This is a genomic window from Arthrobacter sp. MA-N2, assembly GCF_000517125.1.
Lineage (GTDB): Bacteria > Actinomycetota > Actinomycetes > Actinomycetales > Micrococcaceae > Arthrobacter > Arthrobacter methylotrophus.
Genome location: NZ_KI912156.1, coordinates 58,869 through 513,138, shown reverse-complemented (window position 1 = coordinate 513,138; position 454,270 = coordinate 58,869). Strand labels below are relative to the sequence as shown.

Genomic DNA, 454,270 nt, shown 5'->3' with positions numbered 1-454,270 from the left:
TGGCCGGGATCTTCCACGTTGTCCTGCGGTTCAAAGCCCGCTATGCGGATCCGGTGATCCTGCCGATCGTGGTGGCTTTGAACGGCCTCGGCATCGCCATGATTCGTCGACTGGATGCGTCGAACGGTACCTCTGCGGGGACCAACCAGCTGACATGGACCATCGTCTCGGTCTTGGTTGCAGCCGCCGTGCTGTGGCTGTTGAAGGACCATCGGCTATTGCGCCGGTACACCTTCATTGCTCTCGCGGTCAGCGCCGCCCTTCTCATCCTTCCCCTCGTCCCGGGAATTTCCGCCGGCGACATCAACGGCGCGAATGTCTGGATACGCCTCGGTTCGCTGCAATTCCAGCCCGGGGAAATCGTAAAGATTACGCTTGCCGTCTTCTTCGCGGGCTACCTGTCGTCCAACCGGGACCTGATCTTGTTGGCCGGCAGGAAATTCGGGCGCCTGCAGTTCCCCAGGATCAAAGACACCGGTCCCATGATCACCGCTTGGGTCGCCAGTGTGGGGGTCCTGGTCTTCCAGCACGATCTCGGCATGTCGATATTGCTCTTCGGCCTGTTCATCGTGATGATCTACGTTGCCACGAGCCGAGCCAGCTGGCTCGTCCTGGGCGTGGTTCTCATGCTTGCTGGCGGATACGCCGCAGCAAAGATTTTTTCCCATGTGGGCCTGCGCATCGACGCCTGGCTCAACGCGTTCGATCCCCAAGTATTCACCCGCTTCCCGGGGGGAAGCGCCCAGATTGTCCAGGGCCTCTTCGGAATGGCCGACGGCGGCCTGATCGGAAAGGGCCTCGGGCTCGGAAGCCCCGACCTTGTGCCGTTCGCCAACAGCGACATGATCATCGCTTCACTGGGTGAAGAACTCGGCCTGATCGGGCTGTTCGCTATTGTCCTGCTCTACTTGCTTCTCTTCACCCGCGGATTCCGTGCCGCTTTGGGCATCAGGGATGCGTTCGGGAAGCTCCTTGCCTGTGGGCTGGCCTTTAGCATGGCCCTTCAGTGCTTCATCATCATCGGCGGCGTCACCCGCCTCATTCCCCTCACCGGACTGACGACCCCGTTCCTCTCAGCGGGCGGATCCTCCCTCCTTGCCAACTGGATCATTGTCGCCCTCCTCTTGCGGATCAGTGACGCGGCCCGCAGGCCCCAAACAATTGCTTCCCAGAACGAACACGTTCCGGTCTGAACTCCCTCTACGCCCGGGCCGCTGAGCTCCGTTCCTGGAGTTCCGCAGCAGCCGGCGGCAGGATTGCCCCTCTGGTCCGAGGCTCAGGCCTGCCGCCGAAGCTGCTTATTTGTTCTTGAGGCTGTCCCCTTTTACCTCGCCTGTGTTGTCGGGGACGGGGAGAAGCTGTGGGGCCGGATTCAGTCCCCACAGCTTCTCTTGGCGACTTAGCGCCCAGTGATGCAAGGATGCCTATTGGCATCTGCCGTCACCCTATTTGGCGTATTCAGACGCGTTTCCATTGTTGGTTCGTTCCGCCATTACAGGTCCAGACCTCTACCGACGTGCCGTTGGCCGTGTTCTGGTTTGCGACATCGAGGCAGAGACCGGATGACTTGGACACGATGGTTCCGTCCGAATTCACCGTCCATTGTTGGTTCGTTCCGCCGGTGCAATCCCAAATGCCCACGCTTGATCCGGGACTGGTCGCGTTGTTGAGGAGATCAAGGCATTTGGAGTCGCCGAAGATGCGAAGTTCTCCGGCTGCCGTCACGTTCCACTTCTGGTTCGCGCCGCCGTTGCAGTCCCAAATATCTTCCAGAGTTCCGTTGGTTGTGGAACTGTTCGGCACGTCGAGGCAGCGCCCGGAACCGACGCCGACCAGTGCCCCCACAGGGGCTGCTTCCTGGAAGGTCATGGCTTGGTTCTGCGGTGTCGTGGTATCCGCTGATTTTCCGGTGGTGTTGGCCCAATTGCGGTACGGGCTCGTCTGGGCGGTGGTTGCTGTGAGGCTGATGACCAGCCCGCTGTACCTGTTAATGATCCGGTAGCTGCCGGTTGGTGAAGTCGAACCGCTGGTCGACGGGGTGCTGAGGTCCGCTTGAATGAACCACTGCTGGCCTACGGTCGGCCCGGTGCCGGACAGGGGAGCGAGACCTGGCTTTGCCGCCCAGGCCCGGCTTGTCGTGACGGAGGAATCAACGCCGAGCGCAAGACCGGAAACATTGTTGGTGATGCGGTACGAACCGTCGTTGTTGCTAGTGAATTTCCACCCTTCAAACCCTGCGCCGGCCGGAGCACTGACCACTGCAGTTGCATTGGCCCCGGACTGGGTGAGGAGCTGCCCCGACCCTGATTTGATGTAATACGCCTTGCTCGGATCCACGACCGGCGCTGCCGGGTTGTTCGAATCGATCGTCACGTCCACGTGCTCCGAACTCGACACAGTTCCGGAAGTGTTGGAGCAGTAGAAGTAGCAGTAGGACCGGAAGGTCTTTCCGAGGATATTTCCGGTGGTCGCGGTAGCGGAGTCACCCATGAACCGGTACCAGGACTGCTGGGTGTAGTTGGGTGTGGAGCCGATGTCGGTCCACTGCTGGGTCGCTAGATCGTCCGTGGCATAGAAATGCAGGGGCCTCGATACACCATCTCCGAGGTCGGTCTGGGGGGTTCCGATGTACTTGCCCAGATAGGCATTGTAGGAGACGTTCATGACGAACAGGTCCGAACCGTTCTTGGGGAGTTGCCCGGCGGCGGCCTGCTGGCCGATAGTCCCGGTGTTCAGGGGATTGTAGTCCTGGCTCGCCGGAACATAGCCGTTGGGGTAAGCGGTGGAAACCGAGTGAAGATTGCTCTCGCTACCGCCTATGCCGGGGGTCTGCCACTGACCGTTGTAGTACTTCTGCCACGATCCCTTGGCCATTTTCTGGGAGATTGGCGCCCGGGCGACATGTTCCCCGAACCCGTCAGGGCCCCAGCTGCCCCCTTGGTTTATGACTCGTGAGCCATAGTAGACGTAGAAATACCCGGAAGCATTGTCTACAACCAGGCGCTGGTCGCCATCGCCGTAGTAGTAGGTCTGGTTCGGGAACGCTGTCGTGTCTCCACGCGTCGTACTGTACGGGGAGGTGATCGCATGGTCCTTGATCGACCACGTCTTTCCTTGATCCGTCGACACCGCATAGTCGATCGCGTCGAAATGAATTCCGTCACCCATGGGTTGGGGCGTGAACTCGTTGTGCACCAAGCCGTACCAGTCCCCGGTGTCCGGGTCGACCCACGTGCTTGAAAGATCGCAATAGTTACGCTGTGAATAGCTGCTGCCCGCCGGGGCATAGCTTGCTTGGACACCGGTGGGGCTGTTGTTGCATCGCCACGTCGTGTCCTTGTTGCTGTCCAACGAGTTGGCCGGATTCACCGAGTCACTGATCGAAGAACGCGTAGCGTTGTCAAAATTCGTTCCTGTGTAAAAATCCCAGTGCCTCTGGGCAGTGGCAGCGTAATCAGATATCGACTGCTGGAAGTAGAACGTACCGTCCTTGTCGATGAACGGGTTGGCCGGAGTGTCAGTAGGGTGTCCATCCTGGGTGACCGAGCCACTCGACACCGTGTAGGTCGTTGCAGTCGTCGTAGCCGAAGCGCCTGCGGGGGTTGTCGCCAGAGCCAGGCAGGCTGTTGCAATCACCACCGCTGAAGCGTACAAACTTCGTTGTCTTACCATTCCAATTTCCTAACTCGTTTCGGGGAAATATCCCAGTGGTGACCCAGGAATCGCCCTTGATTTGCAGCCCGTTTACAGCGCGTCCCGTATACCCCCGGATACAGGCAAACCGGCTGGCAATCCCGCACAGCTCCGAAATGTTATCGATAACCTGAGATTGCTAAACCCAACTTTGAGCCCTGTTGTCCCTTCCGGTCAAGACTTCGACGAGATTCACGTGCAGTGCTCGCGAAATCGCCGGGCCGCCACGGGCACGGCGGTGACGATGAGGGATGGACCTGTCATTGGGAACGCGCGGGGATATCAGACTCGATCAGGCTCGAGACCAGCCCCTAAGTCAGGCGTTTCCACTCTGCGAAGAAAATTGTCGACCCGGGCGAGAATCTATCCCACGGAAGTTACACACTTAACAACAGGCAGGTACCCACAAGTTATCCACAGTTGGGGAAAAGCTGTGGCTACAAAGTGGAAAACTCCCGAAAGGGCGGGCTCCAGGACCGTGCAAGGGCGGTCGAACTACAACGGTGTGAGTTATTAACGTTGTTGATAACCCTGTTGATATTCTGCTCTCGCCGCACGCGACGGTGAGGTTGTCCACACATCTCCCAAAATGGCGCTTCTTATCCACATAACCACAGGCGAATCGGCGGCAGTTATCCACAGTTGTGGACACCCATCCACAGGAGAACCAACAATCCCCGCCATCTCGCCATCTGCAACCCATCCACGACGGAACTACATGCTTGTAAGTTACGCACATTGTGGATAAATCCTGTGGAAAACCTTCACCGGGGCCTTCAGGGCCCTCGCCGATCTTGTTGATCGCAGATGCTTGCGGGGCTGGCGTTGGGCGACGCTACTGTTGGGTCCGCGTCCCCTGGAAATGCGTCTAGAGTCCTACGACGCACGGACCCGCCGCAGCGACCGCTACACAGCCTGAGACGCGGCACGAGCCAGCCGCAGGGCCGAGGGCATCACGGAGTCAATGGATCGCTTGGAGGCACTCCGGGGATAAAATGCGCCTGGAGTAAAACGCGGTGGGAAGCGTTTAGCCTACCGTGACCCGGAAGATGGTAGCCAGTACCAGAATCGCGGCCACAAGAGCCATCCCGCCAGCCTGCAGCAATGCCCGGCGCGGTCCGCGCGGGGCAAAGGCAATCACGACGGCACACAAGCCACCCGTAATCAGGCCACCAAGGTGGGCCTGCCAAGCGATTCCAGGCACAACGAAGCCGATGACACCGTTGATGGCAATAAGGATCCACAGTTGCCGGGTGTCTCCGCCACGCCGGCTCTGGACCACCAGCAATGCACCAAAGAGACCGAAGATCGCACCGGATGCACCTTCCACACCGGTGGGAGGCAGGATAGGCGTCAGCAGCAGGAAGCCGACGGAGCCGCCGATCGCTGACAGCAGATAAACAGCCAGGAAGCGGATACGTCCCAGCACGGGCTCAAGCACCTGGCCGAAGATCCAGAGCATGTACATGTTGAGCCCGATGTGCAGGACAAAACCTTGGGAGTGGACAAAAGCGGACGTCAGCATCCGCCAAGGTTCGAATGCCCCAAACTGCGGGGTGGCGTAAACGGATGCGAAGGCGAGTTGATTCTCCACGACATCGCCGGGGATCAGCCACTGCAGGATGTACACCAGGACGCACAGTCCGATAAGCACGTACGTCGCCAGCGGACGGCCAGTCGCAATGGCGCCGCCATAAGCGGAACGCACGGCCGGCGTCGAACGCTTCATTTCATTGACGCAATCAATGCACTGGAACCCGACGGCGGCCGCCCGCTGGCATTCGGGGCATGCAGGACGCCCGCAACGCTGGCACCGCACATAGGAGGGCCTGTCCGGGTGCCTGGGGCACACCGGAATGCCTGCGGACGGCTCTGCCGCCGGGATTCCATAACTCATATGCTGCTTAGACTCCGGGGATCAGAGCTGGACGATGTCAATGCTGTTGATGACCACGTCTTCGACAGGGCGGTCGCCCATTCCGGTGCGGACAGCCTCGATGGCGTCGACAACCTTCTTGGACTCTTCGTCGGCAACCTCACCGAAGATGGAGTGCTTGCCGTAGAGCCAGTCAGTGTTGACCGTGGTGATGAAGAACTGGGAACCGTTGGTGCCCTTGCCCATCTGGACGCCGGCGTTCGCCATGGCCAGTTTGTAGGGTGCGTTGAAGTTCAGTTCCGGATGGATCTCGTCGTCGAACTTGTAGCCCGGACCGCCGATGCCACGGCCGAGGGGATCGCCGCCCTGGATCATGAAGTCTTTGATGATGCGGTGGAAAATGGTGCCGTCGTACAACGGGGTACCGGTCTTGTCTTCGCCGGTCTCCGGGTGCGTCCAGGACTTTTCGCCGGTGGCCAGGCCAACGAAGTTGGCGACTGTCTTGGGCGCATGGTTGCCGAAGAGGTCAACCACGATATCGCCGAGGCTCGTGTGGAAAGTTGCTTTTGCGGTTGCGATGGTCATAGCGCCATTCTTTCATGCAGGGTCAACGCCGAGCCCGCCAGGAAGGCGGTTCCGCGCTCGGTGAAATCTTCCATCAATCCGCCGGATGAATAGCCGGTGCTCCTCAAGCGACGTAGGCTAACAACAAACGAGCATGTTATCGGGAGGTAGTTGTGAAGAAATCAGACCGGATTGCCCGCGAACTTGAACACACCGTCGTCAACGGTGTGGAGAATGCCAAGGACTGGGCGACGCCGCGAGTCGAAGCAGCCGTGAACTGGGCGGTTCCCCGTATCCAGCACGGTATCGACACCGCTTCACCGAAGCTCCAGGAAGGCCTGAAGTCGGCTGCGCACAACCTCGCCGACGGCGTTGCCACCGTCACGCCGCGGCTCCAGGAAGGCCTGGCGAACCTCGCGCCCAAGATCCACGACGCCGTTGAGGACGCCTCGCCCAGGATCCAGGATGCCCTTAACAAGGCCACGCCAGCGCTCGGCCACGCCAGGGACAAGGTTGTTGAGGAATATCTTCCCAAGCTCTCCGAGCAACTCGGACAAGCCTCGGGAGTTGTCCATCAGGCGCTTGAGAACGCACCCGCGCAGGTGGATGCCGTCGCCCAGAAGCTGGTGGACTCGGGAGTGGTGCACAACCTGCAGGAGCAGGCACAGGCCACCGCGGCACAGCTGAAGGCCGCGGCCGGGGAAGTCAAGGCTGCGGCCGGGGAAGCAACGAAAACAGTCTCGAAGGAACTCGCCAAGAGTAAAAAGCCCAAGAAGCGCGGGCTTCTGATCTTCACCGTTGTGACTGCAGCCGTCGCAGCCGGAGTCGCTGCGTGGAGGGCCAGCCGCCCGGTGGAGGACCCGTGGAAGACCCCGGTCCCGGTGACTCACTCATCGTCTCCGGCAGCCGTGGCGACCGAGAAAGTGGCTGACAAGGCCAACGAAGCCGCCGCCAAGGTCGCGGACACGGTTGACGGCGTGGCGGTCAAGGTAGCTGACACCGCCGAGGCCGCAGCCGAAAAAGCTGCACACGTCGTCGAGGAAGCCAAGGACGCCGCCGCTAAGGTCGCGACCGATGCCAAGACAGCGGTAAAGAACATCGCCGCAAGCCTCCACAAGGACGAAGCCGGCAAGCACGAGGCCGGCAAGGACGAGGCTGCCACGGACGAAGCCGGCAAGCACGAGGCTTCATAAGTCGCGTTCGCTCCGCATTGAAGGGATTCCGGTTCGCCGGGGTCCCTTCAATTGTTTGGCCATTTGTCACCGGAGCCTTCCTCGAGAAACACCGCCCTGATGTTAGATTGATGGGGATGCAAGCCGATAGATCTTTCGTAGATGCAGTCACTAACGCAGCCGCCGTACCCGTAAAGCCGAGCGTTTCTATCGTCATCCCGGCTTACAACGAGGAAGGCGTCATCCGGCAATGCCTGATCGCTGCCGTTTACCAGTCCGTACCTGCCGACGAGATCATCGTCGTGGACAACATGTCCAAGGACCGCACTGCGGAAATCGTCCGGCAAATGCAGCAGGAATACCCGGAGAGCCCCATCATCCTGCTAAGCCAGGACAAGACCCAGGGACTCATTCCCACCCGCAACTTCGGCCTCAATAGCGCGACATCGGATGTCCTGGGAAGAATCGACGCCGATTCCGTCCTGGAACCCGACTGGGTCGAGCAGGTCCAGAAGTCCTTCGCCGATCCCTCCGTGCAAGCGGCCACGGGTCCTGTGGTCTACTACGACATGCCCATGCGTCGGTTCGGGCTCAAAGCCGACGACAAGATGCGCCAACTCATGCTTCGGCTTGCGAAGCACCAGTACCACTTCCTTTTTGGTTCGAACATGGCGCTTCGCCGTTCAGCCTGGGAAACCATCCGTGACGAGACCTGTCTGGATGAGAAGGACGAAATGCACGAGGACATCGATCTGTCCCTGCACCTGGCAGACCACGATCTCAGGGTGCAGTACTGGCCGCAGATGGTCTCCGGGATGTCGGCCCGCAGGCTCGAGGATTCACCGCGAGACTATCGCTACTACGTGACCCGCTTCGACCGAACCTACAAAGCCCACAACGTGAAGAAAATGGCACTGAAGGCTCCCATGGTGGTGTTCTTCTCGGTCTATTTCCCGGCCAAGCTGCTCCGCGCCATACACGCAGCCAACGCACCCCAGGGCCGCCGCGGCGGCCTATAGCATCGTCGGCCGCCGTACGACTTCACGCGGCGATAGCTCAGTCGGTCCCGAGTTCGGCGATCTGGCCGTCGCCTTGAACCGCTTCTCCTTTACCGCGCCGTTGACCGGCAACGACGACGGCCAGCCCGGCCAGGATCAAGGCGAGCCCCGCGTACGTCCCCGCAGGCAGCTTCTCATGCAGGAAAATCGCCGCTAGAAGTGCTGCCCCCGGGATCTCCAGCAGGATGATCATCGAGACCAACAGCGGGCTCATAGTGGCCAAGAGATGGTTGAAGGCCGTGTGGCCCACCAGTTGTGCACACACGGTGATGGCCACGATCCCCACCCAGCCGCCGACGTCGAACCCTACAAGGGGCTGACCGCCCGCGAAGGCAAGGACAGCGACAATGGCAGCACAGATCCCGTAGCAAAGCGTTGTGTACGTTCCAGTGCGCATGCTCTGGCGGGCCTTCCCCCCGGCCAAGGTGTACAGGCCGGCCAACGCGCCCCCGGCGAGGGCCAGGACGTCACCGAGGAAAGCTTTTGGAGAAGATCCCATATCGAAGCCCGTGATGGCCGCAACCCCGCCCAACGCGATGCCAAGTCCCACCAGGACCGGCCAACGGTGCCGAGTCCCCCGAAAGAGCTGGAAGACGGCGATCCACGCCGACTGCAGGCAGACCAAGGCTGTAGCGGCAGCAACTGACGTCAACTGTAGCGCCGTGATGAAACACGCGAAGTGGAAGGCCAGCGCCACTGCCGCGACGGAGGACCACATGAATTCGCTGCGGGTGATCTTACGGAACTGGCGGGGTTCGCGGATCAGGACCGGCGAAGCCATGACGACGGCGGCGATGGCGTTGCGCCAGAAGGCGATGGCCAGGGCCGTGACGGAGGTGGCGCCGAGTGTTCCTGCGATGAGAGGTCCGGATGATGCGACGCCGAGCACGCCCAAAGCAGCAACAATGAAGTTCACATTTCAACCTTAGTGCGACGGTTAAAGCGAAGAGTCCCGGTCATTTCTGACCGGGACTCTTTCTTATGGTGGAGGCACGGGGACTCGAACCCCGAACCCCCTGCTTGCAAAGCAGGTGCGCTACCAATTGCGCCATGCCCCCATAAGAAGCAACCCGTCCATACTACCCCAAGTCCTTTGATGGTATTACCATCTCCAGGCTGGGCGCTGGGCTAGTCAACCGTGTCGGTTGCCTTGCTCCACACTGCTTTCCGGGCTTCGGATTCCTGCGCTTTTTTGTAGAGAACGATGCCTGCGATCGCCGCTGCAACTATGAGCAACTTCTTCACATGCACCCCGTTCCGGTCCAGTTTCCTGAACCCCTTGCGAAACCTGCGCAGGTTCCGTGGGCGTACCAGGACTTGAACCTGGGACCTCTTCGTTATCAGCGAAGCGCTCTAACCGCCTGAGCTATACGCCCCGATACCTCTTCGGGCCGAGACATGACTTTACAGCACATCCCGGCCCGATCTCAAATCGAGGTATTTTCACCACTGTTTTCCAGTGGTTTCCCCCTATTTCAGGCCACTTAGGCTAGTCGTCGGTGAGGGTCACGCCAATGCCACCAACGAGTGTTGCTGAAATGTTATAGAGCACAGCACTCAACATCGAGAGGGCAGTCAGCAAGACAACATTCACCACGGCAATGATCGTGGCAAAGGAAGCGACCTGTCCCAGGGAAGCGACCTTCTTCAGTTCAAAACCACCGCTTTCCGAACCTGCCAGGGTGCCCAAGAGGCTGTCCACTTGGTTGAAAATCCCGGTAAGGTCCAGAACAGTCCAAAGAACGATCGCGGCAATCACGGTGACGATGCCCAATGCGACGGACAGCAGGAACGCCATCTTCAGCACCGACCATGGATCGACCTTGCTGACCAACAGGCGGGCACGGCGAACCTTTGCCTTCGGCGCCGGCTTCACAAGCCCTGGAGTCCCGGGAGCGGGTCGCTGGCCTTGAACGGGTCGCTGACCAGGCGCGGCGGGGCGCTGCCCTGCCGGTCGCTGCGCCCCCACTGGACGCTGCCCGGGAACGGCTGGACGCTGTCCCGGGACCCTTTCTGCGCCGGTTCCCGCTGCACCCGAGGTGGATGCTGCGGGCCGCTGCTGGGGACGGGCCGGTGCGTCTACCCGCGGAGTAGCCGACGGTTGCCGGAATCCTCCAGGGACACCCGTACTCGGCTTGGGATATGAGTCCGAATTGCTCACTCGTTACCTCCGGTGTTGTCTTCGTTCAGCTCGACGCCGGACCCACTACCGGATCCTGCGGCCGACCCCGATTCGGCCGTCACGGTCACCTCATTGGCGCCGCCGTTTGCAGCCAACGTTACGTCATCGGCCGCCTCGGACGGGCCTCCGACGGGATTTTCGCCACTATTGAAGCCTGCGGGCCCGTCAGTGCCATCGCCCGGTTCGTCGTCGGATTCTTCGCCATCAAGGCCGCGTTCGCTGTTACGGGCCACCTCGATGATGCGGTCATTCTTGTCCGGCTTCGCGAAGATGACACCCATGGTGTCGCGGCCCTTGGCTGGAACGCCGGCGACGGCGGAACGGACAATCTTTCCACCCTCCATGACTACCAGGACTTCGTCTTCTTCATTGACGATGAGCGCACCGACGAGGTGCCCGCGTTCCTCCTGGTACTTACCGACCTTGATCCCAAGGCCACCGCGGCCCTGGAGCCGGTACTCCTCGACGGCGGTGCGCTTGGCGTAGCCGCCTTCGGTCACTACGAACACGAACGAGCCATCCTGGACGACGTCGGCCGCAAGGAGTTCGTCGTCTTCGCGGAACTTCATGCCGGTTACACCCGAAGTGGCGCGCCCCATGGGTCGCAGTGCCTCGTCGGTGGCAGTGAAACGGATCGACTGGCCCTTCCGGGAAACCAAGAGGAGATCGTCCGTTTCGGACACAAGCTGCGCTGAGACAAGCTCATCCTCATCCCGAAGGTTGATGGCAATCACGCCGGCAGTGCGGTTAGTGTCGTAGTCTTCCAGGCGCGTCTTCTTCACGAGCCCGTTCTTGGTGGCGAGCACCAGATACGGCGCCTGTTCGTAGTCGCGCAAGTCCAGGACCTGGGCGATGTGCTCGTCCGGCTGGAAGGCCAACAGGTTTGCCACGTGCTGTCCCTTGGCGTCGCGGCCGGCCTCGGCAAGCTCGTACGCCTTGGCCCGGTACACGCGGCCCAGGTTGGTGAAGAAAAGCAACCAGTGGTGCGTGGTGGTGACGAAGAAGTGCTCCACGACATCGTCGCCGCGAAGCTGGGCGCCCTTGACGCCCTTGCCGCCACGCTGCTGCGAACGATAGTTGTCGCTGCGGGTGCGCTTGACGTATCCGCCGCGAGTGATGGTGACCACCACTTCTTCCTCGGGGATGAGGTCTTCCATCGACATGTCGCCGTCGAAGCCCATGAGGATGTGGGTCCGACGGTCGTCGCCGTGCTTGGCCACGATCTCAGCCAGCTCCTGGCTGATGATGTCGCGCTGGCGCTGCTCGGACGCCAGGATCGAGTTGAACTCCGTGATCATCGCCTCAAGCTCGGAGTGCCTGTCCTGGATCTTCTGCCTTTCCAACGCCGCCAGCCGGCGCAGCTGCATGTCGAGGATGGCGCGCGCCTGGAGCTCGTCGATCTCCAGCAGCCCCATCAGGCCATCGCGGGCAGCCTCGGTGGTGTTGGACGCTCGGATGAGTGCAATAACCTCATCCAGCATGTCCAGCGCCTTGAGGAGTGCGCGCAGGATGTGCGCCTCTTCCTCGGCTTTGCGAAGCCGGTAGCGGGTCCGCCGGACAATGACGCTCACCTGGTGGGCCACCCAGTGCCGGATGAAGGCATCCAGGCTCAGCGTACGGGGTACGCCGTCGACGATCGCCAGCATGTTGGCACCGAAATTGTCCTGCAGCTGGGTGTGTTTGTAGAGGTTGTTCAGCACCACTTTGGCCACGGCGTCGCGCTTGAGCACGATCACCAGCCGCTGTCCGGTACGGCCGGACGTCTCGTCGCGGAGATCCGCGATGCCCTGGATCTTGCCGTCCTTGACCAGTTCGGCGATCTTGATGGCCAGGTTGTCCGGGTTTGCCTGATACGGAAGTTCGGTGACCACCAGGCATGTACGGCCTTGCAGTTCCTCGACGTTCACCACGGCACGCATGGTGATAGAGCCGCGGCCCGTCCGGTATGCGTCCTCGATGCCTTTGTGGCCAAGGATGGTGGCACCGGTCGGGAAGTCCGGACCCTTGATGCGCACGAGCAATGCCTCAAGCAGCTCTTCACGGGTGGCCGTTGGATTGGCCAGATACCACTGCACACCATCGGCGACTTCGCGGAGGTTGTGCGGCGGGATGTTGGTGGCCATGCCGACGGCTATGCCGGAGGAACCGTTGACCAGCAGATTGGGGAAACGCGCCGGCAGGATAGTGGGTTCCTGGTTCTTGCCGTCGTAGTTGTCCTGGAAGTCGACGGTTTCCTCGTCGATGTCGCGGACCATTTCCATGGCCAGCTGGGCCATCTTGGTTTCTGTGTATCGCGGAGCCGCGGCGCCGTCGTTGCCAGGGGAACCAAAATTACCCTGGCCCAGCGCGAGCGGGTAGCGCATGGTCCAGTCCTGGATGAGGCGGACCAGGGCATCGTAGATCGCGGTGTCACCGTGCGGGTGGTACTGACCCATGACCTCGCCCACAACGCGGGCGCATTTGTTGAACGAGCGGTCCGGGCGGTAGCCGCCGTCGAACATCGCGTAGAGCACACGGCGGTGGACGGGCTTGAGGCCGTCTCGGACGTCCGGAAGCGCACGGCCAACGATAACGGCCATGGCATAGTCCAGGTAGGAACGCTGCATTTCCGTCTGTAGATCCACCTGGTCTACGCGATCGGTCAGCACATCGCCCTCAAGTACGGGTTCCGGAATGCCGGCCGACTCGGCGGGGACCTCGGGTGTTTCTTCACTCATAGTTTATGATTTCCGTTTCAGGTATATGTCAGTACTGGAATATTCCTAGGGGCTTTGAAGTCTCTAGATATCCAGGAACCTGACGTCCTTGGCGTTCTGCTGAATGAAGTTCCGGCGCGATTCCACGTCCTCACCCATCAGCACGGAGAAGGTCTGGTCTGCCGCCAGGGCGTCGTCCATGGTGACTTGCAGGAGCGTACGGTGGTCCGGATCCATGGTGGTGTCCCAGAGTTCGGTGTAGTCCATTTCGCCGAGGCCCTTGTAGCGCTGGATGCCGTTGTCCTTCGGGATTCGGCGGCCCGCGGCTTGGCCGGAGACCAGCTTGGCGTCGCGTTCACGGTCGCTATAGACGTAGTCGTGAGGGGCGTTCGACCACTTGATGCGGTACAGCGGAGGCTGGGCGAGGTAGACGTAACCGTTCTCGATCAGCGGACGCATGTAGCGGAACAGCAACGTCATCAGCAGCGTGGTGATGTGCTGGCCGTCCACGTCGGCATCGGCCATCAGGACGATCTTGTGATACCGCAGCTTGGAGATGTCGAAGTCCTCGCCGATCCCAGTGCCGAAGGCCGTGATCATGGACTGGACTTCATTGTTGCCGAGGGCCTTGTCCAGGCGTGCGCGTTCCACGTTCAGGATCTTGCCGCGCAACGGCAGGATGGCCTGTGTTTCGGGGTTGCGTCCGCGCTTGGCCGATCCTCCGGCGGAGTCACCCTCCACGAGGTAGACCTCGCAGCGCGCGGGGTCCTTTGAGGAGCAGTCGGAAAGTTTGCCTGGCATGCCGAAGGATTCCAGGGGGCTCTTGCGACGCGCGTTGTCGCGTGCCTTGCGGGCGGCCATCCGGGCTTGGGCCGCCTGGACAGCCTTGCGGATGACATCGCGGGCGGGACCGGGGTTTCGTTCCAACCAGTCGCCAAGTTGGTCGGTGACCACGCGCTGAACGAAGCCTTTGACCTCGGAGTTACCCAGTTTGGTCTTGGTCTGGCCTTCGAACTGGGGCTCGGACAACTTCACAGAGATGACAGCGGTGAGGCCCTCCCGGATGTCATCACCGGTGAGGTTGTCCTCTTTTTCCTTGATGATGGTCTTCTCGCGCGCGTAGCGGTTGATGAGCGACGTCATCGCAGCACGGAACCCTTCTTCGTGGGTGCCGCCCTCGTGCGTGTTGATCGTGTTGGCGTAGGTGTGGACGCTCTCGGAATAGGCCGTGGTCCACTGCATCGCGACCTCGACGGCGATGTGCCGCTCAGTATCTTCGGTTTCGAAGGCGATGACGTCCTCGTGGACGATGTCCACCTTCTTGCTCGAGTTCAGGTGCTTCACGTAATCGAGCAAACCGTCATTGTATTGGTAAACGACGGTGCGGTGCTCAGCCGCCACTTCGCCTTCGGTGGCAACTGCATCAAGATCCAGATCATCGTCACCTGTCCCTGCGACAGGACGCTCGTCCGTGAGGGTGATGCGCAGGCCTTTATTGAGGAAGGCCATCTGCTGGAAGCGTGCGCGGAGGGTCTCGAAATCGAAATCGGTGCTTTCGAAGATGGTGCCGTCCGGGTAGAACGTCTGGGACGTTCCGGTCTGGTCCGTTGCTTCGCCCTGGACCAGCCCACCCTGTGGCTTGCCGCCGTCGGCGAAACTCATCCGCCAAACGTAGCCCTGGCGGCGCACCTCGGTGTCCACCCTGCGCGATAGTGCGTTGACAACGGAAATGCCGACGCCGTGGAGGCCACCGGACACGGCATAGCCGCTGCCGCCGAACTTGCCGCCCGCGTGCAGGATGGTCATGACAACTTCGACGGTCGGCTTCTTCTCCGTGGGGTGCATATCCACCGGGATACCACGGCCATCGTCCACGACCTTGACGCCGCCGTCGGCCTGGAGAGTGACCTCAATGTGGGTGCAGTACCCTGCCAGGGCCTCGTCCACCGAGTTATCCACCACTTCATATACCAAGTGGTGGAGGCCGCGCGGCCCTGTGGATCCGATGTACATACCGGGGCGTTTGCGCACCGCTTCGAGACCCTCAAGGACGGTAATGTCACTCGCGCCGTACTCCCTAGACCCCGAGGGCGTGTCAGGCTTATGGGCGTTCTCCTTTGCGGGATCTACTGCCAAGGTCTCTGCATTGTCGTTAGCCACAGGCGCTTTCGACTCCTCCGTGTTCGATGGTCGCCGGCCGTCACCGCACCAAAGAAGCACGTCCGTCAGGACACACCACGGGGATACGGCAGCCGCCAACAGGGACGTCACTGCTAACGCCGGCTACCTCGCGATTGGCGGATCCGCTTTCACATTGCTGTTTAGCGGTGCCAATCAACGTTCGCCGGCGCCCAGTTGTCTATGCCGATTCTATCGTGACTGGGCGCAGTTCCTTGCAAAACCCGGCCCATATGGTCAGGAAAGTGGCTCTGGGAGGCCACTGGCCACATCTTCAAGCCGCCAAAACGGCACCCTCTAGGGAGCTATACGGTCCGGGGAGGTTTCTCGCCCCTGTGCGCCGTTCAAGCAAATGCGCTGCCGCGGGTGGAGGGAAGTTACCCGTAGGTATCCCGGGGGCCCCGCCCGTTGACGCTTCGGCCGCCCTTGCGCCAGCTCGGTGCGGTGGGCGCAAGCACTTGAATGGACGTCACCACTCCGTCTCCGAGTTCCCTTCGGAACATGTCCAAGAGGCTGGTGCTCAAGAGCCGGAGCTGTGTTGCCCACGCCGTGGAATCGCAGCGGACATGAAGCGTGGTGTCGGTGAAGCTCTCCGGAGTGCAATGCGCGGAAATTTCAGGTCCCACCAAGGCATCCCATTCCGCCATCACGGAGCCGACAGCCACGGGAGAGGTCCAACCACGTTCAGCTACGAGCCTCCCCACCACTTTTCCCAAGCCAAGAGGATCCCTGCCGCTACCGTGGAATTGGCTGAATCCGCGGGTATCGCGGACGCCCTTGCGTTTAGCAGCGACGCCCGTTCGGGGAGCAGCACGGCGGATTTCACCCCGCGCAGCGGCCGCTTCCCGCATCCGGTTCAGGGCCGATTGGGCAGCGTCGATCTCGTCAGGGTCCCTGCCCGGCTGGCGTCCGCCGGGGCTATCCTTCTCCATCAATGCCTCCGGGCACAACCTTCACACGCCGCCCGGCCAGTTCTTCGGGAATGTCGGCGTCGACGGCGGCTGTCACCAGCACCTGTTCGGCGCCGGCCACTATTGCAGCCAGTTTACGCCTGCGCTCAACGTCCAATTCGGCGAACACATCGTCGAGAATAAGGATCGGAGCAGAACCGCCCGTACGTGTATCGTCCAACATCACGTAGTACGAGGCGAGCCGCAAGGAAAGGCACATGGACCACGTTTCCCCGTGCGAGGCATAGCCCTTGGCCGGAGCTTGGCCCAAGACCAATTCGAGTTCATCGCGGTGGGGCCCAACCAGCGAAATCCCGCGCTCCAGCTCTTTGCGGCGCGAGGCGGCAAAAGCCTGAACGTAACGCTCAGTGAGCTGTTCCACGGAAAGCAAGCGGAGATCCTCAACCCCGTCCGAAGCTTCGTCAGCGCGCTCGGCGGGACCGCCGTCGTCGTCCAATACCCCCTGGATAGTGGAGCGGTAGATCGCGCCGGCCTCCTTGGTGCCATCCGTCAACTGCGCGTAAGCGCTCTTGAGGTGGGGGCGGAGCCGCTCGACGAGTTCCAGCCGTGCATGGAGAAGTTCCGCACCGGCCCGGGCCATATGCTGGTCCCACACATCGAGGGTTGCCTCATGGCCTGAGGTGAATTTCCCGGTGCGGGCCGATTTCAGCAGGGCGTTGCGCTGCTTGAGGACGCGGTCGTAGTCGCTGCGGGTCGCCGCGTGCACGGGCATGAGACTCACCAGCAGTTCGTCAAGGAAGCGACGACGGTTGGACGGATCACCCTTGACCAAGGCAAGGTCCTCAGGTGCGAAAAGTACCGTCTGGCATATGCCGAGAATGTCGCGGGCGCGCACGGGGTTCCCGCGGTTGATCCGCCCGCGGTTGGCGCGGCCGGCATTGATTTCGAGTTCGACTACCGTTGTTTGTTCCCCGCGGACGAGCTTCGCCCGGATCAAAGCCCGCTCCGTGCCGAAGCGCAGGAGGGGTGCATCCGTACTGACCCGGTGCGAACTCAGGGTGGCCAGATATCCGATGGCTTCCATGAGGTTTGTCTTGCCGATGCCATTGGATCCCACCAAAACAGTGACGCCCGGGCCGAGTTTGAGGTCAACCTGGGCGTAACTGCGGAAATCGGTGAGGGAAAGGTGTTCGAGGTACACGCGTATTGCTGGTCGCCCGCGCCTATTTGGCCGGACGTGTGGCGTGTCCGCCGAACTGGTTGCGCAGCGCAGAGACCATTTTCATGGCCGGTGAGCTGTCCTCACGGGAGGAGAAGCGGGCGAAAAGCGCTGCCGTGATGGCCGGAGCGGGAACCGCGTTGGCGATGGCTTCCTCCACGGTCCAGCGGCCTTCACCGGAATCCTCGACGTAGTCACCGATTGAGGCCAGGCCCGGGTCTTCGTCCAAGGCCTTGACCATGAGGTCCAGGAGCCAGGAACGCACTACCGTCCCCTTTTGCCAAGCACGGAAGGTGCCGGGAAGATCCTTGATGATGTCCTTGGCCGCGAGCAGTTCGTAGCCTTCGGCATAGGCCTGCATCAGACCGTATTCGATGCCGTTGTGCACCATTTTGGCGTAGTGGCCTGCGCCCACGCCGCCTACGTGGACAAAGCTGTCGGCACGCTCTCCTTCGGGACGAAGAGCGTCGAATACGGGCAATGCGAGCTCAATGTCCGCGTCCGAGCCACCCGCCATGAGTCCATAGCCGTTCTGCAGGCCCCAGACACCTCCGGAAACACCGCAGTCGGCAAACCGGACGTCCTTGGAGGCCAGGAAAGCACCGTGCTTCTGGTCCTCGGTGAATCGCGAATTGCCGCCATCGATCACCATGTCTCCGGCAGAGAGCTTCTCACCGAGTTCACTGATCACGGCATCCGTGATGTCGCCGGCAGGAACCATGACCCAGACCAAGCGCGGAGTCGGAAGCGCAGCAATGAGTTCATCGATGGATCCGACGTCGGCGACGTCCGGATTGCGGTCGAAGCCGGTGACTTCGATTCCGCCGTTCCGCATGCGCTCGCGCATGTTGAAACCCATCTTTCCAAGACCGATCAGTCCGATGTGCACGGGGTGAACTCTTTTCTGCGCTGGTGGTTTGGTATTGACCCAACTGGCTCGCATTTGTTGACGTTCTGGAGGCCTAAAACGACAACTATTGCGGGCTAGTTGGGGAGGCGGACAGGCATCACGAGATAACGATAGTCGCCCTTGTCGTCCCCGTCGGCGTCAGCCTGGGCAGTGATCATGGCCGGCTTGGGGGCTGTGGTGAAGGAAAAGCGCACGAACTTGGTTTCGATGACGCTCAAGCCTTCCACCAGGTAGTGCGGGTTGAAAGCTACTGTGATGTCTTCGCCGCTTAGCTGGGCTTCCAGTTCTTCGGATGCCTGGGCGTCCTCGCCGGTGCCGGCGTCAAGGCTCAACTGGCCCTGGGTAAAGGCCAGGCGGACAGGGGTGTTTCGTTCGGCGACCAACGACACGCGGCGAACTGCCTCAACAAGCTCTTGTGTCTGGACTGTCGCATGGATCGGCGTCGACTCGGGGAACAAAGACCGAATCTTGGGGTAGTCGCCGTCGACGAGGAGGGAGGTGGTGGTGCGCCCGCCGCTTTCGAAGCCAATCAAGCGGCTGTCGTCATCAGCGAGGGCCAGATGGATGTCGCCGCTGCCGCCGAGGGTCTTGGCAACCTCGTTGAGAGTCTTGGATTTCACCAAAGCACTCGTGGAAATCCCTGGAGTGACCGGCTTCCACGGCACTTCCCGCATGGCGAGGCGGTAACGGTCCGTGGCAAGGAGGGTGATCATGTCATCCTCGATCTCCATGCGGACACCGGTCAGGATCGGAAGGGTGTCGTCCTTGCTTGCCGCGATGATGACCTGGGAGACCGCCTGGGCAAAGGCGTCGCCGGGCAAAGTTCCACTGATCGGGGGCAGCGCGGGCAGCGGCGGGTATTCGGATTCCGGCATGGTGGCGAGATGGAAGCTGCTTCGACGGCACGTGAGGGTGACCTTGCTGCCATCGGTTTCGATATCCACCGGCGCCGAGGGAAGGCTGCGGCAAATATCGGCCAGGAGGCGCCCGGAAACCAGGATGGTTCCCTCGGTAGTGATGTCGGCCGGAATCTCAAGTCGCGCTGAGGTTTCGTAATCAAAGCTCGAGAGACTCACGGTTCCGGCTTCTGCCTTGAGCAAGAGCCCGGAAAGGATCGGGACGGGCGGCCGCGGAGACAACGACCGGGCTGTCCACGTGACGGCTTCTGCCAGGACGTCCCGCTCGACTCTGAACTTCACGGAAGGGTGCCGCCTTTCATTGCTGCTGCCAGTGTGCCACCCGGAGCCCCTCAGGAGCCCCGAAAACCATCGTCCGGAACCGGATAGCTGCATGGTCCGCGGGGGCGAACTACAAAGCAGCGCCAAGGATGGACGCGATGGAGACAGCTTAGCCGGAACTTCGGGCATTAACCCATCCCCGGCTTGCTGGTCTGTGGTTCGGAGCAGCCTCGGGCTGCGTCGGTGGGCGGGCGGAAGGAGATTGTTATTTGAGGGAATTCATTTTTTTGGGATTAGTAGTGTTAATAACCCCTGTGGAAACTGTGGATAACCGCCTTTGGGCCCGCAGTTCCGCGGTTAAGGCCTGTTCACGATATGTGGGTGGACAGGGTTTTAAACAGGGTGTGGACGTGGATAACCCCCAGGGCCGTTTTTGATGATCCACAGATGCCTTAAGGGTTTTAAGCCCATTAACCGCGCTTGTCCCCTTAAGTATCCACAGGCTTATCCACATGTGCCTGTTAATAAGGTATGTAGTAGCGGCTTAGGAATCGCGCTGCTGCTGCTTGATGCGGTTGGTCAGCTCTGTCACCTGGTTGTAGATCACACGGCGCTCGGCCATCAGCTCGCGGATTTTGCGGTCTGCGTGGATCACCGTGGTGTGGTCGCGGCCGCCAAGTTCCTGACCGATCTTCGGTAAGGACATGTCCGTGAGCTCACGGCACAGGTACATAGCGATCTGGCGGGCGGTCACCAAGGTACGCGTGCGCGACTTGCTGCAGAGCTCCTCCATGCTGAGCTTGAAGTACTCGGCCGTTTGCTTGAGGATTTGATCGGCCGTGATCTCCTGTGCGCCGTCGTCGGTGATCAAGTCCTTCAGCACCATTTCGGCGAGGGCCACATCGACAGCCTGGCGGTTGAGGCTGGCGAACGCCGTGACGCGGATCAGGGCGCCTTCGAGCTCACGGATGTTGCTGGAGATCTTGGACGCGATGTATTCCAGCGCGTCGTCCGGGGCGGACAAACCCTCGCTCTGGGCCTTCTTGCGGAGGATCGCGATGCGGGTTTCGAGTTCCGGCGGCTGGATATCGGTCAGCAGACCCCACTCAAAACGGGACTTCATGCGGTCTTCGAACCCGGCCAGCTGCTTGGGCGGAAGGTCCGAGGTGATGACCACCTGCTTGTTGTTGTTGTGAAGGGCATTGAACGTGTGGAAGAACTCTTCGAGCGTCCGGTCCTTGCCCGCCAGGAATTGGATGTCGTCAATCAGCAGCACATCGACGTTGCGGTATGTGGTCTTGAAGCTGGCACCTTCGTCATCGCGAATGGAGTTGATGAAGTCGTTGGTGAACTCCTCGGAATTCACGTAGCGCACCCGGATGCCGCTGTAGAGCCGACGGGCATAGTGTCCGATCGCGTGCAAAAGGTGCGTCTTGCCGAGCCCGGAATCACCGTAGATAAACAGCGGGTTGTAGGCCTTGGCCGGTGCTTCCGCGACCGCGACGGCGGCTGCGTGGGCAAAGCGGTTGGAAGAACCGATCACGAAGGTGTCAAAGACATACTTCGGGTTCAGCCGGCCGAATTCGTGTGAAGTACTCGGCGGAGTGGGTTGTGGCTTTAGTTCCACGGCAAGATCGTTTACGGAAGAGAGCTCGACGGCGGGGGCCGGCTCTTCGTGGATGGGCACCAGATCCGTATCGACGTCGATCGCGCACCGGATGTCGTCGGAAAAGACGCTGCGGAGCGCGTCGTCGAGGGCGTCCTTGACTTGCGTCTGGAGAACCTCTCGGGTCAGTTCGTTGGGTACGGCCACCAAAAGGGTGGAGCCGATGAGGCCTTGAGCCTGCGCCAAAATAACGAACCCACGTTGCCTGGGTGTGACGCGATCGTCTTGTTCCAGCAGGCTCAGCACCCGCCGCCAGGAACTTCCGACCGTGTTGGCGTGGTTGGCTTCGTCTACCGTCATCAATTGGTTCCCTCGGGTGCTTGCTTGCCTGGATTGCGGCAGCCGATGGTCCGTGGCCAATCATTGGGCGTGGATTCCGAACCGAATCCACAGGGTTATGCACAGTCCGTGGATAATCGGCTACTGAGACACTCTAGGGGATGAAAACTCCAGAAGATAGCTGGGAACAGGCTTGTGGATAATTACACGGCTGTGGTTCTGAAAGGGGCCTGTGAGCCACTTCATCCACAGGCAGCCCGGTGCACTTAGCCACAGCTGGGGATAGCGGGCACTAGGGCTCCCGGTTTGACCTGACAGGTCTTTTTGCCCTAACGTTGTGAAGTCCTATGTGTCCGCTTTTTGACCACCCGCACTTCCGGCAAATCCGGCGTTCGGCGGCGGCGGATACACAAATAAACTTAGCGTCGGCCAGTTCTTCCCCTATTGATCGGGTGGGCGCACCTTTGATCCACTGGAGTAACTAACGTGAGCAAGCGGACTTTTCAGCCGAATAACCGCCGTCGGGCCAAGAAGCATGGCTTCCGCCTTCGTATGCGCACCCGTGCCGGCCGCGCCATCTTGGCCGCCCGTCGTGGCAAGGGTCGCGTCGAGCTGTCGGCCTAAATTACTGACTCGTCGGTCAGTCTCCCAAGCGAGCCAATAGGTGCTAGCCACCCGTAACCGTCTACGGACTTCAACCGACTTTTCAACAACTGTACGTTCCGGCGTCCGCAATGGACGCCGGAACTTAGTGTTATATACGGCACCTCTCGGTGTCGGAGAGCCGAGCCGTATCGGCTTCATAGTTTCCAAAGCTGTCGGGAACGCTGTGACCAGGAACCTCGTTAAGAGGAGACTGAGAGAAGCAGGCGCTTTGTCTTTGAAGAAGCACGGCACGGGCCTTGCTGTTGTTGTCCGGGCGCTGCCCGCGGCAGCGACGGCAAGCTGGGACCAGCTGCTGACGGATTACAACGCCGCCTTGGCGGCAACCACGAAACGGCTTGGCGGATCCTCGCCGCGAGTTGTTTCGCCCACCCAGGGCACCACAACGGAAGGGACAACGCGTGCATGAGCTGAGCTCCGCCGTCGTCCGCTATTTGAGGGTTGCTCCGAGAATCCTTGGAACATTTCTGTGGGAGCTGCCCCGCAACGTCCTCATCATCCTCCTGAAGACGTATCGCACGATCATCTCTCCCTTATACGGCCAGGTGTGCCGGTTCTTCCCATCCTGCTCGGCCTATGCCTTGGAAGCGGTGACGGTACACGGTGCCGTCAAAGGAAGTTGGCTCGCTGGGCGGCGTCTTGTGCGTTGCCACCCCTGGAACGCCGGCGGCGTGGACCACGTCCCCGCCGGACATCGTCACTGGCCCGAAGGCCAGACGCCCACAATTGTTGTACTGAACAACCCGGATCAGTTCCTGGCTGTGCGGTCTGATGAAGACGGTCGCCGCACAGCGGCCTGAGGAAATAGGGAAAACGTATGGACATCTTTGGAACAATTCTGGCCCCGTTCAAGTGGCTAGTGTCCGCGATCATGCTGGGGTTCCACGACGGCCTGAGCTTTATCGGCCTGCCACCTGAGAACGGCTGGACCTGGACGCTGTCCATCATCGGCTTGGTGTTGGTGATCCGAGCCGCACTGATCCCTGTTTTCGTCAAACAGATCAAGGCGCAGCGAGGAATGCAGCTGCTGCAGCCCGATCTGAAGAAGATGCAGGCGAAGTACAAGGGCAAGACCGACCAGCTCTCGCGCCAAGCCATGGCCCAGGAGCAGATGGCGCTGTACAAGAAGCACGGCACTAATCCGTTCTCGGCTTGTTTGCCCATGTTGATCCAGATGCCGTTCTTCTTCGCGCTGTTCCAGGTGCTTTCCGGTATCACCCAAGCTCGTCAGGCCGGCCAGGGTATCGGAGCCCTGAGCCATGAGCAGGTGGTGCAGTTCGACGAATCCAGCATCTTTGGCGCCCCCCTTTCGGCGTCTCTGCTTCACGGCGGACCTGCTGGTACCGACCAGACGGTCGTGTGGATCCTGTCGATCGTGATGATCCTCGCCATGACCGCTTCGCAGTTCATTACGCAGAAGCAGATCATGGCCAAGAACATGTCTGAAGAAGCCATGGCCAGCCCGTTCATGCGCCAGCAGAAAATGATGCTCTACGTCCTGCCGCTCGTCTTCGGCATAGGTGGCATCAACTTCCCCATCGGCGTGCTCATCTACTGGACTACCACCAACCTGTGGACCATGGGGCAGCAGTTCTTTGTCATCCGCCGCATGCCAACGCCGGGATCCCCCGCAGCGAAGGCACTTGCTGAGCGTCGCGCCGCCAAGGGCCTGCCTTCTCTGCCCCTCGTGGGCGCCAAGAAGGACGCAGACGTCGCTGCCGAAGTGGCCGCCGTCGAGCTCAAGGCACAGCAGCGCATCCAGCCACAACGTAAGAACAGGAAGAAGAAGTAATGTCTGTTGAAAGCACCGAAGAGGAAACGGCCGCTGGCGTCACCGAGGAACTGGCAGAGACCACGGCAGCAACCCCCGATGATGGCGAGTCTTCCGGGAAGGGCGTTTCCCTGAGCCGCCTTGAGGAAGAGGGCGACGTAGCCGCAGATTACCTTGAGGAGCTCTTGGACATTGCCGACATCGACGGCGATATCGATATCGAGATCCGCAACGGCCGTACCTACATCTCCATTGCGGCCGAAGAGGACTCCGAGGGTCTTGAAAGCCTGGTAGGCCAAGACGGCGAAGTGCTTGAAGCCCTCCAAGAACTCGCTCGCCTGTCCGTGCTGTCCGCCACAGAGAGCCGCTCGCGCCTTGTGCTCGACATCAACGGTTACCGCAAGGAGAGGGCAGGCGATCTGCAGCAGATTGCCGAGGACGCCGTTGCGAAGGTCAAGGAGACTGGTGCCGCAGTGGCTCTGGAACCGATGAGCGCCTACGAACGCAAGATTGTGCACGACGCCGTTGCGGACCTGGGCTTTGTCTCCGAGTCTGAGGGCGAAGGCGCAGGCCGCCACATTGTGGTTTCGGCCGACTAGCGGATCATGGTTGAAATTACGGCCGCCGAACTGCAGGCGGCAGAGAAGATTTTTGGTGACCGCCTTGGGCTCGCCCAGCGGTATGTAGAACATTTGGCGACGTCAGGGACCGAGCGCGGGTTGATTGGCCCGCGTGAGGTTCCCCGCCTCTGGAGCCGGCACGTTCTCAATTGTGCAGTCATCGAATCGGCTATCGCCCACGGAAGCCACGTTGCGGACGTCGGGTCCGGCGCAGGGCTTCCCGGTCTGTGCTTGGCAATTGCGCGTCCCGACCTTGAACTCACTCTGATCGAACCCCTCGAACGCCGTGTTATCTGGCTCCAGGAAGTAGTGGACGATCTCGGCCTGGATAACGTCACGGTCATGCGCACCCGTGCGGAGCTCGCAGTGGGGATGGTCGACGCCGATGTTGTCACGGCGAGGGCTGTCTCTGCTTTGTCCAAGCTTGCTGGCCTGACCATTCCCTTGCTTAACGGCAAGGGTGAGGTGGTCGCCATCAAGGGCCGCAGTGCTGCCGAGGAGATTGAGCAAGCAGCAAAAGTCGTCCGCAAACTCGGCGGCGTGGAAACGTCCGTTGTGGTTTGTGGGCAGGAGCTTTTGGAGGAACCCACCACAGTGGTGAGGATCGTCGTCAATAAACAGCGTAAGATCGCTTAGCTTCGGCGCTGTGTCCCGCGTGTCCGTAACTGAGCGGTTAAGCTAGAGAACGGCAGCTAGAGCCGAATGAGAGTGAGAGTGTGACTGTGGGCAGTAGCGAAACCTCCACGCAGCGGATCCCGCCATTTATTTCCTTGGGGTCTGCGCGGGCTATGGCTGCGCCCTCGGCCTCATTCGAGTCTGCGTTGATGCGCACTAAATCGGTTTCAAACACGGGTGTTTCACGTGAAACCTTGATTGTCGAAAATGACAACGTCATGGACTCCATCGACGACTCCAGCCCGATTGCACGACAGCTCGCGAACGAGACCCGACGCCGGGAACGCTTGGTGGGGCGCGATCTTCCCAAACCTGAGAAAACCCGTATCTTCACGGTGTCCAATCAAAAGGGTGGGGTAGGAAAGACAACTACAACGGTCAACATCGCGGCTGCCTTGGCCTCCGCCGGTCTCAATGTCCTGGTCATCGACATAGATCCCCAGGGCAACGCGTCCACCGCCCTGGGTATTGAGCACCACGCCGACGTCGACAGCATCTACGACGTGTTGATCAACGACCTTCCCCTGCGCGACGTTGTGGCTCCCTGCCCGGACATTCCTAATCTCATTTGCGCTCCGGCCACGATTCACTTGGCCGGAGCGGAAATCGAGTTGGTTTCCCTTGTTGCGCGCGAGCAGCGTCTTCGCCGTGCCATTGATGTGTATGCGAAGGAACGGGCGAAGAATGGTGAAGGCCGCCTGGACTTCATCTTCATCGACTGCCCGCCCAGCCTGGGCCTGCTGACCGTCAACGCCTTCTGCGCGGCAAGCGAGGTACTCATCCCGATTCAGTGTGAGTATTACGCCTTGGAAGGTCTCAGCCAGCTCCTCAAGAACATTGAAATGATCCAGAAGCACCTCAATGCCGATTTGGTTGTTTCTACCATCTTGCTGACGATGTACGACGGACGCACCAACTTGGCCGCGCAGGTAGCTTCCGAAGTTCGCCAGCATTTCCCCGATCAGGTTCTCGGCGCAGTGGTCCCACGCTCGGTCCGCATCTCAGAAGCACCGAGCTACCAACAGACTGTGATGACTTACGATCCTTCATCCAGCGGCGCGTTGTCCTATATGGAAGCCGCCGCGGAAATCGCCGAACGCTAGACTTTCTGAATCACTGCAACATCCTTGGCGGGCTCCATTCTTGCCATTCCACCGGAGGGACATACTAATGAGCGAAAAGCGACGAGGCCTGGGTAGGGGTCTTGGGGCTCTCATTCCCAGCTCCGCTTCGGCCGGTGCATCGGGCAATGGCGTTCCGGCGTCCCGCCCCGTGGACCTCTTCTTCCCCGAAGCCCGCAAGGCGGCGGACACGGTCGATACCCCGGAAGTTTTTGAAACCGAGGTAGCCAAGAGTTCGCCGTCGCGGGGCTCCTCTTCCAAGAGCCCGACGCCGGCAAAGTCTCCCGCGGCGAAGTCACCTTCCGCAAAGGTCGCCGCCTCGGAGGTTTCACATGAAGTGAAGGCCGCGTCCGCTAAAGAGACTGTTTCTGACACTCCTCGCGTGGAGGCTCCCGAGGTTGAACTAGTCGAAGTTCCAGGAGCGCGTTTCGCGGAAATTCCCGTCGGCGACATCCATCCAAACCGCAAGCAGCCTCGTAGTGTCTTCGATGAGGACGACATGGCGGAGCTCGTTCACTCCGTCAAAGAGATTGGCGTCCTCCAGCCAATTGTTGTACGTACTTCTACCGAAAAGGGTGGAGAACCGTATGAATTGGTCATGGGCGAGCGTCGATGGAGGGCAGTTCAGGCCGCTGGCCTCGAAACCATCCCGGCGATTGTCCGTGATACGAATGATGATGACCTCCTTCGCGATGCTTTGCTGGAGAACCTTCACCGCAGTCAGCTGAACCCCTTGGAAGAGGCAGCCGCCTACCAGCAGTTGTTGGAAGACTTCGGCACAACCCACGAACAGCTGGCTGATCGGATTGGACGCTCGCGGCCGCAGGTCTCTAACACGCTTCGTCTCCTCAAGCTGCCACCCTTGGTCCAGCGTCGCGTTGCGGCAAGTGTTCTTTCGGCCGGCCACGCGCGTGCGTTGCTTGCTCTGCCGGACTCGGCCGCAATGGAGCGACTCGCGCAGAAAATCGTCGCCGAGGGTATGTCTGTACGTGCTACCGAGGAAGCAGTTGCACTGTACCAGGATCCTACGGTGCCGCCGAAGAACAGCATCCCACGCCCCAATGCGCGCCACGAACGCCTGGACTACCTTGCTTCGTCCCTTTCGGATCGTCTTGACACCAACGTGAAGATTACCCTCGGGGCTCGAAAGGGTCGCGTGAGCATTGAGTTTGCAAGTGTTGAGGATCTGAATCGGATCATGGATGTAATATCGCCCGGTGCCGAAGGGTAACTGCTTGATTTCTGGATGACTCGAAGATTGATAGTGTGCTCCATTCGTTCCACTTGCCGCGGGCTAAGGGCGCCAGCTCTTCGATGGTCGGTATTGCGTTGCTTTGCCTGGTTGGCACGACGCCTCACCCTCTACGGGCCACGACTGGGATCTTGCTTGTCGCAGACCTAGCTTTGTCATCGCCTGAGTTGTCGAAACCCATCACGGTTCTTGCGGCGAGATCCGCGATGAAGGACTATCGGTGCAGCGTTGATACGCATATGGATACACAGTGTGGCAAGCGCCTGGAGACCGGCCCGTGTTCCAGGGTGGTAGCGTCCGGTGGAGGTTTAGGCAGGTATCGCCTGTGCTGTGCAGTGTTTCACGTGAAACACTGCGGTCTTCTTCCTGGATGACGCGGCGCGCGATGGTTCGCCGTCGGACTCGCTTTGGAGACTTCGCCGTTCTGCTTCGGTGGGGACTTTCCGGGCCGACTGTGACGGCATGTGTGTATCCCGAATTTTCGGCGAATCCGAACTATTTGCGCACCTCATCTGCTAGCAGCCAAGTGTGCACCCTTATCAGTCCACACCCAATAGAAGCCATTAGCTCCGTGATGTTTCACGTGAAACGAGGCTCCTTAAGAAGATCGAAGCCGTGAAAGGACAAACAGAGCCGCCAGCAATTGATACTTAACTATCAGTAGGGTTTTGCGTCGTGCGCTTTACGTTCGCGGTTCCGCGTGGGTCTGGGGTTTCTTGGACGGTGGCAGCAGGGTCCCCGGTTGGTGCTATCTATCCGCTGGAAACACTTTCAATCATCGAACGCAAGGGCCAGCGGTCCCGAGAGTGTTGGCGCTGGATATCCTGGGCTTGTGGCGCGCAATAGCGCGGTCATAGTTCCCGTGCGCTGGACATCGGCCTGGACGCTCCGTTGTAGTCGATCATGTCCGTTATTGCTCAGTTTGGAGATCGGTGGTTGTTTCGTTCTTCCGTGTGGTCCTCGTGGAGCGCGGTTGCTGTGCAGTGCTGGCGAGTGGTCCTCGGCTGGTGACTCAGCGGGCAAGCTAACGTGCGAGGTACCTCGGTCACGTGGATCTGACTATTCTCCCCGTTGACGCCTTCATGGCGAGGGTGTATTCAGCGAGCACCCGAGTGATCCCTGTACAAGCTGATAGGAGTGCTCCAAGAGGAGAGTTGCAGATCCGCAGCGATGGTGCCCCGTTCCGTTGTGCGCCCCGTTAGGCGCTTCGATGTGTCCTTGCTGGCGGTACAGCGTGTCTCAGTGGTGATTGTGAGTAGTGGTACACACGCCCTGTCTCCGTAGATTCTCGCTCGATCTTCATTCGGCGAATGCGCTTGTTTATGCTCCCCGGCAGTCAAGTGAGAGTGTTGCGTGCATGCTTGGAGAGCGCTCTCCGTGGCGGGTATTGCGTGACGCTCTCGATCTGGCGTGTTTAGAAGGTCGGCGGTGGACACAGCGTGCGGATCCCGGCCGTCGCCGCCGATATGGCCCGGCAATCCGTTTGGGCCGATGCGTGTCGTCGACTCGCCTCGTGTCACATGCCTGCTTCGGTCTTGACGCCAGAGCTACGCAATCCTTGCACTCTTGATTGCGAAGGCTGGATCACGTTTGTTCTGGGAGGCAAACGGTTGTTCCGTCGTACGCTAGTTTTGAAGTGTGGCGGGAGAGTTCGGCGCTGGTGAAGACCATGATTGTATGTGGAAGCCAATGACCGCAGGAACCAGAGTTCTTCGGTGTCTGGTGCCTTTGTGATAGTTAGGAGACGCGTACGAATACCCAGCTTGGGAACCGTAGGCGAACCACGGCGGCTGATCACATACCTGTCTCCCTAGTCTCCGGGAGCATCATCGCCAACTCCTGGGGCGAGCTGCTTAACCGAGCTGCGTACAAGGCGATGGATGGGTGCAACAGCTATCGCGGACCGCGCTTCACATTGATGTGGATCGATGGTTTTGTGGCTGTCCCAGAGCTGTTGAAAAGTCCCTGGAAGCCGGTGGATATCGCTGTGGATAACTTTGTTGATAAGTAGTGGGGGCTGGCAGTCTGTGGATGCCAAGTTGCGACGCTTCCAGTGGCCGTGGACTGGTACGGCGGAGGCCGTGATTCATTGGTGTGATTGTTTCACGTGAAACGGTCCCTAATTCTCGAAAGCCTGCTGATTCTCTCGAATTTGTGTCGAAAACGGGTAGTCTTTCTCGGTTTCAGGCCAGTTCTGACGTTGCTCCGAAAATTGTCAAGCTGTGTGGAGTCACTGGGCTAGTTTTTGGGGTGTTTTGGTCTCGGGCAGGTTGATCCCGACGTGTTGGGCGGGGGCCGGTGTGGTGGGTCGTTGGCGGAATCTTTCTGGGTGTCGTTCGTAGTAGTCCTGGTGGACTTTGTCTCGTTTGTCCCAGAGTTCTTTCCACGAGCCGTTGTGGACTTGTGAGGGTGAGAACAGTGCGATGCCGGAGTGTTTGTGATCGGTGCTGTACCAGTGCACATAGCCGGTGAGGTACTCCCTCGCGGCCTCGAGATCGTCAAAGGTGCGGGGGTAGCCGGGCCGGTATTTCATCGTGCGAAACCCTGACTCCGAGAAGGGATTGTCGTTGGAGACGTACGGGCGGTTATGGGACAGTTCCACACCGTGGGCGGTGAGGGTCTCACGGAGCAGGTTTGATTTCATGGCCGGGCCTGAATCGGCATGCACGATGTCCGGGGCGCCGTGCCGGGCGATGGCTGTCTCGAACATGTCCGCGGCGAGGTGGTCGGACTCGCGTTCCTCCACCCGCCAGCCGACGATCTCCCGGGAGAAGATGTCCATGATGGAGTACACCTTGAAAACCTTCCCCTGCCACTTGGAATAGACGTCGGAGATGTCCCAGGACCAGACCTGGCAAGGTCCGGTCGCCTTGAGCACCGGCTTCTGAGCGGAACCCCGCTTGCCGCCACGCTTGCGCGGGAAGGTTGGGCGGGCCAGCTGATCCTCGTACCCTGCCGCGATCCGCCACCAGGTGCGGTTGGAAGCGAGCAGCACGCCGTCGTCCCAGGCTGTGGCGAAGGAATGGTCAACAGAGTTGCCCTTCCCCCAACCGGCCAGGATGAACCCCAGGATCCGCTCCTGATGCGCGGAGCTGATCCGGCATTCGTAGGCCCGGTCAACCTGGTGGATCGGGTCCTGCACCGCCGGACGGGGATTGAACCGGTAATGCCAGGTCCCGCGCGACACGCCCGCAAGCACGAGCGCTGTCCGCTGGGAGCCGGTGATCACATGCAGCGCCAGGACAAGACTGTTCTCGGCCGCTACGAATCCTTCTGAGCGCTCGTCTGGGTTGTATCGGGCTCGGGCACGCTCAACTCGTGCAAGAGCCCGATAGCTTTTCCCAGCGCGGAATTCGTATCCTCCAGCTCCTGCACCCGCTTCTGGAGTTTTTCGACTTCGGCACGGTGGGCAGCCATTTCCTTCGAGCGTGCTTTTTCAAACGCGGAGAGCTCACGATTTGTAGGGGCCATGCCTCCATGCTCCCGCGGAATCAGACCACGGTCGATATCGCCCTGGACCAACATCTTGCGCCACCTGCGGAACGTCCAGTCGGAAATGGGCGTCGAGGCAAGCCACTCCTTCCTCGTCCCGTGCGGCTGCAAATAATACTCATGCATGAACTCACGGATCTCTTCACGCGTAAAACCCTTGTTATCAACGGGCACCGCCGGCTCCTTCAATCAACAGCTAATGAATGACTCACAACCAGCTTGACGAAGAGGGCTCTAACAACCTTCACTCTCTGAACGAGGGTCTACTCATTTGCGCGCGCTCGAAGTCCCGCAGGCCGGGCTCGAACGGCGGCACTGCGTATAACCTGGGTCGGTGGATATCGCTGTGGATAACATTGTGCATAACTTTCGACTGAACGGTGGATATCTATTCCGGCATGGCTTAGAGGAGGCACTCGGTACGCCCTTACGGAAGACCTATCGGCTTCTGATTCTTAGCGATTTTTCGAGGTCGTCTGATGTTACGGGACACGCTAAGGTGAACATCCGCTCCGGAGTTTCGATATGTTTCACGTGAAACAGTGGCTCCCCGGGGACGCAGATAGTGAAGTTTCCAGGTGAACAAGGGATGCCGCAAAGCTCACTGTGCTTCATGTCTGGAATACATCCTCACGAGCCGAATGCGTAGGGGATGATCGACAGCGACTTGGGACGAGCCTGATTAACCTCCGGGCAGCGTGTTTGGCATTGCCTGGTGCGCATTTCGGCGAGAAAATTTGGGCTCAGGAAGGCTTCTGGCCGATGCATCTGTCGCGTCCGAATCGCCGGGAGATGAGCCAGGCTGTGCAATTTCGGTGGATGCAATTGGTCCAGCTGCCGCGCCGGATGACAAAGTTCCAAGCAGAGTGAACGGTACAGGTCGCGGTCCAAGTCCAGAAGGCCCTCCGCCGTCATGCCATAGTGTGCAGCTGAGAGTTTGAGCATCTGTATTGGCCCTACATTCTTGAGGTGAGCTGGTCAGTGGTGGTTCGGGAAAGGTCTGTTCGGCACCGGCTAGCACGTTTGGATGCACTAGCGCCCAGCGGATTACCGCATGACCCAGCAGCCCGCGGCACTGCCCAAGCCCAGTACTGCCGATGCCATGACGTGGATCATGGTCCCGATCGCAAGTGGGGAGTTTAGAGGGTATAAATACTGGGCGCTGTATCGACTTCCCCGTGAACGAGGGATCGGTGCTTGGGTGCCTGCGGATTCCGCCAGCACCGACTGTCACCCATCTGTGGGACGAAGATCGACGGGAAGCCTTCCGACAAGGGACTTTGTACCGGCCGAGAGCTGCACAGATAGTATGAGCTTGCACGAAGCATTCGATCGGGTGATTTATTCGGCTTAAGCGCCAGGCACGCCATGCGAAGCAGATGTGGCTCTAACAAAACGGAAGGCTCACACGCCGTTCCAAGACCGTGAGCACCACTCCCGGCTCCTGGTTCGGGAATGGTGGCGTGGGGATTCTCCATGACCTCGGTCCGCTTCCACTAGAACTCGCTTGAAAGGATCATTCAGCTCAGTACCGGGCGCGGGGAACCTCCAGTGGTGAATCGCCATCCTGCCCACTTCCGTGTCTTCCTTGGATGAGCGATTCATCTTTTGTAGTAACAGCCCTACAATCCCCAGGAACAACCACAAGGAGGTTTCGCCTTCCGGGTTAGAAATGGCGGCGATGCCGTCAAGTGTCTCCGATGGTATGCGGCTCCAAGTCGTTGACGAATGCATGAGCAGTTGGGCGGTCTCCGCAGGCGGGGATCCTTCCTACCCTGGATCTGTTTCGGCGAATTGAAAGAATCACTATTTTCCGCAAATGTAACTGAATAGCTTTCCGATTAGACAATATTCGTCCAGCCTCTTTATGACGCTGCGGGTGTGATCGTTTTGTGCACGGTTCGGCTTATAGACTCGGCGCGCGGTCTCCGATGGAGCTATGGGAGAGACTGCGATTTCCCGCCTCGATGCATGTGCCCTGGCTTCGAAGCGGATGGCTAAGAGATGGTTAGCACTGCAGGATAGAGTCGGCTAGTACCGTTTCACGTGAAACATTGTTGTAGATCCTAAGAAGACATTTGCCCAAGTTGATTGACGATAGGGCCGGACCATTGAATATTCGCGGAGACGTGACGCGCCCGACGCCGTTCAGTGAGGAACGAGTCCAGACAGTCTGCAAATATAGAGGCCCAAAGATGCGCTCCACTGACCCACCACAAATCGGGGATGTTTCACGTGAAACAGTCCGTGCCCGAAGGACCAGGCACTAGACGACTTAGACCACTGGTATAACTTCTCCCCCGAAATGCCCGACACCATGTTTCACGTGAAACGGTCCTCTGCCCATTCTGAACCACTGACTATTGAGCACACTACAGCGAGAGAAGCGCCAGAGATTGGCTAACTGGCTCTAGTGTGCAGTATGTCCGGCTTCGTCCAAGGCCATAACAAAATTGGCGCAGCTCTTCGAACTGAAATCAGGTTCAGAGACAAACTGCGGGCCCTCTTTGCAATCGATAAGAGCCTCTGGGCATGAAAAAGCCGGTGATTGTCGCTCAAAAGCGAAAACCACCGGCTGACTCACAAGCGAAAGAACGCCTGAGATTCCTAGTGCAATGCCTTAGGACAGGACGGACTCAAATTCCTTTTCGAAGAACTGCTTCGGCTTGGCACCGATAACCGTGCTCTTCACTTCTCCCCCGCTGAAGAGGTAAACGGCCGGGATGGAGGTGATTCCATATTCCGCCGCGATAGCGGGGTTGTCGTCGACATTCAGCTTGACTACGTCAACTTTGTCACCGTACTCAACCGAGATTTCGTCCAGAATCGGACCCAACTTACGGCACGGTCCGCACCATTCTGCCCAGAAATCCACGATGACAGGCTTTTTAGCGGCAAGCACGTCGGTGCTGAAACTAGCGTCGGTAACGTCTTTAGCGTTGCTCATAATTCTTTCCCTTCGAATGGATGGCTGCTGTGCCGATTAGGCGTGCAGGTCTGCAAGATAGTGCTCGACGTCCAAGGCGGCGACACAACCCGAGCCGGCCGCTGTGATGGCCTGGCGGTAGGTCGGGTCAACCACGTCCCCCGCGGCGAAGACGCCCTTGATGCTCGTCTTCGAGCTGCGGCCCTCGACGGCGATGGTACCTTCAGGAGCTAGCTCCAGTTTGCCCTTCACCAGCTCTGTCCGCGGATCGTTGCCAATGGCCACGAAGACCCCAGTGACAGCGAGCTCGGACTCGGTACCGTCGACAAGGTTCTTCAACTTCAGGCCAGTGACCTTATCGCCTCCGATGACGTCCTCGACGGCGGAATTCCACACGAACTTAATCTTTTCGTGGGCCTGCGCACGGTCAGCCATGATTTTGGAAGCCTTGAGAACATCGCGGCGGTGCACCACGGTAACGGACCTGGCGAACTTGGTGAGGAAGATTGCTTCCTCCATGGCCGAGTCGCCGCCACCGATCACGGCGATGTCCTGATCCTTGAAAAAGAAACCGTCACAGGTTGCACACCAGCTCACTCCGTGGCCAGAAAGGCGCTTTTCGTTCGCAAGCCCGAGTTCTCGGTAAGCAGAGCCGGTCGACAAGATGATTGCCCGTGCCTTGAAGGTCTCCCCTGTGCCGATAGTCACCGACTTGATGTCGCCGTCGAGATCCAGTTCGGTGACATCCTCAAACTGGATCTCTGTCCCAAAACGTGCCGCTTGCTTTTCGAAACTCTCCATGAGATCGGGTCCCATGACGCCTTCGGGGAAGCCCGGGTAGTTTTCGACGTCCGTTGTGTTCATCAGTTCCCCACCGGCTGTCACGGAACCGGCGATGAGCAGCGGGTTCATGTTGGCGCGCGCGGTGTAGACGGCTGCCGTGTAACCCGCAGGCCCTGAGCCTACGATGATGACATCACGCACTTGTGACGCGGTGTTTTCTGCGTTGCTCACTGTTGGGTGAACCTCTTCCTTAGTCGATGCACCGGATTATCGCGGCGGGCCACATGGCACAACCCCATCGCGGCGTCTAATATTCCGGCGTTTCCGGGGACCCTAATATCCACCAACATCAGGGTACCGTCTGCCGGCATGGAGCCGGGAAGGGCCCGGACGCCATCGGCCGACGGACGCTGGGCTACTGGACAGGGCTTACTGGACCAGGCCTACTGGACCTTGATCTCCGCAAGGCGTAGGCCGTAGCCGTAGCGTGTCTTGGGCGCCGTGAGCTTCGGCAGCGACTTGATCGAGATGATCACGTACTGGGCGGTCACAGGGGTGCTGAGAGGCATGGCGAGTTCAGGAGAGGTGAAACTGTTGGTGCCTACCAGTTTGGCGCCGTCCATGGCCGGACGATCGTTGGTGTACACGCTGATGTTTCCGCCGGAAGCCCCCAATTGACTCAAGATGACGGACTTGACTTGGGCTGGAGCCTGCAGCTTGACGAGCAAAGAAACTCCGTCCGGCGCGAGGCCACCCCAGTCCGCAGTGGCAAACTCCATATCTGACCAGTAGCTTGCGGCATTGCCGTCATATGCCTTGACCAAGTCTTTGTCGTAGGTCGCGGCGAAGTCGAAATCGCCAATACGGGTGACTCCATCAATGACCGGCGGCGCGGCGACCACAGGGGCTGTGGAACTGCTGCTTGGCTGTCCGTTTCCTGTTTGAGGCGCTGCGGCGGACTGCTTGGCCGCCGGGGCGCCGCCGGGGATGAGGTTGCCGAGGTTAGTGACGGCAAGGATCAATCCGACGATCAGGACAGCGGCTAGAACGCCGCCTACAAGCCATCGGAAGGATCGCGGCTCACGCACGGGCTCATCGTCGTAGTATTCGTCCTCCTCGAGAGGCTCGGCCTGCTCGCGGGCCGTCGCCGGGAAGCTCGACGCGCCTCGTGTGTACCCGCCCGCTGCGGCGGCGGCCGCACCGCGGGAGGCGGCGTCGTCCTTGATGTAACCGTAGTCGTCATCTGCCCAGAGAGAGACTTTGGCGTCCTGGGCGGGGGTCGCGGAGGTCGGCGCTGGCGCATTGGAGGCGGGAACCGCCCGCATTGTGGGCTCCTGCTGGATTTGCTGGGGGGCCGTCTGGCTTGGCTCGGCGGACCTGGCAGCATCCGAGGCCGACGATGCAGGAGACGTTCGCTGGCCGTCGTCGGAGCTTGACTTGCCGGCACCCTTCACGGCGGCTGCGGCCGCGGCTGCTGCCGCCCCTGCGCCGGCAGCAGCGGCGGCGATGCGGGAACCGATAATCCCGGGAGCCGACGTCGGCCGGTCGGCTGGCCTCGGGGGAACCACCGGGCGGCGCGGGTCTTGGGCAGGAGCAGTAGCTTCCCGCGGTTCACCGGCAGGGTTCGGTTCGACCTCGTCGTAGCTGATGTACTCGGCGTCGTGCTCGTCGTCGTCGTAGAGTCCGTCGTAGGTCTCTGGCTCGTGGGACCGCGCCTGGCCGAAAATCTCGCTGCCAAGCGTGTCCGTAAAGAACGGCTCGACGTACGGCGGGTTGGTTGCCACCACAAGGTCCAGCAGATCAGGAGCGCTGCTGTGGTTGGTGATGAGGTACGTGGTGCTGTCGCTGACGCCTAGATCCAGGATCTGGACGTGCCCGGGCCGTTCGCCGGTGGCTACCTCGCGGGCGCTCTTGGCAACTTGCTCAGCGTTCCCCGGGCCGGCTACCAGGATACTGACAGGCCTGTTGAGGACCTGGTCCACGCCGTCGAGCACCAGATCTTGGTCGTGCGAAGTCAACACGGTGGCTGTGACTTTGTAGCGGCCGCCAAGCACTGATCCGACATCGATCGGGTGGGACACGGGTTCCTCCTAGACTGTCCGGAAGCTGCGGGTCCTGAATACGTGATCCGGCCAGCCGGGTGACCCGTGGTCTGCAACTACCTGTATTAGTTTCTGATCCTAGCGGATTGGGCCGTTCGGGCCCCCGGTTTGCGCTGAAACGTCACCTTTTACGGTGAGATCCACCGCGGAAATAGGGGTTGTTTCCCAGCGTCCCCTGGTAAGTGCGGCGGCCAGGCAGCGGGATGCCAGGGCGGCCTACGCCTCCCTGAGCGGTGCCGGGGAGGTCCTCATCCGGCAGGTAGGACTTCTCGACGTCGGACCAGGCATCCACCTTGTCCTTTCCCTCTTGACCGCCAGCTGCGTCATCCCACGTTCCGTCTTTCGCCGGGATGGTTTCCAAGGCGGGACCGGCCCGGAACGACGCTGCGTCGAACTCGCCCGAGATGCGCGGAATGAGACCGGTATCGTCGGATACCGTGGCGCGGACCGGCGTCGGGGGCTGCTTCCCGCGTGTGGACGGGGCCGGAGTCGAAGCGGGGCCGCTACGGCCCAACCGGCCGAGCAACGGCCGGAGCAAATCGCGCAGCTCGCTGACGTGGAAGACTCGCAGCAGCAGCAAGTACGCGAGCAGCATGACGGGCCCGACGACGACAACCGTCACCAGGGCGGCGGGCCTGCTGCTCCAGGCGAAGCCGTCGGCTTGGTAGCTGCCCAGGAGCCACAAAGCCAAAGCGCCGGCGATTGCTGAGCCGAGCGCCGCGTAGCCCATGCGGATGTAGGAGTTCGCAATGCGAGGCCCGTCCACATGGCCAAGGAGCCGTCGCAGGAACCAGACACTGATGACCACGGAGAGAATGTTGCCGAGCGTGTACAACACGGCAATCGCGAAGATGATCTGGCCCACCGGCAGGAACTGGATGATGAATGCGCCAACTACGTTGAGCACGGCCAGCATGAGCTGGATGTAGAACGGGGTACGGGCATCCTCATTGGCGTAGAAAACGCGGGACATCATGAAGTTGGCGCTCATGAACGGGGTGCTCAGCGCGAGGATCGTCAGGGTCTGGGCGAGCATGACCCCGTCCTGGGGCTTCCCGCCGGAGAAGAACATGCCCAGCGGACCAGCGAGGGCAAAGAGGGCCAAAGCCCCGAAAACGGTCGCGACGGCCATAGTCCGCAGTCCGTGCGAAAGGGCTTCCCGCAGTTCGGCTTTGTTGCCGGCCTGGGAGGCGTGGGCCATGCGGTTGAACAGCACGGTGGCGAGCGACAACGCAATGATCGAGTGCGGTAGCAGATAGAGCTGGCTGGCGACTTCCAGGACCGCGTTGCCGGGAAGGGTGGCGGCGGCCGGATCTTGCGCGTGCTCAAGTCGAAGGCGCTCAGAGCCGGGAATCGTGGCGATCCTCATGACGTACAGGAAAGCGAGTTGCCCGACGGCGGCGGTCAGGAGCGTCCAGATGCTCAGTTTCGCTGCCTGGCCCAGTCCCACTCCCCGCCAGCCGAAGCGGGGCCGGAGCCCGAGCCGCAGGCGGATCACCGGAACGAGGAGTATGGCGGTCTGCGCGAGCACGCCGACGGTGGAGAAGCCCGCGATCAGGAAGGTCTGGAAAGGCCCCCAATTGTCCAAGGTGTGTGGGTTGGTGTTGTTGGCACCGAGGATCCAGATGAACATGCCCAGTCCGGCGATGGCCACCACGTTGTTCAGGATCGGCGCCCACATCGCGGGACCAAAGGCGCCGTTGGCGTTGAGGACCTGGGTCAGCAATGCATACAAACCGTAGAAGAAGATCTGCGGCAGGCAATAGAACGCGAAGGCTACGGCCAGCGATTTCTGCTGGGGAGAGTAGCCCTGGGTAGTGAGGTCGATAACCATCGGCGCGGCCAGCGTGACCAGCGCCGTCAGGCTCAAGAGAACCAGCACGGCCAGGGTCAGAAGCCGGCTGATGTAATCCGCGCCGCGGTCCGGACCCTTGCTGGCTTTGATAATCTGCGGGACCAACACGGCGTTGAAAACGCCACCGGCCACCAGAAGGAAAATCAGGTTCGGCAGGTTGTTGGCATTGATGAATGTGTCGTTGACCGTCGATCCCAGGCCCAGTGCGGCACCAAGCATCCAGGTTTTGGCGAAGCCGAGGAACCGCGAAACGAGCGTCCCGGCTGCCATGACGGCGCTGGAACGGGTTTCACCGGACTGGGTTGACTGGGTTGTTTTGGCGGCAGACATTGTCATTATCGTCCCACGAGCCGGGCTGCCTGTTGCGTCAAGACTTTATCAAAGACCGTATTAAAGGTGTTCGGGCAGTACATCCCGGGCAAGATCGGCGATCCGCCGCTCATTGGGGAAGGACAGTCTGCGGGCCAGTTCCCGCAGGGGAACCCAAGCGGCGTCGATGGCCTCTTGGTCGGGATCGTTCTCGATGGTCAGTTCCCCGCCCGTGGCCCGCAGCAGGAAATGGTGCACGGTTTTGTGGACGCGATGCCCGCTCACGGTGAACCAATAGTCGATGCTGCCTAGCGGAGCCAGGACACTGCCTTCGATTCCGGTCTCTTCTGCGATCTCGCGGACGGCAGCTTCCTCGTTGTTTTCCTTGCCCTCGGGATGCCCCTTCGGCAGGCACCACTCAAGGCGGCCACCCCTGTTAAGGCGGGCGATGATCGCAACCCTCAGTTCGCCGTCGGAGGTGTCTACGACGACGCCGCCAGCAGAGACCTCCTCTACCGTGGGAAGGGAGGCCTGAGCCGGGTGCGGAGCGGGCGCGACGTGGGCACCAATTGCCGACGGCAATGGTGCGTTCGTCCTCCTGCCAGGAGCACTCGGGATCGGGTTGGCCATGAAGTCCACTCTAACGACTCTTGCCCGTTGGTGATGACCGGGACATGGACGCCCGGTGACGTGCGGATGGCGTTCGGCCGTGATCCCGGTGTTGTTGCCACGCGTTCGCGCTGTGTCCTCCTGTCATGAGGAGGAGCCGGTGTGATGGGCCGGTGAAATCTGACAAGCTTAAGGAACTATGGCGCAAGTATTGGACAGTTCTTCAGTCAATTTCCAGATGGATCCAGTGGTCCTGGACCTCGGTCGGCGGTTTGTGGACGCTGGATTCGAACTGTCGCTGGTGGGCGGTCCGGTCCGGGACCTCTTCTTGGGCCGGGTTTCGCCGGACCTGGATTTCACCACCAACGCCACCCCCGCGCAAACCCTTTCCATCATCAAGAGGTGGGCAGACAATTTCTGGGAGATTGGCAGGGCCTTTGGAACGATCGGGATGAAGAAGTCCGGCTTCCAGATTGAAATCACCACCTACCGCGCCGAAGCCTACGACGCCGAATCCCGCAAGCCGGTGGTTGCCTTCGGCTCGTCGTTGCTGGATGACCTGCTCCGACGCGACTTCACCATCAACGCCATGGCACTGCGGCTGCCCTCCCTGGAGCTTGTGGATCCGTTCGGCGGCGTACGGGATCTCCACGCCTCGGTGCTGGCTACCCCGGGGGCTCCCGAAGCGTCATTCTCCGATGACCCCCTGCGGATGATGCGCGCCGCCCGCTTCGCGGCGCAGCTTGGTGTTTCCGTGCACGACGACGTCCGCGTTGCCATGTCCGGGATGGCCGAACGGATCAAGATCATTTCCGCCGAACGCGTGCGCGAAGAGCTCGTCAAGCTCATCAACGGTGCTCATCCGCGGGCGGGTATCGACCTCCTCGTGGACACCGGCTTGGCCGAATTCGTCCTGCCCGAGGTTTCTGCACTGCGCTTGGAATCCGATGAACACCACCGCCACAAGGATGTCTACCAACACTCCCTTCAGGTCCTGGAGCAGGCTGCCTCGCTCGAGACTGGTCCGGACGGCCCGGTGCCGGGTCCGGACTTTGTGTTGCGTTTCGCCGCCCTGATGCACGACGTCGGGAAGCCGGCGACGCGTCGCTTCGAGCCGGGCGGCGCGGTGAGCTTCCGCCACCACGACATGGTTGGTTCCAAGCTGACGGCAAGACGCATGAAGGCCTTGCGCTTCGACAACGACACCATCAAGGCAGTGGCGCGGCTTGTGGAGCTGCACATGCGCTTCTACGGATACGGAGACGCGGGTTGGACCGATTCCGCCGTGCGTCGCTACGTGGCAGACGCCGGTCCCTTGCTGGAACGTCTGCACCGTCTCACGCGGTCTGACGTCACAACCCGCAACCAGCGCAAGGCAGAACGGCTCTCCTTTGCCTACGATGACCTTGAGCAAAGGATTGAGGTCCTGGCCGAGCAAGAATCGCTCAATGCCATCCGACCTGACTTGGATGGAGCGCAGATCATGGCTTTGCTGGGACTCAAACCCGGACCCGTGGTTGGCCGCGCCTACAAATACTTACTGGAAGAACGCATGGAAAACGGCCCCATGTCTCAAGCGGAAGCCGAATCCAGGCTTCTGGCGTGGTGGGCAGCGCAACCCGAGTCCGCCGTCGAACTTTCATCGGAACCAGCCGTCGATGCCCACGCTGGCACCGCCGAACCAGAGGAGTCCTAAGTGAACCTTGTACCCAGACCCTCCCGGCCACAGCTCTGGATCATGCGTCACGGTGAGACCGAATGGTCTAAGAGCGGCCAATACACCGGTTTGACGGATCTTCCTCTGACGGTCGAGGGCGAGCAGCAGTCCGTGGAAGCTCGCAAGATCTTGGAAGGCATCGACTTCGACATGGTGCTGACATCGCCCCTGCGCCGAGCCCGGCGTACCGCGGAGTTGGCGGGTTTCCCCGACGCCATTCATGAGCCGCTGGCTGTGGAATGGAATTACGGAGACTACGAAGGCATCAGCTCGGACCTCATCCGCAAGGACAACCCGGACTACCTCATCTGGACCGACGGCGTCCCCAACGGCGAGACGCTCGACTCTGTGGCAGCACGTGCGGACAAGATCATTGCCCGTGTCCTGGAGTCCGGAATGGACAACGTCCTGATTGTGGCCCACGGCCATTTCTCCCGGATCCTCACCGCCCGCTGGCTTGAATTGGACGCCGTGGAAGGACGCCACTTTCTCCTGGGAACAGCCAAGGTCTGCACCTTGGGATGGGATAAGCGGACACCTGTCATTCTTCGCTGGGGACTGTAAGAAGAATTAGTTTGTAAATTGTTTGTAGTTGGCTGGTCAACACTGCGATTCATGGTGTAACTTTATTTTAATCCCAGAGCGAATCGCCGGGATTAACCCGGATTAGGGCGTGCGCTACCCAGTCAATCAGCTGTGGTGGCGCCAAAGCGGAAAAGGAGGTTGGGAAAATGATTACTTTGACTAGCGGATGGAAGATGACCGTTGCTGGCACCCCGGCCTTCGCTGCCCGACGCCGTTTTGCGGCCTGAGCTCCCCTGATGCACTTCCGCGCCTGAATGCTGGGGCGGTTCACGGTTTAGTCAGAGGCGAACTGGCCTTTCATTGAACGGTGACACGCCATTGACGTGGTGCGCAGTTTCCTCATAGTTCGGAACCAGCTTCTTGTTGGGGACGGCTGCCCCTTGGAGAACATCTGCCGGACTTTTGCATTTCGATGCGGTCATTCCGCTTAATCCACCCAGCATTTCCCGATATTCGCGCGCCTTTTTCCATCCCTGTTTCTTTGAATTCAGAGGATCTAATTGTTGTGCCCGAATTCCGGCAATTCTTTCAACAACTGAAGGAGGTGAACCATTGGCCAAGCGCCTCAAGGATCTGATGGTCTTCAACGGCAAACCCGAGGTCAAAGACAGGACTCTCTTCAACGGACAGCTGCTAGACCAGCGCAGGGAAGACGTCTACGTCGTCCTGCACCAAATGGGCATCATCCGCTGACTTCGCTTCAGGAGGGACAGATGACACGCTTCGGACCGTTGGCCGCGGGAGCCCACGCAGCTAGGCGTGGGCTCCCGCCCTTAAACCGGCTCTCCGTGGTTCGTGGTGAAACGGATTCCGTGTCTTGAGAGCTGAAGGGCTCGTAGCCCTGCTGTGATGGATGTTCTCTACGCATTCATCAAGAGTCAGGAGCTACGAGCCTTGATCGAGCCTACTTCCCCGCGCCCCGATGCTGCCACCGCCCTGTTCAATCTGCCCGACTACCGCGTCACCGATACTGAGGTCCTCGCTTTCGGGCAGCGGCGGGTCCGCGTCGAAGCCACGGCCGAGGCCGGGTGCCCGTGCTGTGGCGTCATCAGTACCCGCGTGCATTCACGCCGGCCCCAACGCCTGCGTGACATCCCTGTGGCCGGCCCGGTCGAAGTGATCTGGTCCAAGCGGAGATTCTTCTGCGATGAGTATCTGTGCCCGCGGCGGACGTTCGCGGAGGAGACTGCCCAGGTGCCGCGCCGCGCCCGGTCCACCCGCCGGCTTCGCGATGCCCTCGTGTCCGCCGTCATTGGATCCGGAAGGGCCGCCGCGGAAGCGGCCGCATCGTTCGGCGTCTCATGGTGGCTGGTCCAGCGGGCCCTGGATTCCGCGGCGCTGACACTGCCCGATGTCGACGGCCTGGCGCCACGGATGCTCGGCATCGATGAACACCGCTACCGGTCCGTGCGGTTCTTCCGGGATCCCGAAACGAACGCCTGGAAACGGTACGAACCCTGGATGACGACTATTGTCGATCTGGACAGCGGACAAGTGCTCGGGATCGTGGACGGGCGTGACAGTGAGGGCGTCGGGGACTGGCTGTTCGCCCGGCCGCTGCAGTGGCGTCTGGGGGTGCAGGTCGTCGCGATCGACCCGTCAGCGGCTTTCCGCAAGGCACTGCGGATGTGGCTCCCGCGCACAGCAATCTCGGTCGACGCGTTCCATTTGGTCAAGCTCGGCAACGACATGCTCACCGAAGTCCGGCAACGACTCACCCACCAGGTCCACGGCCGGCGGGGACGCTCCATCGATCCGGTCTGGGCCAACCGACGGCTGCTCTTGCGCGGCGCCGACACGCTCTCGGACCGGGCACGGAAAAGACTCAGCACCGTGTTCGCCACCGACGACGCCACCGGGAAGCTGCAGACTGCGTGGTTGGTCAAAGAACAGCTCCGGACGCTGCTCGCCACCGGGTCTCTTGCCGACGCGGCCGCGGCGAAAGACCACCTGAAGGAACTGGTCGAACGAGCCGCGCAGCCGGAAACGAACCGGCTCTGGCGCACGATCTGCCGGTGGTGGAAAGAAATCGAAGTCCTCATTGTCACCGGTGCGACCACCGCGAAAGTAGAAGCCAACAACACAGCCATCAAACACATCAAACGGACAGGCCGGGGATTCACCAACGCACGCAACTACAAAACGCGTATCCTGTTGCGCAGTGCCGCCAAAACAGCGGCATGAACATCCATCACGGCAGAACAATCACCACGAACCGTGAAGAGCCCTTAAACCATCGGGTTAAGACCGGGACGCATCCGGTGGCCCTGAAGGTAAGCTCGATCCCATGCAGGAGACGAAGCCGCACAGCCAACAAAAGCGTGCGCGCTTTGTGGTTCCCAGCCGTAGTGATTCCTTACTGGGAAACTTCACCGAACTGATCGGAGGGCCCCTGGGGCGGCGTTCTTCCCCGGGCACCATCTCCCCCGGATTCTTCACCGTTGAACGCGTCCTGATCATCCTCACGATCGTCGCCGCACTCCTGTCGATCCTGATCAAGGGCTATTGCCGCGTCAATGGTTGGCATTCCCCCCAGCAGTTCTACGCCACCTGCTATTCGGATCTTCCCGAACTGTTCAGTACCCGAGGTCTTGCCGATGGCGTGTTTCCGTTCTTTGACCAGAAGAGCCTCTTCGAATATCCCGTGATCACTGGCCTCATAGCCGGTGCAACGGCATGGCTGGTTCCGGGCCACGGCGCCAATCAGGAACGGATCCTGGGCTACTTCGATGTGAATGCCACCTTGATAGCGGCTGTGTGGGTCGTGACAGTTGTGGCTACCGCGCGCATCAACCAACGCCGACCCTGGGACGCAGCCATGGTGGCCTTGGCGCCGGGGATCCTGCTGGCAGGGGTCATCAATTGGGACATCTGGGCCGTGGCCATGCTCGCGGTAGGGATGTACTTCTTCGCGAAGGAACGTCCCATCCTTGCCGGTCTTTTCATCGGACTGGGGACGGCGACCAAGCTCTACCCGGTGCTCGTCCTGGGCGCAGTGCTTCTACTAGCGGTGCGCACCGGCCGCATGCGGGTCTTCTTCGTGACAAGCTCTTCGGCAGCCGTAGCTTGGCTGATCGTGAATGTCCCTATCGCCGCCGTGAACCCAGCCGGTTGGAGGTACTTTTTCGACTTCACCCGGGATCGTCCCGCTGGATATGGTTCGTTGTGGTTCGCCTATAACCTCGTTGCCGACCGCCTACACCTGTCACAACTTGGTCCGGAAACCATCAATGCCTTGGCACTGAATATGTTCCTTCTGGCGTGCATCCTGATTGCCGTCCTGTCGTTGGCCGCCCCCCGGCGGCCCCGCCTAGCCCAATTGACGTTCCTGATAGTGGCCGCGTTCATCCTTAGCAACAAGGTCTATTCGCCGCAGTACGTGCTGTGGTTGGTACCGCTGCTCGCTTTGGCCAGGCCCCGTTGGCGCGATTTCCTGCTCTGGCAGGCTGCCGAGGCGTTGCATTGGACCGCCACATGGATGTACCTGGGCCAGTTGAGTAGCGGTGGCCCGGCACAGAACAACATTGATATGCCCTACTACGTCATGGCCGTCATGCTGCATATAGCCGCAACAGCATATTTGATGTTGCGGGTCGCTTGGGACATCTGGGAACCGCAACTGGATCCCCTCCGGGTGCACGGTGTAGATGATCCGCACGGTGGCGTGTTCAACGGTGCCAAGGATTGGTTCCGGGTGGACTTGATGAGCCCGACGGCATCCGTGCTGCCCTGGCGACGCGTTGCTCCGTCGCCTATCGCTTCCGAACCTGCCGAAGATGCAGCGCCGCCCATGCGGGACTCAGCGCCGCCCGCGCACGGCTCTGTACCATCTGCGCACGGCGAGGCAGGACGCGATGGCTGAGGTCGCCGTCGTCGGCTCCGGACCGAACGGCCTGGCCGCAGCGGTAGTCATGGCGCGCGCGGGCCTGGATGTCCGAGTGTACGAAGCTGCAGAGACTATAGGGGGCGGTACCCGTACGTCCGAACTGTTGGAACCGGGGCATGTCTACGACGTCTGTTCCGCCGTCCACCCGATGGCTCTGGCTTCGCGGTTCTTCCGGGAATTTGAACTCGAGCGGCGCGTGGAGCTGCGTTTGCCGGAGGTCCAGTACGGAACTCCGCTTGACGGCGGCAAGGCAGCCCTCGCGTACCGCTCGCTGGAGCGGACCGCCGCTGAGCTCGGGACCGACGGAGCTGCGTTTGCCAGCCTGATGGGACCCCTAGTGGAGCACCTCGCCGGGGTGTTGGACGTAACGCAAAACCAGCTACTGCGGGTACCCGGCCAACCACTGGTTGCGCTACGGCTGGGCTTGGCAACGCTGGAGCAGGGCTCGCCGTGGTGGAACCGGCGCTTCACGGGGGATGCGGCTCCGGCACTCCTGAGCGGCGTCGCGGCGCATGCGGTGGCTCCCCTGCCTTCGCTCGCGTCGGCAGGAGCGGGACTCTTGCTGGGCGCGCTGGCCCATGTGGGCGGGTGGCCCATTCCGGTTGGTGGCTCTGCCGCGATAGCTGATGCCATGGCCCGGGATATCGAGACCCATGGCGGGGTCATCGAGACTGGCATGCGCATCGATTCCTTGGAACAGCTGCATCCAGCGAAGGCCATTTTGCTCGACATCGCCCCCCCTGCACTGCTCCGTATGGCTGGATCAGCGCTCCCGACGCGATACAGGCGGTCGCTGGAAACATTCCGATTCGGGAATGCGGCGTGCAAGGTGGACTTCATCCTCTCGGGGCCCGTGCCTTGGACGGCCCCAGGGTTGGCGGTGGCCGGGACGGTGCATGTGGGTGGCACACGTGCTGCCATGGCTGAGGCCGAAAACCTTGTAGCCGCGGGACGGCATCCCGTGAAGCCATACGTCCTCGTGGCCCAGCCTTCCATAGTGGATCCCGGGCGGGCGCCTGCCGGGCGGCACATTCTCTGGTCCTATTGCCATGTGCCCAAGGGGTCAACCATTGACATGGCTGAGGCGATCATGTCCAGGATCGAGGAGTTTGCCCCGGGTTTCCGGGATGTGGTGCTCGCCTGGAAGACTACGACGGCGGCGGACCTGGCCAATTACAACGAGAACTATGTGGGCGGCGACTTTGGCGCAGGACTGCTTGACCTGCGCGGTCTGGTCCGGCGTCCCGTGCTTTCTCGTGTGCCTTGGCGGACTCCGTTGCCTGGCGTGTACTTGTGCTCCTCGTCCACGCCGCCTGGACCTGGCGTGACGGGAATGCCCGGATACCATGCGGCCAAATATGCCTTGAAGGACATATTTGACCTGCCGGTACCCGGGCTGGGCTTGGGCGCGTAGTCTCCGCCCCCGGACGCTCCCTCACGTATGCGGTTGCCCACTCGGACGCTCCCTCACGTATTGAACTGGTCCCCGGAAGTTGGACTGGCTAAGTAGGATCCTAGGCTGCGAGGGCCTGGGCACGGTATTGCACCGGGCTCAGGCCCTCGAGTTTTGTGGAGATTCTTTCGGTGTTGTACCAGCGGATGTACTCGTGCAGCGCTGTTTCCAGTGCCTCGGTGTTGAGGAACCTGGTCCTGTGGAACATCTCCTCCTTGAGGTGGCCGAAGAAGTTCTCCATCACGGCGTTGTCGTAGCAGTTGCCCTTGCGCGACATGGATTGGACCGCGCCGGCGCCCTCGAGGAGAGTGCGCCAGGAGATGTGCTGGTACTGGACCCCCTGGTCGGAGTGCACCAGAGGCTGCTGGCCTTGCCCGAGGCGGCTCAATGCCTCACGCAGCGAGGTGTTGGTCAGCTCCAGGTTCGGGGAGGACCCGATCGAATAGGAGATGATCTGCCGGTCGAAGAGGTCCATGACCGGTGAGAGGTAGAGCTTGCGGTCCCCGACGCTGAACTCGGTCACGTCGGTGACCCATTTCCGGTTCGGGGCATCGGCGTCGAATTCCCGGTTCAGCACGTTCTCCGCGACGGCGCCCTGCCCGCCCCGGTAGGAGTTGTAGCGTTTCTTCCGCCGCACCTGGCAGACCAGCCGCAGCGAACGCATCAGCTTCAGCACGGTCTTCTTCGCGACCGCCCACCCCTGCCTGCCCAGCTCGGTGTGGATGCGCCGGTGCCCGTACCGGCCCCGGTTCTTCGCGAAGATCTCCGCCACCGCGGCCTTCAGTGCTTCCTGCGGGTCCGGAGCCTGCAGGCGCCCCTGGTGATAGAAGAACGTGGACCGGGCAAGCCCGGCCACCTGCAGCAGGACGGGCAGGGGAAAGCCGGCCTTGAGAGCGATGAGGGCCTGGACCTTCACCGTCGTTCCTGCGCCCTCAAGGCCCGCAATTTTCCCAAATACGCCACCTCGGCCCGCAACCGCTCGTTCTCCCGCCGCAACCGCTCCAGCTCGGGCAGTTCCGCCGGGGGCGGGGAATCGGGCTGCCGGGGCCTGCCCCTGGGCTTGGGCCGCAACGCGTCCGCGCCCTCCCGGCGATACGCCCGGACCCACTTCTGCAACAACTCGCGCGAGGACAAACCTGCCTCCACTGCCAGGTCCGGGCCGGTCTCGCCCGCGAGGAACCGCTCGACCAGGGCGAGCTTGAACTCGAAAGAGTACGACTTCGCCGGCTTGCTCACCAGCGCTCCTTGCCCATGAATCCTCCACCGCCCAAACAGTGCCTTGACCGGCACACGAGACACACCCAGCATCCTGGCCGCCGCCACGTGCCCGACGCCTTTCTCAAACCACGCTACAGCGGCCTCACGCTGGACCTCAGACAATGAACTACGTGCATGCATAAAACTGCTCCCTGGAAGTCGGAACTGAATTTCTCAGTCCAACTTCCGGGGACCAGTTCATATGCGGTTGCCCACTCGGACGCTCCCTCACGTATGTGCCCAAGGAACGGAACCCTCCTGCAGTTAAATGATCTGAAGGAGCGTTCCCCTGGAGAATGGGATATCTGAAGGAGCGCCCGGAAACAGGGCGCTGGAAGTGAACGGGCGTTGGGTTAGTTTGCTGCGGTGAAACGGGCGCGGCGGTGGGCGGGGGTTTCGATTTCATCCAGCATGGCGACGGCGTAGTCCTGAGTGGAAATACTGTTGCCCGCGGGGGAATCCCGGGCGGTGGAGTAATTGCCTGTGCGCTCACCGGGCTGGATGATGGGTGCCGGCGCCAGGACGGTCCAGTCCAGAGTCTCGGGAGCTTTCCTGACGGCGGCGAAGGCTGCGGCCGCGGTGGTGGCCTCGGCCTTGTAGGCCTCCGGAAAATCAGGTGAATCGAGGAGGCGAACGCCGTCGATCTCCAGGGTGCCTGCGCCGCCGACGATCATCAGGCGCGTACCTTCCGCGTTGCTGTAAGCGGTATCCATCGCTGCAAGCCATTCTCCGTGGTCTCCGCCGGTGCGGCTCGGCCCGGTGGCGAGAATTACGGCGTCGTGCTCTTTGGCGATCGCCGCGAAGCTCTGCCCATCACCGAGATCGGCCGCTAGGGCCTTCGCCCCAGCAACCGCTGAGCCCTTGCGGGAGATGGCCGTAACCTCGTGGCCGCGGGTGAGGGATTCGTGCACGATCTGGCTTCCGACCATGCCTGTTGCGCCGTAAACTGCGATTTTCATGACTCTCCTTGGGTTGCTATCTCTGCAATAGAGATAAAGTATCTATTTGATACTGATAGCTTCAAAGGAACTTAGTTACCTCATGGATACCAGCAAGCTGCCGGCAAACGTTTTGGACCCTGATTGCCCGTCCCGCGTGATCTTCCAACGCATCGGCGATAAATGGGCTTCGCTGGTGGTCCAAGTTCTCGCAGAAGGCCCGGTCCGCTTTTCCGAGCTCCGCAAGATGGTCCACGTGGTGACGCCGAAAGTGCTGACTCAAACCCTTCGTTCCCTTGAGCGCGACGGGCTGATCAAACGAACTGTCTATGCGCAGGTGCCGCCTCGCGTCGACTATGAGTTGACTGCGCTGGGAGCATCATTGTTGGGACCCCTCAAGCAATTGCGCCAATGGGCGGAAGACCATGTGCCCAGCATTCTCGAGGCCCGCGACGTCTACGACGATGCCCGGGATGAGGCTGTCCTAAGAGGCTGACCGGGCTCGCTCTGCCCAACTGACTAGCAATAGATGTCGCTATAACGGCTCAAAACGACATCTCATGCGAGCTAGTTGGGTGGGGCGACGGGGGTTCGCAAGCCGAGGCGCCCGTCGCGCATGGTTGCAACAGAATCTGTGAACGGCAGGAACTCTGTGTCGTGCGTGACCATGATCGTTGCCGTCGCGAACTCGTCCGTGACCTGACGCAGGAGACGCACGATCGACTCGCTGCGCTCGTGATCCAATGCCGCCGTCGGCTCGTCCACGAGCAGCACCCGGGGCTGACCCATGAGCGCGCGTGCAATGTTCACGCGCTGCCGCTGGCCTCCCGAGAGCTGGTGCGGTCGCTTGCTGAGTGAAGCACCAAGTCCGACGACGTCGAGTAGTTCCGAAGCGCGCTTGCGAGCCGCCGCGGCCGGCTTCCCCCGGAAAAGGTCGCCGATGATCAGCTGCTCGACGGCAGTCAGTGAAGGCAGGAGATTGGGTTGCTGGAAGATGATGCCTACCTTTTCCCGACGCAGGGCGGTGAGTTCGGTGTCGTTTAGTCCTGTTGCATCTTCGCCGTCGATGATGACGAGCCCGGAACTTGGCCGGACCAGGGTGGCCGCCACCGCGAGAAGCGAGGATTTTCCGGAGCCTGACGGGCCCACAAGGGAGGAGAATTCACCGACGTCCACCTGGAAATACACGGAGTCCAGGGCCTTGAGCGTTGACTCACCGTCCGGGTATTCCAGAGTGACGTTGACTAGCTTGAGTACATGATTCATGAATATGCCTTTCGCAGAATATTTAAGCTGAAGACAGCCTGGCCTAGTTGCCGCCGAGTGCGATCAGCGGATCCACCTTCGTGATGCTTCGTACTGCCACCGCCGCACCGCCGAGCCCCAGGAGCACAATCCCGGCAATGGGCACGAGCGTTGTCAGCGGAGTTACGAGGAACGGGGCAGCTTGTGCGGCGAAGACGCCACCCAGTACGCCAAGCCCACCGCCAAGTCCAGCCCCGGCCAGCAAGACAATTCCTGCCTGGACGAGCGCGTCACGCACCACGAAGCCGGACGAGGCGCCCATGGCTTTGAGCACGGCGATGTCACGTGTGCGCTGGACCGTCCAGACGGTAAGAAAGGCCACGATGACGAGTGCCGAGATGCCATAGAGGAACGCCTGCATGAGCATCAAGGACCCGTTTTCACTCTTGTACGAGCCAAGGGCTTGGAAGGATCCGCTGGGGGTGGCACTGACAGTGCCGGCCACCGCATTGGCGGCGTCGATGTCCACGGAGGCACCGGCGTCGTACGACACCGTGAGGACCGTCCCGATCGATTCCCCGTTAGGAATATGCGCGAGTGTCTGCCACGCAGTCCGGGAGGTCCAAACAACTCCGGTGTGCGAATACCACTCATCGTGGGTGATCGCGGAGACCGTCATGCCGGTACCACCCACGGTCACCCGGCTACCGACAATCAATGAGAGTTCCTTTGCCAGGGACTCCCCGACCACCACCTCGCCTTCCCTGACCGCCACAGGCGAGATGCCGCCGTCGGACCCGAAGACCGCGACGTTGGCAGTGCCCGCAGCATTGTTGGTCGAATCGAGGGACTGAAGCCTCGTCTGGGTGATGCCGAGTGCCTCGGCAGAGGAAACACCCTGGCGGTTTCGCCATGCCTCGAGCTGTTTGCCCGAGATTTCCGATTCCGTGAATGACGCCTTGGCCTCGCCCCCGGCGGGGGCGCCGAAGACGATTTGCTGCGCCGGGAGGGCTGCGATCGCCGACGTCGACTGATTGCCCAGGCCTGCAGTGAGTCCCGAGAGCATAACGAGCAGGAGCGTGATGAGGGCGACGACGCTTCCCATCAGGGCGAAACGGCCCTTGGCAAAGCGGATGTCGCGCACGGCGAGAAACATGGAATTCCTTTGGTTGGGAGGCGATCTTCGGGTCTTGTTTCAACTCTCCGGGCAGAAGGCGCATGGGACATCAGGAGGTGGATGGACCTGTCGGATCGCCTTGGATGACTCGAGGATCATCCGTTTGGTTGATTCAGCCCGAATGGCGCGGAATCCGGGCAGAAGTGTCGGGATGCGGGGATACGCTGGAGGGCATGCAGGGAGACGATTTGCAGCAAGCCACCGCGCAAGCCGCGCTGCCCCAGTTGCCAGGTGACACGGTGCAGCCGAGCGGTTCTGTTGTGATCTTGCGTGTCCTGCGGGTCAGTCTGCACGTCGGTTTTGCGGTGCTTTTGCTGGTGGCCCTCGTAAGGCTCGCGACCGCTGGCCTTTCTCCCATGGCCACTGGGGCGGGACTGGTTCTTGCCGTGCTTCTGGCTGCCGTCTATCTCGTGGGGACAGTTCTTGAGAAGAGGCATGCGGGGAACCCTGAGCGCTTCGATCCGCAACCTTACGCGCGCTGGTGGCTTGCCGTCGTAAGTTTCCTGTGGGTGCTCCTCATGCTCATCAGTCCGGACTTTGCGTGGATAGCTTTCCCGTTGTTCTTCGTGCAACTGCATATCTTGCCGCGCCGCTTCGCCTTGGCTGCCATAGCTGCAAGCACCGCACTCCTGGTCGCGGCCATGTGGTTCCACAACCGTGGTGCCGGAGCGGATGCCTTGCAACTTCCCATGGTCCTCGGGCCTGTTTTCGGGGCCGCCTTCGCTGTTGTCACCGGCCTGGCGTATCGGGCGCTCTACATCGAAGCAGAGAATCAGCGCCTTGCCGCCGAGGAATTGCGCCGAACCCGAGCCGAGCTGGCACGCAGCCAGCACGACGCCGGCGTGCTGGCTGAGCGAGAAAGGCTCGCCCGCGAAATCCACGACACCCTCGCGCAGGGATTCTCAAGCATCGTCCTGATGGGCCGTTCGGCGGAGAAAGCCCTCGACGCAGGAGACAGCGTCACGGCCCATGATCGCCTCAAAACCGTCCGCGAGACAGCGGCCAGCAACCTGGCGGAGGCCCGGAACTTTGTCCGTGGACTGGGATCCCCCGGGCTGGCGGAAGCCGGGCTGGCCGACACCCTGAGACGCCTTTGCACGAAAACCGAGGCCGAAGCAGCCGCGCGCGGGGCCACGCTGCGGTGTCGCTTCGAGCTCCAGGGCACGCCGGTGCCGCTGCCGAACCCTTACCAGACCACCTTGTTGCGGGCGGCCCAGTCTTCCCTTGCGAACGTTTGGGCGCATGCCCACGCGAGCACCGCCGTCGTCACGCTGTCCTTCCTGGACGCCGAGGTGACCATGGATGTGTTCGACGACGGCGTAGGCTTCGATCCCACCGCCGCGGCCGCCGCGGCAACGCGGGGTGACGGAACCGGCGTCGGGCTCAAAAGCCTGCGTGAGCGGCTTGTGGCCCTTAACGGAACGCTCGACGTCGAGTCGGCTCGCGGGGAGGGGACCGTGGTGGCAGTCCGGCTGCCGCTGGGTACTGGCAACCTGGGTCTGGAGTCGTCCCCATGACCAACAACATCAGGGTCTTGCTCGTGGATGATCATCCCGTGGTCCGAGCCGGGCTCCGGGCAATGCTTGCCGATTTCGAGGGAGTCCGAGTGGTGGCGGAAGCGTCCGACGGCGACGCCGCCTTGGCAGAGCTGTCAAAGCTCCATACCCTCGGCGAGCCCGTGGACGTGGTTCTCATGGATTTGCAAATGGGCTCGGGGATGGACGGCGTCACTGCGACCGGCAAAATCAAGGCAGGTGTTGCCGGGACTCCCCCACCGCCGGTCCTGATCCTGACCACGTACGACAACGACGCCGACATCCTCGCAGCGGTGGAGGCCGGTGCGAGCGGATACATGCTCAAGGATGCGCCGCCCGAGCAGATCCGGCAGGCCGTGGTGAGTGCAGCGGCCGGCCGGACAGCACTCGCACCTGAGGTTGCCGCGCGGCTCATGGGCCGTATCCGCAATCCGGTTCCCGCGCTGAGTACGCGGGAAGTCCAACTTGTAGAGCTTCTTGCCACCGGGATGAGCAACCGCGCGATGGCGAGGCAACTCTTTATTTCCGAGGCCACCGTGAAGACGCACTTGGTACACATCTACGCCAAGCTGGGGGTGGACAACCGGACGGCGGCCATCGCGGTGGCGATGCAGCGCAGGATCATCCGGAACCAATAGCCCGTTTAGACCCAACTAACTCGCAGTTGTTGACGTTATGGGCGCTCTAAGCGACAACAAATGCGAGTTAGTTGGGCAAGGGGCACGCAGGTGGACCATCACAAAAGTGCAACGTATCGCGCCATGAATCAAGAGCGCCAAGCATAGAAGGCATAATGGCGAAAATGGGGAAAACGAAGAATCTTGTCCTGGGGCTTGCCGCCCTGATGATTGCTGGCTCGCTGTCCGCTTGCGACGACGGTCGTTCCGGGGCGGAGGGCGCGGCCAAGCAACTCGCCTCGTCCTTGGCGGCGCTCGACGTCGGATCACTCGCCGTCGACGGCAAAGATGCCGCGTCAGCGAACGAGCAGCTCAAGGCGGTATTCGCGGTCCTCGACCCCGCGAAGCCTTCCGTCGAAAGCGGGGAAGTAAAGCTCGACGGCGACAAAGCCTCGGTCCCGCTCAACTACACGTGGAAAGTCGGAACCACGGAGTGGAAGTACACCTCCCAGGCGACGCTGAAGAAGTCGGGTGACAAATGGGCCGTCCAGTGGACTCCTTCACTCTTGGAGCCGGATCTGAAGGACGGCGAGGTTCTCGACAAAACCGTCACTACGCCGCCCAGGGCCGATATCCTGGGCGCCGGAGATGCCAAATTGGTCAGCTACCGTCCGGTGGTTCAGGTGGGCATCGACAAGACCACGATCGGATCGGCAGATCCTGCGGCTTCGGCCGCGAAGCTCGCGCAACTGCTCGGCGTGGACGAAGCCGGGTACGTGAAGCAGGTCCAGGCGGCCGGCCCGCAGGCCTTCGTCAGTGCCATCACCCTGCGGCAGGAGGGCCGGACGATCACAGACGAGCAAATTTCTGCCATCCCCGGCGCCCGTGGCATTCCAGATTTCCTTCCTTTGGCGCCGACGCGAACCTTCGCTCGCGCACTATTGGGCACCGCAGCCGAGGCAAGCGCCGAGCAGATCGAAAAGGCCGGAGGTGCCCTCAAACAGGGAGACACAGTCGGAACCGGTGGTCTGCAGGAACAATATGATGCCCAACTCCGCGGCCAGGATGGGGTTTCCATCAAGGCGCGGCCGCAAGGCATGACGGATGAGCAGATCAAGGCGGCGAAGCCCGATCCCCGTAGGGTGCTTTTCGCCGCTAGTGCGAAGCCCGGCGATCCGCTCAAAACCACACTGGATCCTCGCTTGCAGCAACTTGCCGAGGATACTTTGACGGGCGTTGGACCCGCTTCGGCTATTGTGGCGCTCCGACCCTCCACCGGCGCGGTTCTGGCTGCGGCTTCCGGCCCCGGAAGCAACGGCTACAACACGGCAATGCTCGGACAATATGCCCCGGGATCCACGTTCAAGATCGTCGATTCCCTGGCGATGATCCGGAATGGAATGACGCCGGATTCCACGGTTGAATGCACGCCGACAATCACGGTGGACGGCCGGACATTCAAGAACGCCGAGGGCTATCCGGTGACTTCCTTGGGCTCTATCGCCCTGCGGGATGCTTTTGCGCATTCGTGCAATACGGCATTCATCAGCGCACGGGACAAGGTCAGCCAAGCCCAGCTCGAATCCGCGGCAACTTCCCTGGGGCTCGCGGTCCAAGCACCGAAGCTGGGGGCCGACGCCTTCCTGGGCTCAGTCCCCGGAAACGCGGACGGCACGGAGCACGCAGCCTCCATGATTGGCCAAGGCAAAGTGCTGCTCTCCCCGCTTGCCGCCGCGGTCATGGCAGCTTCCGTGGGCCACGGCGCGCCGGTGTCGCCGCAACTCGTCCTGAACCCCGGCTCAGTCTCACCCTCCACAGGCGCCACCCCGACGGCGTCCGGCTCGCCGTCGTCGTCGGCGTCCCCGACCGCGTCGGGGGTCTCCGCGCCAGCCGCCTCCGACAAGCCGGTCACCCCTGCGGAGGCGGCCGCGCTGGGCGACATGATGCGCGCCGTGGTGACTTCCGGTCATGCTGGTTTCCTCGCGTCGGTGCCGGGTGCGCCGGTGGGGGCGAAGACCGGGACGGCCGAGTTCGGAAACGACAATCCGCCCAAGACACACGCTTGGATCGTTGCAGTGCACGGCGATCTGGCAGTGGCAGTGTTCGTGGAAGACGGCGGCCTTGGGGCGACCACGAGCGGCCCGTTGCTCAAGTCGTTCCTGACCGCGGCCGGCTGAGCCACACATCTCAGACGCACGCTCACCTTTAGGCGCCAAACCGGGAACGCTCGTCCACATCTAGTGCAGGAGGGATATCGGTTCGTGCCTCATATGTGCAGGAGGATCTGTCATTTCGGCTCGATACGTGAACGAGCGTCGGCCCTAGACACGCCCGCAACGCCGGGTGCACACTTAATTCAACGCTTGTTGAATTAGCTGCATGAATTAGTTGCACCCTCCGGGAGTGGCCATGGACCAGCTTGAAAGCACCACGTGCGTCATCGCGGGCGGAGGGCCGGCCGGAGTGATGCTCGGACTCTTGCTGGCGAGGGCCGGCGTCGACGTCACCGTCCTCGAAAAGCACGCTGACTTCCTGCGCGATTTCCGTGGCGACACCGTCCATGCCTCCACCATCCGGCTCCTGGATGAGCTCGGGCTGGGCGAGGGATTCCGGGCACTCCCCCAAAGCAAGCTCGGCAATTTCAAACTCCCCACGCGCCACGGAGAAGTGACACTCACAGACTTCGACCGCCTCAAGCCACCCTACGATTACGTGGCCATGGTTCCGCAGTGGGACCTCCTGAACTTCCTGGTGGACGCCGCGCAGCAAGAGCCGCATTTCACGCTCAGGATGAATACTGAAGCTACCGATTTGGTGTACGACGACGGCGCGAAGGTCGCCGGGGTGGCGTACCGCACCCGGGACGCGGCGTCGGGAGAGGAAACCGGCTCGGGCGAGCTGCGCGCAACGTTAACGGTGGCCTGTGATGGCCGCAGCTCGGTACTCCGGAAGAAGGCAGGCCTCGTCCCCCACGAATTCCCGGTGCCGTTCGACACCTGGTGGTTCAGGCTTTCCCGGCGTGCAGACGAACAGGGACAGTTGGCCTCCATCATGCCCCGCTTCTCCGGGACAGATGTGCTCCTCAGCCTGACCCGCAAGGACTTCTACCAGATTGCCTACCTTGCGGAAAAAGGCAAGGACGCCCAGTTGCGTGCTGAAGGGTGGAGAGCTTCCGCGGACGTGTGGCCCGCATCCGCCCGGATCTGGCGGACCGCGTGGACGAAATCAGGTCCATGGACGATCTCCATTTGCTCGATGTGAAGCTCAACCGGATCAAGCCATGGCACAAACCAGGTCTCCTCCTCATCGGAGACGCCGCCCACGCCATGTCTCCCGCTGGCGGTGTCGGCATCAATCTGGCCATTCAGGACGCCGTCGCCGCGGCCCGGCGCATCGCCCTCCCATTGCTTCGAGGCACCTTGTGCGAGGCCGATCTCGCCTCAGTGCAGAAGCGCCGCTGGTTTCCCACCGTGGTGATCCAGAACGTGCAACTCATTCTCCAGAAAGCGGTCTTCGGCCCCGCAGTGAGAGGCCAGATGACCGGACCGCCGAGTCCGCTGGTCTTTGTGGCCCGTCACATTCCTTGGTTCGGAAAACTTCCGGCACTCATGATCGCCTTCGGTCCCCGGCCGGAGCACGCCCCGGATTTTGCGCGCCGAAAGGCTCCCGCAAACCGGAAACCGCTGTGAACAGGGGTCGCCGCCCGGGACAAGTGAGCAGCCGCGACGCGGTTCTCCGGGCGGCACGCGAACAGTTCAGCCGCAAAGGATACGACGCTGCGACGCTCCGGGCCATCGCGTCCGAGGCTGGGGTTGATCCGTCCATGATCAATCACCATTTCGGCACCAAAGAGCAACTATTCATCGCCGCGCTTGAGTTGCCCGTGGATCCCAAGGATCACGTGGCCGCAGTCCTTGAGGGACCTCCGGACGGCGTGGGGGAACGGCTGGTGAACCGCTTCCTGACCGTTTGGGACTCGCCCGCGGGAGCGGCCGGCGTCGCGGTTCTCAGGACCGCGATGCAACACGAAGGGAGCGCTGCCCTGGTCCGCGAGTTCGTCCTCAACCGCGCCATCAACCCGCTCCTGACCGGGCTTGGCGTCCCCACCCAAGAGGCCCCGTGGCGTGGAAATCTCGTTGCATCGCAGCTTTCCGGGCTGATCCTGACCCGCTACCTCATCAAACTTGAGCCCATCGCCTCGGCCCCGCACGCCGTCGTCGTCCGAGCATTGGCGCCAACAATCCAGCGCTACCTCACCGGGGCGCTGGCTGGTGGACTGCCGGGCTGGATGGGGGACGACTGAAGAGTCCCCCGCTGTCCGTGGGAAGATTGGGCAGTGGCCCACATTGATGTTTCCGGTATTGACTACTTCCTCTCCGATGGCACCCAGCTGCTCAACGGCGTGACCTTCAAGGTCCCGGACGGCAGCAAAACTGCCCTGATCGGGCCCAACGGAACGGGCAAGACCACCCTGTTCAAGATCATCGCGGGGGACCTCACGCCTGACGAGGGAGTGGTGGGCCGTTCAGGGACCATGGGCATCATGCGCCAGTTCGTCGGCCAGGTCCGCGATGAATCCACCGTGCGCGATCTTCTCGTCTCCGCTGCGCCGCCGGCACTTGCCGCGGCCGCCAAGGCGGTCGAAGACGCCGAACTCGCCATGATGGAGCACGACGACGAGCCCACCCAAATGCGGTACGCCCAAGCGATCGTGGACTGGGGAGACGCTGGCGGTTACGACGTCGAGACCGTCTGGGATGAGGTCTGCATGGCGGCGTTGGGGCTCCCCTTTGACCGCGCGCAGCACCGCCCGGCGTCGAGCCTTTCGGGGGGCGAGCAAAAGCGCTTGGTGCTTGAGGCACTGTTTTCCGGACCGGACCAGCTGCTTCTCCTCGACGAACCGGACAACTACCTTGACGTCCCGGGGAAGCGTTGGCTCGAGAACAAACTCAACGAGTCCAAGAAGACGGTTTTCTTCATTAGCCACGACCGCGAGCTACTCAACAACGCGGCGGGACGCATCGTGACGCTTGAGCCCGGCATCAACGGTGCGGGCGCCTGGGTACACGGCGGCGGTTTCGGCACGTATGTGGATGCACGTATAGACCGCAACGCGCGCTTTGAGGAGCTGCGCAAGCGCTGGGACGAGGAGCACCTGAAGCTCAAGGAACTCGTCATTATGTACAAGACCAAGGCTGCATTCCGCTCGGACATGGCCAACAAGTACCAGGCGGCGCAGACGCGGCTCGCCAAGTTCCTGGAGGCCGGGCCGCCTGAGGCGTTGCCGTTGGAGCAGAACGTGCACATGCGCCTCAAGGGAGGCAGGACGGCCAAACGCGCTGTGGTGGCTGAAAAGCTTGAACTTACGGGCCTGATGAAGCCGTTCTCCACCGAGATCTGGTTTGGCGACCGCGTGGGGGTGCTGGGTTCCAATGGCTCCGGAAAGAGTCACTTCCTGCGGTTGCTCGCCGCCGGGGGTTCCGACCCGGAGCGCGAGCACTTGCCTGTTTCTGACGTTGAGATTGCCGAAGTCCCGCACGAGGGCACCGTCAAGCTGGGTGCCAGGATCCGTCCGGGATTCTTCGCGCAGACGCATTCCCGTCCGGACCTGCTCGGCCGGACGCTCTTGGACATTCTGCACCGCGGCGACGAGCACCGCTCGGGGCTGGGTCGCGAAGCTGCTTCCGGGGCGCTCGACTCTTACGGGCTGGTGGGCTCGGCCGAGCAGAAGTACGAGTCCCTCTCCGGCGGGCAGCAAGCGCGCTTCCAGATCTTGCTTCTCCAGCTGTCCGGCGCCACGCTCTTGCTGCTGGACGAGCCCACGGACAACCTGGACTTGCATTCAGGCGAAGCACTTGAACGCGCCATCGATGCTTTCGAAGGCACTGTCCTGGCCGTGACGCACGACCGCTGGTTCGCGAAATCCTTCGACCGTTTCCTCGTCTTCGGGTCCGACGGGAAGGTCTACGAATCGGCTGAACCCGTTTGGGACGAGGTTCGCGTGGAGCGCGCGCGCTAGCTCCCAACCGCCTCCCCGGGACGCTCGCTCACCTTTGGCCCGTTTTTTCGGAACGCTCCTCCACTTTTGAAGTGGTCCCCGGAAGTTGGATTGAGAAATTCAGTTCCGACTTCCCGGGGAGCAGCTCATTTGGTGCAGGAGCGTTCGGGGTTTTGGCCCTATAGGTGAGCGAGCTTCGGGTGGGGCAGGGAGACCTCATCCCGGGGGATGAGCGGGACCATCTAATCGATCTCTTCTGCCACATGATCAAACAACATGATTAAATGATCACTTCAAGTTAGCATTTGAGCATGAAGACTTCTGACCGCCATCGGTTCATTGGCGAGTTGCTGCGCAAGCGCGAAGAAATCACCGTTGACGAACTCGTTTCCGAATGCGGGGCCTCGGGGGCCACTATCCGGCGGGACCTGGAAATCCTCGCGTCGCACGGGGTTCTTCGTCGGATCCACGGCGGTGCCCGGAGCCTCGTGGAACGCGGCGACAACCCCGGTTATGGGCAGCGCGAACTGGAGGAGCAGGACGCGAAGGGAAGAATCGCCGTCGGCGTCGAACGGCTACTCAGCGACCGTGACCACGTGTGGCTGGACAGCGGGTCCACGGCAACGGAGATTGCCCGCCGGCTCGCGCAACGTGAACTGACCATCATGCCGATGTCCCTCCGTGCCGTGGAGTTCCTGGCAACGGATCATCCCTCTGGCCGGCGTCCGGGTCTTTTGTTGCCCGGGGGCAGCTTGGTTCCGGGCGAGCAGTCCTTCCGTGGACCGATGGCCGAGGCCAACATCCGCTCGCTGCGCTTCGACGCGGCCATCGTGACGCCGTGTGCCATCAACCTCAAGGACGGCCTGTTGGCGCACGACATCGAGGACGCCGCGATCAAGCGTGCAGGCCTCGAGTCGGCGGCACGGGTGATCATCGGCTGCACAGGAAATAAGTGGAATGCCCAGGCCATGGCCTTGGTTGCAGCCATGGACGCAGTAGATGTCATCGTGACGGACCGGAAACCGACACTCGAAGAACGCACCCAACTGGAAAATCTCTCCGTGGAAGTTGTGATCGTATGAGCACCAGCACCAGAACCGCCACCAACGTGAAGGCCGCAGCGATCGCCACTTTCCTGGTCTTCGGCATGAATGGCCTGGTTTTTGCCAGCTGGGCTGCCCGCATTCCCGCTGTGACCCAGACTTTGCACCTCACCTCCGGGCAGATGGGCACCCTGCTGCTGTGCACTGCCGTCGGGTCCCTTGTGGCCCTGCCGTCCGCGGGATGGGTCATCGGCAGGATCGGTACGGCCAATGCCGTCCGCGCCGCCGGGCTGCTGGCCGCGTGCGCGGGTGCGGCGATCGCTTTCTCCCTGATGGCCGGCTCCGTGGCCGCCACCGCTGTGGCGCTGTTTTTCTTTGGGGTGGGGGTCGGCCTCTGGGACGTGTCGCAGAATATCGAGGGGGCCGACGTCGAACATCGCCTCGGGCGAACCGTCATGCCGCAGTTCCATGCCGCCTTCAGTGGAGGCGCTTTTGTGGGTGCATTGATCGGCGCGTGGCTATCCCAGATCGGCGTCGGACTTCCGGAGCACTTGCTGGTCATCGCCGGCGTCGTGGTGCTTCTGACGCTGACGGCTCCGCATTACTTCATGCCTCACGAAGCCGCACTTGTGACGTCCGACGGCGGTGTGCCCACCGTCAAGGGTCCCTCGGCGTGGAGGGACTCCCGCACGCTGCTGATCGGCGTCGTGGTTCTCGGGGCGACCCTCACGGAGGGCGCTGGCAACGACTGGATCGCGAAGGCCACGGTGGATGGCTTGGATGCCACGGAATCAACGGGCGCCCTCTTGTTTGCCCTCTTCGTGGCCGCGATGACCCTGATGCGTTTCTTTGGCGGCCGGGCAATCGACAGATTTGGGCGTGTAGCCGTGCTGCGGGTCAGCATGGCCGCAGCAGCAGCGGGCCTGGCGCTCTTCGTCTTTGCGGGCAGCCTTATCCTTGCCGCGGTGGGCGCGGCTCTTTGGGGAATTGGCGCTGCTTTGGCCTTCCCGATGGGCATGTCCGCTGCTGCCGATGACCCCAAGCACGCAGCCGCACGCGTCTCTGTGGTGTCGACAATTGGCTATGTGGCGTTTCTCGCCGGGCCGCCGCTCTTGGGATACTTGGGCGACCATACCGGCATCCACATGGCCCTGCTTGCGATCGGGGTTCCGATCCTGATTGCCCTGTGGCTGGCCGGCGCAGCGAAACCTTTGGTGAAAAGCAACTAGCTCGCAGTTGTTGTCGTTTTGACGCGTTATAACGACAACAACTGCGAGCTAGTTGGGGGGGCGGTGGCGCCGAGGTGGTTACGGAGCGGACGTGGCGGGTGCCGAGGGGATAGCGCTCGGCGATGCTCCGTTGGTGGGAGCGCCGCTCTGCCGGTTCCGGCCCTGACCCCCCTGGCCATTGAAGTTCTGGAACTGGCCGCGGCCCGGACGGGTCTGGCCCGCGTCCATTGCCTTAGTGACGCCGACGCCGGCAAAGAACCCGACGGCAACCAGCAACACTGCAAGGAGGATCTGCGTCAGGCGACCCATCTGGAAGCGCTTCTTGGGCACGAACGGCTCCGGGGTCTGGGGTTGGCCCCAACCCTGCGCGGTTGGCGCGTCCGTGCCTTGCAGAACCGCCGTTGGCTGTCCGGTGTAGGGCTGCTGGGCGTAGGGCTGATGGGGTTCCGGCTGGTTCATCGGACCGGGCTCCGGCGGTGAGTAGGACATTTGTGGATCTCCTGTTTGGGTGTTTCTTCGTTTGCTTGCTGGGGAGTAGAACTATGGGTGGGCTATTCGTATCGCAGAGCGTCGATCGGACGTAGTTTCGCCGCCTTGTTGGCCGGGTAGATGCCGAAGACCAGGCCGATCGCCGCCGAAACCAGGAATGACAGCCACACGGTCCACCACTGGACTTCGGGCTGGGTTCCCAACAAGGGGAAGGCGCTGCCGATGTACCCCGCGGCGATGCCCAACACCCCGCCGATCAGCGAAATAATGAGCGATTCGATCAGGAACTGGCTCACGATGCTGCCCCGCGATGCTCCGATCGCCTTGCGGATACCGATTTCGCGGGTACGTTCGGTCACCGTGACGAGCATGATGTTCATGACGCCGATTCCGCCCACCAGGAGCGAAATACCGGCTACCGCGCCCAAGAGGATCGTCAGTGTTGCCGTCGTCGTGGTGGCCGTGGTGAGGATCTGAGCTTGGTTCCGAACCTGGTAGTCACGGTTGACGGAGGTGACGTTGTGCCTGGCATCGAGGATCATTTGGACCTCGTTCTGTGCCTGGTTCATCACGTCCGCTGACTTGGCCTGGACGGTGATGGACGCGAGGGAAGGCGAGTACCCGGTGAACTTGTCCTGTGCGGCGCTGTAGGGGATCACCACAATGTCATCCGGATCGTTGAGGCCCGAGGAACCCTTCTGGGCCAGGACGCCGGAAACCACGAAGTTCTGGCCGTTGAGGGCAATTGTCTGTCCCACTGCCGAGGTCACTGAGCTGCCGACAAGATCCTGCGCCACGGTATTGCCGATCACGGCAACCGCGGTGCCGCTGGTAGCGTCGCCGTCGCTGAAGTATGAGCCCGCCGCCAAGGTGTCGTTCGAGATGGCAAAGTACGACGGCGTGGTCCCCACGAAAGTTGCGACCGCGTGGGTTGCGTCCTGGTAAGTACCCGTGACGTTCTGGGCAGTGACTACCGGCGCCGTCGCGGCGACATCGGGGGCCATAACGGGGTCAGTCAGGGCGGCCATGTCCTGGAGTGTCAGGTTGGTGCCGCGGGACCGTGGTCCGGTGACAGTTTGTCCGCCACCTGCAGCGCGTCCACCCGCCGTCGTCTGGCGGCTGACGGTGAGCACGTTGGTTCCGAGTTTGCCGATTTGGGCCTTGATGGCGTTGGAGGTTCCGGCACCCACGGCCAGGAGGATAATGACGGATGCGATGCCGATCAGGATGCCCAGCGTAGTGAGTATCGAGCGCATCTTGTTCGCCATGACCCCGGTCAGGGCAAAGCGCACGGATTCGGCGATCATCATGCTGGTACCGCCGTCGCAACCGGATGCGCGTGAACGTCCCGGATCCTGTGGTCCTCAATGATGTGTCCATCCTGGAACCGCACTACGCGGTTGGCCCGCTCTGCGACGTCCGCTTCGTGGGTAATCATCACGATGGTGCGTCCATTGGCGTGCAGCGACTCGAAGAGGTCCAGGATCTCGTGGGAGGACTTGGAATCCAGGGCTCCGGTTGGTTCGTCGGCCAGGAGCAGCACAGGGTTGGTTACCAGAGCACGGGCGATGGCAACTCGCTGCTGCTGGCCACCGGAAAGCTGTGAAGGCTTGTGGTCGGCCCGTTCGGCCAAACCCACTGAATCGAGGACTTCCAAGGCCCGCTCACGCCGTTCCTTGCGGTGCACTTTCGCGTATGCAAGGGGCATGGAGACGTTGTCCACTGCCCGGGTGCGTGGAATCAGGTTGAAGTTCTGGAAGACGAAGCCGATTTTCCGGTTGCGGATCTGCGCGAGTTGGAATTCGTCCAAGGTCCCGGTATCGATGCCGTCCAGATGGTAAGTGCCCTCGGTGGCGCCGTCGAGGCAACCGATGATGTTCATCATGGTGGACTTTCCGGAGCCCGAGGCACCGATAATGGCCACGAAGTCGCCGCGGGCAATGGAGATACTGACGGAATCCAGTGCCCTTACCTCGGCCTCGCCTTTGCCGTAGATCTTGCTCACGGAATCCAGTTGGATGACAGCGTCGTTCACGGCTGCTTACCCACCATTTCCGCGGGTGCCGCCGGTGCCGCCTGTGAATCCGGCGCCTCCGGTTCCGCCTGTGCCACCAAATCCACCCGTCCCGCCGAGGCCTCCCGTGCCGGTCCGTCCGGTGGTGCCGGTGGTGTCCAAAGTGGAGGAGATGGCCGGGAGTTCGATCTGATCGCCCGCGCTGAGTCCAGTGAGCACTTGGGTGCGGCCATTGTCCGTGATCCCGGTGGTGATGGTCACCGGGGTCGCGGTCCCGTTCTTCATAACGTTGACGGTCTGCTTGGTTCCGGTGGTGGTGATGGCCAGCGAAGGCACCGTCAAGGCGTTCTTGGCAGTTGCCGTGGTCACGGAGATGGTTGCGCTCTGGCCGAGACGGAGAGCAGCCGGGGGGTTATTGATGGAGATAGTCACCGGGTAGCTGACCACGTTGTTAGTGGTGGTGGCGTTCTGGGCGATCGCCGTGATGGTACCGGTGACGGGGGCTGCGGAGGGGTCTGTCTTGAGTGCCGGGAAGGTGAAGGTGGCTGAGTCGCCGGTCTTCATGGCGGCGATGTCCGATTCGGCGAAGTTAGCGATGACCTGCAGGTGCGCGGTGTCGCTGATCGTGATCAGTCCGGAGGACGAGGTGCTGGCGGCGCTCGTGGAGGCGCTGCCTGAAGATCCGGAACCTGAGGAGCCGGAGGCGGAAGACCCGGAGCCGGCTGAGCCGGAGCTGCTGCCGGCGTTGCCTCCAACGACGGCGTTCACAGCGGTGACCGTGCCTGAAACCGGGGCGGCGAGGGAGCATGACGCCAGGTTCTTGGTTGCAGTGTCAACGGCAATCTGGGCGGACGTGGTGTTGGATGTGGCGCCGCCGCCGCTTTGCGCGGAGCTGAGGGCGGTGGCAGCCGAAGCGAGCTGCTCTTTGTCCTTGAGGGCCGAGCTGGCCTGCTGGTTGACTGCCTGGGTCAGCGCCTGGTTGTCCTTTGCCAGCTGGGCCTGGGCTGCGTTGAGGGCGGTCTGGGCTTGTTGGCTGGCGGGCTGGGCGCTGGCAGCGGTCTGCGCAGACGCGACGGTGGCATTGTCATTGTTCACGGCAGTTTGCGCCGCGGCCACGGCACTTGCCTGCTGGCTGGCGTCTAGGTTCGCCGTCTGCTGGGCGTTGGCTAGATTCTGGTTCGCCGAAGCCACCTGGTTGCTGGCCGAAGCCTGCTGTTGGTTCGCCTGGGCCGCTGCCGAATCCAATTGGGCCTGGGCAACAGCCAGGGCGTTTTGGGCGTTCGTCGGATCAATCGTGACCAGAACCTGCCCTGCCGTGACTTGTTGGCCCGTCACTGCGGAGACCGTGGCGATCGGACCAGTGCAGTTCTGCGCGTTGATGACGGTGGTGCTTGCCGGGGAGACGTTGCCGCTCGCGGTGGACACGGCGGTAAGGTCTGCCGCGCTGACCGCGACGGTGCGGGCGGTGGTGTCAGAGGCTGTTTGCGGCAGACCGTTCAGCACGAGGAAGGCGCCCGCGGCAATGCCGACGACGGCCACCCCGATGCCGCTGTTGATGAGTTGAGGCTTTGAGAGCATGCCCGAAGACTATGGTCGCTCTCTTGGAGCAGGCCGAGTGCTAGCTGATGGTTTACCCTATGTGACGCCCTGATTTGTGTTGACTGGGTGTTGTCTAGAGGTTATCTATACGCGCTGCCCTGCATGTCGCTTGCGACTCGCGACGCTCAACTTCCAAGAAACAGCGCGGTGCGCATCAGTATTCTCTTGGATGCATATGTTCTGGAATCCCAGCCAAAGCAGGAGTACGACGCCGGACGCCAGGCACGCGCCACCCACCACATCCGTGAGCCAATGGGCTGCCAGATACATCCGGCTTACCATCATCGCCAGCATACTTCCGATAGCAAGGAGCCAAGCCCAGACGCGTCCGATAAGAAGGGCGAGGACCAGCACAAATGCTGTGGTAGCAGATACATGCCCCGAAGGGTATGAATATGTATCCGTGGCCACATTCGCGTTGGCGGGGCGCGGCCTCTCGATGATCCATTTGAGCAGATGCGTCAACAGCATCACGGTCAGCCCGGCCACAGCAGAGAACGCCGCCGAACGGAGCCTTCTACGGATCAACAATGCCCAAGCCAACAGTAGATGGAAGATCCACATACCCGTGTAGCCGATCCAGTTGAGGAAGAGGTTCACATTGTTCCAGAACGGGGTGTGCAGTGTCACCGCAAAACCGTTCCATGCATCGTCCAGGGCTTGGAAAGGCGGGGTCCTGTTTCCTGCCAGCAGCACGCCTCCTAGGATCACGGCGATCGCGAGCAAAGTGGCCGCGATGACCGTTGTGCGGCGCGGGGCAAGCCTGCGGGGAAGAAGGATCCTTGCCATCCCCACATCCTAGCCAGCACGCCGATACTCTGGTGGGATGCGAAGAATCCTGCGACGGGGTCAGGGTCGGGTGATACAACTCGACAGGGCAGTGGTCCGTGCTGTTTCGCGCTGGCCGGAAGGCAAGCACGACGACGTTCTGAGGAACCTCTCCGGGGCCGCGACCAAGGGCAAACTCTGGTTTGCCGCAGCCGGTGTCCTGGCGGCCTTCCCCGGCAAGCCCCGTAACGCAGCGATCCACGGACTCCTTGCTCTGGGGCTCGCGTCGGCCGTCACCAACCTTGGTTTCAAGACGCTGCTGCCGCGGACCAGGCCTTTGCCTGAACACCTTCCGGTCTTCCGCTTCGTCAATCCCCAGCCCACCAGTTCGTCCATGCCCTCCGGGCATTCCGCGTCGGCCGCCGCTTTCACCCTCGGTGTTGCATTGGTATATCCCCCGCTTGGGGCCGCACTTGCCCCCATAGCGGCCGGTGTGGCGTATTCCCGCATCCACACAGGTGCCCACTGGCCCTCCGACGTGGTGCTCGGCTCAGCGATCGGCGCCGGTGCAGCTCTTTTGACGCGAAAATGGTGGCCGTCCCGGCTCCCGGCTCCGGCCACGGACCGTTCACCGGCCGACGCGCCTGCAGTCGGCGAAGGCGAAGGATTGAGTATTGCCGTGAACGCCCTCGGTGGTTCCTACTCGCCAGACACCGAGACGGAACTCCGGGAAATATTTCCCAAGGCGTATATTCGTTTGATTACCGAAGGCCACGACATAGCTGAGGAAATCCAGGCCGCAGCAGGGAGGCCTGGGACGCAGGCCTTGGGCGTGTGGGGCGGAGACGGAACCGTCGGCGCTGCCGCGGCGGCCGCCGTCGAGCATTCCCTGCCTTTGTTGGTGCTGCCGGGCGGCACTCTCAACCATTTCGCCCGTGACGTGGACGCCCGCTCTCTCGAAGGGGCGCTCAAAGCCGCCAAAACGGGAGCCGCAGCATGGACGGACCTGGGTCACGTGAGCGCGGGACGTGGCATTGACGGCGAGGATGAGATCTCTGAGCTCATGATGCTGAATACGGCCAGCATTGGCCTGTACCCCAACTTGGTGCGGCGACGCGAACGGCTGGAACCCGCACTGGGGAAACCCCTCGCGGGACTCGTCGCAGGCCTGCGCACCTTCGGAGCGGCAACCCCCACCACGCTGCTGATCAACGGGGTGCGCCACAAGCTGTGGATCCTCTATGTGGGCCGCGGCCGCTACTATCCGCGGGATTTGGCCCCTTTGACACGGCCCGTACTCGACGACGGTGTGCTGGATATCCGCATGGTCACAGCCGACGAGCCTTTTGCGCGGCTACGGCTCCTGTGGGCGGTCCTCACGGGAACCGTGGGTACATCCAAGGTGGCCCACCTCATCGAGGCAGGGGAGATCAGCATCGAGGCGTTCGGAGAACCTCTGGTGCTAGCGGTCGACGGCGAGCCGTTGCCTGGCGTGCGCACCGCAAAGTTTACGGTGAAACGCCGGGCGCTGCGGGTGTATTCGCCGCTTTCCTAGTGCCGAAAAGACTTTCTCGCGGCTGGCATCATCCATAGGGACTACCCTGACCAGCCCCTGAATCATCCCTGAGACCGGCGAATTCCGCCATGCAGGTGGTTAGCCTTGTACCGACAGTCGACACTAAGCTGCAGTAAGCGGAGGGAACGCTTCCATGATTGAAGCAAAAGGCTTGAGGAAGGTCTACGGTACAAAGACGGCCGTGGACGGAATCAGCTTCACCGTAAAGCCCGGGAAAGTCACGGGTTTCCTTGGCCCGAACGGCGCCGGCAAGTCCACCACCATGCGCATGATCATGGGGCTCGACCGTCCGACGTCGGGCGACGTGACCGTCAACGGTCGGCACTACTCGGAGCACAAGGCGCCGTTGCACCAAGTAGGCGCGTTGCTCGATGCCAAGGCCGTGCACACGAGCCGCAGCGCATACAACCACCTGCGTGCCATGGCTGCGACGCACGGGATTCCGAACTCGCGGGTTGAGGAAGTCATCGAAATGACGGGCCTCACCGCAGTTGCCAAGAAAAAGGCCGGCGGGTTCTCCCTCGGCATGGGCCAACGGTTAGGCATTGCCAACGCGCTCCTGGGCGATCCTGAGACGCTCATCCTCGACGAACCGGTGAACGGACTTGATCCCGAGGGCGTCCAGTGGGTCAGGAACCTCGCACGCTACCTTGCGAGCCAGGGCAAAACGATCTTCATTTCCAGCCACCTCATGTCCGAGATGGCCCAGACCGCCGATAACCTGATTGTGATCGGGCGCGGCAAGATCATCGCCGACACTACGGTGGATGCGCTCATTGAGAGCCAGTCCCGCAAGCGCACCTTGGTTCGAACCTCGGAGACTACGCGCTTGTCCGAGTTGCTGGCCCGCGACGGCGTCCGGGTCGAGCAGAACGAGCGCGAGACCTTGGAAGTGTATGGGGTTGAGCCGCTTCGAATCGCCGAGCTTGCGCTTGACAACCGGGTGCTGGTCTACGAGCTCACCCCGCTCACGTCCTCGCTGGAAGAAGCCTACTTCAAGCTGACCAAGGACGAGGTGGAATACCACTCGCACATGACCGGTGGACCGGCAGGGCCAGGCGCGCCGCTGGGCGCAAACTCCGCCGGCGTTGGCGCCGGCACCGCTGCCACCATGGAAGGGATCCAGTCATGAGCACCACAACCATCAGTAAGAAACATGCGATCCCGTCAGCCGGGTCCGGTGGCGTCAATTTCCTCCGGGTTCTGAACTCCGAATCCATCAAGTTCCGGACTCTCATGAGCACCAAGCTTCTGTTGGTCTTGACTTTCGTAGCTATTGTCGGCGTCGGCGTGCTGTCCGCCCTCGTCCGTTGGAACTACATCAACCAGATGGTCGAGGTTGGCCGGCAGGGCCATAAGGAATCGGCGCAGCAAGCCGTTGAGTCCTTCCCGCCAGGCGCGGGATTCAACCTCTACAATCTGCCGAACGCCGGACTGAACATCGGCATCCTCATCATGGGATCGCTGGCCGTGCTCTTCATTGCCTCTGAGTACGCCACGGGCATGATCCGCTCAACCATCAACGCGGCGCCGGGCCGGCTCTCTACCTTCGGGGCCAAGGCCGTGGTCTTGATTGTCGTCTCCTACATACTTTCGATCGTGGCAGGCGTCGTAACTTTCCTGTTGGCGTCACCTATGTTCGCCAACTTCGGCCTTGACCTCGGCTGGAGCACTGACGGCGTCCTTTACAGCGTCTTCACCGGCGGCCTGTACGTCTCCGGGGTTGCGGTCATCGGGCTTTCGCTCGGGACATTGCTGAAGAACCCTGCCGGTGGCATTACCGTGCTTGTGGGCATCATGTTCGTCCTCCCGTTCGCCGGCCAGTTCCTGGCCTTCGCGCCGGGCGATTTTTGGAAGTACGTCCCGCAGTACCTGCCCAGTGAGGCTGGAGGCCGGTTCTTGTCGATCGGCCATGTGGACGGCACCTTGGATCCGGGGGCCGGCGGGCTCGTGTTCCTTGGTTACGTCATTTTGTTCATGGTTCCCGCCCTCATTGCGCTCAAGAAGCGCGACGTCTGATTCGTAACCGTCTGATCCTCGACCAAGGAACAGCCACTCCGGGCAGGGCCACTAGGCTCAAGCCATGAGTGAAGAGTTGCCAGCACAGGACGCGTCGGCCCGCGTGGCCGATGCGTCCTTTGCTGAAATCACCCTGCGTCGGCGGGGCAGGGTCCGCCGCTTCCTCTTTGAGCACCCACGGCTCATGGACTTGGTGGTGGTGCTTTGCTATTCGCTGCTGGCACTGCCCTCCTTCATCGCCTCGATCACGGACGGCAAGTGGTTCGCCGCTTTGCTGCTCGTTGCCATTGCCGCCATATTGTTCCTGCGCCGCCGCAATCCGCTCAGCGTCACCGCGGCCGCGGCGGTCCTCGAAGTGGCGGTGACGCTGCTGAATCCCTGGGGTTCGAACGTCTCCGCGGGACTGTGGTTTGCGCTCTACGCGGTGGCCGTGGCGAGGACCCGGAGATTCTCTTTGACGGTGTTCGGGGCGGCCAGCCTGCCGTTGACGCTGGTGTATCTGTTCATGTGGACCAGCCCGGTCACGCCGTCAAACGGAGAGGCGATTCCGGAGGACTTCCATCTCATCAGCAACATCACCGCTGCGGTCAGCATCTTGTTGTCCAATCTGATTGCCACCGGCATCGGTATTTCGGTGCGGCAGCGGCGTGAGCATGAGAGCGAAATCAGGGCCTGGGCGGCGCGCACGGCGCGGTTGGGTTCGGTCACCGAACGCAACCGGATCGCCCGGGAGATGCACGACGTCGTGGCCCACTCCCTGACGGTCATGATCAGCCTCTCGGATGGCGCCGCCGTCGTGGTCAAGAGGGAGCCGGAGCGTGCAGGTGAGGTGCTCGGCGAACTCTCGCGCACCGGCCGGACGGCGTTGGCTGATATGCGCCGTGTCCTTGGCGTGCTGCGGGAAGATTCGGGCGGTCCGGCGCCACTGACGCCCTTGGTCACGGGCCACAACCTGAGCAATCTGCTCGACGGATTCCGGACAGCGGGGCTGCCCCTGCACTACTCCCATACGGGACCGGCCCTGCCCGAAGACCCGGCCCTCCAGCTCACCGTTTACCGGATCGTGCAGGAATCGCTCACCAATGTGCTCAGGTACGGACACTCCTTGGGTCAAGTGGATGTTCGGATCGTCCGGGACGGTGACATGGTCACCATAGACGTGCTCGACGACGGCCGGGGCTCCCGGGATCCGGAAACCGAAGAGGCGGCGTTGGGAACGGGCCAGGGCATCGCGGGGATGCGTGAACGGGCGGGAATTTATGCTGGCTCCGTGGATGCCGGACCCGGTATGCACGGCGGATGGCGGGTCCATGCGGAGCTGAATTGGAATGGCGACAAGGGGAAATCATGACTGACAGTGCTCCCACCAGGGTCCTTCTGGTGGACGACCAGCCCCTGCTGCGCATGGGATTTCGGCTCATCCTGGAAGGCGAAGAAGACCTCGAGGTGGTGGGGGAAGCCTCCGACGGCGCCGAAGCTGTGCGGAAGGTCGAGGAACTGGAACCGGACGTGGTGCTTATGGACGTCCGGATGCCTGCCATGGATGGAATCGAAGCCACACGGCGGATCACGGCCTCGGCGTCCAGCGCCAGGATCATCATCCTCACCACCTTTGACCTCGACGAATATGCGTTCTCGGGATTGCAGGCGGGGGCGTCCGCCTTCCTACTCAAGGATGTTGCGCCTGCCGAACTGGTCCAGGGTGTCCGGCTCGTAGCCAGCGGCGACGCTGTGGTGGCGCCGAGGGTCACCCAGCGCCTCCTGGAGACCTACGTCCGAGGAGGGCGTGTGCCCGGCCCGGCCACGGCCCAGCCGCGCGACCCGCTGCTCGAAGAACTGACGCCGCGCGAAACCGAGATGCTGGAGGCTATCGCCGGGGGGCTGTCCAACGCGGAAATCGCCCACAAGTTCTTCCTGGCCGAGGCCACGGTCAAGACCCACGTCCGGCGGATCCTCACCAAGCTGCACCTTCGCGACCGCGTCCAAGTGGTTGTCTACGCCTACGAAACAGGGCTCGTGATCCCGAGCAATCCGGACTACTAGGACTGGTGACGCGGATACTGCCTCGCGATGCGCAAACGGATCAGCGACGCCCGTATCCGGAATACGGGTGTCGTGCGGAAATTTGCGAGTCGCCAGGACGAAGCAGCGTCGTCCGTGGCGAGGCTAAACTCGGAGCCATGCCTTCGAACTCCGCTGCAGAACACATCCAGGATCTTGGCGCATATGTGAGCGCATCGCCGTCGAGCTTCCACGCCGTCCACGAGGCCGCGCGCCGGCTCGATGCGGCCGGGTTCACGGCCCTTGACGAACTTCAGCCATGGGAGGGCGGGGCCGGCAGTTTCTACGTCATCCGGGATGGTGCCCTCATCGCATGGGTGGCACCGGACGGCGCAACCCCCGCTACGGCGTTCAATATCCTCGGCGCCCACACGGATTCGCCATCCTTCAAGCTCAAGCCCAAGCCGACAACAGGCAAGTTCGGCTGGCTGCAAGCTGGCGTCGAAGTCTACGGTGGGCCCCTCTTGAACTCGTGGCTGGACCGCGAGCTTCGGTTCGCGGGACGGCTCGTGATGCTGGACGGCACCCAGCACCTCACCGCGACGGGACCCCTCCTGCGCTTTCCGCAGCTGGCCATCCACCTGGACAGGGCCGTCAACGATGGCCTCACCCTGGACAAGCAACAGCACATGAACCCGGTATTTGGACTCGGCGATGCCGGATCCGCGGACGTCTTGGCAATCCTGGCGGACTCCGTGGCCGGACCTTCGGTGGATCCCGCCGAGATCGGCGGCTATGACATCGTCGTGGCGGACACCCAGGCGCCGGAGGTCTTCGGAGCCGAGGGAGAGCTCTTCGCTTCGGGACGCCTCGACAACCTCTCGTCCACCCATGCCGGACTCGCCGCACTCATCGCGCATGCAGCCGCGGGTGTTCCGTCGGACGGCCCCATAGCGGTCCTGGCGGCCTTCGACCACGAAGAAATCGGCTCTGCCTCCCGTTCCGGTGCCTGCGGACCCATCCTCGAAGACATCCTGACCCGGATCTCCGACGGGCTCGGCGCCACGGTGAGTGAACGGCGGCAGGCGTTGTCGGCGTCGTTCTGTGTTTCCGCGGATGCCGGCCACGCCGTTCACCCCAACTATCCCGACCGCCACGATCCCGCCAACCGGCCCATCCTCAACGGGGGACCGCTCCTCAAGATCAACGCCAACCAGCGCTACGCCACGGACGCCATCGGGGCGGCGTTCTGGGCCCGGCTCTGCGGCGAGGCGGGAGTGCCCTACCAGGAGTTCGTCTCCAACAACGACGTCCCGTGCGGCTCCACCATCGGCCCACTGACGGCGACCCGCCTGGGGATCCGAACGGTCGACGTCGGCGTGCCCCTTTTGTCGATGCACTCGGCACGCGAGCTGTGCGGCGTTGAAGATCCGCGTCACCTGGCAACAGTTGCGGAGCTGTTCTTCCGCACGGCGATCTAGCTCAGGACGCGAGGCTCACCACGAGGTTGATTGTGGTGGCCAGGATCCCGACGCCGAAAACATAGGCGAGCAGGCTGTGCCGCAAAGCTGCGGATCGCATCGCCCTCGTGGTGATCGCGGTGTCGGAGACTTGGTAGGTCATCCCGAGGCTGAACGCCATGTAGGCGAAATCTGTATACTGCGGCGGTTCTTTTTGGTTGAATTCGATGCCCCGGGGCGGATCGGACGTGTAGTAAACCTCCGCGTAGCGCAAGGTGAAGAGGGTGTGCACGAGAAGCCATGACGACACCGCACCGACCAGGGCCAACAGGGCGAGCATGAATTTGTCGAGGCCATGCGCGTCCTTGGCGCCGAGCATTACCAGCACGAAGGCTGCGAGGGAGCCGACGGCGGCACACAGGATGAGGAGGTCCGACGTGGATCGCCGTGGGTCTTCTTCCGTGGCATGGCTTGCCGTTTGGGCGGCTTTCATGGGTGTGATGACTGTCCACACGAAGACGTTGTAGACAACGGCAGCTACGGCCCAGCCCGTCGCGGGCGCGTAGATCCATTGGCCCCATATTCCGGTTGCTACTGCGGCGGCGATGCCGGTAACGACCATCAACAAGAATCGCAATCGGGAACGCTTGGCGCGGGTCGAGTTCGGACCGTGGTTCTTTACGGCGGCATTCATAGTCAGATCATGCCACGCGTGCCGGTGGGAAGGCCTTCAATTTCCCGCCCGCGGCGCGAACATGATTACCGCGACCCCCAGAAGGCAGATCATGGCTCCGATGATGTCCCAACGGTCCGGTCGGAAGCCGTCAAGGAGCATCCCCCAGGCCAGGGATCCGGCGATGAACACGCCGCCGTAAGCCGCAAGGACGCGCCCGAAATGCGCATCCGGTTGGAACGACGCGACGAAACCGTAGATGCCCAGGGCCACGATCCCAAGACCCGCCCACCACCAAGGCTTGGCCTCCTTGACGGATTGCCACACGAGCCAGGCTCCGCCGATCTCGGCAATGGCCGCAAGGACAAAGAGAGAGGTGGATTTGAGGATGGTCATGGGATCAGTCTGCCTGAGCTTGGCGCAGTACAGGCTGTAGGGCGAGTTATCCACAGGCTTCGATCGTATGACTGGTTGTGGATGCGCCGGGCCAATTACGCTCCTCGAGTACGTCGTACTCCGAGAGAAATATTGGGGAAATGTCTCAGGTACCTTCTACTTCCACGTCCGGCAGGCCCGAAACATCGGGCATGCCGGAACCGCCCAACCAGGCGCCGCAGCAGGTGCCCCGGTGGCTTGATTCGGTCCAACTCAAGAGTTTGTGGGTCGGGGCTGTCGTAGCCGTCGGGTCCTATTTGGCAGGCTTCCTGGTGGCCACGGCCATGGTCATGAGTTCCGTCATCGGTGCTTCGACATCCAACGGCGGTCACCTGGTGCCCACCGGCACGCCAGGATTTTCCGGCGTGGAAACCGGCAGCGCGTGGTCAGTCCTCGGTCAGCTCACGGCACAGCTACTCGCTATGGCGCATCTCGGGAATTTGTCGACCTTGCTTGAAGGCGCGGTGCCGTTCCTAGGCACGATTCAGGGCGGCGCTTCAGCGTACGCCGTTCCTTTGGGACTGCTTGCGATCAGCAGTTTCAGTGTTTACATCGGCAGTCGCGTCGCTGAACACAGAGTCCCATCTGGCTCCAGGGCGCAACTCGTTGCCCAGTCCCTGGTGACCGGCGTGGTCTATTCCGCAGCAGTAAACGTCGTGGCGGCTGCAGCTGCCATCAGCTTTCCCGCAAGCAACGGCTTCAGCACATCGCCGGTCACTGCGGCCGGCTTCTGGCCCACCGTTTTCTCCATGCTCTTAGGGTTTGCCGTGTCGGCCGCGGCCAGGAGCCGGACGGCAGCCGCAGAGGTTCCGCCGGTGGTCCCTGCGCCCTTGTCAAGAGCCCTCAGTCTGCCCCTCATCGCGGCGTCCAGCCACTTGCTGCTGTTTACCTGCATAGCCGCGCCGGTGGTCTGGGTTTTCGCCGGAGTGAGCAACGGGTGGGCCGGATTGCTCACAGTCCCGCTATGGATCGGGAATGCGACTGGTCTGCTCTTCGTCATGGCCCACCTCGGCGGATTGCGTGTGCTGGCTGACGCCAGCTACATCGGAGGCACGGCTTCGGGGAACACGGACCGGATCCTCTACGGGTTCGACGGCGGTGTGGGTGCGGGTGCCGATCTCGCCTTGACGTTGGGCGCCTTCCTGCTTGCCCTCATCTGCACCCTTCTAACGGGTCTGCTTGTCCTGCTCCGCAGGGGATATGCGGACAATACAAAGCTCGCCACCTGGGTACCCGTTCCCGCGGCGTATTTGACATTAGGGCTCGTACTTCTGCCGTTGCTGAACCTGTCGGCAACCTTCAAGCTGGGCACCTTGGCCCGCGCTAGTTACGGTCTTGGGCTGGTCTGGTGGGCCCCCGTTGTCTTCCTGCTCTGGGGTCTTCTGGTTGAAGCCACCGCCCGTTACCTGGCGCCTTACGTGTTGCCGCTTGTCCCGGTCCGGCTCCGGAACCTGGCCCGGATCGGCGTACCTCCGAGTCCGGCGTCGGTGGTAGCGGACTCCTTGGAGCGGCAGCCCATAGCGGAGCAGCAAACGACCGATCTTCCGTTCGATGATGTCTCGTCAGCAAATGGGGCTCGTGGTTCCGCGCACAACGGTCCACCGCTCGCGAAGCGGCGCTCGCAAGCCGGGCGAAGAAAGGCCCGGCTCGTGGCGGTGTCCTCAGGAGTGGTTGCTGTCTTGGCGATCGGCAGCCTTGTGGCTGTCACAGTGATCAAGGCAGGCAACGGTCCAGACAAGGTGGTTCGAGAATATATCCAGGCCCTTGTGGACGGTGACGCAGAAAGGGCGGTGCGTTTCGCCGACCCCGGTGTGCCCAACGAGCAGCGTGTTCTCTTGAGTAACGCTGTCTACGGCGCGGCCACCAAAAGGATAGATGGATACACCATTCTTTCAAGCCAAGTGAAAGGCAACCAAGCCACCGTCTGGGTTGAGGTCAGGCAGGACGGGCGCCGTTCGGAAATCCCATTCGTGCTTGACAAGGAGCATCCGGACATTCTGGATGACCACTGGAAGTTGCAGTCGAAGGGTTTCAACACCGTCCGTCTTTCAGCCGACGCTGCCGTCAGTGCGTTCTCCGTCAATGGCGTCGGCACTCTGGCCGCCCAATGGGGCGGATATGGTTCCGCGATCGAGCTACCGGCATTTCCCGGGGAATACACTATCGGCCTTCCGGCGAAGGAAAAGTACCTTGCAGCCAAGGAGAAGCGGATCCTCATAGCGATGGGCACCAGCGTCCGGAGCACAGAAGACACCAGCTTGGAGGTGACCGGCAGCAACGAACTGGCTGCGGAAGTCGACCGCCAGGTGGGAGCCGTATTATCCAAGTGCGCTGCATCAAAGGAACTGAGCCCCGACGGTTGCCCGTTCTACGCGTTCGGGTTCGGCGAGACGCGAAACGTGAAATGGTCCGTTCCGGTGAGCCCTAAGATCTCTGTCCGCCCTTCTTACAACGGCACGTGGCGGATCAGCACCGCGACCGCCGGCAACGCTGAGGTAAGTTACGAGCGGAACACATCGTTCAATCCGAGTACCCCTGATTGGAAGCAGGAGAATGACTCCGTCGCCGTGCGGGTTTACGGCACCGCGACGGTGAACTCGGACTCGGTCTCGGTCGAACTCTCGAAGTACTAGGGTGGCGCCTGCCGGTGGCGGCCAACCTGGTTATCCACATACGTGCTGTCGACCATTCCACCCTCCGACACGCCGAATAGGCTTGGACATGTGAAATGGACTAAGATATTGAAGTCTGTGCTGCGCCCTGCTTCCGCTTCTGGTAGCGGTGGTCAGCGCTGTTCATCGCAAATGAACCTCCTGTTACGGAAATGCCGTAACCGCTTAGCCCAAAGGAGGTGGGTTCACATATGCGTCCTTACGAATTGATGGTAATCATCGACCCCGAGGTCGAAGAGCGTACCGTAGAGCCGTCGCTTCAGAAGTTCCTCAATGTCATCACCACCGATGGTGGAACCATCGAAAAGGTTGACATCTGGGGCCGCCGTCGCCTGGCTTACGACATCAAGAAGAAGTCCGAAGGTATCTACGCCGTGGTGAACTTCACCGCCAAGCCGGAAACCGCCAAGGAACTTGACCGCCAGCTGAGTCTCAACGAGACCATCATGCGCACCAAGATCACCCGCCCCGAAGAGCAGAAGGTCGTTGCTGAGTAATTTCAGCTCCCGGCTTTCATTCTTTACCCCGCAGGAACGAACAAGGAGGCAGTAGATGGCAGGCGAAACCACTATTACGGTCATCGGTAATCTCACCAATGACCCCGAACTGCGGTTCACACCGTCAGGTTCGGCGGTAGCGAACTTCACCATCGCTTCTACTCCCCGGACCTTCGATCGCCAGTCCAATGAGTGGAAGGACGGGGAAACCCTGTTCCTCCGTGCATCGGTATGGCGCGAAGCAGCTGAGAACGTCGCCGAATCCCTCACCAAGGGCATGCGCGTGATCGTTTCCGGCCGCCTGAAGAGCCGTTCCTACGAAACCAAGGAAGGCGAGAAGCGCACCGTCATCGAGCTCGAAGTCGATGAAATCGGCCCGAGTTTGCGTTACGCCAACGCCAAGGTCAACCGCACCCAGCGCTCAGGCGGTCAGGGTGGACAGGGCGGCTTCGGCGGCAACAACAGTGGCGGCTTCGGAGGTGGCGGCGCTGGTGCAAACCAGGGCGGCAACTCCGGCGGAACGTGGGGCGGCGGCCAATCCGCACCGCAGGAAGACCCCTGGGCTACCCCGGGTGTCAGCAATGCGGGTGGATGGGGCAACGGCCCGGATTCCGAACCTCCCTTCTAAACAAAAATTAAAGTTCGACGCCGGAACCCGCCGGAACTGCCGCGAGGCACGTGGGTGGCAACCGCCGTCGGACACCACCATCCCGTGGATCCATTCCACGGGCTCCATAGAAAAGGAGCTCCACGATGGCTAAGGCTGAACTCCGTAAGCCCAAACCAAAGTCCAACCCCTTGAAGGCCGCTGACATCACTGTCATCGACTACAAGGACGTAGCATTGCTGCGCAAGTTCATCTCCGACCGCGGAAAGATCCGCGCTCGTCGCGTCACTGGCGTCACGGTGCAGGAACAGCGCAAAATCGCCCAGGCAATCAAGAACGCCCGCGAAGTTGCTCTGCTGCCTTACTCCGGCGCTGGCCGCGGCTAAGGAAGGGATTAACTAACATGGCAAAGCTCATTCTGACCCACGAAGTAACCGGTCTCGGTGCTGCTGGCGACGTTGTCGAGGTCAAGGATGGTTACGCACGTAACTTCCTGCTGCCCCGCGGCTTCGCTCTGACCTGGACCAAGGGTGGCGAGAAGCAGGTTGAGTCCATCAAGGCTGCCCGCGCCGCTCGTGCCCACGCTTCGGTTGAAGCTGCACAGGCCCAGGCCTCTGCGCTTTCTTCCAAGAAGGTCAAGCTCGTAGTGAAGGCCGGCGAGTCCGGTCGTCTCTTCGGCACCGTCAAGCCGGCCGACGTCGCTGCTGCAGTTGAGGCTGCTGGCCTTGGCTCCATCGACAAGCGCAACGTTGAACTGCCGAACCACATCAAGTCTGTTGGTTCGTACCAGGCCAACGTCCGCCTGCACGAGGACGTTTCTGCTGTCATCGACCTCGAGGTCGTTGCAAGCAAGTAATGCAGTAAGCTCTGACGAGTTCGAAGGACCCCCGTCTCCGGTTTCCGGAGGCGGGGGTCCTTTGTTTGTCGCGTTCCGGGGAGCGCGAGCTGGCAGTAGATGCCCTCTGCGGGCCTGAAAAGGGGCATTAGCTGCCAGTTCGCGCTAGGGGCGGGGGTGTTGTGGTTCCGCCACGACGTGGCTGTAGCCCGCGCGCACCATGTCTGCCAGGACGGAAACGTCAACGTCTTCGAGCTTGTTCACGTAGAGGCAAGCAGCCCCCGTCTTGTGCTTGCCGAGCTTGGGCAGCAGATACTCGGCGTCAGGCCCGGAGCGCAGTCCATACAGCGCCAGGTTGGCCTTCCGCGGCGAGAAGCCCACCGCGGGGGAATCGCCCTCGCGGCCGCTTGCGTACTTGTAGTGGTACCTTCCAAAGCCAACGATGCTCGGACCCCACATAACTGCCTCCTGACCGGTGATGCCGCGCATGAGGTCCAACAAGGCGAAACCATCGGCGCGCCGCACGGGATGTTCCACGGCAGCCAAGAAGTCTTCGACGGGACGGTCAGTGGGCATGGTCTTGTTCTCTGACATCCCTGTAGTCTCGCAGAGCCTGCGCACCGGGTCCTTCTCGCAAGTGGATGTCTTCCCCGACCTGCCCTCCCTCGGCAACAACGGGGGAATAAAGGGCACAGGCGCGCAGTTTGGAAGTATAGATGCAAACGCATGTACTCTGGTTTGAAGCCTTCGAACCGTCGAGCAAGAGGAGATTGCCATGGAGACCCGCCGCATAACCGTTCTTTCCGCCGGACTGGGCGTCCCGTCGTCGAGCCGTCTGCTTGCAGACCAACTCGCCGCCGCGGCCAAACGCCAGCTGGGCGACGCCGGATACGAGGTGCGGGTGGACATCGTCGAACTCCGGGACTTGGCCGTGGATATCGCCAACAACTTCGTCACCGGCTATGCTGCGCCGCGCGTCGCCGAGGTGATCTCCGGCGTCGAAGGTTCCGATGGAATCATTGCCGTGACGCCGGTCTTCAGTGCTTCCTACAGCGGGCTGTTCAAGTCCTTCATTGACGTCCTGGACCCGAAGTCCCTGGACGGCAAGGCAGTTCTCCTCGGCGCTACGGGAGGCACTGACCGGCACCAAATGGTGCTCGACTACGCCATGCGTCCGCTCTTCACCTACCTGCGGACGCGGATGACCCAGACGTCCGTCTTCGCCGGTCCCCAGGATTGGGGAAACACCGACGACGGCGAGTCGCCGCTTTCGGTCCGAGTGGACCGGGCCGCGGGCGAGCTCGCCCGGCTTTTGAGCGGGGAGCAGCCGCACCGCAAGGCGGAGCCGATGGAGTCCCTGCCTTTTGAGCAACTCCTGGCCGGGATCACGGCGGGACGCTAGGCGGCCCGGGGCTCACCGCAGCAGGGATCAGTCGTCCAGCAGCTCGATGAACTCGCGGGCCTGCTTCATGCTGATGTCGGAATGCTTTGTCAGGGCCAAGGCCGCGGCTTCGACGTCGCCGCTCTTGGCCAAGGTGCGGATCCTCCCGTAGATCTCGTCGTTGAGCATGTTGCTGCTCACCTCGCGCGTGACGTCGCCCTTGCTGGCAATGGCTCGGTATCGGTAGGGGAAACGTTCCGGCTCGTCGTCGTCGGGAATGAGGCCCTGCGGGGCGGCCTCGGGCTTACGAAAGGGTTGTGGATGCGATGCAAGGGCGCCGACGGCGTCCCGTGAGGCGCGCAGGCCCTCTCCGGTGGCGCTGAGGTACAGCTTGATGGCCGCCATGGCCTGACCCTGGGCGATGAGGGAATACAGCTGCCGGTGTTGATCCTCGCTGAGCTTCGCAGCAGCCTCGCGGGCCAACTCGGCTGGGTCTGCGGCCGCTTTGCCCGTGGCATCAGTTGCGCGAAGTTCCGCGGAACGGCGGGAGAGTATGCGGCTGACCAACAGCACGCCGACGACGACGGCCGCCAGGATCAAGACCGGAACGAGTAGGGATGACATGCGCTAAAGCCGATCTATATAGTTCTTGGCGGTCAACAAATCCGAGTGGGTTTCGTGGCGGAGAAGCTTGATGGCTTGGATCTTCTGGCCGCTGCGGACCATGCCTTGCAATTGCAGCGCGAACTGTGGATTTAGTTGTCCGTTGGGCAGGATGGAACTGTTGTAGCCCGCCTGGCCGATCCCTGAGCCGGTCCCAAGCTGCGCCTGGAGAGCGGCCCGGGACTGGCTGTCCTGCTGGGACTGTTGCTGTGCATTCTGGCTTGGCTTCGTGGAGGCATCGATGCGGGCCCGAGCCGCTGTTGCCGTTTGCACTTGGGCGGCCTGGTGGGCTGCCGAGCGGGCGGCAAGCTCCCGTTGGTAGCGTTCCGCATCGGACAGCCCTGTGTTGCGCGGCTTGAACGCCGCCGTCAGGCCCCAAATCAAGGCCACGAGGATGACAACCGGCATTGCAACCAGCAGCGCATCCCCCACAGTGAAACCCATACTTAGAGCTTATGTCAGAACGCAGTTATCCACAGTACATTCCTGTTTCGGCATAGCTTCTGAGAGTCGACTGTCAAATTTTGAAGACGATTGTGTGGAGCATCACATTGTTGGCATATTTATGCCACTCCAGGGGTTTGTGCGGGCCCGAGGGTGGGGATTGCTTGAATTCGCCTGTGGATGAGTGGTGAACGAAAATAGTTTTGATCCACATGGCGTGAAGAACGTTTGCCCAGCTCAGAAGCTAATTTCCCGGAAAAGAATTTCTCTTTCCACAGGGTCATGCACAGGCTGTGCACAAGTAGGGGTACGTATTCCACACTTTATCCACAAGCTCGGCTTGGTGCCTCGCAAAAGCAGGGCTAACGTGGCTGAGTACCTGCTTTAGGTACTTGGAAAACCCCTGTTTCTCGTGCGCGGCGCCTTGGTGCCGCCCGTTAGCAGCATGCTCGCGGACCCGTCTGTGGATAAGTTGTGGAAATCTCGGGGAAATCCAAAAATGTCGGTGCCCTACGGAACAGTTTGGACCAGCCGGCATACACCGGGCGGCCAGGCCAACCCACACCGGGGCGTTGACCTACCGCACCGCCGGGAACAGTTATTTGCCGCGGTACACAATGGAGGACGGCTTGTCAGTTACGCACTTGGATTCGATCGAGGGCGGCCGGACATCGGACGCCAGCCGCAAACCTCCTCAGGACATCCCCGCCGAACAGTCGGTTCTGGGCGGCATGATGCTGTCCAAGGACGCCATTGCCGACGTCGTGGAAATAGTCCGCGGGCAGGACTTCTACCGCCCGGCCCACGAGACCATATACGAGTCCATTATCGACCTCTACGGACGCGGCGAGCCTGCCGATGCCGTCACGGTGTCGGATGAGCTGACCAAGCGGGGAGAGATCAACAGGATCGGCGGTCCCGCGTATCTGCATGAGCTCATCCAGACCGTGCCCACAGCGGCGAACGCTGGCTACTACGCCGAGATCGTCGCCGAACGCGCCGTCCTGCGCCGCCTCGTCAACGCCGGCACCAAGATCGTCCAGATGGGTTATGGCCAGGATGGAGAGGTAGAAGACCTGGTCAACCAGGCCCAGGCCGAGATCTACGCCGTGGCCGAACGCCGAACCGCGGAAGACTACGTGGCGCTCAAGGACGTCATGGAATCCACCGTTGACGAGATCGAGGCATCCGGCCACCGGGGGGAAGGCATGACAGGCGTCCCCACCGGGTTCTACGAACTCGACGAGCTCACCCACGGCCTGCACCCGGGCCAGATGATCGTCATCGCCGCACGCCCCGCCGTCGGTAAATCCACGTTCGCGCTCGACTTCGCTCGCTCTGCTGCGATCAAGCACAACCTTGCCACCGTGATGTTCTCCCTGGAAATGGGCCGGAACGAAATCGCGATGCGTCTATTGTCCGCGGAGGCCACCATCGGCCTTCAAGACCTCCGCAAGGGCACGATCAAGGATGAGCAGTGGTCCAAGATTGCGACCACGATGGGCCGAATGAACGATGCCCCGCTGTTCATCGACGACAGCCCCAACATGTCCCTGATGGAGATCAGGGCAAAGTGCCGCCGCCTCAAGCAGCAGCACGACCTCAAACTGGTGATCCTCGACTACCTCCAGCTCATGAGCTCCGGCAAGAAGGTGGAGTCCCGCCAGCAGGAAGTCTCCGAATTTTCGCGTGCCCTCAAACTTCTCGCCAAGGAACTCCAAGTCCCTGTCATCGCTCTCTCCCAGCTGAACCGTGGTTCGGAACAGCGCCAGGACAAGCGGCCCATGGTCTCGGACCTTCGAGAATCAGGATCCATCGAGCAGGATGCCGACATGGTCATCCTGCTTCACCGCGAAGACGTCTACGACAAGGAATCTCCCCGTGCCGGCGAAGCCGACATCCTCATCGCCAAGCACCGTAACGGGCCCACTAAGGACATCGTGGTTGCCTTCCAGGGCCACTACTCCCGGTTCGCGAACATGGCGGGCGAGACCGGCGGCGGGTTCTAAAAACGTTAGGACCACGGGCCGCGAACAGCCGAGTAGTACCGACGGTTCGAATCCCGTCACAACTTGTCAGGCCAAGCAAGTAGGCCATGGCTTGGCGGGATCAATTAGGCTGCGACCGACCGGAAGCGCAGGCCGTCGGAGGGGCCCCTCTCGGATGAGGACCCGCGCTCATTCAGACGTTTTTCAGACGTTGGCGGGTGCGAGGGTGATGTCGAAGCGGGTGCGGGTCCAGGTCTGGTTGTTCAGGTTCCGTCCGTCGGGGGTGGGTGTGCCTGGGGCTTGGGTGTCGAAGTGTTTGACGAGGGAGTCTTTGACGCCGAAGACGGAGTCGCCGATTTCGATTTGCGGGTCTCCTTTGACGAAGATGTGGGTCACGAGGGTGCGTTGGCCTTCGGCGGTGACCATGAAGTGCAGGTGGGAGGCCCGGACCGGGGAGCGGCCGACGGCTTCGAGCATTTTGCCGACGGGTCCGTCGTGCGGGATGGGGTACGGGGTGGGGGTGAGTGCCCAGAACGCGTATTTGCCTTCGTGGTCGGCGTAGAGGTGGGCGCGGCCGGCGACGCGGTCATCGGTGTATTGGACGTCGTAGAAGCCGTCTTCGTCCGCTTCCCAGACTTCGATGCGGGCGCCGGGGAGGGGGTTGCCGTCGGTGTCGGTGACGGTGCCTTCGACCCAGCAGGGTTGGCCGTGGGCGCCGCCGGCGATGTCTCCGCCGATCGGGATTTCGGGGGCGTCCTGGACGAAGAAGGGCCCGAAGACGGTGGCTTCGGTGGCGGGGGCGGTGCCGGTATGGGCAGGGTTGTTGATGGCGATGGTTTGCATGGAGGCGCCCAGGACGTCGGAGAGGAGCACGAATTCCTGGCGTTTGTCGTCGGTGATGTGCCCGGCGGCGGTGAGGAACTCGATTCCGGTGTTCCATTCCTCTTCGGTGAGGCGCACTTCGCGCAGGAAGTTGTGCAGGTGCCGGGTGAGGGCCTGCATGAGTTGTTTCAGGCGGGGGTCTTCGGTTTTGTCGAAGGATGCGAGGACGGTGTCGAGGAGTTCTTGTTCGACGGCGGTCTGTTCGGGGCTGATGGTCGGTGCGGGGTGGGTGGTCATGGCGGGGTTCCTTAGAGTCCGGGGGTGGTGGCGTGTGCCGGGGTTGCTCAGAGGTCCAGGAGGACCCGGGGGTCTTCCCCGGTCAGGGCCGCTTGGAGGAGCCGGGTGAGGTTTTCGGTGGTGGCCGGGCGCGGGTTGGATGCGGGGACGGCCGGCAGGACGATGTTCACTGCTTGGGCGATGCCCTCGGCGGTGAAGCCGTAGTCGGACAGGGCCTTCGGGGCGTCCAGGCGTTTGCGGAGTTCCTGGAGGCCGGTCAGGGCGTCGGCGGTTCCGAACGCTGCCGCGATGCGGGCTGCCGCTTCGGGGGCGGCGGGGGCGTTGAATGCCAGGACGTAGGGCAGGACGGTGGCGTGGGTCTGGGCGTGGGGAAGGTTGAAGGTCCCGCCCAGGACGTGGCAGATCTTGTGGTGCAGCCCGGAGCCTGCGGAAGCGAACGCGACCGCGGACAGGTACGCGCCGTAGAGGGCCTGCTCGCGTCCTTCGGCCCCGGTCGGGTCCTGGACGATCAGCGGCAGGCCGCGGTTGAGGGCCCGGATGCCCTCGGCGCCCAGGGCGGCGTTGATCGGGTCGGCCCGGGGGGCCCACATCGAGTCGATGCAGTGGGCCATGCCGTTCAGGCCCGAGGCGACGGACATGTCCATTGGAAGGGACAGGGTCAGGGCCGCGTCGTAGATGACCGTGACGGGCAGGACGGCGTCGTCCACCCCGGTGTTCTTCCGGGACGCTTCGGTCAGGCCCCACACGTTGGTCGCTTCGGACCCGGCGTAGGTGGTGGGCACGGCGATGATCGGGATGCCCGAGGTCATCGCTATCGCTTTGGCGAGGCCCGTCGTCGAGCCCCCGCCGACGCAGACCAGCAGGTCGATGCCGGCGTCGACGGCCGCGGCGCGTGCCTTTTCGGCGGCCTCGATCGGGACGTGCATCACGACCTCGTGGTGCCAGAGCGCGACGTCGATGCCCGCAGCGACGGTGCGGGCCATCGGGGTTTCAAAGTCCGAAGCGATCACCATCACCCGCCCGGCACCGAGCCGGGCCACTTCCGCGGCCAGGTTCACGGCAGCCGCACCGGTCCCGAACAGCACACGCTGGCCAAGGGTTACATGGTCGAAAAACAGACTCATATGGTGTTTCCTTCACTTGTTATGAACAGGAATCGCGCGGCAATCCTGGCCGGGTTGTCACCTCTAGATGATGGCGATGCTCTCTGCAGAAAAATCGTCGGTCGTCAGGAACAATTTCTCGATGTCGAGCTCCCGGCTGGTGATTCCTTGTTCCGCGGCATAGCGAGCAACGGTCTGGAGAGCTTTTCGATTACCGGGCGTGAGGCCGTATTCCCATGGATCCGGTCCCATGAGCTCAGTTTGCGTTTCGAGGCTGGATTGCCAGAAAGCCATGGGGGCAACACGGGGGTTTCGAAGTCGTTCCATCGCTTTTCGCTTCGAGGCAGAAAACGCGGCCATCAAGGACGAGGGAATCCATGGATTCTTATCGACAACTTCGGCTTTGATCGTTATCAGGTGCATGATTGGAAAGATTCCCGAAGTGCGGAAGTAATCCGATTCAACGGCTTGATAGTCGGGGAAGAGACGATCAATCCGATGGTCGCCGGCCAGGAAAGCCGGAGGGAAGTATGCGGAGACCAGCCCAGCCAATGCGCCATTCGTCAGAAGCTCGTCTATGAGGAATCGGCTGTTGGCATCTTTTGGATTGGCGGGTTTGGACTGGCTGTCGGGAAGCCGCCCCAATATTCCGAAGACATCCTGCCAGTCAACATCGTGGAGCTTGACTCCATACTGGTCCTGGAGAGTTCCTCGGATCCAGATCGCGGCTGCGGGTTCAAAACCGCCGATACCAACCGAGCGTCCGATGAGATCCTGCGGAGCTTTAATACCGGCATTGGAGTTGACGAAAATGGATCCGTGTCGAAATCGTCTATGGGGAAAGACGGGAATGGCCAGGAGGTCATCATTCTTGTCCCGCGATTTCAGGTACTGGACCACGTTGAATTCCGAAATATCGCATTCGTTTCTGCGATCCAACCGGAAAATGCGTTCGGGATCCTCTGTGAGGACCGTCAGCTCGATGCCATCCGGCGTCGTGGTCCCCTCAGCAAGTGATCTGGTGATTTCATAGTCGCCGCAAGCCAGCGAAAGGTGCACTTTACCCATCAGTTTCCGGATCCTTCGTCGAGATTATTGGTGTACTTCGGTGGCATCTGTCCATTAAGCGACAGGAGTCGGTGCGTGCCCAAGAGCGTTGAAGACTTCACTGCGAAGGCGCGCGAATTCGGGCAGGCCTTTGGTGTAGACCTGATCCCGGGGCCGCGGCAAGTCGACGTTCATGACTTCGCGGATGGTGGTGGGTGTGCGCGAAAGGACGGCGATTCGGGTGCCTAGGTAGATTGCTTCGTCAATGTCGTGGGTGACGAATCCAATGGTCATGTTCCTCTCACTCCAAAGCCGCATAGTGAGGTCTTCCAGCTCCGAGCGGGTCTGTGCGTCAACGGACGCGAACGGCTCATCCATGAGCAACAGCTTTGGCTCGTACGCCAGTGCGCGGGCAATTGCCACACGTTGTTGCATGCCGCCCGAAAGCTGCCAAGGCTTCTTGTTCAAATGGGCACTGAGGCCAACCGACTCCAAGGCGTCCAACGTCGAGGCGTGACGCTTGGCCTTGCTCGAAGGCCGGTATCGCAATGGCAGCTCGACGTTTTCCCGGACCGTTAACCACGGCAGGAGTGACCGGCTGTAGTCCTGGAAGACCAAGCCGAGAGTCTCCGGTGGACTGGTTACTAGCTCGCCGGCAATCTTCACCGAACCGTGTTCGTAAGGAAGCAGCCCTGACAGACATTTGAGCATAGTGGTTTTGCCGCAACCTGACGGCCCTACGATCGAGAGGAATTCACCTTCTTCGACCGTCAGCGTGATGTCTTCAAGAACGTTTTCTGCACCGTAGTTTTTTTGTAGAGCCTGAACTTCAAGAATGGCCACCGTGGGCCTCCTTCCTATTGTGGCGGCAGTCACCGGTGACTGTGCCGGAAAAGCGCTTACGCATCGATACCGAACTCGCCGTATTTGCGGTCGAGCCAGTGTCCAACGAGGGCCACGCAGCTGTTGAGCAAGACTCCGAGGAATCCGAGCAACAGAATGGCGGACCACATTTCGTCCAAGCGGAACGTGGTGGAGGTGCGGGAGATGAAATATCCGATTCCGTTGACGCTTGAGTAATACTCGGCGGCAACCATCACGACAATCGCAATCGGTACAGCCGCTCGCACTCCGCTCCAGATATGCGGCACGGCGGTGGGGAGGACAATCCAGCGCATGCGGGCACCCCAGGGCAGGCGAAATGCCAGTCCCATGTCTGCACGGACAGGCTCCACGGCCCGGACGCCGTCCGTTGTTGCCAAGAGAATTGGCCACACAGCGGAAGCTGCGATGACCGCAATCTTCATGAGATCTCCTGTGCCGAGAACCAGGAGAAGCGGTGGAATGACCAGGATTGGCGGAAGTGCGCGCATGAACTCAAGCTCGGGGCGGGCGAACGGTTCCACCTTGCGGAACATACCGACGACGACGCCGGCAACGACGCCTATGAGGATGGCAAGAGCCATTCCCAGGAGGATACGGAGAACACTTGGAATCGCTTGATCCACGAGATTGGTTGACAGCCAATTGTCCCTGAACGCAACGACGATGTTTTCCAAAGGCGGAAAGTACAAGGATGTCGAGGACGCGCTCAGTGCCCACCAGATGGCTATTGCCGCGGCGGACACCAGGAGGGGAGATACTTTCGAGAGGACCTTCACTTCGACACGCCCCTTCTGGACGGGTGCCACTGGAGCAAGCGATTTTCGATCGGGAGCAGGGCCGCGTTGACGAGGACGCCCAGGACTCCTGCAGCAAGGGTGTAGCTGTACATACCGGCCTTATCAGCATTTTGAAGAGACGATTGGACTTCTTTCCCTAGCCCCGGCATACCGCCCAGGAGCTCAGCGGTGATGGCAACGATGAGTGCAACGGATGCCGCGATGCGGATTCCCGTCACAATGAAGGGCGTGGAACTGGGGAGGACCAGATGCCAGAACTGCGCGAGGCGGGGAACTCCGAAGAGTGTGAGCGTCTGTTGCGCCACGGGATCGACTGCCCGGGCGCCCCGGACGGTGAGGACAAGAATCAGCCAGAAAGAGGAGATACCGGCCAGAAGGGCTGCGCCGTTGAAGCTGACACCCAACATAAGGATCACCAAGGGCAGAATCGCCACGGACGGGATCGGACGCAGGAATTCGATGATTGGCCGTATCGCCCGTTCCAGTGGCCGCGCTCTGCCGAGCACAAGCCCGGTGGGAATCGCCAAAAGTGCCGCGACCACGAGGCCTGTCAATGCCTGGGCGAGTGTCTGCCCCACTGCGGTCCAGAATTGAGCCGACAGTGCGTCGTGTCCCAGCCTTGCGAGGACTTCAGAAACCAGTGGAAAGGCCGAGGGGGCAAGCAAGCCCGTGCGGCCGACGATCTCGAGGAGTATCAACGCAATTGCGACCGAGAGGACTCCACGCCAGGACCGCGACAGGCCGAGGACAACGCTCATGACCTTCCGGGGGGTCCCACCACGGTACCCGAGTCCTCCAGGTGCCACTGCCGCATCGTTCACCGTGGCGGACTGTGAATCGGTGGCGCTGTTCATGATGCCAATCACTTTCCGCCCACGATGGTTTTGCTGATGTCCACGGTGCGGGTCGAGAACTTCTCCTTGGCCATGACATCGGCGAGTTCCTGAAGCTTTTCAGTGTTCACGGCTGTGGGAAATACATAGGCGGGAACCTTCTGCGCCAATTCGGGTGTGAGCGTCGTATACGTCGTGACGAAGTCCCGGTACACCTTGGGATCGGCGTTGAGCGCGTCCGCGGCCTCCTTCATGGCGGCTTGGAAGGCGGCGACAGTGCGGGGGTTTTTCTGGACAAAATCGGCCGTCATCACGTAGCCCGCGATCGGGGATCCCGTCAGCGAGTCTTTGTAAGGATCGATGATGAGCTGCGCGCCTTTGGACTCCGCGATCGTTGAGAAGGGGGGAAGCAGATAGGCAGAGTCGACCTTTCCGCCGGCCAGGGCATCAACCAAGGTGGGCAGGGGCAGCACCTGGAAGTTGACCTTTGACGGATCGAGCCCTTTTTCCTGAAGCACAATTCGGGAGTTGAGCTCAAATGTCGCTCGGGGCTGATTAACGGCGAGGCTCTTGCCTGCCAACTGTCCGGCCGTCGTGATTCCGGATGTCTTCATGGTGTAGATGCCCGTTTGGGTGTCAGGTTCACCGTCGATCCCGGGGAAGACAGCCTTCAACGGCACGTTTTGGGCTACCGCCTGGATGTAGGTGGTCCATGACATCGTCACTGCCTGGTAGCTATTGGCAACAAGGGGCGGCACTTCCGATGCACCCTTGGGATCGATGTCGATGTTCAGGCCATGCTTCTCGAAAATTCCCTTGGCCTTGGCGTAGTAAATAGGCGCGAAGTCTCCAACGGGGGTGACGCCGATCTTCATCGTCGAAATTTCCGGCGCCCCCTCTGCAGTGGCTGCCGGCGTGGTTGCGTTTGCGGAGCAGCCAGCCAATGCGAGCACGCACAACGCTGCGGCGGTCGTTATTGATTTGGTGCCGAGTCTCTTGAAGCCGTTGATTTTCACGACATTCTTCCTTTCAGGGTGATGTCTTTGGGCGTACGCGGGACAGTCGGCGATAACCGGAGCTTTGGGCTCATTCCCGCTTTGGGTGTTTCCCCTGGATCGCAAACGTCTGGGGGCTTCTCGCCATTGAGAGCGCGTAGGCCTGCTGTCTTGCCTCTCATGCGCCGGTGCTTGAGGGCCTGCCCCGTGAGCAGCCTCGCACTTTGGAAACAACCATGTGACCTAGGTCATCATGCTAAATCGTAAATGTCAATCAAATTTCGAAAGTTGCTATATATCTCGAAACCCTCATAATGGAAACGTGGCTACCATCAACCAGACCAAAGGCGAGATCGTACTCCGGGCACTCCGAATGGATATCTTGAGCGGTCAACTTGCGCCAGGATCCAAGCTCGGGTTTGCGGAACTCGGTCGCCGATACGAAACAAACACAGGCGTCCTGCGCGAAGTCCTCCCGCGCCTGGTCGAACAGGGGCTGGCAACAGCACAATCGCAGCTTGGCTACCGCGTGATCACCGTCAGCGTCCAGGAACTCGAGCATCTAACTGAAGCTCGGGTGGCCATCGAGACTCAAGTCCTGCGGCAGTCCATCCGGTGCGGCGACCTCGATTGGGAATCTGCGCTGGTTTCCATCCATCACCGGCTGACTCAAGTTCCGACCCTTGATGACCGGGGCAAGCTCAATCCCGAATGGCTCGCGGTTCACAGGCGATTCCATGAAGCTCTGCTGGACGGCTGCCCGAACCCGCAGCTCCGCGCGGTTGCCCAACGCCTTCGGGACGCCGCTGAGGTCTACCACTGCTGGATGATCAGCGGCATTGCCCATCCGCAGGATCGCGATGTCGAGCACGAGAGACTTGCCTCGCTGGCCGTCTCGCGGGACATTCAGGGTGCCGCGAATGCGTTGACGGAGCACATTGAAAAGACGACGGAGCTCCTCCTGGAATCCCAGCGGCGCCGGCCACTAGCCGACGCTGGGATTGACGCCGGGTAGCTCGGCAGTCACAAACACGCCTCTCGCGGTTGGGAATCCGACGGTCAGTGCGGCCGGCACCCGCTAGCCAGCCGGGGCATCGGCTGGCCAAAACCGCCAAGTATGACCTTTGGGCTTTGTCGCGCCCTCACCGCAACTCACACTTTCGATATAAATTAGTAATTTCGAAATTTCGTTGACATTTACGATTTAGCGTGATGATCTAGGTCACAGCTCGAATCGGCTGACTGATTAGTAAGGGGTAGTGATGCTGCAAGTTCTTGTCATCGGGGGAGGCATTGGTGGTCTCGCCGCAGCGGTAGGACTACGCCGGGCCGGCCATAGGGTGACGGTGTTGGAGAGGTCAACGTCGATCGGAGAAGTGGGCGCTGGCGTGGGCATGGCTTCCAACGCCACCAGCGCCTTGGAATTCCTCGGCGTCCGAAGTCAGCTGGAACCGGCGGCCAACGCTGTCGAAGCGTGGCTACGACGCCGGTGGAAAGACGGCAGTGTCATTGGGTCGGTCCCGCTGGGAGCGGTAGCTTCGGAAAGGTACTCCTCCCCGTTCTGGACCGTGCACCGTGGTGACCTTCAAGCGGTGTTGCACCAAGCAGCCACCGCATTGAACGGTGCAGGCGAACCCGTGCGCGTCCGTCTCCAATCCAAAGTGGCCACATTGGATACCGCTGAGACCTGCGTCGAGCTGGAGGGCGGCGAAAAGTTGGCCGCAGACCTGATCGTCGGTGCGGACGGAATACGTTCGATCGCTCGGCAGGAGATTGCCGGCGGGGATGAGCCTGTTTATAGCGGCAATGCCGCGTATCGGGTCCAGGTCCCCCGAGAAGCACTTCTGCAAACCGAGAGCCTGCGATCATTCGCTGAAATACCCACGATGCAGACCTGGATGGGTCCTGGCGCTCACGTTGTGCTCATGCCGGTCAAAGGCGGAAGCGTCCTGAACATGACCGTGTGCGTGACCGAGCCGCAATCGTCTGATCCTTCCTGGTCAGGATCGTCCAGCGCGGAAGACCTCCTCGCCAACCTCCAAGGCTGGGACGCGCGAATGGAACTATTAGTTCGCTCCGGAGGAGCGGTGAATCGTTGGGATTTGTTCGATCGGGAACCATTGTCGCGTTGGGTGGCTGGCAGGACCTGTCTGCTGGGGGACGCTGCGCATCCGATGCTTCCTTATCTGGGACAAGGCGCGGCTCAGGCCCTCGAAGATGCAGTCGCCCTGAGCCAAGGCCTCATCGCCGCTGATCCCGGAAGCGTTGCAGAGCAGCTCCAACGCTATGAAGAATTGCGTTTGCCGAGAGCTAGCGAGGTCCAGAACGGTTCCCGTGCCAATCGCGAACTCTTCCATTATCAGGATGGACCCGCGCAGGTAATCCGTGACGCAGATCTGGCCGCCAGAAGTCCTATCCTTGCCGGCTTTGACTGGCTCTGGGGCGGCGGCCCCAGCCAGCTGAAATCCCTTACTGAGACCAGAGGAGCAATCTAGTGCAGAGCAACAGATTCGCAGGAAAGAATGTTGTCGTTATCGGAACAGGCATGGGGCTGACCGGTCCCGACGACATCAGTACCGCAAGCGCCAAGGCGTTCGCCAAAGAAGGCGCCGACGTCGTGCTCGCCCAGTTCACCCAAGAGGCTGCTGATGCTTGCGTCAGCGAAATCCGGTCGTCGGGCGGAAGCGCCCGGGGTTATGCACATGATCCCCGTGATCCAGCCGCCGTCTTCGGACTGGCCGAGCACGTTAGCAAGGAGTGGGACCGGGTCGATGTCCTTGTCACACATCACTTTGCAACTCAGATGGTGTCTGTTGAGGATCTCTCCCTGGAAACCTGGGAAGAAACGATACGCGTCAATCTGACCGGCGTTTTCACGGCCACTAAGGCCTTCCTCCCTATGCTCAAGGCGGCAGACGCTGCTTCGATCGTCCACGCGGGTTCGATCGACGGGAACTTCGGAAACGTCAACATCCCTGCGTACTCTGCCTCAAAGGGGGGCGTTCACGTCCTGATTCACGTGTTGGCCGCCGAACTGGCGCCTTACGGAATCCGAGTAAACGGCATTGGCCGCGCATCGTCAACGGCGATGACGCTCCCCCCGACTATCCTCAGCGAATTGGCGAATGCTACTCCGCTGGCGCGTTCCGGCCGCCCGGAGGAATATGCCGACGCGGTGCTCTATCTTGCTTCGCCGCAATCCTCGTACGTTACCGGGGTGATTCTGCCCGTAGACGGGGGCCGGAGTGCCTTGACCGGGGGCTGTACTCCCGCGTATCAAGGCTTTGCCCGGCCGGAGAGCCCACAGCCAGCACTCAACTAGATGCCGGTGACCTTGTGGTCGCCCGAATGGAGGAAACAATGAAGATTGCTAATTACGGTGGCCGGCTCGCTCTTACGGACGGGAAATCTGTCATGGATGTGGAGGCCAGAAGCAACGGCCGCTTCGCCTCTGATCCAGGCGCGATTTATGGCGAGTGGGACGAATTCAGCCTGTGGGCGCAGACCGTCACAAAGGATGCCGCAGAAGAGCTTGATAAATCCAAGCTTTGGGCCCCGTCGCCCCGTCCCTCGCAAATATTTGCCGTGGGACTGAACTACAAGGATCACGCCGAAGAGATCAAGGCGCCTCTTCCCGATTTCCCACAGGTATTCACAAAGTTCCCTTCGTCCCTCGCTGGAACCACCACACGGGTGATGCTTCCCGAGGAGGGCAATTGCGATTGGGAAGCCGAGCTCGTGGTGGTCGTCGGCTCAGGGGGACGGGACATTCCAGTCGATGAAGCGTTGAACCGTGTCGCAGGCTTCTGCGTTGGCCAGGACCTCTCTGACCGGAGACTGCAGACGCATGGTGCTGCCCCGCAGTTTAGTCTCGGCAAATCTTTCGAGGGCTTCGCCCCCACGGGTCCCTGGCTGGTTGGCACGAGTGACTTCGACGTCAATGGTGCGAGCGTTGAGTGCCGGCTCAATGGGGAAGTCGTCCAGCAGAGCACCCTTGCCAATATGGTGTTTTCTGTGCCGGAGCTGATTTCCAAGATTTCCTCGGTCGCAGAGCTGCGGCCGGGTGACCTGATCTTTACCGGGACGCCTGCAGGCATCGGCGCCGTGCGTAATCCGCAACGCTTCCTTTCCGAAGGAGACACTCTGACCACCACAATTTCCGGCATCGGATCAATTGTCCAAGATTTCGTCCGCGACAAGTTCGCCGAACATGTCCTGGACCGGGCGACACGCTAGAACGACAGTCATGTTCGCCAACGAGCTAGCTGTTCTTGGATCCTAAGACCCGCGCAGCGTCTACCCGCCAGTCAGCAAGTGGTCCGGCAGCCGGTTTCCCGGAGCCCGTCCGCGGATCTCGAGCAGCTCGCGGGCGTGCGCGTGCAGGCGCCGGTCCTCGTCGGTTTTCGGGACCCATGGCGGGATCGGAACGGACGTTCCGCTCTCGTCCCTTGCCACCATAACTGTCAGGCAGTAGGTGGTGAGGTTCATCTCGCGGCTCTTCGGATTTCCTGAGCGCACGTGCACGGCAATATGCATGCCTTTGTTGCCGGTGTAAACAAGCCGGGCTTCGACTTCCACTACATCGCCGATCAGGAGAGGGCGGTAGAACCGCACGCCGCCGGAGAATACGGTCACGGTGTCCTTGCCGCTGTAACGGGAAGCGCAGACATAGGCGGCCTCGTCAATCCACTTCATGACGATGCCGCCGTGGACCTTCCCGCCCCAGTTCACGTCGGTGGGGGCTGCCATGAAACGCAGGACCACGCGCTCGGCCGTGCCGGCGTCGGTATATTCCTGGGCGTTCATGGCTTCGACGATCTTCTCCCGCACGGCGATCCGCGCGAGGGCGTTGTCGCGCTGCTCCGTCTCCTCCGGCGTCGACGGCTCAAACTGGGGGACCGGAACCGGGCGACCGTCGGAACCGACCGCAACGAAGATCACCAAACACTGGCTGCTCATCGTGGCGGCCCCGCCCTTGGGGTCGCCGGAGGACACGATGGTCCGGATGTGCATGGAGGAGCGGCCCGTGTAGACGATGGTGGCTTCCACCTCGACCATGTCGCCGCTGTTGACGGGATCGGCGAAATGGATGTTGCCGACGTACGCCGTGACGCAGTAGGACTTCGCCCAGCCAACAGCTGCTGCATAGGCAGCCTTGTCCACCCACTCAAGGACTGTGCCGGCGTCGACGGATCCGCTGTGTCCGACGTCGGTGGGGGAAGCAAGGAACCGCAAGGTGACGGAGTGGGAGGGGAGCTCGCTCATGACGTGAGTGTATCGACGGCGGGTCTGGTGATGCGCTGTGTGACGCGCAAACGGGCTGGCGACGCGCAGACGGGCTGGCGACGCGCAGACGGGCTGGCGACGCCCGGATACGAGAGTCGCCAGCCCGTTGGGGTGTCGCCAGGGTGGAGCGAAGGGGATACTAGGCGAGGACGCTCAGCCTGGAACCCTTCCGGCCGAAGGCCACGGCGTCTACGGAGATCCGCCCGGCGCCGGTCAGTGCAACTGCAGCCGCTGCTGCGGCGAGGGCCAGGACCAATTCGTAGCCGCCCTTGTCTGCAAATAGGCCAGCGGGGGCGTGGACCAGGAACAGGGCGCCGAGCATGTCCAGCGCAAGGAGGGCAGCGAAGACGCGGGCCAGAACACCGGCGACGAGGGCGATGCCGCCGACCAGCTCAAGGGTAGCGACGACCGGGGCCACCATGTCTGCGGCGGGGACGCCCATCTTGCCGAAAGTTGCTTGGGTGCCGGCAATGGTGAATTCGTTGAATTTCTGCCAGCCATGCGCGGCGAAGATGAAGCCGACGATGACGCGCAGGACGGTAAGGGCTGTGTTGGTCAGGGTGGACTTGTTCATGTGATTGCATCGTTTCCGGGTAGCGGTTGGCTGTCTCGAAGCCCGCGGCGAATGCCGATTTGTTGAAGCTTCAAGTCAAGTTTCGCGAACTTTGCTTGAAGTGTCAAAAAAGCGCGACCGGGGTACATCTCGGCACGAGACACAAAGGCGCGGGAGTCCGAACCCCCTCCTGCGCCCGGCGGCCGTCTTGGCTGTGAGCACGCTCCTTCCGCTCGGTGTTAGGTATCAACCAACATTAGTCACGGCAGGCAGGGTCAGCGCATTCTGAAATTAATGAAATGTGCCCCAAATCCGGCGAATTGAGCGGTGGCAGCAGCGCGGGTTCTTGACAAGTGTTCACTTACACAGAACACTGATGTCAGTTGATTCCTCCCCTTCCACCAAGAAAGGTACCCACCGTGTCCCTGGAGAACATCCACGTCGTAATTGTCACCGCCGACTTTTTCGAGGAGTCCGAAGTGATCTATCCGTTGTACAGACTTCGAGAAGCCGGGGCCACCGTCACGCTCGCGAGCCCTCAAGGCGGGCCGTTGGCGGGTAAATCCGGTCTTCGCTCTCTGGCCGCGGACAAGAGCTTCGAGGAGCTGGAGGCGGGTTCCTTTGATGCCGTACTGATTCCGGGCGGCTTTGCGCCGGACATTGTCCGGCGGTCCGAGCCCGTACTCCGGTTCCTACGCAGCATGAACGCCTCCGGCAAACCCATCGGCATGATCTGCCACGGGGGATGGGTAGGCATTTCCGCCGGAATAGTTGCCGGTCGAAGCCTGACCAGCGTTCCGTCCATCCGGATTGACCTGGAAAACGCGGGCGCGACCTGGATCGATCAGGGCGTTGTGGAGGACGGAAGCCTGGTGACAGCACGAGTGCCGGACGACATGGGCGTCTGGATGAAGGCATTCGTCGGCCTTTTGGAAAGGACCACAGGAAAATGACTGACGTAACGCTCCAGCGCCCGGATGGAGAGCTTGACTCCCTCCAGGAGAGTTATCCGGTGCGGGTCATCGAACGCCGTGACGTGGCCGAGGACACCATTTCCCTGACCCTGAAGCGAATCGATGGTCTCGACTTCCCCGCGTGGGATCCGGGTGCCCACATCGATGTGGTCCTGGGAATGGACAGCAACGGCGAAGCTCTCAGCCGCCAATACTCCCTGTGGGGGGATCCGGGGAACAGATCCGTCTGGCGAATTGCCATACTCAAGGATCCCAAGAGCCGGGGCGGGTCAGTAAAGGTCCATGAGACTCTGGCCGAGGGCGTCCGTTTAACCGTCAAGGGACCCCGCAATCATTTTCCATTGGAACCTGCCGGAGAGTATGTCTTCTTCGCGGGCGGAATCGGGATCACTCCCATTCTCCCTATGGTGCGTGCCGTCGCGGCGAAGGGTCAGCCGTGGCGACTGTATTTCTTGGCCCGGAACAGGGCCCGGCTCGCGCTCCTCGACGAGATCGCATTGCTGCCCCACGGCCGGGTTGTGTTGCACTGCGACGAAGAGGCCGGATTGATCGATCTTCTGTCCATCACAGGGGATCTGGGTCCGGATGTCGACGTGTATGCATGCGGCCCGGGTCCGCTGCTGGATGCCTTGGAGAACCTTTCGGCACACATGCCTTGGACCTTCCACTGTGAGCGGTTCGCCGCTCCGGCCAGCAGAGCAGGTTCCGATGAGCGTCCCTTCGACGTGGTCATGTTCAAGTCTGGCAGAACGGTTCACGTTCCGGTGGGGGTGTCCTGCCTTAAGGTGTTGCGCGACAACGGCGCCGACGTGGACTGGTCCTGCGGGGAGGGCGTCTGCGGGACATGCGAAACGGAGGTGGTGGAGGGCACGCCCGACCATCGTGATGCAGTGCTGACTCCCCAGGAGCGCGAGGCGAACGAAACCATGATGCCCTGTGTCTCACGTTCAAAGTCAGCCCGTATCATCCTGAACATCTGACAGGACGTCCTCGTTCGAGAAAGTAATGAGCCGGGAGGCTGACAGGAATGTCTTGTCAGCCTCCCGGCTCATCGTCGTCTTCAGATCCCCCACAAGGATTCAAGCCGCGTCCCTGCGGCGAAGAGACTCCCCTCTTGACCGGGGAAACCAACGAATTGGTGTCCAAGCGGCATGCCCGACTGCCCGCGTGCGCCCGGCACCACGACTGTTGGGAGACCCAGTGCTTGCCATGGCCGGCTCAGCAGTGGATTTCCCGTCGATTCCAATCCAACGGGGGCGTGCGACTGTGCGGCAGGTGCAAGGACCAGCGCGCCTTGAAGCTCGGACCTCAACCCGGATTTCAGCTCCCGGATCGACTCCAGAGCCGAGATGTACGCGCGTTCCTCAATCGTCCTGCCGCGCCTAAAGAGCAAACGCAGCGGCTCGCTGAGTGACTCAGGATGCTGGGCCTCTTCCGAGCGAAGCCGCACGCTCTCATACGCCATGACGGTCATGTGGGCATCCACCAACTCTTCGGCCTGAACATCAAAATTCAGCGGGCGCACTTCCAGACCTGATCTTTTCAGCATCTCGCCCGCGGATTCTAGAGTCGATGCCATGTCATCCGCTACTTCGAACGAAGAGCCGGGTTGCCACATCCGAACTTGTAGCGGTGCTGCCTGGACCGGGGCAGGGCCCCGGCCTACCCTGTCGACGACCCTGAGATCCTCAATCCCGGCCGTGAAAAATCCCACGGCGTCCAGAGTGCTGCTCAATCCGGTAATGCCGGCGTGAGGATAGTCTCCAGGGGCTGTCACGTGGGCCGCCACCCCGCAGTACGCGGCCGGCCGGGCAACTGATGCCGCAGTTTGAGAGCCGAGGGCAAGGGGCACCATGCCGGCTGCAACGGCCGCAGCGGACCCGGAAGAGGACCCTCCGGGTGTATGACGGGCGTCGCTTGGGTTTGAGGTGGGCCCCGGACTGAAGTAGGCGAACTCGGTCGTGACGGTCTTTCCCATGACAATTGCCCCGAGGGTCCGCAGTTTCCGGACCAACGAGGCGTCCGAAGCTGCCACATGGTGTTGACGGAGGATGGAGCCGCACCGCGTCGGTAATCCGGCGACATCGATAATGTCCTTGACTCCGATGGGGACCCCATGGAGGGGCTTCCTTTCGGAAGGTGGAATCCGGTCCAATGCGGCGGCATCCCTCAATGCGCCGTCAGCGTCCACCCTCACCCAGGCCGAGACCACGTCTTCGACTTCATGAATCCGGTCCAGCGACTTACCCACGGCGTCCGTTGCCGATACCTGGCCCGACTGTAGCTGCTCTATCAAACCAAGCAATGGCCACGGTCCAAATACATTCAATGCGAGCTCCTTCCGGCGACCCTGGAGACCACCAATGCCTCGAGACCTGTAGTTTCAGGAATTGCTCGAGTGGATTCTCTCAGAGAACACCCGTTGACATATGTTCTGTGTAAGAGAACACTATATGAGAGCAGTCATTCCCGACAGACCCTAAACGAGAAGGAGACCATCATGCGCAGTCCAATACCCGTCGAGGTGTTCGATGCAAGTTGCGGAGACATCAACGAAGTAGTCGCCTTCCCTCCGGAGGCATTCACCTCACCCGAGTTCCACGAGTTTGAAATGGACGCCGTGTTCGGCCACGAATGGCTGTGCATTGGGCGCGCGACGGACATCCCGAACAAGGGTGACTACTTCACCGTTGACGCTCTAGATGAACAGCTTCTGATCGTCCGTCAGAGTGATGGAACCATTCGCGCGCAATCCAATGTCTGCCGCCACCGTGCCATGAAGCTGGCCGATGGGCAGGGAAACGCCCGACGGTTCAAGTGCGACTACCACTCATGGGTCTACGGGCTGGACGGAGTCCTGCAATCTGCCCCGGATCTCAATGACAACCCCTGCTTCGTCAAGTCTGAGGTGCAACTCCCGGAGATCCGCTCCGAGGTTTGGGAAAACTTCATCTTTGTCACCTTTGACCCGGACATCCCGCCGTTGAAGGAACGGCTGTCGGCCCTCGCCAAGTACCTCACTAACTGGGGCATCCCCCACCTGAAGTCTGCAACGCCGCAGGAATTCTTCCCCGTCGATGTGAACTGGAAGATCTTCGGAGACGAGTGCTACCACTGCGCACATCTGCACTCCAAGAGCTGGTGCCCGATGTACGACACCGCCTCCGAACGCATCGACTACGACTCTCCGGTCAACGAACCGGAAAAGGGCGTCATTGCCTACGACCTGATCAGCCTGGAGAAGGATCTCTCACCTACAAGGACGGGCAAGAACCTTCAGCCGGTGCTCCCGGAACTGACAGATGACGAGCGTCGGCGCCTTATCTATGTCACGGTTGCCCCGAATCTGCTCTTGATCGCCATGCCGGACAAAGTGAAGTACTTCATGTGGCTACCGACAGGACCCACGACGTCGGTGTTCTCGGCCACGTGGATGTATCCCGAATCCACGCTTCAGAAGCCAGGCTTCGCAGAGGAGTGGAAGATGGAGGTTGAGGACCTCAAAGAAGTCATGGAGGAGGACGTCTACGCGTGGACATCAGTCCAGAAAGGGATGTTCTCCAGGAACGCCCCGCGAGGACGCTACGCACCCAGCGAGGTGGTTCTGGTCCGTTTGAATGAATGGCTTGTCGAAAAGTACCGTGCGGCCGACGCGAAGGCCCCCAATGCCCAGACCGTTCCAGACGCTGATCTGACTCCAGCCCCGGTCAGTGCCGGGGCCTGAACTCCGGCATTGCCGCTGGCCACAACGGGCCCGCTAAAGAATTCACGACATCGCAGCAGGTGGCGTATCGCGTCAGCCTTCCGTGCCCGGCCACCGAGGCAGGGCACCCGGATCCATTCAAGAATCGTTAGGAATGAGACAACTTCATGGCACCCAAAAGAATAGTAGTTACGGGCGGATCAGGGCGTGTGGGCCGCTATGTCCTGGCAGAACTGGCGTCGAACTTCGAAGTGGTCAACGCTGATCTTTCTCCGGCGGATAGCGGCCCCAAGGGGGGAGCGGCATCCGATGTGGAATATATCGCCACTGACGTCATGGACCTCGACGCCGTCAGATCCGCCCTTAAAGGCGCCGACGCGGTAATTCACCTGGCCGCTATCGACTACGACTGGAACGCCGCTCCGGAGAAATACATTCGCGTCAACACGCTGGGTACATGGAATGTGTTGCAAGCGGCACAAGAGCACGGCTTGGAGAAAGTGGTCCTTTGCTCCAGCATTTCAGCTTGCGGCCTTTCGGAAATGCGATCCGATTGGACCCCCCAGTACCTTCAAGTCGACGAAGAACATGAGATCAGGCCGGTCCAGGCATATAGCCTCAGCAAACAAATCATGGAGAACATGGGCCAAGCCGTTTCACGGGGCAGCGACGTCTCCGTCATCTGCATCCGACCGATGGCTGTCGTTCTGGAGGAGTCGCTCGAGGACTTCATCCAATTCATTGACGACCCTGATCTTAAGTGGCTCTTCTACTACATCGAGGCCGCCGATCTGGCCCGGGCCTTCCGGGCAGCGGTTGAAGTTGAAGATATTAAGTTCGGAACGTTCTTCATCAGCGCTGATGACACTTGCCATCCTGAGCCGACCCTGGAGTGGTACAGGCGCTTGTTCCACGAGGAACCTGCGGAAACCGCTAGCAGCCGGGGGGTTTTCGACATCAATGCGCGGGCCTCGATATTTTCCTCGAAAGCGGCAAAAGAACGACTTCGTTGGAAGCCCACCACCAATTTCCTCGAGCTTCGCGAAAGAGGCGGGTTCTCCGTTCCTCTGTCCGTGGATTCAAAGAGCTAGGCACCCTGCGAAAGATGAATGAAAGAGAAACCATGCCCGATGTAGTCCGCCCCGGTGCCGTCGCCTGGACCGGCGACAATCCCTTCATATACCTGAAGACCGACCCGGACGGTACATGGTCGTCCCTGTCGGTCTATTTCCGCATCGCGGCATCGAGATTTGGCCCCGGAAAGGTGAGCGTTGTTGTCGAAAACCCCTACGAAGCCCGGGAACCGGCTACCCGTCTGGTTCTGACCGACAATCTAGACCTTGCCAGGTTCCTCATCAAAGACTTCGTGTCGAAATTCGTCCTCTTCCGGCCTTCCGAGGTCATGGATGACCTCGAGTACCTCGAAGGAGCGGCGTTTACCCAGTCCCTCGATGGTCACGACTGGACGGAACGCGCAACGGTCGGCCCGCGAAGTATCGAAATGACGTGGCGAGGACTCTCGGAGCCCTTCGCGGTCGACGTTCCCGCACCCGAATCGGGGACCGGATCCCATGAAATGTTTGCGGTCTTCAGGATCGCTGATGCAGGGGAAGTCATTGTGGATGGTCGCCGGCTACCGGGGTCGACCGTCGAGCGCGACTTCCTCAACGGGCCCGGCCAGTCCGCAGGAATGGCCATCTCCGAGACCTGGGTTGAACAACCGTGAACGCCAACGAGCTGAGGGCCGCAACCGCCATCATGTCCGTAGAACCACGCTGGACAGGAATGACCACGCTGGAGACCGTCCTTCCGGAGGCAAAACGGCGGAAGTGGCTACTCCATGCCGGCCCGCCATTTAGTTCTTGGGCCGAGGTCCCGGAACCGCTAAGAAATTCGGCGATGCAGGCATGTCAGCTTGAAGGCTGGGCGGACTCGGAGGACGAGTCCCTCAGACTGCTCTCGAACGGAGACATCACACTCGAACCCGCTCAGAACCACGACTGCGTGGTTCCCTTGGCGGGAGTCATCTCGCCTGGGATGGCGCTGCATGTTGTCGAAGACGGGACCAACGCCGGCTCCCGCAGCTATGCCGCCGTCAATGAAGGAATGCAGCACTGCCTCAGACTGGGCATTCGGGACCCCCACCTGACCGCACACCACACTTGGCTCAACAGCACACTTGCTCTGTGGCTCACCGCGGTACTACGCGAAACAGGACCGGTGGACCTCCTGCCATTGATGAGGAAGTCCTTGGAGCTCGGTGACGACGGGCATAACCGCACGATTGCAGGCAGCCGGCTGGTTACCGAGAGGCTGCTTTCCAGCGCTACGGGTGAGACTCCGCCGGGAATCAGGGACTTCCTTGATTCCTGTCCGGCTTTTGCCTTAAACCTGTGGATGGCGGCCGCAGCGCTGTGCCTCAGAGCTGCCGAGGGAATCCCGAAGACATCGGCGATTACCCGGGCGGGCGGGAATGGAGTTTCGTTCGGAATCCAAATAGGCGCTAAACCAGGAGTCTGGTTTAGTTGCGCAGCAGAGCCTCCTCGCGGACCCCGTGAACGAAACTACGATGGACTCAAAGTCCTCGGGGCCATCGGAGACAGCGCGGTGGTGGACTTCTTTGGTATGGGCGGGGGCGCGCTCGGCCACGCGCCGGACACCGTGACGGCGCTGTCAGACTATGCGCCCTTCAATGCGCTCAGCCGTCCGCAATCCGTGATGACGGCACAACATGCAGCCTTGCCGATCCGGACGGGGGTCTCTTGTGACTCCGTGCTGAATGCAGGATTGGCGCCCATTGTTCTCCTCGGGATGATTGAAGCCTGCGGACTCGAAGGACGAATCGGCGGCGGAGCATACGAACCACCTCTTCAACTATTCAGAGCAGCCCAGATTTCCGAATAATCCGTCTGAAGAACGAACCGGACCGTGTTCGGGCTGCACCGCAGGGTGCCGCCCGAACACGGCCTTCCGCCGTCATCAAATACCGAACAAATACCACATAATGGATGGTGACAACTTACATTCCAAAAGCGGAGGTACCGACTGTGGCAACGACGGCGGAATCCAAGGAACGCGACGCCACGGAAGCCTCCCGCCTGGCTGTTGGAACCAGAATCCGTTCGGCACGTACCGAGCGGGGGACCTCGCTGCGCGAGCTGGCCAGAAGGCTTGGCGTCTCGGCCGGACACATTTCTCAAGTTGAGCGGGGCATGGTGGCGCCTTCGATCAGCCTCCTGTACTCCATCGCATCGGAGTTGTCACTGTCCATGGATACGCTCTTCGGAGAGGACAAAACAGCCCCGGAAACGTATGAAGGAATTGAAAAGAGTCCCGGCGAAGAGAAGTTCATTACCCGGTCGGCCGAACGCCGGAAGATCGACTTGGACACCGGCGTCCGCTGGGAACTCCTGACTCCCACGCCACATGAAGTCGTCGATTTCCGGGAGATCGTTTATGCCCCCGGCGGCGGCTCCTCCAAGCCGGGAGAGTTCATCCGCCATAGCGGGCGTGAGTACGGGTTGGTGCTTGAAGGCGTGCTTCATGTTCAGCTTGAGTTCGAGGACTTCATGCTGGGACCAGGCGACTCCATAGCTTTTGACTCCAGAGTCCCCCACAGGCTCTGGAACGAGAATGATAAGACCTCGGCACGAGCGGTTTGGTGCACTTATTCCGAACCGGTTAATTCCTGATTTGACGTGCTGACAGCACGTCCTTTGCGTCGCCCTGCTCCGGAGAGCAGGCTGGCGCCCAAGAACGAGCGTGTTTCAACGCAGGCCGCACCGTCTTCGACATCTGTGCTGAGCAGCAGGCCTCGTTCCGCACAGCGATGCCAGATCCTTCTTCAACCGACCACGGCCGCTCCCGTGGGCAAGTTGAAGTGTTTTCTTAAATCAAACGTTTTGTGAGACTTCGGAGCCGATGAAATCCACTCGGCGCGAAGCATGACGCGATGCATCCTTCATGAGCACGCGAGAAAACCCCGTAAAAAAGCGGTAAAAGCCCAGCTCACGCTATGGGCGCGGGGTGTCTGGCAGCTAATTTCCCTAAGAAACTTTCGTGTGAGCCTTGACACAATGTATTCTGTGATCGAACATTGAATCTATCCCGGGCAAGAGGACATCGAAAGAGCGGCCTCTGTCCGTCCCACTATTTGCCGGGATCCTTGGTACTCATTACCACCCAACCAATCCGTTCATGCGCGGCTTGAAACCGACACACCCACGATGGAGTTTGGATGTCAAACAATTCGGTAATCGATAGCAGCCCTTTGCTGCCTTTTCACAAGAAGCTGCTCATCCAGTCCGCCGGAGGCCCGTTCCTGGACGGATGGCTGCTGAGCATCGTCGGCATCGCCCTCGTGGGGATGGTGCCCGAGCTCGGTCTCGGCACTGCGGAACTCAGCTTTGCGGGCGCCGCAGCGCTCATTGGAATTTTTGCCGGAGGACTCATCTTCGGACGGCTGACGGACCGCATTGGCCGTCAACTCATGTACACGATTGACCTGATCGCCTTGGTTGTAGCTTCACTGCTCTGCGCATTCGTAACCGAAGCGTGGCAGATCATCGCACTGCGTTTCATCATCGGCGTGGCCATCGGTGCCGATTACCCCATCGCCACAGCCCTGCTGACCGAATGGCTCCCGATCAAGAAGCGTGCCGCCATGGTGGGCTCATTGGTTGTCTTCTGGTTCGTGGGCGCCGCAGTGGCGACCATGGTTGGATTCGGCTTCGCCGCAGCATTCGGTGACGGGTCCTGGCGGTGGATGCTCGCCAGCGGGATTGTGCCGGGCATCATCATCTTGCTACTGCGCATCGGCACGCCGGAGTCCCCCCGCTGGCTCATCTCCAAGGGCCGCTTCGAGGAAGCCCATGCTGTCGCACGACGGGTCTATGGCCAGGACGTGGATGTTCACAATCTGGTCCCCGCCGAAAGCGAAGAAGCCAAGAAGGCCGGTTTTGCCGTCTTGCTCAAGGGGGCCTACCTCCGCAGGGTCGTCTTCTGCGGAGTCTTCTACCTGGCAGCGGTCACCCCGCTTTTCGCGATGTACACCTTTGGCCCGACCATGCTGGACGCCTTCGGACTTTCAAGCGGCAACAGCAGCTATCTGGGCGAAACCATCATCAGCGTCCTCTTCCTTGTCGGATGCATCATCGCGTTGCCGCTTACGGAATCTGTCGGTCGACGGCCCTTGCTCATCTGGTCCTTCGTCCTCATGCTCATCCCGCTGACCGTTCTGGGTGCTCTCCCGCAGGGACCGGCATGGCTGATAATCGTCGCATTCAGCGCCTATGCCCTGTTCTCCGGGGGCCCCAACATCCTGGAATGGTCCTACCCCAACGAAATCTTCCCGACCGAAATCCGCGCAACGGCAATGGGCGTCGTCACCGCGATCAGCCGCATCGGCGCCGCGGTAGGCACGTTCCTGCTTCCCATCGGACTGGAAAAGTTCGGAGTCGGAGGAGTCATGTACATGGCAGCCGGGCTTACCGCCGTCGGCCTCATCGTCTCGGTCGTCCTCGCCCCCGAAACCCGGGGCCGTACCCTGGCGGAAGCAAGTTCCATCGCGCCCGGCCGCACCACGCAGAAAGAGAGGGCATCGACAAAAGTCGGTCTCTAGACCCGGAACCCACTCGACATGGAAGAAGCGGAGGCGGGCGATCCAAGACGGATCGCCCGCCTCCGCTCGGTTCCGACAAGCGGGCGACATGCTGGAACGGACTCCCGGAGGCCAGCGGATCCAGCACCTTCGACAATTGCTTGTCGGTGCCCGCCGTTAGGCTGGGAAAGTGCCCCAAACAGTGACCCGCCCCGCCGCACCCTCCAACGCCCGCGAGATCTTGCGGCTGGCCGTCCCCGCTTTTGGTGCACTCATTGCCGAACCGCTCTTCCTCTTGGCAGACTCCGCGATCGTGGGCCATCTCGGCGTCCCCCAGTTGGCTGGCGTGGGGCTTGCCTCCACCCTGCTGTACACCGCCGTCGGACTTATGGTCTTTCTGGCGTATTCGACCACCCCGGCCGTCGCGCGCGCCATCGGGGACGGAAAGCTCGCCAAAGCGCTGGCAGCAGGGCGCGACGGCGTCTGGCTGGCCTTGCTGCTGGGTACCGTGCTGGCGGTGGCCGGTTTCATAGCGGCCGAGCCGTTGCTCGGGCTGTTCGGGGCCGGCGGCGACGTGCGGGCATACGCCATCGAGTATTTGCGGTGGTCCATGCCGGGGCTCGTGGCCATGCTGCTGATCTTCGCTGGAACCGGCGTGTTACGCGGACTGCAGGACACCCGTACCCCCTTGGTTGTCGCAACGGCGGGCTTCGCCGTCAACATTGGCCTGAACTGGATCCTCGTCTATGGCATGCACCTGTCCGTGGCGGGTTCGGCGATCGGCACCAGCATTGCGCAATGGGCCATGGCCGCCGTGTATCTGGTGATGGTGGGACGGAATGCCCGGCGACACGGCGTTCCACTCCGGCCGGATTGGCGAGGCATCCGCACCATGACCACGGTGGGTTCGTGGCTCATGCTCCGCACCCTCAGTTTGCGCTTGGCGATCCTGGGCACGATCCTGGTGGTCACCGCCCAAGGGCAGATGAACCTGGCCGCGCACCAGCTTGCGATGACCATCTTCTCCTTTCTTGCCTTCGCGCTTGATGCCTTGGCCATTGCCGCGCAGGCCCTTATCGGCAAGGAACTGGGAGCTTCGCATCCGGCACGGGCACGCGAACTGACCCGTACGATGATCCGCTGGGGCGTCGCCTTCGGCGTGGTGACAGGGGTTTTCCTCGCGGTGGCGGCGCCGTGGGCAGGCTTTATCTTCACGTCCGACGCCGGCGTCCAGTCCGCGCTCACCGTGGCACTGTGGGTACTCGCCGTCGGACAGCCTCTCGCCGGTTATGTTTTCGTCCTGGATGGCGTCCTGATCGGCGCGGGCGATGCCCGCTACCTGGCGATTGCCGGCGTCGTGAACCTTGCCGTTTATCTGCCGCTTCTGGCGGCAGTCCACCTCACCCGGCCCGACGGCGCGGCGGGGCTTGTGTGGCTATGGGCGGCGTTTGCGCTGGGCTACATGCTGGCCCGCGGAGTCACTCTGGGGCTGCGGGCGCGTACGGACAAGTGGATGGTCCTGGGTTCGCACTAAACTGGACTGGTGACTCTCCCCACCTCTTCAGCGACTTCATCCACGCCAACAGCCGACGGCCTCTGGAAGCCCGTACTTCTCCGAGCCGGTGTTGCCCTGGTATTCGGGGCCGTGACAGTCTTCTGGGGCTCGCCATCCGTCCAGGTTCTGGCCTGGGCTACCGGGGTCTACCTGCTCGCAACCGCGGGCGCCGCGTTCCTGGCTGAGAGTGTTCCGGCAGCCGCAGCGGTCGTCATTGGCTTGGCAGGGGTCGGTGCCTTGATGACGCAGTCTGACACAGGGGTTGGCGTTTCCGCGCTCTTAGGACTGCTGCTGCTCGGAGTCTTTGAGTTGGTCCAGGGGTACCGGAAGCGGGGACGGCATGTGCTTGGCCGCGACTGGATCATTTCCGGCGTGGTGGGCATCGGCACCGCCGTCGCACTGCCGTTCTTCATCAGTCTTGGAGCACACGCATTACTGGGTGTTGCCGGTGGTGGCGCCATCATCTCCGGAGTCTTGTGGGTGCTTTCCGGACTGAGCCTGCGGCACGATGGGCGAACCCCCTCCGCCGAGGCCGTAAACTAGTAATGGTACGTTCTACTCATCGTAGAAATCTCACGGCGCGCACGGCGCCTGCACCCCACGCCACATTGGAGGAATGACCTTGGCTGACCAGAAACCAAGAGAGCCGCGCAAGATGCGGACCTCGGTGAAGGGACCGCTGATGTTCTCCGCGTTTTGGGGCGTCCTGATCTTTTTCGCCGTGCTGATTTTCGCCTCCGGCGGTAGCGCCCGCACCCCGCGCTTTGACCTCGCCTTTACCGGCGCAGGCATCGCATTCATTGTGAGCCTTGTCCTCGCCGCCATGCTTTCCATGAGCCACAAGGAAAACGCCGAGCACCTTGGAAAGGGATCTGGCATCAACCTGAGTTCCAAGAAGCCGGGTCAGAGCCACGGTTCGGCGCCGTCCCCCGTCGCGGGCAGCGAGACCGAAGCGCCCGACGGCGACTCCCGCTAGCTCACTGTCAGGCTCGCGTCACGCCACGCAACTTTTAGTCGACTAGTGACCCCGCCAACTCCCCAAACATGCGGCAGGCCGCCGTCGTGCGCGCTGAAAACTTGCCGCACGTGACGCGGGCCGTTGGTTCATTCCTTGCCTGAGGCTTTCCGGGCGCGGTACGCGGCCACGTGAGTTCGATTGGCGCAGTTGCCGGTATCGCAGTAGAGCTTGGAGCGGTTGCGGCTCAAATCCAGCACGACGGCGTCGCAATCATCCGCGGCGCACACCCGTAAGCGGTCCATTTCCTTACTGCGGATGACGTCCACAAGTGCCATGGCGGCTTCCGTGCCCAGTCGTTCCGCAAGGGGTGCCTCAGGCGTTGTGGCGTGCAGGTGCCAATCCCAGTGATCGTGCTTGACGAGTTGGGGGAGTGCATGCGCGTCGGCGAGGAGTTGGTTGACGGTCTTCGCGGCCGCGTCCTCATCGGCTGTCCATAGGGAAGCCAGCTGGCTACGCAGGCCCTTCACACTGAGCAATTCGGATTCGGTTCCCTCCCTGGCTCCCGTGAATTGTTCCGCGTCCAGGAATGCTTGGAGCTCGGCGACGCCGGGGAGGGATTCGGTGCCGTTGGCGGCCGTATTGATCAAAGTGACCACGCTGCGCAGCGCCACTTCAGTGTCAGGTGCAAAAAGCACTTTGACTCCTTACATCTCGCGAGGGTATTGTCAGCAGCGTAACCTATTTTACTCCTGACAGGAGGCTGCTGTGTCAGCTGCAACAAACCGGGCTGGCGCCGCGGGCTTCATGGCATCGGGCCTGGGGCTCGCGCTCTTTTCCTCAGCAGTCTTCGGCTTGTCCGGCTCATTTGCAAAGTCCCTCCTGGAAACAGGGTGGACCCCTGGCGCGGCAGTTGCCATCCGGCTCAGTGGTGCTGCCCTTATCTTGGTGATCCCCGCTTCCGTCGCTCTCCGTGGCCGTTGGCACCAGCTTAAGGACAACTGGCTCACGATCCTCTTGTTCGGCGTGATTGGTGTTGCAGGCTGCCAGCTCTTCTATTTCAACGCGGTGTCCAGGCTGTCCGTGGGGGTTGCTCTCCTGCTGGAATACCTCGCGCCTACCATGATCGTCCTGTGGTTGTGGGCTGCGAGCCGACGCCGTCCCCGGAAGCTCACCGCCGTCGGTACGCTGCTTTCCCTTGGCGGACTTGTCCTGGTGCTTGATCTCACGGGCGCCGTCACAGTGGACTTCATCGGCGTCTTGTGGGGAATGGCTGCAGCCGTCTGCCTGGTCATCTACTTCTTCATCACAGCCAAGCAGAACGACACATTGCCTCCCATCGTGCTGGCCTCCGGGGGCCTCATGGCAGGTTCAATCCTGATCTGGATCGCCGGGGGGACCGGGCTGCTGTCCATGACTTTCGCCAACGCAGACGTTCACCTCGGCCCGTGGACCACACCGTGGTGGGTTTCCATTGCCGGTCTCGTCATCCTTTCTACGGTCCTGTCCTACGTCACGGGGATCATGGCCGCCCGCAGCCTCGGGTCCAAGGTTGCGTCATTTGTCTCGCTCACGGAAGTGCTGTTCGCCGTGGTGTGGGCTTGGCTCTTGCTGGCCGAATTGCCGGGAGCCATCCAGCTCGTGGGCGGCATGCTCATTGTGTGCGGAGTGATCCTGGTACGCCTCGATGAACTGCGGGCCGGCAAGCGTGATGCCGCTGAGTCCGCAAACTTCAGGGCGGCGCGGGAGCTTGACCACGCGAACGACGTGGAGCCCGTCCCTTCCGAGAGTGTCATCTAGACCTCCCCTGCCGAGGCCAGGCTGGCCTAGCATGTTGGTATGTGCCGCAACATCCACACCCTTCACAATTTCGAGCCACGAGCCACCTCGGCGGAGGTGGAAGCCGCAGCCTTGCAATACGTGCGCAAGATCAGTGGAAGTACAAAGCCGTCCAAAGCCAACGAGGAGGCTTTCGCCGAAGCCGTCCACGAGATCGCGCACATCACCCAGCATCTGCTTGATTCCCTGGTCACCCACGCGCCTGCTCGGAACCGCGACGAGGAGGCGGCCAAGGCCAAGGCGCGGTCCGCTGTTCGTTTCGGAACGGCCTAGACGCCCAACTGACTCGCATTTGGTGTCGTTTTGAGCCTCGAAAGCGACAACAAATGCGAGCTAGTTGGGGAGGCAGAGGCTACTTTGCGAAGGACCGCAGCCGAAGCGAGTTCGCGACCACCAGGACCGAGCTTGCAGCCATGGCCGCGCCGGCGATCATGGGGTTGAGCAATCCCAACGCCGCCACCGGGATGCCGATGGCGTTGTAGAAAAAGGCCCAGAACAGGTTCGTCTTGATGGTGCTGAGCGTCTTCCGGGACAGCTCGATGGCTTGCACCAGCTGGCCGAGATCGCTGCCCATCACGGTCAGGTCCGAGGCCTCAATGGCCACGTCCGTCCCCGATCCCATGGCGATCCCGAGGTCGGCTTGCGCCAAAGCTGCGGCATCGTTGACCCCGTCCCCGGCCATTGCCACCGTGAAGCCCTGGGCTTGGAGTTTCTTGACCGCGTCCACTTTTCCTTCCGGCAGCACACCGGCGAACACATCTTCCGGGGCAATCCCGACGGCGGAAGCCACTTGTGCGGCCACCGCGGCGTTGTCTCCGGTCAGCAGCAGGGGGCGGATTCCAAGCTCCTTGAGCCTCTCGATCGCAGCGGCCGAGCTTGCTTTGATGGAGTCCCGTAGCGTGATGATTCCTGCGGGCTTCCCGTCCACAGCAACCCAAATGGCCGTAGCGCCACCGGTTTCCTCGGTGGCCAGTGCTTGGCGTTGAGCGTCGCCGGGGAAGATGCCGTTGTGTTCCAACCAGCCCGTCCTGCCCACCACGACAGTGCGTTCAGCGCCGGTTCCGTTCAGCGCAACTATCCCGCGGACTCCGCCGCCCGGGGCTGAATTGAAGTCCTTCACGGCAGGGAGCGGGCCGGCGTCGGGCACTGCGGACTGTGCGGCAACGGCAATGGCATGGGCGATGGGGTGCTCGGATGCTGCCTCAATAGCGCCCGCGAGAGACAGGACGTCGGCAGGGGAGCGGCCGTCCAAGGCCAGCGTGTGCCCGACGGCCAGCTTGCCGCTGGTGACGGTGCCCGTCTTGTCCAGCAGGATGGCGTCCACCGTGCGCGTATCTTCAAGTACCTGTGGACCCTTGATGAGGATGCCGAGCTGGGCCCCACGGCCGGTTCCGGTGAGGAGGCCGACAGGTGTGGCGAGTCCAAGCGCACACGGGCAGGCAATCACGAGCACAGCCACGGCCGCCGTGAACGAGGCGTTGAGGTCCCCGCTCAGGGCGAGCCAGAAAACGAAGGTGACAACGGCAATGAGCAGAACCACCGGAACGAAGACGGCACTGATGCGATCGGCAAGCCGCGCGATCGGGGCTTTGCCCGTCTGTGCCTGACTCACCAAGCGTCCCATTTGTGCGAGTGTGGTGTCGGAACCGACCCGAGTGGCTCTGATCAACAGCCGGCCCGAGGTGTTGATGGTGGCGCCTGTGACCTGGCTGCCGGGTCCGGCCTCGACGGGAACGGATTCGCCGGTGACCAATGAAGCGTCTATGGCAGATGCACCGCTCGTCACGACGCCGTCGGTGGCGATCTTCTCTCCGGGTCGAACCACGAAGATGTCGCCGGCCAGGAGTTGTTCGGCCGGGATCTTGTGCTCGACGCCGTCGCGGAGCACCGTTGCGTCCTTGGCCCCCAGATCGAGGAGGGCCTTGAGGGCATCCCCGGCTTTGGCCTTGGCGTTGGCCTCGAGATAGCGGCCGAGAAGCAGGAACGTAGTAACCACTGCGGCCACTTCGAAGTACAGCCCGCCGCCCATGGACTCCATGCCAGGGTGTTCATTGATCATGGGGTCGGCGAAAAGCTGCCACGCCGAATAGAGGTACGCGGCCAGGACTCCAATGGAGACGAGCGTGTCCATAGTGGAGGCGAAATGGCGGGCGTTGATTGCGGCGGCGCGATGGAAGGGCCAAGCAGCCCAACTCACCACCGGAAGTGCCAGGACGGCCGCGACCCAGCCCCACTGCGGGAACTGCAACGCCGGGACCATCGAGATGGCGAAGACCGGGACGGTCAGGAGTGCGGCCGTAATCAGCCGTGGTTTCAGCTGGCGCGCAGCAGGGCCGTGATGCATGTGGTCGCCAGCCATGTGTCCCGCGTGGTCGACCGCCATGACATGGGGCTCGGTAAGCGGGGGGTTTGGCCTCGATTCGTGGATCCGGGCTTTGTAGCCCGTTGCGTTGACCGTGTCCACGATTTGTTGGTCCGTGACGTCGGCCGGGACTATTACCTGGGCTGATTCGAGCGGGAGGTTGACGGAGGCCTCCACGCCGTCGAGCTTGCCCAGTTTCCGTTCCACACGGGCAACGCACGATGCGCAAGTCATCCCCTCGATGTCGAGTTCGATGATGCGCGTGCCCGACTGATGGAGGATGTCCTGATTGTTCACATTGGCCCCTAGGCCTCGTTGGCGACTACCAAGTAGCCGGCTTCGGCGATGGCTTCGCCGATCTCCGACGGCGACAACTCCTGGGTGGAGGTGATGGTGACTGTGGAGATTCCCCCGTCATTCAGATCGATCTCGACATTCTCCACGCCGGCCAAGGACTCGATTTCCTCGCTGACGGCTGAAACGCAGTGCCCGCAGGTCATGCCGGAAACGCTGACGTTCGTCTGGATGGTTGCAGTGTGGCCCATGGCGTACTCCTTGGTGGTGAGTTGGATGGTGTGGTGGGTGCTGGCGGGATTACCGCAGCAGGCGCCCGATGGCATCAGCAGCCTCCTTGACTTTGATGTCGATTTTCTCCGCACGGATTTCCGGGTCTGCCTCGGAGGCGGCGCCCGCTACGCAGTGTCCGATATGTTCTTCGACGAGTCCTAAGCTGACGGCGTGCAAGGCCTTGGTGGCGGCAGCAACCTGGGTGAGGATATCGATGCAGTATTTGTCCTCCTCCACCATGCGGGCAATGCCGCGGACCTGACCCTCGATGCGTTTCAGGCGGCGCAGGTAGGCGTCCTTATTGGCTGAGTATCCGTGCACGGCTGCAGGCTCAAGCTCGATGACCGGGGGGTTGATTTGCAGGTCTGCCTTGCTCATATCATTACGATATACCCCCAGGGGGTATCAATACAAGTACCCCCTGGGGGTATATCAATCTAGTGACAGGGTGTCCAGCGTCAGCTTCCTGGCCGGCTCACTAGCTGGATGAGGTTACCGCAAGTGTCATCCAGGACTGCCGTAACCACGGGACCCATGGGCGTTGGCGGTTGCATGAAGGTCACGCCCAAGGCTTGGAGTTCCTGGTGGGCTGAAGCGACGTCATCCACCGCGAACGAGGCCGCGGGAATTCCATCGGCGACGAGTGCCTGTTTGTAGGTCTTCGCAGCAGGGTGCTGGTCCGGTTCAAGGAGTAGTTCAACGCCTTCGGGTTCTCCGGCGCCAACAACCGTCAGCCACCGGTAGTCCCCGGCGGGCACGTCCGCCTTGGGAACGAATCCCAGTTTCCCGGTATAGAAGGCCAGTGCCTTGTCCTGATCGTCGACAAAGACGCTGGTTACATGGATGCGGGGCTGCATGGGAATCTCCTGATCGTTCCGGGCACTGGTGGCGGTCATGGTTGTTCGGTGGTTGTCGATCCTACTCTTTGCCATCTCGAACCCGCCGACTCATTGCCCCACTCTGCCCAGTCTTCGGGTCGGAGCGAGGGGCGGCCGAGCAGGTAGCCTTGCGCCGCGGTCATCCCGAGCTTGGCGACCGCAGCCAACTCGGCTTCGGTCTCGATCCCTTCGGCCACTAGGGTTGCTCCTATTTCCGAGGAAAAACCAACCATTGCGGCTCCCAGGGCCCGCTGTCCCGGATCTGCGTCGATTCCCGCGATGATCCCGCGATCAAGCTTGATCAGCTCCGGCTTGAGCTGCAGGATGTGGCGCATGGAAGCAAAACCCGCTCCGGCGTCGTCGACGGCGATTCGCAGGCCCGCGCGACGCAGCGGTGCCAGTGCTTCAGCGAGCGGTTCATAGTCGCAGACTTCGTGGCGCTCGGTGAGTTCAAGCACGATGCGGTGCAGGGGGAGGGCGGATTCTCTCAATGCGGCCGCAAACCGAGGGTCAAGACACGAACGTGGCGAGAGATTCGCACCCACGTACAGTCCCGGCGGAAGTCCGCGTGCGGAGGCCAACGCGGTCCGGAACGCAAGGATTTCAAGTTCGATATCCAGTCCGATGGAAGCCGCCTCAATAAAACGAACTTCAGTGGATGCTCCCGCCCGTCCGCCGAATCGTGTCAAGGCTTCCACTCCGACGACGTTGCCCGTTTCCAACGATGTGATCGGTTGGAAAGCCGTCGTGAGCGAGTCCCCCGTGAGCAATTCCCTGGTGCGGGCAGTGGCTGCCGCGCGGGACAACGCGGACTGTGCGTCCAGGATGCGAGAGTTACCCTCAAAGCCGCGAGCCTTGCCTTCCCGATCACGCACTGGCCTCCCGGACACGTCCACCAAGACCCGGCTGCCATTCCGGTGGCGGCATACCGTGACCACCCGGGACCATGAGGAGTCCCCGTCTTCCCTGGCTTTCCAGTCTTCCCGGGCTTCCGTCAAATCGGCGCGGTCGATCACCGCGGTCATGTGCCTTCCCAGCAGCTCGGCCGGTTCGTATCCGGTGATGTCCTTGCAGCCCGCACTGCAGAAGGTGAACCGGCCGTCGGGGCCGATGGCCCATAGCCAGTCGAGGCTTACGCGCAGGGCAGTGTCCATCAAATGGGAGGTGCGGAATGCTTGGCTTCGTTCCTGCTGTTGCTGCCGCACGAGGCGCCATGCTGCCAGGACCACCAGGGGCACTACCAGCAGCGAAAGAAGACCAGGGAAGGCCGTGGAATCGTCGATGCCTCCCCACGGCGGGTATCCAAGAGCCATGGGCAGGCGAATAGACAGGGCTACCGCGGCCTCGACAAATATGACGATCAGCAGCCACCATCCGGTCGAAGCCGACGCCAGCCGGGTCGCTTGGCGTTCTTTTCGGTGAGGCATCTTCTTGAGCCTTGGAACGCGCATGAAGGGCATCACCCAATAGTGCCACCAAGCTCGGGGATTGGGGGGCTTAAACAAAGAGCTCCGGAGTGCGTTATTGGGGGATACGCACTCCGGAGCGGACTTTGGAGCAGGTTCTTTGCTTCCTGCTGACAATTAGCTTACGTGCCCTGACTGCCCTCCGCTACCAATCCGAATAACTACTTTCACTTTACTTTTTACGGGCCTGAATCTGCGGCCGGATCCGGTGTTTGAACGACGCCCCTTGTAGAGCACCCTGCGCGGGCCTAGCGTTAACTTGCACAGGAAGGGGTGGTCCACGTGGAGATCTTCATGTGGTGGCTGGACATAGACCTCAAGAGCAAGGAATGGTTGCGCGAAAACCTCCGTTCCACGGAACTTCCGCAGGAAGTTCTGCAATGTATCGCCGATGCCGGCGGCCCGCACCTTGATGACTTGGCCGGCGGCCTGAGTGATGCAGACTGGGACTTCATCGAGACGCAGTCCGAGTTCGTGGACTGAACCGGTTTCCTCGACCGATCCGCAAAACCGTTGCGGCTCCCGCGCGGGAATGGTTGCATGGGGTTCATGGCTACCGCAGAGAGTTATGTCTTGGCGATCGGGACCAAAAAGGGACTGTGGCTGGCGCGCAGCACAGACCGTAAAGACTGGTCCCTCTCCGGTCCGCACTTCCTCATGAGCGAGATCCCCAGCATCGGGATCGACACCCGTGGGGACACTCCCCGGATCATGGTGGGCGTGCGATCCGAACACTGGGGGCCTACCGTGGCCCACTCCGATGACCTAGGCGCCACCTGGAGCGAGCCCGAACAAGGCGCCATCAAATTCCCCGAGGACACTGGGGCCGCGCTGGAGCGGATCTGGCAGATCTACCCCGATTCGGCGTCCCGGCCCGGCGTCGTCTGGGCCGGTTGCGAACCGATCTCGGTCTGGAAATCGACGGACGGGGGCGAGCACTTCGAGCTGAACCGGGGACTGTGGGATCACCCCCATCGCAGCGAATGGGGGGCAGGGTACGGCGGCGCTGCCGCCCACTCGATCGTGGTCAACCCTTCCGGGGAGAACGTCCACGTCGCCATGAGCACCGGCGGGGTTTACAGATCGCTCGACGGCGGGGCCTCCTGGGAGGCCCGCAACAAGGGGATTACTGCCCGTTTCATGCCGGATCCCTACCCGGAGTTCGGCCAATGCGTGCACAAAATCGCCGCGGATGCCGCCATCGAAGGCCGGCTTTACGCGCAGAACCACCACGGCGTGTACCGCACGGACGACAACGGCGAGAACTGGATCTCCATCGCGGACGGGCTGCCAGCCGATTTCGGCTTCGTGATGCTCACCCACCCCCGCCGCGAAGGTACCGCCTGGGTGGTCCCGATCAAGGCCGATAGCGAGCGGATTCCGCCGGATGGTCGGCTGGCGGTACACCGCACCGACGACGCCGGGAAGACCTGGAAACGCCTGGATGTGGGCCTCCCGGACCATGAATACAACACCGTGCTCCGTGACGCGGCCGCGGTGGATTCGGCCGAACCCGTCGGGGTGTACTTCGGAACACGCGGTGGCTCGGTCTACGCCAGTGCCGACGAAGGCGAGACTTTCATTGAAGTTGCCTCTCACTTGCCTGATGTTTTGTGCGTCCGGGCTGCCGTTGTCTCAGGTGGCCTGGCCGCCGAAGTGGCCGCTGCCTCTGCGGCATCTGCCCTGCCGGCCTAGGACGGACCTTGCCCGATATCACCGTGGTTTTGCCCAGCGTCCTCCAGCCACTCGCCGGCGGGCAGTCCTACCTGACTGCGCCCGCCGACGGAGCTGTAACCGTGGAAAGCTTGCTCGACGCGGTGACCGGGGACTACCCGGTGCTGGCCCGGAGGCTCCGGGATGAAACCGGCTCCCTCCGCCGCTACGTGAATATTTACGTGAATGGCGAGGAGGTCCGGCGTCTGAAAGGTCTGGATACTGAGGTTGCGGCCGGCCAGGAGGTCTTGATCATCCAGTCCGTGGCTGGCGGCTGAGCGGTTCGGGGCCAGGTCAGGCCACTCGCCAGACGGTGCATTCGTCGGTATTGATGGCCTTGCGCAGGCCGCTCAGCTGATCCATGATCCAGACGACGCCGATGCCCGGAGCCGTTTCCTGGACGCTGCCCCTGCGGATGACCACGTCATCGTAGGAGGGTCCGACGGAAAGGCGGGCTTCGATTTGGTCGCCGCGGTGCAACTGGTCAAGTGCGCGGACTCTTGTGGGCTGGGTTGATAGGTCCTTCAACATGGTTGGCCTCCCTGGCTGGAGCTGCCAGCGTTTGCCGGCCATTCCAGTGTGGCGGGCCAATGTTGCAGGGGGATTTCGGCAGGGTTAGCCGTGGGTAAGACTTCGGTAGCCAAAAAAATCCATTGCCCCGCCTACCGGCGAAACGGCCGGGGAGCGGGGCAATGGATTGGAGGTGAGGCGAGGGACTTACTTGAGGCCGAGTTCCGCCGTCGGGGTCTTGAAGGATTCCCGGGCAGTCATCGCGGCGACCGCTGCGATCACGCAGATGATGCCGGTGAAGATGCTGGTCTGGACCCAGCCGCCGGCTTTGGTGCCGCCCATCGCGGTGACGATTGTCGGGGCGAAGCCGGCCATGAGGAAGCCGATCTGGGTGCCGATGGCCAAACCGGAGAAGCGGACCCTGGTGCTGAACATCTCGCCGTAGAAGGAGGGCCACACAGCGTTCGCGGCGGCGTATCCGAGAGCGAAGTACACCACGGAGACCAGGAACATGAGGGGCACGTTTCCGGACTCGAGGGTCAGGAAGAACACCGGCGTCATGATGGCGCTGGCTATGGCGCCGTAGATGAAGACGGGCTTGCGGCCGATCCGGTCAGCGACCTTGCCGAAGACCGGCTGGGTACCGAGGGCCACGATGTTGGCTGCCACGACGAGCCACAGGGTGATGGTGCTGTTTACGTGGGCCACGTCTTTGGCGTAAGCGATGGCCAAGGTGCCGAAGACGGTGCTCACGGCGGAGATGAAGGCGCAGCAGACAACGCGCAGGACGTCTGCCCAGTGCTGCCGGAGGAGGTCGGCCACCGGCAGCTTGGCGATCTGGTTGTTCTTCTTGGCCTCGGCGAATGCCGGCGGTTCGTGCAGGGTGCGGCGGATGAAGAACGCTACCAGGACCACCACGGCGCTGAGCCAGAACGGGATACGCCAGCCGATGCCGTACTTGACCTCGTCCGGCAGGGCGACGACGGGGATGAAGACCAATGCCGCGAGGATCTGCCCGCCCTGGGTTCCCGTGAGGGTCCAGGAGGTAAAGAAGGAGCGGCGGTTGTCCGGGGCATGTTCCAGCGTCATGGAGGACGCACCGGCTTGCTCGCCCGCAGCGGAGAGGCCCTGGCAAAGGCGGGCGAAGACCAGCAGCGCAGGAGCCCACCAACCGATGGCCTTGAAGTCGGGGAGGCAGCCAATGATGAAGGTCGCACCGCCCATGAGCACCAGTGTGAACATCAGCACGCGCTGGCGGCCGATACGATCGCCGAAGTGTCCCAGGATGATGGCGCCGACCGGCCGAGCCACGTAGGCGAAGCCGAAGGTCGCGAAGGACATGATGGCGGCGTTGGCGTCGGCGCTGGGGAAGAAGACGTGCGGGAAGATCAGGGCCGCGGCTGAACCGAAGATGAAGAAGTCGTAGTACTCGACGGCGCTGCCGAGGAAGCTGGCGAGGGCGGCCTTCTTCGGCGTTCCTGCCGTGGCAGTGCCCGGCGTCGTAGACGGGATCGTGTGACTCATGGTGTTCCTTAGTGTGACGGCGATGTCGCATCTGGCTGAATATTGCGTTCCCGAACACTGGGGTGGGTCCGGCAGCGGCCTCACACTGTAGCCACATTGTGAGAGCTACTTGTGCGATACAGCAATGATGGCTGTGAGCGTAGTCACTTGTCAAGATATTTACTCACCATCTAGATATAACTCTCACGATGTGGCAATCTTTAGCTATGGATGTGAAGGAAGACACAAAGACCGACATGATCGGCAAGGCCCTGGGCCTCCTCGTTTTGCTGGGCAATGAGCCGAAGGGCGCCAGTGCGTCCGACCTCGCCCGCCAAGCGGAGCTGCCGTTCAGTACCACTTACCGCCTGCTCGGATCCCTGACTCGGGACGGATTCGTGGACTACGAGCCCGATGGCCGCCGGTATCACTTGGGCCTCCGCGTCTTCCAGCTCGGGCAGCGGGTGTCCAACCACCATGGCTTTGCGGGAACGGCCCGGCCCATTCTGCAGCGCGTGACGGAGGGGACCGGCGAGGCCACCATCCTCTCGGTCCGGGATGGCCATCACCACCTCACGGTCAACAAGGTGGACGGTCCCCAGATGTTCCGGGTCACCAGCGATCCGGGGCATCTTGGAATGCTGCACACCACCGCCGTCGGGAAGGCGCTGGTTGCCTTCGCGGACGACGACGAGCGGCGGCAGCTGGTGGAAGAGCTTGAGCTGGAGCCCCTCACGGAGTCCTCCATCACCGATCGCGACGTCTTCCGCCTGGAAATCGAGAAGGTCCGGCGCCAGGGCTACGCCATCATGGACGAGGAGAACGAGGTGGGCATGCGGGCCGTCGCCGTTCCTGTCCTCAATTCCCAGGGTGTCGCCTTCGCGGCACTTGCCACCGCAGTCCCTGTTTTCCGGATGAGCGTGGAGCAGTTGGTGGCGGTGGTTCCCTTGCTGAAGAGTGCGGCGTCCGAGCTTGCCGACCGTTTACCGCAACGCTGAAGCGTCAGCGGCAATCACTTTTGTTCGCGATAAGAACACTAGTGCAATATGTGAACATTTTGTGTAGTCTGATTCATACCACCGGCGGAGCAGCCCACTTTGGATGACTCAATGCGATCCAGAGAGAGCCAACCCGCGGGTGCAGTTGTCAAAGGAGCAATGAGCATGAGCAACCGAGCCGAATCCTTCTTGGTGGGCCTGATCGGTGAAGGCGTATCGCCTTCGCTGACGCCGCCCATGCATGAGAGGGAGGCCGACGTACAGGGGCTCCGCTACCTGTACCGGCCCATCGACCTGCTGGAGCTCTCCCTGCCCGGCTCCGCCGTCGGCGATTTGCTGACCGCAGCTTTCCGGCTCGGTTACAACGGCCTCAACATCACGCATCCGTGCAAACAACTCGTCCTGCCCTTCCTGGACGAGGTTTCCGAGGACGCAAGGCGGCTCGGCGCGGTGAACACCGTGCTGATCCAGAACGGCCGCTTCATCGGCCACAACACGGACTTTTCCGGTTTCGGTTCAGCTTTGGCCAACGGACTCCCCGACGCAGCCCTGGAACGCGTCGTTCAGCTAGGCGCCGGGGGTGCCGGCTCCGCCGTCGCCTACGCGCTGCTCTCCGCAGGGGTCAAGACGCTGGACCTTGTGGACGTGGACCCCGCGCGCGGCGCCGAACGGGCGGCGGAACTCGCCGCCCTGTTCCCTGACAGCACCGTCGCGGCGCGCACGACGGCGGAGCTCCCGCAGCTCATGCTGCTCGCCGACGGTCTGGTGCACTGCACTCCAGTGGGCATGGCCGCACATCCCGGCCTCCCACTGGACATGTCCCTCGTGGAACCCCGCCACTGGGTAGCCGACATCGTCTACCGTCCCATCGAAACCCAGCTGGTTCTCCAGGCCCGGGCCAAGGGCTGCCGCGTGCTCGACGGCGGACGCATGGCCGTGGGGCAGGCCGCCGACGCTTTCCGCATCTTCACTGGCCGCGACGCCGATCCGGAACGGATGCGGTCACATTTCCTGGAGCTGGTAAACGCCGAAGAATCCATGGCTGAAGAATCGAAGGCTGACAAGGCGCTCGCTGGAGCGGGGCACTGATGCGCACGGGAATCGCTACCGTCTGCCTCTCCGGCACGCTCAAGGAAAAGATGCAGGCCTGCGCAATCGCGGGCTTCGACGGCATCGAGATCTTCGAACAGGACCTCGTCACCTCCCCCCTGAGCCCCGAGGACGTGCGGAAAATGGCCGCGGACCTGGGACTGGGTCTTGACCTATACCAACCGTTCCGCGACTTCGACAGCGTCCCCGAGAACATCCTGCGGGAGAACCTGCGACGGGCCGACGCCAAGTTCAAGCTCATGTCCCGCCTGGGCATGGATACCATCCTCGTGTGCACCAATGTGGGAACCGCCACGATCGACGACGACGAGCTCCGGGCCGAGCAGCTCGGCCGCCTCGCGGAACTGGCGGAGAACCATGGCGTCAAAGTAGCGTACGAGGCCCTCGCTTGGGGCAAATACGTCAGCGACTACGAGCGTGCGCACCGCCTCGTGGACGCCGTGGACCACCCCAACCTGGGCACGTGCCTGGATTCCTTCCATATCCTCTCCCGCGATTGGGACACGGCGCCCATCGAGGCCATCAAGCCTGAAAAGATCTTCTTCGTCCAGGTGGCCGACGCTCCGAAGCTCTCCATGGATGTGCTGTCCTGGAGCCGCCACTACCGCGTATTCCCAGGCGAAGGACAATTCGAACTGGCCAAGTTCATGGGCCACGTAGTCCGCGCAGGCTACTCCGGTCCGGTGTCCCTGGAGATCTTCAACGACGTCTTCCGCCAATCGGATGTGGAACGCACCGCCGTCGACGCGATGCGTTCGCTGATCTGGCTCGAGGAACAGAGCGCCAAGTGGCTCGATGCGAACGGTGATGTTCCGGATAACGCCGCCAACCGCCGTCGTTATCCCATGGAGCTGGCCACACTGCCTAAGGTGGCCGAACCGGCAGGATTCAACTTCGCCGAAGTCAAAACCGATGAACCCGCACAGCTCGAAACGCTGCTGGGCCGCCTCGGATTCGAATTCGACGGCCGGCACCGGACCAAGGACGTGCAGTTGTGGTCCATGGGACAGGCGCGCGTCGTCATCAACGAACAAGCGCCGTCGCACAGTGAGCCCGCCATCGCGGCGCTGGGGTTCGACGTCGACTCTCCAGTGATTGCCTCGGCCCGCGCCCAACAACTGAAGGCCCCCGTGGTGCCGCGCAAAGTCCAGGCGGACGAGGAAGTGTTCCAAGGCATCGCCGCACCGGATTCCACGGAGATCTTCCTGTGCCAAGGCAGTCCGGACGGCACGGCGGCCTGGACCAGCGAATTCGGGCAGAGCCGCGAGTTTGGCGAGGGTCTTGAGCACTCTGCATCGGAAACCCAGGCGGTGATCGACCACGTGAATCTCGCCCAGCCATGGCAGCACTTCGACGAAGCCGTCCTCTTCTATACGAGTGCCCTCGCCCTCGAACCCCAGCCGTTTGCTGAAGTGCCGAGCCCCAGCGGATTGGTGCGATCGCAGGTCATGCAGACGGCCGACCGCGCGGTGCGCCTGGTGCTGAACCTTGCACCTGTCATCCAGCAAGAACCCGGCCGGCAGGGCGTTGGGCCGAGGAAGAGTTACCAGGAACACATCGCCTTCGCGGTGGACGACCTCGTGGCTACGGCACGGGCAGCGAAGGGACGCGGGTTGGAGTTCCTCCAGATTCCAGCGAACTATTACGAGGACCTGGACGCACGTTTCGCCCTGGACCCGGCCTTCCTTTCCACCCTCAAGGAACTGAACCTTCTCTACGACAGGGATGCCAACGGTGAATTCCTCCACTTCTACACCGCCACCGTGGGCAGCGTGTTCTTCGAAATGGTGGAACGCCGCGGCAACTACGACGGCTACGGCGCCCCCAACGCCCCTGTGCGGCACGCCGTCCAATACGACTCGCTTCACGCCCAGAACCTGCACCGCTAAGCAGAAACCCAACTAGAAACCCAAGCAGAAACCACGAAAGCAACCACCCGAAAGGAGCCGGCCGTGCTGCTAGACGCAAATGCCGGGAACCACCAAGACGACGAGCTCGTACCGGCGGCCGAACCGCATGCCGGGCACGCGTCGTCGGACGCCGCTGCCGAAACCCAAGCGGATCTCAGCGCCGAGATCAAGGCCATAGGCGAGGCATACGCCCGGGCGCTCAAGGACGGTGCCGCACCGGAGACCCAGCCCCGCCTGGACTTCGCTCCGTACCGCAGCAGCATCCTGCGCCACCCCACCAAGAGCCTGCACCACGCAGACCCGGAGACCATCGAACTGTACTCGCCGGCGTTCGGGCACCAGGACGTGCATGCCTTGGAATCGGACCTCACCATCCAGCACAATGGCGAACCCCTGGGCGAGCGGATTATCGTGCAAGGCAAAGTGCTCGACGGCGACGGCCGCCCCGTTGTGGGCCAACTCGTGGAAATCTGGCAGGCCAACGCTGCCGGCCGCTACATCCACAAGCGTGACCAGCACCCGGCACCACTGGACCCCAACTTCACGGGTGTCGGACGCTGCATCACCGGAGCTGACGGCTCCTACCGCTTCACCTCCATCAATCCCGGCGCCTACCCGTGGAAAAACCACCTCAACGCGTGGCGTCCGGCGCACATCCACTTCTCCCTGTTCGGCACGGACTTCACGCAGCGCATCGTCACGCAAATGTACTTCCCGGGCGACCAGTTGTTCCCGCTGGACCCCATCTACCAGTCGATTGTGGACCAAGAAGCCCGGGACAGACTCGTGGCCACGTACGACCACGATCTGACAAGCCCCGAATGGGCGCTCGGCTACACCTGGGACATCGTCCTGAGTGGCTCGAAGCGGACCTGGACCGAAAATGAAGCCTTTGGCGACGCCGGAGACGAGGAGTAAGCACATGAGCAAGTTGATCCCCACCCCCGGCCAGACCGTTGGCCCGTTCTACGGCTACGCACTCCCCTTCAATAAGGACAACGAGCTTCTTGCCCCGGGCAGCGTCGGAAGCATCCGCCTGCAAGGCACCGTGTACGACGGCAACGGGGAAACCATCCCGGACGCGATCCTGGAGATTTGGCAGCCCGACTCCGAAGGCAACGTGGTCCAGCGCACCGGCTCCTTGGTCCGCGACGGCTACACCTTCACGGGGTGGGGGCGCGCCGCGGTAGGCAACTCGGGTGTATTCACCTTCACCACGGTCAATCCCGGACCCACCGAAGCAGGAGCTGCTCCGTTCATTTCAGTGGCCGTCTTTGCCCGTGGCCTCATGAACCGCCTCTTCACCCGCATCTACCTGCCGGAAAACGAGGAAGCGCTCGCGGCCGATCCGTTGCTCAGCTCCCTCGACCCCGAGCGCCGCAGCACCCTGATAGCCCGCCGCGATCCGGATGGCGGCCTCACGTGGGACCTGCGCCTGCAGGGCGAGAACGAGACGGTATTTCTCGACTTCGAGCGCGTCGAAGGCGCCTCCCATTGAGTGGCGACGGCGATTTCGGGCTACTCAGCCCGGTTTCGGCGTCGCCCGCCGTGGCGGCACTGACGAGTGACCGTGCGGTCGTCGCGGCCATTCTTGACGTCGAGGCCGCCTGGGCGTCGGTGCTCGACGAGGCGGGCCTCGTGCCCGCTGGTTCCGCCGCCGTCGTCGCGCAAGCTGCCGACGACGACGCCTTCGACGTCGCTTCCATCGCTGAACGCGCACAAGGCGGCGCCAACCCGGTCATCCCGTTGCTGGCCGACCTCCGGCTCCGGGTCAAAGAACTGGACGCCAGCGCGATGGCCGCCGTACACACCTCGCTGACCAGCCAAGACGTTCTGGATTCTGCCCTGATGCTGCTGGCGCGCCGCGTCGTCTCGGCGCTTCTCGTCGAAGTTAGAAGTACGACGACGTCGCTCGCCGCCTTGGCGGAGGAGCATGCCCAGACGCTGTGCGTGGGCAGGAGCCTCACCCAGCACGCGCTGCCGTATACCTTCGGGCTCAAAGCGGCGCAGTGGTTCCACGGGGTGGCCGCAGCGGGGCGACGCCTGGAATCGCTGCAGTTGCCCGTGCAGTTCGGCGGGGCCGGCGGCACCCTGGCCTCAGGCACCGTACTGACGGAAGGTTCGTCGTCGAACCCGTTTGCGCTGGCAGATGACCTGGCCGCGAAGCTGGGTCTGGCTGACGTTCCCGCTCCGTGGCATACCGACCGGCTGGCCGTCACCTCTCTCGGCGATGCTCTGGCGTCCTTGACGGACTCCTTTGGCAAAATCGCTGTGGATCTCCTGTTCCTTAGCCGCCCCGAAGTCGCCGAGTTGGGGGAGCCGCTTGCCGCGGGCCGTGGCGTGTCCTCCGCGATGCCGCAGAAGCAGAACCCGGTGCTGTCTGTGCTCATCCGCAGTGCGGCGCTCCAGGCACCAGGCTTGGCAGCGCAACTGCACCTGGCTGCGGCCAACTTCAACGATGAACGCCCGGACGGGGCCTGGCACAGCGAATGGCAGGCTATGCGGGGATTGCTGCGGCTGGCTCTCGGTGCCGCAATCCAGCTCCGTGAGCTTGCCGAAGGACTTCGCGTCTTCCCCGAGGCGATGCGCCGCAACCTGGACATCTCCGGGCCATTGCTGCTCAGCGAAGCCGTGGCGTCCTCGCTTGCTCCACTCCTTGGCGCGGACCGAGGTGAGGCGAAAGCAAGGCTGCAAGCCGTCGTCGACGAGACCCTCCAGGCGACCGCAGCGGAGCAGCCCCGGATCTACACCAAGCTTCTTCGCGAGGCCGTCCCGCCCAGCAAGCTCTCAGACGAGGAACTGACGGCGCTGCTGGAGCCGGCCAACTATCTCGGCGAGGCCGTCGAAATCAGCCGCCGCATCCTGGCCGCTTACCCGGAATTTTCACACCCCAACCCGAAGGGAGCCGATCGTGGCTAAGCCCAACGTCAAGGCCGTGTTGCTATCCCCGCAGCGCATCCTGGGGGAGAAGCCCCTCCTCGTCGTGGGAAACTCGCTCGGAACGTCTACGGTGCTGTGGACCGAGACAGCAACCCTGCTGGGCGAGGAGTTCGACATCATCGGCTGGGACCTTCCGGGCCATGGAGTTTCGCCCGCGGCCGCCGAAACTTTCAGCGTGGCCGAACTGGCCGACGCGGTGGTGGACCTGGTGGATTCGATCGCGCCCGGCGCGGTGTTCCACTACGCGGGAGTTTCCCTGGGCGGGGCAACGGGCCTGCAATTGGGCATCAAGCACGGCGAACGCCTCAAGAGCCTGTCCGTGCAGTGCACCGGGGCGAAGATCGGCACGCCGGAAGGGTGGCTCGAGCGTGCCGAGACGGTCCGCGCGCAGGGTACTGCCGTGATGATTCAAGGTTCCGCGCAGCGCTGGTTCGCCCCGGGTTTCATGGATCGCCAACCGGTGGTCAGCAGCCGACTCCTGCATGTCCTGCGGGACGCCGACCGCTTCAGCTATGCCTTCTGTTGCGAAGCCCTCGCTGGTTTCGATGTCCGCGCCGAGCTCGGCGGCATCACCGTCCCCACGCAGGCGCTGGCCGGCGTCGAGGACACTGTTGCGCCGCCGTCGTTCGCTGAAGAAATCGCCGATGGCATCAACAGGGGGACCCGCGCAGGCGGCGCTGTTTCCGTGGGGCTCGACGGCGTCGGGCACCTTGCCCCCGCGGAGGCGCCTGGCGTCGTCGCGGAGCTCATGCGGACCTTCATGACGGAGGCCGGCAAATGAGCGCCAATCCGTCCCAAGGCGCTGTCCAGCGTGGCGCCACCTCGCAGGAAATCTACGACGCCGGCATGGTGGTCCGCCGTGAAGTGCTTGGCGATGCCCACGTGGACCGCGCCAACGCCAAGAAGGATCCTTTCACCGAGGACTTCCAGGACATGATCACGCGGATCGCGTGGGGAGGCATCTGGACCCGGCCGGGCCTGACTCGGCAAATGCGCTCTGCCGTCACGATCACCGCAATGGTGGCGCACGGGCACTGGGAGGAGCTGGCCATGCACATCCGCGCGGCCATCACGAACGGGCTGAGCAGGGACGAAATTAAGGAAATCCTGCTGCAGACCGCCATCTACTGCGGAGTTCCCTCCGCCAACACCGCGTTCAAGACTGCCCAGGCCGTCTTCGCCGAGCTAGACAACACCCCCATCCCTTCCCCCAACTAGCTCGCAGTTGTTGTCGGTTTGAGCCCTCATAACGACAACAACTGCGAGCTAGTTGGGATTACCGAATGTAGAGGAACTTATGAACCAGGCTTTTGTGTACGATGCCGTGCGCACCCCTTTCGGAAGGTTCGGCTCCGGTCTTGCCGGGGTCCGTCCGGATGACCTCGCGGCCCATGTGGTGCGCGAAGCCGTCAAGCGCGCCCCGGCCTTGGATGTTGAGCGGATCGATGAGGTGGTCTTCGGGAACGCCAACGGTGCGGGGGAGGAGAACCGCAACATCGCCCGCATGGCCACCCTGTTGGCGGGGCTGCCGGTCTCGATCCCGGGCACTACGGTCAACCGGCTGTGCGGCTCGTCGCTGGATGCTGCCATCATTGCTTCGCGCCAAATCAACGCCGGCGACGCCGAGCTCATGTTGGTGGGCGGCGCCGAGTCGATGTCGCGTGCCCCGTGGGTGTTGCCCAAGACTTCCAAGCCGTACCCGGCCGGTGACATGACCCTGGCTTCGACCACCCTGGGCTGGCGCTTGGTCAACCCGGCGATGCCGAAGGACTGGACCGTTTCCCTCGGGGAGGCCACCGAGCGCTTGCGGGAGAAGTACGGGATCACCCGGGAGCGGCAGGACGAGTTCGCCGCGGCCTCGCACAACCTGGCTGCGGCCGCCTGGGACGAAGGCTTCTATGACCAGTTGGTGACCCAGGTTCCTGGCACGGATCTGGTCCGCGATGAAAGCATCCGGGCAGGCTCGACGGCGGAGAAGCTCGCCGGGCTCAAGACAGTGTTCCGGCCCGAATCCTCCGGGGTTGAGGGGGGAACGGTCACCGCGGGCAACGCGTCCCCGTTGTCCGACGGCGCCTCCGCGGCGTGGATCGGCAGCGAAAGCGCCGCCGGGCTGCTGGGACTGGAACCGCTGGCCCGGATCGCGGGCCGCGGGGCCCACGGCAACGATCCGCAGTTCTTCGGCTATGCACCGGTGGAGGCGGCGAACAAGGCACTCGCGAAGGCGGGCATCGGCTGGGAGCAGGTGGGCGCCGTCGAACTTAACGAAGCGTTCGCGGCGCAGTCCCTGGCGTGTATTGATGCGTGGGGGATCGACCCGGAAATCGTGAACCGGCACGGCGGCGCGATCGCGATGGGCCACCCTTTGGGTGCCTCCGGAACCCGGATCCTGGGGACGCTGGCCCGCAGCCTGCAGGCTTCCGGTCAGCGTTGGGGCGTCGCGGCGATCTGCATCGGCGTCGGGCAAGGCCTGGCTGTGGTGCTCGAAAACGTCACTGCCGGCACTTCGGCACAAACGGTTAAGGGTTAGAAAATGCTGAATTTTATTGACACTGTTGGCGAGGCAGTCTCCGGCATCACGGACGGCTCCACTGTGATGATCGGCGGCTTCGGCAATGCCGGGCAACCGTTCGAACTGATCGACGCGCTGCTGGACTGCGGCGCCACCGAGCTCACCGTGGTGAACAACAACGCCGGCCAGGCCGATCAGGGCCTGGCGCTGCTTATCAAGGAAGGACGGGTCCGCAAGATGATCTGTTCCTTCCCGCGCCAGTCCGATTCCTGGCACTTCGATGCAAAGTACAAGGCCGGGGAAATCGAACTCGAGCTCGTTCCGCAAGGCAACCTGGCCGAGCGCATCCGGGCCGCCGGCGCCGGAATCGGCGGCTTCTTTACCCCCACCGGCTACGGAACCATGCTGGCAGAGGGCAAGGAAACCCGGCTGCTGGACGGCAAATGGCAAGTGTTCGAGACCCCTATCCACGCCGACGTCGCGCTCATCAAAGCGCTCAAAGCTGACGGCAAGGGAAACCTCGTCTACCGCAAGACGGCCCGGAACTTCGGCCCCATCATGGCTGCCGCGGCCAAGCACACCATCGTCCAGGTCTCCGAGATCGTTCCCACCGGCGCCCTGGACCCGGAGAACGTGGTGACCCCCGGAATCTACGTCAACAGCATCGTGAAGGTGGCATGACATGAGCATCCAAACCAACATCCAGACTTCCCCCACGCCGCTCGGCCGGCTTGACCTCGCGCGGCTCGTGGCCCGGGACATCGCCCCTGGTTCCTTCGTGAACCTTGGCATCGGACAGCCCACGCTCGTTTCCAACTACCTCACGGAAGATCAGAACATCACGCTCCACACGGAGAACGGGATGCTCGGCATGGGTCCGGAAGCCAAGGGCGACGAGATCGACGGCGACCTTATCAACGCCGGCAAGATTCCCGTCACTGAGCTCCCGGGGGCGAGCTACTTCCACCACGCCGATTCCTTTGCGATCATGCGCGGCGGCCACCTGGATATCTGCGTGCTGGGCGCTTTCCAAGTCTCCGCCAAGGGAGACCTCGCGAATTGGCACACCGGGGCGCCGGACGCGATCCCGGCCGTCGGCGGGGCGATGGACCTGGCTACCGGCGCGAAGGACGTGTTCGTCATGATGACGCTCCTGACCCGCGACGGCGAGTCTAAACTCGTCGATACCTGCAGCTACCCGCTCACCGGTGTGGGCTGCGTGACGCGGGTGTACACGGAGAAGGCCGTGTTCCTGACAGGGCCCGACGGCGTGCGGGTGCGTGAGACGTTCGGCTGCACGTTCGAAGAACTCCAAGCCTTGGTCCCGGTCCCGCTGCTGCACTGACAACCGCCAGCGCGAACTGGCGGCAGATGCCCTCTGGAAAGACTTTAAGGGGCATCTGCTGCCAGTTCGCGCCAATAAGATTGGTAACCATGACCGATGCAGCAGTAGCCGGGGCGCCGCGGACACGCGCTCCTCAGGCGAGTGACCAGTACGTGCAATCACTGGCCCGTGGCTTGTCCGTGATCCGCGCGTTCGACGCAGCCCACCCCGTCATGACGCTCAGTGAGGTGGCGGCGCGCACCAACCTGACCCGCGCCACCGCCCGCCGGTTCCTGCACACCCTCGTGGAGCTGGGTTATGTCCGCACGGACGGTAAAACCTTCGCCCTGACGGCGATGGTGCTGCAGCTCGGCTACTCCTACTTGTCGGCATTGTCCCTGCCCCAGCTCGCGCAGCCGCACCTTGAAGACCTCTCACTGAACCTGGGGGAGTCCACGTCGGCCGCGGTGCTCGATGGCATGGACATCTTCTACGTAGCCCGGGTGACAACGCGCCGCATCATGACGGTCGGAATCTCGGTAGGCACCCGCTTCCCGGCCTACGCGACGTCCATGGGGCGCGTGCTTCTGGCGAATCTTCCGCCGCAGAAACTGGACGAATACCTGTCTGCGGTGGAGTTCAAAGCCCTGACGCCACGCACCATCACGGCCCGTGAAGAACTCGTGGCCGAGCTGAACCGCGTGCGCAAGCAGGGCTGGTGCCTGCTGGACCAGGAGCTGGAAGTCGGACTCATGTCGATCGCCGCGCCCGTCTGGAACCACAATGCGGGCCATGTGGCTGCCGCGGTCAATGTCTCGCTTCAGGCCCAAAATGTCGCAGCGCAGCCGAACCCGGAGGCCTACCTCGAATCGGTCAGGGAGCAGATCGTGGAAACTGCCAGGGCGATATCGCGGGACGTCTCGGCAAAGCATTAAGTCGGGGGCGCTGATGGTGCTCCACGATCGAGGAATACCATGCGCATGTGTGGGACGAGAGTTCCGGTTATGCGGTGCGAGGGTGGCCGTATCCATCGGACTCGGTCTGCGCCTCGAGCATTTTGTCCAGTGGCCTGTCGTAGCGCTCCTGGATGATCCTCAGGTGCAGCCAGGTCTCCACATTGGCAACGGAGCCTAGCGCTCGAACCTGGTCCAGGGTCTCATGCATTTCGTCCATGGAGCTGACTCCCACCGTGGCGACCAGGTCGTGGCGGCCGAAGCATGTGGCCAGAAATTCCAGTCCCGGAGTCCTACCGAAGAAGTCGACGACTTCTTCGGTACCGGAGATAGTGGAGATGCCGAGTCCGAAGGCCATGGATTTTGATGATGCGGAGCGGCTTCGCACCGGTCCGACCTGCATGACCCGTGCATCGATGAGGCGCAGCACGCGGATCCTTGCCGCGCTGGTAGATAACCCTACTTTTTCGCCGAGCATCTCAAAGCCCATGCGTCCATCGAGCTGCAATTCACTCATGATCTTCAGGTCGAGCTGATCAAGCTCGAGGTCTGGCGAGGGTGGTTCCTTGCCTAGGAAGAGGCTGCGAACCACATCTTTGTACATCAGGACGTCGACGCCAGCCACGCCGTCCGTGGCCCGGATTGCTTCGACCTGTTTGTAGAGTTCCGGCACTGTTGGAAGGCGGAGCTCTGTGATGATTCCATAGCGGCCGGTAGTGAGTGAAGCGAAGACCGCTCCTTCGAGTTTCGAGAGCTTGGCCAGTGCCGGCCCGGCCGAGCCGCTGAGCTGGATAGACACGTGGGCAACGGCGTTCAAGCCAAGCACCCGCGGATGCACGGCGGCGACAATACGCAGCTCGCCTGAGTTGGTCAGCTCATTGAGCTTCGCTGTGGCCAGTGACCGCGTGACCCCAAGCTTCTTTGCGAGGTCGCTAAACGAGGCGCGGCCATCGGTCTGCAGCACGCGGATGAGCCTGTCGTCCAGATCATTCATGGTCTTCACAATAATCGCCTAGTTTCGTGGGACGCGGTGCCGCACCGCCGCGGTCCAGATGGACTGTCATTCACTCTCAATAATCTCATGAATGCTGTGCTTCGCAATCCATTTGGCGAGATAGAGTGCAGAAAGATTTCAAAAAACTTGTCAAATAGCACTTTCGCCGCAAAAACGTTTGACTTGAGTGTGGATTCTCCATACTGTGGTGGGTGTCACCTCGTCATCCCCGACTCTGCGCTACGGCGCGATCCATAGTTCATTGGAGAACTGCATGTTCAAGTACATGAAGCCCGCGCTGGCCGCCGCGGCCGTGGTCCTGGCGCTAAGTGGCTGCGGAAACGCCGCCGCGTCCAGCCCGGCCGGACAGGCGTCAGCCAACGCCCCGGAAGGCCTGACCACCAGCGGCAAGCTCACCCTCTGCATCGACCCTGAGTATGCTCCACTCGAGTACTACGCCAACGGTTCCGGCGGCGACATCGCAGGGTTCGATGCTGACGCGGCGCGCGCTCTGGCCAAGCACTGGGGCGTTGAGGCGAAGTTCGAAGTCACAACCTTCGATGGGCTGATGCCTGGCCTGCAGACACGTCGATGTGACGCCATTTTCGGTGGCCTGTATATGAGCCAGGCACGTCTCCAGGTGGCAGACGCCGCGCCCGTCATGAAGGCAGGGCCGACGATCGTGGCCAGCCCCGCAAATGTCGATAAGTTCAAAACCCCGCTGGACCTCTGCGGACACTCGGTCGCTGCCCAGGCTGCTTCTTCCAACGCTGCCCGTATTACTTCCCTCAAGGACGAGTGTAAGCAAGCCGGCAAGGACGAGCCTCGATTGACTGAATACCCGAAGACGGCTGAAACCGTTCTAGCTGTGATCAACGGCAAGTCCGACGCCCTCATTGAAACCAACGTCGCCGCCGCGTACATGGCTTCACAGAATGAGGGCAAACTAGCTGTCGCTTCCAAGATCTTCCCGGCAGATACCACTTTCGGTGTCTTCACCCGTAAAAACAACACTTTGACTCCGGCACTCGCTCAAGCGTTGAAGGACCTCCAGAAGGACGGCACCCTGGCCAAGATCGCCACGGATAACAAGCTGGAAGCTTCGATCGTCGACGTCGGCTAGTCACGCAATTCCCCTTACCGCGCGGGCCGTTGCAATCGCAGCGGCCCGCGCAACCATTACGAAAGGAAAGATCTGATGGAGTTTGACGTCAGCATCTTCGTCCACCAGCTCATCAGTCCCAGCTATGTTCAAGGCGCCCTCATCTCGGTCGCCGTGGCAGCGCTCTCGCTCGTGCTCGCAACCGTCATCGGATTCGCGGTAGCCATGGGACGCACGTCCAAGTCCCGCTTCTCCCAAGGCGCGGCGGGTGTCTACACTTGGTTCTTCCGGGCCATTCCAGCGTTGCTGGTATTGCTAATCATCTGGAACGCTCTCCCGCAGCTGTTCCCGGTGCTCCGCCAAGACTGGTTCTCGCCTTTCATCGCTGCCTTCATTGGCCTCGGAATCGTGGAAGCCGCTTTCATGGCAGAAATCATCCGTTCGGCCCTCCTGAGCATCGATGAGGGTCAAGGGCTCGCCGGCCGGGCACTCGGAATGTCGCCGGCCAAGGTCATGACCAAGATTGTCCTTCCGCAGGCAATCAGAATCGCGCTTCCCCCCACAGGCAACGAATTCATCGGTCTGGTCAAGTTCTCCTCACTCGCGTCGGTGATCTCCCTTCAAGAGCTCCTCACCACGGCCCAGGTGGGTGTCAATATCACGTTCCGCTACGCCGAGTTCTACGCTGCGGCAATCATTTACTACCTGATAATCGTCAGCATCCTCACCGTCATCCAAAGTTACGTGGAAAAGAAGTTTCTTTGGACGTCCAAAGCCAAATCCAAGAAGGACCTGGCGCAGAAGCCTGCAGGCCAAGGAGTTTTCTCATGAGCAAGAATGTGCCGAACGCGGGCCTCAGTGCTTGGACACCCTCCGATCCGGTGCTGCAAGTCCGGGATCTTCACAAGAGCTACCATGGCCAGCAGGTCCTCCAGGGCGTCGAATTCGATATCAACCAAGGCCAGGTCAAGGCCGTCCTGGGACCTTCGGGATCAGGGAAGTCCACGATGCTTCGCCTCATGGCATTGCTCGAGCCGGCCGACAGCGGTGACATCCTGCTCAGAGGTCGCAGGATCGGCGTACGTGAGGACAAAACCCCTGCGGTTCTGCTCCCGGAACGGGAGTTGGCCAGGCAACGCCGTGACATCGGCATGGTGTTCCAAAAGTTCAATCTCTTCCCGCACCTGTCCGCTTGCCGGAACGTAATGCTCGGCCTGACTTCGGTCAAGGGCGTCCACCACAAGGAAGCCGAAGAACTCGCGATGTCCATGCTGGAGCGGGTTGGCCTTTCCCATCGCGCCGGCCACTACCCATCCGAACTTTCCGGTGGGCAACAGCAACGAGTCGCCATTGCCCGGGCGCTGGTCATGAACCCTTCCGTGCTTCTTTTCGACGAGCCGACCTCGGCCCTCGATCCGGAACTCGTCGGCGAAGTCCTGGACGTCATGGAAGGCCTGGCCAACGACGGCATGACCATGATCGTGGTCACTCACGAGGTTCGCTTCGCCCGGCGGGTAGCCGACGAAGTCACGTTGTTCGACAGCGGAGTGATCGTGGAACAAGCCACTCCGGATGAGTTCTTCGACAACCCCCAGCACGCGCGTAACAGAAAGTTCCTCAGCCATGTCCACTAACAGCAACCCGGCCCGCAGACACCGCCCCGTGGCCGTCTACACGGACATGGAAGATCTGGAATTCTCCGCCGGCCAGAGGCTGCTCGAGGACCACGGCTTCGACGTCAGGTATCTGGGCACCCAGGACCCTGCCGCCATCGCGGAGCAAGCGAAAGATGCAGAAGCCCTGCTGGTGGGCTACGCGCCAATCACGGCGGAGGTCATGGACGCGATCCCGGGCCTGAAAATCATCGCCCTGGTCTCCATGGGCTACGACAACATCGATCTGGAAGCCGCCAAGGCGCGCGGCATTTGGGTCAGCAACCTTCCCGGCGTCGCCACCGAGGAAGTCGCCTCGCACGCACTGGCACTGGCACTCGCCGCTGCACGTGAAATCCCGTATTTCCATCGTGCAGTGGAACGCCAGGACTGGAACTCCCGCCCGGAAGCCAAGGTGTTCCGGCTGAGCCAGGAACGGCTGGGGCTCCTGGGCCTTGGCCGGATCGGAACCCGCCTCGGAGACATGGCATCACGGGTCTTCGGAGAAGTAGTGGGCTATGACCCCTACCTGCCGGACACCGCGGAAACGCGCGCCATGCTCGCCAACGCCGGCATCCGGCGCGTAGAACTTGAGGAAGTCATCCGCACGTCAACCGTCCTCTCCCTGCACATGCCGCTGACCCCGGAGACCGAGCACATCATCAACGCCGAGACCCTCGGCCGCATGCGACCAGGCTGCTTCCTGGTCAATGTCAGCCGTGGCCAGCTGATCGATAATGATGCGCTGCGCGCCGCCGTCGACTCCGGGCATGTCCGGGGTGCCGCACTGGACGTGCTCGACGTCGAACCGGCACCGGCCGGCCATCCCCTCATGGGCCACCCGCAAATCCTGATCACTCCGCACGTGGCATTCCTCTCGGACCATACGCTGGCCGAATACGTCAGGGTCCAGGCCCAGAACGTCATTTCGCTGGCAACGGCAGGCACTCCCGACACCCCCCTTTTCGCCCTTGACACGATGATGAGCACTGCCAGCTGACGCATCGGCTCTGCACACCGCCACGCAATTTTCTACCAGCAAAGGCTTCCCATGTCATTCCTGGCATCCCACGAAATTTCCCCTATAGCGCCCGCCGCAACGCTGTTCTTCGGCGGCCGTATCCGGACCCTCGACGCGCTGAACTCCGTTGCGGAGGCGATGCTGGTGATCGGCAACCGTGTTGCCGTTGTCGGAACGCGACAAGAGTGCCGCGATACGGCGCTCGAACTGACCACCCGGGTCCCCGAACTGGTGGACCTCCAAGGCCGCACGCTGGTGCCCGGCTTCATCGACCCGCACGCGCATCCCCTGATGTACGGACAGTTGCTGTCCTGGGTGGACTGCGGACCGGAAGCCGCGCCGGACATCCCCACCATGCTGGAATTGCTGGCGAAGGCTGCCGCTGACAATCCCGGAGACACTCCGATCCGTGGCTACGGCTACGAGCACCGCAACCTAGCCGAGCAACGCCACCCCACGCGGCAGGAATTCGACACCGTTTCCGCCACACGCGAGGTGTACGTCATGAACGCGAGCGGCCACGGCGGGGTGGTGAACTCGTACGTCCTCGCGAAGGCCGGAGTGGACCGTAACACTCCCAACCCGCCGGGAGGCACGTTCTTCCGGGACGCCGACGGCGAGCTGACCGGCGAGCTCTCCGACGCCGCCTGCGACATCCTCACCGGAGACCAAGGCGTCAAGCTGGGGCACCACGGACCCAACTTCCATCTGGGAGACAGCAAGGAACACCACCGCGCCCAATTGCTGCACGCCCAGCGCGAGTTCCTCAGCCACGGCGTGACGACCATCGGCGATGCGCAGGTCACCAAGCGCGAGTTTGGTGCCTACCTGGACCTCGTGGAGCGGGGCGAACTGGTGACTCGCATCAACGCCTACTTCCTCTCGAGCCTCCTCGACGAAGTGCTGGAACTGGGCATCGTGGACAAGTTCGGCGATTCCCTCCTCTCCTTCGCCGGCATCAAACTCTATGCGGACGGCACGCTCGGTGGTTGGACTGCGTACTTCCCGGAGGGCTACCGCGACGACCCCTGCCGCACGGGTTCCCTGTACCACGAGCCGGCCGAGTACCGGGCACTCGTGGCGAAGGCGCACAGTGCCGGGCTACAGACGGCAACCCACGCCCAGTCGCCCACCGCGATCCAATTGGTGCTGGACGCGGTCAGCGAGGCTCTTGCGGAGAGCCCGCGGGCAGACCACCGGCACCGAATCGAGCACTGCGGGCTGCCCACGCCGAAACAGATTGACAAGATGGCCGAGCTGGGCATCATGCCGGTCAACCAGCCGCAGCATTACTTCAACTGGGGTCCCGGCGTCACGGATGCTATCGGTTCCCCGGGCGAGCGATTCAACCCGCTCGGCGAATTCGTGGCCGCGGCAGTCCCTGTGACCATGAGCTCCGATGCTCCCGTGGCCGATCCCCGTCCGCTGGAAGCCATCCAGACGTCCGTGACCCGCAAGACCCGCTCCGGCGTCCAGCTGGGCGGGGACAATCTCAAGATCGACGTCGTCGAAGCCCTCCGCGCCCACACAATCAACGGTGCGCGCGCCATGGGCCGCGAGAAGGACCTCGGTTCCCTGGAGCCGGACAAGCTGGCCGACTTCGTGATCCTCGCCGCGGACCCCCTGGAAGCCCCCGAAGGCGACATCAGCGGCATCGAAGTTGTGGAGACCTGGGTCAACGGAGCCCTTGTCTACCGCAACTGATCTCTCCGAGTCGCTCAACAATTCAAAGGATTTTCCATGACAAGCACCATTCCCACGGCCAACGTCGGCCTCGCCGTCATGACCACGCTGCGGAACTACGGGATCGACACGATTTTCGGGATCCCCGGCACCCACAACCTTGAGTTCTACCGGCACCTGGCCCCGTTGGGGATCCATCCGGTGACCACGCGCCACGAGCAAGGTGCCGGGTACGGCTCCGACGGATGGAGCCAGCTCAAGGGGCTTCCCGGCGTCGTGATCACTACCTCCGGCCCCGGCCTCTTGAACGCCATGTCGGCAGCGGCGACCTCCTACTGCGAGTCCCGCCCGATGATTATCCTGTCCCCGGGCGCACCCCGCGGCAGCGAATTCTCGGACATCGGGCTGCTGCACGAAACCAAAGACCCCACGGGCGCGGTCCGCGCCCTGATTGGGCGCAGCACCCGCGTTTCCAGCGGCGGCGAGGCCGTGGAGCTCATCCACCAGGCCTTTGAGCTGTTCGCTCACGGACGTCCCCGTCCGGTGCACATCGAGATTCCCCTGGATGTCTTGGAATCGGCCTCCGACGTCGCCCCCTCCGCACTGGAGGCGCGCCCCTTGGGTGCCCCGATGAGGGCGGCCGATGACGTTATTGCGGAGGCGGTCGCAGCTTTGCGTGGTGCGTCGAAGCCGGTCATTCTGGCAGGCGGCGGCTCCCTCGGAACCGGGGATGCGCTCGTACGGCTGGCCGAAGCGTTGAACGCCCCAGTGGTCACTACCATCAACGGCAAGGGCGCCATCCCTGAATTCCACGAACTATCCCTGGGCTCGGAGATCCGTCTGAACGCCGCTCAGCAGCTCTGCAACGACTCCGATGCCCTGCTGATCATTGGTTCCAAAGTGGGAGAGTCCGAACTTTGGGGCGGGAACATCGCACCGCTCGGGGCCTGCATCCGGGTCGACATCGATCCTGGACAGATGACCACCAACGTGGAGGCGACCGTCAGGCTGGTGGGAAATGCCGCAGCCATTGTGCCGCAGCTCCTCGATGGACTGGCAGGACACCAGCCGGTTGCGACGCCGGAACTGGATGCAATGCGGCAAGGTCTTCGCGCCGAGGCCCGCGCCATGGCCCCGGAACTGGCCAAAATCAACGATATCTTGGCCGATGCGTTGCCGGCGGACACCGTCATCGCCGGTGATTCCTCACAAATCACTTATTTCGGAACTACTTCCTTCTTCCCCATGCAGGCCCCGCACCAGCTCCTCTACACACCGGCATATGCCACTCTTGGATACGGGCTGCCAGCAGCGATTGGCGCGAAGGTCGCCGAACCGGAGCGAACCGTTGTTTGCCTGCTGGGTGATGGGGCGCTGATGTTTGCGGTGCAGGAATTCATCACCGCAGTGGAGCAGGACGTGGACCTACCGATCATCGTGGTGGACAACGGCGGCTACGGGGAAATCCGGCAGAACATGGTGGACCGGAACATCACCCCCGTCGGTGTGAACCTTGTCCAGCCGGATTGGGTACGACTGGCCGAAGGCTTTGGGCTGGCCGGATATCGGGTGGAGTCCTTGGACCAACTCGCCGAGACTGTGACGAAGGCCCTGACCGTGAACGGTCCTAGCTTGATACACGTGATCATCTAATGGCCGCCGCTGCCTTCCGGGTACTCAACCCGGCAAACGGGGAGCTCCTGGCTGAATTTCCCGAGACAACTCCGGCCCAGCTGGAAGAGGCCGTGGTGTCGGCGCGAAGTGCGTTCGAGCTCTGGGGCGCTACGACGGCCGAGGGGCCCGGGATTCAACGGAGATCCGTCGTGCTTCAGCGTGCCTCCGAACTCCTTCTGGAGCGCAAGGATGAACTGGCGCTCCTGGGCACAGAAGAAATCGGCAAACTCCTGTCGGAGTCCGTGGCTGAGGTGGAGCTGTGCGCGGAGATCTTCGCGTATTACGCAGAAAACGGGCCTGCGTTCCTTGCGGACGAGTCCCTGGAATTCCCGGGTGCCGTGTTGCAGCGCCGCCCCCTGGGGCCGATCTTGGGCATCATGCCGTGGAACTACCCGTACTACCAGCTGGTCCGGTTCATCGCACCGAACCTGATGCTTGGCAACACGCTGCTCGTCAAACCGGCGCCTGCCTGCCCCCGATCCGCCCTTGCCTTGGAGCAATTGCTGCTCGACGCCGGTCTGCCGACCGGCGCCTATCAGACGGTGCTTGTCAATGTGGAGCAGACCGCTGTCCTGCTCGCTGACCCCCGTGTGCGAGGCGTCTCCCTGACAGGCGGTGATCGGGCAGGACAAGCGGTGGGCGCGCTAGCAGGAGCTCACTTGAAGAAGCATGTCCTGGAGCTCGGCGGCTCGGACGCCTTTATCGTTCTGGACACCGCGGACCTGGATTTCGTGGTGAAATTGGCGGCGGCAGCCCGTATGGAAAATGCCGGACAGGCCTGCAACTCGCCCAAACGCTTCATCGTCGCCACCGCCTTGTACGAGGACTTCGTCCGGGCCCTCGATGCCAAACTTGCCGAATATGTGCCGGGAGACCCACTGAATCCCGGGACCACGCTGGCCCCCATGTCCTCTACTGCGGCGGCGAAGTCACTGATCGCCCAAGTGAACGCTGCCGTCGCTTCCGGTGCAACCTTGCACCGGGGCGGGACCATGGCATCCGGCCGGCCTGGAACCGCCTTCGTGACGCCGGCCCTGTTGACCGGCGTACGTCCGGGAACCCGCGCCTATAACGAGGAACTCTTCGGCCCGGTGGCCGTGGTGTATCGCGCGGAAGACGAGGACGACGCCGTCAGGCTGGCCAACGATTCGCCATACGGTCTGGGTGCCACGGTCTTCACCGGTGACGCTGCCGCGGCAGCGCGCATGGCCGAGCGGCTCGAAGTGGGCATGGTCAGCGTCAACCGGCTGGCGCCGTCGTCGGCTGCGTTGCCTTTCGGGGGCGTCAAGAACAGCGGCGTCGGACGGGAACTGGGGCCACTTGGCATGGACGAGTTCGCGAACCGGAAGCTCGTAGTCCGCTGAATCACGTAATGAAATCTTTGAATTCCGAGGAAGGAACCCAATGAGCAGGACGATCAAGAGCACAGAGTTGAAGGCCACGGCCTGGGGGTGGGTGGAGCAGCAGAAAGAGCAGCTTTCTGCATGGCACACGAATATCTGGGAACTGGCCGAGCCGGCTTGGCGCGAATACGAGTCCTGCGCCTGGTACGTGAGAACCCTGCGCGAACATGGTTTCACCGTGGAGGAATGCAGCGGGGGCATGCCCACCGCGTTCGCTGCCGAGTGGACAAGTCCCGCCGGTCCCGGGGCAAGGATCCTTGGCTACGCCGAATACGATGCCATCCCGGGAAACTGCCAAGCGGCATCCACCAAGCGGGAGCCCCGTGCCGGCATGTCGCGCTTCGCTCCGGGCCACACGGATCCACATTCGGCCCTGGGTATCTCGACGCTCGCCGGCTTCTTGGCGGCGAAGGACGCAATGGAGCAGCACAACATCCCCGGCACCTTGGTATACACCGGTGAGCCGGCCGAAAAGGTCCAGGGATCCAAGGTTGTCCACGGCCTGCGCGGCTACTACGACAACCTGGACGCAATCATCTCGTACCACCCGTTCTACATGATGCCCCTGTGCAATACCGCGCGCTGGGACACTCATTGCGGTTCGTACTACAGCAAGATCTACACCTTCACTTGCGACAGTCCAGAGGGCTGGAACAACACCTACGGCGATAGTCCTATCCCGTCGTCGCACTCTGCCGCCAGGGCGCCGGGAGCGGATGCCGCACTGTTCACGATGTTCTCGCTGACCAAAACTACCCAGGACTCCATGCTTCCGCAGGCGGGTGGATGGTCGCTGTCGGAAGCGATCCTCACGGCTGGGCAGGCGACGGCGGACAACCAGCCTGCGGGACTAGCCCAGATCCAGTACTCGTGGCGTTGTCCGAGCCTCGCCGAAGCCGACTCGGTACTCGCCGTGCTCGATCGCAACGCGGAACTCGCCGCGGCTGCCTCGCACTGCAGCGTTAGTACCCGGTGGGTGGCGCGCAACCGCCCGGGCATCGCCAACCATACGGTTGCCCAAGTGGCGTGGGAGAACATCGCTGCCGTGGGTGCACCCGTTTTGGATGGGCGGGCCTTGGAGATCGGACGTGAAATCCAAGCCTCGTGCGGGGTAGAGCCCATGGAGAATCCATTCCACCCGGCAACCGCGGAGCTCATCAGTCCGCAGGACGCCGAGGCCGAACTGCGCAGGCATATACCGGCAACACAGCAGAACTGGACCAGTGATGACTATGTTGAGATGACTTGGTATGCGCCCACCATCCGCTTCTACACGGCAAGGCCCACGCTGGCACCGGATGAGAAGGGCACCGCGTACCCGGGCTGGGCCATGACCGCCCTGGGCGGAATACCCGAGACGATCGACCCCACCATCACGGCGACAGGCAAGATGATTGCCGGAATGGTCCTGGACCTGCTGACGTCTCCGGAAGTCCTGGCGGAGGCGAAAGCAGAGTTCGACGCCGAGAAGCGTCGCCGCGGTTCGGTGGAGCCGCTGCTCCCGCCGAACTTTAGTGCGCCCACGGATTTCCGCTGGCCTGAATACATCGGGGAAGGCAAAGCGCGTGAGTGGTGGATCCCCGTGTCCGAAGAGGCGTGGAACACTGCCGGGTGAGCCGACGCGCCACCGAGCCCGACCCGGGTTACCGCGTCAGTTTGGCATCGTCAGGGTGCTCGTCGCCGATGTGCCCTGGTACGTTGGCGGCGAGGACCCGCTGGACGAATGCGCTGTATTCCTCCATGTAGTGCCGTAGGACTTGCGCGGTGCCCTCGTCTTGAACTGTTCCGTCCTCGTTGTAGGCGGCGGGATTGAGGGTAGTCGATGTCGTAGTCCGGGCTGTACACGGGCAGGTCCTTGATGGGGATCTCGGTGAATTCGAGTTCCTCCACTGAGCTGCCGAGGAATCACCTGCGCAGCTCCGGGCGCTCTGGCAGGATGTCGTGTACCGCTCCCGCTCACGGGTCGCCGACGCAATGGTCGACGGCGACCTGGGCCGGCTGGACGCGCGCACCTAGTCCGATGGATCGTTCTCCACATGATCGAGGAGTACGCCCGGCACAACGGCCATGCCGATCTCCTCCGGGAGTCGATCGACGGGCTCACCGGCGAGTAAGCGTCGCCCTGGGCACGCTGGGGTGCGGTTGTTGGATGAGTTCCTCCACGCTCGCTCCTGACCCGGGGAAATGGCCGCGGGCTGTGAACGAGCCGAAAACAACAGTGTCCTGTTGAAGGCCCTGAGAGGCGCGGAACTGAAAAATAGAACTCAATCGACGGTCCTCTGTTATTATGGCTATAGTATTCATCATTGTTAAGTGATGACGAAAAGCGTCGGAGTTGGTGGCGAAACGAACATGGATTCAATGACTAATAACACGACCAGTAACACGCCCAGGCATGCTTGGCCTATGGGTTCAGCAGCCCCTGCTCTCGGTCGGCCGGTCAAAATCGCTGAACGGATCGCCTCGATTATTGTGACGATGATAATCGAAAGTAATTTACAGCCGGGCGACCGTCTGCCAAATGAAGCGGACATGCTCGAGCAGTTCGACGTGGGTCGAGGTTCCTTGCGCGAGGCCCTGCGCATTCTGGAGACCTATGGCCTGATCAATCTACGTTCCGGTCCTGGTGGTGGCCCCGTGCTTCTCGATGTCAGTCCTAGTGATGTGAGCCGCAGCTTCTCGCTCTTTCTCAACCTTAAGGGATCGACTATCCGCGAGCTCGTCGAGGCCCGCAAAATCATTGATCCTCTCGTCGCCCGCATGGCAGCGGAGGCCGTAACCCCTGAATCTGCTGCCATGCTCCGCGCCGCCCTGGACCGCGAAGCGTCATTCAGTGATACGCGCGGCGTGGTGGACGCGGCAAACGATGTGCACTATGTGCTCTCCAGAATGACCGACAACAGCGTCTTCAACCTCCTAGCGACGGCACTGAAAGAGATGTATACAACGCGTTTGACGGCTACCGGACTGGCCGAGCGGCTCGCTCAGCCACATCTGCACTCCGAGCACCGCGAGATCGGCGAAGCGGTGATCGCAGGAAACGCTGATCTGGCCGAGGCTCTCATGCGCGCGCACCTTAGCCGAAGCCTCGACGGCGCGCTTGAGGCCACCGGATTCGGGTCAACCGTCATCACTTGGGGCTAACCTATCGGGTGCGCTGACCGTCGGGTCTACTCAATCCTTGAGCCAGATGGTGTTTTCGAGGAGGACAACCCCAACACAGCCGGTCAGGGAAGCTGGCGGTCCCTGTTGTTCCGCACTTTCCCAGAAGGTCGCCTGTGGTCACGGAAGGGTATCGCCAATCGCGGCGATGCCGTTTTCGACAGAAAATCACCACTGATTCCCGAGGCCGTATTGGCTGGCGCAAGAACCGGAATGAGTCTTGCGCCGGGAACCGACAGTGCAAAAAGGGACGTCCAGACCGTCTTAACCCGGGGTTTTAATGGCAGGTCTGTAGGACGCTGCCGGGGCCCGGAACCCGGCGGCCGCCGCTGATCGTTGACTTGGATGCCACGTTGGTGGCCTCGCACGGTGACAAGGAACTGGCCGCGGGCCGTTCAAGGGCGGGTACGGTTTCTCCCCGTTCATCGCTAGTATCGATTACGGCACGGGCAACGGCACCGGGGAAATCCTCGCCTGCGTGTTGCGGCGCGGCAGCGCGGGCGCCAACAGCGCCGATGACCACATCCGTGTCTTCAAGACCGCCACGGCCCAGTTGCCCGAGAGCTTCTTCCCCGATGGAAGGCAGGACGGGCAGGGGAGCCTGGTCCGCACCGACAAATGCCGGCGCCTCGCGGAAGTTCTTCTGGCACCTGCATGCCTTAGGCGTACAGTTCTCCGTCTCGTATCCGGTCCCGCCAGCAAAAGCCGACATGATCGACTGGACCAACGACAAAAAGTACTGGCAACCGGCCCTGGACCAGCAATGGGGTCGACCGCCCCGCTGGGTGGGTCATCGACGCCACTGAAGTCATCGCGCTGAAGGACTCTCCGTCGGTGACCAACATCTACCTGCGGGCCGAGCCTCTGTACCCCGGCGCGGGCCAGACCCTGCTGGACCTGGACGGCCACCGCATCACCGCGTTCTTGACGAACGCACCGCGCTGGCACGGCCCGCTCCTGGACGCACGCCACCGTTCTACGACTCCGCCGCGAACCAGGCCTGGGCCAACATCGCAGCCGTGGCCAGCAACCTCGTCACCGCCGGGAAAATCACCACCCGCGCCAGACGCAGGCAGCTGCTCCTGCCCGAGGCTGCACCGGAAAGAGCACTCATTACGTGGATGCTGGAAGCGATCAAAGGGCTGCGCCACGCACAGCCGATGAAAAATCGAGACTAATACAGCGCCCGATGCTTTCGGTCGGGTTACCGTCGGTCCTGGCCGGGGAACGATAAGGATGCCTTCTAAACGGTCCACCCGCCTCCCGGAGGCATTTGCTCCTGCTCCAGACAGTCCAGACAGCCTCTTGCAAATTGGGCAACGCCCTAGACTGTCAACCGGTGGTAACCCGGTCCAGCAACAGTTTTGCCACCCGGTAGTCCGGATGCGTAATAACGCGTCCGTGCAGAACCGCTGCCGGGTCGCCGTTATAAACAGCCGCGTCATAGGCCACACAGACGGCCCGCGCCTGCGTGACCTCGGCCTCCGTTGGTCGCATTACCTCATTGATGATCGGTAGATGCGTCGGTGAGACAGCGATACAGGCCGTGAATCCGAGATTGGACCAGGACTGCACCAAATCCCGCACTTTGTCTAGGTCCTTGTAGTCGGGGATAAGCGATCCGCCGGTCGCAAACAATCCGTACGCGGCAGCCGTGACTGCGATCCTCGAGCGTGCGTAGCCATTGCTGACAGCTGACAATCCGCCATTCGAGTCGAAGGGCTTCGAACCGATGTCGGCGGCGAAGTCGACATAGCCGAAGTGCAGCCCAACCACGGCGGGATGGGCTGCAATTCGTTCGATCTCAAGCAAGGCGCGACCGGTCTCGATCATCACGTGCAGGGGATGCTTATGACCCGCCGCTTCCAGAATCCGCACGATCTCGTCAAGCTCATCGGCGGACTCGACCTTTGGATACGAGATCACGAAGTCGGCAGAGATTCCGCCGAGGGCCATCAAGTCCTCGACTCCCCAGGGGGAGTTGAGGTTGTTGCAGCGCACGATGATGCGCCGCCCACCGAAGTAAGCGACGTCATCAAGTGCCTGGACGATACGCTCGCGCACGATCGCCTTATTCTCGGGAGTCGCCGAGTCTTCAAGGTCGAGCATGATCCCGTCGGCGTCGACCTCGGGGATCTTGGCCCAATACTTTTGATTCAGGACCGGGACCTCGATGAGACTCACCATCGAGGCAAATTCCTCGCGCGCCGACATGACGCTCAACGCGCGACCAAGTCGCCGGCAAAGAGCTCACGAAGCGATGCGGAGAACTCCTCTGGCTTCTCGCGCGGGATGTAATGGCCCGTGTCGAACCACTGCGCGGCGGCGTTAGGCATGACAGAGGTCATGCGGTCCACGAGCCCTTGGTCGAGCACGTTGCTGGTCCGGCCGATCATCAGCAGGGTTGGCATGGTCAGCTTCTCCGACATCGACCAGAGGTAGGGGATGTCGGGCAGGCTCGCTGATCCGGTGATCCACTGCACGTCCGGATCTGCTTTGAGTACAAGCTTTCCTGCCCAGTTCTTCCGGAGCTGGTGCTCGACGTGCAGATCGATGAATTCGGGGACCCAGCTCGGATGCTCGTTCTCGTAATAGGTTCGGGCCTCGTCCGAGTTGCGGAACCCGCGGATGGAGACGGTGCGCTGGATGAAGTCGCGCATGAACTCTGCCCCGGCGCGGGTTGTCTCGGGGCCGGCATCGGAAAGGGCGAGGGTTTTCACGGTTTCAGGGCGTTCGCCCGCCATTGCGATGGCCACGCGCACGCCGGCGGAGTGACCGACTAGATGGACCGGACCGATTCCGAGAGCATCGACGAGACCGTTCATGTCGTGGGCGAGAGAACGCACTCGGTAGCCCGCTCGGCTCCAGTCGCTGTCGCCATGGCCGCGGAGATCGGGCGCTATGACGTGGTAATTCCGGGCCAGGTCGCGGGCGATGGGGTCCCAGGTGTGGGCCTGGACGTTCAGGCCGTGCAGAAGGAGAACGGGTTCGTTCCCCGGTGTTCCCCATTCAAGGTAGTGGATGCCAACACCGTCAATTTCTAACCGGCCGTCTTGGTATTCGTGTGCACTCATCTTTATTGTTCCCTGTCTACTATCGCTCGTGAATCAGATTGTTCCGGCGGTCCGGAGTTCGGCGAGCTGTTGCTCGCTGCGGCCAAGTACTTCTCCGAAGAAGGAATCGGTATGCTCGCCGAGGGCAGGCGCCGTGCGCCAGACTTGTCCGGGGTGGTTGGTCAGGCGCGGGAAGACGTTCTGCATCCGGACCGTTCCGAGATCGGGGTCCTCAATTTCAACCACGCTCTCGCGTTCCTTATATGTTGGATCATCGAGGATGTCGGAGACGGCGAAGATCGGGGATGCTACTACTTCGCGTTCGATCATCTCGGCCATGCACTCGTGGAGGGTGTGCATGGAGATCCATTCGCCCAGCAGATTGTCCAGCCGCTCGCGCCTCTCGACCTGCATTGCTGACGTGGCGTAGTTCTCGAGAGGTTCCCCCACTAGCGCTGCGACGTTCTGGACTGAACGCGGCGTTCCGGAGGTTACGGTCATCCACCGTTTGTCGGCGGTCTGGAACGTGTTGATCACCGCCGCTGGTGCGGCGGAGAGTTGATTCCCCATGCGGCTCGGGTTCTCGCCCAGCTGGTCGTAGAAGATCACTTGCCATTCGATCAGGCGATAGAGGCCGTCATAGAGGGCCAGGTCGATCCATTCACCCGCGAAATCAGGATCGGTGTTCTTACGGTGCAGCGCGGCCATGATCGCGAAGGAGCCCATGAGGCCCGTGACGGAGTCGCCGTGTGAGAATCCCGTGTGTACGGGGGGGCCGTCGGGGAAGCCGGTGATGTTCACGACGCCGCTCATGGCCTCGCCTACTTTTCCGAAACCCGGCGAATTGCGCTTTGTGGTCGCCACACCGTAACCAGTGACCTGGAGCATGACGAGCTTGGGGTTGATGGCGTTCAGGGAGCGAAAGTCGAGCCCCCATTTCTCCAGCGTGGAAACGCGGAAGTTACAGATGACCACATCTGCCCAAGCGGCCAGTTCACGAGCCAGCTCCCGCCCCTCCTCAGTGCGGAGGTTTACTGTTACTGATCGTTTGTTTCGTGAAGAGACCTTCCACCACAAGTGAACCCCGTCCTTGGTCGGTCCGGCCTGGCGTTGCGGGTCGCCGGACTTGGGGTCTTCGACGTGTATGACGTCGGCCCCCAGGTCGGCAAGCAGCGTGCCAGCAAGTGGACCGGCGATCACATGGGCGAACTCGACCACCTTCAGGCCGCTGAGGGCCCGTGGATCTTGGTTAGTCACTTTTTAACGCTCTTTTCTCTCAATCGGCATGCGAACGACTTCGTCAACGCATTTTCGTAGATTCGGGACTTAGACGGCCCAGTCGCGCACGGGCTCGGGGAATTGACTCGCGGCCTGCGGCGCCCGGCGGCGGTACATCATGAAGGTTCGGCGGAACTCCACTACGGTCGCGCCGCTCTGGTTGATGCCTCGCGTGCGGACACTGACGATTCCCTGATTGGGACGCGAACGCGACTCGCGCAACTCAAGCACTTCGCTCTCGGCCCACAGCGTGTCTCCGGCGAAAACGGGGGTAGGCATTGAAATCGAGTCCCAGGCCAGGTTTGCCATCGCGTTCTCGCTGGTGTCGGCAACTGACAGTCCGACGACCACTGACAGCGTCAGGCACGAGTTCACCAATGGTCGATGGAACTCTGTGGTGGCAGCGAATTCGTTGTTGAAATGCACTTGGTTCGTGTTACATGTGAGCAAGGTAAACCACGTGTTATCGGTCTGTTCAAGGGTCCGACCGAGCCGGCTGCGGTAAACGTCGCCGACCTCGAAGTCCTCGTAGAAGCGGCCCCGCCACACTTTTGGGGCGTGTATCTCTGTTGCCTCAGTCAAAACGAACGTCCTTTCCATGGATCGAATTCGCGAGTTCAAGCACCCGCTGTGCCTGCCGGACGACCGGAAGATCGATCATTCGGCCATCGCTGACGGCGACCGCACGACCTTCCGCGCGAGCCGTCGTGAAACTGTTGACAACCGCCTGCGCATCCCTAATCTCCGCTGCGGTCGGGCTGAAGACCTCATTCACGACCTTCAGCTGAGCCGGGTGGATGCACGCTTTGCCGGTGAATCCAAGACTCTTGCCACGCTCCGCGGAAAGGCGGAGACCGACAGTATCGGACGCTGCAAGATGCACGACGTCGATCGGAGACTCCTTCTCGTTGGCGGCGGACGCCATGGCGAGGCGCGCACGTGGGTAGTGCATCTCCGATTCGTCCGCACAGAGGGCGATACCGAGTTCGGCAGCGAGATCAGCGGACCCGAGCATTAAACGGTGTACTCGGGGATCGGCAGCTACAAGGTGGGCCTCTTCGACGCCCCGCGCGGTCTCAACCAGTGCAATGACCGGGAGCCCGGGATCGCCGACCTTGGCAAGGCTCGCCGCGGTGGCTTTCGGGAGCATGATAGCCGCAGCCCGTGAACCCGCGATGGCGGCCACGTCGTCGACGAACCAGGGTGTGTCGGTTCCATTGATCCTTACCACCACGCTGAGATCCGCAGGACGCTGATCCAGGAACTCGATTGCACGGCGTCGGGCCAGGGTCTTGGAGTCGGAACCGACGGCGTCTTCGAGATCGAGCACAATCGCGTCTGCTGCGCTTGTGGCCGCCTTGGCAAGCTTGCGTTCGTCGTCTGCCGGTACGAACAGAAGCGACCGTATGCCTCGCTGCATCCTTTTCATGATCATCATCATATTGGTTGTCTGAATCTCTTACAAGCCTTATACGCGAAAACGCCGGAAGCTAATGCTTCCGGCGTTTTTTCACTAAATAATCAGGAGGTTATTCGGTTGAGAGAGAGCTCGATAGCCATTGCAGGGCACATGTCAACCGCGCGCTCCACCTCCGCTTCATCGCCCGATTGCACGTCTTCTTGATTGATGACTACGATCCCTTCCTCGTCGAGGTCGAAATACTTGGCCGAAACTGCCACGCAGTTGCCTGCGCCGATGCATCTTTCAGTAAAAGTCTCGATTTTCACAGCTGTCCAATCTCTCTAGATGTCACCAAGTGACGGGAACGGCGCGCACGCCATAGATCATTGAATTGCGGAACTCGAGTTCGTTCTCGGGTACCGCAAGGGCGAGATGCGGGAACCGCTCCAGCAGCTTGGTGAAGACGACCTGCAATTCGAGGCGGGCGAGATTCTGCCCCAGGCATTGATGGACGCCGAAGCCGAACGCCATGTGGTCCCGAGCGTCTCGGTGGATATCGAAGTGATCGGGCTTGGTGAATACCTCCGGGTCGTGGTTCGCTGCTGGAACCGGGGCCAATACTCCTGTTCCAGCCTGAATGGTGACCTCTCGAACGGTGATGTCCTCGGTCGGAACCCGGGACGCCACATGATGGGCCACACTGAGGAAGCGCAGCATTTCCTCGATCGCCGACGGAAACAAGCTTGGATCTTCCCGAAGTTCCCTCATCTGATCGGGATGACGCAGCAGCAGAATGGTGCCGAGCGCTATCATGTTCGCCGTCGTGTCGAAGCCGCCGACGATCAGGAGGTTGAGGACCGCCACCAGGTCGGGGCGCGTTATGGTGCCCTGGTTCAACTGGTCCGTGACAAGCCGGCTTACCAGATCCTCGCCGGGATTATTCAACCGGGCCGTCACGAGGGCGTCGAGGTAGGCAGTTAGCTCGGCGGAAGCGGTTGCGGATTCCGTGGGCGTGCTATCAAGGTTCATCCAGCGGTTCACCATGTCGAGCAGGAAGTGGCTGTCTTCGGCTGGCAGCCCCAAGATCTCGCATATCGCGCTCGAGGGGAGGGGCTCGGCGAGTGACGTCAGCAGATCCGCGGGGGCCCCAGCACCTTCCATATCGTCGAGAAGTCGGTCGACCACCTCCTCGATGTAGGGCCGGAGCTTCGCTACCTGCGGGATCGATAGTTCCCTGGCTACCATGCGGCGTTGTGTGTTGTGCTCGGCCCCGTCCATTCGGATGAAGCCCCTCTGTGATCCGCGGGAGGCTGCATGATTGGCGTTGGAGTTCGGATAGCCGGCACGGCTCGAGTCTGCCGACATCGCCGGATGGCGGAGCAGGGTGCGCACGTCTTCGTGGCGTGCAGCCATCCACGATGAAGAGCCGTCCCACATCTGTACTTGAGTGAGTTCGCCACTGCGCCGGGCTTCCTTGTATTCCGGCGGCGGCAGCAGTGGGTCCGTGCGCTCGAATGGCCACGTGAATTCCGCTTTGGTGCCTCTCGGAACGAGATCGTCCGACATTGAAATCTCCATTCATGCTAATGATATTGTGGAATAGTGTTAGCTTACACACGCCTGGTCCACTTGAAAAGGATCCCGCCGGCCCAAGGCGACTCCGATAGCGTTCGAGACAGGATCCCGCGGCTCCCACTCATGTAAGGACTTCAGATGGACAACATCGTCATTGCTGGCGCCTCAACTGCCGGCCTCACTGCGGCTCGCGAACTGCGGAAGAAAGGCTTCATGGGGCGGCTCCGGCTCGTTGAACAGGACCGTTCCGGGCCCTACCGCCGGCCTGAGGTATCTAAGGGTCTCCTGAGTGGAGCCCTCAATGCCTCCGACATCGCGATCGCTTGGCCCGCCGATCTCGATCTCGAACTCGTACTCGGCGCGCGGCTGGAGCACTTGGACGTCGGGGATCGCGCCGTTGGCATCCGCCACGACGACGGTCGGGCCGAATCCCTCCATTTCGATCGGCTCCTGCTCGCCACGGGCTGTATCGCGAGGCCCACACCCTTCGACCCGACGATAGGCAGAGTGCACACCCTCCGGTCTGCTCAGGATGCCCAGAACATGAAAGCTGACCTTGATCGCGCCGATCGCGTCGCCATCATCGGGGGCGGCTTCATCGGTCTTGAAGTGGCGGCCGTCGCGCAAAAGCTCGGTAAGTCGGTGACCGTCATTGAGGCCGCAGAGATCCCGCTCTCCCGGATCCTGGGTGACGTTTTCGGGAATCGGATTGCCGCACACCACCAGGCCCACGGCGTCGAGCTCATCACCGGAGCCTCCGTCGTAGGTCTCGACGTCGACGGATCTAACAATGTAGCCGCGGTCGCGTTGGCCTCAGGAGAACGCATTGAAGCCGACGTGGTGCTGATGGCCATAGGATCCCGTCCTGCTATCGACTGGCTTGAGTCCTCAGGGCTGCCCTCCTCCGACGGCATCGAATGCGACGAGACCTGCGCGGTCGAGGGTACCGACGGCCTGATCGTGGCCGCAGGTGACCTGGCGAGCTGGATCAATCCTCTTTACCAACGACGGATGCGCGTTGAACATTGGACAAATGCGATCGAGCAGGGCACATACGCCGCCCGCAGACTGATGGGCGCGCACGATCCGGACGGATTCGTCAGTGCTCCCTACTTTTGGTCGGACCAGCATGGGGTAAAGATCCAGAGCATCGGGTCCTCGTTCGGCCACGACGAAGCCGTAGTAATCGATGAGAGCGACGACAGCATGCTCGTCGCCTACGGACTTAACGGCCGACTGCTTTCGGTGGCAGGGCTGAATGCCGGAACCCGGGTCATGAAGCACCGACGTCTGGTACTTGAGGGCGCAAGCATGACCGAGGTGCGAGGAGCCGCCCAGCTGATCGGCTGAGCTCTTGGGACCCTTCGCCATTGAGCCGGGTTGGTCTGTTGACCGGTAGCACCCGCCGGATGCTCCCCTCATGGCGCCCAAGGGTGGCCCGGTTCACCCCTCCGAGAACCGGGCCACCCTCGCGGGGATCGAGCGATCCCCGGAAGACGTTGGACCCACCATCATTGGACCACCGGAGGCAAACCGCCGCCATGGTGGGTCGTTCAAAGGTCTGGCCCCTTCTTTTGCCGGAAGTCCAGTTCCCTAGGTTCTGTGGATCATGACAGGCGAATTCGGAGCCAGCGACAGCATCGCCACGAAAAATGACGAGCCCGCCTACCTCAAGATGCTTCGGATGGCCGTTCGCAAGGAGCGGCTCTGCGCTACGAGCTTTGGTCATGAAGCACCGGCCGCTGGCAGCTGGGTGCCCTGGCATTACGCACGTGCGAGGAGCCGCCCAGCTGATCGGCTGGGCGGCTCCGGGCCGAGAGCAGGACCTGTCAGGTGAAGATGTCGGCGCCGCTTACGGATTGTCCGAGTTCTTTGACGAGCGCACTTACTTCAAGATGCTTCGGGTGGGAGCTGTAGGTTGTGAGATCCTCCACCGAGTCGAAGGTGGCGACGAGGGCGAGCCGATGAAGCCGCCCGCCGTCGGGAGTCGAGGCGACTCCGGCTTCCAGCGAGCGTACATTCGGGATGGTCGTTCGTAGGGCGCGGATCCGCGCCACGAGGTCATCGATCTGCTCGGGATTGCACTCTTCAGAGAACTCCACGATCGCGAGGTGGCTGATCAAAGTTGCACCTCCGCGCCGATGCCTGCGCGTTGGAGCAATGTGTACTCGAAGGCGTTATCGACGGCCTCGTAGAAGTTGCCCAGCCGGTGCAGTTCATCCTGTTCCCCCATCACGAGGCCCCAGTTGTCCCGCACCTTCTCAGGGGTGATTTCAGCGTCGCTGAAACCGAGCGGAGAGGCGTAGACGAGAACTGCCATCCGCCCTCCGCTGATACTGAAAGCCTGTCCGCTTACTGGACATTCCTCGGAGGCGAGGATGCTCGCGCCGAGCGCAATGTGCTCCGGCCCGGTGAACCGTTCCATGTAGTCAAGGGTTGGGGTGCCGGGAATCAACGGCGAGACCATTCGACTGATCGCCAGGGGCAGGATCGAGTTCGCACGGATTCCGTGCGGCGCCCCCGCTCCTGCCATCTGACGCGTCGCGGCGATCACAGCACCCTTCGCAATGGCGTAGGAGCCGAACCATGTTCCGTCGGGCTGCACGAAGCCGAGTGCGCCTGCCGAACTGGTATTGACGATGCGACCGTAGCCCTGCGAGACCATGTGAGGCCAAGCAGCGCGAACGGTCATGAGTTGGCCCTCCAGATGCACTCCCATGTGAGAGGCATAAGCCGGGCCGGGCTCGTCCTGGATCGCGTCGGAAGCGTTGATTCCGGCGTTATTGACAATTACGTCGATACGGCCAAAGGAATCGACTGCCTGTTGCACCATCGCTGCCGCTCCCTCAGGATCAGCCACGCTTCCATGGTTGGCGACGGCCTCGCCCCCGAGTGCCGTGATCTCGTCGACGACAGCTTGGGCGCGGTTGTCGTTCTCCGCGATGTTAGTGATGGAGACGGCGTAGTCATTGACAACCACTTTCGCTCCCCGTTCGGCGAGGGCTAGGGCGTGGGCGCGGCCGATGCCTCCGCCGGCACCTGTTACGAGAGCAACCCGGTCATCGAAACGTACTTTAGACATTTTGGTCATTCCTTTCGGCTGGGCGTCTATTTGACGACACCGGTTTCGGAGCGCCGCACCGTTACGAGGACCGCGAACAATACGATAACGCCGAAGATTACTGTCTGGTAATTGGGGTCGACCTGCGTGAGCGTCATCCCGTTTGTCACGATGCCCAGGGTGAGCACTCCGACCACCGTGCGGGCGGGACCGCCGCTGCCGCCATTCAGTGCGGTGCCACCCATCACCACGGCGGCAATCGCGTTCAGCAGGAATACATCGCCCATGCCGGGCGACGATCCGCCGCCTTGACCGATCAGCAATAGCCCGCCGATGCCGGCGAAGAGGCCGGAGAGGCCAAACATCCAGAACTTCGCACGATTCACCGGCAGACCCGACAGCCGTGCCACGCGCTCGTTGCCCCCGATGGCGTAGATGTGGCGGCCGAAGGGCGTGCGGTAGACAACAGTGGCCATAATTCCGAAGGCGATGACAGCCCACCAGACGATGTTTGGGATTCCGAGGACCGCCGCGCCGTTGGTTGCCTCGTCGAGAAATGGCTGATTCATGGACTGCGCAGAGCCACCAGTGAGCCGTAGCGCCAAACCATTGAAGATGAACAGCACCCCGAGTGTCGTGAGGAAGGACGGCAGTTTCGCGTAGGCCACGAGGAGGCCGTTCAGCAGGCCGCACGCAAGACCGATTGGAAGCGCTAGCCACACCAGTCCGGGCATCCCGTTGGCGGTGAAGACCACTGCAATGGTGCCAGTGAGGGCAGCGACTGCCCCCACCGACAGGTCTATGCTGCCGGAGAGGATGACGACCGTCGACGCGCAGGCGAGGACCATTAGCACCGAGGAAGACCGGAGGATGTTGAACACGTTGTCCAACGTCAGGAAGGCCGGAGTGATCGCGCTGAAGAGGATGATCAGTGCGATCATCAGTGCATAAGGCAGCAAGCGGGTTCCCCACACCCGCCAAGGAGAAGACGCGGTGCCGCGCGCGCCGAGTAGGACAGACGCGTCCGTCGCGTTAACGTGTTCTTTGACGACCGACATATTAAACCATCCTCGCTACAATTTGCTGTTCAGTGAGTTCGGGAGCCTCGTTGTGGCCCCATTCGTGGACGATCTGACCGTCCTTCATCGCAGCGATTCGGTCACACATGCCGATCAGCTCGCGTAGATCGTCGCTGATAATCACCATGGCAAGACCGGCCTCGGCCAAGTCGCGTAGCTGTCCGTAGATCTCCTGACGGGCGCCGACATCGACGCCACGCGTTGGGTTGTCGAGTACGAGCACTTGTGCTCCTGAAGACACCAGGCGAGCGAGCATGACCTTTTGCTGGTTGCCTCCGCTGAGTGAACCGACCAATGTCTCCATCGAAGGCGCCGCGACGTGATGCCGGATCATGGCCTCTGCGACCTCACTGCGCTCCTGCTTGAGAAGCAGGAAGCCGGAGCGGCTCAGGCGTGGGAGGCTCGACCAGGTCATATTCCACTTGATTGACTGGAGAAGACTGACGCCCTCCGAGTGCCGATCAAGTGGTCCGTAGCCGATTTTGCCTACGCGGGTCGTCGGTCGCCCACTCGGGAGAGCGCGACCAGCGAACTTGATGGTTCCAGCCGCGGAGATGTCACCAGATAGAGCGCTTGCGACATGTGATTTTCCGCAGCCGGTCAGGCCTCCGATACCTAAGATCTCGCCTTCCTTTAGGTCGAACGAGACCCCGGCGAAGTGTTTGTGGACCCCGAGGTCGCGCACCGAAAGTAGGACGTCGCCAAAGGAATCACGCCGGCGGTCCTCGAAGTAATGATTCTCTTCACGATCGCGGCCCACCATCAGACGGTGTAGTTCGGCCTCGTCGGTGTCACCGACCAACCGCTCCGCCACGACCTTGCCGTCCTTCAACACGTAGATGCGATCGCAGATGTCGAGGATCTCGTTGATGCGGTGGCTGACGAAGACGAAGGAGGCAGCCTCGCGGCGTGAGCGTACGTAACGGAAGAGGTCATCGACCTCATCCTGATTGAGCGACGCAGTGGTCTCGTCTAGCAGCACGACAGGGTGGTCGATGCCCAGAAGATCACTGACCGCGAAGGCCCGGGTGATCTCGACAAGCTGACGTATGTCGAGGGGGAGGTCCCGTACAAGGCCGTTTTCATCGATGCCGCCGCCGACGAAGTCTTCGCCCGATAGGTGCTTGCTAGCCGCAGCACGCATTTTACGTGGATTCAGCACTCCGGCGGTGGTGAATTGGTGCTCGTGCCCCAGATAGAGGTTTTCCGCCACGGTCAGGTTTGCGATGAGGCCCTGATCCTGATGGGCACGGAAGACTCCCGCACGGTTGGCTTCGCCGTAGCTGGACAGCCCCGGCCTGCGGTCTCCTGCACGCACTTGACCCGTGTCGGGCTGCTCGGCTCCGGAGAGGATGCTGAGCAAGGTCGACTTGCCGGCGCCGTTCTCACCGACCAGACCGATCACCTCACCGTGGTGTACCCTCAGTGAGACGTCGCTGAGGGCGCGCACACCCGGGTACGTGCGGCTGACTCCCTCCGCAGCGAGAACGATGGGGGCTTCCAGAAGAGTCCCGTTGGTCATCCGAGATCCAATGCCGCGAGTGCTTCGAAAGCCAGGCCGTGGCCGAGGTTGTCATGCATGGTTTTGCGGATGTCGCGATTGAGCACCTCGCGGGAATACCGCAAGGCGAGCATCGACTTCTCAGCCATCCCCGTGGCGATCTCCAATGCGCGGGAAAGAACCTGATCGGGGGCGACGATCTCGTCGACCGCTCCGGCATCTTTGGCCTCCTGGGATGTCAGCTTCTGGCCCGTCAGGAGGAAATACTTCGCGCGTTTCTCCCCCACTGCATGAATCCAAGCCGTCTGTACTCCGTCCCCGGGTACGATGCCGTTGGGGAAATGAGCGGCATCCTGGAAATAGGTGCTCGATGATGCGACGACGATGTCCGCCAAGATGCCGAGCTCCGAGTGGATCGTTGCCGGGCCATTGATCGCCGAGACAACGGGAACTCGGATGCTCAGCAGATTGTTGAGCAAACGCTGGCCCTCGAAAACGCTGTTGTCCCAATCAAGCGGACCGGCGAGAGTGAAGCTGCTGAAGTCGATGTCGGCACAGAAGCTGTCACCCGTTCCGGTGAGTACCACCACCTTGGTCTCCGGGTCGGTGGCAACATCGGCGAACATGTAGGCGAGTTCATCGTGAACCAGGCTGTCCCAGACGAGCGAACCACCGTCCGTGTGCAGTCTGATGACGAGGACCCCGTTATCTCCGCGTTCGAGTGCGATCCGCTTGTATTTATTCTGGTAAGTGGCCAGACGGGGGGCGATCTTCGACATGTCTTCCTTCTCTCTGAATTATCGGGCGCGTCAGCGCGCCATTACCCCGGCGTCGACGGGAACGGCAAGCCCCGTCACATACCGGCTGTCGTCGGAGGCGAGCCAGGACACCGCGCCGCTTACCTCTTTTGCATCTAGAAACCCGCCCTCGGGCAGCGGGAGCAGCGGAGAGAAGGATCCGAGGAAAAGCGTGGCTTCGGGTCCGTCTCCCTGCAGCAGAGCAGGTCCGGTCTTGTCGGTGGTGAGCGGCGTGGCGATTGGCCCGGGATTGACAGAGTTGACTCGGATTGAGTGCTCTGCGAGCTCCTGGGCGAGCACTTTCACCAATCCTTGCAAGCCGTGCTTCGAGGCTGCGTAGGCGCCGGTAAAGGGCAGGCCCTTGCTGCCGGAGACGGAGCTTGTCACGATGATCGAACCGCCTTTGCCGCCGGCGATCATCCGAGGGGCGAATGCCTGGATGGTGTTGAAGGTGCCGGTTAGGTTCACGGCGATGACCTGGTCCCAGGTCTCGATCGGAGTCTCGAGTACCCGCCCGTAGGCGCCCATCCCGGCGTTGGCCACGAGCACATCCAGCTGCGGGAAGTCCTTTTCGCTTTCGGCTACCGCCTTCGCCAGCGCCTCGCGATCCCGGATGTCTGCACTCAGAGCGATGCCGCGACGGCCGAGCTTCTCGACCTCGGCCACCGTTTCGAGCAGTTCCTTCCAAGTTCCCAACGGGTATGCAACGTCAAGGTTCTGGCCGGCCATGTCGATCGCGACGATGTCGGCCCCTTCAGCCGCAAGGCGCAGGCAGTGCGCTCGTCCCTGACCGTGTGCTGCGCCCGTGACGAGAGCGGTTTTCCCTGCCAATCTTTGTTCCATCATTTTCACTGGTCCTTCATTGCGTCGTATGAGCGGAGGGTTTCTCTGGAGTTTCTTACGCGTTGAGTGCGCCGAGAGCGCCCTTCTTGACGATGGCCTTTTCGCGCACGGAAGCGTAGGGATCCTTGAACTTCTTGTCCCAGAGAGCGTTCAGGGCATCAAGTCCGCCGTCGCTGTCCAACGCTTTCTGATAGCTCTCTGGCCAGGCCCACCCGGCCGGCTGGGGTGTTGGGTTGACACCCTGTGGACCCCATTCGGATACTGCCGGGTTGGGTATGACGCAGCGGTGCTGGACGATCCAATTATCCCCATTGAGATGGCGCGACATCTTCGTGGCGTCCCAGAGCACAGGCTTGTCCTCCCCAGTCAGATCGAGCAGGGCCGCGGCTGCTTCAGGGGTGTCGATGATGACGCTGTCGGTGTTGATGAAGGACTCCAGGGGGTTCGTCTGGACGCCGTTGATGTGGTCGAAAAGACGCACTGCGGCTAGCACGCCAGAAAAGGCGATGAGACCGGCCGAGGTCGCGACGATGCGATCTTCGGTACTCATGAGCTTGAGGAACCCGGGGTCACCATCCATCCCGCAGATGAGGGCGGTCGAGTTGCGCGCCGCCTTAAGTGCTGCGAGTGCACCTAGCCCCACACCGTCGTTCAAGCAGAGGACGAACTTCACGTTGGGGTTCGACGGGAGGAGCGTCTCCAGTGCGGTCTGGGCCTTGGTGGTGTCCCAGTCGGTGTAGGCATTGGCGACTAATTTCACGTTCGGGTACTCTGAGATCGCCTTCATTGCCCCGAAACGGCGGGCTGTCTCCGAGAGGCCACCTTTGGGGCCGCCCAGCAGGATCAGATCGCCTTTGCCGCCGCCGCGCTCAAGCAGGATCTTGGTCACCACGTAGGCCTCATCCGCAAACGGGCCACCCACATTGCCGGTGAAGTAGCCGTTGAACTTCGGATCAGTCGGCGCGAACCAGGGAAGACGATTAGATAGGTTTTGGTACGCGATCTTTTTGTCGGTCAGTGACTTGGCGTAGCGCTCAATGCTGGCGTCGGCCACGAGATAGGAGTGGACGCCAGCGACGCTAAGAGAAGGAAACGTCAGCGACTGCGCCAAGGCCTTCTGCATATCACCGTCGTACGACGTGAACGAAGCGCTGGCACTCAGTGCTTTTGCGGCAGCCTTGAATGCGCGATCAGCCGACGAGAAGGCTGGGACATTTGCGATCAAGTGATCCATCAGGAGGGGCGACGAACCTGCAGAGGCGGCTAACCCTGGCGCGCCAGGAGTCGCGCAGGCCGCGAGGAGAGCGGAGCCTGCCACCGCCATGCCAGCGATGCCCGTGAAACGGAACACGTCTCGACGGGATAAGTCAGTCTGGTGGAACCTGTCTTGGTATTTCACAACTATTCTCCTAGCGAAGGTTGATTTACGGGCACAATGGTTCTGTGCACCGGGGGAAGGGGGGCGATACCGATTTCGTGCTTGACATTGCTCGACCGCACAACCGCGATGACGGCGATGGCGCTGAAGACGGCTGAGATCGCCACGAGAATCTGCCACGAGCCGCCCTGCGCCACGATCCATGCCGCAACGAACGGGGTGAAGCCGCCAGCGAGTGCACCCAGCTGCATACCCACGGAGATGCCTGTCACTCTTACCCGGGTTTCGAACATCTCGGAGTAATACGCCGGCACCACTCCTACGATGGCTGCTTGTCCGAAGTTCAGCACAGCGATCATCGCCAGCGTCATGACAAAGGAGTTCACGGTCTGGATGCTTGCGTAGAACGTAACGAGGAAAACCGTCTGGAGAATCAACCCGATGACGAGAATCGGCTTGCGGCCGAAACGATCCGAGAGCGCGCCCCAGACGATCATGGCGACCACGTTCGAAAGTGTCGCCACGGTCAATGCTTGAAGGAGGTACTGATTGGCATCTATAGACACTCCCTTGGCGAACGTTAAGGAGTACACGGTCACGAGATAAAATGCGACGTTCTGCGCAGCGAAGACGAAGAGACTGATTAGGATCGCCGATGGGTACTTCTTGAACACTTCGAGAATCGGCAGTTTGCCCTGGCGCCGCTCCTCTTTTGTGCGCTCCTTCACGAAATCCTCGGGCTCCGCTACGGCTCTGCGCACCATGAATCCGACCAGAAGCACGACGATGCTGGCGAGAAACGGAATTCTCCATCCCCACTGAAGGAACTGTTCCGTGGGCATCATCACCGTCATCGCGAAGATGAACGACCCCAGTGCCGTACCGGCATTAGTGCCGGCGGTCGAGAAGGCCCCGAAAAAACCGCGCCGCTTCGGTGGCGCATTTTCCACTGCAAGCGCTGCCGCCCCACCCAGTTCGCCTCCCGCTGCCATGCCCTGGACGAGGCGGAGCAGCACCAACAGAATGGGAGCCAGAATACCCACCTCGGCGTAGCTGGGCAGAATTCCCATCAAGAACGTCGCCGATCCCATCACCCACAATGTGAGAACGAGCATCCTCTTGCGCCCGTATTTGTCGCCGATATGACCGAAGATCACGGCGCCCAGCGGCCGCACGAGGAACGCTATTCCGAACGTCGCGAACGCGGCCAGAGTTCCGGCCACAGGGTCGAGCGTCGGAAAGAATAGTTTGCCGAACACCAAGGCAGCCGCAGCACCGTAGATGAAGAAGTCATAGAATTCCATGACTCCACCGACAAAGCTCGCCGCCGCTGACTTCTTAGCCTGGTCGGCTAGCTGTCGCGGTTGAACATTCATAACGACCCCTTCGTCGTTGTGGAAAAACGAGGCGACCCGGTGGTTTCTGAGCCGAGGAACCTGCGGACAGTACTATTTGGCGACAAAGCCGCCATCGACGGGCAGTGCGACGCCCGTGATAAAGCTGGCCCGGTCGCTAGCGAGGAACAGTGCAGCCTGTGCGATTTCCTCGGGGCGCCCGCGGCGGCCGAGAGGAATGTCCTGCTCTACCCAGGCGTCGAGACGCTCCGAGGCACCCTCCGTCGTCTCCCGCGACCAGAACTTCGGCAGCATCGGCGTATCGATAGGTCCGGGGCAGATCACGTTTACGCGCACCTTCGGCGCCAGCGAGAGAGCGAGGGCCTTGGCGTACATGACGACGCCGCCTTTGGTGAGCGAGTAGAGGGGGCTGAGCCCTGAGCCCACGAGGCCTGCGGTCGATGCGGTGAAGATAATGGAACCGGTGTTCTCTGACTTCTTTAGCAGCGGAATCCCGGACTGTGCGACGAAGTAGGCCCCGGTAAGGTTCACCCCGACCGAGAAATCGTATTCCTCCTCGGTCACCTCGTGGCCGGTCGCCCCGGGGGTTCCGGCGTTGGCGTAGACGACGTCGAGGCGGCCGAACTGCTCGTCGACCCTCTCGAAAGCCGACTGGATGTCCTGCGGCTTCGTGACGTCGAGCTTTACCGCACTCGCTGTACCGCCGGCCTCTTCGATCTCGGCTACGACCTTCTCGGCGCCCTCGAGATTCAGATCTGCGACGACCACGGTGGCGCCTTCGGCGGCCATCAGGATGGCGCTTGCGCGGCCCATTCCTGAGGCGGCTCCGGTGATGAAGGCAATTCTGTTCTGAAGCTCGTTCATGGTATCTGGTAACTCCAATTTGGGTCGTTTGATCGTTGTAGTCTCAGTGCTTTGGGGGGAGTATGTGCCCGCGGAGGACTCCGAACTATTCCCGGGTTTCGAACGCGCGCAGCTCGACGTACTCGTCCAGGCTGTATCGGCCCCACTCGCGGCCGATACTGGTCTGTTTGAAGCCGCCATGCGGTCCGTCGGTGACACTGGCTAGGCAGTTGACACCCACGCTTCCGGTTCGCAGCGCGCCGGCTACCCTCCAGGCCTTGACGCGATCGGTGCTCCACACCGAGGCGTTGATGCCGTATATGGAGTCGTTCGCAATCGCGATGGCGTCGTCGGCGTTGTCAAACGGGATTGCCACGAGCACCGGCCCGAAGATCTCCTCCTGAGCGATCCGCATGTCGTTCGTGACTTCAGTGAAGAGTGTCGGCTCAATGTGGTAACCCGAGGAATGGGCCCTTGACGCGGAACCGCCAGTGAGGACGGTGGCGCCTTCCGCCCGGCCGATTTTGATGTACTCGAGTACGCGGTCGTACTGTGCACGGTTCGCTACCGGCCCAATGCCGGTGCCCGGGTCTTCCGGGCCGCCGAGGGGGATCTGAGCCATCTCCTCGGAGATGCGGGCCGTGACCTGATCGTAAATGCTCCGCTCGACGAGCACCCGGGTGAGCTGTCCGCAGCCTTGGCCCGCGTGCTTAAGGTTGCCGGGATCGGTAGCAAAGAAGGCGTCGAGGTCGGCGTCCGCGAAGACGATATTCGCTGACTTGCCACCCAGCTCGAGACCCACATTGGTGATGGTCTCGGCGGCGAGAGCCATGATGCGTCGGCCTGTGGCGGTGCTTCCCGTGAAGCTGATTTTGTCGACGCGCTCGTCGGAGACGAGCGCCTCGCCCACTTCGGATTCGGCGCCAAGGAGGATGTTCAGCACCCCGTCCGGCAGACCAGCCTCAATCGCTGACTCGGCCATAAGCGCCGAGTCCCACGAAGTAGTGGGATGGGGCTTCAGCACTATTGTGCAGCCGACGGCTAGCGCCGGGAAGACCTTTTGCACGGCCATCCGGAACGGGTAGTTGAAGGGAGTGATCCCCACGATGACGCCGGCTGGGGTACGTTGCACAAGCCGGATCTTACGGGCACCCTCTTTGCCCGAGAGCGGTGGCCCGTCGATTGTGTGTGATTCAACCTCGTCAAACGTCTCGGCGGCCGCAGCATAGCTGTAAGCGGCAGCGAGCGGGGCGTCCGTTTGGACTGCCGTCGCCAGCGAGTGCACCGCCCCAGCCTGATGAATAGCAATGTGCACGAACTCATCGCGACGGGCGTTCAGGCAGTCCGCAAAGCGTCGGAGCACTGCGGCCCGCTCAGCCGGAAGCATACGCGGCCATGGACCGCTGTCGAAGGCACGCCGCGCAGCCGAGATCGCCTGCTGCGCCTCGTCGACCGTCGCACGCGGGGTGACCGCGACGACCTGCTCGGACCATGGAGAGACGATCTCGAACTCTCCCTTACCTGCTACCAGCTGCCCGTCGATGAGGTGTCGGAGTCCGGTTGCGGGGGGTGCGGAATCATGCAATTTCGCATGCATTTTCAGTGTTTCAGGGACCATGTGATTGACCTTACATTCGTTTTCGATTTTAGGTCAATAGTTACGTTCATCCGCATAGTTATATTTTTCTTCAACAACCTATGCCGGGCGACAGGGGCGGCTCAACTTCTACTCGCATTGTGGGTTTGCACTCCGCCTAAGGAGGATTGTTCCGCTGATGGTGTCGGGTGTGTTCGTCATGGCGTCGGGCAGATCCCGCGGTCGCAGAATCCAGTGAAAACGACCATAGCGTCGAAACGGGGATTAGTCCACGTTTTTCGTGGAGCGTCTGGCATAGAGTGGCGGCATGGCAAAACATGACCCGTCGCGGCAACCGACGCCGCGGCGTGACCAGCTGCGTAACCGCCGGGCCCTCGTGGAGGCGGCGCGTGTCCTGTTCGCCGAACAGGGGCTTGACGTGCCGCTGGATGCGATTGCCAAGCGCGCTGGCTTGGGCAACGCCACGCTCTATCGGCATTTCCCTGACCGGCGTGGGCTGATCATCGAGGCGCTCCTGGTGAATCTGGCACGCAACCAGGAGGCCATCTCCGAGGCGATGAACTGCCAGACCGGGTGGGGAGGGTTCGCGAGGTACTTCGAGTGGCTGCTCCTCGAAACGATCAACAACCTTGGGTACATGAGCGCGCTGCGGGCAGTGCCCGAGGGAGAATCCGCCGAAGTTGACCGGCTGCGCACCACGATCCTGCGGGAATTCGAGGAACTAATAGAACGAGCCAAGGCGGAGGGCGCTTTCCGCACAGACCGGTGGATCGAAGACGTCCTGCTGGTCCTTTTCGTCCATGAACACCTGATCCGCAGGGATAGGGAAGAAGCCGTGGCTGCATCACGTCGACTGTTCTCCCTTGCCCTGGATACCCTGAGCACCCGTCCGGAACGCGGTGAGCCCCGCGAGCCCGATGAGGTCCTGACCTTGCGCCAAACGCTCGGAAACAGCCTGGCCGGACTCGCGGTCAATGCCCCCGCACTTCCCGAGTGAGCACCTCCAGAACCCCGCATGCGCCGCCATGCCGCGGCCGGTGTCTGCAGCGGACTTGTTGGTGCCGTGATGCCGGTGCAACGACAACCGAGGGGAATCGGCTTCCAACCACGGGTTCAGCAATGAAAATAGCCTGTCGCGGTGGACGAGCTGCTCCCACGTGAGTTACGTGGCATCACCGGAGGCGAGCAGTGCTGATCGATCATCCGGATGTGCGACCGATGCAATCCTCTCCCTTCGCGTATGCAGTGATATGCCTCGCAGGTCGGCCACACCGTATTCGGTGACCACGAAATCCAGGTCGTTGCCTGTGGTCGTGACAACGCCCGGGGCTGAGAGTTGCGCTGTGATGCGCGGTTCGCCGCGAGAGCTGCGCGATGGCAGGGCGAGTACGGCCGCCCCGCCCGGGCTTTGGTGGGCGGCACGCAGGAAATCGGTCTGTCCTCCTCCTGACGCCAGCCGAGCGCCGTGCATCCACTCTGCGTTGACCTGTCCGAAGAGATCGATTTGGAAGGCTGAGTTGATCGCCCAGAGGCGTGCGTGCTTGGCGAGGAGCACGGGGTCGTGGGTCTCGCTGATCGGACGCAGTCGGATCGTGTTCCCCCAGGGGCCTGGTCCCGCGTTAATGGCGAGGCCCGTGGCTACCTGCAGTCCCTGATCGACTGACTTGCCCGGGCCCCTGAATGCACCTTCCCTGATCGGCGCTAGGGCGCCCCGGGGGAGCGTTCCGGAGTGGAGGCCGATTCGACGGCGGGCTGCGAGGATGTCGGCGAGGGTGTCGGCGATGCGGCCCATGCCCAGTTGCACTGTGGCGGTATCTGGTACTAGGCCAGCCACGTTCCTGGCGATGGCATCCTGGATGGGGTCAGCCACTGGAGGCAGCATGACCGATCGTTTCACCGGTGTGAGGTCGTGCCAAATTACGCAGTCCATACCTTCTAGCGGGAGGGTTGAGCGTCCGGAATCGTATTCGTTTCCGGTGGATACTTCTACGAGCATCCTCACGCCGGGCCGTCTGGCCAGTCCGGGGGTGAAGGCGACCATGTTGCCCAGATCGAGCATGCCCGATGCAATACCCGCAACGCGTACCGCGTAAATGTCGCAGGGAAGCTTGCCTGAACCGAGCAGTCGGTCCGCATCCCAGAGCGAGATTGGCAGACAGTCGACGAGATCGGCCAGCCGGCGCGGCGCCGACCCCGCAATCACGACGATCTCCAGAGACCCTGTTTTCAGATCGTTCTCCGATTCGGCGTCCAAGAAGGCGAAAGCGCCGGAGAGGTCAGCGACCAGTAATCGCACGGATATGTCGCGGCGGCGTGCCTCCGACAGGAGGGCTGCAATCGAAGTTGTGGGCTGCTGCGGGCTCATGGCCGCCATGATCGTCACCCTCGTGCGACCTGCCAGCAGTTCGGCGGCTGCACGCTGGGCCGCCGAATCGGAGCGCCCTCCGTCTGTGAGTCCATCCGTGATGATCATGTGCCTGCCTCCGCAATGCTTGCCTTTGAACGATTATTTCCGTAATAATTATGCATATCAATATTCGAGAAATCGCGTTTGTCGCGCAAAGGAGTCACAGAAATTGAACGAGCTCACCATCGAAGAGTCGCAGAAATTGAACGAGCTCACCGTCGAACAACAGGATCTGGTGAACCTGATCAGGGAGTTCGTAGACAAGGAAGTACTCCCTATCGCGTCCGACCTCGATCACCGGGACGAGTTCCCGGAAGAGCTGGTCGAAGCCATGAAAGAGATGGGCCTCTTCGGGATCACCATTCCTGAAGAATACGGGGGATTGGGGCTCGACCTCTTCACCTATATCCTCGTCGTCAAGGAACTCTCGCGAGGCTGGATCTCCCTGTCGGGCGTGATCAATACACATTTCATGGCGGCCTGGATGATCATGACCTACGGCTCGGAAGAGCAGAAGAGAACTTACCTGCCGCGGATGGCAACGGGGGAGAGCCGCAGCGCCTATTCCATGACCGAGGCCCACGCCGGCTCCGACGTGCAGGCCATCCACACCCGGGCCCGCCGCGAGGGCGACGAGTTCGTCCTGAACGGTCAGAAAATGTGGGTCACCAACGGCCTTCGCGCCGACATGGTGATGATCCTGGCCGTCACCGACCCCGATGCGGAACCACGCCACCGTGGCATGACCGCCTTTATCGTCGAGAAGACGCCTGACGTCGGGGAGCAGCCCGGCCTAGTCGTGCCGCCCCAACTAAAGAAGCTCGGATATAAAGGCGTGGAGTCCACGGAGCTCGTTTTCGATGGCTTCCGCGTTCCTGCGAGCTCGGTTCTCGGTGGGGAGGGGATGATCGGCAAGGGCTTTAAGCAGTTTATGGCGGCGGTCGAACTCGGTCGGGTGAACGTTGGAGCACGTGCCGTCGGTCTTGCGACGTGCGCACTCGAGCAGGCGATCAAGTACGCCAAAGAGCGCGACACGTTCGGGAAGCCGATCTCGAAGCACCAAGCCATCCAGCTGAAGATCGCCCGAATGGCGACAAATCTCCGAGCCGCAGAACTACTGGTGCTGGATGCCGCCCGGCTTAAGTCGACCGGGGCGCGAGCCGACCTGGAAGCCGGTATGGCGAAGCTGTTCGCCACGGAGGTGGCAATGGAGAACGCGGCAGAGGCGATGCGCATCCACGGTGGGTACGGGTATTCACAGGAGTACATGGTCGAGCGCCTTTACCGCGACGCCCCGCTGTTAGTACTCGGTGAAGGCACCAACGAGATCCAGCACCTGGTCATAGCGTCACGGCTCCTGGACTGATTGATGGTGCGGAGAAACGCATGTCCACCACTCACGATAAGAAAGGCACACCATGAAGATCGTCGTCTTGGTGAAGCAGGTTCCCGACACGTGGGGTGAGCGAAGGCTTGATCCCGCAACCGGGTGGGTCGCTCGTGAAGCCACCGATAAGGTGGTCGACGAAATCAGCGAGCGGGCTCTCGAAGTAGCCCTCGCTATGAAGGACCATGACAAGAGTGTCGAGGTTGTGCTCCTTTGCATGGGACCGGCATCCGCCACCGACATTCTCCGCCGCGGACTGGCGATGGGCGCGGATTCCGCAATGCTGGTGTCGGACGCCGCCATTCAGGGAGCGGACCTGAAAGTCACAGCGGCTGTGCTCACCGCGGCGATCCGGACGGTCGGATTTGACCTCATCATTGCGGGCAATGAATCCACTGATGGCCGCGGCGGAGTGATCCCCTCGATGGTCGCCGAGCATCTTGGCGTCCGGAGCTTGACGGCGCTGGACTCCGTCGAAATTGGAACCGTTGTACGCGGCGTCCGAACCACAGAAAACGGTAGCATCACCGCCCACGCAACCTTACCCGCCGTCATCTCGGTGACGGAGCGCACGCCGGCGGCCCGATTCCCATCCTTCAAGGGAGTCTTGACCAGTAAACGGAAACCACTCACCGTCATCACTGCCGCCGAGCTGGGCGTGGAGGTGTCCCGCACCGCCACCGTGATCCGCGGTGTGCAGGCACGCCCCGCCCGGGTAGCCGGGCAGAAGGTTACCGACGACGGCAACGCGGGCGAGGAAATCGCCGAGTTCCTCGCGACAAACCGATTGATCTAGAAGCACCAGGAGATGACATGACTAAGGTATTGACCTACGCCGAGACCTCCGCCGGAGGAACACTCGGAAACACGGTGCCGGCGCTCCTGGCTTCGGCGGCGGCGCTCGGAACAGCCGTGGCCGTGGTGGTTGCGGCTCCAGGGCAGGGTGCTGCTCTAAAGACCGAACTAGGCCGACTGGGCGCGGCCGAGGTGTACGTCGCCGAATCCGCGGCAGCCGAAGGCATCGTGATCGGAGGAGGGCTCGAGGCGCTTTCCGCCGCCATTGAGGTGTACCGGCCGGAAATCGTGGTGCTTCCCAATAGCCGTGACGGACGCGACATTGCCGCACGGTTAGCCGTGCGCACTAACGCCGCCCTCCTCATTGACGCAGTCGAGGTTCGCGTGACCGGCGGCACGCTCGTCACGGAGCATTCGGTTTTCGGCGGCGTCTACAGCGTTGAGGCGACTACGGCCAGCCCCGGCGACCTCGTGGTCATCACGCTCCGTCAGGCCGCAGTCGAAATGCCGCCCGCGGCACAGGAGCCCACCCTCACGGTGGTGCCACTCGAAGTGGATGCGGCCCGCTTCGCCGCGGTCGACGACTTGCTGCTCACAGAGGAGGATTCCCTGCGCCCCGAGCTTCGGAGCGCAGGAATCGTCGTCTCCGGGGGGCGAGGCATCGGATCGAAGGAGAACTTCGCAATAGTCGAACAGCTTGCCGACGCCCTAGGTGCCGCCGTTGGTGCCTCACGGGCGGCCGTGGACGCCGGCTACGTCACACAAAACCTTCAGGTCGGGCAGACCGGAGTCACCGTCGCTCCCCGACTCTATATTGCGCTCGGGATCTCAGGGGCTATCCAACACCGAGCGGGCATGCAGACTGCCAAGACAATCGTCGCCGTCAACACCGACGCCGACGCGCCGGTCTTCGACATCGCCGACTTTGGAGTCGTCGGTGACGTGAACGTGGTAGTGCCTCAACTGATCGAAGCACTGCAGCGGCGGTCGTCGTGACCGGCCTCGCGACTTTCGGGCAGACGAGGAGCTGATAGAGACAATGCCTACCAGAACCGAACGTGTCGCCACGGCAGTCAACCGCCCTCTCACCCGGTTAAACCTTCTAGCCTGGCTCATCCCGTCGGCGCTATTGTTGCTCGCCGGACTGGTGCTGGGCGCGATTTATCTCCGCACACTTCCCAGCGTGCAGTTGTTCCTCGCCGACTACCCGGGACATTCCGAACTGCCGGAGAGCGCACCCGCCGGTCTTCCCGCGTGGCTTGCATGGCAACATTTCCTCAACTTCTTCTTTCTCGTCTTGATCATCCGCTCCGGCTGGCAAGTGCGCACAACAACCCGGCCCATCGCTTACTGGTCGCGTAGAACCCCGGAGCGCTTCCGAAGAACCAATCAGGCCCCGTCTCGCATTAGCGTTACCCTGTGGTTCCACCTTGCGCTCGATCTGCTGTGGATCATCAACGGAGGCCTCTTCGTCATCCTCTTGGCCGTTACCGGCCAATGGATGCGGATCGTGCCTACAAGTTGGGACATCGTGCCGAACGCGCTGTCGGCCGGCCTGCAATACCTCTCGCTCGACTGGCCGATCGAGAACGGATGGAACAATTACAACGCGCTGCAAGTTCTGGCCTACTTTGCCACGGTTTTCATCGCAGCGCCCCTGGCCTTCCTTAGCGGCATCCGGATGTCTCCGGTATGGCCAAAGGGCGCCGCCCGCCTAAATGCCCTGTACCCGATCACGGTCGCGCGAGCGATCCACCTCCCAGTGATGTTCTATTTCGTGATCTTCGTCATCGTTCACGTGACCCTCGTCTTCGCCACGGGGGCACTCCGAAACCTGAACCACATGTACTCGGGTACCGACGAAGTCAGCTGGATGGGATTTTGGGTCTTCGCGGTCTCGCTCGTGGTGACGATCGGTGCCCTAGTTGGGGCCAGACCCATGCTGCTCCGCTGGTTCGCCTCGCTCACCGGCTCGGTAACGCGCTGATCCTCGGCGGGCTCAAGGGATATCTGCCTCGTTCAATGTGATGGTGATGGGGGACATCGACGTTCCCGACGGGTACTGGCCGTTGAAGAGCATTACGCCCTCCTCACAGAGCTGCGTTGGCAGACCAATCCACTGCCGGCAGCCGTCGCGCGTTATAAAGCTCGAGGTGTCGGCAGTGACGAGTGGAATCCGTCTAGACGATTCTGTCTCAAGGACGGAGAGCGCTACCCCGTGCTCACCGAACTCGACCCAAGGGTCGGTGATCCGGACGTAGAGCAGGCCCCCGTGCGCCGACAATACGATCGTCCCTCGGAATTCGATGACTCCGTGGCCGGTCTTGCGGTCCCATCGCGCGACCTCCTTGAGGCCGAAGCGAAAGAGGTTGGGCTCAACAAAGACGGCGCCATCGTCATCAAAGTATTGGCTGTCGCCCAGATTCAGCAGATAGGTGATGAAACTTTCCTTGATCCCCCAGACGAGACCAGATTCTTCGGTCATGCGATTCCTTCGGTGGCCGGTCCAACAGCTAAAAAGCCGGATACAGCATAGGCCTATTCCTGATTTATTATCACGATACTAATTGAAATAACAGTACGGCCGGGATTCGCAACCGAATATGAACTGCGTTTTAGCCAAGCCCAGCGGACACACACTTTCATGCACGGCAGTCCGCGTCACCACGGAGAGTCGCGGTCGAAAAACATGTGGATATGCACAACTCGAAAAGGAAACCCATGAAGTCCCAGAGCGCCGGTTCTGTCAGCATGCACAGCACGGATCAATGGCAGTCCCTCGCGGGCGAGGTCGTCGAAATTTGGTGCGGCGGGGAAGTGTATCGAAAGGGTTTGGTTGATGCTGCCATGCCCGACGCATCCGGTCTGTGGCTTGCCGCAGATGGGGTTCTTCAGCGGCAATTCATAGATTCCGCTTCGGGCTTTGAGGTGTGGACTAGTCTCTATCCGCGCTCGGAGCGAGACGGAGTGGGATAGCTGCCGCACAGGAAATACGAGTGACGGGCGAACTCGATGGAATTGGATCAAGGCGGAGCATCCGGCTTACTCGAGTTGCTTTTGCACATGAGCCTTGTCTAGATGGCGCCCGGCCCAGGTGCCAGGATCTTGCCTGCCAGTTCAAGTCCCCAACGACATTTTCTGCGCAGCGAACCCACGCCCCCTACCGCGTCAGTTTGGCATCGTCAGGGTGCTCGTCGCCGATGTGCCCTGGTGCGTTGGCGGCCAGGACCCGCTGGACGAATGCGCTGTATTCCTCCATGTAGTGCCGTAGGACTTGCGCGGTGCCTTCCTCCGTAACAGATCCATCCTCCCCATAAGCCGCAGGGTCGAATTTGATGTAGGCCTCCGGGGAGTTCAACTGGGGTGCGTCGAGGAAGCTCAACACGCTGCGCATGGAGGCCTGCATGACGGCCGTGCCGATGCTGCCGGGTGAGGTGCCGATGATGCCCGTGGGCTTGCGTGCGAAGGAGTTGGTTCCCCAGGGCCGGGATCCCCAGTCGATGGCATTCTTCAGGGCGCCGGGGATGGAGCGGTTGTACTCGGGGGAGATGAACAGGATGCCGTCCGACGCGGCGATCGCGTCCTTGAGGGCCCGGCCGGCGGGAGGGTAGTCGGCGTCGTAGTCCGGGCTGTACAGGGGCAGGTCCTTGAGGGGAATCTCGGTGAATTCGAGTTCCTCGGGTGCCACGCTGATGAGCGCCTTGGACAGGATCCGGTTGATGGAGCGGCTTGAAAGGCTGCCGACGAAATATCCGATCTTGTACGTGGCCATGGCAGCGAGCTTAGTAGAGCAGTCCGAAGATGGAAATGGCCAGGCAGCCCCGGCACCTACTCCCGCCCGCGCCTTCCGCGTCCTAGACTCAAGCCAACGACCGCTCGGGGCACTCATGTTCGGAAAGGCATTGAGGTTTCGGGAAGGGAGCGCGGGTGAAACTTGGCATAGCGCGGGAACGCCTGGACGGCGAACGGCGGGTGGCCGCGACGCCGGAGACCGTCAAGCAGTTGGCAGGACTCGGGCTGGAGGTCTTGGTCGAATGCGGGGCAGGAACGGCCGCGGGCCACAGCGATGAGGACTACCGGCAGGCTGGCGCACTCATCGTCCCCGCGCTGGATCTCGCAGCCCTGAACGTTTACGCGCATGTCCGCCCCCTTGAGCCCACGACGGCGGCCGCGTTGCGCCGGGGGACCGTCACCGTGGGCCTGGCCTCGCCGTCGTCGGAGCTTCCCACCGTCCGCGCGCTCGCCGAAGCAGGCGTGACCTCGTTTGCCCTCGAGTTGGTACCACGTATTTCGCGGGCACAATCCATGGACGCGCTCACTTCCCAGGCGCTCGTGGCCGGGTACCGCTGCGTGCTCGAGGCCGCGATGCGCCTCCCGCGTTTCTTCCCGCTTTACATGACCGCGGCCGGAACCATCCCCCCGGCCCGCGTGCTGGTGCTGGGTGCCGGCGTGGCAGGCCTGCAGGCCATCGGCACCGCCAAACGGCTGGGCGCGCGCGTCTCCGCCAACGACATCCGGCCGGCGTCAGCGGACGAGGTCGCATCCATGGGCGGCACGTTCATCAAGCTCGACCTCGAGACGGCGGAGGCCTCGGGAGGCTACGCCCGAGAGCTCAGCGCAGACCGTGGCGCCTTGCAGCGCGAGCTGCTCGCCCCGCACGTGGCCCAGGCGGACGTTCTCATCACGACCGCGTCCGTCCCCGGGCGGCGGGCGCCGCTTCTGGTAAGCCGCGAGATGGTGCAGCACATGCGCCCCGGATCGGTCGTCGTCGACCTCGCCGCGGAGTCCGGCGGCAATGTGGAAGGCTCGGTGCCTGGCTTGGATCTTGAGATCCCGACGGCGGACGGCCAGGGCATGGTCACCCTGGTGGGAATGAAGGATGTCGCCTCCGCGATGCCGGCGGACGCTTCGCGGCTCTACGCGAAGAATGTCGCGAACTTCATCGCCCTCATGGCCGCGGAGGGCCAGGTGGTGCCGGACTTCGGCGATGAGGTGGTGGCAGGTGCGTGCCTGACGCACGACGGCGAGGTGCGGCATGGCCCGACGGCTGCGGCACTTGCGGCGCTATCAGCCGAGGCTGCCGAATCCGTGGGCTCCGCAGGTTCCGTCAGCTCGGCGAACGAGGGGGTTTCCTGATGGACGGCATCGCACTGCTCACGATCACCGTGTTGGCGGTGTTCGTGGGCTTCGAAGTGGTCTCCAAGGTCTCGAGCACGCTGCACACTCCCTTGATGTCCGGAGCCAACGCCATTCACGGGATTATCCTGGTGGGCGCCATCATCGTCGCCGGGCAGGCCTCGGACCCGTGGGTTCTCGCGGTAGCCTTGCTCGCCGTGGTCCTCGCTACCGCCAATTTGGTGGGCGGTTTCGTGGTGACGGACCGGATGCTGGAAATGTTCCGCGGACGGAAGCGGGATCTACCGGCGGACAAGGAACCAGTGTCCAAGACGCCCGAGTTCAAATCCCCCGAGGTCAAATCCCCCGGGGTCAAGGAGGACTTCCGGTGACCGCCATCAATCCCATGGCGACCTCGCTCCTCTACCTCGCGGCTGCCGTGTGTTTCATCCTCGCCTTGAAGGGACTGAACTCACCGCGCACGGCCAGGCGAGGCAACCTGGTGGGCGCTTTCGGTGCGGCGCTCGCCGTCTCGACGGTTTTCTTCTCGGTCAGAATGGACAACGTGCCCTGGATCCTGGGTGCGATGGTAGTCGGCTCGGGGGTGGCCGCGCCGGTCGCGCGGCAAGTGAAAATGACCCAGATGCCGCAACTCGTGGCGCTTTTCAACGGGGTGGGCGGTGGTGCAGCGGCGCTCGTGGCGCTGCTGGAACTCGCTCACACGGAGGACTCCTGGGTGCGTGTGGCCATTGTTTTCACCCTGTTGGTGGGGGCGGTGTCGTTTGCGGGTTCCGCCATCACGTTCTCCAAGCTGCAGGAGCTCATGACCACCCGACCGGTCGTGTTCCGCGGCCTGCCGACGCTCATGGGAGCGGTGCTGCTCGCAGCGGTGGGTACCGCCGTCGCCGTCGTTTTCACTGGCTCCCTCGCGCTCGCACTGGCGCTGTTGCTGCTGGGGCTCGCGGCGGGCGTGCTGCTCGTGTTGCCGGTAGGCGGCGCGGACGTGCCGATCGTGATTTCGCTGTTGAACGCCTTCACCGGACTGGCCGTCGCGGCGTCGGGATTGGTGCTGGGCAATGTGCTTTTGGTGGTGGCCGGCACGCTGGTGGGCGCCTCGGGCACCATTCTCACCCGGGCCATGGCCGCGGCCATGGGCCGTAGTGTTGCGGGTATCCTCTTCGGCGCGTTCAAGGGAGGCTCGACGGCGGGCTCGACGGCGGTGAGCGAGCGTCTCGTCCGATCCTCCAGCCCGGAGGACGTGGCCGTGCTTCTCGGCTATGCGCAGCGGGTGATCATCGTTCCCGGCTATGGGCTCGCGGTAGCCCAAGGGCAGCACACGGCCGCCGAGCTTGCGCTCACGCTTGAGGCCCGGGGGATCGAGGTGGATTTCGCGATCCACCCGGTGGCCGGTCGGATGCCGGGCCACATGAACGTCCTGCTTGCCGAAGCCAACGTTCCCTACGAGTCGCTCAAGGAAATGGGCGAGATCAACTCGGAGTTCCGCACGGCCGACGTCGCCTTGGTGGTCGGCGCGAATGACGTCGTCAATCCCGCGGCCAAGACCACTGCGGGTTCGCCGATCTACGGCATGCCCATCCTCGAAGTTGCCGACGCGCGCCAGGTGGTCTTCCTGAAGCGGTCCATGCGGCCGGGATTCGCGGGGATCGAGAACGAACTCATGTACGAACCGCAGACCACGCTGTTATTTGGCGACGCCAAGGAATCCCTGGCGAAGGTATTGAGTGCGGTTAAGGCGCTCTGATTGCCCTAGGGTGCTGGGGTTTCGGCGAGGTCGAAGTCCTTGGCCAAGCGTGAGATCCGGTAACGGACGGTGTTGTTGTGGACATGGAGGCGGGCGGCCATGGCGGAGATGTTTCACCGATCTTCAGGAGCTTCGGGATTCAACGCCAGCTATGAAAAGTTCGTCGAAGCCCTACCCGGCCCGGACTACGGTGGGTTCGTACCTCGGCGACTTCCTCGTCGAAATCGACGTTGTCGCCGTCGTTCCCTAACCCGCGGGAACTCACGGCAAACTGTCAGAAACCGCGGGACGGCGGACAGCGCCGGGACCCGGTTCGGTCTCCACATAGTAGATCGTCCCGGCACCGAGGGTACGGAAGGGGTGTGGTGCGTGACGGGTTGGCCGGTAGTTGTGTCCGAAGGGGTCGCGCACCGTCACTCGTTCAAGATGATCCAGCCGAGCGAGGAGGCCATCGACCTCCCTGAGCGTCGCGGGGTGCGCTTCTTTGCCCCCTAGGTCCAGGAGCCAAGGGGAGTCGGTGGCCTCGCTCGCGATTTCGAGGGTCAGGGTTTCAAATATTCCAGTCAGAAGGGCATCCAGGTTTGTGGGGTAGAAGCGAAGTAAACGATGCGCCTCCGGGTCCCGACGCCGGTCGTTCATCCATGTCTGACGGAGCCAAGTGAATTCCACTCGACCGAACGAGTGGCTAAGCCGAAGCGTCCGTCCTCCCTCCAACGTCAGGCGGAAGTCGTTGCCGGCGCGGTCGAAAATACTGGCCGCTTCGTTTACGGACTCCATGTCTTCGAGCATCGCCGTCTCGGAAGGGTAGTAGGTGAAATCACCGAGATCATCGACCACGACGAAGTCTTTCCGAAGCGAGCCGGGGAGCTCCGGATCGTCTGCGGCACCGTTGGTGGGGATCATGCGTTTCATGGTGAATTCAGCTCCTATGGAGAGTCGGCCCGATGATAGGAGGGCCGTTCCTTCCCTCTTATCATCACATCACCCTTAGGGGCGGCCGCTTCCGATCTTGATGGATTCCTTACACCGACGGGCAGAGATTTTGCGCACTCTTTACGGGTGGAACCGACGGTGAAGGTAGGGGGGGGCTGAGCCACGAGGCCGGTGGCCGTTCGTTTGTAACACTGAATTACCGCGCGCCCAGTATTACGCAACAATGGCATGTTGTTATTATAGTTAGGTTTGCCTTGCCTAGCTCAACCGTTCAGGAGCTGGACGAACGCTTCAACTCAACAAGCAAACACCACCCCAACACTCAAGGGTTCCGCTCCTGCCGGAACCTTCGAAAGGCCTCCATGAGATTCGGCATCAAAACCGCAACGGCCTTCGCCGCAGCCACGGCCACGCTGCTGGCTCTTTCGGCCTGTAGTGGCGCATCCACAGGGACTGCGAGCGGTAGTTCCGCGGCCGGCGGCGACAGCATCGTCGTATACAACGCGCAGCACGAAAACCTCACCGGCGCGTGGGTGGACGCCTTTACCAAGGAAACGGGAATCAAGGTCACGCTCCGCAATGGAGACGACCTTGAAATGAGCAACCAACTCAGTGAGGAAGGCAAGAACACCCCCGCGGATGTCTTCCTGACGGAAAATTCCCCGGCCATGGTCCGCATAGCGGGAGCAGGATTGCTCGCCCCCGTCGATCAGGCAACCCTCAATCAGGTACCGGCCCAGTACCGGCCCTCGACCGGCGACTGGACGGGCATTGCGGCCCGATCGACAGTGCTTGCCTACAACAAGAACAAGCTCACGCCCGAGCAGCTGCCCAAGTCCCTCATGGACCTCGCGGACCCCTCATGGAAGGGACGCATCGGCGCGTCCACTGGCGGCGCGGATTTCCAGGCCATCGTCAGCGCCATGCTTGAGCTTAAGGGAGAAGACGCAACCAAGAAGTGGCTGGAAGCCGCGAAGAGCAACTTCAAGTCCTACAAGGACGACACTCCGGTGCTCGCGGCGGTCAACTCGGGAGAGGTTGACGCCGGCGTGCTGTACCACTACTACTCCTTCGTGGACCAGGCCCAGACCGGAGAGAACAGCAAGAACGTCGATCTCCACTACTTCAAGAACCAGGACCCCGGCGCGTTCGTCAGCGTCTCCGGCGGGGCCGTCCTGGCCTCCAGCAAGAAGCAGGCCCAGGCCCAGCAGTTCCTGAAGTTCATCACCGGCAAGGAGGGTCAACAGGTCCTTCAAACCGGCAATTCCTTTGAATACACCGTGGGCTCAGACGTGCCGGCCAACTCCAAGCTGGTACCCCTCAAGGATCTCCAGGCTCCTTCGGTGGACCCCGCCAAGCTCAATAGCGAGAAGGTCACCGAGCTGATGACCGAGGTCGGGCTTCTGTAACCAAGGCTGCTAGGCTCGCAACTGATACCCTTCTCCCGGATTGAGGTTGTTATGTCCCCTCTTATTGCCATCGGCCTGATCGGAGCTGTTGGCATCGGAGCAGCATCCATGTATTTCCGGCGCCCGGCCCGGGTGGGTCGCCGCGTTGCGTTGGCTCTCGGATGGTTTTGGGCATCCGTGGTTTTCTATGCCACCCTTGCCAGTCCTTCCGGCGGAGGTTCGGTGCTGAATCTGGTTCCGCTCGATCTGACAAACCCGCTCGACCTTAAGGACTTTGTCCTTAATGTCCTGTTGTTCCTCCCTGGAGGCGTTTTTCTTGGGATCTGGGGGATGCGCTGGACTCGAGTGCTCGTCCTCGGGTGTGGAACGTCGATGGCCATCGAAATTACCCAGTATGTGACCGCCTCCGGCCGGACGGCAGACATTAACGACGTGTTGGCGAACACCACCGGAGCTCTGATCGGCTTTCTGCTGGTCGCAGGCGTCCGCAAGGTCGTTCACCGTATGCGCGGAACTAAGCGTCAACGAATATCCTTGCGCGGCTGAACCCTGCACCGTAGCTTTGAGGAAGCGGACGTATGCGTTCGGGGGCATCGGGGTCGAAGCCGATGGTCAGTCAGATTCAGAGAAGGACACGGCTGTGGCAACAGGTATTGTCAAATGGTTCAACGCCGAAAAGGGTTTCGGCTTCATAGCCCCCGATGACGGTTCGGCGGACGTCTTTGCCCACTACTCGGCGATCGCCTCGAGTGGGTACAGATCACTGGACGAGAATCAGCGGGTCCAGTTCGACGTCGTACAAGGCCCGAAAGGCCCTCAGGCGGAGAACATCCAACCCCTGTGAGGTTAGGCCATCCATTCCCGCGGGGATGGTGGCGCCGTAAAGGTTCGTGGACAAGTAAATGAGCGCGTCCGGGTTCGAGGCTGCAAGTGCCAAGGACCCGGACAGCATTTTCATGTCCGTGACCGCGCAGGCCCTGGACGTGAGGGGCAGCATTGCGCCCCGGATCTGACCCTGCCTGACGACGCGCAAATGGCTACGGGACGCGGAGAAAACCCCGGGACGCGCGAATATGAGCCGCGCCATGGACTATCCGTGTCGCCGGGCTTTCGGAGTTACCGGGAGGCTTCCTTGTTGGCGGCCGCGAGCTCGGTCAGGAGGTCGCGGATTTCAACCAGCAGGGCGGTGTCGGCCGGCAGGGGCTCGTCCTCGGGCTCTGCGATGGAGGCCCGGCGCTTGGTCAGCTCGTTGAGCTTGTTCATGGGCGCAACGAAGATGAAGTACACCACGGCTGCCGTGATCAGGAAGGTCACGAACGCGGTGATGACCGCGCCGAAGTTGACGAAGGTCTTCGCATTGTCCGGCCAAATGGAGAAGCCCAGGCCCTCGGCGTTGACGCCGCCGGCAGCGGCGATGACAGGGTTGATGATGTTGTTGGTGAACGCCGTGACCAGGGCCGTGAACGCGGTGCCGATGACCACGGCGATGGACAACTCGATGATGTTGCCGCGAAGAACGAAGTCTTTGAAACCTTTGAGCACGGAAAATCCTCCGATGAATAAATTACGTGTGATGTGGCCGGTTTTGTGATCCCGGCCGCTAGGAACAACGGGAACGACACTACCAATCGAAGCCGTGCAGACGGCGCAGTGCGGCCCGGCGTCTTCCATTCAACGGTGGCCAATCGCTCTGCCGGGGCCCTCCCGGCGTAAGCTCTTATCGGATGCCAGTGCCGCCGTCGGGCAGTATTAGTTAGCAGTTCTTCCTTGCGCGACGCGCAAACCGAAGCAAGCAGAGGCAGGCAATCCGTTGAACTCCCTGGCAGAGATGTTCAGGATCGGTCCCAGCAACAAGGACCATCACCCGGCTCTCCGCTGTGCAGTAGGCGTATTTGTCCCGCTCATCACGCTGACCCTGATCGGGCGACTCGATTTGGCCGTTTTCGCTTCCTTCGGGGCTTTCACGGGCATCTATGGCCGCAATGAAACGCACAGCCTGCGCTTCCGCAGCCAGCTTCGAGCCGGCGGCTTGATGCTGCTGGTCATTCTCTTCGGAACGTTGACCGCCCGCGCGGCGCAACAGTGGGGGATCGGCGCGGTCGAATATTCCTGGTTCCTGACCGGCGCAACCACTTTCGTGGCCGGCGTCTGTTCCGTGGTTGCCGCATTGTGGCGGCTGCGTCCCGCCGGTTCCCTTTTCCACATCTTCGCGTTCGCCGCGATCGCCTCCATTACAGCGCAGCCCCCTTTGTGGGAAGCGCTGCTGGTCGCCGTCTTGACTACGGGCTTGTGCCTGCTGATCGGCATGTCCTCGCGGTTGGTCAAGAACCATAGGACGCCTTGGAAGCGACCGCCACCCATACGCCACACGGCCCCCGAGCGGCGGGCAGCGTGGTTGGAAGGCGGCGGCTACCTCGTAGCCGCAGGCCTCGCCGGGACGCTGGCGACGATGGCCGGTGAGTCGCTCGGCTTCGGGCACCCGTACTGGGCCATGGTGGCGGCCGTGGTCCCCTTGGTAGGTCATTCCACCCGCCACCGCATCCGTCGAGGCATCCAGAGAATCACCGGAACGCTGATCGGCCTGGTGTTACTGGCTGCCATCCTGTGGCTCAGCCCCGCGCCGTGGGCCATGGTCCTGGTAATCGCGGCCTGCCAGTTCGGGGCCGAGTTGTTTATTGCCCGGCAGTACTTCGTGGCCCAGCTTTTCGTGACCCCGCTGGCCCTGCTCGCCACGTTGCTGGCAGTCCGGGTTGACCCGGGGCTCCTACTGCGGGACCGCATCGTGGAGACCGTGATCGGGGCCGCCGTCGGCGTGGCTGTCGTCGTGGCGCCCGCAGTATGGTCCCGGCTCCGGGCGCGGCGCCTACGGGTCTAGCGGACGACGGCGAGCGGCCGCGGTTCGGGCCATTCCGGGAAAAGAACCTCTGTCCGGCGTATTCCACAAGGCTATGGTGTGTGACTGTGGACGGAGGGGCTTATTATTTCCACATACTCCCCACCCGCATATTCGCTTGGAGAACGCGCCATGCTCCCTGAAGAATCGACTCCAACCACGGTCGACCAAGTCCAGAACCTGATCCTGGAAAGTGCCGACTTCGAGGACTTCCTCAATGAACTGGCACGGTTCTCTGCCCACCAGATGGCGGGCGACGGCGATGATGCGCTCTGTGGAATAACCCTGCTACGCGAGCGGAAGGCAGTCACCATCGGGTGGAGCAGCGATGTGGCGCGCGAAGTGGACGAGATCCAGTATTCCTTGGCCCAAGGGCCGTGCTTGACGGCCGCCAAGGAGGAACGGGAAGTCCTCGTTCCGGATCTCCTTGAGGAGAACCGCTGGGGCCCGGACTACGCGAGTGCGGTTGCGTCATATGGCCTGAGGTCCGTTCTCTCCCTGCCGTTCAACCTTGAGGGCGAGGCCAAGGCAGCCCTTAACCTTTACTCCGAGGCGCCGTACAAGTTCAACGAAAGGGCCACCGACCGGGCCCGGGGCTACACACGCGAAGTATCACAGGCCCTGCGGCTTGCCGTCAGGTTCGCCGTCCATAAGGACAGTGCTGACAATCTCCGGGCTGCGATGGAGTCGCGCACGATCATTGACATTGCCGTGGGAGTTGTCATGGCGCAGAGCCGCTGCAGCCAGGAGGACGCCGTCCGGATCCTGACGGAAGCCTCGAGCAATCGCAACATTAAATTGCGGGATATTGCCAAATCCTTGGTGGATTCTGTTGGCGGAGCGGGCACCCTGACCCACTTCCAGGAGCCGGTATACCGTCAGGGCCAAAGCCAAGCGGGGTAGTTTGATTCCACATGGCACCCGCCTCAGCCGGAGGCCGGGTGCTCGACGTCGAGCTCGACGCGAGAGGCGGCGAACCGTGTGACGCCAAACTGGAGCGGGGTCCCGTCGGGCAGGGCGTCGAGTGCCCGCACCTCGAGGACCACGGACCCCACGGGAAGCCCGAGGTCCTCGGATTCCTCAGGAGTCGCATGCCTGCCGCCGACGGAGGTCGACGCGCGCACGTAGTCAGTGATCCCCAGCGCGTGCAGCGCCCCTGTGATCGTCCCGAGGGCCGCGAATTGCTGGGGAAGGCCGGGCACGGAGTCCGCGGCGTACCACTGCGTGGCCCGTGAGACCGGGACGCCGTTGACCGAACGGACCAGCTCCAGCCGGAGAGCTGGCCGGCCGTCGAGCCGCAGGCGCTCGGCGATCCCCGCGGGCGGCGCGGGCTCAATGGCGCATTCGAGCAGCTGACCGGAAGCCACGGAGCCCTCCCGGAGGCTGTCGCTCAGCCGGGTGCGGGTTCCGATGCGGTGCACGAGCGTCCCGTGTGCGGCGACGAAGGTGCCGCTTCCGCGCCGGGAGTCCACTAGTCCCTCAGCCGTGAGGGCCGAGACTGCCTGCCTGACCGTGTTGCGGTGCACCCCGAACCGGGCCGCGAGCTCGTTCTCCGATGGCAGTCTCGATCCGGAGGGGGCTGCCCCGTCGAGGATGTCGCGCCGCAGACCCTCGGCGATAAGCCGCCATGTCGAATATCCACTGGGGGACCGGGTCTGTGATGACATAGTGGTTCACCCTATCGGACCTGTGCCTTCCGGGCGGCCATCTGTTCCCAAGGTTCTCCCGCCTGTTCCGGAACGTTCACTTTGGGGGCCCGTTCCGGCAAGCCACGTCAAGTTATCTAGGCATCTAGACAACTCTAGGTTGCGGTAAGTGCGGAGGACGCGTGGAGCAAGTGATGCAAGAGGCCGGACCGGCCGGGGATGCCATCCGGGAGAGGCAGGGCTGGATGCGCACCCTCGCGATGGCCAGCGGACAAGAGCTTGAGGCCGCCTGGAAGGCCTGGACTCCCCGCCCGACGGTCGAGGCGGTCCGCGGGCCCGAGGAGGGCCTCGTGATGGTCCGGAGCAGGATCGACGCGGCTGGTGCGCGCTTCAATCTGGGCGAGGCCACTGTGACGCGGGCCACCATGCGGCTCCACGGTGGCCCGCTGACCACTGACGTGGTGGGCAGCGCGTACGTGCTCGGTAGCGATCGCGAGCATGCGCGTCTCGCGGCCATCTTCGATGGCCTGCTGACCGACGAGGACCAGCGTCCTCGCGTCATGGCCGAAGTCATCGAGCCGCTTCAATCGGCACAAGACGAGCGTGACGCGGCGAGCCGCACTGACGCCCGAAGCACTCTTGTCGACTTCTTCACGGTCGCTCGGGAGCACGAGTGAGTGCCCCCGCCGATCGGGGCCCCGCGATCCCGGCACCGGGCTTCGCCGATCCTTCAAGGGATGCCCAACGGGCGTTTCGGGCGATCCTCGACGCGCTCTCCCACCCCACTCGCAGCTATCCGCTGAGCGGACCTGCACAGCCGCCGGCGGCGCTCGGGCCGGGACTCGCCGCCGTCGCGCTGGCTATCCTCGATGAAGAATCGGCTATCTGGCTCGGCGGGGCGCTCGACGACGCGGAGGTCGCGGCGTGGCTTGAGTTCCACACCGGGGCGCGGCAGGTCGAAGCGGCCGCAGCGAACTTCGTCTTCGCGACTCCGTCCTCCATGCCCGCACTGGGGTCACTGCGCCTGGGCAGCGACGAGGAGCCGCACCTGTCGGCGACGATCGTGCTGGATGTGCGCGGGTGTGCCGGCTCCCGCCGCTTCGCGGTCCGCGGGCCCGGCATCAAGGGAACCGTGGAACTCGAGGCGCCGTGGGCCGACGCCGGCTTCGCCGGGCAGTGGCACGCCAACACGGCTGCGTTCCCACGCGGCGTCGACCTTCTGCTCATCGATGCCGAGCAGGTCTCGGCACTGCCGCGCACCACACGAATGGCGGCAGCGGCCGCCAACGGACAGGAGGGCTGAGCGGTGTACGTTGCAGTCAAAGGCGGCGAAAAGGCAATCGCCAACGCCCACGCTCTGCTAGCGAAGGAGGGGCGCGGAGCCGAGCAGTTCCCGCCGCTCGAATCCGGTGCGGTGGCAGGCCAGCTCGCAGTGCTTGTGGCCCGCGTCATGAACGAGGGCTCGCTATACGATCCCGAACTCGCGGCGCAGGCCATCCTGCAGGCCCAGGGAGACGTGCTTGAGGCCGTCACTCTGGTGCGCTCGTACCGCACCACCCTGCCCCGTTTCGGTTACACCGAACCGGTCGACACCGCGCGGCTTCCGCCGCAGCGCCGCGTCTCGGCCACGTTCAAGGACCTGCCGGGCGGCCAGCAGCTTGGGGCGACATTCGACTACACGCACCGGCTCTTTGCCGATTCCGGCGTCGACGGCCCCCTGCTCGGCGCGGGGGCTGACGTGGACCATGCGGGGGAGATGCCACGCGTCGCCGACCTGCTCGGTGCCGAAGCGCTCATGGAACCCGTGCCGGAACCATCGAGCTCCGGCGACCCCGAGCCCGCGGACCTGACCCGGGAGCCCACCGTCTTCCCCATGAGCCGGGCCGAGCGGCTCCAGTCTTTGGCCCGCGGGGACGAGGGGTTCCTGCTCAGCCTCGCGTACTCGACCCAGCGCGGCTTCGGCCGCACGCACCCGTTCGCCGGCGAGATCCGCGTCGGCGAGGTGGAGGTGGAGTTCGTTGCCCCCGGACTGGGCTTCCCGGTGCCGCTCGGGCGCATCGCGGTGACGGAATGCCATATGGTCAACCAGTTCACGGGCAACGCGGACACTCCGGCGCAGTTCACCCGCGGGTATGGACTCGTTTTCGGGCGGGCCGAACGCAAGGCGATGTCGATGTCGATCGTGGATCGGGCGCTGCGTGCCGAGGAATTCGGGGAGCGCGTCGTCGCGCCCGCACAGGACGAGGAGTTCGTGATCCACCACGCCGACAACGTGCAGGCCACCGGATTTGTGGAGCACCTCAAACTGCCGCACTACGTCGACTTTCAGGCGGAACTCGGCCTCGTGCGCAAACTGAACGCAGAACGTGAGGAAAACGCATGAGCACCGCCCGGAAGCCCAGCTACAACCCCGGCTACCTCGACGAGCAGACCAAGCGGATGATCCGCCGCGCACTGCTCAAGGCGGTCGCCATCCCCGGGTTCCAGGTCCCGTTTGCTTCCCGCGAAGTCCCCATGCCGCGAGGCTGGGGGACGGGCGGCGTCCAGGTCACGGCGTCGATCATCGGCGCGGACGACGTGCTCAAGGTCATCGACCAGGGTGCCGACGACACCACGAACGCCGTCTCGATCCGGGCCTTCTTCGCCAAAGTGACGGGCGCACGGACCACCACGCACACCGCCGAGGCATCGATCATCCAGACCCGCCACCGCATCCCCGAGGCGGAGCTGAGGGAAGGGCAGACCATGGTCTATCAGGTGCCGATCCCCGAGCCCCTGCGGTTCCTTGAGCCGCGTGAGACCGAGACGCGGCGCATGCATGCTCTCGAGGAGTACGGGCTGATCTACGTCAAGCTCTACGAGGACATCGCGAAGTACGGGCACATCGCCACGACGTACGCATACCCGGTGCTGGTCAACGGCCGCTACCTCATGGACCCCTCGCCGACGCCGAGCTTCGACAACCCCAAGCTGAACCAGAGCCCCGCCCTTCACCTGTACGGCGCGGGCCGTGAAAAGCGCATCTACGCGGTGCCACCCTACACGGATGTGGTCAGCCTCGGGTTCGAGGACCACCCATTCGAGCCGCAGCGCTTCGACCAGCCTTGCGCCGTCTGTGGCTCGACCGGGGTGTACCTCGACGAGATCATCACCGATGACGCCGGCGGCATCATGTTCGCCTGCTCTGATACCGACCACTGCGGGCAAACCGCGGCTGCCGCCGCGGGTGACGCCTATACCGAGAACGACGATACGGAGGAGCCGCAGAAATGACGCTCGACAGACTCAGTTTCGACGACGAACAACGGCCCTTGCTCGAAGTGCGGGGAGCCGGCCACCGCTACGAGGACGGCCACGGATGCCGGGACGTGAGCTTCGATCTCTGGCCCGGCGAGGTGCTCGCCGTCGTCGGCGAATCCGGCTCCGGCAAGTCGACGCTCCTCCGCACGCTTTCGCAGCACATCAGCCTCACAGAGGGAAGCATCCGCTACCGCCATGGCGACGGCACCGTCGTCGAGCTCTCCGAGCTCAGCGAGAGCCGCGTCCGCCGGCTATGGCGCACCGAGTGGGGATTCGTCCATCAGAATGCTGCGGATGGCCTCCGCATGCATGTGAGTGCCGGGGGCAACGTGGGCGAGCCGCTGATGGCGACCGGCTGGCGGCACTACGGGCAGATCCGGTCCGCCGCCGCTGAATGGCTGAAGCGGGTGGAGATCCCGGCGGACCGCATCGACGACACGCCTGCTTCCTTCTCGGGAGGCATGCGCCAGCGCCTCCAGATCGCCCGGAACCTCGTGGTCTCGCCGCGGCTGGTCTTCATGGACGAGCCGACCAGCAGCCTGGACGTTTCGGTCCAGGCCCGCCTCCTCGACCTGATCCGCACGCTCGTCGCCGATCTGGGCCTGGCAGTCGTCATCGTCACCCACGATCTGGCCGTCGCCCGCCTGATCTCGCACCGGACGCTCGTGATGAAGGACGGGTACGTGATCGAATCCGGTCTCACCGACCGCGTGCTCGACGACCCGCAGGCCGCCTACACCCAGCTCCTCGTTTCCTCGATTCTGCAAGGATGACCGTGACACTCATCAGCCCCCCAGAGCCGACCCTCGCTGTCGCGGGCGTAGGCAAAACCTTCACTATGCACCTCCAAGGCGGAAAACAGATCGCCGTGCTGCGCGGGCTGAGCTTCACGGTGGACCCCGGGGAGTGCGTCGTGCTCGGCGGAACCTCCGGCGCCGGGAAGAGCTCGATCCTGAAGATGATCTACGGGAACTACGCCGTCGACACCGGAAGCGTGGTCATCACCACCGTCCACCCGGCCCATGGCGGCCCGGTCGACATCGCAGCCGCGGACCCGCGTCGGGTACTCGCCGCGCGCCGGGACGCCATGGGCTACGTGAGCCAATTCCTCCGCTGCGTGCCACGCATCCCGGCCATCCAGATCGTGGCCGAGCCGCTCACGGAGCGCGGCGTGGGCTCCGAGGAGGCGCTCGACCGCGCTGCCGCACTCCTCACGCGGCTCGCGATCCCCGAGCGGCTATGGTCCCTCCCACCCGCGACGTTCTCAGGCGGCGAGCAGCAGCGCGTCAACATCGCCCGCGGCTTCATCCCCGAGCTGCCGCTGCTGCTGCTCGACGAGCCGACCGCCTCGCTCGACGCGCACAACAGCGATGTCGTGGTGGAGCTGATCGCCGAGAAGCGCGCCCGCGGGGTAGCGATGCTCGGGATCTTCCATGACACCGCGGTGCGTGAACGGGTCGCGGACCGCGTGATCGACGTTCAGGCGTTCGCGCCGGTCCCGGCGGCGATGGCATGAGCGGGCGGGTCGCCATCTATGCGGCTTCCGGAACGTCCCCTACCGACGTCGACGGAGGGCAGTTGCGCCGCCGTGCGGAGTCGTGGCTCGGCCGTAGCGTCTCAGGCTTCCCGGTCACGGCGTCCTCGCCCGAGGGGTGGACGCGGGCCGCCGTGGATGAGATCACGGCGGATGCACGCCGCTACGGTTTCCACGGCACGTTCAAGGCGCCCTTCCGCCTGGCGGAAGGGCGCACGCTTGGAGAACTCGACGCCGCCCTCGCCCGGTTCGCCGCCGGGCATCCTCCCGTGGTCCTCCCCGAGCTGGCCCTGAGCCGGATCGGGAGCTTCTTCGCCCTCGTCCCCGGCGCCCCGGCCGAGCCACTCAACGCGCTTGCGGCCGAGCTCGTGCAGGAGTTCGACGGATTCCGTGCGCCGCCGGACGCGGCGGAGACCGCCCGCCGAAAACCGGGCGCCCTCAGTGGCCGTCAGCGCGAGGCGCTTGAGCGCTGGGGCTACCCATACGTGCTCGACGACTTCCGCTTCCACCTCACGCTCACCGACCGCATCGAGCCCCGACGCCAGGGTGAGGTCGACGCGGTCCTGCGACGGTGGTTCGCAGACAGCCTGGGCCGGACGATCCAGCTCGACACCCTGGCTCTTTTTACCGAGCTTGCGCCCGGCGAGCCGTTCATGCTCCATTCGGTGCATCCGCTGCGCGGGGCCATCGACCCGCTCCTCCCCGACCTGCACCGCCCCGACGTCATGGCAGAAGGAAACGCATGAGCCACGAAACCGTCCTCCGCAACGCCCGCCTCGTGCTCGCCGGAGAGGTGGTGCAGGGCTCCGTACTCATCCGCGACGGTGCAATCGCCGACCTCAGTTCGAAAGCCACGCCCTTGGGCGAGGATCTCGACGGCGACTACCTCCTCCCGGGGCTCGTGGAGCTCCACACAGATCACCTTGAGGCGCATGTCCAGCCGCGACCCGGCACACGCTGGGACCCGGTCCCCGCAGTGCTCGCACATGACGCACAGGTCAGCGGGGCCGGAGTGACCACCGTCTTCGACGCCGTCCGGATCGGTTCGATGACCGGGCGGGAGAACGACGGCACGGCCCTCGCGGCTGAGATCGCCGCGGCGATCACCTACGCCGCGGCCGCGGAGCTGACCCGGGCCGAGCATTTCATCCACATCCGCTGCGAGGTCGCCGCTCCCGGCACAGTCAGCGAGTTCGAGGCGCTCGACAAGATCTCCGACATCCGCCTCGTGTCCCTTATGGACCACACCCCGGGGCAGCGCCAGTACGCCGACGTCGAGGCATTCCGAACCTACATGGTCGGCAAGGGCAGGGTATCGAACGACGCATTCCTGCCCTTTGTCGAAGAGCTCAAGAAGGTCGCCGAAGTCCACTCCGTGCCGAACCGGGCCAAGATCGCCCGGCTCACCCTCGAGCGCGGCATTGCCCTCGCCGCGCACGATGACGCAACCCTTGAGCACGTCGAGGAATCCGCGGGCTTCGGCGTGCTCATCTCCGAGTTCCCCACGACGCGTCTCGCTGCCCAGGCGGCACGCGAGCACGGTCAGCTGATCGTCATGGGCGCGCCGAACATCATGCGCGGCGGCTCTCAGTCCGGCAACGTTGCGGCCAGCGAGCTGCTTGAGGCAGGCCTGCTTGACATCCTCTCCTCCGACTACGTGCCCGCGAGCCCGCTCCAGGCCGTCTTCCTCCTTGAATCCGAGGGGGTGCTTCCGCTGCACGAGGGTGCCAAGCTCGTCGCGAGCAACCCGGCGCGCGTCGCGGGCCTCGAGGACCGCGGCGTCATTGAGGCCGGCCGCCGCGCCGACCTGGTGCGCGTCCACGCTCATGACTTGCCGGCCAGTCCGAATCGTCCGCGCGGCCACCGCGTCCCCGTTGTGCGAGCTGTGTGGCGCAGCGGAGTCCGGGTCTCCTGACGCGATGGGTGCAATGGACCATGCTCAGCCGGCGGCGTCGACGACCACCGACTCGGGAGCCTTCCTCGCCATCGTCGGCGCGAGCGGCGTCGGAAAGGACGCGCTCATCTCCTACGCCCGTGAGCGGCTCGCCGCGGCCGCTGTTTACTTCCCCCGGCGCGTCATCACCCGACGGGAGGGAGCGGGCGAGGACCATGAGCCGATCGACGAGGCAGGGTTCGCGGCGGGGTGCGCTTGCGGCGACTTCGCCGTCTCGTGGCGGGCCCACGGGCTCGGTTATGGCATTCCGGCAGCCGTTGACGACGAGATTCGATCCGGCCGCACAGTCGTCGCCAACGTCTCGCGTGGCGTGCTCGGGGTACTCGCCGCGCGCTATCCGCGGCTCGTCGTAGTCCGCGTGACCGTCTCCGACGACGTCCGCGCTTCTCGGCTTCGTGGCCGCGGCCGAGAAGCGGTGCACGACATCGCCCAGCGCCTTGCGCGCACCGACCCGGCACCCGATCATCCCGTAGACGTCGAGATCCGCAACGACGGAACCGTCGCCGAAGGCGGCGACCGCTTGCTGCGGGCCATCATGAAGGCGCAACAGCTCGTCTGAACCCCGCCGGGTTTTCCGCCGGGTTCGGTGTATCCGAGAGGAAGTCCGTCATGGCGGTTGTAAGGGTGCCGATGTTTCCGGGGAGGGCGAGGGCGTTACGTGCTGCGGTCGGGTAGTCGCCTTGGAGGAGGCTTTGCTCGATGCCGTGGCAGGAAGGTCGGTGCATAGTCTCGGGGAATGGCCGTGCTGTGCATTTGGTCCGCGAGCTCGAGCAGGGCGCCCGGGTGGAGGATCGTCCCGCTGGCTGTGGTGTCCTTCAGCATGTGACGGTTCCTTTGTAGGGCTGGCCCTTCCAGATGTTGCTGGCTGATACCTGGTACAGGCCGCGGATCTGGTACGCCCACGTGCCCGTGGGGGCCGAGAGCTGGTAATAAAACGTCCCGGAGTAGGGTGTGACGGCTGTGCCGTTGGGGTCGGCCACCGTGAACTCGTAGCTCGTGGCTCGCGGGACGGTGCCGTAACTGTTGACGTAAATGATGAGGGTCCGGCCTGAGCAGCTGGCCGTGACGGAAGCGCCGGTGGGGGCTGCCATCGCCATGGTCCCGACGCTCGTTTGTCCGCCCGTGGAGGATTTGAAGGCGGCTTGGGCGATGCCGGGCGCGAAGATCAGTACGGCAGCCGCCGCCAGGACCGCGGCGAGACGCCCCAGCGCAGGGGTCCTGCCGGCGTCGGCGGTGCTTCGGCTTCTTCGCAAGGTCCGCAGCTTTCTGTCAGGCCTGTGGTCCAACCCATTCTTACCGTTCTAAACAGCAAAAGACAGCGGACCCGATCCGGTTCCTTGAAGACAATCGCATGCGGCACGCCGGGCAGTTGGACCGCGCAATGCTTTCGGATTGCCCAGGGCGTGTTCGAGGCGCACGCAGTGCGGTTCCATCCGGAGCGCCCCCGCTATCGAAGAGCTGCTTGTGAGGCTGAGCACCGCGTTCATCGCGAGGTCAGTGTTGCCGGCGATCAGCGGCACCGGCGTCCATGGCGTGGCCGTTTTCGGGCTTTTTCCGCCAGATGGCGACGAGGACCATGACCACCAGGGCGGCCGGGGCGCCATACATCAGGACCTTCAGGACCACAGGGTCACGAAGAGCGCGGATCGCGTTGCCGAGGTAGGGAATGGTGAACACTTGACGGTCAACCTGGCCGCCGGCCAACGTTGCTGTCCAGGGGTCGGCGCCGTTGTTGGCATCGCCCTTGGTACGAACGGTCGCAGTGCCTTGGTTGTTCACTGCCAGGTCGATGATCCGGTGGGTCTCCACCCGCTGGTCCTCCACCGGAATGTGGTAGGTAATGATGTCCCCGACCTTCAGGTCGTGGACCGAAACGGGAACAGTGACCACGACGTCGCCCGGATTGATCAAGGGCGACATCGAGCCTGTCAGCATCGTGCTGGTCTGGTAGCCGAGGACGCGGGGGCCGACAGCGAGGAACAGAAACGTCGCCACGGCCACAACCATCACCACCGTGGAAATGACCCTCACGAAGAACTGGACCACTTTCCACCCGATGCCCCGGCCCTTACCGGGGCCAGGTGTCGCCGTCGTTGCGGCTGTCCGGGAGACCCGCGGGTGGCGGACCAAGGTTGCGGTCATGGCTGGGTCTCCGTTCCTGTGGAAGGCCCTCCGCCGTCGTTTTTCAGGGGGGGCTCGACGGCGGAGGGCTGGTTAGAGGGCGATGTTCACGATGCCGGAGGCAACGGTGTTGCTGGCTGAGGTGCTGGAGGTGAAGGCACCATAGGTTCCCAGACCTGCCACGCCGGCAGCAGTGCCAACCAGAGCCAGGGAAGCAATGACTTTACCGGTGGTGGTTTTCAGGTTGAGACCCATGATGATTTCCATTTCCTCGAAGCCCGTTAGCCGGGATTTCGCGGACTGTTCTGCCCGATGACACCACTTTCCGGCAGGATTTTTAGGAACCTGCAAGGATTCCACAAGCTTTTCTCGGAGATTATTTAGGATTAGTGAAGATTAGTTAAGTATCTGCTCAAGTTCTTTGTGAATGTTGCGCAGGCAGCCTGGCTGGTTCCGTAACCCGGCGGGTCAAGCTCCCTGCCTTAGCCGCTCCCGTACTGGGTGTGCACCCAGGAGCGGCCATACCGTCGCGCTACGCGGCGGAGATGAACGCCTTGTCGTACCGCTCACCGGAACGCTCACATCGGCGTTGGCAGCCGCGGGCTTGCGGGCGAGCGGTGTTCAGGCGAACACGCGGCGCATCCAGGCCGCGACGCCCTCGACAGCGAGTACCGCAACGACCACCATGAAGACCAGGGTGGTCACTTGGCCGTGCAGCGTGAGGACAGTCGAGGCGTTGGTGAGGTAGAACCCGATCCCGCTTCCGCCGACGATCCCCAGGATCGTGGCCGCGCGGATGTTGGTGTCGACGAGGTACAGCGAGTTGCCGATCAGCGACGGCAGCCCCTGCGGCCACGTCGCGGCGAGATAGCGCTGCGACCGCGTTGCCCCCGCAGCGGTGAGCGCGCGCTCCGGACCGTTGGGGACCTCCTCGAACGAGTCCGCGATGAGCTTCCCGAGCAGACCGATCCCACCGAAGGCGAGGGCGACGGCGCCGGCCTGGTTTCCGAGGCCCGTCACCATGATGAGGAAGATCGCCAGCACGAGCTCGGGGACCCCCCGGAACACGACGAGGATGACCCGGAAGGTGTTCCGCACGGTTCCGCTCGGAGCGACATTGCGGGCGGCGAGCGAGCCGAAGATGAGCGAGAACACAAGGGAGAGCAGTGCCGCGGCGAAGGCCACCTGGATGGTGATGAGCAATGCCTCGGCGAAGTCGCCGAACGCGTACGAGCCCAGCGACGGCGGCCAAAAGCTCTCGATGGTGCGCGGGACGAACTGCCACTGCACCTGGGAGAAGTCGATACCGGACATGAACCACGCGGCGATGACCACGACCACAGCGACCACGGCCCACCCGGTGTCGCGGGTCCGTTCGCGGGTCCACGGGCGATGCAGCATCCGATGCACATCGACCGTGGCTGCCGCTCCGGACATCCTGGGGGCAGGTGCGGGCCGGTTCCTGGTGGTGGTCCGGACGATCCGGTCACCGAGGCCCCTGCCGGAGGGCTGCACCCCGAGGAGGTTGCGGCGGATGGTGGAGGAGACGATCTCGAGGACGACGCACATCACGAAGATGACGCACGCGATCCCGAGGCCACGGCCGTAGCCTGTGGGGAAATCCGCGAACGCGACCTTCATGGCGTAGCCGAGACCGCCCACCCCGGCATAGCCAAGGATCGCCGAGCCGCGCAGGTTGATGTCGAAGCGGTGCAGGGCCGTTGCGATCCACGAGGGCAGCACCTGGGGGAAGACTCCGGACCAGAATTCCTGGGCGCGCGAGCCGCCGGCTGCGCGGATCGCGAGGCGAGGTCCGTCGTCGGACTGCTCGATCGCGTCGGCGAAGAGCTTCGAGATCATGCCGATCGAGTGGATACCGAGGGCGAGCACGCCAGGCAGTGGGCTGCCGAGCGCGAAGGTGAGGGCGAAGGCCAAGGCGAGGACGACGTCGGGCACGGCGCGGGTCACGACGCCGATCGCGCGTCCGAGCCAGCGGAGCCAGCGCGACGGCGCCGTATTCTGCGCGGCCATCAGAGCCACCGGGACGGAAATGAGGGCCGCGACGAGCGTGCCGAGCACCACGATGCCGACCGTAATCCCGATCAACGAAAACAGGTCTGTCGGCCCGGGCAGGCTGATCGGGTCCATACGCGAGAAGACCTTCTCGGCGTTGGTCCAGCTCGTGGCGACGTGGGCCCAAGAGAAGTCCAGCTGTCCGAGCGACCAGATCGCGAAAAGCAGCATGGCCAGGAGGACGATGGTGGCGATCTTCCGCTCCACCGAGGCGGGGCGGCGAGGGGCACGGTCGGCTATGTCCAGTGAGGACTCGACAGAGGTCGAGGCGAGGGCCGTCATCGGGTGCCGCCCACGGTGAGCCGCGAGGCTCCAACGGAGGCCTCCGCCTCCATGGTGAGCCTCGATTCCTTGAGCTCACTCTCGATCGCGTCAAGCTCGGCTGTCGAGGTGGACACCCGGCCGTAGATCTCCATGGCCTGTTCCTTCGAGAGGCCCGCAGTCGGCGTGTCGAGTACGACCTGGCCGTGGCGCAGGCCGACGATCCGGTCGCCCCAGCCAAGGGCGAGGTCCACTTGGTGCAAGCTGCAGACGACTGTGAGGCCGTGGTCGGCCGCGATCTCACGGATGAGGCGCATCACCTGTTCGCTTGACTCGGGATCCAGGCTTGCTACCGGCTCGTCGGCGAGAAGGATCTCCGGACGCTGCATGAGGGCCCGTGCGATCGCGACGCGCTGCTGCTGGCCACCGGAGAGCTGGTCGGCGCGCTGGTACGCCTTCTCGAGCAGGCCGACTCGGTCAAGATGAGTGAGCGCGGTGATTTTGAGGGCCTTCGGGTAGGCCCAAAGTCCGAGGCGCGGTCCCCTGAGCCGGGACAAAGCGCCCGTCAGCACGTTCTCGAGCACCGTCAGGGACGGCACGAGCTCGAACTGCTGGAAGATCATGGCCACACGCCCGCGGAACCGGCGCAGTTCCCGGGGCGCAAGCCCGGGGATGTCCTGGCCAAGGACCTCGACGGTCCCGGCCGTCGGCAGCTCGAGGCCGTCGAGGTGACGGAGCAGCGTCGACTTGCCGGACCCCGAGAGGCCGAGCAGTACGACGACCTCCCCACGTTCGACTACAAGCTCGACCCCGTTCAGGGCACGCGTCGAGCCGAAGTCCTTGGCAACGCCCGAGAGGCGGATGACCGGAGAGGCCGTCGTACTGTTCATGATGGCGTTCCTTGATCGGTGCCTATTACTTCGAGCACTTCGCGACGAGGATCTGCGAGCAGAGGTCCTTGATTGTCTGGTAGTAGTCGGCGGTCTTCGCCTGCACCCCGAAGTAGCCGGAGTTGAAGCCGGGGGTTGTGGCGATGCCCGCGGTCTTGATGGCGTCCGGTGTGGCTCCCTGCAGCGCGTCGGTGAGCTTCTTCTGAGCGTCGGCCGGCAGCCCGGTCGAGATCGAGAACGGACCGCCAGGCACGTACTCCTTGCCGATCACTTTGACCTCGCCCTTCTGCGCGCCGGCCTCGGCGATGCTGTCCTCTGCGAAGCCAACATCGCACTGTCCCGAGGCGACCGTCTGCTCGGACTTGTCGTGGGCGCCCGCGAAGTGGACCTTGAAGTCGGCGAACGTCGGATTGCCCGAGGCGTCCTTGCCGTTCGAAGTGACGTCAAGGCCTGCCTTGTGGAGCTGGTACAGACCGAACAAGAAGCCAGAGGTCGAGTTGGGGTCGACGAAGCACACCGTCTTGCCCTTGGCGTCAGCGAGGCTCGTGATAGCAGAGTCCTTCGGGACGATCGCCTCGGAGTAGTAGCCCGGTTCCTTGATCCTCGACGAGTTGATCTGGGCAGCGACCGGGGTGAGGTTCGCGCCCTTGTTGATGGCCATGACGTATTGCAGGGCGCCGGAGGACATGACGTCGACCTTGCCCGCCGCGGCAGCAGCGATCAGGGCGGTGTAGTCGGCGGTGGGGTAGTACTCGACCTTGTAGCCGGTCATCTTGGCGACGTAATCCTCGATCGGTTTGATGTTCGAGTCAGAGCCGGCTTGGTCGGGCACGGCGCCGATGACGATGGTGCCCTCGGCCTTCGCCCAAGAGCTCTGGCTGGCTCCTGCGGCCGCGTTGGCCGGGGTGGAGCTGGGGGAGGAGCAAGCTGCGAGGACTGTCACTGCCGAGAGCGCGGCGACGACGGTCGCGACGGCGCCGAAGCGCTTTGTGCGGGAGACGAACATGGGATTGGCCCTTCGATTCAGGCGCACGTGTGTGTTGGGAGGAGCTTCAAGTCCTAGTGCGCATCGGGTCTAAACGTAGGAAGCCGCGCCTAAGACTGGACCACCGGCGGGTTACCAGCACCTTAATGAGGTCCATACATCTAGACATCTCTGCAAAGGTGTCCGTTCCACCGCGCTCTACAGGCCGTCCAGCGTGTGCCGGGCGAGCCCGAAGGAGAGGGTCATCCCGATACCCGAGGTCACGGTCGCGACCGTCGTGCGAGGATCGGTGCGCTCCGCGACGAGGTTCGTCAGTGCGCTCGAGGCATACACGCCCTGCCAGCGTTCCCGGATCCGCGGCGTGGTCCCGAGGACCGAGCCGATCTCCCGCAGCAGCCGGTCGGTGACACCCTCATCCATGAACGGGCGGCTCGTCGGGGCGTAGTCGTGCGAGTCTCCGAGGAGCAACGAGCCATCGGGCAGGCGGGTGAACATGACGTTGGCCGCCATGTCCAGCAGCTCGGGAGTCTCCCGGTGTACCTCCTCACGCAGGGCTTCTGCGGCAGGCATCGCGGAAAACCCCCCGTATCGCAGCATCGAGGTGCCGGTGAGGACCGCGGAATCGAGCGTGTATCCGGGTAGGCCCGTCGAGCGGGCCATCTGCAGCGCACAGCGTACGATCTCCCAGCGCTCGGCAACATCCGGGAACAGATGGTCGACGTCGTGGCCCGCGCAGACCACCACGTGCTCGCCCGTGAAGGTCCCGCGTGAGGTCTCCACGGTCCCGTCGGCCACCTCGCGCACCGACGTGCGCCACGCAATGGTGGCGCCGTCCTGCGCCTCGAGCCAGGCGGCTATCGCGCCCACCGTCGCGCGGGGGTCCACTCGCAGATCGGCTGGGAGGAACGCCCCGCCAAGGATCGCGCCGTTCGGCCGCGCGTCGTCGGAGTGCAGGCGGCGTCGTACCTCCCCGCCAGTCAGCAGCTGGGCGGCGTCAGTCCCCCGTGCGTCGCGGAACTGCTCGAGGACCGCCATCTCTTCGCGGCTTCTGGCGACGACGACGGCACCCGACTCCGGGGCCCAGAACCCGACGGTGCGCGCGGTCTCCAACCAGCCGCGACGCGACTCCTGCGCCATCGGCAGCTCGCTGGCCGCCTGGGCGGTGATGCAGGCGTGGCCGAAGTTACGCACGGAGGCGCCGACCGCCGCGGAGTCCCGCTCGATGATCCGCACGGTCAAGCCGCGCGAGAGTGCCTCCACGGCATGCGCACACCCGAGGATGCCGGCGCCGACGACGACGAGGTCCGTGTGGTGATCCTGCTCCAAGTTCTTCACTTAAGAATCCTTCCCCGATAACCCGTGAGCAAGAGCGCACGTCCCACAACCGGCGCCTATGTTAACCGGCAGTTCACCCTCCCGTTCGCCCTGAGAGGCCGGACATCGTTCGCACGCCCCTAGGGTTTTTGACCAGTTGCATTTACCGGCGGCGACGGATTCGGCGCCAACTCCCACACCCTTGGAGCCCCACATGATCACCCTTGCCGTCTTCGATATCGCCGGGACCACGGTCGACGAGCGAGACGAGGTTTACCGCACCCTGCGGGCCGCCGTCGAGCGCGAGGGCGCCACGGTCTCACCCGCGGAGCTGCAGAAGTGGATGGGCACGGAGAAGCGTTGGGCGATCCGGAACCTCATGCAGGCCGGCGGACTCGAGCCGACGGACGCCGTCGTCGACTCCGCGTATGCCTGGTTCTTGGACTCGCTCCGCGATTCCTACCGCACCAACCCGCCGCAGCCGCTGCCGGGTGTCCCGGAGGCGATGGCGGTCCTCCGTGCCCGCGGCATCAAGGTGGCGCTGACCACCGGGTTCTCCACCGAGATAGCCGCCCCGCTGCTCGCCGGCCTAGGGTGGACGGCGCACGACGGCGACCCCTCGGCCACGCTCGACGCGGTAGTTTGCGCGGACATGGTGGCCGCCGGCCGTCCCGCGCCGCACATGATCCACCGGGCTATGGAGGCAACGGGCATCCAGGATGTAGCCCAGGTCGCGGCCGCGGGCGACACGGCCGCCGACGTGCTCGCCGCGCGCCGCGCCGGGGTACTCAGCATCGGCGTGCTCACGGGCCACATGTCGCGGGAGGACTTCGCGCCACACCCGCATGACGCGATAGTGGACTCGGTGGTCGACCTTCTCTCCGATGCGCGCTTCGCCGGCACAAGCGTCACCCGATGAGCGTGCAGCCTGGGATGCTACGGGCGCAGGTGTGGAACGGCGGCGGAGATTTCAGCCTGCGCACATTCCCCTTCCCGGAGCTGGGGCCCGGCGAGGCCATCGCATCGATCGACCTCGCCACCGTCTGCGGTTCGGACCGACACACTGTGGGCGGCCGGCGTGCGGGCGCCCACCCCTCGATCCTGGGCCACGAGGCGGTCGGGAGACTTGCCGAGATCCACGGAGGTGGCCTCGTTGACGTCCGCGGCGAGGCGCTGGAGCCCGGAGACCGCGTCGTCTGGGGCGTCACCGCCTCGTGCGGGACCTGCGACCGCTGCCTCCGGGGGCTCACTGCCAAGTGCCGCCAGCTGCTCAAGACCGGGCACGAAGCCCTCCACGGCGGCTGGCCGATCTCAGGCGGGTACGCCACGCACATCCACCTGCGCCGGGGACTGGCCCTCGTGCGGGTCCCGGACACCGTCGGCGATGCGGCAGCCGCCGTGGCGGCCTGTGCCGGGGCGACGGTCGTGGCCTGCCTCGACGCGGCCGACGTCGCGAGCCGCACCCGTGGATTGGCCGGGCTGAGGGTTCTTGTCAATGGCGCCGGCATGCTCGGGGTGTTCGCGGCAGCTGTGGCCAACGCCCGCGGCGCCGCCGTTGTGGAGGTCCGCGACCCCTCGCCCGAGCGCAGCGAGCTGGCCACGCGGTTCGGGGCAACGCGCCTCGCGGCCATTGCCCCGGGCGGAACGCGGGCCGGGGGGACCGCCGGATTCGACATCGTGGTCGAGCTCTCCGGGGCTCCCGAAGGGGTCCGCAGCTGTCTGGCAGCGCTCGACGTCGGCGGCTGCCTCGTGCTCGCCGGCAGCGTTTCGCCGGGCGACGTGATCGCCCTCGACCCCGAGGCCGTGGTCCGCGGCCGCCACACCGTGGTCGGCGTCCACAACTACGAGCCCGAGCACCTGCAGGCCGCGATCGATTTCCTCGACTCGACGGCCGGGACCTTTGACTGGGGCTCTGTCGTGGCCGGACCGCTGCCGCTGGACGCCCTCCCGGGGCTGCTGACGGGTCACGAGAGCGATCCGTCGATCTTGCGCCGCTCCGTCGCACCGGGTTTGATCATGGTCGAGTCCGACCTAGGATGTGAGGCATGGCCCAGCCCGCCGTCGCCGAGCTAATCGACCTGCTTGCAATCGCGGTGAGGGGGATGCAGGCTGGCCAACGGATTCCCAGTGAGCACCAGATCATGGTCAAGTACCAGGTGTCGCGGGCCACGGCCCGCTCTGCCGTTGAGGCGCTTGAGGACCTCTACTTGGTGCGCCGCGTGCAGGGCACGGGAACTTTTGTCAACAGGCGGATCGACTATCCGATCTCGCAGTCGCGTGCCCCGTCCTTCCATGGCATTGTCCGGGCCGCGGGAGCACAGCCGCGCACCGTCCTCGCCGGCAAGGGGATCTCGCCCGCGCCCGAGGACGTGGGCTCGCGGTTCGGGATCCCTCCGGGAACCGATGCGCTGCGATTGGAGCGGCTCGGGTACATCGATGGATTCGAGGCATGCTTCTTCGAGGAGTGGTTCAATCCCCGCGCCGTTGCGAACCTGGACGTGGCCCTGAGGGTCTTCGAATCGGTGGCTGAGGCTTTCGAGGCCAGCGGATTCACCCCCGAACGCACGGAATGGTTCGGAACCGTCGACATTGCTCCGTCCCATGTGTGCACCCGGCTCGGGCTGCCGCGCAACCACCAGACCTGGCTCGTGGAAAGCATCGTCAGCGATGTGGACACTGAGCTGCCGCTCATGATCAGCCGAGCCTGGAGCCGACTGGACCAGGTCCGAATGGTCTTCGGTGCCTCGGCCGGATGAGCCTTGGCCGTGGGGGACCACGGCAACGCGGCGGGCCTGTTGCCTCACGTCAATACCTCCGGGAAGGTTGATTCGTTGCCTCATGTGAAAACCTCCGGCTGGTGTGGTTCCATCGTTCGTTCACAGCGGGTTTGATCGGTGCCGGTTGTTTGGCGGTGGCGATGGCTTCAAGCCGGCCGGTGAGGGCCAGTATCTGCCGTGAGAGCGCGGCCGGCCTGATCTTCTTGTATTGGGCGTTCATGCGGATCACGGGCATCCGTGCCACGGCGGGGTCTGCTACGGCGCGCCTGTGCGGGGTCGTCGCCCGGTCGTGGGTTTTGCTGACCTTGGCTCCGTGGCGGACCTTGGCGATGAGCTTTTGCTGGGGCAGCAGGTAGTTGGTGAAAATCCGGTCCAGCTCCCAGATCTCGTTGAGGAGCTCCAGTTCCGCGGCGGTGTCATAGCGCAGGTAGCCGACAAGCTCACGGACCCTGGACCAGTTCTTCTGTTCGACGTGGGCGCCGTCGTTCTTGTTGCTCGGGCGGGACCGGGTGAAGGTGATGCGGTGCTCGAGGCAGAACTCGAAGAGTTCGTTGTTGATGAACTCACTGCCGTTGTCCGAATCGATGCCGATGACGGGAAAAGGGAAGACCGCCAGGACGTGCCGCAGGGCCGCGAAGACGTGCTTCTGTGCCTTGTTCGGCACGGACCGGTTCACCGTCCACCCGGTAGCGATATCGGTGACCGTGAGGGTGAAGCAGTACTGCCCGGACGCGGCGCCGCCCTCGTGGCCGACCAGATCGATCTCGACGAAACCCGGCACAGCGTTGTCCCACTGGGCCCAGGTGCGGATCGGGATCTGGGACTTCAGCAAAGATCCGGGCTTGGTATGGGACCGGCCATGCGGCAGGAGCTTCGCCCGCTGACCGGCCAGCCGCCGGTCAATGGTCGCCGCACTCATGCGGGCGAGCATCGCTGCCTGCCCGTCGGTAATGTCCAGGACCTTCTCTGCCCGCAGCATCGGCACGAGATCCGGCAGCATGGGGGCCAGCAGCTTGCCCGCAGGGCCCCGTAGCACCGCCCAGCACAGCACGAGACCGTCCTGCAGGTCGGCCCCATACACCGGGGCGCGTCCCGGCCTGACGGGCCGTGGCCGCGGCGGATCGAGCGCATGCCGCAAAACCGCCCGCGCATGGTCCCGGTGCCAGCCGGTCAGCTCGACAAGCTCATCCAGGATCCGCCCCTTCCTGGCCCGGTCACCGGCCCGGTAGGACTCGGCCAGGTGCTTCGTCACGGCTTTGCGTTCACCCATCGTCAATCCCATCCCTCAAGGATCTCCGCGGCCACCCTTCCCGGACCTTTTCCCATGAGGCAACGTATGCGGCTACGCGGAGGTTTTTTATGAGTCAACGCGGCGGGTTGTGCAAGCGCGCGTCAGGAGATAGCCTTCTTGAGGTTGAGCCGTCGGCCATAGACACCCTTATTTGGAGTACCTATGGACCGAAAATTGCACGCCCTCGTAAAATTCGATGTTTCAACGGATGCCGTCGAGATCGACGTGCGGGGGAGCCTGAACCAGGATTCCCGCCCCGCACTCGTGTACATCGTCCGCCGTATCCGGCGAATGGGCATCACTTCCCACATCAGGGTGGGTTTCTCCCACGCCACGCTTGTGGAATCGCAGGCCTTGGCGGGACTTCGCAACGACCTCAACGCGATCGACGGCGGCGCTACCGAAGGGGGCCTCTCCACGGGGTCCGGGGTTTCGCTGGAATTCATGGCGCGGCCTTCCGTCCTCTCAAACGAGGCCGCGGCGGGGTCGAAGTCCATGGCGCTCACCGGCGACTTCTCCGCCTCGATCGATGCCGGAGGATTCGGGCCGCTGGACAAGTACTCCGATGATGAACTCTTCGCAGCCAGCGACTTCGTCTTTGGCCTCTTGGACCAGCCCACAACCTTTGGCACTCCGGAACTACGGGCGCAATACGACACCATTGGCACGGAAATCTCGCGACGGGAAGTCAAAGATGCCACGGGGGATCCCTCAGAACCGCTGTAAACTGGAGCCCACCATTCAATGGAATCGGTGGGAAGTGGTGAAGCGCAGTGGCGAACTCGGCATCCGGAGATTCGGTGGTGGACCGCATCGTCCGGATCATAGAAGCCTTCCCCGAAGGCACTACCTCCTTGCAGCTTTCTGAACTCGCAGGGGCCACGGGCTTGCCGCTCACAAGCGCCCACCGTTTGGTCCGGCAGCTCGCCGAGCACGGGCTCCTGGATCTGTCCCCAGGTGGACATGTCCGCCTGGGATTGCGTTTATGGGAGCTCGTCAACCGGAATTCGCCCACTCTGGCCCTTCGTCAAGCCGCCTTGCCGTTCATGGAGGACATCCAGCAGGTCCTGAACCAGAATGTGAACCTCGCAGTGCTCGACGGGTGGGAGGCGCTGTTCGTGGAGCGGCTCTCCCGCCGGGGATCCGTGGCCAACCGGGCCCGGGTGGCCGGCCGCATGCCTGTCCACATCTCTTCCGCCGGGCTGGCGCTGATGGCGAACCAGCCCCGAGAGCTGCAGGCCGAGTACCTCACGCAATTCGGCGACCCTGCCGGAAAGGTGGCGACCGACGTCGTCCGTCATCTGCTGGCCGAAACCGCCCAGCAGGGGTACGCCCAGCTCGCCGGCGTGGTGGACCCGGATACTTGGGGCATTGCGGTGCCGGTGGTAGATGGCAAGAGGCGTACGGTGGCGGCACTCGGCGTCGTGGTTCCCCTCGCTGAGATGCGACTGCAGGCGCTGGTGCCGGCACTGCAGACTGCGGCACGCGGCATCGGACGGCAGCTCAAGGAACAGCTCAACGAGCAGCGGAAACTCTGAACTCGTTTCCGTTGAACGGAATTCGACTAACGCCGACCCTGCGGTGCGGGTCACACTGAACTTCAGGACATCCCAACCGCAGCCCTTCAGCCGCGGTTCCGCAATGAAGCGAGGAACACACTAATGGCACGCAAAATCATCACCACCCAAGTGGCCATCATGGGTGCAGGCCCTGCCGGCCTCATGCTTTCCCACCTGCTGGCGAAGTCAGGGATCGAATCCACCGTCATCGAAATCCGCAGCCATCAGGAAATCGCCGAAACAGTCCGCGCAGGCATCCTGGAACACGGTTCGGTGAACCTGCTCGTGGACAGCGGAGTATCTGACCGCGTGCTGCGCGACGGAGACAGGCACGATGGCATCGAACTGCGCTTCAACGGCGAAAGCCACCGGATCGACTTCAAGGGGCTTGTGGGGGAATCGGTCTGGCTGTACCCGCAGACGGATGTCTTCCTCGACCTCGCTGCACGGCGCAAGGACGACGGCGGTGACGTCCGCTACAGCGTCACGAACACCACCATTCACGACCTCGAAGGCAAACCCAAAGTCTGGTTCACCGACGCCGAGGGCCAGGAATTCGAGATCCAGGCGGACTTCCTGGTGGGCGCCGACGGTTCCCGCAGCCACTGCCGCTTCCAGATCCCGGAAGCCAACCGCAAATGGTACTTCCACGAATACCCCTTCGCCTGGTTCGGCATCCTGGCCCAGGCTCCCCGCAGCTCCGACGAACTGATCTACGCCAATTCGGAGCACGGCTTCGCGCTGATCAGCCAGCGCACGGAGAGCGTGCAGCGCATGTACTTCCAGTGCGACCCCAAGGAAAACGTGGCCGATTGGGACGATGAGCGCATCTGGTCCGAATTCCGCAAGCGCGTCAACGGAAACGGCTTTGAGCTCAAGGAAGGACCGGTCCTCGAAAAGATGGTCCTGCCGTTCCGCAGCTTCGTCCACACCCCGATGCGCTACGGGAACATGTTCCTGGCCGGAGACGCCGCCCACACCGTCCCGCCGACGGGCGCCAAGGGTCTCAATTTGGCCCTGCACGACGTCAAGGTGCTCTTCGAAGGCCTGGAGTCCTTCTACTCGAACGGTTCCACCGCTCTGCTGGAATCCTATAGCGACCGTGCACTCGAACGCGTTTGGAAGGCTCAGCACTTCTCCTACTGGATGACTTCCATGCTGCACACTGTTCCCGGTTCGGACGACTTCGGACGTGCCCGCCAGCTTGGCGAACTCCACTCCGTGGTGTCTTCCCGACATGCCCGCGCGTACCTGGCCGAGTCGTACACCGGGTGGCCGGGCGAAAAGTAACCGCATCCTGAAGCTCTCGCTGGCACCGGGACCTATGGCACGGTGCCAGCGGACCACTATCCGTCAGACTAAGGACGAAAAGGGAGGGCTTCAAATGACGGTTCTTGTTGCATATGCGAGTGCGCTGGGCTCCACCAAGGAGATCGCTCAACATGTAGCCTCCCGGATGGCGGGGGTGCTGGACGACGTCGAGTGCCGAGCCGTGGCGGAGATTGAGTCCGTGACTGGATACGAGGCCGTAGTCATCGGCAGTGCCATCCACAATCAGGCATGGCTGCCCGAGGCGTCACTGTTCGTGAGACGTCATGCGCCGGGGCTGGCCACGCGACCCGTCTGGGCTTTCAGCGTTGGAATGGCTGACGCCCTGCCAAAGCCTTTCCGCAAGCGCGCAGCGGCCTTCCAGCAGGAACGGATTGCGCGGGTCCTGTCCAAAGAAGTACCGCTTCGAGCCCACAGAGTCTTCTCCGGTGTCTACCGGCCCAGCCAGATGCCGGCGCCGCTCCGCGCCTTGTTTCACCTGAGCGGCGGACGCTTCGGCGACCTCCGGGATTGGGCCGCCATCGACGCCTGGACCGATCAAATGACCGCCCAACTGGCTCATACTGAGCCGTCTCCGGGCAACACCACCACCTAGCTGACTCCTCGCCGGATGGTGCCAGTACCTGAGCGAAGATCTGCCCGCTCCTGAACGAGTCCGAATTTTCAACTGAGGAACAGCTTGCGTCGGGCGTCTTGCGGAATATTACGCTGCAAGAATGGCATATTTTGAGTCGACGCCGAGATCCGTTTTAGTTGAATGAACCAGCGAATTCGGCCAAAAGAGGCCGGATCGATGAGACCGTAACCAGCGTTTCGCCAGCCGGGCGAGCTACCCAGTCCGCGTGCGCCGAAGGTGCCAAGCCAGGAAACGATGGAGTATTGCTATGTCCCAGCAACGTGATGAAGTCACGGACGATTTTGTGGCGTTCTGGGAGGCGCAGGCCCTCCGCTTGGACTGGGCTGAACGATCGAATGGCAAGCCTTGGGAAACGGCCCACAATTGGGTGCCAAGCGACGTTTCCGCAGGCCGTGGACCCGACATCACTTGGTTTGACGGCGGAAAGCTAAACGTCGCATACAACTGTGTGGACCGCCACGTCGCCGCGGGACGGGGAGACAAGGTTGCCCTCTACTTCGAAGGCGAACCGGGCGACCGCCGCGCCATCACTTACGCAGAGCTCCTGCGCGAGGTTTCCAAGGCTGCAAACGCGCTTCTGGCACTCGGCATCGGCAAAGGCGATCGCGTTGTGATCTACCTTCCCGTGATTCCCGAAACAATCATCATTACTCTCGCAGTGGCGCGCATCGGAGCCATCCATTCGCTCGTGTTCGGCGGTTTCTCCGCAGAGGCCCTGCGCTTCCGCGTCGAGGACACCCAGGCGAAGCTCCTTGTCACCACGGACGGTCAGTTCCGGCGAGGCGTCGCGGTTCAGGTCAAGGAAAACGCGGATGCCGCCGTCGCGGGGGACAACGCCATCGAGCGGGTACTGGTCGTCAACCGCACCACTGCCCGCGACGAACTCGACACCATCCCCATGGTGGCCGGCCGCGATGTGTGGTGGCACGACGTCGTCGAACCGGCCTCGGAAGTGCACGAGCCTGAAGCCTTCGACGCCGAGACTCCACTCTTCATCATGTACACCTCGGGGACAACCGGTCAGCCAAAGGGCCTCGTGCACACTTCGGGCGGTTACCTCACGCAAGCCTCATGGAGCTTCGAGCACCTCTTCAGCAACCCGGATCCGGCACTGCGGGACAGCGACGTCCATTGGTGCACCGCCGATCTCGCATGGGTCACAGCGCACACCTACGAGATTTACGGCCCCCTCTCCAATGGCGTCACCCAGGTGATTTTCGAAGGCACGCCCAATACGCCACATCCGGGCCGCCACTTCGAAATCATCGATCGCTACAAGGTCACTCAGTACTACACGGCGCCCACGCTGGTCCGTTCCCTGATGGGCTGGTTCCCGGACGGCGTTCCGGACACCTACGATTTCTCGTCCATCCGCCTCCTTGGCACGGTAGGCGAGGCAGTCAATCCTGAAGCATGGCGATGGCTCCGCAAGAACCTTGGCGGCGGCACCGTTCCCGTCGTCGACACCTGGTGGCAGTCGGAAACCGGCGCCACCATCCTTTCGCCAGCCCCGACGGACACGGACTTCAAACCGGGTTGCGCTGCCCGGCCGCTGCCTGGAGTCAGTGCCAAGGTAGTTGACGACGCCGGCGCCTTGGTACCGGCGGGCGTCCACGGTTTCATCGTGGTGGACCGTCCCGGCCCGGCGATCGCGAGGACCGTATGGGGCAACCCGCGGCGCTACTTCGATTCGTACTGGAGCAAGTACGCGGCACAAGGGTGGTTCCTTGCCGGCGACGGAGCGAAATACGACTCCGACGGCGACATCTGGATCCTCGGACGGGTGGACGACACCCTCAATGTTTCCGGTCACCTGTTGTCCACGATCGAGATCGAGTCGGCCCTCGTGTCCCATCCGGACGTCGTGGAGGCCGGGGTCTGTCCCGTGCCCGACCCCAAGACGGGGCACGCCGTCGTCGCGTTCGTAGTCCTCAAGGGCGGAGCTTCACACGAGGTTGCCGCGAAACTGCGTCACCACGTGGCCCAAGAGATCGGCCCGATCGCAAAGCCGCGCGACGTCGTCGTCGTGGCTGACGTACCCAAGACCCGCAGCGGCAAGATCATGCGCCGGCTGCTCACCCAACTCTTCGAGGGAACCGCCTTGGGCGATACAACCTCACTCCAGAACGAACCGGCGATCGCCGGCATCCAGGACATCCTGCGCGAGCGGGCCCTAGTAAAGGAAAATTCATGACCGAGATCAGCAACGTCGCGCGGCTCTCCGAACCGCTCAAGTTCGCCTACTGGGTGCCGAACGTCTCCGGGGGCCTGGTGGTTTCCACCATCGAGCAACGCACCGGATGGGACTTTGACTACAACAAGAAACTGGCCCGCATCGCGGAGAATTCCGGATTCGAATACGCACTGACCCAAACGCGCTATGCAGCCTCGTACGGTGCTGACAAGCAGCATGAGGCGACGTCGTTCAGCCTCGCCTTGCTGGCCGCCACCGAACGACTCAAGGTCATTGCCGCCGTCCACCCGGGCATGTGGCATCCCGGGGTACTGGCGAAGTACATCATTACGGCGGACCACATTTCCCAGGGACGCGCCGCCGTCAACATCGTCTCAGGCTGGCTGAAGAACGAGTTCACGAATTTCGGTCTGGAATGGCTGGAACATGACGAACGCTATGTCCGCACCGAAGAATTCATCAAGGTCCTCCGCGGGCTGTGGACCGAGCAGGAATACAGCCAGTCCGGAAAGTACTACAACATCACCGATTTCACCCTGAACCCGGCACCGGTGGACGTGCCCGGGCGCGCCCACCCGGAGATCTTCTTCGGCGGCAACTCGACAGCCGCGCAGGCCACAGCCGGCCGCGTTGCGGACTGGTACTTCTCCAACGGGAAGGACTTGGAAGGATTCAAGGAGAACATCGCCGGCGTCGTCGCGGCATCCGGCGAAACACGCCGCGGCACTGAGGGCGCTCTCCCGGCCCCGCGCTTCGGCCTCAACGGCTTCGTCATCGCGCGCGACTCCGAAAAGGAGGCGCGGGACACCCTCCGGGAGATCGTCGAGAAGGCGCACAAGCCCGCCGTCGAAGGATTCCGCGCCGCGGTCCAGGAAGCGGGAGCTTCCACGAAGGACGGCAAGGGCATGTGGGCCGACTCGAGCTTTGAGGATCTGGTCCAGTACAACGACGGCTTCAAGACCCAGCTGATCGGCACCCCGGAGCAGATCGCGGAACGGATCGTCGAGTACAAAAAGATCGGCGTGAACCTTTTCCTCACCGGCTACCTGCATTTCCAGGAGGAGGTCGCGGCCTTCGGCCGGGATATTCTGCCGATCGTCCGGGAACTGGAGGCTGATCTGGCACGCAAGAACGGCGTCGAGCTGGACCTCTCCGGGACACCCGTGGCACAGACCGACTCAACCACCAAGCTGGTGAACGCGTAATGACGGAGCGCAGTTTCGGCTTCCGCACCCGCGCCCTGCACGCCGGCGGGACTCCCGACGCCGAGCACGGCGCCCGCGCGGTGCCGATCTACCAGACCACGTCCTTCGTCTTCAAGGACACCCAGGATGCCGCCAACCTCTTCGCGCTGCAGAAGTACGGCAACATCTATTCCCGGATCGGCAACCCCACCGTGGCTGCGTTCGAAGAGCGCATCGCGTCCCTGGAGGGCGGAATCGGCGCCGTGGCGACGTCCTCGGGCATGGCGGCGGAGTTCATCACCTTCGCGGCGCTGACCCAGGCGGGGGACCATATCGTGGCCGCCTCCCAGCTCTACGGCGGTACGGTGACCCAGCTCGACGTCACGCTGCGCCGCTTCGGCGTGGACACCACGTTCGTTCCCGGGACGGACCCGGCGGACTACGCCGCCGCGGTGCGCGAGAACACCAAAGCGATCTTCGTCGAGGTGGTGGCCAATCCCTCCTCCGAGGTCCAGGACCTTGAGGGGCTGGCCAAGGTGGCGCACGACGCCGGGATCCCCCTCGTGGTGGACGCCACCTTGAGCACGCCCTACCTCGTGCGGCCCTTCGAACACGGTGCGGACATTGTGATCCACTCGGCCACCAAATTCCTCGGCGGACACGGCACCACGCTCGGCGGCGTCATCGTGGAAAGCGGAAAGTTCAATTGGGGCAACGGCAAATTCCCCACCATGACCGAACCCGTTGCTTCCTACGGCAACGTGTCTTGGTGGGGGAACTTCGGTGAATACGGATTCCTCACCAAGCTGCGCTGCGAGCAGTTGCGCGACATCGGACCGGCCCTGTCCCCGCAATCGGCGTTCCAGCTTCTGCAAGGCGTGGAGACGCTCCCCCAGCGCCTCGACGAGCACCTCCGCAATGCCCAGGCAGTGGCTGAATGGCTTGAAGCGGACCCCCGCGTGGCCTATGTGAATTTTTCCGGGCTTCCTTCGCATGCGCACTTCGAGCGGGCCAAGAAATACCTGCCGCTGGGACCAGGCTCGGTCTTTTCGTTCGGCGTCAAGGGCGGCCGTGCCGCAGGGCAGAAGTTCATCGAGGCGCTCCAACTGGCCTCGCATCTGGCCAATGTCGGCGATTCCCGGACCCTTGTGATCCATCCCGGATCTACCACCCACCAGCAGCTCAGTCCCGAACAGCTGGAATCCGCGGGTGTTCCCGAAGACCTCGTCCGCATTTCGGTGGGCCTCGAAGACCTCGAGGACATTCTCTGGGATCTGGACCAGGCACTCACGGAAGCACAGGATGCCCTGGCGGAACCCGCCGTCGTTCTTGGGGAGGCTGCAGATTCCTGCAGCCTGGACAGTCAGAGCATTGGAGCGGGCGCATGAGCAACAACGGAATCCGCACGTGGGAAGGTCCATCCGCGCCGGAACGGCTTAACTTGCTCCGCCAAGCCAAGACCATCGCGATCGTCGGCGCTTCGGACAAGCCCTCCCGTGCCAGCTACTTCGTGGCAAGTTACCTGAAATCGTCCACCAAGTACCGCCTGTTTTTCGTGAACCCGGTGGTCAAGGAAATCCTGGGCCAGCCCACGTACGCTTCCTTGGCCGAGCTGCCCGAGTCCCCGGACATCGTGGACGTTTTCCGTAAGCACGACGATCTTCCGGGGGTACTCGAAGAAGCCGTGGCGGCAGACGCCAAGACCCTGTGGCTCCAGCTCGGTTCCTGGCACGAGGCGGTTGCCCGCAGCGCCCAGGAAGCAGGACTCAACGTGGTGATGGACCGCTGCGTGAAAATCGAGCACGCGCGCTTCCATGGCGGCCTTCACTTGGCTGGCTTCAACACCGGGGTCATCTCGTCGAAGCGGCAGATCTAGAACGCGGCTCTCCGTTGGTTCGGGGTTGGTTCGGGCGACACGGTAAGTGCCTGGCGACACGGTAATTGTCTGGCGCCGCCGGTTTCGGGGGTCGTCAGAGCTTTTCCGTGTCGGCTGGCCATTTCCGCGTCGCCAGGTGTGTGCCGGGGTCCGGAACGCACCCCGAATCACCCGTTCTTCCGGCGAGCAATCATTTGCGGATCGTCCGGCTTGACCTCCTTGGCGGTACGGTTCTTCGGCCGGTGCGGCATGATCGGTTCGGACGCGAAGCGTCGTGGGCCGCTCCACATTGAGGGCGGGGCGTCGATTGCGTAGGCGATTGCGTAGGCGACTTTTTCGTAGTTGACGCGCCAGCCCCTGAAATGGGGCCACGCTTGTTCCGCGCTCACTTCTATCGGGTAGTCGACGGTTCGCAGGAGTTCCACTGCTGATTGGAAGTCCTCGAACTTCACGTCGAGTTCGGAATCGGGATCAGGATCGTCGTCCACCGGGATACGGATGGCACGCGCCACTTGGTTCAGGCATGTGAACCCCATTCGAAGGACCAGCCGTGCCCGAGTGCTCGGCGCCGACTCCGGGCTCAGGGAAAGCTGCAACGCGGCCGCGTCCATCACGCTGAGGAGGGAGTTGAGCCAGTTCGATAGCGGTGCAGGCGAACGAAACCACACCAGCGTGATGTAGGCGCTATGCGACTCGGCAACGTCAGCGGCCCATCGCTCCCACGTGCGGTAGAGCTCGCTGAGCTCACTGGTGCTTGTTTGAGCGGCCATGCCGAACCGGGTGCGCACCAGAAGCTCCGGTCCCCATGCAGGTGATCCTGCCCTCGATACCAGAAGCGTGACTTCCGCTTCACGCCTGTTGAAAGCTGCGTAAAGCGTCGGTAGATATCCGATCTGCAAAGCGATGACTATCAATCCGGTGTATGCGGCCGCGTAGACCAACACCGTGTTGCCGATGTTCGACGGGGCCGCGTAGCCGAGGGTGAACATCGCGGAGCCGGCTTCGCTTGCGGCTTGCCACATGTCGCCGTCGACGAAGGGAAGCAGGAGGAGGCTGAACGACGCATAAAACAGGATGACCCAAACGATCAGGCGGACGAAGAGCGACATCGGCGATTGCCAGGCAAGGATCCGATCGCGTACCTCGTAGGACGCCACGGGTTTTGTGATGGCAAGAAATACCCGCATCGTGGCCAAAGCGGTCACCCGTGACAGCGAGCTGCGCAGCGAGCGCGGCACTATGAGCGTTCCAATCACGCTCATCCAGGTCAGGAGCAACCCCGCCATTCCGACCGAAAAACACGCCCACACGATGACTGTCACTGCGCTCTTTCGACAAGTCCGGACACCAACTTGGCGATTGTCCACCGGAAGGGACGAAGCTGGTGAGGCTCGTATCATTCACGCCTCGCGGGGGCTCTGTCAAGGGTGCGGACCCCGCCGCCGTCGGGATTCGTACGACGCGCGATTACCTCTTTGCGAGCGTTTGTGAGCGGGCGTTTGGGATTGTGGCCGTATATCTGATGGAGGATCGTGTTCGGCTGCCGGATAGTTGGGCCGGCATTAAGACCGCGTCAAGATAAGCCGGGACCGCATTAAGGAACCGTTAGGAACGCCTTTTCGTCGCTCGACACGGAGTTGACTGGCATCAGCCCCACAAACGGGGCGCAGATGAAAGGACGTTCCAATGGCCGACGTGGCTGTTGTGGGGATCTTCGTGGTGTCCATGGGGATCGTGATGTGGATAGCCCACCTTTTGGGGAAGATCGTGGATCGCGACGGGCCGGTGAACGGGCAGTGAGCGCCGACGCCGTGATGTGGTTGGTCCTGTTCATTGCAGGCCTGTGCTTGTTCGGCTACCTGCTGGCCGTTTTGATCCATCCGGAAAAGTGGTGATCGCGGATGGTTTTCAGCGTTGCCTCCTTCATCACCCAGGTGGCAGTCCTGCTCATGCTGCTTGTCTTAATGCACAAGCCGCTGGGCGTGTACCTCGCCGGTGTATTTGAGGGCAAGAAGTCGAGCCGCGCAGAAAAGTTGTTCTATCGGCTGACCGGGGTGGACCCAGACACCGAGCAGGTCTGGTCCGTCTACTTGCGCAGCGTCCTGGTCTTCTCCGCAGTGTCCATCTTGGTGGTCTTCCTCCTCCAGCGGCTTCAAGGAGTCCTGCCAGGGAACAACTCTCTCCCCGGCGTAGATCCCTGGACGGCCATGAACACGGCTATCTCTTTTGCCACGAACACCAACTGGCAGACGTACGTCCCCGAGACCACCATGGGCATCTTCGTGCAGATGTGCCTGCTGGCCGTGCAGAACTTCCTCTCTGCCGCCGTCGGAATCGTGGTGGTGGTCGCCCTGATCCGCGGCATCGCACGGACCCGGACGGACAGGCTGGGGAATTTCTGGGTGGACCTGGCGCGCACTTCGTTCCGTGTACTCCTCCCGATGGCTGCCCTCGCGGCCATCGTGATGGTGATCGGCGGCGTGGTGCAGAACTTCTGGTCCACCGAGGTCACCAACCAGGCAGCAGGCATTACCCAGGCGATCCCCGGTGGACCAGTTGCGTCCCAGGAAGCCATCAAGATCCTGGGCACGAACGGCGGGGGTTACTTCAACGCGAACTCGGCCCACCCGTTCGAGAACCCCAACGTCTTTATCAGCCTGTTCGAAGTCTTCCTGATCCTGCTGATCCCTTCCGCGCTTCCCTATGCCTACGGCCGCATGGTGGGGGACCAGCGGCAGGGGTACACGGTGGTCGGCGTCATGGCTACTCTCTGGCTGAGCTCCACTGTCCTCATGGCTTGGGCCGTCGCGTCCGCGGAAGGAACCGCGACGGCGGCTGCCGGAGGTTTGGGCGAGGGCTTCGAGCAGCGACTTGGCGCCGCCCAAAGCTCGATCTTTGCCACGGCCACCACTTTGACGTCCACCGGTGCGGTCAACGTCGCCCACGATTCCCTCCCGCCCCTGGCCGGCGGCGTGGCCATGGTGAACATGATGCTCGGTGAAGTTGCCCCCGGCGGCACGGGATCAGGACTCTACGGCCTGCTGATCCTCGCGATTGTTTCGGTGTTCATCGCCGGGCTCATGGTGGGCCGCACCCCGGAATTCCTGGGCAAGAAGATCGGGCCCCGGGAGATGAAGCTCGCGGCAATGTACATCCTCGTAACACCCGTCGTGGTGCTGGCGCTCGCCGGTGTCACGGTCCTGCTTCCGGATGCCGTGGCCAATGCACCTGCCTCCGGACCGCACCAGTTCAGCGAAGTGCTCTATGCCTTCACGTCCGGTGCGAACAACAACGGCTCGGCCTTCGGCGGGATCACCAGTTCAGGCCCATACCTGTCCACCATGATGAGCCTCGCCATGCTGCTGGGCCGCTATCTGCCCATCGTGCTGGTGATTGCCCTGGCAGGTTCCCTGGCAAAACAACAGCGGATCCCGGCCTCCTCCGGCACGGTCCCGACCCACGGCTGGCTCTTCGGTTCGCTCTTGCTCGGCGTCACGGTGATCATGACCGCCTTGAGCTACTTCCCGGCCCTTTCCCTGGGCCCCCTCGCAGAAGGACTCCTCAAATGACCAAGTCCGGCACGGCCTTCGCCAAGGACACCGCCGCCCAGACCTATGCGGACGGCAATCCCCTCGGCACCCCGGGAGAACACAAGCACCACACCAAGGCACCCGCCAAGCTGGACCTTGCCAGCCTCCGGTCTGCCCTGCCGGTTGCTGTGCGAAAGCTCGCGCCGCGCCAGATGATCCATTCTCCGGTGATGTTCACCGTGCTGGTCGGTGCGGCCCTCTGCACGGCCATCTGTATCCTCAAGCCGGCTGTGTTCGGCATCGCCGTGACAGCGTGGCTTTGGTTGACAGTCCTCTTCGGGACGTTGTCCGAAGCTATCGCCGAGGGCCGCGGCAAGGCCCAGGCAGACAGCCTCCGGGCCAGCCGGAAGGGCGTTGTCGCCAGGCTTCGGCTCGAGGACGGCACCACCAACGAGGTGCCGGGAACGGAACTGCGGAAGAACGACGTCGTCATTTGCGAAGCCGGGGACGTCATCCCTTCCGACGGCGAAATCATCGAGGGCCTGGCGAGCGTGGACGAATCCACCATCACCGGCGAGTCGGCGCCCGTCATCCGCGAATCCGGCGGCGACCGCTCCTCGGTGACCGGGGGCACCAAGGTCCTCTCCGACCGGATCGCCATTCGGATCACCGCCGAGGCCGGCGAGACGTTCATTGACCGGATGATCAAGCTCGTGGAAGGGGCCGTCCGGCAGAAGACGCCCAACGAGATCGCGCTCCACGTCCTCCTTGTCTCCCTGACCATCGTGTTTTTGGCGGTCACCATGAGCCTGGCCCCGTTCGCTTCCCTGCCCGGGGCGACGCCGTCGCCCATTGTCCTGGTGGCGTTGCTGGTCTGCCTGATCCCCACCACCATCGGAGCGCTGGTGCCGGCCATTGGCATCGCGGGCATGGACCGATTGGTGCAGCACAACGTCTTGGCCACGTCCGGCCGCGCCGTGGAGACTGCCGGAGACATCACCACGCTTCTGCTCGACAAGACCGGCACCATTACGTACGGCAATCGGCGCGCGGTCAACTTCTTCCCTGCCCACGACGTCGAGCGGACGGAACTCATCGAAGCGGCCCGGCTTTCCAGCCTGGCCGACGAGACGCCGGAGGGACGCTCGATCGTGGAGCTCGCGGCGGAGAAGGGCGTCAGCGGCCCGGACCTGCTTGCGCTCCTGACGAGCTCGGTAGATTTCGAGGTGGTCGAATTCAGCGCCAGCACGCGCATGAGCGGTCTGGACCTCGACGGGCGGAAAATCCGCAAGGGCGCCGCGACCGCCGTCGCCAAGTTCGTCGCCGACTTCGGCGGGCAGACGCCTGCCGAAGTGGACCACAAGGTGCAGGAAATCTCTGCGCAGGGCGGCACTCCGCTCTTGGTCGCCGGAGTCGCGAACGACGGCGGAGCCCGGGTCTTGGGCACCATCCACCTGGCCGATGTGGTCAAGCCGGGCATGCACGCCCGCTTCGCCGAACTGCGGCGGATGGGCATCCGGACGGTGATGATCACCGGTGACAACCCGATCACGGCCAAGGCCATCGCCGCCGAATCCGGGGTTGACGATTTCGTCGCCGAGGCCACTCCCGAAGACAAGCTGGCCGTCATCAAGGACGAGCAGGCCCAGGGCCGGCTCGTGGCTATGACCGGTGACGGCACCAACGATGCCCCCGCGCTCGCCGCGGCGGATGTGGGCGTCGCCATGAACTCCGGTACGCCGGCAGCCAAGGAAGCTGCCAACATGGTGGACCTGGATTCGGATCCCACCAAGCTCATCAACATCGTGGGCATCGGCAAGCAGCTGCTCATCACCCGCGGAGCCCTCACCACCTTCTCGGTCGCCAACGACGTCGCGAAGTACTTTGCGATCGTTCCGGCGCTCTTCACGGGCACTTTTCCCGGGCTCGGGCTCTTGAACATCATGGGCTTGGCTTCGCCGTCCTCCGCCATCCTGTCCGCGGTGATCTTCAACGCCCTGATCATCATCGCCTTGGTTCCGCTTGCATTGCGCGGCGTCAAATACCGTGCAGTCTCGGCAAACCAGGCCTTGGCGCGGAACCTGGCCATCTACGGCCTCGGTGGACTCGTGGCGCCTTTCATCGGGATCAAGCTCATCGATCTGCTCATTTCCCTCATCCCCGGCATTGGCTAGGAGCATCATGAACACCCTTTCCGGCTATCTTCGGCAAGCAGGAACGGCCCTGCGGTTCCTGCTCCTGGCCACCGTGGTCCTCGGATTGATCTACCCGTTGGCGATTTTCGGCATCGGCCAAGCGATTGCGCCGTTCCAGGCCAACGGCTCCATCGTGAAAGACGCGTCCGGAAAGCCCGCAGCATCGGCTTTGATTTCACAAGTCTCCGCGAACGACGCCGGTACCCAGAGTCCCCTGTGGTTCCATGCCCGCCCCTCGGCGGCCAAGTGGGACCCGGGGGCGTCCTCCGCCAGCAACCTCGGACCCAACGATCCGAAGCTGCTCGACGCCGTCAAAGCCAACCGTGCTGCCGTCGCTGCGGCAGAGGGGGTCAAGGAGTCCGAGGTCCCTGCCGACGCAGTGACAGCGAGCGGGTCCGGGCTGGATCCGCAGATTTCAGTGGCTTACGCCCGGCTCCAAGTGCCCAGGGTGGCCAAGGCGCACGGACTCAGTCCTGAAACGGTGCAGGCCATGGTGGACCAACGCACGGTCACGGGTCTTGAGGCCTTCCTGGGACAGCCTTCGGTCAACGTCACGGAATTGAACCTGGATGTCGCCGCGGCAGCACCGGCCAAGTGAAAGAATGACCACATGGCACGGGCAACGCTGCGCATTTTCCTGGGGGCTGCCCCGGGGGTCGGTAAGACCTACGCCATGCTTGAAGAGGCCCACCGGCTGAGTGGACGTGGGGAAGACGTGGTGGTGGCGTTCGCCATGGACCATGGGCGCAGCGACACCCGCGCCTTGATGGACGGCTTGGAAGTCATTCCGCCGCACACCATCACGTACAGGGACACGAGCTTCCAGGAGATGGACGTTGACGCGGTCTTGGCACGCAAGCCGCGCACCGCCGTCGTCGACGAATATGCGCACTCGAATATCCCCGGAAGCCGCAATCCGAAGCGCTGGCAGGACGTCGAGGAACTGCTCGACGCCGGCATCAACGTCCTCTCCACTGTCAACGTCCAGCATTTGGCATCGCTCGGCGACGTCGTCACCGCCATCACGGATGTCCGGCAAGCGGAGACAGTGCCCGACGACGTCGTGCGGCGCGCGGACCAGATCCACCTTGTGGACATCTCACCGGAGCTGCTGCGGCAGCGCCTTGGCGACGGGAAGATCTATTCGGCGGACAAGATCGACGCCGCGCTGTCCAACTATTTCCGGCTCGGCAACCTGACCGCATTGCGGGAGCTGGCCCTCCTCTGGCTCGCCGACCGCGTGGACGAAGGACTGGCCAAGTACCGTTCGGAGCAGGGGATCGAGGCGAGTTGGCCGGCCCGGGAACGGATTGTCATCGGCCTCACCGGCGGTCCCGAGGGGGAAGTCCTCATCCGGCGCGCTGCCCGGATCCTCAAGCGAGTGAACGGTGGCGACTTGCTCGCAGTGCATGTCCGCGCGGCCGATGGCGTGGCGTCGGAATCGCCGCAGGCTTTGGAAGCCCAGCGCTTGTTGGTCCGGGATCTGGGCGGAAGCTACCACACGGTGGCAGGGGAGGATCCAGCCAAGGCGTTGCTCGACTTCGCCCGCAGCGTTAACGCGACGCAGATCGTCGTCGGGATTTCCCGGCGACGGACGCTGGTGGGGAGGCTGACCGGCCGGGGGATCGGCAACCGGGTGGTGCGGGACTCCGATGATATCGACGTGCACATGGTGTCGCATCCTTTGGGCGGCAGGGGAGTCGACCGGCCGAGGCAGCGTGACCTCGGCCGCACTCGAGTCGCCCTGGGGTTTGCGCTGGCGGTTGTTCTTCCCATTGTTCTGCAGCTTCTGCTGGCTGCGAGCCCTTCGCACAACATCGCGACCGCCGTCCTTGTCCAGTTGACGGGCTCTGTTGCCGTGGCGTTGCTCGGCGGATTGTGGCCGGCGCTGCTGGGCGCCCTGTGGAGCAGCCTGTTGGTGAATTTCTTCTCCATACCCCCCGAGGGCACCCTGACCATCAGCGACCCCGAGAACATCCTGGCATTGCTGGTGTTCGTGGGCGTTTCCGCCGCCGTAGCCGCAGTGGTGGACGTCTCTGCACGGCGTTCCAAGGAGGCCGCCCGGGCCAGGGCCGAAGCCACCACCCTGGGTGACCTCACCAGAGGTGCGTCGAGCGCAGAAGACACCGTGGAAGGACTCTTGAAGCAGGCATTGGACGTCTTCCAGGTGCGCGGGGCGGCACTGTTCAGGACCGTTGGCCCGAGCGCGGACTCTTCCGGAGCATCGGTCAGCGGCTGGAGGCTCGTCGCAAGAGCGGGGGAGGCCGCACCCCTCTCGCCCGACGGCGGTGACAACACCGAGCAGATCGACGCCGGAACCCGGCTGGTCCTGTCCGGCCGGATCCTGCCTGCGAGTGACCGCCGGCTGCTGAGCGCATTCGGCGCGCATCTTTCTGCACAGCTTGAACGGCGGCAATTGGCCGCGAGCCGCCGTGAAGTCATGCGCTTGGCGGAGAGCAACACCATGCGCACCTCGATCCTGCGCGCGGTCTCCCATGATCTGCGGACTCCACTGGCTGGGATCAAGTTGGCCGTGGGCGGCTTGCGGCAAAGAGACGTCCACTACACACCCGAGGAAGAGCAGGAACTGCTGGCGACCATCGAGGAATGCTCGGACCGGCTCGATGTCCTGGTGGGGAACCTTCTGGACATGTCCCGCATTACCTCGGACTCGGTGAACGCCCTCATCCGCCCGGTGCGCTGGTACGAAGTGATTCCGGCAGCCCTGCATGGCGTACCGCAGGGAAGGGTCCGCGTTGACCTGCCCGGGAACATGCCGGAGATCGACGCCGACGCCGGGATGCTGGAACGCGTCATCGCCAACATCGTGGAGAACGCCATCAAATATGCTCCGGACTCCGACGTAGTGCTGGTGGGAGCGGCGGGCGGCTTCAGCTCTTCGACATTGAACGGGAAACCGGCGGGAGAACTGCGCATCATCGATCACGGCCAGGGCGTCCCGGCTGAAAGCGTTGTCAGGATGTTCCAGCCATTCCAGCGGCTTAACGACGTCCCCTCCACCACCGGGGTTGGCTTGGGGCTCGCCGTGGCCAAGGGATTCACGGAGGCCATGGGCGGAACCCTCACCGCTGAGGAGACACCGGGTGGCGGCTTGACCATGGTGATCAGGCTTCCGCTCTCCACCGGGGCGACGTTCCCGCACGAGGAAGCGCAGGCTCCCTTGGAAGCGCAATCGCTGCTCTTGGAGCACCACCACGTCCCGCCGTCGGGCAGTACGGATGACGTTTCCCGGGAGGCGAGATGAGCAACGTCCTCGTGGTGGACGACGATCCGCATATCGTCAAGGCGCTGCGGATAACGCTCCAAGCCCACGGTTACAAGGTGGCCACGGCGTCCGACGGCGAATCGGCCTTGCGCTCGGCAGCGCAACATCCGGTGGGCGTCCTGATCCTGGACCTGGGCTTGCCGGACATCGACGGCACAACGGTCATTACGCGGCTGCGTGCGTGGAGCAGCGTGCCCATTCTGGTCCTCTCCGCCCGCCACGGCTCAGATGACAAGGTCGAAGCCCTCGACGCAGGGGCGGACGATTACATCACCAAACCGTTCGGGCTCGACGAGTTGTTGGCGCGCCTCCGGGCGATCCTGCGGCGTACCGCGGCCCCGGGCGAAGAACAGCCCATACTGGTCACCGAGTCGTTCACCGTGGACTCGGCAATGCGGCGGGTGACGCGCGACGGCGAGGATGTCCGGCTCACGCCGACGGAATGGCGGATCCTGGACCTCTTCGTGCGGAATCCGGAGAAACTCATCACCCAGCAGCAGCTCCTCAGCGAGGTCTGGGGTCCGGCCTACGCCAAGGAAGCCAACTACGTGCGCGTGTACATGGCCCAGCTCCGCCGGAAGCTTGAACCGGAGCCGGGGAACCCGCGCCACTTGATCACCGAGGTGGGGATCGGGTACCGGTTCATGCCGTGAGTCTTGCCAGGGCTTCTTCGGTTTCACTGCCCTCGGCAAGCCGGGCCTCGGCAAGCCGTGCATAGGCGCCGCCGGCATCGCGAAGCTGGCTCGGAACTCCGAGCTCGACGATCGCACCACCGGCCAGGACCGCCAGCTGGTCTGCCTTCTCCACGGTGGAGAGCCTGTGGGCGATGGTGAGCGTCGTCCGGCCAACGGCCAGCCGATCGAGCGCCGCTTGGACCTGGGCCTCGGTGGCGTTATCCAGGGCGGAGGTAGCCTCGTCCAGGACCAGCACTTTGGGGTTGCGCAGGATGGTGCGGGCAATGGCCAAACGTTGCTGCTCTCCGCCGGAAAACCGGTGGCCGCGGGCGCCGACCATGGTATCCAGGCCGCCGGGCAGGCCCCCGATCAGGTCCGCGATCTGCGCGGAGGCCAGTGCGCTCCACAGGAGTGCGTCGTCCGCCTCGGGTGCGGCCAGCAGCAGGTTCTCCCTGATGGTGTCGTGGATAAGGTAGGTTTCCTGGGACACGACGCCCACGATTTTCGTCAGGGTCTCCGGGGCGATGTCTCGGACGTCCACACCGTCAATGGTGATCCGTCCGGCAGTGGCGTCATGCAGGCGCGGGACCAGCGAGCCAAGTGTCGATTTCCCGGAACCCGTGGGCCCCACGATTGCGGTGCTGGTCCCGGCCGGGAGCGTAAGGTCGATGCCGCGCAGAACGTCAGTGCCGCCGTCGTACGCGAAACGGACGCCCTCAAAGCGGACTTCGCCGCGCACAGAGGCCGGATCCAGCGGCACGGGCTGCGCCGGGGCCGTGATCTCGGGAGTCAGGTCCAGATATTCAAAGATGCGGCTGAACAGGGCCATCGCGGTGACCCATTGGACACCGAGGTCCAGCAGGCTCATCACGGGGCGGAAGATGGCGGATTGCAGCGCGGTGAACGCCACGAGCGTGCCGATGGTCATGCCTCCGCTGGTGACGGGTAGTCCAGCGGCCAGGTAGATGAGCGCCGGAATGGCCGAGAAGATGATGCCCATGGTGGACATCCGCCAGCGGCCGGCCAGTTGGGAACGCATCTCCAGGCCGATCAGCCGTTTGGAGCTTTCCGTGTAGCGGTAGGCGTCGCGCTTGGTGGTTCCGAGGGTTTTGGAAAGCCGGACGCCGGAGACCGAGAGCCCTTCTTCCACCTGCGTGTTCATGGTAGCCAGTTCGCTCTGCAGCGTGGACGTGATGTTGCGCCGGAGCAGGGCCACCCGGCGGGTGAACCAGACAGCCGGCGGGATCACTATCAGCGAGAGGAGCGAGAGCCCGGGTGAAATGGCCACCATCGCGATGGCGGTGGCAATAGCTGTGGTCAGGTTGGATGCAACACCGGTCGCGGTGGACGTGATGACCTGCTGCAGGCCGGAAATGTCGTTGTTCAACCGCGACTGCACCTCGCCGCTGCGGGTCCGGGTAAAGAATCCCAGTGATTGCTGCTGCAGGTGGGTGAACAAGCGCGTGCGCAGCGTGTGCATGATCTTCTGGCCCATGCCCGTGGTCATCCAGGTTTGCAGCACGCCAATGAGCGCGGTTGCGGCTGCCACAGCGATCAATCCGGCGGCCAGCCACGCGAGAAGCGGCAGATCCTTGCCGGGCAGTGCGACGTCGATGATGTGGCGGACCAGGAACGGCTGCGCCAAGCCGATGATGCTGGAGGCACTAATGAGAAGCACGACGACGGCGATGGTCGCCTTGTGCGGCGTGAACAGTGCGGCGATCCGCTTGAGGCTCACGGGATGCTGCTTCAACTGCGTGCGGTCCGCGGGATTGAGGCGCGCAGGACCACGACCGGAATTTCGGGAACCGGAGCCTGGTCCATGGGGATTGGGGGTGAGGATGTTCCCCGTCATAAGCACCACCTCCAGTGGTGAACGGGCACGGGATTCGTGCTGCTAATACAGAGGTTACCTCACTATGTGGTTGCGGGTCAAATTGCTAGACTAGCTGCATGCACTCACAGCCCTCTGACCCTGCCGATCTCGGCGATCTCTTTCATGCCGCTTTCCGAGGGCTGCGCCGGACCTGGGCCGAGCAACTGTCGCCTTGGGAGCTGACACCGCACCAATGGCGGGCGCTCATGACCCTGATGCGGAGGCAGGATGCCACGGCGGGAATCGACGCACCGGCTGGGAACCCCATGCGACTGAAGGACCTGGCGGAACGGCTGCGTATTGCACCGCGTTCCGCCACCGAGGTAGTGGACCAGCTCGAGCTCAAGGGTCTCGTGTGCCGAACCGCCGATCCCACGGACCGTCGCGCCACCCTGCTCGCCGCCACGGCAACAGGGCAGGAACTCTTTGCGAAAATCAGTGCCGAACGGCGTGGCAAGTCTTCCGAGTACTTTGCCCGGCTCAGTGCAGGGGATCGTGCCGAACTGGCCCGGATCCTGGAGCAGTTGGGCGATTGAGCCCGTCTGGCGGCGCATGTCCTGCAGCTCGCGTGGCCGTTGAGGCCCCAGCGACACTGTAATTGACTGGCGCCGCGGATAGTCCATGGCGCGGCTCATATTCGGGGGTCGTGAGACCTTTTCCGTGTCGGCGGGCCATTTTTGCGTCGAGTTCGGCAGACACGTTCAAGGCCGCCGAGCCGTCCGTTTGCCCAGTTCGTTCAGCCGCACCAGCTCGGGAGAAACCCGGGAACGCTTTTCAGGACCGTGCCAGATTTCAGGTTCACGAGGTCAGTCCGCATGGGGGACGGTTCGGGGCGGACGGGATATTGGTCGCCGACATATTGCGGGGCGGCCGTTTCGACCGCGAGGTAGTCACGCGCCGGAGAAACGCATACATCCAGGAGGCGGGACCATTCGGCTGCAGGCTGGTAGAGCACGCGAGTGCCGTTCTTGTCGGTGAGAGTAATGTCAGAGGTCTCCTTCCCGGCGTCGTACTTTCTCACCACCTGCGCGTACTGGCCGGAACTATCGAGGACCAAGGGCTGGCCGTCGGCGGTGGTGCCGCTTTTGGTGTTGTCGGGCGGAGCGCCTCCCGCGAGGGTCAGCGGCGCGAGGGCGCCGTTGGAGAGATTGATGATCGAGTACCGTGGCGGGTCAATGCCCACCTTCAACCCCGGGTCGCTCACGGCGAGCTCGTTCGTTCCGGGGAACCCGAGGATCCCAGCGTGCGTCCCCAGGGGCGATACCTTGCCGCTGTCCAGCGGGTCAATGAGAAACGTGGACCCGTCATCTGTCCGCGCAACCAATGTGGCCGCTCCCGGAACAAATCGCCAGTCCGCGGCTGAGACAGGACCGTGGATTCCCTGGACCGCCTGCGGACCCGCAGATGGATCATTGATGTCGTAGACGAAGAGTGTATTCCAGTACTGCCCGGTGGTGGACGAAGCAGTGAAAGTGAAACCTATGAGGTGATTGGATCCCGCTGCGTGAAGGTTGCCCACGGTCCCCAGGCTCGGCAACGGAACAAGCGTGGGCGGCCCGCCCGTGAGGGGGACGATCTCGAGCGAACTCGTGTTGTCGTCGTTGAGTGTGACGACGGCGAGGGCGGAGGTGAGGGCGGCATACTCCTGGATGCGGTGGGCGCTGACGACGACAGTGCCCTGGTCGCTCCCGGAGAGGCTTGTGCCGACGATGGTGTCCGGCTTCTTCAGCCCCGTGCTGTCTTTCGCGGTTTCCCTTTGCAGGCTGTACAGGGCGAACGCCGCGGGGGTGGCGGAGCGGGCGAGGGCCGAGGTGGAGTTAGGGTGCGGCAGCTTCGAAAGGTCCGCGGCGGTCAGGCCGCCGGCAAGGAGGGCGAGGATCGCGATGGTGCCGTAGAGGCGACGGGCGAAGCGGCGTCCGGCCAGGAGCTCGGCCGCCGCCGCGATGGCTGCAGTCCGCTTGGCCGAGACGGGACGGCGCTTAGTAGACATAGGGCTGCGCCGGCTGTGTGGTGGGGGTGATGGAATCCGGCATCAAAACGATTGCCTCGCGGCTGGCGGGGTTGGGATTGGCCCGGAAGCTGCTGGAGATTGTGACCCAGCTGTCGGTTTTGTACTGGTCCTGCCACCCAGGGTGATAGACGGGAACTCCAATCGGTTGGGCATCAACTGCACAGCAGGTCACCACAAATCGGGCCACGAAGAAAACATTGGAATCACTCTTATCGGGAGTGATAAAACCGGTGACGGTGGCGGTCTTGTCGGCGAAAAAGTCCTGCCCGGCACCGGATCGAAGCAACGATGCCCAGTCCCTCACCGTGAAAGCGGAGTAGTCTCCCTTGCTCGGCAGCGCGGGTGCTTTCAGCGTGAGGGCGGACGCTGAGCCATTGAGGTCGCGCTGGGTGACCGTTGCCGTGGTTAGAGTCGACGGCGGCAGGATCAGCAAAGCGACGACCGCGGCGATGATGGTCAGCACGCTTCCGACAGGCCACAGCCAGGCCCACCGGGAATCCCTCTCCTCGTCGTGTTCGTGGTCGTGCCCGTCCTGGGCCGTGGGAGCGAATGCGAAGGCCGCCAGGGCAAGGACGGCGGCGATCACTGCCATGATGATCGTGAACACGAAATATCGTGGATGGATATACAAGGCAAGCTGCCCCGTCAGACCCAGCCAGATCGTGGCGATGAGGCCGATCAGGCTGAGAACCACACCCTGCCAGCGGGCTACGAGGCGCCTAATGACCATAATTGACCGCCAATCCGAGGACGGCCGCGCATAGCGCAACCAGAAGGCTGAGCTGAAGAAGGGTTTTCGCGGTGAAGGTGGTCCGCATCAGGGCGAGCATCTTCACGTCGATCATCGGACCGAAGACGAGGAAGGCCACGATGCCTCCCGGCATGAACGTTGCTCCGAACGAAAGGATAAAGAAAGCATCCACGTTTGAGCAGATCGCGACGACGAACGCCAACAGCATCAAGGCCAGGACAGACCAGACGGGATTGCTGCCCAGGGTAACCAACACTTCGCGGGAGACGGCTACCTGGATCAGCCCCGCCATGCCTGCTCCAACAAACAAGGCAGGCATCATCGCGCGCGTCTCCTGAGAGAACATCTGCACGCTGCGCCGCACCTTCCCGGCCGGGCCGCTCTGGTGGTCCGCCACGGTACATGTCTCCTGGAAGCGGGTAGTCAGCAGGTCCTGGGGGCGCGGATGCCTGCTGTAGATCCAACCGACAAGGTTTGCAATAAAGAAACCACCAAGGACCCGTGAGACCAGGATGCCGTTGTCCCAGCCAAATGCCTGCGCGGTGGTGACGATGGTCACGGGGTTCAGGATGGGGGCAGCGAACAGGAAAGTCATCGACTCCGCAACCGTGAGGCCCTTGACCACCAATCCCCGAGCCAGGGGAACATTCCCGCACTCACAGACCGGTAGCAGCATGCCCAGAAGCGAAAGGACCAGCCTCCGCAAGAGCGGGCTCCGTGGTAGTCGACGCAGCAGGACGCCGTCCGGCAGCCAGACCTGGACGGCGATCGAGAGGACAATCCCGAGGAAAACGAAGGGAAGGGACTCGATGACCACACTGATTGACAGCGTGGCAAAGTCGCGGGCGGCGTCGGGAAGTACAAAGGATCCTGACGCTCGCGGGGCGAGCACCCGCACGACCGCGAAGAGCGCAACGATGGCGAGGCCGACGACCAGCCGGACAGCAGACTTCGACGCAAGGCCGCGGGCCGGGTTCTTGTGCTCGTGTGTGGGCTGTTCGCGTTTGTCGACTGCAGGCAGCGTCACAAGCACTCCTTACTCCTCGGACCCGGTCGGGCGAGCCTGACCGAAAGGGGCTGCGAAAAACGACTGTACACGCCGGTTGCGTGGGCGACTAGCCCGTCTGCCTTGCGGCTTTCGACGCTGAACGTCTCTCCTTACTTGATGCCGGGGGATACCCGTGAAACTAGAGTGGTGGCCCCGAAAGACAGGTAGCGGCCACTCAATCCGAGGCTTGGAAACGAAAGTAGCTTGGGGAGCGTCGGCCACTGGAGCGTTCAGGTGGCGGAGAGAATGCCCGTTCAGGTTCGTTCGGGCCATATCCTGGCAGGACGTGGGGACGGGCCGCAGTTGTGAATCGAGTTCGGTCCCATGCAACGATCCAGGCAGAGCGACACGCTATTCCAACAAACCTCTGCGGGGGCAGACCGGTGGACGGTTGCTTTGGTCCCGGAACGGGGCTGGCCATGGAAAATTCACAGAACCCACTGGACCGCGGCCGCTGCCATGGGCACGGCGCTATTTGTTCTGGCGACATTCTTCAACGTGGTCCTGCTGGCACCGGCGGCCCAGGCGGCCAGCCTCGTCACCGTGACCCTTACGTTCGATGATGCCCACGTCGATCAGATGGCTGCCGCGGCCTATATGAACTCCAAAGGCCTTCACGGAACGTTCTATACGCCGTCAGGCTTTCTAAACTCCGACAGCCTGCACATGACAACTGCGCAGGCTCTCGCGCTTCAGGCAGCGGGAAATGAGATTGGGGGACACACCATCACCCACCCCGACCTCGCCCAGGCTGACGCGGGTGAGGTTACCCGCCAGGTTTGCGATGACCGCACAAACCTGACAAACATGGGGTTGCGCGTAACGAACTTTGCATACCCATACGCCTCGTCAACCCCGGCTATAGAGACCATTGTTCAAGGTTGCGGATACAACAGCGCTCGTGGACTGGGTGATATCGCTAGCCAGATTCCTGCATCAGCGGGTATGCCCCTCGCCGAGACCATGCCTCCCGCGGACCCCTATCTCACGAAGGCGCCGGACCAAGTCGACAGCACATGGACGCTGCAGAATTTGGAGGACCTGACCCTCAAAGCCGAGCCTGCCGGCGGCTGGATGCAATACACCTTCCACCACATCAACGTCGCGAATAACCCGCTCAACGTGACTACCGCAAACTTCAATTCCCTCATTGATTTTCTGGTGGCCGAGCAGGCCGCGGGACGGATCATTGTCAAAACCGTCGACCAAGTGATTGGCGGCACTGTAAAGACCAATCCGGCCGGCCCGCCGCCGCCTGCGCCCATTACGTCCGGAAATCTGCTCCGTAATCCCGGATTTGAGACCGCCGGCCCTGTCGTGGGAGGGGCGCCTTCGTGTTGGGTTCCGGGAGGCTACGGCAACAACACCTATACCTACAGCACGGTGGCCGCGGCCCACACCGGGACCGCTGCCGAACAACTGGTGATGACCACCTACGCGGACGGTGACGCCAAAATACTGCCACCACTTGATACGGGCCAATGCACCCCAACGGTAACGCCGGGCAAGAGATACACGATGTCGGCTTGGTACAACTCGACGACGAATACCCAATTCGAGCTCTACTACAGACTGGGCCAGGGCAACTGGCAGTACTGGACGTCGAGTCCGCTCTATCCTGCCTCCGCGGCCTACACCCAGGTCACCTATTCCTCTCCACCCGTGCCTGCCGGTGCCACTGCCATGACTATGGCCCTGACCCTTACCAGTTTGGGAACGCTGGTTACGGACGACTACAGCCTCACGGAAGCCGTGCTACCGCCCGGCGCGTTCCAGCCCTTGACGCCGATGCGGTTGCTCGACACCAGGATCAGCAGCGGCCCCGTGGCTCCCAACGGGACAGTCTCATTCCAGGTCGGTGGAGTGAACGGAATACCGGCAAGCGTGTCGGCGGTGACCTTTAACCTGACGGTCGCGAACCCAACTTCATTCGGGTTCGTCACGGCCTACGCCTCTGGCACTGCGAGACCTAACGCATCCAACGTGAACTATGCCACCGGACAAATTGTCCCGAACCGCGTCACGGTTCCTGTTGGGGCAGATGGCAAGGTCACGCTGTACAACCAGTCCACCGGCACCGCCCAGCTGATCGCCGATGTTTCCGGGTATTACGTCGCTGGAACAGCTGCTGCCGCCGGAGCGTTCCAAGCCATCGCGCCAACCAGGTTCCTTGATACAAGGAGCACCCCCACGCCGGTGGCTCCGAACGGAACCGTATCGTTCCAGGTGGGCGGAGCCAGCGGAATACCGGCAAGCGTGTCGGCGGTGACCTTTAACTTGACGGTCGCGAACCCAACTTCATTCGGGTTCGTCACGGCCTACGCCTCTGGCGCCGCGAGACCTAACGCATCCAACGTGAACTATGCCACCGGACAAATCGTCCCGAACAGCGTCACCGTTCCGGTTGGAGCAGATGGCAAGGTCACCCTGTACAACCAGTCCACCGGCACTGCGCAACTCATAGCCGATGTTTCGGGATACTATCTGGCAGGCGTAGCAACTCTCCCGGGTACGTTCCAGCCGATCGCCCCAACCCGGTTCCTTGATACAAGGAACACCACGGCTGTGCCGGGGGACGGAACAATCTCGTTCCAAGTGGGTGGAGTTGGAGGTGTCCCGGCGACCGCGGCAGCGACGGTCTTCAACCTCACAGTTGCCAATTCGACATCGTTCGGTTTTGTCACGGCCTATCCCTCGGGAGCAGCTCTCCCGAATGCCTCGAACCTGAACTACGCCACCGGACAGATTGTCCCTAATAGCGTCGCTATTCCCATAGGACCAGATGGAAAGGTCAATCTGTACAACCGTTCCTCCGGTACCGCACAACTCATCGCGGACGTCTCGGGGTATTTCCTCTAAGCAAGGCGCACTAACGACCCCCGCCGACAAAATCGGCGGGGGTCGTTCCGTGTCTGGACGTCCGTATTGGGGGGGTCTTGCTCAAACCTGGCCGTCCGGGCCGCGGGCGCCCTATCCGGTCTGCTCAACCGCAGCGAGAATGGCTTTCCCGAGTTCAACCGGTTTGGTGAATTGGGGCCAGTGTCCGGTAGGCACATCCATGAATTCGACGTCGTTGATGCGTGCGAGCTCGGCCACAAAGGGGTGGCCCGAGTCGATCCATTCGGCGAGCAGGCTCGAGGGGAACTCGCACGCGATGATGGTTGCGGGGACGTCGTAGCGGCGAACATCATGCAAGTGCTGCTTGTCCGTGGCGACATTCTTTGGCTCCGGGATGGCGCGGGCGCGGAAGTCGGTCCGCAGCTCTTCGTTGAGGTCCACAAGGTCTTCATCCTCGAAAAGCTCCCAAGGGGGCAAAGGCACGGCATCGCCCTCAACAGGCAGTTCGTCGTTGATGACACCGCCTTCGCCGAGCGGGCCACTGTCCACGTAGACAGCCCGGACTACACGGTCCGGGCGGGCGTCGACGGCGCCGTGGATGATGGCACCCCCGCCGGAGTGGCCAACCAGGACCACGGGATTGCCGACTGCGTCCACAGCCGCCACTACTGCGTCGATGTGGTCCCTGAGGCCGATGCCGGACCGGGGGGCGTCAATGGCCTCCAGTCCAGGGAGGGTAAGCGGGTGCACCGTGTGGCCCGCAGCAACGAGCGGCGGCGTGACCTCCGACCACGACGAGGCGTCCAACCAAAATCCGGGAACCATGATGATGTCCATGCCGGTACCCTACGACGAGCTACGGACAGAATGAACCCGTTCGCAGGTCAATCGAGGCGCCCCGCTCCAACGGTTCACACTGTTTCGGACGCTCCGACACGAAGGATCGGTGCGAAGAACGCGGCGAGCTCCGCCGTCGCGGTCAAGGGCAGCACGTTCGCCACGTACTGGTCCGGACGCACCACCACCACCACGCCGCCACGGTCCAGGCCGCGCAACTCAAAGATGTCCGCCGTCGGATCCGTGGCGTAGACGTTCTCGAGGTAACTGAGCTTGAACGGCCCCACTTGCGGCTTGAACGCCGACGGCACGGCGCCGATGTCAACGCCGGTGTGGTCTTGCTGGTAGATCACCTTCACGTCGAACCATGCGTCCCGGTCAGCGCCCGACGGCGTTGCGGCCAGCGGTGAGTCCGGTGAGTTCGCGATCCACTCGGCAAAGTCGGCGACGGGCGCCCCGTGTGCCGTTTCCTGTTGTGCCGTTCTCTGTTGTGCTGTTTCCTGTTGTGCCGTGACGGCGGGTGCCGCGTCAGCGAAGACGTAGATCCGCCAGCGGCCGTCCGCCTTGGCCTGGTGGCCGAGCTGGAGTGGGTTGGTGTCGCAGACCCGGACCACAGGCGCGGACTTGAAGCGCTTTCCGATGGTGAATCCGGTTGCCAGGCCTTGGTGTGCGGGCTCGGCGATGAGCTGCGACGGAGCGTATTGGGTCATGAAACCGGCGGGGAATTCGGCGGTGCTGACATAGAAGTCCTCAAGCTCGGAGGGGTTTTCGAATTCCTCGGGCTTCTTCGCCATGAGCGTGGACCACTGTTTGTCGAAGTCGATGAGGTTCTTCGCGATTACCTGGCGTTCGGCAGAGTACGTGGACAGCAGACTCTCCGGGCTGCGGCCCTCCAGCACGTGCCCGAGCTTCCACGCCAGGTTGAAGCCGTCCTGCATGGAAACGTTCATGCCCTGCCCGGCTTTGGCGCTATGGGTGTGGCAGGCGTCGCCGGTAATGAACACACGCGGCGTGCGGGTGCCGCGCTCGTCCGGCAGGACGTCGTCGAACCTGTCCGTGAGGCGGTGGCCCACTTCGTACACGCTGTGCCAGGCGACGTTTCGCACATCGAGGGTGTACGGATGGATGATTTCGTTGGCCTTGGCGATAATTTCCTCGATGGAGGTGTTGCGGACGGCGCCTTTGTCATGGGAGTCGACTTCGCCGAGGTCCACGTACATGCGGAAGAGGTGCCCGCCTTCGCGCGGGATCAGCAGGATGCTGCCTGCCTCGCCCTGGATGGCACACTTCAAGCGGATGTCCGGGAAGTCCGTGACGGCAAGGACGTCCATGACGCCCCAGGCATGGTTGGCTTGGTCGCCGGCGAGCGTGCAGCCGATCGATTCCCGCACCTTGCTGCGCGCGCCGTCAGCGCCGACGACGTATTTGGCCCGGACAACGCGCTCTTGGCCCTCGTGGGGACCGGCCGTGTGGAGGAGTGTCACGGTGACCGGGTAGTCGCCTTCGCCGGTGACATTGAGGCCGCGGAACTCGTAGCCGTAGTCGGGTGACATGCGAGTGGGGGAGTTCGCCATGAACTCTGCGAAGTAGTCCAGTACACGGGCCTGATTGACGATGAGGTGGGGGAACTCGCTGATGCCCATTTCGTCATCGACGGCGCGGGCCGCCCGGTTGATGCGCGAGGGGTCGGCGGGGTCCGGCTTCCAGAATGCCATCTCGGTGATCCGGTACGCCTCTGCGATGATCCGCTCGGCGAAGCCGAAGGCCTGGAAGGTCTCGACACTTCGGGCTTGGATGCCGTCAGCCTGGCCAATTGCGAGCCTCCCGTCGCGGCGCTCCACGATCCGTGTGGTGATGCCCGGGAACTGGGACAGCTGTGCGGCGGTGAGCATGCCCGCGGGCCCGCTGCCGACGATGAGCACATCGACCTCGTCGGGAAGGTCTGCTGGTCGGTTGATTCCGACGCCGGCAACCGCTTGGACTCGCGGGTCACCGGATACGTATCCGTGGTGATGGAACTGCACGGGCTTTCCTCACTTCGTTGTGTGGTGATCTATCGTCTTTTAGTTCGATAATGGAACGCAAAGTTCTATTATCGAAACAACTCCTTGATCCAAAACTCTACGGCAGGTGTGGCGCAGGTTACAAGTGATCCCGGAAGTGCCCGAGAGTACGGGGTTGACGACCCGAAATTCCTAGGTAATAGTTATCGTATACGATTTCGTACTCGATGAGGAGTGAAACTTGGAACAGGTCACCGACCACACCCTGGCCGCGGCCCGCAAGGTCATCGCGGTGCATATCAACTACCCGAGCCGTGCGGCCCAGCGTGGGCGCACTCCCGAGCAGCCGTCGTATTTCCTGAAGCCTTCGTCCTCCCTTGCGCTCAGCGGGTCACGGGTGGAGCGCCCGGCCGGCTGTGAACTCCTTGGTTACGAGGGCGAGATTGCGCTTGTCATCGGCAAGGCCGCGCGCCGGGTCGGTGTGGAGGACGCCTGGGGCCATGTCGGCTGGGTCACGGCGAGCAACGACCTCGGCGTTTACGAGCTGCGCTACGCGGACAAGGGCTCCAACCTCCGGTCCAAGGGCGGGGATGGTTTCACTCCGGTGGGCCCGGGGCTGATCCCGGCCGCCGACGTCGACCCCTCCGCGCTGCGGATCCGCACCTGGCACAACGGGCAGCTGGTCCAGGACGACACCACCGAAGACCTCCTGTTCCCTTTTGCACGCCTCGTCGCTGATCTTTCCCAGCTCCTCACGCTCGAAACCGGCGACATCATCCTGACCGGCACCCCGGCCGGGGCGTCGGTCGCGAAGCCGGGCGACGTCGTCGAGGTCGAGGTCACCGCTGGCGGCCTCAGCAGCGGCCGCCTGACCACCACCGTGACGGAGGGTACGACGGCGTTCGCGGACTTCGGTGCCCGGCCCAAGTCCGATGACACCCAGCGGGAGGAAGCGTACGGATCGCGGGAAGCGGCGGGTTTGCCTCCCGTGGAAAGCGTCGCGCCGGTCCTGAGCCCGGAGCTGAAGAAGAAACTGGAAAGCGTCGCCACGGCCACTCTGTCCAGCCAGTTGCGCAAGCGCGGGCTGAACAACGTGAGTATCGACGGTCTGCAGGCCACTCGCCCGGACCGTCGCGTCGTCGGTCTGGCCCGGACGCTGCGCTATGTCCCGAATCGCGAGGATCTGTTCACAACCCATGGCGGTGGTTTCAATGCCCAGAAGAAGGCCATCGATTCCGTGAACGAGGGCGAAATCCTGGTCATGGAAGCCCGGGGCGAAAAGGGCACCGGGACCGTGGGGGACATCCTGGCCCTGCGTGCCCAGGTCCGGGGTGCTGCGGCCATCATCACCGACGGCGGGGTGCGCGACTACACGGCGGTGGCAGGACTGGACATGCCCACCTATTTCGCCAATCCGCACCCGGCAGTGCTGGGCCGACGCCACATCCCGTGGGACACGGACATCACCATCGCCTGCGGAGGCGCGACCGTCCAGCCCGGGGACATCATCGTGGCGGACTCGGACGGCATCCTGGTGATCCCGCCGGCCCTCGCCGAAGAGCTAGTGGACGATTGCATCGAGCAGGAGAAGGAAGAGGCCTTCATTTTCGAGATGGTCAAGCAGGGCAACAGCGTGGACGGTCTTTATCCGATGAACGCGCAGTGGCGTGCCCGCTACGAGCAAAGGAGCCCAAAGTGACTGAAACCGCCGTCGGGAGCCTCGCCTTGGGCGAGAAGACCGGGAGCAAGTCCGAGCAGGCGTATGCGGCCGTGAAGGCGCGCATCGTGGAGGGCACCTATACGCCGGGTTATCGGCTGGTGCTGGCCAAGATTGCCGAGGACCTGGGCGTCAGCGTGGTCCCGGTCCGGGAGGCCATCCGCCGTCTGGAGGCCGAGGGGCTCGTGAAGTTCGAGCGGAATGTCGGCGCCACGGTGTCCGGGATCGACCCGACCGAGTACCTCTATACGATGCAGACCCTGAGCATCGTCGAAGGGGCGGCGACCGCGTTGTCTGCGCCGCTGATCGGCGCGGCGGACATAGCCCGGGCCCGTGCGGTGAACGCGCAGATGCGGGACTGCCTGGAGCATTTCGATCCGGTCCGCTTCACGGCTTTGAACCAGGATTTCCACAGCGTCCTCTTTGAACACTGCCCCAATCCGCACATCCTGGACCTTGTGCACCGGGGCTGGAACCGGCTCGCGTCGATCAGGGCCTCGACCTTCCGCTTCGTCCCCGGCCGGGCCCAGGAATCCGTTCAGGAACATGAGGCGCTGCTGCAGCTCATCGAGTCTGGAAGCAACCCGGATGACATCGAAAAGGCCGCACGCCGGCACCGCAGCGCCACCCTCGACGCGTACCTCGCACACAGCAACGCGGGGTCACTTAGCGCCCATTAAACGGCCCGACATAGGCCGTAAGTGACCCCGCGTTGCGACTAGTACTAAGGAAAAAACAATGACGTTCACTGCACCAGAAACCACCACCCATTACGTCCCGAAGGACCTTCCCACCCACATCCAGCACTTCATCAACGGCCGGTTCGTTGACTCGGTCAGTGGGGCGACCTTCGACGTCCTGGACCCCGTATCCAACAGCAACTACGCCACCGCCGCCGCCGGCCAGAAGGAAGACATCGACCTCGCCGTCGCTGCCGCCCGCGAAGCCTTCAAGAGCGGCCCGTGGCCGAAGATGAAGCCGCGCGAACGTGCCCGGGTCCTGAACAGGATCGCCGACGCCGTCGAAGCCCAGGAAGAGCGTCTCGCTGAACTGGAGACCTTCGACACCGGCCTGCCGATCACCCAGGCCAAGGGCCAGGCGCTGCGGGCGGCGGAGAACTTCCGCTTCTTCGCGGACCTGATCGTGGCCCAGTTCGACGACGCCATGAAGGTCCCCGGCGCCCAGATCAACTACGTGAACCGCAAGCCGATCGGCGTCGCGGGCCTCATCACGCCGTGGAATACCCCGTTCATGCTGGAGTCCTGGAAGCTCGCCCCGGCCCTGGCCACGGGCAATACCGTGGTCCTCAAGCCGGCCGAGTTCACCCCGCTTTCGGCCTCGCTGTGGGCGACTATCTTCAAGGACGCGGGCCTGCCGGACGGTGTGTTCAACCTGGTCAACGGCCTGGGCGAGGAAGCCGGCGACGCCCTCGTGAGGCACCCGGACGTGCCCCTGATCTCCTTCACGGGCGAGACCACCACGGGCCAGACGATCTTCCGCAATGCCGCGGCCAACCTCAAGGGCCTGTCCATGGAGCTCGGCGGGAAATCCCCGTGCGTCGTATTCGCCGACGCCGACCTGGACGCCGCGATCGACTCGGCTCTGTTCGGGGTCTTCTCCCTCAACGGGGAACGCTGCACCGCCGGCTCCCGGATCCTCGTCGAACGCGCCATCTACGACGAGTTCTGCGAAAAGTACGCCGCCCGCGCGAAGAACATCGTCGTCGGCGACCCGCACGACCCCAAAACCCAGGTCGGCGCCCTCGTTCACCCCGAGCACTACGAAAAGGTGGCCTCCTACGTGGAGATCGGCAAGACCGAAGGGCGGTTGCTTGCCGGCGGCGGACGGCCCGACCACCTGCCCGAAGGCAACTACATCGCACCCACGGTGTTTGCCGACGTCGCGCCCGAGGCCCGGATCTTCCAGGAGGAGATCTTCGGCCCCGTCGTCGCGATCACCCCGTTCGAGAACGACGACGAAGCCCTCGCCCTGGCGAACAACACCAAATACGGCCTGGCGGCCTACATCTGGACCCAGAACCTGACCCGGGCCCACAACTTCGCCCAGAACGTCGAAGCCGGCATGGTGTGGCTCAATTCGCACAACGTCCGGGACCTGCGTACCCCGTTCGGCGGCGTCAAAGCCTCGGGCCTGGGCCACGAGGGCGGCTACCGCTCCATCGATTTCTACACCGACCAGCAAGCCGTGCACATCACCCTCGGCGCGGTCCACACACCCAAATTCGGCGCCTAAGCGTCCGGCCGGCCCAACTACCTCGCACTTGTTGTCGTTCTGAGCCTCCAAAACGACGACTACTGCAAGCCAGTTGGGTGTTGAATACCCTTTCAAAGAAGAGAGAACCCCATGAACAACGTCATTCCCAAGCCCTCCGTCCCGGCCCCGGACATCGTCCGCTGCGCCTACATGGACATCGTGGTCACGGACCTCGCCAAGTCCCGCGAGTTCTACGTGGACCTTCTAGGCCTGCATGTCACCGAAGAAGATGAGAACACCATCTACCTGCGCTCCCTGGAGGAGTTCATCCACCACAACCTGGTGTTGCGCAAGGGACCGATACCCGCCGTCGCGGCCTTCGCGTACCGGGTGAAGTCCCCCGCCGAAGTGGACGCCGCCGAGGCCTATTACCGCGAGCTCGGCTGCCGGGTTGAGCGCCGCAAGGACGGCTTCACAAAGGGCGTCGGCGACTCCGTCCGCGTCGAGGACCCGCTGGGCTTCCCCTACGAGTTCTTCTACGACGTGGAGCACGTCGAACGCCTCACCCAGCGCTACGACCTGTACACCGCCGGTGAACTGGTCCGCCTGGACCACTTCAACCAGGTCACCCCCGACGTTCCGCGGGGCCGGAAGTACCTTGAGGACCTCGGCTTCCGGGTCTCGGAAGACATCAAGGATTCCGACGGCGTCACTTATGCCGCGTGGATGCACCGCAAGCAGACCGTGCACGACACCGCCCTGACCGGCGGCGACGGCCCGCGCATGCACCACGTCGCCTTCGCCACGCACGAAAAGCACAACATCATCCAGATCTGCGACAAGATGGGCGCGCTGCGCATCAGCGACCGGATCGAACGCGGCCCCGGCCGGCACGGCGTCTCCAACGCCTTCTACCTGTACATCCTGGACCCGGACGGCCACCGGATCGAGATCTACACCCAGGACTACTACACCGGGGACCCGGACAACCCGGTCATCACCTGGGACGTCCACGACAACCAGCGTCGCGACTGGTGGGGCAACCCCGTAGTCCCCTCCTGGTACACCGAGGCCTCCCTCGTCCTGGACCTGGACGGAAACCCGCAGCCCATCACCAAGCGCGAGGACAAAAGCGAAATGGCCGTCACCGTCGGCGCCGACGGCTTCTCCTACACCCGCGAACCGGGCGAGGAAGTCGGCTTCAAACTCGGAGCGCAGCTGTAGCCATGCTGGATGCCAAGACGATAGAGGCCATCGCGGATGAGCTGCTCGAGGCCGGCCGGTCCCGGGTCCCGGTTCCGTTGTTGACTGCCCGGTATCCGGGCATGACGGTGGAGGATTCCTATGCGGTGCAGCGGTTGTGGCGGCGCCGGAACGAGGACGCCGGCCGGAGATTGGTGGGGCGGAAAATCGGGCTGACGTCCAGGGCGATGCAGGCGGCCACGGGCATCACGGAACCGGATTATGGCGCGATTTTTGATGACATGGTGCTGGAAACGGGTTGCTCGGTGGCTTGGGACCGGTACACCCACCCCCGGGTGGAGGTGGAGTTGGCGTTCGTGCTCAAGAGGGACCTTTCCGGGCCTGGTTGCACGATCTTCGATGTCCTGAACGCGACGGACTATGTGGTTCCGGCCTTGGAGATCCTGGATTCGCGGATCGAGATGGAGGGCCGGAGCATCGTGGACACCATTTCGGATAACGCGGCGATGGGTGCCATGGTGATCGGCGGCAACCCGGTCAAGCCCGAGGCCGTGGATCTGCGCTGGGTCTCGGCGATCTTGTATAAGAACCAGACGGTGGAGGAGACCGGCGTCGCGGCCGGGGTCCTGGACCACCCGGCGAACGGTGTGCATTGGCTGGCGAACAAGATCGCCGCGCACGGGGACGGGATGAAGGCCGGGGACATCATCCTTGCCGGCTCGTTCACCCGGCCGATGTGGGTGTCCAAGGGCGATACCGTCCATGCAGACTACGGAAACCTGGGAGTCATCACATGCCGCTTCGAGTAGAACCAGAGCCCACGTTCCGCGACGCCCTGCGGAAGCAAAGCGGCACTGCGGGCCGGCCCCTGGCCGGGATGTGGGTGTGTTCCGGCAGTCCGCTGATCGCCGAGTTGTGTGCCGGGGCCGGGTTGGACTGGTTGCTGATCGACGCCGAACACAGCCCCAACGGCCTGGAATCCGTCCTGGCCCAGCTGCAGGCGGTCAACGGCTACCCGGTCCACACGCTGGTCCGGCCACCGGTGAATGAGACCGTGCTGATCAAGCAGTACCTGGATTTGGGTGTGCAGAACCTGCTGATCCCCATGGTGAACTCGGCGGCCGAGGCGGAAGCGGCGGTGGCCGCGACCCGCTACCCGCCCCAGGGTGTGCGCGGTGTCGGCTCGGCCCTGGCCCGGTCCGCGCGCTGGAACCGGATCCCGGACTACCTCAACCGCGCCAACGAGACCATCAGCCTCACGGTCCAGATCGAAACCAGCGCGGCCGTCGCCGCGGTCCAGGAGATCCTGGCCGTCGACGGGGTGGACGCCATCTTCCTCGGGCCCTCCGATCTCGCCGCGTCCCTGGGGGTGCTGGGACAGCAGGAACACCCGAAGGTGCGCGCCGCCGTCGAGCACTGCCTCACGGCGGCGAAGACCGCAGGCAAACCCGCGGGCGTGAACGCCTTCAACGAGGCCACGGCCCGGGCGTACATGGCCGCCGGGGCGTCGTTCGTGCTGGTCGGCGCCGACGTCGCGCTGCTCGCCCGGGGTACGGAAGCCCTCGCGGCCACGTTCATCCCCGCAACCCCCGACGGCGAAATCCCCTCCAGCTACTAAGTCCCCATCTGCCTCACAGGTTCCCAAGTAGCTCGCAGTTGTTGTCGTTTTGAGCCCCGAGAACGACAACAACTGCCAGCTAGTTGGGGCTTAGTCCTCTTGGAGCGCTTGCGTCAGGTGGTGCGTGGGGATGCGGTCGCGCTCGTAGGTGATCTCGGTATAGCCGTGCGGTTCCGGCCGACCGTCGCGGCCGAGGTTGACGAATACTATTTCCTCGATGGTCAGGATGCTCTCGCGAGTGATCATGTTGCGCACCTCCGCTCGCATGGTCAGCGATGTCCTGCCAAAGCGGACTGCAGTCAGGCCCATTTCCACCAAATCGCCCTGCACCGCTGAGCTGACGAAGTTTATTTCGGAGATGTACTTGGTGACCGCGCGGCCGTTTCCGAGTTGGAGGATCGCGTAGATGGCTGCTTCCTCGTCGATCCATTTCAGCAGGCTTCCACCGAACAGCGTCCCGTTGGCGTTGAGGTCCTCGGGACGTATCCACTTGCGGGTTCGGAACGTGATGTCGGCCTTTTCCATAATGCGAGATTAGCCGAGGCCGGGCGCCCACGTCTTCTGCGGCGTGCCATGCTGTGCGCGACTCCGTAACATGGATACGGTGCACCCGGTTCAGCTCACTATGCGAAACGCCGATTCGCGCACCATGCGGCACGCCGGGAACACGCTGGAGGAAGACCATGAAGATCGATAAAACCCACAATAAGGCTGAGCTGGCCGCCCAGCCATCCGGCCGGGACTGCTGATCATGCCACCGTTGGACGTCGTACTGGGATCCTGGTCCATGAACTGGCCTGCCCTGGTCGTTCTTATTGCGGCAGCCATCTTGTACTCAAAAGGCCTGGTGGCCGCCAAACGGCGGGATATCCGCTGGCCTTTGTGGAACTCCCTTGCCTTCTTTGTCCTTGGCCTCGGTAGTTTCGCTGCCTTGAGCTTTGGATTCCCCGGCACCTACAGCCACGATCTGCGGTGGGCTTTCACCCTCAAAGTGACGTCATACCTGTTTGTGGTTCCGCTGTTGATTGCCCTGGGAAAGCCACTGACGCTTGCACGGCAGACCCTGGGCCCCATTGGCGCAGCAAGGGTGGAAGCGGTCCTCGGCCACGGGCTCGTCCGCATGCTCAGCAACACGCTCGTGGCGGCCTTTCTGGGTCTCGCGATGTTCACTGTCTTCTTGACCCCGTTCTTCTACGTGCTCCGGACCAACCCGGGCGCCGACGTCGTCCTGACTTTGCTTGTGCCTGTCATGGGACTCTTCATGACAGTTCCGATCATGGAAGACGGAGCAGGACGCACTGGGTCACTCATTGTGGTCGAGTTCATCTTTGTGTTCATCGAGTTACTCGCCGACGCGGTGCCGGGAGTCCTGATGCGGCTCAGCCCGGGAATTCTCGACGGCGCCACCTCGATCTTGGGCAACCATCCAGCCTGGTTCCCCCCACCGTTGCGTGACCAACAACTCGCCGGAGACCTGATGTGGTTCCTCGCGGAGACTGTTGACCTCCCGCTCATCATCCTGATGTTCGTCCGATTCTCACGCAGCGACAGACACGAAGCCCGGAGCTTCGATGACCTCAGCGACGACGAAATCGAAGCCCTGAACCGGGCGCACTTAGGGCAGGGCGGCCGAAGCCTGGATTGATGTCGCCTGCCTTGGCTCCGAGTCGAATGCGCCGGGGGCCAGGCCGTTAGGCCATCGCCGTGTGGGAAGCGCTGCGCGAATCGATCGGCTTGGAGTAACACTGCGAGTGACTGACGCCGACGTACGGGCCAAAGTTGGGGACCGCCGCGAAGCCGGCGCTCTCGTAGAAGCTGCGCCCGTCCGATTGGGCCGATCCAGCCTCCGCGGTGATCACGCTGAATCCGTGGGAGTGGGCTTGCGCCTCGAGCGCGGCAAGGATGGAGCTCGCCACTCCCGAGCCCCTCGCGTAAGGAACAACGTAGAGGCGCTTGATTTCTGCGGTCTCGGCGTCCAGAATCCTTAGCCCGCCGCAACCCAGAGGCTGGCCTGAGCACTTTTCGTAGGCTACGACGAAAACAGCGGTATCTGCCTCCGACGGTGCGGGCCCGGGCTCGTGTTCGGAGTTGCCGAATCGTGTGTCCAGTTCCGCTTGCTGCGCTGCGCGGAGGTCTGCACCCACAGGGTTAGCCCACGTGACCTGTCTGATGTTGAGCCGCGGATTGGTTTGCATCGGAACCTCTTTCGCCGGAGGGGTTATGCAAATCAAGCTTAGGAAGTTGGGGTTACCGCGGTGTTTCCTGCGGGTAAGCGTCCGGAGAAATAGCGGGGGGCGCGCCCGAGCAACTCGAGCGCGCCCCGACTCCGCGACTGGCTGAGCGCCGCCGCTAGACGTTAGCGAGCCGTTGACTTGCCAGATCACTCATCGCTCGGACTGCCCGGGCGATCTCATCTTCGGTGTTGTAGTAGTGGGGCGAAAGACGGACAAGGGGATGAACTCCCCGGTCTTCCGTGTCGAACTGTGTCTGCTCCGGAACCGTAGTGGAGACGTTGATGCCTTGTTTCCCCAGTATCGAGGCCGCAACCTCTGTTGGAACCCTGTCGAACTTTGCGGTAACGATGGCCCCCTTTTTGGCGCCCAGATCGAAGGTGCTCACTCCTTGGATTGCATCGAGCTGGCCGCGCAGAGATGCGCCCAGCTCAGTGCATCGTTGGGCAATGGTTTCCATCCCGAGGTCCAGCGCCTGACGAACTGCCGTGCCGAGTCCGAGAATGTTGGAATAGCTGTATTCCCAGGTCTCGAAGCGGGTCGCTCCGGGCTGCCATTCAAACCCGCGGTCTCCATCCCACGTCGCGGATGCGATTTCGGCAACGAATGGCTCAAGTTGCTCGAGAGCACTGGTCCGGACCCACAGGAACCCGATGCCCCTGGGCCCTCGGAGGAACTTGCGTCCCGTTGCCGTAAGCATGTCGCAGCCCAGCGCCTCGACGTCCACGGGAATTTGACCGACCGATTGGGTCGCGTCGAGAAGAAAAGGCACGCCGGCTCTTCTGGCGATCTGGCCGATCTCTGCCGCCGGGTTGATAAGACCACCGCTCGTCGGTATGTGGCTCACTCCAATGAGTTTTGTCCGGGTGTCGATGAGGGATTCCAGGGCGCGGAGGTCGAGCTGGCCGTGTTCGTCATTGGGGACAATGACGATTTCCGCGCCGGTCCGCTGGGCTATTTGTAGATAGGCCAGAACATTGCTCCCATATTCAGCCCGACCAGTGAGAATCCTGTCACCTTTCTTGAAGGACATAGAGTAGAACGCGGCATTCCAAGCGTGTGTTGAATTGTCGAATAGTGCGATCTCGTCGGCTCGTCCATTGATCAGTTCCGCGATGTTCGCGTAGGTCTGTGCGATCCTCACCTGTTCGCTGGCTGCAGCCTCGTAACCGCCGATATTCGCCTCCAGTTCCAGGTGGCCGGTCATAGTGGTCAGTGTTTTACGGGAAAGGAGTCCTGCGCCGGCGTTGTTCAGGTGGATGCGGTTTTCGCATCCGGGTGTCGCCGCTCGGATCGCCTGGATATCAAACATGGGTGCCATTCCTTAGATGGTTCGTATTCTGGTGCTCGGACAGGGGGATTGCAGGGTGTGATCAGCAGCGGACTTCGACAACAATTTCCACTTCGACTGGAGAGCCCAGTGGCAGCTCTGCCACGCCGACCGCGGAGCGCGCATGGACGCCCTGGTCCCCGAAAATCAATCCCAAGACGTCGCTGGCGCCATTAATGACACCCGGCTGGCCTGTGAAGCCCGGAGCGGAGGCCACGAAGCCGACCACCTTGACGATGCGCGCGATTGAATCGAGATCAAGCAGCTCCGCAACGGCAGCCAAGGCGTTCAGTGCGCTGGTGCGGGCGAGCTCGTAGCCAAGGTCCGCGCTGATCCCGTCGCCCAGCTTCCCGATCGATTCCAACTTGCCATCCACCAAAGGGAGTTGGCCGGACGTGAATACAAGGTTCCCGGTGCGCACTGCGGGGGCGTAGCTGGCTAGCGGGGCACTGACGCGGGGCAGTTGAATGTTGAGATCGTTCAGGCGTCCCCGTACGGTACCTTCGAGTGCGTTCGTGCTCAATGTGTTTCCTCCATTGGTTGATAGTGGGATACAGGCTCCCGGCGTGTTGCCGGTGGGGTTCCCGTCAGGCGCAAAAATCCCGTATGGTTTCCGTCAAGATACGGGTGACGTCCCGCAGGGAATCCAAGGATGCCCACTCAGTGGGGGCATGGGCGCCCCCACCGTCCACACCGAACAGCAGGCAGGGGATGCCTCTTTCGTCGAGGAGAGCGCAGTCCGTCCAGAACGGTTCCCCACGCAGAGTGGCAGATCTGCCCAGAATGCGTTCCGCTGCATTTAGAGTTGCCTGGACGATGGGTTGGTCCAGTTGGGTTTCAAAGGTGCTTCCCGACTGCATCCGCCGCAATTCGTAGCGGAAGTCTGGATCTTCCTCGGCGATTTCAGCAAGGATTGTGCGGAGTTCCGCCTCGGTTGTCTCGGGGGTTTCACCCGGCACTGTCCTGCGTTCGAGGGAGATGGTGCAGCGGGCGGGGTAGCTGGAGAGCTCTTCGCCACCGCTGATCAAGGAGGCATGGATGCTTCCGCTGCCCAGCATGGGGTGGCCGTGTCCGGTAGCGAGTTGCTTTGACAGCCGTTCCAGCCCGACGAGGAATCGGCCGGTCTTGGCGATCGCATCGATGCCTAGGTCAGCTCGCGATCCATGCGCTGCTTTTCCTTCGATGGTGACCTCGAACCAGACAAAACCCTTGTGGGCTATCGTGATTTCCAAGTAGCTAGGCTCTGAGACGATCGCGGCGTCAGCGCTGAATTGCCGCAGGACTTCCTCCGTGCCGGCACTTGCGTACTCTTCGTCGGCCACCAGCGCGAGAATGATGTCTCCTCGGTGACTATCCTCTGCAACCGCTGCTGCTGAGACCATCATCGCGGCCAGTCCCGATTTCATATCGAACGCTCCGCGCCCGTAAATGTTCCCGTCTTTGATGACGGGGAGGAGCGGATCTCCCTCGTAGCCTTTCAGCGTGACCGTGTCGAGGTGGCCGTTCAACATGAGGCTGCGTCCGCCCGCGGTTCCCCGTGCCGTAGCGACGATCGAGGGACGCCCCGGTCTGGTTTCCAGCCGGTGGATATCGAATCCTCTCCGATCAAGCCAATGGCTGACATAGTCGGCGATTTCCGTTTCGCCGGGAGCTCCCGGCACCAGATCCGGGTTCGAGGAGTCGATGGCGATCAGATCGGACAGCAAGGCCACCACGGATTCCATGGTGGAATCGTCGTTCGCCAGAGTCATCTAATGTTCCCCCGTCTATCTGACTGAGGCCAGAAAGGCCTTGGTACGTTCATGGGCGGGTGAAGTGATCACTTGGCGGGCCGGCCCGAGCTCGACGATTTGCCCGCCGTTGAAAAAAGCCACCCGGTCGGCCACGTCCTTGGCAAATCCCATTTCATGGGTAACGACAATCATGGTCATGCCGCTCTTTGCCAGTTCGCGCATCACGTTCAGCACGTCGCCCACCAGCTCCGGGTCCAGCGCCGATGTGGGTTCGTCAAAGAGCATGAGCTTTGGGCGCATGCATAACGCCCTGGCTATGGCCACGCGTTGCTGTTGTCCTCCGGAAAGGTGGCGGGGATAAGCGTTCGCTTTGTCGGACAGTCCGACCTGTTCGAGCAGGCGCGAAGCCCTTTTGACAGCTTCAGCCTTGGATTCCTTCAGGACCCTCGTAGGGGCCTCGATGAGGTTTTCCATCACCGTCATGTGAGGAAAGAGGTTGAAGTGCTGGAAGACCATGCCGATCTCGGCGCGGCGACGGCAGATGTCTGGATCGGCAAGTTCATGGAGTCTGCCGTTTCGTTGCTCGTAACCGACGACCTCGCCATCCACCCAGAGCCTGCCACCATCAACGGTTTCAAGATGGTTTATGCATCGGAGGAAGGTGCTCTTGCCTGATCCGGAAGGACCAATAAGGCAAAGCACTTCCCCCGCTCGGACTTCGAGGTCGACGCCTTTCAGGACCTCGATCCGCCCGTACGACTTATGTACTTTCTCCGCCCTGAGCATCGGGCTGCTGGGGTGGGATGCCGTTGCAGTCATTATTTCTTCCTGTCGTTTGCCGGTGCCAGTGGCTTCGCGTGCGTGCGGAAAAAGTGGCGGACTTGTTGCAGTGGGGTCATTGGCATGTTCTTTGTGCCGCGAGCAAAGTGTCGTTCGATGTAGAACTGGCCTGTAGAGAGGATCGTTGTCGCGAGGAGGTACCAGATGCTGGCTACGATCAGCAGCGGAATTGTCTGGAAATTTCTCGAGTAAATGATCTGGGACGAGTAGAGAAGATCTGGAACTGCGATCACGCTCACGAGCGAGCTGGTCTTAAGCAGCCCGATAAATTCATTTCCGGTGGGTGGGATGATGACCCGCATGGCCTGAGGGAGGATCACGCGGTACATGGTCTGGAACTTCGTCATCCCCAAGGCTGCGCCAGCTTCGTTTTGTCCACCGTCGACGGCGATTATTCCGGCCCTGACGATTTCGGCCATGTAGGCGGCCTCGTTGAGGCCCAGTCCAAGGATCGCCGCGGCGAAAGGAGTGATGAGGGCGTTTGCATCGAGGGAAACGCCCGGGATTCCAAATGAGATCACCGGGTACAGCGCGGCCAGATTGAACCAGAAGAGGATCTGGACCAGCACGGGTGTCCCTCGGAAGAAGGAAGTGTAGGCGAAGGCTGCGCCGCGAAGGATCGGATTTGCTGATTGCCGCATGATGGCCAGGATGATTCCGAGGACGATTCCGATGGCCATACAGCTGACCGTCAGCAGCAGGGTATTGAGCAAGCCATTCAGAATGGAGATTTGGCCAAGATACTGTCCCACGGTGGTCCAGCCGAAGCGCGGGTTGGTGATGACCGATTGGAGGAAGACGGCGGCCACGGCAACTATTACGGCCGCGGCGGCCCATCTGCCGAGGTGACGTCGGGGTACTACCGGAAGGTCCTCAGCGTTGACGTGCTGAGCCGTGATTTGGGAGGTTGTCATCTCAGGCTCCCGGCGTCATCAAGGTTTCGACGGGCAGTTTCCAGGTTTTGGCGATCGCCGCGTACGTACCATCTTTGATGAGGCCGTTGACGGCTTCCGTTACGGCGGGAATCAGGGGTGAGCCTTTGGGCAGCGCAATACCCAGTTCGGACGGCTTGTACAACGGACCCGAGACCAGCTCGAATGCGCCGTTGGACTGTTCGCCCTGGTACGCGACTCCGACGCTGTCGGCCATGAGCGCGTCGACCCTGCCGCTGCTCAGGGCCAGATTGGCATCATTCTGTGTCGCGAAGAGTTGGACGTCAATCGCGGGTTTCCCGGCACTGACGCATTTGGCTGTCAACTCCGGCAGGTCGGTCAGGGCCTGGACGGTTCCGGTTTGGGCTGCAACGTGATGACCGCAGAGCGAAGCGAAATCCATGCTCAGGTTTTCAGGGTTTCCCTTCTTGACTCCGAGTCCGGACCCCGACTTCATGAACGGCACGAAGTCGACGGTTTTCTCTCGCTCCGGAGTGATGGTGAAGTTGGAGTTGCCGATGTCATATTTGCCGGCTTGCAAGCCCGGCAGAATTGCGGCGAAGTTCGTGTTGACCTTCTGGCTTTTCAATCCCATCGCTGCGGCAACGGCGTCGGAAAAATTCGCGTCGAATCCTGTGATGGTGGTGTTGTCGGTATCGAAGAACTCGAACGGAGCGTAGGAGGCATCCATCGCGAACACCAGGGTACCTTTCGATTTCACAGCAGCAGGAACGAGTGCGGCTGCTTTCTCATTGACCTTGACTACCGGGGTCGAGGCAGGGGTCTGCGCCGCTTCGCCTGTAGTGACAGGCGATGAACAGCCCGTGACTCCCAGCAGTAGGAGGATGGGCATAAGCGCTAGTCGTTTGGGAGTTCGCATGGCGAAGTCCTTTCGTTTGGTTGGGGTTGTAACTTTCAGTGGAGCGAATCGCGGCCTTCGGTATTGACCAGAACGACGGTGGAGTGCGCATCGAGGCCGAGGCGATGTCTCCGTTCAGCGTTGCCCCGCCCAGTCAGCATCAGCCGAAGTCCAGCAAGGCAGGCTGCTCCTCCGGGGCCCAAGCTGGGTTGGGAGTCGGCGTTGTGGGTCATCGCAGCCAGGGCGGAAGCGTCCGAGACCGCCACGGCAGCGTCGAGTCCGTTCCTCAGGAAGGGCCATGCCAAGGGTGAGGGTGTATGCGAGTTCAGTTCTGACAAGTGGGTTTTGGCTGAAGGCAGCGACTGCAGTCGCCGCTCGCGCAGGCTTGCCAGGACCGCAGCGGCGTTCTCGGCTTCCACGCTCAGGAGCGAAGGCTGCGGAATCGCTGTCTGGCTCCGATAGTGTTGAACCGCAGCCTGGGCTAACGATCCGACACCTATGGGGACGGCGAGCAGGGCTACGGGCAGCGTTTCTTCGGAGCTCAGCTGCCGGTCCAACTCCAGGAAGATCGTCTGATATCCTTCGGCGATCCAACGTGGAACATCCACGTATCCTGCCCAGGAGGTGTCCTGCACGAGCAGGGTCTGCCGGTTTGCATGGGCCCAGTTGACCGCTTCGGTCATGGCATCCTCGTAGGAGCCCGGCACGATGGTGACGTGCGCACCTTTGGCGACGATGTCCCCTATCGTCGACGCTGCCGCGTAAGCGGGTACGAATACCTCGGCCGCCAACCCTAGTGCGGAAGCCATCCAAGCAACGCCCAGGCCGTGATGGCCCTGGGTGGCGGTCGCGAGGGTGTATTTGCCCAGTTCCGCAGAAGCGGTAGTACGAAGCCCGTCGAAAGTCTGAATCGTTGACGTGCCCAAAGTCATTGCAAGGAGCCTGCAAACGGCCCATGATGCGCCGAGGACCTCGTAAGAACCGAGCCCCAACCGGACCGCTTCGTTCTTGACGAAGACCCGCCCCACCCCGAATTCCTCCGCTAGGTGTTTTGTGGGGACTAGCGGTGTCGCGGTGAAGCCGGGGATGGTTAGTTGGAAATCAGATGCACCGCTGTGGATTGCGGCGCACCGCCAAGCCCGCGCTTCAGGAGCGCTGTACGTCTTATCGGCGTCGGTGGATCTCACCGGGACCGCGGCTCTCATTCCCATGTAATTAGAGTCACACGAGATAATCTTTTCGTATATCAAAAGCTTCTTCGAGATATCGTTAAGAAAAATGGGACGAAGGGGCTATCTTTGTACGACTTGCGACGCTTACAGATACTTCGAGAACTCCACCACCGCGGCACGCTTTCCGCGGTGGCCACCGCATTGTCTTACAGCACCTCGGCCATTTCGCAGCAGCTTTCACAACTGGAATCAGAGGTCGGAGTCCGGCTTCTCGAACCCGATGGCCGGAGGGTCAGGCTGACGGCGCAGGCACGCATCCTCGTCGCCCATGCGGAGACAATCCTCAACCAACTAGAAGAGGCGAGATCGGACATCGCAGCCTCTTTGGATGTCATTTCCGGAACGCTGCGCGTGGCCGGGTTTCAAACGGCTGCGCTTAACCTATTGCCCGAGGTCATCGCGTGGGTCACGAGAACCTACCAAGAGGTCGAGGTTCTGCTGACCCAGGCTGAACCGGATGAGGCCATTCCCGGCGTCCTCGCACGGGAATTCGACTTGGCCATTGTCGAGTCGTTCCCGGGGCAACCATTGGTCCGCTCCGAGGCCATCGAACAACACCTTCTCTTCGAAGACGCCATGAGGCTCGGGATTTCAGCCTCAGACCCCCGCGCGAGATTCGGTCTGTCACTGGAACAGTTGGCGGAGGATCCTTGGATCATGGAACCGGCAGGAACCCCGGCGCGAGAATGGGCGGTCGACGTCTGTCGAAAAGCTGGCTTCGAACCTCGCGTGCAATACGAGTCTCCTGATATGTTTGTCCATCAGCGCTTTGCCTCTCAAGGACTGGCCTTGGCCTTCCTTCCGGACCTGATGTGGGCGAACACGAGACCTGACGTGTCTTTGCATTTGCTCCGGCCAGGAATGGCCAGAACCGTTTACACCGTGGTCCGAGCTGGTGCCGGCGGCCATCCCGTGATTCGGGCTTTCCATGACGCGCTGATGATAGCCCTAAATGGCACCACGTCCCTCGTCATGCGGAATCTCCAAGCGGCGCCCGGGTCGCAGTCTTCAAGGGTCCCCAACGGGAAGTGAGGGAGCGTCTGGGCGCGTCGTCGCGCCGAGGGCGTGCCCGCAGGTTCACCAACGGCGCCTAGAGTGGGTCGCCGGTGGGATCTTCTGCCGTCCGGTCGGCCAGGGCAAGTCCGCCCACGGGGCTTTGGTCCCAATGAAGCAGGTGCCAGCCGCGCTCCGGGTCGCCCTCGAGCGCGACGATTCCGGTGTTCTGCAGCTGGTGGGTCGCGGCGAACTCGCGGCCGACATCATACGCGCGGCGCCCGGCCCAGCAACGGATCGCGGCACCATGACTGACCACGACGGCGGTCTTGTCGCCTGCCGCGACTACCTTGGCAATGGCTGCGTCGTAGCGGGCAAAGAACTCGTGACCGTCACCGGCTCCTGGCATGCGGATAGCCAGGTCCCCGTCTGTCCAGGCGAAAACGGTGCTCATGTACCGGTGGTGCGATTCGTGGTCCGTGAGCTTTTCCAAAGTCCCGGCCTCAATCTCCTGCAGACCGTCCAAGACGGTGGCCTCCAGCCCGAGAGCATTGGCGAGCGGGCCGGCGGTCAGTTGGGTGCGGATCAACGTCGATGCGTAGATGGCCGTGAAGTCTTCGCCGGCAAGGGAGTTGGGGAGTGCAGCGGCTTGACGTTCGCCGAGTTCAGTCAGCCCCGGACCGGGAAAGGCTGTGTCTAATTGCCCTAAGACGTTTCCAGGGGTTTGTCCGTGACGGATAAGCAAGAGCCTCATGCTGACACAGTTCCTTACATCGATTCGGAAATACCGGGCCCACGCGGCGTTTTGACCCGGCGATTCGTAGCCAATCAGGACCGGAGCCCTGACGCGAGGCCGACACCCTGCCCGGACGGCAGCGTTGCGGAGGGCAGCCGTGCGACAGCATCGGCCGACTGCCCTTCGCAACGCTGGGTCCTACTTCAGATGGTCGACCAGTTGCTCGGCGATACCCGTGTACTTGCCTGGCGTCAGCGCCAGCAGGCGCGCCTCGGCCTCGGGAGACAATCCCAGACCGGAGACGAACTCTTGCATACGGGCGGCGTCGACCCTCTGTCCGCGGGTGAGATCTTTGAGGCGCTCGTAAGGGTTCTCCATACCCTCAACGCCAGCGATGGCCTCGGCGCGCATGACCATCTGGATGGCTTCGCCCAGGACCTCCCAGTTGGTGTCGAGGTCGGCCGCCAGCACATCCTCGGCAACGTCCAAAGCCAGCAGACCCTTGGCGACGTTCGAGATCGCAAGAAGCGAATGCCCGAATGCGACACCGATGTTGCGCTGCGAGGAAGAATCCGTGAGGTCTCGCTGCCAACGGGACGTCACCAGGGTGGCCCCTAGGGTGTCCAACAACCCGTTGGAGATCTCCAAGTTGGCCTCGGCGTTTTCGAAGCGGATCGGGTTGACCTTGTGCGGCATGGTGGAGGAGCCCGTGGCGCCAGCGACCGGGATCTGCCGGAAGTAGCCGATGGAGATGTAGCTCCAAACGTCCGTGCAGAGGTTGTGCAGTATGCGGTTGAAGCGCGCGACGTCGGCGTAGAGTTCAGCCTGCCAGTCGTGGCTCTCGATTTGGGTGGTCAGCGGGTTCCAGGTCAGTCCCAGGCTCTCAACGAAGGACTGGGATATGTCTTGCCAGTCGGCACCGGGAACCGAAGCAACATGCGCAGCATAGGTTCCGGTAGCGCCGTTGATCTTGCCCAGGTACTGGGTCTTGGAAACGCGGTCCAGCTGGCGGCGCAGGCGGTGGGCGATGACTGCCAGTTCCTTGCCAAGCGTGGTGGGCGTGGCGGGCTGGCCGTGGGTGCGGGAGAGCATCGGGACGGCGCGGTTCTCTTCGGCCATCGCTGAGATCTGCGCCACCAAGCCACTGGCAGCCGGGAGCCAGACATCTTCCACTGCACCTTTGACGCCCAAGGAGTATGAGAGATTGTTGATGTCTTCGGAGGTGCAGCCGAAGTGCACGAGCGCAGTCAGCCTTTCGATACCGATCGCGGGCAGGCGACGGCCGATGTAGTACTCGACGGCTTTGACGTCATGGACCGTGACGGCTTCGAGTTCGGCGAGTTCGGTGACCGCAGCGGCGTCGAACTCGGTGACGATGGCGCGGAGCTTCTCCTGCTGATCGGCGGTCAGGGGACCGGCGCCGGGGAGCACGTTGTTGCTGGTCAGGTAGATGAGCCACTCGACTTCGACGGCCACACGATCGCGGTTGAGGGCGGCCTCGGACAGGTAGTCGACCAGGGGAGCGACGGCGGACTGATACCGCCCGTCCAGCGGGCCCAAAGCGATCGGTTCCGGCGAAGCGGCAAGAGCTAGGCGTCCAGAGGGCGTACGGGTAACAGCGGCGGCGACGGTTTCAGACATGACCCAATTCTTTCATGAACTAGGCCCGCGCCATTAAGCCGCGTTTCTCTATGTGCATAACACCAGCACTTTCCCTTCACAGCCGCGTTATCGACAGTTTTGTCCACATAACCCGGCACGGCGGTTCCGCGCCTTGGAGGCTCGACGTAGCGTCGGTGCCAGCAACAACTATCGAGCCTGGAGGGGAGCAACGTCATGAGCGTTACATTGATGCCGGTCGGTGGACCGGATTTGGATTCCGAAGTGTGTACTTCACGCGCAGGGGAAGTGCAGCAGCTCGGATGGCGGATGACCGTCTGTGCAGACCAAGTTGATGCCGTGCTTGCCAAGCTGGCGCAGCTACAACTGAATCAATGGGAGTCCCCGGCCGGCCGTGCCTACCGGACCACCATTGCGTTGCAGGCCGCTTCCCTCCGAAGGGGGCGTGATGCTTTAAGCGAGGCCGCTGCAGCAACGCTTCGGCATGCCGCGAAACTGACATCGAACACCTCGTCCGGCTTCTGATGTCCGAGATCGCTCCCGTGGATGGCGGTACGGCACCCCACCCCCAACCTCCGGGGCCGGACGGGACCCTGCGCATCCGCGGCGGCGTCGGCGGAATCAACTTCCAGTTTGAAGAGTTGCTTGCTGGCGCGGCCGCACTGGACGAACTTGTACTCCAATTGCAGGCTGTTGAGAGGGAGGCTGAGGCGGTGCGAACTGCCCTATTCCCTTACCAGGCTTCCTCCTACGGGAGCGGAAGCAACGCCATTATTGCCGTCGGGGAAAGTGGCAGGGACATTGGGCGGGTCCGTGAACAGCTTCAGCGGATCGGCAGCGACGTCAGGGCGAGCCACAGGGAATATGAGTTTGCGGAATCGCATCTGGCTATCAGGCTGCGAATGGGTATGGGACTGCCGGTCCTCAGCGACGGTCCGAATCGCTTGGATCTTGGCGCGCGGGGCGCCACTGAAGGAATTGTCCAGGATCTGCCCCGGATCTTGGCATCGATGATGGGGCTACCGCCGGTAGCCGCCAACCTCGTAGGAGCCATCGTTGGACCAACCGACGTCGGCGCCGTTGTCAGGACGATCGCCGCAATTCCGGCGTTTGACTTCCTCAAGCCCCGCCCCATTACGGTCAGCGGTGGCGAGACCATCAGCAAGAGCGTGGACCTGTCGGCGGCAGGAATGTTGGAGGAACTGAGGCACGTATCGGCCGGTTCGGAGGGTGAAATTGCGGTCGTGCAGGTGGACAAGAACGGAGAACGGGCCTGGGTGGTATTGATTCCGGGTACCCAGCTTGGCAACCCTCCAGGGGGGAGCAATCCCTGGGACCAGGCCGGTATTGCCGACGCACTGGGCTACAGCTCGAAGGAAACCAGCAAAGCCATCCGGCAGGCGTTGCTCGAGGCGGGTGCGGTGGCGAGCGAGACGGTGGTGGCCGTGGGCCACAGTCAGGGCGGGATCCATGCCATGAACCTGAGCCAAGACAAGGCGTTCCTTGCCGAGTACAACCTCAAGTTCGTCGTAACGGCTGGATCACCTGTCGGGGGAATCACGCCGCAGGCGGGGATCGGAAGCTTGCACTTGGAGCACGAACACGATGTAGTCCCGGGCGCTGACGGCAAGGTGAACCCGGATACCAAGGACAGGGTCACTGTCACCATGACCAACCCGGTGGACCCGGCGCCGGGTGAAAACCTGCCCATCGGCCCAGCACACAAGCTTTCCGGTTATGAGGAAGGGGCAAAACTGGTGCAGCTCAGTTCTGATCCTTCGCTCGCGGCATCCACAGCCGCTCTGGGCGGGTTGCTAGGCGTTGGGGGAATGGCCAAGATAAGCAGATTCAAGCTGAGCCGTGACGCTCCTCAGCCGCCGGCCACCCCGTCGAGAACAAAGCCAGCCGTTCCCTCAGACATCCGTTCAGGATCGGGAGCGCGGTGAGGCACGACGGTGAGACTCAGAGCCTTTTACCGCCTGTTGGCACCTGGAATCCAGCTTGCCACCATGGAGATCAGGCTGATGATGATCGCCGCGAGAACCGCGGTCCAGAAAAAGCTGTCGATGGTGAGGTGTACCGGTGTGTAGCTGCTCAACCAGGCTGTGAGGGAGAGCATGGCCGCGTTGATGACAATCGTGAACAGGCCGAGCGTGAGGACCGTGATCGGGAGGGAAAGCAAACTGACCAGAGGCCGGACCAACGCATTGACGATGCCGAAAATCAGGCCTATGAAAAGGTACGCAAGAACCAAGCCCAAGGTGTCGCCGCCTTGGGTGACCCCCGCTTTGTTGACTGCATTGGTGGTCGCCGAGGTGGAAATATCCATCCCGGGCAGAATCCAGCTGGCAACCCAGAGGGCCAGGCCGTTGATCAGGACACGCACAATGAATGAACCCATGCGCCCATGCTTTCACATGCGCAGTCGGGGCGGCTCGCCCGCATGGCTCGAAGCCCTGCAAGTAGGCTTATGTCATGAATTCTTCTGACAACGCACCGGTGGGGGTGCGTCCCCGCCCGGTGGTGGACAGGCTCCCTAAATATGCTGCAGGCAAGCCGCCTGCAGCGATAGAAGGCCTGACCAGCTACAAACTGTCGTCCAACGAAAACCCGTTGCCGCCCATTCCCGCTGTACTTCAGGCAATTGCCGATCAGTCGGATATCAACCGATACCCGGACCCCTTGTCCACCAAGTTGCGCACGGCCCTCGCTGGCTTCCTGGAAATCCCCGCTGACGACGTCGTCACCGGAGCCGGAAGCCTCGGTGCGCTGAACCAGATCCTTTCAACGTTTGCGGGACAGAATCACGACGGCAAGGCCGATGAGGTCATCTACGCCTGGCGCTCGTTCGAGGCCTATCCCATCAGCGTGGGGCTTGTCGGGGCTGAGAGTGTGCAGATCCCGCTACTTTCCGACGGACGGCACGATCTTGAAGCCATGGCGGCTGCTGTCACCGTCCGTACCAAGGTGATTTTGCTCTGCACGCCTAACAACCCCACAGGCCCTATCCTCACCGCGGAGGAAACCGAAAGGTTCATCCAATCCGTACCGACGGGCGTCGTTGTTGTTATCGACGAGGCCTACCAGGAGTTTGTCAGGGACGAGAATGCCGTGGACGGCATCAAGCTGTATCGCAAGTATCCCAACGTCGTTGTTCTCCGTACGTTCTCCAAGGCACACGGCCTCGCAGGGCTCCGCGTTGGATACAGCGTTTCAGGTCCGGACCTCACCCAGCATCTGCGCGTGGCCGCCACGCCGTTTGCGGTTTCCCAAATCGCCGAACGCGCCGCCATCACCTCGCTGGAGAATTTCGACCAGGTTGTTGAAAGGGTACAAAGCCTGGTTGACGAGCGGGACCGGGTGACAGCAGGGCTCCGGGAGTTGGGATGGTTCGTTCCTGAGGCCCAAGGCAACTTCGTGTGGCTGAACCTGGGAGAGAACAGTGCCGAATTTGCTGGATTAGCAGCCGAACGGGCGTTGTCCGTGCGGGCCTTCGGAAACGAAGGCGTCCGGGTCAGCATAGGAGAGGTTGAAGCCAACACTCGATTCCTCGAGCTCTGTGCTTCCTATACAAAAGCGCCGCAGGCTTCCTAGCGGTTAACAAATGCCCCTGCGTCCCTTACTGCGGATAAAGTAAGGGACGAAAGCCAAGATATGCCGATTCGGGAATGCATTCCCGAATCGGCATATATCAGCGAATATTGCTCAGCGTCGGGCTGCAGCAGGCAAGGAGACGGAATGGGCGCAACTCAATTGCCCACGCCCGGGACCAACGGCGCGGTGGTGGATCAGCAGTTTCCCTCGGAGGGCGTCTCGAACGATCCCGCAGCCGAGATGATCCAGCTGCTGGGGCCGGACGGCAGGTTAGGAACCGATCCTGTCTTCTCGGACTACGCCAAGCGCCTTGAACCTGGGCAGCTGCGGGGTTTCTACGCCGACATGGCCAAAGTACGCCGTTTCGATCAGGAGGCCACGGCCCTCCAGCGCCAAGGCGAGCTTGCTCTTTGGGTTCCCCTGACCGGACAAGAGGCCGCCCAGATCGGTTCCGGACGTGCCACCCAACGGCAGGACTACATCTTTCCCACGTACCGGGAACACGGCGTTGCGTTGACCCGGGATGTGGATCTGGCCGAACTCTTGAAGCTGTTCCGCGGAATTTCGAATGGCGGCTGGGACCCCACCGAGAATAACTTCCATCTCTACACCCTGGTCCTGGCGGCCCAGACGCTCCATTCCGTTGGCTACGCGATGGGAATCCAGCGGGATCAGAAGCTCGCGGAAGCCGGCGGTTCCAACGAACCGAAGGCTGCTGTTGTTGCCTATTTCGGCGACGGCGCCAGCTCCGAAGGAGATGTCCACGAATCCATGGTCTTCGCAGCGTCTTACAACGCTCCCGTGGTGTTCTTCTGCCAGAACAATCACTGGGCCATCTCAGTCCCCACCGAGGTCCAGACCAAGGTTCCCCTGTTCAACCGGGCCAAGGGATACGGCTTCCCGGGAATCCGGGTGGATGGAAACGATGTCATCGCAGTCCACGCAGTCACTGAATGGGCGCTCGAACACGCACGGGAGGGCCGCGGGCCTGTGCTCATTGAGGCATACACCTACCGCGTCGGTGCCCACACCACGGCGGACGATCCCACCAAGTACCGCGACTCGGCGGAAGAGGTCGCCTGGCGGGGCAAGGATCCGTTGGATCGCTTGGAGAAATACCTCCGAAACGAAGGCTTGGCCGACGACGCTTTCTTCGAGGAAGTCAGGGTTGACGGGGACAAACTCGCAGCCCACGTCCGTAGCACCACCCAAAGCCTGAAGGGCCCGAACATCCGCGAGTCGTTTGCCGGTGTCTACGCCGAGCCGCACCCGTTGGTGGCCGAGGAACTTGCTTGGTTCGAAGAATACTCCGCCGGATTCGAAGGCGACGATCAAGAGGGGGCCGGCAACTGATGACCACCATGACCATCGCCAAGGCCATCAACGAGGGCCTGCGTGCTTCCCTTACCAACAACCCGAAATCCCTGCTCATGGGAGAAGACATCGGGCCGCTGGGCGGCGTCTACCGTGTGACTGATGGCCTCATCAAGGAGTTCGGGGCAGACCGGGTCGTGGATACCCCTCTGGCGGAGTCCGGCATCGTCGGCACCGCGATAGGGTTGGCCCTTCGCGGCTACCGGCCCATCTGCGAAATCCAGTTCGACGGCTTTGTCTTCCCCGGATTCAACCAGATCACCACCCAGCTGGCCAAGATGCATTCGCGCAGCGCGGGCAAGCTGACTGTTCCCGTGGTCATCCGGATTCCTTATGGTGGCGGTATCGGCTCGATAGAACATCACTCAGAATCACCGGAAGCCCTGTTTGCCCATACTGCGGGCCTGCGCATCATCACGCCCTCCAATGCCCACGACGCCTACTGGATGATCCAGCAAGCCGTTGAGTGCACTGACCCGGTCATCTTCTTCGAACCCAAGCGCCGATACTGGCTCAAGGGCGAGGTGGACACCGAAAATGCCGGACCGGCGTCGGACCCGTTCCAGGCGCACATCCTTCGCGAAGGTTCCGACGCCACGATCGTGGCGTACGGTCCGCTGGTTCCGGTCGCACTGGCTGCCGCAGCTGCGGCACAAGAGGACGGATACAGCGTCGAGGTGATCGACCTTCGTTCGATTTCCCCCATCGACTTCGACACGGTCACGGCATCCGCCAAGAAGACCGGCCGCTTGATCGTTGCGCACGAGGCGCCGACGTTCGGTGGGATCGGCGGCGAGATCGCTGCGCGGATCAGCGAGCGTGCGTTCCTGCATCTTGAGGCTCCGGTGATCCGCGTGGGCGGTTTCCACATGCCGTATCCCGTGGCGAAGGTGGAAGAGGACTACTTGCCGGACATCGACAAGATCCTCGAAGCCTTGGACCGTTCCCTGGCGTACTAGCCGCCCCTGATTGCACCCGCCGCCCTGCGGACGGGTCAGCCGAGATCGAGGACCTAAGTGACTGTTAAGAAATTCAACCTGCCGGACGTCGGCGAAGGCCTGACTGAGGCGGAAATTGTCTCCTGGAAGGTCAAGCCCGGCGACACTGTGGCGATCAACGACGTCATTTGTGAGATCGAGACCGCCAAGTCCCTTGTGGAATTACCGTCCCCGTATGCCGGGACGGTAGCTGAATTGCTCGTCGCCGAGGGAATCACGGTCGAAGTGGGAACCGCGATTATCGGCATTTCGGACCTTGCCGCGGGAGAGACAGAGCCAACCCTGACGCCCGCAGCGCCCACGGCCGCACCCGCCGTTACGCAACAAGTTACGCAGCCGGCCGCAGAACAGCTCGCCGAGACCTTGATGTACGGCAACTTGCCCGACGACGCCGTACCGGCCGACGCTGGGCCTGCCGCCAGCCCGCTGGTCGGTTCCGGTCCCAAGGCCGACGCCGTCAAGCGCCGCCCGCGTAAGCGCCCGGAAGGTGCCGGTGAGGCCGCCGCCTCCGTCCTGCCAGCGCAGGCTCCCGCCGCGGCGACGGCGCCCGCCGTCGTTGAGCCCGTGGTCGAACCCACCGCTTCGGCCCTTCCGCTGCGCACCATCGCCGAACAACAGCCTCCCGCGGCAAACCAGGGAGCGGAAAACCAGGCGGCGGGCTTCACCGGACTTGGTGCAACGGTCAGCGGCCTCGTCTACCGGGTGTTGGCCAAGCCTCCCGTGCGCAAGATTGCCCGGGATCTTGGCATTGACCTCGCCGACGTCGTTCCTACGGGAGCCCGCGGCGAAGTGACGCGTGAGGACCTGGTCAGTTACCAGGCGCAGCGCGATGCCGAGGTGGACCAGGCAGACAGCTTCTGGGGTGCGTCCAAGAAACCGCAGGACCAGCGCGTGGAACGGATCCCCGTCAAGGGCGTCCGCAAGGCCACCGCGAAGGCCATGGTGGAATCGGCCTTCACGGCGCCGCATGTGAGTATCTTCGTCGACGTCGATGCCAGCCGCACCATGGAATTCGTGAAGCGGCTCAAGGCCTCCAGGGACTTCGAGGGCATCAAGGTGTCGCCGTTGCTGATCCTCTCCAAAGCCGTCATCTGGGCGGCGGCCCGCAACCCGAGCGTCAACGCGACTTGGGTGGAGAACGCCGACGGCAAGGGCGGTGCGGAGATCCACGTCAAGCACTTCATGAACCTGGGGATTGCTGCGGCCACGCCGCGCGGACTCATGGTGCCCAACATCAAGGATGCGCAGGACCTTTCCCTCAAGGAACTGGCCCTCGCGCTCAACGAACTGGCCAGCACGGCGCGGGCGGGCAAGACGCAGCCTTCGGCAATGCAGGGTGGTTCGCTGACCATCACCAACGTCGGGGCGCTCGGTATTGACACGGGAACGCCCATCATCAATCCAGGTGAGGTCGCGATCGTCGCGTTCGGTACCATCAAGCAAAAGCCTTGGGTGCTCGACGGCGAAGTCATCCCGCGGTGGATTACCACGCTTGGCGGCTCGTTCGACCACCGCGTGGTGGACGGGGACCTCTCCGCCCGCTTCATGGCGGACGTAGCATCCATTCTCGAAGAGCCGGCGCTGCTGCTTGACTGAGCAGGGCGGTGTGCGGGGACGGCAGTACACCGCCGGGCCCGCCTCCGCGGTGCCGCACCGTGCTGCCCGGATCCTGACGGAAGTCTTCCAACCGCCCGTGGTGGTGTCCGTCTTGCTGCTTGTCAGCCCTGCGGTGGAACCGGGCTTCCCGGGGACGATGTGGTTCGGGGCCCTCGGGGCGTTCTTTGTCTGCGTACTGCCGCTGGCCTATGTCCTGGTCATGGTGAGGCTCGGCAGACTGAGCGACCATCACGTCAGCGACCGCAGGGAGCGGGCACCTCTGCTGATGCTGGCGCTCGTCTCCGTGGGTTTGGGGCTGTTGCTCCTGAACGCCATCCACGCTCCGGCGAGCGTTTCAGTGATGATCCTTGCGTTGATCGGCGGTATCACGGTGTTGGCTGCGGTCAGCATTGTGTGGAAGATCAGCGGTCATGCCTCGGCGATCTCCGCGGCCGCAGTCATCGCGGCTCTCATATTTGGACCTGCGTGGCTGCCGTTGCTGCTTCTGGTCCCGGCGGTCGGTTGGTCGCGGGTAGTGCTGCGGGACCACACGCTCGGCCAGGTCATCGCAGGCTCGTTGTTCGGCGGTGGGGTCATCGCAGGACTCTGGTGGGGCCTGCGGAGTTGGCTGGTCTAGTAGGCCGTGTAGCTGAGCGCAAGATCGCGCAGTTGCTGAGCGCCCATGCCGCCGATCATTCCAAACGACAGCAGCATGGCCAGGGTTCCAACGGCCAACATGGCGGAACTGACCGCAAGCAACAATTTCCAGTCGGAACGCATGACGCTTCGGAAAGTCTCCGGCATCTGGAGCAGTGGGGTAATCATGTTCGGTGCGCTGTCCACTGAGCCATCGTCGAGCAATGCCACGATGCGGTCATTGGCCCGGTCGAAGCGCATGGAGCTGATGTGGTTGCCGTGGCGGGCAAGCAAAATGTCATGTCCGACGCGCTGGCGTGGCTGCAGAGTAAGCAAAAGGGATCCCCTACGGGTTGTTGTGGTGGGCGGCTCACGCCCTTGGGGGCCACCACAATTCTACCGGCAGCGTCCTAGGCGCTCGGCTAAAATCGGGGTGAGGCCGCCCACCACAACACGTGATCCCCGTCAAGCGCGGCTTATGGTTCGTCTGTCTTCGCGATGTAGACGTCGCACGGCGCCTTATGGGCGACCGTATTGGCAACGCTGCCCAGGACCCGTCCCAATCCGTGCATCCGGCGGTTGCCGACGACGATCACTTTGGCGCCCACACGTTCGGCTTCTTTGACCAGTGCGTCTCCGGCCTTGCCAAAGACAGCTCCGTAGCTGGTGGTCAATTGATCTGAGGCGAGTTCCGCGGCTAATGTGCGGGCTACCTTTTCGGCGGCGTCGGCGTCGGAGAGAATCCACTTGTCGCCCCCGCTTTCGACGATCTCTACGTGGTCCCCTTCAAAAGCGGTGATCACGCGCAATTCCGCACCCAATGCGGTCGCCAAATTCTTTGCGGAATCGGCGGCGCGCCTAGCTGTTTCGCTCCCGTCGACTCCGACGATGACTATTCCGGTCATATCTCTGCTCCTTTGCTGATGACATCGATGGCTTCTTGCAAAACCGGCGCCAGTCGTCGGACGCCTTCGGCGATGGACTCCGGTGGCACTGCGCTGAAGGCCAGTCTCAGTTTGTTGGACGGCTCGTCCGAGTGCGTGAACGCCGCGCCGGGGATGAACACGACCCCGGCCTCGATCGCCTTCTTGAGTAGTGGGTAGGTATCCACGCCATCTGGCAAGGTGACCCAGACGAAGAAGCCGCCCTCGGGCTTGGTCCAGCTGAGGCCGGGAGGCATGTGTTCTGCCAGGGCCACCAGCAGGGCGTTGCAGCGTTCCTCGTACAAGGCCCGGTAGGTGTCAATCTGCGCGCGCCAGTCGTAGTCCCGGAGATATGCCGAGATGATCATCTGATTCAGAGTGGGAGGGCACAGGGTCACTGCCTCCGATGCGAGGTAGAAACGGCGCTGCAGGTGTTCGGGAACGAGGGCCCAGCCGATCCGTAGTCCCGGGGCGAAGATCTTGGAGAATGATCCCATGTAGATGACGTCATGTGCGTTGGCCCCCCGCATTGGTGCCAGCGGCTTGCCGTCGAAACGCAAGAGCCCGTACGGGTTGTCCTCGAGTACCAAGATATTCGCATTGCTGCATATATCGACGATGCGCTGACGCCTGGCCGGGGCGAGCGTTATGCCGGACGGGTTGTTGAAGTTCGGGATCGTGTAGAGGAACTTGATGTTCTTGCCCTCGGCTTGAAGCTCCGCGATCTTGGCCTCGAGCAGCTCCGGTACCAGTCCGTCGTCGTCCATGTCCACGGTCTCGACCTGCACCTGGTAGGCCTCGAAGGTGTTGAGCGCGCCTACATAAGTGGGGTTTTCCACGAGGACGACGTCGCCCGGATTGCAAAAGACCTTGGTGGCCACGTCCTGGGCCGATTGGGAGCCTGCGGTGATCACGACGTTCTCCGGACGGGCGTCCGTAATGCCTTCGGCCGCCATGATTTCGCAGATTTGGGTACGCAGTTCCTCGGTGCCTTGCCCGCCCCCGTACTGCAGCGCCGTCATGCCGTCATCGGTGATGATGCGAGCGGCGGTCTGGCCGAGTTTCTCAAGGGGCAGGGATTGCAGGTAGGGGTTTCCGCCGGCGAGGGACACGAGCCCCGGACGCATTGAGATGTCGAAGACATCACGAACGGCTGACTGCTTGATATTGGCGGCGCGCTCCGAGAAAAGTCCCTCGTGGCGGTGGGCGGCGGTTGCTGCCCGCTCAATTGCGTCGATTGCTTCAGCGGGCAACTCCGGCCCGGCATCCAATGTTTCGTGGGTCACATTGACAGGATACTCCCCGAAGTTGCCAGTTGGGCAACGAATGTTTCATTAGAAGGTTTAGGTTCCCGCGCGCTGCGCTTTACCTTGGGACCGCGGAAGGCTGGAATAGAGCCATGACGACGCATCCTGAACTCGAATCCAAGGTACGCCGCTTCCACGAGCTCCATGCTGCGCAGCAAGCGCCCTTGGTATTGGTGAATGCATGGGATGTTGCATCGGCTCGGATGGTGGAGGAAGCAGGCGCAACGGCGGTGGCCACCTCCAGCTCGGCCGTCTCCTGGAGCCTGGGGTTCCAGGACGGAGACCACCTTCCGCGGCAACTTGCGATGGAAGCACTCTCGCGTATAGCGAAGGCCACTCGCTTGCCCGTGACTGCAGACATCGAGACGGGCTACGGGCGTACTGACGAAGAGCTCCAAGCCACGGTCCGGGCGGTGCTGGATGCGGGCGCCGTCGGAATCAATATCGAGGACTCAGCGGACGAGCCGCTGAGCGATATCGCCGAACAGTCCAGCCGCATTGCCCTGATCAGGCAAGTTGCCGACGACGCCGGCGTCGGGCTTTTCATCAATGCGCGTACGGACACTTACTGGTCGGGAAAGTTTCCGGACACTGCCTATGAAGAAACGCTGCGACGTGCCGATGCCTATCAGCAGGCCGGGGCGGACGGAATATTCGTGCCGGGATTGGTGGATCTCCATGTTCTCCACGAACTTTCCCGCCGGATCCCCGCGCCACTCAATGCGCTGGCAGGCTTGGGCTCGCCCTCGCCGGGTGAATTGCACGACGCCGGCGTGCGGCGCATCAGCATCGGCGGCAGCACTGCGAGGGCCGCGTACGCGACGGTCTCCAAGTTGGCGTTGGAAGTTCTTGGCGACGGAAACTGGTCCGGTTTGGCCGGTACCCGGAGCTATGCCGAGATGGATGCGTTATTCGGGTGAGTGGCCACCTGGGCGCAAACTCAAGGCGTCCGCCAGGGTGTTCCCGTCAATGTAGATAGCGGCCTGGGATGCTCCCGTAGCAGCCACTGCGGTCTGCGCCAGCTGCGTTTCGATCCGCGTTTGCTCGCACAAGCCTCCGGGGCGAAGTGACCCGCTCAAGTTCACGACGGCGGTAGTGCCGTCGAGGTAGCCCGAAACGTAGCGCAGCGCGGAGCCCGCGAGCGCGTTGTACCAGCCTGCCCGGGCCGCGGTGTCGTCGGGTGCAAGCAGCTGCCCCATCGCCACGGCCAGCGGGTCGCTGCCCGGAGGTGCAGTGATGTGAACAGGTACGAGGCTATCGTCGCAGCCGAACCGTACGCCGCGGCTCCCGCCGTCGCCGATTGCCACGAAATACACGATGGTCCCGGTCGATGCGCCGGTGATCGGGAGGGCTGCAGGTGCTTGCGGGTTTGCCGTGGTTGGCGGCAATGGTGCGGGTGGCGGGTTGAAATACGGGGGAGGTGCCGGGCGGGGCATCGGAACGGGCCCGGCTACCGGCTCCAGCGTCGCTTGGGCGGAGTCCGGCGAAGCCGGCCGCGCGGTGGGCGGAGCGGCCGGGGGCGCGCCGGCCGGGGAACCGCAGCCAGCCAGGCAGAGCGTGAGGGATAGGCACAGTTCGGCGATCGCCGTCGTCGTTCTTTCCGCGCCGCGCCTGACCCGCATGACAGCCTCCGCTCCTGCCCTGATCGCGTTTGGTGCCCTGTAAATCAACGTTACGGCCGGCCGTCCAGGTGGGGGCTGCTCCGCCCATGACGGTTCGGCCTCAGCTCAGTCACGGAACGGTTGCGGAGGGGCTAATCCCGCCCCTTTGATCGTCCGCTCCGCTGGGGCCAGGCCGTCATGTGTCGCCAAAAATGCCCCTGCCCACGCCTCAGTGGCGGGACAAGGGCATTCCTCGCGCGCGGCCGGCACGCTTGGCGCCCAACCGGGGCGCGTGAACCGTGGGAACTAGGCTGCTGCTTCGTCTTCCTGGACGGCGGTCAGGGGCTCGAAGATGCCCTTGATCTGCTCAACAACTTCGGCGTCGTCCTTGGGGTGCAGTTCGGCGAAGCGGATCATGGAACCCGGAACGGCGAGCTTGACGTCTTCAAGGACCTTGGCGCCGGCGATGCCTGCGGCCTTGCGGGCTTCGTCTTGTGCCCAGACTCCACCGAACTGACCAAAGGCGGTTCCGACGACGGCGGTCGGCTTGCCTGCGAGGGCGCCGGCGCCGTAGGGGCGGGACAGCCAGTCGATGGCGTTCTTGAGGGAAGCGGTCAGGGTGCCGTTGTGTTCGGGCGTGACAAACAGGAGGGTGTCAGCTTCGGATGCGGCTGCGCGCAATGCCGCGGCCTCGGCGGGAACCTGGCCTTCGACGTCGATGTCTTCGTTGTAGAACGGGATGTTGCCGAGGGAATCATGGATCTGGACGTCCACGTTCTCCGGGGCGTTGAGCTGGATGGCTTCGGCGAGCTTGCGGTTGTGGGAATCGGCGCGGAGGCTGCCAACAAGGGCGAGAACGGTGTTCTTGGACATAGGAACTCCTTGGGGTCTGGCCGCGGACGGTGCCGCAGGCGCTCGGTTTCTGAGGCATTTTCTGCCTTCACTAGAGCTAAACGGACTACGGTCCGGTTAATATTCCCGAGGCTAGAATGTTTCTTGTGAGCCTCATCCCCATCCGGCCCGAGTTTCCTTCGGGGGCCCCGCCGGAGCGTAGCGACGCCGCGCGCAACCGCGAACGGCTCCTCCAAGCTGCCAGGGAACTGGTGGCAGAGCACGGTGTGGACGCCGTCACCATGGACATGCTCGCTTGCCGTGCCGACGTCGGGAAGGGCACGGTCTTCCGTCGCTTTGGCAGCAGGGCGGGACTTATGACTACCCTCCTGAGCGATTCCGAGGAGGACTTCCAACGCCAGTTCATCTTCGGTCCGCCGCCGCTCGGTCCGGGAGCACCTCCACTTGAGCGGCTCATTGCCTTCGGCGAGGCCCGCATCAAATACGTCGAAGAGTACGGTGAGCTGGCCCGTGCCGCGGCTGAGCATTCCCCGCAAAACCGGCACGACGCCCCGCCAGTGGTCTTGTGGCACCGGCACATCGAGATGCTGCTGCGGGAAGCCGGCCTCAGCCGGGATCCGTGGCTGCTGGCCCATTCACTCGGCGCCACCCTGGACCCCGAGCGCATGCTCCATTCCCTCCGGGAGCACGGCATCACGCCGGAACGCTTGGCCGCCTCATGGCGCGAGCTCGTCACCCGATTGTTGCGGTGACACTGACACGACCTTCGCCAGGCTCCCTCGGCCCGATAGCGTAGCGGCATGACCCACACAGCCATCCGCACCGCCGTCGTCGGCTACGGCCTTTCGGGCAGCGTCTTTCATGCTCCGTTCATCGCCGCCCACCCCGCGTATTCCCTTGCCGTCATCGCCACCTCGGACGCGGGCCGCAGAGCCAAAGCGCAGGAGCGGTATCCTGGCACGAAGATCGTGGACGGTGCGGATGACGTCCTGGCGCTCGCCGATGAACTGGATCTCGTGGTCCTTGGCACGCCGCCCGCGACCCACCACCCGCTCGCGAAGGCCGCGCTGGAAGCCGGGCTCGACGTCGTCGTGGACAAGCCGTTCGCCGTGACCAGCGCGCAGGGGCAGGAGCTGGTTGAACTGGCCGGGCGGCTGGGACGGGTGCTCACGGTCTACCAAAACCGCCGCTGGGACGGCGATGCGCTGACTGTGAAGAAACTCCTCGACTCCGGAACCCTGGGCGAGGTCATGCGTTGCGAAGCCTCCATGGAGCGGTGGGCGCCTGCCATCAGCAAAGCGTGGAAGGCAAGCGCCACGGTCGACGACGGCGGCGGACTGCTTTTCGACCTTGGCACCCATTTGCTGGACTTGTCCCTGCAGATGTTCGGCCCCGCCGAGGTTACTTATGCCGAAATCCTGGCGCGACGGCCCCAAGAGAAGGCTGATGACGACGTTTTCCTTGTCCTGAAGCACGTTTCCGGCCTGATCAGCCACGTGGCGATGAACGTCAACAGCCGGCTTCACGCTCCACGGTTTCGCATCCTGGGCAGCAAGGGCGGCTTCGTCAAGTACGGAATCGATCCGCAGGAGCCGTTCATCGTGGCGGGCGGACTCCCGACGGACGACGGCTACGGCGTCGACGATCCACAGCACTACGGCACCCTGGAAATCGACGGCGTCCGGACCACCGTTCCCACGGAGCGCGGCGCCTACCAGGAGTTCTACCGGATCCTGGCGGAGAAGATCGCCGACGGCGGCGCCACCTCTGCTTTGCCGCTCCCGGTGGATCCGGCCGGGCCAGTCGAGGTACTCAAGCTGATCGAGCAGGCCAGAGCCCTCGCCTAGACCCGCGCGAACTGGCAGCAGGTGACCCCAAACCGCTTGGGAAAGGTCAACTGCTGCCAGTTCGCGCGAAGAGGACGCGAAGAGGAGGGGGAAAATTTCTTGGATCAGGCGTAACCTCGCCGGGACCGCCAGCGATGTAAGGGGAGTGCGGGCCACGTCCGCGCTGATCGTCCGGTAGCAACGAAGCCGCCGCCGGAATAGTCCCAAAACGTTTGTCGGAGGGTTTCATGTCCTTGTTCACTGTCCTTGCCACCAGCAAAATCGCCGCCAGCGTCCTTGCCGCCGGAGCTGTAGCGGTTGGCGGAACCGGCGTCGCAGCCTTCAACGGAGCGCTTCCCGGCGATCTGCAGAAGAGCGCCCATGACCTCGTCGGAGCTCCTGCGCCGATCGCCTCCAACGCAGCAGACGCCTCCAAGACTGCAGAGTCCAAGGCCGCAGACGCCTCCAAGACTGCGACTTCCAAAGCCACTGAAGCCGCTGCCGACGCCACGGCGAAGGCCACTGACGCCGCGGACGATGCGAAGTCTCAGGCCACCGCAGCCGCCACCTCGGCCAAAGCCACCGCTCCTGAAGCATTCGGCCTTTGCACCGCCCTGCTCAACGGTGGCCTGAAAGCTGACACCAAGGTTCCCGGCTACTCCTCCCTGGTTGTCGCCGCCGGCGGCGAAGCCAACGTCAAGGCACACTGCGCAACCGTGGTCACCGAGGGCAAGGCTGCCGGGCTGAAGGCCGATGGTTCTGCTTCCGCCAAGGCCGACGCCGACGGAACCGCGGCACTGCCGGCCACCCCCGCCGTGCCGGCCGTTCCCGCAGGGCCGTCCACCCCGGCTGTACCGGCTGTACCGGCGGTTCCCGCAGTGCCGTCGCAGGTTCCCACCACGCCCGTGCACGTGCCGGCCGATTCTGTCCGCCCGTAACACCGCGGCTACGCTTGAACGGCGGGGCTCCTTGGCTTTTGACAGGGAGCCCCGCAACGCAACAGACGGCAGCAGTGGTCTTTTCCCAGGCCAAGGAAGATGACCGTGCTGCGTGGGAATGGAGGGGTCGCGGGTGCTTGACCCTTTGGCTGACGAATATTTGCAGGCGGACGAGGATGAACCTGCCCTGCTCTTCACAGCTGCCTACAACAACTTTTCCGGACAGGTCCTTGGATACCTGCGCGCCCGCGGCGTAGACGATCCGGAAGCAGTCACGCAAGACGTGTTCCTGGCCCTCTATCCCAAACTGGATTCCCTCCGCGGAGGCCTCCAGGGGGCCAAGACCCTACTCTTCTCGATCGCGCATGCCCGGATGGTGGATCATTACCGCAAGCGCGAGCGGACTCCGGATTCCGCGCCCTACGAACCAGATCTGGACTCGCGGAGTGCGCCTTCGGCGGAGGACCAGGCATTCGGACATGGGGACGGACTGGGCGTGACCGAGTTACTCGCCGACCTCAGCACCGACTACCGCGAGGTCCTGGCACTAAGGGTCGTGGCGGACCTCTCGGTAGAAGAAACAGCGGACATCATGGGCAAGTCCCAAGGAGCCGTGAAGCAGTTGCAGCGCAGGGCATTGAGTGCACTCAGAGAACGTGCACTACTAAGGAACGGCACACCATGAGCGAAAAATCCGCATCCTGTGGCGAGCAGGGCATCGACCGCTTGCTTGCTGATGCCGGACTCGACGAAGCGTACGAGATCCGGGCCGAGCTGCTGGAACTACGCGCCCTCGCGGGCGCGCGGCCGGAGCCGTCGGCCGCCGTGCAAGCCCTGATGGTGCCTGCACGCGTCGCGGCTGTCCCTTTCGCGGCTGCAGCGGTTGGCGCGGCCGCACCTGTTGACGAATTGGCGGCCCGTCGTCGTAGGAAGGGCCGCATGACCTTCGCTGCCGTTGCCGTGGCAGCGTCCCTGGCGGCCGGGGCCACGGCCGCCGCGGCGTCCGACGGCGGCATCCCGGGCACCATCGAGCATCTGGGCGCTGCAGTGGGGTCCGTCGTCAAACAGCTCACCCCCGGATCGGGCGGCAACGCTCCACGAGAGCAGGGGACACCTTCGGAACAGGGTCCCACGCCGAGCCGCGAGCCCAGCGTTCCCGTATCGCCCACTCCGGTGCCGAGCAGCCCGGACACTCCCGGCAGCAGCGCGCATCCCACGTCGCATTCGACTCCCGGGACCACAGCACCGGGTTCCCGGGCCGATCCACACAAAGGACTGCAAGACGTAGCGAAGGGCCGGCCTTCACCGGGGACGATTCCGACGCCCGCTCTCCCCAGCCCCGCGCTCCCATTGCCTCAGCCCGTTCCCTCGGTGATTCTCCCGGGCAACCCGGTCAAACCGTAACGGCGTAACCACTTAAACCACGACGGCGGGGTGCCGCTTCCCAAGGAAGCCGCACCCCGCCGTCGGGCTCGTTAAAAGCTATGCGGAGACCAGTTGGTGCCAGTCGGCCACGAGGGGCAAGCCGTGTGCTTCGGATACCGAGCGGTGTGTGACCTTGCCTGCGGCGATGTTGAGGCCGGCTGCGAGGGCGGGGTCGCGGTCGAACGCGGCCTTGACGCCGAGGTTGGCCAGGGCCACGGCGTAGCGCAGGGTGACGTTGGTCAGTGCGTAGGTGGAGGTGTTCGGAACGGCGCCGGGCATGTTGGCGACGCAGTAGAAGATGGTGTTGTGGACCTTGTAGGTGGGTTCCTGGTGGGTGGTGGGGTGGGTGTCCTCGAAGCAGCCGCCCTGGTCTACGGCGATGTCCACGAGCACGGAGCCGGGCTTCATGCGGGAGACCAGTTCGTTGGTGACCAGTTTGGGGGCCTTGGCGCCCGGGATCAGGACGGATCCGATGACGAGGTCCGCGTCGATGACGGACTTTTCGATTTCGTAGGCGTTGGAAGCGACCGTCTTCAGGCGGCCTTGGTAGAGGGCATCGAGTTCGCGCAGGCGGTTGATGTTGATGTCCATGATGGTGACGTCGGCGCCGAGGCCCAGGGCCATGGCGGCGGCGTTGGTTCCGGCGACGCCGGCGCCGAGGACAACGACTTTGGCGGGGCGGACACCCGGAACGCCGCCCAGCAGCACGCCTTTGCCACCGGCCGGAGCCATGAGGGAGGAGGCGCCGACGACGACCGACAGGCGGCCGGCGACCTCGGACATCGGTGCCAGGAGGGGAAGGGTGCGGCCGTCCTGGACGGTTTCGTAGGCGATGGCCGTGACGCCGGAGTTGATGAGTTCCTGGGTCAGTTCAGGTTCCGCCGCGAGGTGCAGGTAGGTGAAGAGGATCAGGCCCTTGCGGAAGCGGTGGTATTCGGCCTTGATGGGTTCCTTGACCTTCATGACCATGTCGGCGCGTGCCCAGACGTCGTCGGCTTCGGCTACGATTTCCGCGCCGGCAACCGCGTATTCCTCGTCTGTGATGCCGGAGCCCACGCCTGCGCCCCGCTCGACCAACACGGTGTGTCCGTGGGTGCGGAACTCGTGAACCCCCGCGGCGGTGATGGCAACGCGGAATTCGTTGTTCTTGATCTCTTTGGGGACACCGATAATCATTTTGGGCTCCATGTTCGAAGGCTTCAACGGCCTTTTTCTGCGGGGGGACTGTGTTTCCAGAATAAATCCGCTGTGAGGCAGGCGACACGAAAGGTGATAGCCGCCTTAGCGGACTTCCGCATGATTTCAAGGTTTTTGCCTTGGTAGACTCGACATTTGTCGATGCTGGAAGCGTCAGGTGTCGCCTGATGTTCGTCGAGCAAAGTAGTCTTTCCTCCATGCAGCAGGACGTGGAAAAGATCGTCGAGGATGTCGCGCTCAAGTTGGGCCGCGGCCTGTCCCTGGAAGATCTCGACGGCGTCCTCCTCGCCTACAGTTCCAACCAGTCCCACGCTGACCGGGTGCGCGTGAATTTCCTGCTGAGCAAGAGGGTCCCGTTGGACGTCAGTGCATGGCAGCTCTCGCACGGCATCGCCACGGCGGTGCGTCCCGTCGTCGTGCCTGCCAACGAAGAACTCGGCATGGTGGGGCGCGTCTGCGTCCCGCTGCTGGTCCGCGGTTTCCGCGTGGGATACCTGTGGGTCCAACAGGACCTTGACGAGCAAACGGCGACGGCGATCCTCGCCCAGCTGCCGGGCGTCCGGGATGAGTTGGACCTCCTTGCGGGGCTGCTGCTCGATTCAAACACTGCGGAGTCCGAGTTCCGGCGTCAGCGGGAGCACGACTTCCTGGCCGCATGCCACGGCGAATCCAACGCCGTGGCAGCAGTGGCCGGATGGAAGGAAATCCAAGGCAGGGGTCCGTGGCAACTGGTGACCGTGCTCGACGCGGAGAACAGCGGCGGGGTCACCGATCCCATCGCGGCCACCTTGACGCACCGTTCCGCCGCGCTACAGGCAACCATCGGCGTCGACTCCGTGCTTTTCAGCGCCGGCACGGAGACGCATGCGGTCTTGTTGTTCCGCGAAACCGCTGGCAGGGCCGAACACGCCCAGGTCCTGGTCCATTATCAGCTGGAGCTCGCCAAGCGGGCCGGCCGGAGGGTGGACCGGGTCATTTTGGGCATCAGCGAACCGTTCTCGGTCATCCGCCAACTAGGGCGGGCGTACCGCCAATCGAAGCTCGCGGCCCAGGCGGCCGCCGTCGATCCTCGACTCGGCGAACTCGTGGACAGCCGCGCGGCAGGAATCTACCAACTATTCGAGCGCTTGCAGGCGCCCGGCGGTTGGGACGATTCGAGCTCGTCCAACTTCCAGGCGATCGAGGATGCCGACCGCAACGGGGAGCTCTTGCCCGTGCTCGAACTGCTCTACGACGGCGACGGCTCGGTGCAGGAGGTGGCCGCGACGATGCATCTGCATCGAAGCAGTATCTACAACCGGCTGGCCCGGGTGCGGCAGCTCATTGGTGCTGATCCTCTGAACGGTGTGATTCGGCTTGAGTTGCACGCGGCGTTGAAGGCCCGGCGGTGGGCTGTGCGACCGCGGATCTGAGGTTGCGCCGGCTTAGTGCCTTAACAACCTCAACCGGAGGCCGCAGTGCCAACGGTCCGGACGGCGTTGAACCGCTGGCATCCAGGGGCGTGCGCAACACTGCCCGTGCCACTGGACTGAAGGTGTTTTGTGCGGTCCCATCCTCACTGCAGTGCCTGGCTCGCCGCGTCCAAAATTGCGCCCAGGTCCAGCCCTGACTGAGTGGGCTGCGGTGAACCCGTCGAGGCGCTGCGCTTTCCCGGTGGCCTCGAGTGATCTGGCGGCGTCGGAGAGGACGGGTCGCTCGGCGAGGGGGACGGAGAGGACGGGTCGCTCGGTTCCGGCGTCGGGGTTGGGGCCGGTGTGACCGTGACCGGTGGAACCTGGCCGGGGGCAGGAGCCGGCTGAGCGGGGGCGGGAACGGCTGGCGCGGGAGCAAGGATCGGGGGCACGGTTGACGGTATGACCGAAGGAACCTGAACCGAGAGTGACGGTGCCGGAACGCTGGAAGGTGCGACGGCGGCCGTGCCGCGCGGGGGTTGCGCCGGCTCCGCGGTTTGACCTGCTTTGGCGGTTGGCGTGGCTGCCGAAAGTGAAGCGGTTGCGGTGGGGGAGACGCTGGCCGCTGCGGAGGGGGGTCCGGACAGGGGGGACGCTTCGGTATTTGCTGTGGACACGTCTTGGGCCGGGGATTCGTGCCCGAAGAAGGGCAGCTCGAGGGCCTGGCTGACGGAAGCTGCCGCCAGCAAGATGCCCAGGGCTCCTGTCACCATAACCATCCGGTGGCTCATCGTCCGGACGGTTGCAGTCTTCTTGAGGACGGTATGCGGTTCCTGGCTGAACGACGAACCGGTGAAGGACGCCGGAGCATGGTTGGGACGCGAGGCCGTGGGCGCTTCCGCGGTGGCCTCGGTGGCGATCATCGTTATGGCTGCAGTCTCGCTGGTTTGAGCCGCTCGTTTCCGTTCGGCTGCTCGGGCGGCCGCGCGGGTGGTGGGTACCGCCGTCGAACGTGAAGGCTCAGATACTGGCGCCGGAATGAACGGGGCGCTGCCTTCGGCACGACGGCGTCCGCTTGGTTTTGTGCGCTCGCGCGCCACTTGGGCACGACGAGGCTGGTCCATGGTTGGGGACATGGTGATTGCCTCTCAACGCCTTCGAGGTTAGCTGTCGGGTTCGGACGAGGCCGTCCGGCCGCGCGTGGCGGCTTCACCCCAAGGGCCCATGGAGAACTAGGCCCGGAGACTCTGGGTCCCCCGTCTCTGCCGCGATTCTGGCGGATTCCGGGTTGCGGCAGAGCTCGGCGTCAGCCCGGAAGCGACCCGCTGGGGATTGGGTCGCGCACTCGACGTTACAACAGCCGCTCGGTAAAGTCACATTTGGGTAACGGGGCGGATGGCCGGTATTCCTTCTCCGTGAGTCCCCGACAGGCGCGGGGCGGGTGACCCCGGCGGCGGCGAGCTCTACCGTCGAAGAGCCGCCTCTTCGCTACTCGCTGGTGCTTTCCCCGTCCGCCGCAGGCTTCTTGCTCTTCTGCGTCTCCAGCCACGCCATGATGTCCGCGAGCCGGATGCGGCGGTGCGTTCCGCGGTATTCGACAGGGATTTCGCCACGATCGGTCATGTTGCGCAGGTAGGTGTGCGAGATTCCCGCAAGTTCAGCCGCCCGCGACGTCGTGAGCATTTCCTCCACGCTACTGACCGTCACTGCTTCGCCGCGGCCTAGCCGGCCAAGGAGGTCGACCACGGCGTCCCTGGCCTCATCTGGCAGCCGGTGAACGGTGCCGTCCACGAAAACGGTGATGTCGTTGCTGTCCTGGAGCGAGCGTGCCAGGTTCCGGGCGTCGTCCGGGGCCAAGCCGGGAGTCACGCGGGGAGCTATCAATGCCATGGCAGAAGCCTAGCTGTATGCCTCCTCTGTCATGTTAGATTCACGCCTATGGTCAATTACCCAGCCGTTCCGGATCCGGGCACAGCCGTCGCTACGGCAATCGAGCTGCTGGTGCGGCAAGGGTACGAGGCGACATCCGTGGATGATCTCGCTGAAGCAACCGGCATGAGCCGCAGTACGTTCTTCCGGAAGTTCGGCTCCAAAGAGGATGTCGTGTTCGCGGACCACGACCGTATTCTCGCCAACGTCCAGGAGTTGCTTCTTCGCTCGACGGCGGATCCGTTTCGTCCCGTTGTGGATGCGGCGCTCTTGGTCTTTGGCCACCATGTGGGCAATCGGAAGACCTCCCTCGCCCGCTACGAACTTCTGCATCAGGTACCCGCTCTTCGAGACCGCGAGCTCGTCATGACGCATCGCTATCAGCGCGCCTTCCGGAACCACCTCTTGTCTGCCCTGCCCGTGGGGGAGAGCCGGGAGGTTACCGCCGTGGCCTTCGCTGCAGCCGTGGTTGCTGTGCATAACAGCGTCCTGCGCGGATGGTTGCGGGCAATTGCTGCTGGTGGGGAACAAGGCGAGCGCGTCGAGCGTGATGCGTGGGAAGCCGAAGCCCAAGGGTTGGCCGTCCGGCTCGGGCGTGAATTGGGAGCTTTGGCCGATACCTTCGGCCAGCTCTCGGCCGGCGAAGGGCTTGGCGGGCCCCCCGCGGAAAGTGGCCGCCCCGCCGTCGTGGTTACGGTACTGGATCCGGGTGCAGGCAAAGAACAGATCCTTCAAGCGGTCCGGGACGCCCTGACCTGACTTTCGGCGCGGGCGTGGTACGCAGTTCCTTGACATGAAACTCAGTGTCAGCGCATGCTGGGAGCGGAGAACGCAACCCTGAGTGAGGAACCACCCATGACCACGACGTCCGAGAGCACTTCCGAAGAACTCGATGCCGTTTTCCCGGCGGGCACCATGGAGCCCGGGTATGTCCTGGGCGGCGCGCTGGATCCGGATCCCGCCGCCGTCTTCAAGGACGTCAGCGACGAGGATCGGGCCTACTGGGACCGCGCCCGGACCTTCGTCCAAGACGAAGTCCTTCCTGTGATCGCCGGGTACTGGGAGCGCGCGGAGTACCCGCTGCACCTTGTGAAACGCCTGGGCGAGCTCGACCTGCTACGCGACGGAATCGACGTGGACGGCTTTCCGGCCATGAGCAAGACCGCTGCCGGGCTGGTCACCATGGAACTGAGCCGCGGCGACGGCTCCATGGGTACCGTGGTTGCCGTCCAGGGCGGTCTGGCTTTGCGTTCGGTGGCTGAATGCGGTTCCCCGGAGCAGCAGGCCCAATGGCTTTCCTCGCTAGCCCGAGCCGAAGAATACGGCGCCTTCGCCCTGACTGAACCGGCGCACGGCTCTGATTCGGTAGGACTCGAGACGACTGCGGCGGCCGTCGAGGGTGGTTATGTGCTCAACGGCGAAAAGAAGTGGATCGGCAACGGTTCGATCGGCGGGCTGACGGTCGTGTGGGCCCGTGGCGACGACGGACAGGTACATGGCTACCTCGTTCCGCAGGATTCTCCGGGCTATTCCGCCACGACCATTGACGGCAAGCTCTCCCTCCGGGCGATCTGGCAGGCGCACATCCGGCTTGAGAACGTCTTTGTGCCGATGGAAAATGTCCTGCCGGGTGCCCGGAGCTTCAAGGACACGGCCCGCGTCCTCTTGGCGACCCGGCTGGGAGTGGCTTGGTCCGCCGTCGGGCATGCCACGGCCTGCTACGAGACGGCGGTGCAGTACGCGGGCCAGCGCCAGCAGTTCGGCCGCCCTTTGGCTGCCTCGCAGATTGTGCAGGAGCGACTTGCCCGGATGCATTCCGAGCTAGCGACCATGCAGCTCATGGTCATGCAGATGACCCGGCTGGACGAAGAAGGCGTCCTGACCCCAGCGCAGGCGGCGCTCGCGAAGTTCACATGCACCCGCACCGCCCGAAGCGTTGCTTCGAATGCGCGGGACCTGCTGGGCGGCAACGGAATCCTGTTGGCCAACCGCGTGGCCCGGCACTTCGCCGACATAGAGGGCATCCATACCTATGAAGGCACGGAGACGGTCCAAGCCTTGATTATCGGACGCTCCATCACGGGTATCTCCGCCTTCGCCTGAGCGCCACCCCCGCGCCCCCCGGGACGCCCGCTCACTTATATGGCCAAAATCGCGGACGCTCGCTCGGATATGAGCCGAATCGGCGGGACGCTCCTGCGATCTGCACAAGCGCGCCTTTTCGGCTGGTCCTGTTTCTGCAGGAGGGTTTGGCTGGGGGCCGTCATACGTGAGCGAGGATCGGGTGACGACGCCGCCCTTCGCCGCGCCAAGCGTCATGGGCGAAAAATGCTGTCAGAGCCCGAGTTCCTCGAGGATCGGCAGCTTGGCGCGGACCCAGGCCTTTGCGTCGAGCGCATCCGGTGCGCTGAGCGCCAGCCGGGCCAGCTCCTGCGCCTGTTCCAGGGTCACCGTTTTGAGCACGGTTCCGACGGCGGCAAGCGACCGCGCGGTCATGGACAGTGTGGACACGCCCAGGCCAACAAGCACGACGGCGAGGGCCGGGTCCGCGGCCGCTTCACCGCAGACGCCCACGGGTTTGTTGTTGCCTTCTTCCGCCGACCCGGCAACCGTCAGCTGCACGAGACGCAGGACGGCAGGCTGCCACGGGGTATTGAGTTCGGCGAGGGGCCCGAGTTGCCGGTCGGCGGCCATGGCGTACTGCGTGAGGTCGTTGGTGCCCAAGGATGCGAAGCCTACGTGGCGCAGGACCGAAGCCGCGGTCAGTGCCGCAGAAGGGACTTCCACCATGACGCCGGGTGTCTTGATTCCCGCGGCGCCGCACAGTGCGGCAAAGCGCGCGGCTTCGGCCGGCGTCGAGATCATGGGCGCCATGACCCACACCTCGGCCTCCGATTCGCGGGCCGCGATGGCGATGGCCTCGAGTTGGCGTTCCAAAACGCCGGGTGTGGTGAAGTCGGTGCGGTAGCCGCGCACGCCGAGGGCCGGGTTGGGTTCAGTAGCGTCGGTAAGGAAGGGGAGTGGTTTGTCGGCACCGGCGTCAAGGGTCCGGAGCACAACCTTCTTGCCCGGGAAGGCGTCGAAAACGCCCCGGTATGCGGCAGCCTGTTCGAGTACGGTCGGCTCGGTGTCGCGTTCCAGGAAGCAGAATTCGGTGCGGAACAGGCCCACGCCCTGGGCGCCTAGCGCGGCGGCCGCGGCAGCGTCCTTGGCCCCGCCCACATTGGCGAGAAGCGGTACCAGGTGGCCGTCCGCCGTCGTGCCGTTTCCGTCAAAAACCGCCAGAGTGGCGGCATTTTCGAGCCACGCGCGGGCGGCTTCACGCTGTTCGGGGGACGGTTCGAGGGCGAGGGAGCCCGCTGCGCCATCGACGAAGACTTCGGCGCCGTCCGGGATTTCGTCCACTCCGCGCGCGGCGACGACGGCGGGCAGCCCGAGCGAGCGCGCGATGATCGCCGTATGGGACTGCGGTCCGCCGCCAGAGGTGACCAGTGCTGTCACGACGGCGGGGTCCAGCGTTGCGGTGTCGGCGGGGGCCAGGTCTTCGGCCACCAGGATGAAGGGAGTGTCCGACGCCGGGATCCCCGGGGCGGGGACGCCGCGAAGTTCGGCGACGATCCGCGCGCGGACGTCCAGGACGTCGGTGGCTCGTTCGGCCATGTACCCGCCCAGGTTGTGGAGCATTTCCGACACGGATGCGCCGGCTTCCCAGATGGCGCGTTCGGCGGAGCTGCCGTTGTTGTTGATGAGCTTGGTGGCCGACTTCAGGAGCATGGTGTCCTTGGCCATCAGTGCGGTGGCTTCGAGCACGGCCTTGCCGTCACCGCTGGCCTTGTCCGCCCGTGCTTTGAGTTCGTCGTGGACTGACTGGGCTGCCGTTTTCAGTCGCGCGACAGCCTCTTCCGCGGTGGTGGAAGAGGCTAGCTGCTCTCCCGACGGCGGTTCGCTGACTGGCTTGGGCATCTGGCGGACAGTGCCAATGACGCGGCCGGGGCTGACGCCTACTCCTTGGAAATTCTGCACTGAAATCCTCTGTTCCTGCTCTCGGATCGGACCCGCCGGCTACGGCGCCTCGAGTTCCGAACAAATCTACTGTGATTCACTTCATATAGCATTGCTATAGGTGCTAGGGTAGCGGCTATGAGTTTCGATGACCAGCTTCCGCCCAAAACTCGGCTGCTCCGTGCAGCTGCCGAGTTGCTGGCGAGCTCGGACGGGTCACCGGTCTCTACGCGCCAAATCACCAAACTCGCCGGCGTCACGGCGCCCACGCTCTACCACCACTTCGGCGACAAAGAAGGGCTGTTCGACGCCGTCGTTGCAGCCGGCTTCGAGGAGTACGTAGCGGGAGAGCGGGACTTCTCGCCCTCTGGGGAACCCTTGGAGGACGTCAAACGGATGTGGGACAACCACGTCCAGTTCGGGCTGACCCAACCGCACCTCTACTTGGTGATGTTCGGCAACATCCGTCCGGAAAGCAGGCCGGCCATCGTGGCTGATGCCGAGTCGCTTTTGGAGGAAATGCTGAGCAAGGCGGCCATTGCCGGACAGATCAACGTGCCCCCGCGGGAGGCAGCAAGGAGCATCCTGGCAGCCAACGTTGGTGTCACGCTCATGCTCATTGCAGAACCCCTGGAAGACCGGAACCTCGAGCTCTCCACCATGACCCGGGATTCCATGATTTTCGCCGTGTCCACGGAAACAGCCCGTGGCGCCGCAGCAGACGACTCCGGTAAGTCCTCCGTTGTTGTTGCGGCAATCGCGCTGAATGCTGCACTCCAAGCCTCGCATTCAGACCAGCTATCCAGTTCGGAGCTGAAGCTTTTCCTTGAATGGCTTCACCGAATCTCCAGCAGCTCCTAGAGCTGTCTTTCTTCTATAGATATCGACTGACCCCGCACTGCTGTGGGGCTCACGTTAGGAATTCACAGATGGCAACAGTGTCAGTTGCGAAACCGCGCACCAGCGTGCGCCTTGGTGTCCAAAAGTTCGGAACGTTCCTGTCCGGCATGATCATGCCCAACATCGGCGCCTTTATTGCATGGGGCATCATCACCGCCCTGTTCATCCCGGCAGGGTTCTTGCCCAACGCGGACCTCGCCAAACTTGTGGCTCCGATGATTACGTACCTGTTGCCGCTCCTGATTGGCTACACCGGCGGCCGAGCGGTTCACGGCATCCGCGGCGGCGTGGTGGGAGCCGTCGCCACGATGGGCGTGATTGTTGGTACGGACATCCCCATGTTCATCGGCGCCATGATCATGGGCCCGCTCACGGCCTGGATCATGAAGAAGCTCGACAAGGTATGGGAAGGCCGGGTCAAGCCGGGCTTCGAGATGCTGATCGACAACTTCTCCGCGGGCATCGTCGGTGCCGCCTTGGCCATCTTCGGCATGTTGGTGATCGGCCCGGTGGTGAAGGCTTTCAGCGACGGCGCGAGCGCCGTCGTCGAATTCCTCGTCCACAACGGCCTCTTGCCGCTGACCAGCATCTTCATCGAGCCAGCCAAGGTCCTCTTCCTGAACAACGCCGTCAACCACGGCATCCTCACGCCGCTCGGCACCGAACAAGCGCTGCAAAACGGCAAGTCCATCCTGTTCCTGCTCGAGGCCAACCCCGGTCCCGGCGTCGGTGTCCTGCTCGCTTACATGGTCTTCGGCAAGGGCCTGGCACGCGCGTCCGCTCCTGGCGCCGCGCTCATCCAGTTCGTTGGCGGCATTCACGAGATCTACTTCCCGTACATTCTCATGAAGCCGATCCTCATCCTCGCCACGATCGCAGGCGGCATGACCGGAATCTTCACCCTGGTGGTCACGGGCGCGGGGCTGCGTTCGCCGGCAGCGCCGGGCAGTATCATCGCCGTCTTTGCCGCAACAGCGAAAGACAGCTACGTGGGCGTGGGCCTGTCCGTGCTCCTCGCGGCCACAGTTTCGTTCCTCATCGCTTCGGTCATCCTGCGAACCAGCAAGACCACCGATGTGGACGCGCTGGGCCAGGCAACGTCCAAGATGGAAGAACTCAAGGGCAAGAAGAGCTCCGTTTCCTCAAGCCTGCTGGGCGCCGGCGGCGGTACTGCCGTCCTGACCCGTCCTATCCAGAACATCGTGTTCGCGTGCGACGCCGGTATGGGCTCGAGCGCCATGGGTGCCTCGGTACTGCGGAACAAGATTAAGGCAGCCGGTTTCCCGGACGTCAAGGTCACCAATTCCGCGATTGCCAACCTCAGCGACACCTACGACGTCGTCGTGACGCACCAGGACCTGACCGAGCGCGCCCGCCCGGTAACCGCCAGCGCCGTGCACGTCTCCGTGGATAACTTCATGAACAGTCCCCGGTATGAGGAGATCGTGGAGTTGGTCAAGAGCAGCAACGCCGAGCCCGGCGCCGAGGGCACGACGGCGGCTGCCGAACCGGCCGCCCAGGCGACCGCCGTCGGGGGCAAGGATGTCCTGCTCCCCGAAAGCGTGATCCTCGAAGGATCCGCGACGGACCGCGACTCGGCCATCGACGAAGCCGGCAAGCTCCTCCTGGATCGCGGTGCTGTGGACATCAGCTACGTCCACGCAATGCACCAACGCGAGGAATCGGTGTCCACCTACATGGGCAGCTTCCTGGCCATCCCGCACGGCACAAACGCTGCCAAGAACCACATCATGCACTCGGGTGTGTCGATTATCCGCTATCCCGAGGGCATCGACTGGGGTGGCAAGCAGGTCAAGTTCGTCGTGGGCGTCGCCGGCATCAATAACGAACACCTCCACATCCTCTCCTCCATCGCCAAGATCTTCACGGACAAGGCGCAAGTGGCGCAGCTTGAGCAGGCCACGTCGGTGGATGAAGTGCTGGATCTGTTCGGAAAGGTCAACGCATAGTGAAGGCAGTCCATTTTGGGGCAGGGAACATCGGGCGGGGATTCGTCGGCTTGCTGCTGCACGAAGCTGGATATGAGGTGGTCTTCGCCGATGTCGCGGACGCCCTGATCAGCCAGCTCGCCTCCGCATCCTCCTACGAGGTTCACGAGGTGGGCGAAAATGGCGACGTCAAGACCGTGAGTGGGTTCCGAGCCCTGAATTCGGGCTCGGAGGAGGCTGCCGTCGTCGCGGAAATCGCGACGGCGGACCTCGTCACCACAGCGGTGGGGCCGCATATCCTCAAGTTCGTTGCACCGGTGATTGCCCGGGGCATCGCCGGCCGCTCGCCGTCGTTGGCTCCGCTGCAGGTGATGGCGTGTGAGAACGCGATCAATGCCACGGACCTCCTGCATGCCGAAGTGGAAGCCGCTTGGGACGGCGCCGCTGGCGACCTTTCCTCCGTGGCGGTGTTTGCGAATACCGCGGTGGACAGGATCGTCCCAACCCAGGCGCCGGGTCAGGGCCTGGACGTCACGGTGGAGACCTTCTATGAGTGGGTCATCGACCGGACTCCGTTTGCGGGGGCGGCGCCGGTGATCCCGGGGGCGACTTTAGTGGACGAGCTTGGTCCCTATATCGAACGGAAACTGTTCACGGTCAACACGGGCCACGCTGCGGCCGCGTACTTCGGTTATGTTGCCGGCCTGGAAAAGATCTCTGACGCCATGGCGGACGCCTCCATTGCTGCCCGGGTGCGGGCCGTATTGGAAGAAACCAAACAGCTTCTCGTGACCAAGCACGAATTTGTCGAGGCTGAGCAGGAAGCGTATGTGCAGAAGATCCTGTCCCGCTTCACCAACCCGTACTTGCCGGACACGGTGACCCGGGTAGGCCGTGCTCCGCTGCGCAAGCTGGGCCGGCACGAACGGTTCATCGGCCCGGCTGCGGAACTCGCCGAGCGCGGAATCACCCCTGTTGCCCTTCTCGATGCGATGGCTGCTGCCTTGCGTTTCGACGACGGAGCGGACGACGAAGCCGTGGAGCTCGCCCGGATTCTCTCCGAGATGGACGCCGCCGAGGCGGTCGAGCGCATCACGGAACTGCCGCCGTCGCACCCGTTGTTCCCGCAAGTGCGGAAGCTGATCGAAGACCGCAAAGCCGAGTCTTAGGCTCCCCGCCGACCCTCCTGCACGTTTGGGGCCGTTTTCCCAAACGCTCACTCACTTTTGGACCGATTCTTACCGACCCTCCTGCAGATCTGACGGCCACAACGCGAACCCTCCTTCACATCATGATGTGAAGGAGGGTTCGTCGTTCGTGGCGCTCAAACGTGAACGGGCGTCTTAGCGTGCGGCGGTCTCGACGGCGGTCGTTTCGGTTTCGGCCATGGCCTTCCACTCAGCGACCCGGGCCTGGTGCAGCGGCGACTTCCGGACCAGGGCGTAGGCGACGGCGAGGATGACGAACCAGATGGGCGTTACGAGCAAGGCCGTGAGGGTGTCCGGCTGGGTGGTCAGCGCCCAGACCAGGAAGGCGAAGAATGCGAAGACCACCCAGACCATGGGGATGCCGCCGGGCATTTTGAAGCTCGATCCCTCGTGCAGGCGGGGCCGGCGCTTCCGGAAGACGAGGTAGCTGGCCAGGATGATCGACCAGACGAACATGAAGCAGACGGCGGAGACTGTGGTGACCATGTCGAACGCTGCCCCGATGTCCTTGCCCGCGTAGAGCAGTGCGACGCCGCCAAGCAGCAATACGCAGGACAGGAACAGGGCGTTCTGCGGTACCTTGCGGCTGGACAGGCGGCCGAACACCTTGGGGGCATCGCCGTCGTTCGCCAGGCCGAACACCATGCGGGAGGTCGAGTAGATACCGGAGTTGGCCGAGGACATGGCGGAGGTCAGGACCACGAGGTTCACCACAGTGGCTGCGATGCCCAGGCCGGCCAGCGAGAACATGGCGATAAAGGGGCTGTGGCCTGCCTTGAACTCGGTCCAGGGGATGACGGACATCAGGATGATGAGGGCGCCTACGTAGAACAGCATGACGCGGACCGGGATGGCGTTGATGGCGCGGGGCAGGTTGTGCTCCGGATTCTTTGTCTCGGCTGCGGCAGTGCCCACCAGCTCGATTCCCACGAAGGCAAAGACCGCGATCTGGAAGCCGGCGACGAAGCCCATGAATTCCTTGGGGAAGAAGCCACCGTGGCTCCAGAGGTTGGTGAAGCTCGCGGCTCCGGCGTCGGACGTGAATCCGGTGGAAATCATCACGATGCCGACAATGATCAAAGCTGCGATGGCAATGATCTTGATGAGGGCGAACCAGAATTCGGTTTCGCCGAAGGCCTTCACCGTGGGGAGGTTCAGCAGAAGCAGGATGGTGATGGTCGCGAGGCCAGGAATCCAGAGCGGTACCCCCGGCCAGAGCTCATTGGCGTAACCGGCGATGGCGATGACATCGGCCACGCCGGTTACCACCCAGCAGAACCAGTAGGTCCAGCCTGTGAAGAAGCCCGCCCACGGTCCGAGAAGGTCGCCCGCGAAGTCGCTGAAGGATTTGTAGTTCAAGTTGGAGAGCAGGAGCTGGCCCATGGCGCGCATGACGAAGAACAGCATGAAGCCGATGATCATGTAGACGAAGATCACGGACGGCCCCGCCACGGAGATGGTCTTTCCCGAGCCCATGAACAGGCCCGTGCCGATGGCGCCGCCAATGGCAAGCAACTGGATGTGCCGGTTGCTCAGCGAGCGGGCCAAGTGCGGCTGGCTGTCATTGCTGGAGGCAGTGCGTTGCCCCGTGGTTGTCTGGTCAGACATATGGTCATCCTTCGGGTCATTCGCCGCAATGGTGATGTGGCTAACAAATCTGCTAGTCCAAACTAACTCGAAGCATCCAAAAAGCCGTGATTGATCGTTTCACCCAGAATTCATGACGTTTGTGGAATTGAAGCCACCATCCTGTGTCAGGCTGGTGTTATGAGTCACGCAAATCCCGGATTGAAGCCGCTGTTGAGCATGGTTCTGGACGAAGGCGTCTTCACTCTCCGCCGGGCCCACTGGGAGGATCTTCCGGCCATTCTGAGACTGCTCGCCGCGGACCAATTGGGCAGTTCCCGCGAAAACGCGGAGGACATTGGTCCTTATCTGCAGGCGTTCCAACAGATCAATGAGGATCCTGCCCAGCTGCTGGTGGTGGGCCACTTGAACGGCTCTTGCGTGGCGACATTCCAGTTGAGTTTCATCCCGGGCTTGGCGCGAAAGGGTTCTTTGCGATGCCAGATCGAAGCCGTCCGTGTCGCCGCCGAGCTGCGGGACCAGGGGGTCGGTGCCGCCATGATGCAGTGGGCCATCGAGGAGGCCCGGCGCCGGGGTTGCACTTTGGTTCAGCTCACCAGCGACAAGTCTCGCAAGGATGCCCATCGCTTCTACGAGCGGCTTGGATTCGTGGCCAGCCATGAGGGGATGAAGCTGGCGCTCTAGCCGGTGTTTCCCGGGAGATCCTGGACCGGGCATCTCTTGATATTTAGGCTACCTAACTGTTAGGATACCTAAATATGAACACCTATCAAGCTGACGATTCACTCCTGGGCCTCGCCCAATCATTCCGGGAGGCCTTGCGGCAGAGCGTCTACGTGATGCGCCGCCTCGATTCCGAGGAGCAACTCAGTTCCGCGCAGCTTGGCGTCCTCAAGATGGCGCTCGACGGCGGTGCCCGCGTCGGAGAGATTGCCCGGAACCTCGGGGTCAAGGTCCCTAGCGCCACGGAGCAGATCATCAAGCTCGAGCGCGCAGGCCTCGTCAAGCGCGAAGCAGACCCGGATGACTCCCGCGCCGTCCGCGTCGCTGCGACCGCGGCGGGGCGTGCCGCCGTCGAAAACGCAGACCGCCGCCGCAATGAATTCATCGCCGGGATTCTCGCAACGCTGAGCCAGGGGGAACGCGACGCTGTCGAGGCCGCACTTCCGGTGTTCGACAAGATCGCCAACCTCAATAGCCCAGTCCAGAACTGAACAAGCAAAGTAACTAGGAGAGCAGTCCATGAAAGGCCAGCTCGCAGACCAACTGCAGCCAGCGGAAGAAACCCTCGAGGCCGAGAAGGCCTCGTTCCTCAAGCAGCCCAAAGCTGTGTGGGCCACGGCGATTGCCGCCGTCTTCGCCTTCATGGGCATCGGTTTGGTGGACCCGATCCTGCCGGCCATCGCCAAAAACCTTCAAGCCAGCCCCAGCCAGGTCTCCCTGCTCTTCACGAGCTACTTCTTGGTGACAGCCATCGCGATGCTCGTGACGGGCTTCGTTTCGTCGAGGATCGGCGGCAAGAAGACGCTCATGATCGGCCTGGCGCTGATTGTCGTGTTCGCGTCGCTGTCCGGCTTGTCCGGCAGCGTGGGTGAGCTGGTCGGATTCCGGGCTGGTTGGGGACTTGGCAACGCCCTCTTCGTGGCTACAGCGCTTGCCGTGATTGTCGGTGTCGCGAGTGGTGGAACCGGGACCGCCATCATTCTGTACGAGGCCGCCTTGGGTCTGGGTATCTCCCTCGGCCCGTTGCTCGGCGCACTCCTGGGCGGCTGGCAGTGGCGTGCACCTTTTTTCGGCACCGCGGTCCTCATGGCCGTTTCCTTCATCGCCTTGCTGGCCCTCTTGCCCAAGACCCCGGCCCCGGCCACGAAGGCACGTTTGCGTGACCCGCTCCTAGCCTTGGGCCACAAGGGGCTTCGCACCACTGCAGCCAGCGCGTTGTTCTACAACTACGGCTTCTTCACCATCCTGGCTTTCACCCCCTTCATCCTGGGGATGGACGCTTACGGTATCGGCGCGGTGTTCTTCGGTTGGGGCGTGGCGGTGGCCGTGTTCTCGGTCTTCGTGGCACCCGTGCTGCAGCGCCGCTTCGGCACCACGAACGTCCTCGTCGGCACCCTCGGGGTCCTCTTGCTGGACCTTGTTGGGCTGGGACTTGCCGCGGGGCACTCGGTGACCGCCGTCGTCGTGCTGGTCATCGTGGCAGGAGCCTTGCTGGGAGTCAACAACACGCTCTACACCGAGCTGGCAATGGAGGTTTCCGACTCGCCGCGTCCCGTGGCATCCGCCGGTTACAACTTTGTGCGCTGGATGGGTGGAGCACTGGCACCCTTCATCGCTGCACAGCTGGGCGAGCACTTCGGCCCGCAGGTTCCGTTCTTCGCCGCGGCGCTGGCCCTCGCTTTCGCGATCCTTGTAGCCGCCGGTGGACGCCGCTTCCTGAAGTCGCACGAACCACACCTCGTGTAGCCCCCCAAGTAGCTCGCATTTGTTGTCGTTCTGAGCCTTCATAACGACAACAAATGCGAGTCAGTTGGGTGCGGGCAAACGGAGGAACTTAGTGGGCCGGAACCGACTCTTTCGCTGCCGCCTTCGGGTCCGTCAGTCTCTTGTTCGGCAAAGCGAAAGTGATGAGGAACGCGAGGCCGGTGAGCGCCGCGGCAGTCAGCATCACGGCGTCGATTGACTGCGCGAAGCCCTCAAGGATGGGCCGCGTGAGCGCCGGGTTGGCGTGGTGCAGCCAGCTGGTGTCGTTCAGCGAATCGTTCGTGGCGCCGTTCTTGAAGAAGTCGTACAGTTTGGCGTTCGCGGGGTCAGCGGCTACAGCGGGATCCTTGAGGACCTTGAGATAATCGGCGCTGCCCATGGCGTCCTTCATGCCGGAGGCGATCTTGTCGGCGGCCAGGCTGAACAGCATCGAGATGAATACCGCGGTACCCACGGCGCCACCCATGGAACGGAAGAACGCCGCGGTGGACGTGCCCACGCCCATGTCCTTCGACGGCACGGAGACCTGCATGGCCAAAGTGAGCGGCTGCATGCAGAAGCCCAGGCCCATGCCGAAGAATACGGCGATCAGGCCGGGAACCCAGAGTCCGGTGTCCACGCCGAGGGACAGTCCCATGACGATGGCGGCGGCGGTCAGGATTCCCGTGCCGAGGATCGGGAAGATCCGGAAAACGCCCGACGCCGAGATGGTCCGTCCCGCTGAAATGGAACCGAAGAGGATGCCCACCGTGAAGGTGATCATCATGAGGCCAGCTTCGGTGGGAGTGAGGCCCTTGACCAGCTGCAGGTACATCGGGAGCATCGCGATGGCCCCGAACATGCCGATACCGATGATGAAGTTCAACAGGGAGGACAGCCCGAAGGTGATGTTCCTGAAGAGCCGCAGGGGGATCAGCGCGTAGTCGCCGGCGCGCCGCTCAACCAGCAGGAACGCGACGATGCCTATGACGCTGAGGCCGTAGCAGATCCAAGAGTTGACAGAGGTCCAGCCCCAGCTGCGGCCCTGTTCAGCCACGAGCAAGAGAGGCACGATCGCCAGGGTGATGGCTGCTGCGCCCCAGTAGTCGATCTTCTGCTTGACGTGCTTTGCGGGCAGGTGAAGGTAGAGGAACACCACGGCCAGGGCGGCGAGGCCTATGGGCAAGTTGATGAAGAAGACCCAGCGCCAGCCGTCGAAGCCAAGGATGTTGGAGGAGCCAGCGAAGGCGCCGCCGACTACGGGGCCGAGGACCGAGGAAACGCCGAAGACTGACATGAAGTAGCCCTGGAACTTGGCGCGGTCCTTCAGGGCGACGATGTCGCCGATGATCGTCAACGCGAGGGCCAGCAGGCCACCGGCGCCCATACCCTGTATGCCGCGCGCAATGGCGAGCTCGGTCATGGAGTGCACCGAGCCGGCGTAGAGCGAGCCGGCGAGGAAGATCAGGATAGCGGCCAGGTACAGGGGCCGGCGGCCGAAGATGTCGCTGAGCTTGCCGTACAGCGGGGTGCTCACCGTGGACGTGATGAGGTAGGCCGTGGTGGCCCATGCCTGCAGGGAAAGGCCATCGAGATCGTTGGCGATGGTGTAAATGGACGTGGACACGATGGTCTGGTCCAGGGACGACAGGAACATGCCGAGCATGAGGCCCACCATGACGGTGATCATCTGACGGTGCGTCAGGACCTCACCGGCGGCCCGTCTGGGCGTGGTTTTGGACATTGCTTCTCCAAGGGTGGGAAAAAGGGGACTAAGCAGGATAGTTGCTTTCAGTAACTATCCTAATCGTTCCTGTATTCCCTGTCTTACCCGATGGGGGGAAAAATTGTCAGCGCTCCACGAGAATCCCATCGGGATCGCAGTAGATCAGGTTGCCGGGTTCGATGTGCACTCCGTCAATCACCAGGGGGATGTCCACTTCCCCGCGGCCTACCTTGGAGCTCTTCTTGGGATTGCTTCCGAGGGCTTTAACGCCCAAGGGCAGCTCCGCGATCGCCACGCGATCTCGAATGGCCCCATTGATGACGACGCCGGCCCAGCCGTTGGCGACCGCGCTCTCGGCAATCATGTCCCCCATGAGGGCCGTGCGCAGCGAGCCATACCCGTCCACCACCAGCACGGCGCCGCCGCCGGGAGTCGCGAGTACGGCCTTCACCAAGGCGTTGTCCTCAAAGCACTTGATGGTGCGCACGGGGCCGTTGAAGTGGGAGACGCCACCAAGATCCTGGAACTGCAGTGATATCGACTCGACATCTTCGGCGCGCTCGTCGTAAAGATCGGCGGTGTTGATGGGGTTCGCGGGCGTGTTCATCGTTGCTCCTCCTCGGTCCGTTGGAGTTACCCTAACGCGTACGGACCCGAGTGCCCTGCGGATGCAAAGGCAGTTGTCCACATACTTGACTTCATGACGGCGGATCGGACTCCCGCAGCGCTAGGCTGAATCCACACATCCATTCGCTAGGGAGCGCCGTCATGAGCCCGCCAGAGTCATGAGCCTGTCAGATCTGCCCACAGGCCCGACGACGGCGCTCGCCGAGCCGGTGGAACGCGTCCGTTCCCTGTGGGTCACCGGAGTGGTGCTCGTCAATGTGGGCATCAACGCTGCTTTCTTCGGTCCCATCCAGGTTTTGCTGGGGCAACAGGCCATCCAATTCAACGAAGGCCAGAAGGAAGCCATCCTCGCCCTCGTCACCGGCTGTGGTGCCGCGGTGTCCCTCGTGGCGAACCCGCTCTTTGGTGCGTTCAGCGACCGCACCACGTCCCGTTTCGGGCGGCGAGTCCCGTGGGTGCTCTTCGGCGCCGTCCTGGGCGCGGCAGCCTTGGTCGCACTGGCAGGCGCTCCCAACGTGGCGGTCATGGCCATCCTTTGGTGCCTGGTTCAGGCCGGCTGCAATGGGGCATATGCTGCTCTGACGGCAGCCATCCCGGACCGGGTGCCCGTGCCCCAGCGCGGCACGGTCGGCGGGCTCGCGGCCATGGGCCAGACCGCAGGTATCCTCGCTGGTGCGGTGATCGCGTCCGCCGTCTCGGGTAACTTTGCCCTTGGCTACGTCGTGTGCGCTGCCGCGTTGCTGGCCGGCGTCGTGCTTTATCTTTTCAAGAACGACGACGTTCCCCTCCCGGCCGAGACCCGGCCACAGTTCAGGCTGGGGGCTTTCGTCAGCGGTTTCTGGATTTCGCCGATCAGGTATCCGGACTTCGCGTGGGCATGGCTGACCCGCCTGCTGGTCAACATTGGCAACCATATGGTCACGCTCTACTTGCTGTTCTTCCTTAAGGATGCCGTGCATCTCGAGGAAAGCCAGGGGATCAAGCCGGAGTTCGGGGTCCTGATCCTGACGGGGCTGTACGCCGTCATGGTGATAATCACCAGCGTCGTCGGGGGTGCTATGAGTGATCGCATGGGCAAACGCAAACCCTTGGTGATCGTCTCGTCGCTGGTGATTTCAATAGCCGCCTTGATCCTAGGCTTCGAGCCCACGTGGGCAGGAGCCGTTGCCGGCGCGATGGTCCTCGGTATCGGGTTTGGCGCCTATTTGGCGGTTGACTTCGCCCTCATCACCCAAGTGCTCCCCACTGCACTTGACCGGGGACGGGATCTCGGAGTCATTAATGTAGCCAACTCCTTGCCCGAGGTGATCGCGCCCCTTATTGCCTACCCGTTTGTGGCTTTCTGGGGCGGTTATGTCGCCTTGTACGCGGCTGCGGCGGTTATAGGGCTGTTGGGCGCGGTGTTCGTGGTGAGGATCAAGGGCGTTGCGTAGCCCGGAGCTTGTTCTCAGGGAACTGACAACTTGCTGCCGTATCATTGTCAGGACGCGCCCGGCCTAGGGGGCCGCGCTATCTCCCAGAACGAAGCCCAACCAACAGAACGCCGGTAATGTCCGAACCGAACTCCTTGGAACCGTATTCGCTGGATCTGGCCGCGGGGTTGCCCCAGATGGCGGCTGCTCCCACCACGCCCCGACAGCTATTGCGCTACGCCCGGATATTGAAGACTGCCGCAGGATTCGCCCAGCGGCAGTTCGATACCGTGAGCCTTTCGGACGTCTCTACCAGGGCCCACGTTCCACTGGGGACGCTCTACCGCTACTTTCCATCCACTGTGCACCTGATGCTTGCGGTCTACCGGCAGCAGCTACGGGAACTCAATGATGCCAAACCGGCATCCTCAAGGTGCAGCCAACAGGAGCTCACCGGACTTGGCATGGAGATTTTCCACATGCGGGTGATGCAACCCGCCGTCGAACACTGCTTGTCACGCACCTGGGACACCCGCGATGGCGACATTCCCGTGCTCCTGAAGGACATCGAAGCGCTCTCTGCCGGGATGGTCACGGCAGCAATCGGGGACGCCGGCAAGGCGAGGATTCTGCTGCACGTGATCAGTGGTCTGGTCCAGTCGGTCAACTGCCGTAGGATCTCGCTTTTCGACGCGGAGAAGGACCTCAAGAACGCCTGCAAGCTGTTCGCGGGCGCGTAGCTTTTCCAGAAATCAACGTAATTGGTCTAGACCACTTAGGGCAAAAGTATGCGTTTATGCCCTAATGTCTCTAGTCTTCCTATCAAGCACCTGTCTACGAAGACAGGAGCCAAGCGGCTAGCAGCCCATATCCGCAGGAGTTTCACAGCACGGACCAGCCACCCTTGGCCCGGCACCGAAGCCGCTACACCTGCCCCGAATTTCGCCGTGGGTACACGGCTAGCCTGAGGAGACAACGACGTGTCCGTCGAGACCATCACCCCTGAACAGAACCTGACCGCACTGGCGCTGAGCGAAGAGGAAATCTTCGCTGCCCACGAAGGCGGCAAGCTCTCTGTTTCCAGCACCGTGCCGCTGTTGAACAAGCGCGACCTTTCCATTGCCTACACCCCTGGCGTCGCCGAAGTGAGCCGGGCAATTCACGCCAACCCGGAGCTGGCCCGCACGCACACCTGGGCTGAGCGCCTTGTGGTGGTTGTCAGCGACGGAACGGCGGTCCTGGGCCTCGGCGACATCGGCCCCAGCGCCTCCCTCCCTGTCATGGAAGGAAAGTCGGCGCTTTTCAAGGCCTTCGGCGATCTCGATTCCATCCCGTTGGTCCTGAACACCACCAACGTGGACGAAATTATCGAGACCCTGGTTCGCCTGCGTCCGAGCTTCGGTGCCGTGAACCTCGAAGACATCTCCGCGCCGCGCTGCTTCGAACTCGAAGAGCGCCTCATCGAAGCCCTCGACTGCCCCGTCATGCACGACGATCAGCACGGCACCGCCGTTGTGGTTCTCGCAGCCTTGACGAATGCCGCCAAAGTCACCGGGCGCGAACTTGAAGGACTGAAAGTAGTGGTTTCCGGTGCGGGTGCCGCAGGTATTGCAGTCTCCGAGATCCTGCTGACCGCGGGCATCAAGGACGTTGTCCTGCTGGATTCCAAGGGCATCATCAACGCCGAGCGCGCCGATCTGGTGGCCGATTCGGGCAGTGTCAAGGCCCGCTTCGCTCAGCGCACCAACCCTCGCGGCCTTTCCGGCGGACCCGCCGAAGCCCTACAGGGTGCGGACGTCTTCATCGGAGTCTCCTCGTCCAAGCTGGCCGAGGAACACCTGAAGCTCATGAACCAGGACTCGATTGTGTTCGCCCTCTCCAACCCGGACCCGGAAGTCCTGCCCGAGGTTGCCGTCAAGTACGCGGCCGTCGTGGCAACGGGCCGCAGCGACTTCCCCAACCAGATCAACAACGTCCTGGCCTTCCCCGGGATTTTCCGAGGAGCCTTGGACGCCGGTGCGCGCCGCATCACCCCGGCGATGAAGATTGCCGCGGCCCGCGCCATTGCCGGGCTGGCCGAGGAAGGGCTTTCGGCCGACTACATCGTGCCTAGCCCCTTGGATCCCAGGGTTGCCCCCGCCGTCACCGCGGCGGTTGCCGCAGCGGCTGAATAAGCTGGACAGCCAGCCTCACTAGCCGACGACGGCGACGCTCCCGTGCTGGGGAGCGTCGCCGTCGTTCTTTCCGTTAGACGGCCTTTCCGTTAGACGGCAGTAGTGGTGGGTGTGGTTGGCACCCTCATTTCGATATTGCCTGGGGAGGATGGGCTCGGTCGTGGTGCTGCTGATCAGTCCCGTTGTGGTCTGTGACCTTGCCCGCAAGGACACGATTGGTTCGTCTTCTGCCGGGCGGGACGGATTGCGGGCCGTGCCTGGAACCGCCGGATGCCAAGATTGCGGCCAGTGCGGCGCCGAGAGGGATGAGTAGTGCTGTCATAAAGTCCACGATGATCATGTGTTTGTAAATTTCGGACTGGCCTTCGGTGAGCATTACTGCCCAGAATTGCAGCCACGCCGAGGGGATGAGAACGATGACGGCGCTGCCCAGGGCGACGGCAGCCCGTCCGGTCCGTTGGCGGCTCCGGACCGCCGAGGCCAGCACCAGAGTCAGAAGGTGGAGGAATGGGATGAGGACCGGCGCGGCTGCGAAGAACTGGAATATCCCTGAGAACAGCGGGATGCGGTGTTCCTTTTCCCATGGGTCGTGGCCGGAGTCCGCGGTGTAGGAGCCGATGTAGTCCAGCCTGGGCTTGGTCATCGCCCCAATTCCACGTTCAGCCATTGATACGAGCCGCTCGGGGTGGGTTGCGTAGAAAACGGCGATTTTCGGGAGGGTGACTTTGTCCATGAAATCGTGGTATGTGGGTAGGTACACGGCAGACTTGGCGGAGGCAACAGTTGTACCCGATGCCGATTCCATCGAGGGATCAAGGCCGAACCATCGCAGGTCCTCGGCTTTGCTCGGGCTGTGGGGGAGCATCTCGACAAAGACCGCGTTGTAGAGGTTGAGCTCGCTAAACCTCTTCGGTTGGTTGGTCATGAACGCCACCGAGAACGCGGTGAGCGCGACGACAGCGAGAACGCCGGCCCGGCGCACGCTCATCCAGTGCAGCGCCTTCCGGAGGCGGGTGCCCTTGTGAGGGGCCGGACGGGGGCGGCGGGATCGTCCTGGACGCCAAAGTAGGGCCAGTGCGAGGATCGGAAGGAAGGAGACCGTTTGGGTTTTCGCGGCGATCGTGAACGCTGCGGCGCACAGGACCAAGGCCATCCCGAGCCAGCCGGGCCTGTGGCGGCGGAAGCACACCATGAGGGCGTTCAGCAGGGCGAAGGTGCCCAGGAACGCGGCGGGTTCGCTGTAGGGGGAGACGAAGAAGTCGGCGAATACCGGATCGGCCATGAGGAGGGTCAAACCAGCGGCCACGACCAGTCGGAAGACTAGTTTGCCCGGGCAGAGGAAGATGAACCAGGCGAGGAGGAGACCGAACAGCACGGAACAGACGACGCCGATCATCCTGGTGTCCAGGCCCGGGCCCCAACCGGCCAGGGGAGTCAGGTATTTGGCCACCGCAGCGATCAGGATCTGGGACGAGGAGTAGTATTCCCCGGAGCCGTCGGCACCGCACGCTTCCCCGTACCACTGGTGTGGGGTCCATTGCGGGTACACGTATTTCATCAGGTTGGTGTAGTCCCAGGGCCGGACGTTAGTGACTCCCAAATTGCAGAGCAAACGGTTGCCGTCCCCTTGGTCGCCGAGGCCGACGGTGCTCGGGTAGAAGAGCCGGATCATCAGCAGTGCTGCTGCGCCAATGCCGGCGAGTACTGCGGCAAGGATCAGGCGACCGGGCCGGACGCTGGTCGGCGCGCCCGGGCCAAGATATCTCAGCCGGGCGAGGAGGCTTGCGAAGATCCGCCGTTCAATAGGATCGCGCAGCGGCTCGCGCTTTCGGGACGGCTCGGTTAAGGGGTCAGGTGCCATGAACGGCCTCCGATGCATCGAGGGGTGCCAGCGTGCCTTGGCTTTCCCTCAGGGGGGCGAACCCGACCGCGCAGTGAAGAGACAGGGAGGGCTCCGACCCGACGACGATCGGGACGGGTGCCACCCCCGGGGGGATGTGAGCGGGAGCGAAGAATTCAGTCACGAAGTTCTCGCACCGGGCCAGTGACTGGGCATCGGTGTTGACGCTTTGGTCCATAGGGAGCCAAGCATTGACGTCCTCCGCCGTGTGTGGCTGGCTGCAGTCGACTTCCTGTGCCCGGTTGCCGTAGCTCCCGTCCGCGTTCTTCTGCTGCAGATAGCAGGTCCGAAGCCGGGCAGACGCAGCCGTTGTCATGACCTGGCGCGCCGGACGGGTGAGGGAAACCGGCCCCTGTTCTGGACTGTTGATGACTACATCGCACCGGAAGGACCGGGCACCTGCCTCCCAATCCCCACGGGAGGGGAAGTACGCGACGACTCCCATGCCGCGCACCGAGTCCCGGGGCCGGGCCCCAAGGTAGTCACGAAGCCCGGGGGGCGGGCACACTTTCCCGTTGAGCTCCTTCAGCTGCTGCTGGTTCGGTCGGAAGGGCTGGGTGGCCAACGGCGTAACTTCCGAAGTGATTGTGCCTGTGAGGAAAGTCTCGGTCGTGTGCGGGGCCGAGCAGGGCACAGGGGGACTGGAATCTGAGGTGGCGTCCATGGCGTTAGAGATTGTGATGTTGTGACATTCCCCTTTCTGGGGGGAAGCGGTAGAGACTCCTGGAAGGGTCTGGTCGCACCCAGACAGCATCAAGGCCACGACAGCCGCAGCGGCGGTGAAGACTGTTGCGTGGGCGAAGCGGAGGGTATGTCGTTTCATCGGCTAGCCGCAGGTCTTTTGTTCCGACGTCGGGTCCGCTTCCTTGAGGAAATCACCAGGAGGACTCCCACCGCCGCCGCCATGACAATGATGACGAGGATCGACCCGAACCAGTGGTGGACGACGTCGAACCCTTGCATACCCCACGCCTGCTGGGCGAGCGCGATCAACAGGAAACGGACGCAATTCGCTGCGGCCGTCATCGCCATCGCGACGCCCAGCCCGGCTAATGTCTTCTGCAGTTGTGTCCGGCCGATGAGCAGCAGAATTCCGGCAAGGACGAGCAGCGGAACCCACAGCACAAGGGTGGAGCACTGGGTGGTGATGAGCAACCCGAAAGGGGCCGATTTCCCAAGCCCGTAGATGACTGTCGAGTTGTTCACGGCAACGGAGCCCGGGATGAACAGTTCCAGGACCTTGGAGACAGCGCTCGCTTCGCCTTCTCGGAAGGCATCCTGCAGGATGGCCATGAGGCCCGCTATAACGATAAGCCCGATGCCCAGGAAGGGGCTCCCGGATCTCGTGGCGCTCCCGGTTCTGGCGCGTCCGGCGATGGTGGGGTAGGTCACGTTTTTTATTCCTCTTTGGCTAGTAGCTTGACGTCTTCTTCGTTGTTCCTGCGGGTCTTCGCCCAGCCCGAACGCCCTGTAACCAGCCGGTAGGCTGCACGGAACACCACCGGGTAACTCTGGTAGACGTAGAGCCAGTACGCGATTCCCCACCAGATCCCCGTCAGGAACGACCGGCCCGGCGATGACTGCGCCCTGTACAGGGGTCCCCAGATGGCGAACGGAAGGATCCCGGTCACCGCGATGAGCGGTAGAAGCCACAGTGACTGGAACGCCCACGTGGCGAGAGAACCGGTTGAGACGGATCCGCCTCCGACCATGGCGAGGAACAGCGCGGGCCACAGGACGAGCCCGATGAGCTGGAGGAAGGGCAACATGAGGAAGTAGCTCGACTCCAGGGCTCCGAGGTTGGTGAATTCGCGGGAGTTGAAGATGTCCTTGATGTACTTGGCGCACTGCATCCCGCCCTGGCACCAACGCACCCGCTGAGTCAGCAGCCGGCGGATGCTGGGCAATGCTTCCTGCACGACGTGTGTGTCGTGCAGGTACACGGTGCGGTATCCGGCCAACATCAGATGAATCGTTAGCTCGTAGTCCTCAAGCAGCCCTCCCCTCCAAGGGGATCGAGCCTCTCCGGCCAGGGCATCCAAGGCCGAGAGCCGCGTGAACTGCCCGTTCCCGCCGAGCCCAACCGAGAGCGTGCGACGCCTGAGAATCTGCATGGCCGCGATGGCCGTCCTGAACTCGATATCTTGCATCCGCACCAAGTACCGGGACGTCGCCCGACGCCAGAACCCGTCCCCGGGTCTGACCGCGGCCGCCCCGAGGTTCGACATCCACACGGCCGCCTGAGCAGCCCCCGTCAAGGGGTCCCCGAAAGCGTCGGGACCTGCGGCCTGAGCAAGCCCGTTCGGGGCAAGGGCCCCGTCCCCGTCCAGCACCACCACGACGATGCGTTCCCGGTCAACGTCAGGAGCCAGAGAACCATCCAACGCACGATAGGCAGCGTTCAAGGCTTCCCCCTTGCCCTTCCTCGCTTCGGGACGCCGCCGACGGACGAGCCTGACCTCGGGGTTCTCAAGTGCCCGGGCCTGGACGACGTCTGCCGTGTGGTCGTCGCTGTCATCGTCAATCACCCACACGCCCGCCCGCGGGAACTGCTCGGAGATACGCTGCATGGTTGCCGAAATCACGGCTTCCTCATCCCGGCAAGGAATGAAGAAATGCCATTCGAAATCCCCTGGGTCTCCCTCCGGTGCAGGCTTTGCGCGGAGGAAAGGGATGAGGATAGCCGTGATATAGCCAAGGAATACAGAAAGCATGACGAATGCCACTGCACTCGCTGATTCGAAGAGCGACAACCTAGGTCACCTCAGCGTCGGGCCAAGGTCCTTTCGAAGGACCACATTCGTGCGCGCGGACTTCCATTCTTCTATGACGTCTTTCGCATTTTGTGCGTGCGCCAGAGCATCAGGGTGCCCAAGGTGAGGCAGCTAAAAGCGATCATCAGCCATCCCCCGTTGAACCCGGTGTAGGCCAAAGCTCCTGTTCCCGCCACAAGCGTCCCCGCACCAGGGCCGCTTCCGCCAATTAGACCGCCGTACATTCAGTTTCCTTCCGTCTCGGTGAGGAGCGTTTCCCAAGCTGCGGCGGAGAGCACACCGGGCGGACGGGGCCGATGGGCGGACCGTACGCTGTTACTCTTAAGCGCCGAGCGTGGAATACGCGCCACCAAGAGTCTTTTCCGACCCCCGGCAACTACCGGTAGTCGTCTCCGCACTGATTGTGACGGGCGCGAGCGAGGGCGTTCGGTTTCGTCTTCCTGCCGGTGGGGATGCCGATATGCGGCAAGGCCGATTCAGTCGTTGGCCGGGCTAATTAATGAGGATTCCGTCCTGGCGTTCAGTAGGGACCGGTTGTTGGTCAACAGTTACTGACAGAGCGATGAGCAGGCCGGTAACCAGCAGAAGCGGAACAAGGTATCTTGCTTTGATTCTGCTGCGATGCACGGGACGTTCGAGGACGAGGTAGGACATCGTTGAAACAACGCTGGTTCCAAGAAACGCGAGAACAACCTTAGACCCACCCTGGACGGACGGGAGTTGGGAGGAAAGGAACACCCAGATTGGCCAGTGCCAAAGGTAGAGGGAGTAACTCACCGCTCCAATTGCTCTCAACGCGGGCGAGTTGAGGACTATGGCGAGCAGCGAACGTCGTGTGGTCGTTACGGAAAATATCAGGCCCGTTGCGGCTATTCCAGCCAGGGGTAACTGCCAGAACTGCAGAGCCGAATCATTCAGGAAAGCGATCGACCACACGGCACCTAGTACTGCAGCCGAGACATATCCGATAAGCGCTATGGTTTTGCGCCTCGTTCGCATCTCAAGGTCGGCATCCCCCGCCTGGAAATCCTTTGCAGAAAGGTGAATGGCCAACGCGGCACCTAAAAGCAGGGCGCCGGCCCGGGTGTCGGTGCCCTGATAGGCCCGGTCCAGATTTCCCTGGGCCGCCATCAATGCACTAGCGAGGTATGAGGCAACTGCTCCCGCCAAGGTGAGAGCAAGAAAAGTCCTTTTCGGTAGAATCCGCACCGCCCCGAGGACCAGCAAGGGCCATAGGAGGTAGAACTGCTCTTCGACCGCAAGGGACCATAAGTGATTGAGCACCGTGAAGTTCGTCTGTAGATCCCAGTACGCCTTTTGCGAAAGGACCGCTTGCCAGTTTGAGACATACAGCAATGCTGCGAGCGTTTGATTGTTCGTGCTGGCTTGCAGAGCGGGGCTGGCTACGGTGTGCATCCATACTTGGACGCACACCAACAATAAGAGCAAGGACGGGAAAAGACGACGTGCGCGATGGAACCAGAACCGGACCAAGCCGGGCATGTTGTGACTGGTGGTGTCGTTCAGTATCAACCGTGTGATGACAAAACCGGAAATAACGAAGAAGAGGTCCACCCCTAGGAAGCCTCCCGGCAGCGGTAGGCCGAAGTGAAAAGCAAGGACGCCTAGGACTGCGATGGCTCTTAATCCGTCGATTGGGCCGATTCTTCCCGTCTGAGAGGGATTTCTTAGGCTCTCCGACTGGCTTTGCTGGGCCGGTTTTGACCGATTAAGAGGCTGCATGAAGAGTGTTGGCGATCTGGTTGAGCAGCCAGCGCCCTAATCGGTTCTGGGATTCGCCGAAAGGATGGCCGCTTTCGTCATTGACGGTGATCCCTCCAATGACGGGCGGGCAAACTTGGCCATTGCAGAACTGCGACTGGAGGTCTAGCAAAACAGTGTTACCGGGGTGGCGTGCGGCGACTGCCGCCATTACACCGGACATCAGCGGGTTCGGTACCGAATTTTCCAAAAATACTTTCGCGCCGGACGCGGAGAGGATGTTAATCGCGCGATCCATGTTTGCGTCGAACTTTTTTCGGAAAGGCTCGTCGGCAAGAGTCATGAGTTTGCCGCTGTTATCGATCATCTGAGGGTTGTAGTCCCAATTCGACGTCGTCAAAAATACTGCTTGGGGATGGTATTTTTTCACATCCTCGGCCCAGCGATCCGGCCATGTACCGCATGCAGACGGCGTGTCAGTCAAGTCCGAGAATGAAAGCTTGTACTGGGTCGACTCCATGATCCCGCAGCCCCCCATTGCGTCATTGATGATCAGGTTCAGCCGATTCGGGCTCACATTGGCCATTCCCACGCCCAATGCCCTGGCATGCGAATCACCGACAGCGAGCACAGTCATGGCCGCGGCTGATCCAAGTAACTGGGCCGACCCCAACGGGGGCTCCCCGGACGTCGCACTTGCTGAAGGAATTATTGGACTGGGCGACGACGCGATCCTTGGTCCGGAGGTCCCGGATGACAGTGTTGGCGGAGTCTCAGAGGCCGGTGTGCATCCAACGAGGACAACGGCCGCAAGCAAACATCCGAAAGCAGCGGAAATAGAAGCACCCAAACGACCGGGTCCTAACTTCAACACGCGAACATTCCTTTCTTAGTGGTTCGTCGAAGCCGCCCGAACCATCTCTCGAGGTATTAGCAGCCAAGCCTCGGATTGTGATGCCAAACAAACGGACCGCCCGGGGTGGCGGCCGGATACACCGTCATTTCCTCAGTCCGCGCGAGGCCCGCTGTTGCTTCTTTGACCGGGGCTGCGATGAGGGCGTCGTCAACTTCTCCACCTTCAGGATCGGTTGAGGAAAGGCCTCCATCTGCAAGTAGCCGTGGGTCATCGCACCGATAGCGGTCCGGCCCGTCCGGCGTACGACGTCACCGTTGGATGGCTGGAGGCTACTAGTTGCTGTTCGTGCTCAAACGATATGTCCGGAGAAGTGCGTTGGGGGCATTTCTGCCCTGGCTTCGTCTGCAGCAATGGAGCGCATAACGGCGGCCGCCCCGAAGAGGAGCGGCCGCCGTCGTGCAACTGCAGTTGGTGCTACAGAATCAGGGTGCGCTACATGGCGCGGCCCTTTGTCTCCTCTCGTGCGTCGCGTCCAAGCCACAGGCCAAGGGCAACCATGACAACGCCAAGAACGAGATGCAGCCAGTCGTCCGCGGAGTTCATGGGCACGAAGTCGGCGCTCATGTTCGACATGGTGATAAGGCCGTAGATCCACAGGACGAGGTAGACGGCGCCGCCACCGATGAGGTAACCGCGTGCCATCCTTCCAGTCCTCGCGAAGTACAGGCCTGCCGCGCCGAACAGCAGATGGACAATGTTGTGCAGGATGGATACTTGGAACACTCCAAGAAGCATGGCGCCGGAATCATGTCCCGCAAAGGTCATGGCGCCGTAATTGCTGGTGATGCCCGGGATAAATCCCAGTACGCCAACAGCCAGGAAAACCCAGCCTAAACCTAGTGCTGTGTTGTGCAGCGTCAGCCCCATCGCGTGGTGATGCTGAGCTGGGTGCGAAGCAGTGGTCATAGCTCCTCCCGATCACGATTTCCAGCGGCCCTTCAAATGGAGGGCCGTATCGCGGCAAGGAGTCGGAATCCTGCCGACGAAGTTATCTTACTCCCGAAAACCCGGGAAATAGAGGGCAGGGACTGAGACAATGCACGGCTAGCATGGTTCTGTGATGCCCAATCCTGCGATGCATTATCCTGCGATGGCGAGGCAACCGTGAGTGAGCCATCGGTTCCCGGCACAAGACGAGCGATTTTCAGCGACACGAGGGACATCACGCCGTTCAGGGAGGGACATGTCCGCACTTCGGTGAGTGGGCTGGCCGAGGGCCTAGGCGGCGTGATTGCGGGTGTCCTAAAAGGGAGGGCCGCTGGCCGGATTGATGTCGCCGGGGACGTTCCCAGGCTCAAGCGGCTGGCCGGCAAGACCGCCAAGTCAGTGTACGACGCCATCTTCACCAGCACGGAACCGGACCGACTCATCACCCTGGCCCGCAGCTATCCAGGGTGGGCAGGCTTGTGCTACGTGATTGCCGGGCTGCTCGCGTACAAGCATGGCGGATACCTGCGGGCTTCGGAACTGCTGCAGCGGGGCTTGTCTATCCGGATCGACGACGCCGCCAGCCAGTTCTCTGCCAGTTACCTCGGCCGGGTGGTTACCCGGGTCGAGGTCGCCGAACGGATTGACGTTCCGGTCCTGTTCAGCGAAGAATCGGTGTTCCTCGCCCTCTCGCATTGCTTTCGGGAGACGGGCCAGACCGTGGAGGCCCTGGACATCCTGGCCAGCCTGCCGCCGTCGTTGCCCTCCGCCCTGGCCCGCTGCACCGCAGCGGCCGCACTCGAGCGGCATACCGACGTCGTCGCCTGGACTGAGGGACTCCGGAATCGGGACGACCTCTGTGCGGCGCTGCTGCTGATCAGGGCCCAGTCGCTCCGGGCGCTGGGGGAGCGGGCCGAGGCCCAGGCGGCACTCGCGGAGGTGTTGAGGAGGAAAAAGACCAGCCTCGCCTTGCGCAACGACGCGCTCACGGACCGTGCTCTGTCGATGCTCGAGCTCGGGCGGAGGCCCGGAAACGCGCCCCGTCCCATTACGCGCGTGGTGGTGCGCCGGAAGCGCGGCAAGGAAGAGGGGACCGAGTTTGAGGCCGTCGACGGGATCCGGAAGGACGTCGAGGTGCGCCGGCTGTGGAACAAGGACTTCGGCGAACCCGGCGGTTAGGGCCGGCCGGCTGGGGCGGGTCTAGGGCCGGAGCGCACGAAGTACCCCGCGAAGGGCCACGCCAGCCGCTCCGATGAGGGGGAGCAGCATGGCCATGACGACGACCGTGTTTGGCTGGAACGCCACCTGGCCCCTGGGTTTGCGGCCATAAACTCCGACGGGGAGCACGAAACCGCCACCGCCACCGCCCGCGGCATTGTTGCCGTCGCCGCCCCCTCCGAATCCAAAGGACACCAAGGCGACCGGGATCAGTTCTTCGCCGCCGATCTGCAGGGGAGGGCCGTACGCCCTTGAGACGCCGAGCTGCTTGAAGGTCTCCAGGAGCGCTGAAAAGTCGTTGGACATAACGCTGACGATAGGGTGCCCGGACGATGAACGCCAGAGCGATCTTGCTTGGCGTCCGCGTCACTTCCTAGCGTCCCTGCCTAGCGTCCCTGTCCAACGTCACGCGTCAATGTAGGAGCCGAAGCGCCTGTTCGCCGAGCAAGACGGCCCCGAGCCCCACCATGATGATGCCGCTGCTGAGGGTCACGACGCGTGCAGCGGCAGGCCGGGATTGCAGCAGCTTTCGCGAGGTCAGCGCCACCGCCGTGTAGATGATGCCCGCGAACAACACGAACGTCAGGCCCAATACGCCTGATTGCACGGGCACGGGCAATGACGCTTCCGGGCTCACGAACTGCGGCACCAGCGCCAGGAAGAACAGCAAGCCCTTGGGGTTGATGCCGCTCGTGCCCATGCCTTGCAGGAAGGTGCGCAATTGGTTTCGGGATTGCCCGACGGCGTCATCCGCACTGAAGCTTGCGCCTCGCCATGAGCGCATGGTGCTCACGCCGAGCCAGAGCAAATAAGCTGCGCCCGCGATTGTCAGCCAGCCGAGAAGCCCCGGAACGCCCGCCAAAAGGGCCGCGAGCCCGGCAGTCAGGAGGGCTGTGTGCAGTACGTATCCGCTGCACAGGCCGGCCACGGCCGGGACGAAGCTGCGTTGACGCAGTCCCGCGGCGATTGAATATGCCCAGTCGACGCCGGGGGTGCAGGCCAAGGTGACGGCGACGATGACGAAGGCGAGGAAGAGCTGGGGATTCATGGTGGCTCCTGGCTGGTTGGTACACCATGACCTTATGAAAAATCGGCCCATAAGTGTTCCCATATTTAGCCGGATTTGCCGTGAAATTGGTAAGATACTTGCGTGGTTGATGGAATTGACAGAACTATTTTGCGTTACCTCAAAGAGGATGGCCGAATGACTGCCACCGCGCTGGCTGCCAAGGTGGGATTGACCGTGGCTCCATGCCACCGGCGGTTGCGGGATCTCGAGGCTTCCGGAGTGATCAGGGGGTACCGGGCGGACATCGATCCGGCCGCCATTGGCTTGGGATTCGAGGCGATCGTCTTCGTGACCTTGCGCCAAGTGGACCGCGCAACGATGTCGGATTTCGAAGACCGGGTGGCCGCTATCCCCAACATTGTTGAGGCGCAGCGGCTCTTCGGCTCCCCGGATTACCTCTTGCGCGTCATTGCCGCCGATCTCCCGGCTTACCAACGCTTCTACGACGACCAGCTCACGTCACTTCCCGCGGTCGAGCGCCTCACCTCAACTTTGGTGATGAAGAACCTGAAGTCGAATGCCGGGCCGCCGGTTTAGCCTCCCCTATCCCCGCAGCAGCCCCGTGGTCCGGTACGGAATCACCTCGCGCAAAAACATGCTGGTGGAGGTGCGCACGATTCCCGGGCAGAGGCGGATCTCCTCCGACACCCGGTATAGATCGTCAGGGCTCGTGGCGACCACGCGGATGATGAGATCGGTGTCTCCTGCCGGGGCGTGGCATTCAAGTACCTCAGGGATGTTGCGCAGGGCCGCGATCGCCTCGTTCAAGTGGCTTTGATCCAGTTCCGCACTTACCGCTGCCGCGACGCCCCGGCCCAACGCCGAGGGCAGCACGCGGCTGCTGTTCGGACGCAGGGCGCCCGACGCCGTCATGCGCTCCAAGCGGGACTGGACTGTCCCGCGCGCCAAGCCCAAGCGCTGGGCGAGGACCATGGTCGGCATCCTGGGGTCGTCGTCGAGGGCGGCAAGGATGCGCTTGTCCGTTGAGTCCAATTCCTGCATAGCTGCGCTTCCTGCCTCGTTCTGGCGGTCCTGGTCATTTCGTCGAGACTCGGCAAAATGACCATCGCCTGTTCGATTCACCCCAAGAAATTGGTCAGATTGACCAATGGTGCTTGACTCTGTTGCCCCAACTGTAGTGTTCCTGATGAAATAGTGGCAAGAAAGGGAAAGGCTACCGCCGGACCCCCAGGCTAAGGATCCCCCGGTACACCACCCGGCCCCCGGAACACCGTCCCGCAAAGACGCAGCCGCTGATTGACTCTTGTTCACGCATCGTCTTTCTGCACCCCGTCGGCCCCCGCGCCGGCACCACCTAAGAGCCCCTGAGCCACCGAAGCCGTTGCGGTCGCTGAGGGGCTCTTATGCTGCCGCGGGGATCCTGCACGGAACGCGCAGCGACGCATAGTCTTGTGCCATGACTTCCGCTGGCCGCTTCGCCCCGAGCCCTTCCGGCGAGTTGCATGTGGGCAACCTGCGCACCGCCATCCTCGCATGGCTCTTCGCCCGCTCGACGGGCCGCGATTTCCTGCTGCGAGTAGAAGATCTCGACCGTGCGCGGGCCGGTGCCGAGGAAGTCCAGCTCCGCGACTTGGAGGCCGTCGGCGTGACATGGGACGGTGCCGTCGTTCGCCAGACTGACCGCGCCGGGCTCTACGACGACGCGATCCAGCGGCTCACCGACGCCGGGCTGACGTATGAATGCTTCTGTACCCGGCGCGAGATCCAGGAAGCTCCGTCCGCGCCACATGCTCCACAGGGCGCCTACCCGGGAACGTGCAGGAACCTCTCGACGGCGGAGCTCGAGATCCGCCGGTCCTCCCGCCCGGCTGCCATCAGGCTCCGCTCCGAAACGCATGAATGGACTGTGGCGGACGAGTTGCACGGGCCCTACACGGGCATAGTGGATGACTTCGTGCTTCGGCGGAACGACGGCGTCACCGCCTACAACTTGGCCGTGGTGGTGGACGACGCCGAGCAAGGCGTAGACCAAGTGGTCCGGGGAGATGACCTCCTGTCCTCCACACCCCGCCAAGCGTATTTGGCCTCCTTGCTCGGCTTGCCCGTTCCGGAATACGCGCATGTCCCCTTGGTGCTAAACCACGACGGCGCCCGGTTGGCCAAGCGCGACGGGGCCGTGACGCTTGGCGACCTTGCCGCCGTCGGGCTGTCCGCCCCGGCGGTGCGGGATGTGATCCTGGAATCGCTCGGGTTGCCGGCCGGACCCCTTGACGACGCTTTGGATACTTTCGATCCGGCCGGATTGCCGCGCGGGCCGTGGGTGTGGAACGGCCACCAGCAAACAACCCTTCGGAAAGGGGCCTAAGTGCTCGCTTATGTGCTGACCCGCTACGGTGATGCCGACGCAATGGAGCTGCAAGATGTTCCCAAGCCGATCGCCGGTCCCGGCGAGGTCCTGGTCAAAGTGTTTGCCGCGGGCCTCAATCCCGTTGACTACAAGCAACGCGAAGGTGCCATCCGGGTGATCACCAGGCCAAGGCTGCCTTTGGTGGCCGGCAGCGAGCTTGCCGGGATCGTGGAAGCCGTTGGCCCGGAGGTCACCCGCTTCGCTACGGGAGACCGCGTGTTTGTCCGGGTGGACAAGACCAGGCTGGGCGCCTTTGCCGAGCACGCCGCCGTCCACGAGGACCTGGCGGCGCTCATGCCGAAGTCGCTCGGCTACCTCGAGGCTGCGAGCCTCCCGCTCGCAGGCCTCACCGCGCTCCAGGCACTGCGAGACGAGCTCAAGGTCAGGCCCGGGACCAAGCTGTTCATCTCCGGAGGCGCGGGCGGGGTGGGAACCCTCGCCATCCAGCTGGCCAAGTACTTCGGCGCCGAGGTGACCACCACGGCGTCTCCCCGCGGAGAAGCCCTGGTGCGGCGGCTCGGTGCGGACGCCGTCGTCGACTACACGAAGGAAAATCCGGCCGAAGTGCTCAGCGGCTTCGACGCCGCGCTGGACCTTATCGGCGGGGAAACCCTGGAGCAGACATTCAAGATCCTCAAACCCGGTTCGACGGTGGTGAGCATCGCCGGCATGCCCGAACCGCAAACAGCCGTGAAGGACCTTGATGCCCCGGCTTGGATGACAGCGCTTTTCTGGGCGGCCAGCCTTGGAATCCGGCGCCGCGCCCGCGAAGCAAACGTCCGGTACCGCTACCTCTTCATGCACCCCAGTGGCGAGGACCTGAAATTCCTGGCCAAGCTGGTGTCCGAGGGAAAGCTGGAAGCCGTGGTGGACAGCAGCTATCCCCTCGAAAAGATCGCCGACGCTTTCGCGGCACTGGAACGCGGACGCGCCAAAGGCAAGATCGTAGTCACCATGGACAGTCGCGGCAGCTAGGCTGCCGGGTTCCCTGGCTGAGCGTAGCGAGGTTAGGGGACTAGGCTATCCGGGTGGATACACAGACGATTGCCCCTGGATTCGAACCAGTCGCCGAACTCTTTGGCCGATTCCTCAGCGAGGACCCGGAATATTCAGCCCAGCTCGCGGCCTACCACCGTGGCGTCAAGGTACTGGACGTCAGCGGTGGACCGCACCGCCGTCAGGACTCTGTCACCGGTGTTTTCTCCTGTTCCAAGGGGGTGTCCGGGCTCGTCATGGCATTGCTCGTCCAGGACGGCTTCCTGGACCTCGACGCCGAGGTGGTCAAGTACTGGCCGGAATTCGGTGTCGAAGGAAAGGCCACCATCACGGTGGCGCAGTTGCTGTCCCACCAGGCCGGGCTTCTCGGCGTTGAAGGCGGCCTGTCCTTGGAGGAATACAACAATTCCGAACTCGCTGCAGCCAAACTCGCGCAGATGCGGCCACTCTGGAAGCCCGGGACCGCTTTTGGGTACCATGCCCTGACCCTCGGCGTCTTCATGGAAGAGCTCTGCCGGCGGATCACCGGATCCACGCTCCAGGAAATATACGAACAACGGATCCGCTCGGTCACGGGCGCCCACTTCTTCCTGGGACTCCCCGAATCCGAGGAACCCCGTTATGCCACCCTCCGTTGGGACGCCGACCCGGCCCAGCCATGGATTGACCCCGCCAGCCACTTCGGCCTCTCAGCGAACTCTGCCGTGGGGGACATCCTTGACCTGCCCAACATCCGCGAGGTCCGGGCCGCCGGCCTGAGTTCGGCTGCCGGCGTCGCCAGCGCAGAAGGCATGGCCCGCGTCTACGCTGCGGCACTCACCGGGCTCGCCCCCGACGGCGACCGTCCCGCCGTCGCGCCCCTCCTCAGCGAAGAGACCATCCAAGCAGTCACGGCCGAACAAGTCTTCGGCATCGACCGCGTCTTTGACGAGACGAGTTGCTTCGGGACCGTCTTCATGAAGTCACATGCGCGCTCGCCGTACGGCAGCTACCGGGCATTCGGGCACGACGGCGCCAGCGCGTCTTTGGGATTCGCGGACCCGGTGTATGAACTCGCTTTCGGATACGTCCCGCAGCGGGCCGAGCCGGGGGGAGCCGGCTGCCGCAACCTCGAACTCAGCGCCGCCGTGCGGAAAGCAATCACCGGGTTGGCTCAGTAGGATGAACTCATGACCGAACCGACGTTTACCGTTGAAACAGCCATGGTCCTTGCCGAAGTGGCGCACAACCGCCAGAAGGACAAGTTGAAGCGGCCACACAAAGAGCACGTGCTGGCGGTGGGCGATGCGCTGGCGGACTTCGATGACGACGTGCGGATTGCCGGCTATTTGCATGACATCGCCAAGGACACCCCGGTCACCAAGCAGGCGCTGCTTGATATGGGTGTCTCCGAGCGGGCTGTGGGCATCATCGAAAGGGTGACGCGCCGTTTCCAGGATGATCCGGACAGTGACGAGGCCGTGATCCGCCACATCGCGCAGGATCACGACGCCACTTTGGTCAAGATCGCCTGCAACGCCCATAACTCCGTGCAGGAGCGGGTACGCGCCCTCTCCGAGAAGTGGCCTGACAAGGGACCCACCACTCGCTACGCGGACGCCCGGAAAGTGCTCTACAAGGCCGTGCCACGGGGAGAAATCCATCTGATCCTGAACCGCATCAACCCGGACCTGCTGTCTGAGATGGACCAATTGGCGGACTAATCGAATGGATCCGGGCGCCCCGAGAGGAAGCTGTACACGCGACGTCGTGAATGCGAGACTGCGTTGATGAAGATCTTCGAGTGGTGGCCTCGGGTCGGCGCAGAAACCCGCGAGTGGCTTATTGAGCACAACGGCGAACCACTGTCGCAGCATGTCCTTGCCGACATCATGGCGGTTACGGGCGGCACAGCTGATGCTCCGTGGTGGGGCGGCGAATCAGCTGAAGGTGCCCGGCTATCCGATGAGGCTGTGGATTGGATCGAGGCCGTCGCCAACGACGAAGAGCCGACTGCCTGGTGAAGTGGATGGACTTCCAGCCCGATCAGCTTCGAGTGGATCCGAGCTAGCCGCCCATCAGCCTTCGGCGATGCTTCAACTCCTTGACCCAGTCCCTGGTCTGTATGGACCCGAAAGGTGAAGCACCGGCGTCGAGGTCTGCGATGAGCGGACCCGCCGCCTTGAGGGCGAGCTCCAGGACCCCCTCGGACGCGCGCTCTGTCAGCCCGAGTCTCCCCGCCCACGCGAGGAAGTGCTTGCGGGAGATCCCGCTCTTCTTCCCGCCGATCCCCAAGGCGAGGGTCTTGTCCCCGTAGACCACTGTGGAGGGAATGTCATAGACCGGGGCAATCGTGTACTCGCCTTGGCGTGACTGAACCATGGAGACGTTCTTGGCGTGCAGGTCGCCGTTGCCGCTCAGCCATGCAAAAGCCAACTGGATGGCGAGGTTGCGCAGGGCTGGCAGGGGTGCGGAGCAGTGTGCCGCCAAAGCCGCGCACACTTCGCCGAACGGCACGCTGTACTTGTCCGCCGGATAGAGTCCCAGCACTTGGGCTCCGTCCTCGACGGCGAGGCGCACCGTAGTGCCATCGGCTCCGGTGAGGCGATCGAAACGCTCCACGAGCAGCCCGGCCCGCCCGCCGACGTCGTGCACCAGTTGGACAGTACTCACGGGGACCCGCAGTTTGCGCGCATAACGGAACATGAGGAATTCGTTTTCCACCACGAAGGGGAATTCGGGCGCATTGAGTTTGAGGATGTAGCGCTTGCCCGCTTGCGCTACCGGAAGGGAGATCATCCCGGCTGACAACTTGTCCTGCACACCCGCCAGGGCCACCGGATCGATGAGGCCCGAGTCGCCGAGAAGCGCGTCGAAGTCGAGGGGCAGCTTCGAATCGAGCACGACGGCGGAGCCCCCTTCCGTGGGTGGCTCGCCGTGCGGAACGGTCTGGACATCGCCCACGGCATCCCCGCCCGCGCCCATGAGGAGCGCGAGCTCGTCGTCGGCGCTGGCCTTGACCGCCCGACGCAGGGAATTCAGGCGGCGGCCTTCCGGGAGGAGCCCCGTGAAGTAGGGAGGGACAGCTCCGCTCGGTGTGAATACCGATTGCTCGGTCAACGGCAGTGTAGTGGCGACGGCAGGGCCGCCTGATTCGAGGTACCGCGGCAAGTAGCTGAACTTGGTGCCGCCTTCGTGCCGCTCGATGCGCGCCGCCAGGACGCCCTGCTTGTAGACATCGGCGATGCGGTGGAATGTCATAGCTGGCCATATACAGTCTGGCTGCTCGCGGGTTGCACCGTGAGCTCAAGGCCCAGCGTGCTGAGGACAGCGAGGAGTGGTTCCAATTGGACCGTGGTCTTGCCCTGTTCCACGAAACGGACGAACCGTTCCGAGACGCCCGCGAGGTCCGCGAGGTCGGACTGGCTCAGGCTCAGGGCGGCACGCCGGGCCCGGACCTTGATGCCGAGGGCCCTTGTGAATTCCTGGGGGGACATGTCCACCCTTCCTCGTTCTTTGCGGGCATGCGCCTACACGCGTCCGGTACGAACGTACCGGTTTCACCATATTGCGCCTGTGCGGGGCATCAATCAAGGGTCGACGGCATCGAATCGGTACGTTCGTGCCGGTAAGCCGCAGGGACACGTCGTGGGTGCAGGCCGTTCCGGTGTAGCGGGTTGGAGCCCACACTCACGAAATCGCCTAGCTTAGGGAGAGGGCCAACGGGTTCCTTTTAGCCCACAACAGCAGCCCGATGTATGTCAGGTCGAAAACGCTGCAGAGGATGCCAATGCCCAGAATGAACGGTGAATTCTCTAGCACACCGAAGGTGATGGTTGGTGCGAGGGTACCGATCCACTTCGCTACCGCGATCAGCATCGATTGGCCCCGTAATCCGCGACGGGCAGCGAACATGGCGATGAACAGGCCGGACATCAGGAGATTCTGCAGGAAAGCGGCGTACCGGGATGCGGGGTCCCAATCGAACTCGACGATGAACAACCACTGCACGGCGAACGATGCAAGAAGCAGCAGCACGGCCCATCCGATGAAAAGCGGCCGCGTCACGAACCCGGGCAGTTCCGGTCTCCCAAACCTGAGGAAGGTGTACACAATCACGACGTCGGCCAACGCCCAGGCGACGTTGATGATCCCCTGCACGGAGATCCTCGTGCTCAGCGAATGGATCGCGTAGATGGACTCCCATGCGATGTTCAGGCCCAGGGCCGCTGCGGGAATGGCGTAGCTTTTGTCGCGAAATCCGACGAGGATCGCGCAAATGTAGACCGCCGTCCATGCCACACCGCTCAGGATGGTCAGAAACAGCGCCATGGTTCCTCCTCGTCCTCAGGGGCCCCCGCCCATTTCGCCGGAAGCCCTCCCGTTCGCCGGAATTTTCCGGCGAGCCCGCACGCTTCCGGCGAATTGGCAGGTGGGCGGCCGAAACGAGACCTGCTACACGCGGCCCAGTACGTCAATGTCCTCAAGGAATTCCTCATAGACCGCATCGCTGACCGTCGTGCGGGTATCGGCGATCGCGTCGAGGTAGTCCTGCGTGACCGGTCCCTTGCGAGCGTTCGACGCCGGTGCCGCACCGTGCGCGGAAGCACCGGGAGCGCCGGCTGTGTAGACTGCCTTTTCCAGAGCACGCTGGGAGGCGCTGCGCGCCGCGTACTCAATGTCCGCCGGGGAGAACCCCTCGGTCCGCGACACCAGCAAGGCCACATCCACGGAATCCACCACCGAGGCCGGGATGAAGCGCTGCCACATGGCCTCGCGCGCGTGGACGTCCGGCAGGCCGATCGGGATCACGTAGTCGAAGCGGCCGTGGCGCAGGAAGGCGGTGTCCAGTGCGCGGATAAAGTTGGTGGCGCACACCAGCAGGCGGCCGGGCTGTTCGCGGAAGGCAGGGATGATCTTGAGGAGCTCGTTGGTGACGCCCTGCAACGGCGACGGCGGTTCCCCGGACCGTTGGGACGCGATCTCTTCCACTTCGTCGATGAACACCACGGCGTGTTCCAACTCGGCGATCTCCAGGAATGTCTCGCGCAACGCGCCCGCCAGGCCCTTTGGGTCAGAGGCCAGCCGAGAGGGGAAGACCTCCACGAACGGCCACTCGAGCCTGGAGGCAATTGCCTTGGCGAAGGTCGTCTTGCCGGTACCCGGAGGGCCGAAGAGCACGACGGCCCGCGGCGGCACCACACCGTATTCGTCCGCGAGGTCGGCCTCGGCCAGCGGCAACACCAAACGCCGTTCCAGCAGTTCCTTTTCGCGGCGCATGCCAGCCACGTTTTCCCACAGGTCGCGGGCCAGGATGCGGCCGCCGAGCTGGCTCAACGGTTCGAGTTCCTGACGCTGCACCGGGATGGTCCGCTCGAAGTAGTGCAGGTTCTGCTTGAGCAGGAAGCCGCGGCCCAGGAAGGCTTCGACCCGGGTCTCGGACTCCGGCATGAGCGCCGAGAGCTTGTTGAGGCCGTGCGGAGTCATCCGGTTCTCGACGGCGGCCAGGAGCGAAGTGCCGATCCCCCGGCCGCGGAACTCGGGAAGCGTGGCCAGGAAGACGATCCAGCCCTGGTCATGGGCTGCACGTCCGACGGCGGCACCCACCATCTGCTCGCCTTGCACTGCCACGACCGCGTGGTCCTTCTCGCACGATGCCAGCACCTCCGAGAGCGCATAGACCGGCTCGACGTTGTCCGCTTTCAGCGATTCCCAAAGGTGCAGGATGCCATCCATATCCGACGAGTGGAAGTCCCTGATGCGCCAATTGCTCATGCCCTGCTCCTTGGTGGATCGCCATCGATTGCCTGGTGTTGAGCATAGGCGAACCAGGAGCGGAGCGGGGTTGCGCGGGAGTTGCGTTACGTTGCCGCGTGGAACTCCTTGCGCTGGCGGCCGAGTCCTTCAATTTCAATCTCCACCACATCCCCCGGCTGGATATACGGGAAGCGGCCGGACAATGCCACGCCTTCGGGCGTACCCGTGATGATGACGTCCCCGGGCTCAAGCACCATGTGCTGGCTCAGGTGGTGGACAAGGGTGGCAGGATCGAAAATCAGGTCAGCTGTGGTGGAGTCTTGGCGGGCCTCGCCATTCACCCAGGTGCGCAGGCGCAGCGCGGTGGCGTCTATCTCGCCGGCAGGAACCAGCCACGGCCCCAGGGGAGTGGATTGCGGGAGCGTCTTGCCCTTGGTCCATTGCCCGGCGGCGCCCGGGAGCTGGAGTTCGCGTTCCGACAAGTCGTTGGCAAGGACATAGCCGGCGATGCACGCCGTGGCTTCGTCCGTGCTGGAGAGGTATGAGGCTTCCCGCCCGATGACAATGCCGAGTTCCACTTCCCAGTCATACTTCGTCGACGACGGCGGGATGGGGGCGGCGTCGAAGGGACCTGTCACGGTGTTCGCGGGTTTGAGGAACACGACCGGTACTTCCGGCGGTGTGGCTCCAGACTCCGCGGCGTGTGCTGCGTAGTTCAGTCCAATCCCGACGACGGCGCCTGGCCGGGCAACCGGGGCGCCTACACGCAGCCCTTCAGCTTGAATCGGGGGCAACGTTCCGGCGTCGAGCGCTTCTTGCGTCCTGGCGATGCCGCCGCCGGCGAGGAACGCGCCGTCGAGGTCTGCCGTGAGCGGCCGCAGATCGAAGTACTGTTCGATACCCTTGGCATCGCTGGCGATGACCACTGGCTGCTCGTGGCGGACTGGTCCTAAGCGGGCAAATTTCACGTGCATTCTCTCCTTCGAGCTGCGGGGGTGTCCTTCTTCCATGGTGCCACTGGGCCTCAAATCGGCCCGGTCACATTTCGCGGGAAGGGAACGTGGCCGCAGGCCCAACTAGCTCGCATTCGTTGTCGTTTTAGGGCCTCATAAGGACAACGAATGCGAGTCAGTTGGGTGGGGGAACGCTCGTGGAGGCATCGGCGCGGGCGGCGGCGAGCTCATGGATTTGCTTGCGGCACGCATACCAGCCAACCACCATGAGGGCGCAAGCAATCGCCGTGACCAACATGGTGAGCGGGGAGTCGATGAACACCATCACCAACACACCCGCAAGGAAAAGCAGCGAGAGATATCCGGTGTACGGGGCCCCGAACATTCGGAAGGACGGACGTTTCAGCCAGCCCTTGTCTGCCCAGCGCTTGAGCTGCATCTGGCACAGGACGATCGTGGCCCAAGTGACGACGATGCCAACGGAAGCGACGTTGAGGACGATCTCGAACGCCTGCGCCGGAACGAGGTAGTTCAGGGGAACACCGAGCAAGGAGACACCGGCGGTGATCGCGATGCCACCGTAGGGGACACCCGCCTTGTTCATGCGCTGGGCGAACTTCGGAGCTGATCCAGCCACGGACATGGAGCGCAGGATGCGGCCGGTGGAGTACAGCCCGGCGTTCAGCGAGGACAGCGCAGCCGTGAGGACTACGAGGTTCATAATCACGTCCACACCCTGGATGCCGATGTGGCCGAAGAACGTCACGAACGGACTGACGCCCTTCTCGTACGAGGTGTACGGCAGGAGCAAGGCCAGAAGGATGACGGAACCGACGTAGAAGACCGCGATACGGAAGACTACGGAGTTGATGGCCTTGGGCATGATCTTCTCGGGGTTTTCGGTCTCGCCGGCCGCGGTGCCCACAAGCTCGATCGAAGCGTAGGCAAAGAGCACACCCTGCATCAGGATGATCATCGGCAGGATGCCGTTGGGGAAGATGCCGCCGTGGTCCGTGAGGAGGCTGAAGCCGACCTCCTGGCCCGGTACCGGCGTGCCGAAGATAACGAAGAAGGTGCCGACCAACAGGAAAGCCACCAGCGCGGCTACCTTGATGAGCGCGAAGTAGAACTCCATTTCGCCGAATACCTTGACGGAAACCAGATTCAGGCTCAGGACTACAACCAAGGCGATCAAGGCCCAGGCCCACTGCGGAACGACGCCCATCCACGGAACGTATTTGCCGAAAAAGTTCATGTAGAGGGCCGCGGCGGTGATGTCCACGATGGTGGTAGTGGCCCAGTTGATCCAGTAGAACCAGCCGGACACAAACGCAGCCTTCTCGCCGAAGAACTCCCGGGCGTAGGAGACGAAGGAACCCGACGACGGGCGGTGCAGCACGAGCTCGCCGAGCGCACGCAGGATCAGGAAGGCAAAAAAGCCGCAGACCGCGTAAGCGATGACGAGCGAGGGGCCCGCAGCGTTGAGCCGGCCGCCGGCGCCCAGGAAAAGACCAGTGCCGATAGCACCACCGATCGCGATCATCTGGATCTGGCGCGGCTTCAGGCTCTTGTGGTAGCCCTTGTCCTCGGCGTGAAGCAGTTTTTCACTAGCGTGCGCCTGTTGCGGGACCGTGTGGTCCGTGATGGGTGCATTAGTCATGGGAATCCTTTGGGGGTGTCCTATTGGAGTGTCCTGTTGGAGTGTCCGGATCTCGCCGTCCGGCTCAAGTTATTTACTGAGATTGGCGAGACGTTCGGGGCGAAGCAGTTCGTCGAGCTGCTTCGAGGTCAGCAATCCGTGCTCAAGAACGAGCTCGGCCACACCCTTGCCGCTTGCCAGGGCTTCCTGGGCGATGGCAGTTGCGGAGGAATAGCCGATGTGTGGATTGAGGGCCGTGACGAGTCCGATCGACTGCTCTACGGTGAGGCGCAGGTGTTCGGTGTTCGCGGTGATGCCCCGGATGCAGCGTGACGTGAGTGTGCGGCACGCGGCTTCCAGATGGGAGATGCTCTTGTGGAGGCTGTGGACAATGATTGGTTCGAAGGCGTTCAGTTGGAGCTGGCCTGCTTCTGCGGCCATGGTGACGGTGACGTCGTTGCCGATGACCTCATAGGCCACCTGGCTGACCACTTCCGGGATCACCGGATTGATCTTGCCTGGCATGATGGACGAGCCCGACTGCACAGCCGGGAGGTTGATCTCGCCCAGTCCCGCTCGCGGTCCGGAGGACAGCAAGCGGAGGTCGTTGCAAATCTTGGAAAGCTTGACGGCGACGCGCTTGAGCACGCCGGAGAGGTGGACGAAGGCGCCTACGTCCTGGGTCGCCTCGATGAGGTCGACGGCGGTCACCAGCGGCAGTCCCGTGATCTGGCCCAAGTGCCGGCACGCTGTCGCCGCATATCCAACAGGGGCGTTCAACCCGGTGCCGATGGCGGTGGCGCCCAGGTTGATTTCGTGGATCAGCAGTTGGGACTCCGCGAGTCGTGCCCGGTCCTCACCAACCGTCACGGCGTAGCCGCCGAACTCCTGGCCGAGGGTCATGGGGACGGCGTCCTGAAGCTGGGTGCGGCCCATCTTGACCACTGTGCGGAATTCCTGACCCTTTTCCGCAAAAGCCACTTCGAGTTCTTGGAGCGCGGCGAGGAGGCCCTGGACCGAAAAAATAGTGGCCAGGTTGACGGCCGTGGGATAGACGTCGTTGGTGGACTGGCTGAGGTTGACGTGATCGTTCGGGTGCAGCCTGGCGTAGTCGCCTTTGGGGTGTCCCAGGATTTCGAGGGCCCGGTTGGCGATGACCTCATTGGCGTTCATGTTGGAACTGGTGCCGGCTCCGCCCTGGATGACGTCCACCATGAACTGCTCATGGAGTTTGCCGTCGAGGATGTCCTGGCAGGCTTGCTCGATGGCGTCTGCCCGCTCTGCGTCGAGGAGGCCGAGCTCGCGGTTGGCCCGTGCGGCGGCGAGCTTGACTGCCGCGAGGCCCTTGACGAGGTTGGCGTTGCTGGCCAGTGGTTGGCCGGTGATGGGGAAGTTCTCGATGGCACGCAGCGTGTGCACACCCCAGTAGGCCTCCGCGGGGACGTTTCGGTCACCGAGGAGATCGTGTTCCGAGCGGAACGCCGGAGTTGTGGTGGTTTGCACGGCGGTTGTCATTGCTGTCCTTTGCTCGTCTGTGCTTCTTTGACTGCGTCGGTGGGTTGCGTCGGTTGGATGCGTCAGTTGGATGCGAGGAAGTTCGCGGCGCGCAACACGCCCACCGGGCGGCCGCCGCCCAACACAGCTGGGCTGGCAAGCGTGGCGAGCTGGCCGCCGTCGAGCCCCAAGGCCTCGAGAACGCGCACGGTGACCGGCATGCGGGCGCGGTCCCCGCCGTCGGAGATCTTGATGGCGACGCCGGTGCCGTTCCGCAAGCCGATCAGCTGAAGGCCTTCGAAGCCGTCCTTGGCGAGCAAGCCCGGAACCGCGCGCATGATCGCCGTGACGTCGCGACCCTCTCCGGCCACCATCTCGGGGAAGGCGCGCATCGCGTGGGCGACTTGGCCTTCCGCGCCCTTGTTGTCCGCTGCAGCCATGCGGCCATAGGCGCGGGCCATTCCGCGCAGGCTGTGGGCGAAGAGCGGCGTGCCGCAACCATCCGTGCTGACGGCCGCCGCGTCTTCACCCGTGAGCTCGGTGATGGTGTCCCTCACGAGAACCTGGAGGGGATGCCCGGGGTGCAGATAGCCCTGGACAGGCCAGCCGTTGATCACGCAGGTAGCGGCCATGGCCGCGTGCTTTCCTGAACAGTTCTGCGCGAGCTGCGTGGGCTTGCCGCCGGCGCGGAGCCACTCTTCGCGCTCGGCTGTGCCATAGGGGAGGTCCGTGCTGTTTTCCAAGGCGCTCACGTCCAAGCCGTGCATTTCGAGGATGCGGGCGGCGCCTTCGAGGTGCATCGTGGCGCCTGAGTGGCTTGCCGCGGTGAGGGCGAGGAGGTTCTCCGGAAGCCTGAGTCCGGCGCGGACCATCGCGACCGCCTGCAGCGGTTTGAGGGAAGACCGTGGGTAGAACGCGGCGTCGGGCTCGCCTGCTTCGACGAGGGTCCCACCGCCCGGCCCGACGGCGATGAGGGATCCGTAGTGGACGCTCTCCACGAGGCCGTCGCGGGTTTGTTCCGCGAGCGGCACGTGGCGCGGAGTTGCCTGGAGAGTGGTGTTTCCGGGCTCGATGGTTTCCGGCATTGTGGTTTCCGGCATGGCGGAGTGCGTTGCATGCGGGGTGGGCATGGCTTCCTTCAGTTGGTGGATCACGTGCTGAGGATGGTGTCCAACGCAACGCCCACGGCGCTGAGATGGTCGGCCATCGCGGCTTCTGCGGCTGTGGCGTCGCCGGATTCGATGGCTTCGAGGATGCGGAGGTGCTCATCGTCTGAAGCATGCTGGCGGTCGGCCACCATGTTCAGGGTTTCGGATTGGTGGGCCAGTGCCTCGCGGATATCCGCGACGACGCTTTCGAAGACCTTGTTGCCGCTGGCGCGGGCGATGGCCGAATGGAAGGTGGCGTCGAGGCCTACCCAGGTCTCGGGATCTGTCTCGCCGAGCATGGACCCGACGATTTCCTTGAGGTGTTCCAGATCTTCAGGGGTGCGGCGTTTTGCGGCCAGGCCGGCTGCGGGAACTTCGATATGTGGGCGGGCTTCGTTGAGGTCCCGGGCTGAATACTGGCCGAGTGCGAGGTCATTGGCTACCCGGTCCGCGACGACGAACGTGCCTTTGCCGGTCTTGGTGACTGTCAGTCCGAGCGCGTTGCAGGAGCGCAATGCTTCGCGGATGACCGAACGGCTTACCCCGTACTGCGTGGCCAGGGTGGCTTCGGAGTTGAGCTTGGCTCCGACTTCCACGGTTCCGTCTTCGATGTCCTGCCGGATGGCACTGAACACGGATTCCGCAGCACTGAAGCGGGCGAGGGGCCGGGGGGTTGATTGGCTCGCCGCCTGGGCCACTCGGGGGACGGCACCGCTTGTGGCGGTGCGCTGACCCGTCGCAGCTTTCTGGCTGACGGCTGGCTGTCCGGTGGCGGCCTGTCCGGCTGTCCGGCTGTCTGACAGGTTCACACTTAAAATATGGCACAGCTCACAGGACGGTGTCAATGTTGGCCGGCTTGCTGGCTAAACCTCGACTTAAATGCTGAATGTCCCGGATTAAATTGTTTGACGCTCTCATGGTGGCGAGTGGGTTGATTTCTAAGGGCATAGCCGGGCACAGTCTTAACTGTTATGAATACCCTGGTGAAAATTCCGATGCGATGAAGCCGATCGAGTTTCCCGACTTCCTGTTCAGTTCCCCGCTGGCCAAGGCCATCATTGAGCTTGAGCGGATTCGTATCGACATGGGCGACGGAACGGGCCGATCGCTATGGCGATGTGCACCAGAATGATGGTGTTAAAGAGATCGTCCAGCTGCAACAAGCAACGGCCTTCGTCGATGCAACCGTGAACCCGGGAACCACGCTGACGCACGGACTTGTTCGGGAAATCCATCGAATATCGGTTGCAGGGCTGGAGCGTGAGGGCGATCGTACGCCTGGCGCATACCGGCTGAGCGATGTCACGATCAGCGGATCGGCCCATCGCCCGCCCGCTCCGGGTGATGTCCACAGTGACATGACTTCACTTCTGGACACCATTGCTGACATGGCGCCTCGACCAGATGGGATTTCTGCCTCAGATATTGAGAGAGACACCATAGGCCAGTCGGTCGAACCGCATTAGTGTCGAACCGCATTAGTGTGGAACCGCATTAGTGAGGCGAACGAACTCCGGCCGGAGCATACTTGCATCCATGGCCAACCGTCCGCGCGGGGGATGGGATTCAACGACACTGACAGCACCGCCCATCACCGTGGAGGTGCCGGTGCTCAGTGTCGGGGCGGGACCTTCTGATTATGAGGAGTTGGCGCGCTACGTCTGGGCCCTGCGCAGGCCGCGGGGACTGCACATGACGCTGCTGCACCTGGGGGTCGCAGAGGACTTTTGCCGGGACGTAACCCAGTGGACCAAAGGCATCACCAGCGCCGAGTCGGCCATGGTTGGGACAGTTTCCTGGCTTGAGGCACTACCTGTGTTGGAATCCTTTTCCGGCAGCTCCGAAAGGCTGATCGCGCTAGGCAGCGGTGGAGTGTGTGGACTGGAGATTGCCGTGCCCGCCTTCGTGCGTGACTACCAGCTCGCCCTGGTCCGCGGCCTTCACGAACTCCTGGATGAACTGCTTGTCGACAATATCGACGACTTCATCCTCAGCTCTCCAGCCCTTGGATTCCGCTCGCCCCGTTGGGTACCCCATGTGGCCGTGGGCAGACCAAAGTACAGAGGCCGTGGACCGTGGGAGATTGGACGCGTGGGGGTCGAATTCGGCGAATCTCGGATCAGGAACCGTCAATTCCTACCTGGCTTCTGAGCCGGATTGTCCGTGCTTGATGGACCGCGGCCAGGGCGACGGCGCTGGCTGTGAGTCTGAGGGCGTGGATCCGGTACCACTTCTTCAACAAGGGCTTGCGGTGCGTCTCGTCGAGCGGATACCGGCTGAAGAACAGCTTGGGGTTGATGGACCGGAGCAGGTACGCGGTGGCGGCCGCACCCGTCGTCGAACTGGCTGCAGCGACCATGAGCCAACGCCGGCTGCGGGCATGATTCCAACCCGTCGCGAGGGCGGCGATGGCGGCAGGTGCACTGATCGGCGCGACGGGCGCGTAATAGCGGCCGGGGCTTCCGGCTCCAAAGGGAGACCGGGGGAGTCCAGGAGTTGCCTCCGAGGCCGCGACCCGGTCCGGAATTTTCACGAGGGCCTCATAGAGATTGCCGAAGAACCAGTGCGCGTGGCTGAACTCCGCAATGTCCAAGAGCCGATCAGCGATCACGTCTCGACGGTCTGAGGATATCTGTGCCATGCCCACAATCTACCGCCGATGCCCGGTGCCTTCCACGCCAGCCGCGGGGGCGCTAAGGTCGGCTCCATGGCCCGAATGCTTGAGTCTCGATCCGGAAGCCCGGCGTGATGGAGGAAGAGCCCTTGGTCAAGATCCGCCTGATTTTGCCCGCAAATGTGCACCATCGTTCCGGGGGAAATATCTACAACGCGAGGCTGGCTCAATCTCTTCGCTCCCTAGGCGCGGAAGTTTCGATCCACGAGCTCGACGGCGGGTGGCCGTCCGGATCCTCGGCAGACAGGCGTCTTCTTGCTGACGCGCTCGCCGGGGACGAAGTGCCTATTCGTATTATCGACGGCCTCATTGCGGCAGCCGGCCCAGCGGAAATCGAGGCCGCAACCGCTGCAGGGCACCGCGTGTGGGTTTTGCTCCACATGGCACCGACGGAGGAGCAGTCACAGGGGTCGGGTGGACTCGGTGCAGCGACGGGCATTCTCTGCACCGCCTCCGGAACCGCCGAGGCCGTCAGGCAGGGGGGCCGGAGCAACGTGCACGTGGCGAGCCCCGGTGTAGACCGCGTGGAGGAGCTGCGGGCGTTGCCGAGCGCGCGACGGGCTTCGGCGGCACCGCATTTCATCGTTGTGGGTGCGCTGCTCCCCAATAAGGATCAGATCCTATTTGTCGAAGCGCTCGCCCGGATCAAGGACCTGCCATGGACCGCGGCGCTTGTGGGATCAACGGAAGCAGACCGCTCCTACGCCGAAGCCGTGCAAGACCGCATTTCCCACCATGGACTCGAAAAGCGGGTGGAAATAACCGGCGAACTTTCCGGATCGGCTTTGGACGAACAGTGGCGCCGCGCGGATCTCAGCCTGTTGATCTCACGCTCGGAGTCCTTCGGAATGGTCGTTCTGGAGTCCCTGGCCCACGGGATACCAGTAGTGGTCCGCAAAGGAACCGGCGCAGTGGAGGCGCTCGGGGCCTCCGGGGCAGGCGAAGCCATCGACCTCACGGCAGGACTCGACTCCTTGGAACAGTTTCTTCGGACATGGCTCAGCGATGCGACCCTGCGGCGGAAGTGGTGGGACGCGGCCGCGTCGGCTAGCCATGCGCTGCCGCGATGGGAAGACACAGCACGGCGGGTCCTGGGCGTCGTCGCGGGGCCTTAACCCTCCCCCGAAGCCGGGCCAGGCTAGATTCGCCTATAGGTGCTGGATACCCGCCCGCTGCATGGCGTCCCGGTAGGTTTCGATGTTCTTGGCCAGGAGTTCCTGTTGCTTCGCCTCGGACAGGGCAAAGGCCCGTCCGCCGAGCGCGCTCGCTTTGTACACTTTGATCCCGTGTTGCCGCAGCGGCGAATGGTAGGTCTTCTCGAAGAGCGCCAGAAAAGCCGCAGTCTCTGCGCCATGCGCCACGACGGCGGAGACCCTCTTGTTGATTTTGAGGAACTGGCGGAACGGGCGGAGCCCATCGGTCTTTTCCTGTGCGCTGAGGGCCGGCGGCAGTTCGGCGTCACGGACCCATGGATAGCAGTTCCACGGCATGACATAGCGGACGTCCAATTCCGCCGAGTCATAGATGAGTTGCGCACGCCGGGCGGCGTCGTCGTCGTTGAGGTGCGAAACGAAACCCGAGGTAGGGGTCCGGCCCGGGCTGGTCTGCAGGGTGACAATCCGGCATTCGTCCTCGTCATGCACCGGATCGATGTAAGGCACGGAAGAACCAGGTCTTTTGGCCATGAGTTCGTCGCACAGCTGCGTCACGGCAGCAATATTGGGCTCCTGTAGCAAGGCCCTTTTTTCGTCCCAGTCAATGGTCACGTTCTCTCCTTCGGCAGCGCGGCGTCCAGAATCGGCGTCCCTTGCCACTTTACGCGTCGCTCGGGCTCCTGCAGAGCCGAGGTTCAAAACTGCCCGACGCCGGAGGCGCAGCGAGCTTCCAACCCCGCCTTCGGGTGGGCTACTGTCCCTTGAGCTTCTGCATGTCGCGCCGGTCCTTCTTGGTGGGCCGTCCCGCGCCGCGATCGCGCTGCGGAAGTCCGAGGGCCGGGGCCGTGGGCCTCTCGGGGGTGTGGTCAGTGAAGCAGTGGGACGCTGCCTCGGCACCTACCCTTTTGGCAATGAGGCGGCGAACCTCGAGGATGCGTTCGAAGCCGGACTGGCGGACCCGGATGCTGTCGCCGATAATCACCGACTGCGAGGCTTTGACCGGGTTCCCGTTGATTCGTACGTGTCCTGCCCGGCAGGCGGTGGTGGCCGCGGAACGGGTCTTGTAGGCGCGGATGGCCCAAAGCCACGCGTCAATGCGCACATTGTTGCTTTTTGATGTTTGGGCGGAAGTCGGAAGGCTAGTCATGATTGCGAATGAGTATAGTCCGCGCGCAGCCTGGACCGTTGTACGCGACGCTGGCTAACGGCGTCGAAGTTCCGCGAATTCAAGGTGGGGGACGACGGTCCCCGCGTCCCGCTCCAGGAAATTCGTGCCAGGGGCCACGATGTCATCGATGGCATCCAGGACGGCTTCGTTGAGGACAACGTCTGCCGCTTTGAGGTAGTCGGTCAAGTGCTCCTCGGTCCGTGGACCGATCACCACGCTGCTGACGGCAGGATGGTTGAGGGCGAAGCCGACGGCCAATTGGATAAGGGTGAGTCCGTGCCGTTGGGCGACGCGGGTCAGGGCATCGGCCGCCAGAAGCTTGTTCCTGTTGAAAGGTGCCGAGACGTCGAAGCGCCCGGGAACTGCCAGCGCCCGGGAGCTTGAAGGCTGTGGAACGCCCACCCGGTAGTTCCCGGAGAGCCAGCCGCCGTCGAGCGGTCCGTAGCTGAGCACGCCGAGGTTGTACTGCTGGGTGATCGGAAAGACATCCCGCTCGTTGGCGCGCACCAGCAAGGAATAGGGCACTTGGTCGACTACCGGCGGCACGAGGTGGTTCGTCGTCGCGATCCACTGTGCCTCGACAAGTTGCGCAGGCGTGAACACCGACGTTCCGTAATAGAGGATCTTGCCCTGCCGGATGAGGTCGTTGAGGGCCGTGACGGTTTCCAGGACGTCGGTGTTGTAGTCCGGGCGATGCGCTTGGTAGAGGTCGATCCTGTCTGTCTGCAGGCGGTTGAGGCTGCCCTCCACGGCTTTCATGATCCAGCGCCGGGAATTCCCCGCGTGCGCAGGATTCGGCCCCATTTGTCCGTGGAACTTGGTGGAAAGGAAAACATCGTCACGCCGCCCATGGAGGGCCCGGCCCACAATGGCTTCCGCCTCGCCTTGCGAATAGATGTCTGCGGTGTCGACGCTGGTGATTCCGGCGTCGAGGGCAGCATGGACAATGCGGATGCTTTCTTCGGCGCCCGTGGGTGCAGAACCGGTCCCAAGGTTCAGGGTGCCCAGGGTAAGGGGGCTGATCAGGGCGCCTGTGCGTCCCAGGGTTCGAAGCTCGTTGAGGCTCATCTCCGGCTTCCTCCGTGAAGAATCAAGGCTGGGCAATGGATTGACACGACGCTACACATGTCGTGGCCGGGACACTCGAAAAGTGTACAAATTCTTCGTTTTTCGTATTGCGGGGTAATGAAAACAGCACATGTCGAATGATGAATTGACGTGAATCGACACGCGAATACACAAATATTGCCGTTATCGGCATCCAGTGAATTAGTAGGAAGGCAGGCACGAAACTACAGAGAAAGGGACCCCATGACCCAGGCAACAGTGGAGGGATCCGCTTCGATCAAACAGGCGTTCGCGCAGTTTCCCTCAGGCGTGGCGGCGTTCAGCGCCATGGTTGGCTTCGCGCCGGAGGCCCTGGTGGCATCCAGCTTCACAGTGGGAGTCTCGCTCGAACCGCCGCTGGTCATGTTCGCGGTAAACAACTCCTCCGCCACGTGGCCCAAACTCCGGAGCGCTCCTTGCCTTGGGGTGTCCATCTTGGCCCAGGGCCAGGAAGCCGTGTGCCTGCAGCTCTCCTCCCGGACGGAGGAGCGCTTCGCGGGCCTTTCGACCTCCACGAGCGACGCCGGTGCGGTGTTGATCGACGGCGCGGCGCTGGCGCTTGAATGCCAAGTGGTCTCCGAGACCCCTGCGGGCGACCACGCAATTGTGGTCCTCGAAGTGAAGTCCGTGGAAATCAACCACGACGCCGAGCCCCTCATCTACCACGGGGCCGGGTTCAGGCAACTGGCTGCCTGAGTGCACCCTCCCCAACTAGCTCGCATTTGTTGTCGTTTTCGAGCGTCAAAACGACAACAACTGCGAGCTAGTTGGGCGGGCGGACTAGTCAGTTGGGCGGGCGGACTCCGGCGGAGGCTGTGACGCGTCCGGACGAGACAGCCTTGCCGCCATGCGGGTCTCCCACGCGTCCGCGGATTGGCGGGGCAGTCTCTGGTTGCGGGGCAGCCTCTGGCCCGGTTGCTGCTTCCTCGGCACGCGCTGCGGCCCGGGCATCAGCCTCGGCAACAGCAGCAGCCCATTCGCTGTTCATGACCGGAGGATCCTGCTTTACCGCAACCACAAGGGGATGTTCCTTCGCCAGGATTCCAGGACGCGGCTCCCCGGGAACAAGCAGAGCCGGTTCAGGGGTGCCGGGCTCCGCCGTCGTCGGCTCTTCGAAAACCGCCTTCAGGGCGGGGGCGCGCCGAGGCCGTGGGGGCAGGTGTGTAACCGGGCCGACATCGCGTTTCGGGAAGATCCCCACCATGGCAAGCAAGATGATTGAAACCAGCTTCGCGACGCCGACCAGGACCAAAGTGATCGCGACCAAGATCCCCAAAGAAAGGAACATGAGCAAAGCCAGTCCGAGCGTGCCGAAAAAGGTCAGATTGAGGCCAAGTGTTGTTGGATCCTCCACGTAGCCTCCCGAGTCAGAGTTGTGTGGTGGGCGCCGCAACCGTCGGTCCGCGGGCATGTCTTCAAGCGTACGGTCGAAATCCGAGGGAATCACCCGCCGAACTGCGCGTCGCCGAGGTTGTATCGAAGCTGTTACATGTTGTGACAATATTTGTTAGCTAGCTCTCACCTTCTCCTAGAGATAGGGCTCCAATGCCATTCGATCCCGCCCGCCTACGCAACGGCGCCTGCCCTTGCCTGTCCGGCGAGCAGTACACAGAGTGCTGTGGACGCTTCCACAGTGGAGAGACCGACGCTCCGACGGCGGAGCAGCTCATGCGCTCCCGCTACTCGGCCTTCGCGGTCCTTGACAGCGACTACCTGCTGCGCACGTGGCACCCCGATACCAGACCTGCCGTACTGGAGCTGGATCCCGATATCGAATGGCGGCGACTGGACATCGTGGCAACGCGCGACGGCGGTCCCTTGGATGGTGAAGGATCCGTCGAGTTCGCGGCGCACTACCGTTCCGGCGGCGAACGCGGCGTCCAGCGTGAAGTCAGCCGCTTCCTGCGGATCGACCGGCGCTGGTACTACCTCGACGGCGAGGTCGGCTAGCCGCCTCCGTTGGGATCAGCGGTACTTTCGGTGCAGGTCCTCCTTCAAAGAGGCACCGGGAGAGGCATCGGCGATCCACGGCCCTGTTCCTTCGGAGGGGTCCAGGATTCCGGCCTCAAGCCAGGTGTAGTCTCCAGCGAGCACGTTTGAGGACAATTCGTGATCGACGTCGTCGGTATTCTTCCACAGTTGCTCGAAGTATCCGTCCACCCGGATTCTTGCCTGCTCGCAGTAGGCCTCGGCAAGTTCGTAGGCTGCCGCACCTTGCTCCGGCACGGTCCGCAGCAGCATTTCAGCCCGCGAGCAGCATGCAGCCATGGCAAACAATTCCGCCCCGATATCCACGATCCGGCCGAGGAAGGCTTGTTTGTACTCGAGCTTCGCCTGCCAGCGGCCCATCCCATAGAACGTCTGCCGGGCGAGCCGACGTGAAGCCCGCTCCACATATCTCAGTTGCTTGGCCAAGCGCCCAAACTCGCCGTAAGACCTGGGGTCCATGCCGGCTCCGGCCACAAGCTTGGGGAGCCATTTGGCGTAAAAACCTGAGGCGCCGACGGCGGCACGCGCCTTCTCCTGCAAGGTTGCGTCCGCGGAAGCCAGCTCGCCCGCCGCCGAAAGGTGGGCGTCGACGGCTTCGCGGGCGATGAGCAGGCGCATGATCTCGGACGAACCCTCGAAGATCCGGTTGATGCGCATGTCCCGCAGAAGTTGTTCGGCCGCCACCGCGCGTTCCCCGCGTGCCTCCAAGGAATCCGCGGTCTCGAACCCACGACCACCACGGATCTGCACCAGCTCATCGGCCACCAGGTAACTCAGCTCGGTGGACCAAAGCTTGGCCAAGGCCGCCTCGATCCGAACGTCCTTCTGACCGGCGTCGGCCATTTCGGCGGAGAGCTCAAACACGGCTTCAAGCGCAAAAGTGGTGGCGGCAATGAACGCGATCTTCTTCCCGACCGCCTCATGCTTACCGACCGGGCGCCCCCATTGCGTCCGGGCGCTGGACCATTCGCGGGCGATCTTCAACGACCACTTGCCTGCGGCGACGCACAGCCCGGGGATGGAGAGCCGGCCAGTGTTCAGCGTCGTGAGGGCGATCTTGAGCCCTTGGCCTTCGCGTCCCAGCCGGTTCGCTGCCGGCACGCGGACTTGATGGAAGCGCGTTACGCCGTTCTCGATGCCCCGCAAACCCATGAACGCGTTGCGGTTCTCGACTGTGATGCCGGGGGAGTCCATCTCCACTACGAACGCCGTGATCCCGCCCTGGTGCGCCGTCCCATCGGGGTCCGTGCGGGCGGGGACGACGGCCATGATCACAACCAGTTCGGCAATCACGCCGTTGGTGGTCCAAAGTTTCACTCCGTCCAAAAGGTAGGACCCGCCGTCGTCCGCTGGAACTGCGGTGCAGCCCATCCGGGCGGGATCGCTTCCGACGTCGGGCTCCGTCAGGAGGAACGCCGTGATGGCGCCGGCGGCGCAACGGGGCAGGTACTCCCGCTTTTGTTCGGACGTGCCGAAGACCTTGACCGGCTCAGGGACGCCGATGGACTGGTGGGCCGAAATCAGGGCGCCGAGGCTCGGATGGACCGACCCCAAGAGCGCCAGGGCCCTTCCGTAGTAGACCAGTGACAGGCCCAGCCCGCCGTACTCACGCGGAATTTTCATCCCGAAGACGCCTAGCTCGTTGAGGCCGGCGAGGTATTCGTCCGGGATTTTGGCGTTGCGCTCGATCATGCGCCCGGACATCGTGCCGCAGAATTCCGCCAACTTGGCCATGAACTCTTCGCCACGCTCTATGTCTTCGGCCTTGGCCTGTGGCCAAGGATGGATCAGTCCAAGATCGAAATCCCCCAGGTACAGTCCCTTTGCGAAACTTGGGCGGTTCCATTCCGTCTCGCGGGCGGCCTCGGCGACGGCGCGGGCTTCTGCGGCCGTGACATCGGTGCTCTTGTTTTCAGTGGCGGAGGTCATGGGAGGACTCCTCTTGCCGGTTGTGCCGGTTCGAGCCCAGGATCCGCCTCGGGTGGGGGACCCTTCAGCTGTCCCTCAATGCTACTCGCGGGTAGGTACCTGTGCTAGGGGAGGTTTGCGATGGGAATTCCACCGGCAGTTCCACTTTTCCGGTCTGGTGCACCAGCAGATCCCAGGCAAAATTGATGCCGCGGACCAGCCCACCCAACACATTCTTCACGGTGTACCAGGCGAGGCTCCCCGCTCCGACCAACGCAAGCGTGGCCATGGCGGCGACCGCGATGAAGGCTGCCAGAACCAAGCCAAGGATGAGTGTTCCCACGAAGACGTAGGTGCTGGTGTCTAAAGTCGTAAAGTCGAACTGCATTGGGTCCCCTCCGCAACGCTGCCAATGCCGACGTAGGATCGTCGACGACGTTGGTGTCGACACTAGGTGCGGCATCGGCGGTTCAGCTAGCGCCAACACGGGCCTTTCGCCGGTTGATATGGGATCGAAACCCTACCGGCAGGTAGATCACGAAAGGGTTGCGGCACACCCTGCGTTAACCTTGTACGGGGCAGTTTTCGGGATTTCCGCTGCCATCAGGTTCCGGGGTAGCTGAAGGAGAGTACGTGTCCCGCTCAGCAATGTCCTCGGCCGACGCCATCAGTGCGCGGCTCAGAGACCTCGAACTTCTCACCAAAGGCCCCGCGTGGGCCCTCACACGCTCGGCCCCATGGGTCATCGCTGTGCTCCAAGCATCCTTCACGCGAACAAGACCGCAGCTTCCGCTCGAAGAGTTCCATGCCGACGTCGACGCTTTCCTCGAGCAGCTCCGCACGCAGGATCCCGGACTGGGCGGCCAATCGAGCGGCAAGGCGTTTGCGGACGAATGGACCCGCAAGCAGTTCCTGACACGCCGCAGCCAATCGGGCCAGATCGTCTACGAAATCACCGAAGCCGCCGCACGCGTCCTGGCTTTCCTCGACAGCCTCTCCAGCGAACGTTCCACCCTCAACGGTTCCCGGCTCGGAACGCTGCTGGGCGACGTTGAAAAGCTCGCCAACGAGACGAACCCGGACCAAAGCGCCCGTTTGGAATCACTCGAAGAGGAGATCCAAGAGCGCCAGCAGCTGATCGAAGACATCAGCTCGGGCGATTTCGACGGTCTCTTGGACGACGAAGAAGCGGTCGAAGCAGCCGGGAACATCCTGGACCTGGCGGCCAGCCTGCCTGCCGACTACAAGAAGATGCGAGACCGCATAGAAGAATTGGTGGGCGAACTCCGCAACCAGATCATCGAGGAATCGCTCAGCAAGGGCGCCACCATGGCGCAGGTCCTGGAAGCGGACAAGCGCTTGCGGCAGAGCCCCGAGGGCCGGACCTTCCGCTCCTTCACGGCATTCCTTGAGGACCCGCAGCAGCAGTTGCGCTTCCGTTCGGCGATCGGTGACGTGCTAAGCCGTCAGTTCGCGGACGATCTCAGCCATGAGGACCGGGAAACGCTCAAGAACCTCGTGGCGGAACTGCGCACGCAACACAGCCAGATCCAGCGCATCTATGGCCGCCTGTCCGAAAGCCTCAACAACTACATTCAGAGCGACGATATCCGCCAGTCCGTCCGGCTCCGGCAGGTCCTGCGCGAAGCCGAACAGGCTATCCGCTCCATGCCCTACGAACGCGACCGCCCCGGCCTGATCTGCGGCCCGGTATTGTTCAATGCGGGATTCGAATCACTCGCCATGGTCAAGCTCTTCGATCCCGACGAGTTCGCGGCACCTCCAAAGCTCGCCGATCCCATCGCCTTCAGCGACGCGGACCGGGTCCGTTCGCTGCGCTCCGCGAAAGCAAGGCCCGACGTCGTCCGCTCTGCCATGGCGGGCGCCTCCACCCTGGCGGGGGCATGGCAGAACCTGCCCGAGGAAGAACGGCACATCAACACTGTCCGGGCCCTCCTGTCCGAGGCGCTGCACGGTGGTGCGGCGTTCGACCGGGCCGCCTGGGAACACATCGACTTCGAACAAATCGATGGAAGCACACGCACCGCGTACCTGCCCCTCGTGACGCTGACTAAGGATTCCGATGACTGACGCCCTCCACCCCACTGAGCATGCTCCCTCTTCGGAGCAAGGACTGGACATAACGCAGCATGTCCAGTCCGAGGCTTCCCAGAACGGACATGCGCATTCTTCGACGGCGGCCCTGGCGGCTCCGGCGGCTCCGGCGGCTCCGGCGGCCTTGGCGGATGGGCATGTCCACCCGGATCCGTTCCGCGTCACGCCCCGCGACACTTTTGTCGACGGCGCTGCGCTGTTCCCGGGAGATACGGGCGTTCTGCCCATGAAGGTCCGCCAAGCTCTCGTACGGCTGCTCAAGGGCCCATATATTGACGGCGGCCGTGACGACAAACTTTGGACTACCCTCCTGGACAACCAGGTGATTCTCCGCAGCAGGCTCTCGGAACTCTTCCTGAACTTGCAACTGGACCACGAACGGAAGATCGCGGTGCTCCGGCCGGTCGATCCGGAAGCCATCGGAGGCAGCGCCCGTTCAAGCATCCTGCGCCAACAACGAGCCTTGAGCCGGGTGGAAACCATCGTGCTTCTGCGCCTGCGGCTCCTCCTGGACCGCCACGTCACAGCCCAGACCGAGCCCGTCATCACCCGCGAAGAAATCGCCGAACTCGTTGCCCACTACCAGCCTTCCGGCCAACAAGACGCCCTCCGCGATACCGACGTCGTCAACCGCACGGTCACCAAACTCCTGGCCCGCCAACTCCTCCTGGCCACTGGCATCGAAGACACCTTCGCGATCTCCAAGGCCCTCCCACTAGCCCTGCCCTTCGAAAACATCGGCGACATCCCAGCCCAAATCGAAGCACTGATCGCAGTAGCAGCCGACGAATCAGGCACGGAGCCATTGATCGAACTAACGGAAACGGACGACGACGGCGAGTCACCCGAGCTGCCCGACGACGCCGAGTCACCCGAGCTGCCCGACGACGCCGAGGCGGATGACTCAAGAGAGAGCGAAACGAAGGAGGCAGCCAAGTGACTATCGCGACCATGCTTCCTATCGGCGAACTCATCAACCCGGGCCAGATGCGCCTTGCCTCGGTCCAGGTGGTCAACTGGGGCACGTTCCATGGCGCCCACACGATGCATGTGGACCGCAACGGCACCCTGCTGACCGGCAATTCGGGGGTCGGCAAGTCGACGTTGTTCGATGCCATGCTCCGCGTCTTCGATGCCCGTCCGCGTTCAAATGAGGCTGCCGCGCAACGGGCCGGCGGAGCTGTGGAGGACAAGCGGACCACGTTCACTTATATGCGCGGAAAAGTGGGCGACAAAGCTGTGGGCGAAGGCTCGGCGAGTGCTTTCCAGCGCCCGGGCGCAACGTGGTCCGCCGTCGCACTGACGTTCGACAATGCGGCCGGGACCAAGATCACCATCTCGGCCCTGTTTGACCTGCCCAAGAACGGCACCGAGTCCAGCGTCGGCCGGTTCTACGTGATTGACAACAAGCCCCTGGACCTCGGAGCGATCGAGGGCGTCGCCGAGAAGCGATTCACCAAGGGCGCGCTGGAAACCATCTTCCCGGACGCCCAGATCTTCGATGTTCACAAGGCTTTTGCGGAGCGTTTCCGCCGGCTTTTGGGAATCAACTCCGATCAGGCCCTCCCGCTATTGCGGGTGATCCAGGCGGGCAAGGGGCTCGGCGGTAGTGTCAACACATTCTTCCGCGACCAGGTGCTCGATGCTCCTGCGACGCTGACTGCTGCGGACGACGTCGTCGAGGAATTCAGCAACCTCATGTCCATCAGGCAGCGCTTGGAGGACGTTCGTCAGCAGCGCGATCAGCTCGCCCCCGTTCCCGGCATGAACAGGGAGTATGCCCAGTCGTTACTGGAGGCCAACCGGCTCCGGGAGCTCACCGGCGAGGAATTCGACGCCTACAAGCAGCAGCTCTCGGTCACGGTCCATGCCAAGACTTTGGCCAGTTTCAAGGACCTTGCCCAGACGAAAGCCAAGGAGCTCAGCGCTGAGCGAGGCGTCCGCGACGCGCTGGCGAAGGAGCTGCGCCAGCTCGAATCGGATTACAACAACCAGGGTGGCAACGCGATTTCGGCGATCGAGCAGTCCCTGGAAAACGCCCGGATCGGACTCAAACTCCGCCAGCAGGTGGAGGAGGCAGCCCGCCAAGCACTGGCTGACGCCGGACTCAACCTTGAATGGACCGCTGAGGGTTGGGAGCAGGCCCACGAGCAGGCCGCGACCCGTTCCGCCGAGCTCAAGGACGATTCCGAAGCGCTGAGGGAGCTCCGGTTCGAAGCCTTCGACGGCCACGCCACCAAGAAACGTGAGCTTGCCGCAGCCCAGCAGGAGCTCGTGTCGTTGAAGACGCGCAAGTCTCTGCTGCCGCCGTCGAGCATTGAGAACCGCGCCGCGATCGCTGCAGCCACCGGCGTTCCCGAGGAGCGCATGCCGTTCGGCGGCGAGCTGATCGACCTCGCGGAGGACGAGGAACACTGGCGGCCCGCGGCCGAGCGCGCCCTGCGGAGCCTCGCCACGACGCTGCTGGTTCCAGGCGAACATTTCGCCGCCGTCACGCGCTACCTGAACGACAACACGGTCCGCGGTGCGCTGCGCGCAGTGGACGTCTCCAAGCCGCTCGCGGGCGGTGCTTTGGCTGTGGAGGACGTGTCCGACGGCGACTTGTTGACGAAGTTGAACATCCTCACCTTTGGTGCCAATGAGGACGCCGGGCAGTGGATCCGCGAGCGGATCGCCATCGATTTCGCCTACCCGTGCGTGGAAGACCCGGACGAGCTCGCGAAACTGGACAAGGGCCTGAGCCTGGGCGGGGTGGTCAAGCGCAACAGGCACACCGTCGAGAAGGACGACCGCTTCACGAGCCGCCAGGACTACGTTCTCGGTTTCGACAACGCTTCCAAACTGGAACTCGTGGCCGCGAAAGTCGGCGAGCTGGAAAACGAGCTTGCGAAGGCCGCCGAACTCGCCCAAAGCCGCGAGGACTCCCACCAGGGCATGACGCGCCAGCTCGAGGCGTTGCGTCGCATTGCCGACGACGAGCGTGGCTGGGAACAGGTTTCTGCCGTGGTGGCTGCAGAGGAACTCGCGAAGATCGAGCAGCGGCTCAAGGATGCCTTGGCAGCGCAGGCTGATCTGGAGCCCCTCCGCTCAAACATCGAGGCCGTGCGCGAAAGGCACCAGTCCTCCACAGGGTCGGCGGCGGTTTTACAGAGCGAATACAAGACGCTCGACCAACAGATGACCACGGCTGACGCCCTTCTGGATGCCGCACGCAACCGCCTTGGCCAGGCGCCGCCGTCGGACATTACCGTGACTGCCTTGGAACCGTACTTCAGCTCATTCGGCGAAGTGCGCGAACTCCACGAACTCGACACTTTAGCTGCGGAAGTACGGAGCAAGCTCTTGGCGGAGCTGCACGCTGCAGAGTCCCGGGGGCAAGCGTTGGCCGAGCGACTGACGCGCATGTTCGAAGGCTTCGTGCGCGAATGGGGCACCGCCATTTCCGCGGACCACGGCACCTCGATCGGCGCCGCGGGGGAGTTCGAGTCCCGCTATCACCAGATCGTGAGCGAAGGGTTGCCCGCCCAGGAAGCCGAATTCCGGCAATTCTTCAACCAGCGCACGCACGAATCGTTCAGCACGTTGCTGCACTTGCTCGATGAGGAACGCCGCGCCATCACCAGCCGCATCCTGCCCCTTAACGGCATCCTGTCCGAGGTCAATTTCCACGAGGGAAGCTTCCTGGAACTCGACATCAAGCAGACGCTGCCCGCCACCGCGAAGCAGTTCAAGGACGCCATCCACAACGCGTTAAAGACGCGTCACACGCGCCCTTCTCGTGCTGCTGGTGCCGTTTCGGGTGCCGTCACCTCGCCCGAGGCGGACGACGACGTCGAACTCACCAACCGCTACAAGTCGCTCGAAACGCTGGTCAAGCGTCTCGGTTCGCAAACCCCCGAGGACCGGCGCTGGCGAGCCGAGGTGCTCGATGTCCGAGGGCATCTCTTCATCCAGTGCAAAGAACACCGCTCCGTCCAAGGCCCGCGGGGTGGCAAGAAGACCGAGGTGTACATGCACGCTGACACCGGCTCAATGTCCGGTGGCGAACGGCAGCGTTTCACCGCGTTCATCATGGCCGCCGCGCTGAGCTACCAGCTGGGGATCGCCGAACAGGGTTTCACGACCTATGGCACGGTGATGATGGACGAGGCGTTCGTCCTGGCCTCCGAGGAGTTCGCCGGCGCGGGCATCAAGGCGCTGCACGAGTTCGGCTTCCAATTGTTGCTGGCCGCCCCCGAAAACGTGATCGACCTTTCCCGGCACCTTGGCTCCGTCACGGAAATCCTGCGCGACAAACGCACCAACCGCTCCGGCGTACTCACCGCTCCTGTGATTGGTGGCCCGGGAGTGCCGGGCGGATGGCGTTCCGAGGCCAACCCCGTGGACATAGTGCTCCGATAACCCCCGTTTCGGGCGGACGCTCGCTCACGTATGTGGCATTTGCGGCGGACGCTCGCTCACTAGAGGTGAGCGAGCGCCGCGGGTTTTGCCGCCAAACGTGAGCGAGCGTCGTCGCTGGGCTGACTACCTGCCTTGGACCCGGTCCAGGAACTGGGCGGTCCGGGACTGCAGTCCCGCTATGTGACGAACGACGACGGCGGCAGGGTCCGGAATGATCTCGCTGACGGGTGGCTCCTTGCGGACGTTGGTACAGCATCCAAAGTCAGCGCAGATCAAGGTGCCCACTGTGTTTCCATCGCGACCCGATTGGCCTGCGCGTTTGGCCACCCAGAGATAGACCTCGTCTTTGGAAAACACGTCACGGCAAAGCTCGCAAAGGACCGAGCGTTTCTTGCCCGGCCCTCCCTCGGGAGCGCGGAGCATGATGCCAATGAGGTTCCCATCATGTGGAACGACCAGATAGCCGCGCATCGGCATTTTTTCGTCGCGCCAGCCGAGGAATTCGAGGGTGTCCCAGTCGAGGGAACCAAAGTCTTTCGGAAGGTTGAGCTTGGCGGCCTCGGAGCGGCTCGCATTGATGAATGATGAACGGATTTGTTGAGCTGTGATTTTCCGCATGGCGAAGTTCTTTCGAATCGTTTGGACCCGCGAAGGGGAAAGGACGCTGGCGTTTGGTGATCCGCGTCTCGCATAGGCAGTGGGGCTAGAGTCCCTGGCCGCTGAACGGGATGGCCGACGCAAGAGGAGTTGCCAAGCAGGCCAGTACGGCCACCTCGCCAACCATGGCAGCGCCAATGTGTGCAGTGCGCATGCTCATCCTCTCGATCCTTCGTGTTTTCGGGTCCGGCACGGTTCGGTGCATCAACCGGCTCTGTCATCTTTGCAAATGCCGTTCTCCCTGTCCAAAACCCCTATGCATTGAAGCCCCCGCAGACCCGGATGCTCGCTCACGTATGCGGGACTTACGGGGGGATGCTCGCTCACTAGAGGTGAGCGAGTGCCCTGCTTTGGGCCCCGATAGGTGAGCGAGCGCCCGGGATTCGAGGGATGCAGGTCAATTAAGTGATGCTAATGTTTCGTAATTATCCAAAGGGTAGGCTAGCCTTACTTAGGTTTGCATCACTTACCTAAGGAGTCCCGTGGCTTCCCTCCACCCTCGCCGTGCCCTGCTGAAGACCGCAGGAGCAGCGACCACCGCCTTGGCCGTCGTCGCTCTTTCCCTGACCGGCTGCTCGACCGGTTTGGCCACCAGTAATTCCGCACCGATTCAAGGCTCTAGTGGCCAGTTTCCCGTCACCATCAAGAACGTCTTCGGAGAGACCACCATCAAGGCACAGCCCCAGCGCGTGGTGACCGTCTCGTGGGTCAACGACGATGTCGCCCTGGCGCTCGGCGTCGTACCCGTCGGTGTTGCGAAAAACGCCTGGGGCAACAACGACAATGGCTCCACCCCTTGGAAAGACGCCGCGCTTGAGAAGCTGGGCGCCGGATTCGGCACCGCGAAGGCGCCGGCCCAGTTCTCCGAGGCCGACGGTATCAACTTCACCGAAATCGCCAAGTTGGCTCCGGACGTCATCCTTGCCGCCTACTCAGGCCTCACCGAAGCCGACTACAAGAAGCTCTCCGAAATTGCCCCCGTGGTGGCGCAACCCGAACTCGCGTACGGCACCCCTTGGCAAGAGGCCACGACGATCATCGGCAAGGCCCTCGGCAAGAATTCGGAAGCGGTCAAGCTCGTCTCGGACACAGAGGCCACCATCAAGAACAAGGTCTCCGCTTTTCCGCAGCTCGCCGGCAAAACGTTCATTTACGGCAACCTCGAGCCGGCCAAAGGCGATGGTGTCAACGTGTACACCGCGAACGACAACCGTCCACGATTCTTGTCCGAAATCGGCATGAAACTTGCTCCCGTGGTGGAGGACGCCAGCAAGGGTTCCAAGGAATTCTTCGTTCCGTGGTCCGCTGAAAAGGCCAACGAGCTCTCCTCGGACGTCTTCGTGACGTGGGTGCCGGACTCCAAAACCACGGACCAGATCAAGACAGACCCCCTGCTCGGCCAAATCCCTGCCATCAAAAAGGGCGCCCTTGTTGCCGACTCCGACAACACTCTCACACTGGCGATTTCCGCGTCCTCACCATTGAGCCTGCCGTGGGCACTGGACATGTTCCTGCCCCAGCTGGCAAAGGGTGCCGACGCGGCCGCCAAGTAAGCGAAGCGCCAGAGATGACACAAAGTACGACGCTCGGAACCTTGCGCGAGTTGGCAGCACATGACCCTAAAAGCGCATCGAACGGGCATCAAGTGCCAGTTCGCGCGAAGATGCCGGGCAACCGTGCCGCCTGGCTGTTGGTCGCCGTCGTCGTGCTCGCTGTTGCCTGTGCCGCCTCGCTCGCGATCGGCGCTAGGGACATGTCCATTGCGACTGTCTGGCAAGCCCTCACGCAGTTCAACCCCGACGACGGTAACCACGCCGTGGTCCACACCCGCATTCCGCGCACTGTGCTCGGGCTGGTGGCGGGGGGTGCCCTGGGGCTCGCAGGGGCCGCGATGCAGGGTGTGTCCCGCAACCCCTTGGCAGACCCCGGCATTATGGGCGTCAACGCAGGAGCTGCACTGGCCGTGGTCACGGGAATCTACCTCTTTGGTATCTCCGGGGCGAGTGGCTACATCTGGTTCGCATTCGGCGGCGCCGCCGCAGCCGCCGTCGTCGTCTATCTCATTGCGTCCATGGGTCGCGAGGGTGCGACGCCGGTCAAGCTCGCTTTGGGGGGGGCGGCGCTGAGTGCGGGACTCTATTCCGTCATGAACGTCCTTCTGGTGTCGAGCCAGGACACGCTGGACCGCTTCCGATTCTGGCAGGTCGGAGGAATCGCGGGCAGCGACTGGTCCGTAATCCTGGCAGGATTGCCGTTCCTGTTGCTTGGAGCGACGATCGTGCTGGGCAGCGGCCGGGTCCTCAACAGTCTCGCCCTCGGCGACGATATTGCCCGGGGACTCGGGCGGAACGTGACGCTGGCGAGGGGCATCACCTCGCTGGGAATCGTGACCCTGTGTGGCGCGGCCACGGCGCTGGCTGGTCCCATCGGCTTTGTCGGGCTGGTGGTTCCACACGCTGTGCGTTTCTTTACGGGGCCGGACTACCGCTGGATCCTGCCGTTCTCCATGGTGCTCGCGCCAGCCCTCCTGTTGGCTTCCGACGTGCTTGGCCGGGTGGTGCTGCTGCCAAGCGAAGTCCCGGCGGGCATCATGACGGCCATCGTCGGCGCTCCCGTCTTCGTGTGGCTCGTCCGACGCGGCAAGGGCGCCTCCTTGTGAGCAGCCCGAACACGTATGCGTCCCAACTGGCAGATAACACCCCCAAAAACGCTCTGAGAGGGCATGACGTGCCAACTCGCGCCACCTCGAAGCGACTGAACCGGACCGCGCTCTTGGGTGCCTGCGTCGTGGTCCTCTTTGCGGTGACCGTGCTCCTGGGCAGCTACACGGTCACCGTTCCCGACTTTTTCAGGATCCTCACTGCCTACCTGACAGGCGGCGAGAAGATCCCCGGCGCAAGCTTCATCGTCATGGAAAATAAACTTCCCCGAGCGGTGCTGGCCATCCTGATCGGCGTGGCGTTCGGGCTCTCCGGCGGACTCTTCCAAACCATGCTTCGCAACCCGCTCGCGAGCCCGGACGTCATCGGCATCAGTTACGGCGCGAGTGCCGCGGCAGTCCTGGCCATTGTGGTGTTCGGGGCTTCCGGCGCGGCCGTGTCCGCTGCCGCCCTGGCCGGCGCAATCGGCGTCGCGCTGGTCATCTACGCCATTTCGCGCGGACCGAACAACAGGGGTCCGGGCGTCTCGGGCACCCGGCACGGAAACGCGGCTGGCAACCGCCTTATCCTTGCCGGCATTGGTATCGCCGCCGCACTGGGGGCTGTGGTGAATTTCCTCATGACCCGGGCGGATATCCGGACAGCTTCCGAAGCCCTCATTTGGCTCAACGGTTCCTTGAATTCGGCCAATTGGGCGCGTGTGGGCGTCCTTCTCGCCTCGCTCGCGGTGCTCATTCCCGCGTTGGCCTTCCTCGCCGGACCACTGCGCATGCTCGAACTCGGCGACGACGCTGCGGCCGCACTGGGAATCCGGGTGAACGCTGCGCGTTTCGGGCTGGTGATCACCGCCGTCGCACTCGCAGCAGTGGCGACGGCGGCTGCCGGGCCGGTTGCCTTCGTCGCCTTCCTCGCTGGTCCGATCGCGCGCCGGATCATCGGACGGCCCAGCCTTCCGGCGTCGGCGTTCACGGGCGCCCTCATTGTCCTGGCGGCCGACTACATCGCATACAACGTGGCGCCCCTTGTCCTGGCCGGCACGGTACTGCCGGTCGGCGTTATTACTGGCGCACTCGGTGCTCCATTCCTGTTGTGGCTGCTGGTCACGTCCCATCGAAAGGAAGCCTGATATGGCACAACTGAGCGCGCGCGGCTTGACGCTCCAATACGGGCAGCGACGGGTGGTCGAAGGGCTCTCGACAGAGATTCCCGAAGGGATGGTGACCATGATCGTGGGTGCCAACGCTTGCGGAAAGTCCACGCTGCTCCGGGGGCTGTCGAGGCTCCTGAAGCCCAGTGGCGGCGTCGTCACCTTGGACGGAAAGGATATCCACTCCCGTCCGGCCCGCGAACTCGCCCGCACCTTGGGTCTTCTTCCGCAGCATCCCCTTGCCCCGGATGGCATCACTGTCCGCGAACTTGTGGGCCGCGGGCGTTATCCGCACCAAGGATTTTTCCGTAGCTGGGGGACGGGCGACCTGTCGGTGCATGATCTCGCCGTCGAACGCGCGCTCGAAAGCACTGCGACGGTGGAGTTGGCTGAGCGCAACGTCGACGAACTGTCCGGCGGCCAACGCCAACGGGCGTGGATCGCCATGGCCCTTGCGCAGGAAACGGAGGTCCTGCTCCTCGACGAGCCCACCACCTATCTTGACCTGGCACACCAGGTAGAGGTTCTGGATTTGGTAACCGACCTCAACCGCAACCGCGGAACCACGGTGGCCATTGTGCTGCACGACCTCAATCTGGCGGCGCGATACGCGAACCACGTCATCGCCATGAAGGCAGGTGAGATCGTTGCCGAGGGGTCCGCTGCTGATGTGCTCACCGAAGACCTGGTTCGCAACGTTTTCGGACTGGAATCCCGGGTGGTTCCCGATCCGCTGTCCGGAACCCCGCTCATCCTCCCGATTGGCCGCCACCATACAGCCACACCCACAACCCCTCTCGAATTGGAGTTCGCCTCATGAGCGCAGACACAGGAACCGCTGTGCGGAATACAGCCACGGAGCCGATGACCCTGGCCTTCGACGTCACAGTCACGGCTGTGGAGGATATCGGCCCCAATTTTCGCCGCATCACTTTCGGCGGATACTGCCTTCGCGGTTTCGGTGTTTCCGGGGACTCCCTTGACCTGCGGATCAAGCTCATGATTCCCTCGCTCGACGCCGTCGGCCACCCGCTGCCGCTCCCCGCCTTCAACACGAGCGATGCCGGCTGGTACAAGGAGTGGCTAGACATGGATCCCGCGGTGCGTGGTTCGATGCGCACCTACACTGTGCGGAACGAGAGGCTCGACGCAGTCTACCCGGAGATCGACGTCGACTTCGTGATGCACTTCGACGACGACGGCGCCCTTCGCCAGACGTGCGGGCCTCGCCAGACGTGCGGGCCGGCGGCCTACTGGGCGCGCGCAGCGAAACCGGGGGATGCCATCACCATCATCGGCCCCAACAATCGGGCGGCACACTGCATCACAGCGGAAACATACTCCGGTATCGAATGGCGTCCCGGCTTGGCACGGCGCGTTCTCCTTGCCGGAGACGAGACTGCCGTGCCGGCCATCAGCGCCATCCTGGAATCATTGCCGGAAGACGTAAACGGGCATGCCTTCCTCGAAGTGCCTGAGGCGGCCGATTTCCAAGACCTCGCCACAGACGCCGACGTCGAAATCACCTGGCTCGCGCGCGGCGCGCTCGCCGGCAGCTCCAGGCCTCGTGGCGAGCTGCTGCGGGAAGCCGTCCGGGGAGCTGTTCCCGTCCCCGGCTGGGTAGGCATCATCTCGCTCGACGGGCCCGCCGGTCCCGAACCGGAAGACGTCAACATCGACCAAGACATCCTGTGGGATACCCCGCTGCGCATGGACACAGCCGCCATCCAAGCGAGCCGGAATCCGGGCCTTCCCGCCGGTGCGTTGCCGTTCTACGCCTGGATCGCGGGCGAGGCCGGGGTGGTCAAGGAGCTCCGGCGGTACCTCGTCCGGGACGTGGGGATCGACCGTAAGCAAGTGGCGTTCATGGGGTACTGGCGCAAGGGGAAAGCCGAACTCTAGCCAGCCTTCCCCGACGCGCTCACGTATGGCGGCAAAACCCGCGGCGCTCGCTCACCTCTAGTGAGTGAGCATCTCGCGAAACGGCGGCATACGTGAGTGAGCGTCGAATTAACCTGGGCTTTGCCCGCGGGCAACCGGGCGGGGCTACGCTGGCGTCGTGGCTGGGAACGTGCGGCATGCTGACCAGAACGGACGACGGCGGTTTGTTGCCTTGGGCGATTCCTTCACTGAAGGTGTGGGGGACCGGAACGAGATGTTGCCGAACGGCGTCCGGGGCTGGGCCGACCGCGTCGCGGAGAAACTGGCCAAGGCCGAACCTGGCTGGGAATATGCCAATCTTGCTGTCCGAAGCAAGCGTCTCCGTCATGTCGTTGAGGAGCAGATGGACCGGGCCGTTGCGATGGATCCCACGCTCATCACGCTTTATGCCGGCGGCAACGACATCCTGGACTTCGGTACGGACATGGACCAACTCATGGCCGAATACGAAAGACTCGTGGCACGTCTTGCGGCCACGGGAGCCACGTTGGTCTTGTTCACCGGGTACGACGTCAAGGTGTCGGCCGTGCTGGAACCCTTCAAGAAGCGCAACACGCTCTACAACGAGCGCGTCCGCGAACTGGCCGCAAAGTACGGGGCCGTGCTGGTGGATTATTGGTGCCTTGACGCCTACCACGACCGACGGATGTGGGCCTCTGACCGTCTCCATATGTCCAAAGCCGGACACAAATACATGGCGGCGCAGGTCTTGGACCACCTCGGCGTACCGCACAAGTTCTCGCCGAAGGATTGGGAACCGCCGCAACGGCTCAAACTGCGTGATTGGGAACGTCGCCAGCGGCGCTGGGTGAGCGATTGGGTCCTGCCGCTGTTCGGCCGGAAGCTCCGCGGCGTCACGCTGGGGGACACGTTGCGCCCACGCTGGCCGGAGCCAGTGAAGGTTCCGCGGAAGGCCGGTTTGCGTAAGCTCGCGGAGCGCCAAGCCGCCGCGGCTGGTTCGACCGCATCCGGCGACGCCAACTCGGCCGAAAGCAACGCTAGAACCAACGGGGGGACACAACCATGACCACGCACACGCCGCTGCGATTCGTCGCCGTCGGGGATTCCTTTACGGAAGGCGTCGGTGACCGGGACCTTCGCCTTCCCAACGATTGCCGCGGTTGGGCAGATCGTGTCGCCGAGGAACTGGCCCGGCATGAGGGACACACCCGCTACGCCAACTTGGCCCTCCGGGGCCGTCGGCTCAAGCAGATCGTGGCTGAACAGCTTGTGCCCGCGCTCGCGATGGCTCCCACGCTTGTCAGTTTCCACGCCGGCGGCAACGATCTCCTCGGCGCACGGCTGGACATGCGCACCTTGGTTGCCGGATTCGAGGAGGCCGTTGCCCGGATTGCGCAAAGAGGTGCCCAGATCCTGCTGTTCACCGAGTACAACGTTCCGCTCTCGCCAGTGTTGGAACCCCTCAAGCTACGCACAGCCGTTTTCAACAAGCACATCCGGCGGATTTCTGCGGCGTACCGAACGCTTCTGGTGGACCACTGGTGCTTCGAAAAGTACCAGGACCGCCGCATGTGGGCGCCGGACCGGCTGCACATGTCCGGCGTCGGGCACGAATATATGGCGAAGAGGGTCTTGGAAGTGTTGGGCGCCGCGCACTCGTTGGGTTCCCCTGTGCTGGGGCCTTTGCCGCCACGGAGCCGTGCGGAGATTCTGGCCGACGACGCCGCGTGGTTCAGTCGCGATGTGGCGCCGTGGCTTTCGCGTCGTCTCAGGGGAGTTTCGAGCGGAGACCACTTGAGCGCCCGCTGGCCGGACCTTATGCCGGTTGTATTGCCGGAGCGCTTGGGCACGTCCCGTGAACCGGCCCGGCTTTGAGAACCTGAGCCAGCGTCACGCCTAACAACTTTTTGGCGGCGGGCGGGCATCGAAGCCGCGAATTTCCGGGGTTCTCGCCCAGGCGAGGGGCTAAAAGTATGCTCTGCGTGACGCCCCGGACGCGCAACCGGTCAGTCCAGCAGGTTTTCGTACCCTTTGGACGCCGTGGTCACTGTGAATTCGATGATCTCGAAGTCTGCCACCCCGTTGACGAAGAACGGATCCGTTGCCAGGGAAGCATCCAGGGTTGCACGGTCAACGTTGGACAAAAGCACCCCTCCGATGGCCGGAACGCGACGTCCGGACGCAAGGAAAGTGCCGGCGTCGAACGCGTCCTTGACCCAATCCATATGCGCGGGGCGGTGGAAATCGACGATCTCCTCGGGAACTTTGTATGTCAGCGAAACGACGAACATGCCGCCAGCCTACAGCCCGGAGGGCGGCCAAAAGGGCCACCCTCCGTAACCGCAATGCTTTACGGCAGGAGTTTGACGGCTGAGTTCCAGTTGTAGTCGGGGTGGGCTTCGCTGATCTGCAGGGTCATGACGAGCAGCTGGAACGCTTCGAGTTCACGTGAGCGGCGCAGCGGCCCGACGTTCACGGGGCGCAGCCCGGCACCCTTGACGAAGTCGACGACGGCGGCAGTCGCCTCGGCATCGTCGCCCGCCACCAGTACGTCCAGGGTCTGTCCGGCTACCTCACCGTCGGCGAGAGTGGCTGCGAAGACGGTGTTGAATGCCTTCACTACCGAGGCGCCGGGGACCAGGGCCTGGAGTTCTTCAGCTGCCGAGGTTCCGGCGGGGACGGTGAGCGAATCGAAGGTCTCGAAGTTCACGGGGTTGGAGATGTCCACGATCGTCTTGCCGTTGAGCGCGGAGCCATAGGAAGAAAGCACTTCCTTGGAGGCATCGAATGGAGTTGCGAGCACCACGATGCTGCCTTCGACGGGGGATCCGGTGGTTCCGGAGGTCCCGTTGACCTTGTCCGCAAGTGCAGCAGCGGAGTCGGCGTTGCGGCTAAGGATCTGAACGCTCTTGCCAGCGGTAGCGGCGCGGGCCGCAATGCCGGAGGCCATGTTGCCGGTACCGATGATGGTGATGTCAGCCATTGTTGTTTCCTTTGCTCGGGTGCTCTTTGTTCCGCGGATTGCTCCGCATGTATTTACTTGAAGCTTCAACTAAAACAATAATGACCCTAAGTTGAACTGTCAAGTACTAATTTCCTTCTAAGATGAATCCATGACCGAACCGCGCTGGCTCAATGCCGACGAACGCCGTGCCTGGCTGGCCCTCTTGAGCATCAACACCCTCCTACCCGCCGCCCTCGACACCCAGTTGCAAGCGGCCGGGAAACTGTCCCTGTTCGACTACAACGTGCTCGCCATGCTGTCCGAAGCGGATGGTCGTTTCCTGCCGATGAGTGAGCTTGCCGCCCGCACGAGCGCTTCCTTGTCGAGGTTGTCGCACGTTGTCACCAAGCTGCAGAGGCGCGGCTGGGTTGAGCGAGAGGCGCACCCAGGCGATGCCCGCGTCACCGTTGCGCACCTGACCGACGCCGGCTTGGACACCATCGTGTCCCTCGCTCCGGGGCACGTGGATGCCGTCCGCACCTTGATGTTGGATGCCATGACCGACGACGACGTTGCGGACCTCGCGCGGATCGGCGAGAAGATCGTGGCGCGCTTGGACGACGACCACTGGATCCTGCGCGAACACTGAGTCGCGAACACTGGGGTGCGGGCGTGACGCCTGCACCCCAGTGATGAAAGACTGGCGCCATGGATTTTTCTGCCCGGTATGTGGCATTGGGAGACTCGTTTACCGAAGGACTGGGGGACGCCGACCCCTCGCGCCCTAACGGAGTCAGGGGATGGGCGGACCTCGTTGCCCATCAGCTGGCCCGAAGCAATGACAATTTCGGCTACGCCAATCTGGCCATCCGCGGCAAGAAGCTCCGGCAAGTCATGGCAGAGCAGGTGGATGCCGCCGTCGCACTCCAACCGACGCTGGTGACCCTTTATGCGGGCGCGAACGACATCTTCCGACCCAAAGTCGACATCGACAGGCTCATGGAAGACTACGCAGCCGGCATCGAGAAGCTCAGCGCCACGGGCGCTACGTTGCTCCTTTTCACGGGTTTCGATGCCCGCAGTTCCAAGGTGTTCGGCACCATGCGCGGACGCACCGCCATCTATAACGAGTTGGTGCGGGAAATCGCCGAAAACCACGGCGCGCTCCTGGTGGACTATTGGCGATTCAGCGAATACCACGACTGGCACATGTGGGGCCAGGACCGTATGCACATGTCCACTGCTGGTCATATCAACATGGCCAACCGGGTCCTGGCCGTCCTCGAGCACGAAGGTTCCCTCGACGCGCCGCCGCCCGTGCCGCAACCCCAGCTTGCCCGGGTGGAAGCCTTGAAGGCCAACGCGCGCTGGGCCCGCGAACATGCCGCCCCCTGGGTCATCCGCCGGGTTACGGGAAAGTCGTCCGGCGACGGGCTCAGCCCGAAGTATCCGCAGCTCACCCGCCCCTAACCGGACTGCGCAGGGGGGCGCCTGAACCCGGGCGTGGCGAGCAGACCGCCGTCGTTCTTCACTACGAGCACGTCCACGTCCCAGCGAGCCGTAGCCAACGTGAGGGTCCGGGCGCCGCCGGCCATGATGGCGGTGGCCAGGACATCGGCCGTGATGATGTCGGCGGCGGCAACCGATACCTGCCGGTATCCGGCCGTCAGCTCGCTTTGCAGTCCTACGGTCCAGATGTGGTGGCCGCGTTCGCTCGTTCCGGAGGTCGCTAGGGCCCTTTTGCCTGGGTTACCGAGCGGAAACGCGGTCAGGAGCGACGTCCGATCATCGGGGTCAACGATCCCCGCCAACCACGAACGCGTGCCCCCCGGGATCGGCGATCCGTGCACCAGCACATCCCCGCCCGCATTGAGGCACCAGTCCTGCAACCCCAGCGCGAGAAGCGACGTTCCGGCTTCCCGAATCGCATGCGCCTTGACGATCCCCGCCAAGTCCACGACGCCGTCCGGCCGCTCGGCCGTGAACGCCCCCTCCGTCAGGGTTCGCCACTCGGAGGCCTCGACATACAACCGGCGCATGTCCGCCGAAGCATCCGCCAGGGCCAGCTCGCCCCGGGCCATCGCACTCGCCTCCGAATCGGGCCGGTACAGACTGAACGTCCGGTCCAGCCCGTTGAACAAGCGCTCGACGACGGCGGTGGCCGCCTCGAGCTCATCCCCCACGGGTTGGGCTGCCGCCTCTGGAGGGGCCGGGACGGCGAGGCTCACCACTGTGCCCATGCTGGTGAACGTGCGGGCGCGAAGACGCGGTTCCGTACTGTCCCGAGCAGGCTCGCTGGGCCTAGAAATGGGCTGCATCGAGGGCTGCCTGGAGAGACGTCAGATACGCATCGCTGGTAATGGTGGCGCCGCCAATGGTCTGAACGTTCGCCGATTGTGCACTCAGGACCTCGGAACGGAGCAGCGGTGCTGCCCTGGCGCTGATCTGAACCGATCGTTGTTCCTGGTCGGTCAGGTGCAGGGCCGTGATGTCGGTGATCGCTCCGGCCTTGACGGTCACTTGGACCTGGACTGTTCCGAAGCGCGTCTGCACAGCTTCGCCGGCATAGGTGCCGCTCGCCTTGGCTGAGGCTCCCAGGCTGGAGCTGGAGTTCGAGCTGGTTCCGGTGCCCGAGGACGATCCGGGAGCGCTGCTCCCGGTGGTTCCGGCCGCCGTCGAGCCCGTGGCCGCCGTCGAGCCCGTCCCGCCTGCGGTTCCTGCTGAGGAGGTAGTGACCGCAGACGCGTTGGAGGTCGCCACGTGCGCGCCTGCCTGCCAACCGGCGAGAAGGATCGCCGCCGAAGCAAACGCCGCTGATATTCCTGCCCTGAGTCTCACCAGTCGAACCTTTCGTAGTGGAGCTGTTCTTCCCGCACGCCGGAGCTTCTCGCCTCGGCCAGTACCTGCCCTGCCCATGCGGTCGGACCGCAAACATAAACATCAGCATCTGCTATGTCCGGCACAAAGTCCCGCAGCCGTGAGGAGTCCGCGGAGGCCGGTAGCCATGTGTTGCGGCCATGTGCGGCCCGTGGACCTGTCAAGTGGAAGAGGGTGGCACCACGCTTCCGGCACAATTCCAGGATTTCCTGGCCGAGGAACAGTTCCTCCGGGCTGCTGCCGCGTAGCAGGACCGTCGCCTGGCCTGGCGCGAAGGGGGTGGATTCCAGGAGTGCCCGGAGCGGAGTGATCCCGATTCCCGCCCCGATCATCACAACCCGGTCCCGGCTCCGGGCCGCCGTGCTGAAGACCCCGTATGGTCCTTCGATAGCTACTTTCGTCCCCGGCTTGAGCGAGGCAAGGCGGGCCGAACCCGCGCCGAGATTCCGGACGGTGATCCGCAAGGTGGGCTGTCGCGATGATTTCCCCGTCTGCGGTTCTGCCGACAAACTGAACGGATGCGCCTGCCACCACATGCCTGGGGCGAGGAAGCGCCAGACGAAGAACCGGCCGCCGTTGCCGGACAATTCATTCAATCGCAACCCGGTCATTTCGATACTCACGACGTCAGGGGACACTCGCACCACACGTCGCACAGTCAGCTGGTGCCGGTAGGTGGCTATCACCGGCTTCGCAATGCGGTACCAGGCCAACGCCGACCCCGTTCCTATGCACAGCAGCAGCCAGTACCAGCGCTGCCAGGTGCCTTCAGCGAACAGACCGCCCACGCTGAACTGGTGGGGCAAAGCGGTTGCAACCGCCAGGTACGTGAGCAGATGAACGAAGTACCAGAATTCGTAGGCAAAACGGCGTCGTACGGCCACCAGCGAGGTGACCACGACGGCAATGAACAACGCCATGGAGACGAAGGCCAGCCACATATCGGGTACCAATACCCAGAGCGCGACGGCCTCGCTGACGGGATTCAGCCCTTCGGCCATGCCGTAGCCGGTAGCCAGAAGAAGTCCGTGCGCCAATAAGAGGTAGAGCGCCGGTTTGCCTAGTTTGCGATGGAATTCCAGCGCCCTGTCATGCCCGACGGCACCGTCAACGAAAGGCAAACGCGCCGCGAGCAAAAGCATCAGGATGACGAGATCCATGCCGGCAAGCCCCGCGAGGATCCCGACGGCGGTCACCGCTTGGGTGGCGTTCCCGACGGACGACACACCGCCGTCGGCGAGCCACAAAGCCAGCGCCGCCGCGAGGGATGCCCATAGCGCGACCGTGAGCAGGTCCGCTCGGAACATGCGTCGGCGATGCTGCGCGGCGAACTTTCCTTTGGTGGGGTTGTGCCGGGGGTCCCCTCGGTGAGGGGATGGCGGGGTCCCTGCACGTTGGCCCGGGGAGGCGAGGAGTTGTGAGTTCATGACTCAAGATTGAACCCTCAACCTTTCGTTCTGCTGTGAGGGGCCTATCCCGAGCTTATGATTCGAAGCGCGTAGTGCTTAGGTTCTTATACACCCGATTGGCGATAATTTGCCCCAGCCCCTAGACTTATTAGGCGCTAGGTGGCGCGGAGCGTGTGCAATTGCTCCGGTTGGTGGTGACTGTTGGCAACAACGGGAAATCCGCGGGCCGGTAGTTAGGGGCTCAAGTTGCGTGCATTCCAGTATTCGCCCAGTATCCGGCCTCTTGTCCGGACCCACTACCTTCGCCGCAGCGGTGATCATTGGCTGATTTCAGTCGAGTGATCCAGCCCTGCGGAAACTACCGAAAATGGTGTGGATTGGTTGCGGACGTCGCCTGTCGCACGGCAAGCAGGAACTCTGCTGACCGTTTCATTTTAATCTTTAGGAGAGTCGTCATGGCAGCAAACTGCCAGGTGACCGGAGCCGAGCCGGGCTTTGGACACAGCATTTCGCACTCGCACCGCCGCAACAAGCGTCGGTTCGATCCCAACATCCAGAAGAAGCGCTACTGGGTTCCGTCCCTGCGCCGTAATGTCACGCTGACCCTGTCGGCCAAGGGCATCAAGACCATCGACGTTCGCGGCATCGACGTAGTCGTCGCCGAAGTTCTGGCTCGTGGGGTGAAGCTCTAGTGGCAAAGGACAAGGACGTACGTCCGATCATCAAGCTGAAGTCGACTGCGGGAACGGGTTACACCTACGTAACCCGCAAGAACCGTCGTAACGACCCGGACCGTCTGGTCCTGAAGAAGTACGACCCCAAGATCCGCCAGCACGTCGAATTCCGAGAGGAGCGCTAAACATGGCAAAGAAGTCCAAGATTGCTCGCAACGAGCAGCGCAAGGTCATCGTTGAGCGTTACGCTGCCAAGCGTCTCGAACTGAAGAAGACCCTGGTTGATGCAAACGCGACTGACGAAGCACGCGAAGAGGCTCGCCTCGGCTTGCAGAAGCTGCCCCGCAACGCGTCCCCGATCCGTCTGCGTAACCGCGACATCATCGACGGCCGCCCGCGCGGTACCTTCCAGAAGTTCGGTATCTCCCGTGTTCGCTTCCGCGACATGGCTCACCGTGGTGAGCTCCCGGGCATCACCAAGTCTTCCTGGTAATCCAGAAGCACTAGAAGGGTCGGTAACCATTTGGTTGCCGGCCCTTCTTGCATTTAACCGTCAATTCGGTTCAAGTGGTGCAGCACACAACGCCAATTCACGACGCCGAGGGCTTCTTTTTACGAGGAACCGCCCATATTGCCCCGGATTGCCGGGGTTGTTCGTCGCTTGAGGGGTGAATTTGCGTGGGGTGGTTGGGGTGTGTAAAGTTATTCGAGTCGCCGCCGCTGGTGCGGAATGTTTGCGACCGACTCCCTTCCAAATGGAAATCATTTTCTGGTTCGTTTTTTGTGTTCCGGTGTGGTTTTGGGGGGTCCTGGATGGTGTTTTGTCTGGTGTGGTTCCCGGGTTCGGGAGTTGCGCGGGGCGGGCGGGTCTGGTAAGTTTGGGAAGTTGCTCCGGAGCGATCTTGGACCGTGTGGTTTGGGTGGTGTCGGGTGTGTCTGTTGTTTGAGAACTCAATAGTGTGCCAAGTTTGTTGATACCGATTTTTTATTGAATTGGTTGATTTTGCCGGGCCTTGTCTGTTTTTGTGGGTGGGGTCTGGTTTTCAGCTGGTTTCAAATTTTGTGCAGCCCTGTCGCCGTTGTTTCCGGTGGTGGTGGTTGTGTCTGTTTTTGTTTTACTTCAACGGAGAGTTTGATCCTGGCTCAGGATGAACGCTGGCGGCGTGCTTAACACATGCAAGTCGAACGATGATCTCCAGCTTGCTGGGGGGATTAGTGGCGAACGGGTGAGTAACACGTGAGTAACCTGCCCTTGACTCTGGGATAAGCCTGGGAAACTGGGTCTAATACCGGATATGACCGCTCCGCGCATGTGGTGGTGGTGGAAAGCTTTTGCGGTTTTGGATGGACTCGCGGCCTATCAGCTTGTTGGTGGGGTAATGGCCTACCAAGGCGACGACGGGTAGCCGGCCTGAGAGGGTGACCGGCCACACTGGGACTGAGACACGGCCCAGACTCCTACGGGAGGCAGCAGTGGGGAATATTGCACAATGGGCGAAAGCCTGATGCAGCGACGCCGCGTGAGGGATGACGGCCTTCGGGTTGTAAACCTCTTTCAGTAGGGAAGAAGCGTAAGTGACGGTACCTGCAGAAGAAGCGCCGGCTAACTACGTGCCAGCAGCCGCGGTAATACGTAGGGCGCAAGCGTTATCCGGAATTATTGGGCGTAAAGAGCTCGTAGGCGGTTTGTCGCGTCTGCTGTGAAAGACCGGGGCTCAACTCCGGTTCTGCAGTGGGTACGGGCAGACTAGAGTGATGTAGGGGAGACTGGAATTCCTGGTGTAGCGGTGAAATGCGCAGATATCAGGAGGAACACCGATGGCGAAGGCAGGTCTCTGGGCATTAACTGACGCTGAGGAGCGAAAGCATGGGGAGCGAACAGGATTAGATACCCTGGTAGTCCATGCCGTAAACGTTGGGCACTAGGTGTGGGGGACATTCCACGTTTTCCGCGCCGTAGCTAACGCATTAAGTGCCCCGCCTGGGGAGTACGGCCGCAAGGCTAAAACTCAAAGGAATTGACGGGGGCCCGCACAAGCGGCGGAGCATGCGGATTAATTCGATGCAACGCGAAGAACCTTACCAAGGCTTGACATGGACTAGTAAAGCGCAGAGATGCGTTCCCCTCTTGAGGCTGGTTCACAGGTGGTGCATGGTTGTCGTCAGCTCGTGTCGTGAGATGTTGGGTTAAGTCCCGCAACGAGCGCAACCCTCGTTCTATGTTGCCAGCGCGTGATGGCGGGGACTCATAGGAGACTGCCGGGGTCAACTCGGAGGAAGGTGGGGACGACGTCAAATCATCATGCCCCTTATGTCTTGGGCTTCACGCATGCTACAATGGCCGGTACAAAGGGTTGCGATACTGTGAGGTGGAGCTAATCCCAAAAAGCCGGTCTCAGTTCGGATTGGGGTCTGCAACTCGACCCCATGAAGTCGGAGTCGCTAGTAATCGCAGATCAGCAACGCTGCGGTGAATACGTTCCCGGGCCTTGTACACACCGCCCGTCAAGTCACGAAAGTTGGTAACACCCGAAGCCGGTGGCCTAACCCCTTTGTGGGAGGGAGCTGTCGAAGGTGGGACCGGCGATTGGGACTAAGTCGTAACAAGGTAGCCGTACCGGAAGGTGCGGCTGGATCACCTCCTTTCTAAGGAGCACCATTATTGCCCCTGTGCTGTCTGCATGGATGGTTCGGGGGTGTGTGGAAGCAAAGCCCATTGCGCAGGCGTTCGTTCTGCGGTGGGTGCTCATGGGTGGAATTTCAGCAGATAGCGGCCGGTGTTTTTTCTGTGCTTAGTACGGTTGTTCCTCGTTTTGCGGGGGGTGGTCTGGAAGGGTGCGGGGAGGGTGTTGGTGTTCGTGTTTGGCACACTGTTGGGTCCTGAGGCAACAGGGCCGGGAGGGGTTGGGTGGCCTGTGAGGGTTGTCTGGTTTGTTCCGGGTTTGTTTGTTTCTGGTTTCCTGGCTGCATGGTTCGTGCGTGTGGTTTCCTGTTCCTGTTGTGGGGGTGGGGGGCTGGTGCGGGGTGTGTGGTACGGGGTTGTTGTTTGAGAACTACATAGTGGACGCGAGCATCTAGGCGCGCGGCAGGCATTTTGGTGTTTGTTTGCGTGTCTTACAGCAATTTCTTTTTTATGAACCCGGCCATTTCGGTGGTTTGGTTCTTTCGAGAGTTTTTGATCTTTGTGTGGTCAAGTTTTTAAGGGCACACGGTGGATGCCTTGGCATTAGGAGCCGAAGAAGGACGTAGGAATCTGCGATAAGCCTGGGGGAGTCGATAACCGGACTGTGATCCCAGGATGTCCGAATGGGGAAACCCCGCCAGGGGCGTTTAGGCGTGATCTGGTGACCCGCATCTGAACACATAGGGTGTGTGGAGGGAACGCGGGGAAGTGAAACATCTCAGTACCCGCAGGAAGAGAAAACAAGAGTGATTCCGTTAGTAGTGGCGAGCGAACGCGGATGAGGCCAAACCGTTCCATGTGTGATAGCCGGCGGGCGTTGCATGGGCGGGGTTGTGGGACTTTCCGTACTGGTTCTGCCGGACCGGTGGGGTGTGGGTGCAGGCATAGGTGAACGGTCTTGAAAGGCCGGCCGGAGAGGGTGTTAGCCCCGTAACCGTAATGTTGTGTACCGCCTGGAGAGGATCCCAAGTAGCACGGGGCCCGAGAAATCCCGTGTGAATCTGTCAGGACCACCTGATAAGCCTAAATACTTCCTAATGACCGATAGCGGACCAGTACCGTGAGGGAAAGGTGAAAAGTACCCCGGGAGGGGAGTGAAACAGTACCTGAAACCGTGTGCTTACAATCCGTCGGAGCAGCCTTGTAGTTGTGACGGCGTGCCTTTTGAAGAATGAGCCTGCGAGTTAGTGTTACGTCGCGAGGTTAACCCGTGTGGGGTAGCCGTAGCGAAAGCGAGTCTGAATAGGGCGAGTTAGTGGCGTGATCTAGACCCGAAGCGGAGTGATCTACCCATGGCCAGGTTGAAGCGACGGTAAGACGTCGTGGAGGACCGAACCCACTTCAGTTGAAAATGGAGGGGATGAGCTGTGGGTAGGGGTGAAAGGCCAATCAAACTCCGTGATAGCTGGTTCTCCCCGAAATGCATTTAGGTGCAGCGTTGCGTGTTTCTTGCCGGAGGTAGAGCTACTGGATGGCCGATGGGCCCTACAAGGTTACTGACGTCAGCCAAACTCCGAATGCCGGTAAGTGAGAGCGCAGCAGTGAGACTGTGGGGGATAAGCTTCATAGTCGAGAGGGAAACAGCCCAGACCACCAACTAAGGCCCCTAAGCGTGTGCTAAGTGGGAAAGGATGTGGAGTTGCGAAGACAACCAGGAGGTTGGCTTAGAAGCAGCCATCCTTGAAAGAGTGCGTAATAGCTCACTGGTCAAGTGATTCCGCGCCGACAATGTAGCGGGGCTCAAGTACACCGCCGAAGTTGTGGATTTCAGATAGTAGACAAGCCTTCGTGGTTCAGTCGTCTGGAGTGGTAGGGGAGCGTCGTGTGGGCGGTGAAGTCGCGGTGTAAACCAGCGGTGGAGCCTACACGAGTGAGAATGCAGGCATGAGTAGCGAAAGACGGGTGAGAAACCCGTCCGCCGAATGATCAAGGGTTCCAGGGTCAAGCTAATCTGCCCTGGGTAAGTCGGGACCTAAGGCGAGGCCGACAGGCGTAGTCGATGGACAACGGGTTGATATTCCCGTACCGGCGAAGGACCGCCCATGCCAAGCGGGGGATACTAACCGCCCGGAGCCTGCCCAATCACCCTTGTGGTGTGCGGGTTTTGGCCGAGCGCGGGATCTGATCCCGGGAGGTAAGCGTATTAACAGGTGTGACGCAGGAAGGTAGCCGGGCCGGGCGATGGTTGCCCCGGTCTAAGGATGTAGGGTCAGCGATAGGCAAATCCGTCGCTGTGTCTTTGATGACGTTCCTGAGATCTGATGGGACCCCCGTTCGGGGGGATCCGGTGATCCTATGCTGCCTAGAAAAGCATCGACGCGAGGTTCCAGCCGCCCGTACCCCAAACCGACACAGGTGATCAGGTAGAGAATACCAAGGCGATCGAGAGAATTATGGTTAAGGAACTCGGCAAAATGCCCCCGTAACTTCGGGAGAAGGGGGGCCCCTACCTTGAACACCACTTGCTGGTGGGAGGGGATCGGGGCCGCAGAGACCAGGGGGAAGCGACTGTTTACTAAAAACACAGGTCCGTGCGAAGTCGCAAGACGATGTATACGGACTGACTCCTGCCCGGTGCTGGAAGGTTAAGAGGACCGGTTAGCCGCAAGGCGAAGCTGAGAATTTAAGCCCCAGTAAACGGCGGTGGTAACTATAACCATCCTAAGGTAGCGAAATTCCTTGTCGGGTAAGTTCCGACCTGCACGAATGGAGTAACGACTTCCCCGCTGTCTCAACCATAAACTCGGCGAAATTGCAGTACGAGTAAAGATGCTCGTTACGCGCAGCAGGACGGAAAGACCCCGAGACCTTTACTATAGTTTGGTATTGGTGTTCGGAGTGGCTTGTGTAGGATAGGTGGGAGACGTTGAAGCCCGGACGCCAGTTCGGGTGGAGTCATCGTTGAAATACCACTCTGGTCACTTTGGACATCTAACTTCGGCCCGTGATCCGGGTCAGGGACAGTGCCTGATGGGTAGTTTAACTGGGGCGGTTGCCTCCTAAAAAGTAACGGAGGCGCCCAAAGGTTCCCTCAGCCTGGTTGGCAATCAGGTGTCGAGTGTAAGTGCACAAGGGAGCTTGACTGTGAGAGAGACATCTCAAGCAGGGACGAAAGTCGGGACTAGTGATCCGGCGGTACATTGTGGAATGGCCGTCGCTCAACGGATAAAAGGTACCTCGGGGATAACAGGCTGATCTTGCCCAAGAGTCCATATCGACGGCATGGTTTGGCACCTCGATGTCGGCTCGTCGCATCCTGGGGCTGGAGTAGGTCCCAAGGGTTGGGCTGTTCGCCCATTAAAGCGGTACGCGAGCTGGGTTTAGAACGTCGTGAGACAGTTCGGTCCCTATCCGCTGCGCGCGCAGGAAATTTGAGAAGGGCTGTCCTTAGTACGAGAGGACCGGGACGGACGAACCTCTGGTGTGTCAGTTGTACTGCCAAGTGCACCGCTGATTAGCTACGTTCGGATGGGATAACCGCTGAAAGCATCTAAGCGGGAAGCTCGCTTCAAGATGAGATTTCCAGACACCTCGTGTGTGAGAGGCCCCCAGCCAGACCACTGGGTTGATAGGCCGGATGTGGAAGACAGGACTAAAGACTGTTGAAGCTGACCGGTACTAATAGGCCGATAACTTACACCACACAACCATTACTGCTTGCGTCCACTATGTGGTTCCCGAACAACAAAACCCGTTGCTCCAGGAACCAACAACCGAATAACAACACCACCAAACCCCTCAACCGGGTTTGGACAAGTTGTAACCAGACTTCCCACCCCCCGCCACACGGCGAAGGGGGACGGGTAACAGGGTTACGGCGGTCATAGCGTGGGGGAAACGCCCGGTCCCATTCCGAACCCGGAAGCTAAGACCCACAGCGCCGATGGTACTGCACCCGGGAGGGTGTGGGAGAGTAGGACACCGCCGGACAACCATTAATGTTCAGGCCCCGACACACATGTCGGGGCCTGAACCATTTAAACCACCCACCCAACCACACCCACCAACCCGCGGGCCCAAACCCTCCATCACGTATCGGGCGCTTCACCCCAACCCTCCATCACCTATACGTGAGCGGGCGTCCGGCCCTAACGCGGCATAGGTGAGCGGGCGTCGGCCCGGACCGCGGTATAGGTGAGCGGGCGTCGGCCCGGACCGCGGTATAGGTGAGCGGGCGTCGGCCCGGACCGCGGTATAGGTGAGCGGGCGTTCCACCCAACCCTCCATCACGTATCGGGCGTTTCACCCAAACCCTCCATCACCTACAAGTGAGCGGGCGTCGGGCCGGGACCGCGCATACGTGAGCGGGCGTCCGGCCCGAACCGCGCATACGTGAGCGGGCGTCTTGGGGGCCTGGGAGTTCGCCCGCGGCGGAATTGGCCCCCAAAAGAGCCTGAAATAGGGTGAATTTGGTCAAAAAAGCGCGGAAACACGGGGAATTTGCTGGCCGTGTCCGTCCAAGCTGGTAAGTTTTCGAACAGTGGCTCGCGCGCATGCCGTGTGTGAGCTCCAAAATCGTAAAGTCCAGGAGGACACAAATGGCTAAGAACCGTAGCGAACTCGTTTCCGAGGTAGCTGGCAAAGCTGGCACAAGCCAGGCTGCAGTCAACTCCGTGCTCGATGCACTGTTCGAAGTTTTCGAGACTTCCGTCGCCGCCGGCGAAAAGATCACCATTCCGGGCTGGCTCGCAATCGAGCGCACCGACCGCGCAGCCCGCACGGGCCGTAACCCCCAGACCGGCGAGACCATCCAGATCGCCGCTGGCCACAGCGTTAAGCTGACCGCTGGCTCCAAGCTGAAGGCAGCTGTCTCCAAGAAGTAAGACACTTCGGCGAACGGCTCGAAAGGCGGCAACCTGCGGGTTGCCGCCTTTCTGCTTTAGTCAGCTCGATTCGCGGCGCCGCCAACGTTAGCGGACAATGGATAGGTGCCGTCAGCCAAAACACCCGCCACCGCCCCCTCGCCCGCTTCCAAGCCGGGAAGAAAGGCAGTTGCCGTCGTGGAAGGGATCTCCCTCCCATGGCAGCTGGCTGGCTTCGCTGCGCTCCTTTTAGCGCTCGTGGCTGCCTTGGTCTTCTCCGGCGCCTCAGCCGCACGGCAGGTGTCCGATCCAGGTGCCCTGGTCCGTTGGGGCCTGCCGGTGGCCACAGCGGTCCACAACATATCGTTGGCGACCGTGATTGGCGGACTGATCTTCGCCGTCGGCATCCTTCCCCGGAATGCGTCCGGCTCCAGGGGCAGCGATGCCACTGAACACCCCGCGTTCGCCCGTGCCTTGGCCGTAGCGGCAGCCGCAGGTGCCGTGTGGACGCTCTCCGCCGTCGCGGTCCTTGTCCTGACCTACGCCGACGTGGCGGGCCAAGGTCTGTCCGGTGACGCGCAGTTCACTGCCTCCCTCGTGTACTTCATGACGGACATCCAGACGGGCCAGGCTTGGCTCGCCGTGACCATCATTGCCGCGATTGTCACGACGGCGCTGTTCGGCGTCCGCTCGCTGGCAGGACTCGCGCTGACGCTTGCGTTGGCGCTGGGCGGCTTGGTGCCGAGCGCGCTGATTGGCCACTCTGCGAGTTCCAGCGACCATGAAGGCGCCATCAACTCCCTTGGCCTTCACCTGGTGGGCGTGTCCGCTTGGGTGGGCGGCATCATCATGCTCGGAGTTCTCTCGGGTATCTTGCGGGGTTCGAAGGCACTGGGCGCCAAGGACATCACTGCTCAGACACTTGGCCGTTTCTCCACCTTGGCTGGCTATGCCTTCGTGCTGGTGTTCGCCTCAGGAGTGATCAACGCGAGTATCCGCGTCACGACCTTCTCGGCCTTGGTAGGTACCCCATACGGTCAGATCATCCTGGCCAAGGCCTTCGCCACGGTTGTCCTCGGCGGTGTCGGCTTGATGCACCGGCAATGGGTGATCCCGCAGCTGGCCCGAAAATCGATGAGCACGCGCCGCGTTCTGTGGCAGCTTGTGCTCGTGGAACTGTTGGTGATGGGCGCGACGTCGGGACTCGCCGTCGCGCTGGCCAGTTCGGCGCCACCGCAGCTCGCCACCTACGCACCCGATGCGTCGCCGGCGTTCATTTTGTCCGGCTACGAGTTGCCGCCCGAACTCACCCCTGTGCGCTGGCTGACCGAATGGCGGCTCGACTGGCTATGGGTTGCCGTGGCCCTCTTCGGCGCGGTGAGCTACATCCAGGGAGTCGTCAAGGTTCGCAAACGCGGCGACTCCTGGTCCGTGTTCCGGACCGTGAACTGGATGATCGGTTTGGTTGTACTGACGTACATCACGTCCGGGCCACCCTCGGTTTACGGCCGGGTGCTGTTCTCCGCACACATGGTGGACCACATGGCGCTGACCATGGTGGCCCCGCTTTTCCTGGTGCTCGGTTCACCGGTGACCCTGGCATTGCGTGCGCTGCCATCGCGCGGCGAAGGATCCCGCAGGGATGGGTCCCGTGGACTCCGGGAGTGGATCCTTGTGTTCGTGCATTCCAAGTTCTCGCAAGTGGTGACCCACCCGCTGTTTGCCGCTGCGAACTTCGCTGGTTCCATCGTCTTGTTCTACTTCTCGGACGCATTCGGCTTCGCGATGCGTGAGCACGTGGGCCATGAGCTCATGAACCTCCACTTCCTCCTGACCGGCTACATCTTTGTGCTCACGATGATCGGCTCGGACCCGTTGCCTCGCCGGGCCCCCTACCCCATGCGCTTGCTTCTCTTGCTTGCCACCATGGGCTTCCACGCATTCTTCGGGGTGGCCATCATGGGTGGCACCGGCTTGCTGGCTGCGGACTACTTCGGCAACCTTGGCCGGACATGGGGGCCCTCTGCCCTGTTGGACCAGCAGACGGGCGGCGCCGTGGCGTGGGGAATCGGCGAAGTGCCCACCTTGCTGGTGGCGATCGGCGTCGCGGTCATGTGGTCCCGTTCGGATGAGCGGGAGACGAAGCGGACCGATCGGGCGGCAGACAGGAATAACAACGCCGACCTTAATGCTTACAACGATATGTTTGCGCGGCTTGCAGACCGCGACGCCAAACTGGCGGGCGGGGACTCAAAGCAGCCCGAAAGCAAGACCAACCTGGAAGGACGCTGATGAGCGAAACCGTACGCACCCAACTGCGTGTCCGTGCCTCTGAACTGGTGGGCCGTGGCTGGCTCAACACCGGCGGGAAGGCACTGGACCTGGAATCGCTGCGCGGCAAGATCGTGCTGCTGGATTTCTGGACGTTCTGCTGCATCAACTGCCTGCATGTCCTGGATGAGCTGCGCCCGCTCGAGGAAAAGTACGCCGACGTCCTGGTGACGGTCGGCGTGCACTCTCCCAAATTCGAGCACGAAGCCGATCCCGTAGCCCTCGCATCCGCCGTGGAGCGCTACGAAATCCGCCACCCCGTGCTGGACGACCCGGAGCTCGCCACGTGGAAGGCCTATACGGCCCGCGCTTGGCCCACGCTGGTAGTCGTGGACCCCGAGGGGTACATCGTGGCGCACCTCTCCGGTGAGGGGCACGCCGACGGCCTTGCAGTGCTCCTTGAGGAGCTCGTGGCCGAGCACGAAGCCAAGGGGACCCTCCACCGCGGTGACGGACCCTACGTGGCTCCCGTCCCGACGTCGGGCACTCTTCGCTTCCCGGGCAAGGCGACCCAGCTGGACAACGGCAACTACCTCGTGGTCGACTCCGGTCACCACCGCCTCGTGGAACTGCGCCCCGACCTTGAAACCGTGGAGCGCATTATTGGCTCCGGGACCAAGGGATACCTGGATGGCACCGCGGAAATCGCCCAGTTCAACGAGCCCCAGGGCGTGGCGGTGCTGCCGTCGTCGCTGGCTTGGCAGCTCGGCTACGAGGCTGTTGTCGCGGACACCGTGAACCATCGCCTCCGCGGTGTCACGCTCAGCTCCGGTTATGTGCAGACTGTTGCTGGCAATGGCGTGCAGCGCCTGCTCGACGCCGGTCCTGCCCGCGTGACGGAAAGCGGTGCCGGCGCTTGGGCTGAGCACCACGACGCCGGTCCGGCTGACTTCGCGGCCGACGCGGTGGACGTCGGGGTGCTGGGTATTGGGACCGGGGTGTCCCTGTCCTCGCCGTGGGACGTGGTGTGGAGCGAGAAGCTGCAGCGGGTTGTTATCGCCATGGCGGGCACTCACCAGATTTTCACTTTCGAGCCCTTGAGCGGCGAAGTGTCCATCCTGGCCGGCTCGGGCCTTGAGGGCCTGCTTGACGGAGCTGCGGAGGAAGCTTGGTTCGCCCAGCCTTCCGGACTGGCTGTCGATGCGGACCACAACATCTGGGTGGCCGATTCCGAGACCTCGGCATTGCGCCGCCTGGTGCTTCGCGAAACCGGCGTCACCGTGGAGTCGGCCGTCGGCAAGGGGCTATTCGATTTCGGCTTCCGCGACGGCCAAGCCGCCGAAGCACGCCTGCAGCACCCCTTGGGGGTCACGGTGCTTCCCGATGGATCCGTGGCTGTGGCTGACACCTACAACGGTGCCGTGCGGCGCTACGACCCCGCCACCAAGACGGTGTCCACTTTGGCGAGGGGCCTCACGGAGCCGAGCGACGTCGTCGTGGTCTACCCGGAAGGCGGCGAGCCGTTGCTGGTGGTGGTGGAATCCAACAAGCACCAGCTGGTTCTGGTTCCCATCCCCAAGGAAGCCCAGCAGGTGGATGAAGGGGCATCTCAAACGCAGCGGCCCAAAAGCCCTGTGGCGCCGGGCAAGCTGGAACTCACGGTGCGCTTCGCTGCCCCGACCGGACAGAAACTCGACGACCGCTGGGGCGACCCTACGCAACTGAAGATCTCGTCCACCCCTCCCGAGCTGCTGCTGTCCGGCGGTGGCACATCCGTGGGCTTGTTGCGGGCCCTGGAGCTGTCCGCGGACGTCCCTGAGGGAATTCTCCACATTACGGCTCGTGCAGCCGCATGTGATGGTCCTGAGACCGAGGACGGCGAAATCCCCGACCACGCCGCGTGCCACTTGTACCAGCAGGACTGGGGCATCCCTGTGGTTTTGCAGGCCGACGGCGATTCCGAGCTGGTGCTTGACCTGCGCGGTATGGACTAAGCTCCGGTTGGCTGGGCGGCTGCGTCACGTCTCGCATCTTTTTGGCTCCTTGTGCCGGTACCGGTCCCGGAGATCCGGGGTTTTGAGTACTGAGGGCCGCCAAAAAACTGCACGGCGTGACGCTGAATTGTCCACATAGGCCAAGAGAAAGCCGACGGCGTCGCCTCCGGGCGGCATCATGGCTTCATGGACGTTGAACAGGCACTGAACCGGTGTGGCGGCGTCGCGCGAAGGCCGGTGCTGGCGCGGTTTGGAATTAGCGACGCGCAGCTCAGGAAAGCGGTGCGCGGCGGGGTGCGACAACCCGCGCGCGGCATCTATGCGCTCGCCTCCGCACCAGATGCCGATGTGGAACTGGTTCGAAACCGCCAATTACGGACCTGCGTCAGCGCGGCGCCATTTCATGGACTGTGGGCGATTGACCATTCGGGTCCCCCGCACGTGCATCAGCTCCGCAGCTATGGGCGCAACGACGTCGTGCATCACGGCGGTTTGCTGTTACCGTCGCATCCGCACAGGCCTGTGGTCTCCTTGGCCGACGTCCTCATTCACGCCCTCCGATGCCTGCCGTGGCAGGAATCCCTCGTCATGGTGGAGTGCGCCGTGGGTAGGGGCGACATGACGGTCCCCTTTCTGCTTGAGCGGTTGCCTGGAAAGCGCAACGGTAAGGCGCGCGAAGTCCTTCAGTGGATTGATCGTGGGGCCGATTCGCTCCTGGAGACGTTGGCGCGGACGCATTTCCGCAGGGCCGGCATCGATGTCCAGCCGCAGTTCTACGTCGACGGCGTGGGGTACATGGACCTGTTACTGGACGGTTGGCTGCTCGTGGAACTCGACGGTCGCCATCACGCTGAATGGAAGCAAGTGAAGAAGGACCACCGCCGCAACAACTTGTCCGTTATTCAGGGGTACACGGTACTTCGTTACTACTATTCGGATGTGGTGCACGACTCCGAGGCCATGGTTGCGGAGGTGCTTGCCCTTCTGGGGCGGGGAAAGTCGGCGGCCCGAGCGTCGGCTGTGTCACGCTTAGCAACTTTTTAGCGCCCAGCGTCGGGGACAACGCCGGAAACTCAGGGATTCGGGAGTCGGTCACGGCCAAAAACCTGCGCTTTGTGACGCTGGGGCCGCTGACAAAGGCGCCGCCTAGAAGCTCACCAGGGGGGTGACGGTAATGGTGTCCGCACCGATGTCCAGCCGCGTCGTGAAGCTGAAGTCGTGGACGGCGTTAAGGTCCCCCACCATTCCGCTGAAGAGGTCCACTTCGCGGGCGGTAACCCGGGCCTTGCCGTTGAGGGGTGCCACGACCCATTGGCCACCAAAGGGATCGATGCTGACCTTGGGATACTCGGTGATTTCCCATTTGATGGTGCCATCCACCACACGGCTGTTGGTCACATGGTAGAACGGGCAATCGGGCTGGAGCTTCTGTTGCTTGGTGGCTTCGGCGGCGCAGTTGTCCAGGAATTCCTTGACCTTGTCGCTGACCGCCGTGATCATGGCCTCGGTGGGTTTCGTCACGAGATTGAGCGGTGATTGGGGCAAAGTGCCGCTAGTTACCGCGGTGTTGGTGGACGGTGCCGAGAAGTATTTGCCGGTAAGGTTCGCTTCGTATTGGCCGGGGTAGAACACGGCAAAGCTGTTGCGGCCATCGGGTAGGTTCACGGGGACGCCGTTCAGGGTCGCCTCAGTGGAGTTGACCACGGTCACCTCGATTGTCGGCAAGGCCGCCGGGACGAAGGACCACTTGCCGAAGAACAGCCATTCAGTGCCCGTGCGCTCAAGCAAGAAATCCGAGTGCAAAGCCTTGCCGTCAATCTGGTAATCCATGGGGACCGTCACCCGGTTGGCTCCACGGGATTCGGGGTTACCGATCTTGATATCGGTAATTTTCGACGCGGCCGTTTGCAGCGCTGTGCCGTCCAGCATGGCGGCGTTGGCGTTGGGCACGGAGGCGTGAAGAAGCCCGAGGGCTTCCCCGCCATGCCCCTTCTGAAGGGCGTCAAGGTAATCGCGAACCTGCTGCTGCGGACTGGCTATCGAATTGCTCACCAGGTTGACGGCAACGATCGCAGCGGCCACAGCAAGCATCAGGCCGAGCAGCCACCCGGCCGCGGCCTTGACCAACGCTTGACTCAACTGCACGCCCTTTACGTTACCTGCCGGTTCCGCAATACCTGAGCATGCTTCCCCTTACGTGACGAATGAACATGCTTCGGGAAGGCCCGACGGCGGCCGGCAGCCGCCGTTCAATCCGCGCGGACGCCCTTGATGTCCGCGAGGAATACGGGACTCCGGCTGTGAACAGTTGTTCCGCCATCATGTGCAGGGTGACGGTCTTGCCGTGCCCGTGGCGCCAGCCACCAAGCCATGCCGGTTCATCATGGAAAGTGGCAACCGGGCTTGCGCTTCCTTGTGGACTTCGCCGTCGATGATGGCGGCAACTAGCTCGATAGTGGCGCCTTGAGGGTGTATCCCTGCTGGATCGTCGCGAGCTTTTAGCCGTGGATTTGTTGGCGGTGCGCATAGCCTGAGCGCGCAGGCCCGCAGAACGACCGGATTAGTTGGAGGTTCTACCCATCCCCTTTGGCGTACCTAAGGTAAACGACGCCGTTGCCGAAGCGGTGCTCGTCCAGCAATCCAAGCGTTATCCGTACGTCGTCCGGGAGGAACTGTTTGCCGCCCCCGACGACGATTGGCGTGAGGAAGAGGCGGAACTCGTCCACCAAGCCAGCTTTGATGGCTTGGGCTGCGAGCGTTGTGCCACCAATGGACATGTCCCGCGGTGCGGTCTCTTTCAGCGCCCGGATGGCTCCGGCGTCGAACTCCCGCTCAATGCGCGTCCTGGCCGTGGACGAACTTTCCAGGCTCGTGGAGTACACAATTTTGTCGGCGGCACGCCAGATCTCGGCGTAGTCCTGGATGACGGGTGGCTCCTGGGAGAGGGACATGTCCTCCCAGACCGCCATGACCTCGTACATCCTCCGGCCGAGGAGGTACGTGCCGACGGGCCGTTCGAGGTCATTGACGAAGCTGTGCACTTCTTCGTCCGGCATACTCCAGTCGAACTTGCCGGCGGCGTCCGCGGTATAGCCGTCCAGAGACATGATTCCTGTGTAAATCAGTTTGGCCATGCACCGACGCTACACAGTCGCGATCATCCCGAGAAGGGTGCCCGAATCCGACGCAGCCGGAACCGCCAACGGTATAGTGCCCGGCATGAATGACAAAGCGATTTTGCTCAAATACCTGCGTGCGCGCCGAGGCGAGCTCCTCGGCAAGCTCGACGGACTCGACGAGTACGACCTCCGCCGGCCCATGACCCCTACCGGGACCAACCTGCTGGGGCTTGTGAAGCATGTGGCCAGCGTGGAGCTTGGGTACTTCGGGGAGGTCTTTGGCCGGCCTAGCGGCAGGGACTTGCCTTGGTTTGCCGACGATGCCGAGGCCGACGCCGATCTGTGGGTTCCGTCCGAAGAGAGCAGGGAGGAGATCATCGAACTGCACCACTTCTCGGCCGAGCACAGCGATGCAACTATCGAGTTCCTGCCCCTGGACGCTCCTGGGGAGGTGCCGTGGTGGGCGGAAGAACGCCGCCACGTGACCCTTCATCAGATCCTGGTGCATATGTGCGTCGAGACGGCTCAGCATCTGGGGCATGCCGACATCCTCAGGGAACTCATTGATGGCTCCGCCGGGAAAGGCCCTGGAGACCCGAATTTGTCACAGCGCAGCACCGAAGAATGGGGTGATCACCGGGCCAGGATTGAAGCCGCGGCTCGCCAGGCAGACGGGTAGGAATCTCACGCCCGGATGGAACCCAGGTCCTTCGAAAACGCCAAGTGCTTGATTTCTTCCGGATCCGCATCGAGGTCGAACAAAGGGGTGTAGCCGGTAGCCAGATAGAGGTTCTTGGCTTCGGGCTGCCGCGGACCCGTGGTCAGGTAGATCTGCCGGTAGCCGCGCCGGGCGGCCTCGGCTTCCAGCTCCGCGAGAACCACCCGGGCCAACCCTCGACGCCGGTGTGCCGAGTGGGTCCAGATCCGCTTGAGTTCCGCCGTGCTGGAGTCGTAGCGGCGGAATGCCCCGCCCGCGACGGTTTCGCCGTCTTCCTGGAGGATGAGCAGGGCGCCGTGGGGTGCGGCAAACTCGCCGGCCGGGTACCTGTTGAGCTCCTCGGCCGCGCCACCGCTGCCAAACAAGTCCCCGTAGCGCGTGGTGTATTCGACGGCGAGTTCCTCCAGGAGGGGTTTTACGCGCGGATCGTGCATGGGCAGACTCAGGACACCCCACCCAACTGGGTCGCATTTGTTGTCGTTATGAGGCGTCATAGCGACAACAAATGCGAGCTAGTTGGGTGGCCGGTGCGAGGGTGAGGGGCGGCGAGTTCGGTGAGGAGGCGACGGGCCAAGGCGTCGTTCTCGCGGAAGGGTGCAGCGTTGGTGCCGGGCCGAGCGAACGCACCCGCGCCCCAACCCGAGGTCCAGGGTCCGACGGCGAAGAGGCCCACCTGCCGTCCGCCGTCGGGAGCCAACACCTCGTGCGAACTCGAGACCAACAGCTTACCCGTGGAGTGGGGACCGTCCGAGGTGAGGAGCAACTGTTCGGTTCCCCAACCGGCGTCGTGCAGGTCCGCCAGCGCAGGGTTCGCTGAGCGCGCCACCGACGGCGACGGCAAGCGGGCTTCGATGTATGCCGGTGCGTCCACCACCACGGGTGATTGGAAGGACCCGGCCACGAATCGGCCGCTGGCCTCGTCCGGGCGCACCCACATCCCCGGCCCAAGGAACTGCAGCAATCCGGCTCGGTGCAGGGCGAGGATTTCATGGAGGCGGTGCGGTGGCGGCCCGGAATCCACGAAGCTGAAGAAGCCGTGCCACCATCCGTGCACCGCCTGCTGGGAGCGCGAGTTGAGCCGCTCCTGGGGGACCAGCCGGCCTAGCTCCATGTAGACGCGGAGGAGGGCTGAGAACAGGGCCAAGGTCTCCGAATGGTCGGGACTGGTGCGGAGGTTGAGGTCGCGTTCGATGTAGCTCACCACGGACCTCTGAACGGCAGCGTGGTCCGCGAAGGCACAGCCGCTGAAGGGTTGGTCCAGCGCTTCCAGGTCCAGCCGGAGCGCCGGGTCCGGGATCGCCGCAGCAACGAGGTCTTCGCGTTCGCGGCTATACCAATCCAGAGCATCGAAGCGCGCCGAAAACTCGTCCCAGCCGCCGCGGCCCCGTTCCGGATAGCCGGTGAAGAGCTCGCGGTAATAGGCGTAGCCGGCGTCCTTGGCGATGAGGGGCCAGAGCTGGGCGCGGAAATCCAGTTCTTCGTGGGCCTCAAGCAGCGATTCGACGGCGGCCGCGGTGAAGTACCGCAGTGCGCCGACGGGCTCCCCGCGCAGGGTGGAAGAGATCTTGGAGTGGTAGGGCACTCCGCGCCGCGAGCCTGCCCAGAGCCGCGGTTCGGCGCCGGACGGCACATAGTCCAGGCCGCCGTCGGGCCTGTCTTCGAAACGGCCGCCGCGGCCCTCGAACAAGAGCACCAGCAGGTCGACAAACGCCAGCCCCATGCCTGAGACCAGGACGTCCTGGCCGGGGGCGATCGCTGAATAGTCGACGTCGGCGGTATACGACGGCGCCGCGTAGAACCCTCCGTGGCGGGCGGCGAAGTCCGCGAGGCGTGCCGATTCCGGCTCGATTTGGGAATCCGTGTGGCCCAGTGAATACACGACGAGGTCGGCCTCGAGCACGGTACCCGAGGAGAGCCGCACGCTGTACCGCGCACCGCCGTCGGGCAGAAGTGAATGCTCGACGGCGGTGGCCGTGTCCCGGTGAACCGTCACCTCGGCGTCCGGTCCGAGGCCCGCAACGGCGTGACGGAAGAACCATTCGAGGTACTTGCTCTGAAGCTGGCGGCTGGGAAATGAGGCTGGAGTCAACGTCCGAAGCTGCTCAAGGATATGTGGCTCCAATGGCGGAACGTCGCGGATGGACCCGTCGAGCACTCCGGCAGCCCAGGCGGCCAGTCCCGGACCCTCGACGGAGGGACCGTCGCAGGCCACGGAGCCGTCAGTGAACATCGTGACGTCCGCAGCGGTGGAGTTGAGCAGAAGCCCCGGGCTCTGGTCATAGCGCCAGATCCTCCCGGAACCGGGTTCATGCGGCTCCACGATGTGGATGGCCAGGGGGCCGTCGAAGAGTCCGGGTTTGTTGGCCGTGAGCCGTTCGAGGATGCCGGCTGAGCGCGGACCACCGCCGATGAAGGTGATGGTGGGGACAGAGGACGGCATGGCAACTCCTGTTTGCGGTGGCTGGTGGTACCCGAGCCTAGGGAGGTGGTGGGGCTTCGGTCGAGGCCGGGGTAACGGCCGTTCACCACACGTCACGGAGCGTCAAAAGGAGCAAAGAACTGACTCATGTGGCGCCGTGTGAAGCCGTGCGAAGCGCCATGAATCCCTGTGAAGAAGTGCAAAAATCCGCCTTGCAGCCGCTTCCAGGACGCCCCTAGATTGGCTGCCATCCGATAGCCAACAACCGATACGAAGCGAGGTGGCGCATGAGTTCAGCAGCAACCACGGTGGCGCAGTCCGCACAGCAATCTGCACCGGAACCGGCGCCCGGCGCCCTTTTGGAACACAGCGCCGTCACGGAAAGCCCGGCGCCCGCCGCTTCCCAGGGTGACACCGCCCGGCCCGCAGCCGATTACTCCCGCTACAAAGTGGTCCCGGCCCGGCGTCCTTGGCGCTGGGTAGGCACGGTGCTGGTGGCGCTCGGCGTCGTCGCCGTCGCCTGGTCACTCGCGACGAATCCGCGGTGGGAGTGGGGCGTCGTGGCGCAATGGTTCACCGCGCAATCCGTGGTGAACGGCCTCGTGGAGACCCTCAAGCTCACGGTCATCTCCGGGGCGCTCGGCTTTGTCCTCGGTTTCATCTTGGCGCTCATGAGGCTTTCCGCGTCCCCGCTGCTGGTCTCCGTGTCATGGACATTCTCCTGGATCTTCCGCTCCACGCCGTTGCTGGTCCAGATGCTGCTTTGGTACAACCTGGGGTACCTCTACGAGAAGGTCAGCCTAGGTATCCCCTTCACGGATATCCGCTTCTTCGAGGTCCAGACCACCACCCTCATCAGCCAATTCGCGGCTGCAGTCCTGGGCCTGACCCTCAACCAAGCGGCGTACTCTGCCGAGATCATCCGCGGCGGCATCCTCTCGGTGGATCAAGGCCAGCTTGAAGCAGCCGCGGCCCTTGGCATTCCGGCCTGGCGGCGGTCCACCAGGATCGTCCTGCCGCAGGCCATGCGGGCCATTCTGCCTACCGCTTTCAACGAGATCATCGGCTTGGTCAAGGGAACGTCGATCGTCTACGTCCTGGCCTACTCCGAGCTCTTCTACACCGTGCAGGTCATCTACAACCGCACACAGCAGGTCCTTCCGCTGCTCCTTGTGGCGACGCTCTGGTACGTGGCCATTACCTCGGTACTGAGTGTCTTCCAGTACTACATTGAGCGCCACTACTCGAAGGGCGCCGTCCGCAACCTGCCCCTGACTCCGCTGCAGAAGGCAAGGAAGTTCTTTGCCACCCACGCGCCGGTGAACCTTGACCGAACGAAGGAACCCCGATGACCACCACAAGCCGCGGCCACGTGGACATCACCAACGTGCGCAAGTCCTTTGGGGGAACTGACGTCCTCAAGGGCGTGAGCCTCACGGTTCCGCCAGGAGGAGTCGCAGTGATCGTGGGGCCTTCCGGCTCCGGGAAATCCACGCTCCTGCGTACCATCAACCATTTGGAAAAGGTGGACGGCGGGTACATCACCATCGACGGCCAGTTGGTGGGCTACCAGGTCCGCGGGAACAAGCTGCACGAACTGCGCGGGAAGGACATCCTCAAGCAGCGCACGGACATCGGCATGGTGTTCCAGAACTTCAACCTGTTCCCGCACCTCACCGCACTGGAAAACGTGACTGAAGCGCCCGTCGTCGCGCTCCACCGGAATAAGACCGAGGCCCGCAAGCATGCGCTGAAACTTTTGGACCGCGTAGGCCTCAAGGACCGGGCCGACGCCTACCCAAGGCAATTGTCCGGCGGCCAGCAACAGCGTGTTGCCATTGCCCGGGCACTGGCCCTCGGTCCCAAGATCCTGCTCTTCGACGAGCCCACCTCGGCACTGGACCCGGAGCTCGTCAACGAAGTCCTGGACGTCATCCGCGAACTCGCCACCTCCGGCACCACCTTGATCATCGTCACGCACGAAATGGGCTTTGCCCGCGATGTGGCGGACACCGTGTTCTTCATGGACGAGGGCCAGATCGTGGAGCAGGGCAGTCCCCAGGAGATCTTCGCTAATCCCCGGGAGGCCCGGACGCGCAGCTTCTTCTCCAAAGTCATCGAACCAGCTTTCAACATCTGAGGACACGTCACTATGCCACGCATCAAAACCAAACTCCTGGCGCTCGCGGTGCTGCCCGCCGTCGTCCTTCCGGTGCTCGCCGCTTGCTCCGACCCCGGCGCTTCGGCAGCCGGTGCCAGCCCGTCCACAAGCGCCGCGCGCAACGGCGTCGCCTACAACACCTCGCCGGAGCAGCACCGAATCCGCGCGGAAAAGGATCCCGGCGCGGCAGCCGAGGTGCCGGCCGCGATCGGCAAGGACGGCAAACTGACCGTCGGCACCACGGCCGCAGCCATTCCACTGTCCTTCTATGCCACGGACAACAAGACGCCCATCGGCGTCGAAGTGGACATTGCCCAGCTCGCCGCGGACAAGCTGGGGCTCGCACTGGACGTGCAGGTCACCTCGTGGGAGAACTGGCCGCTCAAGACCCAGTCCGGGGATTTTGAAGCCGTGTTCTCGAACGTGGGCATCAACAAGGATCGGGTGAAACTATTCGACTTCTCCACCTACCGCGCGGCATACATGGGCTTTGAAGCCAAGAAGTCCTCCACCTACAACATCAAGGCTGCGGACGATATCTCCGGTCTGAAGGTCTCGGTGGGCTCGGGCACCAACCAGGAAAAGATCCTCCTGGCATGGAACAAGGACCTCGAATCCCGCGGCAAGGCACCGGCAATCCTGCAGTACTACTCTTCCGACGCCGACACCATCCTGGCGCTCTCGTCCGGCCGGACGGACCTGAACCTTGCGCCCTATCCCTCTGTGTCCTACCGGGAGAACACCCGGAACGACCTGAAAGTGGTGGGGAAGGTCAACGCAGGCTGGCCTTCCGAGACCCTTGTCGCGGCCACCACCCTCAAAGGCAACGGCCTGGCTCCGGCCATCACGGATGCCCTGAATTCCGCCATCAAGGACGGATCCTACGGCAAGGTCCTGGACCGGTGGGGCCTGTCCGAGGAAGCCGTGCCGGAGTCAAAGACCGTTACTGAGGCGACGTTCGGGGCTACGGCGAAATGAAATTTCAGGTCCTCGACATCATCCCGCACCTGAAGAACCCCGTCACCAGCCGCATCCGGCTCCAGAGCGGCGTCACCACCTACGCCGCCAATCGCTCACTTACGGTGACCCCGGGTGGCGACGGCTCCGTGGTGCTCGACTTCAACCGCGCCGTCAACCTCCCCTGCGCCTACACAGACCTTGCGAGCTGCCCGCTCCGACCCGCGGAAAACAGGCTGACCGCGGCCATCGAAGCCGGCGAACAGATCCCCTACGAAAGGCAGGAGCAGCAGTGAGCGGCACCCCTGGCGCGAACCGGCAAGGCTTCCTGGCCCTTGAACTCGACGGCGACGGCTCCCATCCCGCGGCATGGCGCAAGGCGCGGCATGCGCCGGATGAGCTGCTGAATGGTTCGCGAATCCGGAGCACGGTGCTGGCCGCGGAATCGGCCGGCTTCCACGTTGCGACGTTCGCCGATGGGCCTATGGGCGCGGGGTCCGATGTTGTGGGCCGCGTGAATGCCCTGCAGCGGGCCGCCTTCGCCGGGCCGGTGACGGGTTCCATCGTGCTGGTGCCGGAGGTGGATACCGTCTATACCGAACCGTTCCACATCTCAACGCAACTGGCGAGCCTGGACTATGTCTCGGGAGGGCGGGCCGGTTGGCTCGTCGCGGCGAGCGGTTCCGCAGAGGAGGCCGCCGCCGTCGGGCGCTCTTTTCTGGAGGGCAACGCCTTGGCGCAAGAAGCTGCGGCGTCGGTGGAAGTGAGCCGGCGGCTTTGGGATTCCTGGGAGGACGACGCCGTGATCCGCGATGCCGCCACCGGACGGTACCTTGACGTCGACAAACTGCACTACGTCGACTTCGAGACGCCAGCTGATTTCGTCGGAGCCGGATATTCCGTTAAGGGGCCATCCATCATTCCGCGTCCACTGCAGGGGCAGCTTCCCGTGGTGGCGCAGGCTTCCTTGCTTCCTTCGTCCGTCGACGCGGTGCTGGTGTCCGCTCCGACCGCTTCGCTGCTCATCGAGGAGCTTGCGGAGGTGCGCGCCCGCCGGACCGTTGTTGGGGGCGGCCCGGCGGTCGTGGCAGAGCTCGACGTCGTCCTCGACTCGCGCGGGCAAAGGGCCTCCACGCGGCTTGCCGAACTGGAGGCGCATACCCCCTGGGCGAGTTCCCGCGCGCGTTTCGTCGGCACTGCCGCGGAGCTGGTGGACTTCCTCGCTGACGTGCTTGCCGTGGCCGACGGGGTGCGGTTGCATCCGGCCGTGCTGGATGTGGAACTCGAGGAGTTGGCGCAACTGGTTCTGCCCGAACTGCGGCGCCGTGGAGCCCTGAAGCCGGTTGCCCAAGGTGGCACGTTCAGGGAGTTGCTGGGTCTTGGGAAGCCGACGAGCCGGTATGCGTCGCCGGCCGCTGCCGTCGCTGGCACGGGAAACTGAGGAGAGAAGATGACACAGCACAACCGTGCTAAATTCCGGCCGAGCGGGAAGATCCAGTTCGGGATCTTTTTCCAAGGCGTCAACTCCGGCACCATCTGGAAGGCACCCGAATCCGGATCGCAGACCGACTTCGAGTCGTTCAGGAGGATCGCCCAGACCGCCGAACGCGGGTTGTTCGCGGCATTCTTCCTAGGGGAGGGCCTGCGATTGCGGGAGCACCTTGGCCGCCCGCATGCCCTGGATGTCGCGGGCAGGCCGGACGCGCAGACCATGCTGGCGGCGCTCGCGTCGGTGACGTCCAACATCGGGCTCGTCGCAACGCAAAACACCACCTACAACGATCCCGCCGACCTCGCGCACCGGCTCGCCTCACTCGACGTGCTCTCCGGCGGGCGAGCGGCCTGGAACGTCGTGACCACGGACAACGCCTGGACCGGGGCCAACTTCCGGCGGGGCGGCTACCTGGACCACGCCGATCGCTATCTCCATGCCGAGGCGTTTGTGGAGACGGCTAAGGGGATCTGGGATTCGTGGGAGGACGGAGCGGTTTCCTCGTCCGTTTCAGCGGATTCCTGGGCGGTGCCATCGCACGCGCGGAGCGTGCACCACTCCGGACAGCACTATTCCGTGGACGTGACGCCGCGGTTGCCGCGCAGTGCCCAATACAGGCCCGTGCTGTTCCAAGCCGGCGATTCCCCGGAAGGCCGCGACTTCGCTGCCCGCCAGGCGGACGTCATTTTCTCGGCGCACCCGAAGTTCGACGACGCCGTGGAGTTCCGCGCCGATATCGTCTCGCGCTCGCTGGCAGCCGGGCGCGCCGCAAACGACGTACAGATCATGCCCGCGAGCGAGTTCATCCTCGCGGCAAGCGACGAGGAAGCCCGCGAGAAGAAGGAATGGGTCCGTAGCTTGCAAATCGGGCCGCAGCAGGCGGTGGCATACCTGGAGCAGTTCTGGGGCCGGGAGTTATCCGCCTATGATCCCGACGGCCCGCTCCCGGAGATCGATCCGGTGGTGGAGGAGACCTCCGAGACGAGGGGGAGCGGCTTCCACGGCGCCAAGGCCCGGCAGCTCGCCGAGCAATGGCGTGCCGAGGCCAAGGAGAAGGGCCTGTCCATCAGGCAATTCGTGAGCTCGCGCACCGCAAGGGTGGACTCGACGTTCACCGGTTCGTACACAGCCGTGGCCGACACCTTGGCCGAATACGCCCGCGTGGGCGCCGTGGACGGCTTCAACATCTCGCCCTGGCTCATCCCCACGGGCCTGGATGACATCGTGAACCATCTGGTGCCCGAGCTGCAGGAACGCGGCGTGTATCCCACGGAATATGTAGGCTCGACCCTCCGGGAAAACCTCGGGCTCGCAACGCCGGTGCGTGCAGAGCGGAACTTCAGGCTCACTCGCTCGCACTGAGGCTGACGATTTGGGCCGCCACTGTCCATCCCGAGGCGGTGTAGTCTGCCACCTGGTGTGGGCGGAGGACTGTATAGAGGGTCTTTGCGCCGTGCACGTAGGCCTCGTCCGTCAGTGCCGCCAGGACTGCCGCTTCAAGGCCTTTCTCGGATTCCGGTGCGTGCGTCCGGACGCTGCCGATAACGGCCAGGCCGTCCTCGATCCTGATGCGGCCGCTGGCGACGGGGTGGTCGAATACCGATATTTCCACGAGGTCGTACAGTTCCAGCGGAGCCTGGGCAAGCTCGGCGTTCTCGGGTAATTCCGGCACGGCGTTCAGCTCCTCCATGGGGGCGGTGAGCAGCACGGCTTGTCCCACGGTGGCCAGCCCGCGGGCGGCGGCGTAGTCCAGTGCGTCCCCTGACTCCGCGGTGACCAGGGTGAGTACCGCCCCGGTCTGCTGGCGGACTGTTTCAGCGGTGCGGTCGGCGTCGGATCCGGGCCAGGCGACGATGTACTCCGGAGGGGCATCTGCCGCGGCCGCTGCGGTGACAACGACGGCGCCTTCCGGAGTTGACGTTTGCCCGCGGACGGCGGCCCAGCCGGCGGCCCAGAGGGGAAAGGTGTCCTGCCAGTCAGCCATGATGCGTGCTCCTTTGGATCGGTTACTTCGAGGATACGGGTGAACCGGCGGGCACTGGGCGGTCCCGGCCGTAAGCGCGGGCCAGAGTCACGGCCGTGATCACGATCAGCGCCAGCATGACCGCACCGAACATCACAACGGCCGGAACCAGAGGAGTGGTCTGAAGCATCAGGCCCAACAACACAACCGGCACTGCCATGCCGAGGTACCCGACGAGGAACAGCCCGGCCAGTGCCTCGCCGCGGGTCTCCGGGGCCGAGATGGCGATGACGGTGCCAATCGCGGACTTGAAGGTCACGCCGACCCCGGCGCCTGCGACGAGCCCGCCGGTGATTAGCAACGGCAACGACGACGCGGCGATCGACACGGTCACCAGGCTAAGGCCTGTGGCCAACAGGATCAGGCCGATGACGAACTGCGCGGTGCGCCCCCAGCGGGAGGAGAGAACCTGGAATGCTGCCGAGGAGGCAAAGACGACGAAGGCGACGGCGCCGGCGAGCACATGGGAGGTCATGCCGAGCTGCCGGGCGACAAAGGAGGGCGCCAGGGAAGTGAAGAAGCCGAACATGGCGAACCCGACGAACGCCATCATGGCCGCGGCCACGTACTGTCCGCGCGCGGCGCGGGGGACCACGACCCGCTGCGGCCGGTAGACCCAGGTTTCGTCGACGTTGTTGACGGTTTCCGGGACGGTCACGATCAGCAGCAGCCCTGCGAGCAGCAGGAACGCGAAGACCACGTATGGGGTGTACAGCGGCATCGGCACATACTCGGCGAGGAAGCCCGTGATGAGCGGACCCAGGCCCAGTCCGCCGATGTTGGCCGCGGTGGAAATGACCTCTGCGCGCCGGGACCCGGTGCCTGGGCGGGCCTCACGGTGGAGTTCGGTCATGTGGGCGGTAGCGGTGGCGGTGAGCATGCCGATGCCCAGGCCGGAGATGAAGCGGGCGAGCAGCAGGCCCGGAAGCTCGGGCCAAACCAGGAAGATCAGCGCCGCGACGACGTTGAGCAGCACGGCCGGCGCGATCACCCTGCGGCGGCCGAACCTGTCGGAGATATGCCCGGCCAGGAAAAGGCTGGCCACTACGCCGGCAGCATAGGCGGCAAAAATGATCGTGATCATGAAGGCGCTGAACCCGCCCCGTTGCTGGTAAAGCACGTAGAGCGGGGCCGGCGCGGCCGCGAACGCCATCGTGATCATGAAGACGAACGTGACAATCCAGAACCCGCGCCGGTGCCGGCGTCGGTTCGCCCGGTGCGGTGCGTCGGTCCGGAAGGATGGGGAACTCAGAGTGTGGGTCATTCCTTCAGTATTGGTCGCGCAGGTAATCGTGTCTAACGCTTATTTACGCTTGTATCCATCGTCATTCGCGATACTGGATTGATGCAGCTTTCCCAGATTGAATATTTCATCGCAGTGGCGGAGTCGACGAGCTTCACCCAGGGCGCGCGGCGGGTCAATATCGTCCAGTCCGCCGTCTCGGCGGCGATCCGCCAGCTCGAACACGAGCTGGGTTCCGACTTGTTCATCCGCCAGGGCCGGTCGATCCGCCTCACGCCTGCGGGGGAGGCGATGCTCCCGCGCGCCCGCACGATCCTTGCCGACGTACAGGCCGCGCGGGACGCCGTCGACGCCGTTCGCGGAACGGTCCGCGGGACAGTGGCCCTGGGCACGCTGGCTCATGCCGGTTCCGTCGATGTGATGCAGATTCTGCGGACCGTCCGGCGGGACTATCCCGGCATCGTCATCAAGCTGCGCCAGACCGTCCAGGGAACGCGCACCAGCCTGGCGGACGTCCGCTCCGGCGCCCTGGACCTGGCCTTGGTGTCCGTGCCCGAAGAGGCTGCGCCCGGCCTCGAGTTGCACCCACTGCACGCTGAGGGAATCGTCTTCGCCTGTTCCGACTCCCACCCCTTGGCCGACCGGAAACGCGTGAGCCTTTCGGAGATCGCGGACGAGCCTTTCGTCGATTTCCCCGAAGGCTGGGGAAACCGCACCACAGTGGACGCCGCCTTCGCCGCGGCCGGGCTGCACCGCACGGTCCATACCGAAGTGGTGTCCTTCACCATGGCCACCGAACTGGTCCGGGAGGGCCTTGGCGTCGCCTTCCTGCCCGAGTCTGCGTTGCAGCACGGCCAGGAGGCGGGCATCCGGGCGATCCATACCCCTCTCGTGTGGCGCATCCAACTGGCGCGTTCCGCCAACAGGCAGACCACCGCCGCAGAGCAGGTCCTCATCGACCAATTCCGGGGAGGCGGCGACAGCATTCCCGCTTAGCTCACAGCGGGAAGGGGTGTCCCGGGGTCCGTCAGAGTGGTTGACTTTCAATCAGCCAAGAGTAAAGTCGGAAAAGTATTTAGTTGAATCTTCAACTATATACTTTGATGTGGGAACCCATCTGATCTATTTCCTTGAGGGAGAACACCATGACTGACATCACCATCATCGGTTCGGGCAACATGGGCCGCGGCATCGGTACCCGCGCCGTCGCAGCAGGCCGTTCCGTCCAGGTACTCGATAAGAGCGCCGAGGAGGCGCAGAAGCTGGCCGCAGAGTTGGGATCCGGGGCCACAGGCGCGGCCTCCACTGAGGCTCCCGCCGGCCGCATCGTTGTGCTCGCGCTACCGTTCGATGCCGCCAAAGAAGTTGTCAGCGGCTACGGCGATGCCCTCGACGGCCGTATCATCATCGACATCAGCAACCCGGTCAACTACGAGACCTTCGACTCCCTCGTGGTGGGCCCTGGCACTTCAGCCGCGGAGGAAATCGCCAAACTTGCCCGCAATGAGGTCGCCGACTTCGTCACTGCAGCTGGACTCCGCCCGCTCCAGGTCGGCGGCCTGCACCATGCCCGTGAATTGGAAGGTTTCCAGCTGCTCCTGATGGCATTGCAAGCCAACCCGGCCTACGAGAGCTTCAATTGGGGAACGGCACTGAAGATCCTGGGCTAAAACGACGGCCCTCTAAAGTTCGGCGCCCAATACAACCTCCCTGAGTCCGGCGGGGAGCAACGGACGCCCTAAACGGTGAGCACGCGCACCGGATTTCCCCGCACCCACGCGCGGACGTCCTCGAAAGCCTCGCCATAGAAGCGGGCATAGCTTTGCGCAGTGACGTAACCCAGGTGCGGTGTCAGCACGGTTCGCGGCGCCGTGAGCAGAGGGTGGTCCGCCGGGAGGGGCTCGACGCCGTACACGTCCAGGGCTGCGCCGCCGAGCCACCCCTCGTTGAGGCCGCGGAGGAGCGCAGCCTCGTCCACGACCGGCCCGCGGGCTGTGTTTACCAGGACGCCTTTGGGGCCGAGGAGCCGCAGTTCGTCCTCCCCGACGAGCCCCCGGGACCGTTCCGATAACCGCACGTGGACACTAACGACGTCGGCCTCCCGGAAGAGTGCCTCTTTGCTCACCTTCCTGGCGCCGGCCCCGGCGGCAGTCTCTTCAGTGAGATGGGGACTCCAAGCAATGACCTCCATGCCGAAGGCCTTGGCGTAACCGGCGATTTTGCTCCCGATGTTGCCCAGTCCCAGTACTCCAAGGGTCTTGCCTGACAGTTCGAAACCCACCGTGCTCTGCCAATGTCCGGCGCGCAGCCGACGGTCCTCGAACGGCACCTTGCGGGCGAAAGCCAGGAGCAGGGCCCACGTCAACTCGGGCGCAGCTGCGGGTGAGCCGCCCGTTCCACAGACGGTGATGCCCTGCTCCTCGGCTGCGCGCAGGTCGATGGCTGCGTTGGCCATTCCGGTGGTGACGAGGAGCTTCAGCTTCGGCAGTTGCCGGAGGCGCCCGGCGTCGAATGCGGTGCGCTCCCGCATGGCCATGATGATGTCGAAGTCGCGGAGGGCGTCCACGGCTTCCTGCTCGCCGGCAAAAGGCTCCGTGAAAACCGTGACGTCCACGCCGTCGTCGGCGAGCTCGGCCCACGGCGCATAGTCGTAGGCGACCGCTTGGTAGTCATCAAGGATGGCAAGGTGCTGGACCATGGAATTCCCTTTCGCTTCTCCGGATCGCGGTGGCCCCGGATATGTGGAAAGTTACACCCTCCTTGGCAAGGGCTAGCTCTTCGGCAGCCCTGCCGGGTTCAGTTCCGAGCTCTGGACCGCTTCTGCCGAGAGGCCCCAACGGTCCAGGATCCTTCCATACGTGCCGTCCTTGATGAGCGAGTTCAGGCCTGCCTGGGCAGCCGCCGCGAAGCCGTTTCCCTTCTTGGTGGTCACCGCGATGCTCGCCTTGAGCGGCCAACCGCCGTCCACCAGGCCCACGTTCTTGGTCTTGCCGTCAGTCTGGGACTTGTAGGACGCGGTCGCATTCGGCCCGAACGTCAGGTCCGCACGGCCCGACTGCAGCGCGAGCGTGGAGGCCGAGTCGTCGTCGTAATACTGGAACTCAACCGGCTTCAAACCGTTCTTCTTGTTCTCAGCGTCCCAGCGCAACAGGATTGCCTCCTGGTTGGTCCCCGAGCCAACAATGATCCGCTTGCCTGCCACATCGGGAGCTGAGTCCACCTTGGTGATGGAGCTGTCGCTCTTGGCGTAGAAGCCGAGTTTGTCCTCGCGGTAGCTGGCGAAATCGAATTTGAGCTTCCGCTCTTCCGTGACGGTGACGTTCGAGATGACGGCCTCGTACTTGCCCGATTCCACGCCCAGCGGCCAGTCAGCCCAAGCCGTCGGGACAATGTCCGCTTTGAGTCCCAGCGATTCGGCCAGCGCGACGGCGATGTCCACCTCGTTGCCCACCGGCGTCTTGTTGTCCGTGGCGTACACAGCCAGCGGGGCCGCGAAGGGGCTCACCGCGACGGTCAGTTTGCCGTCCGCCTTGACCGACTCAGGCACGAGGGCTGCGGCTTCCGGTGAGACCTTTACCGCGAAGCGGTTCTGTTCGGGGGACAGATTGAAAGTCCTGGCAGTGGAGGCGCCAGTGGACGACGACGACGCTGACGCGGCTGAGGCGCCCGGGTCCGAGCATGCGGCGAGGCCGAGAGCCGTGGTCGCGGCGAGTGCCAGTGCGGTGCCGGTTTTGAGGCGCGAAATAGCCATGGAATCCCCTTCGAAAATGATGGATGGTGTGCGTTGCAGCAACTATCCGGCAGGGCAGAGAGCCGGTCAAAGCGCCGTGAAACGCTGGGATACAGGAGTTAACCCGGCTTCATTCGAGGTCCCGGGAGGTCACAGTCCGCGAGCTGAGACGGAGCCCACGCAAGCGCGAGAAATAAGCCGGGCGCCGCCGTCGTTGTCGCAAGAGTGGCCGGGCAACCGGCCCCTTGGACCACACCACATTCGAAAGGCCGGCACCCACGTGACTGTTCCCCTCTCCATCCTCGACCTGGCAATCATCGGCAAAGGTCAGACGGCGGCGGAGAGCTTCGCCGGGAGCGTCGCCATGGCACAACTGGCCGAGCGGCTCGGCTACCGACGGATCTGGTACGCCGAGCACCACAACATGGGCTCGATCGCTTCCTCCGCAACGAGCGTGCTGATTGCCCACATCGCAGCCAGCACCAGCACCATCCGGCTCGGTGCCGGCGGCGTCATGCTGCCCAACCACTCCCCGCTCACCATCGCCGAGCAGTTCGGCACCCTTGAGACCCTGCACCCCGGGCGGATCGACCTTGGCCTCGGTCGTGCGCCCGGCAGCGACCAGAACACCATGCGCGCGCTCCGCCGCGACCCCATGGCCGCGGACACCTTCCCGCAGGACGTGGTGGAGCTGCAGGGCTACCTCACGGGACCCACTCGCATTCAAGGGGTCGAAGCGACGCCCGGCAAGGGCACCAACGTGCCGCTGTACATCCTCGGTTCCTCCTTGTTCGGGGCACGCCTTGCAGCGCAACTCGGACTGCCATACGCTTTCGCCTCGCACTTCGCCCCCAACGCGCTTCAAGACGCTGTCGCCATTTACCGCCGCGAGTTCAAGCCCTCCGAGCAGCTGCAGCATCCTTACGTAATCGCGGGAGTAAACGTGGTTGCGGCCGATTCCGCGGCCGAGGCCCAACGCCTGTTCCTTGAGGTCAAGCGGGACCGCATCTCCCGCTTCCTGGGCGGTGGCCGCGAATTCACCGACGCCGAAGCGGACCTCATCCTCGACTCGGCCCAGGGCCAGCACATCGCGCAGATGGTGAAGTACTCGGCGGTGGGGACGCCGGAGGTCGTGCGTGACTACCTTGACGAATTTTCCCGCCACGCCGACGCCGACGAACTGATTGTGGCCCACCAGAGCACGGGCACGGCGCAGCGCCTGCGTTCGGTCGAGCTGGTCGCGGAGGCTGTTGGACTGAGCCGGGTCTAGTTTGTCTTCCCGGGGCGCGTCACGCCGAGCAAACTTTTGAAGCGTCCGACGGCGGCCTACCGCGGAATTGCGCGGAACGCACGTCTGCGCCGGGGCAAAAGAATGCCTGGCGTGACGCACCCTGCCGAGGACAATCGGAAGCGTTACTTGTTGGCAACGAAGCGGGCATAAGGACGAAACTCCCGCGACGGACACTGGACGAATCCACCCGGAAGGATCGTCCCCATGGCTACTCCGCTCAATTTGTCCGTGGCCGATTCGGCGCTGCTGACAAAATCGCTTCCCCTTGGACTCCTGCGGACCTTCGTTCAATCCGAGGCAGCCCACGACGGAATTACCCCGGAGCTGCTCGCCGAGCTCAGAATGCTGGCCCGCACCCCGGGGCTTTTGGTGGCCTGCAATTACGGTGGAACCCTCTGCACCGCCGAAGGCGTGTCCACGGAGACGCTCCCGTTGGGGAATGCCGCCGTCGCCCTCCGGGCCTTGGCCGCCCTGCCGAACACGCACACGGCCGTTATCTCCGGCCGATCGCTGCGAGACCTGGCTGCCGTGTCCAGGTTGCCGGCGGAAGTCCATCTGGTAGGTTCGCACGGCGCTGAGTTCGACATGACCTACGCGTACAGCATCTCGATGGCCACAGAGGCGATCCTCCAGCAAGCAGCTATGGCGCTCAATGAGTCCATCGGCTTCGAAAAGGGCATCAGCATCGAGCGAAAGCCTGTGGCCGTCGCCATCCACACCAGGCCGGCCACGCCTGCCGTGGTCGCCAGGGTGACCCTCCAAGCGCAGCAGATCGCCCGCGAGCTGGGCCTGGTCTTCATAGTGGATGGATCCGTGTTGGACCTTTCCATTCTGGAGCCTTCCAAAGGCGCCGCGCTGGAGCATCTGCGCACACAGTTGGGGGCCAGCGCGGCGCTGTTTGCCGGCGACGCGGACAGCGACGAACTCGCCATCGCCACTTTGCGGGGCCCGGATCTTGGCTTGCACGTCGGCCCCGGAGAAACATCGGCGCGCTACCGGCTGCCGGACCCGGAATCCTTCGCGAAGGTACTCGCCATCTTGTTCGAGCTGCGCCGGGCATGGTTGTTCGGCGAGGACGCAGTGGGGCTGGAACGGCATTCGATGATCGGCAACGGGACGTCGACGGCGTTACTCACCCCGGAAGCCAAGATTTGCTGGATGAGCCATCCCCTCCCGGATTCCGGCTCCCTGTTTGCCCACATCCTCGGGGGCGACCCGGCCGGCCACTTCAGCGTGGAACCGGTCAAGGCGTCGAAGGTGCTGGGCCAGCGCTACGTGGACAACACCATGATCGTGGAGACGCGCTGGGCCGACGTTACGGTCACCGACTACCTCGAACCGGCCCCGGACGGGATCACCAGCCTGGTCAGGGTCATCTCCGGCACAGGCATCGCGCGGATTGTGTTTGCACCGAGGCCGGACTACGCCAATGCGCCGTTCAATATGGAGGTCAGGGGTGAGGAATTGCACGTGGTGGGCACCTCGGACCCTATCGTCCTTTTCGCTCCCGGAGTCTCATTCACTGTTTCAAGCGACGGCAAACACGGCACCGCCACCGCGGAAGTCAGACTCGCGAACGGTCCCGTCGTCATGAACCTCAGGTGCGGAGACACTGAGCCGACGACACCGGACCCGGCCGGAGAGCTCGCCCGGCGGGCCGCCGTCGCGCACCAATCCCGGCAGTGGGTCCGTGGGCTGGAACTGCCCGACATGAAACCTTCGTTGGTGCGGCGCTCGGCGCTGGTCCTGAAGGCGCTGGTGCACGAACCTACCGGGGCCGTCCTCGCGGCGCCCACCACCTCGCTGCCGGAAGGAATCGGCGGCACCCGCAACTGGGACTACCGCTATTGCTGGCTCCGCGATGGTTCCATGACCGTCAACGCGCTGGTGGATCTCGGTTCTACCGAGGAGGCAGATGGGTTTCTCCGCTGGCTGGGGCGCATCCTGGAGAACGCGCCGGGACCGGAATGGCTGCATCCCCTGTACTCCGTGACCGGCTCCCCGCTGTCCACGGAGGCCATTATCGAAAGCCTGCCCGGTTACGCCGGCTCGCGGCCCGTGCGGATCGGGAACGCCGCCGATCACCAAGTGCAGCTGGATGTCTTCGGACCGATCGCAGAGCTCATCCACGGGCTGGGCAATCGGCGCGGCACCGTGCCGGACGAGCACTGGAAGCTCATGGAGCAGATGGCCTCGGCGGTGCTGGCCCGGTGGCACGAACCGGACCACGGGATCTGGGAAGCCCGGCGGGCGCCGAGGCACCATCTCTATACCAAGGTCATGTGCTGGGTGACGCTGGACCGGTCCATGCAGACTGCGGTCCGGTTCCGGCGCCCCATGGGAGCCGAGTGGGAGGAAACGGCCAACATCATCCGCGCGGAAGTCCTTCGCGAAGGCTGGGATGATTCGGCCAGCTCCTACACCGTGGCCTACGACAGCCCGGACCTGGACGCTGCCGTGCTGCACATCGGACTCTCCGGCCTTTTGGATGTCCGCGACCAGCGCTTCCTGGACACCGTCACCGCCGTCGAGCGGGAACTTCGGGTGGGTCCCACGGTGTTCCGGTACAGGTACGACGACGGGCTGCCGGGCCTGGAGGGCGGGTTCCACATCTGCACCACCTGGCTGATCGAGGCGTACCTTGCCGTGGGTCGCTTGGATGATGCGTTGGAGTTGTTCAACCAGCTCGTGGCGCTTTTTGGACCGACGGGTTTGCTTCCCGAAGAGTTCGACCCGGGCACGGAGACCCACTTGGGCAACCACCCGCAGGCTTACTCGCACTTGGGGTTCATCCGTTGTGCGCAGCTCCTGGACAGGTACCTCGACTCGGTGGACGAAGAGTAGCGACGTGCCCAATTAACCCGCCCGCCACCCAACGGACTCGCCCCCCACCCAACTAACGCGCCCCCACCCAACTAACTCGCACTTGTTGTCGTTTAGAGGGCTCATAACGACAACAACTGCGAGTCAGTTGGGTGCTTAGGTGAGTAAAAGCGCGACGGCGATCATCGCTGGGACGGCCACGACGGTGGTGACAAGGACGGTGTCCTTCGCGACGGTGATTCCCGTGTTGTAGCGAGTGGCGGCCACGAAGACGTTCTGCGCCGTAGGCAGGGCCGACGTGACTACCACGGCGAACAATGCGTGACCCTCCAGGCCCAGGGCGAAGCGGGCGAAGAGGTACGCCATCGTGGGGTGGACGAACAGCTTGAACCCGCTCGCGAGCAAGGTGTCAATCCTTCGGCCAGTGTCCTTTTGCAGCGGCCTCGAACCGTTCAGGCTCATCCCGAATGCCATCAGCATCGCGGGAATGGCGGCCCCGCCGATTAAATGGATCGGCTCCATGACGAGCGAGGGAACTTGCCAACCCGTGCCGGCCACCACCAAGCCGAGTGCCGAACCCACGATCATGGGGTTCCGCACGATCATCACAACGAACCGTAGCGGAGTGGTGCGGTGGCTGCTGGTGCTGGCGTCGAGGGCCATCAGATACATAGGCGTGAAAAACGCGAGCTGGAAGATCAGCAGCGGCGCCACATAGCTCGCGTCTCCCAGGACGAACACCGCGATGGGGATGCCGAGGTTCGCGGAGTTGGCCAGGGATGCGCTCATGGAGGACATGAGCGATTCGGGCAAGGATCGTTTGAGCCAGAACTTCACGATGACGAAGAAGAAGGTGCCTGTAGCTATCGCGCCCACGGCCGTGACCAGGAGTGGCGCCGCGAAGACGTCGTGAAGACGGGCCTTGCCCAAGGTTTCAAAGAGGAGCGCAGGACTTGCGACGAAGAACGTCAGCCCGCTCAGGACCGAACGCGCATTGTCCCCCAGGATCCCGCGCTTGCCGACGAACATGCCCACCAGAATGATGGCCCACACCACGAAGAAGCCGGAAAGGACGCCCAGCACTACGGCATCCGGAGGGGGATGGGCGCGGTGTGGCGTGGGTTCACGGTCCCAGCCTAAATCAGCTTTATTTGCCTGTAAGGCCCGACGGCGGGGTGTTCCGGCATGTGGACTGCGTCATGGGGGTGCCCCGGAGGGGAAGCGGCAGGGAACCCTAGTTCAGGTCCGCGTTGTTGAGGGCGTGCGGCGGGCGCATGATGCCCGGGGTGATCCCCTCGGCGGGATCGCTGCCGAGCTGGACGATTTTGTTGGACCTGTCCACGTGGACAACCTTGGGCTGGTAGGCCCTCGCCTCTTCCGTGGTCATCTCCGCATAGGTGATCAGGATGACGACGTCGCCCACGTGCACCAAGTGAGCGGCGGCACCGTTGATGCCGATGACGCCGGAACCACGTTCGCCGGCGATCGTGTACGTCTCGAGGCGCGCGCCATTGGTCACGTCAACAATGGAGACAAGCTCACCCGGGAGGATATCCGCGGCATCCAGCAGATCCAGGTCGACCGTCACTGAACCGACATAGTGCAAATCGGCATGGGTCACCGTGGCGCGGTGGATCTTGGACTTAAACATTGTGCGGTTCATAACGTGACAAGTTTAGCGCGTGCCCGCTCGATCGCCGGGTGATGCGTGACACAGGGGTCGTTGGAGGAAAGGGGTCAAATCGTGCGCTGCTATTAACATTCGTTCGTGGTGAGGGCGTTTGAGAGCACTGTCCATCGCTGAGCCGCCTCCGCGGAGGTATGCGGGTAATGGTTTCCGGGGACGGTGATGGTTGTCCATTGTCTGCACGCGCTGGTGGCGGCGAGTACCGAGTTTTGGGTGGATGCCGGCAGGACGATTTCGTCTCGCTCAGGGGCAAGGATCACAACGGGAACCGGGCAGGCCAAGGCATATCGTTCTCCGTTGAGGGATTTTTCCCCGAGTTGAGTGAAGCGTTCTTCCGCCCAGGACCGAAAGTTGTGGTCCTCGTCCTGGTGTAGCTGGATGTGCTGGGTGAGGTTGAGGAGAGGAGACATCGCGACGAGCCGTCTTGTTTTGACGTGCCTGGATAATTGGAGTCCCATCCAGGCACCGAAACTGACGCCGAAGATTGAAATCCCTGACACGCCCTTTGCTGCTGCGAATTCATTAATCGCGTCTGCGGTTTGAAGGACCGCCGCGTCCCAGTTCTTCCAAGCATGTTCCTGGTATTCAGCGCCGAAACCTGCAGATCCGGGGTAATTGGTGATGAGCACGTCAAAGCCGGCATCGAGAGCGTCCCAGTAGATGCCGCCGTATCTGAGGTCATCGAGCTCGTGGCTGTCCGGGCCACCATGTAAAGAGACGATGATTTCATTGGCGCGTGATTCTTTTCGCCGTACATAAACGCATGGCACCTCGGCTGGCGTGATGTATTCAAGACTCAGATTATTCTTTGCAAAGGCGATGCCCGGCAGCCTTGTTCGCTGTGTCTGCCACAGTGATCCGATCAGGAGCCCTGTTGAGCGGACCACCGGCTCGAATGCCGCTCCCATGCCAAAGACCTGCGATGTTCCGCAGGGGGAGTCCATGAGGCTGAAGGTCAAATTGTCTGGTTCGGCCTTCAGCAGTCTTTGTCCTTTTTTCGGATGGATGGCGTAGGCGATGACCGTTTTGTCGGAGGCCGCCAGGGAAACTATTGTCCAGCCGCATGGAGGTTCAATGTCTGATTCTCCGGCCGTTCGCACCATGGAAAACCAGATTCCCGACTTATCCGACATTCTGACGATGACGAAGTGGGAAGCCGTTGCGATCACTGTGCCGTCCCCGTGTCCTTGTGGGTTCGCGTCACTGCCAATGCTCCACCGGCCGTCTGAGTCGCTGACGACTGTTCCGTCAGAGAGTACGCATCTTGGTGTGCCCCTCACGGTCTCGAGAGGCTGTGTAATTCCGGATTGGACGTCGGTGAAAAGGCAGGGGCTGTTCGGGGCGGTGGGTTCAAAAACGATGCGCAGCGTTGCCGCCGCGGCGTCTGGGATGAGGCTGGTGAGCTGGTGGGTTTCTTTTGGAGGGGCCTCATAAGCCCGGCAGCGGGGGGAGGCCATCCCGGTGGCCGTGAGTGGATATTCCCGCACGGTCACAAGTGATGCCGTGTGAACGAGGTCATAAATGTAGGGATGGCCAGGAACACAGAAGGGTGATTCGATCTCGGCCAGGCACACGGGTTCGTATTCGCCGACTTGTCTGGGGGTTTGGTGTGAAAGGCGGTAGAGGCAACCATCGAGTGAGCTGAAGACGAAGAGAGTGTTCTCTAGGAGAGCTATCGGGATGAGGTGGTCTTCGTCGAAGAGTGACTCAATGGCCATGATTAGGCTGCTGCCACGATCGGCTCGATTCTCATGTTGCGAAGCAGCAGTGGCAGCAGCGCAGCATTGAGGAGTGTAATGATTCCTGCGGTTAGCAGGAGTCCTTCCGGTCCGGCACTGAGCCATAGAGGTGCGCCCAACGCGCCACCGAGGGTATCGCCAACCAGGAATGCCGATTGTGAAATCCCGAAGATGAAGCCTGTAGCCTTTGCTGGGATAACGGCATATTGGATTGTCTCCTCTGACGCGATCGCGAGGGCAACGAAGACCGCCCGGACGATGAAGATCACGGATATCCATGCTGCGCCGAGGCCCAATGCGAGTGCGGCGGAGAGCGTGATGACTCCGGTAAGAACTTCGGATACTGCGAACAGCGCAAAGGGCCGGCTACCGGTGCTGCTGCGGGCGAGGAACCAAGATGCGGCGATTTGAGCAACGCTCAAAAGTGCCATGGTCAGGGCCGCCTGGGCAGCTGCGGCGCCGCCGTTGGTCAAAATCAACGGCAGGTATGGTGCCACCAGGCTGACGTAGAAGCCGGATAGTAAGCCGATGGCCGCGAGTTTCAAGGCCAAGGCCGTGTATTGGCGACGGTCGATGTCCGGTTCGGGCTTCGCTGGCCCGGGAATTGCAAGAGACCGAGTTGAAGGTTTGGGAGAAACCACCACCCATATGAACGCGAAGGCCACGAGCGCCGGGGCAATCAGCAAGGCAGATTGAGCTCCTGCTGTTTGGGTCGCCGTCAGCGCGAAGATCGATGCAGCCCCGACGGTGCCAAGAAGCACCCCGGTTTGGTTGCCGAGATTCCGGGCTCCAACAATCTTGGGGATCTCCTCCGCGGACGCGGTGGATCGGACCCATGGTCTGATTGCTACTAGAACAAGGGAAGCACCTGCTCCTGCGACCGCTGAGAAGATGACCACCAGAACAACGTCGGTGAACAATCGGCCAGCGATCCCGACACCATAGATGAGCGTCCCGAGCCGCACGGAATTGAGTCCGCCAAAGCGATCTGCGAACGCGCCCCAGGCGAAGGAGAACCCGCCGGCAACCGCCATGACCGCGTACCCGATGCCAAACGCCACGAGAGCATTCAGCTGCTCAAAATAGAGTGGTTGTGCGACTTTGGACATCCACATTCCCCCTGCAAAGAGGGCGGTGAAGACCCCAAGCTGTCCCCGCAGGCCGACCCTCATGCGGTCATGCTTAAGATAGCTTCGCGATTCGCGTTCAAGACGCGTGAATCCGGGAACAAGGCAAGAGCCGCGTCGATGGGTTCAAGGGCGTCGGGATAGCGGTCCTGCCGGAGAAAGATTTCTGCGCTTAACGATGCTCTGCGCTCGGCCTCTTCCCGGGGGAGAGTGCTGTCTATCCATCCGTCGATGTAATTGACGGCCTCTTCGATACGTTCGGCAAGGATGAGGCTGTACACGAGGTTTGTGGCGTGTGTGCATGTACCGGGGTCAAGGGAAGCGGCCCGTGCGTGCGCCTGTGCCGCCGCTCCGTGCGAGGAGTTTTCCCCCTCGTACACTCCGAGGAGAGCCCATGCGGATGCCAGCGTGTCATCGAGTGAAATCGCCGCGCGGCAGGCTGCCAGAGCAGATCCGATGTCACCGGCCGCAGCAAGGCACTTCGCTGCTTCCAGATGGTACTCGGGCATGTGGGGATCAACCTCCAGGAGCTCACGGTAGGTTGCGATTGCGGCCTCTAGGTTTCCCTCTTGTTTGAAGCACTGGGCAAGGTTGTAGATAAGAACCGTGCGGTGGATTGCGACCTTTTCTCCGGTGTCGGTAAGAGTCTCGATGCCCCATCGGAGGAGCCGAACGGCCTCCTCGACGTTGCCGCGGCGGAATAAAATGAGTGCGAAGCCGTTGCGATTGAAAACCTCGTCAAAGATGACGGCATCTTCGCCGCGCTCATCCGGAATCAGCTGCTGGATGAGCGCATAGGCTTGATTCAATAGATCGGCGCTGCGGTTAAGGTCACGCAGCCCGGCTGGGTGGTGTCGGGCATAGAGCATCGCTTTCCCATAGATAGCGCGGATTGCGTCCACGGTAAGCCCCGAAGCGCCCCAGCGGTCGTAGTAGAACTCAGCCTGGACTGTTTCATCCACCATGGCGTGGGCAATGGCCAAGAGGTTCCACACGCGAGGTGAGTGCTCGACATTCTGTAACACGCGCCCGAGACTGATCGCCGTCCAGGCATCTCCTGAATTGACGTAATCGAACGCCAACGAACTGATTCGACCCGCATGCTCCACGAGTGAGAACGCGGAAAGCATGTCTAGCAAACGCTGTTCCTCCGGGGAAGGAACGTGATGGTGGGCGTTGGTGTCGCTGTCGAAGCAGAGCTGCACGGACCAGCCACACACACGAACTGCCACTTCCAAAAATTCCCGGCTGGGCACGTCCAGTTCCTGGGCAGCGGTCACACGGATTACAACGGAACCGAACTCGCGTGCGATATGTTCGGCAATCCTGACATAGCTGCGCCGGGCCCTTTGGCGCTGGAAGAACCGGATCTGTTCATTGGACGTCGCAGCATCAGTAAGGCTGGTAGAGGCGGCCCGAACCTTGGCAGCCAGCCGGGTGTTCAGGGGGTAGACGAGTCGAAGGCTCTGTGACAGTTCGTCTGGGTGGGTGTCCGGCGTCAAGCCGTAACACTTCAGGATGGCCTTCAAGACGCCGAACGAGATGGGGGAACGGGGGGATGCACTCACACAGATCAAGCGGGATCCTTTGGGTTAGTCAAGGCCAGGGGCACCGGCTCGTGGCCGGCACCCCTGGGTGAAAAACTAGAAGACTGACTTACCGCCGTAGAGTACGGCGAAATCGATCTTCTGTTCCTTGGGCTTGTCAATCGTGAGCTGCATTCTTTTCCCCAATCAATGGAAGGGACGGCCCTGTGCCGCCCTCCGCGTGGAAACTAACACGCCTTTCCGCATGGGCAAAGTCACAAGGCTCCGGATCTTGCGCCGGACCGAAGCGGCGGGTATTTGAAAACTGGTGCGCGGGAGTCCGGGGTAGCGCATGCTCGATCCAGCTTTCGAAGAGGATCGAAAACGATCGAACGCAATGCGGTGGCGTTCATTTGCTCACGTTAGCTCGCTCGAACCGGACGCCTGCTGCGATTTCCTTCGCAGGACCCCCTCAGGCTAGGCCCTGCCGCCGGCCTTCCGTGCCCGCCGCCTTTTCAGGGAGCCGTAAGCTGCGAGCAGTTTGGGAACAACCAGGTAAACGGCCGTTGGAACCACCACGAGGGTCAGGACGAGGGCTCGGAGGGCTGGATGCCAGTATTCGGTGAGCGGCCCGAGGGCGGTCATGCCGATCGCGACGAGCGGGAAGATGGCCAGCCAGGTAATGATCGCGCGGGTGTGTATCGAAGGCATGTGCATGGAGGGCATGTGCACGGACGGCGCGGGAGCGGAAACAGGCACGGAAACCGTCGCAGGCGCGGCGCTTTCCGCGGGTGCGGTAAGTGGGATTTCGGTGCTCATGACATTCTCCAACTAATTAGTTGCTTTCGGGGTGAGTTCAGACTAAACGCCGCTCTCGAGAACTGCAACTACTTGGTTGGAATCTGTTAACATGGGTGGATGGCATGGGACACCGAGCGGACCAAGCGGCTCCTCCTTGAAGCGGCCACCGCCGAGTTCTGCCACTTCGGACTCGCCGGCGCCAGGGTGGACCGCATCGCGGCAACGGCCGGAGTCAACAAAGAACGCATCTATCAGTACTTCGGGAAGAAGGACCTTCTCTTCGATGCCGTCATCGCGTCCCAGCTCAGCAAGGTTGTGGACGAAGTCCGCATCGAGGGCAGCGGTCCCGAAGCCTTGGCCGACTACGCCGGACGGCTCTTCGATCATCACAATCAAGATGCAACCTTGCCGAGGCTGCTGTTTTGGGAGGGGCTGGAGCGCGGGGACTATGTGGTGAACCGTCCGGACCGGGCCGCGAACTGCACTGACAAGGTTGATGGCGTCATCCGAGCTTTGTCCGGCACGTCGAGGGAAGACGCGGCCGATCTGATGCTTACCATCATTGCGCTCTGTGACGCCTGGCCGGTCCTGCCCGAGCTGGATGGCCTCATGGCCGGCAAGGGATCGAGCAGGGCGGAGCGGCGCCGCAAAACGATCGTCCACACCGTGTTCCTGGCTGCGCAGGGGTTGGTCCGGGAGCGCAGCACCGTCTAGGCCAACGCCGCCTGGCTCGGCGGATGCACGGGAACCGAAGCTACGCCTGCTTGTTGAGCGTTCTCCCGATGATCGCCTGCGTCAACGCCTCCACGACCTCGGAGTTTGCCAACGGGTTGCGGATGAGGGTGAAGTCGACATCGCCCACGGGCGGTAGGTCAAAGCGCCGCGTGATCACAGTGAGGTCCTCTGGAACCAGCGACGACGGCATGACTGCGACGCCAATGCCTGCCCTTACCGCTGCCAGGACGCCCGCGATCTGCCTCGTGGAGCACGTGACACGCCAGGTCCGGCCCATGGCCTCGAGTGCATCGATGGCCAGTTTGCGGCTGACGCTCGGTGCCGGGTAGCAGATCAGCGGCACCGGGCTGGCCGGGTCCAAGACGGTCTGTTCGACGCCGACCCAAGCGAACTTGTCATGCCGAACCACCGTGCCGTCCTGGGCTTCGCCCACCCACTTCACGAACACGAGGTCGAGCTGGCCGGCATTGACGCGTTTATAAAGCTGGTCGCTCTGGCTGACCGTGAGCTCGAGGTTGATCTGGGGATACAGTTGCCGGAACTCGCGCAGGATCCGCGGCAGTCCGGTGATGGCGAGATCGTCGGCCGTTCCGAATCGCAGCCGGCCGCGCATCGCAGATCCGGAGAAATACCTCGCTGCGGAATCGTGGGCGGCCAGGATGTTCCGGGCAAACCCAGCCATGGCGTCGCCATTGTCCGTCAGTCGAACATCGCGGGTGTCGCGCGCTACGAGCGCCCGTTTGGCCGCAGTCTCCAGCTTTCTCACGTGTTGGCTCACGGTGGGCTGGGCCAGGCCGAGGCGTTCGGCTGCCTTGGTAAAACTCAAAGTCTCGGCCACGGCCAGGAAAGACCGCAGCTGCACGGGTTCGAACACGGGGCTCCTTGAAATCGGTACGTTCAAGGAAGTGTATTGCATTTCGCAATGCTAGTTATACAGCCAATTCACTTCCATAATCATGGCGGCAAACAATAGCGTTAGAGGCATCCCAGCGAAACCGTCTATCCAAGGACTACTTTTGGCACCCCCACCGCCCTCAGCGGCAAACGTCAGCCAACCCTCCGTCGATTCACTTGCCGCAAGCCCCATTTCAGGCGCTGACGGCCTGGATGCCACCACCCAGCCGATCGCCTTAGTGAGCGAACGACTGCCTTGGCGGCACACCTTCATTTCCCTCAAAGTACCCAACTTCCGGATTTTCGCCATGGGCCATTTCGTGGCCGTGATCGCCCTCTGGATGCAAAGGATCGCCCAGGACTGGCTGGTACTCCAGCTCTCCGGTTCCGTCACCGCCGTCGGAATAACCGTGGCGCTGCAGTTCACGCCATCCCTGTTCCTGGGCCCGTGGGGCGGCATGATGGCCGATCGCTTCCCCAAGCGACGCATCCTGATCCTGTGCCAGAGCGTGGCGGCCTGCCTCGCAGCCGTCCTCGCCATCCTGGCACTGAGCCACCACATCGAAGTGTGGCATGTCTACATGATCGCGTTTGTCCTGGGCCTCGTGACTGTCCTGGACCAGCCTGCCCGGCAGGTCTTCGTCAATGAGCTCGTGGGACCGAAATACTTGCGCAACGCGATCAGCGTCAACTCGACCATCTTCCAGCTGGGCGGCTTGATTGGTCCTGCCCTCGCTGGGCTGCTGTTGACGGCAGTCGGCGCCGGCTGGGCCTTCGCAGCGAATGCGGTCGCCTGCTGTTCCACGGTCACCATGCTGATCATGCTCCGCAAGAACGAACTTTATGTCAGCACGCCCGTGCCAAAACGCAAGGGAATGCTGCAGGAAGGCCTGCGATACGCCCTCAGCAAACCCACCATCTACTGGCCGTGGCTCATGGCGGGCTTTGTGGCGGTCTTCGCGATGAGCCTGCCCGTGCTGTTGGCCGCTTTCGCGGACCACATCTACCACGCGGGCGCCGGTGGCTACGGCTTGCTGAACGCCATGGTTGCCCTGGGCGCGCTCGCCGGAGCCATCACTTCGGCCCGCCGCCGCCAATTGCGTTTGCGTTCAGTAGTGCTGTGCGCCGGGATGTACGGCTTGATGCTGTGCCTGGCGGCGTTGGCACCGTCCATGGTCTGGCTCTCCGCCGCCATGGTTCTCTCCGGATTCTGGTGCCTTATGTTCCTGACCGCCGCCAACCAGCTGGTCCAGGTCAGCGCCAACGTGAGCATCCGCGGCCGCGTCATGAGCCTCTACATCATGGTGCTCATTGGCGGCCAAGCCATCGGTGGACCCACGATGGGCTGGCTTGCGGAGAACCTGAACCCGCATGCAGCGCTCTTGGTGTCAGGCGGGGTTCCCGCGCTCGCGGCGGCGACAGTCGCCGTCGTGCTCGCCCGGAGGTCGGAGTTGCGGCTCAAAGTGAACGTCAGGGATCGACGCCGGTTGGTACGGATCGTCGCCCAGTCGGCGTAGCGCCGCCTGCCGGACAGCCGGGCGCCTGGCTGGGCGCCCGGCTGTCCGCGAGCTAAACCAGACCCCTAAGCCGCAAGATGCGGATATTCCGCCGCGCGTCCTTGGAACTGCAGCACGTCCGGGTTGCGGATGGTGCCGTCGCGGATCTCGATGGCACGGGAAATCGTCTCGTTGGCGTCCCAGGCCTCCGGACCCGAAATGACGGTCTCGAGGAACGGCAGGAGCGCTTCGCTGATCTCCCAGCTGGACGAATTCCACAGGTAGGACGGGCTGTGGTCCACGGCGTAGTAGTTGATGTGGTCGCCCACCGTGAACATGGGCTCCGCGAACGTCGTGGTCCGAGCCCAACTGAAGCCCATGCCTTCGTCGCACGAGACGTCAACGATCAAGCTGCCAGGCTCGAATGCGTCAAGGTCCTCGGTCCGCAGATATGTCAGCGGCGAATTCGGGTCCTGCAGCGTGCAGTTGACCACAATGTCGGCGGTGGCAAGGAACGGAGCCAGCGGCAGGCGTCCGCGATCGGTAATGACTTCGCTCAGGAACGGGGCGTTCTGGTCGTGATCGAACTGCACTATCCGCACCGAGTGGATGGGGGAACCGACCGCCGCGACACCGCGGTTGGTCAGCACCTGGACATCGTGAATGCCGTGCGCGTTCAGGGCGGTGACAGCGCCTCGCGCCGTGGCGCCGAAACCGATCACGACGGCGCTGAGCCGCCTGCCGTAATCACCCGTCGAACCCGTCAGGGCAAGGGCGTGGATGACGGAGCAGTAGCCTGCAAGCTCGTTGTTCTTGTGGAAAACATGAAGCCCGAAGCCGCCATCGCTGGCCCAGTGGTTCATTGCCTCGAAGGCAATCAAAGTCAGCTTCTTGTCAATGGCGAGCTGGGTGATGGCGCGGTCCTGGACACAATGGGGCCAACCCCAGAGAACCTGTCCGTCGCGGAGTTCGGCCAGGTCTTCCGGCTGCGGCTTGGGCAGCAGGATGACATCCGAAGTCGAGATCAGCTCTTCACGACTCGCCATGCCACCCACCAAGGGTTCCAGTTGGCTGTCCGAAAAGCCGAAGCGCTCGCCGTAGCCGCGCTCGAGCCGGATGCGCTGCCGGACTTCCGGAGCAACGCGCTCCAGATGCAGGGGATGGACAGGAAGCCGGCGCTCGTCCGGCTTCCGCGATGACGACATGATGCCGAGGGTCATGGCGCCTCTATGGCCGCTCATTTCTTGTTTCCGGTTGCCGGTTTGGCCACCGTGGTTGCGGGGGACTCTGAAGCCCTCTTATCCGCACGCTTTTCTTTGATGGATTTACCGGATTTTTTCGATGCAGCTTGGCGAGGTGATTTGTCAGCCATGATCGCTCCCTAGAGCAGAGCCGAAATGGCTCCTAGCTCCTGACGATACACCCAGACGCTTGGACGCCTTCTATCGTGATAATTCCCCAGACTGGGGAAGGAAGAAAATGGAGCGGGCGACGGGAATCGAACCCGCGTATCGAGCTTGGGAAGCTAGCGCTCTACCATTGAGCTACGCCCGCAATGCCCCGCCATGCTGCCGGAGCAGATCCAGCTTAGCGCAGATGGGGCGGTGTTCCAGACACAGACTCGCCGGTGGGCGGCACCGTTCCGCACCGCTGCGGCGGATGGTGGGGCGGCCGCGGGTATCACGGTCTCGTCAATTTCCCTGCGGTCCTCGTAAAGATTCGGTTAAGGCTCGACGCGGGTGTGTTGTGCTGCGCCGCGCGTGATTATTCTGTAGCAGTTAGCGGCTGCGTCATGGGGAACCCGGCTATATCTATGGGCCTACGCCGAAAGAGGATTCCGTGGCATTTGCAGAGCATGAAGTACTGATTGGTCGCGACGCCATGACCGTCTACAAATTCCTGGTGGACGGCCTGAACAATTCGTTGTGGCGGAGGGGAATCCGCAGCATTTCCCTACGTTCCGGACACGCCGGCGAAAAGGGTGCCGTCTACCAGCAGACTTTGACGGGCCCCGGTGGGCGGCCGATTGCGGCTGACTTCCAGATCACCGAGGCACGGCCCGGCGCTGAAGTGCGTTTCGCCGTCGTCGCGGGTCCTGCGCGCCCCACCGGTGGCTACTATCTCAGCACCGAGGGTCCAAATACGCGGGTGCGGTTTGCGCTGGAATTGCATCCGAAGGGCTTGCAGAAACTGATGAATAACATGATCCAGAAGACCATGGAGGACGAGGTAATCCAGCTAGAGCAGCTGAAGACGGTCATTGAGGAGCAGCCACCGGGAGCTTAGCCAACTATTGGGCGAGCTTGAGACCGCCCAATCCGGTGACCGGAGTGCTCGGCGTCGTGAGGCGTCCACTGCTCAAATCCCAGTATTCAACCGCTCCGTTGCTCAACAGTCCCGCGACGCCCGTGGAGTTGAGGCCAGTGACGCCCTGGAGCGAGCGCAATCCGGAATAGTCCGTCCAGCCGGTTCCCACGACAAGCCGGGCTTCCGACTTCGGAGTAGTGAGCCCGGAGCCGCGGTAGAGGCGCAGGTTCCCGTTCGCTTCCACCGCCAGCAGGTCCTGGAAGCCGTCGGCGTCGTAGTCCACCATGCTCAGTCGGATCGCGCTGACGCCTGATCCCACTTGGGTCCGTCCGAGCAAGGCGGTAAGTCCCAGGTTCCGGTACAGGTAAAGCGCGCCAGTGGAATCGGTGGCCAGGATCTGCGGGAGCCTGTTGTTCCCGCACCAAGTTCCCACGGCCATGGTCATCGATTGCCAGCCCGATGACCCCAACAGCACCGGGGCTTTGAATCCTCCACTGACAACCCCGGGGTAGAGCAGGAGCCTACCGTCCAGCATTTGGACGAGGACGTCGATCACGCCGTCGCGGTCCCAGTCAGTGGTCATGACTTCTTTCGCCCCCGTGAAACCGGACCCTACAGTCCGGGCGGGACCGAACGTGCCGTTGCCGAGTGCCGGATAGTCCCTCAGATTGCCTGTTGGGTCGACGGCGACGAGGTCACCGGCGCTGCGGATGGCTGCCGCGTTGAGGTTCAGCGTGGGTGGCTGTTGCTTCGCGATGGGATCGCAGACGCTCGGGGGCGGAAGCTGGGGAGGGGCAGTGCCCGCGCCAGGACTGTTGACGGTACCGGCGGGGAGCGTCGTGTAACCGAAGAGATTGACCACGCCCCACATGGTGTAGCTGTTGGGGGTGGTCAGGTAGTTGCCATCCGTGAAGGTGATCCCGATGCCGATCACGTTGAACCGGGGATCCCGGAGCAAAGCATCGTGGGCGGGCGAACCTTTCCACCATTCGACCAATTGGGCGGCATTCCGGTCCCAGCGGACGGCGATGACTTCGCCTGCGCCGTTGCTGGGGTTCAGTGCCCGGGGATCGGTCCAGAAATTGCTGCGGTGTTCGATCACTTCGCGGCTGGCGATGTTGTTGGACCAATCCTGCGAAAGGGTGGAGACCGTGGGGTTGTACTTCACCGGGTTCAAGCCCAGGGAGGTCCGGTAAGCGTTGATGGCGTTGAAGACGGCCAGCACCTGGGCGGAGTTGTCGTCATTGACCAGTGCCTGGATGGAAACCTTTGGCACCGCCGCTGGGGAAGTCTTCGTGGGTGCAGGAGCGGGATCGAGTGGGAGGCCATCCGATGCCGAGCCTCCCGGGAGCGTATCCGGTCCGGACGCGGGCGGGATCGAGGGGAGCGGAGGCGGACCGTCCACCGCTTGGGGCGAGGTGGCATTGCCGGGCACGACGGCGGGGCTTGCTATCGCGGGCGGGTTCGCCGCTTCGATTGATGCGGTGGTGCCCACTTCGCTGGGAGCGGCGACGGCCGGGGTGTTGCTGCCGACGGGGGTGTTGCTGCCGACCGGGCCGGCCGCTGGTGACCCCGGCGCAGGTGCGGCCTGCGGAAGGCCGGATCCCGACGGCGGCGCGGAAGCCGGCGTCGAACTTTCGTCATGCGGGGTGGAGCTTGAGCTGGCAGGCGCGGCCGGGGCGGCAATTCCCGCGAGCGGAACAGAGGCGATCAGCGGACCGGAGGCAGGGGCCATCACCGTCAGTAGGCACGCCACCACCACGGCGACGGACACCGCAATTCGTCTCAATGTTTCCCCAGATTCGCTTTTTGCCGCCGTTTCCATACAAGACCAAGACCGAGCGATAACGGCAGTCTATGTGGTGCACTATAGTCCCATGGGCCACTCCTGCACCACAGGGTATACGGCGCATGCGGTACTTTTGATCCTGTGCTGATCTCTGACCGCGACATACGTGCCGAAATCGACTCCCGACGTATCGTCCTGGAGCCCTACGACCCCGCGATGGTTCAGCCGTCCTCCGTGGACGTGAGGATTGACCGCTTCTTCCGGTTGTTCGACAACCACAAGTACGCGCACATCGATCCCTCCGAGGAGCAGCCTGAGCTGACCCGCCTGGTTGAGGTCGAAGGTGACGAACCCTTCATTCTGCACCCGGGCGAGTTCGTGCTCGGTTCCACGTATGAGACGGTTAGCCTGCCGGACGACGTCGCCGCGCGGCTTGAGGGAAAGTCCTCGCTGGGGCGCCTCGGCTTGCTGACGCACTCCACGGCCGGCTTTATCGACCCCGGATTCTCCGGCCACGTGACTTTGGAACTGTCCAATGTGGCCACGTTGCCCATCAAGCTGTGGCCTGGCATGAAGATCGGCCAGTTGTGCTTTTTCCGGCTCTCCTCGGCAGCTGAACACCCTTACGGTTCCGGCGGTTACGGCAGCCGTTACCAAGGTCAGCGCGGTCCCACTGCGAGCCGCAGCCACCTCAACTTCCACCGGACGGCGATCTAGCGTGTCGAGGCGTGAGATCTCGGCCTTTTGCGTGGATGGAAAGGCCAAGATCTCACGCCTCGCTGGACCACCCTCCGCGGCCAAGGGCATCGCGAACGCGGCGTACCACCCCGTCGAATCCCCATGCCTTCACGTGCCGCGCCGTAATGGTCACCGAGGTCCAGCCGATCGCGGCGATCGATTCGTCACGGCGGATGTCGGACTCCTTTTGGGTAGCAGTCAGGTGATGGCTGCCGTCGTAATTGACGGCCACTTTGTACCGCGGAAAGGCCAAATCCGGCCACGCCAGCTCCCAGCCGGTTGAATCCTGGACAACAAACCGCAATTCAGGTTCCGGCAGTCCGTGCCGGCAGATGGCAAGCCGGAGCTTGGTTTCCGGTACCGAGTCGGCTCCGACCCTCGCGAGCTCCAATGCCAACCGGGCGTTCCTACGGCCGCGGATTCCGGGGTTTTCCTTGACTTGCCTCCGCAAGTCGGTGAGCGAACACAGGGCGGCACGGTTGGCGCCGAAACTTCGTGACTGACAGCAGATGAAGTAGTCGGCCGCGGCGACGAGATCGTCCAGGGGAAGCAGCGCCGCCAATTCCAGCCATGTCCTGGCCGCACTGGTGATGGGGATGCCGTCGATGGTCCCCCGGTCTGCGGCCTTCAACGGCACACGGCGCCCCACGACCCCCTTGCGAACGGGTCGATTCCCGCCGTCCCATCGCAACAGATGCACCAAGGGTTGGCGTTCGAGTTCAAAGGGAAGGGGACAGCGCCAAAGGATTGCCGCCGTCGGGCCACAACACACAGTCCCTGGTGAGATGCCGGTCAGAAGCCGTGCAGTGTGGGAGAGCTCCTGGACTTTGCCCCAAGGAACACGGACTCCGCGGCTCGCCACTCGAAGGTCCTTGGTCCATGCCCGGCTATCCGAAACCCCGGCAGCGCGTTGCTCGGCGAGGGTGAACGAGCGCCCCCGGAGAGACTCGGGAAGGGGGCTGGGGTTTCGCATGGATCAATTCTTGGCACAGCACCGGTGCCTCGACCGGCTTATCCACAGTGGGGAGGAAGAGTGACTCACCTACCGCGAATCGAGGCGTGAGATCTCGGCCGTTCACGCGCGCGAAAAGGCCGAGATCTCACGCCTCAAGGGACGCGATTGGCTCGGATGCCTTCCGTTTGCGAGGGGACTTGCGGAAGGCCTTGACCGCAGGCTCCACGAAACGGGCTGCGAGCGGTCCGATGATGGCCATGAGCAGGACGTAAGCCGTGGCAAGGGCGGCCAGCTCGCGCGGGACCGCTCCCGAGGTGACGGCCAGGCCTGCAATGACAATGGAGAACTCGCCGCGCGCAATCAGGGCCGCTCCCGCGCGGAAACGGCCCGGCACGGCAATCCCTGCCCGCTTGGCCGCCCAGAATCCGGTCAGCAACTTGGTCACAGCGGTCACGAAAGCCAAGAGGAGCGCCCAGCCCAGCACCGGAGGAATACTGGTCGGGTCCGTATTGAGGCCGAAGGCCACGAAGAAAATAGCCGCGAAGAGATCCCGCAGCGGCTCAAGAATCCGCGTCGCGTTGTGGGCCGTTGCCCCCGAAATGGCAATGCCCAGCATAAACGCGCCCACGGCGGCGGAGACTTGCAGGGCGGACGCTATGCCGGCCACCAAGAGTGCGGCCCCGAGGAGATTGAGCAGGAAGACCTCAGAGTTTTCGCTGTGCACGGCCCGGGATACCCGATGGCCGTGTTTGAGGGCCACCACCAGCACCAGGGTCACCACGGCCAAGGCGATACCCACCGTTTGGAGTCCGCCCAGGAAGCCCACACCTGCGAGGATCGCGGTGAGGATAGGAAGATAGACGGCCATGGTGAGGTCCTCGAACACCAGGATGGCCAGCACCACCGGCGTTTCGCGGTTACCGATCCGGCCCAGATCCGTGATCACCTTCGCGGCAATCCCCGAGGAAGAAATATAGGTGATGCCACCCATGACAATCGCGCCCACGAGTCCCCAACCGAGCCACACCGCGATGCCCGCCCCCGGAAGGAAGTTCAAAACCAGGTCCAACACGCCTGCTTGCCACGAGCGCCGCAGGCCTGTGACCAGCTCCGCGGCCGTATATTCCAAACCAAGCATCAACAGAAGCAGGATGACGCCGATTTCGCCGGAAAGGTGGGCAAACTCGTGCATCCCATCGAGCTTGATCAGGCCACCGGCCCCGAATCCCAGTCCGCCCACAAGATAGAGCGGAATGGGGGACATGCCGATCCTGCCGGCCAAACGGGCCAAGAGGCCGAGACAAAAGACGACTGCGCCCAACTCAATGAGGGTCAGGGCCAAGGGGTCCATGAACGTCAGCCGTTGCGCAGAATGGCAGCCGCAGAGTCAAGACCTTCCTGCGTACCGACAGCCACCAGCAGATCACCCGTGTGAAGGACGACGTCGGGTGCCGGTGAGGGAACCACTTCGCCTTCCCGCATGATCGCCACGATCGAAACACCGCTGCGGGTGCGGATCTGGGCTTTGCCCATGGGCTGGTTGTTAAAGGGGGAGTCCGCGGCAATGGAGAACTGCCGCGTAGCAATGCCGGGGATTTCCTTGTGGGCTTCGGCCAAACGCATGGCGATGTGCTGCCCACCCAGGAGGTTGCCCAAGGCGGCGGCTTCGTCTGCAGTCAACGGGATGGAGGCCTGGCAGGTATCGGGATCGTCCCACGTTGAGACGAAAAGCTCGGTTTCGCCTTCCCGCATCTCGACAACACCGATCCGGCGTCCCGAAGCCGTGATGAAATCCTTGCGGACTCCAAGGCCTGGAAGTTCTGTCTCATCCACGTTCATAAGTCCACCCTAGCTCTCTTGGAGGGGCGGCGGAATGACGCCGCTCGCTGCCCGCGTCCAGAGCCGCCTGCACCGCCTCCCAGGTCAAAGCGCTAGTCCGCGTTCCCTTTCAGCAATGCCGTCAGGGCCTGGGAGACCGCGAGCGACGCGCCGTAGGTGACGATGTCCGCTCCACCGCGCGGCCAGCCGCACTCGACAGCGATCACGGCGTGCCCTTCCGCCCTCAAGCGGGCGAAGACGGTCCACAATGGGTGATCGGCGTCCAGGCCGCGTCCGACGACGGCGACCCGCACGCCGTCGGGCACCTCGCCTTCGCTGACCACTGCTTCAGTCGTGGCTGCCGGTCCCCAGGGCACGCGGCCGACGGCGAAATTGGCCCCCGTTTCAACCTGCACGATAGCCATGGGTTCCTCCCGCGCAAGCCATTTTTCGGCAGCTTCGGAAACGTCGAAGGCTTCGGCGATGCGCCCGCGGTCGAGCGCCTTCGGGCCGCTAGGAACACCGGCACCCTGGAGCGCTAACCCCGGCTGGCTCCCGAAGGCGGCCGCCTGGATTTCGACCGCCCCCGCGGCGGGGAAACGCAATGACAGCGCGGCAGTGCGCGCGGCCGCGTCCGCTAGGCGCTCGACGGGCAGGCGGCCTTCCTCAACGGCACTGGCGATCGCGGTGAGAGTCTGTTGGAAGAGGCCCGGACTTGTCTCCGAGCCCAGGCACAGCAGATCCGCTCCGGCCATCAGGGCACGAACGGCAGCTTCCGGTACGCCGGTCTGGGCCGATGCGCCGGCCATGTCCAGGGCGTCCGTGATGATGACGCCGTCGAATCCCATGCTGCGGCGAAGCAGGTCCTGCAGGATGCGCGAGGAGAAGGAGGCAGGACGATCCAGGTCCAGGGCTTCCACCAAAATGTGGCTGGTCATCACCGTTGCGCCGCCGGCTGCGACGAGCGCACGGAAGGGGACCAACTCGCGCGCATCGAGCATGGCGGCGGTGGCCGTGACACGGGGGAGTGCGAGGTGCGAATCGATGGCGGTGTCGCCATGGCCGGGGAAATGCTTGGCACAGGAGGCCACGCCGGCGTCTTCGAGCCCCCGGATCCAGGCGGCCGTGTGCCGGGCCACCAAGTCCGGTTCGGCTCCAAAGCTGCGCACGCCGATCACGGGATTGTTCGGGGCGGAATTTACGTCCGCATCCGGAGCCAGGTTCAAATTGATGCCCAGGCTTGCGAGCTCGTGTCCGATGGCGCTTGCGCTGGCGGCAGTCAGTTTGACGTCGTCCAAACGTCCCAGTACCGCATTCCCGGGCTGCGTTGATCCCTTGAGGTAGTGCAGCCGGGTGACGTCGCCCCCTTCCTCGTCGACGGCGATGAGCGTGTTCGGGGAATGTGCGCGCAGCCCGGCGCAGAGCTCGCGCAACTGGACTGGGGACGCCACGTTGGTGCCGTACAGGCACACAGCCGCAAGTCCGGCGTCGTATGCTTCCAGGATCCAGACGGGGACGGCGATTCCGGTGAATCCGGGCATGAGGGTTCCTGCCGCCAGGCGGCGGAGTTCGTCCGTGCGCGCGGGCCCGGCGGCAAAGGACTGGGTGGCGGGGGACTGAATGGTGTCCATGTCCGGCTCCTTGGGAGGGATGCTTAGCAGGGTAGTCAGGGATGGAAACGGCGCAAGCGCGGCATTTAGGCCACACCTAGCTGGTTCCACAGGACCATCACGGCAGCGCCGCGGAGGACGATGTCCTGCGCGTCTGCCGCGAGGCGCACGGACACCGGCGAGGGGTCCTGGTGCAGTAGCCGTTCGAGCAGGGTGTGCTGGACAGCGTCGAGAAGCGGGCCGTCCAAGAGCTTCCGGGGTCCACTGAGGACCACTTCCGCCAAATCGAGGGCTCCCACCACGGGGGCGAGGGCTATGGCGAGCCGTTCCCCGGCTTCCCGGAGCACACTCGCCTCCCGGAGTGCGACGCCGGCCGCGGCCTCAGGTTCGGAGCTCGCCGCTGCTTCGGCCAAGGCCAGTTCCAGTCTGGGGACGGACATCCAGGTTTCGAGGCAGCCCTTCTTACCGCATTTGCACATGGTCCCGCCGTCGGTGCCGACCGTGACGTGGCCGATTTCGCCCGCCGCGGAGTGGGCGCCCCGGGCACGCCTGCCTCCCACGATGAGTCCGGAACCGACGCCGCGGCCGATTTTCACGAGGATCATGTCGTCGCTGCCGCCGCCGAAGGTGTAGTCCGCGTGGACGGCGGCGTCGGCGTCATTGGAGACGAGGGTCGGCAGGCCGGTGTGTTCCTGGATCAGCTCGCGGAGGGCGACGTCCTTCCATTCGAAGTTCGGGGCCGTGGTGACGAGGCCGTCCGCGTTGACGATGCCGGGGGTTCCGACCCCGATCCCCAACAGCGTGGCGGTGGCCCGTCCGACTGCTTCGGAAGCGAGTTCAAGGACTTTGTTGACCACGTCCTGCCCGGTTTCCAATGCAATGGCGCTTTCCACGCGGTCGAGGATGTTGCCGTCCAGGTCGAGGACCGCAGCGCGGACCACGGAATTTTCTGCCAGGTCCATGCCGATCACCTGGAGCCCTTGGCGGTTGAGGTCCACCAGGATGGCCGGTTTGCCGGGCCGGACTTCATCCGACCGTCCCAGTTCCACCACGTGTCCGCGTTCGAGGAGGTCCGAGACGAGGTCCGAAACAGTGACGCGGGTCAGGCCCAGGGTCCGTGAGAGGTTCGCCCGGCTCATCGCACCCGCTGAGTGGAGAGTCTGGCGGACCAGGGAGAGGTTGTGGGCGCGCCCATCGGAAGGCAGGGTCGCTGTGCTTGTTCTATCGTTGCGGTGCCGGTCGTTGCGGGGACGGTCGGTGCGGTGCCGGTCACGGAGGGCGTCCATGAGAGTTAGTAAACTCTACTAACAATCAAAACGCAAGGTCTTCGGTTCCCGAGATCGTGCCGCCAAGCCGGCGGTCACGACTTGAATGGGGCGGGCCCGGAATCGGCAAGGCCTGCCCTCAGCGCTCCGGAACGACGGCGATTTCCGTCTTGTTGGGCGATTTGACCGGCAGGATCACCAGCAGGCCGGCCAGGAGCACCACCATGATGCCCAGAATCCCCCAGCGCTGGGCCTCGCCGGAGGCGACGAGGGGCGTCGCCACAGTGATGCATAAGGTAAAGAGCGCCGGTGCGAGGAAGCTCACTGCCCGGCCAGTGGTGGCGTAAAGCCCGAATAGTTCGCCGGATTCGCCGTCGGGCGCCAGTCGCGCAAGATAGGCCCGGGACGAAGCCTGGGCCGGTCCGACGAAGAGGCAAAGGAACAAACCGAAGACCCAGAAAGTGGTGGCTCGTGCCCAGTGGGTCCCGAAGAACACATAGTCGCCGTTGCCCAGCACGAGGATCGTAGTGCCAGCCACCAGAAGTCCCAGCAGGGATATGACGATGACGGCTTTGGGGCCGATTCTGTCATCCAGAAGCCCGCCGATGATAGCGCCGACGGCAGCCACTACGTTGCCGAAAATCGCGAAGAAGATGACTTCCTTGAGCTCGAACCCGAAGGTCCCTGCAGCGATGACCCCGCCGAACGTGAAGACCGCCGCCAGACCGTCTCGAAAGATGGCGCTCGCGAGGAGGAAATAGATGGTGTGCGGGCTGGTGGCATAGATGGCCTTGATCCTGCGGATGAGCAGACCGTAAGAAGCCAGGAACCCGAGCCGGGGCCCCGGCTTCTTGACGGACAGTTCAGGGACCGCGAGGAGGACCGGCAGCGCAAAGATCGAGAACCAGAGGGCGGAGAAGACGGCCACCAGCCTGATATTGAGGCCGTCCTGGGTAGAGGCCCCGAACCACTCAACGGAGGGCTGGACGAACAGCTGCAACACCGCGAGCAGCGCCACGATCCCGCCCAAATACCCCATCCCCCAGCCGAAGCCACTCACTTTACCGATGTTGGCAGGAGTGGAGATCTGGGCCAGCATGGCGTTGTAATTGACCCCCGCGAACTCGAAGAACACATTGCCGAGGGCAATCAACGAAACGCCCAAAAGCAAGAACTCGGGCTTGGGGAAAACAAAGAAGCACGAGCCGGTGAGGACCGCGACAAGTGCGGTATTGACCCCTAGCCACAGCTTGCGGCGGCCACCGGAGTCGGAACGCTGCCCCGTGACCGGCGCCAGCACGGCAATTGCGACGCCGGCGATCGCCAACGCGGCACCCAACACCGCCGATGCGGAGTCTTCCCCGCCAAACGCCTTGGATGTCAGGTAGACAGTGAACACGAACGTGGTCATGACGGCGTTGAATGCCGCGGAACCCCAGTCCCAGGACGCCCACGCAAGGATCTGCCCCTTGTTCGATAGGGCAGGCCCTGAAGCAAGCTCGGATGCCGGGTGCGGGGCCTCAGGCGCAGATGCCATGTTCATGGAGTGAATGGTAACCGCCCGAAGTGACACTCTTGGGACGCCCGGGCAGCCGGCACCGCATCCTAGCCCCCTACACCATGGAGGCAGACATTGTTTGTCACATGCGGTTGATAAACTACCTGCACCGAACCCAACGTTTGACCGCCTGCTCCAACTTTTGACAACTCATTCCTGACTTTGCGGAGATTCCAGTGATCACAGTCCTTGCCGTGACCTTTGCAGCGGCAACTGCGGCGCCTTGGATCTTCCGGAAACTCCAACGGAATGCGTTCTACGTTCTCGCAGCAGTTCCCGCCGCTGCCTTCGTCTGGTTGCTCTTGCAGTATGACCGGATCTACCCCGGAAAAGGTGGAGAGCCCACCGGCGGTTTCATCGAAGAAACCCTCCCATGGATTCCGAACCTCAAGCTTGAATTCGCCTTCCGCATGGACGTTCTGGCATGGGTGATGTCCTTGCTGGTCCTCGGCGTTGGTGCGCTGGTCCTGGTCTACTGCGCCCGGTACTTCAAGAACAAGGACGCTGACCTGGGCGGATTCGGGGCCCAGTTGCTTGCCTTTGCCGGGGCGATGTTCGGCCTGGTGACAGCCGACGACCTCTTGATGATGTTCATCTTCTGGGAACTCACCACGGTCCTTTCCTATCTCCTGATTGGCTATGCACGCACTCGCCTCGCCGCCCGGCGCTCCGCGTTGCAGGCCCTCATGGTCACCACAGCCGGCGGTTTGGCCATGCTCGTCGGCCTCATCGTTCTGGGCCAGGCCGCCGGGACATATCGGATTTCGGCGATCATGGCCGACGCCCCCACCCTCGTCACGGGACCGGCGCAGGGAGCCGTTGCGGCCGCCGTCGTCCTCATTTTGATTGGTGCGATTACCAAATCGGCGCTGGTCCCCTTCCACTTCTGGCTCCCGGGCGCCATGGCCGCGCCTACTCCGGTGAGTGCCTATCTGCATGCTGCTGCCATGGTGAAGGCCGGCATCTACATCGTTGCCCGCATGGCGCCGGGGTTCAGCGAAAGCCCCTATTGGTTGCCCTTGGTGCTCGGACTGGGCCTGGCCACCATGCTGGTGGGCGGTTACCGTGCGCTGCGGCAGACCGACATCAAACTCATCCTTGCGTATGGCACCGTCAGCCAACTCGGGTTCCTCACCATGGTGGTGGGCCTCGGACGGCCCGACGCGGCGCTGGCTGGGCTAGCACTCCTGCTTGCACACGGACTCTTCAAGGCCTCCTTGTTCCTGGTGGTGGGCATCATCGACCACCAATCCGGCACGCGGGACATCCGAAAACTCTCCGGGGTGTACAAGTCCTCGAGGGCTCTCGCCATCGTGGCGGGAGTCGCCGCGGCATCCATGGCCGGCATACCGCCGCTGGCAGGTTTCGTGGCCAAGGAATCGGTGTTTGAAGCGTTCGTCCACTACGGCACTGGCCCTGCTTCCCAACCATGGGGGCTGGTTCTCCTCGTCGGCTTGGTCCTGGGGTCCATCCTCACGTTCGCTTACAGCGCGCGTTTCATGTGGGGCGCGTTCGCCACGAAGCCCGGAGTGGAACGGACGCCGTTCAAAGCCATCCAGCCAGCTTTCCTGGCCGCGCCAGCCATCCTGAGCATCCTCACCACCGTCTACGGCCTCTGGCCGGATTCCGTCGACGGGTGGATCCAACCGTATGCGGCCCTGTTTGCCAGTCCAGCCGCCGGTCCCGACGCCGGAACCACCGCAGCCGCTGCCAACCATCTCGCGCTGTGGCACGGTCTGACTCCCGCATTGGGCCTCACCGCCGTAACGTTCGCGGCCGGCGTCGTGATGTTCTATGCCCGCAACTTTGTGGCCCGGGTCCAGAGCCGCGTCCCGGGCTGGGTGGACGGGGATCGCGCCTACCAGCGGACCATCGGTGCCTTGGATGACGTCGCCGTCTGGGTCACCGGACGCACACAGCGCGGTTCCCTGTACTTCTACCTGGTGGTCATTCTCACCGTGGCTTTCGCAGTCCCGCTGACGGCACTCGTGATGGCCAACAAACCGCTCCCGGGCGGTCTCTATCTGATCGACCCGAACTCGCCGCTCCAGCTCATCGCTGCGGCGGGAATCGTTGTTGGGGCGCTAGCCGCTGTTCGTGCCAACAAGCGCTTCCTCGCCGTCCTGATGGTGTCAGTCACCGGATACGGGATCGCTTTGATGTTCGCGTTGCAGGGAGCCCCGGACCTCGCCTTGACGCAAATGCTGGTGGAGACCATCATCCTGGTGGCCTTCGTCCTGGCGATGCGCAGCCTCCCTCCGGAACTCCGGGACCGTACCGGCGGCAAATACCGAGTGGTTCGCGTCATCATCGGAGTAGCGTTCGCGGTCACCATGATCTTCGTCGCGATCTACGCCATGGGAGCCCGTATCGCCGAGCCCGTATCGCTCTCGTTCCCCCGGTTGGCTTACGAAGGGGGCGGCGGACTCAACGTGGTCAACGTAACGCTCGTGGACATCCGCGCCTGGGATACCTTCGGTGAGATCTCGGTGCTGGCAGTTGCCGCTACGGGCGTCGCGAGCTTGATCTTTGTCCGCAGCCGGGGGGAGCGGCTCAACAAAGCCGCCACTATTCCCGAAGGCACTGTGGGAAGGCGCGCCACCGGCGGGGGCAGTTCGCGCGAGGACGCCTCGCTGGCACTCGTGCGCAAATTCGCCGGCTCCCTGGCGGACCCTTGGCTGGTGGCTGGCCGAACCCTGGCACCAGAACGGCGATCCATCATCTTCGAAGTGGTCACGCGGCTGATTTTCCACTCGATGATCGTCTTCTCCGTATACCTCCTGCTAGCCGGACACAACCTTCCGGGCGGCGGCTTCGCCGGAGGACTCACCGCCGGACTCGCGCTGACCATCCGTTACTTGGCCGGCGGTCGCTTCGAATTGCGGGAAGCCGCACCGATCAGCGCCGGAATGCTGCTGGGAACCGGTCTTGCGACCGCGGCAGCGGCGGGCTTCGTGCCCCTTCTTCTCGGCGGCCAAGTGTTCCAAAGTGCGATTATCGAGTTCTGGCTGCCGCTGTTCGGTGACGTCAAGTTCGTGACCTCCACCATCTTCGATATCGGCGTCTACCTCGTCGTAGTGGGCCTGGCGCTGGACGTGCTGCGCAGCTTGGGAGCAGAAATCGACGAGCATTTCGAAGAGACAGCCGGCGGAGACACAGGGCGTTCGGCGGAAATCCCGCCCGAAGCCCCAGTGTCCACCGAACCTGCGGCTCCGCAAGCGAAAGGGACCCCATGAGCGTCAACCTCACCTTGTTGATCGTCATGGGCGTGCTGTATGCCTGCGGCATCTACTTGATCCTGGAACGCAGTTTGACCCGTGTCCTGCTCGGACTCATGCTCCTGGCCAACGCCACCAACCTCCTGATCCTGGCCACGGGCGGATATGCCGGGCTTGCCCCGCTATTCAACAAATCCACTGATCCGCGCGCCTACAACGATCCCTTGCCGCAAGCCCTGATCCTGACGTCGATTGTCATCTCCTTCGCGGTGACGGCTTTCATGCTCGGCATCATCTACCGGACCTGGGCGTTGGCACGGCAGGACGATATCCAGGATGACGCGGAAGACCGGCGCGTGGCGAAAACACCCAGCTTCGACGCCGAGGACGATTCCGTCGTTCCTGAAGAAACATCCGAATTCCCGGTCACGGCAGTCACCGAAGCAGCCAAGGAAGGAGGACCCCAGTGAACATCGCCAGCCTGGCGCCGCTCGCCGTCGTACTTCCCATCCTCGGTGCCGCGCTCACCTTCGCCCTGAACAGGAACCCGCTGGCGCAGCGCGTCGTCAGCATTGCTTTGCTGTCCCTCACCCTGCTCCTGGAATGCTTGCTCCTCGCCTCGGTATGGACCACAGGCACCGAATCAGTCACCCTGGGTGGTTGGCAGCCGCCGTTTGGCGTGGTGATGGTAGTAGACCAGTTTTCCTCGCTCATGCTGGTGGTCTCCTCCGTCATCAGCCTCGCGGTGTTGATCTACGCCACCGGCCAGGGAATGGCCGACGGCGACCGTGAAGCACCGGTCTCGATCTTCCACCCGACCTACCTGATCCTGGTTGCGGGCGTCTCCAACGCCTTCCTCACGGGTGACCTCTTCAATCTGTACGTAGGCTTCGAAATCCTGCTGACGGCGAGCTATGTGCTCATGACTCTGGGTGGGACCGGGCCGCGTATCCGCGCAGGGGTCACCTATGTAGTGGTTTCCGTCGTGTCTTCGGTGTTGTTCCTGATCGCCATCGCGATGATCTACGGAGCCACCGGAACCATCACCATGGCAGATCTCGCCATCAAGCTGGCCGCACTTGATCCGGACACCAGGAACCTGCTCCACGTCATGTTGCTCGTTGCGTTCGGGATCAAGGCCGCCGTCTTCCCGTTGTCTTTCTGGCTCCCCGACTCGTATCCGACGGCACCCGCGCCGGTCACCGCCGTGTTCGCCGGTTTGCTGACCAAAGTGGGCGTCTATGCGATGGTCCGCACGGAGACCCTCCTCTTCCCGGGCGATACCTTGAACACCCCGCTGATGGTGGTAGCCCTCCTCACCATGCTCGTGGGGATTCTCGGCGCCATAGCCCAGAGCGACATCAAACGATTACTTTCCTTCACCTTGGTCAGCCACATCGGTTACATGGTGTTCGGGCTGGCGATGTCCTCCATCGCGGGGCTTGCGGCTGCTGTCTTCTATGTGGCCCACCACATCACCGTCCAAACGAGCCTGTTCCTGGTGACCGGCTTGATCGAGCGCCGCGGCGGTAGCTCGTCCATAGACAGGCTGGGCGGGCTCGCCAAGTTGTCCCCGCTCCTTGCGCTCTTGTTCTTCATTCCGGCCATGAACCTTGCAGGTATTCCGCCGTTTTCAGGATTCCTGGGGAAACTCGGGCTCCTGCAGGCCGGCATAGCCTTTGGCACGCCGTTGGCCATCACCTTGGTGGTGGGAGGGGTGGTCACCAGTCTCTTGACCCTGCTGGCAGTTGCCCGTGTCTGGAACCGCGCATTCTGGCGGATACCCGAGGACGCGGACTACCCGGCCCCCGCCCTGACGGACACAGCGGCCGTCGGCCTGCTCCCGCGCACCATGGTGGGGCCAACCGTCGCACTAGTGGTCTTTGGCATGGCGCTGACCGTCTTTGCCGGACCGCTGTTCCACTTGGCAGGGAACTCCGCGGAACAGATGCTGGACCGGTCCGCCTACATCCATTCCGTGCTTGGCCAGAACGCCAAGGTTCCGGGGATCGCTGAACCGTCGGTGCAGGGCGGTGGCAAATGAGCCGCAAGAGGATTTCATTCCGCACTGAGTTGCCCCTGCTGGTGTGGCTGGTGGTCGTCTGGGGTGCACTCTGGCGTGACTTCAGCCCGGGCAACCTGGTGTTCGGTGCGCTGATCGCGGTGGTGGTAGCCAGGATTTTCTACTTGCCTCCCGTGGAACTCGGCGGACGCTTCAACGTGCTCCGAGCCATGTCTTTCGCCGTGGTCTTCCTTGGCAAGATCGTGGCCGCGAGCTTCCAGGTCATGTACCTGGCGGTCTTCCGCGGGCCTTCGGTGACCAACGCCGTCGTCGCTGTTCCCTTGCGTAGCCATTCCGACCTGATGGTCACCGCAACGGGACATGTGATTTCGTTGATTCCAGGTTCCCTGGTGGTGGAGGTGGACCGTTCGACGTCCACGCTCTACATCCACGGCCTCAATGTCCGCAACGATACAGACACTGCAAAGCTGCGCCGGGAAGTCCAGGACACGGAAGCATCGCTCATCCGGATCATGGGAACACGCGCGGAAGTGGACGCACTTCAGGCCGGAGACTGGCCTGCGACGAGGGGAACTGGCTCATGAAAGACATCGTGCTGACCGTGACAGCGGTGATTCTCAGCCTCGCAGCGGCCGGCGCGATCTACCGGATCGCCGTCGGACCTTCGCTCCTGGACCGTGTGCTGGCCTCCGACGTGCTGTTAGCCATTCTGGGTGCTGCGCTGGCGATCGACATGGCCGTCAACAGGCACCTCAACAACCTCGTCTTGCTCGTCGCACTCACGCTGATTGGCTTCGTCGGTTCGGTGACGGTGGCACGCTTTGTGGCCGACCGGAGAGGACAGGTCAATGACTCCTAACGCCACCGGAGTGGACGCCGTGATCGATGCCGTCACCGCCGTGCTGCTGATTCTCGGTGCGCTGATGTCATTGGGGGCGGCAATCGGTCTGTTGCGCTTCCCCGACTTGATGAGCCGGATGCACGCAGCCACCAAACCGCAAGTGTTGGGGCTTTTCCTCGTCCTAGCGGCCATCGGGCTGCAAATACGCGAATGGTGGGTGTGGCCGGTCCTGGCGGTCGCTTGGATCTTCCAACTGCTGACGGTGCCTGTGTCTGCGCACATGGTGGGCCGCGCAGGCTACCGGACCAAACACCTGCACCCCGAGCTGCTCAGCACCGACGAACTCGAGGCCGTGGTGCTGCGGGCGGCCGGCAAGCGGGATGCCGAGAAAGCTGAAGCGGGGGAGTCGGTACCGCCCCACGCCGGAAACGCGGGCGGTGCTGCCGGTCCTGCCGGTGCTGGCGGGAACGCGGGCGGCGCTGCCGGAAACGCGGGCGACGCTGCCGGTCCCAACCGGAACGGCCAGCCGTCAGCCTAGACGATGTCCTGCGTCTTCGAGAAGCGCGAGATGGCACGCTGGGTGCCTCGGCTGGCGACAACTTGGATGACGGCACTGACAGTCGCCGAAATCAGTGCGAACGTCAGCGCTGAGCGGAGGCTCGTCTCCATGTCGTCGTGGCCTTTCGGCGGCTTGTTGCCCGTGGTTTTTTCCCACACGGCATTGACCAGTTTGGTGCCGACAAAGCCTGCGCCGATGCTCACGCCGGTGCCGAGTAGCTTGATGAGGAGGTTCATTCCGGGACTCCTTGAGGGGGAAACAGGTCTGCCCCCAGCCTAACCCCACATCAGGCCCGCTAAGGCGCAAGGGACGGGGGCTGGCGCCTGTTCCGGAAGAACTCCTGCAATGCCCCTGGCTGCGGACGCACGGGTATGATCTCGCGTTCCCCGGCCAAGACGGCTTCCATGGTGCCGAGGGCGAGCAGTTCATCCAGCAGCACCAGAGTGGGCGGCATGAGCCTGAGTGTCCCCGCGGATTCAGCCTCAAGGATTCCGCGGACCGGCATCCACAGGGACGATGACGCCTCCGTGGTTTGATGCTTTGGCTCGGCTCCGGAAACCGGGCACGCAAGGTAGAAGTATGTGTCGAAGCGCTTGGGCTGGTCTTCCGGGGTGACCCAGTTGGCCCAGGGGCGGAGGGTGGCTGCATCGAGCTTCAGGCCGGCCTCTTCGAACACCTCGCGTTGCGCGGCCGCCAGCACTCTGCCGGCGTTGTGGCGTGCCGTCAAGGGCTCGACGGCGATGCTGCTCAGGTGCCATGCAGCGGCATGCCGCTCGACGACGTCGTCCGCGAAGTCCCAGCCAGTGCTGTCCACGGTGTCGACCCGTCCGCCGGGGAAGACCACCATGCCTGCAGCGAAGTCCATGGTGGACACCCGGTGCTGAACGAATACCTCCAGGCCGTTTGCGGCGCCCGCAGGCCGCGCCACCCCTTCGGAACCCCCTCGCCCAGCAGCATCGCGGACCAGGATCACGCTGGCGGCAAGCCTCGGTTCGGCCACCGTGGTGCTTTCCGCTGTACCAATGCCTGTCACGACCGCTCCTTTGCCCCGCTTGCTGCGATGATTCTGCTGGATCATTCTCCCAGTTTCGCCGCCCGACCGCGCCGCCCCGGGCCTGCCGGCTCCAAGAAAAGGAATGATCCAGCAGAATGCGTCACTTTCCCGTTCGGAACCCCGCCAAGGTGTAAACTGAACCACGCCCAAAAGGGTGGATTGATAACGACAGGGGAGCGCCGCCGTCGGGCTCGCAGCAATGCGGCACGGAGGACGGGCGCTGAGAGTGCGGACAGCCGCAGACCCTCGAACCTGATCCGGCTAGTACCGGCGCAAGGGAGTCGAGTTCTCATAGTGTCCGGAACCAGCTCGGCGGAAGCCGAACGTAAGCCGGGAACACTTTCCCCTCCTGTTCCTCAGGAGGACAAAATGACTGGTATTTCTGCAAAGCCGGCCCTCACCAAGCCCGCTTTCAACTGGCGCGTCGTGGACATCGTCGTGGCGGCCCTGATTTCCATCGCCGGTGGCGTGATCTTCTGGGCATGGGACCAGATGGCTTTGGTTGTCACGCCCGCGACCGCCGGCTACCCTCCGCTGGGGGGACTGATCGCTGGTGGTTGGATGATTCCGGCAGTCTTGGGCATGCTCATTGTCCGCAAGCCCGGTGCCGCAATTTTCTGCGAAATAGTGGCCGCCACCAGCGAGCTCATCATGGGTAACCAGTACGGCACCACGGTCTTGATTTCGGGCCTGCTCCAGGGGCTCGGCGCGGAACTCATCTTCCTGGCGTTCATGTACAAGAAGTTCAACCTGCCGGTGTCCCTGCTGGCCGGTGCCGGTGCGGGCCTGTTCTGCGGGCTGAACGACTCCTTCCTGCCGTGGGGCTGGAACATCGCCTACGAAATCGGCGACAAGCTCGTGTACATCGTGTTCTGCACGGTTTCCGGTGCCGTCATTGCCGGAGCCTTGTCCTGGATCGCCACCCGCGGCCTGGCCAAGACCGGTGTCCTGAGCGCGTTCGCGTCCCGTAAGGCCGCCTCGGAGCCTGTCTTTTCCTGATGCCCAGTCCTGATTCCGGTACCCCCGCTGCGGTGCGTCCCGCCGCAATTTCCGCGCGAGGCTGGGGCTGGCGGCACGCCGGCCGCACCACACCGGCCATCCACGGCCTGGATCTGGACATCCGTCCAGGCGAGCGTGTGCTCCTGCTTGGCCCCTCGGGCGCAGGCAAGTCGACGCTCTTGCATGCCCTCGCGGGCGTGTTGGGAGAGGAAGGGGACGACGCCGACGAAACCGGCTCGTTGCTGGTGGACGGCCAGCCGCCCCGGGCCCAGCGGGGCCGTGCCGGACTCATGCAACAGGACCCTGAAACCCAAGTGGTGCTTTCCCGGCTGGGCGACGACGTCGCGTTTGGGGCCGAGAACCTTTGCGTGCCGCGGGAGGAGATCTGGAAGCGCGTCCATGAAGCGCTCGACGACGTCGGGCTGCGGAATAGTGCGGGCGGCAGTGCCAGCGGCGGCTTAGCGCTGGACCACCCGACGTCGGCCCTTTCCGGCGGGCAGAAACAGCGCCTTGCGCTGGCTGGCATCCTGGCGATGCGGCCGGGCTTGATCCTCCTGGACGAGCCGACCGCCAACCTGGACCCCGCCGGCGTGCTGGAGGTCCGCGACGCCGTGGGCCGCTGCCTGGACAAGACCGGCGCCACCCTGGTGGTGGTGGAGCACCGGGTCGCGGTGTGGAAAGACCTTGTGGACCGGATCGTGGTGCTGCAGCCGGGCAGCTCCTCGGAAGGAAGTTCAACGCCCGCGGTGCTCCTGGACGGCGACCCGGATACCGTGCTGGTGCGAGCAAGGGACATGCTCACTGCTGCGGGCGTCTGGGTGCCCGGTTACGTGCCGGCCACCCGGCCTCGTTCCAACGCGAAGGGCGGTGGGCTGTTGCTCGCCACCCAGGAGCTCGCAGTCTCCCGTGAAAGGGCGCGCCGCCGAGGGCTCAAGACCATCCCACCCCGTCCCGTGCAGACCGGGCTCGACGCCGAAGTGTTCGCGGGGCAGTCGCTGACCATCACGGGTCCCAACGGCGCGGGAAAGTCGACCTTCGCTTTGACCCTCGCTGGTCTGTTGGCGCCCGTGTCCGGCGCGGTGACTGCCGCCGTCGAGCTCAGCGACGGCGCCGGCAACGACCCTTTCAAGTGGAAGGCCCAGCAATTGATCTCCCGCATCGGGACCGTGTTCCAGGAACCCGAGCACCAGTTCGTCACCGGCAGGGTACTGGACGAGCTCATGTTCGGGCCCAAGCACCTTGGTCACGGGGAGGATCGCGTGGACGAGCTGCTCGAACGGCTGCGGCTGAGCCACCTCGTGGACGCCAATCCATACACGCTCTCGGGCGGCGAGAAGAGGAGGCTGTCCGTAGCCACCGTGCTCGCTGCGCACCCGCGCGTCCTGGTGCTCGACGAACCAACCTTCGGACAGGACGCCAACACCTGGGCGGAGCTCGCCTCTTTCCTGTCCGAACTGCTCGACGCCGGCACCTCGGTAGTTTCCGTGACCCACGACCAGGAATTCAGCTCCGTGCTCGGCGGGACCGAGATGAGGCTCGCGCCTGCGCTGCAAGGCGGGGCCCGGCAGGAAGCGGGTGCGGCATGAGGGAAACCCTGAGCCTGCGCGGGAACAACGCGCTCCTGACGCGCGCGAATCCTCTGGCCAAGTTCGTGTCGGTCTTCCTGATCACCCTGGTCCTGGCGTTGTCCATCGACTTGGTGTCAGCCTCCACTGCGCTCCTTGGCGAGCTGGCGCTGTTCCCACTCGCGGGCCTCACCGTTCGTTTGCTGTGGCAGCGCGGCTGGCCCCTGATCATCGCGGCAGCGCTCGGCGGGTGGAGTACTGCGATCCTGTCGGCTGACAGCGGCAGGATACTGCTCGACGTCGGGATCTGGTCCATCAGCGAAGGCTCGCTTCAGCTGGGACTCGGCTTCCTGCTGCGCGGCCTGGCGATCGCTTTGCCGGCCATCCTCCTCATGAGCTGCACCGATCCCACGGACCTCGCCGACGCCTTGGCGCAGAAGGCGAAACTGCCTCACCGCTTCGTCCTGGGCACCTTGGCCGCGCTGCGGCTCGTGGGGCTCATGGCGGAGGAGTGGCAGACGATCGGCATGGCGCGGCGCGCGCGGGGTGTCGGCTCGCAGGGAAGCCCGCTGCAACGGACCAGGGCGATGCTCGGCCAGAGCTTCGGACTGTTGGTCCAGGCGATACGCCGGGCGTCGCGCTTGGCCGTGACCATGGAGGCACGTGGCTTCGGCGGTGGACGGCGGACCTGGGCACGCGAATCCACCTACAGTCCCCTGGACGGCTGGGTCTTGGCTGGTGGGGTGGTCATCGCAGCCGCAGCCGTGCTCGCGGCCCACTGGGCGGGGACGTGGCACTTCGTCTGGCTGAAGCAACCCAACTGACTCGCATTTGTTGTCGTTATGAGGCCCCATAACGACAACAAATGCGAGTTAGTTGGGGTCCCGTGCCTGGAACCCGTGCCGGGGAAACTTCTTGACCCCGAGTTGCATATCGCATGAAACGACTAACGCTGGGCTGGACCGGCGTGTTTCATCACAGAACCTCTCGTCAATAGACCATTTGTGATATTTATTGCTTATGACTCAACCGACTGCCGAACATGTAGGTCTCCTTCTTCGCGACGCCCGCGGCGAAAAGGGCTGGACACAGGGACAGCTCGCTTCGGAGCTGGGAACCAGCCAAAGCGCCATTGCCCGCATGGAACAAGGCAAGCAAAACCTCAGCCTCCGCATGATCGAACGCCTCGAGTCCATCTTCGGCCGCACCATTGTCAAAGTCGGCAAACCGCAGATGACCCACCTGCGAGTGGAGGGCGGACGCACGCTGTCAGGATCGGTGGATGTCAACAGCAGCAAGAACGCCGGCGTCGCACTGCTTTGCGCGAGCCTCATCAACCGCGGCACCACCACCTTGCGCCGGCTGGCCCGGATCGAAGAAGTCAACCGGATCGTCGAGGTCTTGACCTCCATCGGCGTCGAGTGCACATGGCTCAATGGCAACGACCTCCGGATCCGCCGCCCCGAGACCCTGGACCTGGCCTCCATGGACGTGGAGGCGGCGCGCCGCACCCGCAGCGTCATCATGCTCCTAGGCCCGCTCCTGGATGAGGCAGCTACCTACCAACTGCCGTACGCCGGCGGTTGCGACCTCGGGACGCGAACGGTGGAACCGCACATGCAAGCGTTGCGCCAGTTCGGGCTCTCCGTGGAGGCCAAATCCGGCTTCTACTCCGTGCAGGCCCCGCCGGCCGACGGCGACGATCGCACCTTCGTGCTCACGGAGCGTGGTGACACGGTGACGGAGAACGCCATCATGGCCGCCGCACACCGAAGCGGCACCACCGTGATCCGCAACGCCAGCCCCAACTACATGGTGCAGGACCTCTGCTTCTACCTGCAGGGACTCGGCGTGGTGATCGACGGCATCGGGACAACCACTCTGAAGATCACGGGCCGCCCGGCGATCGACGTCGACATTGAATACTTCCCGTCCGAAGACCCCATCGAGGCCATGAGCCTGATCACCGCAGGCATCGTGACCAACTCCGAAGTCACCATTTGCCGGGTCCCCATCGAGTTCATGGAGATCGAACTGGCCACCCTTGAGCAAATGGGCCAGCAACTGGAGATCTCGGGCGAGTACTTCGCACGCAATGGGCGGACGAGACTGGTGAACGTCACCACCAAGCCATCCCGATTGCGCGCGCCGGAGGACAAGATCCATCCGATGCCTTTCCCCGGGCTGAACATCGACAACCTACCGTTCTTCGCGGTCATCGCCGGCAATGCCGAGGGCCAGACCATGATCCACGACTGGGTCTACGAGAACCGGGCCATCTACTTAACTGAGCTCAACAAGCTCGGCGCCCAGGTTCAACTCCTCGATCCGCACCGCATCTACGTCAATGGCCCCACCAAGTGGCGTGGCGCGGAAGTCGGATGCCCCCCGGCGCTCCGTCCCGCAGCCTGCCTGTTGTTGGCCATGCTGGCGGCGCGGGGCACGTCCGAGTTGCGCAACATCTACGTCATTGAACGCGGATACGAGGACCTTGCAGAGCGTCTCAACACCATCGGGGCCAAGATCGAGTACTTCCAGGACTGATGGCCTCGATTCCGGCTCGGTGTGGAAGATTCTGCTGGATCATCCAGGCCTGACCTTGGCTCAGGTCCGGAAAGTCGGGGGTTTTCGCCCGCACCGTGGCAATGATCCAGCAGAATCCATCGAGGCCCATCACCGCCGTTGGTTATGGTGGGACAAGACGGCACGGATTTCCTCCATGACCTGCTCCGGGTTGTTCCAAATTGTCTCTGGTGCGAAGCTCAGGACGTCAAAGCCACGTGCCTGCGCAGCATTCAAGCGTGCCATGTCCTTTCGCCACGCCTCCCGGGAGTGATGGAAGGCGTATCCATTGACTTCAACGATGAGCCGCCGGCCAATCAGGAAGTCGACGCGTCCCACGCCGCGGATTTGGACCTGACGACGGAACGCCAGGCCCTCCTGTTCGAACAGGAGGCGGGCGCTGATCTCGGGTACGGATTCGGACAGGCCATCTGCCTTGGCCAAAAGCCTTCTGGCGTTTCCGTAATAGTTGGCAGAGAGTTCGCACTCGAGCAGAGTCCGCGGGACACCGAATTGCTGCATGGCCGATTGGGCAATCGAAATGGCGTCAACCTCCGGCAAACAGGTCAGTGCATGAATGACGGTGTCTTCCACTGAGGCAAGTGGGATGGCATTCTCCGATGACAAGCGAAGACCGCCGTGCCGGACAAAACCCCTGCCCCGGCAGTGTCGCGTGGCCAAGTGAAGGCGCAGAGGCTTGTCCTTGATCCACAGGCCGTAGCGCGAGGCGGCACTGGCACAAGTGAGCTGCCCGTTATTGAGGATCGCGGAAAGGTACTCCGGATCCGCTGAGGGAAGGGCCCATATGCCTTTCCGCGGTTGGTATGCCCCGGCGAAGGCCAGCTTGCAGATAGCTGACGGTGTATGGCCATTGGCCCGCAGCAGACCGACACGAGCGACTCCACCCACCGAGGTCAGGTATTCCAAGGCATCCACGGATCCAGCTAGCCATGGAAATACAGCTGTTGGGCCATTGAATGTGCCGTATGTGGATGAGTGGACCGACATTCTGCTGGATCATTCCGGGTTGGACTTCGCTCATGCCCGAAAATGGGGGCACTTCTTCCCACCGGCAAGAATGATCCAGCAGAATCTGTGGGGAGTCCGGGAACAACCGGCCCCTGTTTCCGGAAGGCTGCCAGGGCGCACAATTGATCCGTGCGCACATTTGGTGTGGAAGAGGAATTGCTGATCGTCGATCCCCTGACCGGCGAGCCGCTCGCACTTGCCGACGCGCTCCTTTCGGGCATCGCCGAAAACGACCGAGCCCAGGATGAGCCCGGAACCGGCTTCAGCCCTGAGGAGATCGACGGCCCCGAGACCGGCCTCAGCCATGAACTCAAGCTCGAGCAGATCGAGACCCAAACCCGGCCGTGCCGCAGCTACGGCGAGCTCTTGCATCAGATCCGCCGGGCGCGGGGCCTCGCAAGCCACGCTGCGCGGCGCCACGGCGCAAGGATTGCCGCGTTGGCCACTTCGCCCGTGGACGCCGCTTTGCACACCACTCCGGATCCCCGGTATGCCATCATGCTCGAGCGTTTTGGCATCACGGCACACGAACAGCTCACCTGCGGATTTCATGTCCACACCTCCGTCGAGAGCCCCGAAGAAGGTGTGGTGGTCCTGGACCGGATCCGGGACAAGCTCGCTGTCGTCACCGCGATCAGCGCCAATTCTCCCTACTGGCGGGGACTGGCTACGGGTTTTGAGAGCTACCGGACGCAGGCGTGGAACCGCTGGCCGTCGTCGGGGCCGTCAGCTATCTTCGGTTCCTTGGCCTCTTACCGGCGTGTTGTCAGAAGGCTCATCGAAACGGGGGTCTTGCTGGACGAGGGGATGGTCTACTTCGATGCCAGGCTGTCCAGGCACGTTCCGACGGTGGAGGTCCGGGTAGCCGATGTTTGCCTCCGGGCCGAGGACGCCGCGCTCATTGCGGTGCTGGTTAGGGCCTTGGTTGAGACTTCTGTCCGTGAATACCATGCCGGAATAGAGCCTGCTGCCGTGCCTACGGTTCTTTTGCGGATGGCGTCCTGGCAGGCAAGCAACTTTGGACTGTGCACTGAACTGCTGGACTTCGGAACATTCCGCCCGGAGCCCGCCGCGGACGTCGTGTGGTCGTTGGTGGAGTACCTGGAACCTGTGCTCGCCGAACAGGGTGAATTCGACTTGGTCCAAACCGGCGTGGCAGCCATCCTGAGCCGCGGCAACGGCGCCATCGAGCAGCGGGGTGTTGCCGAACGCTGGAGCCAGAACGGGAGCGCGCCCGACGCCGTCGGACTGGCCGCCGTCGTCGAGCACGCCGTTCAGATCACGATGCGCTCGGAGAAGGACGAGGGCGACACAAAGCCGCAGCCCGTCCTCACCTGGGTGCGCCAGGACTGGCGCGAAGCGCCGGGCTAGACCTGCTTGAGGGCCCGTTCCAGGTCCCGGACGAGGTCGTCCACATCCTCCAGCCCAACTGAAAGCCGCACTACGCCGTCACTCAGGCCGATGGCCGCGCGGCCTTCCGGACCCATGGCACGGTGGGTGGTGGTGGCGGGGTGGGTGATGAGGGACTTGGAGTCGCCTAGGTTGTTCGAGATATCGATGATGGCCAGTCCGTCCAGCAACGCGAAAGCGGCCTCTTTGGCCGATCGCCCGGCAGAAGGGAGCAGCTCGAAGGTCAGGACCGTGCCGCCGGCTTTCATTTGCTTCGCGGCGAGCTCGTACTGGGGGTGGGACTTGAGCAGCGGATACTTGACCCAGCTGATGGCCGGTTGTTCCTCGAGCCATTCTGCGATCCGCAACGCCGACGCCGAGGAGTGGTTTACTCGCAGCGCCATGGTTTCCAGGCCCTTGGTCAACACCCAGGCATTGAACGCGGAAAGCGATGGTCCGGTGTGTCGCATGAGCTGCTTGACGGGACCTTCGATGAACTCCTTGGTGCCCAGGATCGCTCCGCCCAGGACCCGGCCTTGGCCATCGATGTGTTTGGTGCCCGAGTAGACAATCACATCGGCGCCGAGTTCGCCGCAGCGCTGCAGCAGCGGAGTGGCAAAGACATTGTCGACGACGACGGTAGCGCCCGCGGCGTGGGCCAGCTCGCTCACGGCGGCGATGTCCACGATTTCCTGCATCGGGTTCGACGGCGACTCGAAAAACACTGCGGTGGTGGGTTCGGACAACGCGGCGCGCCACTGATCCAGGTCCGGTCCGTCAACGAACACCGTCTCGACGCCCCAGCGGGGCAGGATCTCGTTGAGGATGACGAAGCAGGAACCGAACAGCGAACGCGCGGCAACCACACGGTCACCGGCGGCCAGCAACGCACCAAGCGCGGTGAAGACAGCGGACATGCCCGACGCCGTCGCGAAGCATGCTTCGGTGCCTTCGAGCAGGCGGAGCCGCTCCTGGAACGTTGCAACCGAGGGGTTGCCGTAGCGAGAGTAGACGAAGCGCTCGTCTTCGCCCGTGAACGCGCGCTCGGCGGCTGCCGCGGATTCGTAGACGAAGCCGGAATTCAGGAAGACAGCTTCGGAGGTCTCCTGGAAATTGGTGCGGTCAAGGCCGCCGCGGACTGCCTGGGTCTCAGGGTTCCAGCCAGCGGCGTCAGGATTGAATGTCACTTAGATCTTCCCCGGATTCGTAGGAAGTCCACGGTTCTTCCAACCATTCACGGTTCGCTCGCCGTAGCGGTCCGGTTCGCCCTCAAAGCCTTCAAGGATGTTGTACGCGGTGTAGCCGGCCTGTGTTGCGGCAATGGCGGCGGCGATTGATCGCTGTCCGGAACGGCAGAGGAAGACCAGTTCGGTGGCATCCGCCTCCGGGGCCTGTTGCTTGAGCTGCTCGATAAATCCCGAGTTGGGGATCCCGCCGGCAAGGTTCCACTGAATGAACAGGGGAGCGTTTCCCTTGTTGTTCGCAGATGCGGTGTCCGGGATGCCGATGTGGGCCCACTCGCCTTCGGTGCGGACGTCCACCAGAATGGCGCCTTGCTCCAGTTTGGCCCAGGCGTCGTGCGGGCTCAGGTCGCCGGCGTAGCTCATGCGTGGCCCTCGCCGTCGAACTCTTCATCAAGCTGGTCCACCGCATTGGCGACGGCGGCATCCGCGCTGGCGATTGCCGCGGGGAGGACGATGGCCTGCGCCACGATCACGTCCGTACCATTGAAGGTCGCGGCCGGGCTGCCGTGCAACACGTATCCCTCGGCAAGGGCGGTAGAGATCCGCTCACAGAATTCCTTGGTATCAGGACCCGTGATGAGACGGTAGGAGAGTTTTTCTTCAGTGGGTTCAGGCATTGGTGCTCCTCAGTCACGCTTGCAGTTCGAAAGTGTCGATACGCCGAGTAGTCACCTGAGGCACCCCGCCGGAGAGAGGGTTGCCGACCAGCAAGTCAGGGCTTCGCGCTGGTGCTCATTACTCAAGAAGAAAATAACATCCATGACGGCGGCCTGCATTACCGGCAGTCGTCATGTTCCGTAACCGGGCGGCAACGCCGGTGGGTGGTGGGGACTAGGCCTCGGTTTGGTTGGGCAGTTGTTCCAGGCTTGCTTGGAGCCGCTGTGGCAGGGCATCAGTCCGTGGCGCTACTCCCGTAGGGGAGCGATGAAACGTGGCGCCTTGATGCTTCCGGATTTCGAGTAACTCGTGGACGGATATCCCGGTGGCTGTCGCCAGCGCGTGCAGCGAGAGGCTGTTGTGATGAGCCAAGGCAAAAACCACGCCGGACAGGGCCTCGAAACCTTCAGTTTCGTAGATTTCCTGCACCAGCTTGGACATGCCGTTCGCATCATCGATTGATCCCGCTGACGCGGCAGTCGCCATGGCGGTCAGCGACCATGCAGCAGAGTCGGGGCTGATGTAGATGCTCATGTCGATACCCTACGGACTCGGACCCTCCGGGGGAATGGGCGGCGTGTTCCTCATTAACCCAAGTGACTCGCATTTGTTGTCGTTGTGAGCCCTCAGAACGACAACAACTGCGAGTTAGTTGGGGGGGAGAAGCCTGATGCGCCGGCCCCAGAACCGGCGCATCAGACGTTTCTATCCGGACGCCAAGCGCAGGATCAGCGCTGCATGCCCGGGGAACCTCGAAACGAGGGACTCGATGTCCTTTTCCGTTGGCTTCGCCGAGTCCGATCTCTCGTAACCGGGCGAGAGGCTGCAGCTGACCAAGGCGAACCCCGGACCGGCCAACTCCGCCCCGAACCACGTGGAATGCGGGGCAACTCCTTGCAAGGTCTCGCCGGCCTCCGGGTTGGGACCGAACAGGGTTTCGGAATAGCCGAGTTCGGAATAGCCCTTGTCCGCCGAGAAGACATGCAGCCTGAGGGGCGTCCCCAAGTGGAAGAACCACAACTCGTCCTGCTTCAGGGTGTGCAGCTGGAGAACCTCCCCGGTCTGCAGCAGGTACCAGTTGGAACTGTAGAGCGGGTGATCGACGTCGAAGCGCGGAGGCAACGCCGAACCGGCTATGTCCTCGTTGCTTACCAGGGCGGACGCGAACCAGCCGCCCACGCTAGCGGGGGACATGTCCAGCCGTTTGATCCAGTCCTCAGCGGATTCAGTCATTGACCGGGTCCTTCAGGGAGAAACAGACCGTGATGCCAATGATTTCCTTGCTGCCCAAGGCACGCAACAACCCTTTTTGGGTCACGATGTCCACATTCACCATGCCGCCTTCTTTGCTGGGGACGGCGATCGTTTCGTGGAAGTTGAGCAGGGGCTTTCCGCTCGCCATCACTTCCTTGTCGTGAGCCACGTGTTCCGCGCGCGAGTCCTGGTGCCCGATCAGCTCCGACTTGCTCATGCCCACTAGGTCCGCGAAGTTCTGGTTGACCCACAGGAAGACCGAATTCGCGTCCTTGACTACCCAGTACACGCCGTCCTGCCGGTCCAGCACATCGGCGACGCTCATGGGCGGAACCGTAGGAAGAAGCGCCGGGTTCAGCGCCGGGGCGAGGGTCACGGCGCTGCCGCCGTTCCGCCGTCGGCCGCTAGTCTTTCGGCGAGGTCCTGCGCCAGGGCCACCATGGTCATGGTGGGGTTCCAGGACCCGCCGGTGGGCCAGAGGCTGCCGCCGGTGACGAAGACGTTCTGCACGCCGTTGAGGCGGTAGTCGGTCCCGACGACGGCGTCCTCCTCTTCGCCGATTGGCAAGCTGGAGCTTTCGTGTACCAAGCCCGGTACGCGGCGCTCGGGGATTGCGGGACGCTCGGCGCCCCAGCTCCCGGCATCGGGATCCCCGTGCCAGTATTCGACGCGCTCCGCACCGGAAGGGGACAGGACCCGCTCCAGCATTTGGAAGGTTCCCTCGTCCATGGTGTCCCACGTGTCGTCGTCAGTGGCGTTGGCCAGCACCTGCAAGGTGACGTTGCAAGTGGGGTCCGCGCTGCCGGACAGGCGCAAGTGGTTCTCCGGATTGCTCTCGTCCAGTTCGCCGAGGACGGCGCAGACGAACACCAAGTAGTCCTCCGAGGACCGCAACTGTGCCAGCGAAGCCGTGGCGACGACGTCGGGGGCGTAGCGTTCGGACTTCTGGGCGTTCTTGTCCGGGAAACGGTCCGAGAGGACCGAGAGTTGCACGTGATACTGCATGCCGGCCGGGCTCTTGCCCGCCAAATAGATGGCCGCCAGTTCCAGCTCGCCGAGCTGTTCGCTGAAATCAAAATCCTTGCGCGGAACGCGGGCCACCACCGAGGTGATGAAATGGGCGGCGAAGTGCCCCCCGGCCCCTTGAACCTGCGGGAAGGAATTGAGAACCAGGGTCGCCGGAGGAAGCGTGCCCATGGCCAGGACCAGGTTGGCATTGCCGACATTCACCACTCCGCGGTTGGTGTTCAACGCGGTGGCCCGTCCGTCCTGCTGGAGCACACTCAACACCGTGCAGTCCGTGACCACGCGAAGAGCCGCGCCCTTGCCTTGGGCCGCGAGCGCCGCCTGCCGGTCCGACAGTTCCAGAAGGACCGCTGGCGTGGAGAACTTCGCGAAGTCCACACCGGAGCGTGCGCCCGTTGCCACAGCGAGCGGGGCCGGCATGCTGCGGGTGGCGGAATCGATCTTATGCAGGCCTGCCTCGAGCCGTTCCTGGAGGGCTTTCTGCATGATTCCGTAGACGGGCCGGGTGTCGTTAATGAGATCGACGACGTCGGCCGACCGTCCGGCGTCGATTTGGTCCGCCGAAACCACGTTGAGCAGATCCTCCGCCGACGTGAAGTGCGACTTGGCGGCGTCCATCACTGCCCGCGGCCAGCCCCGCATTTCGTCTTCCTCGGGGCGGGGGCACCACGCGCTCCACATGATGCTGCGTCCGCCGTAGAAAGGGACCATGCCGTGCTGCCAGGAAATCTTGCCTGGCGGCTGGTTGGCCGTGGCAGCCGCCAAGGTCCAGGGGAAGGTCTCCGAGAGCCCTCCCAGCGTCTCCTTGTATGGCAACGGCAGGTTCTGGAAATGCTCCGGCAAGAAAAAGGGACCCCGTTCAATGATCAGGATCCGTGCGTGCGGATTGACAGTCAGTGTCCGCTCAGCAAAGGCGTAGGCGCAGAACCCGCTGCCGATGACGATGTGGTCGAATTGTTCTTCTTCGCGGACTTTTTTCCATTCTCCCTCGGAGAGGAAGAAGACATGATCCATCACCTTCTGGGGTGAGGGATCCTGGGGACCGGGCGTGGGAAAACCGTGATTGAAATTCTGGGACGAAGAAACTGCACTCACAATGATGCCTTCCATCGACTTGCTGATTCCACGGCACCGTGAAATCAGGTGCCCGCTGGGCCGAAAGGCAGATCACCTTTCCCCAACAAGGTTCACGGAAACTAGTTAACTACCGCGGCGGAGTCTCCACAATAGACTTTGGCGGATTGCCCCGGGCCGAGAGACTTGGGATACTCCACGCATGTCTTCTCTTCCTGTGACGTTTGCCGAGGACGTCATCAATCGGCCTATCAGGATCCAGTTCGAGGCATTCATTGACGAGCACCGCCGTGCGCTCAATGCCTCTTTGAACGGGTTGACCGAGGAACAGGTCCGCCGGTCATTGGTACCGTCCCGGACCACCCTGCTGGGCTTGGTGAAGCACGCGACCTTTGTCGAGAAGGTCTGGTTCGACGAAGGCATCACATGCCGTTCCCGTGCCGAGATCGGCATTCCTGCGACGCCGGATGAGTCCTTTATCCTCGAAGAAGGCGACACCATCGCCTCAGTCCAGCTCGCACACCGGGAGGCGTGTGAGGCATCACGCCGCGCGACCTCATCCTTGGGACTCGACGACTTGCTCAACGGCAACCGACGCGGACCGCTCCCGCTACGCTGGGTGTACCTTCACATGCTGCGCGAGCTTGCGCAGCACTGCGGACACGCTGACATCCTGCGGGAGCAGCTACTCAGCCAGGACCGCCGGCAAAGCCCTACTCAATCCCCGCGAACAACTCGTTAAGCTCGGCGGTGAGCTGCTTACGCATTGCCGGGGTGCCGATCTCCCTTCCGTCTATGTGGTTGACCGGAGCGATGAGCCGGATGCTTGAGATCAGCCACACGGCGTCGGCGTCGAACAGGTCCTCCGGGACCAGCGGGCCGTAGCCAAGCTCCCAGCCCGCCGCCTTCGCTTTCGTGAAAAGAGCGTCTTGGGACGTTCCCGGGAGGATGCCGCTGTCCAGTTGCGGAGTGATAAGGCGCTTGACCGTCCGCACCGAGCCGGTGCCGTCGTCGACCGTTTCAACATGCGCCAGCAACACGGTCGACGTCGGACCCTCCAGGACGCGTCCGTCGGTAGAGGTGAAGATGGCGTCGTCGGCGCCCTGCTTGTGTGCGTACCGCAGCGCGGCCATGTTCACCGCGTAGGACAGCGTTTTTGCTCCGAGCAGCAGCCAGGGGGCGCGGTCGCCCGCCTCCGTGTCGAAGCCCCGGTCAAGGAGTACGACGTCGATGCCCGTCTCGCGCTGCCGGCGGCTGCCCGCGGGGGACGGCGAAGCCTGGATCCAGCACGTGGGAGCCGAAGCGCCTTCCACTCCGCGCGTCACCAAGAGCTTGACGACGACCTCGTCCTCGGCGGGGCTGGGTGCCGGGAAGGCGTCGCGGAATTCCTTGATGGCCGTGGCGATCGCGCGGCGCCAGACGTCTTGCTCGGGAATGTTGAGGTCCAGGGCGCGGGCCGAACTCTCAAGCCGGTTCAGGTGCGCTTGGACTTTCCGTGCCCGGCCCCCGACGGCGAGGAGCGACTCGAAGACGCCGTCACCCCGGGTGGCGCCCAGGTCGGTTGCCATGAGTTGCGGCTGGCTGGAATCGGCGATGCGGCCGTTTTCGAACGCTGGATCCAGGAAGACGAGGATCGTCGAGGCAGGAAGAGTCATGCTTCCAGCTTAGTGTGGCCCCCAGCGGGATGGTCAGGACGAGCGGTCGGGAGCGGTCCGCCAGATAGGCTGGGCTGACTGTTACTTCTTTGACTAGTTCTTTGACTGGGGGTTGTCGAGTGCCGTTTCCTTTTCCGTTCGGGGTGGAGTGGACCTGGCTCCTCACCGCGTGGGCCATTGTCGAGATCATCCTGCGCATTGTGCTGCTGGGCGTCATCCCGGGAAACCGCCGTCCCACCACGGCCATGGCGTGGCTCCTTGCCGTCTTCCTCGTCCCGTCAGTGGGCTTCGTCCTGTTCCTGCTGTTCGGCAATTTCCGCTTGTCCCGCCGTCGTCGTGAACAGCAGGAGCAAGTCAACGAACGGGTGCGTGCCGGCACTTCGGCGCTCGCCGACGTCGTCAGCACCTACTCCGGTCCCGAATGGGTGACGTCGGCCGCTGAACTGAACCGGCGCCTCGGCTCCCTGCCGATGGTGGACGGCAACTCTGCGGAGTTGATCCCCGGCTATGAGGAATCGCTCAAGGCCATGGCGGAAGCGGTTCGGGGGGCCAAGAGCTTCGTCAATGCGGAGTTTTACATCATGAGCAGCGATTCGGTCACCGACGAGCTCCTCACTGAGTTGGAAAACGCTGCCGACCGGGGTGTCGACGTCCGGCTCCTGTTCGATCACATCGGCACGTTGCGGATCCCCGGTTACCGACGGCTGGTCCGCAGGCTGAAGCGCGGCGGGATCCAGTGGCGCCGCATGTTGCCTTTGCTGCCGATCCACGGCCAGTGGCGCCGCCCGGATCTGCGGAACCACCGGAAGATCCTGGTGATCGACGGCGAAATCGCGTTCACCGGGTCCCAGAACCTGATCGAGCCCTCCTACAACAACCCCAAGCACCGACGCGCAGGCCGCAAGTGGGTGGAACTCATGGTCCGTATGGAGGGGCCGATCGTTGCCACCCTCAACGTCGTCTTCGCCACCGACTGGTTGAGCGAGACCGATGAGTCTCTCGAATACCAGTTGCAGGTCTCCGACAGGGCCACTGCGGGGACGATCACGGCCCAGGTGGTCCCGAGCGGTCCGGGGTTTGTCACGGAGAACAACCTGCGTCTGTTCAATACACTGATCTACTCGGCTCAGCACCGCATCTCGATTTGCAGTCCGTACTTCGTGCCCGACGATTCGCTGTTGTACGCCATTACGACGGCGGCACAGCGTGGCGTCGACGTGGAGCTTTTCGTCTCCGAGAAGGGCGATCAGTTCCTGGTCCACCACGCACAGCGCTCCTATTACGAAGCGCTCCTGGAGGCCGGGGTGCGGATCTATCTCTACCGCGCACCCTACGTGCTGCACGCGAAGCACTTCACGATCGATGAGGAGGTGGCGGTGCTCGGCTCCAGCAACATGGACATGCGCTCCTTCTCGCTCAACATGGAGGTGTCGGTGATGTTGCTGGGTGCCGAGGCGGTGGACAGCATGCGTTCGGTGGAGTCGGCGTACAGGGACATGTGCCAAGAGCTGACGTTGAACGATTGGCTGGACCGGCCGATGCTCGCCAAATACGTGGACAACGTGGCGCGGTTGACGGCCACCCTGCAATAAGGCTCAGTCCTCCTGAAGGTGTCTTTAGGGGCAATCTAGGTGTGGTTGAGTTCTGGGTATGGGCCGGCTTCACGAACAACTCCACCGGCACGGTCCAGCTCATCGCGGACACCTCCGGGTAATTCCTTTGCGGCGCCGCGACAGTGCCCGGGGCGTTTTCGGCCCAGACCAGTTCCGTCAGCTCGATACCCGCAACGGAACCGGCGGGGTGTCCGGCCCCGTCGGACCGGGACAGACGATCAGTGTCAAGGTCACCGGCCGCGGCGGTCTCCCGGCCACCGCGGTTTCAGCGGTCGCGATGAACATCACGGTCGCCAACTCCACCTCCTCCGGCGTCATCACCGCGTACGCGGGCGGGACCGCGAAACCGGGCACTTCGAACCTGAACTACACGGCCGGGCAAATCATCCCCAACTTCGCGATCACCGCAGTCGGGGCTGACGGGACGATTTCCTTCACCAACGATTTCCCCGGCACGGTGCAGCTCATCGCCGACACCATGGGCTATTTCAACGGCCCCGTCACCGGTGGCCTGCCCGGGCCAGAGAAACACTGGGCTACACCTCGGACGGGAAACTCGCCACCACCACCGGCAGCAGCAACCTGCCGGCCAACCCGAACCCGTCCGCGGCCGCGGTACCCCGCCGGCGCCAACAGGAGGGGCCGGCGGTAGTACCGGGACCCGGTATTACGACGCCGGAGGGATCCTCGTCGGGATCACCGACGGAACCGGCATCACCGTCACGATCGGTTCGATCACCGCCCATGTCACCCCGGCAGGGGTGAAGACCGCGACCAAGACCTACGGTTTCGCAGGGAAGACCGTCGCCCAGCGCACCGCCGCCGGCGGGACCGTGAAACTCGCCTTCATCACCAGCGACAGCGTCGACACCACCCAAACCATCCTCCAACCCAGCAGCGGGACCACCCCGTTCACCGCCCAAACCCGCTACACCAACCCGATCGGCCTCGCCCGCGGCCCACCCAGACCGCAGCGGGTGCCGGCGCGTACGTCGATACGGCTTCGTCAAAGATCTCGGCCGCGTACGGGTCGTAAGCTGTGAGCATCGCAAAGCGCTCACCCTGTTCCTTGACCGGTTGCAGGTAGTGGGTCCGGATTCGTGCTGTCGGCTTTCTGCCGGTTGTTAGCGTCGTTGCGGTGGATTGGGCGCGGCCGCTGCTGTAGTGGCCAGTAACTTCCGCGGACGACGTCGATTTTCGGTTACTGTTCCTGGTCATACCTCAGTTCACCCCCGATTTTGCCACCGCGAAGGGCGGGCGAACAAGCGTTGGGGTGATATCTTCAGCTGGATCACTGCGGGCGCCGTTGGTAACGTCTACGATCGCAACAAGTTCGCCTGGCAGGATGTCCGCAGCCTCCAGCAGGTCCAAGTCGACGGTGACGGAACCAACGTAATGCAGGTCAGCATGCGTGACCGTGGCCCGGTGAATTTTTGATTTGAACATTTTGCGATTCAAAAATTGCATGATTTTCTTACATTCCTTTGGAGGCACGGGACGCCGGCAGTGTCGTCTGAAGTCCCTCGACGATTACTTATGGTCGACTTCTACGGGTGGTTCGCTGCCCCTGATAGCCGAGGGCCGTCCCGTTTGATCATGTTCCGCGTACAGAGAACGCTTGTAGGTTTCCGGCAGGAACTTGAGGAGGACTAGAGCAACGACGGCCATGAGGCCTGCCAGGTAGTACGCCGGCGAGAGCGGATTTCCGGTGGCGGCGACCAGTGCAGCAGCTACCAACGGACCCATGCCAGCTACGGGGCCAACTCCTAGGTTGTATCCGATAGCACCGGCGGTAAGGCGGATTTTGGGAGGGAAGAATTCCACGATGGTCACCGAGCTCATGACTACAAGCGCAGACACGAACACAGCGTAGATTCCGAGGCCAAGTAACGCGAGCCCAAAGTTTCTGGTCGCCATCATCAGGAAGACCGGGATGACCATAACGGCGAGTCCGGCGCATCCTAGGATGTAGCTGATGCGGCGGCCGAAACGGTCGGAAAACGCTCCAACTATGGGGCAGAGGATTGCGTACAGCACCAGCGCTAGCATGCTCAGAAGGATCGCCGTAGGGCGAGGAAAATCCAAAGTGACATTCAAGTAGCTAACGAAGTACGTTGCAAAGAAGTAAAAACCCGTGCCGGTTGCTGAGGAGAACGCGAAGGCAATGAGTATGTTGCGAATTCCGCCTTTGCCGATGTGCTTGAACGGATTGACCCGTTCCCCCGTTCTCTTGATCTCCTGAAAAACCGGGGTGTCCTCCAATTTCATTCGCATGAAGAGTCCCACAAGACCGATAGGCAGGGCGAGGAGGAAGGGAATTCGCCACCCAAATGAATTCATGTCCTCAACACTGAGGACGTTCGAAAGTAGAAAGACGGCCCCGCTGCCTCCGATAATGCCGAGGGCGGCTGTGGCGGCGATCAAGCTGGCCCAAAGTCCGCGCTTGCGATCTGGAGCGTATTCGACGAGGAACGAGGACGCTCCAGTCCATTCACCACCCACGGAGAGTCCTTGGATGCAGCGAATAGTAACCAACAGAATCGGGGCGGCAACGCCGATACCGGCGTACCCCGGAAGTACTCCTATGAGAGCGGTGGCAACACTCATGATGATAATGGCCAGCGCAAGGGAGGTTCGGCGTCCGATCTTGTCACCGATGTAGCCGAAAACTGCCCCGCCCAGGGGACGGAAAAAGAAAGCAACTCCGAAGACGGCCAGGGAGGCAAGCAGCTGACTCGTGGCATCGCCGGCTGGAAAGAACGTAGCTCCGATGATGGTTGCCACGAAGCCGTAGACGGCAAAGTCGAACCACTCCATGAAGTTTCCGATAAGGGTTGCTGCGATTACGCGACGCCTAGCTTGAGGGTCGATAACAGTCGATACTGCCGATGGGCTCATAGCTGTGATCCTTTCAAGATCCAGAGATGTAAAAAGCATTCAAAGGCCCGGGCGATATTCCGATTCACTCTGAGGCCGATCTTGGGTCAGAGTTGAACCTTTGCCTTCGGGAGGCCACAGTTGGCCAAGCGGACGGGATGTTGGCTGAAGACCCGGGCATAGAGGTCCCCTGGCTCAGCCGGGGCGGCCCGGCCCTCGCTTGCGGGTCTGCCGGGCGGATGGATTACTGCAGGAGCCCCGCGTTGTTGCTCGGCTACCTGGTTGCACTGTATTGAACCTTCGGAGCCTTGGACGTTGGCTACAAGGGTGCCCCCCAAAGAAATCGATACCGAACGAAAAGTCTGCAAGCTGGCATGTTGGCATCCTCATTGATCCTTAGCCGGACGACAGCATCCTTCCACTTTGTCAGACAAGTGTCAAGAGTCACATTATTGAACAAAGTGACCGTTCCATACAAACAAGGAAAACAGAGGTTCATTCATCGCTGGGGTCACCTTTGTACGAAGGCAGACAAGTGAAAGCAGTGGACCTTGACCGAGGTCGCCGCGTGAGCCGGCGGCCTGCTTCTTTCGCCGAAACAGAGCGCTAATGGACCGGGCAGCGTCGAGAGGCGGAAGGATTAATCCGAGATAGCGCCATAAGAGTGGGGCGTGGATGTCAGCCGGCGCAAATGAACAGGGACCACATTGTGGGGTGCCAGTGCGACACGGGCGATGGCCCGCGCAAAACCGGGCGTATCCTCCATCGCTCTAGTCTTGCCTCATGCGCCTCGAAAAACCGGCGGATCGGCTTCACCCACATCGAAGCGATTCCCGCGGCGCCTGGAATCTAACGAGGCCGCAGCGCGGAGGAGCTTGAACCGGGAATCCTGAGCCGCGCGGATTTGCGTCTGCTCCGTTGCTCCATCCAGGGCTGGCCTGGGACGCAAATTGGACGGGAGAAGCCTTCTGATGCAAAGAAGGAAGGCGAATGCGCCTTCTTGTCAGACTTTGGTCAGCTGCTCGGTCTATGGCTCCACTTGGACTAGTCATACAATAGGGTAAAAGCTTTACGCATAGGAGGAAATAATGCCGGATATGTCTGCCGCGTCGATGCCATTCCCGGCGATGCCCGTGCAACGACCCCGCCAGCAAGTGGAGAGCCAGATCAAGCAAGCTATTCTCGATGGTTCGCTTCGAGACGGAGACCGTTTGCCGGCCGAACATGCCCTGGCGCAGTCCTTCAACGTCAGCCGGGCAACGGTTAGGGAGGCTCTGAGATCTTTGGTTGAGGCAGGATTGCTGACTAAGGGGCCTGGAACGACCAGCGGACTCTTCGTGCAAAGCGTGGACCATAACTCGTTCTCGCGGGTGGTGTCTGATCGGCTGATCAGTGTTCTGGATATAGGATCGGTAACGCCAGATGAAGTTTCAAACTTCCGCGACATGCTGGAAGTACCTAGCGCCCGGCTAGCGGCGCAGCACAGAAACGATGACCATCTCGTAGAACTCCACGAAATTATCGGCCGCGAGAGTGGGACTACTTATAATGATCCCGAGATTCCCGAGCTAAATGCACAATTTCATTGTGTTATCGCGAATGCATCGGGCAACCGTGTGCTCGCCGCCTTTGTGTCCGCCTTACATCGCACAGCGCGACCACTCGCTTTCGTTCATACGGATGAGGCATTGGGGAAGCAGTCGGTCGCGCATCATATCCAGCTTTATCGCGCAATCCAGGCTCAGGATCCGGCGGCGGCTGCGGAAGCGATGCAAGCACATTTGAATTATCTACGCGACCACGCCGTTGCGAACGGCAACAGCAAGGAAGTACCTCTCCCAATTGGCAGGTCGAACTCAAGCGGACGCTTGTCGGACGAACTAACAAAGATTTCTTAGCCTGAGACCATTCCGATACCCCCTTTCTTTAGTTGCCAGACTTTGCAGCCGAGGTATCAGAACAGGAGCGACCGTTCCCGGATTCGATGTTGGAGGATCTGTTCCCTCGCGGCAGGGCCGTCCGTCGGTTCCCGCATCGGTAATCAGCTCGGTGCTGGTGCTTCAAGTCCTGCAGGCAGTCTCGGACCGGGCAACCGCGAGGCCCTGACCTACGACCTGCGTTGGAAGGCTGCGTACTCGTTGCCCGGCTGGTTGCCAACTCTCACAAGGTCATCAGCAGCAGGAGCCAGGTTCGCGCGGATTCAGCCCATGGTTCCGGGGAGATGCTGGCAGCACTCGCCCTGACCGCTCACATCCCAGTCATCAAACCCTGGCCACTGCGTCCGGCCATCGAGGGCGGGTTCATTCTCGATGACTTCACCATCGACGAAGCAACCGGCACAGCGACCTCCCCGAACTGGCTTACCCGCAGGTCACCGCCAAAGGCCGGGGCGCGCGGCGCCACCTGCTCGCTCCGGGCCCGGTGCAATGGCTCAGTTCAGGAAGGGAAACTCGTCCTGCACGAGGACTTGGCCAGAAATGTGAAGACACTGCCCGGAGCCAACAACTCTCCGGCCTGCGCCTCCACATCCAGATACCCGCGTTGCGGGCATCTTCGCGTTCCTGCATAAGACCAGTCCTAATCCCCTGCCAAAAGAGCAGTCCGGCCGAGGCGACCAAACCAGCAGCCTCCTAGGCCGCTATCGCGAAGACACCTTGCCGAAGAGACCGGCGACAGGAGAGAGCAGCGAGGTGCGGGCGAGAACCCAGCCGGCTGCGATCATCACGATCGATCCGAGGAAGATCCAGAATCCGAGCCAGCCAGCAGTGTCCTGTGATGCGTACATATGGTTGAGGTTGCGTAGGAGCCCTGTGAGCACCACCAGAGCGACGTGCACGACAATGAAGGCGACGAAGTACAGCATCACGGGGTAGTGAACGGCCCGCGCCCACTCGACGCGGTATGCCTTGGTTAACCGCTGCGCGCGCTTTGGCCACAGGCCCGACATCCTGAACCCGGTAATTGCAGCGAGCGGTGCCGCGAGGAAGACAGTGGTGAAGTAGGCGAGCTGCTGGAGGCTGTTGTAGTTGTTCCATCCGTTCTCAACCGGCCAGTCAAACGATAGGTACTGCAACGCAGCCGAGAGCGCGTTCGGGAAGACCTCCCAGCTGGTCGGTATGAGCCGCGCCCAGTGCCCGGTGAGGAACAGAAGCACCACGAAGACCACGCCGTTCGCCAGCCAGAGTATGTCGAGGGTCTGGTGCAGCCAGAGCGTCAGGCTGATCTTGGTCTTCCCGTTACGCGAATTCCAGTAAGCCTCGGGACGTTTCTGATGGCGTACGCCGAGGCCAGAGCGGATGATCAGGACCATTAGGAACATGTTGAAGAAGTGCTGCCACCCTACCCACGGCGCAATGCCGGGTGGCGCAGGAGTGGCGTACTCGCCTGGGAACCGGGTCAGGAAGTCCTGCATGGCCTGCAGGCTCAGCACCGCTCTGGCAAGGAACACGGCCGAAACCGCGACCACGCCGAATCCGATGGCGCAAAGCATCTGCGCCCGGCTCGGGCGGCGCTTCGCGTCGGGCTGAGCCGTGATGCGCCCCTTGGCCTTTCCCGCCCTGGCGGGCAGTTGCGAGGTGGAGGCATCGGGACGCGCGGCGGGGGTAGGAACAGTGATCGGGTCCACCTCAGCCACGGCTCCGGCCGCTGAGACCTCCGAAGCCCCAGGAGCTGCGTTGACCTGCTTGGCGGCTGCCGTTCCAGGAGGAGGCCATGCCTCTCCCCCAGCGACGCGCGGAAGGCCCCGGCGCAGAGCGGAACCGGATTTGTCCGACGCCTCCTGCACCGACGCTGCCAGCGACGGGTCGGCGTCGTCAACGATTAATGCCTGGGCACTCGGCGCGCGTTCGGCGATGGCAGCGGCACCGTCGGAGTGGGCACTTTCAAACGGCTGCGTGGACTCGTGTTGGGCGTGGACGGGGGAAGTCACTGCCATGGTAGATCCGGCGGGAGGCCATGGATCCCCGCCCGGGACCCGGGGTAGGCCCCGGCGCACGGAGTTGGCAGTTCCGGAGACGCTGACCGGAGACGAAATGGTATTTAGACCTGGTGGCGTTTCGCCCCGATTGCCCGAATCCTGTGATCCCTTCCCAGGTTCACCGGAGAGCGTGTCCTCCGCAATGACGGCAACCGTCCCTGCGGGTGGCCAGGCTTCGCCGCCGCGGGTGCGGGGTAATCCTCTGCGTACGGTCGCCATCCGCTACTTCTTCCGCCCGCGCAGCGCCTCGATCATCTGCGGCACGACAGTGAACAGGTCGCCGATGATCCCGAAGTCAGCCACGTCGAAGATGGGCGAACCGGGATCCTTGTCGATCGCGACGATCGTCTTGGCCGTCTGCATGCCGGCCCGGTGCTGAATCGCCCCCGAGATCCCGAGCGCGATGTACAGCTGCGGCGAGACCGAGACGCCTGTCTGGCCCACCTGATGCGAGAAAGGGACATATCCGGCGTCAACCGCGGCGCGGGAGGCGCCGACCGCGGCGCCGAGCTCGTCCGCGAGGTCCTCAACGAGCGAGAAGTTCTCCTTGGATCCGAGTCCGCGGCCGCCGGACACGACGATCTTAGCCCCGCGCAGTTCGGGACGGGAGGAGGCGGCCTCACCGGCCTCGATCGCGGCTCCTTCCGCGACGGGGGCTCCGGACGACTCGACAGTGAGTGCCTCTACACGGGCATCCGCGGCGGCCTCTGCGCGTGCGTCGATCGCTCCCTGGCGGACAGTGATAATGGGGGCACCGAAGGTCGGCGCCGAGTTGGTGAGGAACGCGCCGCCATAGACTGAGTGGTGCGCCACGAGGCCCTCGTCGTCGCGTGAGACGCCGACCGCGTCGACTGACAGCGCCAGGTGCTCGCGCACGGCCAGACGTCCGGCGACGTCGCGCCCGGCGACTGAATTCGAGACGAGCACTGCATCCGGCCGGACCGCGCGGTAAGCGGCCTGCAGCGCATCCACGACAGGTACTGTTACGGCTCCGCCGTCGGTGTCCGCGGTGAGCACGAGCTGCGCCCCGGCCGCGACGGCCGCATCCACCGCGGCCTGGGCGGTGTCGGAGGGTCCGGCGACCAGCGCCACCGGGGCCCCCAGCTGCCCGGCGGCGCCGAGCAGTCCCGCGGTCGAGGGTGCCGCCCCACCGGACGGAGTTACATCGATAAGGACGAGGATCGGGTTCTCAGGGTACGCCATGGTCACACCAGCCTGTTCTGCACAAGGTACTCGATGAGCTGCGCGGCCGCATCGCCCTCGTCCTTGATCTTCACGCCGGCCGTGCGGGGCGGCTTCTCGGATACAGCGGTGAGAATCGTTTGGGGTGCCTCGGCCGGGTCGGCGGTCACGCCGAGATCCGCGAGCGAGAGCACTTCAAGCGGCTTTTTCTTGGCCGCCATAATTCCCTTGAAGTTGGGGAAGCGCGCTGGCGGAAGCGCTTCAGTGATTGAGATCACTGCCGGCAGGGGTGCGGTCACTTGCTGCGGTCCGAAGTCTGTCTCGCGGGTCGCGGTCACAGAATCGGCGTTAATCTGTACGGCGCTGAGGGATGTCGCCTGCGCATAGCCGAGGTGCTCGGCGAGCATCGCTGGGATCACGCCGGCGGAGCCGTCCGTCGATAGATTGCCTGTGATGACCAGGTCGGGCGTTCCGCGCTGGATCGCCGCCGCCAGAACTGCCGCGGTGAGGCCCAGGTCAGCACCGCGGAGCGCCTCGTCGACGACGTGCACCGCGGAGCCCGCGCCGATCGCGAGGGCCCGGCGGGTCGATGCGGTCGCCGACTCGGGAGCCATCGACAGCGCGACGACTTCCGTGTCGGGGTTCGCGTCAGCGTGGCTCAGTGCGACCTCCAGCGCACGCTCGGTAATCTCGTCGAGCACGACCTCGCCGGCCCCGCGGTCGGCGAGGCCCGTCTCCAAGTCGAGTTTGCGGTCCCCATAGGTATCGGGCACCTCTTTCACTAGGACGAAGATCTTCATCGTCTACCTCTCAAACTCACGTTTACACCCCTCGGGCACGGTTTTCATATTAAGGCGTTGTCACACCGGCAGAAGTTTCCCCGGTATGGCGATCGAATCGCAGCTCGTCGCCGACCACTCCCGACCGCTCGCTTCCTTTGTCGCTTCAGCCAGTCTTTCGGCGATCCCGGGCAGGAACGGCGTCACCTTTCTGGTGACATGGTCAACGTTCAGAAGCAGGCTCTCCAGCGAGCAAGCGATCCGTTGCTCTTCCACATCTCGAAGCAAAGCGACTGTCCGGACGCCGCGGTCAGATGCCTCTATAAGACGTACGTGCGTCGTGTACGGGGCCCCGAGCCGCAGTTCGGAGAGGTACCGTGCGTGGTGATCGACCGAAAACAGCCCGCAATGGTACTTAGGCGCGTAGTCATAACCCAGTCCGCAGTATTCGAGTCCACGAATTGTCGTCGTCGTGAGGATACGCAGATACACATTGACGTTCATGTGATCGTTGAAGTCGATATCCGCAGTCCCGACGACACCGCGGTCGACGACGGGGAGCCGAAGCACCTCGTCGTCGACCGGATGTCCGCCTCGCATGGAAGCTCCCGTCGCTCTCAGCTCGCCGCTTGTTCGAGCGGCTTCACGCCCATGATCTCGCGGTACTCGGTCGGGGTGGCCACCTCGCGCCCGAGCGCCTCGACGATCTGCTTGATCTGTAGGAAGGCCTCGAGGTTGCTGGTCAGCTTCTCGTCCTTGTGCGGGTACTTCCAGACCGTGTCTTCCATGCCGACACGAATGTGGAGGCCGAGCAGGGCGGCGGCCGTCGCGAGGAAGACGGACGCGCGGCCCGCGGCGCAGACGAAGATCTTCGCCTCGGGATCCACGTCGCGCACCAGCTCGACCAGGCGGAGCAGGCCGGTGAACATCTGATGCGGGTTCTCCATCGGGCTCGCGCCCGGGATGGAGGGCAGCACGCACCACACCTGGCCCGGTCCAAGCAGGCCCGAGCGGAACAGGAAGCGCTCAGCGTTGTTCACGTCGGCGTCGGTATACACGGCAACGATGGGGGCCGCGCCGGACTCGAGGATGAGTCGGGTCTTCTCGATCATGAGCGGGGCGGGCTTTGCGAACAGAGCGTCGCCGTTGTAGAGTACGGCGGTGTTCACGGGGACGCCGTCGAGGATCTTTTCCTCGATCGCGATCTTCATCTCGTCCCACTCACCCTGCAGGGCGGTGACGTAGCAGCCGTCGACAGAGATGCCGGGGAACTCTTCGCGCAGCGGGTTCACCACGGCCTTGAAGCGCTCACGATCGAGTGTGTTGTAGCCGTTGTCGCCACGCATGTGGAGGTGGATCGCGCTGGCGCCGGCGCGAGCGCACTCCTGGGCGTCCTTGAGGATCTCCTCAGTGGTGATCGGCTGGTTCGGGTTTGCGGTGCGCGTGTAGAAGGCGCCGGTGATCGCGGACTGCACGACGATCTTGTCCGGAACGTCCCACCTCGGCTGGATCTCCCCTTCGTGGAAGTATGAGTGCGAGGGGTCGATGATTTCCGGGAATCCGTAGGGCCGCCAGATCAGCCGCCCGTCCGCGCGCTCGACGCCTTTCTGAACGCGATCCCAGTGCACAGTGTTGTCGTTGAGTCCCATGTCAGATGCTCCTTAGTTCTGCCCGGCAGCGCTTGTGAGGTACTCAAGCATGCTTGTCAGACGATTAATAGTTGTTTCTAGGAATGAGCTGATTGCTCAAAGCTTCTTCGCCAGGGGCTCGCCGACGTAGTCGCCGTCCTGGATGTAGCGCAGCGGCCGCCCGGTCTCAATCTCCTCAATCACGTGGGCCATTAGACCCGGCAGGACAGAGAGAACCGCGAACGCCACAGTCTGGTTCGCTGACCAGCCCAAGTCGCGGCCGATCGCCGCGAGTGCACCGTCGATGTTGATCGGGATGTTCGTCTTGCCGGTCTTGGCGATGAACGCCCGGTTGATGGCCTGGATCTGTTTGATTGAACTCCCGTCGAGACCGAGTTCTTCTGCGAGATCGAACAGAACGTCTGCACGGAAGTCGCTCGTCTTGTGGGTCGGGTGGCCGAAACCGGGCAAGCGCTTCTTCTGCGAGACGTACTCTTCGACGACTCGTTCTGCGCCTTCCTCGAACGTTCCGTCTCCGCGCAGTTCGTCGGTGTGATCGAGCAGGTGGAAAGAGTGCTCGGGTGAGAGCGTGTTGCTGCCTGCAGCGAGGATACCTCCAGCGACCGCGGGAATGAATTGCGGGTTGCCGGACGCGATGTACCGCGCAGCGGTGATCGTAGAAGCGACGTAACCGTGGTCAAGAAGACTGGTGAGCACGCCGTCGACCAGGCGGGTCTCGGCCTCGTCGGGTAGTCGCCCGGTGAGCGAGAGGAAAGCGCCTTGGGTGTAGGTCGCCTTCTTCATGATTTCGGCGAGGGAGTACCCCCGGAGGTTCACGCCCCCTTCGATTACCTCGCTGACGCTGGTGCTGAAGTAGGACATGTTATTTTCCTTCCTGGTCACGTCGTGCATCCGACGTGAAGTCTGTAACACCGCGTGCCCGCAGTGTGTGTTTCTGGATCTTGCCGGTCGGGGTCATGGGTAACTCGTCGACGAATTCGACGTAGCGCGGCACTGCAAACTTCGGCAGCATCGCCGCTGTCCGCTCTCTTACCTGGTCGGCGTCGAGAGTACGGCCCTCACGCGGGACGATGGCAACCATGACCTCCTGGCCGGCCACCGGATCGGCAATGCCGTAGCAGGCGACCAGTTCGACGGCATCGAGAGTGAGGATGGCGTCCTCGACTTCCCTAGCGGAGACGAATTCACCCAAACGGCGCATCGCGTCATCGACCCGCCCTTCGAACCAGAGGTTTCCGTCCTCGTCCAACCGTCCCCGGTCACCAGAGTGATACCAGAGATTGCGCCACGCCGAAACCGTCTTCTCCGGGTTGCCGAAGTAGCCCTGGAACATCGAGAACGGTTCGCGTGAGCGGATGCAGATCTCGCCGATCCCGCCGACGGGCAGTTCGTCGTCCATCTCGTTGCGAATGGTCACCTCGAACTCCGGAATCACTTTCCCGGAGGAACCGATGGCGCGGTCGCCGCGCAGGCTCCCCCACACCGGAATGGTGCCCTCAGTTGATCCGTATCCGTCGATGATCCGCATGTCGAAGCGCTCCTCGAGTTCGAGGTAGAGCTCTTTGGGCACCATCGCGCCGTACGCCACACGGATGGTGTTCTGCGGGTTCCCTTCCTGGGCGCCGAGCAGCGCCAGCAGTGCCCCGACGAATACGAAGACCGTCGCTCGCGCGTCGTTCACCTCCTGCCAAAACGTGGCCCGCCGGAACCCTGGAGCGATGAAGACCTCCGCACCCGCGACGACCGCGGCCATTACGCCATAGCCCTGCGCCTGGTTGTGGTGCAGCGGAAGAACGACGAGGACCCGGTCATCCGGCCTGATCTCTGCCTGACGGCGAGCCTGCCAGCCGTTCATGTACTGCTGGCCGTGCGGAAGGATGACGCCCTTTGCCGGACCGGTAGACCCGGAGGTGTACATGATTGCCGCGGGGTCCGCCCGGGTCACTTCGGGCAGCTCCCCGATCCGGCTCCGTTCCAGGGCCGCCAACGACGCGGTCCTGAAGGGGGATTCGGCATCCCCGCCGACGAGCACGATCGTCGTGAGATCGGCAAGTTCGTCACGCAGTTGGGTGAATTGGGCGAGGTAGCGGACATCCACGACGGCGGCGACGGCGCCTGAATTCCGCATCGCGTGCAGAAGCCGGGCGTTGCCCACCTCCGGGTTCACCGGCACCTCCACCAGCCCAGCGGTGGCGATACCGAACCACGCTGAGATGAACTCCGGCCCGTTGTCGAGCATGATCGCGACGCGATCTCCCGGTTTAAGGCCGAGGCCCAGGAGTCCTGTTGCTGTGCGCTGCGCGCGCTCCCAGACCTCGCCGCGGTTCGATTGCCCGCCTCTGTGAGCGAGGAAGACTCGATCCGGATCCTCTGCGGCGTTGCGTGCGAGCAGCGCAGGCAGGGTCCGCAAAGATCGATCGTCGATGTTCATCCCCGCAGGGCCCCCTTTGCGTCAATGCGGGTGCGCAGCAGCACGAGCTCCTCGGCAGTGGGGCCGGCAGTGGTGGGCACGTTCTCGGGGACGATGATCTCGAATCCGGTGCTCGCGACAACCGTATCCACGGACACGCCGGGGTGAATCGACTTCAGGCGGGCACTGCGCGTCTCCTCGTCGAAGTCGAACACGCACAACGGGGTGATGATCGAACTGGGACCGCCGTTGGGTAGTCCCAGGTCCTCGCGCAGGTTCTTCTCCCCGCGACCGTATCCAAGAGCCGAGATGTAGTCGACGCGATCGACGAGGACTCGGGGGTCATGCGAGTTGGTCACCAGATGCCACGTGCCGTTCTGGGCGGTGGCGTTGGTTGTGCCGATCGGACCCGGGCCCCGGAACTTCAGCTTCTTGTAGTCGGAGCCGATGCCGATCATGTTCGAGTTGCCGAAGCGGTCGATCTGGATGCCCCCGCAGAAGAACACTCCGTTCGCGCGGTGCCGCTGGTTGTTCAGCAGCTGGTCATGTTGGTAGTAGGCCTCGGACCACTGCATTGCGCGGACATCCGTGATGAACTCGAAGTCTTCGATGACCGGGGTGTCACGCAGGTAGGCCTTGGTCATGGCAATCATGACGGTCATGTTAGGACCGTGGTGCAGGTGGCCGAGCAGAGCGCCCGCACGCGGGACGGGAAGATTGGCCCCGACCTCGACCCACTGGCCGTCTTTCAGGTCGTGGGCGATGGCTGCCGCCATAACCTCTTTCGGGGATGCAGTCTCAGTCATCTCAGCCTCAGAACTCATTCAGGGAGAGCAGCGTGCGGATGCCGATACGCTCCAGGTAGTCAGCGTGGTCTGCCGGGCCCGTGATGAAGTCGGCGATGTAGGCGTCGAGTTCGGCCCGGTCGCCGGTCTTCAGCCATGAGGTGGCCGCGGCGAGGTAGGTGTTGATGTGCTCGGCATCCGGCACGTAGTACCCGTCGGCCGAGTACGGGTGCGAGCCGTAAGGAGCGCGGATGATGCCCGTCGCACCGGGGATGCTGGTACGCAAGGGATCGGCCTTGATGCGCTCCGGAGACACGACCTTCTCGACCGAGACGTAGGTCTTCGTAGCAGCGTTGTACATCGAAATGTCGCCGTACCGGGTACCGTTGTGCTGCACGTTGCCGTAGATATCACTGACTGCAGCGTGCAGGAAGGCGACGTCGATGTTGATCGCAGGAACCGCGATGAGCAGCTCATCGTTTATAGGGTCCCGGTACTCCTTGAGCCAGGGGTTGACCTTAGGCAGGTCGGTGCCGACGCCAGCCTTCCACGGGTTATAAGGCACCCGCTGCGCGGAGGCACGCAACCCTGCGTAGAAATGCGCCTCGTCAAGCTCGAAGATGTCGATCAGCCCGTCCTGGCCGGCTTTCCGGAAGGCGGGTCCGATGCCTGCGAAGCCCTCGGCGCCCACATAGGGCGAGATCACGTGCGAGGCCACGCCCGCGGCGATCAGCAGATCGGTCTCCAGCCCCGAGGATGCGGCGCCAACGACCGTAAGGTCCTTGCGTCCGTCCTTGATCAGCTGGCGCACGATGGCCATCGGGTGGCCCGAGTTGATGAACCCGCCGATCGCGATGGTCATGCCGTCTTCGACGGCGGCCGCGGCCTCTTCGACCTCGACGATGCGGGATGCACGTACGTCACTCACAGTTTCGCCTCCCATTTCGGAGCTCCGGTATTGCGGTAGTCGGTGGCGTACCACTGCGGGTGGCCGTGAATGACCTGGCCGCCGTCGATCGGCACGCTGACGCCGGTGATGAATCCGGCGCTCTCGTTCGAGGCGAGGAACGCGACCAGTTCGGCGACGTCCTCGGGCGCCCCGAGACGCCCCACGGGCGTGTTCACACCGAGCACCTGGCGGTGGGTTTCGCCGTTCTCGCCACTGAGCATCGGGGCCGTCATGCCGGTCTCGACGACGCCGGGCTCGATGGAGTTGACCCGGATGCGGTGAGTGCCGAGCTCCGATGCGAGTCCGACGGAGAGCATTTTCACGCCGGCTTTCGTGATGCAGTACGCACCTAGCAGGTCGGAGTATTGGGACGCACCGGAGGAGGCGTTGAGCACAATGGCTCCACCTTCACCCTGCGCGATCATGGCGTTCGCAGCCTCGCGCGCTACGTAATACGTGCCGTTCAGGTTGACGTCGACGTGGCGCTGCCACTCCTTGAGCGGCTCGTTCACGAGTTCGGCCATTTTGCCGTAGCCGGCGTTGGCGAAGAGCGCGTCGATGCGTCCGAGCGCAGTGACGGCATCGGCAACACCTTGGCGCACGGTTTCGAAGTCAGTCTGGTTGACGGCCGCGGCGTGCACCTTCGCACCCTCCGCCTCGCATAACGACACCGTCTCGGCAAGGAGCTCTTCGAGCCTGTCGAAGACGGCAATGTCATATCCTCGTCGGGCAAAGGCGACCGCGGTCGCCTGCCCGATGTCTCCCGCTGCGCCGGTGATCAGCGCGACGGGACGTGTCTGTTCGTTCATTGTGCGGTATACCCTCCATCGAAATTGAGTACGGCTCCGGTCATGTACCGGGAGGCATCGGATGCCAGGAAGACAAGAGCCGGGCCGATCTCGGCGGGCTCCCCTAACCTGCGCATCGGGATCTTGCGCAGCAGCACCGCGGTGGCGGCCTCGTCGGCGAGCACCTCGCCGGGCATATCGGTCGCGAAGTAGCCAGGCGCCAAAGCGTTCACCCGCACATTGTCACGCGCCACCTCGACGGCAAGCGCCTTGGTGAGTCCGACGACGCCCGTCTTGCTCGCAACATACGCGGCTTGACCGCGCACGCCGATCACCCCGGCGAGCGAGGAGATGTTCACTATCGCCGTGGACCGCGTCGTGTTGCGCAGGCGAAGGAACGCCTGCGCCGCGGTGAAGGTGGCGGTGAGGTTGATGTCGATGATGCGTGCCCAGTCGGTATCGGTGACATCGAGCACGCCGGCCTGGTGCGCCTGCGCGGCGTTGTTAATAAGCGCATCGAAGGGGCCGATAGTCTCGGCGATCTCGGCGAACGCCGAACGGACGGCATCGGCGTCGGTCATATCGAGAACGCGGGTGTGCACGCAGCCTCCGGCGGCGCGGATGCGGTCGGCCACTTCTGCGAGCTTCTGCTCGCGGCGTCCGGTGATGACCACGGTTGCCCCCGCGTCCGAGAGGGCTGCGGCTCCCTCTGCCCCCAGGCCGCCGGACGCGCCGGTGACGATCACGACCCGGCCGTCCAGCGCGAAGGCCTCGAGGGCGCTCACAGGCGGATCCCCATCGAGCGTGCGATCACAATTTTCTGGATTTCGCTGGTTCCGCCGCCAATCTCCAAGTACTTGCAGTCGCGGTAGTGGCGAGACACCGGATATTCGTCGGTAAAGCCGTAACCGCCGAAGATCTGCACGGCCTCGCGGGTCGCAGTGCAGTACGCGTCGGTGGCGTAGAGCTTGGCGATCGCCGCGATGCTCGCGGCGTCCGGATCGTCGGCGTCGACTGCATCTGCGGCACGCAGTGTCAGCGCTTCACCGGCCTCGATCGCGACCCGCATCGTAACGAGTTTGTCCGCTATGAACTGATGACTCGCGATCGGCTTGCCGAAGGTCGTCCGCGCCTGTGCATGTTCCAGGCAGCGGTCGAGGAGGTCGCGCAGCGCGCCCACGGCAAGTGCGGCGAGGAGCATCCGCTCCTTGGCCAGCCCCGGCGTGACGCCGGACCATCCGCGGTCCACTTCGCCGAGCACCGCGGATACGGGGATCCGGGCGTTGTCAAAGAACACCTCGCAGAGGTCGAGGCCCTTCAGCCCCATCTTGGAGAGCTTCCGGGTCTCCACGCCCGGCGCCTTCGGATCGATGAGCAGGAGCGTGATGCCGTCGTGCTTTTTGCCCTCGGTCGAGGTACGCACTGCGGTGATGATCACGTCAGCGACCGCCGCGCCGGTAATGAACACCTTCAACCCGTTGAGCACAAAGTCCTCGCCCTCCCGAACAGCCGAGGTGCGGAGGGCTGCCGCATCCGATCCGGAACCGGGCTCGGTCAACGCGAACGCGATATTCGCGCCTTCGACGGCGCGGGGCAGCCATTCATCCTTCTGCTCCTGCGTGCCCATGCGCTCGATTGCCTCGGCGCCAAGCACCCACAGCGAGAAAAACGCTTGCCCGACCACCAGGTTATGACGGGCGAGCGCGTCGTGGATCACCACGAGATCGCGGGCGGACGCCCCGCCGCCTCCCGCAGAGGCCGGGACCGGGAGTGCCGCCCAGCCCTGCGCCGCGAGGGCGTTCATGACCTCAACCGGGTAGCGCGCTTCACGATCAATCTCGGCAGAATACTCGTCCGTAACAATGCTTCGGCAGATCTGGTCAATCGCCTTGACCATTAGTTGCTGGTCTTCGCTGGTGGTATCCATGGGTCCTCTTCGACGTCCTGTACTTATTCATACAATTTCACGCTTGTCAGACAAAGTCAACGACGTTTTTGGGCCAGGTTCCATAATCGACGCAATCCTCAGCGGCAGCCACAAAAAGTGGGGCCTTCCGCGGGATTTTTCGTGCCGTAGTCGTCGAAATACCGCCGCTTGTCTGATAATGGACAGCAACCTTAGCTGAGTCTCCAAGAAGCTTGGGGGAAAGAGCACTCGAGCGCGCTTTACGAAAGGTTTCCCCTGGGCTGGTCAACGCAGAGACGCACCCGCTGCCGGTGCAAGTAGTCGAAGACGTCGGGGCCGGCCCGAGTCTCCTTAGCCCACAAGACGGCGCTCCAGGTCGCATACGCGCACTCGCCGGGGAACCACGAGTGGGGGCCTTGTTGCCCAACTACGTTCCGATAAATGCATGGTTGAAGTAGATGACCTGGTCCCCGGCGGAATGAACCACGAAAAACAAGTCCGCCGGTCGCTAGAAAACCCGGGACTCCCGGCCACTATCCGCGCATACACGATATGGCACCAATGGCATCGGGAACGCGCACCACGTAGAGGTCAACCGCGACGACGAGGATGCAGCTTCCACTAAGACTTCGAAGGGCAGGTAGCGCCTGGGGTTGTTTATTACCGGGCCGGCAGACTCATGTACACCCCAAACGGGCGTAAACCCGGCATGGAACGATCCCCATGGATACATGTCAGGATGGGGTCCAAAGTGGCATTTCCCTGTTGCCTCACGTCACTACCTCCGGGAAGGTTGATTCGTTGCCTCATGTGAAAACCTCCGGCTGGTGTGGTTCCATCGTTCGTTCACAGCGGGTTTGATCGGTGCCGGTTGTTTGGCGGTGGCGATGGCTTCAAGCCGGCCGGTGAGGGCCAGTATCTGCCGTGAGAGCGCGGCCGGCCTGATCTTCTTGTATTGGGCGTTCATGCGGATCACGGGCATCCGTGCCACGGCGGGGTCTGCTACGGCGCGCCTGTGCGGGGTCGTCGCCCGGTCGTGGGTTTTGCTGACCTTGGCTCCGTGGCGGACCTTGGCGATGAGCTTTTGCTGGGGCAGCAGGTAGTTGGTGAAAATCCGGTCCAGCTCCCAGATCTCGTTGAGGAGCTCCAGTTCCGCGGCGGTGTCATAGCGCAGGTAGCCGACAAGCTCACGGACCCTGGACCAGTTCTTCTGTTCGACGTGGGCGCCGTCGTTCTTGTTGCTCGGGCGGGACCGGGTGAAGGTGATGCGGTGCTCGAGGCAGAACTCGAAGAGTTCGTTGTTGATGAACTCACTGCCGTTGTCCGAATCGATGCCGATGACGGGAAAAGGGAAGACCGCCAGGACGTGCCGCAGGGCCGCGAAGACGTGCTTCTGTGCCTTGTTCGGCACGGACCGGTTCACCGTCCACCCGGTAGCGATATCGGTGACCGTGAGGGTGAAGCAGTACTGCCCGGACGCGGCGCCGCCCTCGTGGCCGACCAGATCGATCTCGACGAAACCCGGCACAGCGTTGTCCCACTGGGCCCAGGTGCGGATCGGGATCTGGGACTTCAGCAAAGATCCGGGCTTGGTATGGGACCGGCCATGCGGCAGGAGCTTCGCCCGCTGACCGGCCAGCCGCCGGTCAATGGTCGCCGCACTCATGCGGGCGAGCATCGCTGCCTGCCCGTCGGTAATGTCCAGGACCTTCTTGCCCGCAGCATCGGCACGAGATCCGGCAGCATGGGGGCCAGCAGCTTGCCCGCAGGGCCCCGTAGCACCGCCCAGCACAGCACGAGACCGTCCTGCAGGTCGGCCCCATACACCGGGGCGCGTCCCGGCCTGACGGGCCGTGGCCGCGGCGGATCGAGCGCATGCCGCAAAACCGCCCGCGCATGGTCCCGGTGCCAGCCGGTCAGCTCGACAAGCTCATCCAGGATCCGCCCCTTCCTGGCCCGGTCACCGGCCCGGTAGGACTCGGCCAGGTGCTTCGTCACGGCTTTGCGTTCACCCATCGTCAATCCCATCCCTCAAGGATCTCCGCGGCCACCCTTCCCGGACCTTTTCCCATGAGGCAACGTATGCGGCTACGCGGAGGTTTTTTATGAGTCAACGCGATTTCTTGACACATGGGTTGCGGGCTCTTAGAGTTTCCCTGACACTATGGGGAGACAATGACTGGCCAGACTATCGGCTATATGCGGGTCAGCGCACTGGACCAGAACACGGTCCGGCAGCTCGACGGCGAGCATCGCGACCGGGTCTTCATGGACCGCGCGTCGGGGAAGGACCAAAACCGCCCGCAGCTGGAAGCGTTGATCGATTTCGCCCGAGACGGCGACACCGTACTGGTGCACTCCATGGACCGCCTGGCCCGGAACCTCGATGACCTCCGCGCCATCGTCCGCCGGCTGACCGAGAAGAAGGTGCAGGTCCGGTTCGTGAAGGAGAACCTGACCTTTACCGGAGACGACACCGCGATGGGGACGTTCCTGTTGTCGGTGATGGGGGCGTTCGCCGAGTTCGAACGGGCCCTCATCCGGGAACGGCAACGTGAAGGGATCACGCTGGCCAAAAAGGCCGGCGTCTACAAAGGCAGGGGCAAGGCGCTGAACGCCGGCCAGGCGGCCGACCTGGTACGGCGCGCTGCCGCCGGAGAGGCGAAAGCCGCACTTGCCCGGGAATTCGGGGTCAGCCGCCAAACCGTCTACCAATACCTTCAACCCCAACCCCAGTAGAGCAACCACAGACGAATCGTGCAGGCGTGTAATGAGCAAATGGAGGCCTCCGCGCAAACGAGTAAGGAAGATCCGCCGCTCAGCAGTCGCCTGCGCAACCCCGGAAGATCAGCTCACCCGTGCAAAAGACTTTAGGTATCACACCCGAGCACTAACCAAACTTGGACCGCCCACGGCACCTTCAGGAGGACCGGGCCAATAAGGCTCAGTCCTCGGCGCAGGCTTCGTCCGCCGGTTCGGCGTGGATCCGCGAGAGGAGCCCATGAAGTTGCCGGATCTCCTCGGCGGAGAATCCAGCGAAGGCTTCCCGTTCGACGTCGGCCACGGCAATCTCGATCGAAGCGACGGCGCGCTTGCCTTCCGCCGTGATTTCAACGAAATGCCGACGGCGGTCCGCAGGGTCCCGGCGACGGTCGGCCAGCCCTCGGCGTTCGAGATCGTTCAAGACGGCCACGAGGGCGCTGGCGTCGATCGAGAGGATATCGATGAGGCCTTGCTGGCTGATGGGACCGGACTCGTCAAGCCGGCACAGGAGGACCGCATGCCTTGGGCTGAGTCCGGAGGAGTCCAGCGCTTGGCGGAGGCGGGTGTTCATGATGCGCCCGTGGCGGGCCAGGAGGAAACCCAGTTGCTTGCCTGCTACTGACGGACTCATCGAGAAATCCTATCACTGAGGAAATTATCGGTCCTTAGGAATCGTTGTCATTCATAAACGATCTGCGCGGCGCGGAGCCGCGTGAGCTTCTTCGGCCCAAAGGAGTTGCCATGAATGACCACGCTTCGAACGCCTCTGTAGTAATAGTCGGTGGAGGCTACGGTGGTATCGCCGTAGCCAAAGCACTCGACGCACAGGCGGCCGTCACCTTGGTGGAGCCGAAGGACGCCTTCGTGCACAACATCGCGGCGCTGCGCTCAGTCGTCCAACCCGATTTCCTGCCGCGAATGTTTTTGCCGTATGACCGTCTTCTAGTGCACGGTACCGTGCTCCGGGACCGTGCCGTGAGGGTGGATGGACACACCGTCGAGCTGGCTTCCGGAACCCGGCTGACGCCCGATTACATCGTCTTGGCAAGCGGCTCCAGCTATCCGTTCCCGGCCAAGAGCGATCGCATGGTCACCACCGACGCCATCGCGCGCTACCAAGCCGCACATGATGACCTCAAGCGTGCCAGCAGGGTCATGCTCCTGGGCGCCGGGGCGGTGGGCCTTGAATTTGCCGGCGAGATTGCTGCCGCATGGCCGGACAAGGACGTGGTGCTGGTGGATCTGGCCCCGGACATCCTTCCCGGACCATACGATCCACGGCTGCGCGCCGAGGTCAATCGGCAGCTGGACGGCATCGGCATCCGGCGAATCATGGGCAGCCCCTTGGTGCAGTTGCCTTCGGTTCCCGCCGGGGAATTCGCGACATTCACGGTCAACACCGTAGATGGCACTGCCATCGAGGCGGACATCTGGTTCCGCTGCTACGGGATAGCCCCGCAGACCGACTATGTTGCAGGGGAGCTGCTCGCTGCCCGGACCGCCGACGGCTATCTGCAAGTCACGCCCGAACTCCGGGTGGCGGGCTTCGAGAATGTCTATGCCCTGGGCGACATCTCGGCGATCGACGTGAATAAGGCCGGCGTCGCTGGACGCGAGGCTGTGGTGGTTGCCAAGAACATCCAGGCCCAATTGGACGGCTCCGCCGGCTTGGACGCCTATACGCCGTCGCGGCCGGTCATCATCCTTCCCTTGGGGCCCTCGGGTGGTTCGGGACAACTGCCCGACGGCGAAATCGCCAGCCCGGAGATGATCTCCCAGATCAAAGGGCAACACATGATGATCGATCGCTTTGTCGAGATGTTGAACCTGGGTTCCTGAGCGTACGTCCACAGGGTTCGAACGCGCCGGCCTGATCACAGCCGCACTGGGACTAGTCGCACTCGGAATTGTGCTCTGGGCCATCAAAGGACCCCGCAGGTCCCAATAGAAACTGCACGAATAGAAACTGCACGACTCGGATCAGACTCCAATGTCCGTAGCCTGTGGAGCCAACTGTGCCCCGCAGGCTACGGGCTTTCTTTCCAGCGGCAAAGGGGCGATTCTGTAATCCCAAGCATGTTTGGAAGCGTTGTTCGGAGGGATCATGACGCGGAAGAACGAGTCCCCGGCGGTGCAATCACCGAGCGAGCCGGGCGACGAATACCCTGAGAAGGTCCGGATCCTGGCCGAGGGACGTTTGGTCAGCGACAGGCTGTGGAACGCCGACCTGGCGCCGGCCCGGCAAAGGAACTGGCGGGTACGCAGCCTCTTCGCCCTGTGGATGTGCGACGTCCACAGCATTGCCGGTTACACTTTCGCTGCCGGTCTCTTCGTCACCGGGCTGGTGGGCTGGCAAGTCTTCCTGGCTTTGGTCCTTGGCATCACCTTGGTCTACTTCCTGATGAATTTCGCCGGGACAGCCGGACAGAAGACCGGTGTCCCGTACCCCGTCCTGGCGCGCATGTCCTTCGGCCTCTTCGGTGCCAACCTGGCCGCCCTGATCCGGGCTTTGATCGCCATTGCGTGGTACGGGATCCAGACCTGGCTCGCCTCCGAAGCGGTGCTGGTGCTGCTGTTCTCGGTGTGGCCCCGGCTGACCCCGCTTGACGGTCCCGATGTGCCTCACATCCTTGGCCTGACGCCGCTCGGTTGGGGCGCCTTCCTGGTCCTGTGGGCGGTCCAGTTGCTGGTCATCCGCCGGGGCATGGAGACGGTCCGGAAATTCCAGGACTGGGCAGGTCCTGCCATTTGGGTTGCCATGTTCGCGCTCGCGATCTACATCCTGACGCAAGCGGGCGACAAATTCAGCCTCTCGATCCCCGGCGTCGCGCCCTTGGATGGCCCGGCAGCCTGGACACAGTTCTTCTCGGAAATCGCCTTGACGGTCACCTATTTCGCCGCGTTGCTCCTGAATTTCTGCGATTTCTCCAGATTCTCACCGGATCGCAGGACCATTCTGCGCGGCAACTTCTGGGGCCTGCCCGTGAACTTCATCGCCTTCGCGCTGGTGACAGTGGTGGTCACGGCGGGCGCAGCCTCCTACTTCACGGCGGAGCAATACCGCGGACAAGACAAGTTCAAGGTCATCACGGATCCCGTGGCGATCGTTCAGGCCATCAACAATCCGTGGATCACCATCATCGCGGCGGTCACGTTCGTGGTGGCGACGATCGGCATCAACGTGGTAGCCAATTTCGTTTCGGCCTCCTACGACCTCGCAAACGTGGCTCCGCACCGCATCGACTTCCGCCGCGGCGGCCTCATCAGCGCGGTCATGGCAATCGTGATCCTGCCGTGGAACCTCTTCAGCAGCCCGGTGGTGATCGTGTACTTCCTGGGTGGCCTGGGCGCGCTCCTTGGTCCGCTGTTCGGGGTCATCTTCACGGATTTCTTCCGCATCCGGCACCAGCGCTGCAAGGTGTCGGACCTGTACCACGAGGACGAGAAAGGCCTCTACTTCTACACGAAGGGCTGGAACCTCAAGGCCATTGCCGCGCTGGTTCCGGCCGCCGTCGTCGCGGGTGTCCTGGCGCTGGTCCCGGCCCTGCAGACCTTCCTGCCGGGAGGCTCGGGCCTGGGCCCGTATTCATGGTTCGTAGGGGCGATCCTGGCCAGCACCATTTACTACGCGATCACCCGTAACGACGCGCGAACGGCCCGCGCACGCACCGAAGAGCACGACTGACCGCTTACCCCTCGGGGAACTCCGCCCCTAGGGCCGAGAGCACTCCGAAGGCCTTGGTCCGGACCTCCTCGTATTCCTCGCCGGCATTGGAGTCCGCCGTGATCGCGCCCCCGACGCCGAGACTGAGCGTGCGTCCGCCGTCGCCGTCTGAGCTCATCACCAAAGTCCGGATCACGACGGCGAGATCAGCCGCCGCGTTGAGCGAGAAGTAGCCGATCGCGCCGGAGTAGACCCCACGCGGGCCGGACTCCAGCCCGTCAAGGATGCCCATGGTGCTGATCTTCGGAGCGCCCGTCATGGATCCTGCCGGGAAGGCAGCCGCAACGGCCTCGGCCCGCGGTGCCCCCGGCCGTAGCCGGGCGTCGATAGTGCTCACCATCTGATGCACCGTGGCGTAGCTTTCCACCGCACACAAGCGGCTGACGGTCATCGATCCGGGCACCGCGAAATGGCTGAGGTCGTTGCGGAGCAAATCCACGATCATGATGTTCTCGGCGCGGTCCTTGAGCGAAGATTCAAGGCCGCGCCGCAGGGCTTCGTCGATTCCGGGATCCGCCGCACGGCCCCTCGTGCCCTTTATCGGCTCAGCCTTCATGCCGCCGTCGGAGGTGATCCGCAGGAAGCGTTCCGGCGAGGTACTGGCGACCGTCAGCTCGCCGAACCGCAAGTAGCTCGCGAACGGCGCCGGGTTGCGCTTGCGCAGCGCAAGGTAGCTCTCCCACGGATCCAGACCGGGATCCGTAGCAGTCACTGTGGTGGTCAGGCAGACTTCGTAGGTATTGCCTTCGGCGATCTGCTCCTGGGCGATGGCGATCTTGGCCTTGTATTCGTCCTCGGTGTCGCGGCTGGAGAACTCAAGCGTTTGATGCCCGACGCCGGGGTCCCCGGCCGGGTGCGCCGGGGCGCCGCTTGCTTGGGGTGCGCCGGCTGCTTGGGCTACCGGGGCCGCGGATTGCACGGCCCCCCGCGCGCGCCCGAGCCAATCATCGGCGTCGGGGGCTTCAACGGCGAGCAGCCAGACCGCGGCGTCACGGTGGTCGAGGACCACGGCCCGGCCCGCGAAGAGCAACGCCGCATCCGGAGTGCCGGCCCGGACGTCGCTGCCACCGGTCTCCCGCTTCAGTTCATAGCCGAGGTAGCCCAGCCAGCCGAGCGTGAATTCGCAGTCATAGCCGGCTGGTGGCCTCACAGCCTTCCTGCCCCACACGGTGTCCAGCCAACGGAAGAAGGGACCGGTAGTCTCCACCGTGGCGCATCCGATGCTGAGCCTGGTGGCCCCGGAACTGTGCATGACCGACTGGCCGAACGAGCCGCCGTCGTCCGCCAGGATGCTGAAGCGGCTGCGCTCGGCAGCGGCGCCGCTGGCAACAGCGGCATTGGAAGAATCGAGCCAAACGGCGTTTGCGGACGTGGCGTAGAGCGCTTGGAACAGGGCCGCCGGGTCCGGCGCGGCAGCGATCCGTTCGGCCTTGAGCTGTAAGCCGCGGCGTGCCGAGAGCTCGGGGGACAGCACCGGGGAGAGCGAAGGGAGATAGTTCAGCGACTGCAGGACGTCATCCGGGGCATTGCCGTCGGCACGGTTCAGCACCCTGATATCGGTGTGGTCGAGGACGTCGTCCGTCTCCAGCCATTTGTCTTCCTGCGCCGCCCAGCCATCCCAGAACGGCTCGTAGCTGCTGCCGTCCCGGGCCATTGCACGGTGCCTGCGTTCGTCGTCGGGAGCGTCCACCCAGACCACGGCGTCCAGCATGGGCCGGGCGTCGCTGGCCGCGGCCCCGACGCCCTCCACGATGACGATTTCGGCGGGCAGGGTCACATTGCTGCGACCGTCGTAGTGCTTTTCCCAGTCCCAGCTGACCCACTCGGCGGCGTCGCCTTTGCGCAACGGTGCCAGGACAGTGGTGACGTAGCGCTCGATGCCGGCGGCGAGTCCGTTCCACCCCGGATAAATGTCCTCAAGATGGAACAGCGACACCTTGTGATGCATGCGGAGTCGGGCGGCAAGCTCGACGGCGAGGGTGGTCTTTCCCGCGCCGGAGCGGCCATCGATGGCGATGATCACGGGTGCTGGGGTCATGAAATAGAGCGTACCTGCTGTGGGCCGTAGTCCTGCCCCTGGTGCGCAGCTGCGAGGGCAGCCCGGGTGTGGGCGACGATCCCGGGGACCGCAGCCATGATGAGGGTCCACGTGACGTCGAAATCGTGGTGGCCGCCGTACCAGGGGTCCTCGATGCCGAGGTCCAAAGTGCTCCGGTGCGCCACGGAGGGGTCGAAGCTGCGAAGCATCCTGATTTTGGCGGGCGTTTCCGAGTCCGGGGCAGCCTCATGGAGCCAGCCATAGTGGTCTACGTCGAGGGCCAGGATCAGGTCGCGCTCGCGGAACCACTCCTGCCGCCAGCTCCTGGCTATGTGCTTCTCGGAAGAGATGCTGTGGGCCGACAGGACACGGGCGGCGCGCGGATCAATGGGGTGCCCGGCTTCGTATGACGTGGTTCCCGCGGAGTCCACAACAACCGCTCCGCCCAGCCCTCCGGCGTCGAACGCTTCGGTCAACATCAGCGCCGCCATGGGTGAGCGGCAGATGTTTCCCGTGCAGACGGTGATGATGCGGTATGGGCTCGGCGCTGAGTGCATGGAGCAAGCATGGGGGATGTGACCCCGACTTGGCTAGTCAAAATTACAGAATTTGTAAAGTCGCTGATGGCGGGGTAAAAGTGCCTCAACTTCCTACCGTTTATGCCCGGAATCGCGGCCGTGGCTGCCGGGATTCCGCGGTCCGGGTTCCAAAACCAGGTAGGAAGTTGAGGCGAGCTGCGTCAGGAAATCCGCAAGTGTTCCAGGACCTCCCCGGCGCCAGGGTAGGCGGCCTGGGTGCCCTTCTTGGTGGTGGCGAGCGCCGCGGCAACCGAAGCGAACGCCGCGGCCTCGGCGAGGGTTTCGCCTGCGGCAAGGCGGGCGGCAACGGCGCCGGTGAAAGCGTCCCCCGCGCCGGTGGTATCGACGGCGTTGACCTTGGTGGGTGCGATCCGGGATATTTGTTCCCCCGGAACGGCGATCGAATCCAACACCACCGAGCCATGTGAGCCGAGGGTAACCAGGACCCGCTCCAAACCGCGCTCGGCGAACTGGCTCCGGACCGGTTCCCAGGCGCTTGCGTGCGCGCCGGGATGGGGCATCTCGGCGTCGCCAAGGAACATCGAAGCCTCGTGGGCGTTGACCAGCAAAACGTCGCTCAAGGCGGCCAAGCTCTGCGGGATTTCGGCGTAAGGCGAGAGGTTCAACAAGACCGTCGCACCGGCGTCGTGCGCTGTTTTGGCAGCCGCCTCCACGGTCTCCAGGCCGACCTCCAGGCAAAGGCAGAGCACCGCGGCGTCGTCGAAGGCGTCCGCGGAAATGTCTGCGGGGGCGAGCGTCCCATTGGCCCCGGCCGAAATGATGATGTTGTTCTCGCCGTGAGCGTCCACCGCAATGACCGCGACGCCCGTAGCCACGTCCGAGGAACGGCGGACCCGGGAAACGTCCACGCCCGCTCCTTCCGTCGAGTCGAGGAGCATGGTGCCGTTCGGGTCATTTCCGACCGCGCCGATCAGGCTCACCGTACCGCCCAATTTGCTCGCTGCGACGGCCTGGTTGGCGCTCTTGCCGCCGGGATTGACCGCAAAGCCGTTGCCGTGGACGGTCTCGCCCGGAAGCGGGAGCCGCTCGCAATAGATGGTCAGGTCCGCATTCAAGGACCCGACGACGACGATCCGGCGGGTCACTTTTCAACCTCGGCTTCGAGGGGCTTGGGAATGAGCAGCGACGCCGCGAAGGCGGCAACCGTGATGGCCAGACCGACGACGACGACCGTCAAGTAGGAGGATTTGGCGTCGCCGATCGCGGAGGTCGCCACAAGGACGGCTGGAAGCACCAGGAAGCTCAGGCCGGCGCCGAGGTTGAATGCGCCGGCGTTCATACCGGGCAGGAATCCGGGGTTTCCTGCGGGGGAGAGGACAACGCCGAGTCCGTTGAGCATGATGTTGACCGTACCGGCGTACATAATGCCGAGCAAGGCCGTTCCGGCGATCATGAGCGGGAGGCTGCTGAGGCCGAAGAACGCGATGATGGCCAGGGCCGCGATGCTGCCTACCATGCCGATGCGCAGGACCTTGGTGTAGCCGAGGACGGGGGCGAGCCGGCCCGTGATGGGACCGAATACCCAGCCGAGGAGGGCATACGGGGTGAGGATCATGAGGGACATCTCGGTGGGGCCAACTCCGAATCCCGGTGCGGCGGCCTGGACGTAGGCGGGAACGATGCCGTTGATGACGGCGAAGATACCGGTCATGGCGAGGGTGGTGGTCAGGAGCGGTGCCCAAGTGGAGCGCTGGCGAAGGTGGATGGTTTCCACCATCGGCGCCTTGGAGCGCTTTTCCACCGTCCAGAAAGCCGCGAACGCGACGACGGCGACCACAATCAGCCCGATGGCCAGCATCAGGGTGCCGGACGAGAACGCGCCAACCAGCTTGGAGCCCTCATTGAGGGCCGTCAGGAGCGCGCCCACCGCGATCACGATGAAGAACACGCCGAGCCAGTCCATGGTGGTGCCGGCCGCCGGCTTGCTTTCGCCGGCCAAGAGGGCGATCAGTGCCGTGGCCACGACTGCCAGGCCAACCATGAGCCAGAAGATGCTGCGGAAGCCGAAGTGCTCGGCGAAGTAGCCGCCCACGAAGGAGTCGACGCCGGCCACTCCGCCGTTGACTGCGGTGATGAGTCCCATCAAGGCCCCGTA

The 454,270-nt window shown here is 62.9% G+C and carries 424 protein-coding genes, 3 tRNA genes, 3 rRNA genes, 7 pseudogenes and 3 riboswitches (2 of these 440 only partly in view); of the genes and pseudogenes, 227 read left to right on the top strand and 210 right to left on the bottom strand.

Going from position 1 to position 454,270, the window contains the following annotated elements; genetic code table 11:
• On the top strand, positions 1–1,193 hold the 3' portion of the coding sequence (locus A3M3_RS26220) for an FtsW/RodA/SpoVE family cell cycle protein (RefSeq protein ID WP_051423439.1). The gene continues 163 nt to the left of window position 1, outside the view; 1,193 of the gene's 1,356 nt are visible here — the last part of the coding sequence; its start codon lies beyond the left edge, outside the window; the stop codon is at positions 1,191–1,193.
• 265 nt (positions 1,194–1,458) lie between these two features.
• Here A3M3_RS26220 and A3M3_RS26215 read toward each other — a convergent pair whose 3' ends face one another.
• From A3M3_RS26215 to A3M3_RS0120650, 3 genes are all read right to left on the bottom strand, one after another.
• Complete coding sequence (locus A3M3_RS26215) at positions 1,459–3,639, bottom strand: RICIN domain-containing protein (protein ID WP_231497380.1); 2,181 nt, start codon at positions 3,637–3,639, stop codon at positions 1,459–1,461.
• 1,081 nt (positions 3,640–4,720) lie between these two features.
• On the bottom strand, positions 4,721–5,590 hold the full coding sequence (locus A3M3_RS0120655; RefSeq protein WP_028267924.1) for a rhomboid family intramembrane serine protease: 870 nt from the start codon (positions 5,588–5,590) through the stop codon (positions 4,721–4,723).
• Positions 5,591–5,611: 21 nt separating this feature from the next.
• Positions 5,612–6,154, bottom strand: coding sequence for a peptidylprolyl isomerase (locus tag A3M3_RS0120650; protein WP_028267923.1), 543 nt, complete (start codon positions 6,152–6,154; stop codon positions 5,612–5,614).
• A gap of 152 nt (positions 6,155–6,306) precedes the next feature.
• Here A3M3_RS0120650 and A3M3_RS26210 point away from each other — a divergent pair, with 152 nt between their 5' ends.
• Positions 6,307–7,326 (top strand): hypothetical protein, encoded by a 1,020-nt coding sequence (locus A3M3_RS26210; protein WP_051423437.1) that lies wholly within the window; start codon positions 6,307–6,309, stop codon positions 7,324–7,326.
• Positions 7,327–7,442: 116 nt separating this feature from the next.
• Positions 7,443–8,324, top strand: coding sequence for a glycosyltransferase (locus A3M3_RS0120640; protein ID WP_028267922.1), 882 nt, complete (start codon positions 7,443–7,445; stop codon positions 8,322–8,324).
• Between the two features lie 37 nt (positions 8,325–8,361).
• Here the strand turns inward: A3M3_RS0120640 and A3M3_RS0120635 are convergent, their stop codons facing one another.
• The 12 genes and pseudogenes from A3M3_RS0120635 to dnaA all read right to left on the bottom strand — a co-directional run bounded on the left by A3M3_RS0120635 (position 8,362) and on the right by dnaA (position 21,603).
• Positions 8,362–9,279, bottom strand: a complete 918-nt coding sequence (locus A3M3_RS0120635) for a DMT family transporter (protein WP_028267921.1) — start codon at positions 9,277–9,279, stop codon at positions 8,362–8,364.
• Between the two features lie 66 nt (positions 9,280–9,345).
• Positions 9,346–9,421, bottom strand: a tRNA-Ala gene (locus A3M3_RS0120630).
• A gap of 70 nt (positions 9,422–9,491) precedes the next feature.
• Positions 9,492–9,608: a DLW-39 family protein gene (locus tag A3M3_RS29080; RefSeq protein WP_231497379.1), complete on the bottom strand. Its 117-nt coding sequence runs from the start codon at positions 9,606–9,608 to the stop codon at positions 9,492–9,494.
• Between the two features lie 57 nt (positions 9,609–9,665).
• Positions 9,666–9,739: transfer RNA gene (locus A3M3_RS0120620), tRNA-Ile, on the bottom strand.
• 113 nt (positions 9,740–9,852) lie between these two features.
• Positions 9,853–10,524, bottom strand: a complete 672-nt coding sequence (locus tag A3M3_RS0120615) for a DUF3566 domain-containing protein (RefSeq protein WP_028267920.1) — start codon at positions 10,522–10,524, stop codon at positions 9,853–9,855.
• Positions 10,521–13,262, bottom strand: a complete 2,742-nt coding sequence (gyrA, locus tag A3M3_RS26205; RefSeq protein ID WP_028267919.1) for a DNA gyrase subunit A — start codon at positions 13,260–13,262, stop codon at positions 10,521–10,523. Before gyrA ends, A3M3_RS0120615 begins: the two co-directional genes overlap by 4 nt.
• A gap of 63 nt (positions 13,263–13,325) precedes the next feature.
• On the bottom strand, positions 13,326–15,401 hold the full coding sequence (gene gyrB, locus A3M3_RS0120605; RefSeq protein ID WP_028267918.1) for a DNA topoisomerase (ATP-hydrolyzing) subunit B: 2,076 nt from the start codon (positions 15,399–15,401) through the stop codon (positions 13,326–13,328).
• Between the two features lie 395 nt (positions 15,402–15,796).
• Complete coding sequence (locus A3M3_RS0120600) at positions 15,797–16,351, bottom strand: DUF721 domain-containing protein (RefSeq protein ID WP_028267917.1); 555 nt, start codon at positions 16,349–16,351, stop codon at positions 15,797–15,799.
• Positions 16,338–17,531, bottom strand: coding sequence for a DNA replication/repair protein RecF (recF, locus tag A3M3_RS0120595; protein ID WP_028267916.1), 1,194 nt, complete (start codon positions 17,529–17,531; stop codon positions 16,338–16,340). Before recF ends, A3M3_RS0120600 begins: the two co-directional genes overlap by 14 nt.
• Positions 17,532–17,553: 22 nt before the next feature.
• Positions 17,554–18,501, bottom strand: a pseudogene (gene gnd / locus A3M3_RS0120590) (phosphogluconate dehydrogenase (NAD(+)-dependent, decarboxylating)); the annotation flags it as partial.
• Positions 18,502–18,533: 32 nt separating this feature from the next.
• Positions 18,534–19,658 (bottom strand): DNA polymerase III subunit beta, encoded by a 1,125-nt coding sequence (gene dnaN / locus A3M3_RS0120585; protein WP_028267914.1) that lies wholly within the window; start codon positions 19,656–19,658, stop codon positions 18,534–18,536.
• 523 nt (positions 19,659–20,181) lie between these two features.
• Positions 20,182–21,603, bottom strand: coding sequence for a chromosomal replication initiator protein DnaA (gene dnaA, locus A3M3_RS0120580; RefSeq protein ID WP_028267913.1), 1,422 nt, complete (start codon positions 21,601–21,603; stop codon positions 20,182–20,184).
• Between the two features lie 465 nt (positions 21,604–22,068).
• Between dnaA and rpmH the strand changes: the two genes are divergently transcribed.
• The 8 genes from rpmH to A3M3_RS0120545 all read left to right on the top strand — a co-directional run bounded on the left by rpmH (position 22,069) and on the right by A3M3_RS0120545 (position 27,663).
• Positions 22,069–22,206: a 50S ribosomal protein L34 gene (rpmH, locus tag A3M3_RS27710; RefSeq protein ID WP_011776797.1), complete on the top strand. Its 138-nt coding sequence runs from the start codon at positions 22,069–22,071 to the stop codon at positions 22,204–22,206.
• Between the two features lie 40 nt (positions 22,207–22,246).
• Positions 22,247–22,654: a ribonuclease P protein component gene (rnpA, locus tag A3M3_RS0120575; protein WP_028267912.1), complete on the top strand. Its 408-nt coding sequence runs from the start codon at positions 22,247–22,249 to the stop codon at positions 22,652–22,654.
• Positions 22,647–23,045, top strand: a complete 399-nt coding sequence (yidD, locus tag A3M3_RS0120570) for a membrane protein insertion efficiency factor YidD (RefSeq protein WP_442853126.1) — start codon at positions 22,647–22,649, stop codon at positions 23,043–23,045. Before rnpA ends, yidD begins: the two co-directional genes overlap by 8 nt.
• Positions 23,046–23,062: 17 nt before the next feature.
• Positions 23,063–24,037 carry a membrane protein insertase YidC gene (gene yidC, locus A3M3_RS0120565; protein WP_028267910.1) on the top strand — a complete coding sequence of 325 codons (975 nt, stop codon included), beginning with the start codon at positions 23,063–23,065 and terminating at the stop codon, positions 24,035–24,037.
• On the top strand, positions 24,037–24,615 hold the full coding sequence (locus tag A3M3_RS0120560) for a Jag family protein (RefSeq protein ID WP_028267909.1): 579 nt from the start codon (positions 24,037–24,039) through the stop codon (positions 24,613–24,615). Before yidC ends, A3M3_RS0120560 begins: the two co-directional genes overlap by 1 nt.
• A 6-nt stretch (positions 24,616–24,621) precedes the next feature.
• Positions 24,622–25,272, top strand: coding sequence for a 16S rRNA (guanine(527)-N(7))-methyltransferase RsmG (gene rsmG / locus A3M3_RS0120555; protein WP_028267908.1), 651 nt, complete (start codon positions 24,622–24,624; stop codon positions 25,270–25,272).
• Positions 25,273–25,358: 86 nt separating this feature from the next.
• Positions 25,359–26,414 carry a ParA family protein gene (locus tag A3M3_RS0120550; RefSeq protein ID WP_231497391.1) on the top strand — a complete coding sequence of 352 codons (1,056 nt, stop codon included), beginning with the start codon at positions 25,359–25,361 and terminating at the stop codon, positions 26,412–26,414.
• A gap of 67 nt (positions 26,415–26,481) precedes the next feature.
• Positions 26,482–27,663 carry a ParB/RepB/Spo0J family partition protein gene (locus A3M3_RS0120545; RefSeq protein WP_028267906.1) on the top strand — a complete coding sequence of 394 codons (1,182 nt, stop codon included), beginning with the start codon at positions 26,482–26,484 and terminating at the stop codon, positions 27,661–27,663.
• Positions 27,664–29,914: 2,251 nt separating this feature from the next.
• Here the strand turns inward: A3M3_RS0120545 and A3M3_RS0120540 are convergent.
• From A3M3_RS0120540 to A3M3_RS0120505, 7 genes are all read right to left on the bottom strand, one after another.
• The gene (locus A3M3_RS0120540; RefSeq protein ID WP_197023106.1) at positions 29,915–30,913 is read right to left on the bottom strand and encodes a DDE-type integrase/transposase/recombinase; all 999 of its coding nucleotides are present in this window, start codon (positions 30,911–30,913) and stop codon (positions 29,915–29,917) included.
• Positions 30,914–30,945: 32 nt separating this feature from the next.
• Complete coding sequence (locus tag A3M3_RS0120535; RefSeq protein WP_231497171.1) at positions 30,946–31,350, bottom strand: hypothetical protein; 405 nt, start codon at positions 31,348–31,350, stop codon at positions 30,946–30,948.
• A 2,446-nt stretch (positions 31,351–33,796) separates the two neighbouring features.
• Positions 33,797–34,123: a thioredoxin gene (gene trxA, locus A3M3_RS0120525; RefSeq protein ID WP_028267905.1), complete on the bottom strand. Its 327-nt coding sequence runs from the start codon at positions 34,121–34,123 to the stop codon at positions 33,797–33,799.
• 36 nt (positions 34,124–34,159) lie between these two features.
• Complete coding sequence (gene trxB, locus A3M3_RS0120520) at positions 34,160–35,116, bottom strand: thioredoxin-disulfide reductase (RefSeq protein ID WP_028267904.1); 957 nt, start codon at positions 35,114–35,116, stop codon at positions 34,160–34,162.
• 212 nt (positions 35,117–35,328) lie between these two features.
• Entirely contained in the window at positions 35,329–36,966 is a 1,638-nt protein-coding gene (locus tag A3M3_RS0120515; protein WP_028267903.1) for a hypothetical protein, read from the bottom strand.
• Between the two features lie 142 nt (positions 36,967–37,108).
• The gene (gene murJ / locus A3M3_RS0120510) at positions 37,109–39,172 is read right to left on the bottom strand and encodes a murein biosynthesis integral membrane protein MurJ (RefSeq protein ID WP_028267902.1); all 2,064 of its coding nucleotides are present in this window, start codon (positions 39,170–39,172) and stop codon (positions 37,109–37,111) included.
• 60 nt (positions 39,173–39,232) lie between these two features.
• Positions 39,233–39,781: an NUDIX hydrolase gene (locus tag A3M3_RS0120505; protein WP_442853125.1), complete on the bottom strand. Its 549-nt coding sequence runs from the start codon at positions 39,779–39,781 to the stop codon at positions 39,233–39,235.
• Between the two features lie 178 nt (positions 39,782–39,959).
• Here A3M3_RS0120505 and A3M3_RS0120500 point away from each other — a divergent pair, with 178 nt between their 5' ends.
• From A3M3_RS0120500 to A3M3_RS0120475, 6 genes are all read left to right on the top strand, one after another.
• The gene (locus A3M3_RS0120500) at positions 39,960–41,456 is read left to right on the top strand and encodes a CCA tRNA nucleotidyltransferase (protein ID WP_028267900.1); all 1,497 of its coding nucleotides are present in this window, start codon (positions 39,960–39,962) and stop codon (positions 41,454–41,456) included.
• Between the two features lie 42 nt (positions 41,457–41,498).
• The gene (locus tag A3M3_RS0120495) at positions 41,499–42,041 is read left to right on the top strand and encodes a histidine phosphatase family protein (RefSeq protein WP_051423469.1); all 543 of its coding nucleotides are present in this window, start codon (positions 41,499–41,501) and stop codon (positions 42,039–42,041) included.
• A 573-nt stretch (positions 42,042–42,614) separates the two neighbouring features.
• A complete protein-coding gene (locus A3M3_RS28240) occupies positions 42,615–42,755 on the top strand; it encodes a hypothetical protein (RefSeq protein WP_155854481.1) in 141 nt (46 codons plus the stop codon).
• A 201-nt stretch (positions 42,756–42,956) separates the two neighbouring features.
• Positions 42,957–44,246, top strand: coding sequence for an ISL3 family transposase (locus A3M3_RS0120485; protein WP_028265267.1), 1,290 nt, complete (start codon positions 42,957–42,959; stop codon positions 44,244–44,246).
• A gap of 103 nt (positions 44,247–44,349) precedes the next feature.
• On the top strand, positions 44,350–45,924 hold the full coding sequence (locus A3M3_RS26200; RefSeq protein WP_197023345.1) for a glycosyltransferase family 87 protein: 1,575 nt from the start codon (positions 44,350–44,352) through the stop codon (positions 45,922–45,924).
• The gene (locus A3M3_RS0120475; protein ID WP_028267898.1) at positions 45,917–47,362 is read left to right on the top strand and encodes a phytoene desaturase family protein; all 1,446 of its coding nucleotides are present in this window, start codon (positions 45,917–45,919) and stop codon (positions 47,360–47,362) included. Before A3M3_RS26200 ends, A3M3_RS0120475 begins: the two co-directional genes overlap by 8 nt.
• 100 nt (positions 47,363–47,462) lie before the next feature.
• Here A3M3_RS0120475 and A3M3_RS0120470 read toward each other — a convergent pair whose 3' ends face one another.
• The 3 genes from A3M3_RS0120470 to A3M3_RS0120460 all read right to left on the bottom strand — a co-directional run bounded on the left by A3M3_RS0120470 (position 47,463) and on the right by A3M3_RS0120460 (position 49,617).
• Complete coding sequence (locus tag A3M3_RS0120470) at positions 47,463–48,317, bottom strand: IS3 family transposase (protein ID WP_028265294.1); 855 nt, start codon at positions 48,315–48,317, stop codon at positions 47,463–47,465.
• On the bottom strand, positions 48,314–48,637 hold the full coding sequence (locus tag A3M3_RS29075; RefSeq protein WP_231497211.1) for a helix-turn-helix domain-containing protein: 324 nt from the start codon (positions 48,635–48,637) through the stop codon (positions 48,314–48,316). Before A3M3_RS29075 ends, A3M3_RS0120470 begins: the two co-directional genes overlap by 4 nt.
• Positions 48,638–49,011: 374 nt before the next feature.
• On the bottom strand, positions 49,012–49,617 hold the full coding sequence (locus A3M3_RS0120460) for an NAD(P)-dependent oxidoreductase (protein WP_028267897.1): 606 nt from the start codon (positions 49,615–49,617) through the stop codon (positions 49,012–49,014).
• A gap of 82 nt (positions 49,618–49,699) precedes the next feature.
• Here A3M3_RS0120460 and A3M3_RS0120455 point away from each other — a divergent pair, with 82 nt between their 5' ends.
• A complete protein-coding gene (locus A3M3_RS0120455; RefSeq protein ID WP_028267896.1) occupies positions 49,700–50,092 on the top strand; it encodes a winged helix-turn-helix transcriptional regulator in 393 nt (130 codons plus the stop codon).
• A gap of 71 nt (positions 50,093–50,163) precedes the next feature.
• Here A3M3_RS0120455 and A3M3_RS0120450 read toward each other — a convergent pair whose 3' ends face one another.
• Both A3M3_RS0120450 and A3M3_RS0120445 read right to left on the bottom strand, forming a co-directional pair.
• Positions 50,164–50,862, bottom strand: a complete 699-nt coding sequence (locus A3M3_RS0120450; protein ID WP_028267895.1) for an ABC transporter ATP-binding protein — start codon at positions 50,860–50,862, stop codon at positions 50,164–50,166.
• A gap of 43 nt (positions 50,863–50,905) precedes the next feature.
• A complete protein-coding gene (locus tag A3M3_RS0120445) occupies positions 50,906–51,997 on the bottom strand; it encodes an ABC transporter permease (RefSeq protein ID WP_028267894.1) in 1,092 nt (363 codons plus the stop codon).
• A gap of 194 nt (positions 51,998–52,191) precedes the next feature.
• Between A3M3_RS0120445 and A3M3_RS26195 the strand changes: the two genes are divergently transcribed.
• The 9 genes from A3M3_RS26195 to A3M3_RS0120400 all read left to right on the top strand — a co-directional run bounded on the left by A3M3_RS26195 (position 52,192) and on the right by A3M3_RS0120400 (position 62,440).
• A complete protein-coding gene (locus A3M3_RS26195) occupies positions 52,192–53,535 on the top strand; it encodes a sensor histidine kinase (protein ID WP_081736976.1) in 1,344 nt (447 codons plus the stop codon).
• Positions 53,532–54,191 (top strand): response regulator, encoded by a 660-nt coding sequence (locus A3M3_RS0120435; RefSeq protein ID WP_035743424.1) that lies wholly within the window; start codon positions 53,532–53,534, stop codon positions 54,189–54,191. Before A3M3_RS26195 ends, A3M3_RS0120435 begins: the two co-directional genes overlap by 4 nt.
• A gap of 164 nt (positions 54,192–54,355) precedes the next feature.
• A complete protein-coding gene (locus A3M3_RS0120430) occupies positions 54,356–56,347 on the top strand; it encodes a penicillin-binding transpeptidase domain-containing protein (RefSeq protein ID WP_028267892.1) in 1,992 nt (663 codons plus the stop codon).
• 232 nt (positions 56,348–56,579) lie between these two features.
• On the top strand, positions 56,580–57,431 hold the full coding sequence (locus tag A3M3_RS26190; RefSeq protein ID WP_231497378.1) for an FAD-dependent monooxygenase: 852 nt from the start codon (positions 56,580–56,582) through the stop codon (positions 57,429–57,431).
• Positions 57,386–57,859 (top strand): FAD-dependent monooxygenase, encoded by a 474-nt coding sequence (locus A3M3_RS29070; protein ID WP_231497377.1) that lies wholly within the window; start codon positions 57,386–57,388, stop codon positions 57,857–57,859. Before A3M3_RS26190 ends, A3M3_RS29070 begins: the two co-directional genes overlap by 46 nt.
• Positions 57,860–57,882: 23 nt before the next feature.
• A complete protein-coding gene (locus A3M3_RS0120420) occupies positions 57,883–58,473 on the top strand; it encodes a TetR/AcrR family transcriptional regulator (RefSeq protein ID WP_231497376.1) in 591 nt (196 codons plus the stop codon).
• 33 nt (positions 58,474–58,506) lie between these two features.
• Positions 58,507–60,189, top strand: a complete 1,683-nt coding sequence (locus tag A3M3_RS0120415; RefSeq protein ID WP_028267890.1) for an ABC-F family ATP-binding cassette domain-containing protein — start codon at positions 58,507–58,509, stop codon at positions 60,187–60,189.
• A 290-nt stretch (positions 60,190–60,479) separates the two neighbouring features.
• Positions 60,480–61,250, top strand: a complete 771-nt coding sequence (locus A3M3_RS0120405) for a DeoR/GlpR family DNA-binding transcription regulator (RefSeq protein WP_028267889.1) — start codon at positions 60,480–60,482, stop codon at positions 61,248–61,250.
• Positions 61,247–62,440 carry an MFS transporter gene (locus A3M3_RS0120400; protein WP_028267888.1) on the top strand — a complete coding sequence of 398 codons (1,194 nt, stop codon included), beginning with the start codon at positions 61,247–61,249 and terminating at the stop codon, positions 62,438–62,440. Before A3M3_RS0120405 ends, A3M3_RS0120400 begins: the two co-directional genes overlap by 4 nt.
• A gap of 78 nt (positions 62,441–62,518) precedes the next feature.
• Here the strand turns inward: A3M3_RS0120400 and A3M3_RS0120395 are convergent, their stop codons facing one another.
• From A3M3_RS0120395 to A3M3_RS26180, 5 genes are all read right to left on the bottom strand, one after another.
• Positions 62,519–62,929: a hypothetical protein gene (locus tag A3M3_RS0120395; protein WP_028267887.1), complete on the bottom strand. Its 411-nt coding sequence runs from the start codon at positions 62,927–62,929 to the stop codon at positions 62,519–62,521.
• A 62-nt stretch (positions 62,930–62,991) separates the two neighbouring features.
• A complete protein-coding gene (locus tag A3M3_RS0120390; RefSeq protein WP_028267886.1) occupies positions 62,992–64,239 on the bottom strand; it encodes an ABC transporter permease in 1,248 nt (415 codons plus the stop codon).
• A complete protein-coding gene (locus A3M3_RS0120385) occupies positions 64,236–64,964 on the bottom strand; it encodes an ABC transporter ATP-binding protein (protein ID WP_028267885.1) in 729 nt (242 codons plus the stop codon). Before A3M3_RS0120385 ends, A3M3_RS0120390 begins: the two co-directional genes overlap by 4 nt.
• Before the next feature lie 6 nt (positions 64,965–64,970).
• Positions 64,971–66,521, bottom strand: a complete 1,551-nt coding sequence (locus A3M3_RS27130; protein WP_051423436.1) for an efflux RND transporter periplasmic adaptor subunit — start codon at positions 66,519–66,521, stop codon at positions 64,971–64,973.
• Between the two features lie 105 nt (positions 66,522–66,626).
• Complete coding sequence (locus tag A3M3_RS26180; protein ID WP_051423435.1) at positions 66,627–67,331, bottom strand: phosphatase PAP2 family protein; 705 nt, start codon at positions 67,329–67,331, stop codon at positions 66,627–66,629.
• A 37-nt stretch (positions 67,332–67,368) separates the two neighbouring features.
• Here A3M3_RS26180 and A3M3_RS0120370 point away from each other — a divergent pair, with 37 nt between their 5' ends.
• The 6 genes from A3M3_RS0120370 (at position 67,369) to A3M3_RS0120345 (ending at position 74,387) form a co-directional block, all read left to right on the top strand.
• Complete coding sequence (locus A3M3_RS0120370; RefSeq protein ID WP_028267884.1) at positions 67,369–68,865, top strand: bifunctional phosphatase PAP2/diacylglycerol kinase family protein; 1,497 nt, start codon at positions 67,369–67,371, stop codon at positions 68,863–68,865.
• Between the two features lie 154 nt (positions 68,866–69,019).
• Positions 69,020–70,018 (top strand): ABC transporter ATP-binding protein, encoded by a 999-nt coding sequence (locus tag A3M3_RS26175; protein WP_081736975.1) that lies wholly within the window; start codon positions 69,020–69,022, stop codon positions 70,016–70,018.
• The gene (locus A3M3_RS0120360; RefSeq protein ID WP_028267883.1) at positions 70,015–70,905 is read left to right on the top strand and encodes an ABC transporter permease; all 891 of its coding nucleotides are present in this window, start codon (positions 70,015–70,017) and stop codon (positions 70,903–70,905) included. Before A3M3_RS26175 ends, A3M3_RS0120360 begins: the two co-directional genes overlap by 4 nt.
• Positions 70,906–70,969: 64 nt before the next feature.
• Complete coding sequence (locus tag A3M3_RS0120355; RefSeq protein ID WP_028267882.1) at positions 70,970–72,256, top strand: sensor histidine kinase; 1,287 nt, start codon at positions 70,970–70,972, stop codon at positions 72,254–72,256.
• Positions 72,253–72,948, top strand: a complete 696-nt coding sequence (locus tag A3M3_RS0120350) for a response regulator (RefSeq protein WP_028267881.1) — start codon at positions 72,253–72,255, stop codon at positions 72,946–72,948. The genes A3M3_RS0120355 and A3M3_RS0120350 overlap by 4 nt, the downstream gene beginning before the upstream one ends.
• Before the next feature lie 137 nt (positions 72,949–73,085).
• Positions 73,086–74,387 carry a M18 family aminopeptidase gene (locus A3M3_RS0120345; protein WP_028267880.1) on the top strand — a complete coding sequence of 434 codons (1,302 nt, stop codon included), beginning with the start codon at positions 73,086–73,088 and terminating at the stop codon, positions 74,385–74,387.
• 1 nt (position 74,388) lies between these two features.
• Here A3M3_RS0120345 and A3M3_RS0120340 read toward each other — a convergent pair whose 3' ends face one another.
• Positions 74,389–75,060, bottom strand: a complete 672-nt coding sequence (locus tag A3M3_RS0120340; protein ID WP_028267879.1) for a DUF1345 domain-containing protein — start codon at positions 75,058–75,060, stop codon at positions 74,389–74,391.
• A 36-nt stretch (positions 75,061–75,096) separates the two neighbouring features.
• Entirely contained in the window at positions 75,097–75,435 is a 339-nt protein-coding gene (locus A3M3_RS0120335) for a YnfA family protein (protein WP_028267878.1), read from the bottom strand.
• Positions 75,436–75,575: 140 nt separating this feature from the next.
• Here A3M3_RS0120335 and A3M3_RS0120330 point away from each other — a divergent pair, with 140 nt between their 5' ends.
• From A3M3_RS0120330 to rplI, 5 genes are all read left to right on the top strand, one after another.
• Positions 75,576–78,107: a hypothetical protein gene (locus tag A3M3_RS0120330; RefSeq protein ID WP_231497375.1), complete on the top strand. Its 2,532-nt coding sequence runs from the start codon at positions 75,576–75,578 to the stop codon at positions 78,105–78,107.
• A 230-nt stretch (positions 78,108–78,337) separates the two neighbouring features.
• The gene (gene rpsF / locus A3M3_RS0120325) at positions 78,338–78,643 is read left to right on the top strand and encodes a 30S ribosomal protein S6 (protein WP_028267876.1); all 306 of its coding nucleotides are present in this window, start codon (positions 78,338–78,340) and stop codon (positions 78,641–78,643) included.
• Between the two features lie 55 nt (positions 78,644–78,698).
• Positions 78,699–79,271 carry a single-stranded DNA-binding protein gene (locus tag A3M3_RS0120320; RefSeq protein ID WP_028267875.1) on the top strand — a complete coding sequence of 191 codons (573 nt, stop codon included), beginning with the start codon at positions 78,699–78,701 and terminating at the stop codon, positions 79,269–79,271.
• Positions 79,272–79,396: 125 nt separating this feature from the next.
• Positions 79,397–79,636 (top strand): 30S ribosomal protein S18, encoded by a 240-nt coding sequence (rpsR, locus tag A3M3_RS0120315; protein ID WP_003800144.1) that lies wholly within the window; start codon positions 79,397–79,399, stop codon positions 79,634–79,636.
• Between the two features lie 17 nt (positions 79,637–79,653).
• A complete protein-coding gene (rplI, locus tag A3M3_RS0120310) occupies positions 79,654–80,106 on the top strand; it encodes a 50S ribosomal protein L9 (RefSeq protein ID WP_028267874.1) in 453 nt (150 codons plus the stop codon).
• Positions 80,107–80,250: 144 nt separating this feature from the next.
• On the opposite strand, the gene A3M3_RS0120305 is transcribed toward rplI, so the two are convergent.
• The gene (locus A3M3_RS0120305; protein ID WP_035743421.1) at positions 80,251–80,679 is read right to left on the bottom strand and encodes a DUF1801 domain-containing protein; all 429 of its coding nucleotides are present in this window, start codon (positions 80,677–80,679) and stop codon (positions 80,251–80,253) included.
• 181 nt (positions 80,680–80,860) lie between these two features.
• Between A3M3_RS0120305 and A3M3_RS0120300 the strand changes: the two genes are divergently transcribed.
• Positions 80,861–81,487 carry an FMN reductase gene (locus A3M3_RS0120300; protein ID WP_028267872.1) on the top strand — a complete coding sequence of 209 codons (627 nt, stop codon included), beginning with the start codon at positions 80,861–80,863 and terminating at the stop codon, positions 81,485–81,487.
• Between the two features lie 27 nt (positions 81,488–81,514).
• On the opposite strand, the gene A3M3_RS0120295 is transcribed toward A3M3_RS0120300, so the two are convergent.
• Positions 81,515–82,090, bottom strand: a complete 576-nt coding sequence (locus tag A3M3_RS0120295) for a hypothetical protein (RefSeq protein WP_028267871.1) — start codon at positions 82,088–82,090, stop codon at positions 81,515–81,517.
• Between the two features lie 3 nt (positions 82,091–82,093).
• On the bottom strand, positions 82,094–82,573 hold the full coding sequence (locus A3M3_RS0120290) for a hypothetical protein (protein WP_035743419.1): 480 nt from the start codon (positions 82,571–82,573) through the stop codon (positions 82,094–82,096).
• Between the two features lie 629 nt (positions 82,574–83,202).
• On the opposite strand from A3M3_RS0120290, the gene dnaB reads away from it, so the two are divergent.
• The gene (gene dnaB / locus A3M3_RS0120285) at positions 83,203–84,582 is read left to right on the top strand and encodes a replicative DNA helicase (protein WP_028267869.1); all 1,380 of its coding nucleotides are present in this window, start codon (positions 83,203–83,205) and stop codon (positions 84,580–84,582) included.
• A 183-nt stretch (positions 84,583–84,765) separates the two neighbouring features.
• On the opposite strand, the gene A3M3_RS0120280 is transcribed toward dnaB, so the two are convergent.
• The 7 genes from A3M3_RS0120280 to A3M3_RS0120250 form a co-directional block, all read right to left on the bottom strand.
• Positions 84,766–85,680, bottom strand: a complete 915-nt coding sequence (locus A3M3_RS0120280) for a dioxygenase family protein (protein WP_028267868.1) — start codon at positions 85,678–85,680, stop codon at positions 84,766–84,768.
• Positions 85,681–85,727: 47 nt separating this feature from the next.
• Positions 85,728–86,804: a maleylacetate reductase gene (locus A3M3_RS0120275; protein ID WP_028267867.1), complete on the bottom strand. Its 1,077-nt coding sequence runs from the start codon at positions 86,802–86,804 to the stop codon at positions 85,728–85,730.
• Positions 86,805–86,867: 63 nt separating this feature from the next.
• Entirely contained in the window at positions 86,868–87,851 is a 984-nt protein-coding gene (locus A3M3_RS0120270) for a hypothetical protein (protein WP_028267866.1), read from the bottom strand.
• A 54-nt stretch (positions 87,852–87,905) separates the two neighbouring features.
• Positions 87,906–88,673, bottom strand: coding sequence for an ABC transporter ATP-binding protein (locus A3M3_RS0120265; RefSeq protein WP_051423434.1), 768 nt, complete (start codon positions 88,671–88,673; stop codon positions 87,906–87,908).
• A gap of 56 nt (positions 88,674–88,729) precedes the next feature.
• On the bottom strand, positions 88,730–89,491 hold the full coding sequence (locus tag A3M3_RS26170) for an ABC transporter permease (protein WP_051423433.1): 762 nt from the start codon (positions 89,489–89,491) through the stop codon (positions 88,730–88,732).
• Positions 89,488–90,366 (bottom strand): ABC transporter permease, encoded by an 879-nt coding sequence (locus tag A3M3_RS0120255; RefSeq protein ID WP_155854480.1) that lies wholly within the window; start codon positions 90,364–90,366, stop codon positions 89,488–89,490. Before A3M3_RS0120255 ends, A3M3_RS26170 begins: the two co-directional genes overlap by 4 nt.
• Before the next feature lie 8 nt (positions 90,367–90,374).
• Entirely contained in the window at positions 90,375–91,361 is a 987-nt protein-coding gene (locus tag A3M3_RS0120250; RefSeq protein ID WP_028267863.1) for an ABC transporter substrate-binding protein, read from the bottom strand.
• Between the two features lie 301 nt (positions 91,362–91,662).
• On the opposite strand from A3M3_RS0120250, the gene A3M3_RS26165 reads away from it, so the two are divergent.
• From A3M3_RS26165 to A3M3_RS26150, 4 genes are all read left to right on the top strand, one after another.
• Positions 91,663–92,355 carry a GntR family transcriptional regulator gene (locus tag A3M3_RS26165; protein WP_197023344.1) on the top strand — a complete coding sequence of 231 codons (693 nt, stop codon included), beginning with the start codon at positions 91,663–91,665 and terminating at the stop codon, positions 92,353–92,355.
• Positions 92,356–92,602: 247 nt separating this feature from the next.
• Positions 92,603–93,835, top strand: coding sequence for an FAD-dependent monooxygenase (locus A3M3_RS26160; protein WP_051423431.1), 1,233 nt, complete (start codon positions 92,603–92,605; stop codon positions 93,833–93,835).
• Positions 93,835–94,662 (top strand): SDR family NAD(P)-dependent oxidoreductase, encoded by an 828-nt coding sequence (locus A3M3_RS26155; protein WP_051423430.1) that lies wholly within the window; start codon positions 93,835–93,837, stop codon positions 94,660–94,662. Before A3M3_RS26160 ends, A3M3_RS26155 begins: the two co-directional genes overlap by 1 nt.
• Positions 94,663–94,700: 38 nt before the next feature.
• Entirely contained in the window at positions 94,701–95,576 is an 876-nt protein-coding gene (locus tag A3M3_RS26150; RefSeq protein WP_051423429.1) for a fumarylacetoacetate hydrolase family protein, read from the top strand.
• A gap of 60 nt (positions 95,577–95,636) precedes the next feature.
• Here the strand turns inward: A3M3_RS26150 and A3M3_RS0120225 are convergent, their stop codons facing one another.
• Positions 95,637–96,605: an acyl-CoA thioesterase gene (locus tag A3M3_RS0120225; protein WP_028267862.1), complete on the bottom strand. Its 969-nt coding sequence runs from the start codon at positions 96,603–96,605 to the stop codon at positions 95,637–95,639.
• A gap of 160 nt (positions 96,606–96,765) precedes the next feature.
• Positions 96,766–97,200 (bottom strand): DoxX family protein, encoded by a 435-nt coding sequence (locus A3M3_RS0120220; protein WP_028267861.1) that lies wholly within the window; start codon positions 97,198–97,200, stop codon positions 96,766–96,768.
• Positions 97,201–97,598: 398 nt separating this feature from the next.
• Here A3M3_RS0120220 and A3M3_RS0120215 point away from each other — a divergent pair, with 398 nt between their 5' ends.
• Both A3M3_RS0120215 and A3M3_RS0120210 read left to right on the top strand, forming a co-directional pair.
• On the top strand, positions 97,599–98,132 hold the full coding sequence (locus A3M3_RS0120215) for a type 1 glutamine amidotransferase domain-containing protein (protein ID WP_028267860.1): 534 nt from the start codon (positions 97,599–97,601) through the stop codon (positions 98,130–98,132).
• Positions 98,129–99,133: a PDR/VanB family oxidoreductase gene (locus A3M3_RS0120210; protein WP_081736973.1), complete on the top strand. Its 1,005-nt coding sequence runs from the start codon at positions 98,129–98,131 to the stop codon at positions 99,131–99,133. The genes A3M3_RS0120215 and A3M3_RS0120210 overlap by 4 nt, the downstream gene beginning before the upstream one ends.
• 80 nt (positions 99,134–99,213) lie before the next feature.
• Here A3M3_RS0120210 and A3M3_RS0120205 read toward each other — a convergent pair whose 3' ends face one another.
• Positions 99,214–100,482, bottom strand: a complete 1,269-nt coding sequence (locus A3M3_RS0120205; RefSeq protein ID WP_081736972.1) for an amidase — start codon at positions 100,480–100,482, stop codon at positions 99,214–99,216.
• A gap of 171 nt (positions 100,483–100,653) precedes the next feature.
• On the opposite strand from A3M3_RS0120205, the gene A3M3_RS26145 reads away from it, so the two are divergent.
• From A3M3_RS26145 to A3M3_RS0120160, 9 genes are all read left to right on the top strand, one after another.
• Positions 100,654–101,877: an aromatic ring-hydroxylating oxygenase subunit alpha gene (locus A3M3_RS26145; RefSeq protein WP_081736971.1), complete on the top strand. Its 1,224-nt coding sequence runs from the start codon at positions 100,654–100,656 to the stop codon at positions 101,875–101,877.
• A 146-nt stretch (positions 101,878–102,023) separates the two neighbouring features.
• Positions 102,024–102,947, top strand: a complete 924-nt coding sequence (locus A3M3_RS26140; RefSeq protein WP_051423428.1) for an NAD-dependent epimerase/dehydratase family protein — start codon at positions 102,024–102,026, stop codon at positions 102,945–102,947.
• Between the two features lie 32 nt (positions 102,948–102,979).
• Positions 102,980–103,582: a hypothetical protein gene (locus tag A3M3_RS0120190; RefSeq protein WP_028267857.1), complete on the top strand. Its 603-nt coding sequence runs from the start codon at positions 102,980–102,982 to the stop codon at positions 103,580–103,582.
• Positions 103,579–104,760 carry an oxamate carbamoyltransferase subunit AllG family protein gene (locus A3M3_RS0120185; RefSeq protein ID WP_028267856.1) on the top strand — a complete coding sequence of 394 codons (1,182 nt, stop codon included), beginning with the start codon at positions 103,579–103,581 and terminating at the stop codon, positions 104,758–104,760. The genes A3M3_RS0120190 and A3M3_RS0120185 overlap by 4 nt, the downstream gene beginning before the upstream one ends.
• Before the next feature lie 104 nt (positions 104,761–104,864).
• Entirely contained in the window at positions 104,865–105,548 is a 684-nt protein-coding gene (locus tag A3M3_RS26135; RefSeq protein ID WP_081736970.1) for a cupin domain-containing protein, read from the top strand.
• Between the two features lie 545 nt (positions 105,549–106,093).
• Positions 106,094–107,476: an MFS transporter gene (locus A3M3_RS0120175; protein WP_028267855.1), complete on the top strand. Its 1,383-nt coding sequence runs from the start codon at positions 106,094–106,096 to the stop codon at positions 107,474–107,476.
• 169 nt (positions 107,477–107,645) lie between these two features.
• Positions 107,646–108,989, top strand: coding sequence for an MATE family efflux transporter (locus tag A3M3_RS0120170; RefSeq protein WP_028267854.1), 1,344 nt, complete (start codon positions 107,646–107,648; stop codon positions 108,987–108,989).
• Between the two features lie 9 nt (positions 108,990–108,998).
• Positions 108,999–109,553 carry a hypothetical protein gene (locus A3M3_RS0120165; protein ID WP_028267853.1) on the top strand — a complete coding sequence of 185 codons (555 nt, stop codon included), beginning with the start codon at positions 108,999–109,001 and terminating at the stop codon, positions 109,551–109,553.
• 73 nt (positions 109,554–109,626) lie between these two features.
• Complete coding sequence (locus A3M3_RS0120160) at positions 109,627–109,986, top strand: hypothetical protein (RefSeq protein WP_028267852.1); 360 nt, start codon at positions 109,627–109,629, stop codon at positions 109,984–109,986.
• Positions 109,987–110,114: 128 nt separating this feature from the next.
• Here A3M3_RS0120160 and A3M3_RS0120155 read toward each other — a convergent pair whose 3' ends face one another.
• Positions 110,115–110,663 carry a CGNR zinc finger domain-containing protein gene (locus tag A3M3_RS0120155; RefSeq protein ID WP_028267851.1) on the bottom strand — a complete coding sequence of 183 codons (549 nt, stop codon included), beginning with the start codon at positions 110,661–110,663 and terminating at the stop codon, positions 110,115–110,117.
• Between the two features lie 70 nt (positions 110,664–110,733).
• On the opposite strand from A3M3_RS0120155, the gene A3M3_RS0120150 reads away from it, so the two are divergent.
• Positions 110,734–111,765, top strand: a complete 1,032-nt coding sequence (locus A3M3_RS0120150) for an EamA family transporter (RefSeq protein ID WP_028267850.1) — start codon at positions 110,734–110,736, stop codon at positions 111,763–111,765.
• A gap of 39 nt (positions 111,766–111,804) precedes the next feature.
• Positions 111,805–112,077 (top strand): DUF2277 domain-containing protein, encoded by a 273-nt coding sequence (locus A3M3_RS0120145; protein WP_028267849.1) that lies wholly within the window; start codon positions 111,805–111,807, stop codon positions 112,075–112,077.
• Between the two features lie 79 nt (positions 112,078–112,156).
• Here the strand turns inward: A3M3_RS0120145 and A3M3_RS0120140 are convergent, their stop codons facing one another.
• The 5 genes from A3M3_RS0120140 to A3M3_RS28620 form a co-directional block, all read right to left on the bottom strand.
• The gene (locus tag A3M3_RS0120140; protein ID WP_442853131.1) at positions 112,157–114,400 is read right to left on the bottom strand and encodes a heavy metal translocating P-type ATPase; all 2,244 of its coding nucleotides are present in this window, start codon (positions 114,398–114,400) and stop codon (positions 112,157–112,159) included.
• A gap of 71 nt (positions 114,401–114,471) precedes the next feature.
• Positions 114,472–114,711 (bottom strand): heavy-metal-associated domain-containing protein, encoded by a 240-nt coding sequence (locus A3M3_RS0120135; RefSeq protein WP_028267847.1) that lies wholly within the window; start codon positions 114,709–114,711, stop codon positions 114,472–114,474.
• A gap of 49 nt (positions 114,712–114,760) precedes the next feature.
• Positions 114,761–115,111 (bottom strand): metal-sensitive transcriptional regulator, encoded by a 351-nt coding sequence (locus A3M3_RS0120130; RefSeq protein WP_028267846.1) that lies wholly within the window; start codon positions 115,109–115,111, stop codon positions 114,761–114,763.
• 80 nt (positions 115,112–115,191) lie between these two features.
• Positions 115,192–115,590: a VOC family protein gene (locus tag A3M3_RS0120125; RefSeq protein ID WP_028267845.1), complete on the bottom strand. Its 399-nt coding sequence runs from the start codon at positions 115,588–115,590 to the stop codon at positions 115,192–115,194.
• Positions 115,591–115,625: 35 nt separating this feature from the next.
• Positions 115,626–117,038 carry a sensor domain-containing phosphodiesterase gene (locus A3M3_RS28620; protein ID WP_231497374.1) on the bottom strand — a complete coding sequence of 471 codons (1,413 nt, stop codon included), beginning with the start codon at positions 117,036–117,038 and terminating at the stop codon, positions 115,626–115,628.
• Positions 117,039–117,359: 321 nt separating this feature from the next.
• On the opposite strand from A3M3_RS28620, the gene A3M3_RS0120115 reads away from it, so the two are divergent.
• The 3 genes from A3M3_RS0120115 to A3M3_RS0120105 are packed head-to-tail and all read left to right on the top strand — an operon-like array spanning position 117,360 to position 119,068.
• Positions 117,360–117,560, top strand: coding sequence for a hypothetical protein (locus A3M3_RS0120115; protein ID WP_028267844.1), 201 nt, complete (start codon positions 117,360–117,362; stop codon positions 117,558–117,560).
• A 57-nt stretch (positions 117,561–117,617) separates the two neighbouring features.
• Positions 117,618–118,772 (top strand): WD40/YVTN/BNR-like repeat-containing protein, encoded by a 1,155-nt coding sequence (locus A3M3_RS0120110; protein WP_051423425.1) that lies wholly within the window; start codon positions 117,618–117,620, stop codon positions 118,770–118,772.
• Positions 118,773–118,780: 8 nt separating this feature from the next.
• The gene (locus A3M3_RS0120105; RefSeq protein ID WP_028267842.1) at positions 118,781–119,068 is read left to right on the top strand and encodes a MoaD/ThiS family protein; all 288 of its coding nucleotides are present in this window, start codon (positions 118,781–118,783) and stop codon (positions 119,066–119,068) included.
• A gap of 16 nt (positions 119,069–119,084) precedes the next feature.
• Here the strand turns inward: A3M3_RS0120105 and A3M3_RS0120100 are convergent, their stop codons facing one another.
• Both A3M3_RS0120100 and A3M3_RS0120095 read right to left on the bottom strand, forming a co-directional pair.
• The gene (locus A3M3_RS0120100) at positions 119,085–119,321 is read right to left on the bottom strand and encodes a hypothetical protein (protein ID WP_028267841.1); all 237 of its coding nucleotides are present in this window, start codon (positions 119,319–119,321) and stop codon (positions 119,085–119,087) included.
• Positions 119,322–119,507: 186 nt separating this feature from the next.
• Positions 119,508–120,824, bottom strand: coding sequence for an MFS transporter (locus tag A3M3_RS0120095; protein WP_028267840.1), 1,317 nt, complete (start codon positions 120,822–120,824; stop codon positions 119,508–119,510).
• Positions 120,825–121,030: 206 nt separating this feature from the next.
• Between A3M3_RS0120095 and A3M3_RS0120090 the strand changes: the two genes are divergently transcribed.
• The 12 genes from A3M3_RS0120090 (at position 121,031) to A3M3_RS0120035 (ending at position 132,529) form a co-directional block, all read left to right on the top strand.
• Positions 121,031–121,801: an IclR family transcriptional regulator gene (locus tag A3M3_RS0120090; protein WP_028267839.1), complete on the top strand. Its 771-nt coding sequence runs from the start codon at positions 121,031–121,033 to the stop codon at positions 121,799–121,801.
• A 165-nt stretch (positions 121,802–121,966) separates the two neighbouring features.
• Positions 121,967–122,890 (top strand): shikimate dehydrogenase, encoded by a 924-nt coding sequence (locus A3M3_RS0120085; protein ID WP_028267838.1) that lies wholly within the window; start codon positions 121,967–121,969, stop codon positions 122,888–122,890.
• Positions 122,890–124,800 (top strand): bifunctional sugar phosphate isomerase/epimerase/4-hydroxyphenylpyruvate dioxygenase family protein, encoded by a 1,911-nt coding sequence (locus A3M3_RS0120080; protein ID WP_028267837.1) that lies wholly within the window; start codon positions 122,890–122,892, stop codon positions 124,798–124,800. Before A3M3_RS0120085 ends, A3M3_RS0120080 begins: the two co-directional genes overlap by 1 nt.
• 66 nt (positions 124,801–124,866) lie before the next feature.
• Positions 124,867–125,739, top strand: coding sequence for a protocatechuate 3,4-dioxygenase subunit beta (gene pcaH, locus A3M3_RS0120075; protein ID WP_028267836.1), 873 nt, complete (start codon positions 124,867–124,869; stop codon positions 125,737–125,739).
• Positions 125,740–125,743: 4 nt separating this feature from the next.
• Positions 125,744–126,319 (top strand): protocatechuate 3,4-dioxygenase subunit alpha, encoded by a 576-nt coding sequence (gene pcaG / locus A3M3_RS0120070; RefSeq protein ID WP_028267835.1) that lies wholly within the window; start codon positions 125,744–125,746, stop codon positions 126,317–126,319.
• The gene (locus A3M3_RS0120065) at positions 126,316–127,740 is read left to right on the top strand and encodes a lyase family protein (protein WP_028267834.1); all 1,425 of its coding nucleotides are present in this window, start codon (positions 126,316–126,318) and stop codon (positions 127,738–127,740) included. The genes pcaG and A3M3_RS0120065 overlap by 4 nt, the downstream gene beginning before the upstream one ends.
• Positions 127,733–128,542, top strand: a complete 810-nt coding sequence (locus A3M3_RS0120060) for an alpha/beta fold hydrolase (RefSeq protein ID WP_028267833.1) — start codon at positions 127,733–127,735, stop codon at positions 128,540–128,542. The genes A3M3_RS0120065 and A3M3_RS0120060 overlap by 8 nt, the downstream gene beginning before the upstream one ends.
• Positions 128,539–128,979 carry a 4-carboxymuconolactone decarboxylase gene (gene pcaC, locus A3M3_RS0120055; protein ID WP_028267832.1) on the top strand — a complete coding sequence of 147 codons (441 nt, stop codon included), beginning with the start codon at positions 128,539–128,541 and terminating at the stop codon, positions 128,977–128,979. Before A3M3_RS0120060 ends, pcaC begins: the two co-directional genes overlap by 4 nt.
• 79 nt (positions 128,980–129,058) lie before the next feature.
• The gene (locus tag A3M3_RS0120050; protein ID WP_028267831.1) at positions 129,059–130,288 is read left to right on the top strand and encodes a thiolase family protein; all 1,230 of its coding nucleotides are present in this window, start codon (positions 129,059–129,061) and stop codon (positions 130,286–130,288) included.
• 3 nt (positions 130,289–130,291) lie between these two features.
• Positions 130,292–130,951 (top strand): 3-oxoacid CoA-transferase subunit A, encoded by a 660-nt coding sequence (locus A3M3_RS0120045; RefSeq protein WP_028267830.1) that lies wholly within the window; start codon positions 130,292–130,294, stop codon positions 130,949–130,951.
• A gap of 1 nt (position 130,952) precedes the next feature.
• Complete coding sequence (locus A3M3_RS0120040) at positions 130,953–131,615, top strand: 3-oxoacid CoA-transferase subunit B (protein WP_028267829.1); 663 nt, start codon at positions 130,953–130,955, stop codon at positions 131,613–131,615.
• Positions 131,616–131,704: 89 nt separating this feature from the next.
• Positions 131,705–132,529, top strand: coding sequence for an IclR family transcriptional regulator domain-containing protein (locus A3M3_RS0120035; RefSeq protein ID WP_028267828.1), 825 nt, complete (start codon positions 131,705–131,707; stop codon positions 132,527–132,529).
• Positions 132,530–132,596: 67 nt separating this feature from the next.
• Here the strand turns inward: A3M3_RS0120035 and A3M3_RS26125 are convergent, their stop codons facing one another.
• A complete protein-coding gene (locus A3M3_RS26125) occupies positions 132,597–133,541 on the bottom strand; it encodes an Lrp/AsnC family transcriptional regulator (RefSeq protein ID WP_231497390.1) in 945 nt (314 codons plus the stop codon).
• 274 nt (positions 133,542–133,815) lie between these two features.
• On the opposite strand from A3M3_RS26125, the gene A3M3_RS0120025 reads away from it, so the two are divergent.
• The 8 genes from A3M3_RS0120025 to A3M3_RS0119990 all read left to right on the top strand — a co-directional run bounded on the left by A3M3_RS0120025 (position 133,816) and on the right by A3M3_RS0119990 (position 143,691).
• Entirely contained in the window at positions 133,816–134,664 is an 849-nt protein-coding gene (locus A3M3_RS0120025; RefSeq protein WP_028267827.1) for a transporter substrate-binding domain-containing protein, read from the top strand.
• Between the two features lie 75 nt (positions 134,665–134,739).
• On the top strand, positions 134,740–135,474 hold the full coding sequence (locus tag A3M3_RS26120; protein WP_051423423.1) for an amino acid ABC transporter permease: 735 nt from the start codon (positions 134,740–134,742) through the stop codon (positions 135,472–135,474).
• A complete protein-coding gene (locus A3M3_RS0120015; RefSeq protein ID WP_081736969.1) occupies positions 135,471–136,277 on the top strand; it encodes an amino acid ABC transporter ATP-binding protein in 807 nt (268 codons plus the stop codon). The genes A3M3_RS26120 and A3M3_RS0120015 overlap by 4 nt, the downstream gene beginning before the upstream one ends.
• The gene (locus A3M3_RS0120010) at positions 136,267–137,295 is read left to right on the top strand and encodes a C-terminal binding protein (RefSeq protein ID WP_028267825.1); all 1,029 of its coding nucleotides are present in this window, start codon (positions 136,267–136,269) and stop codon (positions 137,293–137,295) included. Before A3M3_RS0120015 ends, A3M3_RS0120010 begins: the two co-directional genes overlap by 11 nt.
• 51 nt (positions 137,296–137,346) lie before the next feature.
• Positions 137,347–139,020, top strand: coding sequence for an amidohydrolase (locus A3M3_RS0120005; protein WP_028267824.1), 1,674 nt, complete (start codon positions 137,347–137,349; stop codon positions 139,018–139,020).
• 36 nt (positions 139,021–139,056) lie between these two features.
• Complete coding sequence (locus A3M3_RS0120000; protein ID WP_028267823.1) at positions 139,057–140,652, top strand: thiamine pyrophosphate-binding protein; 1,596 nt, start codon at positions 139,057–139,059, stop codon at positions 140,650–140,652.
• Complete coding sequence (locus A3M3_RS0119995; RefSeq protein ID WP_028267822.1) at positions 140,652–142,037, top strand: NAD-dependent succinate-semialdehyde dehydrogenase; 1,386 nt, start codon at positions 140,652–140,654, stop codon at positions 142,035–142,037. Before A3M3_RS0120000 ends, A3M3_RS0119995 begins: the two co-directional genes overlap by 1 nt.
• A 40-nt stretch (positions 142,038–142,077) precedes the next feature.
• Positions 142,078–143,691 carry a peptidase M20 gene (locus A3M3_RS0119990; RefSeq protein WP_028267821.1) on the top strand — a complete coding sequence of 538 codons (1,614 nt, stop codon included), beginning with the start codon at positions 142,078–142,080 and terminating at the stop codon, positions 143,689–143,691.
• 28 nt (positions 143,692–143,719) lie between these two features.
• On the opposite strand, the pseudogene A3M3_RS29065 reads toward A3M3_RS0119990, so the two are convergent.
• Positions 143,720–143,878, bottom strand: a pseudogene (locus tag A3M3_RS29065) (ACP phosphodiesterase); the annotation flags it as partial.
• Positions 143,879–144,112: 234 nt separating this feature from the next.
• Between A3M3_RS29065 and A3M3_RS27705 the strand changes: the two are divergent.
• The 3 genes and pseudogenes from A3M3_RS27705 to A3M3_RS29605 all read left to right on the top strand — a co-directional run.
• Positions 144,113–144,190: a mycothiol transferase gene (locus A3M3_RS27705; protein ID WP_231497389.1), complete on the top strand. Its 78-nt coding sequence runs from the start codon at positions 144,113–144,115 to the stop codon at positions 144,188–144,190.
• Positions 144,191–144,482: 292 nt separating this feature from the next.
• Positions 144,483–145,220, top strand: a complete 738-nt coding sequence (locus A3M3_RS26115) for a FadR/GntR family transcriptional regulator (protein WP_197023343.1) — start codon at positions 144,483–144,485, stop codon at positions 145,218–145,220.
• Positions 145,221–145,564: 344 nt separating this feature from the next.
• Positions 145,565–146,416: pseudogene (locus A3M3_RS29605) on the top strand (IS1380 family transposase); the annotation flags it as partial.
• Between the two features lie 154 nt (positions 146,417–146,570).
• Here the strand turns inward: A3M3_RS29605 and A3M3_RS0119965 are convergent.
• From A3M3_RS0119965 to A3M3_RS0119935, 7 genes are all read right to left on the bottom strand, one after another.
• Complete coding sequence (locus A3M3_RS0119965) at positions 146,571–147,425, bottom strand: HpcH/HpaI aldolase/citrate lyase family protein (RefSeq protein WP_197023340.1); 855 nt, start codon at positions 147,423–147,425, stop codon at positions 146,571–146,573.
• Positions 147,426–147,457: 32 nt separating this feature from the next.
• A complete protein-coding gene (locus tag A3M3_RS0119960) occupies positions 147,458–148,312 on the bottom strand; it encodes an alpha/beta fold hydrolase (RefSeq protein WP_028267818.1) in 855 nt (284 codons plus the stop codon).
• A 33-nt stretch (positions 148,313–148,345) separates the two neighbouring features.
• Complete coding sequence (locus A3M3_RS0119955) at positions 148,346–149,548, bottom strand: CaiB/BaiF CoA transferase family protein (protein WP_028267817.1); 1,203 nt, start codon at positions 149,546–149,548, stop codon at positions 148,346–148,348.
• 69 nt (positions 149,549–149,617) lie between these two features.
• Complete coding sequence (locus A3M3_RS26110; protein WP_231497372.1) at positions 149,618–150,151, bottom strand: MaoC family dehydratase; 534 nt, start codon at positions 150,149–150,151, stop codon at positions 149,618–149,620.
• Entirely contained in the window at positions 150,144–150,998 is an 855-nt protein-coding gene (locus tag A3M3_RS0119945) for an HpcH/HpaI aldolase/citrate lyase family protein (protein WP_197023339.1), read from the bottom strand. The genes A3M3_RS26110 and A3M3_RS0119945 overlap by 8 nt, the downstream gene beginning before the upstream one ends.
• A 92-nt stretch (positions 150,999–151,090) precedes the next feature.
• Positions 151,091–151,297 carry a ferredoxin gene (locus A3M3_RS0119940; protein ID WP_028267815.1) on the bottom strand — a complete coding sequence of 69 codons (207 nt, stop codon included), beginning with the start codon at positions 151,295–151,297 and terminating at the stop codon, positions 151,091–151,093.
• Between the two features lie 22 nt (positions 151,298–151,319).
• Positions 151,320–152,537, bottom strand: coding sequence for a cytochrome P450 (locus A3M3_RS0119935; RefSeq protein ID WP_028267814.1), 1,218 nt, complete (start codon positions 152,535–152,537; stop codon positions 151,320–151,322).
• Positions 152,538–152,684: 147 nt separating this feature from the next.
• Here A3M3_RS0119935 and A3M3_RS0119930 point away from each other — a divergent pair, with 147 nt between their 5' ends.
• Positions 152,685–153,896: an NAD(P)/FAD-dependent oxidoreductase gene (locus A3M3_RS0119930; protein WP_028267813.1), complete on the top strand. Its 1,212-nt coding sequence runs from the start codon at positions 152,685–152,687 to the stop codon at positions 153,894–153,896.
• A gap of 479 nt (positions 153,897–154,375) precedes the next feature.
• Here A3M3_RS0119930 and A3M3_RS26105 read toward each other — a convergent pair whose 3' ends face one another.
• From A3M3_RS26105 to A3M3_RS0119880, 10 genes are all read right to left on the bottom strand, one after another.
• Positions 154,376–154,669 (bottom strand): Dabb family protein, encoded by a 294-nt coding sequence (locus tag A3M3_RS26105; protein ID WP_051423420.1) that lies wholly within the window; start codon positions 154,667–154,669, stop codon positions 154,376–154,378.
• Positions 154,666–155,628, bottom strand: a complete 963-nt coding sequence (locus A3M3_RS26100; RefSeq protein ID WP_051423419.1) for an SDR family NAD(P)-dependent oxidoreductase — start codon at positions 155,626–155,628, stop codon at positions 154,666–154,668. Before A3M3_RS26100 ends, A3M3_RS26105 begins: the two co-directional genes overlap by 4 nt.
• 26 nt (positions 155,629–155,654) lie before the next feature.
• On the bottom strand, positions 155,655–156,665 hold the full coding sequence (locus tag A3M3_RS0119915) for an ABC transporter permease (protein ID WP_051423418.1): 1,011 nt from the start codon (positions 156,663–156,665) through the stop codon (positions 155,655–155,657).
• A 1-nt stretch (position 156,666) separates the two neighbouring features.
• Positions 156,667–158,208, bottom strand: a complete 1,542-nt coding sequence (locus A3M3_RS26095; RefSeq protein WP_051423417.1) for a sugar ABC transporter ATP-binding protein — start codon at positions 158,206–158,208, stop codon at positions 156,667–156,669.
• Entirely contained in the window at positions 158,205–158,966 is a 762-nt protein-coding gene (locus A3M3_RS0119905; protein WP_028267811.1) for an enoyl-CoA hydratase/isomerase family protein, read from the bottom strand. The genes A3M3_RS26095 and A3M3_RS0119905 overlap by 4 nt, the downstream gene beginning before the upstream one ends.
• 30 nt (positions 158,967–158,996) lie before the next feature.
• On the bottom strand, positions 158,997–159,830 hold the full coding sequence (locus tag A3M3_RS0119900; RefSeq protein WP_081736995.1) for a mycofactocin-coupled SDR family oxidoreductase: 834 nt from the start codon (positions 159,828–159,830) through the stop codon (positions 158,997–158,999).
• A 52-nt stretch (positions 159,831–159,882) separates the two neighbouring features.
• The gene (locus tag A3M3_RS0119895) at positions 159,883–161,226 is read right to left on the bottom strand and encodes a substrate-binding domain-containing protein (protein WP_035743413.1); all 1,344 of its coding nucleotides are present in this window, start codon (positions 161,224–161,226) and stop codon (positions 159,883–159,885) included.
• Positions 161,227–161,228: 2 nt separating this feature from the next.
• On the bottom strand, positions 161,229–162,581 hold the full coding sequence (locus tag A3M3_RS26090; protein WP_081736963.1) for an MFS transporter: 1,353 nt from the start codon (positions 162,579–162,581) through the stop codon (positions 161,229–161,231).
• A 72-nt stretch (positions 162,582–162,653) separates the two neighbouring features.
• On the bottom strand, positions 162,654–163,424 hold the full coding sequence (locus tag A3M3_RS0119885; protein WP_028267808.1) for an SDR family NAD(P)-dependent oxidoreductase: 771 nt from the start codon (positions 163,422–163,424) through the stop codon (positions 162,654–162,656).
• A gap of 85 nt (positions 163,425–163,509) precedes the next feature.
• The gene (locus A3M3_RS0119880; RefSeq protein ID WP_051423414.1) at positions 163,510–165,021 is read right to left on the bottom strand and encodes an aldehyde dehydrogenase family protein; all 1,512 of its coding nucleotides are present in this window, start codon (positions 165,019–165,021) and stop codon (positions 163,510–163,512) included.
• Between the two features lie 286 nt (positions 165,022–165,307).
• Between A3M3_RS0119880 and A3M3_RS26085 the strand changes: the two genes are divergently transcribed.
• Complete coding sequence (locus tag A3M3_RS26085; RefSeq protein ID WP_051423413.1) at positions 165,308–165,997, top strand: TetR/AcrR family transcriptional regulator; 690 nt, start codon at positions 165,308–165,310, stop codon at positions 165,995–165,997.
• Between the two features lie 165 nt (positions 165,998–166,162).
• Here the strand turns inward: A3M3_RS26085 and A3M3_RS27120 are convergent, their stop codons facing one another.
• Positions 166,163–167,473: an acetyl-CoA hydrolase/transferase C-terminal domain-containing protein gene (locus tag A3M3_RS27120; RefSeq protein WP_051423412.1), complete on the bottom strand. Its 1,311-nt coding sequence runs from the start codon at positions 167,471–167,473 to the stop codon at positions 166,163–166,165.
• Positions 167,474–167,576: 103 nt separating this feature from the next.
• Here A3M3_RS27120 and A3M3_RS0119865 point away from each other — a divergent pair, with 103 nt between their 5' ends.
• From A3M3_RS0119865 to A3M3_RS0119850, 4 genes are read left to right on the top strand one after another with little or no spacing between them, the layout of a single operon-like run.
• Positions 167,577–168,773 (top strand): acyl-CoA dehydrogenase family protein, encoded by a 1,197-nt coding sequence (locus A3M3_RS0119865; RefSeq protein WP_231497371.1) that lies wholly within the window; start codon positions 167,577–167,579, stop codon positions 168,771–168,773.
• A 52-nt stretch (positions 168,774–168,825) separates the two neighbouring features.
• A complete protein-coding gene (locus A3M3_RS0119860) occupies positions 168,826–169,590 on the top strand; it encodes an electron transfer flavoprotein subunit beta/FixA family protein (protein ID WP_028267805.1) in 765 nt (254 codons plus the stop codon).
• 17 nt (positions 169,591–169,607) lie between these two features.
• On the top strand, positions 169,608–170,585 hold the full coding sequence (locus A3M3_RS0119855) for an electron transfer flavoprotein subunit alpha/FixB family protein (protein ID WP_028267804.1): 978 nt from the start codon (positions 169,608–169,610) through the stop codon (positions 170,583–170,585).
• Between the two features lie 43 nt (positions 170,586–170,628).
• A complete protein-coding gene (locus A3M3_RS0119850; RefSeq protein ID WP_028267803.1) occupies positions 170,629–171,576 on the top strand; it encodes a cytochrome b/b6 domain-containing protein in 948 nt (315 codons plus the stop codon).
• A gap of 12 nt (positions 171,577–171,588) precedes the next feature.
• On the opposite strand, the gene A3M3_RS0119845 is transcribed toward A3M3_RS0119850, so the two are convergent.
• Complete coding sequence (locus tag A3M3_RS0119845) at positions 171,589–172,074, bottom strand: HtaA domain-containing protein (RefSeq protein WP_028267802.1); 486 nt, start codon at positions 172,072–172,074, stop codon at positions 171,589–171,591.
• Positions 172,075–172,749: 675 nt separating this feature from the next.
• Complete coding sequence (locus A3M3_RS0119835) at positions 172,750–173,361, bottom strand: NADPH-dependent FMN reductase (protein ID WP_028267801.1); 612 nt, start codon at positions 173,359–173,361, stop codon at positions 172,750–172,752.
• A gap of 155 nt (positions 173,362–173,516) precedes the next feature.
• Between A3M3_RS0119835 and A3M3_RS0119830 the strand changes: the two genes are divergently transcribed.
• From A3M3_RS0119830 to A3M3_RS0119820, 3 genes are read left to right on the top strand one after another with little or no spacing between them, the layout of a single operon-like run.
• The gene (locus A3M3_RS0119830) at positions 173,517–174,725 is read left to right on the top strand and encodes a Re/Si-specific NAD(P)(+) transhydrogenase subunit alpha (protein WP_028267800.1); all 1,209 of its coding nucleotides are present in this window, start codon (positions 173,517–173,519) and stop codon (positions 174,723–174,725) included.
• Entirely contained in the window at positions 174,725–175,096 is a 372-nt protein-coding gene (locus A3M3_RS26070) for an NAD(P) transhydrogenase subunit alpha (RefSeq protein WP_051423411.1), read from the top strand. Before A3M3_RS0119830 ends, A3M3_RS26070 begins: the two co-directional genes overlap by 1 nt.
• 14 nt (positions 175,097–175,110) lie before the next feature.
• A complete protein-coding gene (locus A3M3_RS0119820; protein WP_442853130.1) occupies positions 175,111–176,466 on the top strand; it encodes an NAD(P)(+) transhydrogenase (Re/Si-specific) subunit beta in 1,356 nt (451 codons plus the stop codon).
• A 5-nt stretch (positions 176,467–176,471) separates the two neighbouring features.
• Here the strand turns inward: A3M3_RS0119820 and A3M3_RS27695 are convergent, their stop codons facing one another.
• Together A3M3_RS27695 and A3M3_RS0119805 are read right to left on the bottom strand one after the other, a co-directional pair.
• Positions 176,472–176,576, bottom strand: a complete 105-nt coding sequence (locus A3M3_RS27695) for a helix-turn-helix domain-containing protein (protein ID WP_442853129.1) — start codon at positions 176,574–176,576, stop codon at positions 176,472–176,474.
• 151 nt (positions 176,577–176,727) lie between these two features.
• Positions 176,728–177,378: a hypothetical protein gene (locus A3M3_RS0119805; RefSeq protein ID WP_035743409.1), complete on the bottom strand. Its 651-nt coding sequence runs from the start codon at positions 177,376–177,378 to the stop codon at positions 176,728–176,730.
• Between the two features lie 383 nt (positions 177,379–177,761).
• Between A3M3_RS0119805 and A3M3_RS0119800 the strand changes: the two genes are divergently transcribed.
• From A3M3_RS0119800 to A3M3_RS27685, 3 genes are all read left to right on the top strand, one after another.
• On the top strand, positions 177,762–178,808 hold the full coding sequence (locus A3M3_RS0119800; RefSeq protein ID WP_028267797.1) for an iron ABC transporter substrate-binding protein: 1,047 nt from the start codon (positions 177,762–177,764) through the stop codon (positions 178,806–178,808).
• 51 nt (positions 178,809–178,859) lie between these two features.
• Positions 178,860–179,354 (top strand): VanZ family protein, encoded by a 495-nt coding sequence (locus tag A3M3_RS0119795; protein ID WP_035743407.1) that lies wholly within the window; start codon positions 178,860–178,862, stop codon positions 179,352–179,354.
• A gap of 94 nt (positions 179,355–179,448) precedes the next feature.
• Positions 179,449–179,652 (top strand): cold-shock protein, encoded by a 204-nt coding sequence (locus tag A3M3_RS27685; RefSeq protein WP_035743560.1) that lies wholly within the window; start codon positions 179,449–179,451, stop codon positions 179,650–179,652.
• 272 nt (positions 179,653–179,924) lie between these two features.
• On the opposite strand, the gene mscL is transcribed toward A3M3_RS27685, so the two are convergent.
• Positions 179,925–180,350 carry a large conductance mechanosensitive channel protein MscL gene (gene mscL / locus A3M3_RS26060; protein WP_035743405.1) on the bottom strand — a complete coding sequence of 142 codons (426 nt, stop codon included), beginning with the start codon at positions 180,348–180,350 and terminating at the stop codon, positions 179,925–179,927.
• Positions 180,351–180,618: 268 nt separating this feature from the next.
• Here mscL and A3M3_RS0119780 point away from each other — a divergent pair, with 268 nt between their 5' ends.
• Together A3M3_RS0119780 and A3M3_RS0119775 are read left to right on the top strand one after the other, a co-directional pair.
• The gene (locus tag A3M3_RS0119780; RefSeq protein ID WP_197023337.1) at positions 180,619–181,683 is read left to right on the top strand and encodes an FUSC family protein; all 1,065 of its coding nucleotides are present in this window, start codon (positions 180,619–180,621) and stop codon (positions 181,681–181,683) included.
• A 150-nt stretch (positions 181,684–181,833) separates the two neighbouring features.
• A complete protein-coding gene (locus A3M3_RS0119775) occupies positions 181,834–182,604 on the top strand; it encodes a GAF and ANTAR domain-containing protein (RefSeq protein WP_028267793.1) in 771 nt (256 codons plus the stop codon).
• Positions 182,605–182,627: 23 nt separating this feature from the next.
• Here A3M3_RS0119775 and phnF read toward each other — a convergent pair whose 3' ends face one another.
• On the bottom strand, positions 182,628–183,368 hold the full coding sequence (phnF, locus tag A3M3_RS0119770) for a phosphonate metabolism transcriptional regulator PhnF (protein WP_028267792.1): 741 nt from the start codon (positions 183,366–183,368) through the stop codon (positions 182,628–182,630).
• Between the two features lie 173 nt (positions 183,369–183,541).
• Here phnF and phnG point away from each other — a divergent pair, with 173 nt between their 5' ends.
• The 9 genes from phnG to phnN are packed head-to-tail and all read left to right on the top strand — an operon-like array spanning position 183,542 to position 190,694.
• Entirely contained in the window at positions 183,542–184,024 is a 483-nt protein-coding gene (gene phnG / locus A3M3_RS0119765) for a phosphonate C-P lyase system protein PhnG (RefSeq protein ID WP_051423410.1), read from the top strand.
• A complete protein-coding gene (gene phnH, locus A3M3_RS0119760) occupies positions 184,021–184,650 on the top strand; it encodes a phosphonate C-P lyase system protein PhnH (protein ID WP_051423409.1) in 630 nt (209 codons plus the stop codon). Before phnG ends, phnH begins: the two co-directional genes overlap by 4 nt.
• Positions 184,651–184,653: 3 nt before the next feature.
• Positions 184,654–185,730: a carbon-phosphorus lyase complex subunit PhnI gene (locus A3M3_RS0119755; RefSeq protein ID WP_028267789.1), complete on the top strand. Its 1,077-nt coding sequence runs from the start codon at positions 184,654–184,656 to the stop codon at positions 185,728–185,730.
• Positions 185,727–186,620, top strand: coding sequence for an alpha-D-ribose 1-methylphosphonate 5-phosphate C-P-lyase PhnJ (locus A3M3_RS0119750; RefSeq protein ID WP_028267788.1), 894 nt, complete (start codon positions 185,727–185,729; stop codon positions 186,618–186,620). The genes A3M3_RS0119755 and A3M3_RS0119750 overlap by 4 nt, the downstream gene beginning before the upstream one ends.
• Positions 186,617–187,420, top strand: coding sequence for a phosphonate C-P lyase system protein PhnK (gene phnK / locus A3M3_RS0119745; protein ID WP_081736960.1), 804 nt, complete (start codon positions 186,617–186,619; stop codon positions 187,418–187,420). The genes A3M3_RS0119750 and phnK overlap by 4 nt, the downstream gene beginning before the upstream one ends.
• Positions 187,421–187,422: 2 nt before the next feature.
• Positions 187,423–188,163 carry a phosphonate C-P lyase system protein PhnL gene (gene phnL / locus A3M3_RS0119740; RefSeq protein WP_231497370.1) on the top strand — a complete coding sequence of 247 codons (741 nt, stop codon included), beginning with the start codon at positions 187,423–187,425 and terminating at the stop codon, positions 188,161–188,163.
• The gene (locus A3M3_RS26055) at positions 188,160–188,927 is read left to right on the top strand and encodes a DUF1045 domain-containing protein (RefSeq protein WP_081736959.1); all 768 of its coding nucleotides are present in this window, start codon (positions 188,160–188,162) and stop codon (positions 188,925–188,927) included. The genes phnL and A3M3_RS26055 overlap by 4 nt, the downstream gene beginning before the upstream one ends.
• Entirely contained in the window at positions 188,924–190,096 is a 1,173-nt protein-coding gene (locus A3M3_RS0119730) for an alpha-D-ribose 1-methylphosphonate 5-triphosphate diphosphatase (RefSeq protein ID WP_028267785.1), read from the top strand. Before A3M3_RS26055 ends, A3M3_RS0119730 begins: the two co-directional genes overlap by 4 nt.
• Positions 190,097–190,100: 4 nt before the next feature.
• Complete coding sequence (gene phnN, locus A3M3_RS0119725; protein WP_035743399.1) at positions 190,101–190,694, top strand: phosphonate metabolism protein/1,5-bisphosphokinase (PRPP-forming) PhnN; 594 nt, start codon at positions 190,101–190,103, stop codon at positions 190,692–190,694.
• A gap of 256 nt (positions 190,695–190,950) precedes the next feature.
• Here the strand turns inward: phnN and A3M3_RS27110 are convergent, their stop codons facing one another.
• The 7 genes from A3M3_RS27110 to A3M3_RS0119680 all read right to left on the bottom strand — a co-directional run bounded on the left by A3M3_RS27110 (position 190,951) and on the right by A3M3_RS0119680 (position 197,800).
• The gene (locus tag A3M3_RS27110; protein WP_155854476.1) at positions 190,951–191,388 is read right to left on the bottom strand and encodes a hypothetical protein; all 438 of its coding nucleotides are present in this window, start codon (positions 191,386–191,388) and stop codon (positions 190,951–190,953) included.
• A gap of 241 nt (positions 191,389–191,629) precedes the next feature.
• On the bottom strand, positions 191,630–192,277 hold the full coding sequence (locus A3M3_RS26045; protein WP_035743397.1) for a signal peptidase I: 648 nt from the start codon (positions 192,275–192,277) through the stop codon (positions 191,630–191,632).
• 72 nt (positions 192,278–192,349) lie between these two features.
• Entirely contained in the window at positions 192,350–192,511 is a 162-nt protein-coding gene (locus A3M3_RS28230) for a SipW-dependent-type signal peptide-containing protein (RefSeq protein WP_231497369.1), read from the bottom strand.
• 366 nt (positions 192,512–192,877) lie between these two features.
• Positions 192,878–194,611: a PhnE/PtxC family ABC transporter permease gene (locus tag A3M3_RS0119695; RefSeq protein WP_028267782.1), complete on the bottom strand. Its 1,734-nt coding sequence runs from the start codon at positions 194,609–194,611 to the stop codon at positions 192,878–192,880.
• Complete coding sequence (gene phnC / locus A3M3_RS0119690) at positions 194,608–195,480, bottom strand: phosphonate ABC transporter ATP-binding protein (RefSeq protein WP_028267781.1); 873 nt, start codon at positions 195,478–195,480, stop codon at positions 194,608–194,610. The genes A3M3_RS0119695 and phnC overlap by 4 nt, the downstream gene beginning before the upstream one ends.
• A 25-nt stretch (positions 195,481–195,505) precedes the next feature.
• Complete coding sequence (locus A3M3_RS0119685) at positions 195,506–196,486, bottom strand: phosphate/phosphite/phosphonate ABC transporter substrate-binding protein (protein ID WP_028267780.1); 981 nt, start codon at positions 196,484–196,486, stop codon at positions 195,506–195,508.
• 177 nt (positions 196,487–196,663) lie between these two features.
• Positions 196,664–197,800: a TIGR03364 family FAD-dependent oxidoreductase gene (locus tag A3M3_RS0119680; protein WP_231497368.1), complete on the bottom strand. Its 1,137-nt coding sequence runs from the start codon at positions 197,798–197,800 to the stop codon at positions 196,664–196,666.
• A 193-nt stretch (positions 197,801–197,993) separates the two neighbouring features.
• On the opposite strand from A3M3_RS0119680, the gene A3M3_RS0119675 reads away from it, so the two are divergent.
• Genes A3M3_RS0119675 through A3M3_RS26030 form a run of 3 tightly spaced genes read left to right on the top strand, consistent with a single transcriptional unit; the run spans position 197,994 to position 200,535 of the window.
• Positions 197,994–198,698, top strand: a complete 705-nt coding sequence (locus A3M3_RS0119675; RefSeq protein ID WP_028267778.1) for a phosphonatase-like hydrolase — start codon at positions 197,994–197,996, stop codon at positions 198,696–198,698.
• The gene (locus A3M3_RS26035) at positions 198,695–199,852 is read left to right on the top strand and encodes a zinc-binding dehydrogenase (RefSeq protein ID WP_197023336.1); all 1,158 of its coding nucleotides are present in this window, start codon (positions 198,695–198,697) and stop codon (positions 199,850–199,852) included. Before A3M3_RS0119675 ends, A3M3_RS26035 begins: the two co-directional genes overlap by 4 nt.
• Complete coding sequence (locus tag A3M3_RS26030; RefSeq protein ID WP_035743393.1) at positions 199,825–200,535, top strand: GntR family transcriptional regulator; 711 nt, start codon at positions 199,825–199,827, stop codon at positions 200,533–200,535. Before A3M3_RS26035 ends, A3M3_RS26030 begins: the two co-directional genes overlap by 28 nt.
• 49 nt (positions 200,536–200,584) lie before the next feature.
• Here A3M3_RS26030 and A3M3_RS0119660 read toward each other — a convergent pair whose 3' ends face one another.
• The gene (locus A3M3_RS0119660; protein WP_081736879.1) at positions 200,585–201,826 is read right to left on the bottom strand and encodes an integrase catalytic domain-containing protein; all 1,242 of its coding nucleotides are present in this window, start codon (positions 201,824–201,826) and stop codon (positions 200,585–200,587) included.
• 183 nt (positions 201,827–202,009) lie between these two features.
• On the opposite strand from A3M3_RS0119660, the gene A3M3_RS0119655 reads away from it, so the two are divergent.
• The 8 genes from A3M3_RS0119655 to A3M3_RS0119620 all read left to right on the top strand — a co-directional run bounded on the left by A3M3_RS0119655 (position 202,010) and on the right by A3M3_RS0119620 (position 210,626).
• Positions 202,010–202,573, top strand: coding sequence for a hypothetical protein (locus A3M3_RS0119655; protein ID WP_028267777.1), 564 nt, complete (start codon positions 202,010–202,012; stop codon positions 202,571–202,573).
• Between the two features lie 47 nt (positions 202,574–202,620).
• Entirely contained in the window at positions 202,621–203,385 is a 765-nt protein-coding gene (locus tag A3M3_RS0119650) for an IclR family transcriptional regulator (protein WP_028267776.1), read from the top strand.
• Positions 203,386–203,508: 123 nt separating this feature from the next.
• A complete protein-coding gene (locus A3M3_RS0119645) occupies positions 203,509–204,696 on the top strand; it encodes a 4-hydroxybenzoate 3-monooxygenase (RefSeq protein ID WP_028267775.1) in 1,188 nt (395 codons plus the stop codon).
• A gap of 94 nt (positions 204,697–204,790) precedes the next feature.
• The gene (locus tag A3M3_RS0119640; RefSeq protein WP_035743391.1) at positions 204,791–205,330 is read left to right on the top strand and encodes a flavodoxin domain-containing protein; all 540 of its coding nucleotides are present in this window, start codon (positions 204,791–204,793) and stop codon (positions 205,328–205,330) included.
• A 289-nt stretch (positions 205,331–205,619) separates the two neighbouring features.
• On the top strand, positions 205,620–207,566 hold the full coding sequence (gene acs / locus A3M3_RS26025; protein ID WP_035743389.1) for an acetate--CoA ligase: 1,947 nt from the start codon (positions 205,620–205,622) through the stop codon (positions 207,564–207,566).
• Positions 207,563–208,771: a dimethylsulfone monooxygenase SfnG gene (gene sfnG / locus A3M3_RS0119630; protein WP_028267773.1), complete on the top strand. Its 1,209-nt coding sequence runs from the start codon at positions 207,563–207,565 to the stop codon at positions 208,769–208,771. Before acs ends, sfnG begins: the two co-directional genes overlap by 4 nt.
• Positions 208,771–210,138 (top strand): O-acetylhomoserine aminocarboxypropyltransferase/cysteine synthase family protein, encoded by a 1,368-nt coding sequence (locus A3M3_RS0119625; protein ID WP_028267772.1) that lies wholly within the window; start codon positions 208,771–208,773, stop codon positions 210,136–210,138. Before sfnG ends, A3M3_RS0119625 begins: the two co-directional genes overlap by 1 nt.
• Positions 210,135–210,626 (top strand): CoA-binding protein, encoded by a 492-nt coding sequence (locus tag A3M3_RS0119620; protein ID WP_028267771.1) that lies wholly within the window; start codon positions 210,135–210,137, stop codon positions 210,624–210,626. The genes A3M3_RS0119625 and A3M3_RS0119620 overlap by 4 nt, the downstream gene beginning before the upstream one ends.
• Before the next feature lie 167 nt (positions 210,627–210,793).
• On the opposite strand, the gene A3M3_RS26020 is transcribed toward A3M3_RS0119620, so the two are convergent.
• Complete coding sequence (locus A3M3_RS26020) at positions 210,794–211,948, bottom strand: hypothetical protein (protein ID WP_051423407.1); 1,155 nt, start codon at positions 211,946–211,948, stop codon at positions 210,794–210,796.
• A gap of 492 nt (positions 211,949–212,440) precedes the next feature.
• Between A3M3_RS26020 and A3M3_RS27680 the strand changes: the two genes are divergently transcribed.
• From A3M3_RS27680 to A3M3_RS0119580, 6 genes are read left to right on the top strand one after another with little or no spacing between them, the layout of a single operon-like run.
• The gene (locus A3M3_RS27680; RefSeq protein ID WP_231497388.1) at positions 212,441–212,521 is read left to right on the top strand and encodes a potassium-transporting ATPase subunit F; all 81 of its coding nucleotides are present in this window, start codon (positions 212,441–212,443) and stop codon (positions 212,519–212,521) included.
• A 6-nt stretch (positions 212,522–212,527) separates the two neighbouring features.
• Complete coding sequence (gene kdpA / locus A3M3_RS0119600; protein WP_035743387.1) at positions 212,528–214,195, top strand: potassium-transporting ATPase subunit KdpA; 1,668 nt, start codon at positions 212,528–212,530, stop codon at positions 214,193–214,195.
• The gene (gene kdpB, locus A3M3_RS0119595) at positions 214,192–216,330 is read left to right on the top strand and encodes a potassium-transporting ATPase subunit KdpB (RefSeq protein ID WP_028267769.1); all 2,139 of its coding nucleotides are present in this window, start codon (positions 214,192–214,194) and stop codon (positions 216,328–216,330) included. The genes kdpA and kdpB overlap by 4 nt, the downstream gene beginning before the upstream one ends.
• A gap of 7 nt (positions 216,331–216,337) precedes the next feature.
• Positions 216,338–216,949, top strand: a complete 612-nt coding sequence (gene kdpC, locus A3M3_RS0119590) for a K(+)-transporting ATPase subunit C (protein WP_028267768.1) — start codon at positions 216,338–216,340, stop codon at positions 216,947–216,949.
• A gap of 12 nt (positions 216,950–216,961) precedes the next feature.
• Entirely contained in the window at positions 216,962–219,616 is a 2,655-nt protein-coding gene (locus A3M3_RS26015) for an ATP-binding protein (protein ID WP_081736957.1), read from the top strand.
• On the top strand, positions 219,613–220,290 hold the full coding sequence (locus tag A3M3_RS0119580) for a response regulator (RefSeq protein ID WP_028267767.1): 678 nt from the start codon (positions 219,613–219,615) through the stop codon (positions 220,288–220,290). Before A3M3_RS26015 ends, A3M3_RS0119580 begins: the two co-directional genes overlap by 4 nt.
• On the opposite strand, the gene A3M3_RS26010 is transcribed toward A3M3_RS0119580, so the two are convergent.
• On the bottom strand, positions 220,280–222,166 hold the full coding sequence (locus tag A3M3_RS26010) for an ABC transporter ATP-binding protein (protein ID WP_051423406.1): 1,887 nt from the start codon (positions 222,164–222,166) through the stop codon (positions 220,280–220,282). The genes A3M3_RS0119580 and A3M3_RS26010 overlap by 11 nt on opposite strands.
• 98 nt (positions 222,167–222,264) lie before the next feature.
• Between A3M3_RS26010 and A3M3_RS0119570 the strand changes: the two genes are divergently transcribed.
• A complete protein-coding gene (locus A3M3_RS0119570) occupies positions 222,265–222,723 on the top strand; it encodes a MarR family winged helix-turn-helix transcriptional regulator (protein WP_028267766.1) in 459 nt (152 codons plus the stop codon).
• 200 nt (positions 222,724–222,923) lie between these two features.
• Here the strand turns inward: A3M3_RS0119570 and A3M3_RS0119565 are convergent, their stop codons facing one another.
• Genes A3M3_RS0119565 through A3M3_RS0119555 form a run of 3 tightly spaced genes read right to left on the bottom strand, consistent with a single transcriptional unit; the run spans position 222,924 to position 225,970 of the window.
• The gene (locus tag A3M3_RS0119565) at positions 222,924–224,177 is read right to left on the bottom strand and encodes a hypothetical protein (RefSeq protein WP_028267765.1); all 1,254 of its coding nucleotides are present in this window, start codon (positions 224,175–224,177) and stop codon (positions 222,924–222,926) included.
• Entirely contained in the window at positions 224,167–224,928 is a 762-nt protein-coding gene (locus A3M3_RS0119560) for a TIGR03943 family putative permease subunit (RefSeq protein ID WP_035743384.1), read from the bottom strand. The genes A3M3_RS0119565 and A3M3_RS0119560 overlap by 11 nt, the downstream gene beginning before the upstream one ends.
• On the bottom strand, positions 224,918–225,970 hold the full coding sequence (locus A3M3_RS0119555) for a permease (protein WP_028267763.1): 1,053 nt from the start codon (positions 225,968–225,970) through the stop codon (positions 224,918–224,920). The genes A3M3_RS0119560 and A3M3_RS0119555 overlap by 11 nt, the downstream gene beginning before the upstream one ends.
• Positions 225,971–226,456: 486 nt before the next feature.
• Here A3M3_RS0119555 and A3M3_RS27105 point away from each other — a divergent pair, with 486 nt between their 5' ends.
• The gene (locus A3M3_RS27105) at positions 226,457–228,856 is read left to right on the top strand and encodes a polysaccharide deacetylase family protein (protein WP_051423405.1); all 2,400 of its coding nucleotides are present in this window, start codon (positions 226,457–226,459) and stop codon (positions 228,854–228,856) included.
• A 111-nt stretch (positions 228,857–228,967) separates the two neighbouring features.
• On the opposite strand, the gene A3M3_RS0119545 is transcribed toward A3M3_RS27105, so the two are convergent.
• Together A3M3_RS0119545 and A3M3_RS0119540 are read right to left on the bottom strand one after the other, a co-directional pair.
• Positions 228,968–229,672, bottom strand: a complete 705-nt coding sequence (locus A3M3_RS0119545) for an alpha/beta fold hydrolase (protein ID WP_028267762.1) — start codon at positions 229,670–229,672, stop codon at positions 228,968–228,970.
• Between the two features lie 74 nt (positions 229,673–229,746).
• Complete coding sequence (locus A3M3_RS0119540) at positions 229,747–231,696, bottom strand: FAD-binding monooxygenase (RefSeq protein WP_028267761.1); 1,950 nt, start codon at positions 231,694–231,696, stop codon at positions 229,747–229,749.
• A gap of 220 nt (positions 231,697–231,916) precedes the next feature.
• Here A3M3_RS0119540 and A3M3_RS0119535 point away from each other — a divergent pair, with 220 nt between their 5' ends.
• The 6 genes from A3M3_RS0119535 (at position 231,917) to A3M3_RS0119510 (ending at position 238,427) form a co-directional block, all read left to right on the top strand.
• Complete coding sequence (locus A3M3_RS0119535; protein WP_028267760.1) at positions 231,917–233,374, top strand: fumarylacetoacetate hydrolase family protein; 1,458 nt, start codon at positions 231,917–231,919, stop codon at positions 233,372–233,374.
• A complete protein-coding gene (locus A3M3_RS0119530; protein ID WP_028267759.1) occupies positions 233,371–234,072 on the top strand; it encodes a GntR family transcriptional regulator in 702 nt (233 codons plus the stop codon). The genes A3M3_RS0119535 and A3M3_RS0119530 overlap by 4 nt, the downstream gene beginning before the upstream one ends.
• A 58-nt stretch (positions 234,073–234,130) precedes the next feature.
• Positions 234,131–235,645 (top strand): 5-carboxymethyl-2-hydroxymuconate semialdehyde dehydrogenase, encoded by a 1,515-nt coding sequence (gene hpaE / locus A3M3_RS0119525; protein WP_028267758.1) that lies wholly within the window; start codon positions 234,131–234,133, stop codon positions 235,643–235,645.
• Between the two features lie 111 nt (positions 235,646–235,756).
• The gene (gene hpaD / locus A3M3_RS0119520; protein ID WP_028267757.1) at positions 235,757–236,830 is read left to right on the top strand and encodes a 3,4-dihydroxyphenylacetate 2,3-dioxygenase; all 1,074 of its coding nucleotides are present in this window, start codon (positions 235,757–235,759) and stop codon (positions 236,828–236,830) included.
• A 2-nt stretch (positions 236,831–236,832) separates the two neighbouring features.
• Positions 236,833–237,618, top strand: coding sequence for a 2-oxo-hept-4-ene-1,7-dioate hydratase (gene hpaH, locus A3M3_RS0119515; protein ID WP_028267756.1), 786 nt, complete (start codon positions 236,833–236,835; stop codon positions 237,616–237,618).
• A complete protein-coding gene (locus A3M3_RS0119510; RefSeq protein WP_028267755.1) occupies positions 237,603–238,427 on the top strand; it encodes an HpcH/HpaI aldolase family protein in 825 nt (274 codons plus the stop codon). The genes hpaH and A3M3_RS0119510 overlap by 16 nt, the downstream gene beginning before the upstream one ends.
• A gap of 90 nt (positions 238,428–238,517) precedes the next feature.
• Here the strand turns inward: A3M3_RS0119510 and A3M3_RS25995 are convergent, their stop codons facing one another.
• Positions 238,518–238,952, bottom strand: a complete 435-nt coding sequence (locus A3M3_RS25995) for an acyl-CoA thioesterase (protein ID WP_081736955.1) — start codon at positions 238,950–238,952, stop codon at positions 238,518–238,520.
• Between the two features lie 226 nt (positions 238,953–239,178).
• Here A3M3_RS25995 and A3M3_RS0119500 point away from each other — a divergent pair, with 226 nt between their 5' ends.
• Positions 239,179–240,072 carry a cytochrome c oxidase assembly protein gene (locus tag A3M3_RS0119500; RefSeq protein WP_028267754.1) on the top strand — a complete coding sequence of 298 codons (894 nt, stop codon included), beginning with the start codon at positions 239,179–239,181 and terminating at the stop codon, positions 240,070–240,072.
• Positions 240,073–240,118: 46 nt separating this feature from the next.
• Here A3M3_RS0119500 and A3M3_RS0119495 read toward each other — a convergent pair whose 3' ends face one another.
• The 8 genes from A3M3_RS0119495 to A3M3_RS0119460 all read right to left on the bottom strand — a co-directional run bounded on the left by A3M3_RS0119495 (position 240,119) and on the right by A3M3_RS0119460 (position 247,557).
• Positions 240,119–240,622 (bottom strand): GNAT family N-acetyltransferase, encoded by a 504-nt coding sequence (locus A3M3_RS0119495; protein ID WP_028267753.1) that lies wholly within the window; start codon positions 240,620–240,622, stop codon positions 240,119–240,121.
• Between the two features lie 154 nt (positions 240,623–240,776).
• Entirely contained in the window at positions 240,777–241,970 is a 1,194-nt protein-coding gene (locus A3M3_RS0119490) for an aminotransferase class V-fold PLP-dependent enzyme (RefSeq protein WP_197023335.1), read from the bottom strand.
• A gap of 61 nt (positions 241,971–242,031) precedes the next feature.
• Entirely contained in the window at positions 242,032–242,511 is a 480-nt protein-coding gene (locus tag A3M3_RS0119485; RefSeq protein ID WP_051423404.1) for a RidA family protein, read from the bottom strand.
• Positions 242,512–242,575: 64 nt separating this feature from the next.
• The gene (locus tag A3M3_RS0119480; protein WP_028267750.1) at positions 242,576–243,739 is read right to left on the bottom strand and encodes an ArgE/DapE family deacylase; all 1,164 of its coding nucleotides are present in this window, start codon (positions 243,737–243,739) and stop codon (positions 242,576–242,578) included.
• A 15-nt stretch (positions 243,740–243,754) separates the two neighbouring features.
• A complete protein-coding gene (locus A3M3_RS0119475) occupies positions 243,755–244,540 on the bottom strand; it encodes an amino acid ABC transporter ATP-binding protein (protein WP_028267749.1) in 786 nt (261 codons plus the stop codon).
• Positions 244,540–245,475 (bottom strand): amino acid ABC transporter permease, encoded by a 936-nt coding sequence (locus A3M3_RS25990; RefSeq protein WP_035743381.1) that lies wholly within the window; start codon positions 245,473–245,475, stop codon positions 244,540–244,542. Before A3M3_RS25990 ends, A3M3_RS0119475 begins: the two co-directional genes overlap by 1 nt.
• Position 245,476: 1 nt before the next feature.
• Positions 245,477–246,373: an ABC transporter substrate-binding protein gene (locus tag A3M3_RS0119465; RefSeq protein WP_028267748.1), complete on the bottom strand. Its 897-nt coding sequence runs from the start codon at positions 246,371–246,373 to the stop codon at positions 245,477–245,479.
• A 35-nt stretch (positions 246,374–246,408) separates the two neighbouring features.
• The gene (locus A3M3_RS0119460) at positions 246,409–247,557 is read right to left on the bottom strand and encodes a pyridoxal-phosphate dependent enzyme (RefSeq protein ID WP_081736954.1); all 1,149 of its coding nucleotides are present in this window, start codon (positions 247,555–247,557) and stop codon (positions 246,409–246,411) included.
• Between the two features lie 93 nt (positions 247,558–247,650).
• On the opposite strand from A3M3_RS0119460, the gene A3M3_RS25985 reads away from it, so the two are divergent.
• The gene (locus A3M3_RS25985) at positions 247,651–248,616 is read left to right on the top strand and encodes a LysR substrate-binding domain-containing protein (RefSeq protein ID WP_081736953.1); all 966 of its coding nucleotides are present in this window, start codon (positions 247,651–247,653) and stop codon (positions 248,614–248,616) included.
• Positions 248,617–248,674: 58 nt separating this feature from the next.
• Here the strand turns inward: A3M3_RS25985 and A3M3_RS0119450 are convergent, their stop codons facing one another.
• Positions 248,675–249,331: a histidine phosphatase family protein gene (locus tag A3M3_RS0119450; RefSeq protein WP_028267746.1), complete on the bottom strand. Its 657-nt coding sequence runs from the start codon at positions 249,329–249,331 to the stop codon at positions 248,675–248,677.
• 180 nt (positions 249,332–249,511) lie between these two features.
• A complete protein-coding gene (purB, locus tag A3M3_RS0119445; protein WP_028267745.1) occupies positions 249,512–250,954 on the bottom strand; it encodes an adenylosuccinate lyase in 1,443 nt (480 codons plus the stop codon).
• Between the two features lie 195 nt (positions 250,955–251,149).
• Here purB and A3M3_RS0119440 point away from each other — a divergent pair, with 195 nt between their 5' ends.
• Both A3M3_RS0119440 and A3M3_RS0119435 read left to right on the top strand, forming a co-directional pair.
• Positions 251,150–251,458, top strand: coding sequence for a hypothetical protein (locus A3M3_RS0119440; RefSeq protein WP_028267744.1), 309 nt, complete (start codon positions 251,150–251,152; stop codon positions 251,456–251,458).
• Positions 251,458–252,879, top strand: a complete 1,422-nt coding sequence (locus tag A3M3_RS0119435; RefSeq protein WP_035743378.1) for a hypothetical protein — start codon at positions 251,458–251,460, stop codon at positions 252,877–252,879. Before A3M3_RS0119440 ends, A3M3_RS0119435 begins: the two co-directional genes overlap by 1 nt.
• A 26-nt stretch (positions 252,880–252,905) precedes the next feature.
• Here A3M3_RS0119435 and A3M3_RS0119430 read toward each other — a convergent pair whose 3' ends face one another.
• Positions 252,906–253,334: a phage holin family protein gene (locus A3M3_RS0119430; protein ID WP_028267742.1), complete on the bottom strand. Its 429-nt coding sequence runs from the start codon at positions 253,332–253,334 to the stop codon at positions 252,906–252,908.
• A 74-nt stretch (positions 253,335–253,408) separates the two neighbouring features.
• On the opposite strand from A3M3_RS0119430, the gene A3M3_RS0119425 reads away from it, so the two are divergent.
• From A3M3_RS0119425 to A3M3_RS0119405, 5 genes are all read left to right on the top strand, one after another.
• Positions 253,409–254,527: a histidinol-phosphate transaminase gene (locus A3M3_RS0119425; protein ID WP_028267741.1), complete on the top strand. Its 1,119-nt coding sequence runs from the start codon at positions 253,409–253,411 to the stop codon at positions 254,525–254,527.
• A 144-nt stretch (positions 254,528–254,671) separates the two neighbouring features.
• Positions 254,672–255,880, top strand: a complete 1,209-nt coding sequence (pdhA, locus tag A3M3_RS0119420) for a pyruvate dehydrogenase (acetyl-transferring) E1 component subunit alpha (RefSeq protein ID WP_028267740.1) — start codon at positions 254,672–254,674, stop codon at positions 255,878–255,880.
• Positions 255,880–256,860 carry an alpha-ketoacid dehydrogenase subunit beta gene (locus tag A3M3_RS0119415; protein WP_028267739.1) on the top strand — a complete coding sequence of 327 codons (981 nt, stop codon included), beginning with the start codon at positions 255,880–255,882 and terminating at the stop codon, positions 256,858–256,860. Before pdhA ends, A3M3_RS0119415 begins: the two co-directional genes overlap by 1 nt.
• Positions 256,861–256,917: 57 nt before the next feature.
• Complete coding sequence (locus A3M3_RS0119410; protein WP_028267738.1) at positions 256,918–258,495, top strand: dihydrolipoamide acetyltransferase family protein; 1,578 nt, start codon at positions 256,918–256,920, stop codon at positions 258,493–258,495.
• Complete coding sequence (locus A3M3_RS0119405; protein ID WP_442853124.1) at positions 258,488–259,132, top strand: phosphatase PAP2 family protein; 645 nt, start codon at positions 258,488–258,490, stop codon at positions 259,130–259,132. The genes A3M3_RS0119410 and A3M3_RS0119405 overlap by 8 nt, the downstream gene beginning before the upstream one ends.
• Here A3M3_RS0119405 and A3M3_RS0119400 read toward each other — a convergent pair.
• From A3M3_RS0119400 to A3M3_RS0119390, 3 genes are all read right to left on the bottom strand, one after another.
• Positions 259,129–259,467, bottom strand: coding sequence for a hypothetical protein (locus A3M3_RS0119400; RefSeq protein ID WP_028267736.1), 339 nt, complete (start codon positions 259,465–259,467; stop codon positions 259,129–259,131). The genes A3M3_RS0119405 and A3M3_RS0119400 overlap by 4 nt on opposite strands.
• Before the next feature lie 140 nt (positions 259,468–259,607).
• A complete protein-coding gene (locus tag A3M3_RS0119395) occupies positions 259,608–260,036 on the bottom strand; it encodes a universal stress protein (RefSeq protein ID WP_028267735.1) in 429 nt (142 codons plus the stop codon).
• Positions 260,033–261,340 (bottom strand): aminotransferase-like domain-containing protein, encoded by a 1,308-nt coding sequence (locus A3M3_RS0119390; protein ID WP_028267734.1) that lies wholly within the window; start codon positions 261,338–261,340, stop codon positions 260,033–260,035. The genes A3M3_RS0119395 and A3M3_RS0119390 overlap by 4 nt, the downstream gene beginning before the upstream one ends.
• 113 nt (positions 261,341–261,453) lie before the next feature.
• On the opposite strand from A3M3_RS0119390, the gene A3M3_RS0119385 reads away from it, so the two are divergent.
• Positions 261,454–262,281 (top strand): isocitrate lyase/PEP mutase family protein, encoded by an 828-nt coding sequence (locus A3M3_RS0119385; protein ID WP_028267733.1) that lies wholly within the window; start codon positions 261,454–261,456, stop codon positions 262,279–262,281.
• On the opposite strand, the gene A3M3_RS27675 is transcribed toward A3M3_RS0119385, so the two are convergent.
• Together A3M3_RS27675 and A3M3_RS0119375 are read right to left on the bottom strand one after the other, a co-directional pair.
• Complete coding sequence (locus A3M3_RS27675; RefSeq protein ID WP_028267732.1) at positions 262,270–262,983, bottom strand: GerMN domain-containing protein; 714 nt, start codon at positions 262,981–262,983, stop codon at positions 262,270–262,272. The genes A3M3_RS0119385 and A3M3_RS27675 overlap by 12 nt on opposite strands.
• 285 nt (positions 262,984–263,268) lie before the next feature.
• Entirely contained in the window at positions 263,269–263,835 is a 567-nt protein-coding gene (locus A3M3_RS0119375) for an NAD(P)H-dependent oxidoreductase (protein WP_028267731.1), read from the bottom strand.
• 125 nt (positions 263,836–263,960) lie between these two features.
• Here A3M3_RS0119375 and A3M3_RS0119370 point away from each other — a divergent pair, with 125 nt between their 5' ends.
• The 5 genes from A3M3_RS0119370 (at position 263,961) to A3M3_RS25980 (ending at position 267,982) form a co-directional block, all read left to right on the top strand.
• A complete protein-coding gene (locus tag A3M3_RS0119370) occupies positions 263,961–264,566 on the top strand; it encodes a TetR/AcrR family transcriptional regulator (protein WP_028267730.1) in 606 nt (201 codons plus the stop codon).
• Positions 264,567–264,614: 48 nt separating this feature from the next.
• Positions 264,615–265,661, top strand: a complete 1,047-nt coding sequence (locus tag A3M3_RS0119365) for a Gfo/Idh/MocA family protein (RefSeq protein WP_028267729.1) — start codon at positions 264,615–264,617, stop codon at positions 265,659–265,661.
• A gap of 227 nt (positions 265,662–265,888) precedes the next feature.
• Entirely contained in the window at positions 265,889–266,578 is a 690-nt protein-coding gene (locus A3M3_RS28225; protein WP_028267728.1) for a hypothetical protein, read from the top strand.
• Between the two features lie 133 nt (positions 266,579–266,711).
• Entirely contained in the window at positions 266,712–267,263 is a 552-nt protein-coding gene (locus tag A3M3_RS0119355) for an RNA polymerase sigma factor (RefSeq protein ID WP_028267727.1), read from the top strand.
• Complete coding sequence (locus A3M3_RS25980; RefSeq protein WP_035743376.1) at positions 267,260–267,982, top strand: hypothetical protein; 723 nt, start codon at positions 267,260–267,262, stop codon at positions 267,980–267,982. Before A3M3_RS0119355 ends, A3M3_RS25980 begins: the two co-directional genes overlap by 4 nt.
• Positions 267,983–268,060: 78 nt before the next feature.
• Here the strand turns inward: A3M3_RS25980 and ald are convergent, their stop codons facing one another.
• A complete protein-coding gene (gene ald, locus A3M3_RS0119345; protein WP_028267726.1) occupies positions 268,061–269,179 on the bottom strand; it encodes an alanine dehydrogenase in 1,119 nt (372 codons plus the stop codon).
• 218 nt (positions 269,180–269,397) lie between these two features.
• Between ald and A3M3_RS0119340 the strand changes: the two genes are divergently transcribed.
• Complete coding sequence (locus A3M3_RS0119340; RefSeq protein WP_028267725.1) at positions 269,398–270,612, top strand: PucR family transcriptional regulator; 1,215 nt, start codon at positions 269,398–269,400, stop codon at positions 270,610–270,612.
• A gap of 143 nt (positions 270,613–270,755) precedes the next feature.
• On the opposite strand, the gene A3M3_RS27660 is transcribed toward A3M3_RS0119340, so the two are convergent.
• Together A3M3_RS27660 and A3M3_RS0119330 are read right to left on the bottom strand one after the other, a co-directional pair.
• Positions 270,756–271,727 carry a hypothetical protein gene (locus A3M3_RS27660; protein ID WP_081736950.1) on the bottom strand — a complete coding sequence of 324 codons (972 nt, stop codon included), beginning with the start codon at positions 271,725–271,727 and terminating at the stop codon, positions 270,756–270,758.
• Between the two features lie 2 nt (positions 271,728–271,729).
• Positions 271,730–271,880: riboswitch (cyclic di-AMP (ydaO/yuaA leader) on the bottom strand.
• Between the two features lie 199 nt (positions 271,881–272,079).
• Complete coding sequence (locus tag A3M3_RS0119330) at positions 272,080–272,481, bottom strand: helix-turn-helix domain-containing protein (RefSeq protein WP_028267723.1); 402 nt, start codon at positions 272,479–272,481, stop codon at positions 272,080–272,082.
• Between the two features lie 48 nt (positions 272,482–272,529).
• On the opposite strand from A3M3_RS0119330, the gene A3M3_RS0119325 reads away from it, so the two are divergent.
• Positions 272,530–273,279: a TetR/AcrR family transcriptional regulator gene (locus A3M3_RS0119325; RefSeq protein ID WP_028267722.1), complete on the top strand. Its 750-nt coding sequence runs from the start codon at positions 272,530–272,532 to the stop codon at positions 273,277–273,279.
• Positions 273,280–273,375: 96 nt separating this feature from the next.
• Positions 273,376–274,623 (top strand): acyl-CoA dehydrogenase family protein, encoded by a 1,248-nt coding sequence (locus tag A3M3_RS0119320; protein WP_028267721.1) that lies wholly within the window; start codon positions 273,376–273,378, stop codon positions 274,621–274,623.
• 231 nt (positions 274,624–274,854) lie between these two features.
• Here A3M3_RS0119320 and ptsP read toward each other — a convergent pair whose 3' ends face one another.
• On the bottom strand, positions 274,855–276,543 hold the full coding sequence (gene ptsP, locus A3M3_RS0119315; RefSeq protein WP_028267720.1) for a phosphoenolpyruvate--protein phosphotransferase: 1,689 nt from the start codon (positions 276,541–276,543) through the stop codon (positions 274,855–274,857).
• Between the two features lie 117 nt (positions 276,544–276,660).
• Here ptsP and A3M3_RS0119310 point away from each other — a divergent pair, with 117 nt between their 5' ends.
• The 3 genes from A3M3_RS0119310 to A3M3_RS0119300 all read left to right on the top strand — a co-directional run bounded on the left by A3M3_RS0119310 (position 276,661) and on the right by A3M3_RS0119300 (position 280,540).
• Positions 276,661–277,383 carry a TetR/AcrR family transcriptional regulator gene (locus A3M3_RS0119310; protein WP_028267719.1) on the top strand — a complete coding sequence of 241 codons (723 nt, stop codon included), beginning with the start codon at positions 276,661–276,663 and terminating at the stop codon, positions 277,381–277,383.
• Positions 277,384–277,451: 68 nt separating this feature from the next.
• Positions 277,452–279,392 carry a PTS mannitol transporter subunit IICBA gene (locus A3M3_RS0119305; protein WP_028267718.1) on the top strand — a complete coding sequence of 647 codons (1,941 nt, stop codon included), beginning with the start codon at positions 277,452–277,454 and terminating at the stop codon, positions 279,390–279,392.
• Positions 279,392–280,540: a mannitol-1-phosphate 5-dehydrogenase gene (locus A3M3_RS0119300; protein ID WP_028267717.1), complete on the top strand. Its 1,149-nt coding sequence runs from the start codon at positions 279,392–279,394 to the stop codon at positions 280,538–280,540. The genes A3M3_RS0119305 and A3M3_RS0119300 overlap by 1 nt, the downstream gene beginning before the upstream one ends.
• A gap of 174 nt (positions 280,541–280,714) precedes the next feature.
• Here A3M3_RS0119300 and A3M3_RS0119295 read toward each other — a convergent pair whose 3' ends face one another.
• Entirely contained in the window at positions 280,715–282,187 is a 1,473-nt protein-coding gene (locus tag A3M3_RS0119295; RefSeq protein ID WP_028267716.1) for an amino acid permease, read from the bottom strand.
• Between the two features lie 159 nt (positions 282,188–282,346).
• Here A3M3_RS0119295 and A3M3_RS0119290 point away from each other — a divergent pair, with 159 nt between their 5' ends.
• The 3 genes from A3M3_RS0119290 (at position 282,347) to A3M3_RS0119280 (ending at position 284,635) form a co-directional block, all read left to right on the top strand.
• Positions 282,347–282,850, top strand: coding sequence for a GNAT family N-acetyltransferase (locus A3M3_RS0119290; RefSeq protein WP_035743373.1), 504 nt, complete (start codon positions 282,347–282,349; stop codon positions 282,848–282,850).
• 74 nt (positions 282,851–282,924) lie between these two features.
• The gene (locus tag A3M3_RS0119285; RefSeq protein WP_028267714.1) at positions 282,925–283,380 is read left to right on the top strand and encodes a MarR family winged helix-turn-helix transcriptional regulator; all 456 of its coding nucleotides are present in this window, start codon (positions 282,925–282,927) and stop codon (positions 283,378–283,380) included.
• A 28-nt stretch (positions 283,381–283,408) separates the two neighbouring features.
• Positions 283,409–284,635, top strand: a complete 1,227-nt coding sequence (locus A3M3_RS0119280; protein ID WP_028267713.1) for an MFS transporter — start codon at positions 283,409–283,411, stop codon at positions 284,633–284,635.
• 88 nt (positions 284,636–284,723) lie between these two features.
• Here A3M3_RS0119280 and A3M3_RS0119275 read toward each other — a convergent pair whose 3' ends face one another.
• Positions 284,724–286,376 carry an MDR family MFS transporter gene (locus tag A3M3_RS0119275; protein WP_028267712.1) on the bottom strand — a complete coding sequence of 551 codons (1,653 nt, stop codon included), beginning with the start codon at positions 286,374–286,376 and terminating at the stop codon, positions 284,724–284,726.
• Positions 286,377–286,482: 106 nt separating this feature from the next.
• Positions 286,483–286,965, bottom strand: a complete 483-nt coding sequence (gene rraA / locus A3M3_RS0119270) for a ribonuclease E activity regulator RraA (protein WP_028267711.1) — start codon at positions 286,963–286,965, stop codon at positions 286,483–286,485.
• A gap of 178 nt (positions 286,966–287,143) precedes the next feature.
• On the opposite strand from rraA, the gene A3M3_RS0119265 reads away from it, so the two are divergent.
• The 3 genes from A3M3_RS0119265 (at position 287,144) to A3M3_RS0119255 (ending at position 290,571) form a co-directional block, all read left to right on the top strand.
• A complete protein-coding gene (locus A3M3_RS0119265; RefSeq protein ID WP_028267710.1) occupies positions 287,144–288,418 on the top strand; it encodes an MFS transporter in 1,275 nt (424 codons plus the stop codon).
• Between the two features lie 116 nt (positions 288,419–288,534).
• A complete protein-coding gene (locus A3M3_RS0119260; protein WP_035743371.1) occupies positions 288,535–289,137 on the top strand; it encodes a TetR/AcrR family transcriptional regulator in 603 nt (200 codons plus the stop codon).
• 240 nt (positions 289,138–289,377) lie between these two features.
• Positions 289,378–290,571: an NAD(P)-dependent malic enzyme gene (locus A3M3_RS0119255; RefSeq protein ID WP_028267708.1), complete on the top strand. Its 1,194-nt coding sequence runs from the start codon at positions 289,378–289,380 to the stop codon at positions 290,569–290,571.
• 124 nt (positions 290,572–290,695) lie between these two features.
• Here A3M3_RS0119255 and A3M3_RS0119250 read toward each other — a convergent pair whose 3' ends face one another.
• The 7 genes from A3M3_RS0119250 to A3M3_RS0119215 form a co-directional block, all read right to left on the bottom strand.
• Positions 290,696–292,432: a DUF3488 domain-containing protein gene (locus A3M3_RS0119250; RefSeq protein ID WP_028267707.1), complete on the bottom strand. Its 1,737-nt coding sequence runs from the start codon at positions 292,430–292,432 to the stop codon at positions 290,696–290,698.
• The gene (locus A3M3_RS0119245; RefSeq protein ID WP_269317342.1) at positions 292,422–293,225 is read right to left on the bottom strand and encodes a septum formation family protein; all 804 of its coding nucleotides are present in this window, start codon (positions 293,223–293,225) and stop codon (positions 292,422–292,424) included. Before A3M3_RS0119245 ends, A3M3_RS0119250 begins: the two co-directional genes overlap by 11 nt.
• A gap of 65 nt (positions 293,226–293,290) precedes the next feature.
• Entirely contained in the window at positions 293,291–293,863 is a 573-nt protein-coding gene (gene xrtS, locus A3M3_RS0119240; protein WP_028267705.1) for an exosortase S, read from the bottom strand.
• Between the two features lie 5 nt (positions 293,864–293,868).
• The gene (locus A3M3_RS0119235) at positions 293,869–295,185 is read right to left on the bottom strand and encodes a glycosyltransferase family 2 protein (RefSeq protein ID WP_051423460.1); all 1,317 of its coding nucleotides are present in this window, start codon (positions 295,183–295,185) and stop codon (positions 293,869–293,871) included.
• Positions 295,186–295,737: 552 nt separating this feature from the next.
• Complete coding sequence (locus A3M3_RS0119225; protein WP_081736949.1) at positions 295,738–296,988, bottom strand: acyltransferase family protein; 1,251 nt, start codon at positions 296,986–296,988, stop codon at positions 295,738–295,740.
• Positions 296,975–297,841, bottom strand: coding sequence for an SGNH hydrolase domain-containing protein (locus A3M3_RS0119220; protein WP_269317338.1), 867 nt, complete (start codon positions 297,839–297,841; stop codon positions 296,975–296,977). The genes A3M3_RS0119225 and A3M3_RS0119220 overlap by 14 nt, the downstream gene beginning before the upstream one ends.
• A gap of 474 nt (positions 297,842–298,315) precedes the next feature.
• Positions 298,316–298,789, bottom strand: coding sequence for a DUF4383 domain-containing protein (locus tag A3M3_RS0119215; protein ID WP_028267701.1), 474 nt, complete (start codon positions 298,787–298,789; stop codon positions 298,316–298,318).
• Between the two features lie 198 nt (positions 298,790–298,987).
• On the opposite strand from A3M3_RS0119215, the gene A3M3_RS0119210 reads away from it, so the two are divergent.
• A complete protein-coding gene (locus tag A3M3_RS0119210) occupies positions 298,988–299,989 on the top strand; it encodes a hypothetical protein (protein ID WP_231497366.1) in 1,002 nt (333 codons plus the stop codon).
• A 21-nt stretch (positions 299,990–300,010) separates the two neighbouring features.
• On the opposite strand, the gene A3M3_RS0119205 is transcribed toward A3M3_RS0119210, so the two are convergent.
• Positions 300,011–300,334: a hypothetical protein gene (locus tag A3M3_RS0119205; protein WP_028267699.1), complete on the bottom strand. Its 324-nt coding sequence runs from the start codon at positions 300,332–300,334 to the stop codon at positions 300,011–300,013.
• A gap of 106 nt (positions 300,335–300,440) precedes the next feature.
• A complete protein-coding gene (locus tag A3M3_RS0119200; protein ID WP_028267698.1) occupies positions 300,441–301,076 on the bottom strand; it encodes a LysE family translocator in 636 nt (211 codons plus the stop codon).
• 102 nt (positions 301,077–301,178) lie between these two features.
• Between A3M3_RS0119200 and A3M3_RS0119195 the strand changes: the two genes are divergently transcribed.
• Positions 301,179–301,634: an Lrp/AsnC family transcriptional regulator gene (locus tag A3M3_RS0119195; RefSeq protein WP_081736948.1), complete on the top strand. Its 456-nt coding sequence runs from the start codon at positions 301,179–301,181 to the stop codon at positions 301,632–301,634.
• A gap of 6 nt (positions 301,635–301,640) precedes the next feature.
• Here the strand turns inward: A3M3_RS0119195 and A3M3_RS0119190 are convergent, their stop codons facing one another.
• Positions 301,641–302,099, bottom strand: coding sequence for an Lrp/AsnC family transcriptional regulator (locus tag A3M3_RS0119190; RefSeq protein ID WP_028267696.1), 459 nt, complete (start codon positions 302,097–302,099; stop codon positions 301,641–301,643).
• Positions 302,100–302,514: 415 nt separating this feature from the next.
• Here A3M3_RS0119190 and gluQRS point away from each other — a divergent pair, with 415 nt between their 5' ends.
• The 5 genes from gluQRS (at position 302,515) to A3M3_RS0119165 (ending at position 306,464) form a co-directional block, all read left to right on the top strand.
• Positions 302,515–303,423, top strand: coding sequence for a tRNA glutamyl-Q(34) synthetase GluQRS (gene gluQRS / locus A3M3_RS0119185; protein ID WP_028267695.1), 909 nt, complete (start codon positions 302,515–302,517; stop codon positions 303,421–303,423).
• Entirely contained in the window at positions 303,424–304,440 is a 1,017-nt protein-coding gene (locus A3M3_RS0119180; protein ID WP_028267694.1) for an NADP-dependent oxidoreductase, read from the top strand. It begins immediately after the preceding gene.
• Positions 304,441–304,493: 53 nt separating this feature from the next.
• Positions 304,494–305,621: an EstA family serine hydrolase gene (locus A3M3_RS0119175; RefSeq protein ID WP_028267693.1), complete on the top strand. Its 1,128-nt coding sequence runs from the start codon at positions 304,494–304,496 to the stop codon at positions 305,619–305,621.
• A 9-nt stretch (positions 305,622–305,630) separates the two neighbouring features.
• A complete protein-coding gene (locus A3M3_RS0119170; RefSeq protein ID WP_028267692.1) occupies positions 305,631–306,164 on the top strand; it encodes an HD domain-containing protein in 534 nt (177 codons plus the stop codon).
• 66 nt (positions 306,165–306,230) lie between these two features.
• Positions 306,231–306,464, top strand: a complete 234-nt coding sequence (locus A3M3_RS0119165) for a hypothetical protein (protein WP_028267691.1) — start codon at positions 306,231–306,233, stop codon at positions 306,462–306,464.
• 43 nt (positions 306,465–306,507) lie between these two features.
• On the opposite strand, the gene A3M3_RS0119160 is transcribed toward A3M3_RS0119165, so the two are convergent.
• The 9 genes from A3M3_RS0119160 to A3M3_RS0119120 all read right to left on the bottom strand — a co-directional run bounded on the left by A3M3_RS0119160 (position 306,508) and on the right by A3M3_RS0119120 (position 316,129).
• Entirely contained in the window at positions 306,508–307,701 is a 1,194-nt protein-coding gene (locus A3M3_RS0119160) for a type II toxin-antitoxin system HipA family toxin (RefSeq protein WP_028267690.1), read from the bottom strand.
• Positions 307,698–307,937, bottom strand: a complete 240-nt coding sequence (locus A3M3_RS25975; protein ID WP_155854474.1) for a helix-turn-helix transcriptional regulator — start codon at positions 307,935–307,937, stop codon at positions 307,698–307,700. Before A3M3_RS25975 ends, A3M3_RS0119160 begins: the two co-directional genes overlap by 4 nt.
• 205 nt (positions 307,938–308,142) lie before the next feature.
• Entirely contained in the window at positions 308,143–308,772 is a 630-nt protein-coding gene (locus A3M3_RS0119150) for a transmembrane-type terpene cyclase (RefSeq protein WP_028267689.1), read from the bottom strand.
• Between the two features lie 123 nt (positions 308,773–308,895).
• Entirely contained in the window at positions 308,896–310,215 is a 1,320-nt protein-coding gene (locus A3M3_RS0119145; protein ID WP_028267688.1) for an ATP-binding protein, read from the bottom strand.
• Positions 310,216–310,301: 86 nt separating this feature from the next.
• A complete protein-coding gene (locus tag A3M3_RS0119140) occupies positions 310,302–311,171 on the bottom strand; it encodes a fumarylacetoacetate hydrolase family protein (RefSeq protein WP_028267687.1) in 870 nt (289 codons plus the stop codon).
• Positions 311,172–311,325: 154 nt separating this feature from the next.
• Positions 311,326–312,810: an amino acid permease gene (locus tag A3M3_RS0119135; RefSeq protein WP_028267686.1), complete on the bottom strand. Its 1,485-nt coding sequence runs from the start codon at positions 312,808–312,810 to the stop codon at positions 311,326–311,328.
• A 69-nt stretch (positions 312,811–312,879) separates the two neighbouring features.
• Positions 312,880–314,304 (bottom strand): aspartate ammonia-lyase, encoded by a 1,425-nt coding sequence (locus A3M3_RS0119130; protein ID WP_028267685.1) that lies wholly within the window; start codon positions 314,302–314,304, stop codon positions 312,880–312,882.
• A gap of 62 nt (positions 314,305–314,366) precedes the next feature.
• Positions 314,367–315,383 carry an asparaginase gene (locus tag A3M3_RS0119125; protein WP_442853128.1) on the bottom strand — a complete coding sequence of 339 codons (1,017 nt, stop codon included), beginning with the start codon at positions 315,381–315,383 and terminating at the stop codon, positions 314,367–314,369.
• Between the two features lie 50 nt (positions 315,384–315,433).
• On the bottom strand, positions 315,434–316,129 hold the full coding sequence (locus A3M3_RS0119120) for a FadR/GntR family transcriptional regulator (protein WP_028267683.1): 696 nt from the start codon (positions 316,127–316,129) through the stop codon (positions 315,434–315,436).
• A gap of 366 nt (positions 316,130–316,495) precedes the next feature.
• Here A3M3_RS0119120 and A3M3_RS28220 point away from each other — a divergent pair, with 366 nt between their 5' ends.
• Entirely contained in the window at positions 316,496–316,897 is a 402-nt protein-coding gene (locus A3M3_RS28220; RefSeq protein ID WP_155854473.1) for a hypothetical protein, read from the top strand.
• Between the two features lie 70 nt (positions 316,898–316,967).
• Positions 316,968–317,582 (top strand): hypothetical protein, encoded by a 615-nt coding sequence (locus tag A3M3_RS0119110; protein ID WP_028267682.1) that lies wholly within the window; start codon positions 316,968–316,970, stop codon positions 317,580–317,582.
• On the opposite strand, the gene A3M3_RS27095 is transcribed toward A3M3_RS0119110, so the two are convergent.
• Complete coding sequence (locus tag A3M3_RS27095) at positions 317,551–318,072, bottom strand: DUF1772 domain-containing protein (RefSeq protein ID WP_155854472.1); 522 nt, start codon at positions 318,070–318,072, stop codon at positions 317,551–317,553. The genes A3M3_RS0119110 and A3M3_RS27095 overlap by 32 nt on opposite strands.
• 107 nt (positions 318,073–318,179) lie before the next feature.
• On the opposite strand from A3M3_RS27095, the gene A3M3_RS0119100 reads away from it, so the two are divergent.
• Positions 318,180–319,220, top strand: coding sequence for a glycosyltransferase family 4 protein (locus tag A3M3_RS0119100; RefSeq protein WP_051423396.1), 1,041 nt, complete (start codon positions 318,180–318,182; stop codon positions 319,218–319,220).
• A 33-nt stretch (positions 319,221–319,253) separates the two neighbouring features.
• Here A3M3_RS0119100 and A3M3_RS0119095 read toward each other — a convergent pair whose 3' ends face one another.
• The 3 genes from A3M3_RS0119095 to A3M3_RS0119085 all read right to left on the bottom strand — a co-directional run bounded on the left by A3M3_RS0119095 (position 319,254) and on the right by A3M3_RS0119085 (position 321,495).
• Entirely contained in the window at positions 319,254–319,871 is a 618-nt protein-coding gene (locus A3M3_RS0119095; RefSeq protein WP_028267680.1) for a uracil-DNA glycosylase, read from the bottom strand.
• Between the two features lie 139 nt (positions 319,872–320,010).
• Positions 320,011–320,406 carry an RNA-binding S4 domain-containing protein gene (locus tag A3M3_RS0119090; protein ID WP_028267679.1) on the bottom strand — a complete coding sequence of 132 codons (396 nt, stop codon included), beginning with the start codon at positions 320,404–320,406 and terminating at the stop codon, positions 320,011–320,013.
• Between the two features lie 54 nt (positions 320,407–320,460).
• A complete protein-coding gene (locus A3M3_RS0119085) occupies positions 320,461–321,495 on the bottom strand; it encodes an aldo/keto reductase (protein WP_028267678.1) in 1,035 nt (344 codons plus the stop codon).
• Positions 321,496–321,738: 243 nt separating this feature from the next.
• Between A3M3_RS0119085 and A3M3_RS0119080 the strand changes: the two genes are divergently transcribed.
• The gene (locus A3M3_RS0119080) at positions 321,739–322,230 is read left to right on the top strand and encodes a flavin reductase family protein (protein WP_028267677.1); all 492 of its coding nucleotides are present in this window, start codon (positions 321,739–321,741) and stop codon (positions 322,228–322,230) included.
• An 88-nt stretch (positions 322,231–322,318) separates the two neighbouring features.
• On the opposite strand, the gene A3M3_RS25965 is transcribed toward A3M3_RS0119080, so the two are convergent.
• Positions 322,319–322,888, bottom strand: a complete 570-nt coding sequence (locus tag A3M3_RS25965) for a hypothetical protein (RefSeq protein WP_051423395.1) — start codon at positions 322,886–322,888, stop codon at positions 322,319–322,321.
• A gap of 191 nt (positions 322,889–323,079) precedes the next feature.
• Here A3M3_RS25965 and A3M3_RS0119070 point away from each other — a divergent pair, with 191 nt between their 5' ends.
• Positions 323,080–323,484 carry a YchJ family protein gene (locus tag A3M3_RS0119070; protein WP_028267676.1) on the top strand — a complete coding sequence of 135 codons (405 nt, stop codon included), beginning with the start codon at positions 323,080–323,082 and terminating at the stop codon, positions 323,482–323,484.
• 15 nt (positions 323,485–323,499) lie between these two features.
• Here the strand turns inward: A3M3_RS0119070 and A3M3_RS0119065 are convergent, their stop codons facing one another.
• Together A3M3_RS0119065 and A3M3_RS0119060 are read right to left on the bottom strand one after the other, a co-directional pair.
• Positions 323,500–325,452 carry an acyl-CoA dehydrogenase family protein gene (locus A3M3_RS0119065; protein WP_028267675.1) on the bottom strand — a complete coding sequence of 651 codons (1,953 nt, stop codon included), beginning with the start codon at positions 325,450–325,452 and terminating at the stop codon, positions 323,500–323,502.
• A 64-nt stretch (positions 325,453–325,516) separates the two neighbouring features.
• Entirely contained in the window at positions 325,517–325,819 is a 303-nt protein-coding gene (locus tag A3M3_RS0119060) for a hypothetical protein (protein ID WP_028267674.1), read from the bottom strand.
• A 245-nt stretch (positions 325,820–326,064) separates the two neighbouring features.
• On the opposite strand from A3M3_RS0119060, the gene A3M3_RS0119055 reads away from it, so the two are divergent.
• Genes A3M3_RS0119055 through A3M3_RS0119045 form a run of 3 tightly spaced genes read left to right on the top strand, consistent with a single transcriptional unit; the run spans position 326,065 to position 331,947 of the window.
• Positions 326,065–327,522, top strand: a complete 1,458-nt coding sequence (locus tag A3M3_RS0119055; protein WP_028267673.1) for a DUF3375 family protein — start codon at positions 326,065–326,067, stop codon at positions 327,520–327,522.
• Complete coding sequence (locus tag A3M3_RS25960) at positions 327,515–328,486, top strand: DUF4194 domain-containing protein (RefSeq protein WP_231497365.1); 972 nt, start codon at positions 327,515–327,517, stop codon at positions 328,484–328,486. The genes A3M3_RS0119055 and A3M3_RS25960 overlap by 8 nt, the downstream gene beginning before the upstream one ends.
• Entirely contained in the window at positions 328,483–331,947 is a 3,465-nt protein-coding gene (locus tag A3M3_RS0119045) for an ATP-binding protein (protein WP_028267672.1), read from the top strand. The genes A3M3_RS25960 and A3M3_RS0119045 overlap by 4 nt, the downstream gene beginning before the upstream one ends.
• 123 nt (positions 331,948–332,070) lie before the next feature.
• Here A3M3_RS0119045 and A3M3_RS0119040 read toward each other — a convergent pair whose 3' ends face one another.
• Positions 332,071–332,565, bottom strand: coding sequence for an FBP domain-containing protein (locus tag A3M3_RS0119040; protein ID WP_028267671.1), 495 nt, complete (start codon positions 332,563–332,565; stop codon positions 332,071–332,073).
• Between the two features lie 521 nt (positions 332,566–333,086).
• On the opposite strand from A3M3_RS0119040, the gene A3M3_RS0119030 reads away from it, so the two are divergent.
• The 7 genes from A3M3_RS0119030 (at position 333,087) to A3M3_RS0119000 (ending at position 340,188) form a co-directional block, all read left to right on the top strand.
• Positions 333,087–334,157 carry an iron-siderophore ABC transporter substrate-binding protein gene (locus A3M3_RS0119030; RefSeq protein WP_028267670.1) on the top strand — a complete coding sequence of 357 codons (1,071 nt, stop codon included), beginning with the start codon at positions 333,087–333,089 and terminating at the stop codon, positions 334,155–334,157.
• Positions 334,158–334,267: 110 nt separating this feature from the next.
• Positions 334,268–335,263 carry a FecCD family ABC transporter permease gene (locus A3M3_RS0119025; protein ID WP_231497386.1) on the top strand — a complete coding sequence of 332 codons (996 nt, stop codon included), beginning with the start codon at positions 334,268–334,270 and terminating at the stop codon, positions 335,261–335,263.
• 68 nt (positions 335,264–335,331) lie between these two features.
• Entirely contained in the window at positions 335,332–336,390 is a 1,059-nt protein-coding gene (locus tag A3M3_RS0119020; RefSeq protein ID WP_231497363.1) for a FecCD family ABC transporter permease, read from the top strand.
• 1 nt (position 336,391) lies between these two features.
• Positions 336,392–337,231, top strand: a complete 840-nt coding sequence (locus tag A3M3_RS0119015) for an ABC transporter ATP-binding protein (protein WP_028267667.1) — start codon at positions 336,392–336,394, stop codon at positions 337,229–337,231.
• On the top strand, positions 337,228–338,313 hold the full coding sequence (locus A3M3_RS0119010) for a siderophore-interacting protein (RefSeq protein ID WP_028267666.1): 1,086 nt from the start codon (positions 337,228–337,230) through the stop codon (positions 338,311–338,313). The genes A3M3_RS0119015 and A3M3_RS0119010 overlap by 4 nt, the downstream gene beginning before the upstream one ends.
• A gap of 157 nt (positions 338,314–338,470) precedes the next feature.
• Positions 338,471–339,379 (top strand): SGNH/GDSL hydrolase family protein, encoded by a 909-nt coding sequence (locus A3M3_RS25955; RefSeq protein WP_269317337.1) that lies wholly within the window; start codon positions 338,471–338,473, stop codon positions 339,377–339,379.
• Positions 339,376–340,188, top strand: coding sequence for an SGNH/GDSL hydrolase family protein (locus tag A3M3_RS0119000; protein ID WP_028267665.1), 813 nt, complete (start codon positions 339,376–339,378; stop codon positions 340,186–340,188). The genes A3M3_RS25955 and A3M3_RS0119000 overlap by 4 nt, the downstream gene beginning before the upstream one ends.
• A gap of 131 nt (positions 340,189–340,319) precedes the next feature.
• Here the strand turns inward: A3M3_RS0119000 and A3M3_RS0118995 are convergent, their stop codons facing one another.
• On the bottom strand, positions 340,320–340,604 hold the full coding sequence (locus tag A3M3_RS0118995; RefSeq protein ID WP_028267664.1) for a YciI family protein: 285 nt from the start codon (positions 340,602–340,604) through the stop codon (positions 340,320–340,322).
• Positions 340,605–340,663: 59 nt separating this feature from the next.
• Positions 340,664–341,296 (bottom strand): NADPH-dependent F420 reductase, encoded by a 633-nt coding sequence (locus tag A3M3_RS0118990; protein WP_028267663.1) that lies wholly within the window; start codon positions 341,294–341,296, stop codon positions 340,664–340,666.
• A 130-nt stretch (positions 341,297–341,426) separates the two neighbouring features.
• On the opposite strand from A3M3_RS0118990, the gene A3M3_RS0118985 reads away from it, so the two are divergent.
• On the top strand, positions 341,427–341,906 hold the full coding sequence (locus A3M3_RS0118985; RefSeq protein WP_028267662.1) for a MarR family winged helix-turn-helix transcriptional regulator: 480 nt from the start codon (positions 341,427–341,429) through the stop codon (positions 341,904–341,906).
• A 59-nt stretch (positions 341,907–341,965) separates the two neighbouring features.
• Entirely contained in the window at positions 341,966–342,727 is a 762-nt protein-coding gene (locus A3M3_RS0118980) for an SGNH/GDSL hydrolase family protein (protein WP_028267661.1), read from the top strand.
• Here the strand turns inward: A3M3_RS0118980 and A3M3_RS0118975 are convergent.
• From A3M3_RS0118975 to A3M3_RS0118965, 3 genes are all read right to left on the bottom strand, one after another.
• Positions 342,724–343,497, bottom strand: a complete 774-nt coding sequence (locus A3M3_RS0118975; RefSeq protein WP_035743366.1) for an FAD:protein FMN transferase — start codon at positions 343,495–343,497, stop codon at positions 342,724–342,726. The genes A3M3_RS0118980 and A3M3_RS0118975 overlap by 4 nt on opposite strands.
• Positions 343,498–343,558: 61 nt before the next feature.
• Positions 343,559–344,095 (bottom strand): FMN-binding protein, encoded by a 537-nt coding sequence (locus tag A3M3_RS0118970; protein WP_028267659.1) that lies wholly within the window; start codon positions 344,093–344,095, stop codon positions 343,559–343,561.
• A complete protein-coding gene (locus A3M3_RS0118965; RefSeq protein WP_028267658.1) occupies positions 344,092–345,561 on the bottom strand; it encodes a ferredoxin reductase family protein in 1,470 nt (489 codons plus the stop codon). The genes A3M3_RS0118970 and A3M3_RS0118965 overlap by 4 nt, the downstream gene beginning before the upstream one ends.
• Positions 345,562–345,998: 437 nt before the next feature.
• On the opposite strand from A3M3_RS0118965, the gene rpmB reads away from it, so the two are divergent.
• The 10 genes from rpmB to A3M3_RS25945 all read left to right on the top strand — a co-directional run bounded on the left by rpmB (position 345,999) and on the right by A3M3_RS25945 (position 359,011).
• On the top strand, positions 345,999–346,235 hold the full coding sequence (gene rpmB / locus A3M3_RS0118960) for a 50S ribosomal protein L28 (protein ID WP_028267657.1): 237 nt from the start codon (positions 345,999–346,001) through the stop codon (positions 346,233–346,235).
• Positions 346,235–346,402, top strand: coding sequence for a 50S ribosomal protein L33 (rpmG, locus tag A3M3_RS0118955; protein WP_003798558.1), 168 nt, complete (start codon positions 346,235–346,237; stop codon positions 346,400–346,402). Before rpmB ends, rpmG begins: the two co-directional genes overlap by 1 nt.
• Positions 346,403–346,404: 2 nt before the next feature.
• Complete coding sequence (gene rpsN, locus A3M3_RS0118950; RefSeq protein ID WP_028267656.1) at positions 346,405–346,710, top strand: 30S ribosomal protein S14; 306 nt, start codon at positions 346,405–346,407, stop codon at positions 346,708–346,710.
• A gap of 627 nt (positions 346,711–347,337) precedes the next feature.
• Positions 347,338–348,863: ribosomal RNA gene (locus A3M3_RS0118945) — 16S ribosomal RNA — on the top strand.
• Between the two features lie 542 nt (positions 348,864–349,405).
• Positions 349,406–352,543 (top strand): 23S ribosomal RNA (locus A3M3_RS0118940).
• A gap of 170 nt (positions 352,544–352,713) precedes the next feature.
• A 5S ribosomal RNA gene (gene rrf, locus A3M3_RS0118935) occupies positions 352,714–352,830 on the top strand.
• The 16S, 23S and 5S rRNA genes sit together here, the layout of an rRNA operon.
• Before the next feature lie 608 nt (positions 352,831–353,438).
• Positions 353,439–353,723, top strand: a complete 285-nt coding sequence (locus A3M3_RS0118930; protein ID WP_028267655.1) for an HU family DNA-binding protein — start codon at positions 353,439–353,441, stop codon at positions 353,721–353,723.
• Positions 353,724–353,828: 105 nt separating this feature from the next.
• The gene (locus A3M3_RS25950) at positions 353,829–355,994 is read left to right on the top strand and encodes a cytochrome c oxidase assembly protein (RefSeq protein WP_051423393.1); all 2,166 of its coding nucleotides are present in this window, start codon (positions 353,829–353,831) and stop codon (positions 355,992–355,994) included.
• Positions 355,994–357,967: an NHL domain-containing thioredoxin family protein gene (locus A3M3_RS0118920; RefSeq protein ID WP_028267654.1), complete on the top strand. Its 1,974-nt coding sequence runs from the start codon at positions 355,994–355,996 to the stop codon at positions 357,965–357,967. The genes A3M3_RS25950 and A3M3_RS0118920 overlap by 1 nt, the downstream gene beginning before the upstream one ends.
• A 186-nt stretch (positions 357,968–358,153) precedes the next feature.
• The gene (locus A3M3_RS25945) at positions 358,154–359,011 is read left to right on the top strand and encodes an endonuclease domain-containing protein (RefSeq protein ID WP_035743364.1); all 858 of its coding nucleotides are present in this window, start codon (positions 358,154–358,156) and stop codon (positions 359,009–359,011) included.
• 102 nt (positions 359,012–359,113) lie between these two features.
• On the opposite strand, the gene A3M3_RS0118910 is transcribed toward A3M3_RS25945, so the two are convergent.
• The 3 genes and pseudogenes from A3M3_RS0118910 to A3M3_RS0118905 form a co-directional block, all read right to left on the bottom strand.
• Complete coding sequence (locus A3M3_RS0118910) at positions 359,114–360,106, bottom strand: hypothetical protein (RefSeq protein WP_197023352.1); 993 nt, start codon at positions 360,104–360,106, stop codon at positions 359,114–359,116.
• Positions 360,107–360,231: 125 nt separating this feature from the next.
• A pseudogene (locus A3M3_RS29405) lies at positions 360,232–360,494 on the bottom strand (helicase HerA-like domain-containing protein); the annotation flags it as partial.
• Between the two features lie 46 nt (positions 360,495–360,540).
• Complete coding sequence (locus A3M3_RS0118905) at positions 360,541–361,101, bottom strand: dihydrofolate reductase family protein (protein WP_028267652.1); 561 nt, start codon at positions 361,099–361,101, stop codon at positions 360,541–360,543.
• An 85-nt stretch (positions 361,102–361,186) separates the two neighbouring features.
• Here A3M3_RS0118905 and A3M3_RS0118900 point away from each other — a divergent pair, with 85 nt between their 5' ends.
• Complete coding sequence (locus A3M3_RS0118900; protein ID WP_028267651.1) at positions 361,187–361,765, top strand: DinB family protein; 579 nt, start codon at positions 361,187–361,189, stop codon at positions 361,763–361,765.
• A 5-nt stretch (positions 361,766–361,770) separates the two neighbouring features.
• On the opposite strand, the gene A3M3_RS25940 is transcribed toward A3M3_RS0118900, so the two are convergent.
• Positions 361,771–362,298, bottom strand: coding sequence for a GNAT family N-acetyltransferase (locus tag A3M3_RS25940; protein WP_051423392.1), 528 nt, complete (start codon positions 362,296–362,298; stop codon positions 361,771–361,773).
• Positions 362,295–364,244: an FAD/NAD(P)-binding protein gene (locus A3M3_RS25935; RefSeq protein WP_051423391.1), complete on the bottom strand. Its 1,950-nt coding sequence runs from the start codon at positions 364,242–364,244 to the stop codon at positions 362,295–362,297. The genes A3M3_RS25940 and A3M3_RS25935 overlap by 4 nt, the downstream gene beginning before the upstream one ends.
• A gap of 266 nt (positions 364,245–364,510) precedes the next feature.
• Between A3M3_RS25935 and A3M3_RS0118885 the strand changes: the two genes are divergently transcribed.
• From A3M3_RS0118885 to A3M3_RS0118860, 6 genes and pseudogenes are all read left to right on the top strand, one after another.
• A complete protein-coding gene (locus A3M3_RS0118885) occupies positions 364,511–365,575 on the top strand; it encodes an amino acid ABC transporter permease (RefSeq protein WP_197023333.1) in 1,065 nt (354 codons plus the stop codon).
• The gene (locus tag A3M3_RS0118880) at positions 365,572–366,363 is read left to right on the top strand and encodes an amino acid ABC transporter ATP-binding protein (protein WP_028267649.1); all 792 of its coding nucleotides are present in this window, start codon (positions 365,572–365,574) and stop codon (positions 366,361–366,363) included. Before A3M3_RS0118885 ends, A3M3_RS0118880 begins: the two co-directional genes overlap by 4 nt.
• Positions 366,364–366,375: 12 nt before the next feature.
• Positions 366,376–367,362, top strand: coding sequence for a transporter substrate-binding domain-containing protein (locus A3M3_RS0118875; RefSeq protein WP_028267648.1), 987 nt, complete (start codon positions 366,376–366,378; stop codon positions 367,360–367,362).
• Between the two features lie 65 nt (positions 367,363–367,427).
• A pseudogene (locus tag A3M3_RS0118870) lies at positions 367,428–367,637 on the top strand (DUF1684 domain-containing protein); the annotation flags it as partial.
• Positions 367,634–368,782: an LLM class flavin-dependent oxidoreductase gene (locus A3M3_RS0118865; RefSeq protein ID WP_028267646.1), complete on the top strand. Its 1,149-nt coding sequence runs from the start codon at positions 367,634–367,636 to the stop codon at positions 368,780–368,782. The pseudogene A3M3_RS0118870 and the gene A3M3_RS0118865, both read left to right, overlap by 4 nt.
• A gap of 9 nt (positions 368,783–368,791) precedes the next feature.
• Complete coding sequence (locus tag A3M3_RS0118860; RefSeq protein ID WP_028267645.1) at positions 368,792–370,195, top strand: NtaA/DmoA family FMN-dependent monooxygenase; 1,404 nt, start codon at positions 368,792–368,794, stop codon at positions 370,193–370,195.
• Here A3M3_RS0118860 and A3M3_RS0118855 read toward each other — a convergent pair.
• Both A3M3_RS0118855 and A3M3_RS25930 read right to left on the bottom strand, forming a co-directional pair.
• Positions 370,179–370,817: a hypothetical protein gene (locus A3M3_RS0118855; RefSeq protein ID WP_028267644.1), complete on the bottom strand. Its 639-nt coding sequence runs from the start codon at positions 370,815–370,817 to the stop codon at positions 370,179–370,181. The genes A3M3_RS0118860 and A3M3_RS0118855 overlap by 17 nt on opposite strands.
• Before the next feature lie 22 nt (positions 370,818–370,839).
• Positions 370,840–372,120 (bottom strand): MFS transporter, encoded by a 1,281-nt coding sequence (locus A3M3_RS25930; protein ID WP_035743360.1) that lies wholly within the window; start codon positions 372,118–372,120, stop codon positions 370,840–370,842.
• Between the two features lie 81 nt (positions 372,121–372,201).
• Between A3M3_RS25930 and A3M3_RS0118845 the strand changes: the two genes are divergently transcribed.
• Together A3M3_RS0118845 and A3M3_RS0118840 are read left to right on the top strand one after the other, a co-directional pair.
• A complete protein-coding gene (locus A3M3_RS0118845) occupies positions 372,202–373,095 on the top strand; it encodes a LysR family transcriptional regulator (protein ID WP_028267643.1) in 894 nt (297 codons plus the stop codon).
• Positions 373,096–373,244: 149 nt separating this feature from the next.
• Complete coding sequence (locus A3M3_RS0118840; protein ID WP_028267642.1) at positions 373,245–373,769, top strand: NADPH-dependent F420 reductase; 525 nt, start codon at positions 373,245–373,247, stop codon at positions 373,767–373,769.
• Positions 373,770–373,837: 68 nt separating this feature from the next.
• On the opposite strand, the gene A3M3_RS0118835 is transcribed toward A3M3_RS0118840, so the two are convergent.
• Positions 373,838–374,797 carry a D-2-hydroxyacid dehydrogenase family protein gene (locus A3M3_RS0118835; protein WP_028267641.1) on the bottom strand — a complete coding sequence of 320 codons (960 nt, stop codon included), beginning with the start codon at positions 374,795–374,797 and terminating at the stop codon, positions 373,838–373,840.
• A 72-nt stretch (positions 374,798–374,869) separates the two neighbouring features.
• Positions 374,870–375,850 carry an ABC transporter substrate-binding protein gene (locus tag A3M3_RS0118830; protein ID WP_028267640.1) on the bottom strand — a complete coding sequence of 327 codons (981 nt, stop codon included), beginning with the start codon at positions 375,848–375,850 and terminating at the stop codon, positions 374,870–374,872.
• A gap of 259 nt (positions 375,851–376,109) precedes the next feature.
• Between A3M3_RS0118830 and A3M3_RS0118825 the strand changes: the two genes are divergently transcribed.
• Positions 376,110–377,099 (top strand): LLM class flavin-dependent oxidoreductase, encoded by a 990-nt coding sequence (locus tag A3M3_RS0118825; RefSeq protein WP_028267639.1) that lies wholly within the window; start codon positions 376,110–376,112, stop codon positions 377,097–377,099.
• A gap of 225 nt (positions 377,100–377,324) precedes the next feature.
• The gene (locus tag A3M3_RS0118820) at positions 377,325–379,964 is read left to right on the top strand and encodes a trehalase-like domain-containing protein (RefSeq protein ID WP_028267638.1); all 2,640 of its coding nucleotides are present in this window, start codon (positions 377,325–377,327) and stop codon (positions 379,962–379,964) included.
• A gap of 135 nt (positions 379,965–380,099) precedes the next feature.
• Here the strand turns inward: A3M3_RS0118820 and A3M3_RS0118815 are convergent, their stop codons facing one another.
• From A3M3_RS0118815 to A3M3_RS0118790, 6 genes are all read right to left on the bottom strand, one after another.
• Positions 380,100–381,026: an AEC family transporter gene (locus A3M3_RS0118815; protein ID WP_028267637.1), complete on the bottom strand. Its 927-nt coding sequence runs from the start codon at positions 381,024–381,026 to the stop codon at positions 380,100–380,102.
• Between the two features lie 151 nt (positions 381,027–381,177).
• Entirely contained in the window at positions 381,178–381,606 is a 429-nt protein-coding gene (gene panD / locus A3M3_RS0118810; RefSeq protein ID WP_028267636.1) for an aspartate 1-decarboxylase, read from the bottom strand.
• Between the two features lie 92 nt (positions 381,607–381,698).
• On the bottom strand, positions 381,699–383,348 hold the full coding sequence (locus A3M3_RS0118805; protein ID WP_028267635.1) for an alpha/beta hydrolase family protein: 1,650 nt from the start codon (positions 383,346–383,348) through the stop codon (positions 381,699–381,701).
• Positions 383,349–383,350: 2 nt separating this feature from the next.
• Positions 383,351–384,541: an MFS transporter gene (locus A3M3_RS0118800; RefSeq protein WP_028267634.1), complete on the bottom strand. Its 1,191-nt coding sequence runs from the start codon at positions 384,539–384,541 to the stop codon at positions 383,351–383,353.
• Positions 384,538–386,064 carry a tetratricopeptide repeat protein gene (locus tag A3M3_RS0118795; protein WP_028267633.1) on the bottom strand — a complete coding sequence of 509 codons (1,527 nt, stop codon included), beginning with the start codon at positions 386,062–386,064 and terminating at the stop codon, positions 384,538–384,540. Before A3M3_RS0118795 ends, A3M3_RS0118800 begins: the two co-directional genes overlap by 4 nt.
• Before the next feature lie 435 nt (positions 386,065–386,499).
• Positions 386,500–386,841, bottom strand: a complete 342-nt coding sequence (locus A3M3_RS0118790; RefSeq protein WP_035743356.1) for a hypothetical protein — start codon at positions 386,839–386,841, stop codon at positions 386,500–386,502.
• Between the two features lie 99 nt (positions 386,842–386,940).
• Here A3M3_RS0118790 and A3M3_RS25925 point away from each other — a divergent pair, with 99 nt between their 5' ends.
• On the top strand, positions 386,941–387,537 hold the full coding sequence (locus tag A3M3_RS25925; RefSeq protein WP_035743354.1) for a TetR/AcrR family transcriptional regulator: 597 nt from the start codon (positions 386,941–386,943) through the stop codon (positions 387,535–387,537).
• Between the two features lie 40 nt (positions 387,538–387,577).
• Here A3M3_RS25925 and A3M3_RS0118780 read toward each other — a convergent pair whose 3' ends face one another.
• Entirely contained in the window at positions 387,578–388,432 is an 855-nt protein-coding gene (locus tag A3M3_RS0118780) for a LysR substrate-binding domain-containing protein (RefSeq protein ID WP_028267631.1), read from the bottom strand.
• A gap of 142 nt (positions 388,433–388,574) precedes the next feature.
• On the opposite strand from A3M3_RS0118780, the gene A3M3_RS0118775 reads away from it, so the two are divergent.
• Positions 388,575–389,969: an MFS transporter gene (locus tag A3M3_RS0118775; protein ID WP_028267630.1), complete on the top strand. Its 1,395-nt coding sequence runs from the start codon at positions 388,575–388,577 to the stop codon at positions 389,967–389,969.
• Positions 389,970–390,034: 65 nt separating this feature from the next.
• On the opposite strand, the gene A3M3_RS0118770 is transcribed toward A3M3_RS0118775, so the two are convergent.
• From A3M3_RS0118770 to A3M3_RS0118765, 3 genes are all read right to left on the bottom strand, one after another.
• Entirely contained in the window at positions 390,035–391,189 is a 1,155-nt protein-coding gene (locus A3M3_RS0118770) for a N(5)-(carboxyethyl)ornithine synthase (RefSeq protein WP_028267629.1), read from the bottom strand.
• Positions 391,186–391,320: a hypothetical protein gene (locus tag A3M3_RS29325; RefSeq protein ID WP_269317335.1), complete on the bottom strand. Its 135-nt coding sequence runs from the start codon at positions 391,318–391,320 to the stop codon at positions 391,186–391,188. The genes A3M3_RS0118770 and A3M3_RS29325 overlap by 4 nt, the downstream gene beginning before the upstream one ends.
• 108 nt (positions 391,321–391,428) lie before the next feature.
• Positions 391,429–391,502 (bottom strand) — tRNA-Gly (locus A3M3_RS0118765).
• Between the two features lie 285 nt (positions 391,503–391,787).
• On the opposite strand from A3M3_RS0118765, the gene A3M3_RS0118755 reads away from it, so the two are divergent.
• Positions 391,788–392,234 carry an SRPBCC family protein gene (locus A3M3_RS0118755; RefSeq protein WP_028267628.1) on the top strand — a complete coding sequence of 149 codons (447 nt, stop codon included), beginning with the start codon at positions 391,788–391,790 and terminating at the stop codon, positions 392,232–392,234.
• 4 nt (positions 392,235–392,238) lie between these two features.
• Here the strand turns inward: A3M3_RS0118755 and A3M3_RS0118750 are convergent, their stop codons facing one another.
• Positions 392,239–394,044 (bottom strand): CAP domain-containing protein, encoded by a 1,806-nt coding sequence (locus A3M3_RS0118750; RefSeq protein ID WP_231497362.1) that lies wholly within the window; start codon positions 394,042–394,044, stop codon positions 392,239–392,241.
• 141 nt (positions 394,045–394,185) lie between these two features.
• On the opposite strand from A3M3_RS0118750, the gene dcd reads away from it, so the two are divergent.
• On the top strand, positions 394,186–394,761 hold the full coding sequence (gene dcd, locus A3M3_RS0118745; RefSeq protein WP_028267626.1) for a dCTP deaminase: 576 nt from the start codon (positions 394,186–394,188) through the stop codon (positions 394,759–394,761).
• A gap of 52 nt (positions 394,762–394,813) precedes the next feature.
• Here the strand turns inward: dcd and A3M3_RS0118740 are convergent, their stop codons facing one another.
• From A3M3_RS0118740 to A3M3_RS0118715, 6 genes are all read right to left on the bottom strand, one after another.
• Positions 394,814–395,755 carry a hypothetical protein gene (locus tag A3M3_RS0118740; protein ID WP_028267625.1) on the bottom strand — a complete coding sequence of 314 codons (942 nt, stop codon included), beginning with the start codon at positions 395,753–395,755 and terminating at the stop codon, positions 394,814–394,816.
• Between the two features lie 127 nt (positions 395,756–395,882).
• Positions 395,883–397,088: a cation:proton antiporter gene (locus A3M3_RS0118735; RefSeq protein ID WP_028267624.1), complete on the bottom strand. Its 1,206-nt coding sequence runs from the start codon at positions 397,086–397,088 to the stop codon at positions 395,883–395,885.
• A gap of 5 nt (positions 397,089–397,093) precedes the next feature.
• Entirely contained in the window at positions 397,094–397,576 is a 483-nt protein-coding gene (locus A3M3_RS0118730; protein ID WP_028267623.1) for a cation:proton antiporter regulatory subunit, read from the bottom strand.
• Positions 397,577–397,668: 92 nt separating this feature from the next.
• On the bottom strand, positions 397,669–399,186 hold the full coding sequence (locus A3M3_RS0118725; RefSeq protein ID WP_028267622.1) for a glycoside hydrolase family 3 protein: 1,518 nt from the start codon (positions 399,184–399,186) through the stop codon (positions 397,669–397,671).
• Positions 399,187–399,251: 65 nt separating this feature from the next.
• The gene (locus A3M3_RS0118720) at positions 399,252–400,451 is read right to left on the bottom strand and encodes an ROK family protein (RefSeq protein ID WP_051423390.1); all 1,200 of its coding nucleotides are present in this window, start codon (positions 400,449–400,451) and stop codon (positions 399,252–399,254) included.
• A gap of 118 nt (positions 400,452–400,569) precedes the next feature.
• On the bottom strand, positions 400,570–401,973 hold the full coding sequence (locus A3M3_RS0118715; protein ID WP_028267620.1) for an MFS transporter: 1,404 nt from the start codon (positions 401,971–401,973) through the stop codon (positions 400,570–400,572).
• Between the two features lie 191 nt (positions 401,974–402,164).
• Between A3M3_RS0118715 and A3M3_RS25920 the strand changes: the two genes are divergently transcribed.
• The 6 genes and pseudogenes from A3M3_RS25920 to mnhG form a co-directional block, all read left to right on the top strand.
• Entirely contained in the window at positions 402,165–405,224 is a 3,060-nt protein-coding gene (locus tag A3M3_RS25920) for a Na+/H+ antiporter subunit A (RefSeq protein WP_051423389.1), read from the top strand.
• Entirely contained in the window at positions 405,221–405,676 is a 456-nt protein-coding gene (locus tag A3M3_RS25915; RefSeq protein ID WP_051423388.1) for a Na(+)/H(+) antiporter subunit C, read from the top strand. Before A3M3_RS25920 ends, A3M3_RS25915 begins: the two co-directional genes overlap by 4 nt.
• The gene (locus A3M3_RS0118700; RefSeq protein ID WP_028267619.1) at positions 405,673–407,250 is read left to right on the top strand and encodes a Na+/H+ antiporter subunit D; all 1,578 of its coding nucleotides are present in this window, start codon (positions 405,673–405,675) and stop codon (positions 407,248–407,250) included. The genes A3M3_RS25915 and A3M3_RS0118700 overlap by 4 nt, the downstream gene beginning before the upstream one ends.
• Positions 407,247–407,813 (top strand): Na+/H+ antiporter subunit E, encoded by a 567-nt coding sequence (locus A3M3_RS0118695; RefSeq protein WP_028267618.1) that lies wholly within the window; start codon positions 407,247–407,249, stop codon positions 407,811–407,813. The genes A3M3_RS0118700 and A3M3_RS0118695 overlap by 4 nt, the downstream gene beginning before the upstream one ends.
• Positions 407,810–408,088, top strand: a complete 279-nt coding sequence (locus tag A3M3_RS0118690; protein WP_028267617.1) for a monovalent cation/H+ antiporter complex subunit F — start codon at positions 407,810–407,812, stop codon at positions 408,086–408,088. Before A3M3_RS0118695 ends, A3M3_RS0118690 begins: the two co-directional genes overlap by 4 nt.
• Positions 408,078–408,464, top strand: a pseudogene (gene mnhG, locus A3M3_RS25910) (monovalent cation/H(+) antiporter subunit G); the annotation flags it as partial. The gene A3M3_RS0118690 and the pseudogene mnhG, both read left to right, overlap by 11 nt.
• Positions 408,465–408,604: 140 nt before the next feature.
• Here the strand turns inward: mnhG and A3M3_RS0118680 are convergent.
• The gene (locus tag A3M3_RS0118680; protein WP_028267616.1) at positions 408,605–408,865 is read right to left on the bottom strand and encodes a DUF4235 domain-containing protein; all 261 of its coding nucleotides are present in this window, start codon (positions 408,863–408,865) and stop codon (positions 408,605–408,607) included.
• A 59-nt stretch (positions 408,866–408,924) separates the two neighbouring features.
• Entirely contained in the window at positions 408,925–409,662 is a 738-nt protein-coding gene (locus A3M3_RS0118675) for an NUDIX hydrolase (RefSeq protein WP_028267615.1), read from the bottom strand.
• Between the two features lie 181 nt (positions 409,663–409,843).
• Positions 409,844–409,980, top strand: a riboswitch (TPP riboswitch).
• A 72-nt stretch (positions 409,981–410,052) separates the two neighbouring features.
• Here A3M3_RS0118675 and A3M3_RS0118670 point away from each other — a divergent pair.
• From A3M3_RS0118670 to A3M3_RS0118655, 4 genes are all read left to right on the top strand, one after another.
• Positions 410,053–410,682 carry an ECF transporter S component gene (locus A3M3_RS0118670; protein WP_028267614.1) on the top strand — a complete coding sequence of 210 codons (630 nt, stop codon included), beginning with the start codon at positions 410,053–410,055 and terminating at the stop codon, positions 410,680–410,682.
• Complete coding sequence (locus A3M3_RS0118665) at positions 410,682–412,268, top strand: ABC transporter ATP-binding protein (RefSeq protein WP_028267613.1); 1,587 nt, start codon at positions 410,682–410,684, stop codon at positions 412,266–412,268. Before A3M3_RS0118670 ends, A3M3_RS0118665 begins: the two co-directional genes overlap by 1 nt.
• Positions 412,265–413,071 (top strand): energy-coupling factor transporter transmembrane component T family protein, encoded by an 807-nt coding sequence (locus A3M3_RS0118660; protein WP_028267612.1) that lies wholly within the window; start codon positions 412,265–412,267, stop codon positions 413,069–413,071. Before A3M3_RS0118665 ends, A3M3_RS0118660 begins: the two co-directional genes overlap by 4 nt.
• A 196-nt stretch (positions 413,072–413,267) precedes the next feature.
• The gene (locus A3M3_RS0118655) at positions 413,268–414,791 is read left to right on the top strand and encodes a UDP-N-acetylglucosamine 1-carboxyvinyltransferase (RefSeq protein WP_028267611.1); all 1,524 of its coding nucleotides are present in this window, start codon (positions 413,268–413,270) and stop codon (positions 414,789–414,791) included.
• Positions 414,792–414,920: 129 nt separating this feature from the next.
• Here A3M3_RS0118655 and A3M3_RS0118650 read toward each other — a convergent pair whose 3' ends face one another.
• Positions 414,921–415,745: an endonuclease domain-containing protein gene (locus tag A3M3_RS0118650; RefSeq protein ID WP_028267610.1), complete on the bottom strand. Its 825-nt coding sequence runs from the start codon at positions 415,743–415,745 to the stop codon at positions 414,921–414,923.
• A 222-nt stretch (positions 415,746–415,967) separates the two neighbouring features.
• Here A3M3_RS0118650 and A3M3_RS0118645 point away from each other — a divergent pair, with 222 nt between their 5' ends.
• Positions 415,968–417,209 carry a glutamate--cysteine ligase 2 gene (locus tag A3M3_RS0118645; RefSeq protein WP_028267609.1) on the top strand — a complete coding sequence of 414 codons (1,242 nt, stop codon included), beginning with the start codon at positions 415,968–415,970 and terminating at the stop codon, positions 417,207–417,209.
• On the opposite strand, the gene A3M3_RS0118640 is transcribed toward A3M3_RS0118645, so the two are convergent.
• From A3M3_RS0118640 to A3M3_RS0118610, 7 genes are all read right to left on the bottom strand, one after another.
• Complete coding sequence (locus tag A3M3_RS0118640) at positions 417,206–418,414, bottom strand: O-succinylhomoserine sulfhydrylase (protein WP_028267608.1); 1,209 nt, start codon at positions 418,412–418,414, stop codon at positions 417,206–417,208. The genes A3M3_RS0118645 and A3M3_RS0118640 overlap by 4 nt on opposite strands.
• On the bottom strand, positions 418,415–418,834 hold the full coding sequence (locus A3M3_RS0118635) for a rhodanese-like domain-containing protein (RefSeq protein ID WP_028267607.1): 420 nt from the start codon (positions 418,832–418,834) through the stop codon (positions 418,415–418,417).
• Entirely contained in the window at positions 418,831–419,088 is a 258-nt protein-coding gene (locus A3M3_RS0118630; protein ID WP_028267606.1) for a DUF1737 domain-containing protein, read from the bottom strand. The genes A3M3_RS0118635 and A3M3_RS0118630 overlap by 4 nt, the downstream gene beginning before the upstream one ends.
• Before the next feature lie 10 nt (positions 419,089–419,098).
• Positions 419,099–419,211: riboswitch (SAM riboswitch) on the bottom strand.
• A 91-nt stretch (positions 419,212–419,302) separates the two neighbouring features.
• Complete coding sequence (locus A3M3_RS0118625) at positions 419,303–419,662, bottom strand: hypothetical protein (RefSeq protein WP_028267605.1); 360 nt, start codon at positions 419,660–419,662, stop codon at positions 419,303–419,305.
• 171 nt (positions 419,663–419,833) lie between these two features.
• Positions 419,834–420,361 (bottom strand): cupin domain-containing protein, encoded by a 528-nt coding sequence (locus tag A3M3_RS0118620; protein ID WP_028267604.1) that lies wholly within the window; start codon positions 420,359–420,361, stop codon positions 419,834–419,836.
• Complete coding sequence (locus A3M3_RS0118615; protein ID WP_155854471.1) at positions 420,354–420,707, bottom strand: PAS domain-containing protein; 354 nt, start codon at positions 420,705–420,707, stop codon at positions 420,354–420,356. Before A3M3_RS0118615 ends, A3M3_RS0118620 begins: the two co-directional genes overlap by 8 nt.
• A 47-nt stretch (positions 420,708–420,754) precedes the next feature.
• On the bottom strand, positions 420,755–422,503 hold the full coding sequence (locus A3M3_RS0118610; protein WP_028267602.1) for a GMC oxidoreductase: 1,749 nt from the start codon (positions 422,501–422,503) through the stop codon (positions 420,755–420,757).
• Positions 422,504–422,684: 181 nt separating this feature from the next.
• On the opposite strand from A3M3_RS0118610, the gene A3M3_RS0118605 reads away from it, so the two are divergent.
• Positions 422,685–423,224, top strand: coding sequence for a DinB family protein (locus A3M3_RS0118605; RefSeq protein WP_028267601.1), 540 nt, complete (start codon positions 422,685–422,687; stop codon positions 423,222–423,224).
• On the opposite strand, the gene A3M3_RS0118600 is transcribed toward A3M3_RS0118605, so the two are convergent.
• Entirely contained in the window at positions 423,196–424,137 is a 942-nt protein-coding gene (locus A3M3_RS0118600) for an aminodeoxychorismate lyase (protein WP_028267600.1), read from the bottom strand. The genes A3M3_RS0118605 and A3M3_RS0118600 overlap by 29 nt on opposite strands.
• 143 nt (positions 424,138–424,280) lie before the next feature.
• Between A3M3_RS0118600 and cls the strand changes: the two genes are divergently transcribed.
• From cls to A3M3_RS28215, 3 genes are all read left to right on the top strand, one after another.
• Positions 424,281–425,729, top strand: a complete 1,449-nt coding sequence (cls, locus tag A3M3_RS0118595; RefSeq protein ID WP_028267599.1) for a cardiolipin synthase — start codon at positions 424,281–424,283, stop codon at positions 425,727–425,729.
• A 58-nt stretch (positions 425,730–425,787) separates the two neighbouring features.
• Positions 425,788–426,402, top strand: a complete 615-nt coding sequence (locus A3M3_RS0118585) for a hypothetical protein (RefSeq protein WP_155854470.1) — start codon at positions 425,788–425,790, stop codon at positions 426,400–426,402.
• 109 nt (positions 426,403–426,511) lie between these two features.
• The gene (locus A3M3_RS28215; protein WP_028267597.1) at positions 426,512–426,793 is read left to right on the top strand and encodes a hypothetical protein; all 282 of its coding nucleotides are present in this window, start codon (positions 426,512–426,514) and stop codon (positions 426,791–426,793) included.
• Between the two features lie 253 nt (positions 426,794–427,046).
• Here A3M3_RS28215 and A3M3_RS0118575 read toward each other — a convergent pair.
• Positions 427,047–427,208: pseudogene (locus A3M3_RS0118575) on the bottom strand (aspartate 1-decarboxylase); the annotation flags it as partial.
• Between the two features lie 72 nt (positions 427,209–427,280).
• The gene (locus tag A3M3_RS25905) at positions 427,281–428,648 is read right to left on the bottom strand and encodes an MFS transporter (protein ID WP_051423385.1); all 1,368 of its coding nucleotides are present in this window, start codon (positions 428,646–428,648) and stop codon (positions 427,281–427,283) included.
• A gap of 1,067 nt (positions 428,649–429,715) precedes the next feature.
• Between A3M3_RS25905 and A3M3_RS25900 the strand changes: the two genes are divergently transcribed.
• Together A3M3_RS25900 and A3M3_RS0118560 are read left to right on the top strand one after the other, a co-directional pair.
• Positions 429,716–430,525 (top strand): FadR/GntR family transcriptional regulator, encoded by an 810-nt coding sequence (locus tag A3M3_RS25900; protein ID WP_051423384.1) that lies wholly within the window; start codon positions 429,716–429,718, stop codon positions 430,523–430,525.
• 323 nt (positions 430,526–430,848) lie between these two features.
• Positions 430,849–431,196, top strand: a complete 348-nt coding sequence (locus tag A3M3_RS0118560) for a hypothetical protein (RefSeq protein ID WP_155854469.1) — start codon at positions 430,849–430,851, stop codon at positions 431,194–431,196.
• Positions 431,197–431,265: 69 nt separating this feature from the next.
• Here the strand turns inward: A3M3_RS0118560 and A3M3_RS0118555 are convergent, their stop codons facing one another.
• The 14 genes from A3M3_RS0118555 to A3M3_RS29060 all read right to left on the bottom strand — a co-directional run bounded on the left by A3M3_RS0118555 (position 431,266) and on the right by A3M3_RS29060 (position 445,067).
• Positions 431,266–432,561 carry a cytochrome b/b6 domain-containing protein gene (locus A3M3_RS0118555; RefSeq protein ID WP_331280374.1) on the bottom strand — a complete coding sequence of 432 codons (1,296 nt, stop codon included), beginning with the start codon at positions 432,559–432,561 and terminating at the stop codon, positions 431,266–431,268.
• 264 nt (positions 432,562–432,825) lie between these two features.
• A complete protein-coding gene (locus tag A3M3_RS0118550; protein ID WP_028267593.1) occupies positions 432,826–433,806 on the bottom strand; it encodes an electron transfer flavoprotein subunit alpha/FixB family protein in 981 nt (326 codons plus the stop codon).
• Positions 433,807–433,808: 2 nt separating this feature from the next.
• The gene (locus A3M3_RS0118545; RefSeq protein WP_028267592.1) at positions 433,809–434,585 is read right to left on the bottom strand and encodes an electron transfer flavoprotein subunit beta/FixA family protein; all 777 of its coding nucleotides are present in this window, start codon (positions 434,583–434,585) and stop codon (positions 433,809–433,811) included.
• Positions 434,586–434,645: 60 nt separating this feature from the next.
• The gene (locus A3M3_RS27090) at positions 434,646–435,164 is read right to left on the bottom strand and encodes a thioesterase family protein (protein WP_051423383.1); all 519 of its coding nucleotides are present in this window, start codon (positions 435,162–435,164) and stop codon (positions 434,646–434,648) included.
• 17 nt (positions 435,165–435,181) lie between these two features.
• Complete coding sequence (locus A3M3_RS0118535; protein WP_028267591.1) at positions 435,182–436,213, bottom strand: 3-keto-5-aminohexanoate cleavage protein; 1,032 nt, start codon at positions 436,211–436,213, stop codon at positions 435,182–435,184.
• Positions 436,214–436,309: 96 nt separating this feature from the next.
• The gene (locus A3M3_RS0118530; protein ID WP_028267590.1) at positions 436,310–437,074 is read right to left on the bottom strand and encodes a citrate/2-methylcitrate synthase; all 765 of its coding nucleotides are present in this window, start codon (positions 437,072–437,074) and stop codon (positions 436,310–436,312) included.
• A 1-nt stretch (position 437,075) separates the two neighbouring features.
• Positions 437,076–438,644, bottom strand: coding sequence for an AMP-binding protein (locus tag A3M3_RS0118525; protein ID WP_028267589.1), 1,569 nt, complete (start codon positions 438,642–438,644; stop codon positions 437,076–437,078).
• Complete coding sequence (locus A3M3_RS27085) at positions 438,641–439,429, bottom strand: CoA-transferase (RefSeq protein ID WP_197023332.1); 789 nt, start codon at positions 439,427–439,429, stop codon at positions 438,641–438,643. The genes A3M3_RS0118525 and A3M3_RS27085 overlap by 4 nt, the downstream gene beginning before the upstream one ends.
• Positions 439,430–439,436: 7 nt before the next feature.
• Positions 439,437–440,336, bottom strand: a complete 900-nt coding sequence (locus tag A3M3_RS0118515) for a CoA transferase subunit A (RefSeq protein WP_197023331.1) — start codon at positions 440,334–440,336, stop codon at positions 439,437–439,439.
• Entirely contained in the window at positions 440,333–441,166 is an 834-nt protein-coding gene (locus A3M3_RS25885; RefSeq protein WP_051423381.1) for an SDR family NAD(P)-dependent oxidoreductase, read from the bottom strand. Before A3M3_RS25885 ends, A3M3_RS0118515 begins: the two co-directional genes overlap by 4 nt.
• Positions 441,163–441,930: an SDR family NAD(P)-dependent oxidoreductase gene (locus A3M3_RS0118505; protein ID WP_051423380.1), complete on the bottom strand. Its 768-nt coding sequence runs from the start codon at positions 441,928–441,930 to the stop codon at positions 441,163–441,165. Before A3M3_RS0118505 ends, A3M3_RS25885 begins: the two co-directional genes overlap by 4 nt.
• Positions 441,927–443,072, bottom strand: a complete 1,146-nt coding sequence (locus tag A3M3_RS25880; protein ID WP_051423379.1) for an acyl-CoA dehydrogenase family protein — start codon at positions 443,070–443,072, stop codon at positions 441,927–441,929. The genes A3M3_RS0118505 and A3M3_RS25880 overlap by 4 nt, the downstream gene beginning before the upstream one ends.
• Before the next feature lie 757 nt (positions 443,073–443,829).
• The gene (locus A3M3_RS25875; RefSeq protein WP_231497361.1) at positions 443,830–444,717 is read right to left on the bottom strand and encodes an integrase catalytic domain-containing protein; all 888 of its coding nucleotides are present in this window, start codon (positions 444,715–444,717) and stop codon (positions 443,830–443,832) included.
• Complete coding sequence (locus A3M3_RS29060; protein WP_231497360.1) at positions 444,714–445,067, bottom strand: hypothetical protein; 354 nt, start codon at positions 445,065–445,067, stop codon at positions 444,714–444,716. The genes A3M3_RS25875 and A3M3_RS29060 overlap by 4 nt, the downstream gene beginning before the upstream one ends.
• Positions 445,068–445,226: 159 nt before the next feature.
• On the opposite strand from A3M3_RS29060, the gene A3M3_RS0118490 reads away from it, so the two are divergent.
• Positions 445,227–445,790, top strand: a complete 564-nt coding sequence (locus A3M3_RS0118490; protein ID WP_028267586.1) for a recombinase family protein — start codon at positions 445,227–445,229, stop codon at positions 445,788–445,790.
• A 205-nt stretch (positions 445,791–445,995) separates the two neighbouring features.
• Here A3M3_RS0118490 and A3M3_RS25870 read toward each other — a convergent pair whose 3' ends face one another.
• Complete coding sequence (locus A3M3_RS25870; protein ID WP_035743350.1) at positions 445,996–446,445, bottom strand: MarR family winged helix-turn-helix transcriptional regulator; 450 nt, start codon at positions 446,443–446,445, stop codon at positions 445,996–445,998.
• A 110-nt stretch (positions 446,446–446,555) separates the two neighbouring features.
• Here A3M3_RS25870 and A3M3_RS0118480 point away from each other — a divergent pair, with 110 nt between their 5' ends.
• Positions 446,556–447,653, top strand: coding sequence for an FAD-dependent oxidoreductase (locus A3M3_RS0118480; protein WP_035743349.1), 1,098 nt, complete (start codon positions 446,556–446,558; stop codon positions 447,651–447,653).
• Positions 447,654–447,918: 265 nt separating this feature from the next.
• The gene (locus A3M3_RS0118475; RefSeq protein WP_081736940.1) at positions 447,919–449,499 is read left to right on the top strand and encodes an NCS1 family nucleobase:cation symporter-1; all 1,581 of its coding nucleotides are present in this window, start codon (positions 447,919–447,921) and stop codon (positions 449,497–449,499) included.
• A gap of 4 nt (positions 449,500–449,503) precedes the next feature.
• Here A3M3_RS0118475 and pabB read toward each other — a convergent pair whose 3' ends face one another.
• The 4 genes from pabB to uriT all read right to left on the bottom strand — a co-directional run.
• Positions 449,504–451,576: an aminodeoxychorismate synthase component I gene (gene pabB / locus A3M3_RS0118470; protein ID WP_028267583.1), complete on the bottom strand. Its 2,073-nt coding sequence runs from the start codon at positions 451,574–451,576 to the stop codon at positions 449,504–449,506.
• The gene (locus A3M3_RS0118465) at positions 451,573–452,133 is read right to left on the bottom strand and encodes a low molecular weight protein-tyrosine-phosphatase (protein WP_028267582.1); all 561 of its coding nucleotides are present in this window, start codon (positions 452,131–452,133) and stop codon (positions 451,573–451,575) included. The genes pabB and A3M3_RS0118465 overlap by 4 nt, the downstream gene beginning before the upstream one ends.
• Positions 452,134–452,315: 182 nt before the next feature.
• Positions 452,316–453,260, bottom strand: a complete 945-nt coding sequence (locus A3M3_RS0118460; protein ID WP_028267581.1) for a ribokinase — start codon at positions 453,258–453,260, stop codon at positions 452,316–452,318.
• On the bottom strand, positions 453,257–454,270 hold the 3' portion of the coding sequence (gene uriT, locus A3M3_RS0118455; protein WP_028267580.1) for a uridine transporter UriT. It continues 414 nt past the right edge of the window; only the last 1,014 of its 1,428 coding nucleotides appear in the window; its start codon lies off the right edge, out of view; its stop codon occupies positions 453,257–453,259. Before uriT ends, A3M3_RS0118460 begins: the two co-directional genes overlap by 4 nt.

Bases quoted from the DNA above. Each gene is read 5' to 3' on its own strand.
- A3M3_RS0119625 (WP_028267772.1), top strand. From the start codon at position 208,771: ATGACGGAGCGCAGTTTCGGCTTCCGCACCCGCGCCCTGCACGCCGGC.
- A3M3_RS0120175 (WP_028267855.1), top strand. From the start codon at position 106,094: ATGTCAAACAATTCGGTAATCGATAGCAGCCCTTTGCTGCCTTTTCAC.
- phnF (WP_028267792.1), bottom strand. From the start codon at position 183,368: ATGTCATCACAGACCCGGTCCCCCAGTGGATATTCGACATGGCGGCTT.
- A3M3_RS0119465 (WP_028267748.1), bottom strand. From the start codon at position 246,373: ATGCGAACTCCCAAACGACTAGCGCTTATGCCCATCCTCCTACTGCTG.
- A3M3_RS0118465 (WP_028267582.1), bottom strand. From the start codon at position 452,133: ATGCACTCAGCGCCGAGCCCATACCGCATCATCACCGTCTGCACGGGA.
- A3M3_RS0119110 (WP_028267682.1), top strand. From the start codon at position 316,968: ATGGCCAACCGTCCGCGCGGGGGATGGGATTCAACGACACTGACAGCA.
- A3M3_RS0118930 (WP_028267655.1), top strand. From the start codon at position 353,439: ATGGCTAAGAACCGTAGCGAACTCGTTTCCGAGGTAGCTGGCAAAGCT.
- A3M3_RS0120275 (WP_028267867.1), bottom strand. From the start codon at position 86,804: ATGAGTCTGTTTTTCGACCATGTAACCCTTGGCCAGCGTGTGCTGTTC.
- A3M3_RS0118555 (WP_331280374.1), bottom strand. From the start codon at position 432,561: ATGGCAGTGACTTCCCCCGTCCACGCCCAACACGAGTCCACGCAGCCG.
- A3M3_RS0119215 (WP_028267701.1), bottom strand. From the start codon at position 298,789: ATGACCACTGCTTCGCACCCAGCTCAGCATCACCACGCGATGGGGCTG.
- A3M3_RS0120005 (WP_028267824.1), top strand. From the start codon at position 137,347: ATGTCATTCCTGGCATCCCACGAAATTTCCCCTATAGCGCCCGCCGCA.
- A3M3_RS0119090 (WP_028267679.1), bottom strand. From the start codon at position 320,406: ATGACTAGCCTTCCGACTTCCGCCCAAACATCAAAAAGCAACAATGTG.
- A3M3_RS0118545 (WP_028267592.1), bottom strand. From the start codon at position 434,585: ATGAAGATCTTCGTCCTAGTGAAAGAGGTGCCCGATACCTATGGGGAC.
- A3M3_RS28620 (WP_231497374.1), bottom strand. From the start codon at position 117,038: ATGCCTCACCGAAAAGAACGCCAAGCGACCCGGCTGGCGTCGGCTTCG.
- A3M3_RS0119640 (WP_035743391.1), top strand. From the start codon at position 204,791: ATGACGGTTCTTGTTGCATATGCGAGTGCGCTGGGCTCCACCAAGGAG.
- A3M3_RS0119080 (WP_028267677.1), top strand. From the start codon at position 321,739: ATGACCCAGGCAACAGTGGAGGGATCCGCTTCGATCAAACAGGCGTTC.
- yidC (WP_028267910.1), top strand. From the start codon at position 23,063: ATGGACATCTTTGGAACAATTCTGGCCCCGTTCAAGTGGCTAGTGTCC.
- A3M3_RS0118770 (WP_028267629.1), bottom strand. From the start codon at position 391,189: ATGAGCGGCCATAGAGGCGCCATGACCCTCGGCATCATGTCGTCATCG.
- A3M3_RS0119460 (WP_081736954.1), bottom strand. From the start codon at position 247,557: ATGAGAGCCGCGGTCCCGGTGAGATCCACCGACGCCGATAAGACGTAC.
- A3M3_RS0118600 (WP_028267600.1), bottom strand. From the start codon at position 424,137: ATGACTCTTCCTGCCTCGACGATCCTCGTCTTCCTGGATCCAGCGTTC.
- A3M3_RS0119125 (WP_442853128.1), bottom strand. From the start codon at position 315,383: ATGCCGGAAACCACAATGCCGGAAACCATCGAGCCCGGAAACACCACT.
- A3M3_RS0119295 (WP_028267716.1), bottom strand. From the start codon at position 282,187: ATGTCTGACCAGACAACCACGGGGCAACGCACTGCCTCCAGCAATGAC.
- A3M3_RS0119275 (WP_028267712.1), bottom strand. From the start codon at position 286,376: ATGTCCAAAACCACGCCCAGACGGGCCGCCGGTGAGGTCCTGACGCAC.
- A3M3_RS0119995 (WP_028267822.1), top strand. From the start codon at position 140,652: ATGGCCGCCGCTGCCTTCCGGGTACTCAACCCGGCAAACGGGGAGCTC.
- A3M3_RS0120305 (WP_035743421.1), bottom strand. From the start codon at position 80,679: ATGTCAGAGAACAAGACCATGCCCACTGACCGTCCCGTCGAAGACTTC.
- A3M3_RS0118860 (WP_028267645.1), top strand. From the start codon at position 368,792: ATGACACAGCACAACCGTGCTAAATTCCGGCCGAGCGGGAAGATCCAG.
- A3M3_RS0118840 (WP_028267642.1), top strand. From the start codon at position 373,245: ATGACTGACATCACCATCATCGGTTCGGGCAACATGGGCCGCGGCATC.
- A3M3_RS0119425 (WP_028267741.1), top strand. From the start codon at position 253,409: ATGAATTCTTCTGACAACGCACCGGTGGGGGTGCGTCCCCGCCCGGTG.
- kdpC (WP_028267768.1), top strand. From the start codon at position 216,338: ATGAACACCCTTTCCGGCTATCTTCGGCAAGCAGGAACGGCCCTGCGG.
- A3M3_RS0120300 (WP_028267872.1), top strand. From the start codon at position 80,861: ATGGAGACCCGCCGCATAACCGTTCTTTCCGCCGGACTGGGCGTCCCG.
- A3M3_RS25995 (WP_081736955.1), bottom strand. From the start codon at position 238,952: ATGGAAAAGGCCGACATCACGTTCCGAACCCGCAAGTGGATACGTCCC.
- hpaH (WP_028267756.1), top strand. From the start codon at position 236,833: ATGCTGGATGCCAAGACGATAGAGGCCATCGCGGATGAGCTGCTCGAG.
- A3M3_RS0118660 (WP_028267612.1), top strand. From the start codon at position 412,265: ATGAGGGAAACCCTGAGCCTGCGCGGGAACAACGCGCTCCTGACGCGC.
- A3M3_RS0118715 (WP_028267620.1), bottom strand. From the start codon at position 401,973: ATGAACATGGCATCTGCGCCTGAGGCCCCGCACCCGGCATCCGAGCTT.
- rplI (WP_028267874.1), top strand. From the start codon at position 79,654: ATGGCAAAGCTCATTCTGACCCACGAAGTAACCGGTCTCGGTGCTGCT.
- A3M3_RS0120445 (WP_028267894.1), bottom strand. From the start codon at position 51,997: ATGTTTCTCGCCGTGCGCGACATCCGCTTTGCCAAGGGCCGTTTCGCC.
- A3M3_RS26175 (WP_081736975.1), top strand. From the start codon at position 69,020: ATGATTGAAGCAAAAGGCTTGAGGAAGGTCTACGGTACAAAGACGGCC.
- A3M3_RS0119150 (WP_028267689.1), bottom strand. From the start codon at position 308,772: ATGGCGCTGTTTCTGACCATCCTGAGCGGTGTGGCATGGACGGCGGTC.
- A3M3_RS26115 (WP_197023343.1), top strand. From the start codon at position 144,483: ATGGGTTCAGCAGCCCCTGCTCTCGGTCGGCCGGTCAAAATCGCTGAA.
- A3M3_RS0120360 (WP_028267883.1), top strand. From the start codon at position 70,015: ATGAGCACCACAACCATCAGTAAGAAACATGCGATCCCGTCAGCCGGG.
- A3M3_RS26100 (WP_051423419.1), bottom strand. From the start codon at position 155,628: ATGTCTAAAGTACGTTTCGATGACCGGGTTGCTCTCGTAACAGGTGCC.
- A3M3_RS0119915 (WP_051423418.1), bottom strand. From the start codon at position 156,665: ATGTCGGTCGTCAAAGAACACGTTAACGCGACGGACGCGTCTGTCCTA.
- A3M3_RS0118585 (WP_155854470.1), top strand. From the start codon at position 425,788: ATGGGCCGGCTTCACGAACAACTCCACCGGCACGGTCCAGCTCATCGC.
- A3M3_RS0119065 (WP_028267675.1), bottom strand. From the start codon at position 325,452: ATGACCTCCGCCACTGAAAACAAGAGCACCGATGTCACGGCCGCAGAA.
- A3M3_RS25885 (WP_051423381.1), bottom strand. From the start codon at position 441,166: ATGAACGAACAGACACGTCCCGTCGCGCTGATCACCGGCGCAGCGGGA.
- A3M3_RS0118730 (WP_028267623.1), bottom strand. From the start codon at position 397,576: ATGAACGTGGATGAGACAGAACTTCCAGGCCTTGGAGTCCGCAAGGAT.
- A3M3_RS26070 (WP_051423411.1), top strand. From the start codon at position 174,725: ATGGACGGCATCGCACTGCTCACGATCACCGTGTTGGCGGTGTTCGTG.
- A3M3_RS0119490 (WP_197023335.1), bottom strand. From the start codon at position 241,970: ATGTTTGATATCCAGGCGATCCGAGCGGCGACACCCGGATGCGAAAAC.
- A3M3_RS0120395 (WP_028267887.1), bottom strand. From the start codon at position 62,929: ATGTCCTACTCACCGCCGGAGCCCGGTCCGATGAACCAGCCGGAACCC.
- A3M3_RS0120085 (WP_028267838.1), top strand. From the start codon at position 121,967: ATGAGCAACCGAGCCGAATCCTTCTTGGTGGGCCTGATCGGTGAAGGC.
- A3M3_RS0119170 (WP_028267692.1), top strand. From the start codon at position 305,631: ATGACCGAACCGACGTTTACCGTTGAAACAGCCATGGTCCTTGCCGAA.
- A3M3_RS25975 (WP_155854474.1), bottom strand. From the start codon at position 307,937: ATGTCCCCCCAGGAATTCACAAGGGCCCTCGGCATCAAGGTCCGGGCC.
- A3M3_RS0118720 (WP_051423390.1), bottom strand. From the start codon at position 400,451: ATGGACGCCCTCCGTGACCGGCACCGCACCGACCGTCCCCGCAACGAC.
- A3M3_RS26195 (WP_081736976.1), top strand. From the start codon at position 52,192: ATGCAGGGAGACGATTTGCAGCAAGCCACCGCGCAAGCCGCGCTGCCC.
- A3M3_RS27705 (WP_231497389.1), top strand. From the start codon at position 144,113: ATGATCGAGGAGTACGCCCGGCACAACGGCCATGCCGATCTCCTCCGG.
- A3M3_RS0120495 (WP_051423469.1), top strand. From the start codon at position 41,499: ATGCGTCACGGTGAGACCGAATGGTCTAAGAGCGGCCAATACACCGGT.
- A3M3_RS0119945 (WP_197023339.1), bottom strand. From the start codon at position 150,998: ATGAAAAGGATGCAGCGAGGCATACGGTCGCTTCTGTTCGTACCGGCA.
- A3M3_RS0119695 (WP_028267782.1), bottom strand. From the start codon at position 194,611: ATGACGGCCCTCGCCTCGACCTCTGTCGAGTCCTCACTGGACATAGCC.
- A3M3_RS0119290 (WP_035743373.1), top strand. From the start codon at position 282,347: ATGAGTCACGCAAATCCCGGATTGAAGCCGCTGTTGAGCATGGTTCTG.
- acs (WP_035743389.1), top strand. From the start codon at position 205,620: ATGTCCCAGCAACGTGATGAAGTCACGGACGATTTTGTGGCGTTCTGG.
- A3M3_RS0119645 (WP_028267775.1), top strand. From the start codon at position 203,509: ATGGCACGCAAAATCATCACCACCCAAGTGGCCATCATGGGTGCAGGC.
- A3M3_RS0118800 (WP_028267634.1), bottom strand. From the start codon at position 384,541: ATGAGGGTCGGCCTGCGGGGACAGCTTGGGGTCTTCACCGCCCTCTTT.
- A3M3_RS0119025 (WP_231497386.1), top strand. From the start codon at position 334,268: ATGCCGGGCAACCGTGCCGCCTGGCTGTTGGTCGCCGTCGTCGTGCTC.
- A3M3_RS0119190 (WP_028267696.1), bottom strand. From the start codon at position 302,099: ATGCAGGAATTGGACTCAACGGACAAGCGCATCCTTGCCGCCCTCGAC.
- A3M3_RS0120050 (WP_028267831.1), top strand. From the start codon at position 129,059: ATGAACCAGGCTTTTGTGTACGATGCCGTGCGCACCCCTTTCGGAAGG.
- A3M3_RS0119100 (WP_051423396.1), top strand. From the start codon at position 318,180: ATGGAGGAAGAGCCCTTGGTCAAGATCCGCCTGATTTTGCCCGCAAAT.
- A3M3_RS0118920 (WP_028267654.1), top strand. From the start codon at position 355,994: ATGAGCGAAACCGTACGCACCCAACTGCGTGTCCGTGCCTCTGAACTG.
- A3M3_RS0120650 (WP_028267923.1), bottom strand. From the start codon at position 6,154: ATGACCATCGCAACCGCAAAAGCAACTTTCCACACGAGCCTCGGCGAT.
- A3M3_RS0120640 (WP_028267922.1), top strand. From the start codon at position 7,443: ATGCAAGCCGATAGATCTTTCGTAGATGCAGTCACTAACGCAGCCGCC.
- A3M3_RS0119835 (WP_028267801.1), bottom strand. From the start codon at position 173,361: ATGGCCACGTACAAGATCGGATATTTCGTCGGCAGCCTTTCAAGCCGC.
- A3M3_RS0119135 (WP_028267686.1), bottom strand. From the start codon at position 312,810: ATGACTAATGCACCCATCACGGACCACACGGTCCCGCAACAGGCGCAC.
- A3M3_RS0119450 (WP_028267746.1), bottom strand. From the start codon at position 249,331: ATGAGGCTCTTGCTTATCCGTCACGGACAAACCCCTGGAAACGTCTTA.
- A3M3_RS26055 (WP_081736959.1), top strand. From the start codon at position 188,160: ATGAGCGGGCGGGTCGCCATCTATGCGGCTTCCGGAACGTCCCCTACC.
- A3M3_RS27090 (WP_051423383.1), bottom strand. From the start codon at position 435,164: ATGCGAGGCGGACATCCGGTCGACGACGAGGTGCTTCGGCTCCCCGTC.
- A3M3_RS0120255 (WP_155854480.1), bottom strand. From the start codon at position 90,366: ATGAACAGCGCCACCGATTCACAGTCCGCCACGGTGAACGATGCGGCA.
- A3M3_RS25925 (WP_035743354.1), top strand. From the start codon at position 386,941: ATGGCATGGGACACCGAGCGGACCAAGCGGCTCCTCCTTGAAGCGGCC.
- A3M3_RS25905 (WP_051423385.1), bottom strand. From the start codon at position 428,648: ATGAGCCCATCGGCAGTATCGACTGTTATCGACCCTCAAGCTAGGCGT.
- A3M3_RS0118635 (WP_028267607.1), bottom strand. From the start codon at position 418,834: ATGAGCTACGCCGGCGACCTGAGCCCGCACGACGCCTGGGCCAAACTG.
- A3M3_RS0119010 (WP_028267666.1), top strand. From the start codon at position 337,228: ATGAGCGCAGACACAGGAACCGCTGTGCGGAATACAGCCACGGAGCCG.
- A3M3_RS0119205 (WP_028267699.1), bottom strand. From the start codon at position 300,334: ATGTCCAACGACTTTTCAGCGCTCCTGGAGACCTTCAAGCAGCTCGGC.
- A3M3_RS0118690 (WP_028267617.1), top strand. From the start codon at position 407,810: ATGAAAGACATCGTGCTGACCGTGACAGCGGTGATTCTCAGCCTCGCA.
- A3M3_RS26150 (WP_051423429.1), top strand. From the start codon at position 94,701: ATGAAGATTGCTAATTACGGTGGCCGGCTCGCTCTTACGGACGGGAAA.
- A3M3_RS0120270 (WP_028267866.1), bottom strand. From the start codon at position 87,851: ATGGGTAAAGTGCACCTTTCGCTGGCTTGCGGCGACTATGAAATCACC.
- A3M3_RS0119820 (WP_442853130.1), top strand. From the start codon at position 175,111: ATGGCGACCTCGCTCCTCTACCTCGCGGCTGCCGTGTGTTTCATCCTC.
- A3M3_RS0120220 (WP_028267861.1), bottom strand. From the start codon at position 97,200: ATGAACAAGTCCACCCTGACCAACACAGCCCTTACCGTCCTGCGCGTC.
- A3M3_RS0119500 (WP_028267754.1), top strand. From the start codon at position 239,179: ATGCCACCGTTGGACGTCGTACTGGGATCCTGGTCCATGAACTGGCCT.
- A3M3_RS0118985 (WP_028267662.1), top strand. From the start codon at position 341,427: ATGACCGAACCGCGCTGGCTCAATGCCGACGAACGCCGTGCCTGGCTG.
- A3M3_RS0118880 (WP_028267649.1), top strand. From the start codon at position 365,572: ATGACCACCACAAGCCGCGGCCACGTGGACATCACCAACGTGCGCAAG.
- A3M3_RS0118530 (WP_028267590.1), bottom strand. From the start codon at position 437,074: ATGTCCTACTTCAGCACCAGCGTCAGCGAGGTAATCGAAGGGGGCGTG.
- A3M3_RS0119085 (WP_028267678.1), bottom strand. From the start codon at position 321,495: ATGAGCCTCAACGAGCTTCGAACCCTGGGACGCACAGGCGCCCTGATC.
- rraA (WP_028267711.1), bottom strand. From the start codon at position 286,965: ATGAACACGCCCGCGAACCCCATCAACACCGCCGATCTTTACGACGAG.
- A3M3_RS0118625 (WP_028267605.1), bottom strand. From the start codon at position 419,662: ATGAGCATCTACATCAGCCCCGACTCTGCTGCATGGTCGCTGACCGCC.
- A3M3_RS0119750 (WP_028267788.1), top strand. From the start codon at position 185,727: ATGAGCACCGCCCGGAAGCCCAGCTACAACCCCGGCTACCTCGACGAG.
- A3M3_RS0120400 (WP_028267888.1), top strand. From the start codon at position 61,247: ATGAGCACCAGCACCAGAACCGCCACCAACGTGAAGGCCGCAGCGATC.
- A3M3_RS25930 (WP_035743360.1), bottom strand. From the start codon at position 372,120: ATGACCCACACTCTGAGTTCCCCATCCTTCCGGACCGACGCACCGCAC.
- A3M3_RS27105 (WP_051423405.1), top strand. From the start codon at position 226,457: ATGGGCACGGCGCTATTTGTTCTGGCGACATTCTTCAACGTGGTCCTG.
- A3M3_RS25880 (WP_051423379.1), bottom strand. From the start codon at position 443,072: ATGGATACCACCAGCGAAGACCAGCAACTAATGGTCAAGGCGATTGAC.
- A3M3_RS0120335 (WP_028267878.1), bottom strand. From the start codon at position 75,435: ATGACCATCCTCAAATCCACCTCTCTCTTTGTCCTTGCGGCCATTGCC.
- A3M3_RS0118605 (WP_028267601.1), top strand. From the start codon at position 422,685: ATGTCTTCTCTTCCTGTGACGTTTGCCGAGGACGTCATCAATCGGCCT.
- A3M3_RS0119250 (WP_028267707.1), bottom strand. From the start codon at position 292,432: ATGGCACCTGACCCCTTAACCGAGCCGTCCCGAAAGCGCGAGCCGCTG.
- A3M3_RS29060 (WP_231497360.1), bottom strand. From the start codon at position 445,067: ATGGGTGAACGCAAAGCCGTGACGAAGCACCTGGCCGAGTCCTACCGG.
- pcaG (WP_028267835.1), top strand. From the start codon at position 125,744: ATGAGCAAGTTGATCCCCACCCCCGGCCAGACCGTTGGCCCGTTCTAC.
- A3M3_RS0120190 (WP_028267857.1), top strand. From the start codon at position 102,980: ATGCCCGATGTAGTCCGCCCCGGTGCCGTCGCCTGGACCGGCGACAAT.
- A3M3_RS0119145 (WP_028267688.1), bottom strand. From the start codon at position 310,215: ATGAGCAATTGGCGCATCAGGGACTTCCACTCGTCGGATATGGATGGC.
- A3M3_RS0119435 (WP_035743378.1), top strand. From the start codon at position 251,458: ATGTCCGAGATCGCTCCCGTGGATGGCGGTACGGCACCCCACCCCCAA.
- A3M3_RS0119340 (WP_028267725.1), top strand. From the start codon at position 269,398: ATGCAGCAGGACGTGGAAAAGATCGTCGAGGATGTCGCGCTCAAGTTG.
- A3M3_RS0120600 (WP_028267917.1), bottom strand. From the start codon at position 16,351: ATGGAGAAGGATAGCCCCGGCGGACGCCAGCCGGGCAGGGACCCTGAC.
- A3M3_RS0118665 (WP_028267613.1), top strand. From the start codon at position 410,682: ATGCCCAGTCCTGATTCCGGTACCCCCGCTGCGGTGCGTCCCGCCGCA.
- A3M3_RS0120145 (WP_028267849.1), top strand. From the start codon at position 111,805: ATGTGCCGCAACATCCACACCCTTCACAATTTCGAGCCACGAGCCACC.
- A3M3_RS0120040 (WP_028267829.1), top strand. From the start codon at position 130,953: ATGAGCATCCAAACCAACATCCAGACTTCCCCCACGCCGCTCGGCCGG.
- A3M3_RS26035 (WP_197023336.1), top strand. From the start codon at position 198,695: ATGAGCGTGCAGCCTGGGATGCTACGGGCGCAGGTGTGGAACGGCGGC.
- phnC (WP_028267781.1), bottom strand. From the start codon at position 195,480: ATGAACAGTACGACGGCCTCTCCGGTCATCCGCCTCTCGGGCGTTGCC.
- A3M3_RS0119655 (WP_028267777.1), top strand. From the start codon at position 202,010: ATGGACCGAAAATTGCACGCCCTCGTAAAATTCGATGTTTCAACGGAT.
- A3M3_RS25945 (WP_035743364.1), top strand. From the start codon at position 358,154: ATGGACGTTGAACAGGCACTGAACCGGTGTGGCGGCGTCGCGCGAAGG.
- A3M3_RS0120430 (WP_028267892.1), top strand. From the start codon at position 54,356: ATGGGGAAAACGAAGAATCTTGTCCTGGGGCTTGCCGCCCTGATGATT.
- A3M3_RS0119775 (WP_028267793.1), top strand. From the start codon at position 181,834: ATGCTCCCTGAAGAATCGACTCCAACCACGGTCGACCAAGTCCAGAAC.
- A3M3_RS0120210 (WP_081736973.1), top strand. From the start codon at position 98,129: ATGACTGACGTAACGCTCCAGCGCCCGGATGGAGAGCTTGACTCCCTC.
- A3M3_RS0119160 (WP_028267690.1), bottom strand. From the start codon at position 307,701: ATGACATTCCACCGCATCGCCGATGTCTACAAGCAGGGCGTCCTGGCG.
- A3M3_RS0120455 (WP_028267896.1), top strand. From the start codon at position 49,700: ATGGATACCAGCAAGCTGCCGGCAAACGTTTTGGACCCTGATTGCCCG.
- ald (WP_028267726.1), bottom strand. From the start codon at position 269,179: ATGATTATCGGTGTCCCCAAAGAGATCAAGAACAACGAATTCCGCGTT.
- A3M3_RS27680 (WP_231497388.1), top strand. From the start codon at position 212,441: ATGTGGTTGGTCCTGTTCATTGCAGGCCTGTGCTTGTTCGGCTACCTG.
- A3M3_RS0120090 (WP_028267839.1), top strand. From the start codon at position 121,031: ATGGATGTGAAGGAAGACACAAAGACCGACATGATCGGCAAGGCCCTG.
- A3M3_RS0120295 (WP_028267871.1), bottom strand. From the start codon at position 82,090: ATGTCATCCCTACTCGTTCCGGTCTTGATCCTGGCGGCCGTCGTCGTC.
- A3M3_RS25935 (WP_051423391.1), bottom strand. From the start codon at position 364,244: ATGCCGTCCTCTGTCCCCACCATCACCTTCATCGGCGGTGGTCCGCGC.
- A3M3_RS0118695 (WP_028267618.1), top strand. From the start codon at position 407,247: ATGAGCCGCAAGAGGATTTCATTCCGCACTGAGTTGCCCCTGCTGGTG.
- A3M3_RS0118885 (WP_197023333.1), top strand. From the start codon at position 364,511: ATGAGTTCAGCAGCAACCACGGTGGCGCAGTCCGCACAGCAATCTGCA.
- A3M3_RS26135 (WP_081736970.1), top strand. From the start codon at position 104,865: ATGGTGACAACTTACATTCCAAAAGCGGAGGTACCGACTGTGGCAACG.
- A3M3_RS0118655 (WP_028267611.1), top strand. From the start codon at position 413,268: ATGACTCAACCGACTGCCGAACATGTAGGTCTCCTTCTTCGCGACGCC.
- A3M3_RS25980 (WP_035743376.1), top strand. From the start codon at position 267,260: ATGAGCGAAAAATCCGCATCCTGTGGCGAGCAGGGCATCGACCGCTTG.
- A3M3_RS0119905 (WP_028267811.1), bottom strand. From the start codon at position 158,966: ATGTCGAAGATCGCCCCCCGTCTGGCCACTTACCAGAATAAATACAAG.
- A3M3_RS0118900 (WP_028267651.1), top strand. From the start codon at position 361,187: ATGAATGACAAAGCGATTTTGCTCAAATACCTGCGTGCGCGCCGAGGC.
- A3M3_RS0120095 (WP_028267840.1), bottom strand. From the start codon at position 120,824: ATGAGTCACACGATCCCGTCTACGACGCCGGGCACTGCCACGGCAGGA.
- gluQRS (WP_028267695.1), top strand. From the start codon at position 302,515: ATGACTTCCGCTGGCCGCTTCGCCCCGAGCCCTTCCGGCGAGTTGCAT.
- trxA (WP_028267905.1), bottom strand. From the start codon at position 34,123: ATGAGCAACGCTAAAGACGTTACCGACGCTAGTTTCAGCACCGACGTG.
- A3M3_RS0118975 (WP_035743366.1), bottom strand. From the start codon at position 343,497: ATGGGCACAGTGGTGAGCCTCGCCGTCCCGGCCCCTCCAGAGGCGGCA.
- A3M3_RS26045 (WP_035743397.1), bottom strand. From the start codon at position 192,277: ATGACCGCAACCTTGGTCCGCCACCCGCGGGTCTCCCGGACAGCCGCA.
- A3M3_RS0119365 (WP_028267729.1), top strand. From the start codon at position 264,615: ATGACCCACACAGCCATCCGCACCGCCGTCGTCGGCTACGGCCTTTCG.
- A3M3_RS0119845 (WP_028267802.1), bottom strand. From the start codon at position 172,074: ATGACCGAAGAATCTGGTCTCGTCTGGGGGATCAAGGAAAGTTTCATC.
- A3M3_RS0119935 (WP_028267814.1), bottom strand. From the start codon at position 152,537: ATGTCGGACGATCTCGTTCCGAGAGGCACCAAAGCGGAATTCACGTGG.
- A3M3_RS0118490 (WP_028267586.1), top strand. From the start codon at position 445,227: ATGACTGGCCAGACTATCGGCTATATGCGGGTCAGCGCACTGGACCAG.
- rpmB (WP_028267657.1), top strand. From the start codon at position 345,999: ATGGCAGCAAACTGCCAGGTGACCGGAGCCGAGCCGGGCTTTGGACAC.
- A3M3_RS0119965 (WP_197023340.1), bottom strand. From the start codon at position 147,425: ATGGTGAGTCTCATCGAGGTCCCGGTCCTGAATCAAAAGTATTGGGCC.
- A3M3_RS28230 (WP_231497369.1), bottom strand. From the start codon at position 192,511: ATGGGTCTCAACCTGAAAACCACCACCGGTAAAGTCATTGCTTCCCTG.
- A3M3_RS0119060 (WP_028267674.1), bottom strand. From the start codon at position 325,819: ATGCAGTTCGACTTTACGACTTTAGACACCAGCACCTACGTCTTCGTG.
- A3M3_RS0119930 (WP_028267813.1), top strand. From the start codon at position 152,685: ATGGACAACATCGTCATTGCTGGCGCCTCAACTGCCGGCCTCACTGCG.
- A3M3_RS0119225 (WP_081736949.1), bottom strand. From the start codon at position 296,988: ATGCAGCCTCTTAATCGGTCAAAACCGGCCCAGCAAAGCCAGTCGGAG.
- A3M3_RS0120080 (WP_028267837.1), top strand. From the start codon at position 122,890: ATGCGCACGGGAATCGCTACCGTCTGCCTCTCCGGCACGCTCAAGGAA.
- pabB (WP_028267583.1), bottom strand. From the start codon at position 451,576: ATGACCCCAGCACCCGTGATCATCGCCATCGATGGCCGCTCCGGCGCG.
- A3M3_RS26200 (WP_197023345.1), top strand. From the start codon at position 44,350: ATGCAGGAGACGAAGCCGCACAGCCAACAAAAGCGTGCGCGCTTTGTG.
- A3M3_RS0120545 (WP_028267906.1), top strand. From the start codon at position 26,482: ATGAGCGAAAAGCGACGAGGCCTGGGTAGGGGTCTTGGGGCTCTCATT.
- A3M3_RS0118965 (WP_028267658.1), bottom strand. From the start codon at position 345,561: ATGAACTCACAACTCCTCGCCTCCCCGGGCCAACGTGCAGGGACCCCG.
- gyrA (WP_028267919.1), bottom strand. From the start codon at position 13,262: ATGAGTGAAGAAACACCCGAGGTCCCCGCCGAGTCGGCCGGCATTCCG.
- A3M3_RS0119265 (WP_028267710.1), top strand. From the start codon at position 287,144: ATGAGCCTGTCAGATCTGCCCACAGGCCCGACGACGGCGCTCGCCGAG.
- A3M3_RS0119415 (WP_028267739.1), top strand. From the start codon at position 255,880: ATGACCACCATGACCATCGCCAAGGCCATCAACGAGGGCCTGCGTGCT.
- A3M3_RS0119565 (WP_028267765.1), bottom strand. From the start codon at position 224,177: ATGTCTACTAAGCGCCGTCCCGTCTCGGCCAAGCGGACTGCAGCCATC.
- A3M3_RS26140 (WP_051423428.1), top strand. From the start codon at position 102,024: ATGGCACCCAAAAGAATAGTAGTTACGGGCGGATCAGGGCGTGTGGGC.
- A3M3_RS0118980 (WP_028267661.1), top strand. From the start codon at position 341,966: ATGGATTTTTCTGCCCGGTATGTGGCATTGGGAGACTCGTTTACCGAA.
- A3M3_RS0119375 (WP_028267731.1), bottom strand. From the start codon at position 263,835: ATGTCCAAGAACACCGTTCTCGCCCTTGTTGGCAGCCTCCGCGCCGAT.
- A3M3_RS0120290 (WP_035743419.1), bottom strand. From the start codon at position 82,573: ATGGGTTTCACTGTGGGGGATGCGCTGCTGGTTGCAATGCCGGTTGTC.
- A3M3_RS0118560 (WP_155854469.1), top strand. From the start codon at position 430,849: ATGCTGGCAGCACTCGCCCTGACCGCTCACATCCCAGTCATCAAACCC.
- A3M3_RS0118680 (WP_028267616.1), bottom strand. From the start codon at position 408,865: ATGAACCTCCTCATCAAGCTACTCGGCACCGGCGTGAGCATCGGCGCA.
- A3M3_RS0120560 (WP_028267909.1), top strand. From the start codon at position 24,037: ATGTCTGTTGAAAGCACCGAAGAGGAAACGGCCGCTGGCGTCACCGAG.
- A3M3_RS0118835 (WP_028267641.1), bottom strand. From the start codon at position 374,797: ATGGTCCAGCACCTTGCCATCCTTGATGACTACCAAGCGGTCGCCTAC.
- rpsN (WP_028267656.1), top strand. From the start codon at position 346,405: ATGGCAAAGAAGTCCAAGATTGCTCGCAACGAGCAGCGCAAGGTCATC.
- A3M3_RS0119545 (WP_028267762.1), bottom strand. From the start codon at position 229,672: ATGGACATCATCATGGTTCCCGGATTTTGGTTGGACGCCTCGTCGTGG.
- pcaC (WP_028267832.1), top strand. From the start codon at position 128,539: ATGAGCGCCAATCCGTCCCAAGGCGCTGTCCAGCGTGGCGCCACCTCG.
- A3M3_RS0118550 (WP_028267593.1), bottom strand. From the start codon at position 433,806: ATGGCGTACCCTGAGAACCCGATCCTCGTCCTTATCGATGTAACTCCG.
- A3M3_RS0120330 (WP_231497375.1), top strand. From the start codon at position 75,576: ATGTCTCAGGTACCTTCTACTTCCACGTCCGGCAGGCCCGAAACATCG.
- kdpB (WP_028267769.1), top strand. From the start codon at position 214,192: ATGACCAAGTCCGGCACGGCCTTCGCCAAGGACACCGCCGCCCAGACC.
- A3M3_RS0120000 (WP_028267823.1), top strand. From the start codon at position 139,057: ATGACAAGCACCATTCCCACGGCCAACGTCGGCCTCGCCGTCATGACC.
- kdpA (WP_035743387.1), top strand. From the start codon at position 212,528: ATGGTTTTCAGCGTTGCCTCCTTCATCACCCAGGTGGCAGTCCTGCTC.
- A3M3_RS0119800 (WP_028267797.1), top strand. From the start codon at position 177,762: ATGAGATTCGGCATCAAAACCGCAACGGCCTTCGCCGCAGCCACGGCC.
- A3M3_RS0120010 (WP_028267825.1), top strand. From the start codon at position 136,267: ATGTCCACTAACAGCAACCCGGCCCGCAGACACCGCCCCGTGGCCGTC.
- A3M3_RS0119675 (WP_028267778.1), top strand. From the start codon at position 197,994: ATGATCACCCTTGCCGTCTTCGATATCGCCGGGACCACGGTCGACGAG.
- A3M3_RS27095 (WP_155854472.1), bottom strand. From the start codon at position 318,072: ATGGCACAGATATCCTCAGACCGTCGAGACGTGATCGCTGATCGGCTC.
- A3M3_RS26120 (WP_051423423.1), top strand. From the start codon at position 134,740: ATGGAGTTTGACGTCAGCATCTTCGTCCACCAGCTCATCAGTCCCAGC.
- A3M3_RS0119960 (WP_028267818.1), bottom strand. From the start codon at position 148,312: ATGAGTGCACACGAATACCAAGACGGCCGGTTAGAAATTGACGGTGTT.
- A3M3_RS26125 (WP_231497390.1), bottom strand. From the start codon at position 133,541: ATGAATGATCTGGACGACAGGCTCATCCGCGTGCTGCAGACCGATGGC.
- A3M3_RS0119235 (WP_051423460.1), bottom strand. From the start codon at position 295,185: ATGCTTTCTGTATTCCTTGGCTATATCACGGCTATCCTCATCCCTTTC.
- A3M3_RS0120015 (WP_081736969.1), top strand. From the start codon at position 135,471: ATGAGCAAGAATGTGCCGAACGCGGGCCTCAGTGCTTGGACACCCTCC.
- rsmG (WP_028267908.1), top strand. From the start codon at position 24,622: ATGGTTGAAATTACGGCCGCCGAACTGCAGGCGGCAGAGAAGATTTTT.
- A3M3_RS0119385 (WP_028267733.1), top strand. From the start codon at position 261,454: ATGACGACGCATCCTGAACTCGAATCCAAGGTACGCCGCTTCCACGAG.
- A3M3_RS25900 (WP_051423384.1), top strand. From the start codon at position 429,716: ATGCCGGATATGTCTGCCGCGTCGATGCCATTCCCGGCGATGCCCGTG.
- A3M3_RS0120655 (WP_028267924.1), bottom strand. From the start codon at position 5,590: ATGAGTTATGGAATCCCGGCGGCAGAGCCGTCCGCAGGCATTCCGGTG.
- A3M3_RS27675 (WP_028267732.1), bottom strand. From the start codon at position 262,983: ATGCGGGTCAGGCGCGGCGCGGAAAGAACGACGACGGCGATCGCCGAA.
- A3M3_RS0119310 (WP_028267719.1), top strand. From the start codon at position 276,661: ATGAGTTTCGATGACCAGCTTCCGCCCAAAACTCGGCTGCTCCGTGCA.
- A3M3_RS0120035 (WP_028267828.1), top strand. From the start codon at position 131,705: ATGACCGATGCAGCAGTAGCCGGGGCGCCGCGGACACGCGCTCCTCAG.
- A3M3_RS0119495 (WP_028267753.1), bottom strand. From the start codon at position 240,622: ATGCAAACCAATCCGCGGCTCAACATCAGACAGGTCACGTGGGCTAAC.
- A3M3_RS25940 (WP_051423392.1), bottom strand. From the start codon at position 362,298: ATGACGCCTCATAACGACAACAAATGCGACCCAGTTGGGTGGGGTGTC.
- phnG (WP_051423410.1), top strand. From the start codon at position 183,542: ATGCAAGAGGCCGGACCGGCCGGGGATGCCATCCGGGAGAGGCAGGGC.
- A3M3_RS0118790 (WP_035743356.1), bottom strand. From the start codon at position 386,841: ATGAGCACCGAAATCCCACTTACCGCACCCGCGGAAAGCGCCGCGCCT.
- A3M3_RS25870 (WP_035743350.1), bottom strand. From the start codon at position 446,445: ATGAGTCCGTCAGTAGCAGGCAAGCAACTGGGTTTCCTCCTGGCCCGC.
- A3M3_RS0119140 (WP_028267687.1), bottom strand. From the start codon at position 311,171: ATGCACGTGAAATTTGCCCGCTTAGGACCAGTCCGCCACGAGCAGCCA.
- A3M3_RS0119990 (WP_028267821.1), top strand. From the start codon at position 142,078: ATGAGCAGGACGATCAAGAGCACAGAGTTGAAGGCCACGGCCTGGGGG.
- A3M3_RS0120505 (WP_442853125.1), bottom strand. From the start codon at position 39,781: ATGGCCAACCCGATCCCGAGTGCTCCTGGCAGGAGGACGAACGCACCA.
- dnaA (WP_028267913.1), bottom strand. From the start codon at position 21,603: ATGACGGTAGACGAAGCCAACCACGCCAACACGGTCGGAAGTTCCTGG.
- A3M3_RS0118820 (WP_028267638.1), top strand. From the start codon at position 377,325: ATGGCTACTCCGCTCAATTTGTCCGTGGCCGATTCGGCGCTGCTGACA.
- A3M3_RS27085 (WP_197023332.1), bottom strand. From the start codon at position 439,429: ATGACTGAGACTGCATCCCCGAAAGAGGTTATGGCGGCAGCCATCGCC.
- A3M3_RS0118845 (WP_028267643.1), top strand. From the start codon at position 372,202: ATGCAGCTTTCCCAGATTGAATATTTCATCGCAGTGGCGGAGTCGACG.
- A3M3_RS0119130 (WP_028267685.1), bottom strand. From the start codon at position 314,304: ATGACAACCGCCGTGCAAACCACCACAACTCCGGCGTTCCGCTCGGAA.
- A3M3_RS0119795 (WP_035743407.1), top strand. From the start codon at position 178,860: ATGTCCCCTCTTATTGCCATCGGCCTGATCGGAGCTGTTGGCATCGGA.
- A3M3_RS0119040 (WP_028267671.1), bottom strand. From the start codon at position 332,565: ATGCGGAAAATCACAGCTCAACAAATCCGTTCATCATTCATCAATGCG.
- A3M3_RS0120225 (WP_028267862.1), bottom strand. From the start codon at position 96,605: ATGAGCGAGCTCCCCTCCCACTCCGTCACCTTGCGGTTCCTTGCTTCC.
- A3M3_RS0119165 (WP_028267691.1), top strand. From the start codon at position 306,231: ATGAAGATCTTCGAGTGGTGGCCTCGGGTCGGCGCAGAAACCCGCGAG.
- A3M3_RS0120345 (WP_028267880.1), top strand. From the start codon at position 73,086: ATGCCTTCGAACTCCGCTGCAGAACACATCCAGGATCTTGGCGCATAT.
- A3M3_RS0120500 (WP_028267900.1), top strand. From the start codon at position 39,960: ATGGCGCAAGTATTGGACAGTTCTTCAGTCAATTTCCAGATGGATCCA.
- A3M3_RS25960 (WP_231497365.1), top strand. From the start codon at position 327,515: ATGACTGACGCCCTCCACCCCACTGAGCATGCTCCCTCTTCGGAGCAA.
- A3M3_RS0119730 (WP_028267785.1), top strand. From the start codon at position 188,924: ATGAGCCACGAAACCGTCCTCCGCAACGCCCGCCTCGTGCTCGCCGGA.
- A3M3_RS0118990 (WP_028267663.1), bottom strand. From the start codon at position 341,296: ATGGCTGACATCACCATCATCGGTACCGGCAACATGGCCTCCGGCATT.
- A3M3_RS0120355 (WP_028267882.1), top strand. From the start codon at position 70,970: ATGAGTGAAGAGTTGCCAGCACAGGACGCGTCGGCCCGCGTGGCCGAT.
- A3M3_RS26090 (WP_081736963.1), bottom strand. From the start codon at position 162,581: ATGAATGTTCAACCGCGACAGCTAGCCGACCAGGCTAAGAAGTCAGCG.
- A3M3_RS0120460 (WP_028267897.1), bottom strand. From the start codon at position 49,617: ATGAAAATCGCAGTTTACGGCGCAACAGGCATGGTCGGAAGCCAGATC.
- A3M3_RS28225 (WP_028267728.1), top strand. From the start codon at position 265,889: ATGTCCTTGTTCACTGTCCTTGCCACCAGCAAAATCGCCGCCAGCGTC.
- A3M3_RS0119580 (WP_028267767.1), top strand. From the start codon at position 219,613: ATGAGCAACGTCCTCGTGGTGGACGACGATCCGCATATCGTCAAGGCG.
- A3M3_RS0119000 (WP_028267665.1), top strand. From the start codon at position 339,376: ATGACCACGCACACGCCGCTGCGATTCGTCGCCGTCGGGGATTCCTTT.
- A3M3_RS0119860 (WP_028267805.1), top strand. From the start codon at position 168,826: ATGAAGATCGTCGTCTTGGTGAAGCAGGTTCCCGACACGTGGGGTGAG.
- A3M3_RS26160 (WP_051423431.1), top strand. From the start codon at position 92,603: ATGCTGCAAGTTCTTGTCATCGGGGGAGGCATTGGTGGTCTCGCCGCA.
- A3M3_RS0118805 (WP_028267635.1), bottom strand. From the start codon at position 383,348: ATGGCCATTGAGTCACTCTTCGACGAAGACCACCTCATCCCGATAGCT.
- A3M3_RS0118875 (WP_028267648.1), top strand. From the start codon at position 366,376: ATGCCACGCATCAAAACCAAACTCCTGGCGCTCGCGGTGCTGCCCGCC.
- A3M3_RS26190 (WP_231497378.1), top strand. From the start codon at position 56,580: ATGGACCAGCTTGAAAGCACCACGTGCGTCATCGCGGGCGGAGGGCCG.
- A3M3_RS0120125 (WP_028267845.1), bottom strand. From the start codon at position 115,590: ATGCAGCCCCGCATCCATGTAACCAGCGTCTTTGTCGACGATCAGGAC.
- rpsR (WP_003800144.1), top strand. From the start codon at position 79,397: ATGGCTAAGGCTGAACTCCGTAAGCCCAAACCAAAGTCCAACCCCTTG.
- A3M3_RS0119660 (WP_081736879.1), bottom strand. From the start codon at position 201,826: ATGGGTGAACGCAAAGCCGTGACGAAGCACCTGGCCGAGTCCTACCGG.
- A3M3_RS26030 (WP_035743393.1), top strand. From the start codon at position 199,825: ATGGCCCAGCCCGCCGTCGCCGAGCTAATCGACCTGCTTGCAATCGCG.
- murJ (WP_028267902.1), bottom strand. From the start codon at position 39,172: ATGTCTGCCGCCAAAACAACCCAGTCAACCCAGTCCGGTGAAACCCGT.
- A3M3_RS0119280 (WP_028267713.1), top strand. From the start codon at position 283,409: ATGAAAGGCCAGCTCGCAGACCAACTGCAGCCAGCGGAAGAAACCCTC.
- A3M3_RS0120435 (WP_035743424.1), top strand. From the start codon at position 53,532: ATGACCAACAACATCAGGGTCTTGCTCGTGGATGATCATCCCGTGGTC.
- A3M3_RS27120 (WP_051423412.1), bottom strand. From the start codon at position 167,473: ATGATCATCACGGATGGACTCACAGACGGAGGGCGCTCCGATTCGGCG.
- A3M3_RS0119430 (WP_028267742.1), bottom strand. From the start codon at position 253,334: ATGGGTTCATTCATTGTGCGTGTCCTGATCAACGGCCTGGCCCTCTGG.
- A3M3_RS0119620 (WP_028267771.1), top strand. From the start codon at position 210,135: ATGAGCAACAACGGAATCCGCACGTGGGAAGGTCCATCCGCGCCGGAA.
- A3M3_RS25915 (WP_051423388.1), top strand. From the start codon at position 405,221: ATGAGCGTCAACCTCACCTTGTTGATCGTCATGGGCGTGCTGTATGCC.
- A3M3_RS0120140 (WP_442853131.1), bottom strand. From the start codon at position 114,400: ATGACTTGCGCATCGTGCGTTGCCCGTGTGGAACGGAAACTGGGCAAG.
- phnK (WP_081736960.1), top strand. From the start codon at position 186,617: ATGACGCTCGACAGACTCAGTTTCGACGACGAACAACGGCCCTTGCTC.
- A3M3_RS0119685 (WP_028267780.1), bottom strand. From the start codon at position 196,486: ATGTTCGTCTCCCGCACAAAGCGCTTCGGCGCCGTCGCGACCGTCGTC.
- A3M3_RS0118535 (WP_028267591.1), bottom strand. From the start codon at position 436,213: ATGGGACTCAACGACAACACTGTGCACTGGGATCGCGTTCAGAAAGGC.
- phnN (WP_035743399.1), top strand. From the start codon at position 190,101: ATGGGTGCAATGGACCATGCTCAGCCGGCGGCGTCGACGACCACCGAC.
- A3M3_RS0120130 (WP_028267846.1), bottom strand. From the start codon at position 115,111: ATGAGCAAGGCAGACCTGCAAATCAACCCCCCGGTCATCGAGCTTGAG.
- A3M3_RS0119260 (WP_035743371.1), top strand. From the start codon at position 288,535: ATGTCCGAACCGAACTCCTTGGAACCGTATTCGCTGGATCTGGCCGCG.
- A3M3_RS25875 (WP_231497361.1), bottom strand. From the start codon at position 444,717: ATGAGTGCGGCGACCATTGACCGGCGGCTGGCCGGTCAGCGGGCGAAG.
- A3M3_RS0120405 (WP_028267889.1), top strand. From the start codon at position 60,480: ATGAAGACTTCTGACCGCCATCGGTTCATTGGCGAGTTGCTGCGCAAG.
- A3M3_RS0120025 (WP_028267827.1), top strand. From the start codon at position 133,816: ATGTTCAAGTACATGAAGCCCGCGCTGGCCGCCGCGGCCGTGGTCCTG.
- A3M3_RS0119560 (WP_035743384.1), bottom strand. From the start codon at position 224,928: ATGGTCATTAGGCGCCTCGTAGCCCGCTGGCAGGGTGTGGTTCTCAGC.
- A3M3_RS0119885 (WP_028267808.1), bottom strand. From the start codon at position 163,424: ATGAACGAGCTTCAGAACAGAATTGCCTTCATCACCGGAGCCGCCTCA.
- A3M3_RS0120100 (WP_028267841.1), bottom strand. From the start codon at position 119,321: ATGTTGAAGGACCTATCAACCCAGCCCACAAGAGTCCGCGCACTTGAC.
- A3M3_RS0120280 (WP_028267868.1), bottom strand. From the start codon at position 85,680: ATGACCACCCACCCCGCACCGACCATCAGCCCCGAACAGACCGCCGTC.
- A3M3_RS0120135 (WP_028267847.1), bottom strand. From the start codon at position 114,711: ATGGGCCACACTGCAACCATCCAGACGAACGTCAGCGTTTCCGGCATG.
- rpsF (WP_028267876.1), top strand. From the start codon at position 78,338: ATGCGTCCTTACGAATTGATGGTAATCATCGACCCCGAGGTCGAAGAG.
- A3M3_RS0120475 (WP_028267898.1), top strand. From the start codon at position 45,917: ATGGCTGAGGTCGCCGTCGTCGGCTCCGGACCGAACGGCCTGGCCGCA.
- A3M3_RS0119015 (WP_028267667.1), top strand. From the start codon at position 336,392: ATGGCACAACTGAGCGCGCGCGGCTTGACGCTCCAATACGGGCAGCGA.
- A3M3_RS0119880 (WP_051423414.1), bottom strand. From the start codon at position 165,021: ATGGTCCCTGAAACACTGAAAATGCATGCGAAATTGCATGATTCCGCA.
- A3M3_RS0118630 (WP_028267606.1), bottom strand. From the start codon at position 419,088: ATGCCTGAACCCACTGAAGAAAAACTCTCCTACCGTCTCATCACGGGT.
- A3M3_RS0119570 (WP_028267766.1), top strand. From the start codon at position 222,265: ATGCACTCACAGCCCTCTGACCCTGCCGATCTCGGCGATCTCTTTCAT.
- A3M3_RS0118830 (WP_028267640.1), bottom strand. From the start codon at position 375,850: ATGGCTATTTCGCGCCTCAAAACCGGCACCGCACTGGCACTCGCCGCG.
- A3M3_RS0120350 (WP_028267881.1), top strand. From the start codon at position 72,253: ATGACTGACAGTGCTCCCACCAGGGTCCTTCTGGTGGACGACCAGCCC.
- A3M3_RS0119805 (WP_035743409.1), bottom strand. From the start codon at position 177,378: ATGAAACGCATGATCCCCACCAACGGTGCCGCAGACGATCCGGAGCTC.
- A3M3_RS0118855 (WP_028267644.1), bottom strand. From the start codon at position 370,817: ATGGCTGACTGGCAGGACACCTTTCCCCTCTGGGCCGCCGGCTGGGCC.
- panD (WP_028267636.1), bottom strand. From the start codon at position 381,606: ATGAACCGCACAATGTTTAAGTCCAAGATCCACCGCGCCACGGTGACC.
- A3M3_RS0119325 (WP_028267722.1), top strand. From the start codon at position 272,530: ATGGTCAATTACCCAGCCGTTCCGGATCCGGGCACAGCCGTCGCTACG.
- A3M3_RS0119850 (WP_028267803.1), top strand. From the start codon at position 170,629: ATGCCTACCAGAACCGAACGTGTCGCCACGGCAGTCAACCGCCCTCTC.
- A3M3_RS0118670 (WP_028267614.1), top strand. From the start codon at position 410,053: ATGACTGGTATTTCTGCAAAGCCGGCCCTCACCAAGCCCGCTTTCAAC.
- A3M3_RS0118525 (WP_028267589.1), bottom strand. From the start codon at position 438,644: ATGAACATCGACGATCGATCTTTGCGGACCCTGCCTGCGCTGCTCGCA.
- A3M3_RS0120045 (WP_028267830.1), top strand. From the start codon at position 130,292: ATGCTGAATTTTATTGACACTGTTGGCGAGGCAGTCTCCGGCATCACG.
- A3M3_RS0120110 (WP_051423425.1), top strand. From the start codon at position 117,618: ATGGGGTTCATGGCTACCGCAGAGAGTTATGTCTTGGCGATCGGGACC.
- A3M3_RS0120340 (WP_028267879.1), bottom strand. From the start codon at position 75,060: ATGAATGCCGCCGTAAAGAACCACGGTCCGAACTCGACCCGCGCCAAG.
- A3M3_RS26180 (WP_051423435.1), bottom strand. From the start codon at position 67,331: ATGGCAAGGATCCTTCTTCCCCGCAGGCTTGCCCCGCGCCGCACAACG.
- hpaE (WP_028267758.1), top strand. From the start codon at position 234,131: ATGACGTTCACTGCACCAGAAACCACCACCCATTACGTCCCGAAGGAC.
- purB (WP_028267745.1), bottom strand. From the start codon at position 250,954: ATGTCTGAAACCGTCGCCGCCGCTGTTACCCGTACGCCCTCTGGACGC.
- A3M3_RS0118620 (WP_028267604.1), bottom strand. From the start codon at position 420,361: ATGACTGAATCCGCTGAGGACTGGATCAAACGGCTGGACATGTCCCCC.
- A3M3_RS0118475 (WP_081736940.1), top strand. From the start codon at position 447,919: ATGACGCGGAAGAACGAGTCCCCGGCGGTGCAATCACCGAGCGAGCCG.
- A3M3_RS0118735 (WP_028267624.1), bottom strand. From the start codon at position 397,088: ATGGACCCCTTGGCCCTGACCCTCATTGAGTTGGGCGCAGTCGTCTTT.
- A3M3_RS0119395 (WP_028267735.1), bottom strand. From the start codon at position 260,036: ATGACCGGAATAGTCATCGTCGGAGTCGACGGGAGCGAAACAGCTAGG.
- pdhA (WP_028267740.1), top strand. From the start codon at position 254,672: ATGGGCGCAACTCAATTGCCCACGCCCGGGACCAACGGCGCGGTGGTG.
- A3M3_RS0118480 (WP_035743349.1), top strand. From the start codon at position 446,556: ATGAATGACCACGCTTCGAACGCCTCTGTAGTAATAGTCGGTGGAGGC.
- A3M3_RS0119440 (WP_028267744.1), top strand. From the start codon at position 251,150: ATGAGCGTTACATTGATGCCGGTCGGTGGACCGGATTTGGATTCCGAA.
- A3M3_RS0118995 (WP_028267664.1), bottom strand. From the start codon at position 340,604: ATGTTCGTCGTTTCGCTGACATACAAAGTTCCCGAGGAGATCGTCGAT.
- A3M3_RS0119900 (WP_081736995.1), bottom strand. From the start codon at position 159,830: ATGATGGAACAAAGATTGGCAGGGAAAACCGCTCTCGTCACGGGCGCA.
- A3M3_RS26095 (WP_051423417.1), bottom strand. From the start codon at position 158,208: ATGACCAACGGGACTCTTCTGGAAGCCCCCATCGTTCTCGCTGCGGAG.
- A3M3_RS0119475 (WP_028267749.1), bottom strand. From the start codon at position 244,540: ATGACTGCAACGGCATCCCACCCCAGCAGCCCGATGCTCAGGGCGGAG.
- A3M3_RS26015 (WP_081736957.1), top strand. From the start codon at position 216,962: ATGGCACGGGCAACGCTGCGCATTTTCCTGGGGGCTGCCCCGGGGGTC.
- A3M3_RS27660 (WP_081736950.1), bottom strand. From the start codon at position 271,727: ATGTCCCCAACCATGGACCAGCCTCGTCGTGCCCAAGTGGCGCGCGAG.
- A3M3_RS0120160 (WP_028267852.1), top strand. From the start codon at position 109,627: ATGACCTTGGCTGACCAGAAACCAAGAGAGCCGCGCAAGATGCGGACC.
- A3M3_RS0119320 (WP_028267721.1), top strand. From the start codon at position 273,376: ATGACCACGACGTCCGAGAGCACTTCCGAAGAACTCGATGCCGTTTTC.
- A3M3_RS0120390 (WP_028267886.1), bottom strand. From the start codon at position 64,239: ATGATGATCGCCGAATCCGTGCGCTTTGCCCTGACCGGGGTCATGGCG.
- A3M3_RS29325 (WP_269317335.1), bottom strand. From the start codon at position 391,320: ATGGCTGACAAATCACCTCGCCAAGCTGCATCGAAAAAATCCGGTAAA.
- A3M3_RS25990 (WP_035743381.1), bottom strand. From the start codon at position 245,475: ATGACAACCTCCCAAATCACGGCTCAGCACGTCAACGCTGAGGACCTT.
- A3M3_RS0119200 (WP_028267698.1), bottom strand. From the start codon at position 301,076: ATGAATCCCCAGCTCTTCCTCGCCTTCGTCATCGTCGCCGTCACCTTG.
- A3M3_RS26010 (WP_051423406.1), bottom strand. From the start codon at position 222,166: ATGACGGGGAACATCCTCACCCCCAATCCCCATGGACCAGGCTCCGGT.
- A3M3_RS0119305 (WP_028267718.1), top strand. From the start codon at position 277,452: ATGGCAACAGTGTCAGTTGCGAAACCGCGCACCAGCGTGCGCCTTGGT.
- A3M3_RS0119855 (WP_028267804.1), top strand. From the start codon at position 169,608: ATGACTAAGGTATTGACCTACGCCGAGACCTCCGCCGGAGGAACACTC.
- A3M3_RS0120320 (WP_028267875.1), top strand. From the start codon at position 78,699: ATGGCAGGCGAAACCACTATTACGGTCATCGGTAATCTCACCAATGAC.
- A3M3_RS0120450 (WP_028267895.1), bottom strand. From the start codon at position 50,862: ATGAATCATGTACTCAAGCTAGTCAACGTCACTCTGGAATACCCGGAC.
- A3M3_RS0119510 (WP_028267755.1), top strand. From the start codon at position 237,603: ATGCCGCTTCGAGTAGAACCAGAGCCCACGTTCCGCGACGCCCTGCGG.
- A3M3_RS0118725 (WP_028267622.1), bottom strand. From the start codon at position 399,186: ATGGACACCATTCAGTCCCCCGCCACCCAGTCCTTTGCCGCCGGGCCC.
- A3M3_RS26085 (WP_051423413.1), top strand. From the start codon at position 165,308: ATGGCAAAACATGACCCGTCGCGGCAACCGACGCCGCGGCGTGACCAG.
- A3M3_RS0118740 (WP_028267625.1), bottom strand. From the start codon at position 395,755: ATGCGAAACCCCAGCCCCCTTCCCGAGTCTCTCCGGGGGCGCTCGTTC.
- A3M3_RS0119285 (WP_028267714.1), top strand. From the start codon at position 282,925: ATGAACACCTATCAAGCTGACGATTCACTCCTGGGCCTCGCCCAATCA.
- A3M3_RS0118905 (WP_028267652.1), bottom strand. From the start codon at position 361,101: ATGGCCAAACTGATTTACACAGGAATCATGTCTCTGGACGGCTATACC.
- A3M3_RS26145 (WP_081736971.1), top strand. From the start codon at position 100,654: ATGCGCAGTCCAATACCCGTCGAGGTGTTCGATGCAAGTTGCGGAGAC.
- A3M3_RS0119070 (WP_028267676.1), top strand. From the start codon at position 323,080: ATGCCATTCGATCCCGCCCGCCTACGCAACGGCGCCTGCCCTTGCCTG.
- A3M3_RS0118615 (WP_155854471.1), bottom strand. From the start codon at position 420,707: ATGAGCGTCGCCGATGTGCTGGACCGGCAGGACGGCGTGTACTGGGTA.
- A3M3_RS0119330 (WP_028267723.1), bottom strand. From the start codon at position 272,481: ATGGCATTGATAGCTCCCCGCGTGACTCCCGGCTTGGCCCCGGACGAC.
- A3M3_RS0119480 (WP_028267750.1), bottom strand. From the start codon at position 243,739: ATGACTCTGGCGAACGACGATTCCACCATGGAATCCGTGGTGGCCTTG.
- A3M3_RS0120370 (WP_028267884.1), top strand. From the start codon at position 67,369: ATGCGAAGAATCCTGCGACGGGGTCAGGGTCGGGTGATACAACTCGAC.
- A3M3_RS27130 (WP_051423436.1), bottom strand. From the start codon at position 66,521: ATGCTCTCAAAGCCTCAACTCATCAACAGCGGCATCGGGGTGGCCGTC.
- hpaD (WP_028267757.1), top strand. From the start codon at position 235,757: ATGAACAACGTCATTCCCAAGCCCTCCGTCCCGGCCCCGGACATCGTC.
- A3M3_RS0119245 (WP_269317342.1), bottom strand. From the start codon at position 293,225: ATGCTGTCTGGGTGCGACCAGACCCTTCCAGGAGTCTCTACCGCTTCC.
- sfnG (WP_028267773.1), top strand. From the start codon at position 207,563: ATGACCGAGATCAGCAACGTCGCGCGGCTCTCCGAACCGCTCAAGTTC.